The following is a 451,558-nucleotide window of genomic DNA, read 5'->3' on the forward strand; positions in this document are numbered from 1 at the left end:
GGTCGCCGATGTGGTTGCTCATGGGTCTCCTCCAGATAGGCGCGGAATGATCTCAGTCTAGCGGGCGGTCGGTGGGGTCCTCGCCACGCGACAGGTCGTCCCACGAGTCGATCGCGTCGTGCGGCCGCGAGCCCGGCACCGCGGCGATCGGCGTGCTGTCGTCGGTCCGGTAGCGGCGGCCCGCGCCCTTCCACGTCCGCGCCGTCGCCAGCGTGAAGAGCCCCGCCGCGAGCAGCACGAGTGCGGTCCCGGCAGTGATCACCGGCCAGGGCGTCTGGATGGTCGCCGCCACGAGCTCCGCGACAGCCTCGGCCCCGGTGATGCCCGTGGCCTCCGTCACGGTAGCGGCCACCGCGCTCACGGGTGGACCGAGCACCACCTGCGCGCTCGACCAGCCGATCGCCAGCGCGATGAGGGCGGTCAGTACAGCGAAGACGAAGCGCAGCACGACGCCCACGATCGACAGGGCGCCGCCCAGCGCGAGCACGGCGAGGCCGAGCGGCGCGAGCACCGGCACGGCCGCCGACCCCGGGACCTGCAGCGCGTGCTCCGCGCCGTCATCGAGGACGACGGTGAGCCACGTCTGCGTCGAGGAGATGACGACGACCGCCCCGCTCAGCACGAGGGAGACCACCGCCGCGAAACGCGCGCGTCGGATCACGCGGGAGCCTCCGGGCCGCGCACGGGCTGCAGGTCGTCGGCGTCGAAGCAGGTGCGGGTGCCGGTGTGGCACGCCGGACCCACCTGCTCGACCTCGAGGAGAATGGCGTCGCCGTCGCAGTCGAGCCGCGCCCCGCGGACGAGCTGGATGTTGCCCGACGTATCTCCCTTGCGCCAGTACTCACGGCGCGAGCGCGACCAGAACGTCACGCGACCCTCGGTGAGCGTGCGCCGGAGGGCCTCGGCGTCCATCCACCCGAGCATGAGCACCTCGCGGGTGTCCCACTGCTGGACGATCGCGGCGACGAGGCCGTCCTCGTTGAAGAACACGCGATCGATCCGCTCCTGCACGCTGTCGCTCATGCGCGCACCTCCCGCACCGCGATCCCGTCGGCGGCCATCGCCGATTTCACCGCTCCCACCGTGAGCTGACCGGAGTGGAAGACGGATGCCGCGAGCACGGCGTCCGCTCCCGCCTGGACGGCGGGCCCGAAGTGCTCCGCGCCGCCCGCACCGCCCGAGGCGATCACCGGCACGCTCGACACTTCGCGCATCAGCGCGACGAGCTCGAGGTCGAAGCCCTCCTTGGTGCCGTCGGCGTCGATCGAATTCACCAGGAGCTCCCCCGCTCCTCGCTCGATGGCCTCGCGGGCCCAGGCGAGCGCGTCGAGGGAGGTCTCGGTGCGACCGCCGTGGGTCGTGACGACGAACCCCGACTCGGCCGCCGGCGACCGCTTCACGTCCAGCGACAGCACGAGGACCTGCGCGCCGAAACGGTCGGCGATCTCGTCGAGGAGGGCGGGACGTGCGATCGCGGCGGAATTCACGCCGATCTTGTCGGCGCCAACCGACAGAAGTCGCGCGACGTCGTCGGTCGAGCGCACTCCCCCGCCCACGGTCAGCGGGATGAAGACCTGCTCGGCGGTGCGGCGCACGACGTCGTACGTGGTCGCGCGCTCGTCCACCGTCGCCGTGACGTCGAGGAACGTCAGCTCATCGGCGCCCTGGCGGAAGTACTCGCGAGCGAGCTCGACGGGGTCGCCCATGTCGCGCAGGTTCTCGAAGTTGACGCCCTTGACGACGCGGCCAGCGGCGACGTCGAGGCACGGGATGACACGGCAGACGAGGCCCATCACAGCCTCGCGTTGTGGATCGCGGTCACGAGGATGGCCCGCGCTCCGATGGCGTAGAGCGCATCCATGACCTGGTTGACGCCCTTTCGCGGCACCATCACTCGCACGGCCACCCACTCCGGGTCGCGGAGAGGGGCGATCGTGGGCGACTCGATCCCCGGAGCGATGGCCACGGCATCGTCCACCAGGCGCGCGGGAAGGTCGTAGTCGACCATCACATAGCGCCGGGCGACCATGACCCCGCGCAGGCGGCGGAGCAGGGTGTCCGTGCCTTCGACATCGGCAGGTCCCGTCACGAGCACGGCTTCGGACTCCAGGATGACCGGTCCGAAGATCTCGAGCCCGGCCTGCCGGAGCGTCGTGCCGGTCGAGACCACGTCGGCGACCGCATCCGCCACCCCCAGCCGCACCGCGGACTCGACCGCGCCGTCGAGCGGCACGAGGTCGACCGCCACGCCGTGCTCGTCGAGGAAGCCGTCGACGAGACCGGGGTACGCCGTCGCCACGCGCATGCCCTCGAGATCCTTGATCGTGGCGAAGCGGCTGGGCGGACCGGCGAAGCGGAACGTCGAGTCGCCGAATCCGAGCGCCTCGATCTCGCGGGCGCCCGGCATCCGGGCATCCAGAAGCAGGTCTCGACCGGTGATCCCGACATCGAGCGCGCCCGACCCCACGTACGTGGCGATGTCTTTCGGGCGGAGGTAGAAGAACTCGACCTCGTTCTGAGGGTCGATGACGTGCAGGTCCTTGGGGTCGCGGCGGCCGATGTAACCCGCCTCGGAGAGCATCTCGGAGGCGGTTTCGGCGAGCGAGCCCTTGTTCGGCACGGCGATTCGCAACATGGCAGCGGGGGCTTTCGGTTTCGAGGACGGACGGGAGCGCGGGCTCAGAGATGTCGGTAGACGTCTTCGAGCGAGAGCCCCTTCGCCACCATGAGCACCTGGAGGTGATAGAGCAGCTGCGAGATCTCTTCGGCTGCGGCATCCGTCGACTCGTATTCGGCGGCCATCCACACTTCGGCGGCCTCCTCGACGATCTTCTTGCCGATCGCGTGCACGCCGGCGTCGAGCTGCGCCACCGTCCCCGAACCCTCGGGCCGCTCGACCGCCTTCGCGGTGAGCTCGGCGAACAGCGCATCGAACGTCTTCACCGTTCCAGGGTAGCGGCCGGGCGGGATGCCTCGGCGCCGCGTGTCGGCGCGACCGTCAGTGGCGGTGGGAATGCGCGAGCGCCGCCGCGCGGAGCGTCTCGATGGCCCGGGAGGGATCGCCCGCGCCGAAGACGGCGGACCCGGCCACGAAGGTGTCGGCGCCCGCCTCGGCGGCCTGCGCGATCGTGGACTCGGCGATCCCGCCGTCGACCTGAAGCCACACCTCCGACCCGCGCCGCCTCGCCTCGTCGGCCAGTCGCCGCAGCTTCGGCATCGTCTCGGGCATGAACGACTGTCCACCGAACCCCGGTTCGACCGTCATGACGAGGATCTGGTCGAAGTCCTCGAGCAGGTCGAGGAGACCGTCGACCGGGGTCGCGGGCTTCACCGCGACGCCCGCACGCGCACCGATGCCACGGAGCCGGCGCGCGAGCGCCACCGGTTCGGCGGCGGCTTCGAGATGGAACGTCACGGAGGCTGCGCCGAGCTCGGCGTACCCCGGGGCCCATCGGTCGGGGTCGGAAATCATCAGATGCACGTCGAGGGGCACCGGACTCGTCGCCTGGATGCGCTTCACCATCTGGGGGCCGAACGTCAGGTTCGGCACGAAATGGTTGTCCATGACGTCGACATGGACGAAGTCGGCGGCCGCGATGCGCGCGAGCTCGGACTGCATGTTCGCGAAGTCGGCCGCGAGGATGCTGGGGTTGATGCGGACGCGGCCGTTGCCGTCGCGGAGGGTCACGCGTCCATTATGGTCGAGCCCGCCATGGCGCCTGGGCCGGGTTCACACCCGCCGCAGGAGCGAGATCGACATCGCGTCGGTGTTGTGACGGTGGGGCCACAGCTGGGCGCGACCGGAGCCATCGGCCTGCGGTTGCAGATCGGGGTCGGATGCGGCCAGATCCCGGATGACCTCGCGGGCCGACACCTCTTCGACAGCCGCGCCCCACTCCCTGCGGACGTCCGCCACGACCCCCGACGTCTCCGCGAGGTGCGGCGAGCACGTCACGTAGGCGACGATTCCGCCGGGCTTGAGAGCCGACACCGCGCCGCTCAGGAGTTCGCGCTGCAGCTCGGTCAGCTCCGGCACATCGGTGGGCATCTTGCGCCAGCGGGCCTCGGGTCGGCGGCGCAGGGCCCCGAGCCCCGTGCACGGTGCGTCGACGAGGATGCGGTCGTACGTCTCGGGTGCGGCGGCGGTCAGGACGCGGCCGTCTTCCTCCGACACGGGGACCTCCAGCGGAACAGCGGCGAGCGCCTTGCGGACGAGTCCGGCCCGCGCCGGTGACACTTCGTTCGCCTCGAGCCGGGCGCCGTGTGCGAGGGCCTCGGCCGCCAGCAGCGCGGTCTTGCCGCCCGGTCCGGCGCACAGGTCGAGCCAACGCTCGCCGACGCTGACCGGGCGCGCTCGGGTGAGCGCGAGCGCCGCGAGCTGCGAGCCCTCATCCTGCACGCGGATGCGCCCGCCCGATTCCGTGACGACGCCTTCGGGGTCTCCCCCGCCGAGCCGGAATCCCGCCGGAGAGAAGGGAGTGCGGCGCGCATCGACCGGCACCTCGGCCAGCCCGGGCAACGCCGCCATCGTCACACGCGGTGAGGCGTTGTCGGCGGTGAGCAGCGCCTCGAGCTCGCTCGCCCGGCCTTCCGCCGCGAGGGCGCGGCGGAAGGCCCGCACGATCCAGACCGGATGCGACGAGACCAGGCCGAGCCGCTCGTCGTCGGATCGGGCGGCCTCGGCGACCCGCGTCATCCAGTCACCCGGCGTGTCTCGAGACACGCGGCGCAGGACAGCGTTGGCGAATCCAGCCGCGCCGCGGCTGACGTCGGTGCGGACCAGCTCCACCGACTCGTTCACCGCGGCGTGCGACGCGACGCGAGTGGACAGGAGCTGATGCACGCCGAGGCGCAGCGCGTCCAGGACCGCCGGATCGATGTCGGCCACCGCCCGGTCGGCGGCGATGGCGATCACCGCATCGTAGGTCCCCTGGCGTCGGAGCGTCCCGTAGGTCAGCTCGGTCGCGAGCGCCGCGTCCGCCGGGGTGAGGCCCGCGCGGTCGATCGAGGTGGGCAGCAGCAGGTTCGCGTACGCGTCGGACTCGTGGACCGCCCGGATGGTGTCGTAGGCGACTCGCCGAGCGAGGGCGACGGCGCTCATGACCCCGCCCGCAGAGTCGTCACGCGGAGGCCCCGCCACCAGTCCGCGGCGCGCATGGCGCCTCTGCCCGCCGGCTGCACCGTCTCGAGCGCGATCGGATCGGTCGCCGTCCCGGCGAGCACAGCGCGGCCGTGCTGGACGATGACACCCGGGTCGAGACCCGGCGCGTCGGCGGGAGGCAGGCCGACGGCGAGGATCTTGAGCCGCGATCCCTCGATGGTCGTATGGGCTCCGGGTTCGGGAGTGACTCCGCGGATGCGGCCGAGCACGGCGGGCTGCGCCTCGTCCCAACGCACGCGGCCGTCGTCGTCGCCCAGCTTTCCGGCATAGGTCGCCTCGCCCCGCTGCGGGGCGGCGGTCGCAGTGCCCGCCGCGATCGCATCGACGACGTCGGCCAGCAACTGGGCGCCGTCGTCCGCGAGGAGCGCGAGCAGCTCCCCCGCCGTCGCGGCGGACGGGACGTGATGCGCGCGAACCGCGAGGAGGTCGCCGGCATCCAGCTCCGGGACGAGATGGAACACGCTGACCCCGGTGCGGTCGTCGCCCGCGATCAGCGCGTGCTGAACGGGGGCGGCACCTCGCCAGCGCGGAAGCAGGGAGAAGTGGAGGTTGATCCAGCCGTGGGCGGGCGTCGACAGCAGCGGCTCGCGAACCAGACCCCCGTACGCGACGATCACTCCCAGGTCGGGACGCAGCGCCGCGATCCGCTCGCTCGCCTCGGCATCGAGGCGGTCCGCCTTGATGACCCCCAGTCCGAGCTCATCGGCCGCCGCGGCCACCGGTGACGGCGTGAGGACGCGCTTGCGGCCGAGCGGCGCGTCGCGCCGCGTGATGACCGCGGCGACGTCGTGATGGGATGCCGCGAGCCGGCGCAGAGACGGCACCGCCGGCTCCGGCGTACCGGCGAAGACGAGGCGCATGGGGCTCCTCACAGATCGAGATCGGGTACGTCGACCCGAACTTTCAGTGTATTGCGCGGACCCGCCGGTCGCCCCTTCGCCGGTCGCCGCGACCTGATCGCCGCGTCCACGACGGAGGCCCGGAGGCTGCCCGCCACACGCGCGCCCACCGAGTAGTCGAACCGCACGAGCGCGCGCACTCCTTCGTCGCGAGGCACAGGACCCAAGATGGAGTCGCCGTCGAGCTCCGCGACGTCCGTCCGCAGGACGGCGAGCGCGCTCTCCACCGCGGTGCGGGTGCCGTCGACGGCGGCGACCCGCACGGTCGGGGGCATCCGCAGCGGTGTGCGGTCGGCGAGTTCCGAGCGCGCATAGGCCGCCTGCGTCCAGGTCGCGAGAGACCGCGCGACGGGCCCGGCCACTCCGACGAGATGCACCGGCGCGCCCGGCGCCGCGAGTGCCGCGGCATTGGACCACCAGCGCAGGCAGGCCTCGCCGATCCGCAGGTCGTCGGCGAGCAGCATCCGGTCTCCGTCGAGCAGGATGACGGCGCGATATCCCCCCGCAGCCAGCGGCTCCGCTCCCCGGGTCGCCACGACGAGCGCCGGCCGGGAGTCCACGTGAGTGACCGGATGCTCGCCGTCGGCGATGATGACCCGCGTGCCAGGGAACGCGCGGCCGAGTTCATCTGCGGTGCGCTCGCTGCCCGACGAGGCCATCCTCAGTCGCGTGGATGAGCAGTGCGGACAGGCCCAGGCGCCGGCCGATCGACCGCACCACGAACACGTCGGCACCGCCCCCGGCCGTGCGGCGTGGAGCGGCCCGCCGCAATGCGCGCAGCGGGCCGGCTGCCGGCAGTCGGCGCAGACCAGCACCGGTGCGTAGCCGGGCCGAGCGACCTGTACGAGCACGGGACCGTGCGTGAGCGCTTCGCGAGCGGCCGAGAACGCGGCGGAGGGCACGCGGGATCCACGGGACTCCCCTTCGCGGGTGGCGCTCAAGACGACCCGCGGGGTGATCCTGCGTGCCGCCGGCAGTTCGCGGACCCATCCGAGCGCGACCAGCCGCTCGACATCGGTGGTGCGCGTGTGGCCGGCGAAGAGCAGAGAAGTCGCGTCGAGCTCCTGTCGCAGCAGAGCGGCGTCTCGTGCGTGGACGCCGGGACTGAGCGGTTCGGCGAGGAGGGGATCGCCGTCGTCCCACAGTGCGACCAGTCCCGGTCGATGCACCGGCGAGTACACCGCCGACCGGTTGCCGATGACGATGCACGGCACCGGCGACAAAGAGCGCAGGAAGGCGGCGTACCGGGCAGGAGAGCCCTGGCGGGCATCGTCGCGCACCACGGCGCCGTCGTCGATGCGTCCTGCGAGAGCGGCCTCGAGTTGACCGCGGTCGCGGTGATCCGGAACCACCAGGATCGCGCTCCTGCCGTCGGCGACCGTCCGGATCGCGGCCGCCGCGAGGAGGAGCGCCCAGGAGCCGACGGCCGAGCCGTCGAACACCGGCGCCGGAACCGGGGGCGCTTCCACGGCGACCCGACCCCCGCGCAGGATCGCATCCTCCAGCCCGGGGAACGCGGCGAGCACGCCCTCGGCCCACTCGATCTGCGCGGGGGCGACGGCGGGCGTCTCCGGCTGCGCGGCGGCGAGCCACGCCTTCTCGGCACGCACCATGCGCTTCGGGATCGCGAGACGCAGGATGTCGCTCGCCGACCCCGCCGCCCGGTCGGCGCATCGACGGGCCAGGGCATACAGACCCGGCGTCAGAACCGGAACGGGTGAGACGACGTCCTCGAGCTGAGACAGCGGCCGGTCTGAGGCATCCGGCTCACCGAGGTCGACCAGGTAGCCGTCGACGACCCGCCCGGCGGTCCGCAGGGGCACCTTCACACGGACGCCGGGAACCGCCGACGCGGCCATACTCGCGGGGATCTCGTAGTCGAAGAGACGATCGAGCTGAGGCAGCGGAGAGTCGATCAGCACGCGCGCGACCCTCCGCGCGCTCACCTCCGCCCTCCGAAGGCAGCCCCGGTCACGTCACAGACCGGCGGCCGCAGCGAGCTCGGCGGCGCGGTCGGTACGCTCCCAGGTGAACTCGGGCAGCTCGCGCCCGAAGTGCCCGTAGGCCGCCGTCTGCGCGTAGATGGGTCGCAGCAGGTCGAGCTGGTCGATGATCGCCTTGGGGCGCAGGTCGAACACGTCGAGGATCGCCCGCGTGATCGTTTCGTCGGACACCCGCCCGGTGCCGAAGGTCTCGACGTACAGGCCCACCGGCTTCGCCTTGCCGATGGCGTAGGCCACCTGCACCTCGAGCCGTTCGGCGAGCCCCGCGGCGACGGCGTTCTTCGCCACCCACCGCATCGCGTAGGCCGCGGACCGGTCCACCTTCGACGGGTCTTTGCCGCTGAAGGCTCCTCCGCCGTGCCGGGATGCCCCTCCGTACGTGTCGATGATGATCTTGCGGCCGGTGAGCCCGGCGTCGCCCTTGGGTCCGCCGGTGACGAAGGGTCCCGCCGGATTGATGTAGTAGTTGACGTCGCGCAACTCGAGCCCGGTCGCCTCGAGAACGGGGTCGATGACCTCGGCGCGGACCGCGGCGCGCAGCGCCTTCTGCGAGATCTCGGGCTGGTGCTGCGTCGAGAGCACCACGGACTCGACGGTGCGAGGCGTCTGACCTTCGTACCCGAGCGTGACCTGGGTCTTGCCGTCCGGCCGCAGGAAAGGCAGTTCACCCGAGCGTCGGACCTCCGCGAGGCGCTCGGCCATGCGGTGCGCCGTCCAGGCGGCCATCGGCATGAGCTGCGGCGTCTCGGTGGTCGCGTAGCCGAACATGATGCCCTGGTCGCCGGCACCCTGAAGGTCATGGGGGTCTTCGGAGCCGTCCTCGCGACGCTCGAACGCCTTGTCGACGCCCGCCGCGATGTCGGACGACTGCGCGCCGATCGACACGCTGACACCGCAGGAGTCGCCGTCGAAGCCGGTCTCGCTCGAGGTGTAGCCGATGCGGTTCACGACCGACCGCACGATCGCCGGGATCTCGACGTACGCGGAGGTCGACACCTCGCCGGCGACGTGCACGAGCCCGGTCGTCACGAGGGTCTCGACGGCCACGCGACCCTTGGGGTCCTCCGCGATGATGGCGTCGAGGATGCTGTCGGAGATCTGGTCGCAGATCTTGTCGGGATGCCCCTCGGTGACGGATTCGGACGTGAAAAGACGCAGGTCGGTCATCGAAGCTCCAGATGAGATGAGTGCAGGCAACAGTATGCCCCCGGTCGCGGACAGAGCCGCGCCGGGGGCATCAGAACGTCACGAACGATCAGTCGAGCGAGCGCAGACGCAGCTTGTCTTCGTGGATCTCGTGCATCGCGATCGTGAGCGGCTTGTCTTCGACGGTGGAATCGACGAGCGGCCCGACGTTGTCGAACAGGTTCCCCTCGTGCAGGTCGGAGTAGTAGTCGTTGATCTGACGCGCGCGCTTGGACGCGAAGATCACCAGCTGGTACTTGGAGTCGACCTTCTCGAGAAGGCTGTCGATGGGGGGCTCGATGATGCCCTGGTTCGTTCCGGCCATGGGAATCCTCCTGGATCGGATGACGGATGGAGAGGTCTGCGGGCCCCGGGCGAAGCCGAGGCATCCCATCATTCTACGTCAGCGGCGGGACGGAACGCGCAAGGCCCGCGACTTCCTCCGCGGCTCGGGCGACGTCGTCGTTCACGACCCGGTAATCGAACTCGCCCTGGGAAGCCAGCTCGGTCTTCGCCGTGCGCAGGCGACGCGCGCGCTCCTCGTCGTCCTCGGTGCCGCGCCCGACCAGGCGATGCACGAGCTCGTCCCAGCTCGGCGGGAGAAGGAACACAAGTGTCGCGGAGGGATCCGCCGCGCGCACCTGCCGCGCGCCTTGCAGGTCGATCTCGAGCAGTGCCGTGCGCCCCTCGGCGAGCACTCGCTCGATGGGCGCGCGAGGGGTGCCGTATCGGTGGGCGTTGTGGACGGTCGCGTACTCGAGCAGCTCCCCTGACGCGATCAGCCGATCGAACTCGGCGTCATCGACGAAGTAGTAGTGCTCGCCGTCCACCTCGCCCGGCCGGGGTGCGCGGGTGGTCGCCGACACGGAGAGGTGGATCTCGGGGTGATGCTCCTTGATGTGCGCGGCCACCGTGCCCTTCCCGACGGCTGTCGGCCCCGCGAGCACCACGAGCCGGCTCCGTTGGGGACGCGGCTGGGTCTCGGGCCAGCGTTCGTCGAGGAACCGCGCCAGCAGGGTGCGCTGGCGCACGCCCAGGCCGCCGAGGCGCTTCACGGGCGAGATTCCCAGCTCGCCGAGGATGCGATCGCGCTTGCCCTCGCCGATGGCGGGGATCGCCGTGAGGAACTCCGTCACGCGCATCGCTCCCGCGGCCGAATCCGGGCGCTCCAGAGCACGCCGCAGCAGCTCCTGCGGCGTGATGACCCGCATCGCGACGTCCTTCTTCAGACCCGCCCGCTCGCGGCGCGCGGCGACGGCCCGACGGGATGCCGCGACCCGGTCGACCTCGGGCGGTGTTCGCGATTCAGCCACGGTCGCCACCGTACATCGCAGCGCGCTCCCGGATCCGCTCGGCGATGCCGCCGGGCCCCGCCGACAGGATGCTTCGGCTCTCCGAAGCGATCACCTGGGGCGCCGCCGGCCCGAACAGACGGGCGAGCTCGCCGGGTTCGGCGCCCTGCGCGCCGAACCCGGGCGCAAGGATGGGCGCTCCCCGCAGCGCGGCGTCGGTGAGTCCGAAGGCGGCCCGGTCGACTGTGGCGCCGACCACCAGACCGATCGGTCCCAGGCTGCCGTCGAAGGCGGGCGAGGCATTCCAGACGCCGACGTCGCGGGCGATGCGCTCGGCGACCGTATGGCCGTCGGGTGCTTCGACGTCGACCACCTGTGCGCTCTGCAGCGCGAACGCCTCCGGGTTGCTCGTCGCCGCGAGAACGAAGGCGCCCTTGTCGTTGCGGATCGCCGTGGTGAGCGTCGCACGCAGCGATCCGGTGCCCAGGTACGGGCTCACGGTCACGGCATCAGACTCGAGCGGTGAGCCCGGCTCGAGCCACGCGGCGGCGTAGCCGTCCATGGTCGAGCCGATGTCACCCCGCTTGGCGTCGGCGATGACGATCAGCCCGGCCTGCCTCGCCGCGTCCAGCACGGCCTCGAGTGCCACGAAACCGGCGGAGCCGTAGCGCTCGAAGAAGGCGACCTGCGGCTTGACGATGCCGACCGTGCCCGCCGCTGCCTCGACCACCCTCAGCCCGAAGAACCGGGCGCCGTCGGGTGAGGCATCCACTCCCCACTCCCTCAGGAGCGATTCGTGCGGATCGATCCCGACGCACAGCGGGCCGAACGTGGTCAGGGCCTTCTCGACCCGTGCTCCGAACGACGTCACGCGCGCGCCACCCGCTCACCCGCGTACTCCTGGAGGCTCTTCACGGCGAAGCCCTCGCGGAGGACGGGCAGTGCGCTCACGGCTGCGCCGAGGACGGCCATCGTGGTGAACAGCGCCTTGTCGGCCGCCACGGCCGCCGCGCGGATCTCGTAGCCGTCGGCACGGGCGCTTCCCCCCGAGGGGGTGTTCACGACGATGTCGATCTCGCCGGCATTGATGAGGTCGACGATGTTCGTCTCGCCGGTCTGCTGCGTCTCGGAGTACTTCCCCACCACGCGCACCTCGATTCCGTTGCGCGAGAGGATCTCGGCGGTGCCCTCGGTGGCCACGAGATCGAACCCGAGCTCCTGCAGGCGATGCGCGGGCAGGATCACGGCGCGCTTGTCGCTGTCGGCGACCGAGATGAAGACGGTGCCCTCGAGCGGCATCCCGCCGTAGGCCGCCTCCTGCGACTTCGCGAAGGCGGTCGGGAAGTCGCGATCGATGCCCATGACCTCGCCCGTCGATCGCATCTCGGGACCGAGCACCGAGTCGACGGTCTGACCGTCGGCGGTGCGGAACCGCTTGAACGGAAGCACCGCTTCCTTCACGGCGACCGGGGCATCCAGCGGCACCCGCGATCCGTCGTTCTCCGGCAGCAGTCCCTCGGACTTCAGCTCGGCGATCGTGGCGCCCGCCATGATCCGGCTCGCCGCCTTCGCGAGGGGGATCCCCAGCGCCTTCGAGACGAACGGCACCGTGCGGCTGGCGCGAGGGTTGGCCTCGATGACGTACAGCACGCCGGCGGAGATGGCGAACTGCACGTTCAGCAGCCCGCGGACCCCGACACCCTGGGCGATCGATCGCGTCGCCTCGCGCACGCGATCGATGTCGGTGCGGCCGAGGCTGACCGGAGGCAGCGTGCAGCTCGAGTCGCCGGAATGGATGCCCGCCTCTTCGAGATGCTCCATGACCCCGCCGATGTAGAGCTCATCGCCGTCGAACAGGGCGTCGACGTCGATCTCGATCGCGTCGTCGAGGAAGCGGTCCACCAGAAGCGGCAGGCCCGGGCCGATGATCGCCTGGTCGGCGATGCGCACGAAGTAGTCGCGGAGGGCCTCGGTCGAGTACACGATCTCCATGCCGCGCCCGCCGAGCACGAAGCTCGGCCGCACGAGCACCGGATAGCCGATCTCTTCCGCCACCGCGACCGCACCGTCGACGTCGATCGCCGTGCCGTTGCGCGGCGCCACGAGTCCCGCCGCGTCCAGCAGTCGCGAGAACAGCTCCCGCTCCTCGGCGAGGTCGATGGCGGCGGGCTTGGTGCCGAGGATGGTGTAGCCGGCCTCTTCGATGCCCTTGGCGAGCCCCAGCGGCGTCTGTCCGCCGAGCTGGCAGATCACGCCGAGGATCTCCCCCGAGCGCGACTCGGCGTGCAGCACCTCGAGCACGTCCTCGAGCGTGAGGGGCTCGAAGTACAGGCGGTCCGAGGTGTCGTAGTCGGTCGAGACCGTCTCTGGGTTGCAGTTCACCATCACCGTCTCGTAACCGGCCGCCGCGAGGGCGAACGAGGCGTGCACGCAGGAGTAGTCGAACTCGACACCCTGGCCGATGCGGTTCGGGCCCGAGCCGATGATGACGACCTTCGAGCGGTCCGACGGCGTCACCTCGGTCTCGAAGTCGTAGCTCGAATAGTGATACGGAGTCAGAGCGGGGAACTCCCCCGCGCACGTGTCGACGGTCTTGTAGACCGGCCGCAGATCGAACGAGTGACGGATGGCGCGGACCTCCGCCTCGCCGACACCGCGGAGCTGGGCGATCTGTGCGTCGCTGAAGCCGTGCTCCTTCGCCACGCGCAGGGTCGCGGCATCCAGTTCTCCCGCGGCGCGCAGGAACTCCGCCACCTCGTTGATCAGGACGATCTGATCGAGGAACCACGGGTCGATCTTGGTCGCTTCGAACGCCTGCTCCACGGTCGCGCCCTTGCGCAGAGCCTGCTGTAGCACCACGATGCGACCGTCGGTCGGGGTCTGAGCGACGTCGAGCAGCTCCGCGACGGAGCGGTTCTCGTCTCCCCAGTGGAAGCTCGAGCCGCGCTTCTCGAGCGACCGGAGAGCCTTCTGCAGTGCGGTGGCGTAGTTGCGCCCGATGGCCATGGCCTCGCCCACCGACTTCATGGTGGTGGTGAGCGTCGTGTCGGCGGCCGGGAACTTCTCGAAGTTGAACCTGGGCACCTTGACGACGATGTAGTCGAGCGTCGGCTCGAAGCTGGCGGGCGTGACCTTGGTGATGTCGTTCGGGATCTCGTCGAGGCGGTAGCCGATGGCCAGCTTGGCGGCGATCTTCGCGATCGGGAATCCGGTGGCCTTGGAGGCCAGAGCCGACGAGCGCGACACACGCGGGTTCATCTCGATGACGATGATGCGACCGGTCTGCGGATCGACGGCGAACTGGATGTTGCAGCCGCCGGTGTCGACGCCGACTGCCCGGATGATGTCGATGCCGATGTCGCGAAGTCTCTGATACTCGCGATCGGTGAGCGTCAGCGCCGGCGCGACGGTGATCGAGTCGCCGGTGTGGACGCCGACGGGGTCGACGTTCTCGATGGAGCAGACCACAACGGTGTTGTCGGCCGTGTCGCGCATGAGCTCGAGCTCGTACTCCTTCCACCCGAGGATCGATTCCTCGAGGAGGACCTCGCTGGTCGGAGAGTCATGCAGCCCCGCGCCGCCGATGCGGCGCAGATCGGCCTCGTCGTACGCGAACCCCGATCCGAGTCCCCCCATCGTGAAGGAGGGACGCACGACGAGCGGGTAGCCGAGCTTCTCGGCGCCGGCGAGCAGATCGTCCATCGAGTGGCAGATGACGGATGCCGCGACATCCGCCCCCGCTTCGATGACGAGCTCCTTGAAGATCTGCCGGTCCTCGCCCTTGCGGATGGCGTCGACCTTCGCGCCGATGAGCTCGACGTCGTACTTCTCGAGGATGCCACGGTCGTGCAGCGCCATCGCGGCGTTGAGCGCCGTCTGCCCGCCGAGGGTGGGCAGGATCGCGTCGGGCTTCTCCTTCGCGATGATCGTCTCGATGACCTCGGGCGTGATCGGCTCGATGTAGGTCGCATCGGCGAAGTCGGGGTCGGTCATGATCGTCGCCGGGTTCGAGTTCACGAGGATGACGCGGACGCCCTCCTCGCGGAGCACTCGGCACGCCTGCGTTCCGGAGTAGTCGAACTCGCACGCCTGTCCGATGACGATCGGACCGGAGCCGATGACGAGGACCGAGCGGATGTCGTCGCGCTTGGGCATTACTGGGAGGCCTTCTTCTCGAGGTTCGCGACCACGAGGTCGCGGAAGCGGTCGAACAGGTAGTTGGCGTCGTGGGGGCCGGCGGCGGCTTCGGGGTGGTACTGCACCGAGAACGCGGGGATGTCGAGCGCGCGGAGGCCCTCGACGACCTTGTCGTTGAGGCCCACGTGGCTGACCTCGATCCGCCCGTACCCGTTGGGGCTGTCGAACGCCCCCTCCACCGGCGCGTCCACCGCGAATCCGTGGTTGTGCGCGGTGATCTCCACCCGTCCGGTCTCCTTGTCGAGGACCGGCTGGTTGATGCCGCGATGCCCGAACGGCAGCTTGTAGGTGCCGAGCCCGAGGGCGCGACCGAGCAGCTGGTTGCCGAAGCAGATCCCGAAGAAGGGGAGGCCGTCGTCGAGCACGCCGCGGAGCAGGTCGACGTGCCCGTCCGAGGCGGCCGGGTCGCCGGGGCCGTTGGAGTAGAAGACGGCGACGGGATCGATCTTGCGGATCTCGTCGATCGTGACGTCCTGCGGCAGCACGTGCACGTCGAACCCCCGGGCCGCGAGATTGTCGACCGTCGCCTGCTTCACGCCGAGGTCGAGCACCGCGAGGTTGCCGATCCTCTCCCCCGTCGCCCGGGTCACTTCGGCGGCCGTCACCGACACCTGCGCAGACAGGTTCTGACCCGCCATCTCGGGCGCCTCCCGAACCAGGCGCAGCTGCTCGTCGGCGTCGATCGCCGCCGCGTCGCCGGAGAAGATGCCCCCGCGCATGCTGCCGGCCGAGCGGATGTGGCGGGTCACGGCACGTGTGTCGATGCCGCTGATCCCCACGACGCCGTCGTTCACGAGCGCGTCGTCGAGCGATTCGTCGGCGCGCCAGTTCGAGACGACGCGGGAGGGATCGCGCACGATGTAGCCCGACACCCAGATGCGTCGAGACTCCGGGTCCTCGCCGTTCATGCCGGTGTTGCCGATGTGCGGTGCCGTCTGGAGCACGATCTGTCCGGCGTACGACGGGTCGGTGAGCGTCTCCTGGTACCCCGTCATGCCGGTAGCGAACACCACCTCGCCGAGGGTCGTGCCGTGGGCGCCGTACGCCCGTCCGACGTGGCGGGTGCCGTCCTCGAGGACGAGGACCGCCGGGTCGTTCTGGAAGAGGGAGGTCATGCGTCAGTTCCCGTCTGGGTGGGGAGGATGCCCCGGACGGCGTCGGTGAGGGCGCGGGCCGAAGCATCCTGCGGGCGGAAATAGGAGTCGACGGCCACATCGGGGCCGCTGCGCCATGTGATGCGCACGAGGCCGTCGCGTTCGACGACCCGGTCGATCGCGACCGTGGCCTGCGCCACCTCGGTGATGCGATCGAGCGGGAGGAAGATCCGCGGCTGCCCGGTCAGGTCGACTGCCAGCCCGGCGTCGGTGACGGTGACGTCGGCTCGTGAGCGGAAGCCGAGGCCCTTCACGGCGAGTCTTTCGAGCGGCTCGCCGTGCTTGGTGGTCGCGACGTACAGGACGGGGAATGCGGCGATGGTTCGAACGTCGCTCGGAGTCTCGCCGAACGGAGCAGAGATGGCGTTGTCGCGGCGGACGCGGCGGCGCCACGCCCATACGCCCAGCGCGATGAGTGCCAGGGCGAGGGCGATGGTGATCAGCAGTGCGCCTTCGCGGCTCATGCGCGGACTCCTGGGCGGTCCAGGAGAACGCCGTCGGCGACGGTGGCGACGCCGCCGTGCACAGTCCAGCGGATCTCTCCGGGCAGCTCGCGTCCCAGGTACGGCGAGTTCACGCTTCGCCCCTGCAGGTCGTCGGTGCCGAACGTCCGCGAGGGCCGCGGGTCGTAGAAGGTGAGCGAGGCGGGCTGCCCCGCGGTCAACGGAGTGCCGTGTCCGGCCAGCCTGCCGATCCGCGCCGGCTCGCGCGACATGATCCTGGCCACGTCGGGCCAGGTGATGAGCCCGGTGTCCACCATCGACTGCTGCACGACGCGAAGGGCGCTCTCCAGGCCGACCATGCCGTTCGCGGCGGCCTGCCACTCGCACGCTTTGGCTTCGGCCGGGTGCGGCGCGTGGTCGGTGGCGACGATGTCGATCGTGCCGTCGGCAAGCCCCTCGCGCACCGCCATCACGTCCTCGTGGCGACGCAACGGCGGATTCACCTTGAACCGCGCGTCGTAGTCCCGGACGAGCTCGTCGGTGAGGAGCAAATGATGCGGCGTGACCTCGGCGGTCACATCGACGCCGCGCTTCTTCGCCCAGCGGATGATGTCGACCGACCCCGCCGTGGACAGGTGGCAGACGTGCAGCCGGGACCCGACGTGCTCGGCGAGGAGGACGTCGCGGGCGATGATCGACTCTTCGGCGACCGCCGGCCAGCCGGCGAGGCCCAGCTCGGCCGACACCGCGCCCTCGTTCATCTGCGCGCCCTCGGTCAGCCGGGGGTCTTGCGCGTGCTGGGCGATGACCCCGTCGAAAGCCTTCACGTACTCCAGGGCTCGACGCATGATGAGCGGATCCCACACGCAGAACCCGTCGTCGCTGAAGACGCGCACGCGAGCCCGAGAGTCGGCCATCGCGCCGAGTTCGGCGAGACGCTCGCCCTTCTGGCCGACCGTGACCGCCCCGATGGGCTGGACCGTGACGAATCCCGCGGCCTCACCGAGCGTCAACTCTTGCTCGACGACTCCGGCGGTGTCGGCGACGGGCGATGTGTTCGGCATCGCGAAAACGGCGGTGTACCCGCCGGCTGCCGCGGCGCGCGAGCCGGTGAGGATCGTTTCGGATGCCTCGTACCCCGGCTCGCGCAGATGCGTGTGCAGGTCGACCAGGCCCGGCAGCGCGACGAGCCCGTCCGCGTCGACGACGGTCGCGCCCGCGCGGCTCAGTCCGGGCCCGATCTCGACGAGCAGGCCGTCGTGGACGAGGATGTCGGCGGCGCCGGATCCCTCCAGGTGGGCTCCGCGGAAGAGCAGGGTCTCGCTCATCGTGTGCTCTCCTTCGCTGTGCCCGCCGGGGACTGGTCGCTGTGCTCCGCGCCCGCCAGGAGCAGGTAGAGCGCGGCCATGCGCACCGAGACGCCGTTCGCCACCTGCTCGAGCACTGTCGAGCGAGACGAGTCCGCGGCTTCTGCGGAGATTTCGAGGCCCCGGTTCATCGGACCGGGGTGCATGACAATGCTATCGGGGCGCAGCGCCGCCAGACGCCGGGCGTCGAGACCCCACCGGCGGGAATACTCCCGTTCAGTGGGGAAATACGAAGCGCTCATCCGTTCCAGCTGAATCCGCAGCATCATGAGCGCGTCAGGCCCGGCCGAGATCGCCTCGTCGAGGTCGTAGAGCACGCGAGCCGGCCAGGCGGAGACATCCTGCGGGATCAGCGTCGGCGGCGAGACCAGGGTGACCTCGGCTCCCAGCCGGTGCAGCAGCCACACGTTCGATCGGGCGACGCGGGAGTGCAGGATGTCGCCGACGATCGTGACTGTGACGCCGGCGAGGTCCCTGCCGCGGCTGTCGTCACCGAACCGGCGCTTGCGCATGGTGAACGCGTCGAGCAGCGCCTGCGTCGGATGCTCGTGGGTCCCGTCGCCGGCGTTGACCACGCCGGCGGTGATCCACCCGCTCGTGGCGAGCGTGCGCGGGGCACCCGACGCGCCATGCCGGATGACGACGGCGTCGGCGCCCATCGCCTGCAGCGTCTGGGCGGTGTCCTGCAGGGACTCCCCCTTCGAGACGCTGGAGCCTTTGGCGGAGAAGTTGATGACGTCGGCGCTGAGACGTTTCGCCGCGGCCTCGAACGAGATCCGGGTGCGCGTCGAGTCCTCGAAGAAGAGGTTGACCACCGTCTTGCCTCTGAGCGTCGGCAGCTTCTTCACCTCGCGTCGCTGGGTGTCGGCCATGTCTTCGGCGACGTCGAGGACGCGGAGCGCTTCTTCGCGAGTGAGGGTCTTGGTGTCGAGCAAATGCCTCATGACTCGATGGTCACCTCCTCGGCTCCGTCGACCTCGAGGAGCCGCACGTTGACGCGCTCGTCGCGAGAGCTCGGCAGGTTCTTGCCCACGAAGTCGGGGCGGATGGGGAGCTCTCGATGTCCGCGGTCCACCAGGGTCGCAAGCCGCACGGCCGCGGGACGGCCGATGTCTTGGAGAGCGTCGAGGGCGGCACGGATGCTGCGGCCGGAGAAGAGGACATCGTCGACGAGCACGACGGTCTTGCCGTCTACCCCGCCCGCCGGGATCTGCGTCGGGTGCGGGGCCCGGGTCGGGTTTCGGTGCAGGTCGTCTCGGTACATGGTGACGTCCAGTGCCCCGACCGGCACCGCTGCGGCGCCGAACTCGGACACCAGCGCAGCGACGCGGTTCGCGAGCGTGACGCCTCGAGTGGGGATGCCGAGGATGACCAGATTCTGCGGGCCCCTATTGGACTCGAGGATCTCGTGGGAGATCCGAGTCAGTGCCCGGGCGATGTCGGCCTCGTGCAGCACGGTTCGCGTGCTCATCCGCCGCTCCCTTCTCCGCCTCTCAGGACGGTGTTAAAGGTTGCTGTGGTTGTGGGCGAGTCTATCGGATCATCACGTGGCGGGCCGCCCGATCGTCACGGTCCGAAACGGCCCGGGAAGCGATGTTCACCGCAGGTGCTCGGCGGGCGTCGTCGACCAGAGCCGGCTCCCACGCCGCCGCCGGCCGGCGTTCCCGCGCGCGTTACTCCGCTTGCCGTTGCCCGTCAAGACGTTAGGAGGAAGCGCCCGGCCGGCGCGCACCATCAGGTCGTCGGCTACCCGGACGAGACGAGGTCTCCCGGAAGCCGACGACACCGACCGAACAAGGGAGATTCACGATGACAACGCAAGTGAGCAAAGCACTTCTGGTGCGCATCGAGGCGTTGCCGGGGAAAGAGGAAGACGTCCGCGACTTCCTCACGCAGGGGCAGTCGATCGTCGAGGGAGAACCGCGAACTGTCAGGTGGTTCGGATTCCAGTTCGGCCCGACGTCGTTCGGGATCTTCGACGCTTTTCCCGACGAGGAGAGCCGTCAGGCGCATCTGTCGGGTGAGGTCGCGAAAGCGCTCGGTGAGAACACGGGTGTGCTCTTCGGGACGCCCACGATCGAGCAACTCGACGTCGTGGCGGAGAAGGCACCCGTCTAGGGCGGGTGCCCTGCGGGGGTGTGAGGTGCAGAAGACCATGGAGCGGCGCGCGTTCGGGCCCCTCCCGCGTGACGTCCCCATCATCGGCCAGGGGACCTGGTACATCGACGACGCGCACCGGCCCACCGCGGTCGCGGCGCTGCGCCATGGCCTCGATCTCGGAATGACGCACGTCGACACCGCAGAGATGTACGGCGACGCCGAGATCGTGGTCGGTGAAGCGATCGCAGGACGGAGAGACGAGGTCTTCCTCGTCTCCAAGGTCGTGCCCGGCAACGCCTCGCGTGGCGGCACGATCGCGGCGTGCGAGCGCTCGCTGTCGAGGTTGCGGACCGACCGGCTGGACAGCTATCTCTTGCACTGGCCCGGCTCGCACCCGCTGGAAGAGACTTTCGCCGGATTCGAGGAGCTTCGTGAACAGGGCAAGATCCTGTCGTGGGGGGGTGAGCAACTTCGATGTTGCGGACCTCCAGGATGCCCTGGACGTCGCGGGCGAAGGGCGGATCGCGTGCAACCAGGTCTCTACAACCTCGGCGAACGCGCGATCGAGCACGCCGTGCTGCCGTGGTGCGGGGAGCATGATGTCGCCGTCGTGGCCTACAGTCCTTTCGGCCATGGCGACTTCCCGGGGCCCGGGACTCGGGGCGGTCGCGTTCTCGAGGAGATCGCGGCGAACCACGGCGCGACCGCGCGTCAGGTCGCGCTGCGTTTCCTGGTGCGGCATCCCGCCGTGTTCGCGATTCCCAAGGCCTCTCGTCCGGAGCATGCCGGTGAGAATGCGGATGCAGGCACTCTGGAGCTGACCCGGGCGGAGCTCAGGCGGATCGACGAAGCTTTCCCGCTCGGGCCGCGGCCCCGTCGGCTCCCGATGCTGTAGGCCCGGTCATGCGGCGGGCTGGGCGGGCTCCTGTTTCGCGTCGACGCGCGCCGCACGAATGGGGTGACCCTGGCTGGTCAGGCATCGACCGCTCGCGAGATCCCACTTCCAGTCGTGGAGCGAGCAGGTGAGCACGCCGTCTTCGATCTTTCCGGTCTTCGTCAGGTCGGCGCGAAGGTGCGGGCAGCGTCGCTGCACCATCCAGTCGCCGAGCTGTGCGTCCTCCGTCTGGTCGGTCTGCTCGGCGTACCAGTTCTCTACATACTCGATCCGGTCGCGCGAGAGGCACTTCAAGAACGTGGTGAGGAACTCGTTGAACTTGCCGCTGCGCCCGACCTCGAACTGCATCGAGAGGAAGATCGAGTTCGACCAGTCGATCTCATGGTCGGCGATGTTCGTCGAGACCAGGTCCGCGGGGATCGTGTACCAGTAGATGCATTCCTCCCCCGCGTACTCGCGCACCTTCGCCTTCGGGAAGTCCACGACCATGTCGAGCTCGCCGATGCGGAAGCGGACCATCCCACCGACTCCGTTGCGGACGGTCCGGGCGCGCCGCAACAGCGGCTCCCACCACTCCTTGATCGCCGCCAGCATCTCCTCAGGCGGCAGCACCGGAGCGCGAGAGGCTTCCTCGGCACGGATCTCGTCCTGACGGGAGTCGCGCTGCTCGGCGAGGTAGGACCACTTGTCGTCGAAGATGCGGTCGATCTCGGCATCCGAGTACAGGGTCTGCGTGACCGTGAGCCGGCCGCCGTCGAGCTCGACCACCGTCCCCGGCAGGAATTCGTAGCCCTTCTGCGCGGGACGCAGCTCTCGCATGTGGGCCAGGAACTCGCGCTGATCGGTGAAGATGGCGTCGCCGTCGAGGCCCCGCCCGTTGTACTTGAACAGCTCTTCGCGGAGGAACATCGGCGGCCCGGCCATCGGGAACACGTGCTCGGCGTCGACCTTCTCGATGTAGTACATCGCCCGCTTGTTCTGTGCGTCGCGCTTGAGCTTGGCGAAGTTCTGCTTCGAATCCTGAGGCAGGTCGTAGACCATCGGCCACCAGATCGCCCCCGACACCTGCGTGAAGTAGGCCTCGGGCTTCGAGAACGCCATGAGCTTCTCGAGGTCGAGCGGGTGCGAGTCGTTCTGATTCAGGATGCTGGCGGTGCCGTCGTCGACGCTCAACGACGAGTCGCCGATCGGGCCGTCACTCGGGGCGCGCAGGGGCGTGACCATGAGCTTCAGCGGTCCGAACTCGAGCGGTACGCCCGCCTGCGTGTAGACGATGTTGTCGTATCCGAGCTTGCGCAGATCCTGCTCGAGCTCGTCGGTCGGGTACTCGGGAAGGAGGACCTTGATGTCCTTCGGCACGTGCCTGTTCATCAAGGCAGGATCGAAGTGGTCGCGGTGCCGGTGCGAGATGTAGAGAAAGTCGGCCTTGCCGTACTTCTCCCAGTCGAGCGCCCGGTTGTCGGGGAACGGGAACCACGAGCCGAAGAACGTCGGTCCGATGACGGGATCGCACAGGATGCTGCCCCCCGCCGTCTCGATGAACATTCCGGCGTGGCCCAAGCCCGTGATGCGCATGCTCGCTCCTTCCTCGGCAAGTCTACGAGAGCGGTGGTCGGCGCCCGGGGTGCGCGCCGGCCGCCGCGCGATTCAGGAGGATCGCGCGATGCGCGCCAGCACCCCGTGCACGAACGAGCCCGAGTCGTCGGTCGAGAACTCCTTCGCGAGCTCCACGGCCTCGTCGATCGCCACCGCGGCGGGCACCTCGTCGTTGTAGAGGATCTCCCACACCCCGATCCGGAGGACGGCGCGGTCCACGGCCGGCATGCGCCCGAGCGACCAGTCCTTGGCGAAGGTCGTGATCTGCTCGTCGATCGCCTCGCGGTTGTCGATCACACCGTCCACGATCTCGCGCGCGTACAGCCACGAGGCCTCGCGTGCGGGTTCGTTCGCGGCCCGCTTGGCTTCGGCCGCCAGGACGACCGCGACGTCGTCGCCGCGGACGTCTGCCTGGAAGAGGATGTCGAGGGCGCGTTTGCGCGCCTTGCTCCGTGCGCTCAACGGTCAGCTGACGCGGCCGAGGTAGTCGCCCGTGCGGGTGTCGACCTTGACCTTCGTGCCGGTCTCGAGGAAGAGGGGAACCTGGATCTCGTAGCCGGTCTCGACGGTGGCAGGCTTCGTGCCGGCCGAGGAGCGGTCGCCCTGGAGGCCGGGCTCGGTGTACGTGATCTCGAGCACGACCGACGCCGGAAGCTCCACGTAGAGGGGGTTGCCGTTGTTCAGGGCGATCTGCACCTGCTGGTTCTCGAGCAGGAAGTTCGCCGCGTCGCCCACGGTGGCCGCGCTCACGGTGATCTGGTCGTAGTCCGCGACGTCCATGAAGACGAAGCCCTCGCCGTCGTTGTAAAGGTAGGTGAAGTCACGACGATCGACGTTCTCGAGCTCGACCTTCGCGCCGGCGTTGAACGTCTTGTCGACGACCTTGCCCGAAAGGACGTTCTTGAGCTTGGTTCGCACGAAGGCGCCGCCCTTGCCCGGCTTCACGTGCTGGAATTCCACGACGCTCCAGAGCTGCCCGTCGATGTTGAGGACGACGCCGTTCTTGATGTCTGCGGTCGATGCCATGGGTGTGGGAGGTCCGTTCGTGAGGAGAAGTGGCCGATCTCGGCCCGACAGTGCATTCTACGGGATGCGCATCCGCGGCTTCCGGCCGCGCCGTCGTCAGTTGTCGGTCTGGCCCGTGATCACGGCGATGAGACGCTCGGTGGCCGTCGCGTACCCGGCCACGCCTTCACCGACCACATGGACGATCGCGACATCGGCGATGTAGCTGTGGTGCCGGAACGGCTCGCGGCTCGCGACATCCGAGATGTGCACTTCGGCGACCGGAAGCGCGACCGCCGACAGGGCATCGCGCAGCACGACGGACGTGTGGGTGAGACCGCCCGGGTTGATGACGATGCCGCTGCAGTCCTCGCGCGCGTCGTGGATGGCGTCGAGCAGGACGCCCTCGTGGTTGCTCTGCACGGTCCGCACCTCGAAACCGCGCGCGGCCGCGGTGCGTGCGGTCAGCTCTTCGACGTCGGCGAGCGTGGCAGAGCCGTAGATGTCGGGCTCGCGCGTCCCGAGCAGGTTGAGGTTCGGGCCGTTGACGAGGAGCAGGCGTCGAGGCGTGGTCACGCCGTCACGCTACCAGCGCGCGGGAGCCGGATGCCTCCTCACGAACGGGCGTCCGTGCCCGTCTGCGCCGTGTCTTCCGCGTGATATTCGGCGAGGAGTTCGCGTTCGCGGGCCGCCTTCGGGAACTTCCAGAACACGAGGACGGCGCCGACGAGCACGGCGACGATGCCCGCGATGTAGGCCCAATCCTGCCCCTGGAGGAAGGATTCCTTCGCGGCCTGGGTGATCGCGTCGGCGTACTGCGGATACTGCTGCGCGATCGTCTCGGCGCTCGCGAAGGATTTGGTGAGCTGATTCTGGACGCTGGACGTCACCTCGGACGCATTCTGGGAGGCCCCGATCTGCGCGATCATCGAGGCCGCGTATCCCGCTGTGAGCAGGGCGCCGAGGATTGATTGCATGATGGCGCCGCCCAGATCCCGCTGGAGGTCGGCGGTTCCCGACGCCATGCCGGCTCGGCGCACGGGGACAGCCCCGGTGAGGGATCGCGAGGCGGGGGTGCCCGCGATACCGACCCCCGCGCCGACGAGCGCGTAGCCCAGTGCCACAGCCCAGTAGCCGGCGCCCTCGCGCCAGAGAAGAAGCATCGTCACGAATCCGAGCAGAACTGGAACGTAACCGAGAAGCATCGTGAATCGAGCACCGCGCGCCTCGACGAGCTTCGCCGACCGCGGCGCGAGCAGCACCATGAACGCAGCCGCGGGGAGGATCGCCGCGCCGGACTCGATCGTGGAGTATCCGAGGACGTTCTGAAGGAACTGCTGCCCGATGAACATCGCGCCCATCAGCGAGCCGAAGACGATGATGCCCGCGACCGCTGCCACCCAGAAGATCGGTCGCTTCGCCACAGCCAGGTCGTACAGCGGGTTGGCTGCCCGTCGCTGTCGCCACAGGAAGAGGAAGAGGGTGATGACGGTCACCCCCGCGAGACTCAGCACGAGCACCGTCGCGTCCGGGACGGTGGCGAAGTTGATCGCCACGATCATCGCGCCGACGAGCACCACCGAGAGGAGCCCGCCGAGGTTGTCGACCGGCTCGGTCGCCTCGTTCGCGTGCGCCGGGATGAATCTCAGGGTCATCGGCACAGCGACGACGATCAGCGGGATCGTCACGAGGAAGACCGAGCCCCACCAGAAGTTCTCCAGGAGAAGCCCGGAGATGAGCGGCCCGAGCGCGGAGATCGCCCCGCCCGTGGCCGACCACAGCGCGATCGACCGCGTGCGCGCAGCCCCCGACCAGAGAGCGGTGATGAGCGCGAGGGTGGTGGGATACGCCATGCCCGCGGCGACACCACCGATCACCCGCGCCGCGATGAGCACCTCGATCGAGGGCGCGAACGCCGCCACGAGACCCGCCGGCAGCGAGAGCAGGACGCCGATGAGAAGCATCCGCCGCCGGCCGTATCTGTCGCCGACCGCTCCGAGCCACAGGACGGAGGCCGCCAGCCCCAGCGAATAGCCGATCGCGACCAGATTGAGCTGCGTCTGCGAGGCGTCGAACGCCTTGCCGATGTCGGGAAGCGCCACGTTCGCGACCGCGAGCGGCAGGTTGGCCACCGCGGCCACGATGATGAGCGTGCCCAGCACGGCTCCCTGACGCGTCGGAGTCGTCGATGGGACGGTCATCGCGAGGGCCTCCTTCGATCACCGCCCCGCGAGGCGGCCGGTGCCCTCATCATGCCCGAACCGCCGTCCCTCTCCTGGGGTGATTTTGCGGCTGCCTAGCCCGCGACCTCCTGATAGGCGGCGAAGAGAAGCGACTCGTCGGGAGCCTGCAGGACCGTCGGCTTGGCGATGTCGTCCAGCACGATGAACCGCAGCATGCCGCCCCGGCTCTTCTTGTCCCGCTGCATGGTCGCCAGCAGCTGCGGCCATGCGCCCGCGCGATAGGTCGTCGGCAGACTCAGCAGGGTCAGGATGTCGCGATGGCGCTGGGCTGCGGCATCCGGAAGCCTGCCGGCCAGACGGGAGAGCTCTGCGGCGAACACCATGCCCACCGAGATCGCGGCGCCGTGGCGCCAGCGGTAGCGCTCGGCGTGCTCGATCGCGTGTCCCAGCGTGTGACCGTAGTTCAGGATCTCTCGGAGACCGCCCTCGCGGAGGTCATCCCCGACGACGCGCGCCTTCATGTCGATGGCGAGTTCCATGGAGCGTCGGAAGGCGTCGCTGCGGGGGTCGACCGCCGCCGCCGGGTCGGCTTCGATGAGGTCCAGGATCTCCGGGGCCCAGATGAAGCCGGCCTTCACGACCTCTGCGAAGCCGGCGACGCGCTCATTCGGCGAGAGCGTGTCGAGGAGATCCAGGTCGCAGAGCACCGCCCGGGGCGTCCAGAACGCTCCGACCAGGTTCTTCCCTTCGGCGGTGTTCACCCCGGTCTTTCCGCCGACGGCGGCGTCCACCATTCCGAGAACCGTCGTCGGCACCTGGACGATCTCGACTCCGCGCAGCCAGGTCGCCGCGACGAAGCCGGCCAGATCGGTCACGGCGCCCCCGCCGAATCCGACGACGGCGTCGCTGCGCGTGAAGTCGGCCTTGCCCATCACCTGCCAGCAGAACGCGGCGACCTCGATGCGCTTGCCCTGCTCGGCGTCGGGGATCTCGGCGAGGAGCACCTCTCGGTCGCCCACCAGCTGCAGCCGGAGCGCCTCGGCCTGAGCGGCGAGCGTCGGCGGGTGGATGACGAGCACCTTCCGCGAAGCCGGGGGGAGCGCGTCGCCGAGCGTGCTCAAGATGCCGCGTCCGACGGTGATCGGGTAGTCGGCGTCCCCCGTCACGCGGATGATGGTGGTGTCGCTCATGCGGTTCCTCCCTGTTCTGCTCCCGATGCCCACGCCACGATGCGGTCGACGACGTCTTGCATCGGGCCGCTGGATGTGTCGAACGTCACGTCGGCCAGCCGTTCGTAGACGGGACGCCGCGCCTCGTAGATCGCCCGCCAGCGCGCGGTCGGGTCTTCGCCCTGCAGCAGCGGCCGGCTGCTCCCCCGGACCCGGGTCGCCACCACCTTCGGCGCCACCGTCAACAGCACGACGCGGTGGTCCTCGAGATCAGCCTGCGTGCCGGGGTCGAGGACGGCGCCGCCACCGAGGGAGACGACACCCCCGGCTCGCAGCCCCTCGACCACGGCTTCGCGCTCGATCCGGCGGAAGTGGGACTCGCCGTGCTCCTCGAAGATGCGCTCGATGGGCCCATGTTCGCGCGCGATGGCGGCATCGGTGTCGACGAACGGCACGTCGAGCGCACGTGCAACGCGTTTGCCCACGCTCGACTTGCCGGCCCCCATCGGACCGATGAGGACGAGCGCGCTAGAGAGCGAGGTCATGCGCGGCGAAGGACGCGTCGCTCTCGGACGCCGTGCGCAGCGAGGACGGGATCGCGGCCAGGTACCCGTGCAGATTGCGCCGTGTCTCGCCCACGCTGTCTCCGCCGAACTTCTCGAGCACGACGTCCGCCAGGACCACTGCCACCATGGCCTCCGCGACGACCCCCGCGGCCGGGACGGCGCACACGTCCGACCGCTGATGGTGTGCCGACGCGGTGTCGCCGGTGGCCACATCCACGGTGCGCAGCGCCCGAGGAACGGTGGCGATGGGCTTCATGCCCGCGCGCACACGCAGCACGGTTCCGGTGGACATGCCGCCTTCGGTGCCGCCGGCGCGATCGCTCGACCGCGTGATTCCGTCAGCAGCGGCGTGCAGCTCATCGTGGGCCGCCGACCCGCGACGAGTGGTCGTGAGGAATCCGTCGCCGACCTCGACGCCCTTGATCGCCTGGATGCTCATCAGCGCTTGCGCCAGCTTGCCGTCCAGTCGACGGTCCCAGTGCACGTGAGAACCGAGGCCCGGAGGCAGGCCGTACGCGAGCACCTCGACGATGCCGCCGAGGGTGTCGCCGTCCTTGCGGGCGTCGTCGACCTCGGCGACCATTCGTTCGCTCGTCTCCCGGTCGAAGCAGCGCAGCGGATCGGCGTCGAGCGCTTCCACATCGTCGGGACCGGGGAGCGGCGCGTCGTCGGGGACGCGGACCGGGCCGATCGAGAGCGTGTGGCTGACGAGTCGGATGCCGAGCTCGGCCAGGAACGCACGGGCGACGGCGCCGAGAGCGACGCGTGCCGCGGTCTCCCGCGCGCTCGCCCGCTCGAGGACGGGACGTGCTTCGTCGAAGTCGTACTTCTGCATGCCGACGAGGTCGGCGTGCCCCGGTCGCGGGCGGGTGAGCGCGGCGCCGCGCCCCCGCGACTTCTCGGTCAGCTCGACCGGCTCGGGGCTCATGACCTCTGTCCACTTGGGCCATTCGGTGTTTCCGATGCGCAGCGCGATCGGGCTGCCGAGGGTGAGTCCGTGGCGCACGCCCGTGGAGATGGAGAGCTCGTCCTCCTCGAACTTCATCCTCGATCCCCGCCCGTAGCCGAGCTTGCGGCGGGCGAGGTCGGCCTGGATGGCGGCACGCGAGATCGGCACGCCGGCGGGGAGGCCCTCCATGATGGCGACGAGTTCTGGGCCGTGCGATTCGCCGGCCGTGAGCACGCGGAGCATTGGTCCAGTCTCCCACGACCGCGCGGGCGGTGACGTCACACCGGCTCGCCGAGGGCGGCCCGCATCGCCGTGAGCACCGCCGCCTCACGCCGCAGCGGAGACTCGACGTCGCCCGAGGTGAAGATCCGCACCTGGAGCACGGCCTGGTGCAGCAGCATCCCGAGCCCGGACACCGCGCGACGGCCCGCCCGCTCCCACGCCGCGGACAGGGTCGTCGGCCAGTGACCGTAGACGACGTCGAGGAGCAGTCCGCCGGCGTTCGCCAGGGAGGCTGCCGTGTCGGCGGGCAGCGCCGCGTCGCCCGGCAGGGTGGCGATCGTCACCGGCACGGATTCGTACGCCCCGGACGTGAAGGGTCGGCCGCTGACATCGATCCCCAGCAGCTCCCCTATTCGCTGCGGGTCGGCCACCGCCTCGGGTCGCCGGGCGACGACCTCGACCCGCTCCGCGCCCAGCTCGGTCAGGGCCACGAGCGCGGAGTTCGCGGTCGCTCCGGCGCCCACGATCCGGGCGCTCCGGAGATGGCTGACGCCCTCCTCGGCGAGGGCGCGGACGATCCCTCCGACATCGGTGTTGAAGCCCTGCGGACCACCTTCGGGATCCAGCAGCAGGGTGTTGACGGCTCGTGTCACCTCGGCTCTGCGATCACGCGTCGCCGCCGCCGCGTGCGCGACCCCCTTCAGGGGCATGGTGAGCGAAAGGCCCCGCCATGACCCGTCGAGACCGCTCAGCGCGCGCGGGAACGAGTCCTCATCGACGCGTCGCCTGTCGTACGTCCAGTCAAGACCCAGCTCCCGGTACGCCGCCGCGTGCAGCAGCGGTGAGCGACTGTGCGCGATGGGGTCGCCCCAGACCGCCAATCGCGTCGCGGAGGTCCTCAGCACCCGGCGTCCGGGTTCTGCGAGCACCACTCCTGCCACTGCGCGACGGCCCGGTTGTGATCGGCGATGTTCGTCGTGAAGACCGTCTCACCGGTGTTGAGGTTCACCGTCACGAAGTACAGCCACGGGCCTTCTTCGGGATTCATCGCCGCGCTGATCGCGTCGTCGCCGGGATTGGAGATGGGACCCACCGGGAGCCCCGGATTCACGTAGGTGTTCCAGGGGTTGGGATCGTTCAGCGCCTCCTCGGACGAGCTGACGGTTCCGTCGTGCATCTCGCCGTACCCGTATTGGGCCGTCGAGTCCATCTGAAGAAGGCCGAACGTCTCCTGGTTGTCGGGATTCAGCCGGTTCTGGATCACGGTCGCGACCTTGCGCATGTCGGCCTCGAAGCGGGCCTCGCGCTGGATGATGGACGCGATCGTGAGGATCCGCTGGCGATCGTCGGTCGGCACACCCGCGTCGTCGAGAGACTGGACGGTGCGGTCGACCATGGTCTGGATGACCCCCTGCGCCGAGACACCCGGGTCGAAGGTGTAGGTCGCCGGGAAGAGCCAGCCCTCGAGCGAGTCCGCCTGAACGCCGTATGCCGCGGGGTCGGCGACGGCGGCTTGGAGATCTTCGAGCGGAATTCCGGTGCCCTCCGCGAGGAGCGGCAACGATTGCTCGACGGTGAGCCCTTCGCGCAATTGCGCGGTGTTCTCCATCTTGTTGGCGGGATCCAGCAGGGCCTCGAGGGCCGCCTTCGAGGTCATCTGCTTCTGCAGCTTGAAGACGCCGGGGACGAACGGAGGGTTCTGGCCGGTCTCGATGAGGTAGTCGTAGAACGCCTCCGGCGTCTTGGTCACCCCGGCGTCGTACAGCGTCTGCGAGATCGGGGAGCCGGTGTCGCCCTGAGCGACCGTGACGAGGGCCTCGCCGTTCGCCATTCCCGCCTCGAAGTCCTTCGGCTCCTCCCACCCCATGAGCTCGCGGATCTGCTCCTCGTACGTCGTCCAGACGTAGACGGCGCCTCCGGCGATGCCGCCCAGGATCAGCAGCACAACGCCGAGAGCGATCCATCCCCCGATGCGCCGCCGGCGCTTGTTCTTGGGGGGAGGAGGCGCGCCGAGTTCGTCGGTCGTGGACTCGCCGCTGAACAGCGCGTCGAGGGTGCCCGCGCGAGCCGCGCCGTCGGGCCTCGGGGCCGCGGCCGTCGACGTGCCCTCCACCGTGCCGCTCCGGCTGTACCGCGCTTCGCGTGCGGCGCCGGCGCCGACGAGCCAGTCATCCCCCGGCCCGTCCGCGCGGGCGTCCTCGGAGAGGGTGGGCGCTGACCCCGGCTGCGCCGCGCTCACCGGTGCTGCGGCGACCGGCGCGGCTGCGACCGGTTCGGTGGCGAAGGGAGAAGAGGCCCGAACGGCAGAGGCCGGGGCGGCAGAAGTCGCCGGGGAGGACGGCGCGGCGGTGGGCACCGTCGGCAACGCGGCTTCGTGAGCGGCCGCTCCCCCGCCGTCCGTTCCCCGCGCTGCAGCCTCCCGAGCCGCGCGTCGGGACAGGGGCGCACCGGCCGCCCCGGCCGGAGTCGATACGCCGTCGCTCGGCCTGCCGCCCTCAGCAGACGGAGCCTCGCCGCTCTCGTGTTCGGGCGAGCGAAGCCGACGGTCTCGTGGGTCGGGGAGCTTGCCGAAGAGATCCGCGAACGGATCGTCCATCGAAGATTCGGGCATGTCAGGCGGGCTCCAGGGGGACGGGTGTTCCGGGCGGGTGACCGGTGCTCTTCTCGACGTCGAGGGCCTGCTGGAGCAGCACGACCGCGGCGACCTGGTCAACAATGCTACGAGAAGATCGCTGTGATCTGCCGGAATTGCGGAGCGCCGCGTGCGCCGAGACGGTGGACAGGCGCTCGTCCACGAGCCTCACCGACGCCGTCGAGGCGCCCGCCAGAGCCTCGGCGAACGCACGTGCGTCGGTCGTCGAAGCGGTGTCCTCACCCCGCAGATTCAACGGGAGGCCGACGAGGATCTCGATCGCGGAGTGCTCTTCGGCGAGGGCTGTCACGCGAGCCAGCGTCGCGCCGTCCCGCGGGACGGTCTCGACCGGAGTCGCGAGAAGACCGTCCGGGTCGCAGCGCGCGACGCCCACGCGTGCCCGGCCCACGTCGATGCCGAGCCGCACTCCGCGGCGGAATCCGCTCACGCTCGCAGCGCGTCCTTCACCGCGTCGAGCGCCGAAGGCAGGGCCGAGGCATCCGTCCCGCCTCCCTGCGCCACGTCGTCGCGTCCGCCTCCGCCGCCGCCGAGTGCCGTGGCCGCAGCCTTCGCGAGCGCGCCCGCCTTCGCTCCCCCAGCCCGCGCGGCCTCGTTCGTGGCGACGATGACCACGGGTCGGCCGCCGATCTCGGCCCCGAGGGCCACGACTCCGGCCTGGCTGCCGAGGCGCTCGCGCACCTGGAGTGCGAGCGATCGGACATCGTCGGCGGATGCCGCGGTCCCGACCGACTCGGCAACCACCAGCTGCGCGCCCACCGGCGTCGCCGCGGCGACGAGAGCGGGGATGCGATCGCCCAGGGCCTTCGCTTCGAACGACGCGATCTTCTTCTCGGCTGCCTTCAGGCTGGCCGTGAGCTCGGCGATGCGCGCCGGGAGCTGGTCACGCGGCGTCTTCAGCGTCGACGTCAGCTGCGATACGATCGCCCGCTCCGCCGCGAGGGACCGGAACGCGTCCAGCCCGACGAGCGCTTCGACACGTCGGTTGGATGCGCCCACCGAGGACTCGCCGACGAGGTTGATGAGCCCGATCTCAGCACTCGTCGACACGTGGGTTCCGGCGCACAGCTCGCGCGACCAGGGGCCGCCGATGTCGACCATGCGCACGGTGTCGCCGTACTTCTCCCCGAACAGCGCCATGGCGCCGAGTGACCGCGCCTCGTCGAGCGGGAGCACGCGCGTCGTCACCTCGAGATTGTCGCGGACGGCGTTGTTGGCGATCTCCTCGATCTCGCTCTTCGTCGCGTCGGAGAGGGACTGACCCCACGTGAAGTCGAAGCGCATGTATCCGGCGCGGTTCAGCGAACCGGCCTGAGTCGCGCTCTTGCCGAGCGTGTCGCGGAGCGCGGCGTGGACGAGATGCGTGGCGGAATGCGCCTGGCGTGCGGCTCTCCGATTCGCCGCGTCGACGATCGTCGTCGCGCGCAGACCGACCGCGACCTCGCCGGTCGTGACCTCTACGGTGTGGCTGATGAGTCCCGCGACCGGCTTCTGCACGTCGATCACGTCGAGCTCGTAGCCCGGCCCGACGATCACACCCTTGTCGGCGACCTGACCACCGGACTCCGCGTAGAGAGCGGTCTCGGCGAGGATCACCTCGGCGATCTGCCCCGCCGCGGCGCGGTCGACGGAAACGCCGTCGACGAGGATCCCGAGAACGGAGGACTCCGTCTCGAGGTCGGTGTAGCCCGTGAACACGGTCTCGCCCGCGGCACGGAAGTCGCGGTAGACGCTCGTGTCGGCGAGCTGGCGCTTGCGCGACTTCGCGTCCGCCTTGGCGCGCGCGCGCTGCTCCTGCATGAGCGTGTCGAACGCCGCGCGGTCCACCGTGAGTCCGGCTTCCTCCGCGATCTCGAGGGTGAGGTCGATCGGGAAGCCGTAGGTGTCGTGCAGCAGGAACGCCTCCGAGCCCGGGATGGTGGTTCCCCCGGCTGCCTTCGTCTGCACGAGCGAGTCGTCGAGGATCGATTCGCCGGCGGCCAGCGTGCGAAGGAAGGTCGCCTCCTCCGCCAACGCGTACTGCGAGATGCGCGCGTAGTCGGCCTCGACCTCGGGATAGGCGTCCTTCATGGCATCGCGGGAAGCGGCGAACAGCTCGGCGAACGTGGGACCTTCGACGCCGAGGAGGCGCATCGAGCGGATGGCGCGGCGCATGAGACGGCGGAGGATGTATCCGCGGCCGTCGTTGGCGGGGGTGACGCCGTCCGCCATGAGCATCAGCGATGACCGCACATGGTCGGCGACGACTCGGAACCGGACGTCGTCTTCGTGGTCGGCGCCGTAGGTGCGCCCCGACAGAGCGACCGCCCGATCCAGGACCGGGCGCACCTGGTCGGTCTCGTACATGTTGTCGACGCCCTGCTTGATGAAGGCGATGCGCTCGAGTCCCATGCCGGTGTCGATGTTCTTCGCCGGCAGCTCGCCGACGATGTCGAAGTCGTACTTCGACTGGACATTCGTGATCTCGTACTGCATGAAGACGAGATTCCAGATCTCCACGTAGCGGTCGTCGTCCGTGGCGGGCCCGCCGTCGATGCCGTACTCGGGTCCGCGATCGAAGAAGATCTCGGAGCACGGCCCCGCCGGACCGGGCAGACCCGTGCTCCAGTAGTTGGTGTCCTTGCCGAGGCGCTGAATCCGCTCCTCGGGAAGGTCGGTCAGGCGTCGCCACAGATCATGGGCTTCGTCGTCGTCCTCGTAGACGGTGACCCACAGATCCTTCGGATCGAAGCCCAGACCGCCGTCGGCCTCGGAGGTGGTGAGGAGCTCCCACGCGTAGCGGATCGCCCCTTCCTTGAAGTAGTCGCCGAACGACCAGTTGCCCAGCATCTGGAAGAACGTGCCGTGCCGAGGAGTCTTGCCGACCTCCTCGATGTCGTTCGTGCGGATGCACTTCTGGTTGTCGGCGGCGCGCGCGTAGGGGGCCGGGACGTCGCCCGACAGATACGGGATGAACGGCACCATGCCCGCCACGGTGAACAGGAGTGCCGGGTCGTCGGTGACGAGCGAAGCAGACGGCACGATGGTGTGCCCGTTCTTCTCGAAGTAGGTCAGGAAGCGCTGCGCGATCTCGGCGGTCTTCATCGGGTCCTCGCATGTGCGCGGCCCACTCCCCCATCACCGGGGTCGCAGGGGCCGCTGGTCAGTCGGTGAGCTTGGTGGCCGCGTCGGCGGCCGAGTCGACGGCGGCGGATGCTGCGGAACGGGCCGTCTCGACGGCGTCGGCGGCGGCGCCCTTGACATCGTCCACGAGACCGGCCATGCGAGCTTCCTGCTCGCGATACGCGTCGCCGATCCGGTCGGTGAACTCGCTGATCCGGGCATCGACCTCGGCCAGGATCTCGTGCCCGCGCGGGTCTTTGTTCACGAGGTGAGCGATGACGAAACCACCTGCGATGCCGACCAGGAACCACAGCACGTTCTTCATGTCACCACTTCCTCGCGGGCCGCCGGACGCGGCATCCCTCCATCGTAGGCGGAAACGACGGAGGGCGCCGGGATACCCGGCGCCCTCCGCGCGGATCGGGCGGCGTGTCTCGATACACCGCCTGACGGCGGCACTCGACAACCGACGACGTCGCGTGCTGACGATGGAACGTCAGCGCGCGGCGTAGTACTCGACGACGAGCTGGACGTCGCAGACCACGGGAACCTCGGCACGCTTGGGGCGACGCACGAGACGCGCCTGCAGCTTGTCGAGCTCGACCTCGAGGTACGCGGGGACCGGGGGCAGGACGTCGGCGTGACCGCCGGCGGCCGCGACCTGGAAGGGCTCGGTGCCCTCGCTCTTCGGCTTGACGTGGATCAGCTGACCCGGCTTCACGCGGAAGGACGGGCGGTCGACGAGCTGGCCGTCGACGAGGATGTGACGGTGCACGACCATCTGGCGCGCCTGCGCCGTGGTGCGGGCGAAGCCGGCACGGAGCACGAGTGCGTCGAGGCGCATCTCGAGCTGCTCGACCAGGTTCTCACCCGTCAGGCCCTGCGTGCGGCGGGCTTCGTTGAACTGGATGCGGAGCTGCTTCTCGCGGATGCCGTACTGCTCGCGCAGACGCTGCTTCTCGCGCAGGCGGACGGCGTAGTCGCTGTCGGCCTTGCGCTTGGTGCGCCCGTGCTCGCCCGGAGCGTAGGGGCGCTTCTCGAGGTAGCGCGCGGCCTTCGGGGTGAGGGCGACGCCGAGCGCGCGGGACAGGCGGACCTTGCGGCGGTCCTGGGACTTCGTTGCCACGAAGTGTTCCTTTCGATGACGCGGCCGTGACGATCACGGCTCGCGGACGTATCCCCGGATCCCGCCTTCCAGGACGCACGTCGGGGCGACCCGGAGGTTGTGAAAGGAGGTGGGGATGCCCGAAAACTCGGTCTCGAGCCGATCAAGTCTACCAGAGGCGCGATCGTCGGTGATCTAGCGCTCCCCGTCCAGGATCCGGCGGATCTTCTCCAGCCGTGCCTGGACTTCGCGCTCCGCGCCGAGAGCCTTCGGCTCGTAGTAGCGCCGGCCGCGCAACTCGTCTGGCAGGTACTGCTGGGTTGCGACCCCCAGGTCGGAGTCGTGCGGGTACACGTACCCCTTGCCATGGCCGAGCCGCTTCGCACCGGCATAGTGCGCGTCGCGAAGATGGACGGGGACCCGGCCGAACCCACCCGCGCGCACATCGGCGATCGCCGCGTCCACCGCGAGGTAGGCGGCGTTCGACTTGGCCGTCGTGGCGAGGTAGGCCGTGGCTTCGGCGAGCGGGATGCGACCCTCGGGCATGCCGATCAGCTGCACCGCCTCCGCGGCGGCCACGGCGAGCGGAAGGGCCTGCGGGTCGGCGAGGCCGATGTCTTCGGCGGCCGAGATGATCAGGCGCCGAGCGATGAAGCGGGGATCTTCGCCGGCTTCGATCATGCGGGCGAGGTAGTGCATGGCGGCATCGACGTCGGAGCCTCGGATGGACTTGATGAACGCGCTGATGACGTCGTAGTGCTCGTCACCCTGCCGGTCGTACCGCAGCAGAGCGCGGTCGACGGCCTGTGCCACGTGCTCGGCGCTGATGCGCGGCTTCGCCTGACCACCGTCGCCGGGCGCGAAGGACGCCGCTGCCTCGAGGGCGGTCAGGGCGCGCCGTGCGTCGCCCGACGACAGCCGGATGAGAGCCTCGCGCGCGTCGTCCTGGAGGTCGACCGCGCCGGCGAGGCCTCGGGCGTCGGCCACGGCACGATCGATGAGCACCCCGAGGTCGTCATCGGTGAGCGGCTTCAGCGTCAGAAGCAGCGACCTCGACAGGAGCGGGGAGATGACGGAGAAGGACGGGTTCTCGGTCGTCGCGGCGATGAGCACGACCCACCCGTTCTCGACGCCCGGGAGGAGCGCGTCCTGCTGCGCTTTGGTGAAGCGGTGGATCTCATCGAGGAACAGGATGGTCGACTGGTCGTACAGATCGCGCTGCGTCAGCGCCTCCTGCATCACCTCTCGCACGTCGCGGACTCCGGCGGTCACCGCGGACAGCTCGACGAAACGCCGACCCGAGGACCTCGCGATCGCCTGCGCGAGCGTGGTCTTGCCGGTACCCGGCGGCCCCCAGAGGATGACGGACGAGGCGGACCGGGCCGCGGCATCCGGATTCGAGAGCGTCACGAGCGGCGACCCGGGGCGAAGCAGGTGCGACTGACCGGCCACCTCGTCGAGCGACGTCGGACGCATCCGCACCGCCAGAGGCGTCTGCCCCTGGAAGAGCGCGGTCGGACTGGTCACCGGTCCAGGGTAGTCGCGGCCTGCGACGTCGGGCGCGAGCGCGCTTTTGCCGGTCACGCATCCGCGCACGTAGGATCATCCCGGCCCGGGCGGAGACCCGGAGCGGAGGAGGTTCCGTGGCGAACGTCGGCAAGGGACGCAGCGAGCGCGAGGCGCGTGAGCGGGCACGGCTGTACCAGGCGCGCCAGGACTTCCAGAACGGCTTGGCCCGCAGGCGGAGGCGTGACAACCTCGTCGCCGGCATCGTGGGCGGGCTTCTGCTCGCGGGCGTCATCGCCGTTCAGACCGCGTACTTCGTCGCCGGGCCGGGAGCGCCGGAGCCGTCTCCGACGCCTACGCCGACGACGTCGATCTCGACCCCGGGGCCCACGCCCACGCCGAGCACCACTCCGTCCCCGACCCCGACCGTCAGCCCCACGCCCTGACGGGGCGCGGAGTTCCTCCGAGGCGGCGGGACGGGCGTACTAGGCTGGGGGCCGTCCATCCCCCACAGGCGGCGCGAGCCGCGATGAGGTGCATCCCGTGACTGCCGCAGCAGACCCCACTCCCGAGTCCGTCGGTTCCGACACCGCTTCCAGCCAGCCATGGGGGCGAGTCGACGACGACGGCACCGTGTCCGTTCGTGAAGGAGAGAGCTGGCGCGTCGTCGGGCAGTTCCCCGACGGCTCCCCCGAAGAGGCCTTGGCCTACTTCGAGCGCAAGTACGCCGACCTCGCGAGCGAGGTCACCCTCCTCGAGGTGCGGCATCGTCGCGGTGGAGCGTCGGCATCGGACCTCCGATCCGCCGCGCGGGCAGTGTCGGCCAAGCTCGACGGCGCGGCCGCCGTGGGCGACCTGGCCAGCCTCGAGGCCCGCGTGACGGCCCTCACCGAGACCCTTGCGGCGGCGTCCGAGACCGAGGCGGCGGCGGCTCGCGAAGCCGTCGACGAGGCCGTCCGTGCGCGCACCGAGATCGTCGAGAAGGCGGAGGCTCTGGCTGCGCGCGACCCCCGCTCGGTGCAGTGGAAGCAGGCGACGGCGGAGCTCAACGACCTCTTCGAGCAGTGGCAGTCGCACCAGCAGAACGGTCCCCGACTCCCGAAATCGACGGCGCAGCAGCTCTGGAAGCGATTCCGTGATGCCCGTTCGACCGTGGACAAGCACCGCCGCGAGTTCTATGCCGAGCTCGACGAGGCCCACAAGGGCGTTCGTGAGCGCAAGACGCGGCTCGTCGAGAAGGCCGAGGCTCTCGCGCCGAAGGGCGAGGACGGCATCCCCGCCTACCGCGAGCTGCTCGACCAGTGGAAGACGGCGGGCCGCGCAGGCAAGAAGGTCGACGACGCCCTGTGGGCGCGGTTCAAGGCGGCCGGCGACGCCCTGTATGCCGCGCGCGGCGAGCGTGAAGCAGCGGATGCCGAGGCTTCGCGCGAGAAGATCGACGCCAAGCGCGCTCTGCTCGACGAAGCCAAGGCGGTCGCCGACGAGAGGGATCTCGGCAAGGCGCGCGCGCTCCTCACCGGCATCCAGCGCCGGTGGGACGACGTGGGCCGCATCTTCCCGCGAGACGCCGAGCGTTCGCTCGATGACGACCTACGCAAGATCGAACAGGCGCTGCGCACCCGAGAAGACGCCGACTGGAAGCGCAACAACCCTGAGACGAAGGCTCGCGCGAACGACATGACGCGGCAGCTCACGGACGCCATCCAGAAGCTCGAAGACGAGCTCGAAGCCGCGAAGAAGTCCGGCGACAAGAAAGCGGTGGCCGAGGCGACGGAGGCTCTTGAAGCCCGCCGCTCCTGGCTTCGCGCCCTCGGCGGGTGACCGAGCGGCCGGTCGGTTGTCCACAGCGTGACGGGGATGCACCGGTCCGACGTGTCTCGTGCGGCACACTGCCGCTATGGCCTCGCCCTTTCTCTACTTCGTCGATGACAGGCTCTCCCTCGCCGAGCTGACGGCCGCGCGGCTGGACGGCGACGTCGTCGAACTCGGTGAGGCGTACATCCCGGCAGACGCCGTCGAGACGCGAGGTCTGCGCGCGGGTTCGCTCACCGTGCTCCTCGGTGACACGCTGGCCGCCACGCATCTCAGCGCCGCCTGGGTGCATGGGGTGATCCCCGATCCCCCCACCCGCCACACCGTGCAGCGAGCCGTGCCGAGGCGGCTGAACCGATTCCCGGCGCGCCATCTCGTCTACCGGGACCTCGCCGTGGATCCCGGCGACCTCCAGTCGATCGGCGGTGTGTGGGTGACGACTCCCGTGCGGACGCTGATGGATCTGAGCCGCACCGACGAACCGGACCACGCGCGGGCGGCCCGGATGCTGTCCGAATCCGATGAATGTCTGGCCGTCGAGGCCATCGCCCGTCTCGAATCGGGGGCGCTCCCCCACAAGCGCGCCGCCCTCGCTCTTCTCCGCCAGCTGCAGGCGGGGCCGGCGTCGCTCAGGACGAGGTGACGCGGTACACGTCGTAGACCGCGTCGATCCGTCGAACGGCGTTGAGCACCCGGTCGAGGTGAACGATGTCGCCCATCTCGAAGACGAACCTGCTGAGTGCGAGCCGGTCGCTGGAGGTCGATACGGATGCCGAGAGGATGTTGACGTGGTGCTCGCTCAGCACCCGGGTCACATCGCTCAGCAGGCCGGAGCGGTCGAGCGCTTCGACCTGGATCTGCACGAGGAACACGCTCTTGGTCGTCGGTGCCCACTCGACATCGATGAGGCGTTCGGGATCCGCCATCAGAGACTTCACGTTCGTGCAGTCGGCCCTGTGCACCGAGACACCGCTTCCCCGAGTGACGAAGCCCATGATCTGGTCGCCCGGCACCGGGGTGCAGCATTTGGCGAGCTTGACGAGGATGTCGGGCGCGCCGCGCACGAGGACACCCGAGTCGCCATTGCGCGGCTGACGGGACCGACCGACGCCGGGCAGCTCGATCGGCCCGGTGGAGGTGTCATTTGCGCTCACCAGCGCGGTGACCTTCTCGATCACCGACTGGGTCGAGACATGGCCTTCGCCGACGGCAGCGTAGAGCGCCGACACGTCCTCGTATCGCAGCTGATGCGCCACCTCGGTGAACGAGTCCTGGCTCATCAGACGCTGCAACGGCAGGTTCTGTCGCCGCATGGCGCGGGCGATGGCCTCCTTGCCCTGCTCGATCGCCTCCTCGCGGCGCTCTTTGGTGAACCAGCCGCGGATCTTGTTCCGCGCGCGCGTGCTCCGGACGAATCCGAGCCAGTCCTGGCTGGGGCCGGCATCCGGATTCTTGGAGGTGAAGACCTCGACGACGTCGCCGCTCTTCAGCTCGGTCTCCAGCGGCACGAGCCGACCGTTGACCTTCGCGCCCATCGTGCGATGGCCGACCTCGGTGTGCACCGCGTACGCGAAGTCGACGGGGGTCGCGCCGGCGGGCAGGCCGATCACGCGGCCCTTGGGCGTGAAGACGTAGACCTCTTTCGCGCCGATCTCGAATCGCAGCGAGTCGAGGAACTCGCCGGGGTCAGCGGTCTCGGCCTGCCAGTCGGAGATGTGCGCGAGCCATGCCATGTCGGCATCGACGGCTTTCGCGTCGGTCTTGCCGCCGTTCATCCGCTCCTTGTACTTCCAGTGGGCCGCCACACCGTACTCGGCCTGCTGGTGCATCTCGTTCGTGCGGATCTGGATCTCGACGGTGCGACCACCCGGTCCGATGACCGTGGTGTGCAGCGACTGGTAGAGATTGAACTTGGGCGTCGCGATGTAGTCCTTGAACCGGCCCGGCAACGGGGTCCATCGGGCATGGATGGCCCCGAGCACGGCATAGCAGTCGCGCACACTGCCGACGAGGACGCGGATGCCGATCAGGTCGTAGATGTCGTCGAATTCGCGACCCCGCACCACCATCTTCTGATAGACCGAGTACAGCTGCTTGGGCCGCCCCATGACCCGGCCACGGATGCGGAGTTCTCGCAGATCGGAGTCCACCGCGTCGATGACGTTCTGGACGTACTGCTCGCGCTGGGGGGTGCGCTGCTTGACGAGACTCTCGATCTCGGCGTAGAGCTTCGGGTGGAGCACCGCGAAGGACAGGTCCTCGAGCTCCGACTTGATGGCCTGGATGCCCAGCCGGTGAGCCAGCGGAGCGTAGATCTCCAGCGTCTCCGTCGCCTTCTTGCGCGCCTTCTCGGGCGGCACGAAACCCCACGTGCGCGCGTTGTGCAGGCGGTCGGCGAGTTTGATGAGGAGGACGCGGATGTCGCGCGACATCGCGACGATCATCTTGCGGACCGTCTCGGCCTGTGCGCTCTCGCCGTACTTGACCTTGTCGAGCTTCGTCACACCGTCGACGAGCATCGCGACCTCGTCGCCGAACTCCGCAGCGAGAGTGTCGAGCGCGTACCCCGTGTCTTCCACGGTGTCGTGCAGCAGCGCCGCGGCGATCGCCTTCGGTCCCAGTCCGAGGTCGGCGAGGATCTGTGCGACGGCGAGAGGGTGCGTGATGTACGGCTCGCCGCTCTGACGGGTCTGACCCGCGTGGGCTCGGTCGGCTACCGCATAGGCGCGCTCGATGATCGACAGGTCGCCCTTCGGATGGTGCGTGCGCACCGTGCGGAGGAGCTGCTCGACATCGTCACGCCGGGCGGAGCGCGAGAAGATGCGAGGAACAAGGCGACGCAGCGACGACGTCTGGGCGGGTGGAACGGTCTCGGTCATGCGAAACCCTCCCCTCCGGTGGAACTCACCATCCTACGCCCGCGATGACGGGGCTCAGACCGGGGTGCCCGCGAGCTCGCGCGCCGCCAGGACCCGCGTATCGCGCGCCTTGATGGCGGGCTCGTTCTCACGGAGCAGGGAGTAGAGCGGCGCCGCGACGAAGATCGTCGAGTAGGCGGCGACGATCGTCCCCACGAAGATCGAGAGCGACAGGTCCGTCAGCGTCTGAGCGCCGAGCCACAGCGCACCGATGAAGAGGATCGCCCCCGTCGGGAGGATGGCCACGACCGTCGTGTTGATCGACCGCACGAGCGTCTGGTTGACCGCGAGGTTCACCGACTCGCCGAAGGTGCGACCCGACACTTCGCCGTCTTCGCTCGTGTTCTCGCGGATCTTGTCGAAGACGACGGTGGTGTCGTAGAGCGCGTACGAAAGGATCGTCAGGAAGCCGATCACCGCGGCCGGCGAGATCTCGAAGCCGAAGAGCGCATAGACGCCGATCGTGATGACCAGCACGTCCACGAGGCCGATGATCGCCGACACGGACATCTTCCAGGTGCGGAAGTAGAGCGCCAGGATGATGAAGGTCAGCGCGAGGAAGATCGCGAGGCCCCACAGCGACTGGCGGGTGACGTCCGCGCCCCAGCTGGGGCCGATGAACGACGAGCTGACTTCACTGACCGGAACGCCGTAGGCCTCGGCGAGGGCCGCCGACACCTCCCTGCTCTCCGCATCGGTCATCTGATCGGTCTGGACCCGCACGGCGTTGTCGCCGATGGTCACGACCTTGGTGGTGGCATCCGGGACCACGGAGTGCACCGCATCGGTCGCGATGTCCTGGTCGGTGGTCTGCACATTGTTGACCGTGAACTGGGACCCGCCCGTGAACTCGATCGAGAACTGAATCGGCCGGAACAGCGGCACCAGCGCCGACCCCAGGACGAGGATCGCGGCGATGAGGAACCACAGGCGGCGGCGGCCGACGAAGGGGAACGAGGTCTTGCCCGTGTAGAGGTCGTTTCCGAACTGGCTCATGGAGCGCATCAGTCGTCTCCCTCCTTGACGGTCGTTCCCGGTTTCGAGCTCTCGGTGCCTGCAGCCGCCGCAAGCTCCGCCTGCTTCCGCTCGGCGATCGTCTGCCTGCGGACCGCCTCGCCCCTCGACTTCACCGCACGACGGCCGGCCGCCGTGCTCGCCGTGGCCGCGACCGGCTCGCGGAACTGCGCGCGGCCGCGGTACACGGCGCCGAGTGCGGTCGGGTCGAGCCCGGAGAGCGGGTGTCCGCCGCCGAAGAAGCGGGTGCGCGCGAGAAGCTGCATCACGGGGTGCGTGAACAGGATGAAGATCAGGACGTCGATCGCGGTGGTGAGGCCCAGTGTGAAGGCGAAGCCCTTCACCGTGGCGTCGGCGAGGATGTAGAGCACCACGGCCGCAAGGATGTTGATCGACTTGGAGATGTAGATCGTCCGCTTCGCGCGACCCCAGCCGTCTTCGACGGCGCCGGTGATCGACTTTCCGTCACGAAGCTCGTCGCGGATCCGTTCGAAGTAGACGATGAAGGAGTCCGCGGTGAAGCCGATCGTGACGATGAGGCCGGCGACGCCGGCGAGCGAGAGGCGGAAGCCCATGCGCCACGCGAGGATGCACAGCGTGAGGTAGGTCAGCACCGCCATCACCGCGAGGGACGCGATGATCACGAATCCGAGGGCGCGGTACACGATGAGCGAGTACAGGGCCACCAGCGCGAGGCCGATGAGGCCCGCGATGAGGCCGATCTGGAGCTGCTGCGATCCCAGCGTCGCCGAGATCGAGTTCGAGCTCTCCACGGTGAAGGACAGCGGCAGGGCGCCGTACTTGAGCTGGTCCGCGAGCACCTTGGCGCTCTCCTGCGTGAAGCTGCCGGTGATGCTCGGGTCGCCGCCCAGGATGACGGCATTCATCGACGGTGCCGACAGGACGTACCCGTCCAGCACGAAGGCGAACTGGTTGAGCGGCGGATCCGCGCCGTAGAGGCGCTGGCTGATCTCGCCGAAGATCGTGGTGCCCTCGTCGTCGAATCGGAGGTTCACGGCCCACAGCCCGTTGTTCTGCTGCATGCCGAAGGTGGCATCGTCGATCGAGGAGCCGTCGAGCTCGACGGGCCCGAGGATGTACTTCGTCGTGCCGTCCGCATCGCACGTGATGAGCGGCTCGTCGGTCGGCGCGTTGGCCGGGTCGTTGGCTGAATCGGCGCAGTCGTACGCGAGGAATTCCGCCTGGAGTGCGGGCGTGACCCAGTTGAGGTCGCTGCCGTTCGTCGGTTCCGCGGTCGGCGTGGCCTGAAGCGTGGGATCCGGCGTCGGATACGGGGTCTCGTTGCCGTCTTCGCCGACGAAAGAGGTGGCCGGGTCTCCGGTGTAGAGCACCGCGCGCAGCTGGAGCTGGGCAGACGCCTCGATGCGGTTCCGCGTCTCCTCGTCGGCCTGGCCGGGGATCTGGACGACGATCTGATTGCCTGCCTGGGTCGTGACGTCGGCCTCGCCGACACCGGACGCGTCGACGCGCTGGCGGATGATCGTCACCGCCTGGGTCATCTGCTCCTCGGACGGAGCGGCGCCGTCCTCGGTCTGCGCCTCGAGCACGATCTGGGTGCCGCCCTGGAGGTCGAGCGCGAGGTCGGGCGTCCACGAGCTCTGCTGGAAGACGTACACACCGAGCGCGTTGATAGCGGCCAGAAGGGCCGTGATCACGAGAAGGCCGGTCAGCGCGCGCCACGCATGCCGGACAGGGGTGGGAGTCGCCACGGATTCCGCTTTCTGCGAGGTGAGCCCGTAAGGGCCGGAAGATCAGGCCTTGGGCTTGGTGCCGGGCTCGGCGTCGGGGTCTGCCGGGTCGACAGCGTCGTCGCCGGCCGCGGTGGCGTGACCGACGGTGTCGGTGGTCGAGGTGAAGGTCGGCTCGGCAAGGACGGCCTCGTCGGCCAGCTCATCGGCCGTTGGCGTGACGATGCGAAGGATGGCCTGGCTGTGGACCTTGATGTCGACACCCGGGGCGATCTCGACGACGGCGGGCTGGTCGAGGTTCTCCGGGTCGTAGGACACGATCGTTCCGTAGAGCCCGCCCTGGAGCAGCACCTCCGCGCCCGGGACGGTCTGACGTGCCCGCTCCTCCTGCTCGAGCTTCTGCTTCGCCATCCGTCGGCGCGAGCTCCAGAACATGAAGATCAGGAGCACGACCAGCAGGATGATGAGGCCGTAGTTGGTGAAGAACTCGTTCATGAAGGTGACATGACCTTTCGGATCAGGCGCGCGCCAGGGCGGCACTGCCTGGGAGGAGAGGGGCGGGCGAAAGCCTCCAGCGATTATAGGTCATCGAAGTCGAGCACCGATTCGGAGGCACGAGCGCCCAGGTGCGCATAGGCCTCCGGTGTGGCGACGCGCCCGCGCGGCGTCCGCCCCATGAACCCGATCCGGACGAGGTACGGCTCGACGACCGATTCGATGGTCTCGGGCTCCTCTCCTACCGCCACGGCCAGTGTGCTGAGACCGACGGGCCCGCCTCGGAAGCGACGCACGAGTGCGTCGAGCACGGCTCGGTCGAGGCGGTCCAGCCCGATCGCGTCGACGTCGTAGAGGTCGAGTGCCGCATCGACGATGACTGTGTCGGCGTCGCGCCCGTCGCCGTGGACGACCAGGTAGTCCCGGACACGGCGCAGCAGGCGGTTCGCGATGCGCGGCGTCCCGCGCGAGCGGCGGGCGATCTCGGACCGAGCCGACGGCGGCAGGGACACGCCGAGCATCAGTGCGGAGCGCTGCACGACCTGCTCGAGCTCTTCGGGTTCGTAGTACTCGAGGTGCGCGGTGAACCCGAACCGGTCGCGTAGCGGATTCGGCAGCAGTCCCGAGCGGGTCGTGGCTCCGACGAGAGTGAACGGTGCGAGGTCGAGCGGGATGCTCGTCGCACCGGCGCCCTTGCCGACCATGATGTCGATGCGGAAATCCTCCATCGCGAGGTAGAGCATCTCCTCGGCGGAGCGCGCCATACGGTGAACCTCGTCGATGAAGAGCACTTCGCCGGGGGTCAGGCTCGACAGCAGCGCAGCGAGATCGCCCGCGTGCTGGATGGCGGGCCCGCTCGAGAGCCGGAGCGGCCGCTCGCTCTCGTGGGCGACGATCATGGCCAGCGTCGTCTTGCCCAGCCCGGGAGGTCCGGACAGAAGGATGTGGTCGGCCGGCCGCTGCTGGATGCGTGCGGCGTCGAGGAGAAGCTGGAGCTGGCCCCGCACCTTCTGCTGACCGACGAACTCGGCGAGCGACGTAGGACGCAGCGCGCCCTCGATCGCGAGCTCGGTCTCGTCCTCAGGCTCGGCGGCGTCTCGCAGGTCATCCATTGACGGGCTCCTTGCGGGCGGGCCCGAGTTCCGCGAGCGTGAGCCGCAGCAGCGCGGGCACCGACGCCCGGTCGACGTCGCTCGCACCGTGACCGACGTTCTCGACGGCGTCGGCGGCGATCCGTTCCGACCAGCCCAGCCCGACGAGGGCCTGAACGACCTGCGCCGCGACATCGGGGGCGGCATCCGGCCGTCCTACTGACGCGGGGCGCGAGGCGACGACCTTTCCCGCCAGCTGCACCACGATGAGCTTCGCGGTCTTCGGGCCGATCCCGGACACCCGCCGGAAGGGGGCGTCGTCGTCGCCGCCGACGGCGTCGGCGATCTGGGACACCGTCAGGGTGGCCAGCACCCCCAGGGCGGACTTGGGCCCCACGCCGGTGACGCCGAGGAGCTGGGTGAACACGACGAGTTCGTCTCGCTCTTCGAAGCCGAAGAGCGAAAGGGCGTCCTCGCGGACGATCAGGCTCGTATGGAGCAGGATCGACTGGCCGACGTGAGCGGATCGCGCCACCTGCGGGGTGACCGCGATCGACAGCCCTACTCCCCCGACCTCGACGACGACGGAGTCCTGTTCGACGTGCACGACGGTGCCGCGGACTGACGAGATCATGAGGCGAGCCTACGTCGCGCTTCGGACGTTTGTTCGAGCGACACGCTCAGCGGCGCGCGAGCCGCTCCGCGTCCTGCCATGCGCGCTGAGCGGGGGTGAGAGGAGCGGATGCCGCCCCCCGCGCGCCGGTTCGCCAGGCATGGCAGAGAGCGAGGGCGAGCGCGTCCGCGGCATCCGCGGGCTGGGGCACCTCATCGAGCCGCAGGATGCGGGCGACCATTGCCTGGACCTGCCGTTTGTCGGCGGATCCGTACCCGGTGACCGCGGCTTTGACCTCGGACGGGGTGTGGGTGGCGGCGGGAAGCCCGTGCTCACCGGCTACGAGCAGGGCGATGCCGCTGGCTTGCGCCGTCCCCATGACCGTCTGGCGATTGTGCTGCGCGAAGACCCGCTCGACGGCCACCACCTGGGGTCCGTGCTCGACGATCACCGCACGCAGACCCGCGGCGATCAGGGCGAGCCGTTCCTCGATCGGAGCACCCGGGTCCGAACGCACCACGCCGACGTGAACAAGCCGCGCAGACCGATCCTGCGCCACATCCACGACCCCGACACCGCACCGCGTGAGGCCGGGGTCGACGCCGAGCACCCGGACTGCGGATGGTCGAGATCGCGGAAGTGCCACAGGGACACGCTAGGCCGGTGGTGGCGGTCGGCGCCGGAGGCGCACCGGGCCCTGGTTACTCGTCGTCTTCGAGCTCGGCCTGAACCTCGGCGGTGAGGTCGAAGTTGCTGAACACGTTCTGGACGTCGTCGCTGTCCTCGAGCGCGTCGATGAGGCGGAAGACCTTGCGAGCGGTCTCCGCGTCGATCTCCACCTTGAGGTTGGGCACGAACTCGACGTCAGCGGACTCGTACTCGATGCCGGCGTCCTGCAGCGCGCTGCGCACCGTGACGAGGTCGGTCGCCTCGGTGATCACCTCGAACCCCTGCGAGTGGGGTTCCACCTCCTCGGCGCCGGCCTCCAGCACCGCCATCATGACGTCGTCCTCGGTCGTGCCCTCGCCGGAGACAACGATCACGCCCTTCCGGCTGAAGTTGTAGGCCACGCTGCCGGGGTCGGCCAGGGTGCCGCCGTTGCGCGTGAGAGCCGTCCTGACTTCGGCGGCGGCGCGGTTCTTGTTGTCAGTGAGGCACTCGATCATGAGGGCGACGCCGTTGGGGCCGTATCCCTCGTACATGATCGAGGAGTACTCGACGGACTCGCCGCCGATCCCGGCGCCGCGCTTGATCGCCCGGTCGATGTTGTCCTTGGGGACCGAGGTCTTCTTCGCCTTGAGCACGGCGTCGAACAGGGTGGGGTTTCCCTGCAGATCCGGGCCGCCCAGCTTGGCGGCGACCTCGATGTTCTTGATGAGCTTCGCCCACGACTTCGCACGACGGGCGTCGATGACGGCCTTCTTGTGCTTCGTGGTCGCCCACTTGGAATGCCCGGACATACTTCTCCTGATCAGCTCGTCGGCGGCGACTGCGCGCTCAGCGGTGCACCGCGGTTCGGCGTCTCCGCCGGCTGACCATTCTAAACCCGAGCCCGCCGCGACGCCCGGCGGCGGTCAGCCGACGATGCGGCGCAGGGTGCGGAGGTTCCGGTTGGTCGTGCGGGACCGGTAGGCGGCCTTCTCCAGCACCTTCGCGAACGGCGTCGACACCGTGGTGCCCTTCACCGGGTTCCAGTAGACGACCCCCGGACCTTCCGCGACCGGGTCGGCGGAAGCATCCATCCCCTCCGTCGCCGCGAGCAGGGCGGCGCGGGTCTCGGCGTCCGCGCAGAACACCACCCACGGCTGACGGCGGGCGTCGGACGCATCGAACGGGAAGGCGTCCGCGGCGTCGGCGAGTTCGCCGAGGGTGACGAGGACGATCCACGCGTCGTAGTCGAACTGGGCGCGCAGCTCACTCTCGATGGCCGCCTTGAGTCGCGGGCGCTCGGCGGGGTCGTGCGGTGCGTCGAAGACGACGTTCCCGCTGGCGAGGACCGTCCGCACTCCGGTGAAGCCCATCGTCGTGAACAGCGACGCGAGGTCGGCGCTGCGGACCGTGATGCCTCCGACGTTCACGCCCCGCAGGAGTGCCACCCAGGTCGTCATGGGGCCAGTATCCCAGGGCGACGGCGACGCTCAGGCCGCCCGCACCATGTCGAGGAACGCCGCGTGGAATCGGTGCTCGCCCGTGACCTCCGGATGGAACGCGGTCGCCATGAGCGACCCCTGCCGCACCGCGACGGCGCGTCCGTCGTCCAGCCGGGCGAGCGGTTCGACGCTCTCCCCCGCCTCCTCGACGACCGGCGCACGGATGAACACGGCATGGACCGGCGGCGCCCCGAGGTCGGGGACGTCGAGGTCGGTTTCGAACGAGTCGACCTGGCTGCCGAAGGCGTTGCGCCTGACGGTGACATCGATCCCGCCGAAGGTCTGCTGGCCCTCGATGCCGTCGACGATCCGATCGGCGAGCAGGATCATCCCGGCACAGGTGCCGTAGACAGGCATACCGGAGGCGATCGCATCACGGATGGGTTCGTGCATTCCGAAGGCGCGCGCCAGCTTGTCGATGACGCTCGACTCTCCTCCCGGGATGACGAGCCCGTCGACGGCCGCGAGCTCCACGGGACGGCGGATCAGCGACACCTCGGCCCCCAGGTCGCCGAGGAGGCGGGCGTGTTCGCGCACGTCGCCCTGAAGGGCGAGCACTCCCACGTGCGGACGATCGGCAGACACGGCGCGCGGGTCTACCAGCCGCGCTCGGCGAGGCGGTGCGGTGCCGGCAGGTCGGCGACGTTGATGCCGACCATCGCCTCGCCCAGGCCGCGCGACACGTCCGCGATGACCTTCGGGTCGTCGTAGAACGTCGTGGCCTTCACGATGGCCGCGGCGCGCTGAGCCGGGTTGCCGGACTTGAAGATCCCCGAGCCCACGAACACGCCGTCTGCGCCCATCTGCATCATCATGGCGGCATCCGCCGGCGTGGCCACGCCACCCGCGACGAAGAGCACGACAGGCAGCTTGCCCGTGGCGGCCACTTCCGCGACGAGCTCGTACGGTGCCTGCAGCTCCTTCGCCGCAACGTAGAGCTCGTCCTTGCTCATCGACCGAAGGATGTTGATCTCGCTCGTGATCTTGCGGATGTGCTTGGTCGCCTCCGACACGTCGCCCGTGCCGGCCTCGCCCTTCGAACGGATCATGGCCGCGCCCTCGTTGATCCGACGGAGAGCCTCGCCGAGGTTCGTCGCGCCGCACACGAAGGGCACGGTGAAGCCCCACTTGTCGATGTGGTTCACGTAGTCGGCAGGCGACAGCACCTCGGATTCGTCGATGTAGTCGACGCCGAGCTCCTGCAGCACCTGGGCCTCGACGAAATGCCCGATCCGCGCCTTGGCCATGACCGGGATCGAGACGGCATCGATGATCCCGTCGATCATGTCGGGGTCGCTCATGCGTGAGACGCCCCCCTGCGCGCGGATGTCGGCGGGGACCCGCTCAAGGGCCATGACGGCGACGGCTCCGGCGTCCTCGGCGATCTTCGCCTGATCGGGGGTGACGACGTCCATGATCACGCCGCCCTTCAGCATCTCCGCGAGGCCGCGCTTCACGCGACCGGTTCCCGTGTCGACTACGCTCACGAGGGTTCCTTCCCGGCGTCCCGTCGCAGGACGGGGTATGACAATGCGGTCAATTGACCTATGCCAAAAGATAGCATGGTCGGCGACCCGGAACCGGCAGACGGAGGGTGGGACATGGAGCTCGACATCAGCGGACGCTCGGCGGCCGACATCGCGGCGAGCCTGCGCGGGCTCATCGAGCGGGGCTCGCTGCGCCCGGGCGATGGCCTGCCGCCCGTGCGGACGCTCGCCGACAGCCTGGGCGTCAATCGCAACACCGCCGTCGCGGCGTACCGGCAGCTGACCCAGGCGGGGCTCCTCGTCAGCCGTGGCCGCGGCGGTACTCGCGTCGCCGGCTTCACCAACGTCGCGCAGGAGGGCTTCGCCTCCGACACCGTGCTCCGCGATGTGGGAACCGGCAACCCGGATGCGGCGCGGATCCCGGAGATGTCGCGTGCGCTCGCCGGAGTCGCCGGGCGACCGGTCCTGTACGGCGAACCCGTCATCGACCCCGATCTCGAGGCCTGGGCGCGGGAATGGATGAGCGACGCACCGGCCGACGAGGTCCGTCTGACCGTCACCAGCGGCGCCGCCGATGCCGTCGAGCGCCTCCTCGGCAGCGCCCTCACCCGCGACGACGCCGTGGCGTTGGAGGATCCCTGCTTCCTCACCAGCATCCACACCGTCCGTGTCGGGGGGTACCGCGCCGTACCGGTGCCGGTCGACGACCAGGGGATGACTGTCGACGGGCTTCGAGCCGCGCTCGACGAGGGCGTGCGCGCCGTCGTCTGCACACCACGCGCGCAGAACCCGACCGGAGCGAGCTTGACGGCCGAGCGCGCGGCGGACCTGCGCGAGGTTCTGCGCGACCACCCGTATGTGATGGTGATCGAGGACGACCACTTCTCGCTCTTGTCGCGCACCGCGTATCACTCGGTGATCGGTCCGCACCATCGCCGGTGGGCACTCGTCCGCTCCGTGTCGAAGTTCCTCGGTCCCGACATGTGCCTCGCCGTGACGGCATCCGATGCGGAGACGGCCGATCGGCTGGCCATGCGTTTGACCCCGGGCACGACCTGGGTCAGCCATCTCCTGCAGCGGCTCGCGCTCGCCTTGGTGTCCGACCCATCGGTGATGGAGGGGATCGAAGCCGCCGGGGACCACTACGCCCGCACGAACGCCGCCTTCGCCGCGAGGCTCTCGTCGAGGGGTCTCGACTGTCGCGCCGGCGACGGGCTCAACCTCTGGGTGCCCCTTCCCGTGCGGGCGCGCGACGTCGTCGAATCGCTGATGCGGCGCGGTTGGCTGGCCCGCGGCGGGGACGAGTTCGCTCTCGCTCCGTCGGGCACCTCCCAGCGGCTTCGCCTCACGATCCACGACCTCGACGAGGACGCGGCCGAACAGCTCGCGGACGATATCGCCGCATCGGTGACGGCGGCCCAGCGCCGGACCGCCCTTCATGAGGTGGGATGATCGACCGGTGAAGATCCTCTCCATCCAGTCCGCGGTCGCGTTCGGCCACGTGGGGAACTCGGCCGCCGTCTTCCCGCTTCAGCGGATCGGCGTCGAAGTGCTCCCGGTCTACACCGTCAACTTCTCCAACCACACCGGGTACGGGGCGTGGCGCGGACCGCTCATCAGCCCGGAAGACGTGCGCGACGTTCTGCAGGGAATCGAGGATCGCGGTGTCTTCCCGCAGATCGATGTGATCCTCTCGGGCTACCAGGGCGGGGAAGGCATCGCCGATGTCATCCTGGACGCCGTGGCCCGGGTGAAGGAGGCGAACCCGACGGCCGTATACTCCTGCGATCCCGTGATGGGCAACGCGAGATCCGGATGCTTCGTGGCACCTGCGATTCCCGTCCTGCTCCGCGACCGCGTCGTTCCGGCGGCCGACATCATCACGCCGAACCAGTTCGAACTCGGATTCCTGACCGATACCGAGCCCGACACTCTGGAATCGACGCTGACCTCGGTCGATCTGATCCGCAACACGGGTCCCCGCACCGTCCTCGTCACCAGCGTCGAGCGACCGGAGCGCCCCGAGGGCACGATCGAAATGCTCGCCGTCGACGACTCGGGCGCCTGGATCGTGCAGACCCCCCACATCCCCATGAAGGCGAACGGGTCCGGCGACGTGACGGCGGCGCTCTTCACGGCGCACTACCGCCGGACGGGCGACCTCGCCGACGCGCTGGCACGGACGACGTCGAGCGTCTTCGATCTCCTCCAGCGCACCTACGAGTCCGGTGAGCGCGAACTCCAGCTCGTCGAGTCGCAGGACGCCTATGCCCATCCGCGCATGCAGTTCGAAGTCCGCCAGGTCCGCTAACCGGGCAGGAAATCTCGGATCCCGCTCCCGGCGGCTCGTCAGACAGTCCAGGCGTCCGCCACGGCGCGGCGAACCTCACCGAGCAGCTGCGGGAGGGCTTTCGTGCGCGCGATGATGGGGAAGAAGTTCGCGTCGGACGCCCACCGCGGCACGACGTGCTGATGCAGGTGCTCGTCGACCCCGGCGCCGGCCACCGCCCCCTGGTTCATGCCGATGTTGAAGCCGTCGCAGCGCGACACCTCGCGAAGCACGCCCATCGCCTGCTGCGTCAGAACGCCGATCTCGGCCACCTCTTCGTCGGTCGCCTGATCGTAGGTCGCGATGTGGCGGTACGGGCACACCAGAAGATGCCCGGAGTTGTACGGGAAGAGGTTGAGGAGCGCGTACGCGGTGCGCCCTCGGGCGACGATCAGGCCATCCTCGTCGCTCTTGCGGGGTGCCGCGCAGAACGGGCACGTCTCGCGCAGAGGGTCGGGCCCCGCCTGGATGTACGCCATCCGGTGGGGCGTCCACAGTCGCTGGAATCCGTCGGGGACGCCCGCCAGCGTCCGGCCATCGACGAGTTCGACGTCGTCGCTCACGCGAAGTCCTCGGCCGAGTTGACCAGGGCGTGGGAGATGATCGCCTCCCGGACGCGCCGCACCGCGTCGGCGATCGGCACGCCGTTCTCCTGAGAGCCGTCGCGGAACCGGAACGAAACCGTTCCGCCTGCGCGGTCCTGCTCGCCCGCGATCAGCATCAAGGGCACCTTGCCCGTCGTATGGGTGCGGATCTTCTTCTGCATGCGGTCGTCGCTGTGGTCCAGTTCCGCGCGGACGCCTTCGCCGCGCAGCCGCTGAACGACGTCGTGAAGGTAGTCGGCGTACTCCTCCGCCACCGGGATGCCCACCACCTGGACGGGCGCGAGCCACACCGGGAATGCGCCGGCATAGTGCTCCAGCAGGATGGCGAAGAACCGCTCGATCGAGCCGAACAGCGCCCGGTGGATCATGATCGGACGCTTCTTCTGCCCGTCGCGATCGGTGTACTCCAGCTCGAAGCGCTCAGGCAGGTTCGGATCGACCTGCACCGTGGAGAGCTGCCACGTGCGGCCGATCGCGTCCTTCGTCTTCAGGTCGATCTTGGGACCGTAGAAGGCGGCCTCGCCCGGCACCTCGGTGAGCTTGAGGCCACTCGCGACCGCGACGTTGCGGAGGGCGTTGGTGGAGTACTCCCAGAACTCGTCGCTTCCGATCCACTTCTCCTTCTCGTCGTCGCGCATCGACAGCTCGAGCTCGAACTCCTCGAGGCCGAAGTCGCGCAGCATCGAGATCACGAACTCGAGGACCCGGGTCGCCTCCTCTTCGAGCTGCTCGGGGGTGACGAACAGGTGGGAGTCGTCCTGTGTGAAGCCCCGCACCCGCGTCAGTCCGTGGAGAGCGCCGGACAGTTCGTTGCGATAGACCGTGCCGTTCTCGGCGAGGCGCATGGGGAGATCGCGGTAGCTCCGGGCACGCTCCTTGTAGATGAGGATGTGCATCGGGCAGTTCATCGGCTTGAGGTAGTAGTCGACGCCGGCCTTCGTGATGTCGCCGTTCTCGTCGCGCTCCTCATCGAGGTGGATCGGCGGGAACATCCCCTCCTTGTACGTCACGAGGTGATTCGACTGGAGGAAGAGATCCTGCTTCGAGATGTGCGGCGTATACACATAGGTGTAGCCGCCTTCGACGTGGCGCCGGCGGGCGTGCTGTTCCATCTCGCCGCGGACCACACCCCCGCGCGGGTGCCACACCGACAGACCCGAGCCGATCTCGTCGGGGAACGAGAACAGGTCGAGCTCGCGCCCGAGCTTGCGGTGGTCCCGCTTCGCGGCCTCCTCCAGGCGCTGCTGATAGGCCCGCAGATCGTCTTTGGTCGCCCAGGCGGTGCCGTAGATGCGCTGCAGCTGCGGATTCTTCTCGCTCCCCCGCCAATACGCGCCTGCGATGCGCTGCAGCGCCCAGCCGTTGCCGACGAGGCGGGTGTTCGGCAGGTGCGGGCCCCGGCAGAGGTCCTTCCACACCGTCTGGCCGTCGCGGTCGACGTTGTCGTAGATCGTCAGCTCACCGGCTCCGACCTCGACGGAAGCGCCCTCCGCGGCCTCCTTGGATCCGCCCTTCAGCCCGATGAGCTCCAGCTTGAACGGCTCGTCGACGAGCTCCACGCGTGCTTCCTCATCGGTCACGACGCGCCGCACGAAGCGCTGTCCTTCGCGGACGATCCGCTGCATCTCCTTGTCGATGGCCTTGAGGTCGTCGGGGGTGAAGGGATGCTCCACCTGGAAGTCGTAGTAGAAGCCGTCGGTGATGGGAGGGCCGATGCCGAGATTCGCCTGCGGGTTGATCCGCTGAACCGCCTGGGCCAGCACGTGGGCGGTCGAATGCCGAAGGATCGAGAGTCCGTCGGGGCTGTCGATCGTCACGGGCTCGACCTCGTCGGATTCCTCGACCCGCGTCGCGAGGTCCTTCAGTTCGCCGTTGACGCGCAGCGCGACCACGGACCGATCGGGGAACAGGGTGAAGCCGTCGGTCGGGTACGACTCGGCAGGCGGAAGGACGTCGTCAGTCACGGGAACTCTCCTGGAAGTGGCTCGGATCAAGGCTACTCAGCTTCGGACGCGCTCGACGTCCCGCCCGCTCAGGCGTGAAGCGTTCGCGTGGCAGTCGGCGTGACGGTCGTCGAGGCGGCGACCGCGTGCGATCCGACGAGTTCCATGGCCGAGAGTCTACCGAGGACCGCACCTGGTCCGGCCGAGCTCGGTGGAGCGCCTGCGGCGCGCCGATGTGCAGGGTACGCTCGGCCGGGTGCGACGCCGACCCCTCGACTCCGGAGCGATCGCCGCGGTGGGGTACGACCCCGCCACCGCGGTGCTCGAGCTGGAGTTCGTCTCAGGAGAGGTCTACCGCTACTTCGCCGTGCCGCCCTCGGTGCACCGAGCTCTTCTCGCGGCGAAGAGCGCCGGGCGGTTCTTCCGCGAGCACATCCGGGACGTGTACCCGAACGAGCACCGACGCTGATCGCCGGCAGGCGCTCGATCGCCGCCCGAAGCAGCAGACGGGGCCGCGCGAGATTTCGCGCAGCCCCGTCCGGGTGCTGGAAACGCCGGGTCGTGTCAGCGCGTGACGCTGCGGCGACGAGTGAACAGCACGTACAGTCCGAGCACGATGATCGCGCCGATGATCGAGCCGATGATGCCGGCCGGCTGGAGGAATCCGCTGTTCGGGTCAGAGCCGAAGAGCAGGAATCCGAGGAAGCCGCCGACGAACGAGCCGACGATTCCGAGGACGATCGTCATGAGGATGCCCATGCTCTGCTTGCCGGGGATGACGGCACGAGCGATGAGCCCCGCGATAAGACCGATGATGATGAGGCCCAGGATGGTCCAAAGCATGTTTCCCTCTCCCTTGTTCGTACCTGCCGCAGGGGCCGCGGCCGGTATTCACCCGCATGAGGCGGTACAAGGACGCTAGCCTCATCAAGGTTTTTTTCTCGGACGGGTGCGCGCAGGCTTCGGGAGCGGTAATATTCGCGCCGCGCGGTCGGGTGATGGGGCGGGAAAAGCGAAAGACCCGCGGAGATCCGCGGGTCTTGGTGTGCGCGATACTGGGATCGAACCAGTCTGAGGTCCGCACGATCCACCCTTGTATTCACGCGGTATTCCAAACGATGCCCCGTGATCCTGGGCGTTGTCTGCCTTCGCGCTATTGTCAGCGGTGAGCAACGTTGTGCACCGAGTGGCAACCACTAGGGCACGTTAGGGCACGAAAGGGTCATCGTGGCAAGCTCAGCAACACGCAAGCGCACACGGAACGCCTGGGGAAAAATTCGACGACTCCCCAGCGGCCGGTACCAGGCGTCCTACGTCGGACCGGACTGGGAGCGTCACGTCGCTCCGATGACCTATACGGCGAAGGCGGACGCACACGCGTGGTTGGCCACACAGCGCGCGGCGATCGTTGCCGGCTCCTGGTCACCGCGTACGGCATCGGCGACAGCGACTTCACAAGAGTCCCGCGTGCAGCGGTTCGGCGCGTACGCTGACGTATGGCTTCGGGAACGGTCAGGAAGACGTGGCCATGAGCTGCGTCCGCGCACTGTCGAGGAGTACCAGAGGCTTCTCCGAGGCCCGCTCGCAGCCTTCGCGGAAACTCCGTTGGTGTCGATCACGCCGGCGGCGGTTCGCACATGGCGGGCGACCGAGATCGGCAAAGGCAAGATCACGCAAACGTCGCGTGCCTACGATCTGCTGCGCGGGATCCTGAACACTGCGGTAGACGACGACCTCATCAAGACAAATCCCTGCCGGATCCGCGGAGGTTCCTCGAGCTCGACCAAGAAGCCGGTCATTCCGCCTACCGACGACCAACTCTCGACAATCCTCGATGAGATCGAGCCTCGCTACCGCGCCCTGGTCGTGCTCGCCGCTAATGGCGGGCTTAGATACGGGGAAGCAACGGCGTTGGTTCGATCCGACGTGACGATAGAGGAGTCCGCGGACGGGCGAGAAGCGCGCGTTGTGCGCGTGCGCGTTGAGCGCGCAGTGACCCACACAAAGGCGCACGGCTTCAAGGTCAGCGACCCAAAGTCAGAGGCAGGCATCCGTGTCGTCGCGATCTTCGGGCCGGACGCCGATGTCGTGATGCATCACTGCGCCAACTACACGGGCGACAGGATGGACGCGCTCCTCTTTCCGGCTGCGGACGGGTTCGGTTATCTCGCCCAGTCCACGTTCTACAAGCATTGGGACCGGGCTCGCGCCGCTGCGGGACGACCCGACATGCCGTTCCACGCTCTGCGCCACTTCGCCGGGACACGTTACGCCCAAGCCGGCGCGACCCCACGCGAAACGATGTCCCGACTCGGTCATTCGAGCATGGGAGCAGCGATGCGGTACCAACACTCCGGTAACCGGGACGACGAGCTGGCAGCGCGCATGGCCAGGCATGTGGATAACGCCGGAGTGTCAGAACCCTTGCCTAGTGTCACTTAGCAACGCCTAGCAGTGTTTCGCAACTAATCGATCTGGAGACAACAGGGCTCAGGAACCCGACGAGCAGGAGTCCGTCCAGTGGACTTCGCTCCCGAGTACCTGCTCGGGTGGCTGTCAATCGATGCAGGAGCGCACCTATGTCGCACGGCGACACCCCCGTCTGGGGAACGCTGACTGAAGCAGCGGAACACCTTCAGATTTCGGTCTGGACCGTGAGACGGATGATCTCTCGCGGCGAGGTCGATGCCCGCAAGTTCGGCCAGCAAATCCGAGTCAACATGCATTCGCTAGACCGCTCGGGCGCCGCGCTGACGTGGCCGGCCGGTGACTGACGCCTTCACCCGCGGAGGTGATCGCTCGTGACCTGGTCCCGGCTGAGTGACGACTACACCGAGCGAATGCTCGACGTGTCTGACGCCGCATTTCGGCTCGACATCCAAGCGACGGTCTGGTGCAACCGCCTGCTCACCGACGGCCGCGTCCTCGAGCGCCGGCTCCCCCACATCTGGCCGGGCCGCAACGACCTCGAGCAACTCGCTGAGGAGCTCGTGGAGGCCGGCAGATGGATGCGCGACGACAAGGGGTACCTCGTCGACTGGGTAGACCAGGAACAGAGCATCGACGTCAAGGCGCGTCGTGCGGCCAACACCGAACGACAGCGGATCCACCGCAAGCACAAAGGTGGCGACCACTCTGAGTGCAACCCGAGGTACTGCAAGTCGCGTAACGCTGTGACAGACAGCGGGACACGCTCCGTGACTGACAGCGTGAGTAACCGCACCCCCTCCCGTCCCGTCCCGCAAGGGACAGGGAAAGGGAGCAGCGCGGACATGTGCCCCTTGGGGCACCCGCCGCTAGATGACTCGCCCGCGTATTGCGCCCTCGGTCATCGGATCGGCGATGAAGAGTGACGCCCCACCCCGGCATAGTGCGGCCTCGCACGCGCTCGACAGGGCCGGAGCGCACTCACTCCGCCCCCAACATAAGCAGCGAGCTAGTCCGAAGGAGATCGCCGAAATGAGTAACCGACGTTCACGGCGCGCGAGGCGCGACAACACCGATGCGGCCGCTGGCCTGGCGGCACTACTACTGTTATCCGGCATGGCCGATCGGCCCCCGCTGATGCACCGGGACGCTCAGCTCGATGTTGAGGCGCAGCGTCTAGCTGCGCGGCTCATCGCCAGTATCGACGACGAGCAAGGGCAGTCCGATGCGATCGGAGAGGCCTCCGTCCGGGTGCCGGACGCTCTCAGACTGGGCAGGGTCTTCGGGAAGGCGCTACGTGTCTTGACCGGCGAGTACGTCAGTGCGCTTCTCGCTCGCACGGACGAATTGGAGCAAGGACATCCGGACACGACAAGGGAGGCGCTTGTCGAGGAAGCGAACGCCGCACTCGAGCGCATCCAGGACTTGGAGAACGCCACGTGACCCTGGACGTGCTGGTGCCGGTCGATCAACTGCCGAAGTTGTGCGGGGTCTCTCCCCGCACGATTCGCCGATGGATGGAACGCGACGGCGTAGGGGCGGTCTGGGTCCGAAATGAGGCAACCTCAGGCCGAAAGGCCGTACGCCGCGGCGACATCCCGGCGTCCTGGGGTCTCGACGTCATGAATACGGGCAACCGGACCATCATCAACGGGCATTTCGCCGCGAGGGAAGCCGAGCGCAATCGCTGGAGGACGGAGGGTTGAGGTTGAACACCCGTGGCCGATAGAGTCTTCATATTGGGACATATCCGTCCACAACGCGCCACGGCTTCCCGCCGGGCGCGTTTTCTTTTCCCGGCCCCGTGCATCCGCGCGGGGCTTTCGTCGTTAAGGAGGCAGCCAATGAGCTACATCAGCATCGGGGAGGCGGCGGCAAGACTTGGCGTCTCACAAAAGACCGTTCGCAGATACATCGCGGCGGGGATTGTGCGCGGTGATCGCGTCGGCCCTCGCCTCATCCGCGTGGACGCGAGCAGCCTCGATCGCGTCGGGCAACCGCTCGCAGCATGAGCGCGCCCAAGCCACGGAAGTTTGCCGAGATGGTCAGCGCCTGGGACGACCCCGAAGCGTTCGCCGCTCTCGTCCAGGAGTACTACGCGTCCGTTGCCGCCGAGCGATCGGCCGGCGCGCGGGACTTTACCCTCCCCCTCCATTCGGCGGACGTCGAATGACTCAGCCCGCCGCACCGCCCACGTCACCCAAGAAGGAGAAGCCACGTGACACCCACCGCCGCGTTGAACGGGAGCCTCGTCGACTCCGAGACGATCGCACTCGACGCCGAGCTATCGGAAGCGAACGAGCTTCGTGCTCGCCTTGAGAGTGCGATCGCCGACAACGAGTCGCTCGTGAAGCTTCTCGACGCAGCGCGGCGCTACGGCCGCCGCTGGCGACGCCGATACGAGTCCGCAATTCGGTCGACGGGAGCGGGCGCGTGACTCCCGTGGAAGCCCTCCGGGCACTGGGGATCGCCCCTCCGATCTGGGCGCGGGAAGCGCCTGAGATCGGCTTCACCCGCGCGGGACGGAAGGAATGGCGCTACAGGGCGAAGTTCCTCGCCACGTCGGCCATCGTCCCCGTCGCCCACTTGATCGTCGAGGGCTGGGATGTCGTCCTCGACCGTGACCCCGCCGGGCTCATCATCCGGATCAGCAAGAAGGAGAATGCATGACCACCCCCACCGATCTCGAGGCGCAAATCGTCGCACTCGCGCAGGGTCCGAGCGAATCGGATGAGCAAGCGCTCGAGCGCATTCGTCGCGCGCTCCAGTTCACCGACGCGACAAAGTTCGCTGGACAGAACGGCCGTGTCGACACAGCCAAGGTCCAGACGTTTGCTAAGGCGCTCACCGTTTCAGCCGACGCCGGCTCGGAGGGCTCCGTTCAAGAGGCTCGCGAACAAGCGAGGAAGCGACTGACAGGCGAGGGCACCTCGGGTGATGCTCGAAGCGGCTCCGTCCGCGAGAACCGCGAGAGGGTCGGGGAACGACTGGCTCGATTCGGAGGCCACGCATGACGACGCAGCAAACCCTGAGTTCGGCCAACCTGCCTTCAGTCTTCGCGCGGCCGCTCGCTGCGCTGCCGGACACCGCGCCGTTCCAGCGGCTGGTGTCGCTGAATCGATCTCCGTTGTTCCACCGGATCGCCGGCGGCATCGACGGATGGAGTGCCCTCGTCGAAGCCCACAAGCGGGCCGGGGACATCTTGGAAGCTCGACCGGCTGACCGGCCGGTGTCGCCCGAAGACGCAGCTCGCGCGATCCTCGACGGACAAGACCCGTCCACGGCAATCGACAGGATCAGCGCAGCGACTGAGGCCCTCAAACGTCGGGAGCTGTTCGCGAAGGTCCAGGACGCCGCGCTCCAGGAGGTGTCCCACCGCGCCGAGGCATGGGTCACGTCACACCTGATCGAGATCGAGGATGCGCTTACTGCGGACGTCCAGGCGATCTTCGATAAGGCCGCATCCGCGGTCGGTCATCTTCAGGGGGTGCACGTCGCGACGGACCTGGTGGAGCACCCGCTGGCAGCCGTGCACTGGGCCGAGGTAGCGCGGCTGGGTGTCGAACTTGGGGAGATAGAGCGCAACGCTGACGCTCTCCGTCCCCGGCACGTCCCGGGGAACGGGCCGGCGAGCATGTGGCCGCTTGCCGGCTTGATCGCCGACTATCCCCGGGTCTGGAGCAAGTACTACTTGGCTGAGCGGCTGGAGACGGAGACCGGAGAGATTCCGGACGAACGTGCACCATGGGACGATCCCGACCGGGCCGTCGTCCTCCGGCACCTCGCCGAACTGAAACCGATCGCGCGGGTCCGCTTGGGCCGGCACTACCGAGAGCACCTCGACGACCTCGCGAAGCGCGCAGCCAAGGACCGCGCCAACCTGCAGGAATCCATCCATCAAGAGGTGCTGCGCGAGAACCGCGGCAGCACCGCCAACCTCGCCCCTTGGCAGCCAGCAGTGCCGCCCTGGCCCCGGGACTAGCAGGGTCCTCTCCTTCCCCTTCTATCGGGCCCCGGCCGAGTGGAATCAATCCCACCCGGTCGGGGCTCACCTGTCCCCCGGGGGTGTCAAAGCACGGACTCGAGCGCCTCAAGCGCGTAGGTGCGGATCTCGCCCGACCTCAGCCGCACGTGAGCGACGGGGAACGGCTCGAGGTGCAGCTGCTCCACCCACCGCTTCGTCTCGGGTCCGTCCCCAACACGGGAGACGACCACTCCCTCGAGCCCATCCACAATGACGCGTTGCCCCAGTTGCACACTCTCCATGACGGGGAGAGTACAGCGGTCCTCACTCTCCCGCACAGCACATGCGACCGACAGCCGACACACGCTGCATGTCGCCTCACCTGACAGTCGACCAGACGTGGAGGACGCTCGGCCCCCTGTTCAGTCGGGCAGGGAGCCGAGCACCTAAGGGCGCGTAGCAGAGAACACGCACCACCCATCGTCACCCAAGACACCAGGGCCCACCACCCCCCCCCCACCCCGCGCCCCAGCCCGCCACGTTCTGTGCTTCGCGGTGCGCGCGGGTCTGGGGGTAAGTAGGCCCTCCCGAAAGCAGGTGCGTTATGTCGGCGCGGAAGTCGATCATCTGCTCGGTTGAAGGGTGCGCCGCTGAGCGGCGTTTGGCGCACGGTCCCCTGTGCAACCGCCACCGGTACCTCCAGGATCGCTACGGCTCGACCAGCGAGGCCCGAAAGCAGATCGCATGCCGCTTCTGCGCTCAGGAGTTCGTGCAGCCCCGCGTCGGAGCCATCTACTGCTCGACTCCCTGCCGTCGAGCGGCCCAGAGGACGAGCACGGCCTCGCCTCTGACCCTCGCCTAGCCGCTCCGCGCCCGATTGCCCCCTCCCCGTGATCCGCGCCCCTGAGCGCGGCGAAAGCCGTTCCCGACTGGCGTCGCGGCTCCCCCTATCCCCTTCACTCTTCGAGGTTCCCCATGGCAAACCAACTCCCCCACCAGGTGCCCGACTTCGTCCCGACGGTGACGTCGTGACGTTCAACCCCGGCCGCAGCGTGGGCCGCGTCTCGATCCGCGTCGTGCCCGACACGACCAAGTTCCGTCGGGACCTCGAGCAGAAGATGCGCGCGATCGAGCGGACGACATCGATGCGGGTCCGGGTCAACAAGGCCAACGTCGACTCCCGGAGCATCAAGAGCGACATCCAGCGGCAACTCGACGGCATCGACATGTCGAAGCTCTCGTCGAACGCGGCGATCACGGTCGACAGGGCCGCGATCAACACCCGCAAGCTGCAGGAAAGCATCCAGCGCCGCCTCGCATCCTTCGGCGACTTCAAGGCGAACCTCGCCGCGCAGATCGCCGACAAGGAGAAGTTCGACCGCGACGTCCGGCGGCTCGTCGACGCCGCGGAGCGGCACCAGGTCGACATTCCGGTGGCAGTGACCACGGCAATCGCGAACGCCCGCCTCGCCTACACCGCGCGGACTCGTTTCGTGACGCTCGTGGTTCGGGTCAGCCAGGCGTCCATCACCAAGACGCTCGCGACCCTGGCGGCGCTGTCCGGTGCTCGGCTGACGTGGAAGTGGATCGACGACCTCGTCAGCAAGCTCCGAAACCTCGACAGGACTCTCCCGGCGATCGTCGGGTGGACGACAGGGATCACGTCGCTCATCGCGGCGCTCGCGGGCTCGGTCTCGGGACTCGTCGGCATAGGCCAGGGGCTGTTCACCATCCTGCCCGCGTTCCTGGTGCTCCCCGGTCTCATCATCAACGCGGCCGGATCGCTCACGGTGCTCTTCGTCGCGCTCAAGCACGCGCGCGAGGAACTCGGGGCGCTGTCGGGCGACATGAACGAGCTCGGCGGCATCATCCGCACCACGTTCTGGGACAACGCGCGCCAGCCGATCCTTGACCTTGTCCAGGGGCTCATGCCGCAGTTGCGGAACTCGTTCCGTGAGCTGTCCCAGGGCGTCGGGCAGTTCACCGGTGCCCTGGCGGAAGCCTTCGGGCGCTCGCTGGGCGGTGGACGACTCGAGTCGATCTTCGGCGGCATCGCCGAGGGTTGGCGGATCCTCGCGACCGGCGCGGACGGGTTCGCCGGCGCGCTCACGTCTCTCTCCCAGATCGCCTCCCGCTACACCCCGCGCCTCGCGGCATGGTTCGTGCGGCAGGCGAACACCTTCGACAACTGGCTCAACGCGATCAGCAACGACGGTCGACTCGGCTCCTGGATGGAGCAGGCGATCGACTCGATGTACGACCTCTGGGACGCCACGAAGGGCGTCGCCGGCGTCTTCTCGGGCATCTGGAAGGCCGCGGACCAGGCCGGCTCTGGCGGGCTCGACGGCTTCGGCAAGATGATGCTCGACTGGCAGCGGGTCGTGAACAGCGCCGACTTCCAGCGCGGGCTCTCGGCCGTGTTCCGCGGCTCGTACGCCGCGATGGACGCGTTCGGGGGAGCGGTCGAGGCGATCGGTCGCCTCTTCGCCGACATGCCTCGCCAGTTCGAGCGGTTCATCGGATCGGCCGGTGGGTTCCTCGGTGGACTGATCGAAGAGATCGCCACGGCGCTCAACTCGACCAAGTTCGCGATCGGGCTCGACGGATTCTCCGAGGGTCTCGACGCTGCGCTCGAGGGCATCACGCCCGCGATCCAGCCGATCGCCGACACGTTCGGGAACTTCCTCGGCGCGCTCGGCGACATCGCCGCGAATCTGCTGCCCGCAGCGACCGGCGTCATCGCCGACCTGACGCCCTCGCTCGACGCGCTCGTTGCTGGCGTGGAGTCCCTTCTCCCGGACCTCGCTACCGCGCTGACCGACATCTCCGATGACCTGGCCCCCGCGATCAACGATTTCGTCGAGGCGGCGTCCCCCGTCCTCGTTTCGGTGATCGGTGATCTCGCTGACGTCCTCGTCGACCTGGCCCCCGTCCTCGCGGACCTCGTAGGTGGCGCGAAAGACATCGTCGGGGCCGTCTCGGCATGGATCGCGGGCAACGAGGAGGTGTTCGGTACGGCGGAGGAGACGGTGCGGTCGTTCAGCGCTAAGCCTCAGTGGCTCGATGAGCTACAGGACGTTCTCGGCACCACCGGCGGCGCGGCGAGCTCGATGTACTTCAAGGATCAGGACTACTCCGCAGTCCAGAAGTTCGTCCATGACGTCACCGGCGTCGGGCAGTACAACACCCCCGAAGCGGTCGCCAAGGCGTTCGAGGAACAGATCAAGGCCAACGTGCAGTACGCGGCCAGCCTGGTCGTCGCCGAGTACAAGCAGAAGCTCAGCGACGGTGGGGCCGAAGCGGCGTCGGGATTCCTCAATGCGGTCTCGACGTCCGGTGTGCCGCAGGAAGTCATCAACGCGGTCAAAGCTCAGCTTGGTATCGCGACGCTCGACGCGCCGACGTGGCTCTACAACCCCGGATCGCAGGCGGTCGCCGGCATGGGTGACGGCATGAATGCCAACGTCCCCACCGTGGAGCAGATCGCCGCGGGCCTCGGCCCTCGCATCAGCTCCTCCGTCCCAACCGGTGCGCTCTACGACTCCGGATTCCAGATGGTGAGCGGCATGTCCGAGGGCATGAAAGCCGCCCGGTGGAAGGTCATCGCCGCGGCAATCTCAGCCGCCGACGGCGCGATGGTCAAGGTCAACCAGCACCTCGGCATCCAGTCGCCCTCCCGCAAGTGGGCGAAGGAAGTCGGTTGGTGGCTCCCCGCCGGTATCGCCATGGGTATCGACCAGAACGCCGGGATCGTCGAGAAGTCCGCACGCGCGGCGCTCGACTTCAACCCGCTCAGCGCGTTCCGGGGCGAAGGACTCGGCGGCGCGGCCGGCGCAGGCGCGCACATCGAGATCACCCAACCGTTGCTTCCAGGCGAGACGCCGCAGGAGCAGCGCGACAACCTCGTGCGCGAGCTCCAACTCGCGCTCGGCAGCTAATCCCTCACGAAGGAGAACACATGACACTCGACACTTGGGGCTACGACACCGGTGCCAATGGAGACAACCTCGACTCCAGCAACACCGGCGGTGCTGGCCTCATCGTCCTCACGGGCGGCACCTCGGCCAAAATCTCGACCTCGACGCCGATGCACGGCACTCGATGTGCAGAGTACGTCGGCACCTCCGCCTCAGGAGGTGTTTACGAAGAGCACAACATCGCCGCGACCGCGGTGCTCGGTCGCATTTTCATCCGATTTGTCGGCTCGCTACCCAGTGCTGACACGGCAGTGGTGTGGCTCGGTAACGGCTCCTCCCAACGGGCCCACATCGAGGTCACCGCCCTCGGCCAACTCCGCGTGCGGGACGACGCGAACGGTGCGCAGTGGATCACCGCCGGCGGGCAGTCGACAGCGACGATCGTGGCCGACACGTGGTACCGCCTCGTCTACTACTTCGATATGACGGCTGGACAGTTCCGCGTCGCGGTCTACACGGGAGACGGCGCGACGCCCATCTCTGGACTAGACACCGGGCTCCGGACCGGGATCAGCCTCGGCGCGGACTCGTACACCCGCCGTCGGCACGGTGCTAAGTCCTCCACCAGCAGCACAACAGTTACCGTCCGGATCGACGACCCGGCCTTCGAAGACGCCGCGACGGGCTTCAACTCCATGCCCTACGGCACCCCTCCGATTGTCGACGCCGGCGCACACCAGAACGTCGCCGCGGCCTCCACGGTGACTCTAGGGGCGACCGCGAGCGACCCGGATGGTTCCATCGCGTCCTACGCGTGGTCGTTCGATTACCCCACGTCGGGCGCGCCGGCGCTCACCGGAAGCAGTACGTCGACGCCGTCGTTCACGGCGGGCGCTCTCGGGTCGCTGTACATCCTCCGGTGCACGGTCACCGACAACGACGGGTTCACCGCATCCGACACCGTCGAGGTCCGGGTTCCGATCGCCGGCGCAACGAGTCAGCGCGTCGTCCCGACCAACGGCACCGCCGTCGGCTCCTGGACAATCGGTGGCGGCGCAGCCAACCACGGCGCTGCCCTGTCCGATGAGTCGGACACCACCTACGTCGAGTCCCCGGCAGTGTCAGCGTCGGAGACAAGCCTCCGGGTCCGGATCACGCCCGGAGCCGTGAAGGCCAGCGGCAGCTTGAAGGAACGGCTCTGGACCGACACCGGGACCGCGAACGCGACACTGCGCCTGTACGAAGGGACCACGCTGCGCCAGTCGTGGACGCAGGCGCTCACCAACGTCCCCACCGAGTACACCTTCACGCTGTCCTCGGGCACGCTCGCGGCAATCGCTGACTCGTCGAACCTGTACGTCGAGTTGGCTGTGGTCGCCTAGACGAGCCCCGAGGGGTGGCCACGGGCTCGGGCCCGCGGCCCCCCTCGGGGCCTAGCCCGATGGACCAGAGTCGTAAAGCCAAGGGGGTGTTGCGACGGTGGCGCTCGCTAGGCTCGCGTCATGTTGCTGTTCTACGTCGATGAGTGTGGAGATTCATCCCTTCGCCTCGATCCCAAAGCGTCGGTTCCGACATTGGCCCCGGGGGTGAGCCGATACTTCACGCTTTCGGCCGTGGGTATCCGCGACTCCGCGCGCAAGCCGATGGCCGACGCGCTGTTCGAGACGAAAAAGCGGCACTTCGGAGCAGAGGCGATGGAAGGACCGTGGGCGGATACCGAGATTAAGGGTCGCCATCTCCGGCGAGCTGAGCGAGGTGCGACTGTCGGGGTACCCCTACAGTCGCCAGCCGGGTATTCGAGGCTTGCCACCCCGAAGCGCGTCACGGGCCTGGTGAACGACTTGGGCCTCATCCTTTACAAGCATCGACCTCTAGTCCTGTCTGTCACGATCGACAAGGCGCAGTTGATCGCAGCGGACGAAAAATACCGACACCCGCTGGGGGTCGCGTATGCGCTCCTCCACGAGCGTGTCGCCTTCACCCTTGAGAAGCTCTACGTCGGAGAGAGCGCAGTTCTGATCGCTGACCAGCAGACCGAGCATGAGCGATACTTCCGCTCAGGTGACATGCACCGGATGCGTCACCTCATGGCATCCAAGCTTGCAGTCAAACCGAACTTCGAGCTCGTCGTGGACAAGCCGCTTTGGCTGGATACCGACCTCAGCTCGTGGGATCGAGAACTCCTACAGCTCGCTGACATCGTTGCGTACTCATGTTCGGAGTGCGTCACTTCCGGAGTGGCCCCTGCGACGCCCACCTACCTGTGGCCCCAGATCCGTCGGTCGATGGCCGTCCACTGGCGCGCGGGCGAGATTCACCAGGCAGGTTTCACCGTCTATCCCCGGAAGCGGACGTACTATCCGCAAACCGAATGAAGGTGTGCGAGGGCAGGAAAAACCGGCACCAGTCGAAGACCACCGGATTTCCGGAAGCTGGACACTGACGCCGGTATGACAACTATGACACGCCGCGATCCGACTTGACAACACGAGCCGACAACTCTCATCAAGCACCTAACTTCGGTTTCTCTGAGATATGTTCAAGGCCATGGTGAGGGTGCCAGGCGCATCAAGAGAGATCGGTCCGGAAAACGAAGACGGTGATCCGATCTGGATTCTCCCAGCAACGGGGCAGACGGGGGCCCGCCCTGGCGACGAGTTTCACTCCTACGGCCGGCGACGCGCCCGGATCTATCCACCCCCAGATCACCCCATGCACAGGAATCCCCTGCCCATGGTGCGGCACGGGTATCGCCTCGCAATCGGCCGCTGGAACGAGGCGAACAAGCAGCTTCCCAAGGATTTGACGCGGGAGAACTCAGGGGAGCTCGGCCCCGGGGAGTCGGCTAGCGCCTTGGTGGTGATCGCCGCGCACGACGTGCTCGAGTGGGTTCATTCCATGCAAGACTTCTTGAGGGCGGAAGGCATCTACTCCGGCCAACTCACGCCCTCGCAAGTAGATCCCGAGCTAGGACCGTATGTAGACGGGCTGCTCGGTGCTCGTATCGCCCTGCATCACCAATTCACGCCGGTCGTCGGGCTGGTTCCGGTGCATGCTGTCCGCTACATCGCCGTAGGCGAGCGGTGGGAACTCCGCGGGCTAAGCCCGGCCCCTCCGCGGCTCGAGGCCCGATGGTCAGAGACAATTCCTGAGATCGATATCGTGCGTCAGCGACGCGCTTACCTTGACCACCTAGCCGGTCGACCCGTCGGCGACTCATTCAACATGGCAACCCATTACTTCTGGAAACAGATGGGAACCCCCTTGAAGGACCCGTTCTACTGGAGCGGTCCCGCAGATCACCCGCCGCCCATAATCCCGGGCAGTGGCGAAGACGGCGGTGTGCCCCGACCATCATGAACTTGTGCACTCACTGCAGGCGCTCGCGCATCGAGGCAGGCTGCTAGGTCATCGCGGCTGGTTCGGCCGCCTCCGGGGCCGCGTCGAGGGCGGGTAATCGTCCCACGGATCAGGCCGCGGGGGAACGATTCTCCCGACCCGAAATGGATGCTTGAGCGGCAGAGGCCCGTGGCTCTCGAGGTTCTCGCCATAGCGTCCGGGGAAGGCGACCGTCACCTCAACTCCGTGCCGTGGCATGTTCCCGACGAAGTAGTCGACGCGTCGCACCGCCCTCAGAATGCCCCTCACGAGCGGGCGCGCGGAGGAGTCGCTGCGGAGACGGCTGAACATGACGCGCCGGCCGATATCTAGCTCTTCCAGCTCATCAGCCGTGCACTCGCGTTCGCGGTCATAGAGTTCCACGGGAACATTGTGACGGGGACCGCAGACATCCCCGTTCGGCGGCCGACCGTCTACCGCGCAAGCGCTCGCTGGACGGCGGACGTCGACACGCCCAGCACACGCGCTATGTGAGCGTACGAGCGATCGAAACGGCGCAGCTCGGCTGCGACGGCAACCTGTTCGGGCGACAACGCCGGCGGCCTGCCGGGCCGGTTTCCGCTCGTCTGCATTCCATGACGCGTTCGACGACTCCGGAGGCGTCGACTCGCTGCGTCCAACTCACGTAGCACCGTCACGACGGTCGGGTCGGCAGTGCGTGCGTCGGGAAGCGAAAGACAATCCAGCACGATGCCTCGGTCGGCGAGTTCCACGAGGATGGCTACCATTGCACCGACTTGATCCGCGAGCCGGTCAAGCGAGGAGACCACCACGGTGTCGCCGGATTCGCATCCGGCGATGAGCGCCGCGAGTGCCGAACCAGAACGTGGCGAAGGTTCTACGACGACGTTCAAGACATCCGCCGACGCCAGGCTCTCGAGCTCGGCATCCAACGACTCGCCGGCATGTAGCGGCCGTGAGTAACCGATCTTCCGAGAGGCCATGCGGGCACCCTAGCCTGCCGACGGGCGTCAGGCCAGGTTGTCGCTCGAAGGTGCGCACGTGTGTCTGGTGCCCCCGTACCCCCGTCGCTCAGACTGGCTCGATGGCTTACCTCACCGCCAGAGAGCTCGCTGAGCACCTGAATGTCTCGCGGGACACCGTCTACCGCCTCACGCGATCGGGCGAGATCCCCGCTCGAAACGTTGGGCGGGTCAAGCGGTACGTTCTCGAGGAGGTTGACGCCGCCCTAGCGCCGCCGCCGCCCGGCACCTGGAAGCAGTCGAATCGCTCGCGCGGGCGCAAGCGACGTACCTAGCCCGCGAGCAGACGAGCCATCAGGTCTGCGGCCGCTCGTACCGCCTCGGCCGCGGCGAGTCGATCAGATCGGCTCTCACCCGTCGGCTCCGTGTCGATGGACAAGAACCATTCCTCGCTGCCATAGCGCGCGACCTCGACGAGCGCGCCACCCTCCGAGAAGCGGACGCTCTCCCGTTGGCCGAACTCGTTGGTCTCGACGATGTATCGACCAGCGAACTCGTGGCTCAGTACTGTTGAAACGGACATGGCTCCTCCATTGAGCTGTGGTCCAGCGCCCTCGTCGAGTTGCCGCTCGGCGGGGGCGCGCTTATTGTTTGCCTGGAAATTAGCACACGCTAGGGCACGCGTGGGGCACGTCGAAGATTAGAAAACAAAAGACCCGCGGAGATCCGCGGGTCTTGGTGTGCGCGATACTGGGATCGAACCAGTGACCTCTTCCGTGTCAGGGAAGCGCGCTACCGCTGCGCCAATCGCGCCCGTGAGGGCAGTTCAGTTGTGAGTGGAGGTGGCGACGGGATTCGAACCCGTGTAAACGGCTTTGCAGGCCGGTGCCTAGCCGCTCGGCCACGCCACCGCGTGTGGTTTGACCCCACGTGCCGTGACTCCCCCGGAAGGAAGCCCCTGCACTCGAGCGGATGACGAGACTCGAACTCGCGACCCTCACCTTGGCAAGGTGATGCGCTACCAACTGCGCTACATCCGCATTTCGTTCCCGGGTTCGCCCCGGGCACTTGAATGACTTTAGCCGATCCTCGGGCGCATGCAAAACCGATGACGACCCGCGCGTGTCTCCGTCGCGTGGTTCGAGACGGCCACTCGCATCGGGTAGGATCGAGTCTCGGCCCCACGGGTCACGGGCGATTGGCGCAGTTGGTAGCGCGCTTCCTTCACACGGAAGAGGTCATCAGTTCGAGTCTGGTATCGCCCACCACGACGAACCCCGCCGCGGCGGGGTTCTCGCTTTTCCGGGGTCAGTGCCGTGCCGGGCGGCTGTCCCACCCGTACCGCTGCTGGAGCGCGTCAGCGACGCGCGAGAATCGCGCAGCATCGAGCACGGATGCCTCGCGCCGCATGCCGTCCCGATGCACGAGGTAGATCTGCTCGATGTCGACCCACGACGGGCGTCCGGCGGAGTCCCACTCACCCGAGCCGAGCGACAGGTAGTCGCGGTCGCCGTCGTGCGGCTTGCTGGTCAGCCGCACCGCGTACACGCGGTCCTCGTCGCGCCGGGCGATCACGAGGACCGGCCGGTCCTTGCCGCGGCCGTCGCGCTCGTCGTACGGCACCCATGTCCACACGACCTCTCCGGCATCCGGTTCGCCGTCGACCTCAGGCGCATACGCGATCACGAGCCCGCTCGGCGGGGGCGGGACGATCTCGACGGTCTCGGTCGATCCCGTCCAGCGGCGATCGGCGGAGGACGAGTCCTCGTGCGAGGCGGGAGCCGACGGGGGTCGGAGGATCCGTGCGATTCGGCCGATCAAGCCGGGGCGGGATGTCACCACGTCAGGCTAACGCGCGCGAAGGGGCGCCGCGGGAATCCGCGACGCCCCTTCGACGAGCGAGAGGTCAGGCCTTGCTGTTCTCCAGCACGTAGCCCTCCTCGCCGTGGATGACGGTGTCCAGACCGGCCACCTCGTCCTCGTTCTTCACGCGGAACCCGATCGTCTTGTGGATCGCGAAGCCGATGATCCAGGCGAGCACGAACGAGTAGATGAGCACCGCGAAGGCTGCGATCGCCTGCACCAGCAGCTGCGTGCCGTCGCCGCCCGTGAAGAGGCCGGTGTTGGTCGCGAAGAATCCGATGTAGAGCGTTCCGATGAGGCCGCCGACGAGGTGGATGCCCACGACGTCGAGCGAGTCGTCGAAGCCCCACTTGAACTTCAGCTCGATCGCGAGGGCGCAGACGGCGCCGGCGATGAAGCCCAGGAGGATGGCCCAGCCGGGCGTGAGCGCGGCACAGGCGGGCGTGATGGCGACGAGGCCGGCCACCGCACCCGAGGCGGCGCCCACCGACGTCGGCTTGCCGTCCTTGAACTTCTCGACGACGAGCCATGCGAGCAGCGCGGCGGCGGGCGCGGCGATCGTGTTGACGAAGGCCAGCGCGGCGACGCCGTCGGCCGCCAGCTCCGAGCCGGCGTTGAAGCCGAACCAGCCGAACCACAGCAGGCCGGCGCCGAGGAGGACGAACGGCGGGTTGTGGGGGACGTGGACGCCCTTCTGGAATCCGACGCGCTTGCCGAGCACCAGCGCGAGCGCCAGAGCGGCCGCACCGGCGTTGATGTGGACGGCCGTTCCGCCGGCGAAGTCGATCGCACCGACGCCGAACCACTCCTGGAGGCCGTACGTGATCCAGCCGCCGTAGGCGAAGCTGCCGTCCTCCGCCAGACCGAAGTTGAAGACCCAGCTCGCGACCGGGAAGTAGACGATGGTCGCCCAGATCGCGGCGAAGATCATCCACGAGCCGAACTTGGCGCGGTCGGCGATCGCGCCCGAGACGAGCGCGACAGTGATGATCGCGAAGGTCGCCTGGAAGGCGACGAAGGCCAGCGGCGGGTACGCCGCGCCCTCGGGAACCTCGATGAGCGCGGACAGTCCGATGTTGTTCCAGTCGATCGACCACGGCGGGACGAGGCCCTCAGAGCCGGGGAACGCGATCGCATAGCCGTAGACGACCCAGAGGACGCCGATCAGGCCCATGGCGCCGAAGCTCAGCATCATCATGCTGATGACGCTCTTGGCCTTGACCAGACCGCCGTAGAAGAACGCGAGTCCGGGCGTCATCAGCAGCACGAGCGCTGCTGCGATCAGGATGAATGCGGTGTTGCCTTGATCCATCTCAGGGGAAACCTCTCTGCAGGGACGCAGGTAAAGCGTCGGGTTCACCCCAGTGTCGTCATGGCCCGTTTCGGCGGCGGTTCACGTCGTGTTTCCCGTCGGTTACACGGCCCGTCCCCGCGTAAACATCGTGTTTCGCGCGGAGGTGATGTCGCCGGGAATCAGGCGAGAGTCGACGCCACGAGCCGGGAGATGGCCCTCAGATACTTCTTGCGATAGCCGCCGGCGAGCATCTCTTCGGGAAAGACACCGTCCAGCGGTGCGCCGGTGGCCCGGATCGGCAGTTCGGCGTCGTAGACCCGGTCGATGAAGGCGACGAACCGGAGTGCGGCCGACTGGTCGGCGAAGGGCTCGACCTCGCGAAGGCCCACCGCGTCGAGCCCCTCGATCAGGCGGATGTAGCGAGAGGGATGCACCCGAGCGAGATGCGCCACGAGCGAGGCGAAGTCGTCGTCGGACGCGACGCCGGAGGCCGCGGCATCCGCGATCGCGGCGCGATAGTCGGCGTCGCTGAGGACGGCGGCGTGACCATCGACGGCGCGCTGACGGTAGTCGGTGCCGTCGATGCGGATCGTCTGGAAGCTCGCCGCCATCGCGTGGATCTCGCGCAGGAAGTCCTGCGCGGCGAAGCGCCCCTCCCCCAGCGCGTTGGGCGGAGTGTTGGATGTCGCGGCCAGGCGTGTTCCTGTCGAGACGAGTTCGCCGAGCAGGCGGGTCATCACCATCGTGTCGCCCGGATCGTCGAGCTCGAACTCGTCGATGCACAGCAGATCGGCCCCGCGGAACAGGGCGACGGTGTTCTGATAGCCGAGGGCGCCGACGAGCGCCGTGTACTCGATGAACGACCCGAAGTACTTCCGTCGCGCCGGCAGCGCGTGATAGATCGCCGCCAGGAGGTGCGTCTTGCCGACGCCGAAGCCGCCGTCGAGGTACACGCCGGGTTTGGTCTCCGGTCGCTTGGGTCTCCGGAAGAAGCCCCCCTTCTCAGGCTGAGCGACGCCCGAGAAGGCCTGAAGCAGGGTCTTCGCCTCCTGCTGCGAGGGAAAGGCGGGGTCGGCCCGGTACGTGTCGAAGGTGGCGTCCGCGAACTGCGGCGGAGGAACCAGGGCGGCCACCATCTCCGCGCCCGCCAGCTGCGGGTCTCGCTCCGTCAGATGGACGATGCCTGTCGGTGCCGAGACGGTCATGCGCGATCCTGTGTCCAACTCTTACGGGGGCGGACGGCCGAGGGGCCGGGGAATCTAAGGTCGTAGACGACGGTTCCACCCTAACCGTCGGACAATCGGCACTGATCGAGGAGCAACATGACCGTCGAGACAGATCCGTCGTCGGAGAAGTTCGCCGAGTACGCCGAGCCGGGCCGGCTCGTCACGGGTGAGTGGCTCGAGCAGCACCTCGGCACGCCCGGCCTCGTCGTCGTCGAATCCGACGAGGACGTCCTCCTGTATGAGACCGGACACATCCCCGGCGCTGTGAAGGTGGACTGGCACACCGAGCTCAACGATCCCGTGGTCCGCGACTACGTGGACGGCGCCGGTTTCGCGGCGCTTCTGTCGCGCAAAGGCATTTCGCGCGACGACACCGTGGTGATCTACGGCGACAAGAACAACTGGTGGGCGGCCTACGCTCTGTGGGTCTTCTCGCTGTTCGGCCACGACGACGTGCGCCTCCTCGACGGCGGACGCGACAAATGGATCTCGGAGGGTCGACCGCTGACCACCGACGTGCCGACGCCGACCCCCACGGACTACCCGGTCGTGGAGCGTGATGACTCCACGCTGCGGGCGTACAAGGAGGACGTGCTGCAGCACCTCGGCAACCCGCTCATCGATGTGCGGTCGCCCGAGGAGTACAACGGGTCGCGCACGTCGGCTCCCGCGTATCCCGAAGAGGGGGCGCTGCGTGCAGGGCACATCCCGACCGCGAAGAGCGTGCCGTGGGCGCGTGCCGTGGCCGAGGACGGAGGCTTCAAGCCGCGGGCCGAACTCGATGCGATCTACCGCGACGAGGTCGGGCTGAACGACGGCGACCCCGTGGTCGCTTACTGCCGTATCGGCGAGCGGTCGAGCCACACGTGGTTCGTGCTCAAGCACCTCCTCGGTTTCGATGACGTGCGGAACTACGACGGATCGTGGACGGAGTGGGGCAGCGCAGTGCGCGTGCCCATCGTCACCGGTGCCGAGCCCGGCGAGCTGCCCGCGCGCTGAGCCGGGGCATCCGCCGCCGTGAAAGGATGGCGGGGATGACCGACACCGCACTTCCCGAGGCGCTCGCCGACATCCGCGACGAGTTCCTGGAGCTTCCCGAGCCGGAACGGCTGCAGCTCCTGTTGGAGTACTCGCAGGAGCTGCCCGCGGTGCCTGCCGAGTACGAGGGGCATCCCGAGCTGTACGAGCGCGTCGCGGAGTGCCAGTCGCCGGTCTTCATCATCGTCGACGTGGGCGATGACGGTGTCGTCGCCATGCATGCGACCGCGCCCGCCGAGGCTCCGACCACGCGAGGCTTCGCGAGCATCCTCGCGCAGGGAATCACCGGACTTCGCGCGGAAGAGGTGCTGGCGATCCCGTCGGATTTCCCGCAGACGATCGGCTTGACGCGGGTCGTCTCGCCGCTGCGGATCTCGGGTATGACCGGCATGCTGATGCGGGTCAAGCGCCAGGTCCAGGCGAAGCGGTCGCTCTGACTCGAGTCGGTCAGACCTCGGCCCCCTCGCGGCTGCCGGCGAGGTTCATCTCGCGCAGCCACGAGGTGATGCGCTGCGTCCAACGGTCCTGGTCGTAGTTCCACAGCTTCGTGTGCCGTGCGACGTCGAAGACTTCGAGCTGCACGAGGTCCGGACGTGCCCGAGCGAGCTCGTGCGACGCGTCGGACGGCACGAAGCCGTCGTCGTCGCTGTGGAGGATGAGGATCGGATGCCTCAGCTCGGCCGCGCGCGCGACGACGTCGAGCCGGTCGAAAGGGATTGCGCTGCCTGCGCGCGCGATCGGAGCGGTCCACTCGTGCTGCAGAGCCTCGATCGCCAGTCCGCTGACCGTGGGCGGGACGCGCATGATGCGGGCCTGGTACTGGAGGACGATGCGCCAGTCGATCACCGGCGACTCGAGGATCAGCCCCGCGATGGCGTGGCGATGAGCGGAGTTCAGCGAGACCTGGAGCGCGATCGCGCCGCCCATCGACCACCCCATCAGGATGATGCGCCGCGCTCCTCGTCGCCGGGCGAAACCGACCGCGGCGTCCACGTCGCGCCATTCGGTGGCACCCAGGGTGTAGGTCCCTGTTCTGCTGCGCGGGGCCTCGCCGTCGTTGCGATACGAGACGACCAGGGTGGAGATTCCGAGGGAGTGGAAGAGGGGTACGGCCCTCAAGCACTCGGCGCGGGTCGTCCCGCGTCCGTGCACCTGGATCACCCAGGTGTCGCCGTCTCCCGCCGGGAAGAACCACGCGGGGCACGGGCCCACCACCGAGCCGATCAGCTCTGGCGTGAAGGGGAGGTGGAGCTGCTCGGGCCTGTCGTAGTACCAGCCGCTGAACGCCGCGTCAGGCGAGAGCCGGGAGTCCGAGCCGATGTGCGTGAGCAGCTTGCGTTTGACGCTCACATCGTCCTGGGACAGGACAGACCCAACCTTGACGTAGGTGGAGGTGCCGGTGGTGAAGAGTCCGTAGCGACCGGGGAGCCCCGTGTCGGGTGTCTTCGCGAGGGTGATCGTCTGGGCGGCCGTGTCCAGGGCGAGGATCCTCGTGTCGGGCACGCGTCCGGCGGGTGTGACCACGCGCCGCGCCATGTGGATCGAAGCGACGGCGGTGGCCGAGAGCGCGGTGGCCAGAGCGACGCTGACGATGCCCAGCGCAACCCTGATCCCGGTGAGCAGGGCGGGTGATGCGCCGGTCTTCGCGGCGCGCCTGAAGGCGTCCATCGAGGCCTCACTCTAGTCTGTCCGGGTGGCTGAGCTTCGTCCTCCGGCGGCTACGACGCCGTTCGCGCTGGCAGCCGACGCGGTGCGGGCCATCAGGTTCCGCGGCGACCTGTCGGTCCGCGAGATCCCGGCGCCCGGTGGGCTCGCTCCCGATGCCCTCGCGCTGGCGGGCGACGTGCGTCCGGAGACGGAGGGCGCCGACTCCGCGTACGGCACCGGCCGGTTCATCCTGCTGCACGATCCCGACGAGCCGGCGCAGTGGAACGGGCCCTGGCGCATCGTCTGCTTCGCGCAGGCCCCCCTCGAACCCGATATCGGCGTCGATCCGCTGCTCGCGGACGTGGCGTGGGCCTGGCTGACGGACGCGCTCCAGTCTCGTCGCGCGGGGTTCCATTCCGCGTCCGGGACGGCGACCAAAACGCTGTCGAAGGGATTCGGCGCGCTTGCGGCCGAAGGCGACGGCGCGCAGATCGAACTGCGCGCTTCCTGGTCGCCGGAAGGCGAGATCGCGCCGCACGTGGAAGCATGGGCAGAGCTCGTATGCATGCTCGCGGGGCTTCCCCCGGGGTCGGAAGGAATCGAAATGCTGGGTCTGCGCAGGATGACGCGTGACTGAGTACACCGTCATCGACCGCCTGGAGGATCTCGTGGTGGCCGCGGAGCGGCTTGCAGCCGGCGAGGGTCCCGTCGCGGTCGATGTGGAGCGTGCGTCGGGTTTCCGCTACTCCCAGCGGGCGTATCTCATCCAGGTCTTCCGCCGGGGCGCGGGGGTCTTCCTCTTCGATCCGCCGCCGATCGCCGACTTCCGGCCCCTCCAGGCGGCGATCGGCGACCAGGAGTGGGTGCTGCACGCTGCGAGCCAGGACCTTCCCTCGCTGCGTGAGCTCGGACTGGAACCGTCGTCCATGTTCGACACCGAGCTCGCCGCGCGTCTGCTCGGGCACGAGCGGGTCGGGCTCGGCGCTGTCGTCGAGGACACGCTGGGAATCACCCTCGCCAAGGCCCACTCGGCATCCGACTGGTCCACCCGGCCGCTGCCCCAGGCGTGGCTGGAGTACGCGGCGCTCGATGTCGAGCACCTCGTCGACGTGCGCGACGCGTTGGCGGCCGAGCTGGCCGAGCAGGGCAAGACAGCTTTCGCCGACGAGGAGTTCCGGGCCGTGCTGGATCGCGAGCCGAAGCCGCCCCGCGAGGAGCCGTGGCGCCGCCTCAGCGGGCTGCACACGGTCCGCGGCCGGCGCCCGCTCGCGGTGGCCCGTGCCCTGTGGACCGCGCGCGAGGAGTTCGCTCGCGAGCAGGATGTCGCGCCGGGACGTCTCGTCCCCGATCGCGCGCTCGTGGCGGCCGTGCTGGCCGACCCGAAGTCGAAGCAGGAACTGGCGGCGGTCAAGGAGTTCACCGGCCGGGCGAGCCGGTCGCAGCTCGACAGATGGTGGGCGGCATTCGAGGCGGGACGGGCGACGACGGAGCTGCCGCTGGAACGTGCGCCGGGGGGCGATTCGCTTCCGCCGCCGCGCGCCTGGCCGGATCGCAATCCCGAGGCCGATGCGCGATTGAAGGCGGCCCGCCCCGCGGTGGAGCAGCGTGCCGAGGAGCTGCGGATGCCGACGGAGAATCTTCTGACTCCGGACCTGCTCCGTCGTGTGGCGTGGGCTCCCCCGGCGCCGCTCACCGCCGAAGCGGTCGGAGAGTCCCTGCTCGCGCTCGGCGCGCGACCCTGGCAGGTTGCGCAGACCGCACAGGTGATCGCCGATGCCTTTGTCGGATCCGTGCAACCCTCTGAGTCGGCGTCGGACAGCGTTTCGTAGGATTCCCCCACCCGATTCCGGCCGCCCCGCGGGGCGCTCCTAGGCTGACGTCATCCCTATTTTTGGAGGCAGAGTGGCCGAGATTTCGGACGTCTTCTTCGTCGATGGAATGCGCACCCCTTTCGGTCGCGCGGGCGAGAAAGGCATGTACTGGAACACCCGTGCCGATGACCTCGCCGTCAAGGCGACCATCGGTGTCATGGAGCGCAACCCCCAGGTCCCGCGCGAGCGTATCGATGACGTGGCGATCGCCGCGACCTCGCAGACGGGCGACCAGGGCCTGACCCTCGGGCGTTCGGTCGCGATCCTCGCCGGTCTCCCCCAGACGGTGCCCGGGTTCGCGATCGACCGCATGTGCGCCGGCGCGATGACGAGCGTGACGACCATGGCCGGGTCGATCGGAATGGGGATGTACGACATCGCGCTGGCCGGCGGGGTCGAGCACATGGGGCACCACCCCATCGGCGCGAACGCCGACCCCAATCCTCGCTTCGTCGCCGAGAAGATGGTCGACCCCGGTGCTCTCAACATGGGTGTGACGGCCGAGCGCATCTTCGACCGGTTCCCGCACCTCACCAAGGAGCGCTCCGACCGCTACGGCATGCTGAGCCAGCACAAGGTGCAGGCGGCCTACGACGCCGGCAAGATCCAGCCCGACCTCGTTCCCGTCGCCACCAAGACCGCGGACGGCGCGTGGGGACTCGCGACGGAGGACGAGGGCCGTCGTCCTCAGACGACCATGGAGGATCTCGCCACGCTCAAGACGCCCTTCCGCCCGCACGGGCGGGTCACCGCCGGCACGTCCTCGCCGCTGACCGACGGCGCCACGATGTCCCTCCTCGCCGGCGGACGCGCGGTGAAGGAGTTGGGTCTCGCCCCGAAGATGAGACTGGTCTCGTTCGCCTTCGCCGGCGTGCAGCCCGAGATCATGGGGATCGGACCCATTCCGTCGACCGAGAAGGCGCTGCAGAAGGCCGGCCTCACGATCGACGACATCGGCCTCTTCGAGCTCAATGAGGCGTTCGCCATCCAGGTGATCTCGCTCCTCGACCACTTCGGCATCGCCGACGACGACCCGCGCGTCAATCAGTGGGGCGGGGCCATCGCCTTCGGTCACCCGCTGGCTGCGTCCGGCGTGCGACTCATGATCCAGCTTGCGGCGCAGTTCGCGGAGCGGCCGGACGTCCGATACGGCCTCACCGCCATGTGCGTGGGACTGGGCCAGGGTGGCTCGGTGATCTGGGAGAACCCGCACTATGACGGCAAGAAGCGCAAGTAGGAGACATCCCGCCATGACGAATTACGACGAGATCGACTTCTCCCCTCTCGATGCCCTGGCCGACGGAGAGGTGGTCACGCACTCCCCCGCGCGGGACGTGCGCCTCCCGTCCGGCAAGGTGCTCGCTCTCATCACGCTCGACAACGGCCGCGACCACACCCGCCCGAACACGCTGGGCCCGACCACCCTGAAGGAACTGGGCGCGAACCTCGACGCTCTGAAGGATCGTGCCGGCAGGGGCGAGATCCACGCCGTCGGCATCACCGGAAAGCAGTACATCCTCGCCGCCGGAGCCGACCTCTCCGACATCTCGCGCGTCGACTCGAAAGACACTGCGCGTCTGGTCGCACAGCTCGGTCACCACGTGTTCGGCAAGCTGTCGGACCTGGGGGTCCCGGTCTTCGCCTTCGTGAACGGGCTCGCGCTCGGCGGCGGGCTCGAGATCGCGCTCAACAGCACCTATCGGACAGTGGATGCCTCCGCCGCCGCGATCGCTCTCCCCGAGGTCTTCCTCGGGATCATCCCGGGATGGGGAGGCGCCTACCTGCTTCCGAACCTCATCGGCATCGAGAACGCGCTCGAAGTGGTGATCTCGAACCCGCTGAAGCAGAATCGCATGCTCAAGCCGCAGCAGGCCTTCGACTACGGGATCGTCGATGCGATCTTCCCGGCGGCGAACTTCCTCGAGGACTCGCTGAAGTGGGCCGACGGCGTGCTGGCCGGCGCCGTCCGGGTGGAGCGCAAGAACGAGCCCGGCAAGATCGAGCGACTGACGAAGTGGCCGATCGCGATCAAGGTCGCCCGCGGCATGCTGGAGTCGAAGATCGGCACGGTCCCGAAGTCGCCGTATGCGGCTCTCGAGCTGCTCGACAAAGCGAAGAGCGGCACGCGTGCGGAAGGCTTCGCCCGCGAGGACGAGGCTCTCGCCGAACTCGTGACCGGCGACCAGTTCGCCGCGTCGATGTACGCGTTCGACCTGGTGCAGAAGCGGGCGAAGCGTCCGGTCGGCGCGCCGGACAAGGCGCTCGCGAAGAAGGTCACGAAGGTCGGGATCATCGGTGCCGGCCTCATGGCGAGCCAGTTCGCGCTGCTCTTCGTGCGCAAGCTGCAGGTGCCCGTGCTGATCACAGACCTGGATCAGGCGCGCGTCGACAAGGGCGTGGCCTACATCCACGAGGAGATCGGCAAGCTCGAGGCGAAGGGGCGTCTGGACGGCGACACCGCGAACAAGCTGCGCTCGCTCGTCACGGGCACGACCGACAAGAGCCGATACGCCGATTGCGACTTCGTGATCGAGGCGGTCTTCGAGGAGGTCGGGGTCAAGCAGCAGGTCTTCGCCCAGATCGAGAGCGTGGTCGCCGAGGACGCGATCCTCGCCACCAACACCTCCTCCCTGTCCGTCGAGGAGATCGGTGAGAAGCTGGCTCACCCGGAGCGGCTGGTCGGGTTCCACTTCTTCAACCCCGTCGCGGTGATGCCGCTCATCGAGATCGTGAAAACCCCGCAGACGGCGGATGCCGCGCTCTCGACCGCCTTCGTCGTCGCGAAGGATCTCGGCAAGAACGCGGTGCTGACCGCCGACGCCCCCGGCTTCGTCGTCAACCGACTCCTGGCGAAGGTCATGGGCGAGGCCGCGCGGGCCGTGTACGAGGGGACGCCGATCGGAGAGGTCGAGAAGGCCTTCGCGCCGCTCGGGCTGCCGATGGGACCGTTCCAGCTGATCGACCTCGTCGGCTGGAAGGTCGCTGCGCACGTCCAGGACACGATGGTCCGCGCCTTCCCGGAGCGGTTCTACGCGAACGACAACTTCCATGCCCTGGCCGAGCTGCCCGAGGTGGTCGAGAAGGACAAGGCCGGGCGTGTGACAGGGTGGACCAAGGCGGCCGAGAAGGTGCTCAAGCCGGCCGTCGGCGGCACCCGCGCATCGGCGGACGACATCCTGCGCCGAGTGCAGGACGGGCTGGCGCAGGAGATCCGCATCATGCTCGACGAAGGAGTGGTCCCCGAGGTTCAGGACATCGACCTCTGCCTCATCCTCGGCGCAGGCTGGCCGTTCATCGATGGTGGCGCTTCGCCGTACCTCGATCGTGAGGGCGCGTCCGAGCGGGTCTTCGGCGACACGTTCCACCACCCGGTGATCCGAGGTATCGGCGCCTGACGGCATCCCGTATCGAAGACAGGGTGCGTTCCTTCGGGAGCGCACCCCTTCTCGTCGTGTGGCCCTCAGCGTCGCTTCTCGCGGGAGAGGGTGGGAAGGACGGGAATCTCGCGGGTGTCGGCGCCGCGAGCGACCGGGATGCGCGTTCCGAGCACCTGTGCGACCACGTCCTGCGCGATCTTCGCGGGTGTCAGCCCGGCTTCTTCGAGAATCTGCTCGCGGCTCGCGTGATCGATGAACTCGTCGGGCACACCGAGCTCATCGACGGCGGTGTCCACGCCGGCCTCGCGAAGGACCTGACGAACCCGAGTGCCGATGCCGCCCACGCGGATGCCGTCCTCGATCGTGATCACCAGGCGATGGGACGCCGCCAGCTCGATGATCGAGGGCTGCACGGGAACCGCCCAGCGCGGATCGATGACGGTGGCTCCGATTCCCTGCGCCCGGAGACGTTCGGCGACATCCACCGCGACGTGCACCATGGGGCCGATTCCGACGATCAGCACGTCCGCGGACTCCGAACGCACCAGGACGTCCACCCCGTCGTCGAGGCGTTCGATCGCCGGAAGGTCGGCGCTCACCGCTCCCTTGGGGAAGCGCACGACCGTGGGCGCGTCCTCGACTGCCACCGCCTCGTTGAGCGCTTCTCGGAGTCGCTCGGCGTCGCGGGGCGCGGCGATGCGGATGTTCGGGACGAGCTGCAGCATCGCCAGGTCCCAGATGCCGTGGTGGCTCGGTCCGTCCGGCCCCGTGACGCCGGCGCGGTCGAGCACGAAGGTGACTCCGGCGCGGTGGAGTGCGACATCCATCAGCACCTGGTCGAACGCGCGGTTCATGAAGGTCGCGTAGATGGCCACCACGGGGTGCAGTCCCCCGAAGGCGAGACCAGCCGCCGAGGCGACGGCATGCTGCTCTGCGATCCCGACGTCGTAGACGCGGTCGGGGAACCGCTGCGCGAACGGGAGGAGGCCGGTAGGACGCAGCATCGCTGCGGTCATCGCGATGACGTCGCTCCGCCGCTCGCCGACCCGGACGAGCTCGTCGGCGAAGACATCCGTCCACGCCGGCGCAGCCCCGGCGGTCGCGACGGTCTTGCCGGTGAGCGGATCGATCTTGCCGACGGCGTGGAAGGCATCGGCTTCGTCGTCGAGGGCCGGCTGATAGCCACGGCCCTTCTCGGTGATGGCGTGCACGATGACGGGAGCGCCGTAGGTCTTGGCGAGCTCGAGCGTCTCCATGAGCGTCGGAAGGTCGTGTCCGTCGACCGGGCCGAGGTACTTGATGTCGAGATTGGAGTACAGCGCGGCATTGTTGGTGAAGCGCGAGAGGAATCCGTGCGTCCCGCCGCGGACGCCCCGGTAGACCGCGCGTCCCGCGGGCCCCAGCTTGCGGAAGAAGCTGTCGGACCCGCGGTGCAGGTTGCGGTAGGCCTCGGCCGTCCGGACGCGGTTGAGGTAGCGGGCCATTCCCCCGATCGTCGGGGCGTAGGAGCGGCCGTTGTCGTTCACGACGATGACCAGGTTGCGGTCGTTGTCGTCGGAGATGTTGTTGAGCGCCTCCCACGTCATGCCGCCGGTGAGCGAGCCATCGCCCACGACGGCGACGACGTGACGGTCCTTGCGCCCCGTGCGCGTGAGCGCCCTCGAAACTCCATCGGCCCAGCTGAGCGAGCTCGATGCGTGCGACGACTCGACGACGTCGTGCGGACTCTCGGACCGCTGCGGGTAACCGGCGAGACCGCCGCGCGAGCGCAAGCCGGAGAAGTCCTGTCGGCCGGTCAGGAGCTTATGGACGTACGACTGGTGCCCGGTGTCGAAGATGAAGGGATCAGACGGCGAGTCGAACACTCGATGCAACGCGATCGTCAACTCGACGACGCCCAGGTTCGGACCGAGGTGGCCACCGGTGCGGGCGACGTTCTCGATGAGAAACGCGCGGATCTCCGCGGACAGTTCCTCGAGCTGATCCATGCTCAGCGCATCGAGATCGCGCGGCCCGGAGATCGAGGGCAGCAACGCCATATAGTCCTTCTCCCCCTTGATCCGCGTGGTGCGGCGCCGCGGCCGGCGCGTTCGTCAGTCTACCCGGCCGGGTCCTGAACCCAGCCCGGAGCGCGGCGATCGCCACTCGCGTCCAGGAAGTAGAAGGGGCCCGAGTCCTCGGACTCGGGCCCCTTCTACGCGGGTCAGACGAGCGACCGCAGCACGTACTGGAGGATTCCTCCGTTGCGGTAGTAGTCCGCCTCACCGGGCGTGTCGATACGGACCACGGCATCGAACTCGACGATCTGCTTCCCCTCGGCCGAGAACTCGCTCGGAGCCGCCGTGACGTGGACCGTCTTGGGCGTGACGCCTTCGTTGAGCTGCTCGAGTCCCGAGATCGAGACGATCTCGGTCCCGTCCAGCCCGAGCGACTCCCAGGTCTCGCCCGCGGGGAACTGCAGCGGTACGACACCCATGCCGATGAGGTTCGACCGGTGGATCCGCTCGAAGCTCTCGGTGATGACGGCCTTGACCCCCAGAAGGCTGGTGCCCTTGGCGGCCCAGTCGCGCGACGATCCCGACCCGTACTCCTTCCCGCCGAAGATCACCAGCGGGGTGCCCTCCGCCTGGTAGTTCTGGCTCGCGTCGTAGATGAACGCCTGCGGACCCCCCGGCTGCGTGAAGTCGCGGGTGTAGCCGCCCTCCACCACGTTGCCGTCGTTGACGGCACGGACGAGCAGGTTCTTGAGCCGGATGTTCGCGAAAGTGCCCCGGATCATGACCTCGTGGTTTCCACGCCGCGACCCGTAGGAGTTGAAGTCCTTGCGCTCGACCCCGTGCGCCGCGAGGTACTGGCCCGCGGGGCTGTCGACCTTGATGTTGCCTGCCGGGCTGATGTGGTCGGTCGTGACCGAGTCGCCGAGGGTCGCCAGAACCCGCGCGCCGGTGATGTCGGTGACCGGGGTCAACTCCATGGTCATGCCCTCGAAGTACGGGGGCTTGCGCACATACGTCGACGATTCGTCCCACTCGAAGACATCGCCGGTCGGCGTGGGCAGATTGCGCCAGCGCTCGTCGCCTTCGAACACGGTCGCGTACTGCTTCGTGAACATCTCCTCGCTGATGGACGAGTCGATGGTCGCCTGCACCTCTGCGGCGTCGGGCCAGATGTCCTTGAGGAAGACGTCGTTTCCGTCGCGGTCGGTGCCGAGCGGATCGGTCTCGAAGTCGAAGTTCATCGACCCCGCCAGCGAGTAGGCGATCACCAGGGGCGGGCTCGCGAGATAGTTCATCTTCACGTCCGGGTTGATCCGGCCCTCGAAGTTGCGGTTGCCCGAGAGCACGGCCGTGACCGCGAGATCGTTCTCGTTCACCGCCGCGGAGACCTCTTCGATGAGCGGTCCGGAGTTGCCGATGCACGTCGTGCATCCGTACCCCACGGTGTAGAAGCCGAGGTCCTCGAGGTCCTTCGTGAGTCCGGCCTTCTCGTAGTAGTCGGTGACGACCTTCGACCCCGGCGCGAGGGTCGTCTTGACCCACGGCTTGGCCTTCAGGCCCTTCTTCACCGCGTTGCGCGCCAGCAGTCCGGCCGCGAGCATCACGGACGGGTTCGAGGTGTTGGTGCAGGAGGTGATGGCCGCGATGGTCACCGCGCCGTGGTCGAGCGTGAAGCTCTCACCGTCGGCGAGGGTGACGGCCGTCGGCTTGGACACCGTCTGCGGAGCGTGCGACCGGTGGACGTGGACGTGCTCGTTGTGCTCGGACTCCGGGGTGTTCCCGGGAGGGTCGGACGCGGGGAACGACTCGGCGATCTCGAGATCGACCAGGTCGTGCTCCACGTCGGCGTAATTGGTGAGGTCGCTCTCGAACTGCTCCTTGGCCCTCGTGAGCACGATGCGGTCCTGCGGACGCTTCGGGCCGGCGATCGAGGGGACCACCGTGGAGAGGTCGAGCTCCATGTACTCCGAGAACACCGGCTCGTTGGCGGCGTCATGCCAGAGGTGCTGCGCTTTCGCGTACGCCTCGACGAGGGCGAGCTGCTCCTCGCTGCGCCCGGTGAGGCGGAGATAGTCCACGGTGACGTCGTCGATGGGGAACATCGCGGCGGTCGAGCCGAACTCCGGGCTCATGTTGCCGATGGTGGCGCGGTTGGCCAGCGGAACGGACGCGACGCCCTCGCCGTAGAACTCGACGAACTTGCCGACCACGCCGTGCTTGCGCAGCATGTCGGTGATCGTGAGCACCACGTCGGTGGCCGTGACGCCCGTCGGGATCGATCCGGTGAGCTTGAACCCGACGACGCGCGGGATGAGCATCGAGACCGGCTGCCCCAGCATCGCTGCCTCGGCCTCGATGCCGCCGACGCCCCACCCCAGCACGCCCAGGCCGTTGACCATGGTCGTGTGGGAGTCGGTGCCCACGCACGTGTCGGGGTACGCCCGCAGCACACCGCCGACGGTGCGGTCGTAGACCACCTTCGCGAGGTGCTCGATGTTCACCTGGTGGACGATGCCCGTCCCCGGCGGCACGACCTTGAAGTCGTCGAACGCGGTCTGACCCCAGCGGAGGAACTGGTAACGCTCGCCGTTGCGCTCGTACTCGATCTCGACGTTGCGCTCGAGCGCGTTCTCGGTGCCGAACAGGTCGGCGATGACCGAGTGGTCGATGACCATCTCGGCGGGCGACAGCGGGTTGATCCGGGTCGGGTCTCCGCCGAGGGCGCTCACCGCCTCGCGCATCGTGGCGAGGTCGACGATGCACGGCACGCCGGTGAAGTCCTGCATCACGACGCGGGCCGGGGTGAACTGGATCTCGGTGTCGGGCTCGGCCGCGGCATCCCACGAACCGAGCGCCTCGATCTGAGCCTTCGTGACGTTCGCGCCGTCTTCGGTGCGCAGGAGATTCTCGAGGAGCACCTTCAAGCTGAAGGGGAGCTTCTCGTACCCCGCGACCTTGTCGATGCGGTAGATCTCGTAGTCGGTGCTGCCGACTGTCAGGGTGCTCTTGGCACCGAAGCTGTCAACCGTGGACACGTGTGTCTCCTTCGTCGGCGGCGGGGCCTGGACTCCCCATCATCCCCCGCTCCGGGGCCCTCGGCTAGTGAGGTCAACCTAATCCGGCTCGGGGTCAATTTATCTTGATGTCAAGATAAATGTATCACTTCCGATGTGCGGGATAGAGTGCCCGGACGGCGAGCCACGTCACCGCGACGAGCGGCGCGAACAGCGGAAGGCCCATGACGAGCTTGAACGTTCCCAGGGCTGTCACGTCACCGGAGAAGTACAGCGGCAGCTGGACCAGCAGGCGCGCCGCGAAGAGCGACGCCCACGCGATCGACAGCCAGAAGAAGACGCGGCGCTTTCGCTTGTCGGAGCGCCACGCGGTGCCCTCGCCCATCAGGAACCCCACGGCGAGCCCGATCAACGGCCAGCCGACCAGAGCCGACACGAGGAATGCCGTGCCGTAGATCGAATTGGTGACGAAGCCGGGGATGAAGCTGTCCTCGCCCCGCCCGGTCCACAGCGAGAGCCCGGCGGCGGCAGCCGCCGCCACGAGTCCCCCGATGGCGGCGGTGGCCGGCTGCCGCTGAACGAGCCGGACCAGCGTGAACGCCGCCGCGAGTCCCACCGAGAGAGCGAGACTCAGCAGGAGGTTCCCGGAGCGCGTGTCCGCGTCGTAGGTCGCCGTCCAGGCGATGAGGAACACGAGACCCGGGAGCACCGACTCGAGCACGCCGCGCCAGCCGCCCATCGCGGCCCAGACCACATGACCGGTCGTCTTGCCCTCGGCCGGGTCGAGACCCGCGCGGCGCGCGGCTCCGCCGAGCGCCGCTCCGAGAAGACCCGAAGCGGATGCCTCGGACGCCGGCGGCGGTGTCAGCCCGGGGCTGCCGGACTCGTCGTCGGCCGGCGACGCCGTGCCGCTCACGCCGTTCCCGGGGTCGCGGGCATGCGGAGCGGGATGAGGTCGCGCGGGGGCATCGGAGAACCGCCGCGCACCACCACGATCGAGCGGAAGAGGTCTTCCACTGCTGCCGCGGCCTCGACATCAGACGTCGCGGCGCCACCGATGACACCACGGAGGAACCATCGTGGGCCGTCCACCCCGACGAACCGGGCGAGGCGCTTCCCGGCTCCGCCGTCGGCGCCGGCGACGACGGGGACCTCGGCCAGGAGCTCCGGGCCGAGGGGCCCTTCGCGCTCTTCGACGCGCCCGCCCTGCTGGCGGATCTGCGAGCGGATCTGCTCGCGCGTCTCGGCCCAGAGTCCGACCGTCCGCGGAGCGGCGAACGGCTGGACCTGCAGCGTCGACCCGGCGTAGTCCAGGCCCACCGCGACGATGCGCTTGGTCTGCTCCTCGACCTCCAGGCGGAGGTTGAGGCCTTCGCGCGGCAGGATCTTGATGCCCCCAAGGTCGATGTAGGGCCGGACCGGGTTCGCCTCGGATTCGTCGAAGGGGCCGGCGACGGCGCGATCCTCGGGCGCGTCCTTGCGGACGCCGTCGGCGGGCGTGGCGTCGGTCATGCGAGGACTCCGTCCTTCTTGTATCCGGTGGAGCCGAAGCCGCCGTCGCCCCGCACGCTCTCGGGCAGCGTGTCGACCGGAACGAACCGAGCCCGCGGAACCTGCATCACGATCATCTGCGCGATACGGTCGCCGACCTGGATGTCGTGCGCTTCGTGCGTGTCGGTGTTGAGGAGGATCACCTTGATCTCGCCCCGATAGCCGGCGTCGATCGTGCCGGGGGCGTTCACGACGGTGATGCCGTGCTTGGCGGCCAAGCCGCTGCGGGGAACGACGAACGCGACGAAGCCCTCCGGGAGAGCGATCCGCACCCCGGTCGCGACCGTCGCGCGCTCCCCCGGCCCCAGCCGGACGGCTTCGGCGGCGATGAGGTCCGCGCCGGCATCGCCGGGATGCGCGTACACCGGAACGTCGGAGGCGATAATGGGAACGTCCACCGTTTCAGTCACCCAATGAGGGTAATGCAGAAGACAGCACTCGACATCGGCGCAGGCGTCTATCGGGAGACGCTCGGTCCGTCCCTGTGGACACTCGTCAGCGCCGCACTCGTCGCACCGATGGCGTCGCTCGTTCTCGCCCCGATCGACACGACGCTGTCGCTCCTGGCGGGCGTGGCCGTCGGCGTTGTGGTCGTGGTCGTGCTCGTGGCCGCCTCGCCGCGCCTCGACCTCCGCGCGGGCGAGCTGCGCGCCGGGCGGGCGCACATCGATGTCGCTCTCCTCGGCGAGCCGATCGCGCTCGCGGGCGAAGAGGCGCGACACGCGCGCGGCGCCGGGCTCGATCCGCGCGACTGGCACGTCATCCGAGGTGGGATCGACGGGGTGGTCGTCCTCCCGGTGAACGATCCCCAGGATCCGACTCCGGCGTGGGTCGTCTCGACGCGCACGCCGGATCGGCTCGCGGCTGCGGTGCGGCGCGCTCAGCTCAGGCGGCGCACTCCGAGCAGATAGGCCCGTCTGCGGTGTCGTGGTCGAGCTGGGAGCGGTGCTTCACGAGGAAGCAGTTGGAACAGGTGAATTCGTCCTCCTGAGGGGGCAGGACGACGACATCGAGCTCGAGATCCGACAAGTCGGCGCCGGGCAGCTCGAAGCCCGAGGGGTTGTCGGCGTCCTCCACGTCGACCGCGCCCGAGAGCTTGTCGGGCACGCGCTCCTTGAGCGCCTCGATCGACTCGCTGTCGTCCTCGGTCTTGCGGGGGGCGTCGTAATCGGTGGCCATGCGTGAACGTCTCAACTTCCGGAGTATCGCGGGTGCGCGCCCTTTCGGGCGGCGATAGTTTGCATGACAGGCACCGTTTTCGCAAATGCGCTGAAACGGATGCCGAGCCTTGCGTCCGCCTGAAACTCGCGCCACGCGCCGGATATTCCCAGCCGCCGTCGCGCCCTGTGTCAGCATGGGCGGGACAGCAGGATCGGAGGGGCGTTCGCATGGAACAGCTCAAGGTGATCGGGACCGAGGACGACAGGCTCGTCCTGGCGACCGAGTCCGGCGAGAGATTCGCGCTCGCCGTCGACGATGTGCTGCGGATCGAGCTCCGCAAGGCGCGACGTGAGCGGGAGGACGACTCGCAGGCCGCCCGGCCGAGTCCCCGCGAGATCCAGGCCCACATCCGCGCCGGGCTCTCGGCCGAAGAGGTCGCGAACCTCCTCGGCGCCCGGGTGGAGGACGTCGTCCGCTTCGAAGGGCCCGTCCTCGCCGAACGGGAGCACATCGTCGGACAGGCACTCGCTGTCCCGGTGCTCCTCGGCAACGACTTCGAGCACGACCCGCACCCCACGTTCGGATCTGCGGTGCGGAGCAAGCTAGCCGAAGCCGGAGCGACGGCCGAGCGCTGGACGAGCTGGAAAGATCCGTCCGGGTGGACCGTCAAGCTGGAGTTCACCGCGAACGAGGTGGACCACGACGCACGGTGGGGATTCGACCCGCGCCGCAGCACCCTTTCCCCGCTCAATGCGGATGCGATCCAGCTGTCGCGTCAGGGCTCGCTTCCCGATGGACTCATTCCCCGCCTCCGTGCCCTGGACACCGTGCCGGCCAAGGACGATTCGCGCTTCGACAGCGGCGCTTTCGGGCCGCGAAAGCTCCCCGAAGCCGATCTCGAGTCGCCCGACCTCCCGGCCCCGGCGGCACCCGCCGTGCAGGAGGCCGCGATCAAGCGCGCAGATGAGCCGGCCGTGACGAACGCGGAGACGGCCGATCTGCTCGAGGCGCTGCGGCGACGGCGGGGTCAGCGTGAGCCGCTCCCCGGCGCTGCGGAGGAGTCGTCGCCGGCCCGCTCGCACTCCCCCGTCGCTCTCTTCGACGCGCTCGAGCCCGGCTACGACGAGGCGCCGGCGGAGGAGTCGCCGGACGCACCCTTCGACGAGCCGTCGGTCGCCGCCGAGGCCGGGCGACGCAAGGGACGCACCTCCATGCCGTCGTGGGACGAGATCGTCTTCGGCGCACGCACCGAGGACTGAAGCCTCAGGCGAACGCGCCCAGGCGCAGCAAGGGGACGGTCCGCTCTTCCGCGGTCAACGATCCGTGCTGACCGATCATCTTCTGCGGCGCCTTGTCGGAGACACGATCGTCGTAGTAGGCGATTCCGCCCCGTGCGGCCACCAGGACATCGCCCAGGCGCGCGGCGACTTCGGGCGAGGTGGGCCCGAACAGACCCGAGGCGATCGCCTCATCCCGCGAGATCACCCACGACCGTGATGACTCCGCCGACCGCCAACGACTCAGAACCGTCCGCTCGGCGCCCGGCTCGGCATAGAGATGCAGCATCCGAGGCTCGCCGCCGATCAGCCGGACGCCGTCGAGCAGGGGCTCGCCCTCACCCAGCAGCACCTGCCGATGACGCGGCACGTCGACCATGCCGTGATCGGCGGTGACGACGGCGGCTACCCCCCGTGGCAGAGCAGCGTCGAAGGCGCGAGCCGCGGCATCCAGCTTCTCCAGCGTCGCGATCCACTCGTCCGACTGCCAGCCGTGCCTATGCCCGGCACCGTCGAGCTCAGGCGCGTAGAGGTACACGAGGGACCCCGTCGTGGAAGCCGCCAGCCCGGCGGCGGTCAGGAATCGCTCCTCGAGGTCGTCGACCCCGTGGAACTCGGCGCCCGCCTGCGTGGCGAGGGTGAAGCCGGTGTTCTCGTACTCGCGTTTGGAGACCGAGAAGAAAGGCCGCCCCGACGCGGAGGCGAGCGGTGTCGCCCGTTGCCATGACAGCGGCAGATCATCGGTGTCCCAGCCGCGGAGCTGGTTCAGCACCTCGTCCGTGCCGGGGATCCGGGCGCGGTACCCGACGATGCCGTGCTCGCCCGGGGCGGTGCCGGTGAGCAGACTCGTCAGCGCCGACGCCGTGGTGGACGGGAACACAGTGCGCGCGACGTCGCGCTTGGTGCCGGCCTTCGCGAGGAAACGCGCGTGGCCGGCCCGCGCCGAAAGGTTGTGCGCGCCCAAGCCGTCAATCACCAGAACGATGGCGCTGGTCGCGGGCGGGAACCAGTCGGAGCGGCCGTCCAGGGCTGCGGACATCTGACGCACGACACCGGTGAGGCTCCGGGCCCCAGGCGGGTCCGCGGGTAGGCTGAGGGACATCGGGGCCAGTCTCGCACATCGGTGATCGGCCCCCACCGCTCCGCCGTCACCCGAGGCTCATCGTCATGCCCGTATCCCGCACCGAATCGTCCCCCGCCGACCACGGCCGCATCGAAGACGTCGATGTCTCGGCCGAGATGCAGGGGTCGTTCCTCGAGTACGCGTACTCGGTCATCTACTCGCGCGCCCTCCCCGACGCCCGCGACGGCCTGAAGCCGGTTCAGCGCCGCATCCTGTTCCAAATGGCCGACATGGGACTGCGGCCCGATCGGGGACACGTCAAGAGCGCGCGTGTCGTCGGCGAGGTGATGGGAAAGCTGCACCCGCACGGTGACGCTCCGATCTACGACGCGCTCGTGCGTCTGGCCCAGCCGTTCTCGCTGCGGGTGCCGCTCGTGGACGGCCATGGGAACTTCGGGTCTCTCGACGACGGCCCCGCCGCTCCTCGCTATACCGAGGCCCGCCTCGCGGCACCCGCACTCGCGCTGACCGAGAACCTCGACGAAGATGTCGTCGACTTCATCCCGAACTACGACGGCCAGTTCCAGCAGCCCGAGGTGCTGCCCGCGGCGTACCCGAACCTGCTCGTCAACGGGGCCACGGGGATCGCGGTCGGAATGGCCACGAACATGGCGCCCCACAACCTCATCGAGGTCGTGGGCGCGGCCGTCCACCTTCTCGACAATCCTGACGCGACCGTCGAGGAGCTGATGGAGTTCGTGCCCGGCCCCGACCTGCCGTCCGGCGGGATCATCGTCGGTCTCGACGGGATCAAGGAGGCGTACGTCAAGGGCCGCGGTTCGTTCCGGACGCGTGCCAAGGTCTCGATCGAGTCGCTCGGTCCGCGGCGCACCGGCATCGTGGTGACCGAGCTGCCCTACCTCGTCGGCCCCGAGCGCATCATCGAGAAGATCAAGGACGCCGTCACCGCCAAGAAGCTCCAGGGCATCTCGGATGTGACCGACCTCACTGACCGCCACAACGGTCTGCGGCTCGTGATCGGCATCAAGACCGGTTTCGACCCCCAGGCCGTGCTCGAGCACCTCTATCGGCTCACCCCCCTCGAGGACTCGTTCAGCATCAACAACGTCGCACTGGTCGACGGGCAACCGCAGACGCTGGGGCTCCGCGAGCTCCTGCGCGTGTATCTCGACCACCGACTGAGCGTCGTCACGCGCCGCAGCAGGTTCCGCCTCGCCCGCCGCAAAGAGCGCCTCCACCTGGTCGAGGGGCTGTTGATCGCGATTCTCGACATCGACGAGGTGATCCAGGTCATCCGCTCCTCCGACGACGGCGAGGCGGCTCGCACGCGCCTGATGGACGTCTTCGACCTCTCGGAGCCTCAGGCCGAGTACATCCTCGAGCTCCGTCTGCGGCGGCTGACCCGCTTCTCGCGGATCGAGCTCGAGGCCGAGCGCGACAAGCTCGCCGCCGAGATCGCCGAGCTCGAGGAGCTCCTGGGCAGCGAGGTGCTGCTGCGCGCGCAGGTGGCGCGCGAACTGGACGCCGCCGCGGAGACCTATGGCACGCCTCGGCGCACCCTCCTGCTCAACGGCGGCCCCGTCGCACCGCGATCCCGTGCGGCCGCCGCCGCGGCCGACCTCCAGATCGCCGACACCCCCTGCCGCGTCTTCTTCTCGGCGACCGGACGGATGGTGCGGGCCGAGCTGACGGCGGACGCGGTCAACGGCGGGATCGTGCCGCCGACGCGACGCTCCAAGCACGACGCCGTCCGTGGCTGGGTCGACACGACGACTCGGGGGGACGCCGGAGCGGTCACCAGCCATGGCCGGCTGGTGAGGTTCACTCCCGTCGATCTGCCGTCGGTGCCCGGGAACTCGGTGCAGCTGGCAGCCGGCACGAGAGCCGACCAGTATCTCGGCCTCGGCTCGGGTGAGCACGTGGTTGCGGTGGTCGCACTCGCCGACGAGCGGCCGATCGCGCTCGGGACCCGTCACGGGATCGTCAAGCGCGTCGCCGCGTCCGAACTGGGCAACAAGCATGACGTCGAGGTCATCGCGCTGCGAGACGGCGACAGGGTCGTGGGTGCCGGTCACGCGGGCGACGGCGACGAGCTCGTCTTCGTATCCAGCGACGCTCAGCTGCTCCGCTTCGACGCGTCCTCGGTGCGCCCGCAGGGGCGCGCCGCCGGCGGCATGGCGGGGATCCGCCTCTCGGAGGGCGCGGAGGTCATCGCGTTCACGGCGGTGGGGGCATCCGTCTTCGATGCTGTCGTCGTCACGGTCGCCGGTTCGGCCGCCGCCCTGCCCGGCACCGATGCCGGGAGTGCGAAGGTTTCCGCGTTCACGGAGTTCCCCGCGAAGGGCCGCGCCACCGGTGGAGTGCGCGCCCAGCGGTTCCTGAAGGGCGAGGACGTCCTCACGCACGCGTGGGTGGGAGTCGAACCGCGTGCGGTCGGCGCAGACGGGTCGACCCGATCGCTGCCCGCCGCGGGGGCCAAGCGCGACGCGTCGGGAACCCCGCTCGAGGGGGTCATCGGCGCGATCGGCACCGGCGTCCGCTGATCGCCGTCGGACGCCTGCCGATCAGGCGTCGATGCGCTCCCGTGCGAGGCGATCGCTGGAATCGATGATGAACTCCTTGCGCGGCGCGACATCGTTTCCCATGAGCAGTTCGAAGACGGATGCCGCGGCCTCGGCATCCGTCATCTGGACGCGTCGGAGGGTGCGGCCCGCCCGGTCCATGGTCGTCGTCGCCAGCTGGTCGGCGTCCATCTCGCCAAGGCCCTTGTAGCGCTGCACGGGCTCCTGCCACCTCTTGCCGGCTTTCGAGAGCTTGGTGAGCAGCCCGTGAAGCTCCTGCTCGGAATACGTGTAGATGGTGTCGTTGGGCTTCGTGCCGGGGTTCATGACCACCACTCGATGCAGCGGAGGCACAGCGGCATAGACGCGTCCCGCGTCGATGAGGGGGCGCATGTAGCGGAAGAAGAGGGTGAGCAGCAGAGTGCGGATGTGCGCGCCGTCGACGTCCGCGTCGCTCATGAGGATGATCTTGCCGTAGCGCGCCGCGTCGAGGTCGAACGAGCGACCCGACCCCGCGCCGATCACCTGGATGATCGCGGCGCACTCGGCATTCGAGAGCATGTCGCTCACCGACGCCTTCTGAACGTTGAGGATCTTGCCGCGGATCGGGAGGAGTGCCTGGTACTCGCTGTTGCGCGCGAGCTTCGCCGTCCCGAGCGCCGAGTCGCCCTCGACGATGAACAGTTCGGATGCGTCCACGTCGTTGGTGCGGCAGTCCGCCAGCTTGGCGGGGAGGGAGGAGGACTCCAGGGCGTTCTTGCGGCGCTGGGTCTCTTTATGGGTGCGCGCCGAGATCCTCGCCTTCATCTCGGCGACCACCTTGTCGAGCAGCTGCGCCGTCTGCGCCTTGTCGTCGCGCTTCGGCGAAGAGAAGCGCGCGGCCAACTCGCGCGTGACGACGTTGGCCACGATCTGCCGGACCGCAGGCGTGCCGAGAACCTCTTTCGTCTGCCCCTCGAACTGCGGCTCGGGCAGGCGCACCGTCAGCACCGCCGAGAGGCCCGCGAGGATGTCGTCCTTCTCGAGCTTGTCATTGCCCACCTTGAGGCGCCGCGCGTTCTGCTCGACCTGCGCCCGGAGCACCTTCATCAGGCCGAGCTCGAAGCCCGCCTGGTGCGTGCCGCCCTTCGGCGTCGCGATGATGTTCACGAAGGAACGGGTGACGGTCTCGTATCCGGTCCCCCAGCGCACGGCGACATCCACTTCGCACGTCCGCTCCACCTCGGTGGGAACCATGGCGCCGGAGGCCTGCAGGACGGGAACCGTCTCCGTGAACGTCCCCGACCCGGTGAGCCGCCACGTGTCGGTGATCGGCGCGTCGGGGGCGAGGTAGTCGGCGAACTCGGAGATGCCGCCGTCGAAGCGGTAGCTCGTCTCCACCGGCTCTTCAGCGCGTTCGTCGCGGATGACGATCTCGAGCCCCGGAACGAGGAACGCCGTCTGACGCGCGCGCTGCTCGAGCTCCTGGATGTTGAACGCGGCGTCCTTGGTGAAGATCTGCCGGTCGGCCCAGTAGCGGATGCGGGTGCCGGTGACCCCTCGAGCCGCCCTGCCCACCACCCGGAGCTCGCTGCGCTCTTCGAAGGGCGTGAAGGCCGAGTCGGGGGCGCCGTTCGCGAACACGCCCGGCTCGCCGCGGTGGAACGACATGGCCCACGTCTTGCCGCCGCGGTCCACTTCGACGTCGAGCCGCTCCGAGAGCGCGTTGACCACGGACGCGCCGACGCCGTGGAGACCGCCCGACGCGGCGTAGGATCCGCCGCCGAACTTTCCGCCGGCGTGGAGCTTGGTGAAGACCACCTCGACGCCCGAGAGCCCGGTGCGCGGTTCGATGTCGACCGGGATGCCGCGGGCGCGATCGCGCACCTCGACGCTGCCGTCGGCGTGGAGCACGATATCGATGCGCGAGCCGTGGCCCGCCAGCGCCTCGTCGACCGAGTTGTCGATGATCTCCCACAGGCAGTGCATGAGCCCGCGCGAGTCGGTGGATCCGATGTACATGCCCGGGCGCTTGCGGACGGCTTCGAGGCCTTCGAGCACCTGAAGGTGGTGGGCGGAATACTCGGCGGTCACAATCTCCAAGCGTATCCGGGGCATCCGATCGACCGGAGCAGACACGCGCCCCGCGCGGCCCGCCGTACGCGCTCAGCGAAATGTGACCCGTTCGCGGCATTCTCGAAACATGGGCGTGGTTGTATTTCATGACCCGCAACGGAGTTCTATCTGAACGAGGAGGCACCGAGATGACCACGCTTTCGACACCCACCGAGCCCGGCGCCGTCCTCGACTACCGCCTCACGGCGGTGGACCGGTGCGACTCGTGCGGCGCACAGGCCTACATCGCTGCTGAGGTCAACGGCAGCGAACTGCTCTTCTGCGCCCACCACGGCCGCAAGTATGAAGAGAAGCTGCGCGCCGTCGCCACATCCTGGCACGACGAGACCGCTCGGCTCGCCGAGTCGGTCTGACTCCTTCCGGCCGCGCCGACCCGCTCAGTGCTGCGGGGCGGGATCGCCCGTGTAGATCCGCTCGACGAGCGGAGAGACGCGAACGGCGATCTCCTCCCCGATCGTCCCGATCGCTTCGGCGAAGTCGGTCGCCGACGGACCGTCGGGCGCGCCGTACACGGTCAGCGCGTCGCCGACGGCGGCGTTGGGCCAGGCCTCGACCTCGCTCCGGGGCCCGACGGTCAGCAGGCGTCGTGGAGCCCCGTCCACCGTGAGTGACACCCGCCCTCCGAGCGTCGAGGGGAGGCCGTCCAGTGCCCCCACGTCGATGACCGCACGGTCGTCCGTCAGGTCCGCGACCGTCGCTTCCAGCCGACCCACGGGTTGGATCTGCAGCTCGCGCTCATCCGGTCCGCCGGCGGGACGGATGCCGTAGCAGAACGCTCCCACGCGCACCAGGTCGTACCGGAACTCGGCGCGCGCGAACGAGGCCGCGCTCGCTGAGAGGTGCAGCAGCTCGGGGGTGAGCCCCGCCGAGCGCGCCTGCTCCACGGCGCGCTCGAAGATCCCGCGAGCCGCGTCGTCCTCTTCGTCTGATGCCTCGGCGATGTGGCTCCAGAGACCGACGACGTCGAGGCATCCGCTCCTCACCAGCTCCGCCGCGCGTACGGCGAACGCCGGCCACTCCTCGGGTCGCACCCCGTTGCGGTGCAGTCCGCTGTCGATCTTCAGATGGACTCGGGCAGTCGCACCCGCCTCGCGGGCAGCCTCGGCGACCTCCTCGAGCAGCTCGGCGTCGCCGACCCCGAGGTCGACGTCGTCCCCGATGGCCGCATCGAGCTCCGACCGCGAGGCGGCGATCCAGGCGAAGATGCGCGCGCCGCCTCCCGTGACCGCACGGACTCTCGAGGCGGTGGCGACGTCGAACGCGCCGAACCAGCGCACGCCCTCGTGGTGCGCTCGACGCACCACGGGCTCGAGCCCGTGACCGTAGGCGTCGTCCTTGACGACGAGCATCACCCGGGCGGGGGCGACCCTCTCGCGCACACGCGCGATGTTCGTCGCCAGGACGCCCAGATCCACGCGAAGGGCGCTCATGCGACCGCCTCCCGCGCCGCGCGCAGTCCGACCGCGGTGACGATCTCCGCTGCGGAGAGTCCGGTGGCCGACGTCCAGTCCGACAGCGAGGGCTCGCCTCGCGCGGGGTCTCCGAAGAAAACCGCCTCGTCGCCTCGCCGGAGGTCGGCGTCTCCGATGTCGACGACGCAGACGTCCATCGCGACCCGTCCCACGATGGGGCAGGTCGCCCCGCCGATCGCGAGGGAGACACGGTTGCCGAGCCCGCGCACCACTCCCTGCGCATATCCGCCGGAGACGAGCGCCACCCGGGTGTCGACGGCGGCTCGATGGGAGTAGCCGTACGAGACGCCCTCCCCCGCACGCAGGCGTTTGACGCCGAGAACGGTGCCGCTCAGACGCATCGCCGGCGCGGCGCCGGGTGCTCCTCCAGGAAGCCCGTAGAGGGTGAGGAGGTCGAGCGGAGCCGAGCCCCGCGCGTCGGCGGCGTCGCCGCCGAGACGGCGCAGGTCGCTTCTGAGGCCATCATCCACGAGCAGCGCGTCGATGCCGACCGCCAGCAGTTCCGCGGCGACCGCGGGTGCACCGTGGCCCCACGCATCGTGCCGCAGATCGGCGAGGACGCCGCTGTGGCCGGGGAGTGCCGCGAGGGCGATGGCGGCGTTGCCTGCGATGACGGATGCCGACACCGACGCCACCGGCGAGCTCGAGGGGCCGGTAACGGGGGCCGGATCTGCCTGCCCAGGGATCACCGAACTCACGCCTCTAGACTATCCGGGACCCCCGTCCCCCACCCCGGAGCACGCATGCCTTCTCAGGGCCTCGGTCTCGCGCCACGCCTTCGCTACCTCGCCGGACGCGCTCGTCGCATCGATGTCGGATCCGTTCTCGAGCGCGCGAAGGAGACGTCCGCCCAGCACGGCAAATGGACGCCCGCGGTGCTCGTCGACATGCTCTGGTCGGCAGGCTTCCGCCAGGTGGGCTTCCAGGACTACGTCGACTACGACTTCGCCATCCTCAGCCGCGCCGAACGCGACACGTACATGACGCATCCGGTGTCGAACCAGCTGTCGCAGAAGTACGACGACCCGGCCTTCCGGCACATCTTCCAAGACAAAATCGAGTTCGACCGCGTCTTCAGCGAGCACCTGCATCGCGACTGGATGGTCGTCGAAGACGGTAATGCAGACGCCGTCCGCGCCTTCGCCGAGAAGCACGGGACCATCGTGACCAAGGAGCCCGTCGGCCAGGCGGGCACGGGGGTCCACCGGTATCACGCCGCCGACGTGGACGACTGGGGGCGCTTCCACGAGGGGCTGCTCCAGCGCGGCGAACTGCTCATCGAAGAGGTCATCCGCCAGCACGCCGACCTGGCCGCCGTCTGTCCGGGGACCGTGAACACCACACGCGTCACCGCCTTCTTCGACGGCGAACGGACGCACATCCTGGCGATGGCCCAGAAGTTCGGCCGCGGCGCGGTGAGCGACCAGATGACCTTCGGCGGCTTCTACACGATGCTCGACGAGAACGGCCACGCCGTCGGGCCGGGTTACGATTCGCACGCCCACGTGCACGAGCGCCACCCCGACAGCGGGTTCGTGATCGCGGACTTCCAGCTCCCCTTGATCGACGAGGTGAAGGCCTTCGTCGATCGCATCGCGCGCGTGGTGCCCCAGGTGCAGTACGTGGGGTGGGACATCGTCGTCACGCCGGACGGCCCCGTGCTCGTCGAGGGCAATTGGGGAGCCGGCGTCTACGAGAACAAGCCGAGCGTGACCGGCATCCGCACCGGGCACAAGGGGCGTTACCGCGCCGCGATCGGATTCTGACGAGACAGCGGGAAGGGCGGGCCCGCACCGGGCCCGCCCTTCTCTCGTCGTCGGATCGACGCCCTGTCGTCAGATCGTGCGCACGATCCCGAGGGGCGTCGACTCGTGCCCTTGACCGAGCGGATTGTCCTTCAGGATCGAGACGAGCCGCTTCTCGCCGGCGTGGTCGAGCGTCGAACCGAGGATGTTGCCGCCGATGTCGTTGATGTCCACGACCGCGACCTCTGCCGGAACAGGAAGGAGCGACTGCAGATGGCGCGCCACCTGCGTGGGCTTCTCCGGACCGAGCACGACCGCGGTGTTGTAGGGCGGAATGGTGTGCGACGTCGGCCCGTCGATGGAACGCGCCTTGTAGCCGGCAACGCGGTAGAAGTCCCCGCGTCGGCCGAACAGCTTCGTCACCGCCGAGACAGCGGCCGCCACCAGGATGCGCGGGGTACCGCACTCGCGGAGCGCCATCTCCATGGTCTCGGGCATGCCGAGGCCGATTCCGTAGCTGGTGCGCGTGACGTACTTCGAAAGGAAGCGGGCCAGTCGGCGAGGCTGGATCTCTTCGAGCTGGAACGACCTGCCCTGCGTGATCGCGACGATCTTCTCGGTGACGAAGAGCAGATCTCCCTCTCGGACGAGGTCCGCCGCATACTCGCGGACGAGGGCGTCGAGGTCGTCGCCCGGCATGACGACTCGCGTGCGAATCGGGATGCGGGCGAACGACGACCCGTCGACGTGAACGGTGAGCGCCTTGCCGGCGTTCGCCTCGCTCACTCGAGGTAGTCCCGAAGGGACTGCGAGCGGGACGGATGCCGCAGCTTGGCCATCGTCTTCGACTCGATCTGACGGATGCGCTCACGCGTCACGCCGAACGTATCGCCGATCTGGTCGAGGGTCTTCGGCTGACCGTCACCGAGTCCGAACCGCATGCGGATGACCCCGGCCTCGCGCTCGGACAGCGAGTCGAGCAGCGACTCGAGCTGGCGCTGCAGCATCGTGAAGCCCACCGCGTCAGCGGGGACCACGGCTTCGGTGTCTTCGATCAGGTCGCCGAATTCACTGTCGCCGTCCTCACCGAGCGGAGTGTGCAGAGAGATCGGCTCGCGGCCGTACTTCTGCACCTCGATGACCTTCTCGGGGGTCATGTCGAGTTCGCGACTGAGCTCTTCGGGAGTCGGTTCGCGTCCGAGATCCTGCAGCATCTGCCGCTGCACGCGGGCGAGCTTGTTGATGACCTCGACCATGTGCACCGGGATGCGGATCGTGCGCGCCTGATCGGCCATCGCACGAGTGATCGCCTGACGGATCCACCACGTCGCGTAGGTCGAGAACTTGAAGCCCTTGGTGTAGTCGAACTTCTCGACCGCGCGGATCAGACCGAGGTTGCCCTCCTGGATCAGGTCGAGGAACTGCATGCCGCGCCCCGTGTAGCGCTTGGCGAGCGAGACGACCAGCCGAAGGTTCGCTCCCAGCAGGTGCGATTTCGCGCGCTGGCCGTCGCGGGCGACCCACTGCAGGTCGAGGCCCAGCTGCGAGGACTTCTCGGCCGCCGACATGTGCGACAGCTTCTCTTCGGCGAACAGGCCCGCCTCGATGCGCATCGCGAGCTCGACCTCTTCGGCCGCGTTCAGCAGCGGAACCTTGCCGATCTGCTTCAGGTAATCCTTGACCGGGTCGGCCGTGGCCCCCGTGATCTGCGTCGAATAGACCGGGACGTCGTCCTCGTCGCTCGACGAGATGACGATCGCGCCCGTGGGCAGCGGCTCGGTGAACGCCGGCTTCGTGCTCTCTTCGTCCTCGTCGTCCTCTTCGGAGGCTGCCGCGGGCGCATCGCCGCCTTCGGCGCCCGCCTTGGTTGCCGTGCGGGCAGCAGCGGCCGCAGCCTCGGAGTCGTCCGCGTCGCCGTCGTCCTCGGTGTCGGCGTCGGTGTCGGCGTCCTCGTCGAGGACGTCGGCGTCCAGTTCGACGTCGTCGAGGTCTTCGACATCGTCCTCGAGGTCGTCGTCCTTCGCCGCCTTCGGGGCCGCCGTCTTCGGGCTCGCCTTCGCGCGCGTGGCCTTCTTCGCGGCGGGCTTGGCCGCGGCGCCCTTGCCGGTGGACTTGGCCGGAGCGGCAGCGGTGGTCTCGTCCGTCTCGGTGTCCTTTGCGGCCGAGCGGGCCTTGGTGTTCGTGCCTGAGGTCACGTTTCGCCTTTCACCGGGATATGGGCTCCATGCCCCGGTCGATTTCGGACACTAGTAAGACCCTTGTCAAGTCCTCGTTCCGCAGAGATCACCTCACGGAACCAGTTGACAACGGGTCAGAGCATCCAGTATCTCACACTTGCGGTGTGCTGCCAGCAACGCGCCTCGCCGCCGTGCCACCGCCCTCCAAAGACAACGCGCGAGGGCGACCGCGCATTCCGTCAGGCGCCGCGCTTGTCGTCCTCGCCGCTGGGCCGAGTCGCGAGGAAGCGCTCCAGCTCGGCGGCGAGTTCGTCCGCGCTCGGGAGATCGCCGGTGTGGATCATGGGCGTCGCCTGCGTCGACCCGGCCATGTACGCGTCGTAGCGCTCCTCCAGGCCCTCCACCATCCGCGACAGCTCTTCGCTCCCGCTCACCTGGTCGTCGACCTTCGTGAGGTACTCGCGGTTCTCGTCGCGCAGCTCCTCACCCGTGAACACCAGCCCGGTCGCGACCGTCAGGCTGTCCAGGGCGGCGAGGGCTGCGGCCGGATACTCGGTGTCGCCGAGGTAGTGGGGAACGAGGAGCACGAACCCGGCGACCGGGACTCCCGCTTCGGCCAGCCGGTACTCGAGCAGGTGCCCCGCCGTCGACGGGACCTGCGTCTGCGGCTTCCAGACCGAGTGCGCCTCGGTGAGCTCCGAGCGGGTGCCGCTCACCGTCGTTCCGATGGGACGCGTGTGCGGGACCGGCATGGGGATGGCGTGCACCCACGTCACCGTGACGACCTGGTACTCCTCGACGAACGCGAGGACCGAGGCGGCGAAAGCGTCCCAGCCGAAGTCGGGCTCATATCCGGTCAGCATCAGGAAAGCCTGACCGAGCGCGTCGTGCGCGAGGGAGAGTTCCAGCCGCGGAGGACGGTAGTCGGTCAGGTGGTCCTGGTCGAACGAGATCACCGGACGACGGGCCCGGTAGTCGAGAAGGACGTCGTTCGTGTAGACGACGAGCGGAATGGGGGCGAGGTCGTCGCGAAGATACTCGACCGTGCGGCTCACCGCGCTTCCCGCGTCGGTGAAGCCCGTCAGAGCGATGATCAGCGGGAGCCCGCGCGGAACCGGCGGCGCGGACGCGGAGCGCTCGAACAGCGGACCGGAGAGGGGCATGCCCCCATGCTACGAGCCGGTGCGACGCCGTCGGGTCACCGCCGTCCCGCTCAGAGCGAACACCCGACCTCCCTAGGATGGAGACCATGTCGTTCCCCGACCTCGCGTACAGCGATGCACCGATCCGAGAGTCCGACGCCGATGCGATCCTGATCGCACTTCCGCCCGTCGAGGGCGATGCCGCCCCCGACCTGCGCGGGTGGCCGGGGTTGCGCGAGGCGCTGAGCGCCATCGGCTTCTCCGGAGCGCCCGGCGTACTCCAGCGCGTGTACGCGCCCGAGAGCACGACGTCGCCTCTCGCGGTCGTCGGCACCGGCGCGGCACCGGATGCCGCAGCCGTCCGCGATGCGGTCGGAGCCGCGCTGCGGTCGCTGACCGGCTTCGAGACGGTGGCCGTGGCGGCTCCGTTCGCGGACGCGACGCTCTGGAAAGCGGCTGCGGAAGGCGCCGCTCTCGGGGGCTACCGCTTCGACGGCTACAAGAGCGACCCGCCGAAGCGGCGCGCCAGCCGTGTGGTCGTGCATGGCGTCGGTACCGAGGATCCGGCCGCGCTCGCCTCGGTTGTGGCGGCCGCCGACGCCGTCGCTCTCGTGAAGGACCTCGTGTCCATCCCGGCGGAGTGGCTCGGCCCTGCGGACTTCGCCGAGCGTGCACGCGCCTCCGTCGAGGGTCTTCCGGTCGAGGTCGAGATCCTCGACGAGGCGGATCTGCGCGAAGGCGGATACGGCGGCATCCTCGGGGTGGGTCAGGGCTCCGACCGCCCCCCGCGCCTCGTCCGGCTGCGGTACGCGCCGCAGGGCGCCTCCCGCCACGTGGCTCTCGTCGGCAAGGGCATCACGTTCGACACGGGCGGGCTCTCGCTGAAGCCCGCCGCCTCGATGGTGGGCATGAAGTACGACATGTGCGGCGCGGCCACGGCTCTCGCGGTGCTGCGCGCCGTCGCCACGCTGGGCGCACCGGTGGCGGTGACGGCGTGGCTCTGCCTGGCCGACAACATGCCGTCGGGGCGCGCCACGCGGCCCGGCGACGTGCTGCGGATGCTCGACGGCACGACGGTGGAAGTGCTCAACACCGACGCCGAGGGCCGCCTCGTGCTCGCCGACGGTCTGGTGGCGGCCAGCCGCGAGCATCCGGACGTCATCGTCGACGTCGCGACGCTCACCGGCGCCATCACGGTCGCACTCGGCACGCGGCATGCCGGCGTGATGGGCGACGATGACACCGTCGCGGCATACCTCGCAGCGGCGGCGGCCGAGTCCGAGCCGGCGTGGCAGCTGCCGCTTCCGGCGCACATGGTGGACGAGCTCGACTCCCCCATCGCCGATCTCCAGAACGCGAAGATCGGCGACCCCGCCGGCGGGTCGCTGTTCGCGGGACTGTTCCTGCGGCACTTCGTCGGCCGGATCTCCGACGAGCCCGACGCGCCCCGGATCCCCTGGGTCCACCTCGACATCGCCGGCGTCGGCATGAACAAGGGCGGCGGGTACGGGTACACCGACAAGGGCCCGACCGCAGCGACCGTGCGCAGCCTGATCCGTTTCGTCACGACAGAGGAGTCCTGATGGCCGACCACACATTCGATCTCGTGGTGCTGGGCGGCGGCAGCGGCGGCTACGCGGCCGCCCTGCGCGCCGCGGAACTCGGGAAGTCCGTCGCGCTCGTCGAGAAGGACAAGGTGGGCGGCACCTGCCTGCACCGCGGCTGCATCCCGACGAAGGCGCTGCTGCACGCGGCCGAGGTCGCGGAGGCGGCCCGGGACGCCTCGACCGTCGGCATCCGCGCGTCGTTCGAGGGTGTGGATCCCGCAGGCGTCCGCGCCTACCGCGAGGGAATCGTGGCGAAGAAGTACAAGGGCCTCGAGGGTCTCGTGAAGGCGCGAGCGATCACGGTCGTCTCCGGCGAGGGCCGGCTCGAGTCCGGCCCGGCCGTGCGGGTCGGCGACGACCTCTACCGCGGCACCGATGTCATCCTCGCGACCGGTTCGTACAGTCGTACCCTTCCCGGCCTCGAGATCGGGGGCCGCGTGCTCACCAGCGAGCACGCCCTGGAACTCGACGAGATCCCGTCTCGCGTGATCATCCTCGGCGGCGGCGTCATCGGCGTCGAGTTCGCCAGCGTCTGGCGCTCGTTCGGCGTGGACGTCACCATCGTCGAGGCGCTCGATCATCTCCTCCCCAACGAGGACATCGCGCTGAGCAAGGCGCTCGAGCGCGCGTTCCGGCGGCGTGGCATTGCCTCGTCGCTGGGCGTGCGCTTCCAGAGCGTGTCGCAGACCTCCGACGGTGTGACCGTCACGCTGGAGGACGGCAAGAGCTTCGACGCCGACTACCTCCTGGTCGCCGTGGGCCGGGGCCCTGCGACATCCGGCCTGGGCTATGAGGAGGCGGGCGTCGTGATCGACCGCGGCTTCGTCGCGACGGACGAGCGTTTGAAGACCGCGGTGCCTCACGTCTGGGCAGTGGGAGACATCGTGTTCGGCCCCCAGCTGGCGCACCGCGGCTTCCAGCAGGGGATCTTCGTCGCAGAGGAGATCGCGGGGCTCTCCCCCACACTCGTCCCGGACTCGCAGATCCCCAAAGTGACGTACAGCCACCCGGAAGTGGCGTCGGTCGGACTGACCGAGGCGCAGGCTGCGGAGGCGCATGGAGCCGACGCCGTCGTCGCCTACGAGTACAACCTGGCGGGCAACGGCAAGAGCGAGATACTCGGCACCTCTGGGATCGTGAAGATCGTCCGGGTGAAGGACGGACCCGTGATCGGGGTGCATCTCGCCGGAGACCGCGTCGGGGAGCTCATCACCGAGGGCCAGCTCGCTGTCGGCTGGGAAGCCCATCCCGAAGACATCGCACCGTTCGTCCACGCCCATCCGACGCAGAGCGAAGCGCTCGGCGAAGCCTTCCTCGCGCTGGCGGGCAAACCTCTGCACGCGCTCTGACGCGCAGCACTCGCGCGGTCACTAAGCTGGTTCAGTATTCATCCCTAAGGAGAAATCGACATGAGCACTTCCGTGGTCCTCCCCGCTCTCGGTGAGAGCGTCACCGAGGGTACGGTCACCCGCTGGCTCAAGCAGGTCGGGGACACGGTCCAGGCCGACGAGGGCCTGCTCGAGATCTCCACGGACAAGGTCGACACCGAGATCCCCTCCCCCGTGAGCGGCGTCATCGAAGAGATCCTGGTGCAGGAGGACGAGACCGTCGAGGTCGGCGCGGTCCTCGCGAAGATCGGCGACGGCTCCAGCCCGGCCGGCGCCGCGCCTCAGGCGGATCAGGCGGCCCCCGCCGCCGAAGCGGCTCCGGCCCCGGCCGAGGCCGAGGCCGCCGATCCCGCGCCCGCTCCGCAGGCCACCGCGCCCGCCGAGCCCGCGCCGACCGAGAACGCGGCACCCGCTCCTTCCGCGCCGGCAGCCGCCGCGTCCGGCGGGAAAGAGGTCGTCCTTCCCGAACTCGGTGAGAGCGTGACCGAGGGCACGGTGACCCGCTGGCTCAAGAGCGTCGGCGATGACGTCGCCGTGGACGAGCCGCTCCTCGAGATCTCCACCGACAAGGTCGACACTGAGATCCCTTCGCCGTTCGCCGGAACACTGCAGGAGATCCTCGTCCAGGAGGACGAGACCGTGGCGGTCGGCGCCGCGCTGGCCCGCATCGGCGACGGGGGCGCCGCCCCGGCGGCAGCGCCCGCTCCCGCGGCGACGACCGCTCCGGCTGCCGCCCCGGCCCCGGCTCCCGCTCCAGCTCCGGCCGCCACCCCGGCTCCCGCTCCGACTCCGGCTCCGGCTCCCGCCTCGGCCGCAGCGGAGGCGCCCGCCGCTTCCCAGGCGCCCGCCCCGCAGGCGGCACCGGCCGAGCCCGCACCGGCCCCGGCAGCGCCGGCACCGCAGCCGGCTTCGGGCGACGACGGAGACGGCGTGTCGTACGTGACGCCGCTCGTCCGTCGCCTCGCTCAGCAGCAGGGGGTCGACCTCGGTTCCGTGAAGGGGACCGGAGTGGGAGGCCGCATCCGCAAGGAGGACGTCCTCAAGGCGGCAGAGGCTGCCGCCGCTCCCGCCTCGACACCCGCAGCGCCGTCGGCGCCGGCCGCGAAGCCGCTCGAGGTCTCCCCCCTTCGCGGAACCACTCAGCCGATGTCGCGCCTGCGCAAGGTCCTCGCCGAGCGCGCGGTGGCCTCGATGCAGGCGACGGCCCAGCTGACCACCGTGGTGGAAGTGGATGTCACGAAGCTCGCTTCGTTCCGCGACGCCGTGAAGGGTGAGTTCCAGAGCAAGACCGGCGACAAGCTGTCGTTCCTGCCGTTCTTCGCCCTCGCGGCCGCCGAGGCCCTGCAGGCGTATCCGGTGATCAACTCCACGGTCGACGGCACCGACATCGTCTACCCGCCGACCGAGAACCTGTCGATCGCCGTCGACACCGAGCGTGGCCTGCTGACTCCCGTCCTGCGCGACGCGGCGTCGAAGAACCTCGCGCAGATCGCACACGAGATCGCCGACCTCGCCGCGCGGACGCGTGACAACAAGCTCAAGCCCGACGAGCTCGCCGGCGGCACCTTCACGCTGACCAACACGGGTTCGCGCGGTGCGCTGTTCGACACACCGGTGGTCTTCCTGCCGCAGACGGCCATTCTCGGGACGGGCATCGTCGTCAAGCGTCCGGGCGTGGTCTCGGTCGACGGCAAGGACGCGATCTCGGTTCGCTCCTACGTCTACCTAGCGCTGTCGTACGACCACCGGGTCATCGACGGCGCCGACGCCGCACGATTCCTCGGCGCGGTGAAGACTCGTCTCGAGTCGGCCGACTTCCAGGGGCAGCTGGGCATCTGACCCGAGCTCATGGCTGCTGTGCGACCTCGGTGATGTCGCGCAGCAGCCATCGGTCGTTCTCGCTGGCGATGACCAGCAGGTGGTCCGGCGCCTCCCGGTCCGTCCGCCCGACGCGGAAGACGGCGACGCCGCCGAAGTCGTCGAGGAGCACGACACTGCGTGGCTCCGGCGAGACCGCCACCGCGTCGAATTTCGCGGCGACGTCAGGACTCGCCGCAAACCCCGAGGCGCAGGCGTCATCATCCCCGCACGCGATCACGGCGTCGAGAAGCTCGGCGGCGATCACCGTGAGTTCCTGATCGCCCGACTCGCCGCCCGACGCGACCGGTGACCCGGCGGGCGTGGGCCGAGGCTCCGTCGGGGAAGCGGTGGCCGAGGGTGTCGAAGCGGTCGAGTCGGGCGTCGATCCGCCGCCCGCCGGCCACGCCATGCCGAGCACCACGACCGCGACGGTCGCCACCGCTCCCCAAACGAGTGGAGCGCGTCGCCGCGCCATCACCTCGCGCCACCGGCGACCGACGTCTCTGACGGTGCGCGAGACGAGTTCCGTGACATCCGCGTCGAGGTATCTACCCAGGGTCGCCCAGATCGGACTCGAGACCTCGTCCGCCTCCCACCCGCTCGATGTCACGGTCGCGCGTACCGGAGTGGCGGAGCGTGCTCGTTCTGCGGTGTCCAGAGGGAGGGGCACAGCGATCTCGAACAGCGCCTCCTCGGCACGCTGCCAGGCCGGGTGGGAGGGCCGATGAGCACCGACTGCGGAGATCGCCTCCTGCCAGGCGTGCGCACGCGCGCTCGCCACCGAAAGGTCCGAGAGCAGCCCGGAGGTGGTCTCGCGGAGAGTCCGGGACCCGCTTCCGGCCGCGAAGACCGGCTTGCCCTCCGCGGTGAGCCACCAGTCGCCCGTCAGCGTGAACGCGTCGTCTCCCCGAGCGGCGATCAACTCGCCGCATCCGCGGAGGAGGCTCACTCCGGCGGTCACCGACTCTCCCGGCGAGAGCGGATCGCCGCGCTCGAGACGGCGCGCCAGGAACGGCGAGAAGGGGCCCACGCAGACATCCAGCACCACGTCATGGCCGTCGGCCCGGCGGACCACGTCGTGAGGCGCGAGGACGTGGCCGTCTGCCGCCAGCTGCCAGCCGGACCATCGCTCGGGCAAGGTCGCCGCGTCGACGAGGACGTACCGCCGACCCGACGGGAGGCTGGTCAGCATGCCGCGCCATGGACCGCCGCTCGAGGCATCGACAGGTCTGATGGACCGGTAGGGTGCGCCCAGCGGGCCCTCATCACGGATCACGGATCCCATGCTGACGGGGTACGACGGCGGGGCGCATGGTCGGCGCCCACTCGGTGGGGATCGCCAGCCGCGAACCGGCTGGGGAGGAGCCGAAGCGCGCGCCGGCAAAAGGTAGGCTGGACGCCATGGCCGCCCGCAGTTCCGCCCCCGAGAAGCGCCCGGGGTTCTTCTCGCAGCTCCGCACGCTCTACACGTTCACGCAGCAGGCGTTCCCGTGGTTGCCCTGGCTTCTCGCGGGCGTCGTCCTCCTCGCCATCGCGGCCGGCATCGGTGTCGGCTTCCTGCTTCCTCCGGTCGCCGTGTGGAGCGTCATCCTGTGGGGCGTGACGGGACTCATGCTGGGGATCCTCGGCGCCCTCATGATCATGACGCGGCTGTCCACGCGGGCCATGTACCGAAAGATCGACGGCATGCCCGGTGCGGCCGGGCATGTGCTGTCGACCTCGCTCGGACGGCGGTGGCAGGCATCCGACATGCCGGTCGGGGTGAACCCGAAGACCCAGGAGGCTGTCTACCGCGCTGTCGGACGCGGCGGCGTCGTCATCGTGGGCGAAGGCGCGCGCGGGCGTCTCACACGCCTGGTCAACGACGAGAGGTCCAAGGCTCAGCGCGTCGCAGCCGGTGTGCCCGTGACCGTGCTCTACGTCGGCCACGGCGAGGGCGAGGTGCCCATCGCGAAGCTCGCCTCGACGATCAAGGCGCTCCCGAAGAAGATCGACCGCGCCACCATGGCGGCTGTGATCAAGCGGATCGAGTCCGTGTCGCAGTCGCTGTCGTCGATGCCGATCCCGAAGGGCATCGACCCGACGAAGGTCCGGGCGCCGCGACCGCGCTAGTCGGCCACGGTCGAGCGGACGCGTCGGAGAGTCAGCCGCGCACGAGGACGGTGCCCGCCGCTTTGTCGTGCAGACCGCGCTGATCCATGTCCCAGATCGCCGCCGGAATCACGACGAGCAGCAGCGCCGTCCGCACGACCGGACGCCACAGACCCGTCCAGGCGCCGTCCGCGCGCACGAGCCGCAGACCGAAGATGCGGTGTCCGGGGCTGCCGCCCAGAGTCGGGATGAAGACGATCTGGATCGCGCCGAAGATGGCGAGGATCGCGAGGGCGTCCCAGCCGAAGAACCCGGAGATCAGGTAGGCGGCGCCGTAGTCGAGAAAAAGCGCGCCGACGCGGCGCCCCAGCCGTCCGATCGATCCCTTGCCCTCGCGAGGCAGTCCGAGGCGCTCGCCAGGGTAGGTCTCGGGGCTTTCGGTCACCGCTCAAGCGTAACGAAGCGCCCGTAACATCCCCGAAACAATGGTGTCACTGCGGGGCAATGCCTCGCCGGTACCGTGCCACACAGCGCGTTCGCGTGCGGCAGTTCCCGATGCCCTATCTCTGGAGCCTTCATGTTCAAAGATTCATCCGAGGTGCTCAAGTACATCAAGGACGAGGACGTCAAGTTCCTCGACATCCGCTTCACGGATCTCCCCGGTGTGCAGCAGCACTTCAACATCCCGGCCTCGACCGTTGACGAAGAGTTCTTCACGGTCGGCCAGCTGTTCGACGGCTCCTCGATCCGCGGCTTCGCGAACATCCACGAGTCCGACATGCAGCTGATCCCGGATGTGTCGACGGCGTACCTCGACCCGTTCCGCGAGGCGAAGACGCTGATCATGATCTTCGACATCTATAACCCGCGTAACGGCGAGATCTACGGCAAGGACCCCCGCCAGGTCGCGAAGAAGGCTGAGAAGTACCTCGCCTCCACCGGCATCGCCGACACGGCGTTCTTCGCTCCCGAGGCGGAGTTCTACATCTTCGACGACGTCCGCTACGAGGTGAAGCAGAACTCGAGCTTCTACTCGGTGGACTCCGAGGAGGGCGCCTGGAACACCGGACGCGTCGAGGAGGGCGGCAACCTCGCCAACAAGACGCCGTACAAGGGCGGCTACTTCCCCGTCTCCCCCGTCGACAAGCAGGCCGACCTTCGTGACGACATCAGCCTCAAGCTGATCGAGGCGGGTCTCGTTCTCGAGCGCGCTCACCACGAGGTCGGGACCGGCGGCCAGGCAGAGATCAACTACCGCTTCGACACGATGGTCCACGCGGCGGACGACATCCTCAAGTTCAAGTACATCGTCAAGAACACGGCGCTCGAGTGGGGCAAGGTCGCGACCTTCATGCCGAAGCCGCTCTTCGGCGACAACGGCTCGGGAATGCACACGCACCAGTCGCTCTGGAACAATGGCCAGCCGCTCTTCTACGACGAGAAGGGCTACGGCGGCCTCTCCGACATCGCGCGCTGGTACATCGGCGGCATCCTCGCCCACGCTCCCTCGGTGCTCGCCTTCACCAACCCGACGCTCAACAGCTACCACCGACTGGTGAAGGGTTACGAGGCGCCGGTCAACCTGGTGTACTCGGCCGGAAACCGCTCGGCTGCGATCCGCATCCCGATCACCGGCTCGAACCCGAAGGCGAAGCGCATCGAGTTCCGTGCTCCGGATGCCTCGGGCAACCCGTATCTCGCCTTCGCCGCGCAGCTCATGGCCGGCCTGGACGGCATCAAGAACCGCATCGAGCCGCACGAGCCGGTCGACAAGGACCTCTACGAGCTGCCGCCCGAGGAGGCCAAGAACATCCCGCAGGTTCCCAACTCCCTGCAGGACTCGCTGGACGCTCTCGCGGCGGATCACGAGTTCCTCCTCGCCGGGGGTGTGTTCACGCCCGAGCTCATCGAGACGTGGATCGAGTACAAGATCGAGAACGAGATCAAGCCGCTCGCGGCCCGTCCGCATCCCTTCGAGTACGAGCTGTACTTCGGCGTCTGACGTCTTCAGCTGAGAGGGGCCCCGGGAGACCGGGGCCCCTCCGTCGTCTACGCTGAACGAACCCACCGCGATCCGAAGGCTTACCCTCCATGCCCGGCCGTACCACTCACAGCGCGAGACCCTCGCGTCCGCGTGGCACGACCGTGCGTCCGCGTCGGCGGTCGGTGTCCCGGCGCAGCACCGGTCGCGGAACCCGCCTCACGCCGCAGCCCGTCGGGCCGACCGTGGGGCTCGCGATCACGTGGGTCATCGTGCTCGCCGCCGTGCTGGGGCTCGTCGGGCTCGCCGGGCACGTCCTGAGCGAACCGAGCACTCAGAGAGGTCCGGGAACCGCTCCGGCCGCCCCCGCACCGCCCACCGTGATGGAAGCGAGCGTGGCGGGCTACGGGCTCGAACAGCTGGGCAACGCCTGCACCATCCTCACCGCCGGGCGCGACCTCGGCATGGACGAACGCGACCAGACGATCGCCGTGATGACCGCCATGGGCGAGTCCTCACTGCGCAATCTCGAGTACGGGGACTGGGAGACCAGCGGCGTCACCAATCCTGACGGTTCGCGAACGACGTCGATCGGCCTCTTCCAGCAGCAGGACGGCTGGGGCAGCCGCGAGGCGCGGCTCGAACCCTACAGCGCCGCCACCATGTTCTATCGAGCCATGGCCGAGCGCGTCCCGGAGCGAGCGACGATCGAACCCACGCTCGTCGCCCATCGCACTCAGATCAACGCGGAACCACGCCATTACGAGCGCTACTGGGAGAGAGCCCAGCGCGTCGTCGCCGCCCTCAACGGCGCGCCGATGGGCGGCGATGACATCCGCGGGGTTCCCCGCTGTTCCCCCGCTCAGCCGTAGAACAGCTTCTCGAACACCCGTCGTGCGCGCCGCGTCGCCGCCAGATAGTCCTCCTCGACCTGCGTCGCCGACCGTGGCGGGTATTCGAGCAGGCGGCCGATGCCGTCCAGCTTCTTTCGGTCCACCGGGAGGACGTCGCTCGTCTGCCCCGAGAGCAGCGTGTTCGCCGATCGCAGGCGGCTCGCCAGGCGCCATGCTGCCGCGAGGCGCTCCGCGGCGACGGGGGGAACCAATCCCGCTTCCGTCGCGGCGCGCAGGGCATCGATCGTCGACGGCGTGCGCATCGCCGGAACGGTGTGCCCATGGCTGAGCTGGAGCAGCTGCACGAGCCACTCGACATCGCTGAGCGACCCCGGGCCGAGCTTGAGATGTCGCGCGGGGTCGACGCCCTGGGGCAGTCGCTCGCTCTCCACTCGCGCCTTGATGCGCTTGATCTCCCGCAGTCCTTGCTGGTCGACGCTCTCGGGGTACCGCACCCGGTCCGCCACTTCTGTGAAGGCCTGGATCAGCTTCACGCTGCCGGCGACGCCCCGCGCGCGCAGCAGAGCCTGCGCCTCCCACGACAGGGACCACCGCCGGTAATACTCCGCGTAGGCATCCAGTGACCTGGCCAGCGGGCCGTTGCGTCCCTCCGGCCGCAACCCGGCATCCAAGTCCAGCGGGACGCGATGATCTTCGGAGTGGGTGCGCAACGCCGCCACGAGCTTCAGGGCGAGCTCATGCGCCCGCTGCGGGTCGACCCCGTTCGGGCGGTACACGTACATGACGTCGGCATCCGATCCGAAGCCCAGCTCGCGTCCTCCGAAGCGTCCCATGGCGATGACGGAGAAGTCGAGCGCGGCGTCCTCGGGGGGCACGACGCTCGGCCGGACGGCGCGCAACGTGGCCTGGATCGTCACTTCGGTGATGGTCGTGAGGGCCTCCGCCACCTCCTCGATCGTCGTGATGCCGAGGATCGCACCCATCGCGGTGCGCAGCAGCTCCCGTCGCCGCAGCGCACGGACCGAGCGCATCGCTTCTTCCACGGACCCGTGGCGCGCCTGGATCGCGCGCGCCTCTTCCTGGAGGGCGACTCCGGGGCGGGGCCTGAGCAGCTCATCGTCGTCGAGCCAGGCCGCCGACTCGGGGATCCACTCCATGAGTTCGCCGACATAGCGCGACCCGGAGAGCACACGGGTGAGGCTCTCGGCTGCCGCCGAGGAATCCCGAAGCATCCTCAAGAACCAGGGGGTGTCGCCCAGTCGCTCGCTGAGGCGTCGGAATGCGACGAGGCCGTAGTCTGGATCGACGCCGTCGGCGAACCATCGGATCATCACCGGCATCAGGTGACGCTGGATCGTCGCCTTCCGGCTGAGTCCGCTCGTCAGTGCCGCGATGTGGCGCAGCGCTCCGGCGGGGTCGGCGAAGCCGATCGCCGCGAGGCGATCATGCGCCTGTGCGGTCGACAGCGCCCGCTCGTCCGCCGGCAGGGCGGCGACAGCGGACAGCAGCGGGCGGTAGAAGAGGCGCACATGGATGTCGCGCACCTCTCGCTTCACCGACTCCCAGAGGTTCCACACACCCTCCGCCGTGTCACTCAAGCCGGTCGAGCGAGCGAGCAGGCGCTGCTCCTCGGGTCGGTCCGGCATCAGGTGCGTGCGGCGGAGGTTGCGCAGCTGCACGCGATGCTCGAGGAGCCGGAGAATCCGGTAGTCGCGCGAGAACGCGGCCGCGTCGGATCGCCCGATGTATCCCTCCGACACGAGAGCCTCGAGGGCTTCCAGCGTGCCGCGCTGGCGGATGCGGGTGTCCGAGAGTCCGTGCACCAGCTGGAGCAGCTGCACGGTGAACTCGATGTCGCGGATCCCGCCCGGGCCGAGCTTGATCTGCAGCGGCACCTCGGCAGGCGGGATGTGCTCGGTCACCCGTTCTCGCATTCGCTGAACGCTGTCGACGAAGTTCTCTCGCGCCGCGCTCGTCCACACCTTGGGCTGAACGGCAGCCACATAGGCGTCGCCGAGGACGACGTCGCCGGCGATCGGGCGGGCCTTCAAGAGAGCCTGGAACTCCCAGCTCTTGGCCCAGCGGTCGTAGTAGGCCAGGTGCGAGTCCAGGGTGCGAACGAGGGCGCCCTGCTTGCCTTCCGGGCGGAGGTTGGCGTCCACTTCCCACAGTGGCGGCTCGACCTCGACGCCCGCGATCCCGCGCATGGTCTGAACGGCGAGCCGCGTGGCGATATCGACCACGCGGCTCTCACCGAGTTCCGCGACCGCGTCGTCGTCGGCCCCCGCCACGAAGATCACGTCGACGTCGCTGACGTAGTTGAGCTCGCGCGCCCCCGTCTTGCCCATCCCGATGATCGCCAGCTTCGCCCGCGCGACCTGCTCTCGCGGGAACAGCCCGGCGCCGGCAGCGCCGCCGGAAACCCGCGTGCGGGCGACCGCGAGGGAGGCCTCCAGCGCCGCGCCGGCCGCGTCCGCGAGGGCTGCGGCGACCGCGGGGAGCCGGTCGACAGGATCTTGGCTGAGCAGGTCGTATGCGGCGATCCGTGCGAGCATCCGGCGGTACCGCACTCGCAGCGCGACCCACGCGGATTCGCCGCTCGCGGCGGCGAATCCGTCCGTGGCCGACACGGCGTCGAGGAGCGCGTCCCGCAGCTCGCCGGCGCTCGGCAGGTCTGCGCCGACGCCGCCGAGGTGCGCCAGCTCCGACGGGTGCCGGTGGAAGAAGTCGGCGAACCCGGTCGATGCACCGAGCAGGACCCAGAGGGCGCGCCAGCCCCTCGGGTCGGACTGAAGCCGCCGCACGGCCTCGACGTCCCGTCGAGCCAGACGAGCGAGTGCGGCGAGCGCTTCATCCGGGTCCGACGCCACCGCGGCGCCCGCTGTGACGCTCGCCCGATCGAGGCCGTGCTCACGGTCCAGCTCGTTCAGCAGCGCCTCGGCCTCGGTGAGGCTGCTGAACCCCAGGCGCGCGAGAGGGGTGAGGGAGCCCGCTCGTTCGCTCGCAGACATGCCCGAGGGGTCAGAGCATCTCGAGGTTGCTCTTGAGCTCGAACTGGGTCACCTGCGAACGGTACTCCTGCCATTCCCGACGCTTGTTGAGCAGCACGTAGTTGAAGACCTGCTCCCCCAGCGTCTCCGCCACCAGCTCCGACTCCTCCATGTACTCGAGCGCGTGGTCGAGGCTGGCGGGAAGCGGTGCGTATCCGAGGGCGCGACGTTCTGCGTCGGTGAGCGACCACACGTTGTCTTCGGCTTCGGGGGGAAGCTCGTAGCCTTCTTCGATGCCTTTGAGTCCGGCGGCGAGCATGAGAGCGTAGGCGAGGTACGGGTTGGCCGCGGAGTCCAGCGCGCGGTACTCCACCCGCGAGGACTGGCCCTTGTTGGGCTTGTACAGCGGCACCCGCACGAGAGCCGAGCGGTTGTTGTGGCCCCAGCAGATGAAGCTCGGCGCCTCATCGCCGCCCCAGAGGCGCTTGTACGAGTTGACGAACTGGTTCGTGACGGCGGAGATCTCGTTGGCGTGGCGCAGGAGTCCTGCGATGAACTGCCGACCGACCTTCGACAGCTGGTATTGGGCGCCCTCTTCGTAGAACGCGTTGACGTCGCCCTCGAAAAGCGACATATGGGTGTGCATGCCGCTGCCCGGCTTGCCGCTGAGCGGCTTGGGCATGAAAGTGGCGTACACGCCCTGCTCGATCGCCACCTCCTTGATGACGGTGCGGAACGTCATGATGTTGTCGGCGGTGGCGAGGGCGTCGGCGTAGCGGAGGTCGATCTCGTTCTGGCCGGGACCGCCCTCGTGGTGGCTGAACTCGACCGAGATGCCGAGGTCTTCGAGCATCCGCACCGAACGGCGACGGAAGTCGTGCGCAGTGCCGCCCGGAACGTTGTCGAAGTAGCCGGCCGAGTCGACCGGCTCTGGGCCGTCCGCGCCGAACGACGAGGACTTCAGAAGGTAGAACTCGATCTCGGGGTGGGTGTAGAACGTGAACCCGGAGTCGGCGGCCTTCGCCAGCGTGCGCTTGAGCACATGCCGCGGGTCGGCGACCGCGGGCTGTCCGTCCGGAGTGGTGATGTCGCAGAACATGCGCGCCGTGGGGTCGATCTCTCCGCGCCACGGGAGGATCTGGAACGTCGTCGGGTCGGGGTGCGCGAGGAGATCCGACTCGTAGGAGCGGGTGAGTCCCTCGATGGCGGATCCGTCGAAGCCGAGACCTTCGGAGAACGCGCCCTCGACCTCCGCAGGCGCGATCGCCACGGACTTCAGGGTGCCGATCACGTCGGTGAACCACAGACGGACGAACTTCACGCCCCGTTCTTCGATCGTCCTCAGAACGAAGTCACGCTGCTTGTCCATCGCATCCTCTCCGGGCACCCCGATCGGGTCGTAGCCAGACTACTGGGCGTCGCTGCGTCCACCCGACGTTGACGACCCGCCCCAATCCGCGTCGCGGGCCTCGTCCTCGGCCCAGGCGCGGGAGCGCTCGCGGAGGATCTCGGGGGCCTTCGCGGCCTCCTCGGGTGTGTCGAAAGGGCCCGCACGGTCGATGGCCGGTGACTCGAAGCCCTTTTCCACCGCTCCGGTTCGAAGGTTGTACCAATACTTCTCGCTGTCGCTCGTCACGGCGTGCTCCTCGTCTCGTGTGGTCGACGGTCACCTCGGCTCGATCCTACGACGACCGCTTCGACCGGGGTGAGTGCGGCTGGATAGGCTGAGCGCATGGCATCTCAGGCGACGCGCGCGGTCGGCGTGGATATCGGCGGCACCGGCATCAAGGCGGGACTGGTCGATCTCGACAAGGGTGAACTGATCAGCGACCGCATCAAGGTCGCGACCCCCGCGGGCGCTGAGCCGCAGGACGTGCTCACGGCGGTGTCGGAGGTGCTGTCGACTCTGGGTGTCGAGGGCGAGTCGATTCCCCTCGGCGTCGCGTTCCCCGCGATCGTGAAGAACGGACGCACGCTGTCGGCGGCGAACGTCTCCGACAAGTGGATCGATTTCGAGGCCGAGAAGTTCTTCGAGAACGGCCTGGGTCGCGACATCCATTTCGCCAACGATGCCGACGTCGCCGGAGTGGCGGAGATGCGGTACGGCGCCGCCCAGGGCAAGGCGGGGCTGACGATCCTGACGACGCTCGGCACCGGCATCGGCTCTGCGCTGCTCTACAACGGTGTGCTGATCCCGAATTCCGAGCTCGGCCACGTCCAGCGGGCGAAGCACGGGAAGGATGCCGAAGCCTACGCCGCGTATTCGGCGATGGAGCGGGAGGAGCTGACCTGGGACAAGTGGGCCAAGCGCCTGCAGTGGTACTACAGCTACATCGAGTTCCTGTTCAGTCCCGACCTGTTCATCGTGGGCGGCGGCGTCTCGAAGCACGCCGACCAGTTCCTGCACCTTCTCGACCTCAGGACGCCTATCGTCCCGGCCGTGCACCGCAACAACGCGGGCATCATCGGGGCGGCCGCGCTCGCACTGGGCTGACACGACTCCGGCGGAAGGCGAATGGGCCGGCCTGTACGCCGGGTTCTGTCCGGGGGCGCGAAGCCCCGTGGACGGTCATCTCTCTCGGCGACACGTTGCCGTGCCGCTCCAGCGGCCTACCCGGGGACTCGGCGGGCCGCGTCATCATCCCCTGTCTGGCCTTGCTCCGGGCGAGGTTTGCCGTGCGGATCGTGTCGCCACGACCCCGGTGGTCTCTTACACCACCCTTTCACCCTTACCCCGGCACGCCGGGGCGGTCTGCTCTCTGTGGCACTGTCTCGCGGATCGCTCCGGGTGGGTGTTACCCACCGCCCTGCCCTGTGGAGCCCGGACGTTCCTCGGCGCGTCGTGGCGGACCACGCGCGACGCGACCGTCCAGCCGACCCATTCGCCCTGTCAGCCTACGCCGGGCTGAGGCGCGTCGGAAAAGTCGCGCATGAGAGCCATCTCAAGTGTAGACTCGATGCGATTCGGTCAACTGGGGAGTTCGACCGACGGAAGGCCTACTGGGGAGGCTCACATGAAGAAGACCATTGCTGTGCTCGCGCTCACTGCAGCGCTGACGTTCGCAGCTCCGCTCGCGGCACTCGCTGAGGAGTCCGACGGCTATCCGCCGCCGCCGCCCACCGCTCCGTCGCTGGCCGGTTCGACGGCCACGGGCGAGTGCGACGGCGACGTGCCGTGGATCTCGTACAACGTCGTTCTCGTCGATCCGGACGGAACAGTGACGAATCCCGCAGCCGATCTCGTGCTCTCGAACGGATCACAGAGCGTGACCCTTCCGCTCGGGAAGCTCGTGGACAACCAGCTGTCGGGACGGGTTCTCTGGCCCGGTGCGGCGGTCGATGGCCAGGGCAACCCCACCGGGTGGCCCGGCTGGGCGTTCGAGAACGGGCAGTGGGTCCAGACCGACGGCAACTACGCCTGGACTCGCGGACCGATCAGCGCCACGATCGTCGTGAACCCCGACCTGCCGGTCGCGCTGTCGTATCCGGCAGCGACGCCGGAGTGCGCCAACGGGCCTCTCTTGAGCAACGACTCACCGGCGAGCTCGGGCGACACCGCGGCGAACGGCGCTCTTCTGCCCGCGACGGGACTCGGCGCCTCCTTGGCGCCGTACGCGATCGTCGGGGCGGCTCTCGCCGCGGCCGGCGGAGCGGTGTTCCTGCTCGCGCGCCGTCGGGCAGCCCGCAACTGACGTGACCGACGTGAAGGCGGCGCCGAGCCGGCGCCGCCTCCTGGTCGTCGCCATCGTCGCCCTCGCGGTGGTGATCCTCGTCGCTGCCGCCTGGGTGGGCATCAGAGCGCTCCTGGCGAAGTCCGAGCTCGAGGCGGCCGCACCGCTGGTCGACGACATCCGCACCTCGGCGCTGGAAGGCGATCTCGAAGAGGTCACATCACGCATCGCCGCTGTCGAGAATCACGCGTCGTCCGCGGCTTCGCTCACGGACGATCCGGTGTGGCGAGCGGCTGAATCGCTGCCGTGGCTCGGCAGCAACCTGGCCGCCGTGCGTGTCGTGTCGAGCGAGCTCGACCATGTGGCCTCCACACTCCCGCCCCTGGTCGCGTCGCTGTCGGCGATCGCGGACGGCGACGCGGAGGCGGTCATCGACGTCGCTGCGCTCGCAGCCGCGGCCCCGCCTCTGCGCGAGGCGGCCGAGAGTCTCGCGACCGCGGCAGAGCGCCTCGCGTCCCTCGACACCTCATCGCTGCTCCCCGCCGTCGCCGAGGGCGCCGAGAAGATGCGCCAGGCGACGGACGTGCTGGCTCCTGCGGTCGCGTCTGCCGCCGACGTGGCGGCCACTCTGCCGCCGACGCTCGGCTCCGACGGGCCGCGCACGATCCTCCTCACTCTCCAGAACACCGCCGAGCTGCGCACGGGCGGTGGCATCACCGGGACCTTCGTCGAGCTCAGAGCGGAAGAAGGCCGACTCACGCTCGTGCGGCAGGCCGACTCGAGCTCCTTCGATTCACGCGCGACGTCCATCGCTCCGGTCCCCGACAGCACCACGACGGTCTACAGCAACGGGGTCGGCCGCTACGTGCAGAACACCTCCATGGCGCCGGACTTCGGCACGACCGCAGAGCTGGCGTCCGCGTGGTGGCGGGAACTGACCGGGAGCGTGGCCGACACCGTCGTCTCTGTCGATCCGTTCGTCCTCGAAGCGCTCGTTCGGGTCGTCGGCCCGGTCTCGATCGCGGGCGGCGGCGAGATCCACGCCGACGATCTGATCGAGACGCTGCTCGTCGACTCCTACCGCGACCTCGACCAGGACCAGCAGAGCGCGCTCTTCGCGACCGCCGTCGATGCGGTCTTCTCGCGGGTATCCCAGGGCGGTCTGGACCCTCTCGCGCTGATCCGGGCCATGTCGGAGCCGGTGTCGGAGGGGCGCATCTCGGCGTGGAGCGTGCACGACGACGAGAACGACGTCTTCCGCGCGGGTCAGCTCGGCGGTCCCGTCGCACGGCAGGATCTCGCGGGGGACGGCGCCTTCGCCGTGTACTTCAACGACGCCACCGGTGGCAAGCTGGCGCCCTACCTCGATGTCTCGCTGAGCGCGAGCATCGTCGACTGCCGAAGCGACGGGTTGGTCGACGTCGCCGTCACGATCGCCGCGTCGAGCACCGCTCCCGCCGACCTCGGGAGCATGCCGTTCAGCGTCACCGGTGGGGGCCATTTCGGCATCCGTCCGGGCGACATCGCCGTGGACGTCGCGGTGTCCGCTCCCCGAGATGCCTTCGTGGGCGCGGTGACGGTAGGGGGTGCGAAGTACCCGGCCCCCGCGGCGACGGTCGACGAGCACCCTTCGACCGCGGCCCGCGTCGAGCTCGCGCCCGGTGAGACGAAGGAGCTCGAGTATCGCTTCACGGTTCGGGCGGAGGATGCCGCTGCCCTGCAACTGCTCCATACCCCGCTCATGAGCGAGCCGGAGATCAGCGTCAGCACCGGCTGCGCATGACGATCAGTCCTTGAGCGCGGTGTCGGCGATCGCGACATCCAGCCGGAAATCGAGCGGGAACCCTCCGAAGAGCAGCCGGCCCGCGGCATCCGCTGCCGCCACCACGGCCTCGGCAGCCTGCTCGGCGACCCGAGCGGGAGTGTGGACGATCACCTCGTCGTGGAGGAAGAACGCGAGATGAGGGCGTCGCGCGAACACGGGGCCCGATCGCGGTGCGGCATCCTCGTCCCCGACCTCCGGTATCGCCTGCAGTCGGATTCGCAGGTCGGCGAGCCATGAGAGCGCCCATTCGGCGGCCGTGCCCTGAACGACGAAGTTGCGTGTGAATCGGCCACGATCGCGCGACGACCTCCGCGCGCGGGCCTCGTCGGCACCGGATGCCTCCGCCTCGGTCGCTCGAGACTGGACGTCGCTCCATCCGGCCGACGGAGCGGGAGACGTGCGGCCCAGCCAGGTCGAGACGACGCCGCCGTCCTCGCCGACGCGGGCGGCGTCGTCCACGAGCTTCATCGCCGACGGGTAGGTCCGGTCGGAGCCGGGGGACCAACCGCCCCGACTCCCCCGTCGTGGCGCCGTACATCGCCCCCAGGAGAGCCATCTTCGCCTGCTGCCGCGTGGCCACCGCGCCGCTCTCGACGATGCCGAGGTAGAGATCGCGACCGCGCGCTGCGTGCGCGAGCGCGGTGTCGCGCGACATCGCTGCGAGAACGCGCGGCTCGAGCTGCGCCACGTCCGCCACGACGAGCTTCCATCCCGGGTCGGCCCGGACCGCCGCGCGGAGCTGGCGCGGCAGCTGAAGTGCACCGCCGCCGGCGGACGCCCAGCGGCCCGTGACGACGCCTCCCGGAATGTAGACGGGCCGGAACCGGCCGTCGGCGACCCACTCCTCCAGCCAGGCCCACCCGTTGGCGGAGAGCAGCCGCGACAGCTTCTTGTACTGCAGCAGCGGCTCGATGGCCGGATGCGTGTGCTCGGCGAGCTCCCACCGGCTGGTCGATTCCACGAGGATCCCTGCGCGGTGAAGCGATCGCAGGAGCTTCGGCTGCGAGTCGAGACTCGCCGACGGATCGCCGAGGGCATCGCGAACGCGGGCCGCGGCATCCGCCAGCAGTGTGGGCTGCCCGCCGGCCGCCGGCCGGTCACCGAGGGTCGCGACGAGGATCCGGTCGTGCTCGGCCGCGTCCCACGGCAGACCGGCGGCGCGCAGCTCTTCGGCGATCAGCGCGCCTGCCGACTCGGCCGCGGTGAGGAGCCGCAGGCGTCCGGCGTCAGCGGCCGCGGCGATCGCCTCGGCCTGGAGCGAGAACTCGGCGAGGGCGGACTCGACGGAATCGGGAGGCCGCGTCGATGCGGAGCCCGACCCTTCCGCGACGTCGAGTTCGAAGAGGGCCGGCGCGGCCGGCTGGACGAAGGCGGACGGTGCCGCATCCCACTCCCGTGCGTCACGCAGCCGCGCGGCCTCGGCGACCAGCGCCGAGTCGCGCAGAATGGCGTGGCACAGCCGCAGATCATGGCAGCGGGCGACTCGGACGCCCTCGGCGAGAAGTCCCGCGTACCAGTTCGCCGTGTCGTTCCACACCCATCGCGCGGCCGACTCGGCCTCCCGGGCGCGAACCCACGAGGGAAATCCGGATGCCTCCACCCGCTCGTGAGCGTACGCACGGCCTCCGGCGTCGAGCAGGGCCGCCCGGACATCGCTGCCGTCGCGGCCGAGGACGATCCAGGTCGGCCCGTCAGGAACCGCTGCGGACGGCATCGACGCGCTCACTGCCCCGGCAGCGGCTGGTCGCCCCCGGGGTCACAGTCCCGATTCACCGGTTCGCACGAGAATGGAGCCGCACTCGGGGCATGTGACGACGTCGTCTTCGTCGGCACGGCGCAGCACCGCCAGATCGGTGCCCGAGAGGACCATGTGGCACCACTCGCACGTGCGTGCACGGAGCGCGGCCGCGCCGGCGCCCCGCGCGGCGAGGTTCTCATAGAGCGCGAGCAGCTCGCCGGGGATGCCGGCGGCGATGGCCCGGCGGTCACGAGCGGCCGCCTCGGCGGACGCCTCCGCCTCGGCCACGACCCGCTTCGCCTCCGCGCTGAGCTCCGCCCCCTCGGCGTTGGTCTGCGCGATCAGCGCCTCCTGCTCCGCCACGGACGCATCCGCCTGTTCGAGGCGTTCCATGACCTCGAGCTCGGCGTCCTCGAGATCCGACTTGCGCCGGGCGAGCGAGGCGAGCTCGCTCTCGAGGCCCTGCGCCTCTTTCGGGTTGCTCGAGGCAGCGAGGCGCTCGGCATCACGGGCGGTACGGGCGTCCACGATCGCGACGTCGGACTCGATGCGGGACAGCTCCATCCGCAGGTCGTCGCGCGCGCCCAGCCGGGCGGTGAGCTCCTGCGAGAGGGCCTGGCGCTGGGCGAGCAGGTCCTTGACGCGGCTCGCCTGCGGAGGATTGCTGCGCGCGTTCTCGGCCCGGCGGATGCGGGCGTCGAGCTCAGCGACCTCGAGGAGGCGGAGCTGGTCTGCAGAGCTGGCTTTCACGTGACCAACCTATCGCGGGGCGTCGACGCTCAGATCGGCTGCGGGCTAGCATTCAACGACCGACCCCGTGACAGGAGGCGAGGACCATGAGCGTTCTGCGCACGAAATCCGTCGAGCAGTCGATCGCGGACACCGACGAGCCGGAGTTCCGGCTCAAGAAGTCGCTGAGCGCTCTCGACCTCACCGTCTTCGGCATCGGCGTCGTGATCGGGGCCGGGATCTTCACCCTGACCGGACGGGCCGCCCACGACGTCGCCGGTCCGGCGATCGTCATCAGCTTCGCCGTCGCCGCCATCGCCTGCGCCCTGGCGGCCCTCTGCTATGCGGAGTTCGCGTCGACGGTTCCCGTGTCCGGGTCCGCCTACACCTTCTCGTACTCGTCTCTCGGCGAGCTCTTCGCCTGGATCATCGGATGGGATCTGATCCTCGAGATGTTCCTGGGCGCCAGCGTCGTCGCACAGGGGTGGAGCGCCTACCTGGGCACCCTGATGGCCCAGCTCGGTGCTCCCATCCCCGAGGAGATCGGCTACGGCGGCACGATCGACCTGATGGCGGTGCTGCTCGTCGTCGTGCTCGGCGCACTGATGACCTTCGGCATCAAGGAGTCGCTCCGCGTCAATCTGGTCCTCGTCGCGGTGAAGCTCTTCATCGTGCTGTTCGTGATCGTGGCCGGTCTGCTCTTCGTCAACCCGGCGAACTGGTCGCCCTTCGTCCCCGAGGCCCAGCCCCGGGAGGCGGCATCAGGACTGAGCCAGCCCCTCCTGCAGTTCCTCTCGGGCATCGAGCCGACCGCGTTCGGCGTGGGCGGCATCTTCGCCGGCGCGGCCCTCGTGTTCTTCGCCTACATCGGGTTCGACGTCGTCGCCACCACCGCGGAGGAGACCAAGAACCCGCAGCGCGACATGCCGATCGGCATCATCGCGTCGCTCCTGATCTGCACGGCGCTGTACTGCGCCGTCGCCCTGGTCGTCACGGGCATGGTGCCCTACCAGGACATCGACCCGGCCGCCGCACTGGCGAACGCGTTCGTGTTCCACGGCGCGGACTGGATGGCGACCCTCATCTCGGCCGGTGCGGTCGCCGGATTGACGACGGTCGTCCTGACGCTCCTCATCGGCGCGACCCGGATCATCTTCGCCATGTCGCGGGATGCGCTGCTCCCCGCGGGTCTGGCGAAGGTCCACCCTCGATTCCGCACCCCCTGGGTGATCTCCATCGTCGTCACGGCCGTCGTCGCGGTCGTCGCCGGCTTCACGCCGATCGGGCTGCTCGAGGAGATGGTGAACATCGGAACGCTCTCGGCGTTCGTGCTCGTGGCGGTGGGGGTCATCGTCCTGCGCCGCAAACGACCGGACCTCAAGCGCACCTTCCGTGTGCCGTTCAATCCGTGGCTTCCCGGGCTCTCCGCCGCGATCTGCGTCTACCTCATGCTCAACCTGACGGTCGAGACCTGGCTGCGATTCCTGATCTGGCTGGCGGTGGGGTTCGTCATCTACTTCGCGTACTCGCGCCGGCACTCCCGGATCGGTCAGCCGGGCTACGAGGATTTCGCGCTGCCTCACGTCGTCTCGCACCAGCGCGACGACCCGGATGGCGACCCGCGCCTCTAGCGCCGCCTCGCTCCGTGGGCCCTGCCGGGATCGAACCGACGACATCCACGGTGTAAACGTGGCGCTCTACCAGCTGAGCTAAAGGCCCCTCCGTCCAGTGTAGGAGGTGCGCCGTCGCGCCCTTCGAATCGGTAGGCTGAGAGATGGTGCGTTGTGCACGGCGAACAAAGCCTGCGGCGCTCCGGTAGCGATTACCTGGCACGATCTGCCAGACGACGAAAGGTCATCTGTGACTGTCAACGATCAGGATCCGTACTCGCAGGACCCCCTCGACAGCGATCCCGACGAGACCTCCGAGTGGCAGGAGTCCCTGCAGCAGCTCGTCAAGGCGAAGGGCCACGGTCGTGGCCGCGAGATCATGCTGAGCCTCCTGCAGACCTCGCACGAGCTGCAGCTGAACGTCCCGCAGGTCCCGACCACGGACTACATCAACACCATCGCGCCCGAGAACGAGCCCGAGTTCCCCGGAGACGAGGAGCTCGAGCGTCGCTACCGCCGGTGGCTGCGCTGGAACGCCGCCATCACGGTGCACCGGGCGCAGCGCCCCGGCATCGGGGTGGGCGGTCACATCTCGACGTACGCGTCGTCCGCCTCGCTCTACGAGGTGGGCTTCAACCACTTCTTCCGCGGTCTGGACGACCCGAGCGGAGGAGATCAGGTCTTCATCCAGGGGCACGCCTCCCCCGGCATCTACGCCCGGTCCTTCCTCGAAGGGCGCCTCACCGAGGCGCAGCTCGACGGCTTCCGTCAGGAGAAGTCGAAGGCGCCGGACGGGATCCCGTCCTACCCTCACCCGCGCCTGATGCCGGACTACTGGCAGTTCCCCACCGTCTCGATGGGGCTCGGCCCGATCAACGCCATCTATCAGGCCATGACGAACAAGTACCTCACCAACCGCGGGATCAAGGATCTCTCGAACTCCCGCGTCTGGGCGTTCCTCGGCGACGGCGAGATGGACGAGGTCGAGAGCCGTGGACAGCTCCAGGTCGCGGCGAACGAAGGCCTGGACAACCTCACCTTCGTCGTCAACTGCAACCTGCAGCGGCTCGACGGACCCGTGCGCGGCAACGGCAAGATCATTCAGGAGCTCGAGAGCTTCTTCCGCGGCGCGGGGTGGAACGTGATCAAGGTGGTGTGGGGCAGCGGCTGGGACGAGCTGCTGGCCCATGACACCGAGGGCGCGCTCGTGCACCTGATGAACACCACTCCCGACGGCGACTTCCAGACCTACCGGGCCGAGGACGGCGCCTTCATCCGGGAGCACTTCTTCGGTCGGGACGAGCGGACCGCGGCTTTGGTCAAGGACTGGTCCGATGAGGACATCTGGGGCAGGCTCCGCCGCGGCGGGCTGGACTACCGCAAGGTGTACGCCGCGTACAAGGCGGCGACCGAGCACAAGGGTCAGCCCACGGTCATCCTCGCGAAGACGATCAAGGGCTACGGCCTGGGGCACCACTTCGAGGGTCGCAACGCGACCCACCAGATGAAGAAGATGACGCTTCAGGACCTCAAGTACTTCCGCGACTCGATGCGCATCCCGATCTCGGACGCCCAGCTCGACGAGAACCCGTACCTCCCGCCGTACTACAACCCGGGTGCGCAGGACGAGACCATCCAGTACATGCTCGAGCGGCGCCGCGCACTCGGGGGCTTCCTCCCCGAGCGGCGCAGCCACCACGTCGGTCTCCAGCTTCCGGGCGACGACGCGTACGCCTTGCCGAAGAAGGGCTCGGGCACGCAGGAGGTCGCCACCACGATGGCGTTCGTCCGGCTGCTCAAGGACCTGCTGCGGGCCAAGGACTTCGGGCACCGGATCGTGCCGATCATCCCCGACGAAGCCCGCACGTTCGGCATGGACGCGTACTTCCCCACGGCGAAGATCTACAACCCGCACGGCCAGAACTACACCTCGGTCGACCGAGAGCTGCTTCTGGCCTACAAGGAGAGCCCGCAGGGGCAGATCATGCACGTGGGGATCAACGAAGCGGGTGCCGTCGCGGCATTCACCGCCACGGGAACCTCGTACGCGACGCACGGCGAGCCCCTGATCCCCGTGTACGTCTTCTACTCGATGTTCGGATTCCAGCGCACCGGTGATGCGCAGTGGGCCGCGGGCGACCAGATGGCGCGCGGTTTCATCATCGGCGCGACCGCCGGCCGCACCACGCTGACAGGCGAGGGCCTCCAGCACGCGGACGGTCATTCGCATCTGCTCGCGTCGACGAACCCCGCGACCGTGTCGTACGACCCGGCCTACGGCTATGAGATCGCGCACATCGTGCGGGCCGGCATCGAGCGGATGTACGGGGGCAACCACCCCGACCCGAACGTGATGTACTACCTGACCGTCTACAACGAGCCCCTCGTGCAGCCGGCCGAGCCCGAGAACGTGGACGTCGACGGCATCGTCCGCGGCATCCATCGCATCTCTTCACCCGAGGGGGATGGGCCTCGCGCGCAGATCCTCGCGTCGGGCGTCGGGGTGCCGTGGGCTCTCGAAGCGCAGCAGCTCCTCCGGGACGACTGGGGAGTGCAGGCCGACGTCTGGTCCGTCACCTCGTGGAACGAGCTGAGGCGCGACGGCCTTGCCGCCGACGAGCACAACTTCCTGAACCCCGAGGCCGAGCCGCGCACCGCCTACATCACGGAGAAGCTGCGCGACACCCCCGGCCCGGTGGTCGCGGTGAGCGACTTCATACACGCCGTTCAGGATCAGATCCGGCCGTGGGTGCAGCACCGCTTCGTCACGTTGGGTGCGGACGGCTTCGGCTTCTCCGACACGCGCGCGGCGGCTCGGCGCTACTTCAAGATCGACGGTCCCTCCATCGTGGTCCGCACCCTGCAGGCCCTCGCCGCGGACGGAGTCGTCGACCGCGGGCTCGCGGCGCAGGCGATCGAGAAGTACCGCCTGCACGACGTGACAGCGGGAACGAGCGGGAACGCCGGCGGCGAGAGCTGACCGGCGCGATGCCCGCCTCCGCCTCGATGGACAAACCTGAGACACTCGCCTGGCTCCGGAGGATCTCGGGCGACCTGGCGACCGTGACGATGAAGCGCCTGGAGGACACTCTCCCGTGGTACGCGGAGATGCCCCCGGCGCGACGCTCCGCCGTCGGCCTCGTCGCGCAGGCGGGCATCACCTCCTTCATCCAGTGGTACGACGACCCCAGTTCGACGCCGTGGATCGCCGCCGACATCTTCGCGGCGGCCCCGCGGGAGCTCCTGCGGAGCGTGAGCCTGCAGCAGACCCTCCAGCTCATCCGGGTCACGGTGGAGGTGACGGAGGAGCGGGTCGCCGGCAAGGGCGAGCATCTCCGCGAGGCCATCCTCCTCTACTCGCGAGAGGTGGCGTTCGCGGCAGCGGACGTCTACGCCCGCGCCGCTGAAGCACGCGGCCTGTGGGATGCGCGGCTGGAGGCCCTGGTCGTCGACTCCATCCTGACGGGCGAGGCCGACGAGGAGCTTCCGAGCCGGATCGCGGCGCTCGGCTGGCACGGCCACGGGGAGGTCGCCGTTCTCGTCGGAACCACGCCGCCCCAGTTCGACATCGATCAGCTCCGTCGCACCGCACGCAAGCTCGGAGTCGACGTGCTCATCGGGGTGCAGGGATCCCGGCTCGTTCTGGTCCTCGGTCGCGCGGATCCGCCGTCGCGGCCCGACGACGTGCCGAGCGACCTCCCCTTCACCGAGATCGCCAAGCGGCTCGAGCCCGGTTTCGGTCCCGGATACCTCGTCCTCGGGCCCACCGTGCCGGCGCTCGTCGACGCGGGGCAGAGCGCCCGCGCTTCCCTGGCGGGCTTCGCCGTCGCACGTGCCTGGCGGCACGCGCCCCGTCCCGTCGAGGCAGACGACCTTCTGCCGGAGCGGGCGCTGGCAGGAGACCCGCTGGCGAAGCAGACCCTCGTGGACCGCATCTACCGTCCGTTGCAGGCCCACAGCGCCGACCTCGTCGCGACGCTCTGGAGCTACCTCGACAACGGCCGCTCTCTCGAAGCAACGGCCCGCGAGCTGTTCGTGCACCCCAACACGGTGCGGTATCGCCTCAAGCGCGTGTCCGAGGTGATCGGCTGGGACGCCACGGGTCCCCGCGAGGCGCTGATCCTTCAGACGGCTCTGATCCTCGGCTCGATCGGCACCGACGCAACCCGGCGCAGGGCGCCGCAGGCGCGTCGACCGACCCGGTGACCTGTGCGCCTCGCACAAACCTTCCCGTGATTCTTGTGAGCACGTCGCCAGGGGCGATCGAGTGATCCTTGGCAGGATGGACAGGTGAGAATCGCGGTCTTCCCCGGGCAGGGCTCTCAGTCGCCCGGATTCCTCTCCCCCTGGCTCGAGCGAGAGGGGACCGTCGACAGACTCGAGCAGTTCTCGGAGTGGTCGGGCGTCGACCTCGTGGCCGCGGGCACCGAATGGGATGCCGACCGCATCCGCGACACCCAAGTGGCTCAGCCGCTGATCGTCGCGGCCAGCCTGCTGTCGTGGTCGTCACTCCCCGAGCGCGAGTCAGTGTCGGGTGTGGCGGGACACTCGGTCGGCGAGTTCGCCGCCGCCGCTGCGGCCGGGATCCTCTCGGAGGAGGACGCCCTTCGTCTGGTGGGCATCCGCGGCCGCGCGATGGCGGAAGCCGCCGCAGCCGAAGAGACCGGGATGAGCGCGGTCATCGGCGGGGACGAGGCATCCGTCGTCGCGCGCCTCGAGGAGCTCGGCCTCACGCCGGCCAATTACAACGGCGGCGGGCAGCTCGTGGCGGCGGGAGCTCTCGACGCACTGGCCGCGCTGTCGTCGGAGCCCCCCTCCGGCACCCGGGTCATCCCCCTTCAGGTGGCCGGCGCCTTCCACACCCGGTACATGTCTCCGGCCGTCGAGACTCTGCGCGCCGCGGCGTCGCGGGTCGAGGCATTCGACCCTCGCCTGATCATCTGGAGCAACCGGGACGGCTCGGCGGTCAGCTCCGGGTCGACGTTCGTCGACCTCCTGGTCGACCAGGTCGCCTCCCCGGTGCGCTGGGACCTCTGCATGACCTCCTTCGCATCCGTGGGAGTGTCGGGCATCGTGGAGCTGTCGCCGGCGGGTACGCTCACCGGGCTCGCGAAGCGAGCGCTGCGCGGCATTCCCGCCGTCGCGGTGAAGACACCCGAAGACCTCCAGGCAGCCGGCTCGCTCCTCGGCGACGCCGCTGACGCATGACCGGAGTATCCGAATGACCCGCACGCTCACCCAGCCGACCGGCGCCGCCCACACGCGCATCTACGCCTATGGCGCGGCCCGCGGCGAGATCGCCGTACCCAACGACGACCTCATCGGTCCCATCGACTCCAGCGACGAATGGATCCGCCAGCGCACCGGCATCGTCACGCGAACCCGCGCTGCCGCGGAGACGGACGCGATCGACCTCGCCTCGGACGCTGCCCGCGAGGCCATCGAGAAGTCCGGTGTGCCTGCGGGTGAGATCGACGCCGTCATCGTCGCCACCATCAGCAACCCCAAGCAGACGCCCTCCGTGTCGGCGATCGTCGCGGACCGCGTGGGATCCAACCCGGCCGCCGCCTACGACGTGAACGCCGCGTGCGCCGGGTTCGCCTACGGCGTCGCACAGGCCGACGCCCTGATCCGCGCCGGTGCGGCGCACTACGCCCTCGTCATCGGAACCGAGAAGCTCAGCGACATCGTCGACCCGACCGACCGCAGCATCTCGTTTCTGCTCGGCGACGGCGCCGGCGCTGTGGTGATCGGGCCGAGCGACACCCCGGGCATCGGCCCGACGGTGTGGGGCTCCGATGGCTCCAAGGCCGACGCCGTCGGCATGAACCACACGCTCAATGAGTTCCGCGACGGGACGGCACCGTGGCCCACACTCCGGCAGGAGGGTCCCACGGTCTTCCGCTGGGCGGTGTGGGAGATGGTCAAGGTCGCCCGGCAGGCGCTGGAAGCGGCCGGAGTCGAGGCATCCGATCTGTCGGCCTTCGTCCCGCACCAGGCCAACATGCGCATCATCGACGAATTCGCCAAGCAGCTCGGCCTGCCCGACACCGTGGTGATCGGGCGCGACATCGAGACCACGGGCAACACCTCCGCCGCGTCGATCCCGCTCGCCACCCATCGCCTGCTGCAGGAGCACCCCGAGCTCAGCGGCGGCCTCGCGCTGCAGATCGGCTTCGGAGCCGGTCTCGTCTTCGGCGCGCAGGTCGTGGTGCTCCCCTGAGGCGCGCCGGGCCCGACCATAGACTTGACCCGGACCACCCGGTCCGGACCCCCGAGAAAACAGGAGAAACCATGGCATTCAGCAACGACGAGGTCCTCGCCGGACTCGCTGAGCTCATCACCGACGAGACGGGAATCTCGGCTGACGAGGTCGCCCTCGAGAAGTCGTTCACGGATGACCTCGACATCGACTCGATCTCGATGATGACGATCGTCGTCAACGCCGAGGAGAAGTTCGGCGTCACCATTCCCGACGACGAGGTCAAGAACCTCAAGACCGTCGGCGACGCCGTCACCTACATCACGTCGAACCAGGCGTAGGACCACCCCGGTGGGGGCTCCGGCCCCCACCGGTCAACACCGAGGACATTGATCTCTATGAGCAACCCCCGCATCGTCGTCACCGGTATCGGCGCCTCGACCCCGCTGGGCGGCACGGCCGCCGAGAGCTGGTCGGCACTCCTGGGCGGGACGTCCGGAGCCCACACCCTCGAGCACGACTGGGTGCAGGAGTACCAGATCCCCGTGACGTTCGCGGCCGAAGCGGTCGTCCGGCCCGACACGGTCCTCGACCGCCCGGTGGCCAATCGCCTCGACCCGTCCGCCCAGTTCGCGCTCGTGGCGGCGCTCGAGGCATGGGAGGACGCGGGCAAGCCCGAGGTCGAGCCCGAGCGTTTCGGCGTCGACTTCGCGACCGGTATCGGCGGCCTGCAGACGACTCTCGCGGCGTGGGACACGCTCAAGGCGAAGGGACCGCGTCGCGTGATGCCGATGAGCGTCCCGATGCTCATGCCGAACGCTCCCGCGGCTGCGGTCTCGATGCACCTCGGCGCCCGCGCCTATGCACGAACGGTGGCATCCGCGTGCGCGTCGAGCACGGAGTCGCTCGTCAACGCCGTGGAGGCGCTGCGGGCGGGCAAGGCGGATGTGATCATCGCCGGAGGGTCCGAGGCCGTCATCCACGGCCTCACCCTGGCCGCGTTCGCAGCCATGCAGGCACTGTCCAAGCGCAACGACTCCCCCGAGACCGCCTCACGTCCGTACAGCGTGGACCGCGACGGATTCGTGATGGGCGAGGGTGCGGCCTGCCTCGTGCTCGAGACGGAAGAGCATGCGAAGGCCCGCGGGGCGAAGATCTACGCCGAGGTCGTCGGCGGCGGCGTGACGGCGGACTCGTACCACATCACCGCACCGGAGCCGGAGGGGCTGGGGGCGTCTCGCGCGGTGCGCCTGGCTCTCGAAGAGGCCGGTGCGACACCGGACGAGGTGACGCACATCAACGCCCACGCGACCTCCACCCCGACCGGCGATATCGCCGAGTATCGGGCGCTGCTCAGCGTGTTCGGCGATCGCGTCCACGAGATCCCGGTGTCGGCGACGAAGGCGTCGACCGGACACCTCCTCGGGGGCACGGGTGCTCTGGAGGCGATCTTCACGATCCTTGCGCTGCGCGACCGGGTTGCTCCCCCGACGATCAACATCACGACGCAGGATCCCGAGATCCCTCTGCGGGTGTCCGGGACGGCTCAGCCGCTCGGCGATGGTCCGCAGCTCGCGATCAGCAACTCGTTCGGCTTCGGTGGCCACAACGCCGTCGTCGCGTTCCGGACCCTCTGATCGGCAGACGAAGACGCCCCCGGCTGGGTCGCCGGGGGCGTCTGTCGTGTCAGGCGGTGATTCGCGGTCCCGCGGCCCAGGACGTTGCCCTCTGAGCTTCGGTAGTGGCGCCTCGCCGCCCGAGTCTCGGGTCAGCCCACCTTGTGCAGCCAGACCACGGGTGCGTCGTCACTGGCGTGACGGAAGGGCTCGAGCTCTTCGTCCCACGCCGAGCCCAGCGCGACCTGCAGCTCACGCTGGAGCTCCGCGGCGTTGCCCGCTGCGATCTCCATGGCGTACCGGATCCGGTCTTCGCCGATGACCACGTTGCCTGCGCTGTCGGTCTGCGCGTAGTGGATGCCGAGGCCTGGCGTGTGCAACCAACGCCCGCCGTCGCTCCGGGGCGTCGGATCTTCGGTCACCTCGAAGCGGAGGTGCTCCCAGCCGCGGATGGCCGTCGCGAGCGCCGCACCGGTTCCGGCGCTGCCCTCCCAGTAGTACTCGGCACGTCGCGCGCCGTGCAGCACCGGCTGGTCTGCCCAGTCGAAGCTCACCGCGCGTCCGAGGGCGCGGCCTACTGCCCACTCGAGGTGGGGGCACAACGCTCGCGGCGCGGAGTGAATGAAGATCACTCCACGCGCCTGTGGTGTCGCCATGATCTCTCCGTTTCATCAGGTGCGTCTTCCCCAACGACCTGACACGGGTGTCTGGCGGATATGCGGTTGTGCTCCGGTCATTATCGCGCACGGAGCGCTGGAATCACAAGGATGTCATTCGGCACGTCGTGCCGGCGTGTCGTCGTCGGGGTCCTGGTGCTGCGACCGGAACCCCGACGACGACGACGACGGTCAGGCTTCGCTCATGACGTTGACCGCGGCCTGGCCCTTCGCGGCGTAGTAGGCGGCGCGAGCGGCATCCTTGCGCGCCTGCTCGGCGTAGCCTGCTTCGAGCACGTCCTGCGGCACGTGAACGCTCTCGACGTGGTTCACGCCGTTGTACTTCTCGATATAGGCGTCGAGCTCGGGCCCGGACGTCCACGAGGTGATGAGGCAGTAGCGGGGCTCGCTGCCGATGTGGGTGGCGGCGTGCCACAGTCGCTGCGTGTCGATGATGAGCTGGGCGCCGGCCGGCAGGGCGATGCGCACCTCGCCCGCGGGATCGGTGCGGTTCTCGCGCAGGACGAAGAAGCTGTCCTTGTCGTCGGTGAGGTTGAAGAAGCCGCGGACGACCCACCCGGTGCCATCGGGATTCAGGCGGTTGTTGTCGTCCTGGTGGAGGTTGTAGAGGCACTCGCCGTAGGGCGTGGGCTGAAGCTCGATGACGCGGCAGCGGCCGACGTTGGCGCCGGGCTCCTGGGCGCGGCGGGTGAGGTGAGGCGCCTTCTCGACCTGGGAATCGATCCAGACGCCGTCCTTGTCGGTGCGCGGCGGCTTGTGGTTCCAGAACCCGTTGCACTCGATCTCGCCGAAGGCGCTGGCGAGGGGGGCGAAGCGGGTGTCGCCGGAGGACTTCCAGTCGTTGTACTCGAGGTCGAGCCACTCCTTGGGGTCGAGCTCCTGGTTGTAGCGGTCGAGGACGACGTAGCCGGTCTCCTCGAGCGCAGCGGACTTGATGTAACCCATGACGGATTGCCTTTCGGTCACCGGGCCAGCACGTTTTAACAGGCCCAACTAAGGCAAGCCTACCTGGGAGGCCCCGCGCGGCTTCGAGGCGGGCCGGGCACATCGAGGCGCCTTCCCGGCCGCCGGCGACCGGTCGAATAGACTTGGCGGCGGCGTGTCCGGCGGGCCTCGGGCCCCGCGCCGAGAGCATCGAAGGGGCGTATCCGGGCGATGGTGACTGCCACGAATGTCGACGCGACCGCGGTGAACACGATCGGCTGGCTCTCCGGTGGCGAATGGACCATCGTCGTCCCTGTCTACCAGCGCCAGTACCGCTGGGACATCGGAGCCTGCGAACAGCTGCTGTCCGACATCCGCGCGGTCGCCGAACTCGATGACCGCCGCATGCACTTCATCGGCTCGATCCTCTCGTCCACCGGCAACGTGGGCGACGCCGCCGAACTGGTCCTCATCGACGGTCAGCAGCGCATCACCACCCTGATGCTGCTCGTCGCGGCGCTGCAGCACACCGTGCGCGACACCGACCCCGCGATGGCGGCGGAGCTCGAGCGGGTGCTGGTGGCGCCTGGCGGTGCGCGGACCACGAAGCTCCGTCCCCACGCGGCGTGGGCCGGCGTCTTCGAGCGTGTCGTGCTCGACCGCCCCGCTCCCCCGGACGAAGGCCGGGACTCGCGATTCGACGACAATTACGCGTTCTTCCGCAGTCAGGTGAGCGTCGACGAAGCACCACGCATCTGGCGGGGCCTGCAGAAGCTCGAGCACGTGGCGATCACCCTGGGCGCCGGGGCCAACGCGCAGCAGATCTTCGAGAGTCTGAACTCGACCGGAGAGCCGCTCCGCGACCACGAGCTCATCCACAACTACGTGCTGATGGGTCTCACGCACGCCGAGCAGCGTGAGATCGAGACCGAGTACTGGCTGCCCATCGAGCAGAGCACCGGCGACTCCATCGGCCACTTCTGGCGCCACTACCTCGTGCTGACGACGGGACGCGAGGTGGTCGCGAGCCGCAGCCGGGGGGTCTACGACGCCTTCCGGCTGGTGTTCCCGCGGCTCGACATCCACGACCTGCGCCGCTACGCCGCCGAGTGGCGGGAGTACGCCCTGATCCACCGGGTGCTCCGTGAGCCGGATCGGGAATCGGATGCCACGGTCGCACAGCACCTCGACGGCGTCGCGACGTTCGGCACGGCGATGGATCCCCTGATCATGCGCGCCTACCGGGACTGGAAGCACGGGCGCATCTCGGTGGACGAGCTCACCCGGACGCTGGAGCACGTGCAGGCCCTCCTGCTGCGTCGCACGATTGTCGGGACCGGAACGGACCGCATCGTGGCGCGGCTGTGCCGCGCGCGCGAGGACGGCTGGGATGCGCTCGTGGCGGCCGTCTCGCGCATCACTCCGTCCGACGAGCGGATCCGCGCCGCGCTGAAGTACTCCGAACTCCCCCACCCCGCCTACGTGCTCGGGCGTCTGTCGGGTGTGCGCAGCGCGTCGGGACTGGACGTGGAGCACGTGTTCCCGTTGGCGCCCTCGGACGCCTGGACCGGCGACGGCGTCCGGACCTGGTCGGACTACACCGACGACGAGCAGAACAGCGCCCGCGCCCTCGCCCCGACCCTCGGCAATCTGACCCTCCTCGAGGAGGAGCTGGCCCAGCGGGCCTTCGACGCGTCGTTCCCCGACAAGCGCCGGCTCTACGGGCGCAGCAGCGTCCCCCTCACTCGCGACCTCGCCGACACCGCGGCGTGGACGACGGCGGCGGTCGCGCAGCGGTCAGCCGACCTCGGTCGGCGCTTCGTGGAGCTGTGGGCGCGACCCGGCGGCGGACTCATCGACGACGACGGTCTCACCCCCATCCTCGACGCCGTGCATCGGCGCGGCTGGCCGGCGGGGTGGCAACGCGAATGGGACTACGTCGAGTACCGAGGCGAGCACTGGGAGGTGCCCGACGTCAAGTACCTCTTCAACCGCATCTTCAAGCGCCTGTGGGCCGACGCCCGTCCCGCTGTGGTCGCCTACAGCGCGCGGCGCGGCGGGCCGGTCTACCGCGAGCAGTCGTGGAACGGCCAATGGGATCGCCTCGACGACGAGCACTGGCTGTACATGGGCTGGGACTCCAGCTACATGCTGACCGCCGTGCAGGGGCTGCTCGAGGAGGCCGGATTCGCGGCCGAGGTGTTCGTCAAGTACTCCTACATCGGTGCCGCGATGGCGTGACTCGGCGCCGAGGGCGGCGGCATCCGCCTTTCGATGCGGACCTGGCGCGGGAAGTCAACCCCCGCGCCATCGCATCCGGGCGACTTCTACGGTGACCCGACACCTTCGGAAGGAGCATCATGGCCGATCGACCCGCAGCCATCGAGGTGCAGAAGTATCTCGGCGGCGTGGATTACCCCGTCAGCAAGGACCAGCTGGTCTCGACGGCGCGTGAGAACGGCGCGCCCGACGACCTCGTCGAGGCACTCGAGAACTCCGACCAGGATTCGTTCGACGCCCCGACGGACGTGAGCAGCGCACTCGCCGGTGAGTGAATGAGCGGCCGGCGGCGTCCCGCCGGCTGGTCGACCGCGGCACCCGCGGAGCCGGCGACCGTCGATGTGCTGATCCCGACGTGCGATCGCCCAGCGGAGCTGGCGGTCACGCTCGCCGGGCTCGCGGCACAGGACGGGCCGCCGTTCGATGTCGTCATCAGCGGCCAGGCGTCGCCGAGCACCGGGACTTCCTCCTGGAGCGCGCGCGGGCTCCGGCCGTGCTCTTCCTCGACGACGACGTCTGGCTCGACCCGGGATCGCTCGCCCTCCTCGATGCCGCCCTGACACAGCTGGCGTGCGGCTTCGTCGGCATGGCGGTGCAGGGCCTGTCGTACCTCGACGACGATCGTCCGACGGAACGGACCGCGTGGGAGCCGTGGGCGACGGGCGTCGAGCCGGAGCGCGTGCGTCGCGGATCCCCGGCGTTCGATCGCTGGCCGCTCCACAACGCCGCCAACCTGGTCCATGTCGCGCGCGAGAATCCGCTCCCGGCAGCCGGGTGGCTCGCCTACCGCGTCGCGTGGGTCGGCGGGTCGACGGACCGGTTCGTGTTTTCGGCGGCAGCTTCGGAACCCGGGCTCAAAGCCACGAGCTGAGCATCCTCGATGAGCCGCCTGTCGCCCCTCCGGAGTGGAGGCGACCTGTCTGGTTCATCCGGTTCAGCGTGCGTCGGGGCGTAGTGCAGCCGCCGTGTCCGCCGCAACCGACAGAGGGTCGGCGACCGGCCGGTCGAGCAGAGCAGCGAGGTCCGGGCTGGAACCACTGAGCAAGCCGTGCCGCACGCTGGTGGCAATTGAAGTGAGCATCGGTGGTTGGAACGGTCGCAAACCGTATGCATCCGGCTCGCAGAATCGCAGCCAGCGCGGTCGCCGTGGCGCTCTCGACTTGGTCAGGCTGTCCTTCACAGAACTATGCGAGGGGTCTCTAGTGGGGTGACACGATCGGCACGTGGTCGAACCCCGGTGGGATCGGCACCGTGCTCGAGACGTCCGCGCCCGGCACGTCGATGAATCCCTCAGAGGTCCGCGTAACTCCGCGGCTTCTGAGGGATTCATCGGTAGGGCGGGTGGGACTTGAACCCACGATCGTCGGGTTATGAGCCCGCTGCCTTGACCAGCTTGGCCACCGCCCCTCCGCATGCGAGCCTACCGCCGCGAACCGCGAGGACCCGAAACTCCCGCTCGAGCACCGGCGAGCGGGTCAACGCCTTCCGTCGCGGTCCTTGATCGGCGGGTCGGGCCACACCTTCGCCACGGCCTCGTTCACGCGGATGGAGCCGGTCATGGGTGCCGTCTGGTCGGCGCCCGGCTCGCTTCCTCGCACGATCGGGATCTCCTGGCTGTCGCTGAGGATCTGCGGGTGGTAGCGGGCGAGCTGCCACACGCCCCAGACGGCCACCGCGCCCACGGCCGCGAACGCGATGTACACCCACACCGGGGCGCCGCTGGCCTCGCCGAGGATCGTCAGTCCGATGATGATGGCGACGATCGGGTCGATCACCGTCAGGCCGGCGATCACCAGGTCGGGAGGCCCCGACGCGTACGCGGTCTGCACGAAGTAGGCGCCGACGATGGCGCCGAGGATGAGCGCGGCCAAGCAGGTGAGCGTCAGCCACTCGAAGTCGCCGGTCTTGATGCGCTCGATGATGACCTTCGCGAGCGTCGCGACGAACCCGTACATGATGCCGGCGGCCGAGATGTAGAAGAGTGCCCCCATCTTGAGGCGACGCCACAGCCAGAAGCCGCCCAGCACGAGCGTCACGACCCCGAAGAGGATCAGGATCGTGATCAGCTGCCGATCCGTGACGGGTTTCTCGGTCGCGAACAGGGCCGCGATGGTCACGAAGACGAAGATGCCCCCGACGCACGCACCGATCGCGATCAACGACCGCTTCGTGGGCCGATGGCCGCTGATCTGCGCGTTCAGCAGGGTGGTGATCACGAGCGCGATCGCACCCAGAGGCTGGACGACGATGAGGGGCGCCACCGCCAGTGCGGAGAGCTGGCAGACGATCGCGAGAGCGAGCATGACCGTTCCCACGACCCACGAAGGGCGCGAGAGCAGCTTGAGCAGGTGATGGACATTCAGGCCACCCGTACCCGTGGAGCCGGTCAGCTTCTCGACCTTCGTCACGCCGCGGTGCTGGTACTGGGCGCCGAACGACATGAAGACGGCGCCGAGAAGGGCCAGCGGGATGCCGTACAGGAGTCCGGGGTTCTGGAACGCGCCGACCAGCTGGTCGCCTACGTCCTGAAGCTCGTCCGCCATCCACACCACACGTCGACACTAGCCGCCGTCGCCTCTCGATAGGCTCAAGGCGTGGCCGTTCTGCCGATTCGCATCATGGGCGATCCCGTCCTTCACGCCCCCGCCTCCCCCGTCGGTGAGGTCACCGACGAGATCCGAGCGCTGGTCGCCGACATGTTCGAGACGATGGATGCCGCGCCCGGCGTCGGACTGGCCGGCCCCCAGGTGGGCGCGGCGCTGCGCATCTACACGTACTCGTACACGGACGACGAGGGGCTGCCATGGCGAGGCGTGATCCTCAACCCCGAGCTGTGGATGCGACCCCTCGAGCCGGGCGACCCCGACCCCGACGAGGAGTCCGAGGGCTGCCTGTCGTTCCCCGGTGAGCGCTTCCCGCTGCGGCGGTCCGAGGAGGTGCTCGTCACCGGCACCGACCTCGACGGAAACGCGGTCCGCATCCACGTCGACGGATGGCGAGCGCGGATCATGCAGCACGAGTTCGATCACCTCGAGGGCATCCTCTACGTCGACCGACTCGGCGACGGCGACTGGAAGACGGCGCAGAAGATCGCGCGCAAGCGGGGCTGGGGCCGGCCCGGAAACGCCTGGACGCCCGGCATCGACGATATCGAGGCGTGAACGAAGAACGGCCCCGAGGTGGAGCTCGGAGCCGTTCGCTCCCCCACTTGGACTCGAACCAAGAACCTATCGGTTAACAGCCGATTGCTCTGCCAATTGAGCTATGGAGGAATGTGTCCCGCTCGCGCGGGCAACCACACCATGTTAGCAAACGCGAAGGTGTGCTCGTGACGTCAGGAGGCGACCAGTCGCCGGTCCGCCTCGCCGCTGGGGGTCCACAGCAGGTCGTCCGCGCTGTGTCCGTAGGCGACGGCGTGGCCGGCTCGCAGGACGAGGACGTGCGCGTTCAGGTCGCGCGCGACATCCGTCTCATTCGTCACGAGCAGGGCCGACATGCCGTACTCGTCGCGTCGGCGCAGGAGAGCGTCGCGGGCCGCGCGTCGCACTTCGACGTCCATGTTGGAGAAGGGCTCGTCCCCGATGAAGAGCCGCGGCTGAAGCACCAGCGCGCGGGCGAACGCCACGCGCTGACGCATGCCGGCGCTCAGCTCGTAGGGGTACTTGGCGGCCGCCCCGAGAGGCAGCATCATCTCGTCGAGGAGCGTGGCGACACGCACCGAGAGAGCTCGCTGATTCACACGCCGATCGCGGCTGGTGATGGGTGCGCCGATCACCTCCGAGACGGTGAGCCGGGCGGGCAGGTGGGCACCGGCCGACTGCGGGAGATAGCCGGTCACGTAGGTCAGCTCGCGGTGCGCGCGTCCGGGGTGGCGCACCCCGATGCCTTCGACGAGCGCCTCGCCGCCGACCACGGCCAGACCGTCGTCGGCGGCCCCTGCGAGCACCGACGCCAGGCTCGACTTCCCGGAGCCGGTGGGACCCATGACGGTCATCGTGCCCGCAGGCGGGAGAGTGAAGGTGACACCGTCCACGACCCGGGCGGCCGGACCGCCTCGCCCTGCGCGGGCGATGGACAGATCACTGCAGCGGATGGCGACGTCGGCGTCTTTCCGGCGGGTCATCCCCTCATCCTGCCCTGAGGTCCTCGTCGGCGCCAGCCACCGCGTCACCCCGCCTCGGCGACGAGCTGCTGGCGCTGCGCATCCAATTCGCGCAGCCGCAGCCGGATCGCCCGCCCCTCGTCCGAAGCGGCGGGCACCCGCTGAATGGCTCCGAGCATCTCGTTCTTCTCGGTATCGAGCCCTCGGATCACGAGCCGCCGCGCGAGGTCGGCGGTGGACGCCACCGCGGCCGCGTCGTCCAAAGCGGGGAAGTCAGCCGCGAGCAGTTCCGCCCCGAGAGACCGGTACGGCTCGCGAATCCGTCCGATCGCGTCGACGGCCCATCCCGGCCGCTGGGCGTCGGAACTCTCCTCGACGGCTCGGCGCACGGCATCGAGGGCCGGATGCCGGAAGGGAAGCGACAGCGCCCGGGTGACGAGCGACGGGTCCAGACGGTGCCCGAACTGCAGGATCCCCATGAGAGCGTCGCGCTCGAGCGTCGCATCGGCGGTCCGCGGGAGCGATGCGAGGGTCACCCGCGTCAAGGTCTCGCCCGACGGCGGCTCGGGGTCCCGCGCCGCATCGGGCGACCGCTCGTCGCGGCGCGACGCGCCCCGGCCCGCCCGCTCGACCTCCCGTCGAACGTCCTCGGTGTCCATGCCGAGGCGTCGAGCGAGAACCCGGACGTACTCGGGCTGGAGGAGGGCGTCGCGCAGCTCCGCGACGACGGGCGCGGCGGCGCGCAGCGCTCCGACCCGCCCTTCGACGGAGGCGAGGTCGAACCCGGCGATCCGCTGATCGAGCACGAACTCCACCATCGGCACCTTCGTCTCCATGAGCCCCCGGACCGCCGCGTCACCACGTCGCAGCCGGAGATCGCACGGATCGAGCCCCTCGGGGCCGGTCGCGACGTACGTCTGGGCGTTGAACCGTTTCGCGTCGGCGAAGGCGCGAAGCGCCGCCTTCTGGCCCGCGGCATCCGGATCGAACGTGAACACCACCTCGCCTGCGGTGGAATCGTCGCCCATGACCCGGCGGAGGACGGTGATGTGGTCGGAGCCGAACGCCGTGCCGCACGTGGCGATCGCCGTCGTGATTCCGGCCAGATGACATGCCATGACGTCGGTGTACCCCTCCACCACGACGACGCGGTGGTCCCGCGAGATGTCGCGCTTGGCGAGGTCGAGTCCGTAGAGGACCTGCGCCTTCTTGTAGACGGTGGTCTCTGGCGTGTTGAGGTACTTGGGGCCCTTGTCGTCGTCGAACAGGCGCCGGGCGCCGAACCCGATCACCTGCCCCGTGACGTCGCGGATCGGCCACACCACGCGTCCGCGGAAACGGTCGTAGACGCCTCGCTGGCCCTGCGACACGAGCCCGGCGTTCGTGAGCTCCTCGTCGGTGAACCCCTGCGAACGAAGCGCGTCATGCATCGCCGACCAGCCCTTCGGCGCATAACCGACACCGAAGTGCCCCGCGGCGCCCGCGTCGAAGCCCCGCTCGCCGAGGAAGCGGCGCGCGATCTCGGCCTCCGGCGTCTGCAGCTGCGCCCGGAAGAACTGCGCGGCGGCCGTGTTGGCGGCGTAGAGCCGCGTGCGACCGGTGTGCTCGGGAGCCGCTCCCCCGTCCTCGTAGTGCAGGGTGTAGCCGATGCGTCCGGCCAGCCGCTCGACCGCCTCGGTGAACGACACGTGATCCATGCGCGTGAGGAAGGAGTAGACGTCGCCGGACTCGCCGCATCCGAAGCAGTGATAGAACCCCGCCTGCGGCCGGACGTTGAAGCTGGGGCTGCGCTCGTCGTGGAACGGGCAGAGTCCCTTCATCGCCCCCACGCCGGCGTTCTTCAACGCGACCCGCTCGCCGATGATGTCGGCGATGTTCGTGCGCGCCTTGACCTCTTCGACGTCGGATTGACGAATGCGCCCCGCCATCAGCGAACCCCGGTCGCGCGCGCGCCCGGCGACCACACGCCCAGCGACGCGGCGTCCAACTCCCCGACGAGACGGCCGTGCCACGCGATCGCGACCTGATCGGTCAGGCTGGCGACCTGGTCCACGATGACGCGCCGCCGCGCCGCCTCGGTGGACGCCGCGGCGAAGTCCTGCGCGTGCATCGGGTCGAGCTCTTCCGGGCGGTCCCAGAGTGCCCCGGCCAGTCGCTTCAGCACCCGCCGCTGCTCCTTGTAGAGATCCTTGCGGCCCTCGATCGACACCACGACCGTGCCGATGACACCCTTCAGGACGGCCATCTCCGCCTCGACGACTCGCGGAACGACCACGTGCGCACGATACCGGGTGAGCGCCGACATCCCGTACGCCTCCCGCGTCGCCGTCGTCGCCGCTCGGGCGAACCGGCCGATGAGATCGGACGTCAGGTTCTTGAGTCGCGCGTGCGAAGCCCGAGTACCGTCGAACGACGGAATCCACTCGGGTATGCGCGTGAGGCGGTACAGCGCGTCCTCGAGTTCGTCGCGGGCGAAGTCGAAGCCGACCCAGGATTGGATCGACGTCAGGAGCGCCTCGTGCTCGGCCGGGTCGGCGAGCCGCGCAGGGTCGAGATACCCGTTGACGACGGCATCCTCGAAGTCGTGCACCGAGTACGCGATGTCGTCGGAGAGGTCCATCACCTCAGCCTCGATGCAGCGGACACGTCCGGGCGCTCCGGCCCGCATCCAGCGGAACACCTCTTCGTCGTCGGGATACACCCCGAACTTCAGGCGCCCGCCCGGGTCGGGCAGCGGATGCTCCGCTGTCCACGGGTACTTGCACGTGGCATCGAGGCTCGCGCGCGTCAGATTGAGTCCGAAGCTGCGTCCCCGCCCGTCGACGACCTTCGGCTCGAGCCGGGTGACGATCCTGAGGGTCTGGGCGTTGCCCTCGAAGCCCCCGATGTCCTCCGCCCATTCGTTCATGGCCCGCTCGCCGTTGTGACCGAACGGCGGATGCCCGAGATCGTGGCTCAGGCACGCCGTGTCCACCACATCGGGCGCGAGCCGCAGCGCCGTCGCCAGCTCCCGCCCCACCTGCGCCACCTCGAGGGAGTGCGTCAGACGGTTTCGGGCGAAGTCGGCCGGGCTCGCGGGGCTGAGAACCTGGGTCTTCGCGGCGAGCCGGCGCAGCGCCGCCGAGTGCAGGACCCTCGCCCGATCGCGGGCGAAGTCGTCGCGCTGCGAACGATGCTCCTCGGAATGGAACCGCGCCGCGTCGGCGTCGTCGTAGCCGGGAGGCCGTTCCGCCGCGATCCCGACCGCGAGTGCCCCGTCAGCCGCCACTGTGGTCGAGCTCCGCTTCGGCGAGGGCGCAGGATGCGTCGGCCCCGAGCTCGCGCGAATCCAGCCAGTTCTCGGGCAGCGCGGGACGCTTGGGCGTGCCGGCACGGCCGCGCTGGCCCTCGGCGGCCGCCCCGGGGTACGGCGCCTCCAGGTCGAGGGTGGCGAGGAGGTCGTCGATCTCGGCGAGGGTCGAGACCGTCGCCAGCCGCGCCCGCAGGTCGCCGCCGACCGGGTAGCCCTTGAAGTACCACGCCACGTGCTTGCGGATGTCGCGGCACCCCCGGCCCTCGTCGTCGAAGAACTCGACCAGGAGCTCGGCGTGACGGCGGAAGGCGCGCGCCACGAACCCCAGGGTCGCGTCGACGGGTGCCGCCGCCGCGGCGCGCGGGCCCCCCAGTTCGCGGGCGAGGTCGCCGAAGAGCCAGGGGCGACCGAGGCATCCGCGACCCACGACCACTCCGTCGCAACCGGTCTCGGCCATCATGCGCGCGGCATCGGCGGCCGACCAGATGTCTCCGTTGCCCAGGACGGGCACGCTGGTGACGGTCTCTTTCAGCTGGGCGATCGCCGACCAGTCGGCCTCGCCGGAGTAGAACTCGGCGGCGGTACGGGCGTGCAGCGCGACGGCGGCCACGCCCGCGTCCTCGGCGATGCGGCCGGCGTCGAGGAAGGTCAGGTGGTCGGAGTCGATGCCCTTGCGCATCTTGACCGTCAGCGGGATGTCGCCGGCAGCGCGCGCCGCGCGGGTCACGATGTCGCGGAACAGCCCGAGCTTCCACGGCAGGGCCGCGCCGCCGCCCTTGCGGGTGACCTTCGGGACGGGGCATCCGAAGTTCAGATCGATGTGGTCGGCGCGGTCCTCGTCGACGAGCAGGCGCACGGCGGCCTCGGTCGTCGCGGGGTCGACGCCGTAGAGCTGGATCGACCGGGGCTTCTCGGACTCGTGATGGGTGATCAGACGCATCGTGGTCGCATTGCGCTCGACGAGCGCGCGCGTCGTGATCATCTCGCTGACGTAGAGGCCGGCACCGTACTCTCGGCAGAGCCGGCGGAAAGCGGTGTTGGTGATCCCCGCCATCGGCGCGAGCACGACGGGCGCATCGAGTTCGATGGGGCCGATCCGCAGTGTGCGGGCGGGGGCGAGGGCAGTAGTCACATCAACCATTCTCCCAGAGGAATCCGACCATCCGCCGAACGGGAGGGCTTAGCCTGGGGACATGACCGAGGCTACCGCGACCGACCTGCGCAGCATCCCGTTCCAGACCGCCGACGGCGGCACCGCGACCCTCGCCGATTACGGCGACAAGGTGCTGCTGGTCGTCAACGTGGCCTCGAGGTGCGGTCTCACCCCGCAGTACGAGCAGCTCGAGCAGCTGCAGCGGGCGTACGCCGATCGCGGGTTCACCGTTCTCGGGTTCCCCTGCAACCAGTTCCTCGGTCAGGAGCCGGGATCGATGGACGAGATCCTCGAGTACTGCTCGACGACCTGGGGGGTGACCTTCCCGGTGCACGACAAGGTCAAGGTCAACGGCGGCAAGGCGGCGCCGCTGTACAAGGCGCTGAAGGACGCGCCCGATGCCGAGGGCAAGAAGGGCCGCGTTCAGTGGAACTTCGAGAAGTTCGTGCTGACCCCCGACGGCACCGTTCACCGCTTCCGCCCGAACGTGAAGCCGGACGACCCGGCCATCGTCGAGGTCATCGAAGCGCACCTTCCGCGCTGACGGAGAACGTCGAAGCCCGCCGGACAACCGGCGGGCTTCGTGGTGTCTCCGTCAGGCGCTGACGGGCGCTTCGTCGCGGTGCTCCTCCCAGACCTGACGGACGATCTGCGCAAAGGCCTCGGCGGGCTGCGCGCCCGAGACTCCGTACTTGCCGTCGATCACGAAGAAGGGCACGCCGTTGATGCCGTACGCCTGAGCCTGCGCCTGGTCGGCGCGCACCGCCGGCAGGTACCGTTCGCTGCGGAGCGCCTCTCGCGCGGCCTCCGGGTCGAGGCCGGCGTCGGCAGCGAGGTCGACGAGCTCGTCCTCCTGACCCAGGTGGCGGCCCTCGGTGAAGTAGGCCGACATCAGCCTCTCAGCGAGTTCGTGCTGGCGTCCCTGCTCCTTGGCGAAATGCAGCAGCTCATGGGCCTTGACCGTGTTGGTGTGCTTGAGCAGATCGAACCGGTAGTCCAGCCCCGCCTCGGCCGCGACTCCCGTGACCCGATCGAGCATCTGACGGGCCTGGTCGGCCGAGATGCCCTTGTGCGTGGCCAGGTAGTCGGCTTCGCCGCCGTCGAAGTCGACCGGCGTGTCGGGTGAGAGCTCGAACGAGTGGAACACCACGTCCACGACGGGCGCATCCTGGTCGCCGGATGCTTCGGCCAGCCCCTTCTCGAGATTGCGCTTGCCGATGTAGCACCAGGGGCACGCGATGTCACTCCACACGTCGATCTTGATGGCATCCGTCATGTCAGAGGCAACGACGGGGCGTTCGCGCTCTATTCCTCGCGGCGCCGGACTCGTTCGGAGTCGCCCGTCACGCCGTCGGTGCGTCCACGGCGCCCCCGAAGCGCCGGTCTCGGTCGAGGTACATCCCGATCGCCTCCCACAGATCGGTCCGGGAGAAGTCGGGCCACAGCGTGTCGAGGAACACGAACTCGGCGTAGGCCGACTCCCACAGCAGGAAGTTCGAGGTGCGCTGCTCGCCGCTCGACCGGACGAACAGGTCCACGTCGGGCATGTCGGGCTGATAGAGCCGCTTGCGGATGAGCTTCTCGCTGACAGCCGAGGGCGAGATCCGGCCGGCTGCGACGTCGTCCGCGATCGACCGCATGGCGTCGACCAGTTCGACCCGTCCGCCGTAGTTGACGCACATGGTGAGCGTCAGCACATCGTTGGTCTCGGTCAGTCGCTCGGCGAACTGGAGCTCCTTGATCACACTCGACCAGAGGCGGGGCTTGCGCCCAGCCCACCGGATCCGCACGCCCCACTCGTTGAGCTGGTCGCGCCGCCGGTGGAGCACATCGCGGTTGAATCCCATGAGGAATCTCACCTCGTCGGGCGACCGCGACCAGTTCTCGGTGGAGAAGGCGTAGACCGAGAGGTGCTTGACGCCGGCTTGGATGGCACCGGCGACGACGTCCAGCAGGGCCGACTCCCCGGCCTTGTGCCCCTCGACCCGGGTGAGACCGCGGCGGTTCGCCCACCGCCCGTTCCCGTCCATGACGATCGCGACGTGGCGCGGCACGGAACCCGCCGGGAATGCGGGCGGGTCGATCCCGGTCCAGTCCAGCGGTCGGTACGGAAGCGCGTCGCGGTGCGTGAACGGCTTCGGGGTCATCGACCAGGTCCTTCCGGGGCAGCAGAGACATGGGAAAGCGAACGGATGCCGCGCTCGAGGTGCCACTGCGCGTACGCCGCGATCAGCCCAGACGCCGCCGCACTGGAGGCCGGGGACGCGGCATCCACCCGATCCCACTCCCCCGCCATGAGCCACTGGAGCAGCGCCGAGGTCTCCGCGTGCACGCGAGCGGCCCCGGTGGGGGCGCAGTCGCGGCACACCATGCCGCCAAGCTGGGCGACGAACGTGTCGTGCGGACCGGGACGGCCGCACCGGGCGCACTCGCCCAGTCCCGGCGCCCAGCCCGAGAGCGCCATGGCACGCAGCAGGTACGAGTCGAGGACGCTGCGGGAGGCATGGTCGCCCCGGGCGAGCGCGCGGAGTCCGCCGACCAGCAGCAGGTACTGCTGTGGGGTCGCCTCCGCCTCGTTGAGGCGGTCGGCGGCCTCGACCATGGCGTGGGCGGAGGTGTACCGGTCGTAGTGGGCGGCGATGTCGGCGCCGTACGAACCGAGGGACTCGGCCTGCTGCACGATGTCGAGCGAGCGCCCTTCGTACAGCTGGACATCGGCGACCATGAACGGCTCGAGGCGGGCCCCGAACCGCGAAGATGTGCGGCGAACGCCCTTCGCGACGGCACGCAGCTTGCCGTGGCGGCGACTGAGCATCGTCACGATCCTGTCCGCCTCCCCCAGCTTGTGGGTGCGCAGGACCACGACTTCGTCGCGGTAGGTAGGCACCTCCCAATTATCGTCGCCGCGCGCAGGATCGTCCCGCCGACGAGCCGTGCGAACCCCGCGCTTTTCCGTGTACCTTGTTCACTATGTCCGGACCACAGCTTCTCGACGCACTCCTCGCGATCACCGCCGTGCTGCAGGCCGACCAGGAGCGCGAACTCGAACGGCGTGGACTCACCGTCCCGCGCACCCACCTGCTGTGGGTGCTGCACCACGGCGGTCCCGCGACCCAATCCGCACTCGCCGAAGCCATCGGCGTGACCCCGCGCTACGTCACGACCCTCGTGGACGCCCTCGAGTCCACGGGACTCGCCCGCCGGACCTCGCATCCCACCGACCGCCGGGCGCTGCTCGTCGAGCTCACACCGCGGGGCGCATCGGCGATGACGGCGATGGCGTCGGAACGCGTGGCGCTCGGTGACGCGCTCATCGAGGGCCTCGATCCGCACGCCGTCGCCGCCGCGATCCAAGTGATCGACCACGCGCGAGAACGACTCGAGCGCCTGGTGGCCGAACACGAACGCGCACAGGAAGAGAGGGCGGAGTCGTCATGACCGACCAGAGAACGGCCGACCAACGCCGCACGGCGCGCGTCGCGTCGCGAGTGGCCTCGATCGCTCGGGCGGCCTGGCGAGCGGAGGTGGCGGTATGGCAGGGGCTGTATCGCTGGCTGCTGCGGCGTCCGCGCGTGCCGCGCGGAGCGTCGAGCTTCACCTACCACTCGCCCGTGCGCACGATCCTCGTGGTCTTCATCGTGCTCTCGGCCGTGGAGATCCCCATCGTGGACCTCATCGTTCACCCGTGGCCGTGGATCCGCATCCTTCTTCTCGCCCTCGGGGTCTGGGGGGTCACTTGGATGGTCGGGTTGCTGCTCAGCTACATCACACGCCCTCACGCCGTCGGGCCGGAGGGAATCCGCGCACGACTCGGCGGGGACGTCGACATCGACCTGACATGGGACGCGGTCGCTTCGGTCGAGAAGTCCCGCGACGTGCAGGAGAAGGCCCCCAAGGTCCGCGACGAGCCGCACGGCCGCACGCTCGCCCTCCGGATGCAGGACGAGACCAACGTTCTCATCGTGCTGGAGCACCCCGTGCGAGCCCGGTGGGGAGGCGCCACGCACGAGGTGGACGCCGTGCGGCTCTGGGTCGATGACCTCGACGGATTCATGACGGCGGTGCGGAACCACATCCCCTGACCGGCGGCCCCACAATTGAAGAGTGGACGAGCCGATCTTCGTGATCCCCCTGTGGGCCGACCTCACCGCCGTCGGATTGGGCGGCATCCAGGGAGCGCTCTTCGCCTCGGGCTTCCGCGGTCAGCGACGCCTGGATCTCCTCGGCGTCGCGATCATCGGGATCGTCGTGGCGATGGGGGGCGGCCTCATCCGTGATCTGCTCCTCAACGTGACCCCCGTGTCGTTGCAGAGCAACTGGTATCTCCTCACGGCCACCGGCGCCGCCCTCGTCGGGATGCTGCTGGCCGGCCTCTTCCAGCGGCTCAACGCCGTCATCGTCGGCCTCGACGCCCTGGTGATCGGCCTGTTCGGGGCCCTCGGCACCAGCAAGGCGCTCTACCTCGGCTTGCCACTCGTGCCCGCGGTGTTCATCGGCGTGTGCGCGGCGGTCGGCGGCGGCATCCTGCGCGACATGATCATGGGCCTGCCGGTGGCCATCATGCACGTCGGATCGCTGTATGCCGTCGCCGCGGGCGCGGGATGCCTCGTCCTCGCGGGCGCCAACGCGTTCGGCGTGAATCTCGAGATCTCCGCCATCGTCGGTGTCGTGGTGACCGCCGTGATCCGCGTGCTCGCGGTGATCTTCGACATCTCGCTGCCCGAGCAGCGCGCGCTGTACCGTCGCAAGGTCGCCGTGGAGACCTCGACCATCCCGATCGTCAAGTCGTAGCCGCGCCCGCGGCGTCGGAGTCAGACCCCGGCGAGAGCGCCCGACCTCTCCCTCGTGCGGATCGCGCGATTCACGCCCGACACGATCGCCTTCAACGACGCCGTCGAGATGTCGCCGTCGATCCCGACGCCCCACAGACGCTCGCCATCGACCTGGAGCTCGACATAGGCGGCGGCCTGGGCATCCCCGCCCGCGCTCAGGGCGTGCTCGACGTAGTCGTACAGCGTGACGTCGAACCCCTGTGAGCGGACCACCTCGAGGAAGGCGGCGACGGGGCCGTTCCCATGACCGGATGCCGCGTACTCGGCGTCGCCGTCGCGGAGCGTCACATCGAGCGCGACATCGCCGGACATGTCGCTGCGCGTGCTGGTCGCGAGCAGCTCGAAGCGGCCCCAGCGCTCATCCACGTTGGACGACGGCAGATACTCGTCGCTGAAGATCGCCCAGATCTGGTCGCTCGTCACCTCGCCGCCCTCGGCGTCCGTCTTCGCCTGCACGACGCCCGAGAACTCGATCTGCAGCTTGCGCGGCAGGTCGATGGCATGGTCGGTCTTCAGCAAGTAGGCCACGCCGCCCTTTCCGGACTGCGAGTTGACACGGATCACAGCCTCGTACGAGCGGCCGAGATCCTTCGGGTCGATCGGCAGGTACGGGACGGCCCACTCGATGTCGTCCACCGTCACGCCTGTGGAGGCCGCCCGCGACGCCATCGCCTCGAACCCCTTCTTGATCGCGTCCTGGTGCGACCCGCTGAAGGCGGTGAACACGAGGTCGCCGGCCCACGGGCTCCGCTCGTGCACCGGCAGCTGGTTGCAGTACTCCACCGTGCGCTTGACCTGGTCGATGTCGCTGAAGTCGATCTGCGGGTCGATGCCCTGGGTCAAGAGGTTGATGCCGAGGGCGACCAGATCCACGTTGCCGGTGCGCTCGCCGTTGCCGAAGAGGCATCCCTCGATCCGGTCCGCGCCCGCCATGTATCCCAACTCGGCCGCGGCGATCGCCGTGCCGCGGTCGTTGTGCGGGTGGAGCGAGAGGATCACGTTCTCGCGGTGGGCCAGGTGACGGCTCATCCATTCGATGGAGTCGGCGTAGACGTTGGGCGTCGTCATCTCCACCGTCGCCGGAAGGTTGATGATCACCTTCCGGTCGGGGGTCGGCTCGAACACCTCGATCACCTGATTGCAGACGTCGACGGCGAATTCGAGCTCCGTGCCCGTGTAGCTCTCCGGCGAGTACTCGTAGTAGACCTTCGTCTCGGGAACCCGCTTCTCGAACTCGCGGCAGAGGCGGGCGCCCTCGAGCGCGATGTCGATGATCCCCTGTCGGTCGGTGCGGAACACCACCTCGCGCTGGAGAACACTGGTCGAGTTGTAGAGGTGGACGATCGCCTGCTTCGCGCCGGCGATGGACTCGTAGGTGCGCTCGATCAGGTGTGCGCGCGCCTGCGTCAGCACCTGGATGGTCACATCGTCCGGGATGAGGTCTTCTTCGATGAGCTGCCGCACGAAATCGAAGTCGGTTTGACTGGCCGAGGGGAATCCGACCTCGATCTCCTTGTAGCCCATCCGCACCAGCAGATCGAACATGATCCGCTTGCGCTCGGGGCTCATCGGATCGATCAGCGCCTGGTTGCCGTCGCGCAGGTCGACGGCGCACCAGCGGGGAGCTGTCGTGATGCGGCGATCGGGCCACGTGCGATCAGGGAGCGAGACCGCGATCTGCTCGTGGTAGGGCCGATACTTGTGGGTCGGCATGCCCGAGGGCTTCTGATTGTTCTGCATGTTGTCGCTCTTGTTCTCTCGTCGAATGGCGGGCCGACGACAAGCTCCGCGACGAGGAAGGCCCTAGATCGAGGCCTCGTCGCGGCAGCTAAGGAGAAGCAGCGAGCCTGCACGCACAGGCCTAGGCTACACCCGCTCCACTCCACGGGCGAACCCCCGTTCTATCCGGCAGGGGCCGTCGCCGGTGATCGGGGTTCTGAGACGATGCCATCGCGGCGGACACTTCGGAGGTATGACACGTCATCGCCGATTCCTCGGGGCCGCGCTGGGTGCGGCATCCGTCCTCGCATTGACCGCCTGCGCCACACCGGCGGGTTCCGCAGGAAGTTCCCCGGCGGACGCCCCTCCCAGCGCATCCCTCGGGTCGCTCTGGCCCGCGCCGCCTGAGGGCGAGGTCGTGGCGCAGGGAACCGTGATGGAGACCGACGGCGAGACCGAGCTGTGCCTGGGGCCGGTCGCCGAGTCGTATCCCCCGCAGTGCAGCGGGATCCCTCTCCGGGGCTGGTCGTGGGACGCCGTGGAGGGATCGGAGACCTCCGACGGCACGACCTGGGGTGCGTACGCGGTCCAGGGAACCTTCGACGGCGACGCGTTCACGGCGACTCAGCCCCCCATCATGCTGGCCCTCTACGACCCGATGATGCCCGAGGACCCCACGGGCGGGAAGCCGGGTGCGGGCGAAGAGGCAGAACTCGTCGCGATCCAGGACGAGCTGCCCGACCTTCTCGGCGACGCGTACCTGGCCTCATATCCGGACAACGGCTGGCTGTGGGTCGACGTGGTGTGGGACGACGGCACCTGGCAGGAGGCCGCCGACGACGACTACGGCGACGGGAAGGTGGTCATCCGGTCTGCGCTGACGCCTGTGACGGGCTGATCCGGATCAGAACCCCAGCCGTCCGAGCTGCTTCGGGTCGCGCTGCCACTCCTTGGCCACGCGGACGTGCAGCGAGAGGAACACCCTCGTGCCCACGAGGGGCTCGATGCCGGCCCGCGCCCGCTTGCCCACGTCCGCGAGGCGCGATCCCTTGCGCCCGATGATGATCGCCTTCTGACTGTCGCGCTCGACCACGATGCTGGCGTAGACGTCGGTGAGGTCCGTCCCTTCCCGCGCGGCCATGTCTTCGATCGTGACGGCGATCGAGTGCGGGAGCTCGTCACGGACGCCGTCGAGAGCAGCCTCCCGGATGATCTCGGCCACGCGGTCTTCCAGGGATTCATCGGTGACGACGTCGGCGTCGTAGAGGGCCGGCCCGGGCGGCATCAGCCCGAGGAGCTCGTCCGTCAGCACGTCGAGCTGCTCCCGCGTGAGCGCGGAGAGCGGGATCACCGCCGCCCAGTCCTCTCGGAGGGCGTCGACCTCCATCAGCCGTTCGGTGATCTGGTCGCGCGAGGCCGCATCGGTCTTCGTCACGATCGCGACCTTCTTCGCGCGGGGATACCCGTCGAGCGACTCGGCTATGCGCCGGTCGCCCGGACCCACCTTCTCGGTCGCGGGCACGCAGAAGCCGATGACGTCGACATCGCCCAGCACCTGCTCGACGAGGCTGTTCAGTCGCTCGCCCAACAGGGTGCGGGGCTTGTGGATCCCCGGCGTGTCGACGATCACCAGCTGGCCGGCCGGTCGATTCAGGATGCCGCGGATGGCCCGTCTCGTGGTCTGGGGCTTGTCGCTGGTGATCGCGACTTTCTCGCCCACGAGGGCGTTGGTCAAGGTCGACTTGCCGACGTTGGGGCGCCCTACGAAGGTGACGAATCCCGATCGTGTCTGCTCGTTCATCCGCGCTCGCCCTTCTTCGGCACCCGGACCTCGCCCGTGCGCGGCGATGTCACTCTGATCTCATCGGTGCGCGGGGAGCGCCCGAACGCCGCCTCGGCGCCCTCGAGAGCCTCACCGCGTTCCACGAAGACGGTCGAGATGCCGCGGCCGCGCCCTCGGGATGCGCCGCCCGTGAGGATGAGGCCGTCGTACTCCGCGGTCGCACCGGGCTGCGGCACGCGTCCGAGTGCCTTACCGAGCAGTCCTCCGATCGAGTCGACATCCTCGTCCTCGAGCTGGATGCCGAACAGGTCGCCCACTTCGTCGAGCCCGAGCCGCGCGCTCACCCGGTAGTGGCCGGGGGCCACCTCGGTCACCTCATCGGCCCTCGGGTCGTACTCGTCGGCGATCTCCCCCACCAGCTCCTCGATGAGGTCCTCGAGTGTCACGAGTCCCGACACCCCGCCGTACTCGTCCACGACGAGGCACACGTGCACCGCGTCGCGTTTCATCTGCTGCAGCAGCGTCTCGGCCTTCATGGATTCCGGGACGAACACCGCGGGGCGGGCGATCCGACTGATCGGAGCGTCGCGCCAGCCCACCTCGTCGCGGAAGCCGAACTGCACGAGATCCTTGAGGTACAGGACGCCGACGACGTCGTCGGCCTCGTCGTCGACGATGGGAACCCGGGAGATCCCCTTGTCGAGGAAGATCGCCATCGCCTGTCGTGTCGAGGCCGAGGCATCCACGGTCACCATGTCGGTGCGCGGAACCATGACGGCCCGCACGAACGTGTCGGTGAAGTCGAATACGGAGTGGATGAGCTCGCGGTCGTCTTCTTCGATCAGCTCGTTCTCGGCGGCCTCGTCGATGATGCTGAGGAGCTGCTCCTCGGACGCGAAGGAGGAGCTGCGCCGGACTCCCGGCGTGATGCGGGTGCCCAGCGCCACCAGACCGTGGGCGAGCGGCCCGAGGAGGATGCGCACGCCGCGGACGATGGGCGCGGAACCACGAAGCAGCCCCTTCGCGTGCTGGCGACCCACGTTGCGCGGGCTCGCGCCCACCACCACGTACGACACACCGGTCATCAGGACCGCGGCGGCGACCATCGCCCACCAGATGTTGTCGAAGAGGAGAGTGAACGCGACCGTGACCAGCACCGCGGCGGTCGTCTCGGCAAGCACGCGGATGAAGATCACCGCGTTGGCGTGGGCCTCGGGGTCGGCCGCGATCCGCGTGAGCGACCGCGCATTGCGTCCCTGTGCGGCGAGTTCGGTGAGGTCCGCCCGCGACGTCACGCCGAGCGCGGCATCGATGGCGACCATCAGGGCGCCGAAGGCCAGCAGCAGCGCGGCGGCGACGAGCAGGAGGGCAGCGGTCATGCGCGATTTCGTCGACGCTCCACGGCCTGGAAGGCCGTGATGAGCTCGCGCTGAAGGCCGAACATCTCGCGCTCCTCTTCGGGCTCGGCGTGGTCGAAGCCGAGGAGATGGAGCAGCCCGTGCGTCGTGAGCATCACCAGCTCATCCATCGTGGAGTGCTTCGCCGCGACCGCCTGCGTCTCGGCCACCTGGGGGCACAGCACGATGTCGCCGAGCAGGCCGGCAGGGGTCGGCATGTCGTCCGTGCCCGGGCGCAGCTCGTCCATCGGGAAGCTCAGCACGTCGGTGGGCCCCGGCTCGTCCATCCACTGCACGTGGAGGGCCTCCATCGCCCCTTCGTCGACGAGCAGGATCGCGACGTCGGCGTCGGGGCTGACGTGAAGCTCTTGAAGGTTGTTCTCCATGAGTCTCAGGAGCACGGTCTCGTCGACGTCGACGCCGGACTCGTTGCTGATCTCGATCGTCATGAGCGTCCTCGCTTGGGCAGATGATCGCGCGGGTTCTGGGGACGCATGCCCGCCCGCCGCTCGGCGCGATTGGCGAACTCGGATGCTTCGTCCCTCTCGCGGCGGGCAGCCAGTCGGCGCTCGTCGTACTCGCTGTACGCGTCGACGATCCTCCCGACGAGGGTGTGACGCACGACGTCGTCACTGGTCAGGTAGGCGAAGTGGATGTCGTCGATGTCGGACAGCACGCGCGTCACCAGGCGCAGCCCCGACGCACCCTGCGGCAGGTCGACCTGGGTGATGTCGCCGGTGACGACCATGCGCGTGCCGAACCCCAGACGCGTGAGGAACATCTTCATCTGCTCGGGCGTGGTGTTCTGGGCTTCGTCGAGCACGACGAAAGAGTCGTTGAGCGTACGTCCGCGCATGTACGCCAGCGGCGCCACCTCGATGGTGCCGGTTGCCATGAGCTTGGGCACGAGCTCGGGGTCCATCATCTCGTTGAGCGCGTCGTAGAGCGGACGCAGGTAGGGATCGATCTTGTCGGTGAGCGTGCCCGGCAGGAAGCCGAGCCGCTCGCCGGCTTCGACTGCGGGCCGCGTCAGGATGATGCGGCTGACCTCTTTGCGCTGAAGCGCCTGGACGGCCTTCGCCATCGCGAGGTAGGTCTTGCCGGTGCCCGCGGGCCCGATGCCGAAGACGATCGTGTTGTCTTCGATCGCGTCGACGTAGGCCTTCTGCCCGAGCGTCTTGGGGCGGATGACCTTGCCCCGGGACGAGAGGATCGCCTCCCCCAGGACCTCCGACGGGCGCGGGCCGCCCTCGGTGCGCAGGATGCGGCTCGACGACGAGACATCGGACTCGCCCAGCGCGTGACCGGCCTGCGTCATCGCGAGCAGCTCGTCGACGAGCGAGCGGGCCGCCGACACGGCATCCGCCGCGCCCGTGAGCGTGATCTCGTTGCCGCGAACGTGGACGTCGACGTCGGGGTGCTCGCGCTCCACCACCCGAAGCAGCCGATCCTGCGGACCGAGCAGCTGCACCATCGCCACGCCGTCGGCGTAGACCCGGTCGATCACGGGCTCTTGGGGGGATTGGTCAGGCACCGACGCTCTCTTCTCCTAGTCCTCCGGCGAGCACGTGGGCGTGCACGTGGAAGACGGTCTGGCCCGCGTGCGGGCCGGTGTTGAACACCAGGCGGAAGTCCCCGTCGGCGTGCTCCGCTGCGAGGCTGTTCGCCAGCCCGATCATCTCGGCCAGGAGCGCCGGGTCGCCGGCGGCGAGCTCGACGACGTTGCGGTAGTCGTTCTGCTTGGGAATGACCAGCAGATGCACCGGCGCCTGCGGGGCGATGTCACGGATGGCGAAGACGTTCTCGGTCTCGGCGACGATCTCGGAGGGGATCTCGCCGCCCAGGATGCGGGTGAAGACCGATGGCTCGCTCATGCCGCAAGTCTACCGACGGCCCACCGTCACGGGATTGCCCCTTGTGCTGGGGACGGCGGGCGGAACGGCTCACCACCGTCCGATCGCCGCGTTCACGAGTGCGAGCGCGGCGGGTCCGGCGGTGGACGTGCGCAGGACGCTGTCTCCGAGCCGGGTGAGCGTCGCGCCGGCCCCCTCCAGACGCGAAAGCTCGTCCGGCGCGATGCCGCCCTCAGGACCGACGATGAGGAGGATGTCGCGCTCGTCCCCGGCCAGGTCCAGCTGCGAGAGGGGGGTGGTCGCGGTCGGCTCGAGCACGAGGGAACGCGCCTCCGCCACCCGCGAGGTGAGCATCTCGGTCGTCGTGAGAACGCCCACGTCCGGGATCCACGACCGGTGCGCCTGCTTGGCCGCCTCACGCACGATCGTCGACCAGCGGGCCCGGCCCTTCTCCGCCTTGGCATCCCACCGCGACACGCTGCGGGAAGCCTGCCAGGGCACGATCTCGTCCGCTCCGAGTTCGGTCGCCGCCTGCACCGCGAGCTCGTCGCGGTCGCCCTTGGCCAGCGCCTGGACGAGCACGACTCGCGGCACCGGGGCAGGCGCCTCTGCGCGGGAGTCCACTCGCACGAGCACCTCACGCGGCGTGGCGGACTCGCAATGCCCGGTCAGCCACACGCCCCGGCCGTCGCCCACGGTGATCTCTTCGCCGGCACGCACCCTGCGCACCGCGGCGGCGTGGTGCGCTTCCGCGCCGGTCAGGACGACGGCGTCGCCCGGCTGGGCATCCCGTGCGGCGTCGACGACGAAGTGGAGGGCCACCCGCTCAGCCCCGGAAGCGGTCGCGGAGTTTCGCGAACAGCCCCTGGTGGAACTCCGCCAGGCGGGGCGACGGCGCCTTCGTGCGCTTCGCGAAGTCCTCGATCAGGGCGCGTTCCTTCGCATCGAGTCGGGTCGGCGTGACCACGTGGACTCCCACCCGGAGGTCGCCCCGCTGCGAACCGCGCAGCGGTGTGATGCCGCGGCCCTTGATCGTGAGCACGTCGCCGCCCTGCACCCCCGGGCGCAGCTCCAGGTCGACGGGTCCGTCGAGGGACTGGATGGTGGTCGTCGTCCCGAGGATCGCGTCGGGCATCGACACCTCGAGGGTCGCGAGAAGGTCGTCGCCGTCGCGACTGAAGACATCGTGCGGCGCGACCGTGACCTCGATGTACAGGTCGCCGTTGGGCCCCCCCGCGGGACCGACCTCGCCGGAGCCCGGGAGCTGCAGCCGGAGGCCGGTCTCGACGCCCGCGGGGATGTCGAGCGAGACCGTCCGCCGCGCACGCACGCGCCCCTGCCCCTGGCAGGTCGCGCACGGGTACGGGATCGTGGTGCCGTAACCCTGGCAGACATTGCACGGCTGGTTCGTGATCACGTTGCCGAGAAGGCTGCGGACCTGGCGCTGCACGTGCCCGGTGCCGTGGCAGATGTCGCACGTCACCGGGCTCGTGCCCGGCTGGCAGCACGAACCCTGACAGGTGTCGCACAGGACCGCGGTGTCGACCTCGATGTCGCGGTGGACGCCGAACACGACGTCGCCGAGTTCGAGAGTGACCCGCACGAGGGCGTCCTGCCCGCGCTCTCGGCGGGACCGGGGACGCGCTCCGCGGGAGCCGCCTCCCGCCGCGCCGAAGAACGTCTCGAAGATGTCGTTGAACCCGCCGAAGCCGCCGGCTCCCGCGAATGGACTGTCGCCGCCGCCCATGTCGTAGCGCGCGCGCTGCTCGGGGTCGCTGAGAACGTCGTAGGCGTGCGTGACGAGCTTGAAGCGCTCGGACGCCTCCTCGCCCGGATTCACGTCGGGGTGCAGCTCCCGGGCCAGCTTCCGGTAGGCCTTCTTGATCTCGTCGGTCGAGGCGTCGCGAGAGACACCCAGAACCTCGTAGTGGTCAGCCACATTCGCCTTCCTGCCCGCGTTCCCGCGGGTTCGTTCGTGCGCGCCGCCTCAGCGGCTGCTCTCGTCTTCTTCGAGCATTCGCGTCAGATAGCGCGCGACGGCTCGCACCGCCGCGAGATTCGTCGGATAGTCCATGCGCGTCGGCCCCATCACGCCGACGCGAGCCCGTGACCCGGTCGCGTCGTAATCGCTCGCGACGACGGATGCCTCGGCGAGCCCGAACGGCTCGTTCTCACGCCCGATGCTGGCAGACAGACCCTTCTCGTCGGCCACCATCTCACCCATCAGCCTGAGAATGGTGACCTGCTCCTCGATGGCTTCGAGGAGCGGGTAGATGCTGCCGCGGAAGTCCGCCTCCCGCCGTGCGAGCGTGGCGCTGCCCGCCATCACGAGCCGGTCCTGGCGGAACTCGTCCAGCTCCTCGGCCACCACCCGCGCGATCTCCGTCGTCGCGAGCTCACGCGGCGCCGATGCCGTGGACGCGCGCTCGAGGTGATCCTGAAGCCGCTGGAGACCGTCGCGCACGGAGCGCCCGACCAGGAGCGTGCCGAGTTCGGCGCGAATGCGCGCCAGATCGGCCTCATCGAACTCCTCGCGCACGAACGCCATGCGCTGCGACACGCGTCCCGTGTCGGTGACGACGATCACCAGCATCCGTCCGCCGCCGAGTTGCACGAGCTCCACATGGGTGACGTTCGCGCGGGCGAACGAGGGGTACTGCACGATCGCGACCTGACCGGTCAGCTGCGTGAGAGCACGCACGGTCCGGGCGAGCACGTCATCGAGGTCGCCCGGACCCTCCAGGAACGACGTGATCGCCGTCCGCTGCGCGGCGCTGAGCGGACGCACTTCGGCCAGGTGGTCGACGAAGACGCGGTACCCCTTGTCGGTGGGGACCCGCCCCGACGAGGTGTGGGGGGCGACGATCAGCTCCTCGTCCTCGAGAAGCGCCATGTCGTTGCGGATGGTGGCCGCCGAGACCCCGAAGGCGTGACGCTCGACGATGGCCTTGCTGCCGACGGGCTCACGGGTGTCGACGTAGTCTTCGACGATCGCCCGAAGCACTTGCAGACCGCGCTCGCTGACCATCCCGCCTCCTCACGCCTGCTGGCACTCGCATGACTGGAGTGCCAATTCTACCGGATGAGCCTGGCGACGGCCGGATCCTGCCGCCCGTCAGCGCGCCGCCGCGGCTAGTCCGTGAGGGCGCGGACCACGGCATCCGCCAGCAGTCGACCGCGCCGGGTGAGGACGATGCGCCCGCGGATCGCGGACGGCCCGTCGACGAGTCCGTCGGCGATGAGAGTCGCGACGGCGCTCCGTCCCTCCCCCAGGATCTCGGACACGGGCAGACCTTCGCGGATGCGGGTTCGCAGGAGGATGTTCTCGAGAGCCCGGGCGTCCGCGTCGGGCACTTCCCGTGCGGCGGCGGGCGACTCGCCTCGCGCCAGCCGCTGCGCGTAGGCCGCGGGGTGCTTCACGTTCCAGAAGCGGACGCCGCCGATGTGACTGTGCGCTCCCGGCCCGAATCCCCACCAGTCCGCGCCCTGCCAGTAGGCGAGATTGTGACGCGACCGCTGGTCGTCACCGCGCGCCCAGTTCGAGACCTCGTACCATTCGAATCCCGCGCCGGTCAGCAGTTCGTCGGCGAGCTCGTACATGTCGGCCTGAAGGTCGTCGTCCGGAGCGGGAACCTCGCCGCGGCGGATCTGCCTCGCCAGCTTCGTGCCGTCCTCGATGATGAGGGCGTAAGCCGACACATGGTCGGGCTCGAGGTCGACCGCCGTCCGCAACGACTCCCGCCAATCGTCCAGCGACTCCCCCGGCGCACCGTAGATCAGGTCGACGCTGACATCGAGCCCCGCCCGCCGAGCGGCGGCGACGGCGGTCCGCACGTTGGCGGGGTCGTGCGTTCGGTCGAGGGCGGCGAGCACGTGGGGGACGGCGGACTGCATGCCCACCGAGAGGCGCGTGACACCGGATGCCGCGAGCTCGGCCGCAACCGCGTCGGTGACCGTGTCGGGGTTGGCCTCGACGGTGACCTCCGCCCCGTCGACGATCCCGAAGGCGTCGCGGACACCGCCGAGCATGCGGGCGAGGTCGCCCGCGGGCAGCAGGGTCGGGGTTCCGCCGCCGAAGAACACCGTGGCCGCGGGTCGGACGGGACCGATGCCCGAGAGCAGGTCCCGGGCGAAGGACACCTCGTGCAGCAGCGTGTCGGCGTACTCGTCCTGCCGCGCCCCACGGAGCTCGCCGGCGGTGTACGTGTTGAAGTCGCAATAGCCGCAACGGACCCGGCAGAAGGGCACGTGCAGGTAGACGCTGAACGGCGTCGCGGGATCGGCGGCGGTGCCGGCCGGGAACGAGCCGTCGGCGGGGACCGCCTCGCCGAGGGGAAGCGCGGAGCCCATCAGCGGCTCACGCGGGCGTCGTGTAAAGCGGCGAGATCGCGCGGAGATACCGGGTGAAGAGCTCACGACGGCGGCGACGCGTGAGACCGGGCAGCATGCGGTAGAGCAGCGCCGCGGGGGCGTCGAACGCGCGGACGGTGAACCAGACCTCGTCGTTCTCGTTCCACTCCACCATGAACGACTCCTCCCCGCTCACCACCGAATCGCCGACGGTCCCCAGCGCGAACCCGACCCGACGTGGCTCCTCGATGGCGAAGATCACGCGGAGCTCGGCATCCGCCCGCATGCCCTTCACTCGGCCGTCCACCCGGACGGTGGTGCCCGCACCCACATACGGCGTGCCGTCCGCGTCATAGCGCAGGTCGGACTCGGAGCGGCTCGGCGCGATGGGCTTGCCCTCGGCGTCGAAGCTGACCCCCGAGTACATCGGCCCTGACGCGGGGCGCACGTCCTTGAGGGCCAGTCCCGCTCCCCGCTGCGCCGTCCACGAGAGAAGGGCCTCGCCGGCAGCGTGGAAGCGCGCTTCCCCGCTGCCGATGCGCCACGAGTCCTCCGCCGGAATGCTCCGCTCAGGCGGGTAGCTCATGAGGTCGGGCGCCTGCGTCGCGCCGACCGCGGCGTAGTCGACGGTGTCGTCCCGGAAGTTCCCTCGACGCATGCGACCAGCCTACTTCGAGCCTTTTCCCTCGACGTCGCCCGAGAGCGCGGCGATGAACGCCTCCTGAGGGACTTCGACGCGACCGACCATCTTCATGCGCTTCTTGCCCTCCTTCTGCTTCTCGAGCAGCTTGCGCTTGCGCGTGATGTCGCCTCCGTAGCACTTGGCGAGAACGTCCTTGCGCATCGCGCGGATGTTCTCGCGGGCGATGATGCGCGCACCGATCGCGGCCTGGATCGGCACCTCGAACTGCTGGCGAGGGATGAGCTTGCGCAGCCGCTCGGTCATCATCGTCCCGTAGGCGTAGGCCTTGTCGCGGTGGACGATCGAGCTGAAGGCGTCGACCTTGTCGCCCTGCAGGAGGATGTCGACCTTCACCAGGTCGGCCTCCTGACTGCCGGCGGGCTCGTAATCGAGGCTCGCGTAGCCCTGCGTGCGGCTCTTGAGCTGGTCGAAGAAGTCGAACACGATCTCGCCGAGCGGCATGTTGTAGCGCAGTTCGACGCGCTCCTCGGAGAAGTACTCCATCCCGAGCAGCGATCCGCGCCGCGACTGGCACAGGTCCATCACCGTGCCGACGTAGTCCTTGGGCGTCAGGATGGCGGCCTTGACCACCGGCTCGCTCACCGCCGCCACTCTGCCGTCGGGGTACTCGCTGGGGTTGGTGACCGTGACGGTCTCGCCGGTGTCGGTCAGCACCTCGTACACCACGCTCGGTGCCGTCGTGATGAGGTCGAGGTCGAACTCGCGCGACAGGCGCTCGGTGATGATCTCGAGGTGCAGCAGTCCCAGGAAGCCGCAGCGGAAACCGAAGCCCAGCGCCACCGACGTCTCGGGCTCGTACTGCAGCGAGGCATCCGAGAGCTTCAGCTTGTCGAGCGCTTCGCGCAGATCGCCGTAGTCGCTGCCGTCGATCGGGTAGATGCCGGAGAACACCATCGGCTTCGGGTCGGTGTAACCGGGAAGCGCGTCCGTCGCGGGCTTGCGCTGGGTCGTGATCGTGTCGCCGACCTTCGACTGCCGCACGTCCTTCACTCCGGTGATGAGATATCCCACCTCACCGACGCCGAGCCCCTTGGTGGGCGTCGGCTCGGGACTGGAGACGCCGATCTCCAGCAGGTCGTGCGTGGCGGTCGTCGACATCATCTGGATGCGCTCGCGCGGCGAGAGCTTGCCGTCCACCATGCGGACGTAGGTGACGACGCCGCGGTACGAGTCGTAGACCGAGTCGAAGATCATGGCCCGGGCCGGGGCATCCGCATCGCCCTTCGGAGCCGGGATCTCGGCGACCAGTCGGTCGAGGAGCTCTTCGACGCCCTGACCTGTCTTTCCGCTGACGCGGAGGACGTCGTCCGGGTCGCCGCCGATGAGGTTCGCGAGCTCTTTCGCGAACCGGTCGGGATCTGCGGCGGGGAGGTCGATCTTGTTCAGCACCGGGATGATGTGCAGGTCGTTGTCGAGCGCGAGGTACAGGTTGGCGAGCGTCTGCGCCTCGATGCCCTGGGCGGCGTCCACGAGCAGGATCGCACCCTCGCACGCCGCCAGCGAGCGGCTCACCTCGTACGTGAAGTCGACGTGCCCGGGGGTGTCGATCATGTTCAGCGCGAACGTGCCCTCGCCCGTCTGCCAGGGCATGCGGACCGCCTGCGACTTGATCGTGATCCCCCGCTCGCGCTCGATGTCCATGCGGTCCAGGTACTGCGCACGCATGTCGCGGTCGGCGACGACGCCGGTGATCTGCAGCATCCGATCCGCCAGCGTCGACTTGCCGTGGTCGATGTGGGCGATGATGCAGAAGTTGCGGATCAGCTCGGGCGGAGTCGCGGACGGCTCGAGAGGCTTCAGGGCGCGGGGAGACATATCCCGTCGATTCTACGGGTGGCGGATGCCGCGGCCCTGCGTGGAAGCCGACCGTCGGGCGGGCTCGACCGTCGCACAGGCGGGCCGGACCCGCCGGTAGCCTGGGTCGATGGTCGTACAGGTCGTCCTCGTGCACGGCATCCGCACGTCCGCGACCATGTGGCGCTCCCAGGTGGAGCACCTCTCCCGGCGCGGCAACCCGGTGTCGGCGGTGGATCTGCCCGGTCATGGGTCGCGCATGTCGGAGGAGTTCACGATCGACGGCGCCTTCGCGACGATCGACGAGGCGGTGCGGGCCGCCGCGGCCCGGGGACCGGTTCTGCTGGCGGGCCACTCGATGGGCGGTCTTCTGTGCATCGAGTATGTCGGCGGCGAAGCGCGGCCCCCCGTCGCGGGGTTCGTCGCCGCATCGTGCACGGCCATACCGCGAGGCGTGGGCCTCGCGGCCTACCGGCTGCTCGCGCGCGGATTCGATTCGCTCCCCGACCGGGGCATGTGGCTCACGAATCGGATGCTCGACCGGATCCTGCCCGCCGAGACGAGGGATGACTTCGGCGCCGGCGGCTACGCGCTGGATGCGCAGGACGGCGCGCTGCGCAGCCTGTCGGTGCTCGACCTCCTGGCCGCGCTGGGCCGCATCGACGTGCCGCTGTGGTTCGTCAACGGTCAGTACGACCAACTGCGTGTCAACGAGAGGCTCTTCACGCGGATCGCGCCGCACGCCGAGCTGATCGTGGTGCCTCGGACGACGCATCACGTCACCGTCATGCGGCCCGCCGTCTTCAACGCCGTCCTCGACCTCGCGATCACGACGCTCGACGCGACCTGATAGAATCGGTGATTGGCTTGCGTGTGGGTTCGTCCCTCACGACCGCCGCGAAGCACCCCTCTCTTGCTGACCGGCACTCACCATTTCACTCCGAAACGAAAGAACGTCGACACGTGGCGAACATCAAGTCGCAGATCAAGCGCAACAAGACCAACGAGAAGGCGCGCGAGCGCAACAAGGCCGTCAAGAGCGAGCTGAAGACCGAGGTGCGCCGCACCCGCGAAGCCATCGCCGCGGGCGACAAGGCTGCCGCCGAGAAGGCTCTTCGCAAGGCGACCAAGAAGCTCGACAAGGCTGTGAGCAAGGGCGTCATCCACCAGAACCAGGCGGCGAACCGCAAGTCGGCGATCGCCAAGCAGGTGGCCGCTCTCTGAGCCCCCTTCTTCCGCGAAAGGCCCGTCCCGTGTGGGGCGGGCTTTTCGCTGTGATGTGGCGGCGTTACGCGCCGTAAGGAGCGCGGGTGGCGATCACGGTGACGAGCCGCTCGAGCGCGAAGACGGGGTCTCGGGATGCGCCCTTGACCTCGGCATCTGCCCGCGCTGCAGCCTGGATCGCCATGCCAAGGGATGTCTCGTTCCATCCGGTCAGATCGCGACGCGCGCGATCCACCTGCCAATCCTTGAGCCCGAGCCGACCGGCCAGGGCCGCCGCCGACTCGCGATGGCCGGCGACGCGAGCCATGGTGCGCAGCTTGAGGGCGATCGCGGCCACGAGCGGCACGGGGTCGGCGCCGGACGCGAGGGCGTGCCGCAGCGAGATCAGCGCCTCTCCGTAACGGCCGGCGATGGCGGTGTCGGCGACGGTGAAGGCGGATGTCTCGACCCGGCCGCCGTAGTACCGCTCGACGATCTGCTCGGTGATGTCGCCCGGCACGTCGGCGATGAGCTGCTGGCACGCCGCGGCCAGCTCGGTGACGTCGTCGGCGAACGCCGAGACGAGGGCCCTGAGCGCCGCCGGTGCGATGCGCTTCTTGGCGGCCTGGAACTCGCCCGCAGCGAAGTCGTAACGGTCGGATTCACGCTTGATCGCCGGGCATGGGACCTCGACCCCGCCACCCTCACCGGCACGGATCGCGTCGAGCAGCTTCTTGCCCCGGACGGTGGCGCCGGTGTGTCGGAGCACCACCGTCGCGCCCTCTTGCGGTGCCGCCAGGTACGAGAGCGCCTCGGCGAGGAAAGCATCGGAGCACTTCTCGACTCCGGTCACGCGCACCAGGCGCGGTTCGCCGAACAACGACGGCGAGGTCATCGCGAGCAGTGATCCGGCGGAGTAGTCATCGGCGCGCAGATCGGAGACCTCGAGACTGGGATCTTCGGCTCGGAGGTAGTCGCGGACGCCCGCGATGGCGCGTTCGGCGCAGACGTCTTCGGGGCCGGATACCAGCACGATCGGCGCCGGCTGGGGCGTGCGCCAGGAGAGCTGCGGAATCGCGCTCCGCGCCGCCTTCGATGGTGCGCGTCGCGCGGTCGGTGCCATGCTTCCCAGCCTAGCGAGGGCTGCCGACGCGCCGCCCGCGCTCGCGCCAGACGCCCACAGCGCCCCGCGCCGACCACACGGCGATCACACCGTCGCGGTCCGTCCGCGCGACGGTGGTTCGGCCATCCCTGAGCACACGAAGGATCTCCTCCCGGGGATGGCCGTAGTCGTTCTGGGCGCCCACCGAGATCAGCGCGAGCGTGGGCGCTGCGGCGCGGTACAGCTCGAAGTCCTGGTCGGCACTCCCGTGGTGAGCGACCTTGATGACGGCGTACGGCGGATCGAACGCATCGGTCGCCGCCACCGCCCGCTGCGGCGACGCGGAGAGATCGCCGAGCAGAAGCGTCGGCGGTATCCCGCCGCCGCGTACATCCAGCGTCACGCTGGCGTCGTTCCCCGCCGGATAGGCGCGGCTCTCGGCGACCGGCCACAGGACCCGCCATCGCGCCTCGCCGAGCGTTCCCGTCATCCCTCGATCGGCTTCCACCAGTCGTGGACCCCGTGCGTGCAGCTGTGCCAGCAGAGGGATGTCGTCCGGGGCCGGTGGCCCATGCAACAGCGTGCCGATGCGGTCCTCCACCGCGGCCAGACCGCCGGCGTGGTCGACGTCGAAGTGCGTCAGTACGAGCAGGTCGATGCGGTCCACCCCGGCGCGCCCGAGGCAGGCTGCCAGAGCCTCGGGCGCGGGACCCGTGTCGACCAGGGCCACCCGCCCTGCCGAGCGCAGCAGCAGGGCGTCGCCCTGCCCGACATCGCACGCGAGGATGCTCCAGTCCGCGGGGAGAGTCCACCGACCGGCGACACCTCCGAGAAGCGCGCCTCCGGCGACACCGCCCATGACGACGCACACCACGATCGCCGATGCGCCCCGCAGAATCGTTCGGCGCCGGGTGCCCCGCCGCAGAGCGATCAGTATTCCCGCGGCGAGGCTCACGATAGCCAGACCGGTAGCCCCGACCCATCCTTCCTCCCACGGGACCTGGCCGCCCGGCAACTCGGACGCCACGTGCGCCGTCGAGGCGATCCATGTCGCGGGGACCCAGGCGAGCGCGGTCAGCCCGTCCTGGAGGACCGGAACCGCACCGGCCAGACAGGAGGCGAGACCCACGAGCGTCGCGGCGGGAGCCGCGGGAGCCGCCAACAGGTTGGCGAGGACCCCGTACAGCGAGACGTTCGGCGAGATGAGCACGAGGAGGGGTCCGCAGGCGAGCTGTGCGGCGAGCGGAATCGAGAGTCCCACAGCGAGAGCGCGCGGCATCATCCGTCCCAGCCCGCGGGCAAGCGGCCGGGTGAACAGCAGCAGCGAGGCGGTGGCCGTGACCGAGAGGGCGAAGCCCAGCGATCCCGCCAGCCAGGGATCGCCGATGAGCACGGCGGACGCCGCCACCGAGAGGATCGCCATTCCGGCGGCCGGACGTCCGAGGAGCGCGGCGATCATCGCGACGGCGGCCATCGCCGCGGCCCGAACGACGCTGGGCTCGGGCGTGACCAGCATCACGAAGGCGGCCAGGGCGAGCAGGCCGGCGCAGACGCGGATCGCACGCGACGCACAGAGCGCCGCGGCGGCGCCGAAGGCGATCGCGACGACGAGTGCGCAGTTCGCACCCGAGACGGCGGTGAGGTGCGAGAGTGAGGAATTCTTCATCGCGGCGTCGAGCTCGACGCTCACGACCGAGGTGTCGCCGACGGCGAGGCCCGGCACCAGACCCGCCCCCTCTCCCGGCAGGCTCTGCGCGGAGTCCACCAGTCCGGCCCGAAGCGCCGAGGTGATGGAGGTCCAGCCGTCAGGCGGAGACACGACGACCACCCCGCGAGATGCTCGAATGTCGAGAACCGCACGGGCTCCGGCGCGCGTCGTCGCCGCCGTGCCATGTGCCTCGATCGTCGCGCCGACGTCGAGCGCCCGCCGGTCGTCGACCTGATCAGGGGCGACACGAATCGTCACCTCTGCGCTCAGGGATCGGACCCCAGCATCCGTCCCCATACGTGTAGCGTGCGCATCGAAGCTCAGGGTTCCGTCCGCGCGCCGCTCGACCTTACCCACGACCAGCGCTTCGACGACGAGGCTCCGTCCTCCACCGAAGTCGGCCGCGAGCACCTCCTCCCGCCCGGGCAGGGCGAGCGCGACGTGCGACGCGGCCGCAGCTCCGGCAGCGAGAGCGATCACGACGACGAGCGCGGATGCCGGGGCCCGCCGCCCCGTGCGGGCCGCGGCGACCAGCATCACCGCCGTCGCGATCGCCGTCGCCCCCCAGAGGAGGACGGCGACCATGCCCGCTGTGTTGGGCATGTGGGTGGCAAGGAGGGCCGTCATCCAGGCGGCGGCGGCGACCGGTACCAACCGCAGGCTCCGTGACATCGGCACGTCACACCCGCACGAGGTCGCGCAGCGACTCGAGCATCTTGTCGCCGATGCCGGGCACCGCGAGCAGATCCTCGACCGACGTGAACCGCCCGTTGTCCTCCCGCCACTGAATGATCCGCTGTGCCAGGGCCGGCCCGATCCGGGGCAGTGTGTCGAGTTGCCCTTCGTCGGCGGTGTTGAGGTCGATCACTCCCCCACCACCGCCGCCCGGCGGGTCGGCCGGTGCGAGATCAGTTTGCACCTCGCCCACGGCCGGCACGTGAAGCTGTTCGCCGTCGGTCACCGGTCGCGCCAGATTCACCCCGTCGCGGTCCGCAGACTCGCCGAAGCCCCCGGCGCTTGCGATCGCATCCACGACCCGCGCCCCGGAACTCAGCAGGTAGAGGCCCGGTGCCGCGACCGCTCCGGAGACGTGCACCTGCACGACCGCCGGGGTGGCGGCATCCGTCACCGGCGCATCGATCCGCACCTCCTCGACGGGTGTCGACGCCCCACGGATGATCCCGATGGCGACCGTCACGGCGACGGCGACGATCACCAGCACGATCGCGGCACCGATTCCGAGACGGCGGGACGGGGCGAGCGGGCGTTCGTCTTTCTCGGCGGTCACCCATCGAGACTGGCGGTGTGCCGTCTCTGACCCCGCCCGAGCCGCCGGATCTGTGGAGGAGGTCCGGGGCGCGAAACCGGTGGAGAAGGGTCAGTGGGTGCTGAAGCTGACGACCTTCGGCGGCCGCACGACGGCGCGGGTGATCTCGCGACCCGCCAGCGACCGCAGCACCCGCTCATCGCTGCGCGCGAGCCGCTCCAGCTCGGCGGCATCGATGCGGGCAGGGACCTGCAGTGTCGCCCGCACCTTGCCGTCGATCTGCACCACAGACGTCACCGATTCCTCGACCAGGAGCGTCGGGTCGGCTGCGCGCCACGGCACGAGTCCGACGAAGCCGTCGTACCCGAGGATCTCCCACATCTCTTCGGCGGTGTGCGGTGCGAACAGGTCGAGAATCATGGCCGTGGCCTCGGCAGCCTCGCGCACGGCGGGGTCGGCGGGGCCCGCCCCTGTGTCGATCGTCTTGCGCGTGGCGTTGACCAGCTCCATGAGACGCGCCACCACGACGTTGAACTTCGTCTGCTCGACCAGTCCGGGAGCATCCGCCAGCAGGCGGTGCGTCACGCGGCGGAGTGCGGGATCGCCCTCGGCCCACACGACGTCCGGATCGCTCGTCACGTCGTGGGCCACGCGCCAGGCGCGCGCGAGGAACTTCTGCGCGCCGGTCGTGGAGACGTCCTCCCAGTTGATGTCGTCCTCGACGGGCCCGGCGAACGCGATCGCCACGCGCACCGCGTCGGCACCGGGGTCGATCATGCTCGCGGCGAACTCCACGAGGTTGCCCTTGCTCTTGGACATTTTCGAGCCGTCGAGGAGCACCATGCCCTGATTGATCAAGCTCGTGAAGGGCTCGGTGAACTCGATCAGCCCCATGTCGAACAGCACTTTGGTGATGAAGCGCGCGTAGAGGAGGTGGAGGATCGCGTGCTCGACACCACCGATGTACGAGTCGACGGGCGCCCACTTGTTCGCCTCGCCCGACGGGAAGGCCTTGGACTCGTCGGTGGACGACAGGAACCGCAGGAAGTACCACGAGCTGTCCACGAAGGTGTCCATGGTGTCGGGGTCGCGCAGCGCCGGCTCACCCGTCTCTGGATCGGTCGTCGACATCCACTCCGTGGCGCCGCCCAGGGGCGAGGTGCCCTTCGGTGCCAGGTCGAGCCCGGCGGCGTCGGGCAGCCGCAGCGGAAGCTGGTCGTCGGGAACGGGGACGGTGCGTCCGTCCTGGGTGTGGATCATGGGGATCGGCGTGCCCCAGAAGCGCTGGCGCGAGATGAGCCAGTCCCGCAGCCGGTAGGACTTGGCCGCGCGTCCGGTGCCCGCCGCTTCGAGCTGCTCGATCACCCGCGCGATCGCATTGCGCTTGGAGAGACCGTCCAGCGGACCGGAATTGATCATCCGGCCGTCACCCGTGAGAGCGATGCCGGTCTTCGCGGGATCGAGTTCGGAGATGGCCTCGAGATCATCTGCCGGATCGATCGGCACTCCGTCGTCGCCGACCTCGATCACCGGGATCGCACCCGTGATCGGAGCGGTCGTGTCGACCACCGTCTTGACCGGCAGGTCGAAAGCCCGTGCGAAGTCGAGGTCGCGCTGGTCGTGCGCGGGCACGGCCATGACAGCCCCGTGACCGTAGTCTGCCAGCACGTAGTCGGCCGCCCAGATCGGGAGGCGATCGCCGTTGACCGGATTGACGGCGTACCGCTCGAGGAAGACCCCGGTCTTCGGGCGATCGGTGCTCTGACGCTCGATGTCGCTCTCGCGCTGCACCCTGTCGAGGTAGTCCTGGAAGCGCAGGCGCACCTCGGTCGATGCTCCGGCGGCCAGCTCGGCCGCGAGGTCGCTGTCAGGGGCGACCACCATGAAGGTCGCGCCGTAGAGCGTGTCGGGCCGGGTCGAGAAGACGGTCACCTTCTCGGAGCGCCCTTCGATCTCGAAGTCGATGTCGGCGCCGACGGATCGCCCGATCCAGTTCCGCTGCATGCGGATGACCTTCTGCGGCCAGAAGCCCTCAAGCTGATTCAGGTCGTCGAGCAGCCGGTCGGCGTACTCGGTGATCTTGAAGTACCACTGCGTCAGCTTCTTCTTGACGACCTCGGCACCGCACCGCTCGCAGTGACCGTCGACCACCTGCTCGTTCGCCAGCACGGTCTGGTCGTTCGGACACCAGTTGACCGGGCTCTGCTTGCGGTAGGCGAGCCCCCGCTCGTAGAGCCGCTGGAAGAGCCACTGATTCCATCGGTAGTACTCGGGGTCGCTCGTGTGGAGGACCCGGCCCCAGTCATAGGAGGTGCCGAAGTTCTGAAGGCTCGCGCGCTGCTGGGCGATGTTGGCGTAGGTCCATTCGCGCGGGTCAGCGCCGCGCTGGATCGCCGCGTTCTCGGCCGGGAGCCCGAACGAGTCCCACCCGATGGGGTTGAGCACGTTGTAACCGCGGTGACGCCAGAAACGCGCCACCGTGTCGACGTAGGCGTAATTCTCGGCGTGCCCCATGTGCATGTCGCCGGACGGGTACGGGAACATGCCGAGCACGTACTTGCGCGGGCGCGTGTCGCCGTCGCCGCCGGCGCGGAAGGGGTCGGCGGCGGTCCACCTTGCCTGCCACTTCTGCTGGATCGCGTAGGCGTCGTATCCGCCGCCGTCGGCGGGCGCAGCGGTGTCGGGCGGGAGGGTCTGTGACACGGAGGAACCAATCGGACGGATGCCTGGGACGCGGGAAGCGGGAAACTCCAGGTTACCGGACCACCGTCACCACCCGGGGGGCAGGGCGGCGCCGAGGGCGGCGAGCGGACCGCGGGCCTTCACCGCGACCTCCGCGACCTCCGCTGCGGCATCCGAACGCCACGTGATCCCTCCCCCGGCGCCGACGTACGCGCCGCCGGGGTGGACCACGATCGAGCGGATGACCATCGCCAGGTCGAGCGCGCCGTCGACGCCGACCCAGCCGAAGCAGCCGGCGAACACGCCCCGAGGGGCGGCCTCGAGCTCCTCGAGGATCGTCATGGCCGAGAGCTTCGGCGCGCCGGTCATGCTGCCGGCGGGGAACGCGGCAGCCAGGAGCGCGCCGACCGTCGTCCCGGGCTCGAGCGACCCCGACACGGTGCTGACCAGCTGGTGGACCGCTGGATACGTCTCGACCTCGAGCAGGGCGTCCACCCCGACCGAGCCGGGCTCGCAGACCCGCGAGAGATCGTTGCGCATCAGATCCACGATCATGACGTTCTCGGCCCGCTCCTTCTCGCTGGCCTGCAGCTCGGCGGCCACGGCCGCGTCGGCGACGGGTCCCGCGCCGCGGGGCCTCGTGCCCTTGATGGGTCGCGTGCGGACGATGCCGTCGCGCACCTCGAGGAACTGCTCCGGGCTCGCGCTGGCGAGCGACGCGCCGGGCGCCGCGATCAGCCCGCCGTGGTGCGCGGCCGTCAGCTCGCGCAGTCGACGGAAGGTCTCGACCGGCGCCACACGCCCGGTGACCTCGAAACGCGTCGTGAGGCAGAGCTGATACGCGTCGCCGGCACGGATCCGCTCGCGGCAGCGCTCGATCAGATCGGCGTATCGGTCGGGTGCGTGCCGCGGCCGGGCGACGACCGTTGCAGGGGAAGAAGGAGGGGCGACCGCGCCGGCGGCGTCGCGGACGGCGTCGGCGAGCCTGCGCGCTTCGACCTCCGGGCCCACGGCCCACGCGCGGCGGGCGTCGTGATCGAAGGCGAGGAAGCTCGTCACGCGTAGCCAGAGCGCTCCGGGGACCTCGGCCTCGCGTCGGGCCGGCGCGCCGGCACGGGCGGCGGCATCGTCGTACCCCTGCCACCCCACCCAGCCGCCGCGGAACGGACCCGCGCGCCACTCGTCTCCCGTGTCGGCGGCGCAGACCACGCCCATGACGGCCTCGACGTCGCCCGGTGTCCCCGACCCGACCCAGCTCCACCCCGTCGTCGCGGCGGGCCCCGCATCGAGCCAGAACGCCCGGTCGTCGTCGGCGAAGAGCCCCATGAAGACAGCCTCCGGCTCGATCCACTCGCCCAGCTCCACCGCGTGCGAGGGGTCCGTCATGTTCCCAGGCTAGAGGGCGCTCCTGGTTCTAGGCTCATGGCGTGAACGAGTTCCTGACGTGGCTCCTCGACGCGGTGCAGAGCGTCGATCCGGTCGTCAGGACTCTGCTGGCGGGAATCGCGATCATGCTCGAGACGAGCGTGCTGATCGGGCTCGTCGTCCCCGGCGACACAGTGGTCATCGTGGCCGCGACCGCTGTCGCTTCGCCGCTCGAGGGGCTGCTCCTCGGCGTAGCCGTGGTCGCGGGCGCCCTCATCGGGGAGAGCATCGGTTTCTGGCTCGGTCGCTTCCTCGGCCCGAAGATCCGGCACTCGTGGCTGGGCCGCAGGATCGGCGAGGCCAACTGGACCCGCTCGGAGCGCTATCTGCTGCGTCGCGGCGGTCCGGCGATCTTCATCTCGCGGTTCCTTCCCGTGCTTCATTCGCTCGTCCCTCTGACCGTCGGCATGAGCGGGTATCCCTACCGCCGCTTCCTGGCGTGGACCGTGCCGGCGTGCGTGATCTGGGCGACGCTCTACGTCTCCGTCGGCGCCGTCGCGGCCGGCACCTACCGCGAGCTGTCCGATCAGCTGCACTATGCGGGCTACATCTTCGTCGCCGTCATCGTGGTGTTCCTCGTCCTGGTCTACGTGAGCAAGAAGGTCATCGAGCGCGCAGAGCGCAAGCACCTCGACCACACCGATCCCGTCGCGGACCCCTCCGGTGCGGACCGCATGGAGAACGACATGGAAGACTGAGACGATGCCCGAGAACGCTGCGCGCCCCCCACGCACGAAGGTGCTGTGGCTGGCGCGACTCGAGTACCGGTTCCACTCCTGGCGGGAGCGCCGCGCACGGCGTCGCGGTCAGATGCCCACCGTCACGCCCTTCCCCGGCTATGCCGGGCCCGACTGGGTCCGGGTGCTCGGGCGGGTGATGATCGTGCCCCCGGTCAAGCAGACCGAGTCCGGCGAGTACGCCAGTGTCCGGGGGTGGCGCAGCTTCCTCGCCGTTCCGGTCGGGTACGCGCAGGTGACCGTGACGATCGCGGGGGTCGGCCACGAGGTCGTCGCCGATCGCGGCGGCGTCATCGATGTCCGGCTTCCCGCCGGCCTCGAGCCCGGATGGCAGACCTTCACGATGTCGGTCGAAGGAGGCGAACCCGTCGAGACGAGAGTGTTCGTCGTCGGTCCGGACGTGAGCTTCGGTGTGGTGTCCGACGTCGACGACACGGTCATGGTGACGGCCCTCCCGCGTCCCCTGCTGGCCGCCTGGAACTCGTTCGTGGTGAACGAGCACGCGCGCCAGCCGGTGCCGGGGATGGCGGTTCTCATGGAGCGCGTCGTGCGAGACAACCCCGGAGCCCCGGTGATCTACCTCTCCACCGGCGCGTGGAACATCGCTCCCACGCTGCTGCGCTTCCTCCGGCGCCATCTCTTCCCGCCGGGCGCGCTCCTCCTCACCGATTGGGGCCCGACCCACGATCGATGGTTCCGGAGCGGACAGGCCCACAAGCTGTCGAACCTGCGGCGGCTCGCCGAGGAGTTCCCGCAGGTGCGGTGGCTGCTCGTGGGCGACGACGGGCAGCATGACGACGAGATCTACACCACGTTCACGGCCGAGCATCCGGACAGCGTGGTGGGCGTCGCGATCCGGCGCCTGTCCACGGCTGAGGCCGTGCTGGCCGGCGGCCGCACGGCGGTGAACGACCACAGCGCGGCGCGCGTCCCCTGGGTGACGGAATCCGACGGCGCCGGTCTGCTCGAGCGTCTCGAGGCCGTCGGAGTCGTCCCGCACTGACGTCCGTGCCCCCGCGTAGGCTGGCCGCATGTGCGGACGGTTCGTGGTGGCGAGTGCAGGATCCGACCTGGTCGGAGTGCTTCGGGTCGACGTAGAAGGCGATGATCTGCCCGAGCCCTCGTACAATGTCGCGCCGACGGCCCAGGTGGCCATCGTGCTCGATTCCGTGAAGGAAGAGGTTCCCACGCGCCGTCTCGAGAGCGCCCGCTGGGGCCTCGTCCCCGGCTGGGCGAAAGACCCGAAGATCGGCGCGCGGGCGTTCAACGCGAGGTCGGAAGAGCTCGAAGACAAGCCCATGTTCCGAAGCGCGCTCGAGAAGCGCCGGGCGGTGGTCCCCGCCTCGGGTTACTACGAGTGGAAGACCGTCGACGGGGTGAAGATCCCGCACTACATCCACCCCGCCGACGGGTCGCCGCTGTTCATGGCCGGCCTCTATGAGTGGTGGCGCGACAAGGCGAAGGACGACGACGATCCGACCCGCTGGCTGCTGAGCTTCACCATCCTCACGCGCGACTCCATCGGTCGACTCGGCTCCATCCACGACCGGATGCCGCTCTTCATCGACGCCGATCACGCCGATGCCTGGCTCGACCCCTCGACCGACAATGTCCGCGACGTCCTCGATGCCGCGATCGACGCGGCTCCGGCTCTCGCCGAGACACTCGACGATCACGTGGTCTCCCGTGCAGTGGGCAACGTGCGCAACAACTCCCCGGAGCTCATCGAGCCCGCCGACGAATGACCTTCAGCGCCCATGCCTAGGCCCGCGTATCCTCGAACGGTGTCCGCAGCCCTCGCCACCGCCGAGCTGCTCGGCGCGGCGCAGTGGCAGGAGCGGGACCGCGAACACCGGAAGCGCGCCGATGCGCTGACAAAGGCGCACCGGGAGCGGTCGACGCGAGGCGAGAAGCATCCCGTCGAAGACTTCCTGTTCACCTACTACTCCTACAAGCCTGCGATGCTCCGCCGCTGGCATCCGGGCGAGGGCGTCGAGCTGGCGGGTGCCGCCGGGTCCCCGCGCGCCGGCTGGCGCGGCTATCGAGCGGGCGACACGCCGGGCGGGGTGCGCGTGGACGGCGAGGGGATACGCGCGCAGCACGGAGTGCTCTTCGCCAACATCGGGCGAATCCTTCGGGCCACGGCGCAGCGCAGCGGCAGCTTCGGATGCTTCGGCCTGCACGAGTGGGCGATGGTCTATCGCGAGAGCGACCACCGTCATGCGGTGCCTCTGCGCCTGGGTCAGAAGGGGACGGACGCTGTCGTCGAGACGCACGATCTTCGCTGCACCCATTTCGACGCCTTCCGCTTCTTCACCCGTGAGGCCGTGCCGCGCAATCGAGATCCGCTGACACGGAACACCCAGTCGGCGCACGAACAGCCCGGGTGCCTGCACGCCGGCATGGACCTCTACAAGTGGGCGATGAAGCTCGGTCCGCTGGTGCCGGGCGAGGTGCTCCTCGACGCGTTCGAACTCGCGCGCGACATCAGGACTCTCGACATGAGGGCATCTCCGTACGACCTCGCTGCCTGGGGTTACGATCCCGTCCCCATCGAGACCGCCGAGGGCAAGGCCGAGTACGTGCGAGCGCAACGCGACTTCGCGCGTCGGGGCGAAGGCATCCGCTCCCGGCTCATCGAGGCGATCGGCGCCCCCTGACTCACTCGGCGGGCGCGCACGAGTCGCACGGCACCAGCCCGCGGCCTGCGGCCGCGAGGGCGACGCGAAGCGCAGCGACGCGGGTCGCCGCTTCCTCGAGTCGCTCGGGTGCCAGCTCACCGCTCTCCACCGCGGCGACGATGCCATCGACGATGCGGGTTGCGCTCTCCGGTGTCGAGAACATGACCGCGAGGACGAGATCGTTTCCCGCGGCCAGCGCGGTCACGGCATTGCGCACGGGGTCGGCGAACTCGTCGACGCCGGATGCCTGCAGCATCCCGAGATCGTCGGTCACGGCGACTCCGCGGAAGCCCAGCTCTTCGCGGGCGATGCGGTGCCATTCCTCGGAGAGGCTGGCCGGACGCGGGTCGACGGCGGTATACGAGAGATGACCGAACATCAGCAGGGGGGCGCCCGCCTCGATGCCGGCGGCGAAGGGCACTGCGTCGGCGGACTGCCATTCGGTCTTCGACATCGACGTAGCGGGAATGCCGGCGTGCGAGTCGCCCGGCGCCGCGCCATGCCCCGGGAAGTGCTTGAGCGTCGACATCGCCGAATAACCCTCGCCTGCGACAGCGGTCGTCACACGAGCGGCCGCCTCGCTCGGCGACGTGCCGAGCGCCCGACGGAAGATGAAGGACGCGGGGTCATCGGTCTCGTCGGCGACGATTCCGAAGTTCACTCCGATCCCGGCTCGCTGCACCAGCGCGGCGCGGGCGGCGAAGGCGTCCGCCGTCGCGTCGGGCGGCGCGTTCTTCAGCTCGACTGCGGAGGGGAACGAGTCCCACGGCAAGCGGGAGACGTCGCCACCCTCCTGATCGATCGCGAGCACCGGAGGGAACGCGGGGTCCAGGGTCAGAGCAGCGGTCAGGCCGCGGAGCGAGCCCTCGTCCGCCGGGATGTTCGCCCCCATGAGGATGAACCCGCCCAGGCCCTGAGTCTCCATGTACGCGCGCAGGGCGGACGGGTCGGTGGTCGGGATGTGGCCCATGACCACCGACGCGGCGCGCTCCCGCAGCGACATCGCCTCGACGTGGCGTGCCGCAGCGTCGGCGAGGTCGTCATCCGCCGCCTCGATCCGCACGACGGAAGCATCCGCGACCGGCGTGGCGTCGCTCGCCCAGGTTCGAGCCGGTCCCCCACCGACGACGAGCACACTCGCGAGAGCAGCCACGGTCACGAGACCAGAGAGGACCCTCTCCACCGCGCTTCGACGCCTACCTCCCACGCCCCCAGCCTAGGCGGCTGATCCGACGCGCGGGGAGGCGAGGGACGTGAACCGTCAATGTCTCGCGACGATCGCCGAGGCATCCGTCCCCGACGGGAGCACGCCGTACTGAGCACCGCGATCCTCGCCCAGACGCGCGGCGATGAACGCCTCCGCATCGGTCGACGGGGCATGTCTCACCATGAGCGACGCCTGGAACGCGAGGGCGAGCTGCTCGGACAACCGGCGCGCCCGGGCCTGACCGTCCGACGCGTCCGCGGTGCGGATGCCGCGCAGGTGCGCGACGGTGCGGGAGACGTGCGCGTCCAGCACGGCGGACGCACCCGCCGTCGTCGCCAGCTCCGCCTCGAACGCGTCGGCGGATTCCGGATCTCGATCCAGCGCGCGCAGGACGTCCAGGGCGATGATGTTCCCCGCACCTTCCCAGATCGCCATCACGGGCTGCTCGCGATAGCGGCGCGCCAGCGGGAACGCCTCCGTGTAGCCGTTGCCCCCGAGACACTCGAGAGCCTCATAGGCGTGCTGCGGACCCCGTTTGCACACCCAGTACTTCGACACGGGGGTCGCGAGGCGCCGCAGCGCGAGGTCGTGGACGGATGCCTCGGCCTCGAACATCTGCGCGAGGCGCAGGCCCGTGAGCATCGCAGCCTCCGCCTCGAGCGCCAGGTCCGCGAGGACAGCGGTCATGGCGGGCTGGTCGACCAGGGACGCGCCGAAGGCCTTCCGCCCGCGCGCATGCCACAGCGCCTCCGCGAGCGACTGCCGCATCCCGGCCGCCGTGCCGAGCACGCAGTCCAGCCGGGTGCGCTGCACCATCTCGATGATGGTGCGCACGCCGCGTCCCGGCTCCCCCACGATGAACCCGACGGTCCCGTCGAACTCCACTTCCGCGGACGCGTTCGATCGGTTGCCGAGCTTGTCTTTCAGGCGCTGCAGCCGGAACACGTTGCGCGCACCGTGCGGGAGGATCCGCGGGACGAACAGGCACGAGAGCCCCTCGTCGTCCGTACCGCGCCGCGTGTGCGCCAGGACGAGGAACCCATCCGACATGGGCGCGGAGCAGAACCACTTGTGCCCGGTCAGCTGATAGGCGTGGCCACCCATGGACACGCCCACCGTCGTCCCGGCACGCACATCCGAGCCGCCCTGCTTCTCGGTCATCGCCATCCCGATCAGGGCGCTGCGCTTCTCCTCGCCCCCGAGCAGCCTCGGGTCGTACTCCCGCGAGAGCATCCTCGGCACCCACTCCTCGGCGATCCACGGGGACGACTCGATCGAGGCCACAGCCGCATGCGTCATCGAGATCGGGCACGCGTGCCCCGGCTCCACCTGCGCGAAGAGCATGAACGTCGCCGCCCGGGCCACGTGCGCCGCGGGGCCGGGGTCGGCCCACGCCGACGTGTGCGCACCGTGAGCCACCGCGGCTGCGATGACACGGTGGTATGACGGGTCGTACTCGATCTCGTCGAGCCGGTACCCCCAGCGATCGTGAGTGTGGAGCGTGGGCGTGTGCACGTTCGCACGTTCCGCGTCCCGCTGGAACTCGAGCGACCCCACGAGCGACCCGACCGCGTGCAGCTGCGGCTCTGCCCCCGCGCCGCCGAAGGATCGCACGGCGGCGGCCAAGGGGCCGTTGTCGGCGTACTCATCGACGTCGACGCGCCATGCCGGCTGGTTCTCGACGTAATGCGTCGCCGCGCCGATCACGCGCTGCCCGCGCGAGAACGTCGTCACGACCGCTCCGCCTCTCGCGAGAACGCGATCGCGAACTGCTCTTCGAAGGTGAGGGGTGCGCGGGTGATGATGTCGTGGACGAAGGCGAGCTTATGGCGCACGGGGGTGACGATGGTGAACGGGTAGAGGTCGCCGAAACCCATGGACCGGTTGATCCGGTTGAAGGCCTGCGACATCCACTCCCAATCGCTCAGCAATCGCTGGATCGGCTCGGATCGGTAGGACTGCAAGGGGACGACGTCGGTGTCGCGCAGGTTGGTCACCGACGAATCGAGATGGATGCCGAGGACCGCAGCGGTCTGAAGAGTTCCGGTGATGTGCAGGTAGTGGGCGAACGTCTCGGCGAAGTCCTCCCAGGGATGCATCGTCGCGTACTCGGAGATGAAGCCCTCTTGCCAATCCGCCGGAGCACCCAGCTTGTAGTGGCGGGAGAGGGCCTCCTTGTAGCTCGCGCGCTCGTCGCCGAACAGCGCCCGGCACTGCGCCCAGCTCTCGTCATCGGTGAGCAGGACGTTCTGGTAGTAGTGGCCGACCTCGTGCCGGAGGTGGCCGAGGATCGTCCGGTACGGCTCGCCCAGCCGCACTCTGAGCGCCTCTCTCCGGTCGTCGAGATTCTCGGCGAGATCGATCGTGATGATCCCGTTCGCGTGCCCGATCATCACCGGCTTTCCATCGGTCAGGCTGGAGATCAGATCGAAGCCGAGTCCGCCCGGATGGGAGTCCCAGGGCGCGATCGGCAGGCCGAGGTCGCCCAGCTGAAGGAGCAGACGGCGCTTCGCCTCTTCCGTCTTGGCGAGCTTCTCGAGTGCCACGGTGTCGTCGGACTCGGGTTGCCGGCGAGTGAGGCGGCACGAGAAGCATCGTCCGGCCGGCGCATCCTCGCGCACGAGCCAGTTGCACGCCCACTCCCGGTTCGAGCAGGTGTACCAGGTCTTGTCGTCGATCACCACGTGCCCGTTGCGCACGCCGTAGAACTGGCGCGTGACGATGTGATACCCGAGCTCCGCCTCGCAGTTCGGGCACACCAGCGTGTCCAGGTAGACGAAGTGCCGGCAGTGCGGGCAGCGCGGCTGAGAGCTCACGGTCTCACCGTAGCGGCCGCCGCTTCGAGGGCAGCGATGTCGATCCGGTGCATGCCGAGCATCGCCTGCACGGCGCGGTGCGCTGTGTCGGGGTCGGGATGCCGGATCAGCTCGATGAGTCGATCCGGGATGATCTGCCACGACAGCCCCCAGCGGTCCTTCAACCATCCGCACGGCTGCTCCTGTCCGCCGTCAGCGGTGAGCGCATCCCAGTAGCGGTCGACCTCCGCCTGGTCGGCACACGAGACGTACAGAGAGATCGCTTCTGTGAACGGGAACTGGGGGCCGGCGTCCATCGCGAAGTAGTCGCGGCCCGCGAGGGTGAAATGGGCGTGCATCACCTTGCCGCCCATGCCCGGGACCTCGTCGGGGTATCTGCCGAGTGACAGGATCTGCGAGTCGGGGATCAGCTCCGTGTAGAACGCGATCGCCGCCTCCGCGTCCTTGTCGAACCAGAGGAACGGTGTGGCAGCGGTCATCGGGGCCTCCCAGCGTCGGGACCAAGCGTCCCCCGCCTCGACGGCGCGGTCAACGCCTTGACGCGACCGCGCGGGGCGAGGCCACGGTGGGCGGTCACCGAGACGGTCGAACAGGACGTCGCCAGCCCTCAGTCATCGGAGATGCCCGTGAAACCCCAGCTGGCCGTTCCGGTCAGCCCGCTGACCTCGGAGCCGGCGGATGGACGGATGCGCACCTCGAAGCAGATTCCCACGTCGTCGAGCGCCGGCCCGATCGGGAAGACCGCGGGCGCCGGCGGATCATCGTCGATCGGCTCCCATCGCGACGGGCCCCCGGCGATGAAGACGGAGTCGAATGACGTGAAGGCGGCCGGCCCGCACAGTGCGTCGGTCATGGGCGGCCCGGTGCGCACCGCGCGGTACTCCAGGAAGTTCGTCAGGTCGCCGGAGCGCGCGACATCCGTCAGTCTCACGGTGCCGGGGACGGTGGTCTGCAAGCTGGTGCGCAGGTTCATCCAGGCGAAATAGCTCGTGCCGGTCACCATGGCGTCCGCCCCGAAGCGCAGTGACGAACCGGGTGGCTGGGGCGAATTGCCCCAGGGTGAGGTCGACGTCTCGGACTCCAGCACCCACACCGGGCTCGAGAACGACGCCGTCGCCAGCTCCGAGTCGTTCCATGCGGCCGTCGTCGCGACGTAGCCGACCCCGAGGACAGCGCCGGCCGCCAGCACGGCGCGGATCTGACGGCGATGCTCGCGCCGTCTGCCCCGCCGAGGCGCTCTGGTTCCGTCACTCAGCCGAGGACTGCGATGAAGGAGTCGTACCATGACGCACCGATCTTGGTGGCGGTGTGGGCCAAGCGGACTCGGGCGGGTGCGTAGAAGAATCCCCCGGCCGATCCCACTCCGAGCCCGCCGGTGTCGTTGAGGCCGGCGAACTGCACGGAACCGTCGGCCAGCAGGAACAGAGTTCCATCGTTTCCCATCGCGATGTCCGTGACCACGTTGCCGAGCGGAAGGGCGACCGAAGTGAGCGTGGCGCCCGGGCTGCTGGAGTTGCCCACACCGGAGGCCCCGCTCGTGTTTGCCCCGAGCGCGTAGGCGGTCCCGTCGGTCATGAGGACCAGCATCCGGTACTGCCGCACGAAGACCTTCGCGGCAGTCTTTCCCGGCGGGAGCGCCTTCTGGGTCAGGTAGAAGGTTCCGCTGCCGCCGTAGGCTGCCGTGCCGGCGGTGTACAGCCGCCCGTCGCTGGTCACCACCGCGGAGGATTCCCAGCCGATCCCGCCCGAGGTCACTCCGGTGATCGGTGTGCCGGGCCCGGTGAGCATGATGCGCCCGGCCGCACCGTTCGCGGCGCTCACGGGCGCTCCCTGGGCGCTGTACCCGTACGGGTCCTGACCGGCGACCATCGCCTGGCCGTCGCTGAGCACCATCAGCACCGATCCGAACGGATTGACTTCCGCGGTGAGGGCGGGCGCGGGCATCGTGTACCTGTCGCTGACGCGCTGCCAATACCGGGTGTTGACGTAGCCGGCGCCGAAGCCGGAGCCCTCCGCGTCCCCGGTTGCCCACACACCCCCGGACGCGTCGACGGCCATGGACGAGAGCTGGTCGGTACCGGTTCCGATGTAGGTGATTCCGCCGAGCTGCTGCCCGGGTGCGGTGAGCGCTGCCACGACATCGGGACGGGTCGTCGTCGTGCCGTCACCGAGGGTGCCCGAGGCGTTGTAGCCGCGCGCCCACAGGTTGCCGTTCTGGTCAGCGTAGAGAAGAGCGGAATAGCTGGACCCGAGGGCGGTGGCGCCGCTGATGTCCAGGTTGTCCCACAGCGGGACCGCACTCGTGCGAGCAACCGTCCGGTTGTCCGATCCGGTCTGGCCCTCGACGGAGTAGCCCCATGCCACGAGCGGTACGGAGGTGACCGGGGCAGCGCTGAGCACGGTGAAGGCTCGCGCCGACGCGGCCCGGACCGGGCCGGCTGCGGGCTGGGACCGATTCGCGACGACTCGGAAGGTGACGGTGCCGGTGTCGCTCGTCGTGAACGTGCCGGTGCTGAGGTTGGCGCTCGGCCCCGATTCGAACGCCAGCCCGTCCGGGAGAGTGATCGTGACCGGAGTACCGGGGACGGGGGCGCCGGTGCCGCGCTCTGTCAGGGTGACTGTGTACTCGGGAGTGCGCCGGCGGTCCTGCTGGCCGGCGAGAAGGGACGACGTGGCCGCCGTCCCGACAGGGATCACCCGATCGATGGGCGCGGTGGCGGCCGTGATGCCGCTGAAGGAAAGGACGTGGGCCAGGTCGCACGTGGCGGACCCGGGCGCGCCCGCGATGGAGCCGATCGAGATCGTGCGGGAGGCCGACGGAGGCGAGACCCACGATGTTCCGGCGCGCGTCGCGACGGACCCGACGAGAGACGTGTCGACCAGCCGTCCGAAGACCGGCTCCAACTCGGCCGGCGTGACGGTGAAGCTGTAGGTATAGAGCCCCGCGGCCGGACCCGATCGCTGGACGCTCCCGGTGGGAACCGTGAAGGTGGTGGATCCCGAGCCGAGGGTCGCGAGCATGAATCCGGCGTCGTCGAGCGGCGAGGTCCACGTGAGGCCCAGTGCGCTCAGTGCGCCGTTCGCTCCCTCGTTCACGGTGGTGCAGTCGGTGAGGACGGGGGCTTCCAGGCTTCCTGCGGTGACCGACCCGCCGGCGTACTGCGCGTCGACCCAGGCGGCGTCCGTCGCGCCGATGATCGCCGGCTGCCCAGGCGCACCGACAGTCAGCGCCGCGAGGAGCAGCGCCGTGAGCGGCAGTGAGGCGCGTCGCGATCGTCGATTCATGGGCGGATGCTCCGTCTCGACGACGCACGAACGACGAGGGCGATCCCGAGTCCGAGGAGCAGTGCGGCGGGTGCAGCCAGCAGCGCGGCGCTTCCCCCTCCCGTCTCGGCGAGGGGCGGTTGCCCATCCACTCCGGTGTCGACGGTCTCCCCCGCCGCCGTCGCGCGGACGGTCACCGAGGCGCCCACATCGGGCGCGGCGTCGGGCAGCGGAGTCGCTGTCAGCGAGATGCGCAGGTACACGGCATCCGGAGTCGGTGACGTCCACAGCGCCTGCCGGGTGCCGTCCACCGCCACGGCTGCCTCCGCGAAGAGCACCCGCTCATCCGCCGCGCACGTGCCGGTCACCGCCCATGGGGTGGGGCACGACCGGACTTCGGCGCGAAGACCGAACTCGGCGTCTCCCGTCGACGAGAAGGAGATGCTCAACTCTCCGTCGTCGGGCGCGCGGCGAGCGTCGACGTCGAGATGCCAGTACAGCGGGGCGGCGGGGTCGAGCTGCTGCACACCGGCCCCCTCGAGGTCCGAGCGCACCGCCAGGTAGTTTCCGGTGGATGCTTCGGCCGACGTTGCGTGCGGAGCAAAGACCGGGGCAACGCCGCTTCCGACGATCAGAAGCACCGCCACCACCCCTCGCGCTCGCGACGCGGCCCCGGATGCCTCGGCGGACTGTCGGCGCGTAGGCGCCTCCTCGCCCTCGATGCGACGAGGCCAGAAAGCCCATGAGACGAGGACGGCGGCGCCGATGGTGATGCCGCCGAGCACGAGCGGATTGCCGAGAAGCGCAACCGCCGGGGCGATGTACGGGACCGACCCGCGCACGATCCTGACGTCGCGAACGGTGTAGGGCAGCGGGTCGTCGACCGCGTTCGCGTCGCCGCGAAGGATGAGGATCCGCTCGTCGTCGGAGGGTCCTTCCTCGATCACCCGGATGCGGTGCGTGATCGGAAGCGCGCCGGGCCGTTCCACCGTGACGACATCACCCACGTGGACGTCGGTGGCCGCCACCTGTTGCACCAGCGCCACCGACCCCGCAGGAATGGCCGGGGCCATCGAGCCCGTCTTGAACAGGATGAGCGAGTACCCGCCGGTGAAGGCGAGGACGACGAGAACGATGCAGGCGAGCCCGCCCAGTGCAGCGCACGTCAGCAGCACCTCACGGGTCACACGACCCGTGCGGCGCAGCCCGTCCGCGACTCTGCTCATCCGGAGCTCCCGCTGAAGATCCATACTGGGGTGAGCGACGCGCTCTGCGCTGCGGCCGGAGCGTCGACGGGGAGAGTCAGCACGATGCAGAAGGTGACGGTGTTCGCGCCGGCTGGCTGGAGCGGCTCGGGGGGAAGGCTGGGCACCGAGTCGAGACCTACGACTTCGGTACCGGGAGTTCCGATGGTGCACGCGCCCGGTGTCGGGCTCGGTGATGCCGCCGCCGATACGCGGACCCGCAGGGTGTCGCGCAGAACCTCCTCGGGGCTGCCTGGAACGATGTCGCCCAGGTCCACCCCGCTGAGCGAGACGGTTCCCGGCACGGAGCCCGTGGACTGTACCTGAACCCACCCGGCCGTGGCCTCGCCAGGGAACAGCGGCGCGGTGGGCCACGCGATCGTCGCGGGATCGCCCGCGTCGTGCCGGACGAACGGGTCCTCCGTCGTCCGCGACGACAGGGCGAACGTGCCGGCGCGGAAGTCGGCACGGCCGAACTCCGCGGCCGACCAGGCGGCGAGCACTCCTGTCGCCGCCACTCCCCCGACGAGCGCAGCTGCGAGCACCGCGCGGATGCGCCGGAACGCGCCTCGGTAGGGCGCCTTCCTCGCAGCTGGTGGTCGTCGGGTTACTGCGACGCGGCGTCCCACTGCCAGACCGCCGTGCCGGTGGCGCCCTGTTCGACGGCGCCGGCGGTGACCTGCAGGCAGAGGTAGACGACATCGCCCGGCGTCAGGCTCGTCGGCACCGGGGTGCCGGCGGCGAACGCGGCGGAATCGCAGCCGAAGGACGCGGTGGCCACCGACGCGAAGGTCAGGAACCCGTCCAGACTTCCCGTGACGACCGGCGGCACTTCGGTGAGGCTCGCCGGCGACGTCGTGGCCGCGGTGAGTCGCACGGCGAACGGCGCGTAGACCACATCGTCGGGAGCGAGGTTGTCGAACCCCGTGGTGAACGTCAGCGAGGCCGCCTCACCCTCGGTCGCATGATCGGCCCACGTCGCGCCGTCCGTCGAGCCTTCGAACTCGAACGTGCCGGCAGCGAAATCGGATGTCGCGAACTCGGAGTCGTTCCAGGCAGCGAGTGTCACGGCTGCGCCGACGCCGAGCACGAGCCCGCCGGCGAGAAGCGCCGAGATCCTTCGGCGGTTGAGAGTGAAGCGGTCAGAGGCTGGCCGGATCGGGTTCTGTTCCATGGTTCCTCCTCAGTTCAGCACCATTGCTGTACCAAGACCGCACCACCGCAGTACCCGAAGATCGCGGCGAGACGATCCGGGACCGGAGGTGCCCTATCGGAAGGAACCCTCCGATCACTCGACAGGCTAGCGACCTCCACCGAGGAGCGTAACCCCCCTCCCGGACGGGACGAGCGGAGGATGCCTCGGTCGACGACATCCGCCTTCAGGGCGCCCGAAGGATCGGCCATGATGGTCGCAGACACGGGAGAAGAGCGAGGGATGAGGGCGTTTCTGTTCGCCGCCGCCATCGGGGTCACGGTGGTGATTTCGGGGTGCACGGCGGTCGCCGAGGTGGAATCCGTACCCCGCTCGAGCGCGACACCGTCGGCGTCGATGACTGCGGCTCCTGCGCCCGGGCGTACTCTCGCAAGCGCCGTCGCGAAGCCTTTCAGGACCGGGTTCGACTGCACGGCCGACGCCCACGCGATCGATGATGAGGAGCGCTCGGACTTCGTGAATTACTTCTTCGATTCGCCGCGGGCGGTCTGGACGACGGGCGCGCACATGGGGTGGTGCGAGTGGCGGATCATCCCACGGGAACCCACCGGCTGATGACGCGCTCCTGAAGACCGCGCGGCCCCGACCCGAACTCGGCGGAAAGCAAGAAGCCCGCGGGGTTCGCGGGCTTCTTCATCTCTTGGTGGACCTGAGGGGACTCGAACCCCTGACCCCCTGCATGCCATGCAGGTGCGCTACCAGCTGCGCCACAGGCCCTTGGTTGTCGCCCCGCGGGGCAACCAGACCAGCTTACAACACCTCGAGGTGTGCTTCGAACCAGCGTCACTCCGCCGAAGCGGCCGCCGGAAGCTCGATGGGAACGACCGGGCAATCCTTCCACAGTCGCTCGAGACCGTAGTAGACCCGCTCCTGCTCGTGGAACACGTGCACCACCAGATCGCCGAAGTCCAGCAGCACCCAGCGGGCCTCCTGCCGGCCTTCCCGCCGCAACCGCTTGTGTCCTGCCTCGACCAGCTTGTCTTCGACCTCGTCGGCGATCGCGGCGACGTTGCGCTCGCTGCGACCCGTCACCAGAAGAAAGACGTCCACGAGCGGAAGCGGCTCTGACACGTCCAGCGCGATCAAGTCCTCTCCGCCCTTCGCGTCGGCGGCGACGGCCGCGATCTGCAGCATGCCGCGGGAGGATTCGGATGCCGTCATCACAGCGCTCCTGTCACGAAGGCGAGGATCAGCACGCCGACCAGCGCGAGGGCGAGCGCACCAGCGGTGATGGCGAGTGTGAGCATCAACCGACTCCCCTTCTCAGGGGCAGGCGGCCGGATGACCTCGCCGGCGGTCTTGACCGTGCTGATCGCGGCGCTGGCCGCAATCGGGGTCGGTGACGAGTGTGCGGGGAGTTCCCCGTCGATGAGGGCAGCGTCGACCTCTTTGCCGTCCGCCGTTCCACGCGCGTGTCCGGTCGAACCGAGGCCCTCGGGAAGGTTCAGCGTGCCGGTGATCAGGACCTCCCCCGTCGCGCTGAGCGGAGCGATCGGCGCGACTTCCGGCGCTTGCGAAAGAATCAGCGCATTCGGCACCGACACGGCCCCGGTCGAGCGCGCGAGAAGCTGGTCGAACGACGGAGGCAGATCGGCGCGCTCCGGTTCCCCGGCGAGGAGCCCGGCCCCGAACATCGGGTTGACCACACGTTCCTTCTGTTCGTCCTCGGTCTCCGCCTCCGCCTCCGCCGCCACGTCGGCGTCGGCCTCTGCCGCCGACTCCTCGATCTCCTCGGGGAGGGCAGCGGCCTCGTCCTCGGCGTCCGCGGTCACGACGGCTGCGGATGAGGGCGCCAAGCCGAAGAGGTCGTGCATGCCGCGCGGCCCGGCCGGCGCCTGCGCCGTGCTGACCGGCTGAGGCTCTGTCAGCGGTGTGTCGGCAGGCATGGAGCCCGCATGGGCTGCGGCGACCTCAGGAGTGATCACCGGGACGGAAGCGGTGCGGATGCGCTCCTGCTGCCTGGCCTGCCGGCGGGTCAGGGGCGATGCTCCGAGGTCGACCGCGGAATCCGCCACCGGGACGGCACCGACGGCCACCGGCTGGGCGGGACGCGCCAGAGGCGCTGCGGGAACGACGGCCGGCGCGTCGGACGGCGAATCAGCCGGGTCGGAATCCGGCCGCGGCGACTCGTCAACCGAGCTTTCGGAGGCGGATCGAGGCGCTGAGGAGGTGGAGTCGGGGGTCGATGGAGCGGGAGACGACGAGTCATCGTCGGACGGACCGTCGACAGTGATGACGGGAGTCGATCCCGTGTTGCGGATCTCACGCAGTTGCTTGCGGGTCAGCGGTGGGTTCGCCGGCTGCTCGGGTGTCGTCATTCCTTGCTCCGGTAGAGATGATGCTTCGCAATGTATTGGACCACCCCGTCGGGGACGAGGTACCACACCGGGTGGCCTCGACCCACGCGGTCGCGGCAGTCCGTGGACGAGATGGCGAGGGCGGGGATCTCCAGCTGGCTCACGTCTTCGGTGGGCAGGCCGTCCGTGCTGAGCACGTGTCCGGGACGGGACACCGCGACGAAGTGGGCGAGGTCCCACAACTCATCATGGTCCCTCCAGCTGAGAATTTGGGCGATGGCGTCGGCACCGGTGATGAAATACAGCTCGGCGTCGGGCCGCTCCGCTTTGAGATCCCGGAGGGTGTCGATCGTGTACGTCGGGCCGGAACGGTCGATGTCGACTCGGCTGACGGTGAAGCGGGGGTTCGACGCGGTCGCGATGACCGTCATCAGATATCGGTGCTCGCTGTGCGAGACATCCGATTTCTGCCACGGCTGCCCCGTCGGGACGAACACGACCTCATCGAGGTCGAACCACTGGGCCACCTCGCTCGCTGCCACGAGGTGTCCGTGATGGATGGGATCGAACGTCCCACCCATCACCCCGACCCGGGGGGTCGCCGTCACCGACATGCAGTCGGCCTAGTGGCCGTGCCCCGCCTGGTGGACGTGAACATCGTCGGCGTGCGCGCGGGCGTAGGCCTCGGCTTTATTGGCGTGCCGGTTGGCGACGTTGCGGTACGAGGCGGTCACGAGCGCGAGGGCGGTGAAGACAGCGACCGCCACGAGGCCGTACCCCACGGTCTCGAGAGCGACGTTGCCGTGCTCAGACTCTTCGGCGGCGAGGGCGACGATCGTGGCGATGGTCATTCGGGCTCCGTTCGTGGTCCGCCGATGAGGCGGGAGGACTCCAGTTTATTCCGTCAGGCGCGGACTTGCCCGACGCCTCGCGCGAGCCACTTGGTACTGGTCAGCTCGGAAAGGCCCATCGGACCGCGCGCGTGGAGCTTCTGCGTCGAGATGCCCACCTCGGCACCGAACCCGAACTCGGCGCCATCGGTGAACCGGGTGGACGCGTTTGCCATCACGACGGCCGAGTCGACCTCTGCCAGGAACCGCTCCGCGTTCACCGGATCCTGCGTGATGATCGACTCCGTATGGTGCGTGGAGTAGCGGCGAATGTGCTCCAGAGCTTGGTCGAGATCCTCCACGACGCGCATCGACACGTCGAGCGACAGGTACTCGGTGGCCCAGTCCTCGTCGGTGGCCGGGACGACGCCGTCCGTGAGAGCCGCGACGGTCTGATCGCCGTGGACGGTCACTCCGCTCGCCTGCAGCGCCCCGACGACCGGCGGCACGAGCCGGGGTGCGGCGTCGCCGATCACCAGAACCGTCTCGACCGCGTTGCAGACGCTCGGACGCTGTGTCTTGGCGTTCACGATGATGTCGCGCGCCCACTCCAGAGGCGCCGACTCGTCGAGCACGATGTGGACCACACCGGCGCCCGTCTCGATGACCGGCACCGAGGACTCGGTGACCACGGTCTCGATGAGCTGCGCACTCCCCCTCGGGACGAGCACGTCGATGATCCCCCGCGCCTGCATCAGGTCGCGCGCGCCTTCTCGGCCGAAGTCGTCGACGGTCTGCACGGCCTCGGGATTGATCCCCGCCTCGGCCAGCGCCCCGCGCATCGCGTGCACCAGCGCCGCATTGGTGCGCTCCGCGGCGGAGCCTCCCCGGAGGACGACGGCGTTGCCCGAACGCAGTGCGAGCGCGGCGATGTCGACGGTCACGTTGGGTCGCGCCTCGTAGATCGAGCCGACGACACCGAACGGAACCGACACCTTGGTCAGCGAGACTCCGTTCGGGAGAGTGCGCTCTTCGAGCACCCGGCCCACCGGGTCGGGGAGCCGGGCGATGTCGCGAACGGCCGATGCGAGCGCCGACACGCGCGGCCCGTCCAGGCGGAGCCGATCCTGCAGCGCTTCCGAGAGGCCGCCGGCGCGACCGCGAGCGAGATCCTCCGCGTTCGCGGCCACCACCTCGTCCGCTGCTCGTTCGATGGCCGCGGCGATCGACTCCAGGGCTTCGCGCTTCTGCGCATCGTCGAGCAGGCCGACGCTGCGCGAGGCCTCTTTGGCCAGAAGCATCCTCTCGCGCGCGGTCGTGGCTGTGGTCGTCGTCATCCGCTCAGTTTATCGACGCGGTGCGCACCGGGCCCGTCGCCGCGGGCGCGGTCGGCTCCGGGTTGGGCTCGAACCACGTGCCGATCCGGGCGCCCGTCAGCGCCTCTCCGACGAGGTCGGCGCTCGTGACGAGGACGCCGATTCCGGATGCCGCGGCCAGCCGAGCCGCGGACACCTTCGTTGCTGCTCCCCCGGTGCCGACGCTGTTCACGACCACCGATCCGAATTCGAAGCCGTGGAGGTCGTCGCCGTAGGCGACACGGTGGATCGGCTGGGCTCCGGGCTCGCCGGGCGGGCGGGTGTACAGGCATTCGATGTCGCTGAGGAGCACGAGCGCGTCGGCGCCGATGAGCTGGGCGACCATTGCCGCGAGACGGTCGTTGTCGCCGAAGCGGATCTCATGCGTGGCCACCGTGTCGTTCTCGTTCACGATCGGGAGGATGCGGAGTCCGAGCAGGCGTTCCATGGCGCGCCGGGCGTTGGAACGGTGAGTCGGGTTCTCGAGGTCTCCGGCCGTGAGGAGCACCTGGCCGGCCACGATGTCGAAGGGGCGCAGCGCCGCCTGATAGCGGTAGATGAGCACGTTCTGCCCGACCGCCGCGGCGGCCTGCTGCGTCGCCAGATCGCTCGGCCTCTCGTCGAGCAGGAGGAACGGCATCCCGGTCGCGATGGCGCCGGACGAGACGAGGACCACCTCGGTCCCCCGACCGTGCGCGGCCGCGAGGGCATCGACGATCGGACCGATCTTCTCGGCGTTGTCGCCGCTGATCGACGACGAACCCACCTTGACGACGACCCTTCGCGCTGTCGCCAGGTCCGCACGCTGGAACACGGTCATGCGTCGCCCTCGTCATCCTCCGCGCGCGAGCCCAGCCGCTCCGCCTCGAGTTCGGCGCGGGCCTGGGCCTTGGCGTCCATCATGTCGTGGTAGCGCTCGCGACGCTCCGAGGTCGTGCGGCGCGGGTTCTGGACCAGTCGCGGATCCGTTCCGCGAGGAGCCGTCGCGAGTTCCGCGGCCGAAGACAGCGACGGGTCCCAGTCGAAGACGACGCCGTCGCCCTCTCCGATCACGACGGTCGCGCCGGGGGTGGCTCCCGCACGGAAGAGCTCGTCCTCCACGCCCAGCCGTTCCAGGCGATCGGCCAGGTAGCCGACGGCCTCCTCGTTCTGGAAATCGGTCTGCTGAACCCACCGCAGCGGCTTGTCGCCGAGGATCCGGTACACGTTTCCGTAGGTGCCGCCTTCGACCCGGATCCAGAAGTCCTTCTGCGACCCCTTGGGCCTGATCACGATGCGCTCGGGTGCGGGCATCGCGGCCGCCTCGGCACGGTGCGCGCCGACGATGTCACCGAGGGCGAACGTGAGCTGACGCAGACCCTCGTGACTGACCGTCGAGATCTCGAACACACGGAAGCCACGCGCCTCGAGCTCGGGACGCACCAGATCGGCGAGATCTTTCGCCTCAGGGACGTCGACCTTGTTCAGCGCGACGAGCTGAGGACGCTCCAGGAGCGGAACCTGACCCTCCGGGACCGGGTAGGCGCCGAGTTCGGCGAGGATCACATCGAGGTCGGTGAGCGGGTCGCGTCCCGGGTCGAGGGTGGCGCAGTCGAGGACGTGCACGAGCGCGGTACAGCGCTCGACGTGGCGCAGGAACTCGAGCCCGAGCCCCTTGCCCTCGCTCGCCCCTTCGATGAGGCCGGGCACATCGGCGACGGTGTAGCGGACTTCGCCCGCCTGAACCACTCCGAGATTCGGGTGCAGGGTCGTGAACGGGTATTCGGCGATCTTCGGCCGCGCAGCCGAGATCGCGGCGATGAGACTGGACTTGCCGGCGGAGGGGAAGCCGACGAGCGCCACATCGGCCACCGTCTTCAGTTCGAGGAGGATGTCGCCTTCCCAGCCGGGCGTGCCGAGAAGCGCGAAGCCCGGCGCCTTGCGCTTCGGGTTGGCCAGGGCGGCGTTTCCCAGGCCCCCGAGACCGCCCGGCGCCACGACGAATCGCATGCCCGGTTCGATCATGTCGACGAGCAGGTCGCCCGACACGTCCTTCACCACCGTGCCGACAGGCACCGGCAGTTCGAGCGACTCGCCCGCGGCGCCCGAGCGGTGGTCGCCCATTCCGAACCCGCCGTTCCCGCTCGAGCGGTGCGGCGAGTGGTGGTACGACAGCAGCGTCGTCACCTGCGGATCGGCGACCAGCACGATGTCGCCGCCGTGACCGCCATTTCCGCCGTCGGGACCCGCGAGGGGCTTGAACTTCTCACGCCGCACGGAAACGCAGCCGTTGCCGCCCTTGCCGGCACGCAGGTGCAGCGTCACACGATCGACGAACGTGACCACGCGATCCCCCTCACGAAGGTTCCTGGGTCAGACCCAGGGTAAAGGGAAGGGGCGAGCCGAAGCCCGCCCCTTCCTCGAGAACTGAACAGCGCGTGGATTACTCCGCCGCCGCCACGATGTTGACGACCTTGCGGCCGCCCTTCTGGCCGAACTCGACCGCACCGGCGGCCAGTGCGAACAGCGTGTCGTCGCCACCGCGGCCGACGTTGGCGCCGGGGTGGAAGTGGGTGCCACGCTGGCGGACGATGATCTCGCCGGCGTTGACGACCTGGCCGCCGAAGCGCTTCACGCCCAGTCGCTGAGCGTTGGAGTCACGACCGTTGCGGGTGGAGCTTGCGCCCTTTTTGTGTGCCATCTGCGTCTCTTCCTGGACTTACTTGATGCCGGTGACCTTGACGCGCGTGAGGTCCTGACGGTGCCCCTGGCGCTTCTTGTATCCGGTCTTGTTCTTGAACTTCTGGATCACGATCTTGGGGCCGCGCTCCTCGCCGAGCACCTCGGCCGTCACGGTCACCTTCGCGAGCTTGTCGGCGTCAGTCGTGACAGCGTCGCCGTCAACGAGCAGGACCGCGGGAAGCTGGATCTTGTCGCCGATCTTGGCGGCCTGGCGGTCCAGAACGACGATCGTGCCGACCTCGACCTTCTCCTGCCGGCCACCGGCGCGCACAACTGCGTAAACCACTTCACACCTGTTTCTACTGGATTGGAGCGCACGGCTCCGGTTGTCTTTGCGAGACTCTGCTCTTGCGAGAAGAGGAAGTCCTTGGTGCGGGAGCGACGGCTCCAGCCGGCTGCTGAGCCTGTCGGGCATCGCCATCAGCCTGCGAAACGGGACGCACCAAAGGACCACTTTACCGGATGCCGCGACCAGCCGCAAAAGCGCGGCCGGCCGGGCTGCGGGATCCGGTGATTAGGATCACGACGTGGCGATCCTCATCGACGACCCCCGCTGGCCCGCTCACGGCAGGCTGTGGGCTCATCTGGTGAGCGACTCCGACCTTGAAGAACTGCACGCGTTCGCTGCGGCGAACGGCATTCCGCGCCGCGGCTTCGACCTCGACCACTACGACGTCCCGGACGAAGCCCACGCCCGGCTGATCGCGGCAGGCGCGCAGCACGTCACCGGTCACGAACTCGTTCGCAGGCTCATCGCCTCAGGACTGAGGGTCACCGCCCGCGAGCGTCGTGGACGCTGAGCCGGCTCACTCCTCGGTCGGGGTGTGGGCGACCGGCGTCCCGGTGAGGGCCGCGGTGGTCACGCGCCGCCGAGAGCGCCCCTGTCCGGGCGCCTTCGGCTCGGGGAGGGCGCTGAGCACCGAGTCGAGCAGCAGGTCCTTCTCGGTCTTCGGCGCCGGGGCCTTGGCCGACTCGGACCGCTTCTTGCGCGCCTTCTTCGGCCGCTCGACGGGCGCTTCCAGCACGGGCGCGTCCTCGACGGGCGCCACCTCTTCGTGGTGGTGGATGGTCGACGCGGCGATCTGGGCCAGCGCCGACTTCACACCCTCGGTGATGACGTGCGTCCCATTCGACCCGCCGGCGCCTGCCGACTGCGGTTGGGGGCCGCCTCGCGATCGACGGTTCGAGGACGACGAGCCGGCGGTCGACTGCGGCCCTCGGTGCCGTACCACCGGGTCGTGGTGCACGATCAGGCCACGCCCCGCGCAGACCTCGCACGGCTCGCTGAAGGTCTCGAGCAGCCCGAGGCCGAGCTTCTTCCGCGTCATCTGAACGAGGCCCAGTGACGTGACCTCGGCGACCTGGTGCTTCGTGCGGTCACGGCTGAGGCACTCGACGAGTCTGCGGAGGACGAGGTCGCGATTGGACTCGAGGACCATGTCGATGAAGTCGACCACGATGATGCCGCCGATGTCGCGCAGCCGCAGCTGGCGCACGATCTCTTCGGCGGCTTCGAGGTTGTTCTTCGTGACGGTCTCTTCGAGGTTTCCTCCCGAACCCACGAACTTCCCCGTGTTGACGTCGACGACGGTCATGGCCTCGGTGCGGTCGATCACGAGGGATCCGCCCGACGGCAGCCAGACCTTGCGGTCGAGCGCCTTCTCGATCTGCTCCGTCACGCGGAAGTCGTCGAACGGGTCGCCGTCACCCTCGTAGGCTTCCACGCGCTCGAGGAGGTCGGGAGCCACGCTCTCGACGTACTTCGTGATCGTGTGGTGCGCGTCCTCGCCCTGGATGAGCATCTTGGAGAAGTCCTCGTTGAAGACGTCGCGCACGATCTTGACCAGCAGGTCGGGCTCGGAGTGCAGCAGCGAGGGCGCCTGGATGCTCTCCACCTGCTTGCTGATGTGCTCCCACTGGGTCGTGAGGCGCTGCACGTCGCGTGTCAGCTGCTCCTCGGTGGCGCCCTCCGCCGCGGTGCGCACGATGACGCCGGACGACTCCGGGAGCACCTCCTTGAGGATCTTCTTCAGTCGGGCGCGCTCGGTGTCGGGGAGCTTGCGAGAGATCCCGTTCATCGCTCCGCCCGGCACGTAGACGAGGTAGCGCCCCGGGAGAGAGATCTGGCTCGTGAGGCGTGCGCCCTTGTGACCGACCGGGTCTTTCGTGACCTGGACCAGGACGCGATCGCCGGACTTGAGCGCCAGCTCGATCCGTCGCGGCTGGTTGCCGGTCTCGACGGCGTCCCAATCGACCTCGCCCGAATAGAGCACGGCGTTGCGGCCGCGGCCGATGTCGACGAATGCCGCCTCCATGCTGGGCAGGACGTTCTGCACGCGCCCGAGGTAGACGTTGCCGATGAGCGAGGCGTCCTGGTTGCGGGCCACGTAATGCTCGACGAGCACGTTGTCTTCGAGCACCGCGATCTGGATGCGCCCGTTCTTGGACCGGACGATCATCACCCGGTCGACGGCCTCGCGGCGAGCGAGGAACTCCGCCTCGGTCACGACCGCTCGACGCCGACCCGCCTCGCGGCCATCGCGCCGACGCTGCTTCTTCGCTTCGAGCCGTGTCGACCCCTTGATGCGCTGCGGCTCGGTGATGAGCTCGACGGCGCGCTGGCGGGGCTGAGCGGGAGCAGCGGGCTCGGATGCCTCGTCCCTGCCCTCTCCCCCGCGGCGGCGGTTGCGGCGACGGGACGAGCCGGGCGTCTGCTCGGCCTCGGGCTGATCGTCCGCGCGCGGCGGAAGCACCGCGATCTCGGGAGCGTAGAAGTGCAGCTGAGTCGACACGGCGGAGACGAACACTTCGGGCAGAAGCCCGAGGGATGCGGCCGTGAGTGGCTTCTCGGGCTCGGGCTCGGAGGCGGGCTCGGCGTCCGGCTCCGGCTGGGGCGCGGGCCGCGGCTCCGACTCGGGCTGCTCGTTCGGCGCCGCCGCCGTCTCCGGGGCCGGAGTCGCCTCGCTCTGCTCGCTCGGCGCGGGGGTTTCGACCTCGTCCGGGGCGGCCTCGCCGGCGGGGGCCGGCGCGCCTTCCTCGTACACTTCGACCGCGTCGAGCACGGCTTCGGTCTCGGCCTGCGCCACCTCAGCGGGCACGCGTGATCCGTCGGCCGCTAGCGAGGCGTCCGGTTCAGCGTGCGGGGTGAGGTCTTCGTCATTTCCATCGGCCATCACTGGCTTGCTCCCTGCGGGTCGGCACCGCGCGCCGCCCGGCGAAATCTCTTGCGGCGCCGCACCTGCGGTGCCGCGAACTCACTCGGTCTGCAACGGGATCCCGGCTCGTTCGGCGGGAGCTCACGCTGCCATGGGCATTCGTCGCCCTGAAGTCTTCTGGTGATGCGCGTTGCGGCGCGGCCGCTGCACATCGGGGACCATTATCGCACTTTCCCCCGCCGATTGCGCGTCCGCGGCGCGCCGGGGGTGTCCGCGGGCGTCGAGAGCGAACCGCATAGGCCCCGATGCCATAATCCGGAGCATGCCCGAACGTCTCACCCACACCCGTCCCACCGCGATGGCCGTCTGGCTCGTGATCGCCGGTGTCATCGGATGGTGGGCGGCGTTTTCGCTCACCGTGGAGAAGTTCCACCTTCTCGCCGATCCGGACGCCATCGCGTCCTGCGACTTCGGCTTCCTCGTTCAATGCAGCGCGAACCTGGAGTCGCCGCAGGGAAGCGTCTTCGGCTTCCCGAACCCGATCCTCGGGTTGACGGGTTGGGTTGCACCGATCGTGGTCGGGGCGGCGATCCTGGCCGGCGCCCGCTTCGCCCGGTGGTTCTGGTGGCTGTTCGCGGCGGGGATCGCCTTCGCCTTCGGCTTCGTGATCTGGCTGATCTCCCAGAGCATCTACGTGCTCGGCACGCTGTGCCCCTGGTGCATGGTCACGTGGGCGGTGACGATCCCGACGTTCTATGTCGTCGTGATCCACCTCTTCCGGTCCGGCATCGTGCCGGTGCCGGACCGTGGTCGACGGTTCGCAGAGACCCTCATGGGCTGGGTTCCGGCGCTCGCCGTCGTCAGCTACGCCGTGATCGCCATCCTGGCGCAGCTGCGCCTGGATGTGCTCGGCGAGATCTTCTGAGGTGCATCGGGCCGATCCCCGGCCGCTGCGGTCAGCCGAACCAGATGGAGAGCTCGCGCGCGGCCGACTCAGGGCTGTCCGACCCGTGGACGAGGTTCTGCTGGACCTTGAGGCCCCAGTCCCGGCCGTAGTCGCCGCGGATGGTGCCCGGTGCGGCGGTGGTCGGGTCGGTGGTCCCCGCCAGGGAGCGGAAGCCTTCGATGACGCGGTTGCCCGCGAGCCGGATGGCCACCGAGGGGCCGGACATCATGAACTCGAGGAGCGGTTCGTAGAACGGCTTGCCCTCGTGCTCGGCGTAGTGGCGCTCGAGGGTCGCCCGATCGGGTTCGACGAGACGGATGTCGACGAGCGAATAGCCCTTCGCCTCGATGCGGGCGAGAATGGCGCCCGTGAGCCCGCGTGCGACTCCGTCGGGCTTGACGAGGACGAGAGTTTCTTCGGTGGCCATGCAAGTCTCCGTTCGCCGGTTCAGGCTTCTTCTGGGGGGTTCGCCGCGAGGCGCGCGTTGCGCCGGTCGATGGCTGCTCCCTTGATCGTCGCATACCCGTACATGCCGCCGAAAATGAGGGCGACCACGGCGAGTGAAGGGACCAGGAAGGCGCCCAGCGCGACGACCACCTGCAGCGCCCAGCCGATCGCGATGCCCCACCGGTAGCGGACGAAACGCGTCGTGAGGACCATCAGCGCCGCGACGACGGTCCCTGCGACGATCCCCCACCACGGCGGGACGGATGCCGGCAGCGCCTTCAAGCCGTAGATGACGAGCCCGCCGAGGAAAGCGATGATCGACTCGAACGCGAGGACGATCGAGGCGAGCGACTCCGCTGCGCCCCTCGGACGCCGCGGCGCCGGGTCCGTCACGCGGGTCACCCCTCCCACCCGCTCTTCCAGTCCTCGGCCTCCGCGAGGGCGATCGCCTGCCCGGCCAGCACCACCGACCCCGCGATCACAACAGCTCGGCGGTCGGCGGACGCGGCCCATGCGCGGGCCGCCTCGGACGCCTGCGCCAGGTCGTCGTGCACTGTCACGGCGACTCCCAGCGACTCCGCGATGTCGGCGAGGCGGTCCGCCTCCTCCGCCCGGTCGGAGTCCGGTGCCGTGGCGAAGACGTGCGCAGCCGCCGGTGCGAGTTGCTCGACGATGCCGACGGCATCCTTGTCGGCGAAGACCCCGAGGACCACGCCCCACTCATCGAAATCGAACGACTCGCGCAGCGCCGTCACCAGCGCCCGTGCCCCGTGCGGATTGTGCGCGGCATCCACCAGCACGGTCGGGGCGACGCCGACGAGCTGCAGGCGTCCCGGCGCGGTCGCCTGGCCGAGCCCCTCGGCCAGCACGTCCCCCGCAATCACCTGAGCGCCGCCGCCGATCAGTGCTTCCACGGCGGCGATCGCGAGAGCGGCGTTGAACCCCTGGTGGCCCCCGTACAGCGGGAGGTACTCGTCCTCGTAGGTTCCCGCGAGACCGCGCACCGAGATCTGCTGGCCTCCGACCGCCAGACGTTGCTCCACCAGCGCGAAGTCGGTGCCCTCGAAGGCGATCGATGCGCCGTGTGCCTGCGCCGCGGCACGCAGGATGTCCTCCGCCGCCGTGTCCTGCTGCGCCGACACGACCGACGCGCCGTCCTTGATGATCCCCGACTTCACGGCGGCGATCTCGGCGATCGTCTCGCCCAACCGGTCGGCGTGGTCGATGTCGATCGGGGTGAACACGGCCACGTCTCCGTCCGCGGTGTTCGTGGAGTCCCAAGACCCGCCCATCCCCACCTCGAGCACGAGGACGTCGATGGGAGCGTCCGCGAAGGCGACGAAGGCGAGCACCGTCAAGAGCTCGAAGAACGTCAGCGCGGCATCGCCGGAGGCGGCGAGCTCGGCATCGACCAGTTCGACGAAGGGCTGGACCTCGTCCCACGCGTCGGCGACCGCCGTGTCGGAGACGGGCTCCCCGTCGATCATGATCCGCTCCGTGAAGCGCGTCAGGTGCGGGCTGGTGAAGAGGCCCGTTCGCAACCCGTGCGCGCGCACGAGGCTCTCGATCATCCGGCTGGTCGAGGTCTTGCCGTTGGTACCGGTGACATGGATGACGCGGTAGGTCTTCTGCGGGTCGTCGAGCAGCTCGAGCAGCCGTCGCGTCCGTTCGACTCGCGGCTGCACCCAGCGCTCACCCTGCCGCTCGAGAAGCGCCGCGTACACCGCGTCCGCCCGTGTCACATCCCGATCGGTCATGCGGATGCCTCCAGCTTCGTCACGGCCACCGAGAAGCCGCCCCGGTTGGCGAAGTCGCCGGCGCTGTGCGTGCGCACCAGGTCCGGCGCCGCCGAGGCCACGCCGGCGAGCACGGCTCCATCGGCACGCAGCACATCGCCGTCGGGGCCGGTGACGGAGTAATCGAGGGCGAGCGTCTCACCGGCGACATCGGCCGCGCCGAACGCGTGCGCCACGGCGCGCGCATCGTCGCCGTCCTCGAACGTCAGGCGGAGGTCGATGCGATCGCTCACTTCGAAGCCGGCCGCCTTGCGGGTGTCCTGAACCGCGCGGATCACGTCGCGGGCGAGACCCTCCGCCTCGAGGTCGGGTGTGGTGGCGGTGTCGAGGAGCACGAATCCCCCCTCGCCGAGGAGCGCGATGGCAGTCCCCTCGTCCACCCCGCCGGCCTCCAGGGTGAGCTCGTACTCGCCCTCGAGGAGCGCGACCCCGTCGACGATCACAGCCCCGTCCGACTCTTCCCACACCCCGGCACGCGCACCGGCGATCACGTGCTGCACCTGCTTGCCCAGACGTGGTCCGGCAGCCCGCGCGTTGACCGACAGCCGCTTGCTGATGCCGTATCGCTCGGCGACCCCGCCGTCGAGTTCGACAAGCTCCACGGCCTTCACGTTGAGCTCGTCGCGCAGGATCCCCTCGAACTGCGCGAGGGACGAGGCATCCGGAACCACCACCGTCAGCTTCGCGAGCGGAAGACGGACGCGCTTGCCCTCGCGCTTGCGCAGCGCGTTCGCGACGCTCGAAACCTGGCGCACGGCGTCCATGGCGGAGCGGATGTCGGCGGCCGAGGGGAACGGCGAGGCGTCCGGCCAGTCCTGCAGGTGCACGCTGCGGCCCCCGGTGAGACCCTGCCAGACCCGCTCCGACACGAGTGGGATCAGCGGGGCGGCGACCCGCGTGAGCGTCTCGAGGACGGTGTAGAGCGTGTCGAACGCCTCCCGCGACTCGGGGGACTCCGACACCCCGAGCCAGAACCGGTCGCGAGACCTGCGGATGTACCAGTTCGTCAGCGCCTCCGCGAAGTCGCGGAGCTTCGCCGCGGCGCTCGTGGAGTCCAGGCCATCGAGGTCGGCGGCGACATCCCGGACCAGATCGCCGGTCAGGGCGAGGATGTAGCGGTCGAGCACATCGGTGGAATCGGTGCGCCACGTCGCGTCGTACCCGCGGCCGTCCGGGCCGCCTGCCGCGTTCGCATAGGTGGCGAAGAAGTACCAGGCGTTCCACAGCGGCAGCAGGAACTCGCGGACGCCCGCGCGGATCCCCTCCTCGGTGACGACCAGATTGCCGCCCCGCAGCACCGGGCTCGCCATCAGGAACCAGCGCATGGCGTCCGAGCCGTCGCGGTCGAAGACCTCGCTCACGTCGGGGTAGTTCCGCAGCGACTTCGACATCTTCAACCCGTCGCTTCCGAGCACGATCCCGTGACAGGAGACACCGGTGAAGGCCGGCCGGTCGAACAGCGCGGTCGACAGCACGTGCATGACGTAGAACCAGCCTCGCGTCTGTCCGATGTACTCGACGATGAAGTCGGCAGGAGCGTGCTCCTCGAACCAGTCATGGTTCTCGAAGGGATAGTGCACCTGCGCGTACGGCATCGATCCCGAGTCGAACCACACGTCGAAGACGTCCTCGATGCGGCGCATGGTGCTGCGACCGGTGGGGTCGTCCGGGTTCGGCCGCGTGAGCTCGTCGATGAAGGGCCGGTGCAGGTCGACCTCGCCGGCCTCGTTCCTCGGCAGGCGGCCGAAGTCGCGCTCCAGGTCGTCGAGCGAGCCGTAGACGTCGAGCCTCGGGTATTCGGGGTCGTCGCTCTTCCACACAGGGATCGGCGACCCCCAGTACCTGTTGCGGCTGATCGACCAGTCCCGCGCCCCTTCGAGCCACTTGCCGAACTGCCCGTGCTTGACGTTCTCGGGCACCCAGGTGATCTGCTCGTTGTTCGCCAGGAGCCGGTCCTTCAGAGCGGTGACCCGCACGAACCAGCTGGACACGGCGCGGTAGATCAGGGGATTGCGGCAGCGCCAGCAGTGCGGGTACGAGTGCTCGTAGCTCGCCAGACGGAGCAGACGACCCGCCTGTCGCAGGAGACGGATGAGCGGCGTGTTGGCGTCCATCCACAGTTCGCCCGCGACATCGGCGACCTGCGGCAGGAACCGCCCCCCGTCGTCGAGGCTCATGATGAGCGGGATGCCGGCGGCCTCGGTCACCCGCTGGTCGTCCTCACCGTAGGCGGGAGCCTGGTGGACGATGCCGGTTCCGTCCCCGGTGGTGACGTAGTCGTCGACGAGGATCCGCCACGCGTTCTGAGTGCCCCAGACCGACGCGTCCGCGTAGTAGTCGAACAGGCGGTCGTAAGCGACCCCCTCGAGGTCGGCCCCGAGCACCGTCTGGACGATCGCCTCCCGGGCGGCCTCGGGCGACTCGTAGCCGAGGTCCTTCGCGTATCCGGCCAGGAGCTCCTCGGCGAGCAGGTAGCGGTGCGCATAGGCCTCGGCGGCCTCATCGGGTTGTCCGTCGGGCGCGTGATGGACGTCCGCAGCGCCGGCCGGCCCACCGGGCAGCACGACATAGCGGATGTCGGGACCGACGGCGAGGGCGAGGTTGGTGGGAAGCGTCCACGGCGTCGTCGTCCATGCCAGCGCCCGAACGCCCGTCAGCCCCAGCGTCTCGGCCTTGGCGCCGACGAGCGGGAAGGTGACCGTCACCGACGGGTCCTGGCGCATCTTGTAGACGTCGTCGTCCATGCGCAGCTCGTGGCTGGACAGCGGCGTCTCGTCGCGCCAGCAGTAGGGCAGGACGCGGTATCCCTCGTAGGCGAGGCCCTGGTCGTGCAGCGTCTTGAAAGCCCACAGCACCGACTCCATGTACGAGGTGTCGAGCGTCTTGTAGCCGGCCGCGAAATCCACCCATCGGGCCTGGCGGGTGACGTAGTCCTCCCACTCGCGGGTGTATGCCAGCACCGACTCCCGCGCCTTGTCGTTGAAGGCCGCGAGACCCATCGCCTCGATCTCAGCCTTCTCGGTGATGCCGAGCTGCTTCATCGCCTCGAGCTCGGCGGGCAGCCCGTGCGTGTCCCAGCCGAAGACGCGATCGACCTTCTTGCCCCGCATGGTCTGGAATCGGGGGAAGAGATCCTTCGCGTATCCGGTCAGCAGGTGGCCGTAATGCGGGAGCCCGTTCGCGAACGGCGGACCGTCGTAGAAGACCCACTCCGGCGCCCCCTCGCGATTGCGGACGGAAGCCTGGAACGTGCCGTCGGCATCCCAGAACGCCAGCGTCTCACGCTCGATCTCCGGGAACCGCGGGCTCGGAACGACGGAGTCGGCGGCGGTTCCGAATGAGGACTTCGGGTAGGTCATGTCACTCCAGCAGGTTGCGATGCTTCCTGCGAGGACGACTCATCGAGCCGCGGTACCACCCCGCGTGGCATGCACCCCCGGCGCACGCCCTCTCTCACTGCGGCTGTGACGGGCCTGCCCCGCTCGGTTCTAGTGGGGACCGGAGTCCTGTTCTTCCGAGAGCTCCCCGGTGATGGCCGGATCGATGCGTGTCCGACGATTGTATCCCGCGGACGCAAGGGGAATGGCGTGAGCGGCGTCGTTGTTTCTGGACGCGTGCCAAGATTGTCAACCGTGACTGCCGCCGCTGCTCCCTCTCCGTCCACGTCTCCGACCCGTCGCGTCGCGTGGGCATCCATGGTCGGAACCTCGCTGGAGTCGTTCGACTTCTACGTGTTCGCGTACTTCTCGGCGTTCTTCGTCGGACCGCTCTTCTTCGAGCCGCTCGGTGAGGTCGGCGGGACGACGCTCGCCTTCCTGGGCATCGCGCTCGCGTTCGTCGTCCGCCCCATCGGAGCGATCATCTTCGGCTACATGGGCGACCGCCTCGGCCGCCGCGCGACGCTGCTGTGGACGGTGGCGATCATGGGCATCGCGACCGGCCTCATCGGCCTTCTGCCGACCTACGCCCAGGCGGGCTGGGTCGGAGCCGTCCTGCTGTTCGTCCTGCGCATCGCACAGGGACTCTCCCTCGGCGGCGAGTGGGGAGGATCGATCCTCCTCGCGACGGAGCACTCGAGTCCCGTGAAGCGCGCGTTCTACGCCGCTGTCCCCCAGTTGGGCTCGCCGGTGGGCTCGATCCTCTCGGCCACGCTCTTCATCGTCATGACGCTCGTCCTGCCTCCCGAGGCGCTGGCCGAGTGGGGATGGCGCGTGCCGTTCCTCCTGGCGATCCCGCTTCTGCTCGTCTCGCTGTACCTGCGCTGGTCGATCACCGAGACGCCCGTGTTCGAGAGCGTCGTGGCCGAGAACCGTCGCGACCGCGTGCCGTTCGTGACGATGTTCCGCCAGCGCCCTGTCGCCATCCTGATCGCAATCGGCGCGGCCCTGCTCGGCATCGGCTCGTACTCGCTGATGAACACGTACACCATCAACTACGGAGTCGAGAGCCTCGGCTTCAGCTTCCAGGACCTGCTGATCGCGACGACGATCGGCGGGCTGCTGCAGCTGGTGACGATCCCCCTCTTCGGCGCGTGGGCGAACCGGATCGGATCCGCCCGCGTCGTGCTGTGGGGCGCACTCGGGACGCTGCTCATCACCTTCCCGATGTACTTCCTCCTGCAGTTCGCCACGTTCCCGATCCTCGTCGCGACGATGATCGTCGGCGGGATCCTGCCGACGATGTCGTGGGCGGCGCTGGGCGGACTCATGAACGACCTGTTCCCCGACCACTTCCGCTACTCCGCCCTGTCGTTCTCCTACGCGCTCGCCGCCACGATCAGCGGCTTCATCCCCTCGCTGACCTTCGAGCTCGGGAAGGCGTCGTCGTTCGCGTGGTGGCACCCGGGCGTCGTGCTGGCGGTGCTCTCCGGCGTGACCCTCGTCGCGGCGTGGGCCGCGTCGCGGCGCAAGCGCGAGCCGGAGTTCAGCGGCGCGCCCGAGCGCGACGAGATTCCGGCGGCGGTCTGACATCCGCGGCCGGCGGCCGGTACCTTCGACGCCATGAACCGCGTCGATCGGCCGGCCCCGCCGCGCATCGCAGCACCCGATCTCCCCGACGAGCTGGTCGAGGTCGAGGGGCTGTCCGCGCATGCCGACCTTCTCCGCTCGCGGATCGTCCGCCTCGATGCGGTGACGGATGCCTCGCACGCGGCGCTCACGGAGTGCCGGGTCGAGGCTCCCGTCGTCGACCGGCTGGACCTGCTAGGTGCGACCCTGGTCGACGTCGAGGTCGAGGGTCTCCGCGCGGCATCCCTCTCCGGGCGTGAAGCCCGGCTGCGGCGGGTCAGGATCACCGGCGGTCGAATCGGGACCCTGGATCTTGCGGGGGCCGAGGCCGACGAGGTCGAGATCCGCGGCATCCGCATCGACTACCTGTCGCTCGCGGGCGCCCGCGTGGAAGACCTGCACATCGTGGACTGCGTCCTGGGAACGCTGGACCTGCCGCACGCGGTCCTCTCCCGCGTCCGCATCGAGGAGACGCGCGCGGACGAGGTCGACTCGCGCGGCATGCGCTCCGACGGCGTGGACTTCCGCGGGCTGGACGCCGTCTCGTTCCTCGATGTCGCGGCGCTCCGCGGCGTGACGATCAGCCCGTGGCAGGCGGAGCAGCTCGCCGCCTCCTTCGCCGCATCGCTCGGCATCGACGTGCGTGCCTGACGCCCCGGCCACTCGGCCGCGAGCCGATAGAATCGAGTGGATCCCACACTCAGGCACGCTCACACAGTGCCGCACATATCGTCCAGGAGACCCGTATGCCCGACGCGCAGATTCCCGACAAGCCCGCCCTCGAGGGTCTCGAAGCCAAGTGGGATGCGGCCTGGACCGCCCAGGGCACCTACCTCTTCGACCGCGCGAAGGCGTCCGAGGTCGGGCGCAACGGCATCTTCTCGATCGACACTCCCCCGCCCACCGCGTCGGGCAGCCTGCACATCGGCCACGTCTTCAGCTACACGCACACGGATGTGAAGGTGCGCTTCGAGCGCATGCGGGGCAAGACGGTGTTCTACCCGATGGGCTGGGACGACAACGGCCTCCCGACCGAGCGTCGGGTGCAGAACTACTACGGCGTGCGCTGCGATCCGTCGCTCCCGTACGACCCCGCCTTCGTCCCGCCCTTCGAGGGCGGTGACAACAAGTCCAGTCGAGCGGCCGACCAGGTGCCGGTGAGCCGCCGCAATTTCATCGAGCTGTGCGAGAAGCTCACGGTCGAGGACGAGAAGCACTTCGAAGCACTCTGGAGGTCGCTGGGACTCAGCGTCGACTGGACGCAGACCTACCGGACCATCTCGGACGACACCATCCGCACGAGCCAGCTCGCCTTCCTCCGCAATCTCGAGCGCGGCGAGGCCTACCAGGCTCTCGCGCCCACCCTGTGGGACATCGACTTCCGCAGTGCGATCGCCCAGGCGGAACTGGAAGACCGCGACCAGCCCGCTGCGTACCACCGTGTCGCCTTCCACAAGAGCGACGGAACCGGCGACGTCCACATCGAGACGACGCGCCCCGAGCTGCTCCCCGCGTGCGTGGCGCTCGTCGCGCACCCGGACGACCCGCGTTACCAGCCGCTGTTCGGCTCGACCGTGCGCACGCCGCTCTTCGACGTCGAGGTGCCCGTGCTCGCTCACCCGCTCGCGCAGCAGGACAAGGGCTCGGGCATCGCGATGATCTGCACCTTCGGAGACGTCACCGACATCATCTGGTGGCGAGAGCTCGATCTGCCCAACCGCACCATCCTCGGCCAGGACGGCCGTGTGATCGCCGAGGCGCCCGAGGTCATCACGTCCGACGCGGGCAGGGCGGCGTACGCCGAACTCGCGGGCAAGACGGTCTTCAGCGCGAAGAAGCGCATCGTGGAGCTGCTCCAGGAGTCGGGCGAGATGGAGGGCGACCCGAAGCCCTTCACCCACGCCGTGAAGTTCTACGAGAAGGGCGACCGCCCCCTCGAGATTGTGTCCACGCGGCAGTGGTACATCCGCAACGGCGCCCGCGACGAGGCCCTCCGCGAGAAGCTCATCGCGCTCGGGCAGGGCATGTCGTGGCATCCGGACTTCATGCGGGTGCGTTTCGAGAACTGGACTCACGGCCTCACCGGAGACTGGCTCGTCTCACGCCAGCGCTTCTTCGGCGTCCCGATCCCCGTCTGGTACGCGCTCGACGCGAACGGGGAGCGGGACTACACCCGCGTCCTCACTCCCGACACCGGCACCCTGCCCGTTGATCCCAGCACTGACGTGCCCCCGGGCTACACGGAAGACCAGCGCGGGATCCCCGGCGGGTTCGAGGGCGAGAACGACATCTTCGACACGTGGGCGACCTCGTCGCTCACGCCTCAGCTCGCCGGCGGCTGGGAGCGCGATCCCGAGCTGTGGAGCCTCGTGGCTCCCTTCGATCTCCGCCCTCAGGGTCAGGACATCATCCGCACGTGGCTGTTCTCGACCCTGCTGCGCAGCGCGCTCGAGGACGATCGGGCGCCGTGGAGCGACGCGGCCATCTCGGGATTCATCGTCGACCCGGACCGCAAGAAGATGTCGAAGTCGAAGGGCAACGTGGTCACGCCCGCGGACATCCTCGCCCAGCACGGCTCGGACGCCGTCCGGTACTGGGCGGCATCGAGCCGCCTCGGCACGGATGCCGCGTTCGATCCCCAGAACCCGACCCAGATCAAGATCGGGCGACGGCTGGCGATCAAGGTGCTCAACGCCGCCAAGTTCGTGCTGTCGTTCCCCGTCCCGGACGACGCCCGCGTGACGCACGCTCTCGATGCGTCGATGCTGGCCGCCCTCGACATGGTCGTACAGGAGGCCACGCGGGCGCTCGACGCGTATGACCACGCCCGGGCTCTGGAACTCACGGAGTCCTTCTTCTGGACGTTCTGCGACGACTACCTCGAACTGGTCAAGGAGCGCGCGTACGATCGCACGGATGTCGGACAGGCCTCCGCTGCGCTGGCCCTGCGCACGGCCCTGTCGACAATGCTGCGCCTGTTCGCGCCGGTGATCTCCTTCGCCACCGAAGAGGCGTGGTCGTGGTTCAACGAAGGGTCGATCCACACCGCGGGATGGCCCGAGCCGCTGGGCGTGGATGGCGATCGGTCGGTGCTGACAATCCTCGGCGAAGCCCTCATCGGGATCCGGCGCGCCAAGACCGAGGCGAAGGCGTCCCAGAAGACGCCGGTGACGCGGGTGACGATCGCGGGCCCCGACTCCGCCCTGGCCGCCCTGCGGCTGGCCGAGGGCGACCTGAAGGCCGTCGGCCGGATCGGCGAGATCGTCTACGCGCCGGCGGACGAGCTGGTCGTGTCCGACATCGAACTCGCTCCGCAGGAGGGCTGACATGCAACTCGGAACGCGCTGGACGTCGGGGGACGAACCCCCGAAAGCGGTGCCGGACGCCCTGCGCCGCGGCATCGAGGCGGTCGACCTGACGATCCCCGCCGACCAGTTCGGCCAGCCGCGGCCGCGCTGGACCCTGACGTGGCTCGAAGGGCGCCCGATCGCCGAACTCGACACCGGGGTGATCGTGTCGCTCGACGCCGACGGGAATCCCGTTGCCCGCAATGACCCCGAGGACGGGTTCGGCTGAGCCGGCTCAGTCCTCCGGCGTCGTGTGCCGTGAGGCCTCGAGCAGAAGCCGCACCGCCGCAAGAGTCGCCACGAGCGTGACCCCGCCGGCGCTCACGTACGGCAAGCGCAGGTCGTAGCGGGCTACCCAGCCGCCGAGGAGTGTGGCGAACGGGAAGATGCCCCATGTCACCGTGCGGATGATCCCCAGCACGCGTCCGAAGAGGTGACCGGGCACGATCGCCTGACGCAACGCACCCCACGGCACATTCCACACCGATACGGCGCAGGCCATCAGCGCGTACGCGACGGTTCCGGTGACGATCTCGGGCGCCGCCCAGACGGCGACGAGGGATGCCGCGGCGACGATGTTGGCGCCGAGCATCACCACTCCGCGACCGAACCTCGCGACGAGCGTGCCCGCGATCAGCGAGCCCGCGAGCGCGCCCAGCCCGATCCCGGCCGTTACCAGCCCGATAGCCGCCGGGACGACGCCCAGTTCGTCGAGGAAGTAGAGGAACGTCGGTGCCTGCGCGAAGGAGAATGCGGAGCCGACGACGGCGGTGAAGACCACCATCGAGCGAAGGAACCGGTGCCGCCGCAGGTAGCGGATCGCCTGCGCGGCGGACGTCGAGGGACGAGAGGTGGCGGGCTGCTCCGTGTCGAGGAGCGGGCGGGCCGCGGAGAGCGGAAGCATCGCCGCCAGCACGATCGGGATGAGGTAGCCGGCGGCTCCCACCCACATAGGCAGCGCGAGCGAGACCGCGAACAGGACGCCGCCTATGGGCGTGGCGATGAAGTTGTCGATCGTGATCTGCGCAGCCTGCAGGAAGCCGTTCGCGCGGTCGAGCGAGCGCCGTTCGACCAGGTTGGGGACGATGGCGTTCGTCGCGTTGTCGAAGAGCGTCTCACCGAGACCGAAGACAAGGGTCGCCGCGAAGAGCCACCAGATGTCCAGTGCCCCGGCGACGGTCAGGACGGCCAGCGCGACGGCGGCGAGACCGCGGAGCGCGTTCGCGAGCGCCATGATGCGCCGCCGGTCGAATCTGTCGACGATCATTCCCGCGGGAAGGCCGAACACCAGCCAGGGGATGAACGCGAGCGCGCCGAGGGCGGCGATCGCCAGCGGGTCGCGGGTGAGCGTCGTCGCGATCAGAGGAACCGCGACGCGACCCAGGCCGTCCGCGAGGTTGCTGAAGGCCGCCGCCGTCCACAGCTTCCCGAAGTCCCGACCGAGCGGGGTCCTTCGGCTCGCGATGGCCCCGTCGTCGGCGTGCCTCGTGTCGACGGCCTCTGTCACCTCGGAAGCATCCCGATCGAGCCCATCGCCATTGCGTCGGCGCGCCTCTCGCCGGCAGCGAAGCGCGCGGGCCAGGTGCGTGACGAGGACGCTCGATGCTCGAGCCGACCCGCCACGAAGCGGTCCATCGCCGCAGCGGTGACCAGAAGCATCCGCTCGAAACGCGTGACGCGCGCGGACCGGGGACCGATGAGTGCGGTCATGACTTTTCTCCCAATGACGGAAGCGGGAAGAGGTCGGCCCTGATGGTGACGGGTCGCACGTTCTCGCCGGTTTGATCTCGGTAGTTGTCGACGGCCTCGTCGATCAAGGCCATGATCCTCAGCGCGAGTTCTTTGCTCTGCTCAGGGGTCAGCCGGGCGGTCGCCGTCGAGATGAGCGTGCCGTCCTGCCAGATCTCGTCCTCGCCGTCGATGCCGCGGTTGACGAAGTCGAGCAGCTGGTCGTTGCGATTGCGCAGGAACTCGTTCATCACGACCTGTGTCGCGGCGCGACCCGCAGGTGTCGTCATCGCGTCGGGGCTGGCGAACGACACACCCCCGACGGGCCGTTCCCACCATCGCTCCCGTGCGGTCCCGCGGTCGGCCGCCTCGCGGATCAGATCGTGCTTCGCAAGCGCCCGTAGGTGATAGCTCGTAGAGCCGGTGGACTCCCCCAGTCGCTCCGCCAGGGAGCTGGCGGTCTGTGGGCCGTACTGGCTCAGGATGTCGTAGATCCGCACTCTCAGCGGATGGGCCAAGGCGCGAAGGGCCCCGGAATCCAGGACGCGGTCTTGGTTGTGCCGCTGCTCGGCACGGCTGACGGCATCCGCCGAGTCGGCACTCTCCGTGGTTCCCATGAGGACACCGTAGCCATGCAAACACTCCTTTGCAAGGATTTCTTTGCAACAGAATGTTTGCAAAGCAACGTCGGTACCTGCCGCAGCCTCGTTAGGCTGAGGGCATGCCGAACGACAACCCGCTGCTGTCCCCCGGTCCGCTCCCCTACGGCCTCCCCGACTACAGGCAGATCCGGCCCGAGCACTACCTGCCGGCGTTCCGCCAGGCCTTCGAGGAGCACAAGCGGGAGGTATCGGCCATCACGCGGGCCCGGTCGATGCCGACCTTCGAGAACACGATGGTGCCGCTCGAAGAGAGCGGAAAGCTCCTCGGCGACGTCGCGCGGACGTTCTACACCGTCTCATCGGCCGACGCGACACCTGAGATCCAGGCGATCGAGGAAGAGCTGGCTCCGCTGATGGCCGCTCACCAGGACTCGATCCAGCTCGACCCGGACCTCTTCTGGCGCGTCAAGACGCTGCACGATCAGCTGGAGACACTCGACCTCGGCGACGAGGAGCGCTATCTCGTCGAACGGCACTTCCGCGAGATGAGCCACGCGGGCGCCGGCCTGGACTCGGCCGCGAAGGAGCGACTCACCGCGATCAACCAGCGCCTGTCCACGCTCACCACGTCATTCGAGAAGAACCTCCTGAACGACACCAACGAGCTGGCGGTCGTCTTCGACGCAGCGGAAGAGCTCGACGGGCTCACCGAGGGCGAACTCTCCGCGGCTGCCCAGGCGGCATCGGATCGCGGGCTCGACGGATCCTACGTCGTGACGCTGACGTTGTTCACCGGGCATCCGTATCTCGCATCCCTGACGAACCGCCGCAGCCGCAAGCGGATCCTGGATGCCTCGCGTTCGCGTGGCTCGCGAGGAAACGAACACGACAACAGGGCCGTGCTGCTCGAGATCGTCCTGCTCCGGGCCGAGCGCGCCGCTCTTCTCGGCTATGAGACACACGCCGCATACGTCACCTCCGACGAGACCGCCGGCTCGCCCCAGGCGGTCCACGACCTGCTGCGCCGTCTCGCCGCGCCGGCGGCTCGGAACGCGCACCGCGAGCAGTCCGCCCTCGAGGCGGTGATCGCTGCGGAGTCCGACCCCTTCCCGCTGGAAGCCCATGACTGGGCGTACTACACCGAGAAGGTGCGCGCCGCCCAGTACGAGGTGGATCGCACAGCCCTGAGACCGTGGTTCGAAGCCGAGCGCGTGCTGCAGGACGGCGTGTTCCGGGCGGCGTCCGCGTTGTACGGGATCACCTTCACCGAACGCCCCGACATCCCGGCGTACCACGCCGACGCCCGTCCCTTCGAGATCCACAACGCCGACGGTTCGGAGTTGGGCCTGTTCATCCTCGACCTCTACACGCGCGACACCAAGCGGGGTGGAGCGTGGATGAACTCGATCGTCTCGCAGTCACGGCTCCGCGGTACGCGCCCGGTCGTCGTCAACAACCTCAACGTACCCAAGCCCGCGCCCGGCAAGCCCACCCTCCTCACGCTCGATGAAGTGACGACGCTCTTCCACGAGTTCGGGCACGCGCTCCATGGACTGTTCGCCACGGTGACGTACCCCCACTTCGCGGGCACCAACGTCTTCCGCGACTTCGTCGAGTTCCCGAGCCAGGTCAACGAGATGTGGATCTACTGGCCCGAGATCCTCGGCGCCTACGCACGCCACGTCGACACCGGAGAACCGCTGCCCGCCGACGTGGTCGAAAGACTGCGCGCATCGGAGACGTTCAATCAGGGATTCGCCACCAGCGAGTACTTGGCCGCATCGTGGCTGGATCAGGCGTGGCACTCCCTGGACGTGAACGCCGCAGCCCAGCAGATCGACGTGGCCGAGTTCGAAGCCGCGGCTCTCCGCGACATCGGCCTCGACAATCCGGTCGTGCCGACGAGGTACTCGTCGACGTACTTCGCACACGTCTTCTCGGGCGGCTACAGCGCCGGCTACTACTCCTACATCTGGAGCGAGGTCCTCGACGCCGACACGGTGGAGTGGTTCCGCGAGAACGGAGGGCTCACCCGCGAGAACGGGGACCGGTTCCGCGAGCGTCTGCTCGGCGTCGGCGGGGCGAAGGACCCGCTTGCCGCGTACCGGGACTTCCGGGGACGAGACGCCGAGATCCAGCCGCTCCTCGAACGCCGAGGCCTCGCGAGCTGATCACGACGTGGCGCCGCATCACAGCAGCCGAAGATCCCGCGCGAAGGCACGGATGCGATGCGCCATCGACTCGGGAACTTCCGCGACCGTGAAATGCCCGCCCTCTTCGAGACGCTCGAACACGCGAAGATCGCGGTAGTGCGCGCGGGCGAGCGACTCGGGGTAGTCGGCTTCGTGCCGCTGGATGAAGACAGCGGCAGGCACCGGCGCCTCGGGGATCGGATCCGGGGTGTCTGCACCCTCGTAGTACGGGCGGAAGGATGACGCGATCGACTGCGTCGCCCAATAGATGGTGGCCTCGGTCAGGATGCGGTCGCGGCTGATCCGCGTTTCGAGGCGTGCGGGGTGGTCGTGGGGCGTGTCGCTCCACTCGGCGAGCTTCTCGGTCAGCCACGCGAGCAGGCCCGCAGGCGAATCGTTCAGTGCGGCAGCGATCGTGTCGGGCCGCGTGGCCTGAACGTGGCCGTAGGCACCGTGACGCTCGTGATCGTCGGCGATGCGCGCGAAGAATGCCCGCTCGCGTTCGTCCGCGAGCCGTGCGCGCTCGGCACGGGAGGGAAAGAACGCGTGCGTGGCGATGATGCCGGTGACCGACTCGGGGTAGGTGGCGGCGAGCAGTTCGCTGACGTTCGCAGAGACGTCCTCACCGTACGTCAGGTATCGGCGATACCCGAGCACGTCCGTCATGAGGGCGTGCATCGTCCGCGCGAGCCGGGGCGCGGTGATCGGCGCGTCGGCGTACGGCGACGAGAATCCGAAGCCGGGAAGGCTCGGCACGACGAGGTGGAAGTCGGGGAGGAGGTCGGCGAGAGCGAGCTGGAGGGCGAACGTGTGCGGCCACCCGTGCATGACCAGAAGCGCGGGCGCTTTCTCGTCTGCGCAAGGACGGTGCACGAAGTGGATGTCTGCCCCATCGAGTGCGACAGTGAACTGCGGGTGCTCGTTCAGCCACGCCTCGCGAGCGCGCCAGTCGAAGGACCGCCAGGAGGACACGAGCTCGGCGAGATAAGCGGCCGACATTCCAGACCAGGGTTTGCGCGGTGAGTCGGCCAGCAGCCGGGCATGATCGAGGCGCGCGTGCAGGTCTGTGAGCGTGCGCTCCGGAATGCGAACGGCGAACGGCGTGGGTGTCGGCACACCGTCACGCTAGACGGACCCCCGGACACGGTGATCCGTCCGGGTGCGCGCGACGAGCGGGGCGTCAGTCAGGCGCTCTTGCGCTTCTGCCGAAGCACCAGCGTGGGAGGTGCGCCCTCTTCGACGGCCGCGCGCGTGACGATCACTTTGTCGACGTCATCGGTGGACGGGATCTCGAACATGATCGGGCCGAGGACGTCTTCGAGGATCGCACGCAGACCACGCGCGCCCGTCTTGCGCTCCACCGCCAGATCGGCGATCGCCTCGAGGGCTTCGCGGTCGAACTCGAGTGCCACGCCGTCGAGTTCGAACATGCGGTGATACTGCTTGACCAGCGCGTTCTTGGGCTCGGTGAGGATCTCCATGAGCGCCTCGCGGTCGAGGGGCGACACAGACGCGACGACGGGCAAACGCCCGATGAACTCCGGGATGAGCCCGAACTTGTGCAGATCTTCGGGCTGGACCTCGCTGAACAGACTGAGGTCGTCGCCCTTGTTGTGAAGCGGCGCACCGAAGCCGATGCCGTGCTTGCCGACCCGCGACGAGATGATGTCTTCCAGCCCGGCGAACGCTCCCGCGACGATGAACAGGACGTTCGTCGTGTCGATCTGGATGAACTCCTGATGCGGGTGCTTGCGGCCGCCCTGAGGCGGGACGGATGCGACGGTGCCCTCGAGGATCTTGAGCAGCGCCTGCTGCACTCCCTCGCCCGACACGTCACGGGTGATCGACGGGTTCTCGGCCTTACGGGCGATCTTGTCGACTTCGTCGATGTAGATGATGCCGGTCTCGGCCCGCTTGGTGTCGAAGTCGGCGGCCTGCAGCAGTTTCAGCAGGATGTTCTCGACGTCTTCACCGACGTAGCCCGCCTCGGTCAGCGCGGTCGCATCGGCGACGGCGAACGGGACGTTGAGACGCTTCGCCAGCGTCTGGGCGAGGTAGGTCTTGCCGCACCCCGTCGGGCCGAGGAGGAGGATGTTGCTCTTCGCGATCTCGACTTCGTCGGCCCGCTGCTCGGCGGACTGGATGGTGCCATGGGCGCGGACGCGCTTGTAGTGGTTGTAGACGGCGACGGAGAGGGCCCGCTTGGCGGCGTGCTGCCCGACCACGTACTCCTCGAGGAACCCGAAGATCTCGCGGGGCTTGGGCAGGTCGAAGTCGGTGACGACCCCTGAGCTGGACTCGGCCATCCGCTCTTCGATGATCTCGTTGCACAGTTCGACGCACTCGTCGCAGATGTAGACGCCCGGCCCTGCGATCAGCTGCTGGACCTGCTTCTGGCTCTTCCCGCAGAAGGAGCACTTGAACAGGTCGGCGCTCTCACCGATTCGTGCCATGCGGCTGCCTCTCATCGCGTCCGGGCCGTCTCCCCGGCTGTCCTCCGAGCCTAATCGTTCGAAGCGACATGCGGTGGGATTGCGACACGCGTCGCGCTCGCGCGCGTTCCGCCCACAGCGAAGCCCCGCCGCCCCGGCCGGGGCGACGGGGCTGGGCGCCGCGCTTACTTCGTGAGAGCGGCGGGGGTCCGCTTGCGGGTCGTCAGGACCTGGTCGACGAGACCGTACGCGACCGCCTCTTCGGCGGAGAGGATCTTGTCACGGTCGATGTCCTTGTTGACCTCTTCGACGCTCTTGTTCGAGTGCTTCGACAGCGTCTGCTCGAGCCAGGTGCGCATGCGCATGATCTCTTGGGCCTGGATCTCGATGTCGGACGCCTGACCGTGCCCGGCTTCGCCCATCGCGGGCTGGTGGATCAGGATCCGAGCGTTGGGCAGCGCCAGACGCTTGCCGGGGGCGCCGGCGGCGAGGAGCACCGCCGCCGCCGAGGCAGCCTGGCCGAGGACGACGGTCTGGATCTGCGGCGACACGTACTGCATCGTGTCGTAGATCGCCGTCATCGCGGTGAACGAGCCGCCGGGCGAGTTGATGTACATGATGATGTCGCGGTCGGGATCCTGGCTCTCGAGGACGAGGAGCTGGGCCATCACGTCGTCGGCCGAGGCGTCGTCGACCTGGACGCCGAGGAAGATGACGCGGTCCTCGAAGAGCTTGTTGTAGGGGTCCTGGCGCTTGTAGCCGTAGGCGGTGCGCTCCTCGAACTGCGGAAGGACGTAGCGACTGCCGGGCATCTGGAGGCCCTGGGTTGCCGTGCCTGCGGGTCCGAAGGTGGGGGTCTGCATTGCGGGTTCTCTCTCTTTCGCCTTCGAAGCCGTCAGGCCGCGGTGCCGCCGCCGCCGACCACATCGGTAGCCGACTCGCGGATGTGATCGACGAAGCCGTACTCCAGCGCCTCGTCGGCGCTGAACCAGCGGTCGCGGTCGCCGTCGGCGTTGATCTGCTCGACGCTCTTGCCCGTCTGCGCCGCGGTGATCTCGGCCAGGCGCTTCTTCATGTCGAGGATGAGCTGCGCCTGCGTCTGGATGTCGCTCGCCGTGCCGCCGAATCCGCCGTGAGGCTGGTGGAGCAGCACGCGCGCGTTGGGCGTGATGTAGCGCTTGCCCTTCGTGCCCGCTGTCAGCAGAAGCTGACCCATCGACGCCGCCATGCCGATGCCGACCGTGACGATGTCGTTGGGGACGAACTGCATGGTGTCGTAGATCGCCATGCCGGCCGTGATCGAGCCGCCGGGCGAGTTGATGTAGAGGTAGATGTCCTTCTCGGAGTCCTCGGCGGCGAGAAGGAGGATCTTCGCGCAGATCTCGTTGGCATTCTCATCGCGCACCTCCGACCCCAGCCAGATGATGCGGTCCCTCAGCAGCCTGTCGAAGACGCTCGTCGCGACAAGTGGTTCGGCCATGTGTACTCCTGATTCCGTGGTCGTGCCATCGAATCTACCGGCGCGCCGCGGGCGACCCGCCCGTGTTCGCCCTGGGCAGATCAGCCGCGCGATGCGGCGAGATCTTCGGCGTACCGCGTGACCGCGCCTCGGTAACGGCGGAGGTGCGGGACCAGCGTGAGCAGCGCAACGGATGCCGCGCCGAGCGCGTCTCCTCCAGTGGCCAGCGCCAGCGACAGGAACGCCGCCGCTTCGTCGCGAAGAGGTGAGGCGGGCTCTCTGTCGATCTCCGTGCGGAGGAGGGCGACCGCTTCGTCGGAACGCCCCAGATTGCGCAGCGTGCTGGCGAGCTGGATCACAGCCTGCGGACGGCGCTCCTCATCCAGACCGGCCTCGAGCGCAGCGCGGTAGAGCGGTTCGGCCTCCGCCTCGGCACCGGCGGCGTCGTGCGCGCCAGCCCGCTCGAAAAGACCGCGGGCGTCGGCCGCCGGCAGCTCGCTCGCGAGTGCGTCGATGGCAGCGATGCGTTCGTCGTCGGTGAGTCCGACATCGGCCCAGACGGCGTCGACCCTGCTCTGCCAATCCATCCGGTCTCCTCAGATGAGAAGGGGACGGATGCCGCGGCATCCGTCCCCTGTCGCTGTCGCGACTACTCCTTGTCGGCCGCAGCCTTCTTCTTGCTCGACGCCTTCTTGGCCGGCTTCTTCTCTTCGGCCTCGATCACGGCGTCTGCGTCGGCCGCGGCATCCGCGATCTCCTGCGCCTCTTCGACGACCTCGTCCTCAGCCTCTGCCTCGTCCTCGACGGCGACGAAGCCGGTCAGGTCGACGGGGTTGCCGTTCGTGTCGACGACCGACACCTTGCCGAGGGCGACGGCGAGAGCCTTGTTGCGCGCGACCTCGCCCACCATGGCGGGGAGCTGGTTGCCCTCCTGCAGCGCGTTGACGAAGTCCTGCGGCGCCATGCCGTACTGAGCGGCGGACTGCACCAGGTACTGGGTCAGCTCGTCCTGCGACACCTGCACGTTGACCGACTCGGCGATCTTGTCGAGCAGCATCTGCGTCTTGAACTGCTTCTCGCTGGCCTCGGCGACCTCGGCGCGGTGCACGTCGTCTTCGAGACGGCCCTCGCCCTCGAGGTGGTTGTGCACCTCGTCGTCGATGAGCTGCTGCGGAACCGGGATGTCGACCTGCTCGAGGAGCTGCTCGATGAGCTTGTCGCGCGCAGCGGAGCCCTGGGTGAAGGTCGACTGCTGGCCGACGCGCTCCTTGAGGCTGTCGCGCAGCTCGGCGATGGTGTCGAACTCGCTCGCGATCTGCGCGAAGTCGTCGTCGGCCTCGGGCAGCTCGCGCTCCTTGACGGCCTTGACCGTCACCGAGACCTCGGCCTCTTCGCCGGCGTGGTCGCCACCGACCAGCTTCGAGCGGAAGGTGGTGTCTTCACCCGCGGTGAGCGAGTCGATCGCCTCGTCGATGCCCTCGAGCAGCTCGCCCGAGCCGACCTCGTACGAGACGCCCTCGGCGCGGTCGATCTCGGCGCCGTCGATGGTCGCGACCAGGTCGAGCTCGACGAAGTCGCCCGACGCCGCGGGGCGGTCGACCGTGACAAGGGTGCCGAAACGGGCACGCAGCCGGTCGAGCTCGGCGTCGATGGCCGACTCGTCGACCTCGATGGCGTCGACCTCGACCGTGGTGCCCTCGAAGGACGGCAGCTCGAACTCGGGGCGCACGTCGACCTCGACCTCGACCTCGAGGTCGCCCGAGAAGTCCTTCTCGTTCGGCCACTCGGTCACTTCGGCCGACGGACGGCCCAGCACGCGGAGCTCATTGGCCTCCACGGCCTGGCGGTAGAAGCCGTCGAGGCCTTCGCTCACCGCGTGCTCGAGCACCGCGACACGCCCGATGCGCTGATCGATGATCGGCGCGGGGACCTTGCCCTTGCGGAATCCGGGGATCTGCACGTCCTGCGCGATGTGCTCGTACGCGTGCGCGATGCTCGGCTTGAGCTCTTCGGGCGTGACCGTGATGTGCAGCTTCACCCGGGTCGGGCTGAGCTTCTCGACGGTGCTGTTCACCATGCCTCTTCGTTCTCCTCTATCGGACCGCGCGCGAGCGCGGCGGCTGAAAGTCTGGTTTCGCGGAATCTGCGGCCGTGATTGTCGGGGCGACAGGATTTGAACCTGCGGCCTCCCGCTCCCAAAGCGGGCGCTCTACCAAGCTGAGCTACGCCCCGGGCGGGTTCGCACGCGTGCGTGCGCCTTTCGGCCCCTCGAAGTCTAGCCGACGCGCCCGACCCGTTTCTGCGCGGGCCTCAGATCCGCCCGACCCGCCGGGCGCGGCACTCCGCGCCGGCGAGGGTCTCGTGCGGCCACTCCCCCACCGCGTCGTCGTGGAAGACGTCGGAGCGTCGGGTTCGCGGGTCGAATCGGCATGACCGGCTCGATGTACTACGATTGGTCGGTGCCCGTCCGCGGGCTCACGGGGATGTAGCTCAATGGTAGAGCCTCAGTCTTCCAAACTGATGGTGCGGGTTCGATTCCCGTCATCCCCTCCAAAGGTCCTGATGTGCCGCCGCAGGCGGCGCAGCAGGACCTTTCGCGTGGATGCCGTAGGGACCGACCCGCAGCGGGCGGTCCCGCTCCGCGGAGGCTCCGCGCGCCGCGCAGCGGCGAGTGGAGGGGCGGAGTGGCCGATTCCCGTCATCCCCTCCACAGCTCCGACGGACCGCCTCCAGGCGGTGCGCCGGAGCTTTCGCGTGGATGCCGGTCGGAACCGGCCCGCGGGCGACGGTTCAGCGGCCCGCGGCGGTGAGCAGCGCCCTCCAGTCCAGCGGCACACGTCCTCGCGGTCCGGGCGACGGCTGATCGTCCGGCCGGCTGGTGGGAGGAGCCAGCGGCGGGCCGTCCGCCCAGTCGTCGGCCTCGTAGTCCCACCACCAGTCCTCACCGGGTTCGAAGCTCTGCACCAGACGGTGGCCCGTCTGCCTCGCGTGGGAGGTGGCGTGCTGTCCGAGCGATGAGTCGCAGCATCCGACATGCCCGCACGCCGCGCAGCGGCGCAGGTGCACCCACCAACCGTCGACCGCTTCGCATTCGGCGCAGCCGGGTCCGCTGGGGGGCACGTCGACGTCGATATCACCAGGCACGACTCGGCTCCTCTCGAGCGGCAGGTCCCGGGCTCATCCCGCCAAAGCCCGATGCACGGATGCCACGGCACTCGAGCCCTCGCCGACCGCGGCCGCCACGCGCTTCATCGAGCCGCGGCGGACGTCGCCCGCGGCGAACACGCGAGGCAGCGATGTCTCGAACGGTAGCGGCTCGCGGCCCATGCGCTGCCAATGCTCCAGCGACTGCACGGCGACGTCGGTTCCGGTCCGCAGGAACCCGTCCGCGTCACGGTCCAGCGCGGGAAGCCAGCCCGTGGCGGGATCGGCGCCGATGAAGCAGAACAGCCCGCGCGCGTCGACCTCGCCCAGACTGTCGATGCGCACCCTCTCCAGCGCGGCGGCGCCGTCGAGTCCGACCACCCGCGAACCGAGGTGAACCTGCACGCGCGGCTCCTCCATGAGTCGATCGACAAGGTACGACGACATGCGGCTGCCGAGGTCGGTGCCGCGCACCACCAGGTGGACGGGGCATCCGTTGGCCGCCAGATACAGCGACGCCTGGCCCGCGGAGTTCGCTCCCCCGACCACGACGACGGGCGACTCCGAAACCTGCCGCAGCTCGAGCTGCGTCGCCGCGTAATAGATGCCCGCGCGTTCGAAGTCCGACCACCGCTCCAGATTCAGCCGCCGGTAGCTCGCGCCCGACGTGACGATCGCCGTCCGCGAGCGGATGATGCGGCCATCGCCGAGGGTGATGTCGAGGAGATCGCCGGCGGGCTCCAGCTTCACGGCTTCGCAGGGGGCGTAGACGCGCACTCCGAACTTGAGCGCCTGCAGGCTGGCCTGACCGATCAGGTCTCCCCCGCTGACGCCGAACGGGAATCCCAGGAAGTTCTCGATGCGGGACGTCGACGCGGCTTGGCCCCCCGGCGCGACCGCGTCGAGCAGCACGGTGCTGAGCCCCTCCGAGGCGCCGTAGATCGCTGCGGCGAGGCCCGCGGGGCCACCGCCGACGACGACGAGATCGACGACCTCGTCGCCCGCCGCCTCATACGCCAGCCCGAGTCGCTCGGCGAGCATGCCGGGCGTGGCGCGGGTGATCGGCTCGCCCTGGATGTACGCGATCGGGAGGTCGTCCGTGGAGACCCCCAGCTTGGCATGCGCTCCGAGATCCTCCGGGCCCACCTCGACCGACTTGTGCACCAGATCGAGGCGCTCGGCGAAGCGCTGCAGCGCAAGGAAATCGCTGGACGAGCTTTGGCCGACGAACTTCAGGGTGAGCGCGGCCGGTCCGCGTCGCAGCGACTCACGCCGTGCCCACAGCGCGTGCAGGATGATGTCGCACAGCTCGTCGTCCTCGGCCATGAGCCGGCGAAGTTCGGATCGAGACACCCGGAGCACATGCGTCGGCTGCGTCGCGCGCGCGGAGAGGAAGGCACCCTGGCCGTTGAGCAGCCCGAGTTCGCCCACGAAGGTGCGGGGCCCCGAGTGGGCGATCACGGCTTCGCCGATCCAGAACAGCGAGTCGCGGACGATCTCGACTTCGCCGTCCTCGACGAGGAGCAGGTCGTAGTCGCGATCTCCGGAGCGGAACAGGTAGTCGCCCGCCGCGACGCTCTCCGCCACGCCGAAGCCGCACAGGCGCTCCCACTGTGCGTCGGTGAGGGTGGGCCGCTGCAGGTCAGGGGTGGATTCCGGTGTCGATGCCATCGGACTCAGGCTACTTCTGCCCGGCCAGGTCGGCACCGGCGTTTTCGCGCTCGCTCTCTTCGAGAGCGCGGATCAGCGATTGGGCGTCATAGGGCCCGACATGCCGGCGGCCATTGACGAAGAGTGTCGGCACCGAGGTGATCCCCATCGCCTCGGCGTCGAGCATGTCGTCCTGCACGCGTCCGGTGACCTCCGGGGACGTGAGGTCCTTCTCGAACCGGTCCACGTCGAGCCCCAGGCCACGCGCGAGGCGGACGATGTCGGACGGCCGCTGGTTCTCCTGATCGGCGAACAGCCCGCGCTCGAACTCGAAGAACTTGCCCTGGAGCGCGGCGGCCTCGGATGCCTCTGCGCCGGCGAGCGCGTTGGGGTGGATGTTCGTCAGCGGGGCATGACGCCACACGTACCGGAGTCGGTCGCCCAGGACTTCGTGGACTTCCTGGATGGATCCGGATGCCTTGAGGCAGAAGCCGCACTGGAAGTCGCCGTACTCCACGATCGTGTACGGCGCGTCGGGCGACCCGAACACGTGGTCGCGGCGCGGATCGACCGGCCGCGCCAGGGTCTGGCCGGAGTCCTCTCGCGGACGGATGGCATCCGACACGCGGAACAGGATCGTCGCGAGCAGGAACGCGATGACCGAGGCCGCCAGAACTCCGACTCGGGCCTGATTCTGCGCGTCCTCGTCCGAGATCGCGAGGCCGACGATGAACAGCGAGATGGTGAAGCCGATGCCGCACAGCGCGGCGCCGCCGGCGAGGCGGTCGAGGGTGAGCCCCGGGCCGAACTCGCCCAGCCGGAAGAGCTTGAGGAGTGCCGTCGAACCGAGCACGCCGACCAGTTTTCCGACGACGAGTCCGGCCACGATGCCCCACGTGAGCGGAGAGGAAATCGCACCGGCGAGGATCTCGGGGCTCAGCTCGACTCCGGCGTTCGCGAGGGCGAAGAGCGGCAGGATGACGAAGGCCACGTACGGCGCGTACGCGGACTGCAGCCGCTCGTTGATGGAAATGGACTCGCGGAGGCTGTTGGCCGCGGCGCGCGCGTACTCGGAGTTGGGCGACTGCCGGAACGTGCGAGCCAATTCGAGGGCGTGCTCGACGTCACGCCGATCGGGACGGTACACCGGGACGAGGAGCGCGATGGCGACGCCGGCCAGCGTCGGGTGGACGCCCGAGGCGAGGAACGCCAGCCAGACGATGATCGCGAGCGTGCCGTACACGGGACCGCGACCCATCGGAAGGTAGCGCGTGAAGTAGACGCCGACGAGCCCGATGGCCGCGATGAGGAGCGGCATCGGGTCGAAGTTCTCGGTGTAGACGAGGGCGATGATCGAAAGCGCCCCGATGTCGTCGACGACGGCCAGGGCGAGCAGGAAGACGCGGAGGCGCCCGGGCGCGCGCGGGCCCACGAGCGCGAGGGCCCCGACGAGGAAGGCCGTGTCTGTCGAGATCACGACGCCCCAGGCGTGCTCGTATCCGGAACCCATCGCGACGAGCGCGAACACGAGGGCGGGGAGGGCGAGTCCTGCGACGGCGGCGACCACCGGCACCACGGCGCGAGACCAGCTCGTGAGCTCGCCGATCGCGAACTCGCGCCGCACCTCCAGACCCACCGTGAAGAAGAAGATGGCCATCAGGGCGTCGTTCACGAGCGCGTGCAGGGTGAAGTCGAGCTGGATGTCGCCGACGCCGACCGTCAGATGGGTGTCCCAGAACGCCTCGTACGAGCCGCCCGCGAGGTTCGCCCACCCGATCGCGACAGCCGTCGCGATCACGAGGAGCAGCGCACCCGAGCGGCCGAGACCCATCGCACGGATCTTCTCGGCGATGGAGCGCCGCGAGCGGGAGCGCTCGGGAACCGACTCCGGATCGGGCGTACGCCCCTGGATCGTCACATTCGTCATCACGCGCATTCTGGCACTGGATGGTTTCGTTCGCATGACGAGAGCGGGCGACTCCCTCGCGGAGGGTGATTTCCCGATCTCGTCCTTATGCGAACAGCGCCTGGGCGCGAGAATTCCGCTGAGGCAGATCCCGTGCGCCACGAAGGGAGTGCGATGACCAGACCGACGACGCCGGCGGGCGCGCCGAAGCCCCGCAAGCTCCCCCGGCGCCCCGCCTCGCGCCTGGCGGAGAAATGGACGCGGATCGACGGCGTCGACGTGTTCTACCGGGAGTCGCCCCGCGTCCCCGTCGATGCCCGCGTGATGATGCACGTCCACGGATTCGGGCTGTCGGGCCGCTACCTTCTGCCGACTGCCGAGCGCCTCGCCGACGAGTTCCACACCTTCGTGCCCGACCTCCCCGGCTTCGGCCGCAGCGGCAAGCGCCGCGACATGCTCGACATCCCGGACCTCGCCTCCGCGGCACGAGACTTCATGGATGATCGAGGCGTCGACAAAGCCACGCTCGTCGGAAACTCGATGGGCTGCCCCGTCATCATCGAGTTCGCCCACCACTATCCCGAGCGCATCGATCGGGCTGTGCTGGTGTCGCCCGCAGGCGGCCTCTTCAACCAGCCGCTGCGGCGGGCGATCGCGCAGCTGTCGAAGGACGCCCCCCGTGAACCGACGCGGATGGCTCGGGTCGCGGTGCCCGACTACGTGCGCTTCGGGGTTCCCAGCACGATGCGGATGTTCAAGGCGCTCACGCAGTATCCCTCACTCCAGCGCCTGCTGGAGATGCGCATCCCCACGCTGGTGGTGCTGGGAGAGCGGGATCCCCTTCTCCCCCACGCGCATCGCATCAACGAGGTCGCGAGTCAGACCGACAGCCACGTGCTGGTGGTGCTGCTCGAGGGAGCGGCGCACGCGATCAACTTCAGTCATCCGGGTCAGCTGGCCCACGTCATCCGCCTCTTCATGGACGATCAGCCGATCGTGAACGACCCGTCCTGGCCCGGTCACGTCCGCCTGTACGAAGTCCACCGGGGGACGCACCATCCGCCCCCGAAGGCCCCGTCGTCCTGACCTGCGCCGGTCAGTCCGTCGCGTCGACGGAGGCGCGATGCGCCTGAAGGTGCGCGCGATACGTCTCGGCGTTCCGGATGATGCCCGCCCGCTCCTCGTCGGTGAGCGTCCGGCGGACCTTGGCCGGCACGCCGGCGACGAGCGACCCGGCCGGGATCTCGGTACCCTCCAGCACGACCGCGCCCGCTGCCACGAGGCATCCGCTGCCGACGCGGGCTCCCGACAGGATCACGCTGCCCATGCCGATGAGGGAGCCGTCCCCGATCGTGCAGCCGTGCACGACGGCGTTGTGCCCGACCGACACATCGCGGCCGATGACCACCGGGTGTCCCGCGTCGACGTGCACCGACACGTTGTCCTGCAGGTTGCTCCCCGCGCCCACCGCGATCGCGTCGCTGTCGCCGCGGAGCACCGCGTTGTACCAGACACTCGAACCCTCGGCGAGAGTCACCGCCCCGATCACGCGTGCCCCGGAGGCCACGAACGCCTCCGCGTGCACCTCGGGCGAGCGCCCCGCGACCGTGAGGACGGCGGCGTCGTGGGAGATCGTCATGGGACGACCCTAGGCGACGTCACCTCGTCGCGCGCTACGGCGTGCCCGCATCCAGCCGCTCGCGGATCGCCTCGGTGTACCACGGAGCGAGGGTGTCGGCGAAGGTCACGGTGAGGTGGTCCTGATCGCGGTACACGTTCGCGCCGCCCACGACCGGAGAGCACGTGTCGTCATCGCAGAACACGTCGGTGAAGTCAAGGAGCGTGACAGCGTCACGCTGCGCGGCCGCGCCCCGCAGCGGGTCGTCCGCGGTCAGCAGGTCGGCGCGCGGCCCGGCGCATTCGGACTGATCACGTGTCCGCAGGCACTTGTTCGGATCGGTCTCCCAGACCGGGTTGTCGACGACGGTGATGACAGGGATGCCGCGGTCCAGCACCTCGTCCCACGCTTCGACATAGCCGGCGACGGCGGCGTCATACGCGGAGGCATGACCCGCCGACGAGTACGGCGTGGTCGCGATCGCCGCCGTGAAGACCGCGTCGACGTCCGCCTCGGCGAGAGCGTCGGACACTCCCTGGCGCCACTGCGTGCACGCGTCACCGAACGCGCCCGGCGTGGCGAGTGGCGTGGTGTTCCACGGGCACGCGCCCTTGAACCAGGTGACGAGCTGCCATCCTTCGTCCTCCGCGATCCGCTGGAACGTCGACAGCAGCTGGTAGGCGTGGCTGTCACCGATGAGGGCGACGCGCGGGGCGTCCGGATCGTCCGACCCGAAGGTGCAGGACACCGGGCGGGCATCGGTCAACTGCACGAAGCACTCCTCTTCCTGCGGGCGGTCGATTCCGGCGAATCCCGGTGCGGGCAGGATGGTGTCGCCGAAATCGGCGGTCGCGCACGAGGCGTCCAGCACGGAAGCCGCACCGAAGCACGGCGGTGGGTCTTCGCGGAGCTCCTGGATGGCGCGGGAGCCGGCGGTGTACGCGGGCGCGTTGACGAGCCAGGCGGTCGTCGCCACGCCCGCCACGACCAGCATGGCCGCGAGCGAACTCCACAGGGTGACGCGCGCAGGACGCGACGTGAGCACCTTCCAGCCGCGCACCGGGTCTTCGACGAAACGCTTCGTCAACCACGCGAGGACGAAGCAGAGCCCCAGGAGGGCGACGCGGTGGTAGATCGTGAGGCCCCAGAACGGCACGGACGGGGCGATGATGATGAGCGGCCAGTGCCACAGGTACAGCGAGTACGAGATGTCGCCCACGAACTGTGCCGGACGGATCGACAGCACCCGCGTGGGGAACCACCATCGCTCGGTCTTCGAGGCGGCGATGACGGCCGCGGCGGCCAGGGTCGGCAGCGCAGCCATGTATCCGGGGAAGGGCGTCTGGCCGTCGAACTGGAAGATGACGTACACCAGCACCACCACCCCTCCCCAGCCGAGGAGGAAGCTGGCGACGGCGTTGCGGACGCGCAGGGCGGGGACGAGCGCGATCATCGCTCCGACGCCGAACTGCCACATGCGGCCGAACGTGACGAAGTACGCGGGCGCCGGGTTCGTGATCGTGAAGATCACGCAGAACGCGAACGAGATGACCGACACGACCGCGAGAGTGATGACGACGGCGCGTCGACGGGCTCCGTGGAAGAATCGTACGCCCGCCCACGCGGCCAGCAGCATCAGCAGCGGCCAGAGGACGTAGAACTGCTCCTCGAGCGACAACGACCAATAGTGCTGAACGGTCGTCGGCTCGCCGCCGTGATTCAGGTAGTCGGCGGAGTTGAGCGCGAGGTACCAGTTCTCGACGTAGAACGTGGAGGCGAGGATCTCGCGCACCTCGTTGGGGAGCGCGGACGTCGGCGTCAGGTACGGCGTCATCGCCACGAGCGCGCAGAACAGCAGCACGAGAAGGGATGCCGGCAGCAGGCGCCGCGCCCGACGCGCCCAGAACTGGCCCAGACGCACGGTCCCCGTGGCCGTCAGCTCCCGCGTCAGATGCGACGTGATCAGGAAACCCGAGATGACGAAGAAGATGTCGACGCCGACGTAGCCGCCGGAGAACCGGGCCGGCCAGAAGTGGTACAGCACCACGGCGAGCACCGCGATCGCACGCAGACCCTGCACGTGCGGAAGGAATCTCGACGGCTCGGCGTGCTCGGGAGAACGATCGCGCGGCTCGCTCGTCACCGTGGTCGCGGGCTGACGCAGATGCTGCGGTCCGAGGTCGTGGTCTGCGGAGGGCACTCAACGACGTTAACCCGTCGAACCCGACAATCCGGAAACGAGGGCGCGCCCGGCGAGGCGGCCACGGTAAGCGGAGCCTTCTCTTGCTTGCGGAATGACGGGGCGTGAGTAGCGTTACACGCACCGGAGGGCGCGCGCCGACAGACGCCTTCCTGAAGATGGAGACGAGAGATGCCCAAGACGAACACCACCCCCGCCACCGCTGCCGACCCGACCGTGGCTGCCGCCAGCGCCCAGTTCCTCACTCCCGTCGTTCTCGGCCTCCAGGCCCTCGCCGTCAACGGCAAGCAGGCCCACTGGAACGTCCGGGGCGCGAACTTCATCGCGATCCACGAGCTCCTCGACTCCGTCGTCGCCAACGCCCAGGCGGGCGCCGACCAGGCCGCTGAGAGGATCGTCGCCCTCGGGCTGCCGATCGACGCCCGCGTGGGCACCGTCGCCGCGAAGACCCAGACGGCCGTGCCGGCCGGGTTCACGCAGTGGGATGCCCTCATCCGTGACGTGATCGCCGACATGGACGTCGTCATCACCGACGTGCAGGCGGCGATCGACGGACTCGACGAGTTCGACCTCACCAGCCAGGACGTCGCGATCGGCATCAAGGAGACGCTCGAGAAGGACCGCTGGTTCCTCTTCGCCCACCTGGCCGAGTAACCGCGCAGCTGCGTGCTGAAGACGCCCCCGGGAAGAGTTCCCGGGGGCGTCTGCCGTCGGGTCAGCCGCGCTGGAGGAACGCCAGCACCGCCAGCACCCGGCGGTGCTCGGTTCCGGACTCCTCGAGCCCGAGCTTCGTGAAGATCGCGCTGATGTTCTTCTCGACGGCGCCCACCCCGATGAAGAGCCGTTGCGCGATGCTCGCGTTGCTGCGCCCCTCGGCCATGAGCGTGAGCACGTCCTTCTCGCGCGGGGTGAGGGTCGACAGCGGATCGGGCCTTGCCGCGAGGAGGCCCTGCACCACCAGCGGGTCGAGCACCGTCCCGCGTTCGCGCACACGGCGCACCGCATCGGTGAACTCCTCGAGCGACGTCACGCGGTCCTTGAGGAGGTAGCCGACGCCTCCCTCGCCGCCGGCGAGCAGCTCTCGCGCGTACACGCCTTCCACGTACTGGCTGAGCACGAGGATGCCCAGCTCCGGGAGTGCGGAGCGCAGGGTCAGCGCGGCCCGGATGCCCTCATCGCGAAAGCCGGGTGGCAGCCGCACGTCGAGGATCGCGACATCCGCCCCCGCGTCGCGGACGCGGCGGACGATGTCGTCCGCGTCGCCCCACGCTCCGGCGGTCACGTATCCCGCTTCGTCGAAGAGCCGTACGAGGCCCTCTCGCAGGAGCACGGAGTCCTCGACGAGCACGACCCGAACGGGCGCGGACCGATCGGCGACCATGCTCACAGCATAGGGATCCGCCATCACAGCACCGCCGACAACGGCACGTGCACGCCCACCGATGTCGGCCCGCCGGCGGGGCTGTCGACGACGAGCATCCCGCGCAGGCCCGCGACCCGCTCGCGGAGACCCTCCAGCCCGTGACCGGGCGAGAAGACCGCGCCACCGCGCCCGTTGTCCACCACCCACACGTCCAGGAGAGACGACACGCCGCTCGGCGACGGGCGCAGCGACGCCTTCACGGTGACACCGGTGGCGCCGGAGTGCTTGACGACGTTCGTCATCAGCTCGGCGACCACGAAATAGATCGTCCGCGCGACCTCCGGCGACGTCGCCGCGTCGATCGCAGGGTCGATGTCGGTGTGGACGACCAACGGGGTGCCGGCCGCGGTGGCGGCGAGGGCAGCGGCGAGCCCTCGATCCTGCAGCAGCGGCGGGGCGACGCCGCTGGAGAGCGCCCGCAGCTCATCGAGGGCAGCCTTCGCGTGGCCGCGCGCCTCGCGGGCGAGCTCGGCTGCGGCATCCGCGTCTCCCGACTCGGCGCGGCGCTCGAGCGCCGCGAGGTCGAGCTGCAGCCGCACGAGGCGCTGCTGCGGTCCGTCGTGGATGTCGCGCTCGAGCCGCCGCAGTGCGACGTCCTCGGCATGCACGGCCGCTCCCCGCGCGGCCGCCTCGGCCCGGACCTCGGCGGCCAGGTCATCGGACCTCCAGCGACCGAGCATCGCGTTCGCCACCGCGTGGTGGCCGAGGGCGAGCCCGCCGAGAACCCACGGCAGGGTGAAGGTGAACACGATGCCGGCGAGAAGGTACAGGACGACCTCGATCGCCGTATCCGACCATCCGCCGAAGAGCCACGGGAGTGCATCGGCGACCGCACCGCCCCAGTCGCCGCCATCGCCGCGAGGAAGGAACGCGCCCCAGAACCAGTAGGTGAGTCCGCCGAGCCCGACGCTCAGCCACACCGTGGTCAGCACGAACGACACCGTGCTGATGAGCGGGCTCACCACCATCCCGTGAACCAGGTAGACCCAGTAGTGCGCGTTGCGGACGGGACGGGTCAGCGTCACCCAGAAGCCGGTGGCGTCCGGAGCGTCGCGGTTCCACTCCGGCTCCTCGATCGCGGGGCGCCCCGTCAGCCGCAGCAGATAGCGGTCCGCCACCCCGAATCCGCGGGCGACCAGGAGGGTCCCCACCACGATGGGCACGCCCACGATCACGACGAGCAGGCCGATCCCGCTCCACAGCAGCCCCGCCAGCACGGTGAGCGACACCATCGCGAGGACGAAGACGACCAGCAGGTAGAGCGCGCTCCCGGGGGTGCGAGCCCACGCTCGGCCATAGTCGGTCCAGAATCCGGCGGACCGTTCGCGGGGCGCCTCCGCCGCCGACAGCTCAGTGGTCGTGGTCGTCATCATCGTCTCCTTCGGGACGTCGCAGGTCGGGCGCTTGGCCCGGTTCGACGACCAGGAACTGTCCCATCATGCCCTGGTCCTCGTGCCACAGCAGGTGGCAGTGATACATGTACGGAGTGTTCGGATCGGCGTGCTCGAAGCGCATCAGCAGCCGGTACTCGCGGTCCTGCTCCAGCGCGATCGTGTCCTTCCAGCCCGAAAGCCTCGGCGGCGGGGAGCGGCCGTCCACGCTCGCGATGCGGAACTGCGTGCCGTGGACGTGGAACGAGTGCGGGAGCGCGTTGTCGTTGCGCACCGTCCACACTTCGGCGGTGTCGACTGCGGCGACGACGTCGGCGCGTCCGAGGTCCATCTCCCGGTCGTTGATGGTGTGCCCCGACATGACGAACGACCTCTCGGCGGCGGCATCCGCCCCCTCCGCCGGCGGGAGCGCGACGAGAGCAGTGGGAACGGGCGGCGAAGGGGCGAGGGACGCCGCGGCACGCAGTTCGAGGACGTCGAACTCCGCAGTGCCGGCGTTGAGCGCCGGGTCGGGGGCGCTCGAGCGGAGCACGGTCCGCTCCCCCGCCCGCACCGACACGACGATCTCCGCCCGCTCACCCGGCGAGAGGGGAACGCTCGTCGATGCGACGGGGGCGCCGAGGAGGCCCCCGTCCGTCGCGATCAGATCGAAGGAGCGCCCGTCTGCGAACCCGAAGTCGTACATCCGCGCGCTCGACGCGTTGAGCAGACGCAGCCGCACTCGCTCCGTCGTCGCTTGGAAGTACGGCGCGACGGTGCCGTTGACCAGGGCCGTGTCGCCGAGAACCCCGTCGAACTGCATGCTCGGACCTCCCGCGAAGGCGCCGTCCGCCGCGAACGAGCGATCCTGGACGATCAGCGGCACGTCGTCGACCCCGTACGTGCGAGGGAGCGACAGGGAGGACTCCTCGTCGTCTGTCAGAAGGAACATGCCCGCCAGACCCGCGTCGACCTGCTCCCGCGTTCGCCCGTGGAGGTGCGGGTGATACCACAGTGAGGCGGCGGGCTGATCGATGGTCCACTCCGGGCTCCACGTTCCGCCCGCCCGGATGGGCGTGTGCGGCCCGCCGTCCATCGCGGCAGGCAGGTGCATCCCGTGCCAGTGCACGGTCGTGCTCTCGTCGAGCCGGTTCGCGACCTCGACCCGCACCCGCTCTCCGCGGGCGGCGACCAGCGTGGGGCCGAGGTACGACCCGTCGTATCCGAGGGTCGGCGTCGCGCCCTGCGGCACGAACTCCGTCCGCCCCTCCTCGACGTCGAGGTGGAACACGCGCACACCGTCGACCACCGTCGATGCGGCCAGCGCGGGCACCCGGAGCTCGTTCGAGAAGGTCAGGGTGCCGGGGGGCGGGGGCGTCGGCCGGACGGACGACACGCCGAACCAGACGGCCCCGGCCCCGATGAGAGCCACAAGCGGGAGGGCGATCCCGGCCACCAGGCGCCGGCGCCGTCGACGCGGACGAGCGGGATGCGGCGGCGAGGGCGGCGAGGGCGCGGCGGAGACCATGAGCCAAGCCTCGCGAGACGCGCGGCGGCGCGACATCCGACGCCCACCCCGACGCGACCGGGGGCCAGCCCCCGTTCCGAAGACGGGGAGGCTACCCCAGGTGGGTGAGCCTGCCGTCCAGCAGTGTCGCAGCGACGGTCATCCCGCGAAGCTCCCGCTCGTCGGCCCCCAGCGGATCGATCGCGCACAGAGCGAGATCCGCCCGGCCTCCGGGATCGACGCGCGCCGGCGAGGTCGAGCCGCCGTGTGTCGAGGCCGCCAGAGCGGTCGTGGTTGCGACACCCTGGTGGGGCTGCCACGGCTCACGGCCGTCTCGAGTGCGGAACACGGCGGATGCCATGGCCGCCCACGGATCCAACGGGGCGACCGGGGCGTCCGAGCCGAACAGCAGATTGGCCCCCGTGTCGGCGAGCGACCGCAGCGGGTACGGCTGAGCGGTCTGCTCCGCCCAGATGGAGTCCGTCATGTCGCGGTCGTCGATCGCGTGCTCCGGCTGGACGCTCGCGCCCACGCCGAGCCTCGCGAAGCGCGGGGAGTCGGAGTGAGCCACCAGCTGCGCGTGCTCGATCGTGCCCCACGCTCCGGTCGACGCGAAGGCGTCGAGCGCCTGGGTGTTCGCGACGTCGCCGATCGCGTGGATCGCACACGAGATGCCCGCGGCGGTCGCCTGCGTCATCAGGTCGACGAGGGTCGCCGCATCGACCGTGAGCAGTCCGTGGTTGCGGGGGTCGCCGGGATACGAATGGGAGCACGCCGCCGTGCGCGTGCCGAGTGATCCGTCGGTGATCACTTTGAGGGGTCCGACGCGGGCGAGATCGGATGCCGCGCCCCGCGCGATGTCGCCGCTCTGGAGCCCGTCGGCAAGCGCACGATCGAGGTGCTGCGGGTAGATCCCGAATTCCACCCGCAGAGCGTCGAAGCCCGCCGCGGTGCGGCGCGCCCAGGCCTCTTCGTTCCACGCCATGTCGAGGTCGACAAGTCCGACCACCCCGCGAGCCGACGCATCGCGTGCCATCCGCTCGACCTGCGGGTCCACCACCTCGGCGGCCGCCGAGTTCAGGCGTCGCGAGATCTCGAACGCCGGCTCCTCGCGGAGAATCCCCCCGCCGTCCGGTTCGAACCCCTCACGACGCAGTGCCGCCGAGTTCAGCCAGACGCTGTGCACATCGGCGTTGATGAGGTAGGTCGGGATCTCGCCCGTGCGCGCATCCAGCAGCTCGAGGGTCGGCGCATCCGGCCACAGCGCATCGCGGAAGCCGGTCCCCACGCGCCGGCCGTCGGGCAGGATCTCGGCGGCGCCCATGATCGCCGCCGCATGGGCCGCCGACGTAGCGCCGCCCAGCGGCTCACGCTGCGCGGCCAGCGCCCATTGCACCACGTGGACGTGGTGGTCCCACAGCCCAGGGATCAGGGTGGACCCGGCGCCGTCGAGCACGAGGCCCCGCCGGGGCAGTGCGCCCGCCGGCGCGACATCGACGATGAATCCCTCGGCGAGGTGCACGTCGACCGGGTCGTCCCCGAACGGATCGGTGCGCTCCGAACCGGTGAGCCGCACGTCGGCGATCACCGCCGGGACCTCGCCCCGCGCGGGGCTCAACTCGCGCTCCGACGTGCATCCAACGCCCGCCGCATCTCGCCCGCGAGTGCCGGATCGGCATAGGGGCTTTCGCCCCGCTCCAGCTCGGCGATGATCGTCTCGACGACCTCATGCGGCCGGTTCTGACTCAGCTTCCGCTTCGCGACGACGCGGGTGGGAGTCAGCCGAAAGCCCACCGTGCCCCGCTCCAGACGGGTGACGAAGTCGGGGTCGTTCGGCCTCTCCCAGAGGAGCCGCGGCTGCGGCATGCCCTTCTCGAACCGCGCGACGAGTCGGTCGAGCACTCGGAGGTTCTCCTCGGCCGTCAGCAGCTCGGGGACGCCGCTCAGGTGCGCGGAGACGAAGTTCCAGGTCGGCACGTTCGGACCGTCGCCGTACCACCCCGGCGAGATGTAACCGTGGGGACCTTGCACGACGACCAGCAGCTCGCGCTCGCCGAGACCGTGGATCAGGTCGTCCGGCTTGCCGACGTGCCCCACGATCGTCAGGTCGTCGCGGTCGTCGTCCAACAGCACCGCGTAGTGCGACGCCACGAGCCCCTCGTCTGTCGAGCTGACGAGCGTCGTCCACGGGTGGTCGTCGATCAGGCGGCGCAGCTCAGCGACATCCGTCATCGCGAAGCTGGGATTCTGGCGCATGCACCCAGCCTAGAGTCCGCGACCGCGCGGGACCGACGTCAGCGCTGGCAGGACGGGCACCAGTAGAGCTTGCGCCCCGCGGCCTCTTCGAGGACGATATCGGTGCCGCAGACGCGGCACGGGAGGCCCGCTCGGTGATAGACCCAGTGCCGGTCGTCGCGGCTGGCCATCGCCCTGCGGTACGCCTCCGGATCGAGGTCGTCCATGGTCATCATCTGACCGGTCTCGACCCCGATCGCCAGAAGTCGCACCCAGTCGCGCCACAGCGCCCGGACCAGCTCTTCCGGCACCTCCCGGCCCGGGGTGTGGGGGTTCAGCCGCGCCCGGTAGAGGAGCTCAGCCCGGTAGACGTTGCCGATGCCGCTGACGACCGTCTGGTCCATGAGGAGGAGCCCGATCGCCGTGGGCTTGCGGCGAACGACGGCGGTGAAGCGCTCCTCCCCCTCGCTCACGTCGTCGACGAGCGGGTCGGGACCCAGCTTCGCGATAGTGGCGGCGACCTCGTCCGGCGTCTGCAGCTCGCACGCCGTGGGCCCGCGGAGGTCGGCCGCCGTCACCTCGGTGAGGAGACGCAGCCGCACCTGGCCGACGACCGGGGGCGGCCACTGCTCCCCCTCGTCGTCCAGCCCGGTGGTCTGCTCGGACATGCGGACGTGCACGCGCGCTCGGCGAGGAGCGCCGATGGACGTCAGGGAGTTCTCGCCGGACTCGTCCATGATGACGGGCGGGAGCCGGGTCCCCCGCTGATTCGTCTGACCCATCCGGCCGTTCGCCGACGCGATCGTGGGATCCGCGACGATCTCGCCCGCGAAGTCCCATGCCCCGTACATGCCGAGGTGGACACGCAGGAACAGGCCGTGGTCGAACTCCAGGAACATCTGCTTGCCGACCGCGCGCACCTCGGTGGCGGTGCGGCCATCCAGTTCGGCCGCCCCCTCTGCGAACCGCCCCTGCGGGCTGGACGCCGCGACGACGCGACCGACGAAGTTGCGATCGAACTGACGCGCGATGCGATGGACGGAGTGACCCTCGGGCATCGACGCGTCAGCCGGCCTCGGGGTCGAATGAGCTGTCGTCGGCGGCGAGGACATCGGGACGCCCGGGTGTCGCCCGCGGGTCGGGTGCGAGCGCGCCGTCCTGCTCGTACGCCGCGAGCTGCGCGATGCGCCGCGCGTGCCGCTCTTCACCCGAGAACGGGGTGGCGATGAAGCGGTCGATGAACGACACGGCCTCCTCGAACGTGTGCTGACGGGCCCCGATCGCGATCACGTTCGCATCGTTGTGCTCGCGCGCGAGTTCGGCCGTGGCGATGCTCCACGCCAGCGCGGCGCGCACGCCGAGGACCTTGTTCGCCGCGATCTGCTCGCCGTTGCCCGATCCGCCGAAGACCACCCCGAGGGCCTCGACGCCGGATGCCTGGTCACGCACGACCGCCTGCGCGGCGCGGATGCAGAAGGCCGGATAGTCGTCGAGCGGGTCGTACTCGATCGGCCCGTGATCGACGACCTCATGCCCGGCGGCGGCCAGGTGATGCTGGAGCTGGGTGGAGAACTCGAGGCCGGCGTGGTCGGTCGCGATATGGATGCGCATGGCGTCACTCCTCAGAAAGGGCGGACTGGCGGGACGTTCGCCCGGTTCAGGGCGCGACGCCCGAGGCGGCCGGCTTGAAGCCGGCCCGGATGTTCTCGCAGCACGCGGGGCGGCACACGTCGAACCACGGACCGAGCGCCGTCGCATGCGGCCGGTCGACGGCGCGGGTGCCGTCGAGCCGTTCCTCGACGAGGTCGACGAGGCCGGCGACGAAGACCGGATCGACCCCCGGAGTCGGCGTGCGCACGGCGCGGATGCCCGCCTCGGCGGCGGCCTCCATGGCCTCGGTGTCGAGGTCCCACAGCACCTCCATGTGGTCGCTCATGAACCCCAGGGGCACGATCGCGACAGCCGCGATGCCCGCGCTCGGCAGGTCGGCGATCACATCATTGACATCGGGCTCGAGCCACGGCTGGCTCGGCGGGCCCGACCGCGACTGGTAGACGAGTTCCCACCCGACTCGTGCGGCGGAGGGGATCTCCGCCGCAACCGCCGCCATGACCACCTCGGCGACCGCGAGGTGCTGCGCCGCGTAGGCGCCACCGGCACCGAGATCGCGGTGCGCCGGGTCGCCCTCGCGCGGGCCGGAACGCTCCGCGTCGGCGGTCGGGATGCTGTGGGTCGAGAAGAGCACGCGAACCGCCTCCGGCGCGACCCCGTCCTCGAGGAAGCCGGCGATCGCGTCCCGCGCCCCGTCGATGAACGGCTGGACGAATCCCGGGTGATCGAAGAACTGCCGCACCTTGTCGATCGTCACGGTCCCGCCGAGCCCCGTCTCCGTCAGCACGCGGGCGAAATCCTCGCGGTACTGCCGGCAGCTCGAGAACGACGAGTAGGCGCTGGTGGCCAGACCCAGCAGCCGCGTGTGACCGTGGGCCGCGGCATCCTGCACCGCCTCCTCGAGGTATGGCGCCCAGTTGCGGTTGCCCCAGTACACGGGGATCTCGATCCCTCGACGCTCGAGTTCCGCCTCGAGAGCGGCTTTCAGCGCCCGGTTCTGGGCGTTGATCGGGCTGACCCCGCCGAAGTGGCGGTAGTGGTGAGCCACCTCCTCGAGACGCTCGTCGGGGATCCCCCGGCCGCGCGTGACGTTCCGCAGGAACGGGATCACGTCGTCCTGACCCTCGGGGCCGCCGAAGCCCGCGAGCAGAATCGCGTCGTAGGCGACGGGCACCTCGACGTGCGGCGAGCCCGATGCGGCGGCCGCCGATGCGAACAGGACCGCCGCGTCGTGGCCGGCGGTGTCGGACGAAGTCTGCGCTTCCGAAGTCACGCCCCCCATCCTTTCATCGTCCGCGGGGCGGCGGATCGCGGTCGCTGGAATAGGCTGGTCCGGTTGCCACCGGCGTCAGCAGCGCCGTGCACGCGGTATCCACCCCACACCCACGGGAGCATTGCAAGTGCCTGGAGAGAACCTCACCCGCATCGAAGCGCAGGAACGCCGCGCGATCGTCGACACCCATTCCTACGAGGTCGCGCTCGACCTCACCAAGGGCGCGGAGGTCTTCGGCTCGCGGACGGTGGTGCGCTTCTCCGCCACCCCGGGAGCCGCCACGTTCATCGACCTGATCGCCCGCGGCATCCGCGAGATCTCGCTGAACGGCCGATCCATCGACCCGGCCACCGCCTTCGCGGACTCGCGCATCGAACTCACCGGCCTCGAGAGCGAGAACGAACTCGTCGTCGACGCCGACTGCCTCTACACCAACACCGGCGAGGGCCTGCACCGGTTCGTCGACCCGGTCGACGGCGAGGTGTACCTCTACTCCCAGTTCGAGGTGCCCGACTCGCGTCGCGTGTTCGCCGTGTTCGAGCAGCCCGACCTCAAGGCGACGTTCCGCTTCACCGTCACCGCGCCGGAGGCGTGGAAGGTCGTCTCGAACTCCCCCACCCCCGAACCGGAGCGCCACGGCGACGGCCACGCGACCTGGGCTTTCGCCGCCACCCCGCGCATCTCGTCGTACATCACCGCGCTCATCGCCGGCCCCTACGAGGCGACGTTCTCCGAGCTCACCAGCGCCTCGGGCCGCGTGATCCCGCTCGGCGTGTACGGCCGCAAGAGCCTGTGGCAGCACCTCGACGCCGACTACATCTTCGAGAAGACGCGGCAGGGCTTCGCGTACTTCGAGGACAAGTTCGACTACGCGTACCCGTTCGAGAAGTACGACCAGCTCTTCGTGCCGGAGTTCAACGCCGGTGCCATGGAGAACGCGGGCGCCGTGACGTTCACCGAGACGTACGTCTTCCGCTCGAAGGTGACCGACGCCGTCAAGGAACGGCGCGTCGTCACGATCCTCCACGAGCTGGCGCACATGTGGTTCGGAGACCTCGTCACCATGAAGTGGTGGAACGACCTCTGGCTCAACGAGTCGTTCGCCGAGTGGGCCTCGACCATCGCCACCGCCGAAGCCACGGAGTGGACCGAGGCGTGGACGACCTTCAACGCCATGGAGAAGACCTGGGCCTACCGTCAGGACCAGCTGCCTTCCACCCACCCGGTGGTCGCCCAGATCAACGACCTGGAAGACGTTCAGGTCAACTTCGACGGGATCACCTACGCCAAGGGCGGGTCCGTGCTCAAGCAGCTCGCCGCCTGGGTGGGCATCGAGCAGTTCTTCGCCGGCGTCGCGGCCTACTTCAAGAAGCACGAGTGGTCGAACACCGAACTCGCCGACCTGCTGTCCGAGCTCGAGGCGACGAGCGGCCGCGAACTGTCGACCTGGTCGAAGAAGTGGCTCGAGACCGCCGGGGTCAACACCCTCTCACCCGAGATCGCCACTGATGTCGACGGCACGATCACCCGGTTCGCGATCGTCCAGACGGCGCCCGCCGACTACCCGACGATCCGGCCCCACCGGCTCGGCGTCGGGTTCTACAGCCTCGACGGCGACGCGCTGGTCCGCGTGCACCACGTCGAGCTCGACGTGGACGGCGACCTCACCGAGGTGCCCGAGCTGAAGGGCCACAAGCGCCCCGATCTCGTGCTCCTGAACGACGAGGACCTCGCCTACGCGAAGATCCGCCTCGACGAGCGCTCGCTCGCCACCGCGATCGACCACCTCGGCAAGATCACCGACCCCCTCGCACGGTCGCTGGTCTGGGGCGCGGCGTGGGACCAGACGCGCGATGCCGAGGCATCCGCTTCCGACTACGTCGACCTGGTGCTGCGCAACATCGGATCCGAGACCGAGTCCACCACGGTCCGCACGACGCTCGCGCAGCTGCAGCTCGCAGCGAACTCGTACGTGGCGCCCGAGAAGCGCGAGGCCACCCGGCAGAAGGTGGCCGACGCGCTGTGGACCCTCGCCGAGCAGGCCGACGCCGGCAGCGACAGTCAGCTCCAGTTCGTGACCGCGTTCGCCAGCGCCGCGGCGACGGCCGCGCAGTGGCAGAAGGTGCGCCAGCTCCGCGACGGCGAGGTGTCGTTCGACGGGCTCGAGATCGACACCGATCTGTCGTGGCAGCTCCTCGTCTCGCTCGCGGCCGGCGGCGCCGTCACGGTCGACGACATCGATGCCGCACTGGCAGCCGACAACACGGCGAAGGGCGGCGAGTTCGCCGCACAGGCGAAGGCCGCTCTCCCCACCGCCGAGGCCAAGGCTGCGGCGTGGGCGTCCCTCGTCGAGAACGACGACCTGCCGAACACGATCGTGCGCTCCGCCGCGCTCGGCTTCGTGCACCCGGCCGGACGCGAACTGCTCGACGCGTACGTGCAGCCGTACTTCGAGGCATTGCTTCCGATCTGGGAGTCGCGCACCTACAAGATCGCCGAGTACCTCATCTTCGGGCTGTATCCGGCGCCGCTGGCGAACCTCGAGCTGCGCGACGCGACCCGCCGGTGGCTCGAGTCCCACGCCGACGCGGCACCCGCGCTGCGTCGGCTCGTCGCCGAGAATCTCGCCGGCGTGGAGCGCGCACTGTCCGTGCAGGAGCGCGACGCCCAGTAGGCGATTCCGGATGCCTCGGCCCCGCCTCTGCGTCGGGCCGAGGCATCCGTCGTCCCCGCCGCTCTGCGGGTTCTCGCAGATCCCCACTCGTTAGGATCGTGGGCGATGATGACCTTCCTGCTCGCGCGCGCCGCCGAGACCGAGCCGACCAGCCCCGACATCACGAATGCCGAGTTCTGGCAGGCGATCGGCGAGTTCTTCGTCGACGCGGGCTTCAAGCTCCTGGCGGTGCTGGGCGTCATCCTGGGCGCGCTCATCGTGACGTGGATCCTCCGGATCGTGATCCGTCGCGTCGTCAACCGGATCGTCTCGGGCGCCAAGAACAAGGCCAACGTCGATGACACGCAGGCGCTCGACAGGTCGCCCCTCGCTTCGGTGCGACTGGTGCAGCGCACCCGCACCCTCGGCTCGATCCTGCAGAACATCGTCGGCGTCACGATCGTCATCGTCACGCTGCTGCTGATCATCAACATCCTCGCGCCGTCGGCGCTCGGATCCCTCACGCTCCTCACCGCAGCGGTCGGCGCTGGCCTCGGTTTCGGGGCTCAGAACATCGTCAAGGACGTGCTCAACGGCATCTTCATCGTCGCCGAGGACCAGGTCGGCATCGGCGACGTGGTCGACCTCGGACTGGCGTCGGGCATCGTCGAATACGTGAGCGTGCGGGTCACCCACGTGCGAGACGTCAACGGCACCCTCTGGTACGTGCGCAACGGCGAGATCACCCGCATCGGCAACCTCTCCCAGGGGTGGTCGCGGGTCATCGTCGACCTGTCGGTCGCCATCGACGCCGATATCGACCAGGTCGAGCAGCTGCTCCTCGACACCGCCAAGGGGCTCGCGAAGGATCCGAAGTGGCGCACGCGCATCCTGGAGCAGCCGGAGGTCTGGGGCCTCGAGTCGATCTCGGGAGACGCGCTGGTGATCCGGCTCGTGATGAAGACGCGCGCGAATGCCAAGGACGATGTCGCGCGGGAGCTCCGCGTGCGGGTGAAGCGCGCTCTCGACGCGGCCGGGATCACTCTGCCCGCGATGAACTCCATCATGCCGTCCGGCATCGAGGGAGCCTTGCGGGTGCGGGGCGCGAATCCTCCGAAGACGAAGCCCACCGCCGTCACGCCGCCCGCGTCGTCGCGTCCGGTCTGGAAGCCGAAGCGCACCGGCAAGCAGACGCCGCCGCCGGCCGATGAGGGAACGAAGGGCACCTCGTGAGCGACTCGCCGATCAGCTTCTACGAGGAGATCGGAGGCCACGACGCGTTCGTGCGTCTGGTCGACGCGTTCTATCGCGGCGTGGCTGACGACGAGGTGCTCCGCCCGATGTATCCCGAGGAGGACCTCGAGCCCGCGAAGCTGAGGCTCACGCTGTTCCTCGAGCAGTACTGGGGCGGCCCCACCACCTACAGCGAGGAGCGCGGTCACCCGAGGCTGCGGATGCGCCACGCGCCCTTCCACGTGAACCCGGACGCACGCGACCGGTGGCTTGCGCACATGCGGGACGCCGTCGACGAGCTCCAGCTCTCGCCGATCCACGAGGCGACGCTGTGGGACTATCTCCAGCGAGCCGCCCACGCCATGGTGAACACCTTCGAGCCCCGACACCACCCCTGAATCGACGAAGGAGTCGACATGCCCGCAGCGGCCACCTCGCACACCGCCGACGTTCTCGTGATCGGCTGGGGCCTGGCCGGTCTGGTGGCCGCCTGTGAGGCGGTCGCGGCCGGCAAGCGCGTCATCATCGTGGACCAGGAGCCCCGCTCGAATCTGGGTGGCCAGGCGTGGTGGTCCTTCGGCGGCCTGTTCTTCATCGACTCGCCCGAACAGCGGCGCATGGGGATCAAGGACTCGCTCGACCTCGCCCGGCAGGACTGGTTCGGCACTGCCGGCTTCGATCGCGACGAAGACCTGTGGCCGCGGCGCTGGGCCGAGGCATACCTCCACTTCGCGCGGCACGAGAAGCGCGCGTGGCTCCGCGAGAAGGGGGTCGGCTTCTTCCCCGTCGTCGGATGGGCCGAACGCGGTGGATACACCGCGACCGGCCCCGGCAACTCGGTGCCCCGGTTCCACATCACGTGGGGCACCGGCCCTGGGCTCGTCGCGCCGTTCCAGGCGCCGGTGGAAGCCGCGGAAGCACGCGGTCGTGTGACGATCCTGCCGCGTCACCGCGTGACCGCGCTGACGCTGGCCGACGGTGCCGTCACCGGTGCGCAGGGCGACATCCTCGCGCCCTCGGGCGCGGCTCGCGGGGTGGCTTCGTCGCGCGAGGTCGTCGGCGCCTTCACGGTGACGGCGGGAGCGACGATCGTCTCGTCCGGCGGCATCGGCGGGAATCACGAACTCGTCCGGCGCTGGTGGCCGGAGCGACTGGGAACTCCGCCGGCGACCATGGTCGCGGGTGTGCCGGCGTATGTCGACGGCTCCATGCAGGTCGTGTCCGACGCCGCCGGCGCCCGGCTCATCAACGGAGACCGCATGTGGCACTACGTCGAGGGCCTTCAGAACTGGGATCCGGTGTGGCCGGGTCACGGCATCCGGATCCTCCCCGGTCCCTCGTCGCTGTGGCTGGATGCCACCGGAAGGCGCCTGCCGGTGCCGCTGTTCCCCGGCTTCGACACGCTGGGGACGCTCGCACACCTCCGGGCCACCGGCTACGACCACAGCTGGTTCGTGCTGTCGCAGCGGATCGTCGAGAAGGAGTTCACACTCTCGGGGAGCGAGCAGAATCCCGATCTGACGGGCAAGGACGTCCGACTGCTCGCGAAATCTCGGCTCGGCAAGGGCGCGGCGAGCCCCGTGCAGGCGTTCTTGGACCACGGTGCCGACTTCGTCGTCCGCGACTCGCTGGACGGCCTCATCGAGGGCATGCGCGCTCTGCCGGGCGGCGACGCCCTGGACGGCGACCGCGTGCGGTCGGAGGTCGAGGCGCGCGACCGCGAGATCGACAATGAGTTCACCAAGGACGCCCAGATCGCGATGCTCCGGTCGGCGCGCGCTTACCGGGGAGACAAGCTGATCCGCACGGCGACGCCGCACCGCATCCTCGATCCGAAGTCCGGCCCGCTCATCGCCGTGAAGCTGCACGTACTGACGCGCAAGTCGCTCGGCGGAATCGAGACGGATCTCGCGGGCCGTGCGTTGGGGTCGGCGGGCGCGCCGGTTCCCGGTCTGTACGCCGCGGGCGAAGCGAGCGGATTCGGCGGAGGTGGCGTGCACGGGTACCGGGCTCTGGAGGGGACCTTCCTCGGCGGATGCCTCTTCTCGGGCCGCGCGGCGGGGAGGGCGGCCGCGGCCGCCGTGTGACGGTTCGCCGCGATCGGCGGCAGCCGTGAAGGATGTCAGCGGTCGGATGCCCCGGTCCGGCGTACCGGCGTCAAGCCGACCGCCACGGGCCGGCGGACGACGACATGCCCCCGCTCCAGGCTGACTCGGCTCCACGGACCGCTGGTGAGGACGCGCGCGGACTCGGCCCCGCTGATGAACCCCATCGCCCACGCGGCGAACGCGACGCCTACCGGCAGTCCTCCCAGGTCGGGGTCGGGTGCACCCCAGACCGCTGCACGAACCGCGCGGACCACGTCTTCGCCGGCGTCCGTCGGGACGGTCTCGGCCACACGGGCGATACCTCCCTGGGCCTTCGTCGCGAGGAGGGAGGCGTCGATCGCGTCGACGTCGGTCCACCCGGATCGCGGCGGCGCCACGCCGGCCCATGCGGGCGCGAGCGCCGTCTCGGGCAGGGAAAGGGCCGATGCGTCGTCGGGCGCGGGAGCGAGGGCGGATGCCTCGATGACCAGGTCGCACACGAGCTCGGGGTCTGCCCCCATCGCGCGCATCGCGAGAACGGTCGGGGTCCCGTCCCCGAAGCCGCGAGGCGCCAGCGGGGCCGCGGTCATCAGGAGCACCCCGCTGGTCGCCTGCAGCCTCACGCCCTCGTCGGTGAATCGATCCGCTCGGCTGGCGAAGGTGAGGGCATCGGATGCCGACTCGGGGTCGGCGAGGAGAAGGCGGGCGGGCATCACCCCTAAGCTACCAAGCGGAGCATGGGAGGCGGCCCGCCGCCGGGGAGGGAGAGCCGTGGACCAGGCCGACTGGGAGCCCGACCTCGATCCCGTGGCATCGATGCTGTCGGTGCTCGACCTGGCGGGGTCGGACGCCCGGACCACCGAAGACATCTTCACCGGCGTATCGCAGTCGATGCCGCTCGGGCGGGTCTACGGCGGCCAGGTGCTGGCGCAGTCCCTCGTGGCTGCCACCCGCACGACCCCTGACGGACGGGCGCCGCACTCGATGCACGGGTACTTCCTCCGGCCGGGCGACTCGACGAAGGGAATCACCTTCGCGGTCGACCGCATCCACGACGGCCGCTCCTTCTCCACCCGGCGCACCCAGGCGTTCCAGGAGGGCGTGCCGATCTTCTCGATGATCGCCTCCTTCCAGGACGAGGACCCCGGAGTCGAGCACCAGGCGCCGATGCCCGAGGGGATCCCCGCTCCCGAGACGCTGCCCGACGTGGAGTCGCACTTGAGCGGCTTGCACCCGATGTCCAAGCGGCTCTTCACCGACCGACCGGTCGACCTGCGCCACATCCCCTCCCCCATCTACGTGAGGGTCGACGGGGAGCACGAGCCCCGTCAGGCGGTGTGGATGCGGGTCCGCCGTCGGATCGGCGACTCCCCTGCCGTGCATCGGGCCGCCCTGGCGTATCTCAGCGACCTCACGATCCAGGAGTCCATCCTCCGTGCCCACGGGGTGCCGTGGGCACTGCGGGGTCTGAAGGTCGCCAGCCTCGATCACGCGATGTGGTGGCATCGGTTCGGACGCGTGGACGAGTGGATGCTGTACGTCCAGGAGTCTCCGAGCGCCCGGGGCGGTCGGGGGCTGGCGACAGGTCGCGTCTACGCCCAGGACGGCACCCTGCTGGCCAGTGTCGCCCAGGAGATCATGGTGCGCGTTCCCGATTCCTCCTCGCCTCCGCGAGCGGATCAGTGACGGTGGGCGTAGACGATCGGATCTCCGGCGTACGGCGACCAGGCGGCGCGTTCCTCCGCTGACAGACGCAGGGGACGACCGCTCGCCGCGTCGACCTTCACCACGACGGTCGTGGCCCGCGCGTATACCGTCTGCGGCGACCCGGGGGTCGCAGTCTCGAGCGGGCTGCGCACCTCGTAGCACACCTCGATGCTCGATCCACCGAGCCTGCCGAACCACAGCTGCACGTCGAGCGGATGCCGCTGGTAGGGCACGGGCGCCAGGTACTCGATCTCCTGCCGTGCGATGAGGGTGAGCACACCGCTGTGGATGCTGGAGTCCAGGACGGCGGTGTCGGGCGCATCCTCGCCGGGTGCGGGCTGCCAGAACGCTCGCACCCGCGCCTCTTCGAGGAGCTTGAGCATCGACGTGTTGTTGACGTGGTTGAACGCGTCGAGGTCGCCCCAGCGGAGGTGGATCGGGATGTGAAGGCGCCGACCGGAGCCGGCGCCTGCCGCTGCGGTGAGATCAGTCACGCGTCAGCTTGCGGTAGGCCGAGCGGTGAGGCTTGGCGGCCTCCGGCCCGAGTCGCTCGATCTTGTTCTGCTCGTACGCCTCGAAGTTACCCTCGAACCAATACCAGTTGTCGGGGTCTTCGTCGGTGCCCTCGTAGGCGAGGATGTGGGTCGCGATCCGGTCGAGGAACCACCGGTCGTGGGTGATGACGACGGCGCAGCCGGGGAACTCCAGCAGCGCGTTCTCGAGCGACTGGAGCGTCTCCACGTCGAGATCGTTGGTGGGCTCGTCGAGGAGCAGGAGGTTGCCGCCCTCCTTGAGAGTGAGGGCGAGATTCAGGCGGTTGCGTTCGCCACCGGAGAGCACGCCGGCCTTCTTCTGCTGGTCGGGGCCCTTGAAGCCGAACTTCGACACGTAGGCGCGGGACGGGATCTCTGTCTTGCCGACGGTGATGATGTCGAGGCCGTCCGAGACGACTTCCCACAGGGTCTTGTTGGGATCGATGCTGGACCGTGACTGGTCGACGTAGCTGATCTTGACGGTCTCGCCGATCTTCAGGTCTCCCCCGTCGAGTGGTTCGAGGCCGACGATCGTCTTGAACAGCGTCGTCTTGCCGACGCCGTTCGGGCCGATGACGCCGACGATGCCGTTCGGCGGAAGGCTGAAAGAGAGCCCGTCGATCAGCGAGCGCCCATCGAAGCCCTTCTGCAACTTGCGAGCCTCGATCACGACGCTGCCCAGGCGGGGGCCCGGCGGGATCTGGATCTCTTCGAAGTCCAGCTTGCGGGTGCGGTCGGCCTCGGCCGCCATCTCCTCGTAGCGGGCGAGGCGCGCCTTGGACTTGGCCTGGCGGCCCTTCGCGTTCGAGCGGACCCACTCGAGCTCTTCGGAGAGGCGCTTGGCGAGCTTCGCGTCCTTCTTGCCCTGCACCTCGAGGCGCTCGCGCTTCTTCTCGAGATAAGTGGAGTAGTTGCCCTCGTATCCGATGAGGCGGCCGCGGTCGACTTCCGCGATCCATTCGGCGACGTTGTCGAGGAAGTACCGGTCGTGCGTGATGGCGATGACGGCGCCGGGGTACTTCTGAAGGTGCTGCTCGAGCCAGAGCACGCTCTCGGCGTCGAGGTGGTTCGTCGGCTCGTCCAGCAGCAGCAGATCGGGCTTCTGAAGGAGCAGCTTGGTGAGCGCGACCCGCCGCTTCTCACCGCCGGAGAGGGGCCCGATCTCGGCGTCGCCCGGAGGCGTGCGAAGCGCGTCCATCGCCTGCTCGAGCTGCGAGTCGAGGTCCCACGCGTCGGCGGCGTCGATCTCCTCCTGCAGGGCGCCCATCTCGGCGAGGAGGGCGTCGAAGTCCGCGTCGGGGTCGGCCATGAGAGCGGAGATCTCGTTGAAGCGGTCGACCTTGGCCTTGATGGCGATCCCGTCCTGGATGTTCTCGAGAACCGTCTTGGTCTCGTCCAGCTCGGGCTCCTGCATCAGGATGCCGACGCTGAACCCGGGCGTCAGCTTCGCCTCGCCGTTCGAGGGCGTGTCGAGACCCGCCATGATCTTGAGGATCGTCGACTTGCCGGCGCCGTTGGGTCCGACCATGCCGATCTTCGCACCGGGAAGGAACGCCATCGTGACGTCGTCGAGGATGAGCTTCTCACCGACCGCCTTGCGGGCGCGGACCATCGAGTAGATGTATTCAGCCACGAGTGTGTAAACGCTCCTCTTGAGTGTTCGGTTGAGCGCCGCGTCGGCGCACGCATCTCAGTCAGGATGCGGAGGTCGGGGTGCGGTGCCTGCACGGCATCACGCGGGGGCGATCTGTCCCGTCTCCTAGCCTACTCACCGATGGATTGCGCGCTGCCCCGAGTGCGCCTCGCCTCCGCCTCTCAGCGCATCACGACAGCGATCGAGCACCGGCCGCCCGAGAAGAGGCCGGGTCGGCCCTGAGATCACCAGTCGATGGGTCTCGTCGCACCGATGAGGCAGCTGCCTTCGGCGAGCTTCGGCACCACCACGGTATACGGCTCGCCTGTCGCAGACCCCACCTGACCGACCAGGCACTCGTCGTCCCACAGCACAGAGAACTGAATGCTCTCGGCGGGATTGCCGACCGTGCTCGTGTCGGCTGTGACCTGCATCGACTGCTTGTCGAACCCCGCCGTGACGAGAGCATCGATGTACGCGCGGCCCGACGCTCTGTCGGGCGACGCCCACACCGACTCCACGATCTCCGTGAAGAACGGCAGATTCTCGGCAGCGCTGCCGTCCGCAACCAGGATCGGCGCCGAGGGGGACGCCGTTGCGTCGGGGGACGCGGCGGCCGCGGGGGACGCCGTGGCGGACGCTGCCGGGGCGTCGGCGGGGTCGCCTCCGACCGTGCCTGCAGTGCACCCCACCAGCGCGACGGCTGCCGTCACCAGCATCATCGCCGAGCCGGTGCGCATCGCCGAGCGGAGCCTCGAGAAGGCGCCCGGTTCGGGATGGTCGACCACGTGACCGAGTCTACGGGCGAGGTGAGCGAGCCCTGGTCCGCTCAGAACGGCGGGCCGGCAGGAACGAGCTCGTGAGGCGTGGCCGACCCGCCGGTGTCGGACCAATCGCTGCGCTCCCCGCCCGACATGCCCGGAGTCGCCCACTCGTCGGATTCACCCTCCTCGTGCGGTGCGAGGGGCTCTTCTCGATCGGGCGACTGGCCCCTCGCACTCTTCGTGAAGGTGGTGGTTCCCCATCGGAGGTCGTGACCGATCGCGTCGGCGTCGATCTCGATCGATCTCCCTCGCGTCGTCCCGTTGTCCCAGTCGCGGACGCGGAGCCGGCCCGTCAGAACGACCCGGTCGCCACGCCGCAGCGATGCGTGCGCGTGTTCGGCGAGATTCCTGAAGGCCGAGACCGAGTACCAGTTGGTGCCGGTCTCGACCCATGCGTTAGAGGTGCGATCGAAGCGCCGCTGGCCGCTTGCCAGCCGGAAAGTCGTGATCGCCAAGCCCGCGTGGGTGCGCTTGTGTTCAGGGTCGGTCGCGACGTTTCCCGTGACGGTGATCGTGTCGCCCATGGCTTTCTCCTTGTCTGCCGGGGACCCTCCCCGGATGCGCCGCCGGTGCCCGAGTGCCCGTCGAGCACCGGCGGCATTGCCAGCTTGACCCAAGGGCCCGAGGGTCGGAGGCCTGTCCGGAGGGAGGGCGGGAAACCCGACAGTGAGCCGGACCTGTGGAGGAGGGGGGACCGGATGGGCGATGTCGGAGGTCGCACATATGTTCGATTCGGAAAGGAGCCGACATGCCCACCCTTCACGAAGCCCCCGTTCCCGTCCCTCCGGTGCCGGCCGGTGTGCCGCTTCGGCTGCGGGCCGCCGCGCCCGCCCTCTGGAGAGTGATCGACCGCCGCGGCGTGGTCATCGGCCATCTCCAGGCGATCGCGCACGCCGATGGCATCCGCTACCGCGCTCGGCGATTCCAAGCGTCGGCGCGCGCCTTCCTCGATCTCGGCGAGTTCTGGTCCGCCGGCGACGCTCTCGACTGCCTGCGGTTCGCGCGCTGACTCAGACCACCGACTCCAGATGATCGATCGCACCGGCGGGGACGCCGTCGCGCACGCGGTCCCACGACTCCGCGATCAGTTCCACCGCGCGCGAGACGTCGGGCGGCGACGTGAACGGAACGCGCAGATGTCTGTCATGTCCGCCGTCGACCGAGAACCGCGGCCCCGCCGACAGCAGCACGCCCCGAGACCTCACATCCAGAACGAGCGCCGAGCTGAGCGGGGCGTCCATCTCGATCCAGAGCGCGACCCCGCCCCGCGCTTCCGGCACATTCCACGCGGGAAGCCGCTCCGACACCGCCCGGCTGAGGGCGTCGCGCCCGGCCCGGAGCAGCTCCGACCGCTGGGTGACGATCTCCGAGAAGTGCTCCGCGAGCAGAGTGGCGGCGACCGCCTGCTCGAACTCGGGGGTGCCGAGATCGTGCGCCGGTCGCGCGGCGACGAAACGCCTGATGAGGTCTCCCTCCGCTCGGATCCATCCCACCCTCAGACCACCCCAGACGGTCTTCCCGAGCGATCCGATCCGCACCACCGCGGACGGATCGGCGGAGCCGAAGCCAGGGGCCGCGAACCCCCGGTCGATATCGAGATCCGCCGTGGTCTCGTCGAGGACCAGTACCGCGCCCGAACGCTCCCCCGCGCGCAGGAGCGATTCCCGCTCGCCGGGGTCCATCGACCGTCCTGTCGGGTTCTGGAAATCGGGCATCAGATAGGCCATCACGGGAAGCGTTCGCGCGAACGCCTGCTCCGCCCTTTCCAGGTCCCAGCCGCCGCGCGTCGTCACGGGTACCCCGACCAGCCGCGCCCCCGCCCGGCGCAGGGCATCCGCCGCATGGGGATACGTGGGCGTCTCCACCACCACGCGGTCGCCGCGGCGCAGAAGAACCGCCGCGACGAGGTGGATCGCGCTCTGCGCCCCCGTCGTCACCAGCACCTCCGCGGGCGAAGTGGGCACGCCCTTCTGCTCGTACAGGGCGGCGATCGCCTCGCGGAGCTCGATGCCCCCGAGCACGTCGTACCCGGCCCGCGAGACCAGCGCCGCCGCGCGCCCTGCGACCTCCGTCATCACGCCGGCGAGCCCGGGCCAGGCGGGAGGGCTGGCCTGCTGCAGGTCGATGGCGCCCTCACCGCCCACGACGCCACCGGGGTCGCGGCGGCGGAGCGGCAGCGTGACACTTCCGGAACCGCGCAGACTCGCGATATGCCCGCTCTCACGCAGACTGCGGTACGCCGCGGCCACAGTGCTGCGGCTGAGCGTGAGGGTGGCAGCGAGGTCGCGCTCAGCGGGGAGCGCCGTGCGGGGGGCGATCCGATTGTCGAGACACAGAAGGCGGATGCTGTCGGCCAGCGCCTCGTACGCCGGCTCGCGCGTTCGCCAACCGCCGAGCGCGACAGCGAGAGACCGGGCCGAGATCCTGGAGTCCACGGGGCCAGGATATCCAGATTGGCCTGTTCAGCACAGGCCAATGGTGCGATTGGATGGACTCATGACGCGGCGCATCGTTCAGCTCTTCATCGGCCTCCTGCTCTACGGCATCGGCTGCGCGATGACGGTCGAGGCCGGGCTGGGAGTCGATCCATGGACCGTCCTCGCGGAGGGAATCTCCGTGCACACCGGCATCGGCGTCGGCTGGGTGGCCAACATCCTCGGCTTCTTCGTGCTCCTGCTGTGGATCCCCCTCCGCCAGCGTCCGGGAGTCGGCACGATCGCGAACATCCTCCTCGTGGGCACGAGCATGCAGTTCACGCTCTGGCTCTTCCCGCCCGTCAGCGGCATCTGGGTGCAATTCGCCGTACTGCTGGGCGGCATCGTCACTGTCGCGCTCGCCTCAGGCCTCTACATCGGCGCGCATTTCGGCCCGGGACCGCGGGACGGCCTCATGACCGGGATGCACCGGCGGCTCGGCTGGCCCATCTGGGCCTGCCGCGCGCTCGTCGAGTTGACGGTGCTCCTCATCGGCTGGTTCCTCGGCGGGACCGTCGGTATCGGGACGGTCCTGTTCGCCTTCCTGATCGGACCGCTCGTTCACCTCGCGCTGCCGCTCCTCGATACGCGGCGGCCGTATCGCTCGGCACGGCCCCTCCCGACTGGGGCCGAGGCTCGTGCGAGCGCCTGACGAGGAAGCCGTCCCTACCGCAGCGCGTGTTCCGCGCCGTCAGTGCTCGCGGAACTCCGGCCAATCGCTGCCCGGCATCATCCTGGAATGCAGGGCGCTCTTCGCGATCTCCATCGACGGAAAGCTTCCCGCCGAGGCATCCGCGCCGGCCATCGTAACCGTGTAGCCGCGCTCATCCTTCCGGATCGTCCCCACCACGCCCGAGCGACCATAGGCCACCCACAGCGCGTGATGCGTCTCCGTGGTGCTCATCCTCGAACTCCTTCCGATGCGTCCACTGCCGACGCTACGCTCAGCGCGGCTCGCACGCCAGCGTCCGACACCCCGCGGCGAAGTACCGATAATCTGGTGGGACACCCTTCCCTCCGTAGCTCAGGGGACAGAGCGAGCGGTTTCTACCCGCCAGGTCGGGGGTTCGAATCCTCCCGGGGGGGCACAACGGGCCTCGGCGACGCCGCCGAGGCGTCGACGTCTGAGGGCGTCAATAGGATGGAGCGCATGGTGGGGGCACCTGAGAACGATCGTCTGGTCTGGATCGACTGCGAGATGACCGGATTGGACCTCGCGGTCGACGAGCTGGTCGAGATCGCGGTCGTCGTGACGGACTTCGAGCTGCGTCCGCAGCATCCCGGATTCCAGGTGGTCATCAAGCCCGACGCGACCGCGCTCGCGAACATGAGCGAGTTCGTGACGAAGATGCACGCGAAGTCGGGTCTGCTCGACGAGATTCCCCACGGTGTCAGCGTCGCCGACGCCGAATTCCAGGCGCTCGAGTACATCCAGCAGTTCGTGCCGCTCGAAGGCAAAGCCCCGCTCGCCGGGAACACGATCGGCACCGACCGCATGTTCCTTGCCAAGTACATGCCGCGCGTCGATCACTGGCTGCACTACCGCAACGTCGATGTGTCGAGCATCAAAGAGCTGGCCCGCCGATGGTATCCGCGTGCCTACATCCACGCGCCAGCGAAAGACGGCGGCCACCGGGCTCTGGCCGACATCCTCGAGTCGATCCGCGAGCTGGCGTACTACCGGCAGGCGGTCTTCGTCCCGGAGCCCGGGCCGACGAGCGACGGGGCCCGGGCTGCGGCGGCCGCGGCGGTGTCGTCGTTCGCCCCGGAGGTGTGAGAGAATCTTCTGGTTGCCCGCTCACGCGGGAGACATGGTGGGTATAGCTCAGTTGGTAGAGCACCTGGTTGTGGTCCAGGGGGTCGCGGGTTCAAGTCCCGTTACTCACCCCAAGATTCGTACGCCTCCTCCGCACTTCGGAGCGGTGTACGCGGGGGCACGAACAGGCGAGGCATCGTGATGGAGATGGATGCTTCGACCTTCGAGAATCTCGTCGTGGACGAGCTCGACCGGCTACCCGACGACATGGTCGAAGGTCTCGACAACGTCATCTTCGTCGTCGAGGACCGACCGGAAGACGGAAGCCTCGACCTCCTCGGACTCTACGACGGGTGGGCCTTGACCGAGCGTGACCGCTACGGCGTCGGCGAGCTGCCCGACCGCATCATCGTCTATCGCGAGCCGCATCTGGCCGCGTGTGCCGACATCGATGAGCTCCGCGAGGAGATCCACACCACCCTCGTCCACGAGATCGCACACTTCTACGGCATCGACGACGACCGACTGCACGAACTCGGATGGGCGTGATGGGAGTTCTCACGACACCCGACGTCGACCTCGACTTCGAGTCGGAGGTCGGAGAATCCGCACGCGCGCAACGACCGTGGCAGACCGTGGTCTGGGATGACCCCGTCAATCTCATGAGCTACGTCACGCACGTGTTCCGGGAGTACTTCGGGTACCCGCTCAGCGAAGCCGAGCGGCTCATGCTGAGGGTGCACAACGAAGGCCACGCGGTCGTCGCCGAGGGCGCCCGGGAGCAGATGGAACTGCACGCACGAGCCATGCACGACTACGGTCTGTGGGCGACAGTGAGGGAGGCTCCGGCATGAGCGCGGACATCGTGGCGATGGAGATCACCCGCCTCGAAGCGGCGCACCTCGCGGGGCTGGTGACGCAGTTCGCCGAGCTCGTCGACGGCGCCGTCACGTCCGATGGAGACCCCGCGATCCGCCGACTCGCGCCGGACGCCTACGACGACCCCGCGGCGGCACGGGAATTCCGCGAGCTGACCGAGTCCGACCTCCTGGACCGACGGCGGGACGACGCGGCAGCGGTCCTCGCCTCGCTGGCGGACGCGGCGGAGATTCCCGACGACCCCGCCGATCCCGCCCTGCTCGAGAACGTGCTGATCCGGTTGGATGCAGCGGCGGTCGGGTCGTGGCTTCGCACGCTTGCGGCCATCCGCCTCGTGCTGGCGTCGCGGCTCGGCGTCGAGAAGGCCGACGACCACGACGCCGGAGATCCGCGGTTCGGCATCTACGACTGGCTCGGCTACCGGCTCGATGGACTCGTCCGCGCGATCGACGGCCCTGCGCCGCGCGGCGGTCAGGGCACCGCGAACGTGTAGTCGGCCAGCTCCACCGGGGAGTCGCGCCGCACGTGCACGTCTTCCTGGCGCGCCCAGGTGTCCCAATGCGGCCGGTAGGTCTCACCGTCCCGCTCGAGAGCGCGACGTCGACGCGACGCGGTTGGAGACTCCACCCAGACCCGGACGTCGCCGAGACCGCTGGTCTCGGGCCTGAGCACGCCCGACCCCTCGAGCACGAGCGGAAGCGAAGGATCCACTGCGTGCGCTTCCGCGGGCTCGCCCCTCTCCCAGTCCCACTGCTGCCACACGCCGATCATCCCGCGCGCATGGGGAACGAGGATCTGCTCACGCGCGAGCGCCACGCCCGCGTCGAGTCCGTCCCACCCCGGATAGATCGAATCGAGGGCCACCGACTGCACTCTTCCCGACAGCGGCCACTGCGCCACCAGCCGACGAGCCAACGAGGTCTTGCCCGAACCGCTCCGCCCGTCGATCAGCACCACGGGGTTCGACGCAGCGACCGCCCGTATGGCGTCGACCAAACTCGACGTCGCGGCGTCGAGCGCGTGAGCGACCGGGTCAGAGCTACTTCTTGAGGGCGCGGATGACACGGCTCAGCGCGCGCCCGGCGAAGAAGACGAACGGGATCGCGACTGCCAGCAGCGAGACAACGTTCGGTTCGAAGCGGATATCATCGCCACGGCGGATGTAGGCGCCGAGGGGCACCGCCCATCCCCCTCCTCCGCCGCCGCCGTTGCCCGCGTCGTCGGATCCGCCGCCGAACCCGGACCAGCTGAGCGCGACCGGGATGATCCGGACGCCGTCGACGTCCTGCTGTTCGCCATAGGCGCTGCTGACACCGAAGGATGCGGACTGCTTGCCGAGCTCGAGCGCGATGTTGGGCATGCGACCACGCTACCGTCGTGCGTCCCGGCTGTCAGCCCTGGTCGAGTCGGGGCGGCGGCGGGCTCGTCGGGAGCGAGCCGCCACTCCGGGACTTGCCGAGCAGCGTTGCGCGGGTGACCGCGCCGCGTCCGAACTTCGCCGTCGCGTCGTCCAGCGCGTCCTCGATGCGGCGCCACTCCTCGTCCTCGTCCCACAGGGCGAGCGGCCCCGATCCGGCTGGCACGAGCTTCTCGGCACGGACGCCGATCAAGCGGATCGGCATCCTGGTATCGAGGGAGTCGAACAGCTCGTGCGCGGCGTCGCCGATCCGCTGACTGACCGCTGTGGACTCCGCGAGCGTCTGCGATCGCGTGATCGTGCTGAAGTCGGCGAATCGCACCTTGATCGCTATGGTGGCGGCTTCCCATCCGCCGGCCCGCAGTCTGGCCCCCACCCGATCAGCCAGTCGACGAAGCTCTGCGCGGAGCACCAGCGCGTCCGAGATGTCTTCGGAGAAGGTCTCCTCGTGCCCGACGCTCTTCTCCAAGCGCTGCGTATCGACCGACCGGGCGTCGATGCCTCGGACGAGGTGCCATACGCGCTCCCCCATGGCGGGCCCCAGCGCCCGGTTCAGCACGTCACGGGGTGTGTCGATCGCGTCGGCGATGGTGCGGATGCCCCGAGCCTCGAGTGCTTCGGCCGCCTTGGGGCCCACGCCCCACAGAGCGCGGACCGAGCGGGGCTGGAGGAACGCGTCGGTGTCGGCCGCCGCCACGATGAGCAACCCGTCCGGCTTGCTCATCGTTGACGCCATCTTCGCGACGTGCTTCGTTGCGGCCACGCCGACGCTGCACGTGATGCCGGTCTCGGCGCGGACACGCGCGCGCAGGTCGCGCGCGATGGCGCCCGGGCTCCCCCACAGGCGACGCACACCGCGGACGTCGAGGAACGCTTCGTCGATCGACAGCGGCTCGACCAGCGGGGTGATGTCGCGGAAGATGCGCATCACGGTCGACGAGACGGCGAGGTAGCGATCGAAGTGGGGCGGCACGACGATGGCATGGGGGCAGAGGCGGAGGGCCTGGGAGACCGGCATCGCCGAACGCACACCGAAGCGACGCGCCTCGTACGACGCGCTGGACACCACGGAGCGGCCGTCCACTCCCCCCACGATGATCGCCTTCCCGCGCAGCGACGGGTCGTCGAGTTGCTCTACAGAGGCGTAGAAGGCGTCCATGTCGACGTGCAGGATGCCCGTGCCGGCGTCATCCGCGCCGTCCGGCGAGACGAGGCGCTCGCTCCCGTCACCGCGACCCATGTCGTCGATTCTCCCTCGACGCTCCGACACCCACCCGGCGGCTCATGCGGGATGAAGCATCCTGTTCACGATGCGGAGGCCCGCTCCAGAATCAGCTCACGGACGCGCGCGGCATCGGCCTGTCCCTTCATGGCCTTCATCACGGCACCGATCACGGCGCCGGCAGCCTGCACCTTGCCGTCGCGGATCTTCGCGAGCACATCGGGCTGAGAGGCCAGCGCGTCGTCGATCGCGGCGATGAGGGCGCCGTCATCCGAGACGACGGCGAGGCCCCGGGCATCAACCACGTCCCGAGGCGTGCCCTCCCCCGCGATCACACCCTCGAGCACCTGTCGGGCGAGCTTGTCATTGAGCGAGCCGGCATCGACCAGTGCCTGCAATGCCGCCACGTCAGCGGGAGAGACCAGCTCAGCAGCCTCTCGACCCTGCGCGTTGGCGATGCGGGTGATCTCACCCGTCCACCACTTGCGCGCCGCGGCGGCGGGCGCGCCCGCGGCCACGGTGGCCTCGACCTCTGCCAGCAGCCCCCCGTTGACCACGTCCTGGAACTCCAGGTCGGTGAACCCCCACTCCGTCTTCAGACGGCGCCGGCGTGCGGCAGGCGGCTCGGGAAGCGCGGCGCGGAGCTCCTCGACCAGCGCGGCCGCCGGAGCGACGGGCAGCAGGTCGGGTTCGGGGAAGTACCGGTAGTCGTCGGCGTCCGACTTCGGCCGGCCGGGTGACGTGGTGCCCGTGTCCTCGTGCCAGTGGCGCGTCTCCTGGATGATCGCGCCGCCCGCCTCGAGGATCGCCGCCTGACGCTGGATCTCGTACCGGACGGCGCGCTCCACCGATCGCATGGAGTTGACGTTCTTCGTCTCGGTGCGGGTGCCGAGCTTCTCCTGTCCACGCGGGCGGAGAGAGACGTTGGCGTCGCACCGGAGGTTGCCGCGCTCCATGCGCGCCTCCGAGATGCCGAGCGCGAGAACGATGTCGCGGATCGTCTGCACGTACGCTTTGGCGATCTCGGGAGCCCGATCCTCTGCGCCGAAGATCGGCCTGGTGACGATCTCGACCAGCGGCACACCGGCCCGGTTGTAGTCGACGAGCGAGTACTCGGCCCCCTGGATCCGACCGGTCGAACCGCCGATGTGCGTGAGCTTGCCGGCATCCTCTTCCATGTGCGCCCGCTCGATCGGGATGGTCACGGCGGTGCCGTCGGACAGCTCGACCTCCACCTGGCCGTCGAAGGCGATCGGCTCGTCGTATTGCGAGATCTGATAGTTCTTCCCCAGATCGGGGTAGAAGTAGTTCTTCCGCGCGAAGCGGCTGGACGGGGCGATGGAGCAGCCCAGCGCGAGGCCGAGGCTGATCGAGTACCGCACGGCTTGTTCGTTGACCGTCGGCAGGGCGCCCGGGAGTCCCATGTCCACCGGCGCGACCAGCGTGTTCGGCTCCGCGCCGTGGTTGTCGGCGTGCGCCGGGTTCGCCGCGCCCGAGAACATCTTGGTGCGCGTGTTCAGCTCGACGTGCACCTCGAATCCGAGCACGGGCTCGAAGAGTTCGAGCGCCTTGTCGAAGTCCATCAGCCTGTCTTTGGCCATCAGCGTGCCCCTCCGAGGATCGGTGCGCGGTCGAGCAGCGGTCCGCCCCACGAGTCGACGAGAACCGCTTCGAGGGCCGCGCCCACGCGGTACAGCCGAGCATCTTCGCGCGCGGGGGCGAGGAACTGGATGCCGACCGGCAGGCCGTCCTCCTCCGCCAGTCCCGACGGGATCGAGATGCCCGGAACGCCCGCCAGGTTCGCGGGGATGGTGGTGACGTCGTTGAGGTACATCTGCATCGGGTCATCGAGCTTCTCGCCGAGCCGGAACGCGGTGGTGGGCGCCGAAGGCGTGGCGATCACATCGACGGAGGCGAAGGCGGCGTCGAAATCCTGCTGGATGAGCGTGCGGACCTTCTGCGCCGACCCGTAGTAGGCGTCGTAGTACCCCGCCGACAGCGCGTAGGTGCCCAGGATGATGCGCCGCTTCACCTCGTCGCCGAAGCCGTGGTCCCGGGTCGTCGCCATGACGTCCTCGACGGTCCCGCCCGGCACGTCCACGCGGAGCCCGAAGCGCACCGAGTCGAACTTCGCCAGGTTGCTGGATGCCTCGGCCGGCAGGATCAGGTAGTACGCGGCGACGCCGTACTCGAAGTGCGGTGCGCTGATCTCGACGATCTCGGCACCGTGGGCTTCCATCGCGGACAGCGCCGAGCGGAACGACGCCGAAACCCCCGGCTGGAAGCCGGCATCGGGGAGCTCCCTGATGACGCCGACCTTCAACCCCTTCAAAGCGTCGCCGGACGCTCCCTCACGAGCGACATCGGCGAAGGTCGGCCACGGCTCCGCGAGGGACGTCGCGTCGTGGGGGTCGTGACCGCCGATGACGTCGTGGAGCAGGGCCGCGTCGAGCACCGTGCGCGTCACCGGACCGACCTGGTCGAGGCTCGACGCCAGCGCGATCGCCCCGTACCGGCTCACCCCGCCGTAGGTGGGCTTGAGGCCGACCGTCCCCGTCACGTGGGCGGGCTGACGGATCGAGCCGCCGGTGTCGGAACCGAGGGCCAGCGGCGCTTCGAACGAGGCGACCGCAGCGGCGGAACCGCCGCCCGAGCCCCCCGGGATCCGATCGCGATCCCACGGGTTGCGGGTGGGACCGTACGCGGAGTGCTCGGTGGACGATCCCATCGCGAACTCGTCCATGTTCGTCTTGCCCAGCGGGACCAGGCCCGCCGCGCGCGAGCGCGCGACGACTGTGGCGTCGTAGGGCGACATGTATCCCTCGAGGATGCGCGATCCGCTCGTCGAAGGCATATCGGTCGTGACCAGGACGTCCTTGATCGCCAGAGGCACGCCGGCCACCGGGCCGAGCTGTTCGCCGGCTGCCCGGCGCCGATCGATGTCCGCGGCCACGTCCAGAGCGCGGTCGCTGACGTGCAGGAACGCGTGGATGTCGCCGTCGACGTCGGAGATGCGGTCCAGGTGCGCCTGGGTGACCTCGACGCTCGACACCTCTCTCGCGATCAGCTTCTCGGCGAGGGATGCTGCGCTGAGCTTGGTCAGATCGGTCACGGTCGTCCTCACTGCTCTTCGCCGAGAATCGCGGTCACGCGGAAACGGCCGTCCGCGGCATCCGGAGCATTCTGGAGCACCTGCTCAGGAGTCAGCTGGTCGCCCACCTCGTCAGGCCGGAAGACGTTCTGCATCGCGATCGGATGACTGGTCGCGGGGACGTCGGGAGTGGCCACCTCGGACACCTTGGCGATGTTGTCGACGATCACGTCGAGCTGGCCGGTCAGGCGCTCGACCTCCTCGTCACTCAACTGGATGCGGGCCAGCACACCGAGATGGCGCACGAGATCGGGGGTGATTTCAGACACCGCAACAGTCTATTCGGATCGCCGCCAGGCCCCCGTGACGGCCGACGCCGCCCGGGAAGCGCGCGGCGCGCCGGGTCTAGGCTGGGCGCGTGACGACGTATGACCCGCCTCGGCCGTGGATCGCCAGTTACGCACCGGGGGTGCCCGAAGACCTCGAGCCCGTCTCGGGTTCGCTGTTCGACATCGTCGCCGCATCGGCGCGGGATTATCCGGATGCCCCGGCCCTGCAGTTCTTCGGACGGACGACCTCGTATCGCGAACTCCACGAGCAGATCGAGCGGGCGGCCTCGGGACTTCGCGCCGCCGGCGTGCGCGCCGGCGACCCGGTGGCCATCGTGCTCCCGAACTGCCCGCAGCACATCGTCGCGTTCTATGCGATCCTGCGCCTGGGAGGCGTGGTCGTGGAGCACAACCCGCTCTACACCGCCCGCGAGCTGCGGAAGCAGTTCGAGGACCACGGCGCGAAGCACGCGATCGTCTGGTCGAAGGTCGTGGCGACCATCCAGGAGTTCCCCGCCGACCTGACGCTGACCTCGCTCATCTCCGTCGACCTCACCACCGCGATGCCGGTCGGCACCCGGATCGCGCTGCGGCTTCCCCTCGCCAAGGCGCGGGAGGCGCGGTCCGCCCTCACCGCGCGCGTGTCGGGGACGACGCCGTGGAAGACGATCGTCGGCTCCGACCGGCTCGCACCGACGCACCCCCGTCCCGGCACCGACGATCTCGCGCTCATCCAGTACACGAGCGGCACCACGGGCACTCCGAAGGGTGCGTCGCTGACGCACCGGAACCTGCTGTCGAATGCCGCGCAGGCCAGGGCGTGGGTGCCCTCCATCGTCCGCGGGGACGGATGCGTCGTGTACGCGGTGCTGCCGATGTTCCACGCCTACGGCCTCACTCTCTGCCTGACGTTCGCGATGTCGATGGGTGCGCGCCTCGTTCTCTTCCCCCGCTTCGACCCCGACATGGTGCTCGAGGTCACCAAGAAGCATCCGGCGACCTTCCTCCCCCTGGTGCCGCCGATCGCCGACCGCCTGCTGAAGGCCGCGAACGCCCGGGGCGTCTCGCTCGCGGGGACGCGTGTGGCCATCTCCGGAGCGATGGCGCTTCCGCACGAACTCGTCGTCCCTTTCGAGGAGGCTTCGGGCGGCTACCTCGTCGAGGGCTACGGTCTGAGCGAGTGCTCGCCCGTGCTCATGGCGAATCCGGTGGCAGACAATCGTGTCCCGGGCACCGTCGGGCTGCCGCTCCCCGGGACCGAGTGCCGGGTCGTCGACCCCGACGACCCGACGAGAGACGTTCCGCGCGGCGAACGCGGCGAACTCGTCGTGCGCGGCCCGCAGGTCTTCAGCGGGTACTACGGCAAACCCGAGGAGACGGAGGCCGTCTTCACGGACGGCTGGTTCCGCACGGGCGACATCGTGACGGTCGACGACGCCGGATTCGTGCGCATCGTCGACCGGATCAAGGAGCTCATCATCACCGGCGGCTTCAACGTGGCCCCCACCGAGGTGGAGAACGCGCTCCGGCAGCATCCCCTCGTCGAGGACGCCGCCGTCGTCGGGTTGCCGAGCCATCACTCCGGAGAGGAAGTCGTCGCGGCCGTCGTCGTCGCGCCGGGCGAGGAGATCGACGTCGAGGCGATCCGCGACTACGCCCGCGGCATCCTGACACCGTACAAGGTGCCCCGCCGCATCTTCGTGGTCGACGAGCTGCCGAAGTCGCTCATCGGCAAGGTGCTGCGTCGTCAGGTGCGCGACCGGCTGCTGTCACTGACCCACGGGGCCTGACGCCCCGACCCGGAACGGCGGCGCGTCACCCCGCGTCGGGCTCGAGAGCGTCGAGGGCCGCGGGACCCTGCGTCACGAGGATGCGGAACTGCGCGGCGTCGAGAATGCGCACGCCCAGCTCCTCGGCCTTGGCGAGCTTCGACCCCGCGCCCGGACCAGCGGCGACGAAGTCGGTCTTCTTCGAGACACTGGACGCGGCCTTCCCGCCCGCCTGAAGGATCGCCTCCTGCGCCCCCTCGCGCGTGTAGCCGTCGAGGCTGCCCGTGGCCACGACCGTGAGCCCGTCGAGAACCCCGCCGACGACGGCGGCCGCCCCGGGCCCCGGATGACCCGGCGTGGCGAGCTGCGCACCGGCGGCCGCCCACCGGTCGACGATGTCGCGATGCCAATCCACCGCGAACCAGTCGATGAGGGCATCGGCGATGATGCCGCCGACGCCTTCGACCGCGGCGAGCTCCTCGCGGTCGGCGGCGCGGATCGCGTCGACCGACCCGAACCACTGCGCCAGCGCACGCGCCGCCACCGGACCGACGTGCCGGATGTTCAGCGCCACGAGGAAACGCCACAGGTCTTTCGTCTTCGCCTTCTCGAGCTGGTCGATCAGCGTCAGGGCCTGGGCCGAGGGCTGAAGATCGACGATCCCGCTCTTCTTCTCGGCCTGCGTGGGATTGCGCCGGAACGGGGCCCGCCGGACCGGTGCACCGGTCGCCTCGTCGATGCGGGGCTCGCCGGTCTCGGCGTCACGCACGAGGACCTCGATGGGCACCAACTGCTCCAAGGTGAGATCGAACAGCCCCGCCTCGGTCTCGAGAGGGGGTGACTCGGGAACCGAGGGCTGTGTGAGCGCCGCGGCGGTCACCTCGCCGAGAGCCTCGATGTCGAGCGCGCCCCGTGACCCGATATGCTCCACCCGACCGCGGACCTGCGCGGGACACGCGCGGGTGTTGGGGCAGCGGAGGTCGATGTCGCCCTCTTTCGCGGGCGCGAGCGGCGATCCGCACTCGGGGCAGTTCGACGGCATGACGAATTCGCGCTCGGTCCCGTCGCGGAGCTCGACCACGGGTCCGAGCACCTCGGGGATGACGTCACCGGCCTTGCGCAGCACGACCGTGTCGCCGATCAGAACGCCCTTGGCACGCACGACATCCTGATTGTGCAGGGTCGCCTGACGCACGACGGAGCCCGCCACGCGCGCCGGCGCCATGACGGCGAAGGGCGTGGCGCGACCGGTGCGGCCGACGGAGACCACGATGTCGAGGAGCTTCGTGTTGACCTGCTCAGGCGGGTACTTGTAGGCGATGGCCCAGCGCGGTGCCCGGCTCGTCGCGCCGAGCTCGTCGTGGAGGGCGAGCTCGTCGACCTTCACAACGACCCCGTCGATCTCGTGCTCGACGTCGTGGCGATGCTCGCCGTAGTGCGCGACGAACGCGAGGACGCCGTCGATGTCGTCGGACGTGCGGAAGTACGGGCTCGTGGGCAGGCCCCACTCGGCGAGAAGGCCGTAGACCTCGCTCTGCGACGCCACCGGGGGCTGCGCCCACGCGCCGATGCCGTGCACGAACAGCCGCAGCGAGTCGAGCCGCGCCTGCCCCGCCTCTTTCTCGAGGCCGTCCTTCTTGTCGAGCTGCTGCCGCAATCCACCCGACGCGGCGTTGCGCGGGTTGGCGAAGGAGGGGAACCGTCGCTCGGCGCTGAGACGAGCCTTCGCCTCATCGAACGAGCGCCCGCGCTTGCGTGCGTCGTCGACCACCCGGGCGCGCATCTCGGCCTGCAGGGCGTTGAGCCGCTCGAACGCCGCAACGGGGATGAAGACCTCGCCCCGGACTTCGACGATCTCGGGATGCCCCGACCCGGCGAGCCGCTGCGGGATGCCGGCGACCCGGATCGCGTTCGCCGTGACGTCTTCGCCCGTGCGACCGTCGCCGCGCGTCGCGGCCGAGGTCAGCACGCCGCGTTCGTAGCGGAGGCTGATGGCGAGACCGTCGATCTTGAGCTCGGTGAGCCAGCGGACCCTGCGGCCGGCACCGCCCTCGGCCTTGGCGCACCAGTCGCGCAGCTCGTCCAGGCTGAAGACGTTGTCGAGGCTCAGCATGCGCTCCGCGTGCTCGACCGGGGCGAACATCGACGTCTCGGCGGCACCCACTGTCTGGGTGGGCGAGTCCTGACCCTGAAGCTCGGGATGCAGGCGCTCCAGCTCTTCGAGGCGATGCATCCACCCGTCGTACGTGGCGTCGTCGACGATCTCGGCGTTGCGACCGTAGTACGCGTCGCGCGCTTCGAGAATGCGTTCCGTGAGGCGGCGGGCCTCATCGCGGGAGGCCTCGAGCCCAGCATCCGGTGGAAGCGCCTCCGGCTCGGCGGTCGAACCCCACGCAGTCGCTTCGTGATCCGTCACACGGCAAGTCTAGGAGCCGGGTGGGACAGCCGAACGGGGGTTGCGGTCGAGCGTGGACGAGGCGCGGCTACGCCCCGACGGGAACGGCCGAGACCGTTCGATCGATCGTGAACTGGCCCATCACCCGCGTACCGTCGTAGAGCACGGCGGTCTGACCGGGCGCGACGCCCTCGAACGGGACATCGGGCACGACCGTCACGCGACCGCTCTCCCAGGTCGCGGTCGCCGGCACCGGGTCGGCGTGCGCACGGATCTGAACCTCGCAGGCGAAGGTGCCCTCGTCCGGCGCTCGGCCGGCCCAGGAGTGCCGCTCTCCCGCGATCTCGGCCGTCGCCAGCGCCTCTCTCGGCCCGACCACCACCGTGTTGGACACCGGACGCACCTCGAGCACGAATCGCGGCTTGCCGTCGGCCGCCGGGACCCCGAGCGAGAGCCCGCGTCGCTGGCCCACGGTGAAGGCGTGCGCGCCCTGGTGGCTGCCCACGACGGCGCCCGCGCGATCGACGATGTCACCGGTGGCCGTGCCGACCTTCTCGGCGAGCCAGCCGCGGGTGTCGCCGTCGGGGATGAAGCAGATGTCGTGGCTGTCGGGCTTCTGCGCCACCGTCAGACCCCGAGCCTCCGCCTCGGCCCGCACGAGCGCTTTGGACGGCGTCGAACCGAGCGGGAAATAGGTGTGAGCGAGCTGCTCGGCGGTGAGGACGCCCAGCACATAGGACTGATCCTTGGCCGCATCGGATGCGCGATGCAGCTCCCGGCCGGCGGGTCCGTCCACCAGGGTGGCGTAGTGCCCCGTGCAGACGGCGTCGAACCCGAGTTCGAGAGCCCGCTCCAGAAGGGCGGCGAACTTGATCTTCTCGTTGCACCGCATGCAGGGGTTCGGCGTCCGCCCGGCCTTGTACTCGGCGACGAAGTCGTCGATGACGTCATCGCGGAACCGCTCCGAGAAATCCCACACGTAGAAAGGGATGCCGAGCCGGTCGGCCGCCCGCCGAGCGTCCATCGCGTCCTCGATCGTGCAGCAGCCTCGGCTCCCCGTGCGCAAGGTGCCACCGGCGCGCGAGAGGGCGAGGTGGACTCCGACGACGTCGTGGCCCGCCTCCACCGCACGGGCGGCGGCGACAGCCGAGTCGACACCACCGCTCATGGCCGCCAGGATCCGCATGGCCCCAGTCTACGTTCGGGCGGCTGAGCGGTGCCCGGACGCCGCCCGGGCCCGCTCGACGAGTTCGGGCAGCACGGCAACGACGGCCGACACGTCGTGCGGCCCGGTGGTCGAGCCCAGCGTGAATCGAAGCACCTGGCGGGCCTCGGCATCCGTCCGCCCCATGGCCTGCACGACGTGCGACGGCTCCGGGATGCCTGCCTGGCACGCCGACCCCGTCGAGACCGCGATCCCCGCGCGATCGAGGAGGAAGAGCAGCGTCTCCCCCGAAGCCCCGGGGAAGAGGAGGTGCGCATTCCCCGGGATGCGCCGCTCGGGATCGCCGAGCAGCTCGGCGGCGGGAACGGCCGCGAGGATGCCTCGCACGAGCTGCTCGCGCAGCCGCGCGAGCCGCAGGGCCTCGGCCTCGCGCTCCTGCTCCGCCAGCTCGGCGGCGACGGCGAACGCGGCGGCGCCCGCGACGTCCTGGGTGCCCGCCCGCAGGCCGCGCTGCTGACCGCCCCCGTGCAGAAGGGGACCGAGCCGTGCATGCCGCGACACGACGAGAGCGCCCGTCCCCACCGGCCCGCCGACCTTGTGGGCCGACACGCTCATCGCGACGAGGCCCGAGTGCCCCTCGGCATCTCCTCGCCACGTGCGGAACGGCACGGGCACGTGCCCGAAGGCGGCCACCGCGTCGAGGTGGAGCGCCACGTCCGCCTGAGACGCCGAAGAGGCCAGCGCCGTCACGTCGTTGATCGTCCCCACCTCGTTGTTCGCCGCGATGGCGGTGGCCAGAGCCGCGCCCGGGAGCGCCCGCGCGAAGGACGTCGCGTCGATGGCTCCCCACGAGTTCAGTCCGACGTGGCGGACGAGGGCGGACTCGGCCGAGTGCAGCCACTGCACCGCGTCGAGCGTGGCATGGTGCTCGCCGTCCGGCAGCACCACCGCGTCGGAGCCCGCGTCCCTCGCCCACCACAGCCCCTTCACGGCGAGGTTCACAGCCTCGGTGCCGCCCGAGGTGAAGACGACTTCGATGGGATCGCACTCCAGGGTCGCCGCGAGTCTCTCGCGCGAGTCTTCGAGGAGGCGCCTCGCGCCCTGTCCGTATCCGTGGATGGACGAGGCGTTTCCGATCGCCTCGGCGGCCGACAGCCAGGCGTCTCGCGCCTCCGGGCGCAGCGGCGTGGTCGCAGCGTGGTCGAGGTAGACCTGCATGACCCTCCCAGCTCGCGTGCGGCGGAGCACCGCCCCTCGGACTCGCGCGCCACCCGGTATGCAGTGCCGTAACGTGCGCGACTCGTGCGCTTACTACTGTAGATCGCATGCTCACTCCCGAGACGGCCGCACCGGTGCAGCCTGCGAGCCTGCACGCCGCGGCGTTCGACGGGCTCGGCGTGACGTTCGGTCACGACGGCGGCACACTGCGCGTGTGGTCGGGTGCGGCCGACGCGATGGAACTGGTCGTGTTCGACGACACCGACCTGGACTGGGCGGTCGACAGCATCCCGATGACCCCCGCGGCGGGCGGCGTGTGGGAGGTGACCTCCGGGCACCTGCGACCCGGCACCCGCTACGCGGTGCGCGTCGACGGTCCGCACGCGCCCGGCAACACGTTCAACCGCGGCACCCTGCTCGTCGAGCCCTACTCGAGAGGGCTCGCGAGGCAGGGGTATGACGACTGGCGCTCCGTCGTCGTGGACGGTTCGTTCGACTGGGGCGGGGTTGCCAAGCCGGCGGTGCCGATGGACCGCACCGTCGTCTACGAGGCTCATGTGAAGGGCGTGTCCAAGCGGCACCCGCTGGTGCCTCCGGCGCTGCACGGCACGTACGCCGGCCTCGCCCACCCGGCGATGGTGGAGCATTTCCTCTCGCTCGGCATCACCAGCATCGAGCTGCTCCCGGTGCACGCGTTCGCGACCGAACCGCGTCTGCTCCAGCACGGTCTCACCAATTACTGGGGATACAACACCCTGAACTTCTTCACCCCGCACGCGCCGTACGCGACGGAACAGGCGCGACGCGAGGGGCCCGAGGCGGTGCTCCGCGAGTTCAAGGGGATGGTGCGGCTGCTCCACGAGGCGGGCCTCGAGGTCATCCTCGACGTGGTCTACAACCACACGGCCGAAGAGGGCATCGGCGGCCCGCGCTCGAGTCTCCGCGGAATCGACAACCGCGCCTATTACCGGCAGCACGAGGACGGCGCGTACATCGACGTGACAGGCTGCGGCAACTCGGTCGACACGTCGACGGATGCCGCGGCCCGCCTGATCCTCGACTCGCTTCGCTACTGGGCCCGCGACGTCCAGATCGACGGTTTCCGCTTCGACCTCGCCGCGACCCTCGGCCGGGATCGGTCGCACGCCTTCACCCCGGAGCATCCCCTGCTGCGCGCCATCGTCGACGACCCCGCCCTCGCCGACGTGAAGAAGATCTCCGAGCCGTGGGACGTCGGCATGGGCGGGTGGCAGACGGGCAACTTCGGGTCCGGCTGGAGCGAGTGGAACGACCGCTATCGCGACCGCGTCCGAAACTTCTGGCTCTCCGACGTCGACTATGCGCGTCGCGCCTCGACGGCACCGGTCGGCATCGGCGGCTTCGCGACGCGCCTCGCGGGCTCGTCGAACACCTTCTCGGCGGATCGCGGTCCGCTCGCGAGCGTGAACTTCGTGACCGCCCACGACGGTTTCACGCTCCGCGACCTCGTCTCGTACGACGTCAAGCACAACCTCGGCAACGGGGAGCAGAACCGCGACGGCGCCGATACCAACCGCTCGTTCAATCACGGCGCGGAAGGGCCGACCGACGACGAGACGATCCTCGCCACGCGGCGCAAGGCGATGCGGAACCTGCTGGGGACGCTTCTCCTCTCGGCGGGCGTACCGATGCTGACGGCCGGGGACGAGTTCGGCCGCACCCAGCGCGGCAACAACAACGCCTACTGCCACGACTCTCCGCTGACCTGGCTGTCGTGGGAGCACGCGCCCTGGCAGCAGGACCTGTTCGCGCACGTGCAGCACCTTCTCCGTCTGCGCCGGGAGAACCCGGCGCTGCGTCCGCGGCGATTCGCGCGGCTCGGCGAGCACATCCCGTCCGCGTCGGTGATGGAGTGGTACGACGAGCACGGCGAGACGATGTCGATCGAGCGGTGGACGAATCCCGCGCACCGCACGCTCCAGTACGTCGCCGCGTCGACTCCCGAGCACGAGGAGTTCAACCGCATCCTGCTGATCGTCCACGGGACGGAGCGGCCGATCGACGTGACTCTCCCACCGATAGCCGGCGCTGAGCGTTTCACGCCCCTGTGGTCGAGCGTCGATGAGAGGCCCGTGGTAGCCGAGGACGCGCTGACGGCCGGCGATGTGGTTCCCGTGGCGGGCACGTCGATGCGCCTCTTCCGAGTCGACTGATCGGCACGCCCAAGTCAAGCGCCTGTCGCCTTCTCTGTGGTCGCGGTAGGTTCGGAACGTGGTCACGACGTCGCGAACTCCGCGTTCCCGCCCGTGGCGGAGCGCCTCCGCCATCCCCGTACGCGAAGCCCGCGAGTGGCAGCCCGCTCGCGTCACGGCGACACGCCGAATACCCCTCGCGCGGCCGTATCCTTCGGTCCCCTGGGGCGATTACGCGCCCAAGGCCTACGCGAGCGAAGCCGTCCCCTTCGGCGTGACGGCGTTCCGCGAGGGTCACGACCGCATCGGCGTCCAGGTCAGGCTGACCTCGCCGTCGGGTGACGAGTCGCTGCACCGTCTTCAGCCCCTGAACGACGGGTTCGATCGCTGGGAGACGACCGTCGCCCTCCTCGAGGAGGGCGCGTGGACGTTCCGCTTCGAGGCCTTCGCCGACGAGTTCGCGACGTGGGAGCACGCGGCCGATCTCAAGATCGCCGCGGGAGTGGATGCCGCGCTCATGCGCGAGATGGGAGCCCTCCTGTTCACGCGTGCCGCCGGTGAGCGTGGCCGACCCAGATCGCAGCGGGAGGCCCTCACCTCGGCGGCCGAGACCCTGCGCAACCCCGCCGTGAGCGACGACGCGGCCCTGACGGTGGTCCGAGACGAGACGATCGCCGGCTACTTCCGTGAGCGTCCGCTGATGGCCCTCACCACCGTGGGCGACGATCTGTCGCTGCGAGTCGAGCGCGAGCGGGCCGGCGTGGGCGCCTGGTACGAGTTCTTCCCCCGATCGGAGGGAGCACGCACGCTTCGGGACGGCACGATCAAGAGCGGCACGTTCCGCACCGCCGCGCGGCGCCTCCCCGCGGTCGCGGCCATGGGGTTCGACGTGCTGTACCTTCCGCCGATCCACCCCATCGGCACCCTCAATCGCAAGGGTCGCAACAACACCCTCGATCCGGGCCCCGCCGACCCCGGATCGCCGTGGGCCATCGGGTCGGCCGAGGGGGGTCACGACGCCGTGCATCCCGATCTGGGAACGCTGGCGGACTTCCGCGCGTTCGTGCGGGCGGCGCGAGCCGAGGGCATCGAGATCGCGCTGGACTTCGCGCTGCAGGCCGCGCCGGACCACCCCTGGGTGAGCGAGCACCCGGAATGGTTCACGACGCTCCCCGACGGGTCGATCGCCTACGCCGAGAACCCGCCGAAGAAGTATCAGGACATCTATCCGATCAACTTCGACAACGACCCCGCAGGCATCTACGCAGAGGCGCTCCGCGTCATCCGCCACTGGATCTCGCAGGGCGTCCGCATCTTCCGTGTCGACAATCCGCACACGAAGCCGCTGCAGTTCTGGGAGTGGCTCATCTCGACGGTCAACGCCGAGCACCCGGACGTCATCTTCCTCGCGGAGGCGTTCACCCGCCCGGCACCGCTGCAGAGCCTGGCCTCCGCCGGATTCCAGCAGAGCTACACGTACTTCACCTGGCGGAACACGAAGGAAGAGCTGGCGGAGTTCCTCTCCGGCCTGGCACGCGAGACGGCCGATTTCGTGCGACCGAACCTGTTCGTCAACACGCCGGACATCCTGACCGAGTACCTGCAGTTCGGCGGCCGCCCGGCCTACCGCATCCGTGCGGCGATCGCTGCCACTGCTGCTCCCACCTATGGCGTCTATGCGGGCTACGAGCTCTACGAGAACGTCGCCCGGCCCGGCTCGGAAGAGAACATCGACAACGAGAAGTACGAGTACAAGTTCCGGGACTGGTCCGGAGCCGTGGAGCGAGGAGAGTCGCTTGCGCCGTTCCTGACACGGCTCAACGAGATCCGTCGCGCGCATCCGGCGCTCCGCCAGCTGCGCAACCTCACCGTCCACTGGAGCGACGACGACGCCATCCTGGTGTACGTCAAGCACCTGCCGGGCGAGCTCTCGCCCGACGGCCGAACCGACACGATCATCGTCGTCGTCAACACCGACCCCCACTCCGTCAGGCAGACGATGGTCCACCTGGACACGAGGGTGTGGGGCGTCACACCGGGAGACCCGTACGACGTCGAAGACCTCGTGACCGGCGCCCGCTGGACGTGGACGGACCACAACTTCGTCCAGCTGGACGCCTTCGCCGAGCCCGTGCACATCCTCCACGTCAAGGAGCAGCGATGACGACGCCTTCAGACCACGTTCTCGACGCCGTCGGTGCCGGTGCGCACCATGACCCGCACGCCGTTCTGGGGATCCATCCCGACCGGGACGGCGCGGGCGGCGCCCAGTGGGTCGTCCGAACCCGCCGTCCTCTCGCGGCCTCCGTCACGGCGGTCTTCGGCGACGGGACGCGGGTGCCGCTCGAGCACGTGCGCGGCGGCATCTGGGAGGGAGTGCGGGCAGGCGGCGCGGGTGACGGCGCCTATCGGATCATCACCACCTACGAAGAGGGACCGGACTTCGTCGCCGACGATCCCTATCGGTTCACCCCCACGATCGGCGAGCTCGACCTGCACCTCATCGGCGAAGGCCGCCACGAGGAGCTGTGGCGCGTCCTCGGCGCGCATGTGCGGGAGCACCAGGGCGTCCAGGGCACGTCCTTCACCGTCTGGGCGCCGAATGCGCAGGCGGTCCGCGTGGTCGGTTCGTTCAACGACTGGGACGGCCAGGGCCACGCGATGCGCTCCATGGGCGGGACCGGAGTCTGGGAGCTGTTCGTCCCCGGTCTCGGCGCCGGCGCGACATACAAGTTCGAGCTGAGGACGCGCAGCGGCGGGTGGGTCGTCAAGGCCGATCCGATGGCCCGCTTCGCGGAGGTCCCGCCGGCCACCGCCTCGATGGTCGTCGAGACGGCGTACCAGTGGGAGGACGACGAGTGGATGTCTGTCCGAGCACGGACGGCGCCGCTCTCGAAGCCGATGTCCGTCTACGAGCTGCACCTCGGATCGTGGCGCCCGGGCTTGGGCTACCGCGACGCGGCCGACCAGCTCATCGAGTACGTCTCTGCTCAGGGGTTCACCCACGTGGAGTTCCTCCCCCTCGCCGAGCACCCGTTCGGTGGCTCGTGGGGTTACCAGGTGACCGGCTACTACGCCCCGACGAGCCGGTTCGGGCACCCCGACGACCTCCGCTACCTGATCGACCGCCTGCACCGCGCGGGCATCGGGGTCATCATGGACTGGGTGCCCGGTCACTTCCCGAAGGATGCCTTCGCGCTGGCGCGGTTCGACGGCGAAGCCCTCTACGAGCACCCCGACCCGCGACGCGGAGAGCATCGCGACTGGGGGACCTACATCTTCGACTACGGGCGCAACGAGGTCCGCAACTTCCTCGTCGCGAACGCGCTGTACTGGTTCGAGGAGTTCCACGTCGACGGCCTCCGTGTCGACGCGGTCGCCTCGATGCTGTATCTCGACTACTCCCGCAAGGACGGCGAGTGGGCTCCCAACATCCACGGCGGTCGGGAGAACCTCGAAGCCATCCGGTTCCTGCAGGAGGTCAACGCGACCGCCTACAAGCGCTATCCCGGGATCGCGATGATCGCCGAGGAGTCCACGAGCTTCCCGGGCGTGACCGCGCCCACCAGCCAGGCGGGGCTCGGGTTCGGCTTCAAGTGGAACATGGGGTGGATGAACGACTCCCTCCAGTACATCAAGCGGGACCCGATGTACCGCTCGCACCACGAGGGCGAGCTGTCGTTCTCGTTCGTCTACGCGTTCAGCGAGAACTACGTCCTCCCGATCAGCCACGACGAGGTCGTCCACGGAAAGGGAAGCCTCTTCGGACGGATGCCCGGGGACCACTGGCAGAAGCTCGCGAACATGCGCGCCTTCCTGGCGTACATGTGGGGCCACCCTGGAAAGCAGCTGCTGTTCATGGGGCAGGAGTTCGGCCAGCTGTCCGAGTGGTCGGAGGGGCGGTCGCTGGACTGGTGGCTCCTCGAGCAGCCGTCCCACGCGCAGCTGCTCGGATACGTGGCCGACCTCAACCGCGTCTACCGGGAGCACTCCGCGCTGTGGTCGCGTGACAGCGACGGCGCGGCGTTCAGCCGCCTGGGCGCACCGCAGTGGAACCCGAACGTGATCGCCTTCTCGCGGCGCGACTGGCACGGGAACACGGTGGCGGTGATCTGCAACTTCTCCGGCGTGCCCATCACCTCGTACGAGCTCGATCTGCCCGAGCAGGGTGTTTGGCACGAGATCCTCAACAGCGACGCGGAGAACTACGGCGGCTCCGGCGTCGGCAACCTCGGGATGGTGCACGCCGGCGACGGCGGTCGGGCGAGGATGGTCCTCCCGCCGCTCGGTGTCATCTGGCTGCGCCACGACCCCGAGGCTCACGTCCCCTCCCCCACCCGGGGCTGAGGAGACTCAGAACAGCAGCGAGGCGAGCCGGCTCCGCGCGCGGACGACGCGCGGGTCGGTGTCGCCGACCAGCCCGAACAGCTCCAGCAGTCTCTCGCGAACCGGGCCGCGATCCGCAGCCGCCAGCTGGCCGAACAGGTCGAGCAGGCGGTCGAACGCGTCGTCGATGTGCCCGCCCGCGACGTCCAGGTCGGCGACGGCGAACTGCGCGCTGACATCCTGCGGCGCCGCTGCGGCCGCCGCCCGCGCCGCCTGCAGGTCGAGTCCCTGCACACGGTCGAGAAGCCGCACCTGGCCGAGTCCGGCCCGGGCCTCGGCATCCCGCGGATTCTCAGCCAGCGCCCTCTCATAGGCGGCGATCGCCCGCGGGTAGTCCCCGGCCTCGATCGCCTCGAAGGCTTCCGCGTGCAACGGCGGCAGGGGCGGTTCGGCGGGCGCCTCGGGGGCCGCGGCACCGTCGACGGCCACCGTGCCTGTCACGCCGTTCTGCGCCGCGAGCTGGAGCAGCTGGGCGAAGACCTCCCGCACCTGCTGCTCGGGCACCGCACCGGTGAAGAGCGGAACCGGCTGGCCGCCGACGAGGGCCACGACCATCGGGATGGACTGCGCGCGGAAGGCCTGAGACAGCTGCGGGTTGGCGTCGACGTCGACCTTGGCGAGCACGAGCCGACCGCCGAGCTCGGTCACCACCTTCTCGAGGATCGGGCTCAGCTGCTTGCACGGACCACACCACTCCGCCCACAGGTCGACGACCACGGGGACGGTGCGCGAGAGCTCGAGGACCTGCGCGAAGGTCTCGTCCGTGGCATCCATCACCAAGGAGGCGACGGACGCCGCGGAGGAAGGCGCCACGGTATCTCCCGGTCCTGCGGCCGTCGGGCGATTGCGCAGCGCTGACAGGTCGACTGCACCGCGCAGAGCGGCGCCCGAGGTGGGATCGGTCACTTGATCACCTTCGCGTCGAGGATGTCGGACGAGTAGCCGAGCAACCGGATCTTCTCCGTGGAGCCCTGGCCGGGGACATAGAAGAATACCTGGTCGGTGAAGGTGGTCGTGAACCCGGTCGCCGACTGGTCCGCTCCGGCCAAAGCCTTCACGGTCGGGTTGTTCTCGAGCTTGATGACCGCATCCTCGTTGGTGGGCTTGACCGTGTCGGTCTCGTTGATGTTCACGGCCACGATCGCGCCGCTCTCGACGGTCGCGAGGGCGAACGGTCGGTGCTTGCCCGGGGTCGAGCCGAACGTGAGACTGCCGGTGTCGGAGGCGGTCGTGTTGAACTCCTCGAGGCGGGCCGTGCGGTCGACCGCGATCTGCTCCCGAAGGTGATCGCTCTCGACGTCGAACATCTCGTAGAACTCGCTGTCCTCGCCCTTGTTGATGACATCGGCATACGCGGCCGCGATGTCTTCCGGCGGCATGACGAGGAACGGGGAATCCATCGCAGGCTGGATGGCGCCGATGTACTCCGGCGCGAGATCGGGCACCGGCGTGGATGCCTCGAGGCTCGCCACATACGAGAGCTTGTAGGGGGCCCACGCGTTCTTCTGCGTGAGGACCATGATGCTCGAGGTCTTGGTCTCGTCGTCGTCGACCACGGCCATGACCGAGCGCGGCCAGCCGTCGTATGCCTGGGGCAGGACGATCTCGAGCGGCTTCGTCACGATGGGAGCGGGCGCCGGGTGATCGGCCACGGCGGCGCGCAGCGTGTAGTTGGTCGACCGCGCGGCCAGCGCCGGGCCGGTGAGGCGGGTGGCGGCGAGATCCCTGTCCATCGCCTCGTCGGCCTCGGTGACCGTGTCGGCGATCCGGGCGAGGATCCGCTCGGCCTGCGGCTTCGTCACGGCGGGTGCCTGCTGCCCCTCGGGAACGATCACCGACGCCGTGGGCGTCGGCGTCGGGGTCGGACCGAACTCGGGCCAGGCGTCGGCCGAGCAGCCGCTGAAGAGAAGAGCCGACACGGCGACCGCGGGCACGATCGCGAACGCCCGCCGGCCGCTGGTCACCGCGCGCCGCTTGGGCGGAGTCGCGCTGATGACGCCCTTGTCGCCGCCCTCGACCGCGATGTCGATCGGCTCCGTCACCGGCATGGGGAGACCTTTGCGCCGGGGACCGCGCGACCGCCGCACGTGCCGGATGCCGAGGATGTACAGGAACACCCCGAAGGCGAGAACGATGCCGCCGCCCACGATCAGCGGCCCCGCCCAAGGCGTCGAGTTCGCGATCGGCCACGAGACCGACACGTTCGCGGGTGCGGGCGCCGACCCGTCCGTGGCCACCAGCACGCTCATCTCGGCGGGGAGCTGGAGAGGGGCGATCAAGATGTCGCTCTGCTGGAACTCGTCGAGCCAGAGATCGGAGCCGACCGGGCTGCGGGGCTCCCGCTCCGCCGCGGCGTCATCGGCCGGGGCCTCGGCCCCGTCCGCGGGCGGTTCGGGCTCGACCAGGGCCGTCTCGATCTCACCGGCGTCGTCGAGAGTCGCGTGGTTGTACGGCGTGTCGGAGAGCCACGCCTGCATGTCGGCGGTGCGCCCATAGGCGGCGAAGATGTCGCCCTCCCCCTGCGCGCGGAGCGTCTGCGCACCCGCGGTCTCGTTGAGGACGGCGCCGTCGATCAGCAGGTACGGCGCCTCCTCCTCGACGGAGATCGCCGCGATGTCGGTGTCGGGCCCCTGGAAGATCGTTCGCTGCGCGATGCCTGCCCCGATCATCACGGCGGCGAGGACGAACGCCGCGACGGCCCATACGAAACGCACGAAGAACACCTCTCCCGGGCCCATCCGGACGGCATAGACCCACACTCGACATTTCAGACTAGCGAAAGTGACCTGAAAACAGCCCGGGAGGGACCATTCCCGGGCCTGGACGTCCCCAGTGCGTATCCTGACCTGACAGGTGCCGTGCGTCGCGGCGGCTGAGGCGGGGAGGCCGAATGAAGGTGCACAATCCATTCCGGGTCGCGTTCGTGGCGACACTCGGAGTGGGGCTCGGATTGGTGCTGATCGGCAGCATCCAGACCCTGTCGACCATCCTCCTGTACGTCGGGACCGCGCTCTTCCTGTCTCTGGGCCTTGACCCCGTCGTCGCGTGGCTCGAGAGGCGGAAGCTGCCCCGCTGGGCCGCGGTCCTCATCACGATCCTCGCCGTCCTGGCGGCTTTCGCGGGCATCATCCTGATGGTCGTGCCGATCATCGTCGGTCAGGTCGGTCAGCTCGTCGCGGCGATCCAGGATCTCGTCGAGGAAGGATCCTGGGATCCGGTCAACGAGCTGAAGGACTGGCTGCATGCGAACTTCCCGCTCCTGAACGTCGATGAGCTGTTCACCTACCTCGAGGACTGGTTCAACTCGCTCGACCTGGGTCAGGTCGGCAGCGAGATCGGCGGCGGGATCATCGCCGTCGGCGGCGCGGTGCTCGCGGGCCTCGCCGGCGCGTTCATCGTGCTGATCCTCACCATCTACTTCACGGCCTCGACTCCGAACCTCAAGCGGGCCGTCTACCAGCTCGTCCCGGCTTCCAAGCGGGCGCGGTTCATCGACCTCGGCGAGCAGATCACGGACTCCGTCGGGTACTACGTCATCGGCCAGCTCAGTCTCGGTGTGATCAACGGCGTGCTCAGCGCGATCTACCTTTCCATCATCGGAGCGCCGTTCCCCGCTGTGCTCGCGGTCATCGCGTTCTTCTTCTCGCTGATCCCACTCGTGGGGACGTTGACCGGATCGACCATCATCGTGCTCGCGTGCCTCGTTCCCGGGCTCGGAGGGTCGCCCGGAACCGGGCTGGCCGCCGCCATCTACTACCTGATCTACATGCAGATCGAGGCGTACGTCATCTCGCCCCGCATCATGGGCCGTGCCGTGTCGGTCCCCGGCGCGGTGGTCGTCATCGCCGCTCTCGCCGGCGGCGCTCTCCTGGGGCTCCTCGGTGCACTCGTGGCGATCCCGGTCGCGGCGAGCATCCTGATCATCTACCGCCAGGTGGTGATCCCCCGCCAGAACGAACGGTGAGCGGATGCCGCGACCCGGTCAGCCGTCGACGACCGCGCCCTCCCACTCCGTGGGGAGCGGCAGCGCATCCGGGTTCACCGCGGCGACGATCTCGGTCAGCACCCGGCGCGTCTGGTTCTCGCCGACCCACAGGTGCTTTCCCCCCTCCACGGGAACCAGGACCGCGTGCGGGACGGACGCGAATCGGGCGGCTGCGGCATCCGGCTGCAGGTAGTCGTCGAACTCGGGAACGACGACGACCATCCGGCGCCCGTCCCCTGCCCAAGCCGCCACCTCTTCGTCCGTCGCGCGGTGCAGCGGCGGCGAGAGGAGGATCACGCCCTCGACGTCGTGGTCGCGACCGTACTTCAAGGCGACCTCCGTCCCGAAGGACCAACCCACGAGCCACGGGCGCGGAAGCGACCGTTCCCGGACGAAGTCCATGGCGGCCGCGAGGTCGAAGGCCTCCGCTCGGCCGCCGTCGAAGGCGCCCTCGCTCGTTCCCCGCGGTGAGGTCGTTCCCCGCGTATTGAACCGGAGCACGGCGAGGTCGGCCAGGGCCGGCAGCCGTCCCGCGGCTTTGCGAAGAATGTGCGAGTCCATGAACCCGCCCGCGGTGGGAAGCGGATGCAGCGTGACGAGCGTCGCGACCGGCTCCCGGTGCTCGGGCTCGGCGAGCTCCCCGACGAGCGTCAGCCCGTCGATCGTCTCCAGCGAGATGTCTTCCCGCCGCGCGGGCAGCAGCATCGGTCCGCGGATCTCCATCGTCATCCGTTCTTCTCTCGCCGGCCGTCAGGCCGTCTTCCAGCAATGGCTGTGCCAGTGACGCCGCGCCGCGAGATCGGCCCGGTCGCCGAGGACGCCGTCCGCGCGCCACGCGACGACATGGGCGGTGCCCTCGGCGATGACGCGACCGCACCCCGGGCAGACGTACGGCTTCTGCGCCTGCCCGGCCGACACCGGCTGAACGGTCCATTCCACGCCGCGCCGCACCTCGCTGCGCTTCCACCCCGCGAGGAGGCGCTCGAAGGAGTCGTCACCACCGGCATCGGGACGGCGGCGGTTCGACCGCGGCATCGCGGTCAGTACCAGCCGACGCTCTGCGAGTGCCCCCAGGCGCCGCACGGGCTGCCGTACCGGCCGCCGATGTAGCCCAGCCCCCAGGAGATCTGCGTCGCCGGGTTGGTCTCCCAATCGGCGCCGGCCGTCGCCATCTTGTTGCCCGGGAGCGCCTGCGGGATCCCGTAGGCGCCGCTCGAGGCGTTGTAGGCGTTGACCCGCCAGCCCGACTCCTTGTTCCACAGTGCCACCAGGCACGCGAACTGGTCGTCTCCCCAGCCACGGGCGAGGACCATCTGGTAAGCGATCGCCTGCGCGCTCCCCGGATCGGGCGTGACGAAGGGCGGCGCCCATCCCGTCGACGGCGACGAGCTCGTCTCAGCCTCCACGACGGGCTCGGGCGTGGGAGTCGGCTTGGGCTTCACGTACACCGAGTAGTTTCCGCGGTCGAGCGATCGAGACCCGCCGGCTGCGGCATCCGCCCCACTCTCATCCACGGCGAGTGTCTGCACGTCTCCGAGCGAGCTCGCGTAGAGCGTGACGGCGCCGTTCTCCTCGGCGTTCGCGACCGTGAGCGCGGTGCCCATGGGGCCGACGTAGGCGGCAGCGAAACCGACAGCGGCGAAAGCTGCGAACACGCCCATGACTCCGCGACGTCGAGACCAGCGAGGCTGCGGCGTCGGCGTCGCCCGCGGAGCGGGCACGGGAGCTGCGGTGCGAGTCGACACGTCGTGGCGGCGCGAACGCCGCGTCTGGGTGAGCTCGTTTCCGGAAGTCACAGTCCCCCGAGTCTAGCGATCGCCCGGCGACCGTGCCATCCGCACCGCCCGGGTGGGTCAGGACACCGCCAGCATGACCTCGACGACGGCGTCGAGGACCGCGTCGACCTGCGCCTCCCGGTAGCCGCCCCGCTGCATTCGGAAGGCGACCGCCCGCACCTGCTCGACCGTCACCGAGTCTCCGGTCTCGAGATAGCGAGCGATCTTCTCGGACACCAGATCGACCTCGTCGATCCGGTAGCCATAGCGCAGCGACGATACGCGATCGAACCGGCGTCCCCGCGGCCGGCTCAGGCGGTCCAGCACCACCTGAGCGGTTTCGCGAGTCCGTCCCACCCACGCGCGGGCGCCCACGCCCGAAACGGCCGCCTCACGCTCGCGCGCCGCGAACGCGTCCTCGATGCGCCCGAGAGCAGCGTCGACGGAGGCGATGGCGTAGCCGCGACGTACCAGGGGGAAAGCGACGCTGCGGACGTCGCTCGAGGTGAGACTGTCGCCACCGACCTCGAAGGCCGTGCGGGCGCGAGCCAGGAACTCATCGACCGCCGTCTTGTCGTACCCCTTCTCGCGCCCCCGGGTCTCGGGGAACGCCGCGGGCGCGGACGCGGGCGCTGTCGTCATGATGCCACCAGGGGGGTGAAGAGGTAGTAGAGCGCGAGCGCGGCCGCCGTGGACGGGAGGATGGAGTCCAGCCGGTCCAGGACCCCGCCGTGGCCCGGAAGCCACGAACTCATGTCCTTGATGCCGAGGTCGCGCTTGATCATGGACTCCCCGAGATCGCCCGCGGTCGCCGTGCCGAGCACGACGATGCCGATGATGACACCCATCCACCATTCGAGGCCGAGGAGGAGCACGGCCAGGAGCACACCCGCCACGACGGAGGCCAGGACCGCGCCCGCGAATCCCTCCCAGGTCTTCTTCGGGCTGATCTTGGGCGCCATCGGGTGCCGCCCGAAGCTGAGCCCCGCCGCGTAGGCGCCGGTGTCGGCGGCGACGACGACGGCGATGAACGAGAGCACCCACCATTCGCCGCCGTCTTGGGCGAGGAGCACCAGACACAGACTCGCGAGGAAAGGCACGTACAGCTGGATGAACCCGGCGATCAGGACGTCGGCGAGCACGTCGCCGTACCGCCTGCCGTCACGCGCCGCCATCTGGACGAGCAGGCGCCAGACCACCACGACCGCGACGGCGACGAACACGATGACCCAGTGCAGCCAGAGATCGAAGAAGTAGCCCGAGAGCACGACGATCCCACCCATGACGAGCTGCGGGACGACATCGACGCGCCGGCCCGACACTCGGAGGGCGCGCGCGAACTCGAAGACGCCGAGCACCACGGCGGCGAGACCGAAGAGGAGGAACAGCTGCTTGACGAACACGAGCGAGCCCACGAAGACCGCGCCGGCCGCGATGCCGATGAGGATGGCGAGGATGAGGTCGCGGCCCGTGCGCTGCTTGATGCGCTCGTTGGCGACTTCGAACTCGGCGCGCGCGTGGGCGACCTGGCTCTCGAACTCGTTGCGGGCGGCCCTCAGGTGGGTCTGCAGTCCCGGTTCAGCGGAGGGACCGCCGGGCGACATCCCGGGCGCCCCCGCGGGGAGCGGTGGCGCGGGAGGGATGCCGGCGTGCGAGGACCCGGTCGAACCCCCGTTCCCCGCCGACCGACCCTCGTCGGGCGCGGCGGGAGATCCCGACACCTTGCTCGCGCGGAGCGCCTCCGCCGCCTCACGGCGGGTCAGCGGCACGTCGCCCGAGGGGGATCCCCCCTCGGTCGGTTCACCGGATGCGTCGGCCATCGGGCCTCACACCTCGAGGAGCTCCGCCTCTTTGCGCTTGAGCGCCTCGTCGATGGCATCGACGTGCGCGCGCGTGAGGGCGTCCAGCTCTTTCTCGGCGCGGGTCAGCTCGTCCTCGCCGAACTCGCTCTTCAGGTCGTCGAGGTCGTCCTTGGACTTGCGACGGATGCCGCGGACGTGCACCTTCGCGTCCTCGCCCTTCGAGCGGACGAGCTTCACGAACTCGCGGCGCCGCTCCTCGGTCAGCTCCGGGAGCGTGACGCGAATGAGATTGCCGTCGTTCGTCGGGTTCGCGCCGAGATTCGGCTGATCGCGAATCGCCTGCTCGATCGCCTTCAGAGCCGACTTGTCGTAGGGAGTCACGACGAGGGTACGGGCCTCGGGGTTGTTGAGGGAGGCCAGCTGAGCCAGCGGGGTGGGGGTGCCGTAGTAGTCGACGAGGATCTTCTGGAACAGCTGCGGGTTGGCGCGTCCCGTCCGCACCGTCGCGAAGTCCTCCTTCGCAGCCTCGACAGCGCGGTCCATGCGCGCTCCGGCATCGGCCAAGACGTCCGCGATCACAGTGTCTCCTTCGCGTAGATGGGGCGAGGCAAGTCTAGTCAGCGCAGAAGGGTCACGCCGTGACGAGCGTGCCGATCGAGTCGCCGAGCAGCGCCTTCGTGACGTTGCCGGCCGGCTCCATGCCGAACACCCGCATGTCCATGCGGTTGTCCATGCACAGGCTGAAGGCGGTCGAGTCGACCACCTTCAGTCCCCGCTGAAGGGCGTCCAGGTAGGTGATCCGGTCGATACGGGTGGCCGTCGCGTCCTTCTTGGGATCCGCCGTGTAGACCCCGTCGACCCCGTTCTTGGCCACGAGCACCTCGCGGGCGCCGATCTCGAGCGCGCGCTGGGCCGCCACGGTGTCGGTGGAGAAGTAGGGCAGGCCGGCACCCGCGCCGAAGATCACCACCCGTCCCTTCTCCATGTGGCGCTCGGCGCGCCGCGGGATGTACGGCTCGGCCACCTGCGTCATCGAGATCGCGGACTGGACCCGCGTGGCCGCACCCGCCTGCTCGAGGAAGTCCTGGAGGGCGAGCGCGTTCATCACCGTGCCGAGCATGCCCATGTAGTCGGCCCGCCCACGGTCCATGCCGCGCTGGCTGAGCTCCGCCCCGCGGAAGAAGTTCCCGCCGCCGACGACCACCGCGATTTCGACGCGGTCGACCGCCTCGGCGATCTCGCGGGCCATCTGACTCACCACGTCGGGGTTGACCCCGAGCTGGCCGCCTCCGAACGCTTCACCCGACAGCTTCAGGAGGACGCGACGGCGCCCGGTGTTCTCATTGATCACGACGATCCTCTCGTTGACGACAAACTACCGAAGGGCATGAGAAAAGGCCCGCACCGTATCCGATGCGGGCCTTCTCGGGTGCTTACGCGCCGACCTTGAAGCGAGCGAACCCGGTGAGGGTCAGCCCGGCGTCCTTGGCGACCTGCGCCACGGAGACCTTGTTGTCCTTGGCGTAGTCCTGGTCGAGCAGCGAGACCTGCTTGAAGAACGCGTTCACGCGGCCCTCGACGATCTTCGGAAGCGCGGCCTCGGGCTTGCCCTCGTTGCGCGAGATCTCGGTGACGATCTCACGCTCCTTCTCGACCTCGGCCTCCGGGACCTCGTCCCGGGAGAGGTAGGAGGGGTTGGCGAAGGAGATGTGCTGCGCGATGCTGCGGGCCGTCTCGGCGTCGTCGCCCGTGTAGGCCAGCACCACACCCACCTGCGGCGGGAGGTCCTTGCTGGTCTTGTGGAGGTAGATCTCGAAGTTGTCGCCCGACAGCGTGCGCACGCGGCGGAGCTCGACCTTCTCACCGATGATGGCGGCCTCATCGGAGATGAGCTCCCCCACCGTCTGGTCGCCGGCGGGCGCGGCCAGCGCGGCTTCCGCCGACTCGGCGCCGGCGGCAGCGGCCGCCTCGAGCACCTTGTCTGCGAGCGCGATGAAGCGCTCGTTCTTCGCGACGAAGTCGGTCTCGGTGTTGAGCTCGAGGATGGTGACCTTGTCGCCCACCTGCTTCGCGGCGACGAGACCCTCGCTGGTGGAGCGGTCGGCACGCTTGGCGTTGCCCTTGGCGCCCTTGAGGCGGAGGATCTCGACGGCCTTCTCGAGGTCGCCGTCGGCCTCCTCGAGCGCCTTCTTGGTGTCGACCATGCCGGTGCCCAGCTGCTCGCGCAGGGCCTTGATGTCGGCGATCGTGAAGTTTGCCATGGGTGGCGGCTCCTTGCTTGTGGTGAGTTCTGAGGATGCCTCGGCGGGACCGTACTGCGCGCGCTGGCTCAGTGCGATCCCGCCGAGGCGACGTTCATTCGGGGGCGCCGATTACTTGTCGGCGGCCTCGGCGTCTGCGACCTCTGCGGCGTCCTGGTCGGCGTCCGCGGCGATCGCCTCGTCGTGCGCAGCCGCGCCCTCGACATCGGCGGACGACTCGGTGGCGGCCTCGGCGACCTCTTCCGTCTCGGTGGTGGGCGCCTCGGCGGCGCCGCCCTGCTCGAGCAGTTCGCGCTCCCAGTCGGCGAGGGGCTCGGCGTCGGCCGACTCGTCGGTGGGCTGGTGACGCTGGATGAGGCCCTCGGCGGCGGCGTCGGCGATGATGCGCGTGAGCAGGCTCACCGAGCGGATCGCGTCGTCGTTGCCGGGGATCGGGTACTGGAACTCGTCCGGGTCGGCGTTGGTGTCGAGGATGCCGATGACGGGGATGCCGAGCTTCGTGGCCTCGTCGACCGCGAGGTGCTCGCGCTTGGCGTCGATGACCCAGATCGCCGACGGCGTCTTCTGGAGGTTGCGGATACCGCCCAGCGACTTGTGGAGCTTGTCGAGCTCGCGCTTCTTGATGAGCAGCTCCTTCTTGGTGAAGCCGCTCGCAGCCGGGTCGTCGAAGTTCAGCTCTTCGAGCTCCTTCATGCGCGCGAGGCGCTTGGACACGGTCTGGAAGTTGGTGAGGAGGCCACCGAGCCAGCGCTGGTTGACGTACGGCTGCCCGACGCGCGTCGCCTGCTCGGCGACGATCTCCTGGGCCTGCTTCTTGGTGCCCACGAAGAGGATCGTGCCGCCGTGCGCGACGGTCTCCTTGACGAAGTCGTACGCCTTGTCGATGTAGGTGAGCGACTGCTGCAGGTCGATGATGTGGATGCCGGAGCGCTCGGTGAGGATGAAGCGCTTGACCTTCGGGTTCCACCGGCGGGTCTGGTGCCCGAAGTGAACGCCGCTGTCGAGCAGCTGGCGGATCGTGACGACGGCCATGGCCGTTCTCCTGTTCTGACGCTGTCGCGTCTCTTGCGGTTGTGTCGCGTCGGCGGATGGCCGACGAGCCTGGTGCCCGGCACACGCCCGCTCGCAGAGGATCTGCAAGACCGTTGGGAGTGGTTGCCGCACCGCGCTGTCTCGACGACGTCGCGGGTGCTCTGGGCACGCGGAGTCACCCCGACTCGCGGGGTGCCGAACCAGTGTATCAGCAGCGCCTTCTCCCCTGCGCGTTCCGAAGAGCGGTTCTCCCCGACAGGAGCGCAGCGTGCAGGCATCCGGTGCCGAGACGCCATGCTCGGCACATGAGGAACTCGCACGGCACGCGCGCAGGGGGCGTCATCGCGACGGCCCTCGCCCTCCTCCTCGCGCTCCCCGCCGGAGCGGCGGACGGGGTCTCCGCGGGGGCACCGCCCGGCGACGATCGCCGCGCCGACGGCTGGATCTGGCCGGTGTGGCCGCCACGCGTGGAGCGGGCGTTCGAAGCGCCGGCTCATCGATATGGGCCGGGACACCGCGGCATCGACCTTCGCGCGGAACCGGATGCCACGGTCGTCGCCCCGGCCGCGGGCGAGGTGGCGTTCTCGGGGTCTGTCGCCGGGCGCGGCATCCTGACCATCGATCACGGCTCGGGTCTGGTGTCCACTCTCGAGCCGGTCGACTCCGACCTCCCTGCCGGCACCGTCGTCACGGCGGGGCAGACGGTCGCGGAGCTGTCGGTCGGCGGGCATGCGGAGCCGGGCACGCTCCATTTCGGCGTGAGAAGGGATGGCGAGTACATCAACCCGCTGCTGCTTCTGGGCAGCGTGCCGCGCGCGGTGCTCCTGCCCTGCTGCTGAGCTACGCCCGCGGGTGCGCGAGGCGATACGTCGCCGTCAGTCGCTCGCTGGAGACGTGGGTGTAGATCTGGGTCGTTCCGAGACTGGCGTGCCCGAGGATCTCCTGAACGGCACGCAGGTCGGCCCCGCCGTCGAGCAGGTGCGTCGCGGCGGAATGGCGCAGCGCATGAGGACCGACCGTGGCGCCCAGTTCGGGACCGAGAGCCCGGGCGACGACGTCATAGGCGGCGCGGGTGCCGAGGCGGGCTCCCCTGGCTCCGAGGAACAGCGCTGTGGTCTCGGCCCGGTCTCCCCGCCGGGCCAGCAGCGTCGGCCTGGCTCGGACCAGGTAGGCGTCGACGGCGCGGGAGGCGGCGCCTCCATAGGGCACGACCCGCTCCTTCGCCCCCTTGCCGAGAACGCGGGCCGTGCGCCGCTGGCGGTCGAGATCGGCGACATCGAGCCCGCAGAGCTCCGACACCCGCAGACCCGCCCCGTACAGCATTTCGAGCAGCGCGTGGTCGCGCAGCGCGACGGGGTCGCCCTCGGCCGCCGAAGCCGCCATGGCATCGAGGACGCGCGTGAGCGCATCGGCGGTCGCGACGCGAGGCAGCGTCCGTCCGCGTTTGGGTGCCACCAGTCGAAGGGACGGATCCTCCGACAGGAGTCCGGAGTCGGCACACCACGCGAAGAAGCCGCGCGCCGTGGAGGTGCGGCGGGCGATGGTCGATCTCGCGTCGCCCCGCTGCGTGGCTCGCCACAGCCAGTCCCGGAGGGTCTCGAGGTCGACCGACGCCAGTGGGACCGATCCCGTCGTCGTCGACAGATCTGCGAGATCGGCGCGATACGCACGCACGGTCGCGGGCGACAGCCGACGGACGTCGGCGAGCATCCGTGCGTACGCGTCCGCGGCGTCCTCCAGCATCATGCCTCCAGCATCGTGCACGCGGCACCTGGCTCGGCGGCGGCGCGCTCCGTGCCATGGGATCAGGCACCGGCTCCTCCCCAGCCGTGCGCGTCGTCCGCCCATGCACGGATCGCGCTGCTCACCCGGATCGTGCCGCTCCTCCCCCGCACGATGAGGACATGGCAGCGAAAGACGACCTCGGGCGAGCCGGCGAGGAGCGGGCGGCGACGTACTTCAGGGACCAGGGATACGCGATCCTCTCCCGCAACTGGCGGTGCGACGGCGGCGAGATCGACCTCGTCGTCGGCTCCGCGGACGACATCGCGATCGTCGAGGTGAAGACGCGCCGCAGCGAGGCGTTCGGTCACCCGTTCGAAGCCGTCGACTCCCGCAAGCGCACCCGTCTGTGGCGGCTCGCGGTGGCCTGGGCTGCCGCGCATCGCGACGCCGTGCAGGGGCGCCGACTCCGGGTCGACGCTGTCGCGCTGACCGGATCCGATCCGCGCACCGCTCGGCTCGAGCACATCGTCGACGTGGAGGTGCCGTGAGCGTCGCGCGGACGTGGGCGGTCGCCCTGCTCGGCGCGGAGGGCGAAGTCGTCGAGATCGAGGCCGACCTGTCGAACCAGACGCCGGAGTTCAAGATCATCGGGCTTCCCGACAAGGCACTCGGTGAGGCCGTCCAGCGGGTGCACAACGCCTGCACGAACAGCGGCATCCCTTTGCCCCGGCGGCGCCTCACCGTCAACCTCTCTCCCGCCAGCCTCCCGAAGCACGGCTCCGGGTTCGACCTCGGGATCGCGATCGCGTGCCTGGCGACCGAGGGGAAGATGGATGCCTCGTCCCTCATGAGAACCGTGCATCTGGGTGAACTCGGGCTGGACGGTCGGGTGCGTCCGATTCCCGGCATCCTCCCCGCCGTCCTGGCTGCAGCGCGCGCCGGCCGAGACCGCGTGGTGGTGCCGTGGGCGAACGTGGCCGAGGCACGTCTCGTGGGGTCCGTCGAAGTCGTCGGGGCGGTCAATCTCGCGCAGGTGGCGGCCCTCCACGGAGCGGAGGTCGACCCGCGCGACGACGACCCGGTCGAACTCGACGACGATCACCCTCCCGTCGGGGCAGCACCCGATCTCGCTGATGTGATCGGTCAGTGCGAGGCCGTCGAGGCGCTGGTCGTCGCGGCCGCGGGCGGTCACCATCTGCTCATGTGCGGCCCACCGGGCGCTGGAAAGACCATGCTGGCGCGCCGACTCCCGGGCATCCTGCCCGAGCTGGATGACGACGCGGCGCTCGTGAGCGCATCCATCCGGAGCCTCTCCGGATCCCGGGTGGTCGAGCTGTCCCGGACGCCGCCTTTCGAGGCGCCGCACCACAGCGCCAGCGTGGCCGCGCTCGTGGGCGGCGGATCCCGCACGGTGCGGCCGGGCGCCATCGCCCGCGCCACCGAAGGCGTCCTCTTCCTCGACGAGGCGGGTGAATTCACCGCCGCCGCCCTCGATGCGCTGCGGCAGCCGCTCGAGAACGGTTCGATCACCATCCACCGGGCCGCTGCCACGGCGGAATTCCCGGCGCGCTTCCAACTCGTGCTCGCGACGAACCCCTGCCCGTGCGGCAACTACGGCATCAAAGGCGGCTCGTGCACCTGCCCGCCCGCAGCGATACGTCGCTATCTCGGTCGCCTGTCGGGACCGCTCCTGGACCGCATGGACATCGAACTCACTCTCTCGCGGGTCTCGGTGGCCCAACGCGAGCTCGACGTCGCCGCCATGACCACAGCGGACGCCCGCGCACGCGTCATGGAGGCTCGACACCGCACGAGGCGCAGACTCGTCGACACCCCCTGGCGGGTCAATGCCGAGGTGCCGGGAACCTGGCTGCGGGAAGGACCCGCGGCGCCGCCGCCGATGGTGAGACGTCCGTTGGACGCGGCGCTGCACCGCGGCGGGATCACTCTGCGCGGCTACGACCGCGTACTGCGGGTCGCCTGGTCTCTCGCCGACCTGAACGGCCGCCCGCAGCTCAGCGCCGACGAGATCGGCCGGGCGCTCTACCTCAAGAAGGGGATCGCCCTGTGAGACCGCTCTTCGACCCCGCAGCCGCACAGGAAGCGCTCGGTCCGGCCGCAGTAGCGGGTGAAGATCCGGATGCCGCGCGAGAGCGCTACGCGACGATCGTCTGGAGCCACCTCGTGGAGCCGGGCGACGCGGTCGCCGGGCGGCTCGTGCTGGCGCACGGCTGGTCCGGCGCCCTGCGGATCGCCACGGGTGACCACACCGCCGCATCGCTCACCCCGAGGGAGCTCGCCGAGGGCAGGAAACGCTGGCTGCCGCGCCTCGACGCCGAAGCGGTGACCCAGAGTCTGCGCACCGGCGCGCGGGCCGGCGTCACGGTCGTCACCCGTGCGGACGCCGAATGGCCGCAGCACCTCGACGATCTGGGCCCGCACGCGCCGCATTGCCTCTGGATCCGTGGCGAGGCCGGCCGTCTCACCGCGCTCGAGCCCGCCGTCGCCATCGTGGGCGCTCGCGCCGCGACGTCGTACGGCGAGCATGTCGCCGTCGAGCTGGCCGCCGACCTCGCAGGCGGCGGCGTCGCCGTCGTCTCCGGCGGGGCGTACGGCATCGACGGCGCCGCGCACCGCGCAGCCCTGATGAGCGGGGGCGTCACGGTCGCCCTGCTCGCCGGCGGCGTCGATCGCGCGTACCCTGCCGGGCATGCCGCGCTGATCGACCGCGTCGCGACACACGGTGTCGTGGTGAGCGAGGTGCCGTGCGGATCGGCGCCGACGAAGTGGAGATTCCTCCAGCGCAACCGGCTGATCGCCGCGCTCACCCAGGGCACGGTGGTCGTCGAGGCGGGCTGGCGGAGCGGCTCGCTCAACACGGCCGGCCACGCGGCCGCTCTCGGCCGAGCCCTCGGCGCGGTCCCCGGACCGATCACGTCCGCCGCGTCGGCCGGATGCCACCGGCTCCTCCGCGAGTACGGGGCCTCCTGCATCACGAGCGCGGACGACGTGCGCGAACTCATCGGCGCCGACGCCCTCACCCTCGCCCGAAGCGGCCCCGGTTCGGGCGCAGACCACCATCGCGACGGTGAACGCCCGGCCACCGACGACACGACGCGGGTCACGGACGCGCTGAGCACGCGCTCACCGCGAGCCGTTGCAGACATCGCGAGACGTGCCGGGATGGCGGCGGATCAGGTCGAGGCGATTCTCGGACTCCTGCACCTGGAAGGCGCCGCCGCGCCCACGACGAACGGCTGGCGGCTGACGAGGTCGAGCGGCTGAGGCATCCGCCCCGGACGCCTCACGTGTCGAGCGAAAGCTCCTCGGGCAGATGGAAGTCCCGCCGCTGAAGCTCCTCGACGTTGACGTCCTTGAAGGTCAGCACCCGGACCGCCTTGACGAAGCGATCCGCGCGATAGATGTCCCACACCCACACGTCCGACATCGAGATCTCGAAGTAGAAGTCGTGCTCGGTGTCACGGCGCACGACGTTCACCTCGTTCGCGAGGTAGAACCGCCGCTCGGTCTCGATCACGTACTGGAACTGCGAAACGACGTCGCGGTACTCGCGGTACAGGGCGAGCTCGAGCTCACGGTCGTAGTCTTCGAAGACTTCGTCATCCATGGTGTCCCCATCCTACGGGGGCGACCGGATGCCGCGCGTCCGCGTCCGCCGACGGCGGACAGCCCCTCAGAAGAGAGTCGGAGCGTCGGCGATCGACCACGACGCCCGGTGGTGCACGCTGATGCCGTGCTCGCGGATCGCATCGCGATGATCGGGGCTCGCGTACCCCTTGTTCCGTGCCCAGTTGTACGCGGGCAGTTCAGCGTGGAGCCCGGTCATCAGCGCGTCGCGGGCGACCTTCGCGATGACGGACGCCGCAGCAGCCGAGGCGCAGTCGCGGTCGGCCTTGATGACCGGCCTGACGACCAGCCCGTCGGCTCCCGCGGGAGTGATGTAGTCGTAGTTGCCGTCGAGGAGCACGATGGCATCTTCGGGGATCACGCCGTGCGCGCGGAGGTCCGCCAGGGCTCGCAACGAGGCGAGGCCCAACGCCCGCATGATGCCGAACTCGTCGATCTCGGCCGAACTCGCCCAGCCGACCGCGCTCGCCGACACCCACGACGCAGCGCGCGCCGCGACATCCGCCCGCTTCGGCTCCGGCACGAGCTTGGAATCACGGAGACCCTGGGGGATGCGCTTGCGCGACCGAGGTGCGTCGATCACCGCGGCGCCCACGGCCACCGGCCCCGCCAGCGCGCCACGCCCGACCTCGTCGCACGCGATGACGATCGCATGCTCCCGCAGGAGGCGTCGTTCGAGGGTGAGGCGCGGCTCCGCCACCGTCATCGCGCGGGCTCCTCCTGGGCTGGCTCCGGCACACCCGCGAAGTCGTCGTGATGGAAATCGAGGGATCCGAACCGGTCGAAGGGCCAGGTCACCAGGAACGCGCGGCCGACCACGTTGTCGACGGGCACGAAGCCCTCGCCCGGCTGATCCTGGTTGTAGCGCGAATCCTTCGACCGGTAGCGGTTGTCGCCGAGCACCCACAGGCTGTCGGCGGGAACGACGACGTCGAACGGGTCGCCTGACGCAGCCGAGCCGTCCGAGGGCAGCTTGATGTAATCGGTCTCGTCGATCGGCACGCCGTTGATCGTGATCTGACCGAGAGCGTTGCAGCACACCACATGGTCTCCCGGGAGACCGATCACCCTCTTGACGAGATGGTCATCGCTGTCGGGTGCCGACAGTCCGACGAGCGACAGGACCCACTCGACGGCCTCCACCGCGGGAGGGCGCGCCGGCTCGGTGCTCGGCGGCAGCCACCCGCCCGGATCGCGGAAAACGACGATGTCGCCGCGCTCGTATCCGCCGAAGCGCGGGGTGATCTCATCGACGAGGATGCGGTCGTTGATGTGGAGCGTGTCCTCCATCGACCCCGAGGGGATGTAGAACGACCGCACCAGGAAGGTCTTGACGAGGAACGACACGAGCACGGCGATGAGCACGATCACCAGCACGTCGCGCAGGAACGTCAGCCATCCACGGCGACGCGCCGGAGCCCGCCCCGACCTCGACCGGGACGACGGCGCCGGCTCGGCAGAGGCCGTCTTCTCGGTCGTCATACAGCACCCCTCACCGACTCGCCGCGGATCGGCGAGTCGTCCCTCAAGCGTCCCACATTCCGGGAGCGCTGACGTGTCCTCAGAGGACGGTTCCCGGAGGCTTCGCATCCGCAGGAGGCCGGCGCGAACCACGAAGCCCCCGGATCGCGAGGGATCCGGGGGCTTCGACGCGGGAGGAACTCAGTTCTCGCGCTTCTCCTTGATCTTGGCCTTCTTGCCACGGAGGTTGCGGAGGTAGTAGAGCTTGGCGCGGCGGACGTCACCGCGGGTCACGACCTCGATGTGGTCGATGACCGGCGAGTGAACCGGGAACGTGCGCTCGACGCCGACCTGGAAGCTGATCTTGCGGACGGTGAAGGTCTCGCGCACGCCGTCACCCGAGCGGCCGAGGACGACGCCCTGGAAGACCTGGATGCGGGAGCGGTTGCCTTCGGTGATGTTGACGTGCACCTTGACGGTGTCGCCGGGCCCGAAGGCGGGGATGTCGGAGCGCAGCGATGCCGCGTCGACGGAGTCGAGGATCTGCATGATCGTTTCTCTCTGCGGCCGCCACAGGTCGACCGCGGGAAGTATCGGAATGGAGGGTTCGTGCCCGAGGCCGTCGGCAGGAAGCCGTTCGACTGATTCCCCTGAGGCAGAACCTGGTCAGGGCACAAAGGTCAATTCTGCCACGGATGACGTGCGCAGCCAAAACGGCTCAGGCTGCGGGCGGTGCCTGCTTCTCGCTGACGATGATGACGTCCTGCGGGACGGCACCGGGGCGCTCGGATGCGGCGGGGATGTACGCCATCCCCTCGGTCGTGCGCAGCACGAGCCGCGCGGGCTTGGCTTCGCTCCACAGCTGCCACAGCTCGAGCCAGAAGAGCCCCAAGCCGACGACGATCGCCAGCACCATGACCGGCACCCACGCCGCCTGGTCGAAGAATCCCAGCGAGATGACCAGCAGGTGCCAGACGGCCAGGCCGAGAACGTCCCACCACGACACCGCACGATGCGCCCGCACCGTGCCACGCGCCCGCACGAGCAGAGTCAGCAGCAGCTGCCAGAGGAAGACGCCGGGGATCGCGAACAGCATCCAGAGGAAAGCCCACCCCTGGGCGCCCGAGATGATCCAGCCGACGAACAGCCACAGGGGCAACACGAAGGCGGCGGGGATCATCCAGGAGAAGAAAGCACGCCTGAGCCACATGCCTCGCATGCTACGCCCGTCAGCCCGCACACGACACGGCTCGGAGCGCTCGCGGGGCATCCTCACAGCCGGACCCTCGCTCGTCGGCCAGAATGGAGGAGACGAGAGGATTCACATGATCGAGTTGCGCACCCCGGCTGAGATCGAGGCGATGAAGCCCGCCGGGCGATTCGTCGCCGAGACCCTCGCGACGCTGCGCGACGAGACGAAGGTGGGCACCAACCTGCTCGCGATCGATCGCCGGGCGCACGACCTCATCCGGCGCGCGGGGGCGGAATCGTGCTACATCGACTACCACCCCTCGTTCGGCGCACGCCCGTTCGGCAAGGTCATCTGCACCTCCGTCAATGACGCGGTGCTGCACGGGCTCCCCTTCGACTACGCGCTTCGCGACGGCGACCTCGTCTCGCTCGACTTCGCGGTCTCGGTGGACGGGTGGGTTGCCGACTCGGCCGTCTCGTTCGTGGTCGGAACGCCCCGCGACGAGGATCTCGCGCTCATCGACACCACCGAGCGGGCGCTGGATGCCGCGATCCGGGCAGCGACGGTCGACAACCGCATCGGCGACATCTCGGCCGCGATCGCCGCCGTGGCCCACGGCGACGGCTATGCGATCAACACCGACTTCGGCGGCCACGGCGTGGGACGCATCATGCACGGCGACCCGCACGTGCCCAACGACGGGAAGCCCGGCCGCGGCTATCCTCTCCGTGCCGGCCTCGTCGTGGCGCTCGAACCGTGGTTCCTCCAGACGACGGACGAGCTCGTCACCGATCCCGACGGATGGACGCTGCGATCGGCCGACGGCTCGCGCGGCGCCCATTCCGAGCACACCGTCGCCGTCACCGCCGACGGGCCCATCGTGCTCACCGACCGCGCGTGGCTCGGCGTGGACTGACTCACTCGCCTGCGGACGGCACCACGACGACCGCCGAACGCGGCGGGAGCTCCGCTCGGCCCGCGGCCATGGTCGCGCTCGCGTCCGTCGCGAACACGATCCGACCTCCGTCCTCCACGTCGAGTTCCACCGCACGGGTCGAGAAGTTCACGAGCACCTCGGCGCCGGGCCGGCGAAGCCGGAACCAGCGCGCGTCCTCATCCGCCGACGCGGAAACGTGCCGGAAGTCGGGGTCGGTCACACCGGGCAGCGCCCGCCGCAGCGCGATGAGCTCGCGATACACCGACAGCAGGCGAGCATGGAAGCCGGCATCCGTCTCGTCCCAGTCGAGCTTCGACCGATGGAACGTCTCGGGGTCCTGAGGGTCGGGCACGACGGACTCGTCCCAGCCCATGCGGGCGAACTCGGCTTTCCGTCCCTTCGCCGTCGCCTCGCCGAGTTCCGGCTCGGGGTGCGAGGTGAAGAACTGCCACGGGGTGGACGCGGCCCACTCCTCCCCCATGAAGAGCATCGGCGTGAACGGCGCGAGCAGGGTCAGCACCGCGCCGATCGCGAGGCCGCCCTCATCGAGCGACTGCGAGAGCCGGTCGCCTGCCGCTCGGTTGCCGATCTGGTCGTGGTCCTGCACGAAGGTGACGAGCCGCGACGTCGGTATGCGGGGATCGATCGGGTGCCCGTGCTCGCGGCCGCGGAAGGATGAGAACGTGCCGTCGTGGAAGAAGCCGCGTGTCGTCGCCTTCACCAGCGACGCGAGCGGAGCGAAGTCCTCGTAGTACCCCGTCGTCTCCCCGGTGAGGGCGACGTGCAGGGCGTGGTGGTAGTCGTCGCTCCACTGCGCGGTGAGACCGTACCCGCCCGCCTCGCGAGCGGAGATCAGCCGCGCATCGTTGAGGTCGCTCTCGGCGATCAGCGTGAGCGGCCTCCGGATGTGCGCGCTGAGGGCCTCCACCTCTTCGGCGAGCTCCTGAAGGATGTGCCGCTCCGAGCGATCCTTCAGTGCGTGCACGGCGTCCAGCCGCAGTCCGTCGACGTGGAAGTCCCGAAGCCACATCAGCGCGTTGTCGACGATGTAGCGGCGCACCTCGCTCTCGTCGAGGTCGACGGACGACCCCCACGTGTTCGACTCCGCGTCGCGGAGGTACGGTCCGAACTCGGGCAGGTAGTTTCCGCTCGGGCCGAGGTGGTTGTAGACGACGTCCTGGATCACCCCGAGGCCGACGGCATGGCACGCATCGACGAAGCGCTGATACGCGGCCGGTCCGCCGTACGCCTCGTGGACGGCATACCAGAGCACTCCGTCATATCCCCAGTTGTGCACACCGTTGAACGCGTTGACCGGCAGAAGCTCGACGAAGTCGACACCGAGATCGATCAGGTGGTCCAGTCGCCGGGATGCGGCATCCAGCGTTCCCTCCGGCGTGAAGGTCGCCACGTGCATCTCGTAGATCACACCGCCGGCCAGCTGCCGCCCCGTCCAGCTCCCGTCCGCCCACGCGTGCGCATCGAGGTCGACCACCGCGCTCAGGTCGTGGACGCCACGCGGCTGACGGAGCGATCGCGGGTCGGGGCGCACGCCGCCGCCGTCGAGCACGAAGCCGTACTCGTCACCGGGCGCGAGCTCGACCGACGATCGCCACCAGTCGTCGGGCCCTCGCTCCATCGCGGAGTCGGAACCCGCAGCGGGCGCCCGCAGCGCGACCTTCTCGGCGCGGGGCGCCCAGACCGCGGGCCTCATGCCTCACCTGCGACGAGGAGTGCCACCGGGTAGATGTCCAGCAGGTCTCCCAGGGCGATCTCGCGTCCGCGGAAGACCCGACCGGTGAAGACATCGGTCGTCGGTCCGTCGTGTCTGAGCAACGTCGTGCCCTCCCATGGTGATCCGGATGCCGCCGCCCGGCGTGCGAGCGCAACGGGAAGCCGCGTGGCCACGACGAGAGCCCCGCCGCGGTCCACGGCGATCGCGTGGTGCGCAGCCGGTCCGGCGACCGTCGCCGGGGTGTAACGGGTGAACAGCTCGGGCCGTTCGCGGCGGAGTCGGAGCGTGCGCGTCGTGACCAGCTGCTTGGCCGCACCGGTGCGATCGACGAGCGGCTGCATGCCGTCGTCGATCGCCGAGAGGAGCGTGCGGCGCGCCTCGAAGTCGACCGGACGACGGTTGTCGGGGTCGACGAGGCTCTGCTCCCACAGCTCGCTCCCCTGATAGACGTCGGGGACGCCCGGGCCGGCGAGCTGCAGCGTCTTCGCCGAGAGCGAGTTCGACCAGCCGGCCGCCTCGATCTCGGAGACGAACGATTCGACGCGAGCGTTCAGGTCGGCGTCGTCGAATGCGGCGTCCACGAGCGCGTGCATCCTCGCCTCGAAGTCCGCCTCGGGATCGAGCCAGGACGTCGCTTCGGCCGCTTCCCGAGCGGCCTTCTCGGCGTAAGCGTGCAGCCGGTCGCGCGAGGCCGGCCACGCCCCCACGACCGCCTGCCACAGCAGGGCGTCGAAGGGCCCGTGGCCGGTGGACGCCCGCTGCCGGAAGTCCGACAGCACCTCTCGCCACCTGTCCGGGATCTCCGCGAGCACCGACAGCCGTGCACGCACGTCTTCGCCTCGCTTGGTGTCGTGCGTCGAGAGCGTCGTCATGGCGTGCGGCCACGCCGCGTGACGGAGCGCCTGCGCACGGTGGAACTCGTCCACCGACAGAGCGAAGATCGACGGATCGGCTCCGACCTCGGTCAGTGTGCCGAGGCGCGTGCGGCGGTAGAACGCGGTGTCTTCGACCCCCTTCGCCATGACCATTCCGCTGGTCTGCTGGAAGCGCAGCGCAGCGGGGTGCGTCTCGTCGGCGAGGACGGGGATGAGCTGATCGATCGCCGACTCGAGGTCGGGCCGGTGGGTGCGCGCGCCCCGGACCGCCGCGTCGAGGTGCTCCCGGCCCGCCGGAAGGTAGGACCGATAGACGGGGAAGCGCGCCAGGAGCTCGGCGAGGGCGTCCTCCATCCGCGGATCGTTCGCCGCCCCGGCGTCACGCGCGAGTCGCCGGACCTCGGAGTGGAGGATGCCGTCGGCGATGCCGCGCTTCGTCTCCGCGATCAGGTCCTCCCACGAGCCCGCGGGCGGGAGCCCCGTGGCTCGGCGCAGCTCGGCGTCGAGCTCGTCGAGCGCGTGCTCCCCGCCGGGGTCGACCAGGACGCGGTCGATCTCCGCGAGGGCGTCGTATCCGGTCGTTCCGTCGGTGGCGAAGAACTGGGGCAGGTCCTCGCCCGGCTCCAGGATCTTCTCGACCAGAACGTACGCGCCGCCGGTGAGCGACGCCAGGCGATCGAGATACTCGGCGGGAGCGCGCAGCCCATCCGGGTGATCGACACGGAGCCCGTCCACCTGGCCTTCGGCGATCCAGCGGCCGATCTCGGAGTGCGTGCGATCGAAGACGGCCGGGTCCTCGACCCGCACCGCCGCCAGGCTCGACACTCCGAAGAAGCGGCGATAGTTGAGATCGGATGCCTCGCGCCGCCACTCCATCAGCTCGTAGTGCTGTCGCTCGGCCACCTCGCGCACGTCGTCGCCGGGTTGCGCCGAGCCCGGGGCGAGCGGGAAGCGATGGTCGTAGTAGCGCAGCTCGTCACCCTCGACCCGCAGCGCCCCGGAGGCCGCGGCATCCGCCACGCTCTCGCCGAGCACCGGAAGGCGCACCTTCCCGTTCCCGAAGGTCCAGTCGATGTCGAACGTGTCGGCGTACGGCGACTCCCGACCATGACGCAGGACGTCCCACCACCACGGGTTCTCGAACGCGCGGGCCACGCCCACGTGGTTGGGGACGATGTCGACCAGCACGCCGAGGCCCGCTTCCCGGAACGTCCGGCTCGCCCGCGCCAGCGCTTCAGGCCCGCCCCGGGCGGGGTCGACGACCGTCGGGTCGACGACGTCGTAGCCGTGATCGGAGCCCTCGGACGAGCGCAGGATCGGCGACAGGTAGACCCAGTCGACGCCGAGGGCGACGAGGTAGTCCGCCAGCGCGGCGGCGTCGTCCAGGGTGAACCCGGCGCGGATCTGCAGCCGGTAGGTGGAGATCGGACGCGAGAGTGCCACGATGTCCTACCGGCTCAGCTCTGCGCGCGGCGCCGCTCCCGGCACCTCGTCCGGGCCTGCCACTGCCGTCACAGCGAGCGACGCGGCGACCGTGTGACCGACCTCCGGCTCGGGCACCTCGTGCTCGCGCAGAACCATCAGCGACCGTCCGGGGACGGCCAGCGACGAGCCGGGCTCCACCGGGTCGGTGTTCGCGTGCTCGCCCGCGGTGTCGACGACGACGTCCCACTTGGGGCTGAACTCCACGGCCGGGATCGCGAATTCGACGACATCGTCACCGGCGTTGAAGAGCACGATGAAGTGGTGGTCGGAGATGGCCTCGCCGCGCCGGTCCCGCTCGCGGATGCCGTCGCCGTTGAGGAAGACCGCCACGGCCTTGCCGAAGCCCGAGTCCCAGTCCTCGGGCTGCATCTGCGTCCCGTCGGGACGCGCCCACACGATGTCGGGGATCGGTGCGCCCTCCTCGCGTCGGACCGGGCGTCCGTTGAAGAACCGGCGACGACGGAAGGTGGGATGCTCCCGCCGAAGCCGCGCCAGGGCCGCGGTGAACTCGACGAGGGGCTGATCGACGGCGTCCCAGTCGACCCACGTGATCTCGTTGTCCTGCGCATAGCCGTTGTTGTTGCCGCGCTGCGTGCGGCCCAGCTCATCGCCGTGGAGGAGCATGGGCACGCCCTGCGAGAGCATGAGCGTCGCGATGAAGTTGCGCTGCTGCCGAGCGCGGAGCTCGAGTATCGCAGGATCCTCGGTCGGCCCTTCGACGCCGCTGTTCCACGAGCGGTTGTCGTCGGCGCCATCGCGCCCGTCTTCGCCGTTCGCGTCGTTGTGCTTCTCGTTGTAGGACACGAGGTCCCGCAGAGTGAATCCGTCGTGCGCGGTGACGAAGTTGATCGAGGCGACCGGCCGGCGGCCGGAGTGCTCGTACAGATCAGCCGACCCGGTCAGCCGCGAGGCGAACTCGCCGAGCGTCGCGGGCTCTCCCCGCCAGAAGTCCCGCACGGTGTCGCGGTACTTGCCGTTCCACTCGGTCCACTGCGGGGGGAAGTTGCCCACTTGATAGCCGCCCGGACCGACATCCCAGGGCTCGGCGATCAGCTTGACCTGCGAGACCACCGGATCCTGCTGCACGAGCTCGAAGAACGTCGCCAGCCGGTCGACCTCGTAGAACTCGCGGGCGAGCGTGGACGCCAGATCGAACCGGAAGCCGTCGACGTGCATCTCGAGCACCCAGTAGCGCAGCGAGTCCATGATGAGCTGCAGGGTGTGCGGGTTCCCCGCGTTGAGGCTGTTGCCGGTCCCCGTGTAGTCGGTGTAGTAGCGCTTGTCGTCGTCTTCGAGGCGGTAGTACGCCTCGTTGTCGATCCCTCGCATCGACAGTGTCGGGCCCAGGTGATTCCCCTCGGCGGTGTGGTTGTAGACGACGTCGAGGATCACCTCGATCCCGGCGGCGTGGAGCGCCTTCACCATGCTCTTGAACTCCTGCACCTGCTGTCCGCGCTGGCCGCTGGCCGAGTACGTGTTCTGCGGAGCGAAGAACGCGATGGTGTTGTACCCCCAGTAGTTCGAGAGCCCCTTCTCTTCGAGCACGGAGTCGTTCACGAACTGGTGCACCGGCATCAGCTCGATGGCTGTGACGCCGATGCGCTGCAGGTGCTCGATGATCGCAGGGTGGGCGATCGCGCTGTAGGTCCCCCGGATCTCCTCCGGCACAGCGGGGTGCAACTGGGTCAGCCCGCGCACGTGGGCCTCGTAGATGAAGCTCTCCGCGTACGGCGTCTTCGGCTGGCGGTCGCCGCTCCAGTCGAAGTACGGATTCACCACGACGCCCATCATCTGGTGGGCGGCGGAGTCCTCGTCGTTGCGGGAATCCGGATCGCCGAAGTTGTACCCGAAGACGGGCTGGCCCCAGTCGACCTGTCCGTCCACCGCCTTCGCATACGGATCCAGGACCAGCTTGTTCGGGTTGAACCGCTTGCCCGACGCGGGGTCGTACTCCCCGTGGACTCGAAAGCCGTATCGCTGGCCCGGCTGGACGGCCGGAAGATACCCGTGGTGGACGAACGCGTCGACGTCCACGAGTGGGACCCGGGTCTCTGTCCCGTCGTCGTCGAACAGGCAGAGTTCGACCTGCTCGGCGCCCTCACTGAAGAGGGCGAAATTGGTCCCGCTGCCATCGAACGTCGCGCCGAGCGGATACGGGGAACCGGGCCAAACCTGCATGAGACCTCCACCTCATCGAGGACTTCACGATATCCGCGACGACGAACCCGCGGACGGGGCTGGCTATCGCTCCACCCTTACGGTAGGCGCCCGGGGGCCGACGCGGGACCGTCAGGAGAGAAGATCGGGGCGGTGTGTCCGCGTGCGCTCGATGCTCTGCTCTCGCCGCCAGGACGCGATGGCCGCATGATTGCCGCTCAGCAGGATCGGCGGCACCTCGTGCCCTCGCCACAGCGCCGGCTTGGTGTAGCTCGGGTACTCCAGAAGGCCGTCTTCGTGCGACTCCTCGACGAGGCTCTCGGGATTGCCGACGACACCGGGAACAAGGCGCGAGACCGCCTCGACGATCGCCATCGCCGCGACCTCTCCGCCGTTGAGCACGTAGTCGCCGAGGCTCACGAGGCGAACGCGTCCGCGCTCGGAGTAGTGATCGATCACGCGCTGATCGATGCCCTCGTATCTTCCGCACGCGAACACGAGATGCTGCTCGGCGGCGAGCTCGCGAGCCAGCGACTGCGTGAAGAGCTCGCCCGCGGGCGACGGGACGAGAAGAACGGCGTCGTCGGTCAGCAGGTGATCGAGCGCCTCCCCCCACGGCTCGGGCCTCATCACCATGCCGGCTCCGCCGCCGTACGGGGTGTCGTCCACCGTCCGATGGCGATCGTGAGTCCAGGCGCGGAGATCGTGCACGTGCATGTCGAGGATGCCGCGCTCGCGAGCCTTGCCGATCAGCGAGACGTCGAGCACGTCGAAGAACGCCGGGAAGATCGTGACGATGTCGACGCGCATGCGCTAATCCTGGGGAGCGTCCTCGTCGCCCCCGAGGTCTTCGAAGAGACCCGGCGGAGGTGTGACGACGAGTCGTCCGCCGGCGATGTCGACCTCCGGGACGATCGCCTTCACGAAGGGCACGAGCACCTCATGGCCTTCTGCCTCGGAGTCGTCGCCGCGGCCGCGAACGATCAGCAGATCCTGCGCGGGCATGTGATCGACCCGGATGACGCGTCCCACCGTCTCGCCGTCGCGGACGACGTCCAGCCCGACCAGTTGGTGATCGAACCACGCATCATCCTCGGCGGGCGCGGACTGCGGGTCCTGATCCACCCACAGAATGGCTCGCACGAGCTCTTCCGCCGCATTGCGGTCGTCGACGCCCTCGAAGAAGGCCACCGGGTGGCTGTTCATCCACCGGAACTCCCGCACGGTCAGCGGTCGGCCGTGCCACGGGGACGAGGCGGGAACCTGAAGAGTGAAGCTGGCCCCGGGCGTGAATCGGCCTTCGGGGTCGTCGGTGTACAGCTCGAGCTTTAGCGCGCCCTTGAGTCCGTGGGCCTTGACCAGGCGACCGACGCGCAGTTGCGTCTTTCCGGCGGGCGGAGCCGCCTTCGCCGTGGCCTCCGGGTCGGCACCCGGGTCGTTCGCGTCGCCTGACACCTCAGTCATCCGCGACGTCGACGCGCACGCGCCTGCCGTCGGCGAGCGCGCTGATGAGGGTGCGCAGGGCTTTGGCCGTGCGGCCGCCGCGCCCGATCACACGACCCCGATCATCCGGGTGGACGTGCACCTCGAGCACGTCGCCACGAGGCGACGTCGAGGAATCGATGCGCACGGCGTCGGGGTGATCGACGATCCCCTTGACGACGTGCTCGAGCGCGGCGGCGAGCAACGGATTACTCGGCGGATTCGGCGGCGTCGTCGGCCGCGTCGGTCGCCTCGTCGGCCGGAGCCGCTGCGGGCTCTTCGGCCTTCTTCTCAGCCTTGGGCTTGATGACCGACTTCTTCGAGGAGTCGACCTCGAACTCCGGCTTCGCGTCCTTGGTGCGGACGGTCGACACGGCGTCCTTGTCACCCTGGAAGCGACCCCAGTCGCCGGTCAGCTTGAGGATGGCACGGACCTGCTCGGTCGGCTGCGCGCCGACGCCGAGCCAGTACTGCGCACGCTCGGAGTCGACCTCGATGTACGAGGGCTCCTCGGTGGGGTGGTACTTGCCGATCTCCTCGATGACACGACCGTCGCGCTTGGTGCGCGAGTCGGCGACGACGATGCGGTAGTAGGGGGCACGGATCTTGCCGAGGCGCTTGAGACGAATCTTGACAGCCACGATTCTCCTGAATGTGTGGGAAGTGAACGAACCGGTCGCCTGGAGCGTGGGGTGCACACCCGGCGGAAGCTCAGAGGAGGATCGCCGCGCTGGATAGAGGGTCGAGCGGGTGATCCGACCCTCTATTCTGCCAGATCACGAGGTGTGGTGTGAACGACGCCGCCGAAGGGTGCCTCATGCCACAATGTGCGAATGACGGTGCCCTTCGCGACATCCGCCCGCTCGTCCGTGGGAATCGAGTGGGAGCTCATGCTCGCCGACGGCGAGACCGGCGACCTCGCGCCGCGCGCCCCCGAGGTGCTCGCCGATCTCGAAGAGCGCACGGCGCTCGAGCGGTACACGGTCACCGGCGAGCTGCTCACGAACACGGTCGAGGTGACCAGCGGAGTCGGCGACACCGTGGCGGCCGCCGTCGACGACATCGCGGACGCCATCGCGGCGGTCCGCGCCGAGACGACGCCGCTCGGGGTCGAGCTGCTCTGCGCCGGCAGCCATCCGTTCGCCCAGTGGTACGACCAGCAGGTCACCGACAAGACGAGGTATCACAAGCTCATCGAGCGCACCCAGTGGTGGGGACGCAACATGATGATCTGGGGCATACACGTGCATGTCGGGGTCGACGACGTGAACAAGGTGTTCCCGATCATCAACGCGCTCGCCGTCTATCTCCCCCACCTTCAGGCCCTGTCGGCGTCGAGCCCCTTCTGGGCCGGAGAGCGCACGGGGTACGCCTCGAACCGCTCGCTGGTCTTCCAGCAGCTGCCCACGGCCGGCCTCCCCTGGCCGCTCGAGACCTGGGCCGAGTTCGAGAGCTATCTCGACGATCTCGTCGGCACCGGCGTCATGGAAGATGCCACGGAGGTGCGGTGGGACATCCGTCCCGCACCCCGCTGGGGCACGATCGAGGTGCGGGCGTGCGACGGCATGTCGACGCTGCCCGAGCTCGCCGCGGTGGCCGCCCTCGTGCAGGCGCTCGTCGAGAGCTTCTCCCGGCAGCTCGACGAGGGCCGCGAGCTGCTGACGCTCCAGCCGTGGTTCGTGCGCGAGAACAAGTGGCGCGCGGCCCGGTACGGCCTGGACGCACGGATCATCGTCGACCGTGACGGCACGCAGATGCCGGTCGTGGAGCATCTGCGCGGCGCACTGGAGCAGGTCGCCGACATCGCTGTCGAATTGAAGTGCGCGCGCGAGCTGGCGGGGATCGAGACGACCCTCACCCAGGGAGCCAGCTACGCGAGACAGGTTCGCGTCGCGGAGGCGGCCGACGGCGACCTCCGCGAGGTCGTGCAGCATCTGATCCGCGAGTTCCGGAACGGTCCGACGCTGCGCGAGCATCTCTCGCTCGCCGGCTGAGACCGCATCAGTCCGGCGCGGTCGTCGCGCCCGCCAGCGTGAAGTGCGACATCCCGTGCTCGGTCTTCTGCCAGTAGTGCGGCTTCGTGATGAGCTGCCAGAGCGCCTTGTACGAAGCGAGCGAGTGCAGGATCCAGTACACCGGGTTCAGCACAGCCCACCCCACGAGCCAGAAGGCGCCCCGCTTGTACGGGCCCATCATGTTCAGGTACACCATCAGCGCATTGCCGACCAGGAAGTTCAGCAGGCACACCCACAGGATGGCGGGCGGGAAGGCGGGCGCCACGTCCGCCCAGGGGATGAAGAACGACACGATCGTGAGCGCGGTGAACGGGATCACCCCCAGGAACGTCAGCGGGGTCCCCGCGATGAGAAGGGTGAACGACGCGAATCTGCGCACTCCGATCTTGCGGATCAGCGCGAAGGGCCGACGCGCGTGCACCAGTGCCGTCTGCATGTATCCCTTGATCCACCGGCTGCGCTGCCCGACGAAGATCCCGAGTCGAGACGTCGCCTCTTCCATGGTCGTCGAATCCACCACTCCGACGCGATAGCCGAGAGCACTGGCACGGATGCCGAGATCGGCGTCCTCCGTGACGTTGTAGGGGTCCCAGCCGCCGAGTTCGCGCAGCGCCGAGGTGCGGAAGTGATTGGACGTGCCTCCGAGCGGGATGGGCAGATCGCGCACGTCGAGCCCCGTGAGCATGTAGTCGAACCAGTAGCTGTACTCGAGCGAGAACATGCGGGTGAGCACGTTCTCGCGGGCGTTGAAGTAGTTGAGCGCAGCCTGCATCACGACGACGGATCGGTCTGCGCGCCCGAACGCGATGACGGTCTTCTTGAGCTGGTCGGGCTCGGGCGCGTCCTCCGCGTCGTAGATGACGAGGAACTCGCCGCGCGCCACGTCGAGCCCCACGTTGCACGCGCGCGGCTTGGTCTGCGGCGCGCCCTTGGGCACCGTGACGACGATGAAGTGCGACGGCGGGTCGGACTCCGCGATCGCATCCCGCGTCTCGGTGTCCTCCTCCTCCACGAGGATGATCACCTCGAGCTTCTCCGTCGGGTAGTCGAGGCGACCCAGGTTCTCGACGAGCCGACCCACGATCCGTGCCTCCCGGAACACCGGGACCAGCACGGTGTACATGGGCAGGTCGTCGTCGGAGAGAGCGGCGATCTCGTCGGCGCGGACCCGCGCGACGAGGTCGTATCGGGATCCGCGGAGCGCGATGAAGAATTTGAACAGGGTGCTCGCGAGGAAGACCACGCTGGCGACGCCGATGAGCGACATCAGCGTGGCGAGCGGCCACGCGATCCCGCAGAGGACGACGACGACCAGCAGCACGATCGCGATGACCTTCTGCGAGGTCGACAGCACGTAGCGCGCCGAGAGCACCGGGTCCATGCGGTACAGCCCGTCCGCCGCCTGCGCGGCGTAGTCGTCGCGGAGGACGTCGGTCAGGACGGACACGATCTGCGCCTGCTCGGCCTGTCGCTCGCGCACCGGCGACCCGAGGGCCGCTTCGATGCGTGCGCGTCGTCGCGGGGTGAGCGGGGCCGTCGTGGCGACTTCCACCGCGGCATCCGTCCTCCTGAGCGGGAGCCAGCCCTCGGTCGCGTACGTGGTCCGCAGGGACGGATCGATCAGGTCGCGGTCGATCTCCAGCGGAGAGGTCATGGCGCACCGCCCGTCAGAACTCGCATCCAGGCACTCACGGTGTCGTTGTCGAACGCCTGGGCCCAGCCGATGCCCCAGAGGATCACCGAGGTCGCACAGACCAGCACGACGAGCACGCCGGTGGTCGGCTTCGGCACGACGGCGACCGCGAGAAGGAGCATGAGGAGGTAATTGATGCCGGCGACGCCCGGCGGGGTGAGACCCAGGATGAAGGCGAGGAGGATCATGCCGGTCATGACCGGGGCGACGAGCCCCACTCCGGGGTAGCGCAGCGCGATCGACGTCAGGACGACGACGATCGTCGGGGCGAGATACAGCAGCCCCGACGGGCTGAGCAGGTACGCGGCGACGACCTCGGCGCGGGCGGCATCCCACGCCAGGTTGCCGCGGATCATGGCGAGGGGGCCCAGACGGAAGGCGAGCCCCAGCAGCACGAGCGAGCCGAGGAGCGCGAGAGTCGGGAAGACGACCACGATCGCGTTGGCCGCGCGTGCCGCCGACCGGGACCGTACGAGGAACGCGGCCGCGACCGCTGCGACGATGGCGACGAACAGGCCGGTGGAGTCCGAGAGCGCCGAGCAGGCGAACAGGAGCCCCGCGCGGAAGCCGGCCTGCGTGTTGGCGTAGGTCACGAAGCGCACGAGGTCGATCATGCCGATGCCGAAGAAGGTGAGGCCCAGCGCCGCCTCGAAGCTCGTCGTCATGACGTAGGCGAACATCGGCGTCAGGGCGAGGGTGATGATGAAGACCACCCGTACCGCCGGCGGGAACTCCTTGCGCTGCATCGACTGGATGACCAGCTGGATCAGCAGCCCGCCGACGAGCGCCCCTGCGACGCCCAGGCCGAAGGCGCCCCCGGGGATGATCAGCGCGGCGACGCTGGAGATGATGGGGTAGAGCTCCGCGAGTGCGGCCACATCGGAGGATCCCCACGGCAGGCCGTCGACCCGTTCGGCGAGCGCGCCGTTCGCGGTTCCGGTCCAGTCGCCGCCGCTGGAGAGCTGGAACCAGATCGCGACCAGGACGAACGGCGACGCGGCGAGGAGTCGCAGACCCCAGCGCAGCCACAGGTTCTGGGGGTACCGGTCGATGTGCCCCGATTCGCTCTCGACGTAGAGGGGCGCGTCCCTCGAGAAGACGCTTTCAGCCGTCGTCACGCATCTCGCCGATCCCCCCAGATCGCTTCACTCGTCGGCGCGCTTCGCCGATTCCCTTCCCCACGCTAGCGAACCCGTGGGCCACAACGCCCGAAACGCGCGGATCAGCCTTTGCCGAGAAGTTTCTGCAGCTCCGCGAGGTCGGCCTGCGAGGGCGAACCCTGCGCGCCGCCGAGACCGAAGCCCGACCCGGTCGGAGCGGTCGGGGCCGCGGCGGCGATGCCGGCGTTCTCCGCCGCCCGCTTGGCGGGGTTGCCCGACCGCGAGCCCTTGGCCTTCTGCTGCTTGCCCCGTTTCGCGGATGCGCCCGGGCGGCCGGCACCGGGGATCGGCCCCATGCCCGGGATGTTGGGGACGCCGCCGCGGGCGACGGTCTTCATCATCTTCGCCGCCTGCTCGAAGCGCTGGACCAGCTGGTTCACGTCGGTCACCGTCATGCCCGATCCCCGGGCGATGCGCAGACGTCGCGAGCCGTTGAGCACCTTGGGGTTGCGGCGCTCCCCCGGCGTCATGGAACGGATGATCGCTTCGGTGCGGTCGATCTCGCGTTCGTCGAAGTTCTCGAGCTGATCCTTCATCGAGCCCATGCCCGGGAGCATCCCGAGCATCTTCTTCATCGACTCCATCTTCTTGACCTGCTGCATCTGCTCGAGGAAGTCCTCGAGGGTGAAGGTCTCGGTGGCCAGCTTCTCGGCCACCTTGAGGGCCTCCGCCTCGTCGAAGGCCTGCTGCGCCTGTTCGATGAGGGTCAGGATGTCGCCCAGGTCGAGGATGCGCGACGCCATGCGGTCGGGGTGGAACGCCTCGAGGTCGTCCATTCCTTCGCCCGTGGAGGCGAAGATGATGGGCCGGCCCGTCACCGACGCGACCGACAGCGCGGCGCCGCCGCGCGCGTCGCCGTCGAGCTTCGACAGCACGACGCCGGTGAAGTCCACGCCGTCCTGGAAGGCCTTGGCGGTATTCACCGCGTCCTGGCCGATCATCGCGTCGATGACGAAGAGGACCTCGTCGGGGTCTGTCGCCCTGCGGATGTCGGCCGCCTGCTTCATGAGCTCGGCGTCGACGCCGAGCCGGCCCGCCGTGTCGATGATGACGATGTCGTGCTGCTGCCGACGAGCGACCTCGACGCCGTCGCGCGCGACGCGGACGGGATCGCCGACGCCGTTGCCCGGCTCGGGAGCGTAGATCGCCGCCCCGGCGCGTTCGGCCACCACCTGGAGCTGATTGACCGCGTTGGGGCGCTGGAGGTCGGCCGCGACGAGCAGCGGCGTGTGGCCGTCCTTCTCGAGCATCTTGGCGAGCTTGCCGGCGAACGTGGTCTTGCCCGACCCCTGGAGGCCCGCGAGCATGATCACGGTCGGCGGGTTCTTGGCGAACTGCAGTCGTCGCTGCTCTCCGCCGAGGATGCCGACGAGCTCCTCGTTGACGATCTGGACCACCTGCTGCGCGGGATTCAGCGCGCGGTTCACCTCGTCGCCGAGGGCGCGTTCACGCACCTTCGCGGTGAACTCCTTCACGACGGGAAGCGCGACGTCGGCGTCGAGCAACGCGCGACGGATCTCGCGGACGGTCCCGTCGACGTCGGCGGGCGTGAGCTTGCCCTTGGTGCGGAGATTGCGGAAGGTCTCGGTGAGCCGGTCGGAGAGGGTGCCGAAAGTCGCCATGATCCCCTGATTCTACGCGCCCCGCGAGCGCGGACTACTCGGGGCCGAGCTCGTGGAACAGCGTCAGCTGCAGATCGGCCGGTCCCCGCAGGCGTGCGTTGACCGACCGCCACGGCGTCGGGCGGGCGGATGCCTCGACCCGGGCCCCGGCCGTCGCCAGGCGAGCGGCCGCCTCTTCGGCGTCGTCGACCTCGAGCCCGATCCGGATGCGCTCACTCGGCGCATCGCCGTCGGTCTCGACGCGGTCGATGAAGGCGACCTGGGCGGCGTTGGCGATCTCGAGGGTCGCCCTCCCCGCGTCGAGGATCGCCACGCGCGCTCCCCCGTCGGCCTCGTACGCTTCGGCCTGCGGCATGCCCATCGTGTCTCGATAGAACGTGAGGGCACGGTCGAAGTCCGGCGCCTGCACGACGACGCGAAGCTGTCTGACGGTGCCGCGCCGCGGGGCGGCGTCGATAGCGGATGCCGCGGCCGCCGCGCGATCGAGGAAGCGCGCGAGCGAGGTCACGCCGGCCCCGTCGTGGGCCCACGTCTCGACGGCAGCCAGAACGGCACCTCCCCACGCTGCACCGGCCACTTCGGCGCGGAGCCGGTCGGACCCTCCGCGCGCGAGCCGCGCCGCCACGGCGGCGGCGATGCGCGCACGCCGCAGCGCCGCTTCGCGCTCCAGTTCGGTGTCGAGCCCCATCGCGGCGGCGTTGACGATGGCGAGCGCGAGGCTGTCGGGGGCGAACCCCTCGGCGAGACGAAGGATCTCCGCCCGCACGGAGGCCGCGGCATCCGTCTCCTCGCTCTGCGCCAGTCGCTCGTCGAGCGCGCGGAGCCGCTCGTCGAGGCCCGCCCAGAGGATGTCGGACTTCGACGCGAAGTAGTTGAAGAAGCTCGACCTGCTGACACCCGCCCGCGTCGTGATGTCGGCGATCGACGTCGCCTCGAAGCCCTGTTCCAGGAACAGCTCGCACGCCGCTTCGGCCAGCGTCTCGCGCGACGATGCCTTCGGTCTGCCCACGCGCCCGGTGCCGCTCATGTCCACACGCTAGCGCCGCATGCCGGGATCGCCACGATGACGTAATCTTGGACGCAATCCAGAAATGCGGCGCGCGAAGGAGAGTCATGCTCGACGTCCAGACGGTGGGGCTCTCCCCCGACTACGTCCCGTACCTCGAGGGCTGGGACCTCCAACGGCGGGTGCACGCCGACGTCGTGGCGGGCGAGAGGCCCGACACGCTCCTCCTGCTCGAGCACGAGCCGGTCTACACGGCGGGCGCGCGGACGGCGCGGCACGAGCGTCCGGCGGACGGCACACCGGTCGTCGACGTCGACCGTGGCGGCAAGATCACCTGGCACGGTCCGGGACAGCTCGTCGGGTACCCCATCGTGCGCCTGGCCGAGCCGGTCGACGTGGTGGCCCATGTCCGGCGCCTGGAACATCTCCTCATCGCCGCCATCGGAGAGTACGGCGTCGACGGGTACCGCGTCGAAGGCCGCAGCGGCGTCTGGGTGCGTCGGCCGCTGGGCGAGGACAAGGTCGCGGCGATCGGCGTCCGGGTGCAGCGGGGCGTCACGATGCACGGCTTCGCGCTGAACTGCGACAACACCCTGGCCGGGTTCCGCGGGATCATCCCGTGCGGCATCACCGACGCAGGCGTCACGACCGTCAGCGAGATCGTCGGCGCCGACATCTCGCCTCGGGACGTGATCGGCACGGTGGCGCGCGTCTTCGAAGCGGACTTCGCGGCGGTCGCGGCATGAGCGCGTGCGGAACGCCGGCGCAGGCGGCGACTGGCCCCGGCGGCCGCAAGCTCCTCCGGCTCGAGGTGCGCAACGCGCAGACCCCGATCGAGCGCAAGCCGGAATGGATCAAGACGCGCGCGAAGATGGGCCCCGAATACCAGGCGCTGCACTCGCTCGTGAAGTCCGAAGAGCTCCACACCGTCTGTCAGGAAGCGGGCTGCCCCAACATCTACGAGTGCTGGGAAGACCGCGAGGCGACCTTCCTCATCGGCGGTTCGCAGTGCACCCGCCGGTGCGACTTCTGCCAGATCGACACGGGCAAGCCCGCCGACTACGACACCGACGAGCCACGACGCGTCGCCGAGAGCGTGCAGCGCATGCAGCTGCGCTACGCCACGGTCACCGGCGTGGCCCGAGACGACCTTCCCGACGGCGGAGCGTGGCTGCACGCCGAGACCGTGCGGCAGATCCACGCGCAGAATCCGAACACGGGCGTGGAGATCCTCGCCACGGACTTCAACGGCGACCCCCGTCTCCTCGGCGAGGTGTTCGACAGCAGACCCGAGGTGTTCGCCCACAACGTGGAGACAGTGCCGCGGATCTTCAAGCGCATCCGGCCCGCGTTCCGGTACGAGCGTTCGCTCGACGTGCTGACGCAAGCCCGCGCGTCCGGGCTGATCACGAAGTCGAACCTCATCCTCGGGATGGGCGAGGAACCCGAAGAGGTCGTCGAGGCTCTCCACCACCTTCACGACGCCGGTACCGACATCATCACGATCACGCAGTATCTGCGCCCGTCACCGCGGCACCTCCCCGTCGCCCGGTGGGTGAAGCCGCAGGAGTTCGTCGAGTTCAAAGAGGAGGCCGAGCGTATCGGGTTCCTCGGCGTGCTGGCCGGTCCCCTCGTCCGCTCGTCGTATCGGGCCGGGCGCCTCTGGGCGCAGTCGATGGTCTCGAAGGGGCGGGAGATCCCCCCGCACCTCGCGCACATCGCCGAGGCCGCCGACCTCGGCTTCGCTCAGGCGGTGTGACAGCGGGCCGCTCGACTCAGGGCGTCGGCCAGATGTAGGGAAGGTCGTCCGGCACGTCGCCGAACCTCGGACGGTAGAACTCCGGATCCTTGCGGACGAGGTTCGAGCGGTGCGACAGGTGGAACGCCTCGTCGCCCAGCCAGGTGGGCAGATCCAGCTCCGCCTGCGGAACCCCGTCCACCTCGGGGGCGAACTCGAGCAGCTGCGGACGGACGCTGTCGGCACGGCCCAGCGCGGTCCAGGCATCCGTCATCGCGAGGCCGTAGGCCACGAGCGCCGGCAGCCTCCCCGCCCACATCTTCGCCGCGGGGTGATGGCGCCAGCCGTAGTCGGGGACGGTGTTGGCGCGAAGCAGCTGAAGCGTCTCGACCCGCTGCTTGCCGAGCCGGGCCGGGTCGAGCACGGCCGCCGACTCGGCGAAGGAAGGGTACGGCAGGAAGGTCTGCACCCGGTCACTCGGCGCTGGTGACCGACAGCACGCCGCCCTCGGAGTCGAGATTCACCAGGAGGACATCGTCCGTGGCGTCGGGATCCAGCGCGTACTCGAGCACCGCGAACGGATCGGAGCCGCCGTGCTCGTCCGCGAGGATCGTCATGCTCATCAGCTGAAGCGAGCGGATCACGTCGATGTGCACGTCTCCCGAGATGTCGACGAGCAGGTCTTCGAGGTCTTCGCCGAGCGTCTCCTGCTGCTGCAGGATGTACTCGGTCACCTCGCTGGTGCGGTCGTTGAGCTCGGCGACCATGGCGTTGCGGGCACTGCGGTCGATGTCTTCGATCGCCGAGATCAGCGCAGCAGCGACATCGAGAGCGGCTTCGGACACGTCGTCCTGATCGGGGGCGGTCAGGTCGACCGTGACGGACTGATCTCCCAGTTCGACGTTCTCGGACCAGAAGATCGAACCGTCGGGCCCCGACTCGAGGAGTCCGAAGTAGTCGTGCTCGATCGCCATGACCCCATGAAACCAGCCCGCGCGCCCAGACGATACCCCGAACCCCGCGTGGCGGCGATCCGAGCCCGATCTGCGCCGCGCGCCGGGCGTCAGTCGACCAGCGAGGCGGCGAAGACGTGGGGTGTGAAACCGGTCAGATCGCCGATCCCCTCCCCCTGCCCGAGGAGCTTCACGGGGATGCCCGTGCGCTCCTGGACGGCCAGGACGAAGCCGCCCTTCGCAGAGCCGTCGAGCTTGGTGAGCACGAGCCCGGTCACGCCCGCGTGCTCGAGGAAGGCCTGCGCCTGCATGACGCCGTTCTGCCCGGTCGTGGCGTCGAGCACGAGGAGCACCTCGCTGATCGGGGCCTGCTTCTCAATCACTCGGCGGATCTTCGTGAGCTCGTCCATGAGGCCGCCCTTGGTGTGGAGGCGCCCCGCCGTGTCGACAAGGACGATCTCGGTGCCGGTGCGCTTGGCGTAGTCGATGGTCTGGAAGGCGACGGATGCCGGATCCTGGCCCTCCTGCTGAGGCCGCACGATCGCCGCCCCGCCCCGCTCCGCCCACGTGGCCAGCTGGTCGACGGCCGCCGCGCGGAACGTGTCGGCCGCGCCCACCACGACCGATCGTCCGTACCGCTGCAGGAACTTCGCGAACTTGCCGATCGTCGTCGTCTTGCCGACGCCGTTGACCCCGACGACGAGGACGACGGCGGGCCGCTCGGTGAGACGCAGCGTGGTGTCGAACTTCGCGAAATGCTCCTCGAGCGTCTCCTTCAGCATGCGCTGAAGATCGCGCGGGTCGGTGGTGCGGTACCGGTCCACCTTCTCGCGGAGCTCGTCGACGATCCGCTCGGTGATGTCCGGGCCGAAGTCGGCTGTCAGCAGAGCCGTTTCGAGGTCGTCCCACGTCGTCTCGTCGATCGTGGGCTTGACGAACATCCCGCGCAGTGCGCGTCCCAGCGACCAAGAGCTCTCTGCCATGCCACCAGCCTATGGCTGCTCGGCGCTTCGCTCCGCGGCGCTCAGCTCGCGGCGCGCTCCGCGAGGCGCTGACCGACGACCGCCGAGACACCGTCCTGCCGCATCGAGACGCCGTAGAGCGCGTCGGCGATCTCCATCGTCCGCTTCTGGTGAGTGATGACGATGAGCTGACTCGACTCGCGCAGCTGCTCGAAGACACCGAGAAGCCGCCCCAGATTCGCGTCGTCCAGCGCCGCCTCGACCTCGTCGAGGATGTAGAACGGGCTCGGGCGCGCCTTGAAGATGGCGGTCAGCAGGGCCACCGCCGCCAGCGACCGCTCGCCGCCCGAGAGCAGGGACAGCCGCTCGATCTTCTTGCCGACGGGGCGCACCGCCACCTCGATGCCCGTCGTCAGCGGGTCGTCGGGGTTCGTCAGCGTGATGCTGCCCGAGCCGCCCGGGAACAGGATGGGGAACACCTCGCCGAAGGCCACCTTGGTGTCTTCGAACGCGGCGAGGAAGATCGCCTGCATCCGCTCATCCAGCTCTTCGATGATCGTGATGAGGTCCTTGCGGGTCTGCGTGAGATCGGCGAGCTGCTCGGTCAGGAAGGCGTGACGCTGCTCGAGCGCGGCGAACTCCTCCAGAGCGAGCGGATTCACGCGACCGAGCTGAGCCAGCTTGCGCTCGGCCTCCTGCAGCCGCCGACGCTGTTGCCCACGGTCGAAGGCGACCACCGGCACCGCGTCCGCGTCTTCCCGCTCACCGTCGCCCGCTGCGCCCGGGGCGGCGTCGTCGACAGGGATGGGCTGGTCGGGGCCATATTCCGAAACGAGAATGTCTTCGTTCAGTCCGAGCTCGGAGGCGGCTCGCTCGAGAACGCCGGTCACGTGCAACCGCTTCTCGTGGATCTGCAGCTCGAGGCTGTGGACGCTCTCGGTCAAACCGGCCAGCCGCTCGCGGGCGACGGCCTCCTTGCCGCGGAGGTCCGCCAGCTCGGCGGTCACCGCCGAACGCTCGGACTCGGCCCGCGAGAGGTCGATTCTCGCCTGCACGAGGGAGCGCTCGACCGAATCGAGCACGGGCGGCAACTGCGCCGCGACTCCGGCGGCGGTGTCTCGCTGAGCCCGGCGGATGACGGCGCGCCGCGCCGCTTCGGCCGCGGCTTCCCGCTCCCGCTCGCGCTGCCGTTCCAGCGCCACCACACGCGCGTCGCCCGCCCGGATCCGCTCTTTCAGCGTCTCGACGTCGAGCCGCGCCCGCATCTCGCCATCTCGCGCCGCTTCCAGCGCATCCAGCAGCCCGTCGCGCGCCGACGCGTCCAGGATCGGGCGAGGCGCCTCGAGCGCAGATGTCAGCTGGTCCTCGGCGGCGCGCGCCGCCGCCTCCGCCTCCTCCACGGCGGACTGCGCCTGTGCCAGTCCGGACTGGAGCCGGTCGCATTCGGCGATGGCAGCCTCGTGACGCACCGTCGCGCGGTTCACGCGCTCGGCGTGAGCGGCGAGCGCGGCATCGTGCTCCCGCAGCGTCGTGAGCGCGGCCTTCGTACGCTGACGGGCGGACTCCAGCTCGGCCGCCGCGTCGACCATCGCTTCGCGCAACGAGTCCACCACGACCGCGATCTCGGAACGGCGTTCGTTCGCCGCATCGCGCTCCGCCGCCAACTCGAGGCGCGACCGGCCCTGACCCGACCCGGCCCGCACGGTGAACGAGGTGAGCACCTCGCCCGCGCGCGTGACGATGGTGGTGCGCGCGGCCAGCGAGGCCGCCTCGAGCGGGGGAACGGCCGCGAGGGCGGTGTCGAGGTCGTCGGCGATCAACACCGGCGACAGAATGCCGAGCACGCCGTCCGGCGCGGTGACGACGTCGCGAGCCGAAATCACACCGGCAAGTGCGGGGAACTCCACCGCGGGTGCCGGGGCGTCCGCGATCGCGATGTCGATCGTGCCGAGGTCGCCGTCGCGCGCGAGCACGGCCGTCGCCAGCGCGTCGTCGCGGGTGCCCACCAGCACGCCCTCCACGAGCGGACCGAGCACCGCCGCGATCGCGGCTTCATAGCCGGCGGTGATCTTGACGGCGTCACCGAGGAGGCCCCGGACTCCCGCGGCCCCCAGGCCGACGATCTCGGCCGCGGCGTTCCTGCCGTCGAGTGCGCGCCCCAGCGCAGACGTCTGGGCCGTCAGCGCCTCGACCTCGCGCTCGGCGGCATGCAGTCGCTCGCGGAGCGCGGCGACGTTCGTCTCCGCTTCGCCCGCCTCGCGCTGTGCGCGCTCGTAGGCGGACGCATACTCCGCCGCCGAGCCCTCGGGCACGAGGTCGGGGTCGACGCCCGCCAGCGCCTCCTCGGCCTCGGCGCGTCTTGCCAGGGCCGCGTCGAGTGCGCGCTGCTGACGATCCACCGCGCCCCGAACGGCGGCGAGGGCGGATGCCGCCGCCTCCGCCGACCCGCGCAGCGCCGTGATCTTCATGTCGTGCTCCGAGACCAGCGCGCTCTGCGCGGCGATGTCGCTGTCGAGGGCGTCGAGCTCGGCCCGGGCGCGCATCACCTCGCGGGAGGCGTCGGCCGCCGCATCCCGAGCGCCACCGAGCCCGTCGCTGATCTGCTGGATCTCCGCTCTGGCCTCGTCGATCATCGCCTGCGACACCGTGGTCAGCTCGATGCGGTCGTCGTCTTCGGCCTCGCCCAGCAGCGCCAGCCGCTGCCCCGCAAGTGCGTACAGGCTTCGCAGCCGCTCCTGCACGCGCTCCAGCCCGTGGGCGATCCGACGGGCCCGGTCCACCGCCTCGGATCGCTGCTCGCCCTCGAGGTGCTCGATGCGCGCACGCGCATTGTCGAGCTGGTCCTGCAGCACCAGCCGCTCGGCGTGACGCTCTTGCTCGCTGCGGGCGGCCGATGCCAGCTCGTCCCGGAGTGCGACGACCTCGTCGGCGTACAGCCGAGCCTTCGCGTCCCGCACGACGGCGGCGATCGTGGCGGCCTCTCGGGCGATCTCGGCCTGACGCCCGAGGGGCTTCAGCTGGCGCCGCAACTCGCCCGCGAGGTCGTTGAGCCGGGTGAGGTTGGCCTCCATCGCCTCGAGCTTGCGAAGGGTCTTCTCTTTGCGCCGGCGATGCTTGAGGATGCCGGCCGCTTCCTCGATGAAACCCCGGCGATCCTCCGGCGAAGCCTGGAGCACGCTGTCGAGCCGCCCCTGACCCACGATCACGTGCATTTCGCGGCCCAGGCCCGAATCGCTCAGGAGCTCCTGCACGTCGAGCAGCCGGCACACTTCGCCGTTGATCGCATACTCGCTGGCGCCGTTGCGGAACAGCGTGCGGCTGATCGTGACCTCGGCGTACTCGATGGGCAGCGCGCCATCGCTGTTGTCGATCGTGAGCTGCACCTCGGCACGGCCGAGAGGTCCGCGCGTCGCCGTACCGGCGAAGATGACGTCCTCCATCTTGCCGCCGCGGAGCGTCTTCGCGCCCTGCTCGCCCATGACCCACGCGAGCGCGTCGACGACGTTCGACTTGCCGGATCCGTTGGGTCCGACGATGCAGGTCACGCCGGGTTCGAGGGCGAAGGTGGTCGGCTGCGCGAACGACTTGAAACCTTTGAGCGTCACGCTCTTCAGGTGCATGGGTCGCCTCCGCGCTCGCCGCTCCTCCCCGACCGGCGAGCGGGCCCGATCGTGCTCGGGCGTCCCCAGGCTACCCGAGCGCCCGCGCCACGCCGCTGCGCGCCCCGGAGCGTCGCGACACGCCCGTCGTCACTCGAATCTGCGAAAACGCTTGACGTCCACCGCGGGATCGCGCTAGTGTCACTCTCCGCGTCTGAAGTCGAGAAAGGAGGTCCCCGAAATGATGCACCTGAACACCACCGGAGTCACCGCGCCGAACGGCGTCGCGACTCGTGCGTTCGCGCTGGGGACCCTCTCCTTCGGCGCCTTCCAGAACTGCGGCTCCCACACCGCCGGCTGATCCCCGCAGGGGAGAACTCTGCCCGTCATCGGGCATGACCCTCCTGCGCCGCCCCGATTCCCGGGTGCTGAGCGCTGCCTCCTGCGAATCCTCCCGTCGTGCTGCGGCATGACATCCCGCCCGACCGCGCGTGGCCGGGCATCCACCTCCCTCCACACGGAAGAGAACCATCATGAACACCTCACTTCTCGCGCCGCAGCGCTCCTCGGGCGTCCCCGATACGCTGCGGCTCCCGAGCCGCGACACCCGCGTCCCGCTCCTGGACCACATCGCACTCCGACTCGGCGTGCGACTGCTCATCTGGGGCACACGTTCGCCGCGACTCGCGGACGATCGCGAGCGCCACGCTCGCGTCCGCCTCGCCCACGACGCCACCAGCGCGCGTGAGCACGGCTACCTTCGCGAGGCTCTCCTCGCACCCCGGCCGTGACGGCCGACAACGGGGTCCGTCGACCGACGAGCGGTCGGCGGACCCCCACCCCAGATCAGAACACGACGAAGGACGCAAGACCATGAACACCCTCACCGAGGTGGAGTTCCGGCCGCTGACCGTGCCGGCATCCATCGACTCCCCCGACGCCGGCGACTTCCAGGAGATGGTCCGGGTACGCAATCTCGTGTACCGCCAGATCTCCGGGCACGACGACCACCGCATCGCCGCCGACGAACTCCTTCCGCACTTCGCGCCGAGCGAGTACGAGACACGGCTCATGTGGCTGATCGTCGAAGACGGCGAGGTGGTAGGCCGCGCCGGCATCGACCTCCCGCTCGAGGAGGGGTCGCAGGTCGCGTTCTGGCTGATCGAGCTGCGGCAGGAGCGCTGGGGTCGAGGGATCGGCTCGGCCGCCTACGAGCTCATCGAGAGCGTCGCGCGCGAGCACGGCCGGACGGTCCTCCAGTCCTGGGCCGAGCACCCGGCGGCCGACGGGCCGACGCTGGCACCTCCGACCGGCTTCGGGTCGATCCCCAAGGATCACGCAGCCCGGTTCTTCCTCCGGCATGGCTACTCCCTGGAGCAGGTGGAGCGCAACAGCGCCTTCGACCTCACGGCGCCCTTCGACACGGTCGAGCGGCTCCTCGCCGAGGCCCGGGCAGCGTCGACCGAGTACCGGGTCGTGCAGTGGTTCGCGCCTACTCCGCCGGAGTTCGCCGACGGGTACGCGTGGATGAAGTCGCGCATGGCGACCGACGCACCCTCGGGCGACCTCGTCTTCGACGAGGAGACGTGGGATGCCGCGCGCGTCGCCGAGCACGACCGGCGCTACACGGCCTCCGGGCGCACGCTCCAGGTGACCGCTGCTCAACACGTCGCCTCGGGCGAGCTGTGCGCGTTCAACGAGCTCGTGATCGGCAAAGACCGGACCGAGGCGTCCCACCAGGAGGACACGCTGGTGCTCAAGGAGCATCGAGGACACAGGCTGGGCACGCTCGTGAAGTGCGCGGGGCTGCTGTCCTGGCGCGACATCGCCCCGGCGTCTCGGCGCGTGATCACCTACAACGCCGAGGAGAACCGGCCGATGCTCGACATCAACGAGGCGATCGGGTTCGCGCCGATCGCGTATGAAGGCGCATGGAAGAAGGTGCTGGCATGAGCTTCATCGAATCGCCCACGGTCACGGTGTCGCCGATCCCGATCCCGGCGAGCGTGGCGTCGCCCGACGCGGGTCCGTTCCTGGAGCTGGTGCGGCTCGCCAACGCGGTCTGCCTCGCCGACGCCGGGCACGATTACCTTCACGAGGAGCCCGAGGAGATGCTGGGCTTCTTCCAGGACCAGTCGGACTGGACCCAACTGGCGTTCCTGGCCGAACGCGACGCCGAGATCCTGGGCGCCGTGAAGATGATGATCTCGAAGCAGCCGGGCACGGTGACTCTGGAGTTCGACCTGATGGTCGACCCCGAGCGCTGGGGCCAGGGCGCCGAAGAGGCGCTGTTGGCCGAGGTGGAGCGGGTGGCACGCGCTCGCGCCGTGCACACGATCCAGACGTGGACGCTGCACCGCCCCGATGCCGGTGGTGCACGGCTCGAGCCCTCGACCGGATGGGGAACCATCCCCGCCGAGGATCGGCAGACGCGGTTCCATCGGGATCACGGATTCTCCCTGGAGCAGGTCGAGCGCAACAGCGTCTTCGACCTGCAGGGAGACTTCCAGGTCGTCGAGCGCATGCTCGACGAGTCCGTCGCCGCGGCGGGCCCGGACTACCGGCTCGTCGCGTGGACGGCGCCGACTCCCGACGAGTACAAGGCCGGATTCGCCCGGGTGCTCGCGCGCATGTCGACGGATGCGCCCGCCGGGGGGCTCGTGATCGAGGAGCAGATCTGGGACGTGGAGCGGGTCGAGCGGCGAGACGCACGCCAGCGCGCACAGGGACTCACCGTCTCGGTGGCCGCGGTGCAGCATGTGCCGACCGGAGAGCTCGCGGCCTACAACGAACTCGTCATCTCCGACGACCACAGCCTCGCCACCCAGCAGTACGGCACCCTGGTGCTCCGGGAGCACCGGGGTCGCCGGCTGGGCACGATCGTCAAGTGCGCGAATCTCCTCCGCTGGCGGGAGCTGGTTCCCGAATCGCCTCGTGTCTCGACCTTCAACGCCGAGGAGAATCGGCACATGCTCGACATCAACGAAGCGATCGGCTTCGTACCCGCCAGCTATGCGGGCGCGTGGAAGAAGGTCCTCGACTGACACCGCCGGGATGCCGCGTCCCGCGCGCTCAGCGTGGGCGCGGCATCTTCTGGCAGTGCGGGCAGAAGTGGCTCGAGCGATTGGTGAACGACACGCGCACGATGGGGCGGCTGCACCGGGGACACGGCTGCCCGGTGCGTCCGTAGGCGTTGAGAGAGTGCGCGAAGTATCCGGCCTGACCGTTGACGTTGACGTACTGCGCGTCGAAGCTCGTCCCGCCCTCGGCGAGGGCTTTGTGCAGGACGAGCCGGACCTCGCTCAGGAGCCGGTTCACCGCGCGCGCAGACAGGGACCCGGCGTCTGTCTCGGGATGGATGCGAGCCGCCCAGAGAGACTCGTCGGCATAGATGTTGCCGACTCCGCTGAGGACCGTCTGATCGAGTAGGACCCGCTTGATCGCGGACCGCTTCCCCATGAGGCTCGTTCGGAACGCGGCATCCGAGAAGGCCGGATCCAGCGGATCGCGCGCGATGTGGGCCACCTGACAGGGAACGGATGCCTCGGCCGTGCCGAGTCCGCCCGGGGCCCCATCGGCGGTCGGCACGAGCTCATCGATCGCGAGGGATCCGAAGGTGCGCTGGTCTGCGAAGACCACCGCGACCTCGCCGTGGACCGGGTGGACGAGATCGATGCGGACGCGCTCGTGGCGCTCGGCGGGGGCGCCGGGCGAGCGCAGCAGCAGCTGTCCGCTCATGCCGAGGTGGCCGACGACGGCATCCGCCGGCGGCGCTCCCGGAACACCACTCTCGAGCGGCAGCCAGAGGAATTTGCCCCGGCGGGCGGCTGATCGGATGACGCGCCCGGTGAGCGCTGCCTCGAAGTGACCGCCGTCTCGGACGTGACGGGTGAGCGCACGGTCGTCGAGCACGGACACGCCCAGCACGGTGCTACCCGCGACGGCGGGGGCGAGGCCGGCGCGCACGACCTCGACCTCGGGAAGCTCAGGCACGCCCGCTGAGCTCCTGCCATGCCCGGAGGGCGGCTGCCATCTCGGCCGCCTTCTTGCTCGTGCCGACGCCTTTCGCCGACACCTCGCCGACGACCACGGTGGCGGTGAACTGGCGGTCGTGATCGGGTCCGGTCGACGAGACGGAATAGACGGGCGGCTGCGCGCCGGTCCGGGCGGCGAGCTCCTGGAGGCTCGTCTTGGGATCCATGGCGGCGCCGTACCGCTCAGGGTCGGCCAGCAGGGGCTCGACGAGGCGCAGGACGAGCGCGGTCGCGGCGTCGGGTCCAGCGGAGAGGTACGTCGCGCCGATCACGGCCTCCATCGTGTCGGCCAGAATCGAGTCCTTGTCGCGCCCGCCGGTGAGGTCTTCGCCCCGTCCCAGTCGCAGGTGCCGGCCGAGGTCGATTCCCCGCGCGATCTCGGCGAGGGCGATCGTCGAAACCACGCTCGCCCTCCGCTTGGCGAGCGCACCTTCTTCGAGTTCGGGATGCCCCGTGAAGAGCCGTACGGTCACGGCCTGGCCGAGCACGGAGTCGCCGAGGAATTCCAGCCGCTCGTTGTGCGGCACCTGGCCGTGCTCGTATGCCCACGATCGGTGGGTGAGCGCCAGCGACAGAAGCTCGGGGTCGATATCGACCCCGAGCTTCTGCGTGAGTTCGGTGAGCGCGAGGCGCTCCACGATGGCGTCGGTCACGTCGCCGGTCGGACGATCAGACGTCGGCGACCTTGCGGCCCTTGTACTCGAGGAACAGCTCGGTGCCCTGCGAGTCGGTGACGACCTTCGCCTGGTGGGGACGGCTGTAGACGACCTTGCCGTTCTCGACGGTCTTGACCAGCGTGGGGGCCTCGGCCTTCCACTGCGCGCGACGCGAGCGCGTGTTGGAACGGGAGACCTTCCGCTTCGGGGGGTTGCCTGCCATAGCTAGCTCTCTTCTGTGTTCTCGACGCTTGGGCGCGGTGCTTCGTCGTCGTGGTCTGCGGTGTAGCCCTGGAGCGCGGCCCAGCGAGGATCGAGGGGCTCGCGCTGCTCTGTGCCGGCGCTGACGGTCAGTCGCTCACCCGTGACCGGATCGAGGCCGGGGCAATCCGGCTGACACACCGGCTGAAACGGAAGCGACAGGACGATCGCATCCCTGACCAGAGTTTCAAGATCCACGTGGTCGTCTTGAACCTCGAAGTCAGTTGCTTCCTCCCCAGGATACGCGAAAAGCTCCTGAAACTCGACTTCGACGGGCTCGGTGATGTCTCTCAGGCATCGCCCGCACACCCCCGAGTACTGCGCCACGGCGGTTCCCGACACCAGAATGCCCTCGTGTACCGACTCCAGGCGCACGTCCAGATCGATGGGATCGTCCGCCGGAACCGACACGAGCCCCTCGCCCCATTTCTCGGGAGCGGGGACCTCGAACTCGAACTCGCGTATCTCGCCCGGACGCCGCACGATGTCGCGGACCCGGATCGCGAAAGGACCCGTCACATGCTGTCTGACCACGATCATCCATCGTACCGGGGTCGCCCGGTGGCGGCCTCGGTACGGGTCAGACGGCCGCGGAGCCGGTGTCGAGGAACCTGGCGACGGCGGGGGGCACGAAGGGCGAGACGTCGCCCCCGAGTCCGGCGACCTGGCGCACCAGCGAACTGGACACGAGGGCGTGGGAGGGATCGGGGAGCAGGAAGACCGTCTCGACATGGGCCAAATGCCGGTTCACGATCGCCATCGGCGTCTCGTATGCGACATCGACCTGCGAGCGGATGCCCTTGACCAGAACGCCCGCGTCGACATCGGTCGCGTAGTCCACGAGCAGTCCCATGCTCCACGATGCGACGATGACCTCGCCTTCGATGTCGCTCTCCTCGATCGACTGCTCGAGGAGCGACAGGCGCTGAGCGATCGGGAGCATCGCCTCTTTGCCGGGATTGTGCACGACGAGGACATGAAGCTGGTCGTACAGCGTCGCCGCGCGGCGGATCACGTCGAGATGACCGAGGGTGGGCGGATCGAATGACCCCGGGACGACGGCGATCCGGCTGTTCATGTGGTCAGCCTATCCGCCTGCCGCGACGTCAGTTCTTCGCCAGCGCCGCGCGTTCCTGCATCCCGACCCGCCGTTCCAATGCCGCGGCGAGGCCCGGGTGGCGCAGCAGGGCCGGGTCGTCCGCCAGCAGCAGCTCAGCCGCCGTCCGCGCCTCGGCGATGATGTCGGCGTCCTTCACGACGCGCAGGAGACGCAGCGACGACCGCACTCCCGACTGCGCATCCCCGAGGACATCGCCCTCGCCTCGCAGCTCGAGATCGACTTCGGCGAGCTCGAAGCCATCGAGGGTCGCGGCCACCGCCTCGACGCGTTCACGCGCCGGCGTGCCCGCCGCCGCTTCGGTGACCAGCAGGCACAGCCCCGGCACGCCGCCGCGCCCGACCCGGCCGCGGAGCTGATGGAGCTGCGACACACCGAACCGGTCCGCTTCGAGGATCGCCATCGTCGATGCATTGGGGACATCGACGCCCACCTCGACGACCGTGGTCGCCACGAGTACATCCACCTCGCCGCGGCCGAACGCCTGCATCACCGCGTCTTTCTCGTCGGACGGCATCTTGCCGTGAAGGATCTCCACGCGGATGTCGGAGAACGCCGGATGCCTCGACAGCAGGTCGGCGGCCTGCACCACGCCCCAGCGAGTCGAGGAGGTCTCGCCCTCGGCGTCGCCGGCCGCTTCGTCCGCGGTGTCGTCCTTGGTCAGGGATTCGGCGTCGATCGCGGCGCATACCACGAAGGCCTGCCGGCCCGCCGCCACCTCCTCGGCGATTCGGTCCCACACTCTCCCGAACCAGGACGGCTTCTCGGCGAGCGGAGCGACGAATGTCTGAATACCCGCGCGCCCTGCGGGCATCGTGCGGATCGTCGACACGTCGAGATCGCCGAAGACCGTCATCGCGACCGTCCGGGGAATGGGCGTGGCCGTGAGCACGAGTGCGTGCGGCGCAGAGCCCTTCGCCCGCAGCGACTCCCTCTGCTCGACGCCGAACCGGTGCTGCTCGTCCACCACCACCAGCCCCAGGTCGGCGAACGTCGTGCTCTCGCTGAGCAGGGCGTGCGTCCCCACCACGATCCGCGCCTGCCCCGACGCAACCCGCAGTGCCGCCTTGCGGCGCTCGGCGGCCGGCATCTGCCCGGTGAGCAGCGTCGGCATGAGCTCCGGCGCCAGCCGGGGGCCCAGCATCCGCGCGATGGAGCGCACGTGCTGGGCCGCGAGCACCTCCGTCGGAGCGATGAGCGCGGACTGGCCCCCGCTCTCGGCGACCTGCAGCATCGCCCGCAGCGCGACGAGCGTCTTACCCGAACCCACCTCGCCCTGGACCAGGCGGTTCATCGGCCAGTCCCCCTGGAGGTCGCGCTCGATCTGCTCGCCGACGCTCACCTGATCCGGCGTGCGCGGGAAGGGGAGCGCCTCGTCGAACCGCTCCAGAAGCGATCCGGGGGATCTGCGCGTCGCCGACATCGCGCGGACGAACGCGCGCTGCTGGAGGAGCGCCACCTGCAGCAGGAAGGCCTCATGCATCCGCAGGGTCGCGCGCGCCGGCTCGATCTGATCCTCGAACTCGGGCCGGTGGATGCGCTCGATCGCCGTGCGGGCGTCGAGGAGGCCTCCTCGCGCGCGGAGCTCATCGGTCAACGGGTCGGGCACGGGTCCCAGGCCGTCGAGCACCAGGTCGACGATCTTCTTGATCTGCCAGCTGGCGACGGCGCCCGTCGCGGGATAGATCGGGATGGGCAGGTTCGCGTTCGCCTGCGCGGTGAGCCGCGCGGTCGCCTCGTCGTCGAACAGCTCGTAGTCGGGGTGGGTCAGCTGCTTCGTGCCGCGGTACTCCCCCACCTTCCCCGCGAAGATGCCCCGACGTCCGGGCACCAGGTCCTTCATCCGCCACGACTGGTTGAAGAACGTCAGCGAGAGGTCGCCGTGGCCGTCGCTGATGACCACCTCGAGGATCGAGCCGCGGCGATTCTGCATGCGGCGCTCGCCCGCACGGCGCACCTCGGCCACGATGGTGACCGCCTCGCCCACGGGCAGGGAGGAGATCGGGGTCAGCTCACCGCGCTTGGCGTACCGCCGAGGGTAGTGCGCGAGCAGATCGCCCACGGTCCGCATCCCGAACGCCCGCTCGAGAGCGCCGGAAGTCTTGCCGCCGACGGCGCCGTCCAGACGCGACTCGAGGGTGAAGGACGGCATGGGAAGAGTCTAGGTACCGCCGCCGACCCGGGCGTGCGGCACGAGTCGGCGGCCGACACCCGGGCTATCGTGGGCGTGTGACCCGCATCATCGCCGGCCGCGCCGGATCGCTCACGCTCGAGGTGCCCGACGCCGGCACCAGGCCGACGAGCGACCGGGTGCGCGAATCGCTCTTCGGGGCGCTCGAGTCGGCCGACGCCCTGCGGGGCGCCGCGGTGCTCGATCTGTACGCGGGCTCGGGCGCGCTCGGCCTCGAGGCGATCAGCCGCGGCGCCCGCCGCGCCGACCTGGTCGAGAAAGCTCCTCGCGCGGCATCCGTCGTCCAGCGGAACGCGGCACGCGTGTCGAAGGCCATCGGACGCGACGCCGCCATCGACGTCCACCGCGCTTCGACGGCGAGTTTCCTGCAGACCAGGCGAGGCCCCTTCGACCTCGTCTTCATCGACCCGCCGTACGGTCTGGGCGACGACGAGCTGACGGCCGCACTCCGACTGCTGATGCCGTCGCTCGCCGATGACGCCACCGTCGTCGTTGAGCGGGCGTCGCGGTCGGCCGCGCCCGTCGTGCCCGAGGGCCTGACGGCGGATCGATCCAAGCGCTACGGCGACACGACGTTGTGGTGGTACACCGCAACGTCGGGTTCGGCCGAGGGTCAGCCGGATCCCGAGTCCCAGTCGCGGTAGGGATCCCAGCCAGAGCGGCCGTCGAAGGGCGCTCCGTCGACGAGCACGGCGTGATCGCCCGCGGCCCGCACTTCGCCGATGGGCCGGAACCCCGGCGCGAGCGCCACCGTCGACGGGAACGTCGCCAGGAGGGCGTGGTCCTCCCCGCCGGTCAGCGCTGACCGCGGATCGTCGCCGAGGGTGCGCGAGTCCAGGGCGAGGCACACGCCGGATGCTGCGGCCATCCGCGTCGCGTCGAGGACGAGGCCGTCCGAGACGTCCATCATCGCCGTCGCGCCCGCCTCGGCGGCGGCGATGCCGAGGGACAGCGGAGGCGAGGGCCGGAGCTGCGCCTCGAGCTCCGACCGCTCGTCCACGGCGAGCTGCGCGAGATCGACGGGGGTGGGGGCGCCGGATGCGTCGGTGAAGCGCTGGAACAGGGTCGTCAGTCCTCGACCCGCCGCCCCCAGTGCGCCCGCGACCGCCACGACATCACCCGGGCGCGCACCGGAACGGAGCACCGGAGCCCGCCCGTCGAGCGATCCCAGGGCGGTCACCGCGACGGTGAGCGTGTCGGAGACGGTCAGGTCGCCGCCTTCCACCGCGCACCCCGGCGCGAGCTCGTCGCACGCGGCACGCAAGCCGTCTGCCAGGCTCTCGACGAACGAGATGCGGGTCGAGTCCGGCATCGCGAGGGCGACGAGCAGCGCGACGGGTCGGGCGCCCATCGCCGCCACATCGGCGAGGTTCACGGCCGCGGCCTTCCACCCGAGGTCGAAGGGGCTCGACCAGGCGAGCCGGAAGTCCGGACCATGCACCAGCGTATCGACGGTCGCGACCACGCGCCGATCCGCCGTCGTGATCACGGCGGCGTCGTCGCCGGGCCCGACCGGTGAGCCGGACGGCCCGAGGCGATCGAGGATGCGACGGAGGATCTCGCCCTCGGACAGCTCGCCGACGGGAGTGTCGGGGTGGGGATCGCTCACGGGACCACGCTACCGTCGGCGGAACCGCACGCCGACGCGGGTTAGCCTGGAACGGTGCCCCGCTCCCGCCTCGCCGTCGTCGCGCTCCTCGCCGGGCTGATCACCGTGACCGGCTGCAGCAGCACCGTCTCGATGGAGCCCGCGCCCGACGCCGACGACCCGGCATGCGCGCAGGTGACGGCCGTGCTGCCGGGGACGCTCGCCGGCGAACCGCGCCGGTGGACGGACGCGCAGGCGACCGGCGCGTGGGGCGATCCCGCCGCCGTCCTCCTCACATGCGGAGTCGAGCCGCTCGGTCCGACGACGCTCCCGTGCCGCACCGTCAACGGCGTCGACTGGGTCATCGACGAGTCCGAGGCACCGCGGTACCGTGTCACGAGCTTCGGGCGAGTGCCGGCCGTCGAGGTCTACCTCGACAACGACGTCGTCTCGAGCGCCGACGTCCTCGACGGCCTGTCCGCGATCGTGTCGCGGCTTCCGACGGACGGTGCCGGCTGTCTCGCCCGCGAGGACGCCGCCGGCTGACGTCAGGCCACTCGCTCCAGGGCGGTGTCGATGAGCTCGGCGATCAGCTCGGGATACGTGAGCCCCGAGGCGATCCAGCACTTGGGGAACATCGAGATCGGCGTGAAGCCCGGCATCGTGTTGAGCTCGTTGACGTACAGCCCGTCAGCGGTGAGGAAGAAATCCACCCGCGCCAGGCCTCGCCCGCCCACCGCCTCGAAGGCCCGCACCCCGAGCTCCTGCACCGCCGCGATCTCAGCGTCCGACATGTCGGCCGGGCACACCACGTCCGCGCCGTCGCCGCCGAGGTACTTCCCCTCGAAGTCGTAGAACTCACGGGTGGTGAGGACGATCTCGCCCGGCAGCGAAGCGCGCGGTCCATCGGTGCGGCGTCCCTCGAGGATCGCCACTTCGACCTCGCGGCCCACGATCGCGGACTCGATGAGCACCTTGTCGTCCTCGGCGAAGGCCAGGTCCATCGCGCCCGCGAACTCGGAGGCGTCGTGGACCTTCGAGACGCCGACGCTCGACCCGGCACGGGCCGGCTTGACGAACATCGGCTCGCCCAGGGCCGCGGCATCCGCTCTCACACCCTCCGGATCGGATTCCCAGCGCCGTCGTGAGACGGTGACCCACGGCGCCACCGGCACTCCGGCGGCCTGCAGCACGATCTTCATGAAGTGCTTGTCCATGCACAGCGCCGAGTCGAGGACTCCACCGCCTGCGTACGGAATCTCGAGAGTGTCGAAGAAGCCCTGGATCGTCCCGTCCTCGCCGTGCACGCCGTGCAGGATCGGGAGCACGACGTCCAGGTCTCCGAGCTCGTCGATCTCGCCGTCGGCGCGCCGCACGCGGAGGGTGCGATCGCCGACCTCGGGCCAGAGTATGCGGCTGCCGTTGTCGATCACTTCAGGAAGCCGCTGCGCGTCGAGCGCGAACTTGCCGGGATCGTCGTCCTCGAGGACGAAGACGCCTTCGCGGGTGATGCCGACCGGGATCACCCGGTAGCGATCACGGTCGATCGCCCGCAGTACCCCGCCCGCCGTGGCGGAACTGATCGAGTGCTCGCTGGAGCGACCGCCAAAGAGCACCGCCACCGCCGGCCTGTCCATTCTGCGTCCTCTCGCCCTTCGGGGTGTCGTCGTCCGTCGTGAGATGCGGCGCGATGTCGCGCGGGTTCATCGTGCCGTCGAGCACCATCTTCACCTGCTCGACGATGGGCATGTCGACGCCCACCTCGCGCGCGAGCTGGAGGATCGGTGCGACCGAGGCCAGCCCCTCCGCCGTCTGGTTCATCTGCTTGACGACGTCGTCGAAGCGGTAGCCCTGGCCGAGCAGGCGCCCGGCGGTGTTGTTGCGGCTCAGCGGCGACTGGCACGTCGCGATGAGGTCTCCGAGACCCGCGAGGCCCTGCAGGGTCTCGGGGTGCGCGCCGAGTGCGACCGCGAAGTCCGTCATCTCGACGAGCCCGCGGGTGATGATCGACGCCTTGGTGTTCTCGCCGTACCCGACACCGTCGACGATCCCGATAGCCACCGCGATGAGGTTCTTGAGGACGCCGCCGAACTCCGTGCCGATGACATCGGTGTTGACGAAGGTGCGGAAGTAGGCGTTGCGCGCGCGACGGGCCACGGCGTCGGCGGTCTCCTGGCTCGTGGAGGAGATCACGGCGGCCGTGGGCTGCTCCCGCGCGATCTCGAGCGCGAGGTTGGGCCCCGAGGCGACGGCGATCCGCGCGGGGTCGCAGTGGAGCTCCTGCTCGATGACCTGGCTCATGCGCAGGCCGGTGCGGCGCTCGACCCCCTTCATGAGCGACACGATCGGCACCTCGGAGCGGGCCACCAGCGGGCGCACGGCCTTGAGGTTCTGCCGCACCGCCTGACTCGGGATCGACAGGTAGACCTGCTCGGCACCCTCCAGCGCCTCGGACAGGTGATGTGTCGCGTACATGTTCCGAGGCAGGTTGATGCCGGGGAGGTACTCGCTGTTGCGCTTGGCCTCCTGGATCTCGCTGGCCAGCTCGGCGCGGCGGGCCCACATCGTCACGTTCGCGCCGCCGTCGGCGAGGATCTTCCCGAACGTGGTGCCCCAGCTTCCCGCCCCCACGACGGCGACCCGCGGCCGCGAGGAATCCTGTCTACGGCTCAAGGCGACCCGTCTCCTTCTGCCCGTGGTCGGCCGGGTTCCACCGCGTCGCGGGAGCGGGCTCACCCCGCAGCTGCGAGAGGAGCTGGGAGATCTCGCCCATGACGGTGTCGGTGGCGGCGACGAGAGCGGCGGGTTGCCCCTCTTTGCCTTCGTACGCGGACAGATCGACGGCATCGCCCACGAGGACGGTGACGCGGCGTCGGAGCGGCCACAGCTTGAGCTTCCCGTACCGGGGAAGCACCTGCTGAGCGCCCCACTGGGCCATGGGGATCACGGGGATGCCTCCCGCCAGCGCCAACCGGACGGCACCCGTCTTGCCGCGCATCGGCCAGAGGTCGGGGTCGCGCGTGAGCGTTCCCTCGGGGTACACGATGACGCCGCGACCGAGACGCACGAGGGTCTCGGACGCCTCGAGCGTCGCGCGGGCGGCTGAGGCGGAGGACGACCGCGACACGGGCACCATGCCGGTGACCCGGAGCACCCAGCCCAGCACGGGAACGCGGAACAGGCTCTCCTTCGCCATGAATCGGGGGGCCCGGCCCATCCGCCACACGGCGACGGCCACCACGATCGGATCGATCTCGCTGGCGTGGTTCGGGGCGAGCACGTACGCACCCTCCCGGGGGAGCTTGTGCCCGTCACGCACCTCGACCTTGAAGATCAGGCCGGCCAGCGGCACGACGATGGCCGCCAGCGGCCAGAAGATGCTGGGGCGCGTCTTCTCGCTCGAAGCTCGCGGTCGCTGCGTCGCCACGGCCTATCCGATGACGTCGAAGTCGGCGCCGAGCGTGTCGAGCTTGGTCAGGAACTTCTCGTAGCCGCGGCGGATGATGCCGACGTTGCGCACGATCGATTCGCCTTCGGCCGCGAGCGCGGCGATCACGTAGCTGTAGCCGCCGCGGAGGTCGGGAACGACAACGTCCGCGCCGTGCAGCGGAGTCGGTCCGTTGATCACGGCCGCCTGCTCGAGCTCACGGCGAGGGACCCGCCGGTTCGGCGCGTCGATCCCATGCGGGTGAACCACGATGTCGGCGCCCATCTGATTGAGCGCGTGTGTGAATCCGAGTCGGTTCTCATACACCGTCTCGTGGACCGTCGACTCCCCCTCGGCCTGCGTCAGGGCGACGATGAGCGGCTGCTGCCAGTCCGTCATGAAGCCCGGGTGGACGTCGGTCTCGACGACGACGGGCTTGAGCGCTCCCCCGCGTCGGAACTGGATGCCGTCCTCGCGGACGTCGAACCAGCCTCCCGCCTTGCGGAACACGTTGAGGAACGTCAGCATCTCCTGCTGCTTCGCCCCGCCGACGAAGATGTCGCCGTCGGTGGCGAGGGCCGCGCACGCCCACGACGCCGCCTCGTTGCGGTCGAAGATCGCCCGGTGATCGTAGCCGCGAAGCTCGTCGACGCCCTCGATGAGGATGACCCGGTTGGGCTCGTACGAGATGATCGCGCCCATTTTCTGCAGCACCGCGATGAGATCCATGATCTCGGGCTCGATGGCGGCGTTGCGCAGCTCGGTCGTGCCCTTGGCCTTCACCGCCGTGAGCAGCACCTGCTCGGTCGCGCCCACGCTCGGGTACGGGAGGTGGATGTTCGCGCCGTGGAGACCGTCCGGCGCGGTGATCCGGATGCCTTCGTAGCTCTTGTCGACGATCGCGCCGAAGGCGCGCAGCGCATCCATGTGGAAGTTGATGGGCCGGTCGCCGATGCGGCAGCCGCCCAGGTCGGGGATCAGCGCCTCGCCGAGCAGGTGGAGGAGCGGTCCGCAGAAGAGGATCGGGATGCGGGATGCCCCGGCGTGCGCATCGATCTCTTCGAAGTGAGCCGACACCGCGCCGCTCGGGTCGAGGTGGATCGTGCCCTCCTCGTCGCCGTCCTGCACGCGCACGCCGTGCACCTCGAGCAGCGAGCGCACCACCTGAACGTCGCTGATGTCGGGGACATCGCGCAGTGTGCTCGTCGTCTCTCCCAGCAGCGCGGCGACCATCGCCTTGGTGACGAGGTTCTTCGCACCCTTGACCTCGACGCGCCCCGTGAGCGGGCGTCCGCCGCGGATCGCGAGGACCTCGCCGGCGGCTTCGTCGGCCGCACGGGCAGGGGGCGTAACGCTGAGAGCGGACTTCATCCGGTGGACCTCACTTGTGTCTTCGAGGGTGGCGTTGATGGGACCGGGCTCCCTGGTGGGGAGCGCGATCCTGGCTTACGGAATCGGAAGCGTCCGCGGCCGCCACGCCTCGCGGCGAGCCTCGAACTGCGCGATCTTGTCTTCGTTGCGCAGCGTCAGCCCGATGTCGTCGAGCCCTTCGAGAAGCCGCCACCTAGTGTAATCGTCGATGTCGAAAGCGACGGTCCGATCGCCGATCGTCGCGCGTCGCGCCTCGAGGTCGACGGTCATCCGGATGCCGGGATCCGCCTCGATGTCGGCCCACACGGCTTCGAGGTCGGCGTCGGAGATCACCCCGGTGAGCAGGCCCTGCTTGCCCGCGTTCCCGCGGAAGATGTCGGCGAACTTGGGGCTGAGCACGACCTGGAACCCGAAGTCGCGAAGCGCCCAGACGGCGTGCTCGCGACTGGACCCGGTGCCGAAATCCGGACCCGCGACGAGGATGCTGGCACCGGCATACACCGGCTGATTCAGCACGAAGTCGGGATCTTGACGCCAATTGGCGAACAGCGCGTCGTCGAATCCCGTCTTCGTGACGCGCTTCAGATAGACCGCCGGAATGATCTGGTCGGTGTCGACCGCCGAGCGCTTCAGCGGCGCGGCGATGCCCGTGTGAGTGGTGAACTTCTCCATGTCAGGCCTCCGCCCCTGCGCTCATGGCCTCGGACGCGACCGGGTCGAGGTCGCTCGGGCTCGACAGCGTCCCGCGCACGGCGGTCGCCGCAGCGACGAGCGGCGAGACCAGGTGCGTGCGACCGCCCTTGCCCTGCCGGCCTTCGAAGTTGCGGTTGCTGGTCGAGGCGCACCGCTCCCCCGGCGCGAGCTGATCCGGATTCATGCCCAGACACATCGAGCACCCGGCGAACCGCCATTCGGCCCCGAACTCGGTGAAGATCTTGTCGAGCCCTTCCGCCTCCGCCTCGAGGCGGACGCGGGCGGACCCGGGGACCACCATGACGCGGACGTTCTCTGCCTTTTGTCGTCCCTTGATCACCGATGCGAACGCGCGGAGGTCTTCGATGCGGCTGTTCGTGCACGAGCCCATGAAGACCGCGTCGACCGCGACATCCTTCAGAGGCGTGCCGGGCGCGAGGTCCATGTACTCCAGGGCACGCTCGGCCGCCGCGCGCTCGTTGGGGTCGGCGAAGTCGGCCGGCGTCGGGACGACGTCGGACAGCGAGACGCCCTGCCCGGGGTTCGTTCCCCAGGTCACGAAGGGCTCGAGCTCGTTCGCGTCGAGGTACACCTCGGCGTCGTAGACAGCGCCTTCGTCGCTGGGGAGGGTGCGCCAGTACGCGACGGCGTCATCCCAGTCCTTGCCGGTCGGGGCGTGATCGCGTCCCTTCACGTATTCGAAGGTCGTCTCGTCCGGAGCGACCATGCCCGCGCGGGCGCCGGCTTCGATCGACATGTTGCAGATCGTCATGCGGCCCTCCATGGAGAGGGACCGGATGGCGCTGCCGCGGAACTCGAGGACGTACCCCTGCCCGCCGTTCGCGCCGATCTTGGCGATGATGGCCAGGACGATGTCTTTCGCGGTGACGCCAGGCTTCAGATCGCCCTCCACGGTGATCGCCATGGTCTTGAACGGCTTCAGCGGGAGCGTCTGCGTGGCCAGCACGTGCTCGACCTCGCTCGTGCCGATGCCGAACGCCATCGCACCGAACGCGCCGTGGGTCGAGGTGTGGCTGTCGCCGCACACGACCGTGATCCCCGGCATGGTGAGGCCGAGCTGCGGGCCGACGACGTGCACGATCCCCTGCTCCTTGTCGCCCAGGGAGTGCAGTCGCACGCCGAATTCGGCCGCATTGCGCCGCAGCGTCTCGATCTGGGTGCGACTGGTGAGATCGGCGATCGGCTTGTCGATGTCGAGGGTGGGGGTGTTGTGGTCCTCGGTCGCGATGGTGAGATCCAGGCGACGCACCGGACGCCCTTCGGCGCGGAGGCCGTCGAAGGCCTGCGGGCTGGTCACCTCGTGCACGAGATGCAGATCGATGTAGATGAGGTCGGGCTGGCCGTCCTCGCCTTTGACCACCAGGTGGTCGTCCCACACTTTCTCGGCGAGGGTGCGCGGCCGGTCGGGGATGACGGATGCGTCGGGATTGCTCATTGCTCTGTTCTCCTCGGTGGGACTCTGCCCTGAGATGGGGCCCGCGACGAACTCCGCGACGAGTGAGGCCTGGGAACTAGGACTCGTCGCGGCCGCTAAGGAGAAGGCGAGCGTTACGCACGGGGCCAGATTACCACCGGCTTCGGCGAACCCGTCCCGCGGCGGCGCTCAGATGGCCCGGCGCTGCGCGATCAGGGGACAGTCGAAGGGGTCGCGCTCCCCCAGGCCGACTCGGTTGATGTGCCGCACGACGATGCCGTACGACTCCCAGAGCCCGGTGACCGTGTAGGAGATGCCCTTGGACCGGCAGTACGAAGAGACGATCGGAGCCGCGCGACGCAGATGCGGTCGCGGCATGGACGGAAACAGATGATGCTCGATCTGGTAGTTCAACCCGCCCATCGCCACGTCGAGCACGCGCGATCCGCGGATGTTGCGGCTCATGAGCACCTGACGGGTGAGGAAGTCCAGCCGCGCCTCGGCGGGGACGATCGGCATGCCCTTGTGATTCGGCGCAAAGGCCATGCCCATGTAGACGCCGAACAGGCCGAGCTGCACGGCGAGGAAGACGGCGGCGATGCCCGGAGACAGGACCACGAACACCAGCGTCACGTAGCCGACGAGGCGGATGGCGAGGAAGCCGATCTCGACCCAGCGCCGATCGACGTGCTCGCGTGCGAACACCCGGCGCACGCTCGAGGCGTGCAGCGACAGCCCCTCGAGCAGGAGGATCGGGAAGAAGAAGATGCCCTGGTGGGCGACCGTCCACCGCGCGAGCGCCGTGCGCTGCGCCGTGACCTGCGCGGGTGTGAAGGCGATCACGGGGAGCTCGATGTCGGGGTCGGAGCCGATCTTGTTCGGGTTGGCGTGGTGGCGGGTGTGCTTGTGACGCCACCAGCCGTAGCTCATGCCCACCAGCAGGTCGCCCAGGACGAGGCTGACCCAGTCGTTCCATCTGCCCGACACGAAGATCTGGCGGTGAGCAGCGTCATGGCCGAGCATGGCGATCTGCGTGAAGAGGACCGCGAGACCCGCGGCGGTGAACAGCTGCCACCAGGTATCGCCGATCGTCACGAAGATGAGGAGCGCCGCCGCGAGCGATGCCGGCATCACCAGGAGTTTCGTCCAGTAGTAGCCGTACCTTCGGCGGAGAAGCCCGGAATCGCGGACGACCGCCGACAGCTCGGTGAAGGCGCTCTCCGGGCGCGCGCCGCGCCGGGGTGTGGTTGCGAGGATCTCAGATGCCATCTCGACCTCCTCGGGTCGATGAAGGCGGCGGATGGGAATCGTCCGCTGTCCTGGATCGCACGCTACGCGCGCTTGCTGAGTCGCCTCACAGGTTGGCGGCGCTGCGATCAGCCCTCGTCGCGGCGCGGCGGGTCGACCGTGGGCGGCGTGCCCTTCTCATCAGCCACGACCGTCGCCGCTTCCGCAGCCGCCTCGGTCCCCGCCGGTGCATCGCCGGCGCCGACGGCGGCCGCGGCATCCGTCCCTCCGGCGCGGCGCTCGCGCGCCGACGCGATGAGGCTGGCGACGGTGGCCACCGACATGGCCACGACGATGACCGCGAGCGACATCCACGTCGAGATCTCGGGGGCCCACTCGATGTGCTCGCCGTTGTTGATGAACGGCAGTTCGTTCACGTGCATGGCGTGGAAGACGAGCTTGACGCCGATGAAGGCCAGGATGAACGCGATGCCGTAGTGCAGGTAGCGCAGACGGTCCAGGAGGTCCCCCAGCAGGAAGTACAGCTGGCGCAGACCCATGAGCGCGAAGATGTTGGCCGTGAAGACGATGAACGGACTCTGCGTGATCCCGAAGATCGCGGGGATCGAGTCGATCGCGAAGAGCAGGTCGGTCACGCCGATCGCGGCGAAGACGATGATCATCGGCGTGAACATCTTCTTGCCGTCGACGACCGTGCGGATCTTCGCCCCGTCGTAGTGGTCGCTGATGTCGATCGTGCGGCGCAGCATCCGGACGATGAAGTTCTCCTGCTTGACCTCGGCGTCGTGGTCTCCGCCCGGGAACGCCTGCCTCCAGGCCGTCCACACCAGGAACGCGCCGAAGATGTAGAAGACCCAGCTCCACTGCTCGATGATCGCGGCGCCCAGCATGATGAAGATGCCGCGGAGGACCAGGGCGATGATGATGCCGACCATCAGCACCTCCTGCTGGTACCGGCGCGGCACGGCGAACTGGCTCATGATGAGCACGAACACGAACAGGTTGTCGATCGACAGGCTGTACTCGGTCAGCCACCCGGCCACGAACTGCCCCGCGTACTCGGGGCCGGCGATGATCCACATCACGCCGGCGAAGAGCAGCGCGAGCGTCACATAGAAGACCACCCACAGCGTCGACTCGCGCGTCGACGGGATGTGCGGCCGCTTGAGGATCAGGAGCAGATCGCCCAGCAGGATCAACGACAGCAGGACGAGCGATCCGATCTCGAACCAAAGGGGCAGTGCCAGGTCCATGCAGGGCCTTTCGAAGCGTGGTGGGGGTCGACGGACGTCGAAAGTCTCTCCCCGCGGTCTGCCGACCGCGTCGCGCACCCGGGACCGCAATGTCGGGATCCGTGATGACGGATGCGCGCTCTCGGGATACTCCCTCTCGCCCGACCAGGATACAGGCATGGTCGACCGGCCACGGCGGAGAGACGATCGAGCCTCGGCCGACACTGACACCGTGAGAGACAATGGAGCCCCGCGGCGCCGCATCCCCATCTGCGCCGCCGACGGGGCCTGAGGACGGGGAATGGCACACGACCTGGAGCGGGACGACGCCGCGCTGGTGGCGCAGGCGGCCGGCGGCAGCGAGCACGCCTTCCGCACGCTGTACCGCGCCTACGTGCGCCCGGTGTACTGGCTGGCGCACGGTCTGGTGGGGAACGCGGCCGACGCCGAGGACGTGACGCAGGAGACGTTCCTGGTCGCCTGGCGCAAGCTGCCGTCGCTGGAGCTGGCCGGGGAGTCGCTGCTCCCCTGGCTCGCCACGGTCTGCCGCTTCCAAGCGGCGAACCGCATCCGGAGGCTGAAGCGGGACCGCGAGAACACCTCGTCCGCGGCGGACGAGTCGCTGCCGTCGACGGTGGATGTCGAGGAGCAGGTCATCGGCAGCGCTCTGGCCGACCGCATCCTCCAGGAGGTCAGCGGCCTGAGTCCGCTCGACCGCGACATCTTCCGCCTCTGCGCCTCGGAGGGTTACGGCTATCAGGCCGCCGCCGATGAACTGGGCGTGGCGCATGGAGTCGTCCGCAACCGTCTCTCCCGCATCCGCACGCGTCTGCGGACCGTTGTGAAGGAGAGCACATGAGCACCCAGCATCCCACCGGCGCGCCCCCCGACCTGCCGGAGCTCAGCGCGCAGCGCATCGAGGAGATCGAGAAGGCGCTGTTCGCCGACATCTCGCGCGAGCGGGAGAGCCGCCGCGAGAGGCGCAGCCGGCGCGGGCGCCTGTGGCTGGCCGGCGGCGCGGCCGCTGCGATCGTCGCCGTCGCCGCGGTCATCGCGCCGTCCGTCGTCCCGCTGGTCTCCCCCGGTGCGGGCGGCGGTCAGTACGCCGTCGATCCGGGCGTCGAGCCGGGTGGTGCGCCCGACGCCCCGGCGGAGTCCGGTGGCGACATCGGCGATTCCGCGGAGAACGGGCCGAGCGACGGCGACGAGAGCAGCACGGGCGGCGGGCAGACGCTCACCGATACCGGCGAGAGCGGACGCGAGATCATCACGACCGCCTCGGCGACCGTCGTCGTCGACGACGTCGAGGCCGCCGCGCGCGCGATCGGTAACGCCGCTGTCGCCCGAGACGGGTACATCGAGGCGATGAGCATCGGCACCACGTCCGACATGCCGGTCGAGGGCGACGGGGGCGTCGGGTACGACATCGCGCCCTATCCGGTCCCGCCCGACGGCGCCTGGATCACCGTGCGGGTGCCGTCGGACGACCTGGCGGCACTCATCGACGAGCTCTCGGATGTCGGGGACGTGACCTCGTCGACCATCGATCGCCAGGACGTCACCGAGCAGACGGTCGACCTCCGCGCCCGGATCGACGCGGCCCAGGCATCCGTCGACCGGTTGACCGGACTTCTCGCCGAGGCGACCAGCGTCGCGGACCTCATCGCCGCGGAGTCGGCCCTCGCCGAGCGGCAGGCGCAGCTCGAGTCCTACCAGCAGCAGCTGAAGATGCTGGAAGGGCAGGTGGCGATGTCGTCGCTGGCTGTCTCTCTCCAGCCGCAGCCGGAGAACGTCGAGGCCGACCCCGCCGGATTCGCCGACGGCGTCCTCGCCGGCTGGAACGGTCTCGTCGCGACCCTCAACGGCATCGTGATCGCGCTCGGGTTCCTCCTGCCCTGGCTCGCGGTGGCGGGCGTGATCGCTCTCATCGTCTGGCTGGTCGTGCGCTCGGTCCGCCGCCGCGGCGCTCGCCCGGTGACGGATGCCGCGGCACCGCCCAGCCCGGAGGAGACCGACCTGTAACCGTCGTGAAAAGCAAGAAGCCCGGCCTGATGGACCGGGCTTCTTGCTGTGTTGTGACCCCAGCGGGATTCGAACCCGCGTTACCGCCGTGAGAGGGCGGCGTACTAGGCCGCTATACGATGGGGCCGTTTTCGCAACCGTTCGATTATGCCATGGCGTTCATCAACGCTCCAAATCGGCGCGGGTTCGGGCGGCGATGCTTGCCGGGGAGGGTCGCGGCGGGTTGACTCGGTCCATGCGAGTGACCAAGTTCGAGCACGCCACCCTGACCATCGTCGAAGCGGGGAAGACCATCGTCGTCGACCCGGGATCGTTCACGGCGCCGCTCGCCGACCTCGGCGAGGTCGTGGCCATCGTCCTCACCCACGAGCATCCCGACCATTGGACCCCCGATCACCTCGACCGTCTGCTGAAGGCCCACCCGGGCACCCCGATCTACGCTCCCGAGGGTGTCGCGCGAGCCGCCACCGGGTACGACGTGACGGTCGTGCACCCCGGCGACACCGTCGACCTCGAGCCGTTCCGCCTCGAGTTCTTCGGCGGCAAGCACGCCGTCATCCACGATTCCATCCCCGTCATCGACAACCTCGGCGTCCTCGTCAACGGCGAGTTCTACTATCCCGGCGACTCCTACGCCGTTCCGCGGGGCGCCCGCGTGCGGCTGCTGGCGGCGCCGGTCGGCGCGCCCTGGCTCAAGATCGGCGAGGCCATGGACTTCGTGCTGGCCGTCGCACCGCGGCAGGCCTTCGGCACGCATGATATGACCCTCTCGCGCATCGGTAAGGACATGGGCCGCGCTCGCCTGCGCTGGGCCGTGGAACAGGACGGCGGGGAGTTCCTGGTGCTCGAGCCGGGCGACGCCACCGATCTCTGACGGCCCACAGACGAAGACGACGGATGCTGCAGCGGCTTCGGCCCGCAGCATCCGTCGTCTCGTCTTGAGCGCTCGCCCTCACTGGGCGTCGAGATCGGTCTCCAGCAGCTGGACCAGCTCATCGAGCGCCTGCTCGGCACCGTCGCCCTCGGCCTTCAGCGTCACGACGGTGCCCTGCGAGGCGCCGAGTCCCATGAGCGAGAGGATGCTGCCCGCGTTGAGGTCGGGTCCGCCCTCCACGGCGATCGTGACCGGCACGCTCTTCTCCTGCACCGCCTGGACGAACAGCTTCGCGGGGCGGGCGTGCAGTCCGGAGCTGCTCGCGATGGTGGCCTGACGTTGTGCCATGGGTGTGTTCCTTTCGTGGGACTGTCTGCCAGCTTTGCCTATGAGCGGTCGGGATGCCAGGGCTCACGCCGGCACGGCCACCGCTGGGATGTTCTCCGCGGCCCGCAGCTCCTTCGGGGCGATGAACCGCTTGAAGGCGACGACGAGGAAGCCCGAGACGAGCACGCCGGCCAGGAGCGCCAGGAGGAAGCCCCAGATGGGGTTGATGGCGAACAGCACGAACACTCCGCCGTGCGGAGCGAGCGACTGCACCGCGAAGGTCATGCTGAGCGCGCCCGTGACCGCTCCGCCGACCATGGACGCCGGGATGACGCGCAGCGGATCGGCCGCCGCAAACGGGATCGCACCCTCGCTGATGAAAGCGAGTCCCAGCAACCAGGCCGCGACGCCGTTCTCGCGCTCGACCGGGGTGAACATGCTGCGCGCGAGGATCGTCGAGGCGAAGGCCATCGCGAGCGGAGGCACCATGCCGGCCGTCATGACGGCGGCCATGATGAGGTACGGCGTGGTGTTGTCGGCCGAGGCCTCGGCGAGCCCGGCCACGGCGAAGGCGTATGCCACCTTGTTGACCGGACCGCCCAGGTCGAAGCACATCATCAGGCCGAGGATCACGCCGACCACGATGATGCCGGAGGTGGCGGAGAGGTCGGTGAGCCACGTGTTGAGCCACTCCATCAGGGTGGCGATGGGTCGGCCGAGGAACAGGATCATCAGACCGGACGCGACGATCGAAGCCAGCAGCGGGATGATGACCACCGGCATCAGGCCCCGCAGCCAGCGCGGGACCCGCCACGAGCCGATCCACCACGCGGTGACACCGGCGAGGAGACCGCCGGCGATGCCGCCGATGAAGCCGGCGTTCATGAGGACCGCCACCGCCCCGGCCACGAAGCCGGGTGCGATGCCGGGCCGGTCGGCGATGGCGAACGCGATGTAGCCCGCGAGCGCCGACACCAGGAAGCCCATCGACGTGGCACCGATCATGAACAACACGGAGCCGATGTACTGGCCGAGGGGTCCGTAGTCGGACGTGATGTCGGTCGTCGGCAGGTCCCAGAGGGAGTTCTGGACGATGACGTTCGCCGCGTTGTCGGTGACTTCGTAGCCGCCGAAGAAGAACCCGAGGGCGATGAGGAGGCCGCCACCGGCCACGAAGGGGATCATGTAGCTCACGCCCGTGAGAAGGATCCTCTGGATCCGTGCACCCCACGAGAGGCTCTCGGACGCGGCTGTCGTCCCGGCGGACGCGGTCGCGCTGACGCGCGGTGCGCTCGGATCGCCCGCGGCGGCCACCGCCTCGGCGATTAGCTCCCGGGGCTGTTCGATGCCGCGCTTCACGCCGGAGCGGACGACCGGCTTGCCGGCGAACCGGCCCAGGTCTCGGACGTCCACGTCCGTGGCGAAGATCACGGCGTCGGCGTTGTCGATGACCTCTCGGGGCAGCGCCTGGTAGCCGCTGGAGCCCTGGGGCTCGACCGTCAGGTCGACGCCCGCTGCCGTGCCGGCGGCGGTGAGGGCGTCCGCGGCCATGAAGGTGTGCGCGATGCCGGTCGCGCACGAGGTCACCGCGACGATGCGGACGGGGCGGCCGTCGAGCGTCGGGCCGCCGGATGCCGCGGGGACAGCGGCCGGCGCCGGAGGGGCGACGGGAGCCGGTGCGGCCGAGGCGTCTCCCTCGCCGATCGCGGCACGGACGATGCGGACGACGTCGTCGTTCGTCCTCGCGGCGCGCAGGCCCGCGGTGAAGTCGTCCTGCATGAGGCTGCGCGCGAGCTTCGACAGCACCGCGAGATGCGCCTCGGCCGCTCCCTCGGGCGCCGCGATGAGGAAGACCAGGTCGGCCGGTCCGTCGGGTGCTCCGAAGTCCACGCCGGGCGCGAGCCGGGCGAACGCCAGGGACGGCACCGAGACGGCGGCGCTCTTGGCGTGCGGGATCGCGATCCCGCCCGGCAGGCCGGTCTCGTCCTTCTCTTCGCGCGCCCACGCGTCGGAGAACAGCGCGTCGGCGTCGTCGGCGCGGCCCTGCGCGACGACCCGGGCGGCGAGGGAGCGGATGACGGCGGCTTTGTCGTCGCCCAGACCGACGTCGAGGCTGACGAGCTCTGGGGTGATGGTGTCGGACACGGTGACCTCCAAGCGGTCGGTGTTGCGGCTCAGCGAGCGTGAAGAGAGAGGCGCGTGACGGTCACGTCGCCCGGGGGAAGGTCGGCAGGAGTGGGGGCCTGCGTTCCGGGGAGGGATGCCGCTGCCGCGCCGTAGCGGACAGCGACGGTGAGCCGCTCGGCCGGCTCCGCGCCCGCCGCGGCGGCGAGCAGGTAGCCGGCGAGCGAACTGTCACCCGCGCCGACCGTGCTGGCGACGCGGATCCGTGGCGGAGAAGCCGCCCAGGCCCCGTCCGCCGTCACGAGCACCGCACCGAGGGCGCCGAGAGTGACCAGAGCCGCTCGCACCTGGCCGGGGACCAGGTCGCGCGCGAGAGCCGCGGCCGCGCCGGCGGCGTCGCCGTCGGGCAGCGCCCGGCCGGTCAGCTCCACCAGCTCGTCGTCGTTCGGCTTGATGAGGTCGGGGTGTCCGTCCCTCGCCGCGGCGGCGAGAGCAGCACCGGACGTGTCGACGGCGATCGCCGGAGCCCCGTCGCCGTGAGCAGCCCGGACGGCGCGGATCACCCGCACGTAGAAGTCGTCCGCCAGTCCGGGCGGCAGCGAGCCGGCCAGCACCAGCCAGTCCGCTCCGCGACAGGCGTCGACCACGGCGGCGATGACCGCCGCAGCGTCGGTCTCGCCCATGGCCGCGCCGGGAAGATTCAGCTTGGTCGTCGCGCCGCCCGCCTCGGCGATCGTCAGGTTCGCGCGGACTCGTCCCCGAGTCGGCACCGCGTGCGTGGCGACGCCCGTCGTGCGGAGGACCACGCCATAGGGGTCGTCGGGCGACAGAGGCAGCACGGCCAGCGACGCGACCCCGGCGGCAGCGATCACGCGAGCGACGTTGACGCCTTTGCCTCCGGCGTCTTCACGGTCGGATGTCGCGGACTGCACCTCGCCCGGGCGGAGCGGGCGATCGATGGTGATCGTGCGATCGAGGGAGGGGTTGACGGTCAGTGTGACGATCACGGCACCCACACCTCCACGTCCGCGTCGCGGAGCGCGTCTTCGACGTCTCCCTCGGGGGCGACGTCCGTGACGAGGACGTCGACCGCCGTCAAGGGGGCGAAGGAGACCAGCAGCTCGCGTCCGTGCTTCTCGGCGTCGGCGACCACGATCACGCGGCGCGCCGAGCGGACGATCGCCTTCTTGACCGCCGCCTCTTCGGGATCGGGCGTGCTGAGGCCGAACCGCGAAGAGACGCCGTTCGTCCCGAGGAAGGCGACGTCGGGCCGCAGCGCTTCGATGGCGCGGACGGTGTCGGCGCCGACGGCCGCCGCCGTCAGACCGCGTACCCGGCCGCCGATCAGGGAGAGCGCGACACCGGGGATGCCCGCGAGCGAGTGCGCGATCGTCAGGGCGTGGGTGACGACCTCGATCGGCTCGTCGGCGAGCCTCGGTGCGAGGTGGTCGGCCACCGCGGCCGTCGTCGTGCCCGCGTCGAAGAAGACCGAACCGCGGAAGTCCGCGCCGAGGGCCTCCGAGGCGACGGCGCCGATCGCGGCCTTGGCCGCGCTGTGCCGCACGACGCGTTCGGGGAGGGACGGCTCGTTGGTGCTTCCGCGCTCTCCGGCCACGGCCCCGCCGTGGACGCGCCGCAGCGCGCCGACCGACTCGAGTTGCGCGAGATCGCGCCGGACGGTCTCGGTCGTGACGGCGAATCGCCCGGCCAGATCGACGACGCTGACCCGGCCGTCTGTGGCGATCAGGCGCTCGATGGCGTCTTGGCGCTCCGTTGCGTACACGCATACCTCCGTGGGATTCCCACACGATACAACACAAAACAACACATAACAAGACCCGGTACTCTCGCCTTGTGGCTGACAAACCGGCGGCGGAGGTCCGCATCGACGCAGAGCTCGTGCAACACCTCGTCCGCACACAGGCCCCCGCCGTGCGTCGCGAGGCGGCAGCCTCGACCCCGGTCAAGCTGGCCGAGGGCTGGGACTGCGAGATGTGGCGGCTGGGCGACCATCTGGCGGTGCGGCTCCCCCGCCGCGCTGCGGCCGCCCCGTTGGTGCTCCACGAGCAGCGGAGTCTGCCGCTGTTCGCCTCCGCCGTGCAGGCGGCCGGGCTACGGCTCCCCTCGCCGGTCGTGCACGGTTCGCCGGACGAGCGCTTCCCGTGGCCGTGGTCGATCGTGCCCTGGATCGAGGGGTCGCGGGGCACCGACATCCCTCGCCCGGATCGTGCCGGGTGGAGCGACACCCTCGCGAAGGCGCTCGACGCGCTGCACGTCGAGGCGCCGAACGACCACCCGGTGAATCCCGTGCGCGGGTCGGCTCTCGCCACGAGGGCGAATGCCTTCACCGATCGGATGCGGTCGCTCGAGGCGCACGGGGCGATGGACGGCACGACGGAGCGTGCCCTTCGGGACGCCTGGGAGGCCGGGCTGGCGGCGGAGGGCTGGCGTCGCCCGGCGGTGTGGATCCACGGCGACCTGCACCCGGGCAACCTGGTGGCCGAGGGGTCGTCGCTGCGCGGCATCGTCGACTTCGGCGACGTCACCGCCGGAGACCCCGCCTATGACCTCGCGATCGCGTGGCTGGCGTTCGATCGGCCGGGCCGGGAACGGTTCTGCCGCGCCACCGGCTCGCGCTACGACGAGGCGACGTGGATCCGTGCGCGCGCGTGGGCCGCGGCCATCGCCGTCATGCTCCTCGTCAACAGCGACGACGAGCCCGACTATGCCAGGCTCGGGCGTGACGCGGCCGCCGAGGTGGCCTCGGGCCTCTGACCGCCGGGCGTGCGCACCCAGACGTCGACGGATCCCTCGTGGCCGACGAACCGGATCACCGTTCCGACGGGCAGCGCGTCCTCCATGTCGAGCGAGATGCCGTCGTAGACAGTGAAGTCGAGCACGGGGTCGAGTCCCGAACCGGCGCACGTGGCGCTGAGGAACGCCCCGTCGTGCGAGAGGAGGAGGCACCGCGCCCCATCGATGCCGAGCGCCGTCCACACCCGGATGACGTCATAGGACTCGTGCGGAACGAGGGTGCCTTCGTCGATCCCCCAGTAGTCGAGGTTCTCGGCGAAGCCGGAGCCGCGCTCGCCTCCGCCGGGATCGATGCCGAGGGTCAGATCCGGTGACGGCCCGGAGTCGGCGGGCCAGGTCAGACCGACCGCGAGTCCCACGGCGATGCCGGCGAGAGCGGTCACACCCCACAGCGGAAGACGGCGCCTGCGAGATCGTCGCGGAGTACGGGGTTCCGCGTCGGGCTCCCCCGGCGTCGCCGCGCGATCGGTCGCCGGGGCGCCGACGGACTCATCCGGTGCGGCGACCGGGGCGGTGCGACCGCCCTCGGATCGCCCCCCTGCCGGAGCCGCCGGCTCACGGACGGGGTCGGGGCCCACCACGGCGCCCCGCGCGAGGTCTTCGAGTTCACGGAGCCGTTGCTGCGCGGCCGGGTCGAGCACGATGTCGGCATCCGGACCGTAGGCGCGCCGACGGAGGAGCTCGAGTTCCCTCGAACGCTCGGGTGACAGCGACGCCGCGGCCATGCAGCCATTATTCCGCGGGAGCGACGGCGGCGGGCGTGAGCTACCGGATGCGGGCGCGGATGCGACCCGCGCTGAGCGCGGTGAATCCGAACGCCATGGCGAGGAGCACCGCGAAGGCGATCGTCGCGGGCACCACGAGATCGCCGACGTACGCGTCGATGCCGTAGAACTCCCGCAGCGCCTCTCCCGCCTCGGCGTTGTCGCCCACGATCGTGGCCAACGACTCCCCCGTGAACTCGCGGCGCAGGAGCATCGCGCCCTGGGCGAACGGCAGCGCGTTGATCGTCGTCGCGACGCCGGCCGGCAGCGACCCCACCGGGATGTACGCGCCGGCGATGAAGCCCAGCACGGTTCCGATCACGGTGGCGAAGCCCGAGAAGGCGGCACCGGTGCGGATGAACGACACGATGAGGGCGGACAGCGCCGTGAACCCGGCGCAGCACAGCAGCGTGACGCCGACGATGCGCCCGATGGTGACGGGGGCCAGCCACACGGAATCGACGATCCCGAGGTAGAGGATGCTGAGCGTCAGAACGATCATCGACATCACGATCGCGACGGTGACCGCTGAGACGAGATAGCCGAGCACGAGCTGGGTCCGGCGCACGGGCGAGACGAGGAAGTCCCGGAAGCGCCCGGACTCGCCGTCGTCGACGAGGGTGACGAGCGCTCCCAACCCCGTCGTGATCGTCGACAGCATGACGATGCCGGCGAACATCCACGTGTCGACGAAGGCACGGATATCGGCCTCCGTCGCCTGTGGGAAGGTCTCCTTCAGCCCGTCGATCTGGAGGCGGGCGAGGAACAGGGTGTACAGGACGAAGAGGATCAGGGCGCCCAAAAGGGAGAAGAAGACGTTCATCCGATCACGGAAGAACAGCCGCAGGTTGCGTCGCACGATCGCGAGCACGACGGTCACGGTCGACCTCCCCTGGCCTTGGGCTCCGCTTCCGTGTCCTCGTCGGCGACACGACCGGTGAGGGCCAGGAAGACGTCGTCCATCCGCCCGTGGCGGAATTCGAAGTCGAGCACGTGGTCGCGGTGCGCGGCCAGCAGCGCCTGCGCGGACGCGGCATCCGGCACCGCGATGACGACGACGTCGCCCTCCACTCGCGCCTCCCCCCGGTGCCGAGGCGCCAGAGCCATGAGCCCGGGAAGATCGTCGGTGCTCACCGTCAGGATGCTGTGGCTGTACTCCGCCCGGAGCGACGCCGGTGTGCCGTCCGCGACGATGCCGCCCCGGTCGATGATGCAGACGCGATCGGCTTCCTCGGTCTCCTCCATGTAGTGCGTGGTGAGGAAGACGGTCAGCCCGGACTCGCGCCGGAGTCCGTGGATGGTCCGCCACAGGATCGCGCGGCTGCGGGGATCGAGGCCCGCGGTCGGCTCGTCGAGGAACAGGATCGACGGCTCGTGGACGAGCGCCCGCGCGATGTCGACGCGGCGCCGCTGCCCGCCGGAGAGGGCGCCGTACCGCCGGTCGAGGAATCCGTCGAGCTCGATGAGCTCGGCCAGGAAGGCGATGCGGCGGTCGGCGCGCGGACGCGGCACCTTCGCGAGCGTCGCGCGCAGGCGCAGGTTCTCGCGCACGGTGAGCGCCGGGTCGAGCACGGAGTCCTGGAAGACGACGCCGATGCTCTCCCGCACGCGCTCGCCGTGGGCACGGACGTCGTGACCGGCGACCTGCACCTCGCCCTCGTCGAAGGGCAGGACGGTGGTCAGGCAGTTGATGGTGGTCGATTTTCCGGCGCCGTTCGCGCCGAGGAACGCGAAGACGGATGCCTCGGGAACCGAGAAGGTGAGATGGTCGACCGCCACGGTCGAGCGGAAGCGCTTGGTGAGCCCCTCCACGTGTACCGCCATGGTCCTCCTCCGGGTCGGCGCGTGGAGTCAGTCTGGCACCACCGGCGGCGCGGGGGGTCGACGGGGATCCGGAAAAACGAAGAAGCCCGGTGCTCCGCTTCTGCGGATTCCCGGGCTTTTCACTACTGCTGGGGTACCTGGACTCGAACCAAGAACAACTGAACCAGAATCAGCCGTGTTGCCAATTACACCATACCCCAAGGCGTTCGACCGAAGTCGTGCCGAGGATCAAGTCTAGACGACGGCGGCACGTGCTCCAAACCGAGCGCGGCCCGCTCAGGCCAGTCGGCCGGCCAGATCACCGAGCCGACGGATCGTCTCGACCTTGCCCAGGAGCTCGATCGACTCGAAGAGCGGCGGCGAGACGCGGCGACCGCTGAGGGCCACCCGCAGCGGGCCGTATGCGACGCGCGGCTTCAGACCCAGCCCATCGATCAGGGCCTGCGAGAGGGCGTCCTGCACTCGGGCGGTCGTGAACTCGTCGGCGGGAACGGACTCCAGCGCCCCGATCGAGGCGACGAGCACCTCCCCCGCGTCGGCCGGCAGCGAAGCGAGCGCATCCTCGTCGTACGCGACCTCGTCGCGGAACAGGAAGCCGAGCAGTCCGGGAGCCTCGCCCAGCAGCTGCATCCGCTCCTGGACCAGCGGAGCCGCCCGCTCGAGGAGAGCGCTCTGCGGCGCGGTGGGCGGATCGCTGACCAGGCCGGCGGCCGCGAGGTACGGGACCAGACGCTCCGCGAAATCGGCGGGCTGCAGCATCCGGATGTGGTCGCCGTTGATCGACTCGGCCTTCTTCTGGTCGAAGCGGGCGGGGTTCGGGTTGACGTCGGCGATGTCGAACTCGGCGACCAGTTCGTCCAGCGAGAACACGTCGCGGTCGGGTCCGATCGACCAGCCCAGCAGAGAGAGATAGTTGAGCAGGCCCTCGTGGATGAAGCCCTTCTCGCGCTGGAGGAAGAGGTCGGCCTTCGGGTCGCGCTTGGAGAGCTTCTTGTTGCCCACCTCGCCGAGCACGAGAGGCATGTGCGCGAAGCGCGGGATGAAGGTCGTCACGCCCGCGTCGACGAGCGCCGAGTAGAGGGCGAGCTGCCGCGCGGTCGACGGCATCAGATCTTCGCCGCGGATGACGTGGGTGATGCCCATGAGCGCGTCGTCCACCGGGTTCACGAACGGGTAGAGCGGCACTCCGCCGGCGCGGACGAGCACGAAGTCGGGGAACGAGCCGGCGGGGAACGTCACCTCGCCGCGGATCAGGTCGACATAGGTCAGGTCTTCGTCGGGCACCCGCAGCCGCCATGCGGGCTCGCGGCCCTCCGCGCGGAAAGCGGCCTTCTGCTCGTCGGTCAGCTCGCGGTCGAAGTTGTCGTAGCCGAGCTGCTTGGCGCGGCCGTTCGCCTCGTTGCGGGCGTCGATCTCTTCCGCCGTCGAGTAGCTCTCGTAGACGGCGCCGGTGGCGATGAGCTTGTCGAGCACCTCGCGGTAGATCTCGTGGCGCTGGGACTGCCGATAGGGCGCGTGCGGCCCTCCGACCTCGACTCCCTCGTCCCAGTCGATCTCGAGCCAGCGGAGCGCGTCGAGCAGCTGCCGGTAGCTCTCCTCGCTGTCGCGCGCCGCATCGGTGTCTTCGATGCGGAAGACGAGCTTGCCGCCGTTGTGCCGGGCGTAGGCCCAGTTGAACAGGACGGTGCGGATCAGTCCGACGTGCGGGAGACCGGTCGGCGAGGGGCAGAAGCGCACGCGCACGTCGGCCCCGGAGGCCGTCGTCGTGCGGGGGTCGGGTGAGGAAGACATCGCCGACCAGTCTATGTGGAGCGTGCGGGTCGGCCCGGGCCCGTCAGGCCGCGACGAGCCTCGCGACAGCCTCGAGAGTGGCGCGCACCGCCGGGATGCGATCCGCGCCGTGCGCCGTCACGACGTGGATGGTGCGGGCCTCCGACGGCGGCAGGGGCAGCGTCACCACACCGGGGAACCGGGGGAAGGATGCTACCGCCATGCGCGGCAGCGTCGCGACGCCGATCCCCTGGGCGACGAACCCCTCGACGGCGACGAAGTTGTCGGTCTCGAACGCGATGCGCGGCTCGAAACCCGCACGCGCGCACAGCTCGAGCAGGTGCCCGCGGCAGCGTGGGCACCCCGCGATCCATTGCTCGTCGGCAAGAGCGGACACATCGACCGCGCCGTCCTCGGCGGCGGGGTGCCCGGCAGGAAGGACCGCGAGGAGGTCGTCGGTCCCGATGGCGTGAACGGCCAGGCCGTGGGCGCTCTCGCCGTGCGGGTCGTCACGGTCCCCCGGGTAGCTGAAGGTCAGCGCGATGTCGGCGCGGTCCTCGCGCACGGCGGCGACGGCCTCCGGCGGCTCCGCCTCGAAGTAGCTCAGCGCGATTCCGGAGTGGTGCGCGTCCAGCTCGGCGAGCAGACGGGGGACGATGGTCGGCGAGGCGGACGGGAAGCCGGCGAGCCGGACGCGCCCCGATCGCAGGCCGCGGATCTCGGCGAGCTCGCCGGCTGCGGCATCCAGTGCGGACGTGACCGCCGGCGCGTGGCGCGCCAGGATGCGTCCGGCCTCGGTCAATCGCACGGATCGGCCGACGCGCTCGACGAGGGGCATGCCCAGCCGCTGCTCGAGCCGCTTGAGCTGCTGGCTGACCGCGGGCTGGCTGTACCCGAGAGCGACCGCAGCGCCCGTGATGGACCCCTCGTCGGCGATCGCCTTGACGACTCGCAGCGCGTGCGCGTCGAGATCGGGGTCGTCCAGTGCGCTCACATCGCACAGCATAGGCCGCGCCGTGGGAGTCGATGGGCGTAGGCAGAGCTGGGATATCCGAGAGTGGGACGCCGCGCACCCTATGCTTCGGACATGACACAGCTGCGAGAGGCCGCCCGCTCCGCTTCGCCCCTGCTCGTCGTCGGCGCCCTCGCCTTCGCGCTGAGCGCCTGCGCGCCGACCCCGGGAGCCGCACCGACCGACTCCTCGGCTCCCACCCCGTCGGCCTCGGCCTCTCCGACCGCAACCCCCGTAGCCACCCCTACTCCCGAACCCGCAGCTCTTCCCAGCGACTGCTCCGAGGTGGGCACCGCCGAGACCCGGGCCGCCACGGTCGATGGCCTGATGCTGCAGTCGGACGGCGTCGGGTTCGTCCGCCCTGCGCCGAGCTCGGCGAAGCTGATGCTCGGGTGCGGATGGTTCGCCGGAGACGCCACGGGCGTCATGCTGCTCATCTCGCACGTCGATCCCGACGAAGCTGCGGAGTACGCCGCCACCCTGCCCTCTGAGGGCTACGACTGCACCACCGGCGACGCCGGCAACCCGGTGTGCCAGAAGGTCACACCAAACTCCGACTACCCCGTCGACACGGTCGAGACGATCGTGAGCAGGGAGGACGTGTGGATCTACCTGTCCACGTCGAACGTCGACGGCGATCCGCTGCTCTCTGACCTCAACGCGGCGATCTGGCCGCCTTCCTGAGCGAGACGAGGCATAACGCGCGGCTATGGATCGCATGCCCATCTTCCCGTAGACCGCGCAGCGCCCCGCGTCGAGGGTGGAGACATGCCCTCGCTCAGCGTCCTGCCGCACCCTTCGATCACCGCCGCCCAGGCCGAGTTCTCCGGCGGGCGCGGCTATCTCGCCGCGTGCACCACGGGGCTTCCCCCGCGATCGAGCCGCGCGGCGGTGATCGCCGACCTCGACGCGTCGGCCGCGGGGAGACCGGACCCCGCCGGGTACTCGGCGGCAGTCGAGCGCGCGCGCCGTCACTTCGCCGCGCTCGTCGGCGTCGGCTCCGACCGGGTGGCGATCGGCTCACAGGCCTCCGTCGCGGTGGCGCTGTTCGCGGCTTCGCTGGAAACCGGCGCCGAAGTGCTCATCGCGGAAGGGGATTTCTCGTCGATCGTGCTCCCCTTCGTCCACGCCGGTCGATCCCTCCGCATTCGCACGGCACCGTTGACCGCCCTCGCCGAAGCGGTCCACGCCGGGACCGCCGCCGTCGTCTTCTCGCTCGTGCAATCGGCCACCGGCGAGCGGGCGGACCTCGAGAGCATCCTCGGCGCCGCACGCGCACACGGCGCCCGCACCCTGTGCGATGCGACGCAGGCGGTCGGATGGCTCCCGGTCGAGGCATCCCGATTCGACGCCCTCGTCTGCCATGCGTACAAGTGGCTGTGCGCCCCGCGAGGCGTGTCGTTCCTCGTCGTCTCGGAAGAGCTGCAGCGCGAGATGCCGCCCCTCTTCGCCGGCTGGTACGCGGGGTCCGACCCGTGGGCCTCGTGCTACGGCGGCGACATCGATCTGGCGCCGGACGCCTCGCGCTTCGACGCTTCACCGGCGTGGCAGGCGTTCGTCGGGGCGGAACCGGCGCTGGCGCTCTTCGCGTCGATCGACCCGGTGGCGCTCGAAGCCCACACCACCGGCCTGGCCGCGGCGTTCCGGGCCCGCATCGGTCTCACCGCGGCCGGACGGCCGAGCGCGATCGTCACGTGGGCGGACCCGGACGGAGCTGACCTCGCGAGCCTCACGGCGGCGGGGATCGTCGCGTCGGGACGTGCCGGCCGGGCGCGGGTCGCGTTCCACGTCTTCAACGACGAGGAAGATGTCGACCGGGCCTCCGCGGCGCTCGGGCGGTGACGCCGTTCAGGCCGCCGCCTCCAGTGGAGGTCGCGTCCGTCCGAAAGGCGCCAGGAGAACCGTCGCGACCACGGCCACCCCGACGACCAGCGCGAGCCCGCCGTACCCGATCCACGCGAGCACGACCCCCGCGAGGATGGCTCCGACCGCGCCGACGAGGCTCATCACGAGGTCGCTGAGGCCCTGGCGCCGCGTGCGCTGAGCCTCGGACGACGCCTCTGTGAGCAGCGCCGATCCGCTGACGGTGGTGGCGCTCCAGCCCAGGCCGAGGAGCACCAGCGCCACGGTGACGGCACCCGTCTGCTCCTGCCCGAACGACGCCATGACGAGCGCGGCCGCAAGCAGCAGCTGCCCGATGAGGATCGTCGGGATGCGCCCCACTCGGTCGGACAGGATGCCGAAGACCGGCGAGAGCGCGTACATGCCGGCGATGTGGAGGCTGATGGTGAGGCCGATGATCGACAGCGACGCACCGTGATGGAGAAGATGCACGGGGGTCATCGCCATCACCGAGACCATGACCCCGTGGGCGGCCGCGACGGCGAAGATCGCGTAGCGGGCTACGACCGGATCGTCGGAGGTGGCGATCGCGGTGGCCGTCGCTCGCGCCGCCGCGACGACCCGCTGCGCGAGCAGAAGCGGGTCGGGCCGGAGGGCGATCAGATACAGCAGGATCGCGAGAGCCTGCGCCACGACGGTGATCAGATAGGGCCCGGTCAGCGCAGGCATCCCCACCGCGCGGCCCAGGGCCTCGCCCGGGCCGGTGAGGTTCGGGCCGAGCACCGCACCGATGGTCGTGGCCCACACGACGATCGAGAGGTCGCGCCCGCGGGTGGCATCCGTGGCCAGGTCGGCCGCGGCGAACCTCGTCTGCAGGTTCGCCGCCTGCCCGGCCCCGACGAGCCCGAAGGCGACGAGCAGAAGGGGGAAGGACGGGAGTGCGGCCGCTAAGATCACCAGCGCGACCCCGACCAGAGCGATCGACATCCCGGAGGCGAGCGACACGCGGCGTCCGCGACGGCGCGCGAGGGCAGCGAGCGGCACGGCGAGCAGGGCGGTCCCGAGCGTGACCGCAGCGGCGGCGAGTCCGGAGAACGCCTCGTCGCCCGAGACCTCCGCCGCGAGCACGGCTCCGAGCGACACCGTCGCGCCGAAGGCGACGCCGCCGAGGATCTGACCGCCCGAAAGCACCCAGACGGAGCGTCGCTGCACCCGCGCGACCGCCGCCGGGGCCAGGGACGCGGCATCCGGATCCGAGCCGCCCTGCTGTGACGGCTCGGTGCTCACGCTGACCGTGCGGTGTTGCGAAGCGTGCCGAGCCCGGTGATCTCGACGTCGACGGTGTCGCCGGCGGTGAGCTGACCGACGCCCGCCGGGGTTCCCGTGAGGATGACGTCACCGGGGAGCAGCGTGAACGCGGCGGAGGCGAACTCGATGATCTCGGGCAGCGAGAAGATCATGTCGCTGATCGGGCCGCGCTGACGCACCTCGCCGTTCACGCGGGTCTCGATGACGGCGTCGCCGCGCACGTCGAACTCGGTCTCGATCGCCGGCCCCAGGGGGCACGACGTGTCGAATCCTTTGGCACGCGCCCACTGGCCGTCGGACTTCTGCCAGTCCCGCGCGGTGACGTCGTTCGCGATGGTGTATCCGAACACGTGGTCGAGCGCCGCCTCGGCGGTGACGTTCCGCGTGATGCGGCCGATCACCGCGGCGAGTTCGCCCTCGAAGCTGACGAATTCCGAGTGCCGAGGCAGCACGACCGCGTCGCCGGGGCCGACCACCGCGGTGTTCGGCTTGAAGAACAGCATCGGCGCGGCTGGCACCTCGTTGCCGAGCTCGGCCGCATGATCGCGGTAGTTGCGCCCCACGCCGACGACCTTCGACCGCGGGATCACCGGTGCGAGCAGAGCCACATCGGACAGCGGAACCCGCTCACCCGTCGTCTCGAACCCGGCGAACATCGGATCGCCGTCGAGCACGACGAGATCGCTCTCGTCGACGATCCCGAACCTGATGGCGTCGTTGTGGCTGAAGCGTGCGATCCTCACCCGTCCACCCTAGTCAGAGCCCCGGACCGCGCCGAGTCACCCGTCCAGACGCACCAGCCAGCCGTGCTTGTCTTCGCGGCGACCGTACTGGATGTCGGTCAGCTCCTCGCGCAGCGACAGCGCGAGCTCGCCGATGGGCTGCTCGTCGACGAAGTCCTTGCCCTTGAGCAGGCCGATCGGGGTGACGACGGCGGCGGTGCCGCAGGCGAAGACCTCGACGATGTCACCGGATGCCACGCCCCGGCGCCACTCGTCGAACGCCACCGCTCGTCCCTCGACCTTGTGGCCGCGATCGATCGCGAGCTGCAGGATCGAGTCGCGCGTGATGCCTTCGAGGATGGAGTCGGACTGCGGCGTGACGAGCGTGCCGTCCTTGTAGACGAACACGACGTTCATCCCGCCGAGCTCTTCCACGTTGCGGTCCTGGTCGAGGAACACGACCTGGTCGCACTCGTTCTCGTAGGCCTCGGACTGCGGAAGCAGCGACGCGGCGTAGTTGCCACCCGTCTTCGCGGCGCCCGTCCCGCCCTTCCCGGCGCGGGCGTAGTCCTCGCTGAGCCAGATCGACACCGGCTGCACCCCGCCCTTGAAGTAGGCGCCGGCCGGCGAGGCGATGACGTAGTAGCCGACCTTGTGCGCGGGGCGAACGCCGAGGAAGGCCTCCTTCGCGAACATGAAGGGGCGCAGGTAGAGGCTCTGATCGGCACCCGACGGCACCCAGTCGCCGTCGACGGCGATGAGCTCGCGGAGGGACTGGATGAAGTACGTCACCGGCAGCTCGGGCAGCGCGAGCCGGCGCGCCGATCGCTGCAGACGGCGCCCGTTCTGGTCGGGGCGGAAGGTGTGGATCGAGCCGTCCGCGTGCCGGTACGCCTTGATCCCCTCGAAGATCTCCTGGCCGTAGTGCAGCACGGCCGCGGCGGGGTCGAGAGACAGCGGGCCGTACGGCTGGACACGCGGGCGGTGCCAGCCGCCGCCGACCGACCAGCAGATGTCGATCATGTGGTCGGTGAAGCTGGTGCCGAAGCCGGGGTTCGCGAGGATCTCGGCGCGCTGCTCGGCGGATCTGGCCTGCAGGTTGCGGTGAACGGTGAACGAGAGGGGCGCGAGACCGGTGTCGGGGTCGGAGTCGATGAGGGTCATGTCTGGCCTGTGCTTTCGTGCCTTCGAGGCTTCATGCGGGCGATGCCGCGGTGGTTCGACGCGATGCCTGAGACCCCAGGTTACGCCTGGAGGGCCGCGACGATGGAGTCGCCGATCTGCGCTGTGGTGCGGGGCTCGGTCCCCCGCTCGGCGATGTCGGCTTCGACCGCACGGGTGACGGCTTCCGACTCCGCCCGCAGCCCGAGGTGGTCGAGCAGCAGGGCGGTGGACAGGATCGCGGCCGTGGGATCGGCCTTCTGCCGGCCCGCGATGTCGGGCGCCGATCCGTGCACGGGCTCGAACATCGAAGGGAACGCGCCGTCGGGGTTGATGTTGCCCGATGCGGCGAGGCCGATGCCACCGGTGACGGCGCCGGCCAGGTCGGTCAGGATGTCGCCGAAGAGGTTGTCGGTGACGATCACGTCGAAACGGCCCGGGTTCGTGACCAGGAAGATGGTGGCCGCATCGACGTGGAGATAGTCTACGGCCACGTCGGGGTGCTCCGAGGCCACCGCGTCGACGACCCGCTTCCAGATTCCGCCCGCGTGCACCAGCACGTTCGTCTTGTGCACGAGGGTGACCTTGCGGCGTCGCCGCTCGGCCAGGTCGAAGGCGTAGCGCACCACCCGCTCCACCCCGAACGCCGTGTTCACCGAGGTCTCGTTGGCGATCTCGTGCGGGGTCCCCGTGCGGATCGATCCGCCGTTGCCGACGTAGGGCCCCTCCGTCCCCTCGCGGACGACGACGAAGTCGATGTCACCGGGATCGGCGAGAGGTCCGGGAACGCCGGGATACAGCTTGGACGGGCGAAGGTTGACGTAATGGTCGAGCTCGAATCGCAGTTTGAGGAGCAGGCCGCGCTCGATGTTCGCGTCCTTCAGCCTCGGGTCGCCGGGCACGCCGCCGACCGCCCCGAGGAGGATCGCGTCGTGCGCCTTGATGGCCTCGAGGTCGTCGTCGGTGAGGGTGTCGCCGGTCTCGAGATAGCGGGCGGCTCCGAGCGAGAACCTGGTGGTATCGAAACGGATGCCGCTCCCCGCGGTCGCCGCATCGAGCACCTTCTCGGCCTCGGCGATCACCTCGGGACCGATCCCGTCGCCGGGGATGACGGCCAGCTTCACGACACCTGATTCCTGCACGCACGCCTCCTCGTCGGCGCCCGGCGCGCACTCGCTCAGTGCTCGGACGCGGGCGCGGACCTCTCCAGGGTAGTGGCCGCGACGAGCGCGGCGACGACGATGAGTCCCGCGCCGATCAGCGCTGTGACCCCCACTCCCGCATCGAAGGCGCGGGCCGCCGCTTCGCGAAGCTGGGCGCCCAGCGCGGGGTCGAGAGCGGCACTGGCCGCGATCGCTCCCGCGAGGGTTTCGCGCGACGCGGACGCGACCTCGGCGGGCACGCCGTCGGGAAGCACGAGGTTGGCGCGGTAGAGCGCGGTCAGCAGACCGCCCAGGACCGCCGTCCCCAGGACCGCGCCCAACTCGTACGCGGTCTCGGACACCGCACTGGCCGCACCCGCCTTCTCGGGGGGTGCGCTGGAGAGGATCAGCTCGTTGGAGACGGTCTCGGCCATCCCGATCCCGATGCCGAGGGCGACGAAGGCCAGGGTCAACGCGAGGACCTGTCCCCCGCCGGCCGTCACCGCGATGACGACGTAGGCGATCACCGAGACCGTCAAGCCCGCGGGAACGATGACGCGGGCCGAGAAACGGCGCGACAAGGGAACCACGAGGAGCCCCGCGGCGATCATCGCGACCAGCCCGGGCACGAGAGCGAGCCCGGCCTGCAGCGGCGAGAGCCCGGCGATGAGCTGCAGGTGCTGGGCGACGAAGAACAGGAATCCCACGAGAGCGATGACGCTGAGGAGGTTCACGACGATCGCCCCGCTGAACGATCCCCGGCGGAAGAGCGCCATGTCGAGCATGGGCGTCTCCGACCGCAGCTGGCGCCGGACGAAGAGCGCGCCGAACGCGATGCCGACGACGAAGAGCGGCACGGCGGGTCCGCCGGGACCGTGCACGGCGAGCTCCTTGATCGCGTACACGACGGGAACGAGCGCGGCCAGCGACAGGACGATGCTCACGGGGTCGATCCGCCCCGGCCGGGGGTCGCGGCTCTCGGGGACGAGGATCGGCGCCAGCACGAGGAGGGGAAGCAGCACCGGCACCGACATCAGGAACACCGAGCCCCAGGCGAAGTGCTCCAGGAGGACGCCGCCGACGATCGGCCCGAGCGCCGCGCCCGCGGAGAAGCCGGCCGCCCAGATCGCGATGGCCAGGCGCCGCTGATCCCGGTCGGTGAAGATGCTCCGAAGCAGAGACAGGGTGGACGGCATCAGCATGGCCCCGAAGACGCCCATACCCGCGCGAGCCGCGATGAGCAGGCCGGCGGTCGGCGCGAACGCCGCGAGCACGGAGACGACGCCGAAGCCGGTCGCGCCGATGAGAAGCATCCGCCGCCTCCCGAACCGATCGCCCAGCGCGCCCATGGTGACGAGAAGGCTCGCGAGGACCAGCGGGTAGGCGTCGATGATCCAGAGCTGCTCGGCGCTCGAGGGGCCGAGGTCGAGGGCGATCTCAGGCAGTGCGAAGCTCAGCACCGTGTTGTCGACCGAGACCAGCAGCACCGGGAGCATGAGCACGACCAGCGCGGCCCACCCACGCCAGCCCGCGCGCTGCGCGGCGGTCGCGTTCCCCGCGTTCATGCGGGGCGTCCGTGGGGTCGTCGAGATGGTCATGTCCGAGTCCGTTTCTATACCGTCCAGTCGGTATAGTATCAGGATCAGCGGGCCCCTGTCGATACGATCGACCGCATGAGTCGTCCTCCCCTGGCACGCGAGAAGGTGCTCGACGCCTTCGAAGCGATTCTCATCGACGAGGGCGAGCGCGGGGCCACGATGGACGCCACCGCTCGGGCGGCCGGTGTGTCGAAGGGCGGCCTGCTCTACCACTTCGGTTCGAAGGAGGCGCTCGAGTCGGGTCTCATCGAGCGGCTCAACGTCCTCGTCGACGAGGACATCGCCGCGATCGAGGCGGCCGAAGAGGGCCCCATCGCGTACTTCCTGCGGTCGTCGGCAATGGAGAACGATCCGCTGGACCGCGTTCTGATCGCCGTCGCCCGGCTGGCGCAGGGCGGCGACGCGGCGTCGGGCGATGCGCTGCGTGCAGTCCGCGACCGCTGGAGCGACGCCATCCGCCCTCACGTGGCCGACGACGCCGCGCATGACCTGGTGATGCTCGTGAGCGACGGGCTCTACTACAACAACGCCCTGTCGGGCGGCGGCATCGCGCACCCCGTGCCCAAAGGACGCGAGATGGACGCCCTCATCGCCCTTGTGGAACGCGCCACCCGCCGCTGAGACGGCCGGCCGCCGCCGTGGTCAGGACTCGGTGATCTCGATCTGGCGGAACAGGTCGGCGTGGATGGCGGAGCGGACCTCGTCGAGCAGGTCGTCCGGCACCGGAGAGTCGACCGTCAGCACGGACAGCGCCTGGCCCCCCGCCTCGCGGCGTGCGATCTGCATGCCCGCGATGTTGATGCCCGCCTCGCCGAACTTCTGCCCGTAGACCGCGACGATGCCGGGTCGGTCGGTGTACACCATCACGACATGGTGCTTCTCGATGGGCAGCTCGATCGCGTAGTCGTTGATGCCGACGAGCTTCTCGATCTGCTTCGTGCCGGTCAGGGTGCCCGACACCGAGAGCTGGGATCCGTCCGACAGCGCACCGCGCAGCGTGATGATGTTGCGGTACTCGGGGCTGTCGTCGTCGACCAGCAGCCGCACCTCGACCCCACGCTGCTCGGCGAGCAGGGGCGCGTTCACGTACGACACGGTCTCGCTCACGATGTTGGTGAAGAGCCCCTTGAGCGCGGCGAGCTTGAGCACGCTCACGTCGTAGGAGTTCAGCTCGCCGTGCACCTCGACGTCGAGGCTCGTCAGCGGCGAGTGCGCGAGCGCGGCGAAGATCTGACCGAGCTTCTCGACCAGCGGGATGCCCGGACGCACGTACGGGTCGATCACGCCGCCCGCGACGTTGACGGCATCAGGCACGAGCTCGCCGCCGAGGGCGAGGCGCACGGAGCGCGCCACCGACACTCCCGCCTTCTCCTGCGCCTCCTCGGTGGAGGCGCCCAGGTGAGGCGTGACGACGACGTTGGGCAGGTCGAGCAGGGCACGCGCCGTGCCGCCCTCCGCCGGCGGCTCGGACGTGAAGACGTCGAGTCCCGCGCCCGCGATCTCGCCGGTGGTGAGCGCCGCGTGCAACGCCTCCTCGTCGATGAGCCCGCCGCGCGCGACGTTCACCACGAACGCCGTCGGCTTCATGATCCGGAACTGCTCGGCGCCGATCATTCCCGTCGTCTCGGGTGTCTTGGGCATGTGGATGGTGACGAAATCGCTCTGCTCGAGCAGCTCGTCGAGTCCAAGCAGCTGGACGCCCAGCTGCTGGGCGCGGGCACTCGTCACGTACGGGTCGTAGGCCACCACCCGCATGTCGAAAGCTTGCAGCCTCGCGGCGATGAGGGCCCCGATGCGTCCCAGGCCGATGATGCCCACCGTCTTCTCGAACAGCTCGGTGCCGGTGTAGGCGCTGCGCTTCCACTGCCCCTGCGCCAGCGACGCGTGGGCGGCGGGGATGCGACGGGCGAGGCTCAGGATGTGCCCGACCGTCAGCTCGGCGGCCGAGATGATGTTCGAGGTCGGGGCGTTCACGACCATGACGCCCGCGGTGGTCGCCGTCTTGATGTCGACGTTGTCGAGTCCGACGCCGGCCCGGGCGACGACCTTCAGGGCGGGCGCGGCCTCGAGGGCCTCGGCGTCGATCTTGGTCGCCGAGCGGATCAGCACGGCGTGGGCGTCGCGGAGCGCCGCCAGCAGGCCGGGGCGGTCGGTGCCGTCCACGTGGCGCACGTCGAAGTCGGGCCCGAGAGCGTCGATCGTGGCGGGAGAGAGTTCTTCGGCGATCAGCACGACAGGCTTCGTCACGGATGTTTCCTTCGGGGGGCGGTGCGCGAAGGCGCGATGCAGAGCGGATGCCGCGCCGCACGCCAGCGGGGGCGAGGCCTGTGCCAGCCTATCGCGAGCCGAGCGCACGCCCGGACTCTGTGACGCCGCCGGTCGGCGCTCTGTCAGCCGAGCAGCGAGGCGCCGTACACCGCCGCATAGGCGATGACGTTCATCCAGAACACCGCGACCACGCACAGCCCGGCGAAGAGCACCAGGGCGAACTCCACGGCGGTGCGACGCCATCCGATGACGAACACCACCGCGAATGCCAGCAGAGGGAACACGACCGCGAGCAGCAGCACGAACCAGCCGTAGCCGTTGAGCCCGAGCGGTCCGCTGGCCTGCGCGACGAGGAAGGCAAGCGCGTTCCACAGCGCGTAGGCGTAGAACAGGCCGAAGATCACCGAGATGGTGACGATCAGCCACGTCGGCATGCGACGGCGGTCGGCCGGTGCGGATGCCGCGGCATCCGTCGTCATCTCGCTCATCGCCCGATCGCCCCCACCATGATGAACGGCCACGGCACGAGGAGGACCACTCCGCCCACGAGCCAGGCGAACCGGACCCACAGCCTGCTGCTGCGGGTGAGGACCAGCGTGGTCGCGAACCAGGCGAGCGGGGCCAGCACCGCCAGCCACAGGCTCACCTGGTAGGCCAGCGGCGCGACGAGGAACTCCGCCGTCCCCTGCAGGCGCAGCCCGCCGATGAGCCAGCCGATCGCGTACAGCAGCGAGAATCCCCCGATCACGCCCAGCGAGATGAGCTCGGCGTTACCCATCGTCGACGGCGCGGACTCGTCGTGCTCCGGCGCCGCCGCCGCCGCGGAATCCGGCACCCGCGCCGCATCGGCGTACGCCTCGCTGCCCTTGCCGACCGGTGTGAACCCGGGCGGGAGATCCCGTGCCGGATCGTTCTTCGACGGCGGATCGTCGGACGCCGCATCGCCGTCTCCGCCGGACACACCGACGTCGAGCGTCGGATCGTCGTCGCCGTCCCAACTGAGGGCGTCGTCGTCGCGTCCGGAAGTCACGGGTCCAGCGTAGTCACCCCGCTGCCAGGCGACGCGCGGGGCCCCGCGCATCGACCGCCTCGGCGTCGGCAGGGGCGAACGTGACCGCTTGCGTGTCGAGAGCCTTCGCGTACTGGAGTCGGAGGCGCACGGCGAACTCGTCGTCGGCCTCGGTGTACCGGTGCTGGAGGCCGCGCTCGAGTATGCGCCACGGTCGTTCGGCCGACGCGGTGGTGTCGTGGCCGTTGTCGGGCACGAACTGCCGGTAGTCGTACGGGTGGCTCGCCGTGGCGCCCAGGGACGGCGAGAACGTGTCGACCGCGAGCACCCCGGCCGCCAGATCCACCTGCAGCAGCCGTTGGAACCCGGTCGCCCGCTCCCCCGTGTGCGTGCGGAACTCCTGGTAGTCGGCGAGCGCCTCCAGCACGGTGTGACCGGCGAGACCGCCGGCGTCGTGGGTGACGACGGCGCCGATCCCGTGGAAGTGGCCCGACAGCACCAGCACCACGTTGCGATGGGGTGCGACGACTCGTTCCCACAGCACGTCGCCGCGCGAGAGCCAACGGGAACTGGTGGACCGTTCGGGGTCGTCGACCGCTGATTTCGGTGTGAGGTGCTCGTGCGTCGAGATCACGACGTTGGCATCGTCATGCTCCCCGACGATCTCCTCGGCCCAGGCGATCTCGCGCTCTCCGTACGCGTAGGGCAGCGAGATCATGACGAACTCCGCTCCGCCGGCGGTGAAGGACGACCAGCTCGCGCTGTTGTCGCCCGCCGCGATCGACGCGCCGTACCAGGGGCGATCCTCATACCGCTCCGGTGGGAAGTACTCGTTGAACAGGTCGTTCGACACTCCGCGCTTGTTGTCGTGGTTGCCCGGCAGCACGCTGTTCGGCACGCCCGCATCGTCGAGCACGCGCTGCATCTCCGACGCCGTCGCGAACTCGCGGCGCGCTCGCTCCTCCCGCTGATCGGGGTCCACCCAGTTCTGGACGAGGTCCCCCGTGTGCGTCGCGAAGGCGATCTTGCGAGGTTCGGCGTTGGCGGCGATCCACGCCACCTGGCTCGCGTACACCTCGGGGTACGCCTCGGAGTAGTACTGGGTATCGGTCAGGTGGCTGATCGCGACGTCGTAGTCGTCCGGCGCGGCGATCCCCGCTGCGTCCTCGGCCGGTGACGTGGCGCGAGGAACCACCTGCACGAGCAGCTCCGCAACGCCGCCTTCCGCCTCACCGCGTGCGAGCCGGCCGCGGAGCGCCACCTCCTGGTCTGCGGCGCCCGAGGTCGCCGGGCCCGCACCTGTTCGGACGTCGAGCGTACGCCAGGCGGAGGCATCCGGATTCCACACCGACAGGCGCACCTCTGCTCGCCCGACCGTGCGACCGCTCCACCCGACGACGCCCTCCGCCTCAGCCTCGACCCTCAGCCGGAGGTGCGGGAAGGCGTAGCCGTCGTCGCGAACCGACAGCTCGGCGGCGGGGTCGAGGGAGCGTTCGCGCGCGATGCGCCGGGCGGTCAGCGGCCCATCCGCCGAGCCCGTCCAGGCGGCGAGCACCCGGGCGGTGGGACCGGATGCCTCGGCCGGCGTCACCGGCGCCGAGGCTGCCGCCGAGTCGGCGCTCCGCGCGGGGACGGCCGCCATCGCCTCGTCCAGTGCGGTGGCCGCCACGACGTACGGGTCGGCGGCGGCGCGTCGATCGATCGCTCCGGGTGTGGCGACCTCGCGCACGAAGTCGGTGTCGTCGTCGCCCGTGAAGCGGGCGCGCTGCCACGTCTCGCCGCGCAGGCGATCGACCCCGAACGTCGGCAGCGACAGGCCCTTGGTGCACGGGCTCGCTACCTCGATGCTGTCGTCCATCTCGTTGCGGTGGAAGACTCCGGCACTGTCGACCCGGCGGCCCGCGTCATCCTCCAGCCAGACGCCGAAGCCGGACAGCTCCAGTTCGTCGTGGAACACCGCATCCGCCGAACCCGCCGCCGCGGTGCGGGTGAGGGCGGCGACCCACGTCTCGCCGGGGGCGAGGACCGTGCCCGCGGCGACGACGGCGAGGTCGTCGAACCGCCGGAATCCGTTCGAGCCACAGGCGATGAGGCGCCACCCGGACACGTCGACCCTGTGGTCGCCGTAGTTTGCGACTTCGACGAAGTGGTGACGCTCCACGCCCGCGATCGCCGGGTCCGCTGCCAGCTCGCTCAGCGCGACACCCCGTTCACGGGGGTAGCCGAAACCCGCGGCCGCCACCCCGCGCGTCTCGGTGACGTTCCGCCAGCCCGGGGTGCGCGTGCCGATGACGAATCCCCCGTCGGCCTGACGCTGCCAGCTCTCGCCCGTGCGGTAGTCGAGCGCCGCGGGAAGCGGCTCGGGGTCGCTCTGGCACGCGGTGTCGCCTCGGGACGACACCGAGACGCCGTCGACTCGTCGTCCGTCCGCGTCGATGAGCACCGCACCCGAGACGAGATCCGCGAGCGACGTGGCCGTGCGCACGTCCGGCTCGCCGACGAACTCGGGTCCTCCCACCACGAGGCGGCCACCGACCGCGAGCACATCGGCCGAGCCGAAGCGATGCTGCAGCGCTTCGGTCGGCATCGTGCCGTCGGCGGTGCAGCGGTACAGGCGCCAGCCGTCGAGGCGCTGCGGCTGCGTCCCGGCGTTCCGCAGTTCGACGAAGTCGTCCCCGTGCCCGGCGGGGCCCGCGGCGGCGATCTCGTCGAGGCGGACGGATGCCGACCCCGACGGTTCCGCGCGCCCGACGTTCGGGGCGCCCGGGGTCGCCGTCGCCCGTACCCAGCCCGCCGGTGTCCGCTGCCAGCTCTCCCCGAGCGCCCAGCCGAGCGTCACCGGGAGATTCGGCGAGGGGGCGCACTCCGTCTGCGTCGGCTCGGGCGCGTTGGCGTACACCGCCACCGCGTCGACGACGGCACTGTAGGGATCGAGGAGGACCAGGCCGAACCCCGTCGCGGGAAGCACCTCGGTGAAGACCGCGTCTGACGGCGCCCCCTGATGGCTCATGTGCCGCACGGTGAATCGGTCGCCCGGACCGACCACGACTCCCGTCAGATCCACCTCAGGCCGCGAAAGCTTCGCGCGCAGCCCCTCTTCGTCGCATCGGTACACGCTCCACCCGCTCAGGTCCAGCGCCCGGCTGGTCGTGTTGCGGAGCTCGAAGAAGCCGTCGGAGGGTCCGGCGGGTCCGCCGTTCGACACCTCGTCGATGACGATCCCCGGCCGCTCGGCGACCCCGGTCGCCCCCGCCGCGGCGGACGGCGGCAGCACGACAGGAACGAGGACGACGAGCGCCGAGACGAGAGCGGCGATGACGGGCAGAAGGGCGAGAGGGCGAGGCTCGACGCGCACACCGTCAGCGTCCCGGCGCGCTGTGAATCACCGTGGACGGACGGGCCTCCCAGAGGTGAACGGGGTCGGACGCGTTCACTCTCACCGCCGTCACGAGGAAGGGCCGCCCCCTTGTGGGAGACGGCCCTGGCCGAGCGGCCCCCGCGCTGGGGACGCACGCACGGCGATCGAAGAGTCGCGCCGGCTCGATCGGAGCACGGCACGACCCCTCGAGAACGTCAGGTCAGCGCGCCGCGCTTCCTTCGGTGTAATCGGCGTCCTGCTGCTTCCAGGCGAAAAGCCCGCGCAGGTCGCGGCCGACCTCCTCGATCGGGTGCTGAGCGGCCTTGGCTCGCAGCTCCTGGAACTCGACGGCGCCGTTGTCCTGGTCGGTGATGAACCGCTCGGCGAACGCACCCGACTGGATGTCGGCGAGCACCGCCTGCATGTTCTCCTTCACGTGCGGGTCGATCACGCGCGGGCCCGAGACGTAGTCGCCGTACTCTGCGGTGTCGGAGACCGACCAGCGCTGCTTGGCGATGCCGCCCTCCCACATGAGGTCCACGATGAGCTTCAGCTCGTGGAGCACCTCGAAGTAGGCGATCTGCGGCTGATAGCCCGCCTCGGTCAAGGTCTCGAAGCCGTACTGCACGAGCTGCGACACACCACCGCACAGCACCGCCTGCTCACCGAACAGGTCGGTCTCGGTCTCCTCCGTGAAGGTGGTCTTGATGACGCCGGCCCGCGTGCCGCCGATCGCCTTCGCGTACGACTTCGCGACGTCCCAGGCCTGGCCCGAGGCATCCTGCTCCACGGCGATGATGTCGGGGATGCCGCGGCCGGCGACGTACTCGCGGCGGACCGTGTGACCCGGCGCCTTCGGTGCGACCAGGATCACGTCGACGCCCTCGGGCGCCTGGATGTAGCCGAAGCGGATGTTGAAGCCGTGCGCGAATGCCAGGGTCTTCCCCGGGGCGAGGTGGGGCTTGATCTCGTCGTTGTAGATGCCGCGCTGGTGCTGGTCCGGCGCGAGGATCATGATGAGGTCGGCCCACTCGGCGGCGTCGGCCACGGTCTTCACCTCGAAGCCCTCGTCCTGCGCCTTCTGGGTCGACTTCGAGCCCTCCTTGAGCGCGATGACGACCTCGACGCCGGAGTCGCGCAGGTTCTGCGCGTGGGCGTGGCCCTGAGAGCCGTAGCCGACGATCGCGACCTTCTTGCCCTGGATGAGCGACAGGTCGGCGTCGTCGTCGTAGAAGAGTTCGGCCATGGATATCTCCTTGATTGATCGGTTCGGGAAGTCGGATGCCGCGGCTCAGCCGCGGAGGACGCGCTCGGTGATGCTCTTGCCGCCGCGGCCGATCGCGAGAAGACCGGACTGGGCGAGCTCTTTGATGCCGAAGGGCTCGAGCGCGCGCAGGAACGCCTCGACCTTGCCCTTGTCGCCCGTCACCTCGACGACGAGAGCGTCGGCGGCGTAGTCGACGATCGACGCGCGGAAGAGGTTCACGACCTCGAGCACGTTGGATCGGCTCTGATTGTCGGCACGGACCTTCACCAGCATGTGCTCCCGCTGGACGGATGCCGCCGGGTCGAGCTCGACGATCTTGATGACGTTGACGAGCTTGTTGAGCTGCTTGGTCACCTGCTCGAGCGGGAGTTCGTCGACGTCGACCACCACGGTGATCCGCGACAGACCGGGGATCTCGGTCACCCCCACCGCGAGCGATTCGATGTTGAAGCCGCGGCGGGCGAACAGCCCCGCCACGCGGGTCAGCAGACCGGGCTTGTCCTCGACGAGGAGACTCAGCACGTGCGTCGTCATGCGCTCAGTCCTCCTGCTCGAATCCGGGCGCGTGGTCGCGCGCGTACTGGACATAGCTGTTGCTCACGCCCTGGGGCACCATCGGCCACACCATCGCGTCGGCGCTCACGACGAAGTCGATGACGACCGGCCGGTCGTTGGTCTCGAGCGCCGTCTTGATCGCGGCATCCACGTCCTCTTCCTTCTCGACGCGGATCGCAAGGCAGCCGTACGCCTCCGCCAGCTTGACGAAGTCCGGGATCCTGACGGTGTCGTGCCCGGTGTTGAGGTCGGTGTGCGAGTAGCGGCCGTCATAGAAGAGGGTCTGCCACTGGCGCACCATGCCGAGGGACGAGTTGTTGATGATCGCGACCTTGATGGGGATGTTGTTGATCGCACAGGTCGCGAGCTCCTGATTGGTCATCTGGAAGCATCCGTCGCCGTCGATCGCCCACACATGGCGATCGGGCTGGGCGACCTTCGCACCCATCGCGGCCGGGACCGAGTACCCCATCGTGCCGGCGCCGCCGGAGTTCAGCCACGCGTTCGGTCGCTCGTAGGAGATGAACTGGGCAGCCCACATCTGGTGCTGACCGACGCCCGCGGCGAAGATGCCTTCCGGACCGGTGAGCTCGCCGATCCGCTGGATCACGTACTGCGGGGCCAGAAGCCCGTCGGTGGTGGGCGCGTAGCCGAGCGGGAACTCGTCGCGGAGGCCGTCGAGGAACGACCACCACTCGGAGATGTCGCGCGGCGTCGACGCAGCGGCCGACCGGTACGCGGCCTCGAGGTCGACGAGGACCTCCTTGAGGTCCCCCACGATCGGCACGTCGGCGGTGCGGATCTTCGAGATCTCAGCGGGGTCGATGTCGACGTGGACGACCTTGGCGTGGGGCGCGAACAGCGCCGCCTTGCCGGTCACCCGGTCGTCGAAGCGGGCGCCGAGCGACACCAGCAGGTCGGCTTCCTGCAGCGCGAGGACAGCCGGCACCGTGCCGTGCATGCCCGGCATGCCCAGGTGCTGCGCGTGCGAGTCGGGGAAGGCGCCGCGCGCCATGAGGGTGGTCACCACCGGCGCGCCCGTCGCCTCGGCGAGCGTCAGCAGTTCCGCCGACGCCTGCGCGCGAATCACGCCGCCGCCGACGTACAGCACCGGCTTCTTCGCCTCGGCGATGAGCTGCGCGGCCGCCTGGATCTGCTTGCCGTGCGCCTTGGTCACCGGCCGGTAGCCCGGCAGGTCGATCTTGGGGGGCCACACGAAGGGCACCTCCGCCTGCTGGGCGTCCTTCGTGATATCGACCAGCACCGGCCCGGGTCGGCCGGTACCGGCGACCTCGAACGCCGCAGCGATCGCTCCGGGGATCTCGGACGCGTCCTTCACCAGGAACGAGTGCTTCGTGATGGGCATCGTGATGCCGACGATGTCGGCCTCCTGGAACGCGTCCGTGCCCATCAGGTTCGAGAAGACCTGACCGGTGATGCACACGATCGGAACGGAGTCCATGTACGCGTCGGCGATCGCCGTGACGAGGTTCGTCGCCCCCGGACCGGACGTCGCGATGGCGACGCCGACCTTGTTGGAGGCGGCCGCGTAGCCCTCGGCCGCGTGGCCGGCACCCTGCTCGTGACGGACCAGGATGTGGCGCAGCGCCGTGGAGTCCATGAGCGGGTCGTAGACGGGGAGGATGGCGCCGCCCGGCAGTCCGAAGACGTCGGTGACGCCCAGAAGCTCGAGCGAGCGGACGACCGCCTGGGCGCCCGTGAGCACGGGCGCGGTGGCGGTGCGAGCGGGTGGCCGGGGAACGGCCGTGGCGGTTTCGGCGGGCATGGTGATGATCCTGAGTGGTTCGGTGGCGGGAGGAGACGCGGCGGTCGCCGCTGCCCCACCCGCCGGGATGGGATTCAGCCTGTCGTCGCGCCCTCTGCGGCAGAGCGCACGAGACGGGAGTACTTGGCAAGGACGCCACGGGTATAGCGCGGGGGAAGCGGCTCCCAGCCAGAGCGGCGGGAGTCGAGCTCTGCATCGTCGACGAGTAGGTCGAGACTGCGAGCCGCGATATCGACCCGTATCAGATCACCATCGCGCACGAAGGCGATGGGACCTCCGTCCACCGCTTCGGGTGCTATGTGGCCGATGCACAGGCCGGTTGTGCCGCCTGAGAATCTGCCGTCCGTCAAGAGTAGTACATCTTTTCCGAGCCCCGCGCCCTTGATGGCCGCGGTGATCGCCAGCATCTCGCGCATGCCCGGGCCGCCCTTCGGGCCCTCGTAGCGGATGACCACGACGTCGCCGGCGACGATCTCGCCCGCCTCCAGTGCGTCCATCGCGGCGCGCTCGCGCTCGAACACGCGCGCGGGCCCCTCGAAGACGTTGCCGTCGAAGCCGGCCGACTTCACCACCGCGCCCTCGGGAGCGATCGACCCGTGGAGGATCGTGATGCCGCCCTTCTCGTGGATCGGGTCGGCGAACGAATGGATCACCGTGCCGTCGACCGGATCGGGGTCGAGCTCGGCCAGGTTCTCGGCCATGGTCTTGCCGGTGACCGTGAGCGCGTCGCCGTGGATGAGACCCTCGTCGAGCATGGCCTTGAGGATCACCGGGATGCCGCCGTGACGGTCGACGTCGTTCATGACGTAGCGTCCGAAAGGCTTCATGTCGGCCACGTGCGGCACGCGGTCGCCGATGCGGTTGAAGTCGTGGAGGCTGAGTTCGACGTCGGCTTCGCGCGCGATGGCGAGCAGGTGCAGCACCACGTTGGTCGAGCCGCCGAGGGCCATCGCGAGAGCGATCGCGTTCTCGAACGCCTCCTTGGTGAGGATGTCGCGGGTCGTGATGCCCTGACGCAGGAGGTTGACCACCGCCTCGCCCGACCGGTGGGCGAAGTAGTCGCGGCGACGGTCCGCCGACGGGGGCGCCGCCGACCCGGGGAGGCTCAGTCCGAGCGCCTCGGCGACCGAGGCCATGGTGTTCGCGGTGTACATCCCACCGCACGCGCCCTCACCGGGCGCGATCGCGCATTCGATGCGCTTCAGGTCGGCCTCGCTCATCTTGCCGGCAAGGCAGGCGCCCACGGCCTCGAACGAGTCGATGATCGTGACGTCCTTCTCGGTGCCGTCCGACAGCTTCACCCACCCCGGGGCGATCGAGCCTGCGTAGAGGAACACGCTCGAGAGGTCGAGGCGCGCGGAGGCCATGAGCATGCCGGGGATGGACTTGTCGCAGCCGGCGAGCAGCACCGACCCGTCGAGGCGCTCGGCCATCATCACGGTCTCGACGGAGTCCGCGATGACCTCACGCGAGACGAGTGAGAAGTGCATGCCCTCGTGGCCCATCGAGATGCCGTCCGAGACCGAGATGGTGCCGAACTGCAGCGGGTAGCCGCCGCCGGCGTGCACGCCCTCCTTCGCGCCCTGCGCGAGCCGATCGAGGCTGAGGTTGCAGGGCGTGATCTCGTTCCAGCTCGACGCGATGCCGATCTGCGGCTTGTCCCAGTCGGCGTCGCCCATGCCGACGGCCCGCAGCATTCCGCGGGACGTGGTCGCCTCGATGCCGTCGGTGACGACCCGGCTGCGCGGCTTGATGTCGATGGAGTTGTCAGGCTGGGGCATGGGGGAAGTCTATTCCCGCGCCGAGGACCGATCGTCCGCGATGACCCTCAGGAGCTCCGCCATGGCGGGGATGTCGGGCACGCTCACCCCGGCCGCTGTGTCGCCCGCGCCGACGTGGACACCGAGGTCGCCGGGACGGAGGCTGCGCAGCGCGTCCTCGTCGGTCACGTCATCTCCGGCGAAGAGGACGGCCGAGGCATCCGTCCGCGCACGCAGCTCGGCGACCGCCGAGTCCTTGCCCTCGTGCCGGAACGCGTACTCGACGATGTTGTGCCCCGTGCGGCGGCGCCAGTTCGGGGCTTCGGCGGCGACGAGAGCGTCGACCAGGCGATTCGCCTCGTTCGCGTCCGCCGGGGTCGCACGGCGGGTGTGCACGCCGAATCCGAACCGCTTCGGCTCGATCCACACACCGGGGAGGATCGCCGTCTCGTCTTCGGCGTGCGCGCGCAGCTGGTCGCGGAGCGCGGCATCGCCCGGGTCGTCCTCGTGGGTGATGGCGCCCTCGCCGGGCACCCAGAACTCGGCGCCGTGCGACCCCGCGAGGATCAGGGGCGAGTCGTCCCCGTGCTCGGCGATGACGCGGAGGTCCGACAGGCTTCGCCCCGACACCAGCGCGACGAACGTGCGAGGCGCCGCGACGAGCGCGTCCACGGCCGCGCGGGCCTGCGGCAGCATCCGCGCGTCCATCGGCTCGTTCTCGAGCGGCGCGAGGGTGCCGTCGAAGTCGAGGGCGACCAGCAGACGATCGGATGCCGCGATCCCGGCGACCGCGCGCCGCAGGTCGTCGGCCGACATCGCGGTCACGCCGTGACCGCCTCGGCGTCGCGGCTCTCGCGCGCCGACCGGGCCTGCTCGAGCGCGGCGAGGAAGGACCGCGACCATCGTGCGACGTCGTACTCCATCACGCGTTTGCGGAGGGCTCGCATGCGACGGCCCTGTTCGGCCGGTGGCATGTCGATCGCCCGCATGATGGCGTCCTTCATGCCGTCGATGTCGTGAGGGTTGATGCGTACGGCGCTCGGCAGCTCGTCGGCGGCACCGGCGAATTCGCTGAGCACGAGGACGCCGCGGTTGTCGACCCGTGCCGCCACGTACTCCTTCGCGACGAGGTTCATGCCGTCTCGGAGGGCCGTCACCAGCATCACGTCGGCCGCCAGGAACAGCGCCACCATCTCTTCGCGAGGGTAGGCCTGATGCAGGTAGCGGATGGCGGTGTGGCCCATCGTGTCGTAGTCGCCGTTGATGCGGCCCACGGTCAGTTCGATCTCGTCGCGGAGCTGCACGTAGGCCTCGACCCGCTCGCGGCTCGGACTCGCCACCTGCACGAGGGTGACGTCGTCGACCGAGACACGTCCGTCCGCGAGGAGCTCGCCGAAGGCCTTCAGCCGGTGGCGGATGCCTTTCGTGTAGTCCAGCCGGTCGACGCCGAGGAGGATCTTCCGCGGGTTGCCCAGCTCGGCACGGATTTCGGCGGCACGAGCGCGGATCTCCGGGCGCTGCGCCAGCTCGACATAGGACGCCGCGTCGATCGAGATCGGGAACGCCTTGGCGAGGGCTGTGCGCGTCGAGCCGTCCGGATTGGGCACCGAGATCCCCGTCGCCTTCGTGTCGAATCGCAGCACCCGCCGCACCGCCCGGGCGAAGTTGCCCGCATCGGCGACCCGCTGGAAGCCGATCACATCGGCCCCGAGCAGTCCCTCGAGCACCTGCCTGCGCCACGGCAGCTGCGAGTAGAGGCCGTATGCCGGGAAGGGAATGTGGTGGAAGTACCCGATGGTGAGGTCGGGCCGCGCTTCCCGAAGCATGCGCGGCACCAGCTGCAGCTGGTAATCCTGCACCCACACGGTGGCGCCCTCGGCGGCCACGGCGGCGGCCGCATCGGCGAAGCGCCGATTCACCCGCTCATAGGTGTCCCACCAGACGCGGCGGTATCGCGGCTCGGCGATCACGTCGTGATACAGGGGCCAGAACGTGTCGTTCGACATGCCCTCGTAGTACTTCTCGATCTCTTCGGACGACAGCGACACCGGAACCAGATGGGTGCCTTCGAACTCGAACGGCTCGACCTCGATGTCGGGCTGACCCGGCCACCCGATCCACGCCCCGTCCGCCCGCCGCATGACGGGCTCGAGCGCCGTGACGAGGCCCCCGGGCGAGCGCCGCCACGTCTCCTCCCCCGATGCGTCGACGACGCGGTCGACGGGAAGACGATTGGCGACGACCACGAGATCAGCCTGGTTCACACGAGCTCCTGACGGTGGCGGGGGAAGAGGCATCCTCAGGGTAGCGCCACCGTCCGAGCCGCCTGCCCCGGTTGACGCAGCCCCCGCTTACTGTCAAGGGGCGACGGTGCGGGATGCCTCGCGCTACCGTGGGCCCATGCGAAAGTACCTCTTCGGCACCGGCCTCCTCACCGCGTTCACCGGCGGGCTGACCCTGCTGAGGGGGATGCGCGAGGACGCGCCGTTCACCTGGCGGTCGGCGCTTGCGTGGATCAGCTGGGGTATCTCGCTCGCCCTCGCGATCGGCGCGATCATCGACATCCAGCGGGCGGCCCGCGGCGAGACCATCGCGGCCGATTCGCCGATCCACGGGCAGGAGCAGAAGCTTCAGCGCAACCGCCTGCGGCGCGAGCGCAGCTAGGGCTGCAGCTCGATCTCGTAGTGGACGAAGCCGGTCGACGTCGCCACCCGGTCGTAGAGCGAGCGCGCGGTCGCATTGTCGTCCGCCGTGAGCCAGTACACCTTGGTGGCGCCGAAGACGCGGGCCCAGTCCCGGACATGCCCGATGAGCGACTCCCCCACTCCCTGCCCTCGCGCCTCGGGAGCGACGAAGAGGTCCTCCAGATAGCAGTACACCTTGGTCGTCCACGTGGCGGGGTGCGTGAGCCAGTGCACGAGCCCGATCGGGTGCCCCTGCTCGTCGCGCGCCAGGGCGCCGTGGATGTGATCGTCGGCGAGGATCCGCTGGAAGGTCGACTCCGACACCTCGGCGGGCACGTCGGACTCGTAGAACGTCAGGTAGCCCTGCCAGAGCGCGTCCCACGCGGGGCGATCGTCGGCCGTGATGGGAGAGATCGTGGTCACCCCGCGACTGTACCGCTCAGCGCGTCAGGATGAGCGCATCCCCCTGACCGCCTCCGCCACAGAGAGCGACCGCCGCCGTCCCTCCGCCCCGTCGCACGAGCTCGTGCACGGCATGCACCACCAGCCTGTTGCCGGACGCGCCGATCGGGTGCCCGATGGCGATCCCGCCACCGTGCGGGTTGACCACATCGTCCGACAGACCCAGCTCGGCCTGCGATCGCGCCACGACCGCCCCGAACGCCTCGTTGATCTCGACCAGGTCGAGGTCGCCGGCGGTGATCCGCTGCTTCCTCAGGGCCTTCTCGATCGCGCGGGCCGGCTGCGAGTGGAGGGAGTTGTCAGGACCCGCGACCTGTCCCGACGCCCCGACCACCGCGAGCACCTGCCAGCCGTTCTCGTCGGCGTGGGAGCGGCTGGTCAGCACGACCGCTGACGCGCCGTCCGAGATCTGCGACGAGTTCCCGGCCGTGATCGACCCGCCCTCGGCGAACGCCGGGCGCAACCCGGCGAGCGTCTCCACGGTCGTGTCGGGACGCACACCCTCGTCCTTCGTCACGACGACGGGGTCGCCCTTGCGCTGCGGGATCTCGACCGCGACGATCTCGGCGTCGAAGATGCCGTCGGCCTGCGCGGCGGCAGCGCGCTGGTGCGAGCGCGCGGCGACGGCATCCTGTGCCTCGCGGGTGATCTCGAGTCGTCCGTTGTGGCGCTCCGTCGACGCCCCCATGCTCTCGCGGTCGAACGCGTCCGTCAGCCCGTCGTACGCCATGTGGTCGAGCACCTCGATCGACCCGTAGGTCCATCCGTCGCGGGAACCCATCAGGAGGTGAGGGGCGCGTGTCATCGACTCCATGCCCGCCGCCACGACGACGGCCGCGTCGCCCGCCGCGATCATGCGGGCACCGTCGATGATCGCTGTGAGCCCCGAGAGGCAGACCTTGTTGACCGAGCCGGCGTGCACGTCCCAGCCGATCCCGGCGCCGATGGCGGCCTGACGTGCGGGGTTCTGTCCGGAACCCGCCGGCAGCACCTGCCCGACGAGTACGGCGTCGACCGCTTCGGCAGGGATCCCGCCCTTGTCGAGGGCACCGCGGATGGCCGCGCTTCCCAGCTGGACCGCCGTGAGCGGGGCGAGCTGCCCCTTCAGCCGACCCTGCGGCGTGCGGGCGGCGGCGACGATCACGACGTCGTCGTGGTTCATGACTTCTCCTTCAGGTGCTCCGAGACGATCAGCGCGGGCTCGGTCGCGGCGACCACCTCGTCGACGGTCACGCCGGGCGCGAGCTCGACGAGCACCAGACCATCCTCCGTCACATCGACGACGGCGAGGTCGGTGATGACGCGGTCGACGACGCCTCGGCCGGTGAGCGGCAGGGAGCAGCGGTCGACGATCTTGGGAGAGCCGTCCTTGGCGACGTGCTCCATCAGCACGATCACTTTCGCGGCGCCGTGCACCAGGTCCATGGCGCCGCCCGGTCCCTTGACCATCTTCCCGGGGATCATCCAGTTCGCCAGGTCGCCGGTGGCCGACACCTGCATCGCCCCCAGGATGGCGGCGTCGATCTTGCCGCCGCGGATCATGCCGAAGCTGGTGGCGGAGTCGAAGAACGCGGCACCGGGGAGCGTCGTCACCGTCTCCTTGCCGGCGTTGATGAGGTCGGGATCGACAGCGTCCTCGCTCGGGTAGGGCCCCACCCCGAGAATGCCGTTCTCCGACTGGAGGACGACGGTGACGCCCTCGGGGACGTGGTTCGGCACGAGGGTCGGCAGGCCGATCCCGAGGTTGACGTACGCGCCGTCGGTCAGTTCCCGGGCCGCCCGGGCGGCCATCTCGAGTCGGGTGAGGGCCACGATCACATTCCTTCCCGTGCCGCCGGCGTCGACACCGTACGACGCTCGATCCGCTTCTCGATGTCGGTGCCCACCTCGACGATGCGGTGGACGTAGATGCCGGGGAGGTGCACCTGGTCGGGGTCGAGCTCCCCCGGCTCGACCAGTTCCTCCACCTGCGCGATGCAGACGCGGCCGGCCATGGCGGCGAGCGGGTTGAAGTTGCGGGCGGACTTGTTGAAGACGAGGTTCCCGTGCCGGTCGCCGCGGAGGGCGTGCACGAGCGAGAAGTCCGTGACGATGGCCTCCTCGAGCACGTACTCGCGAGCGGTACCGGCCACGTCGAAGACCCGCACATCCTTCGCCGGTGAGGCGACGGCCACGCCACCGGCACCGTCGTACTTCTGCGGCAGTCCGCCGTCGGCCACCTGCGTCCCCACGCCGGTCTGCGTGTAGAAGGCGGCGATTCCGGACCCGCCCGCTCGCAGCTTCTCCGCGAGGGTTCCCTGCGGCGTCAGCTCGAGTTCAAGCTCACCGGAGAGGAATTGGCGCTCGAACTCCTTGTTCTCGCCCACGTACGAGGACGTCATCTTGCGGATGCGCTTCGCGTCGAGCAGGATCCCGAGCCCCCAGTCGTCGACGCCGCAGTTGTTGCTGACGATGCTGAGATCCCTCGTCCCCTGGGCCAGCAGGGCTTCGATGAGGGCGATCGGATTGCCCGAGAGCCCGAAGCCGCCGACGGCCAGCGACGCTCCGTCCGGGATGTCGCCGACAGCCTCGGCTGCCGACGCCCACGTCTTGTCGATCACATGCGCTCCTTCGCTGCAGAGTTCCATCCTGCGCGCGAGGCGACGAGCGGGCATCTTCGTGTTTGCGATGTGGAGGCCGCGGGGCGTACTGTCCACATCGTGGACAACGGGGCGAAGCGTCAGCAGGTCGCGGGCACGCAGTCCGTCGCGCGTGCCGCGCACCTTCTCCGACTGGTCACGTCGGCGGGCGACGATGGAATGCCGGTGGCCGAGCTCGCCCGGCGCGCCGACCTCACGCGTCCCACCGCCCACCGGCTGCTCTCCGCGCTCCGGCACGAGGGCCTGGTCGACCAGGACGACCGGACGGGCAGATGGATGCCGGGACCCGAGTTGTACCTCATGGGCTCGGTCGCGGCATCCCGTTACGACATCACCGGCATCGCACGCGACATCGTGCGCTCGCTCGCCGTGCGCACCGAAGAGAGCGCGTTCCTCTCGGTGCGCCGCGGGGACGAGACGGTGTGCCTGCTGCGCGAGGAGGGGAGCTTCCCCATCCGGTCGTTCGTCCTCTCGGAGGGCGTGCGGTTCCCGCTGGGCGTGGCATCGGCGGGGCTCGCCATCCTTGCGTTCCTTCCTCCCCACGATGTGGACGCCTATTTCGAGCGCCACCCCGGCCTGGACCGCGAGTGGGGCGCGTCGCATCGAGAGGCCCGACTGCGCAGTCGCCTGCGAGAGACCACGGAGCGCGGATACGCGGTGAATCCCGGACTGATCGTCGAGGGGAGCTGGGGCGTCGGCGCGGCCGTCTTCACCCGGGAGGGTCACCCCCAGTGGGCGCTGAGCCTGACGGGCGTCGAGTTCCGCTTCAGCCCGGAACGCCTCCCCGAGCTCGGCCGGACGCTCCTCGCGCACGCGCACCAGCTCACGACGCGCATCGCCGCCACCCGCTGACCAGGCAACGCCTCCCGCATGGAGCGTCAGCGAACGGCCGCGGCGTCGAGTTCCTCGCGGACGGCCCGGGCCACGGCATCCGCTCCCTCAGCCCCCATGACGATCGTGTAGTGATTGACCCCCGCGATCCGCTCGTGCCGGATCGACGGGTACTCCGCGAGCAGCTTCTCGAGATGAACGGGAGCGTACAGACCGGGCTCCTCGTCCTGCAGGCCGCGGGGCGCGGTGAGGAGGCGAGCCGGATGCCGCAGCCCCGCGAGCGCGTCGGGCAGGGTCTGGCCCGCCGTGAGGTCGCGAGTGTCCTCCGCAGTGACCTCATAGCTCGTGGCCGGCCGGAAGCCACCCTCCCCGTCGCCCACGAGGTCGTATCGGAGGTATCGCTCGAGTTCCGGGGTCCAGGCGCCCTGGAAGGCCGGATGGCCGCGCCAGAACTCGAGATACTCGTCGTCGCCCGCGAACCGCATCGACAGTCGCGCCGCCGTCGGTCCGAGGATGCCGGCCACGAGCTGATCGGTGTCCAGTCCCGGGGGCACGTCCAGCGGCAATCCGCCGTCCACGAGCACGAGTCTCGAGACGCGATCAGGATGCCGGTGGGCGAACACGAGTGCGACGAAGGCCCCCATCGAGTGCCCGACGACGGGCGTGCGCTCGATGTCAAGACTGTCGAGCACGGCGGCCAGGTCGTCCGCGTGGGCCGACAGCCCGGCAGGACCCTGGACGCGGCGACTCACGCCGCGACCGCGCAGGTCGGGTGCCACCGCCCGTACGCCGGGGAGCCGCTCCACGACGAACGGCCACGCGAGGTGCGACGACGTCACACCGTGGACGAGCAGTACGTCGGGCACTGCGTCCGCCGGAGGCGGCACAGGATCCCATACCCCGACGCGCAGATCCCCGCCTTGCACGGGCACGTCGACGGCGCGATAGGCGTGGGCGGCGAGCTTGGCCGGCCCGGTCACCGGGCGGTCCATCCGCCGTCCATCGTGTAGGAAGCGCCGGTGACCATGCCGGCCCGGTCGGAGGCGAGCCAGCCGGCGAGCGACGCGACCTCGTCAGGCTCGATGAGGCGCTTGATCGCCGTTTCGGTGAGCATGATCTTCTCCACCACGTCGCCCTCGGGGATGCCGTGCACCCGTGCCTGGTCGGCGATCTGCTTCTCGACGAGCGGCGTGCGGACGTACGCGGGGTTGATGCAGTTGCTCGTGACGCCGTGCGCCGCCCCTTCGAGCGCGGTGACCTTCGACAGCCCTTCGAGCCCGTGCTTGGCGGCGACGTACGCCGACTTGAAGGGGCTGGCCCGCAGTCCGTGGGCGCTGGAGATGTTGACGACGCGGCCCCACCCGCGCTCGTACATCGCCGGCAGCGCGGCGCGGATGAGCAGGAAGGGCGATTCCAGCATGAGCCGGAGCATCAGCCGGAAGGTGTCCGGATCGACCTCGGTCAGCGGACTCACCCGCTGGATACCGGCGTTGTTGACGAGGATGTCGACGTCGAGGCGGAGGTCGTCGAGCGCCGTCGTGTCGGCGAGATCGACGGCCCACGGTTCTCCGGAGACCGCCGCCGCCGCCTCGGCCGCAGCATCCGCATTCACATCCGCGACGATGACGTGGGCGCCGCGCGCTGCGAACTCGCGCGCGCACGCCAGCCCGATGCCGCTCGCTCCCCCGGTCACCAGCGCGCGTCTGCCGACGAGGTCGCGTTCGGTCATCTTCTGCCCTTCGATCGTCTGACTCCACGAAATGTAGGCAGGGGGGCGATGTGCGGTCAAGCGTCGCGGATCAGGTGAGGTAGGCGTCCACCATGAGGGGGCCCCGGATGTCGCGCAGCACGTCGATGAGCCTTGTAAGGCTTCGACGGCTCATCGTCGACAGCTGGAGGTCGTGCGGTCCGAGCTTCTCGAGCCGCCCCGTGCGGATGCGCACGACCTCCCAGCCGACCGCTCGGAGCGCGCGGTCCTTTCGCCGGTCGGCCTCCTCGCGCTTGCCGACGTGCTCCAGGCCATGCCGGCCGGTGCTGTCGTACTCGATCGCCACCCGAAGCTCGGGCAGCAGGATGTCGGGCCACACCTCGAGGTGATCGAAGAACGGGCGACCGACCCGCACCGCCGTGAATCCCGCCGTGACGTCGAGGCGGGCGAACAGATCGGCGCGCAGCTGCGCCTCCACCGCGGACGCGGGACGCGGGGCGCAGGCGCTGACGAACGGCTCGCCGGGCGGAAGCTCGGGTGTCTTGGGGCAGATTCGCCGAGGCCGTTTCGCCGGACGCGGGGGCGCCGCTGGTACTGCGACGGCGATCGGCGCGCCGGCACGGGGCACCGCCGCTGCCACGCCCCGACGGCCGCCGGTGGCGAGAACGGCGCATTCGGGGCACCACGACGAGCGTCGCCGCTCCCTGCCCGGGCGTGCGCGCTGCTCGGAGGGTGTCGCGGCGAAGGTATGCCCGGCCTCGCACTGCCACAGCAGCAGCACGTCGGCCGCGGGCGGGATCTGAGTGAGCGCGATACCCGCGTTGAGATCGGGATGATACTGCCGGATCAGCACAGGATAAGGTGCCCACGCCTCGCGATACGTGCCCACCTCGTATGGCACCTCCCGCCCGCGCGAGAAGCGCCGGCGCGCCCACCACAGCTCGATCCTCTCCGCCATACGCGCACGCTAGCGCCGACCACCCCCATGGTCGCGCGAGGCCGGAACGTCTAGAACATAGATTCGACACTTGCTACGCTTGTCGCACGGCCGGGGAAAGGACCGGCGAGTGGGCGCACGGGGTGACTGGCATCCGATCCTCGCGGCGGTCGAGGGTCCCACCGGCGTCTGGCGCATGGTGGATCCCGACGGCAAGCAGTACGGCGCCATCGAGATCCGCCGTGTGATGAACGGAACACAGGCGCGCTACAAGGCGATGTGGCGTGGCGACGTCATCGGGTGGTCGACGACTCTGCGCGAAGCGTGCGAGCGCGTTCACAAGGCCTACCTGGCAGCGCACGGCCCGGGCGGCCGGCCGATGGCCGATTGGGGCGCCGAGTCGTGGCGCGCCCCGTGATCGAGGCCGGCTCGGCTCTGGGAGGCTGGACCGGTGACCACGGCCTTGTCGACGCTGCTGTCTCCCGCCCCGCTCGCTCGGACCTACTTCGCAGCACAGGCGCTGGCCGGGTCGATCTGGTGGCTGGGCGTTTTCGCCGTCCCGTTCGTGCGCACGGCGACGCTGGGGTCCCTCGACCCCGTCACCCTCGCGGTCCTCGATGTCCCACTTTTCGTCGTCACCTCCGCTCTCGCCGCCGTCCCCGCACGGTGGGGCCGCGTGGCGGCACTGGCGGCTACGGCATGGACGTGCGCCGTGACGGTCTTCCTGGTCGGCTACGCCACCCTTACGGGCGAGGCGGGGTGGGGGGTCGTGCTGATGGCGGCAGCGGCAATCGTGTCGACAGGCGCGACGTGCCTGCTGTGGTGGGGACGCATCCCCACCGAGTGGGCGCTGGCCGGGCCGTTCGCCTTCCGGCCCGCCCGCTCACGACGCGGTTCCGCGGGGCACATGGCCGTCACACTTGCGCAGATCGTGGTGTTCTGGGGGCTCTTTCTCGGGCTCATCCCGCTCGCACTGCAGGCCCTTGAGAGCCGCTGGGGTCTGTCGGCGGAGTTCCCGTGGGCGATCCGGGTGCTCGGAGGCGTCGTGCTCATCCTCGCCAGTGCACTCGGGCTATGGTCCGCCTTCGCGATGTCGGTGCATGGCGACGGCACGCCCCTTCCAGCTTCGATGGCCAACCGTCTGGTGGTTTCCGGGCCGTATCGCTTCGTCCGCAACCCCATGGCCGTGGCGGGGTGTGCGCAGGGCGCCGCGGTCGGACTGTTGATGTCCTCGTGGCTCGTCGTGGTCTATGCCGTGCTCGGCTCGCTGCTGTGGAACTACGCCGTGCGACCCCTCGAAGAGGCCGATCTGGAGCAGAGATTCGGCGATGAGTTCCTGCGGTACCGGGACGCGGTGCGATGCTGGGTGCCGAGGCTACAGAGATATGGTGCACCCCCAGGGACTTGAACCCTGAACCCACTGATTAAGAGTCAGTTGCTCTGCCGATTGAGCTAGAGGTGCGTGATCCGGACGAGCCGAACCGAGCGTCAACGTTACCATCACGATTGCGTCACCGGAAATCGGCGCCGCCTCCCGCCGGATATCCTGGAGCGCGTGACCTCCCCCTCGCCCACGCCGCATTTCGACGCGCCGTACGAGGGCGACCTGCGGGCCGATCTCGACCTGGCGCTGCGGTTGGCGGATGCCGCGGACGCGGCGTCGATGAGCCGGTTCGACGCTCCGGATCTCGAGGTCGACACCAAGGCCGACGACACCCACGTCACCGAGGCGGATCTCGCCACCGAACGGGCGATCCGCGCCGTGCTGGAAGCGGAGCGGCCCGACGACGGCGTCTTCGGCGAGGAGTTCGGCATCAGCGGCGACTCGCGGCGTCAGTGGGTCATCGACCCGATCGACGGCACCGCGAACTACCTCAAGGGCATCCCCATGTGGACGACGCTGATCGCCCTGGTGATCGATGACGTCCCACGAGTGGGGGTCGCCAGTCAGCCCGCGATCGGGCGCCGCTGGTGGGCGGCGACCGGGCTGGGCGCGTGGACGAACACGCCCTCGGGCGAGCCGAAGCGGCTGGCCGCGTCATCCGTCGACAGCATCGCCGAGTCGAGCGTCAGCTTCCAGAGCATGGCGCAGTGGCGAGAGGCGGGCCACCTCGACGCCCTCGAACGCCTGACGTCCGCAGTGTGGCGTGATCGCGGCTACGGCGACGCCTGGCCGTACATGCTGCTCGCCGAGGGCCGGCTGGAGTTCGTCGCCGAGTTCGGCGTGAAGGAGTACGACGTCGCCGCGCTCGTGCCGATCGTCACGGAGGCGGGCGGGCGCTTCACGTCCTTCGACGGCCACGATTCCATCTCGGAACGGTCGTCGCTGGCCACCAACCGGGTTCTGCACGACGCTTTCCTCGACCTGCTCCATTCCCGCTGACCTTCCGACCACCAGGAATCACCTCCCCCAGCCCCCTTCCCCCGGAGACCGCTCGATGTTCCCCCGACGACACCGAATCGGCGCCGCGCTCCTCTTGGCACTGACCACCACCGCACTGGCGACGGCATGCGCGGCCGAAGCACCGCCCGCAGCCCAGCCCACCGAGACCGTCGCGGGCACCCCGACTCCCGCCGCGCCGGAGCCGACCCCGTCTTCCGAGCCCGAGCCGCCCGAGGGCGAGCCCACGTGCGACACGCTGATCGGCGCGGCCGTGGTCGCCGACTTCGAGAGCGTCGGGTGGTCGTCGCAGGCCGAAGCGTTCTACCTCGGCGACGTCGAGCTCGCGAACGGCATCCAGTGCGTGTGGGCGGACTTCGACGGCCCGGCCGGCGACCACCTGCAGCTGTTCGGCTGGGCGCCCATCACCCCTGACCAGGCTGCCGAAGCGCAGGCGACGCTGGTGTCGCAGGGCTGGGTGCGTGAGGAATCCGCCGAAGGCGTGTACATCACCGAGCCGAAAGAGACCACCATCGCCACGGATGACGAGGGGTACGGCATGACGTATCTGTTCGCCGAGGACTGGGTGAAGCTCGCCGACACCAAGCAGGGTCTGCTGCTGATCGAGTGGCCACAGGTCTGACCTGATCCCCCGCGCGGCGCGGCCGCCGTCCGGCGCATTGCCACAGCTTCCGGGGTCACCGCAACCCCCGCCCGGATAACGGTGATCCGGCGTTTGACTGGGTGCTCGCACTCAGCGCGCACAGCGCCCGCCCCCCTGGGAGCACAGGATGACCGACGTCAGGAACAAGCAACGCACCGACGAGAACGCGCCCGACCCGGAAGACCCCGACAAGCCGGATTCACCCGGTGAGATCGAGAAGCGGTCATGGAAGTACGTCCTCGGCAAGACCCTCCGGGAGTTCTCGGCTGACGAATGCACCGACCTCGCGGCCGCGTTGACGTACTACGGTGTGCTGTCGTTCTTCCCGGGGCTGATCGCGGTCTTCTCGCTCCTCGGGCTCTTCGGGCAGGGGCAGGGCGCCGCGGACACGATCCTCGGGATCGTGGAGTCCGTCGCCCCCGGCGAGACCGCTGCCGCACTCCGCGGCCCGATCGAGCAGGTCGCCTCGTCCCCGGCGGCGGGATTCGCGTTCGTCACCGGTCTGCTGCTCGCGATCTGGTCGGCGTCCGGGTATGTCGGGGCCTTCGGTCGTGCGATGAACCGGATCTACGAGATCGAGGAGGGCCGGCCGTTCTGGAAGCTGCGGCCCGTGCTTCTGCTGGTGACCGTCATCACCGTCATCCTCATCACGGCGGCGCTGACGATCCTCGTCATCAGCGGTCCGATCGCAGACGCCGTGGGTCGGGCGCTCGGCGTCGGCGAGGTGGTGACGACCATCTGGAACATCGCGAAGTGGCCGCTGCTGGCCTTCATCGTCGTGCTGATCCTGGCGATCCTGTACTACGCCACCCCGAACGCCAAGCAGCCGAAGTTCCGGTGGATCAGCCTGGGTGCGCTCGTCGCCATCGTCGTGCTCGCCGTCGCCACCGCCGGCTTCGCGCTCTACGTCGCGAACTTCTCCAACTACGACCGCACCTACGGCTCGCTCGCCGGAGTGGTCGTGTTCCTGCTGTGGCTCTGGATAGCGAACCTCGCGCTTCTCTTCGGCGCAGAGTTCGACGCGGAGCTCGAGCGCGGCCGTCAGCTGCAGGCCGGAATTGAGGCGGAGGAGACGATCCAGCTGCCCGCTCGCGACACCCGCAAGATCGAGAAGGCCGAGGCCAAGGAGAAGAAGGACATCGAGGAGGGCCGCCGCATCCGCGAGCAGCACGACGACGATGACCCCGACTCGACGGCTTCCGCCGCGAAGAATGATCGACCCGCCGCCAAGGAGAAGTGACGACATGGAAGAACGCACCGCCCAGTACCGGGCCAAGCACCCGCGCTCGATCGTTGCCGGCCCGTACGGGCACCCGTTCCACCCGATCCTCGTCACCATCCCCATCGGGACCTGGGTGGCCAGCCTCGTGTTCGACATCATCGGATTCATCGCCGAGGATCCGGAACCGTACGTCGTCGCGGCGCGGGTGCTGATCCTGATCGGGATCATCGGTGCGGCCGTGGCCGCCGTCGTCGGCTTCCTCGACTACCGCCAGCTCGTCAAAGGCACCGCCGCGCATCGCACGGCCACGGTGCACATGGCGCTCAACCTCGGCGTCATCGCGGTGTTCATCGTGAATCTCCTGGTGCGGTGGTCGGCGGAGGACGACGAGGTCAGCGTCTTCGGCTTCATTCTCAGCCTGCTCGCGCTGGCGGCGCTGGGTCTGTCCGGATGGCTCGGCGGGAAGCTGTCCTACCACTACGGCGTGCGCGTCGCCGACGAGCAGACTCAGTCCGAGGGCTTCCGCTGACTCCAGGCGGTCAGGCCGCTGACGGCGGCGAGAACAACGGCGGCGAACAGCATCCGCTGGCCGGGTGAACGCCAGCCGCCGGTCGTGGGCGATGCCTCGGCCGGCGGCTCGAACACGGTGCCGTCGGTGAGCTCGGCATCGGCGTCCCGCAGTTCCAGAGTGCTCTTCGCGGCAGACGTGACGACGTCGTACACCGGCGGCGCGGCCCGGTGGAGCGGGATCACGCTGCGCTGCGCCTGGCCGACGGAGGTGGCGAAACGACGGCGGCGCGGTGCCTTGATGATCGCCCGCGCGACTCTCGCGGGCGAGGACGCCGGCGGGAGCGGATGAACGCGTCGACCGGTGAAGTTGGCCGCGTGCTGGTAGATGGGGGTGTCGACGGTCGCGGGCAGGATGATGCGGACCCGGATGCCTCGTTCCCCGCGCAGCTCCTGGCGCAGGACCTCCGCGAACCCGAGCAGGCCCCACTTGCTGGTGATGTAGGGCGAGATGTCGCGGGAGCTGACGCGTGAGTACAGCGAACCGACCAGCACCAGCGTGCCGCTGCCCTGACGTCGGAAGTAGGGCAGCACCGCGCGGGCGCCGTGCACCTGCCCCATCAGGTTCGTCTCGATGACCTGCCGGAACACCCGCTCGGGTGTCCGCTCGAACGCGCCGTAGCTGAAGACGCCCGCGTTTCCGACCCATACGTCGATGCGGCCGAACTCGGCCGCCGCGCACGCGGCGAGCGCTCGCACGTCGCCTTCCCGGGTGACGTCCGTGGGCACGGCGCTCACCTGCGCGCCGAGCTCGCGGCACTCCGCCGCGACGGTCTCGAGCGCCGAGCGGCTGCGGGAGGCCAGCACGAGCCTCGCGCCGCGGCGGGCATAGCGGCGCGCCGTCTCGCGTCCGATGCCGCTCGACGCGCCGGTGATCACCACCACGGGCGCGGCACGCGAGGTCATGCCCCGCGACCCGGCAGGTTCAGGTCTTCGGGGTCGACCTCGACGTCGCCGACATCGTCGGGACCGCCGGTGCCCGGCACCACCTTGATGTCCTCGACGGCGATGTCGTCGTCGAGAGCCTCGGGCAGCGGGTCCTCCTGCTTGCGCCGCGTCTCGGTCTCGCTGGCGGGGCTGTAGCTCATGTCCTTGCGCAGCGACTCCTGCTCGGAGAGGTTGGCGCTGTCGTCGCTCTGGCTCTTGTCGTCGGGGTTCATGGCTCGACGCTACGAAGCGACCCGGGGATTCCCCGCCCCCTTGACATCGCCGTCTCTCAGCCCCCGGGGCTGAGGTCGGGCAGCGCCCTCGTGCCGTACTCGTGGCGGAGCGCACTGCGGGCCGCGAACCACCCGGCCAATCCGTGCACTCCCGGCCCGGGCGGCACCGATGCCGACGCGAGGTAGACCCCGGGGATCGGCGTACGCCATGGATCGGTGCTCAGCACGGGGCGACGCACCATCTGCCAGAGGGTGGGGGCTCCCGCGGCGATGTCTCCGCCCGGGTAGTTCGGATTGTGGCGCTCGACCTCGACGGCGCTGCGCGAGTTCACGGCGAGGATCGTGTCGCGGAAGCCGGGAGCGAACCGCTCGATCTGTGCGATGACCGCTTCGGCCCGGTCGTCGGCGCTCCCGGCGGGGACGTGCGTGTACGTCCACAGCGTGTGCTGCCCCTCGGGCGCGCGGGTGGCGTCGAAGATGGTCGGCTGCGACACCAGCACGTAGGGGCGGTCGGGCAGCTGACCGCGGTTGACGTCGTTCTCGGCATCCATCACCTCCGCCCTGGTGCCGCCCACGTGCACGGTGCCGGCGCGCCGCACCTCGGGATTCGCCCACGGAACGGGCTCACTCAGCGCAAAGTCGATCTTCGCGACGCCCCCGCCGTAGCGGAACTTCTCGAGCGCGCGTCGGTACCCCGCCGGGACGAGGTCTCCGCCCATCTCCGCAAGGGCGCGAGGCGTGACATCGAGAACGGTGACGGGCGTGCGAGGGAGTTCATGAAGGGTGGAGACCGGATGCCCCAGCACGACGTCTCCGCCGTGGGCGCGGAGGTCGTCGATCATGGCGTCAACGATGGCCTGGCTGCCCCCGACCGGGATGGGCCAGCCACGGGCATGCGCGTAGGCGCCGAGCGCGAGACCGGCACCGGCCGCGGCGACGCTGGGCTGGGCGAGGATGGTGTGCGCGGCGACGCCGGTGAGGAGGGCGGGCGCGACGTCTTCGCGGAAGCGGAGGTTCCAGGCCGGGCTTCCCTGCTCGAGGGCACGGAGTCCGAACGACACGGCTGTCGCCGGGTCGGCGGGGATCCGCAGCAGCGACGAGCCGGTGAACTCGGCGACCTCGGTGGACCGGCGGACCAGGGGCGCCATGAGCCGGGCGTAGGCCTCGCCGTCGCGACCCAGCGCTTCGGCAGTGCGGTCGAGGTCGAGGTACGCGAGGCCTGCGCGTCCGCCGTCCAGCGGCTGGGCGAACGACAAATCCGGGATGACGAAGTCGACACGGTCGCGGAGGCCGAATTCGCGGAAGAACCGCGACTCGAACGCGAGAGGGTGCACCGCGGAGCACACGTCGTGACGGAAGCCCGGCAGGGTGAGTTCTCGCGTCGCCGCTCCCCCGCCGGCCTGATCGGCCCGCTCGTACACCCGCACCTTCAGTCCGGCCCGCGCGAGCGTGACTGCGGCTGCGAGGCCGTTGGGTCCCGCTCCGACGACGACGGCATCGAGATCGGTGTCCATCGATCCGGCCCTCCCGCTCACGTGCCCTGGGCGCTCTCGCCGCTCGCCGCCATCTCGCGGTCGGCCGTGCTCGCGCCGGCCGGGTGCACCGCCGTCCCCTCAGCAAGGTACGCCAATCGGTGCAACGTCTCGGTGTTACGCCAGTGCAGGAGCACATCCATGAGGGGTTCGGGCACGAAACGACCGGGTCCGGCGACCGCCTCTTCCTGGATGCGGACGACGCAGCCGTCGCCTCGAGGCTTGACGTCGATCGTGACGCGCGCCTCGCCGATCGGCCACCCGCGGGCCCGCATCACCATGCGACGCGGCGGGTCGTACGCCTCGACCACGGTCTTGTCGTCGATGAGAGCCGGCCAGACCCCGAAGGAGTGGTGAAGTTCGGAGCCGGCCGCGGGCCAGTCGTCGCCGACTTCGCGCATGCGGGAGGCCCCCACCACCCAAGAGGGGTACAGCCAGCCGTCGGACAGCACCCGGAAGACGTCCTGCGGTGTGCACCGCAGCACCCTCACGTTTCGGGACATCCGATCGCCTCCCTCGGTCGCTTCCCCACGACGCTATGCGACAGCGGGTCTGCGGCCGAGGCTCTTGCGCAACACAGCGGTGCTGTGGTTCACGGGGCCCCGCGAGCTGTGCGACGTGGCGTCGTCCGGCGGTGCTACGTGACCTCTCCCGAACCGGCGTCCACCGTCGGGGCCTGCGGAGCGTCCTTCGCGGGGCCGACGCCCACCGGAAGCCCGGCCTCGGGGTGGTTGAGGTCGAACGCGGGCCGCTCGCTGCGGATGCGCGGGATCGACGTGAAGTTATGCCGCGGCGCGGGGCACGCGGTCGCCCACTCGAGGGAGGCGCCGTACCCCCACGGGTCGTTCACCGTTACGCGGGGCGCCTTCCGAGCCGTCACCCACACGTTCAGCAGGAACGGGATCATCGACGCGCCGAGAAGCATGGCCCCGACGGTGGAGATCTGGTTCTGCCAGGTGAACTGATCCTGGCCGGAGTAGTCGGCGTAGCGTCGCGGCATCCCCTCCACGCCCAGCCAGTGCTGGATCAGGAAGGTGAGATGGAAGCCGATGAACAGCATCCAGAAGTGCACGTAGCCGAGCCGCTCGTTCAACATCTTCCCGGTCCACTTCGGCCACCAGAAGTAGAAGCCCGCGAACATCGCGAACACCACCGTGCCGAACACCACGTAGTGGAAGTGCGCGACCACGAAATAGGTGTCGGAGATGTGGAAGTCCAAGGGGGGCGACGCGAGGATCACGCCCGTGAGCCCGCCGAACACGAACGTCACGAGGAATCCCAGTGACCACAGCATCGGGGTCTCGAACGTCACGGAGCCTCGCCACATCGTGCCGATCCAGTTGAAGATCTTCACCCCTGTCGGCACCGCGATCAGCATCGTCATCAACGCGAAGAACGGCAGCAGCACCGCTCCGGTGACGTACATGTGGTGTGCCCACACCGCGACCGAGTAGGCCGCGATGGCGATCGTCGCGTACACGAGCGTCTTGTAGCCGAAGATCGGCTTGCGGCTGAACACCGGGAAGACTTCCGACACGATGCCGAAGAACGGCAGCGCGATGATGTAGACCTCGGGGTGACCGAAGAACCAGAACAGGTGCTGCCACAGCAGCACACCGCCGTTCTGCGGGTCGAAGATGTGAGCCTCCAGGATCCGGTCGGCCGCCGCCGCGAACAGCGCCGCCGCCAGCACCGGGAAGGCCATGAGCACCAGGATGCTGGTGACCAGGGTGTTCCAGGTGAAGATCGGCATGCGCCACATCGTCATGCCCGGAGCCCGGAGTGTGACGATCGTCGTGATGAAGTTCACGGCACCGAGGATCGTCCCGAAGCCGCTCATCCCGAGCCCGACGAACCACAGGTTTCCGCCGACGCCCGGCTGGAAGGCGTTGTCGGCCAGGGGCTGGTACGCCGTCCATCCGAATCCGGGAGCACCCTGAGGCCCGAGGAATCCCGACACGGCGATGGTCGAGCCGAACAGGAAGAGCCAGAACGACAGTGCGTTCAACCGCGGGAACGCGACATCCGGAGCACCGATCTGCAGCGGCATGATCGCGTTCGCGAACCCCGCGAACAGCGGCGTCGCGAACATCAGCAGCATGATCGTGCCGTGCATCGTGAACAGCTGGTTGTACTGCTCGCGGGTGGGCACGAGTTGCATGCCGGGCTCGAAGAGTTCCGCGCGGATGATCAGCGCCATCACGCCGCCGAGCAGGAAGAACATGACCGACGAGATCAGGTACAGGTAGCCGATCGTCTTGTGGTCCGTCGAGGTGATCCACCGCACGACGATGTTCCCGCGCTGCTCGGTGCGCGTGGCGTGCAGGAGCGCCGCCTGCCGCGGCGGCAGCGTGGTGGGGCGTCCGCTCGGCTTCGCCTGGGTGCTCGTCACAGCGTCTCCTCCGTTCACCCGGGAAACCGCGCGCCGACGCGTCCGGCTCCGGGAAGTCGCCTGACGTTAGGCGGGGCGGACCGCCCCGTTTGAGGGGGTTGTCACCCGACAGCGCGACCGGTATAACTCCGGGTCGGGCGCCCGGCCCCCGTCGGGCGCGCAGCGGGGGTTCGCGCGAAAACGGCCGATCGAATAGCGTCGGAGCGCGGCTCGATCAGGGCGCTCGGCAGGAGGGTATGCGATGGAGCAGGTCGACACGATCATCGTGGGCGCCGGCGTGGCCGGACTGACGGCCGCCAGGCTGCTGGCCGCGAACGGTCGGAGCGTGGTGGTGCTCGAAGCCCGCGATCGCGTGGGCGGGCGGGTCGTGACCGACCGGCGCTTCGGCCTCGCCACCGACATGGGGGCGTCCTGGATCCACGGGATCACCGATTCCCCGGTCGCCGCGGCCGCCGCGGCATTCGGCATGCGCACCGTCGAGTTCACGGTCGGCGGATACCAGCCCGACAGCCGTCCGATCGCCTACTACGGCCCCGACGGTGCGCGCCTCTCCGATGCGGCCGCTGCGCACTATGCCGCTGACATCCACGCCGTGGACGCGACTCTCGCCACAGTGATCGCCGGTTCGGCTCCGGATGCCTCGTACCGCGACGTGACCGAGCAGGCCCTGGCCGCGCAGGGCTGGGACGACGAACGCACCCAGCGCGTGCGCGAGTACCTCGAGCACCGCTCCGAGGAGCAGTACGGGGCCTGGATCGACGACCTCGCGGCGCACGGACTCGACGACGACGTGATCGACGGCGACGAGGTCGTGTTCCCCGACGGGTACGACGTCCTTCCCCGCCGCCTGGCGGAGGGCATCGATGTGCGGCTGACGCATGTGGTGGAGCGTGTGCGCTGGTCGGAAGACGGCGTCGACCTGGAGAGCGACCACGGGGTCGTCAGCGCCCGCAACGCGATCGTGACCGTCCCGGTCGGGGTGCTGCAGTCGCCCGACTTCATCATCGAGCCGCCGTTGCCTGAACCCGTGGCCGGCGCGCTCTCCCGGCTCACGATGAACGCGTTCGAGAAGGTGTTCCTGCGCTTCGGGACGAAGTTCTGGGATGACGGGGTCTATGCGATCCGGCAGCAGGGTCCCGAGGGCCGCTGGTGGCACTCCTGGTACGACCTCACCGACCTCCACGACGCGCCGACGCTGCTGACGTTCGCCGCCGGTCCGGCTGCCGTCGCGACGCGCGACTGGTCCGAGGACGAGATCGCCGACTCCGTGCTCGCCCAGCTGCGGCGTCTGTACGGCGACCGCGTGGAGCCGCCGACGCACGTCCACGTCACCGACTGGCAGGACGACCCGTTCTCGCGGGGGTCCTACGCCTACATGACGGTCGGGTCGACCACGGCGGACCACGACGATCTCGCCACACCGATCGGCGGAGTGCTCCATCTGGCGGGTGAGGCGACGTGGACGGATGACCCGGCCACGGTGACGGCGGCGATGCTGTCGGGACACCGTGCCGCTGTGAACGTGCTGGGCCACGACATCCCGATCGAGCAGGCCTGGCAGCGGGACTGACCATCGTGTCGGTTCGAGACGCCGGAGCAGCTGACCGGTGACCGCATCGGCGAAGATGAGCGGGTGATGTTCTCGGCCTCACCGCACGTCGTCGTCCTCGACGGCGGCCTCTCCGACGCGCTCGTGTCGCGCGGGCATGATCTCGGTGACGACCTGTGGACGGCGCGGGTGCTCCGCGACGCACCAGAGGACGTCGCCGCCGCCCATCGCGCGTACTTCGATGCTGGCGCGCAGGTGGCGACGACGGCGAGCTACCAGGCGAGTGTCGAGGGGTTCGAACGAAACGGCATGAGCCGCGCCGAGGCGGCCCGTCTCATCATCCGCAGCGTGACGCTCGCGCGCGAGGTGCGCGACGAGGTCACGGACGTGTCCCGCGACGACGTGCCTCGGCTCGTGGCGGCGTCCGTCGGCCCCTATGGAGCCGTGCTCGCAGACGGCTCGGAGTACCGCGGCCGGTACGGCGTGAGCCGCCGCACGCTGCGTGATTTCCACGGCCCGCGGATGGAGCTGCTCGCCGGCGCCGGCCCCGACCTCCTCGCGCTCGAGACCATCCCCGATCTCGACGAGGTCGCCGTCCTCGTCGACCTCGCGGCCGAGCTCGCCATGCCGGCATGGCTGTCGTGCACCGTGACCGGCGAACGGTTGCGCGACGGCCGCCCGGTGTCAGAGGCGTTCGCTCTCGCCGCCGACGTCGGCTGCATCGTGGCGGTGGGGATCAACTGCTGCGCGCCCGACGACGTGCTCCCGGCGGTGCGGTCCGCCGTGGTCGCGAGCGGCAAGCCCGCCATCGCGTACCCGAACTCGGGAGAGACCTGGGACGGGCTCGCGCACGAGTGGGTGGGTGAATCCCGACTCGACCCCGCGCTCGTCACGTCGTGGGTCGATGCGGGTGCCCGCTTCGTCGGCGGATGCTGCCGCGTGGGTCCCGCCGACATCGCCGGGATCGCGCAGGCGCTGCGCTGAGGACGCTCAGCCCGCGGGTTGCGGCGTCACGACGTCCGGCAGCTCGTCGACCAGCACGAGCACGATGTCCTGCACTTTCCAGTCGATCGCCGTGCATGCCTCTTTCGCTGCCACGATCTTCTTCAGCGACGGCACGCGCCCGTGGCGCGGAACGACGAATGCCTCGATATGGAAGACGTGACCTTCGTCGCGGGTGCGGCAGCCGACCTGCTCGACCCACGGCAGACTCCGAAGGTAGTCCTCGACCTCTCTGCCCACCGGGTGCGGTTTCCGGTCGTCGAAGGTGGTCGCCCGCTCGTCCATCAGGTCGAGGACGGCGGCACGCAGGTTCCGGTAGCCGTCGTACAGGATGCTGCCCGCGATGAACAGCGCAGCCGCATAGTCCAGCCACCACAGTCCGATTCCGACGCCGGCGACGCCCACGATCGACCCCGCGGCGGTCATCCAGTCCGCCTTGTTCATGTCGGCGTCGGCGTACAGCACCTTGTTGTGGAGGTCTCGGGCGAGCTTCATCTTGGCGCGACCGATGAAGATCGGCGGCACCGCGATCAGGGCCATCACGCCGATCATGAGCCAGCCGAGCCAGACGACCTGCCCGAAGATCTCGACCGTGCCGATGGTCGGGTGCTCGCCGCGGATCAGCCCCGTCGCGGAATCGACGACGAGGAACGTCCCCATCGTCGCCAGCGCCACGGCCGCGACGAGGTGCCCCACTCCGACCGACCGATGGAAGCCGTACGGATGCCCGTGAGTCGGCGGCTTCCGGTTGATCGACACCGCGACGAGGAAAGCGATCGGCGGAATGAACGAGAGCAGGTCCTCGAGCCACGCCGCCTTCATCGCCTGGGAGTTGCCGAGCACCAGGAAGACGAGCGTGACGGTGATCGCAAGGAAGCCGATGGTGATCCATTCGAGCCCGATGGCCCGTCGCAGCACGTTCACCTGCTGCGGTGGCAGCACGGTCCGGCCGAAGCTGATGCTCATCGCCGCTCCCCGGCGTGACGGCTCAAGAAGGTCTCCAGGGTCGTGAGGAAGGCGTTCTCACCCATCGGCACGAGCATGACCACCTTGTGCTTTCGTCCCTCCGCGTCGGTGAACTCGTCGTACGGCCTCGTCACTCCGGCGGACGACACCCACGGCGTCGCATCGGTCATGCCCCCGATCACCAGATCGAGGTCGTCGCGTTCCAGAGCGCGCACGAGCGCCTCCTCCGACCCGACGGTCCAGTCGACCTCGGCGTCGATCGTCTCGGCGAACTCCTCGACGAGGTCGACTTCGCGCCCTTCGACCGCGTCCCCGTCCACCGAGGCGAATTCCCCGTTCGGCGACACGCCGACGTTGAGGACTCCGCCGGTCACACGCTCGAGGGTGCCGTCGGGGTCGGCCGGGATCGCCGTGCACCCGGTCAAGGCCAACAGCAGCGACGTCATCGCAACGAGCACTTTGCGCACGGTACGACGGTAGGACGGATGCCGCACCCCACCGACGCCCTGGCGTTCCGAGTCGCAGCGGAACTACGCTTCGGCCTGCGCTCGCGTGGCGATGACGACGGACCGCAGAAAGACGAAAGCCCCGCGATCCGTGATGACACGGGATCGCGGGGCTTTCGTCCGCGACAGCGGCGTTGGTGGAGATGGGGGGAATCGAACCCCCGTCCATCGCTGGGAGACTGCGTCTTCTCCGGGCGCAGTCTGTGAAGACGTTCTGCTCGGCTCCGACCTTTGTCACAGACACCTAAGTCGACGAGCCCAGTCTGGGAAGAGTCCCGCGTGACGTCCAGACGCCGTCACACAGCAAGTTCCCTAGATGACGCCAGGGTCCGTAGCGGGAACGCCTACGGTCCGACGGAGTTCAGGCTCGCTTAGGCAGCGAGGGCGAACTCAGTGCGCTTAGGTTCGGCACTTATTGGTTTGCAGAGATCGTTTACGAGATAACCCTGCATCCTCGGCCCGCTTCTCGCAGATTCGCAGGCGATGTCGAAACCGATCATCCCCAGGAACCTTCTGCTGAAGGGCCGCTGTCACTCTGTGGAGTTCTCACACCCGGAGCCGAAGCACCCGAGCACATCAGTCTACAACGGATGCCTCCCCCCGGCCATTCCCGCCGATGGCTCCGCCGTGTCGGCGGAACTATGCTCGCCGCATGAGCGACGTCGTCATCACCGTCCGAGGCGAGCACGAGCTGCGTCTCGCGCCCGAGCGCGCGGTCGCGCACCTCACCGTGCGGGCCGAGGGTCCCGAGCGTGGTGCGGTGGTCGAGCGGATGGCGGCCTACAGCGAACCGGTGCGCGACGACCTCGCGTCACGCACCTCCGCCGGGACCGTCGTGGAGTGGTCGAGTCAGCGGGTCTCGGTGTGGTCCGAGAGGCCCTGGAGCCCCGACGGCAAGCGCCTGGCGCCCGTGCATTACGGGAGCGTCGACTTCACCGCGACCTTCAGCGACTTCGCGGCGCTGTCATGGTGGGCGGGCGAGGTCGCCGAGCGCGACGGCGTGCAGCTCGGGTGGATCGAGTGGCAGCTCACCCCCGAGACGCGCGCGGCGAGCGAGCGGGATGCCGCGACCTCGGCCGTCCGGGTCGCCGTGGCGCGCGCGGAGTCCTACGCCGCGGCCATCGGATTGTCGTCCGTGACGCCGTCGCAGATCGCCGACCTCGGCCTGCTCGCGCGCCCCGACTCCCCCGCTCCGCAGGCGGAGCGGATGCTGATGTCGAAGGCATCCTTCGCCGCCGACTCCGGAGGCGGGCCGTCTGTGCAGCTCCAGCCGGAGGACATCGTCATCACGGCCGCCGTCGAGGCCCGCTTCATCGCGCGCTGACCGGGCGCGGGAGGATCGGGCGCGGCATCCGGCCTATTCGCCGAGGCGGTTGCGGGTGCGCATCGCGCGCTCGGCCTCGCGCTTGTCTTCGCGCTCGCGGATGGTCTGCCGCTTCTCGTACTCGCGCTTGCCCTTCGCGACGGCGATCTCGACCTTCGCGCGACCGTCGTTGAAGTAGAGCTTCAGCGGAACGAGCGTGTAGCCCCCGGCGGACACCGCGTGCGAGAGCTTCACGATCTCGTCCTTGTGGAGGAGGAGCTTGCGGATGCGCTTGGCGGCGTGGTTGGTCCAGTGGCCCTGCGAGTACTCCGGGATATGGACGGCGTCGAGGAAGGCCTCGCCGTTCTGGATGTACGCGTAGCCGTCCGAGATGTTCGCGCGACCCTGCCGCAGCGACTTCACCTCGGTCCCCGTCAGCACCAGGCCCGCCTCGTACGTCTTCTCGATCGTGTACTCGTGGCGCGCGCGACGATTGGTCGCGACGACCTTCTCCCCGCGTTCCCTGGGCATGGTGACTCCTCGTTCCGAGCCGCGCGGGCGCACGGCAGCCGTTCAGTCTACCCCCGGAGCGCCACTGGGCATGCCGTCGGTGCCCTCAGGCGCGCAGCCACCGCCGGATCGCGAAGCTCGCAGACAGTGCGGCGAGCACCACGCCGATGAGGACGAGCACGGGCACGACCAGCCAGGCGTCCGCGACGTCGACCCAGGTCGTGACGAACTCCACCCGCCCGCGAAGGTACTGGTCGACCCCGAAATGCACCCCCGCGAGCACCGCCGCGCTGGCGAGGATCGAGCCGATGAGCGCGGCGAAGACACCCTCGAGCACGAACGGCGTCTGGATGAATCGGTTGGATGCCCCGACCAGGCGCATGATTCCGAGCTCGCGCCTGCGCGCGAACGCCGAGAGGCGGATCGTGGTGGCGATCAGCAGCACTGCTGCGATCAGCATGAGTGCCGCGATGCCGACCGCGATGTAGGTCGCGACCGTCAAGGCCGAGAACAGCGGCTCGAGGTACTGCAGCTGATCCTGCACCTCTTCGACGCCCTCGGTGCCGGCGAACGCCTCGATGATGACGTCGGACTGATTCTGATCGACGAGGTTGATCCAGTACGTCTCGTTCAGCTGGTCGGGGGTGATGACACTCGCGTAGTCCTCCCCCAGCAGCTCGAGAACGTTCTGGTACGCCTCCTCGCTGTCCTCGAAGCGCACATCGCGGATCAGCGGCGAGAGCGCCGGCCCGTCGAGCTTCTCCTGAACGGCGGCGAGCTGCTCGTCGGTGGCGACACCGCCCGTACAGGTCGGAGCCTGCGAGATCGCGGTGCACATGTAGATCGCGACCTGGGCGCGGTCGACCCAGAAGTCCTTCATGGTGGCGATCTGCATCTGCATGAGGATCGCCGCGCCGACGAACGTGAGCGAGACGAACGTCACGAGGACGACCGAGATCACCATGGAAGCGTTGCGCCGCAGGCCCGTGAACGCCTCCGACAGGATCAGACCGACCCTCACGACGTGGGCCCCACTTCGTCGTCGTCGCGTGTGCCGAGGCCGAGGCGGTCGGCGAGTCCGAGCTCGGCCACATCCACCTCCGGAAGGTCGACGACGGGAACCGGTTGCGTGGCGGACGCCGGCACCTTCGTGATCGGAGCGGCCGGCTGTTCCTGGACTGCCGGCTCGCGCACCGCGTCAGACGCAGCGGGCGACGCCGGCGCGGCGGGCGCGGCCGGGTCGGCCCACTCCGTGTCGGAAGGCGCGAGCTCGGGTGCTGGACGGGAAGGGGCCGGCTGACGAGGGGCGGAGGGCGCGGCATCCGTCGTCTCCTCCTCCCGGCCGAGCAGCGTGGGGTCGAGGCCCGCTTCGGCCGCCGCGGCGGCCTCTCGCTGCACCTCGAGCACCGCCGTGAGGGCGGCCACGGCGGCGGCTCCGCGCTCCTGCTCAGGAGCGAGGCTCGGCAGGCTGGACGTGTCGCCGTACCCGCCGTGGCGCTCGTCGCGCACCATCTCGCCGTTGCGCAGCTCGATCACGCGACGCTGCATCTGGTCGACGAAACCGGCCTCGTGCGTCGCCATGACCACGGTCGTGCCGCCTCCGTTGATGCGCGCGAGGAGCTGCATGATGTCGACCGACGTCGCCGGGTCGAGGTTTCCGGTCGGCTCATCGGCGAGCAGGACCTGCGGCCGGTTGACGAGCGCCCGGGCGATCGCGACACGCTGCTGCTCGCCTCCGGAGAGCTCGTGGGGCAACCGCTTCTCCTTGCCGTCGAGCCCGACCAGGGCCAGCACCTCCGGAACGGTCTGCTGGATGTAGCCGCGGGAGGATCCCGTCACCTGGAGCGTGAAGGCCACGTTCTGGAACACGGTCTTGCCCGGAAGCAGCCGGAAGTCCTGGAACACCGCGCCGATGTGGCGGCGGAAGTACGGCACCTTGCGGTTCGAGAGGGTGCGGAGGTCACGCCCCAGCACCACGACCCGGCCGTCTGACGGGGACTCCTCGCGAAGGATCATGCGCAGGCACGACGACTTGCCCGAGCCCGAGGCGCCCACGAGGAACACGAACTCGCCGCGCAGCACCTCGAAATCGACATTGTTGAGGGCAGGTCTGGACGTGCCCCGGTAGCGCTTCGTGACGTTCTCGAACCGGATCATGGCCTAAGAAGCCTAAGCGGATGCCGCGGCCGCGCCCCCTGCGACACCCGGTGCGTGCGGATCGGAGGCCGGCTCCAGCGAATGTCGTACCTTTGTTCTAACTTCGAGTGCATGGAGAACGACCCGCTCGACGACCTCGGGGCCGAATACGCCGACCACACAGACGACCTCGAAGGGCGCCTCGCCGAGTCGGATTGGCTCGCGCCCCCGCTCGACGAGATCGACCGCGTCACCGAGGTGGCGGGGATGATGGCGGTGTTCGCCGCCGAGCGCTTCGCACACGTCGATGCCCTGCGGCTCCAGGCCTTGGCTGAGGTCGGTCGATACGGCGGGGCGATCGCCCCCGTAGTCGAGAGGTCGGTCCGACTCGAGTTGGCTGCCGCACTGCGCGTCACCGAGTCGGCGGCGGGCCAACTCATGGCGGTGGCCGAGTCGCTCGTACACCGCTACCCGGCGGCGCTGACCTCTCTCTCACGCGCCCGGATGACCGAGCGGCACGCCGAGGTCCTCGCCACGATGCTCAACGAGGTCGATGAGGTGGTTCGCGACGAGTTGGTCCCCCGAGCGGTGGAACTGGCCGAGACCCTCGCCGTCGGCGCGTTCCGTCGGTCGCTTCGGCGGCTGATCGACCTCGCAACGGCGGCTTCGCTGGCTGAGCGGCAGCGGGCCGCGTTGGGGAAGCGCCGCGTGATCGTCGAGCCCGCAGCCGACGGCATGGCCTGGGTCCACGCTTTCCTTCCGGCGGTGGAGGCCTTCGCCCTCCACTCGAGGATCACCGCGATCGGCAAGACGCTGACGGCGCATCCCGACGAGGAGCGAACGCTCGATCAGGCGCGCGCCGACGTGTTCGGCGACCTGCTGATCGATGGCGATACTGCGGCGCTCCCCCAGTCACGCGGCATCCGCGCCACTGTCGCTGTCACGGTGCCGGCGCTGGCTCTGCTACACCCCGACGACAGGAGCCGCCATGCGGCGGGTCTCGCGCCGGCGGTCGTCGAGGGCGTGGGTCCGATCCCGCTCGAGCGGGCGGGAGAACTGTGCGGAGGGGCCGAGGGGTGGATGCGGGTCCTCACTCATCCCGAGACCGGCATGGTGCTCTCGGTCGGCCGCGATCAGTATCGGCCGCCGCCCGCCCTCCGGCGACTGGTGCGATGGCGATCCGAGACCTGTATGGCGCCCGGTTGCGGCATCCCGGCTTCCGGACGCGAGATCGATCACACCCAGGCGTGGGAGCACGGTGGAGAGACCACCGTCACCAACCTGGCTCCGCTGTGCAAGGGCCATCACACCGTGAAGCACCACGGCGGGTGGTCGGTGAGGCAGCCAACCGACGGCGGTGGCGCCGTCGAGTGGAGGTCACCGTCGGGGCGCCGCTACCTGGTGCAGCCAACCCGGCCGACGCCCGCGTTCCGCCCTTCGCCGACCGCCCCATACGCCGGCGACGCACCGTTCTGAAGCACGGCGTCTCGGCAGCGGGTCAGTCGTCGTCGTCTTTACGCTTGCGCCAGCGGATGCCTGCCGCGATGAATCCGTCGAGGTCACCGTCGAACACGGTCGCCGGGTTCCCGACCTCGTGACCGGTGCGAAGATCCTTGACCAGCTGCTGACCGTAGAGGAAGTACGAGCGCATCTGATCGCCCCAGCTTGCGGTGATGACGCCCGCGAGCTCCTTCTTCTTCGCCGCCTCCTCCTCGCGCTTGAGAAGCAGAAGTCGCGTCTGCAACACGCGCATAGCAGCGGCGCGGTTCTGGATCTGCGACTTCTCGTTCTGCATGGAGACCACGATTCCCGTGGGGATGTGCGTGATGCGGACCGCCGAGTCGGTCGTGTTCACCGACTGCCCGCCGGGGCCCGACGAGCGGAAGACGTCCACGCGGATGTCGCCCTCGGGGATGTCGACCTCGACGGCCTCCTCCATCACGGGGATGACCTCGACCGCAGCGAAGCTGGTCTGCCGCTTGTCGGCCGAGCCGAACGGGCTGATGCGCGCGAGACGATGCGTGCCGGCCTCGACTGAGAGCGTCCCGTAGGCGTACGGGGCGTCGATCTCGAAGGTGGCCGACTTGATGCCCGCGCCCTCGGCGTACGACGTGTCCATGACCTTGACGGGGTACTTGTGGCGCTCGGCCCAGCGCAGGTACATGCGCAGCAGCATCTCCGCGAAGTCGGTCGCGTCGTCGCCGCCCGCACCGGAGCGGATGGTGACGACGGCTGACCGGTCGTCGTACTCCCCGTCCAGCAGGGTTTGCACCTCGAGCTGGCTGATGATGTCCTCGAGCTCGGCGAGCTCATGGCGAGCCTCCTCCGCCGAGTCCTCGTCGTCCATCTCGTTGGCCAGCTCGACGAGCACGTCCAGGTCGTCGAGACGCTGCTCGATGTCGGTGATCCGCTTCAGGGAGGCCTGACGGTGGCTGAGCGCACTGGTGACCTTCTGCGCCTTCTCGACGTCGTCCCACAGGTCGGGCGCGCCCGCCTCCTCGCTGAGCCGCGCAATGTCGCTGGTGAGCGCCTCGACGTCCACGACCGCCTTGATGTCGGCGAACGTGGAGCGCAGGGCCTGGATATCGGCGGACAGATCGAGCTCGAGCATGACAGTCCAGACTAACGTGGATGCACGTGAGCGATGGCCCGGACAGCGTGCCCGTCCGCGACGTGCTCCGGCGCTTCGCGCCGATGATCTACGGTCCCACCGTGCTGTTCGCGCTCGGCGAGGGCGCCGTCATCCCCCTGATCCCGGTGATCGCGGCCGAACTCGGGGCCGATGTGGCGACCGCGGCGCTCGTGGCGTCCGCCCTCGTCGTGGGTCAGCTGTGCGGCAACATCCCCGCCGGCTGGGCGGTGGCCCGCATCGGCGAGCGGTTCACGATGGCGGCAGCCGGGCTCCTGTCGTTGAGCGGAGTGGTGGCACTCGCGCTCGCCCCATCGCTGGGGGTCTTCGCCATCGCGGTCTTCGTCGTCGGATTCTGCGCGGCGGCGTTCGGGCTCGCCCGTCATTCCTTCATGACCACCCGGGTGCCGCTGGCCTTCCGGGCTCGCTCGCTCTCGCTTCTCGGCGGAACCTTCCGCCTGGGAATGTTCCTCGGCCCGTTCGTCGCGGCTGGCCTGCTCGCGCTCTTCGGAGACGAGCATGCCGCGATCTGGTTCTTCGGCGTCTGTCTCGTCGCCACGGTCCTGCTGGTGGTGCTGGGCCCCGACCCCGAAGCCGTCGTCGCGGTCGCTCCGCCGGCGAATCGCGGAGCAGCCGACGTCGACCTGGCCGAGGACACCGGCGAGCTGATCACCGCCTCCCTCCGAGTGGCGCCGGGCACCGAAGGCGCTCGGGCGGGGGTGTTCCGCACGATGTGGCACTTCCGAGGCGTGCTCGCCCGACTGGGCCTGGCCGCGGCATCCCTCGCCGCCGTCCGCTCGGCGCGCCAGGTGGTGCTGCCCCTCTGGGGCGTGTCGATCGGGCTCGACGCGCAGACCATCGCGCTGGTGGTCGGGGTGTCGGGAGCCATCGACTTCGCTCTGTTCTATGCGAGCGGGCAGGTGATGGACCGGTTCGGTCGGCTGTGGGCGGCCCTGCCGGCGATGCTCCTCATGGGCGCCGGATTCATCGCGCTGGCGTTCACGCACGACACCGCCCAGGCGGCCATGTGGTTCGCCCTCTTCGCGGCCGTGCTCGGCGTCGGCAACGGGCTGTCCAGCGGCATCCTCCTCACGCTCGGCGCGGATGTCGCGCCGAAAGCCGACCCGGCGCCCTTCCTGGGTTCCTGGCGCACGCTCACGGACGCCGGCGGCGCCGCCTCGCCTCTCCTCGTGTCGGGGATCGCTGCGATCTCCACGCTGTCGATCGCGACCGGCGCCATGGGCTTCATCGGCCTCATCGGGGCTGCCGCGTTCGTCCGCTGGGTTCCGCGATTCATCCCGAGGGCGAGGCGATGACCGACATCGACGGGAGCGGTACCGGCGGCATCGCGGACGGCCCCCGCACCATGTCTTTCTGCCGGAGCCGCAACCAGGGCCGCCGCTGCACGAGGCCGCTCGACCACCGGGGCCTCCACCGCCACCGGACGATCATGTGGACGGATGCCGCGGCCGACCCGCCTCGCTGCCCGGGCTCCGGCGCCCCCGGCCACGCCGCCGCTCCCCTGCCCGATGGCTTCCCTCACGGCCGGGCGCTGTGCCGCCGCTGCCTCCGCTTCGTGCCGCTCGACACGGCGGGGAACCTCGTCGAGCACGAGACCTCTGATCCGAAGGAGAGCGACATCGAGGCCGAGCGGCGACGGGAGTGGTTCAACACGGCGGGCTGACGTGCCGACGCGACGTCACGAACCCGCCGGTGTCCCGGCGAGCGTGTGCGGGGTGACGGTGATCCGGATGCGCGCGTTCGCCCCGAGGAGCCGACGGGCGATCTCGGGGACCGGCTTCTCCCCCGCCCACAGGAGCGGAACGTCGGGGAAGAGGTCGGTGAGCTTCTCGTCGTCGGTCGGCCTCCAGTCACGCACCGGCACGTCGACGGTGCTCGTCCAGGTGGCCCACGCCTGGGGCGGGGTGCCGTCCGCGCCCGGCTCGATGTCGACGAGCAGGGCGTCCTGCCAATCCTCGGTCTGCTCCATGTGATCGAAGAACGCGAAGCCGCCGCCGGGCACCTCACGGATCGACAGAAGCCGCAGCTTCAGCGCATGGCGCAGCGTGGGCACGAGACGGCGGCCGCTCATCGGCCGCGGGGTGCGCGTCGAGAGGAAGGTCGTAAGGAGAGGCTGGGGGGTGTCGACGGTGTCCTCCGTCGAGTGACGCTCGACCAGCACCGGACAGAGGTGCGAAGCGCTCTGCTCGTGAACCAGTACCGGCAGTCCGCGGATGGCGACGGCCGCGTCCATCTGGAACTCCACTTCGGGGGCGGCATCCCGTCCGACGTCGAGGCCCCAGAACTCGATCTGCACCTTGAGGTCGCCGAACAGGAACCTCTGGAGGTTCTGGTAACCCTCCTCCGAGTTGACGATGCCGTAGCGGCCGCTGTGGCTGCGGTGCACCACCGCCCGATTGGCCTTCTGCACCGCGGCGCGGTCGATCTGCACGAGCCCGTCGCTGCGGGCGCCGACCGCTTTGGACGACAGCCCGAGGGCCACGTCGTAATCCTCGGGGTTGGATCCGACGAGGCAGAACAGGCGATCCACCGGAAAGCCGTCGTCGGGCATCACGGTGGAGTCGAATCCGTCGGGCGCGGGGGTGCCGCGGTCCACGCCGGGGGTGAGGTACTGGTACATACGGTCGGGGCCGAAGATGTCGGACCCCTGGAAGCCCGTCGCGTCGCGGATGCGCTCGAGCAGACCGAATCCGACGGCGAACGCGATGCCGCCGTGCGGAGTGGCGTAGGTGAAGACGCGCGCGACGTACTCGGCGGCGGCCGCCGGGTCGACGGGCTCGTCGCCGTTCCTCACTGCCTCAGGGATGATGCGCTGGAGCAGACAACGGCAGACGAGGCCGCCCATGGAATGCGCGACGAGCATCACCTGCGGCGCGCCGGTCTTCTCGCGCACCGTCTGGACCAGCGCGAACAAGTCGGCGGCCGCGTTCTCGAGCGAGAACTCAGTCGGCCGGTCGGCGAAGGTGGAGGCCGATACGTCATAGAAACGGTGGATCCACACCGTGGCGGCATTCACGGATCCGGGTTCCGCCTGTTCGAGGAAGAGACGCTGATCGCCGTACACCGGCACCTGGTAGTCGTGGTCGGTGATCAGGCGGAGGAGGGGCGACTCGAACTGATGGAACTGCGGTGTGCCCGTGCCATCCGCGCGGACGTGAACCGAACCCTGGCTGAATCCGTAGAACGGGTCGTCCACGGCCGAATTGATCTGACCGGTGCCGCCCGCGAAACCCCTGACATAGATGATGGGCAGCCGCCCATCCCCCTGGTACGCCATAGTCCACCCCGACCGCCGTTGTTGCCGCCGAAAGTACGCCGGTACCGTCGCGCGAGCAAGACCGCGGCTCGCTCACCGGAGGGCGGTGCGGCTGGTGGCCGTGGCTTCGAGTGCCACCCCGTCGGGTACGAAGAGCGTGAGGACAGGGGGATGCCACGAGGCCGCCACCGTCACGCGCGATGAGACTCCGTCGGGGGCAGAGGCCGACACGACCCGGGTGTCTCCGCCCGCGACCGCGACGATCGCTGCGGCCTGATCACGCACGTCGGCGGCGCTGAGGGTGGCGTGGGGCCCGTCAGCGTCGACCGTGAGCACGAATCCGTCCGCAGCGGCGAGGGCCGCGGCATCCGCCACCGCATCCAGCCGCTTCTGCGCGAGGTAGAGGCTCGTCGCATCCACGCACACCAGGATCAGCGCCAAGGCGAGCGCTGCGTAGCCGATTGTCAGGAGCAGGACGCTGCCGCCGTCGTCATCGGCCAGGGGCTCGCTCCCCCGGCCCGCCGGTCCGCGGATCACCCGCCACCCCACCGTCGGGACACCTTCTGCAGCGACGTCGCCTCGAGCGGGATGCGCGCCACCTCGTCCACTCCCAGCACCGAAGGAACGAGCGGGAGAGTGACACGGGTGCGCACCGTGACCACCAGCGTGGCGCCGGGGGCCGGGCACGCCGCGGACGCGGGACGGCACGAGAACTCGACCGACGCCTCGCCCGGGTCGAGCCCGTATTCCTCCACCACGGAGTCCAGCACGAGCCGCGTTCGACGAGCGGCGTCGTCCCGGCCCTGAGCCGTGGCGACGGCGCGGGCGATATGGCGGGCACCCGCTTCCGCACCCAGCGACTGCTCCTGGATGGCGCCGAGCGCGACCACCAGATACACGAGCGGCACGAGCATCAGCACGCCCAGCAGGATGAACTCGACCGCGGCCGATCCTCGCTCCGCGTCATCCGTCCAATGATTCGGCCGGTGCAACCGCTGTCACCTCCAGGGCACGGGGAACTCCGAGCAGCCCGATGAGGGGAAGCGTGGTCTGCACCCGCACCTCGACAACCGCATGACCGGGTGTCTCGCGGTCTCGGACCGTGATGTCCCGCGCGTACTCCGCGCCGATCGTGCGGGTGATGATGTCGCGGGTGCGCTCCCCGCCGTCGACCGTCGACGTGTCGGCGAGAGCGGCATGATGCGCACCCTCCACGGCAGCGTCGTGAACGACGTTCCGCACGTAGACGGCGAGCCCGAACTGCAGGATGCCGAGCGTGAGCAGCGTGAGGAGGGTGCCCACGAGGACGAACTCGACGGGACTCGATCCGCGCTCGCCGGCGGCCGCCGCCCGGAGCGGATCCCTGATCGACGTCACGGCGTCAGAAGCCTCCGACGCGGGAGATCGCCTGTTCGAACAGGGCGCTCAGCGCCGGTCCGGCGAGCGCCCAGATCACCACGACCAGACCAGCAGTCATCAGGGTGATGAGCACCCAGCCGGGGACGTCGCCGCGCTCGTCGCGCTGGAGCGCAGCGTGAGCGGTACGAAGTCGAGCGAACGCGGAACCGAGGCGTCGGATCATTTCTCTCCTTGGGTTGAGGCGTCATCCGACGCCGAGTCGAAGCATGAACACCCCTGGGAACACGGCGAAAAGCACGCTCAAGGGGAGGATGAGGAACACGAGGGGGAACAGCATGTAGATCTCTTTGCGCCCTGCACGCTCGATGAGGGTGCGCTTCGCGTCTTCGCGTGCGTCGAGCGCTTGCGCGTGAAGAACCTGGGCCAGAGGCGCTCCTCGGTCGATGGCCGCCACGACCTGGTCGACGGCGCGGGTCACGGCGGGGATCTGCAGTCGGTCGGCGAGCTTCTCGAGTGCCTCGGGAAGCGGAGAGCCCGTGCCGACCGCCACGACGACACCTCGCAACTCGATGGTGAGCTCTCCAGCGCCCACGTCACTCACCCGTCGCAGGGAATCGAGGATCCCCTCGCCTGCCGACAGGCACAGCGCCAGGAACTCGAGCGTGGTGGGGAGCTCCTCCTCGATGCGGCCAACCCGCGAGCGGGCGACTCTCGAGAGCCAGACGTCGCAGGTCACGGCCCCGGCGACGGCGAGCAGTGGAGGAAGCAGGGCGATGGCGGGCGATCCCGGCCCGAGGAGCACCGCCGCGACGAGGACGACGCCGCCCAGCCCGAGACCGGCGATCGCGAAGGCGAGCTGCCTTCCGCGGAAGGCCGCGGCGTCGGGCCTGCGACCGGCTTGGTGCAGTCGGCGGACGAGGTGCGCTTCTCCCCCGGCGAGCTGACCGAAGCGCTGCCTGAGCACCGACCACGCCACTGTCGCGTCGCGGGCAGCCGAAGAGGGAACGATGCCCATGCCGCGCGGGTCGGTGACGTCGCGGATGTATGGGGCGATGCGACGGGACAGGGATGCTGCTCCCCATCGCGGTGCGCGGGCCAGCATCAGGCAGCACCCGACGCCCAGCCCGCAGCCCAGGACCACCGCTGTGGCGATGTCGTCGGGCTCGATGGCGATCATCCGAACCACCGCCGAGGCTCGGGCAGGCGTCCGAGTCGGAGCATCGTGCGGTATGCGACCAGCGAAACGACGGCGCCGACCAGAATGAGCACGACTCCCTCCGGGCTGCCGTACGCCCGGGCCCCTTCGGCGCGGAGCGCGAGAAGAGCGAGAATCACCCAGGGTGCCGCCACCCCGAGCACCGCGGCTCCGCGGATCCACGACTGGCGCGACTCGACCTCGGCTCGCAGAGCCGCGTCGGCCCGGACCGATGCCGCCAGCGCGCGGAGCACCGGTGTCAGTTCGGTGCCGCCGACCTGCCGGGCCATACGAAGCGTCTCGAGGATGCGGTCTGCGACGGGGTCCGCGAGTGCCGTCTTCGCGCGTCGCACGCTGGAGTCGAAGTGACCTGACGCCGACAGATCCGTGCGGAAAGCGGCGAAGGCCGGACGGATCTCGGCGGGCGCGGAGTCGGCGAGACTGGCGACCGCGTCGGGCAGGCTCATCCCCGCGCGGACGGACGCGATCAGCAGGTCGCACACATCGGGCCACAGCGCCCGTCGGAGCTTGAGGAGCCGGGAGCGCCGGGCACGGAGCCAGACGAACGGCGCGATCGCCCCCGCCGCCCCCGCGACGACGCATAACGCTGTCACCTGGGTGCCCAGCCACGTCGAGGAAGCTGCGACACCGGCGCAGCACGCCGACGCGACGACCACCGCGCCCGGGGTGAGGCGCGCGAGTCCCGCCGCCTCGAGAAGAGCGGCCAATCTGCCGGTGGAGAGCCGCTCGGCTCGGGGTGCGCCGACCGGCCACATCCACGGCGACAGCACCAGGAGCAGCCCGGCGGCGAGCGTCGCACCCCACACGAACGTCATCGGGGCGCCTCGTACAGCGTGCGTGCGGCAATGACTCCGCCCACGACGCCGGTCGGCGTGACGACCTCGCGCACACGGCGTCGGCCCGCGGCATCCCTCTCGCAGTGCACGACCAGGTGAACGGATGCCGCGACCGCCGGCAGCACGAAGGACGAATCGATGTTGCGGCCTGCCAGGAGGGGCAGCGCGGCGAGCTTCGAGAGCGCGTCGCGGGCGGAATTGGCGTGGATCGTGGCGGAGCCGGGTACTCCTGTGTTGAGCGCGAGCACCAGGTCGAGGGCTTCGGCGTCGCGCACTTCTCCCACGACGAGCCGGTCGGGCCGCATGCGGAGAGCCTCTTTCACGAGCCGGCGGAGGGTGACCTCTCCGGTGCCTTCGAGGCTCGGCTGCCGGCCCTGCAGCGCGACGATGTCGGGTGCCGCGACGGCGAGTTCGAACGTCTCCTCGACGGTGACGATGCGGTGCGAGGGCGGGCAGGCGGCGATGAGCGCGCCGAGCATCGTCGTCTTGCCCGCGTGGGTGGCTCCCGAGACGAGAACCGATTCGCCGCGGGTCATCGCGGCACGGAGCAGATCGGCGACGTCGAACGGCAGCGACCCGGCGGCGGCGAGGTGGTCGAGGTCGCCGAACGCGGGGAGGAACTTGCGGATGTTCACCGACCAGTGACGCCGGGTGATGTCGGGGATGACGACGTGCAGGCGGGAGCCGTCGGGAAGGGACGCGTCGACGAAGGGCTGGCTCAGGTCGACGCGGCGCCCCGTGGATTGCAGCATCCGCTCGACGAGGTCGCGGACGGCGGTGTCGCTGAGGGTGAGGGGTGTGCGTTCTGGAACCCCTTGCCGTGCGATGAAGATGCGATCGGGCGCGTTGATCCAGAGCTCCTCGACAGTGGGGTCGTCGAGGTAGGGCTGGAGGGGCCCGAAACCCGCGACCGCGGCGAGCACTTCGCGAACGCACGCCGCTTCATCGTCGGCGGGCATCAGCCCCCGGGCGAGCGCGAAGTCGTTGTGCCGTCGGACTTCGGTCCGGGCGACGTGGGCGGCGAACTCCGGGTCGCGTGACGGGTCGGTGCGTTCCGCGCGCAGCCGTTCGCGCACCCGCTCCGCGACGAGGGACGCGACGCTGCTCGTGGCAGTGGCGGCGAAGGAGGCGGTGGATGCGGGCACCGAAGCATCCTTGCAACTCCGTCGCGCGCGCCCTCGAAGTTATCCACAGGGTGCGTGTCGGCTGCGGGCGAGGCAGGATGGTCGGGACGGAAGGAATCGGAATGACGGACATGAAGACGCGGCTGCCGGCCGGCGGGCGTGCAGCGCTCGGAGTCATCGGGCTCGTGCAGGCCGCCTTCGCCTTCCTCGCCTTCTGGGATCTCGCCCACCGTGACGCCGCGGAGGTGCGCGGACCCAAGCCGCTGTGGATCCCGGCGATCCTTGTGAACTGGGTCGGACCGGCAAGCTACTTCCTCTTCGGCATCCGCCGCTGACGCGGCTCGCGGGGTCGCCCGCGTGACGGCGAAGGGACCGCTCGTGGCCGGTCATCGGTCAACGGTTGCGCCGTCTGCGCACCGCGAGTCCATGGAGATGAAGACATCGCCCTCCCCGACCGACAGGGTGAGCGCGTTGTCGCCGTGCCGATGCGCGATGATGTCAACTGTTGCGCGAATCTCGGGAACCAGTCGCGGGATGACCTCGAAGTCGTCGCCGAGGAGCATCGGCAACTCTTCGAAGTACTTTCCAGCGTCGAAGTCGAACGGCACGTCGTACTCCACGCCTCCTCCAAACCGGACAGGAGCGAACGAGGAGAACGGATCGATGACATCGTCGCATCGGGTCGGAAGAGAGTCGTGCTGCATCGTCTGCACCCGGCGAGGCAGCGTGGCGGCAACCTCCCTCGCCGCCGCCATGGCTTCGCGACGAACCGTGCCATAGTCGGGAAGCGGCGCCTTCGCGACCGTGGGAGGAATGGGCTGAGCGCAGCGCGACATGCCGATGATGTAGACGTAGGGCCCCGAGTCGCTTGTTCCCGCAGTGACCGACAGGTGTGCCCCGCCGTGGGAGTGAGCATTCAGGCTGACCGCGAACACGTTCTCGATCGGCTGTCTGGGCATCACCTCGAAGTCCTCACCGAGCCTGTCGGGCAGTTCTTCGATGAATCTCTCTGGGTCGAACCCCTCGGGCTGCCTCAGATCCAGGTTGCCCGTGTAGAAGATGGGCCGGTCCTCACCGGACGAATCGAGCATGTCGCCGCACACGTACGGGTCGCCTTCTCGCATGAGCTCATCGACCGTGTCAGGCAACTGATCGGCAATCGCACGAATGGCGGCGTTCGTCTCATCCTTCACCCACGCGTACTCGGGAAGCGGAGACTCGACTGCGCACCCCGCGAGCCCGATCATGAGCGAGAGCAGCCCAACCGCGCTGATCCGTGCGAGCGTCGCCGACACATGCAAGGTCATCGGTCGACGGTCGCGCCGTCTGCGCACTGGGAATACATGGAGATGAAGACATCGCCGTACGGCCAGACCGACAGTGTGAGGGCGGCGTCGCCGTGCCGATGCGCGACGATGTCGACTTTCGGCACAATATCGGGCACCAGTCTGGGGATGACGTCAAAGTCATCGCCGAGAAGGGTCGGCAGCTCCTCGAGATACTTCTCGCCGTCGAAGTCGTCGGATACGTCGTATTCCAAGCCCCCCTGGTAGCGGACAGGAGCGAACGCGGAGAACGGGTCGACGACATCGTCGCACTTGGTCGGCAGAGAGTCGTGCCGCATCGTCTGCACCCGACGAGGCAGCGTGGCGGCAACCTCCCGCGCCGCCGCCAAGGCCTCGCGACGAACCGCGTCATAATCCGGAAGAGGCGCCTCCGCCACCGTGGGCGGAATGGGCTGAGCGCAGCGCGACATGCCGATGATGTAGACGTAGGGCCCGGAGTCGCTTGTTCCCGCAGTGACAGACAGGCGTGCGCCGCCATGGGAATGCGCATTCAAGCTGACCGCCAATACGCCCTCGATCGGATGTCTCGGGACCACCTCGAAGTCCTTACCGAGCTTCTCGGGCAGTTCGTCGATGAATCTCTCCGGGTCGAACCCCTCCGGCTGCCTCAGATCCAGGTTGCCCGTGTAGAAGATGGGCCGGTCCTCACCGGAGGAATCGAGCATGTCGCCACACACGTACGGGTCGCCCTCTCGCATCAGCTCATCGACCGTGTCAGGCACATGATCGGCGACCGCACGAATCGCGGCGTTCGTCTCGGCCTTCGCCGTCTCATACGACGGAAGAGCCGCCGTCGCGACACATCCCGTCAGGAGGACGGTCACGCTCGCGAGCACCAAGGTGAGCGCGAGAACGATCTTCGTCTTCACCAGCGGCGTGCTCATCGTTCGCCCTTCCCTGCTGCGCGCAGAACGGATTCGATCTGCTCGAGGACTGTGCGGTTCTCATCCGGGTCGCCGCTGATGATGCGATTGTGATTGTCGAGTCCACTGATCACATCGACAGCGACCGCCCCCGTGGGAGAGATGGGGGCCACCAATGCCGCCCAAGCCGGAGTGCCCGGCAAGCCGCTGTCCAGTCGACGACGCCGTTCTCGACAGTCGGGCTGATCTGGTATCCCCAGTTGCCGACCTGCACCTCGTCGAGGTGCCTGTTGATGTCGTTCGGTGCCTGCATCGCGTAATGCTTGGTTTCGGGGTCGGGCTTCCAGTCGGCAGTCATTCCGATGCCGGCAAGCATGATCCGCGAGTGGAACTTCGCGCCGCGAGTTTCGGCGACGCCGCCGACAGCGGAGCCGAACGAGTGCTCGACGCTGACGACGGGAATCCGTGGGGCAACCGCGTGAAGTTCGGTGGCGAACCGTGCGTACGACGCACCCAGGCGCTCGGCCATGTCGTTGTTCTGCGGGCCGGTGGAGAGCGTTGCGGGATCCAGCTGCGGGAATGCGCCCTGCTTCACCACAAAACCCGCGACCGGCGCGTTGTCGGCCTGCCACTTCGTGAGGGCGGTGATGCCCTGCTTTCCGCCGTTCCGTTGCGCGGGGTCGTAGAAGGACCCCATCGTGGTGTTGGTTCCGGGCATGAACGACACGATGGCTACCGCGGCGTCGGGGTCGCCGAGGATCTCGATGATCTCCCCGCGCTCGGGGCGGTAGAGGTAGAGGTTTACGTCTCCATTGACCACGAGGTCGAGGTAGGCGATCTCCCTCTGGAGGTCTCGTTGCTCAGCATGTCTGGCGATGGACTCCGCATCGGAGAGCTGAGGGTTCACGGGCCGCCCTCCGCCATCGAGCAGCTGCATCCGCCGCCTGAGCTTCACGATTCTCTCGGACGCGAGAGCCCGGTTCGCCCTCGCCCGCGTCATGGCCGGCACTCCGCCGAGCGCACCGACGACGAGCGCCGCTCCCGTGATCAGGGCTTCGCGAGGCGGGGCATCGGGATCGCTCCACCAGCGCGCGACGGCCGCCGGCGCCGGCGGGTGCTCCTCGAGATGCCGAACCCAATCGGGATGCCGGGCCAAGAGATCCGCGATGGCCTCGGCGTCACCGGCAGTGAGCAGCCGCTCCAGCAGGGTGAGCGCGAGAGTGTTCTCGAAATCGCGCTGCTTCGCCCGCCACGACGGCGCCAGCGGGCTGGCGGTCGGCGCGAACCCGGCGAGCCGCACGCCTACGGGGTCTTCGATGGCGCGCAGGTCGCGCGTCGCCTCGTCCATGGCTTGATCGATCAGCAGGCGCAGCCGATCGCGCTCTGAGATCAGGCCGGCGTTCCACGCATACTGCCCCGGCCCCCACGCGATCCCGGAGCCGCCGTCGCCGGCGGCATCCGCCCCCGCGGGCGAAGTCGACTCTCCTCCGACCGACAGGCGGTAGGCCGCGACCGCTCGATGCAGATCGTCGACCTCGTCGCGCAGCGTCCGCAATCGCCGCTCGGCACCACCCAGCGACTCGGCGAGCTGGCCGAGGATGTCCCCGATCCGTCCCGTGGCTGTCCCGAAGTCGGAGGTCGCGGCCTCCACATCCGCCATCCCCGAGAGCAGCTTCGGAGTGTCGGGCGTCTCGAACGCATCCGCCAACCCCTTCCAGCGCTCGCGCATCCGCAGCCCGCGCTCCGCGATGCTCGAACCCGTCTCGCGCATCACTGCCGCCGACTCCATCAACGCATCGACATCCACGCTCACCACCGGCAACGACTCCGCGCGGATCAGTTCCACGTCAGGCTCGATCCGAATCGACCCGGATCGAAGGCGAATGCCTCGGACCCTCGTGCGTTCGCCGCCATCTCTTCGTCCGCCGAGAGACACGCGACCAGCGCCTCTTGAGTGGCGCCGACCAGACCGCCGCACAGCGTGATCGATCCCTGCCCTGAATGTCGCCGATCCTCGGCGACGGACTCCAGCGCTCGGTACACGTCCTGGTCGGCTGCCAGAACGGTCAGTGCGGCGTCGACAGCCCCGAGGGTTGTCGACACCTCCCGCTGCAACCCGTCCAGGTGGCGGGCGATTCGACCGACCGTTGTGGTCGTCTCTGCCAGATCGATCGCGAATCGGTCGGTTCCTGTCGAGAAGGTTGCTCGCAGCATCCGGTTCATGTCGGCCTTTCCGTGACGCCGGTACTCCGGCGGATATGGAAAGGCTACGAAATTCGTTCCGAATGCGAGGAAGGTCTGTGGATAACTTGCCGACCAACGGATCACGCGCCCCAGCGCTGCTCGAGGCCGTCTGCCGGCCGCAGCCGGTCAGTAGACTGAACGCACTCGCGGGAGTGGTGAAATTGGCAGACACGCAGGATTTAGGTTCCTGTGCCTCCGGGCGTGTGGGTTCAAGTCCCACCTTCCGCACGCAGTCGCCGACGCGCTGATCCTCCGCCGACCGCCTCAACGACGGGAATCCGACCTTGCATCACACAGCCCTCATCCCCTGGCTGGACCCGGCCGCGATCATCGAGTGGGCCGGTCCCTGGGCGCTCGTCGTGGTGTGCTTCATCGTCTTCGCCGAGACCGGGCTGCTCGTCGGCTTCCTTCTTCCCGGCGACACGCTCCTGATCATCGCGGGACTTCTCTCGCACCCTCAGGACTACGCCCCGAACGGCGTCTTCGGCCTCAGCGTGTGGTGGGTGGCGCTGTTGATCGGCCTCTCCGCATTCGTCGGCGGCGAAGTCGGCTACTACATCGGCCACAAGGGCGGACCGGCCGTGTTCGAGAAGAAGGAGTCCGGCCTCTTCAGCGTCAAGAACGTCGAACGCACCAACGCCTTCTTCGAGCGGTTCGGCGGACTGACGGTCATCCTCGCCCGCTTCGTTCCCATCGTCCGCACGTTCGCCCCCGTCGCCGCTGGCGTCGGCCACATGAACAAGTGGAAGTACACCCTGTACAACCTGATCGGCGCGGTGATCTGGGGCTTCGGACTCACGATGTTCGGCTACCTGATCGGGTTCATCCCGCCCGTGGCCAGGTTCGTCGAGGACTACATCGACGTCATCCTGCTCGCAGCCGTGGGCGGCACCGCGGTCGTCACGCTGTGGCACTACTTCCGCGAGCGCAGCAAGGCGAAGAAGGCCGCCGCCGCGGGTGAGGACGTCGTCACCGACCACCAGGAAGCCGAAGCGCTCGTCCTCGACGCCGACGTGTTCGACCGCGGTCCCGAGCACCACGAGCACCACGACGGCGAGGCTCCGAGGGCCTGACGCCCGGGGCGGCCGAGAGAACCGCCGTCAGGAAGCCTTCGCGGTCTTCTTCTTCGCCGCCGGCTTCTTCGCGTCGGCCTTCGCCGCCGGCTTCTTGGCCGCCGGCTTCTTCGCCGGTGATCCCGACGAGCCCGACGAGCTCGACGAACCGGACTTCGCCGCGGGGCTCTGGGCTGCGGCATCCGTCCCCGACGCCTTGCCCTCGCGAGCGGCACGCGACCGCTCCACGCTCGCGCGCAGGGCCTCCATCAGATCGATGACCTCGCCGCCCGAGTCCTGCTCCTCCTGGTCGCCGAAGGTCTCGGAGGTGTCGAGCGCATCGCCCTTCTCGAGCTTGGCTTCGATCAGCGTGCGCAGCTCTTCCTGATACTCGTCGGTGAACTCCGACGGGTCGAAGTCGCTGGCGAAGCTCTCCACGAGCGCCGCCGACATCTCCAGCTCCTTCGCCGAGATGCGCACCGACTCGTCGAGCGCGGGGAAGGACGCCTCGCGCACCTCGTCCGCCCACAGCAAGGTCTGCAGCACCAGCACGTCGCCGCGCACGCGCAGCGCCGCGAGCCGGGTCTTCTGACGCAGCGAGAATCGCACGATCGCGGTGCGGTCGGTCTGCTCGAGGGTCTTCCGCAGCAGCACGTAGGCCTTCGGCGACGCGGAGTCGGGCTCGAGGTAGTACGCCTTGTCGAGGGTCAGCAGGTCGACCTGCTCGGTCGGCACGAACTCGACCACGTCGATCTCGCGGCTCTTCTCGGAGGGGAGCGCGGCAAGGTCCTCCTTGGTGAGCACCACCGTCTTGTCGCCGTCGTCGTAGGCCTTGTCGATGTCCTGGTACGGCACGACCTCGCCGTCGATCTCGCACACCCGCTGGTAGCGGATGCGTCCGCCGTCCTTGTTGTGCACCTGATGCAGCGAGACGTCGTGATCCTCGGTCGCCGAGTACACCTTGACCGGAACGTTGACCAGACCGAAGGTCAACGCGCCCTTCCAGATCGCCCTCATCACACCAGTACACACCGGTCACACCCGCCGCGGCTAGCCTTGACACATGTCGGGGGTCGCCAGTGTCGTCAGCATCGGCGGTCGTCGGCTCAAGATCACCAATCTCGAAAAGGTGCTGTATCCCGAAACGGGCACCACCAAAGGCGAGGTGATCGACTACTACACCCGCATCGCCCCGCTGCTCATCCCCCACGTCGTCGGCCGGCCCGTCACCCGCAAGCGCTGGCCCGAAGGGGTCGGAACCGACGCCGATCCCGGCATGGTGTTCTTCGCGAAGGATCTGGAGCCGGGCGCACCGTCCTGGGTGAAGCGGATGCCGATCCCGCACTCGTCGGGCACCAAGAACTATCCGCTCGCCGGCGACATCCCCACGCTCGTCTACCTCGCGCAGGTCGCGAGCCTCGAACTGCACGTGCCGCAGTGGCGTTTCGCCCCGGACGGCAGCCGCGGTTTCGCCGACCGTCTCGTGCTCGACCTCGACCCGGGCCCCGGCGCCGGCCTGGGCGAATGCGCCGTCGTGGCGGGGTGGGCGCGAGGCATCCTCACCGACATGGGGCTCGACCCGTTCCCCGTCACCAGCGGCAGCAAAGGCATTCACCTGTACGCGGCGCTCCCCGAAGGACAGACGCCGGAGAACGCCTCGGCCCTTGCCAAGGAACTCGCGCGAGCCATCGAAGCCGATCACCCCGATCTCGTGGTCAGCAGCATGAAGAAGAGCGAACGCCACGGCAAGGTGCTCATCGACTGGAGCCAGAACAACGGGTCCAAGACCACCATCGCGCCCTACTCGCTTCGCGGTCGCCCGCACCCCACCGTCGCCGCCCCGCGCACCTGGGATGAGCTCGACGACCCCGGACTGCGCCACCTGCTGTTCGACGAGGTGCTCGAACGCATGGACACGATGGGCGACCCGATGTCGCCGCTCGGCTTCCACGCCGGCGGACGCGAGGCCGAGTCCGGTCCCCTGTCGGCGTACATCTCCAAGCGGAGCGCGTCGAAGACACCCGAACCGGTCCCCGAGAACCCGCTCGGCGCCACGCCCCACGGCGACCGGCCGATCTTCGTGATCCAGGAGCACCACGCCAGCCGACTGCACTGGGACTTCCGTCTGGAGCGCGACGGGGTGCTGGTGAGCTGGGCGGTCCCGCGAGGCGTGCCGCACTCGTCGAAGCGCAACAACCTCGCTGTCATGACCGAGGACCACCCGATGGAGTACGCCACGTTCGAGGGCACGATTCCGGCGGGCGAATACGGCGGCGGGACGGTCACGATCTGGGACGACGGCCGCTACGACCTCGAGAAGTGGCGCGACGACGAGATCATCGCCACGCTCGAGGGCAGGCCCGGCGGTCCACTCGGGCGGGTGCGCCTCGCCCTCATCCGCACCGAGGGCGAGGGCGAGAAGTCGTCGTGGCTCCTGCACCGGATGAAGACGGATGCCGCGGGCCACCCGCAACCGGACGGCGTTCCCGTCGAGCCCAGCCCGCAAGCCGACGAGTCGCGACCGCCTCGACAGACTCCACGCAAGGCTCCGCGGGAGGCATCGGCGGCCCCGACGGCCAAGAAGCCTTGGCCGCCGAGCATGGACGAGCTCAAGCCGATGCTGGCCACGATCGCGACGCCGGCGTTTGCGCGACAGGCGGCGGACCGGTGGGGACATCCCGCATGGGTCGAAGGCAAGTGGGACGGCATCCGCGCCGTGGGCGCGTGGGACGGGCACCGCCTGCGCCTCTACGCCCGCAGCGGCAACGACATCACCCACCGCTACCCCGAACTCACCGACGTCGATACCGGCCTGGGTCCCGAACCCGCCATCGTCGACGGCGAGCTCGTCGCCCTCGAGCCCGACGGCCGTCCGAGCTTCCCGCTGCTGCAGACACGCATGAACCTCGAGCGCCCGGGTGACATCGCCCGCGAGGCGCGCAAGACCCCGGTCCGGTACTACCTGTTCGACGTGATCGCCCGAGAGGGAGAGGACCTCGTCGACCGTCCGCTGACCGAACGGCGTTCCGTGCTCGAGGATCTCGCGGCGGGCGCGATCGGAGCGATCTCCGTTCCGCCCGTCTTCGACGACGTCGATGCCGCCCTCGAAGCGAGCGAGCGCCTGCGCCTGGAGGGCGTCGTCGTCAAGGACCCGGCGTCGCCGTACGTCCGCGGTCGGCGGTCGGAGTCCTGGCTGAAGGTGAAGCACACCCGCACGCAGGAAGTCGTGATCGCCGGCATCCGACCGGGCAAGGGCGGCCGCAGCGGCACGTTCGGATCGCTGCTGCTGGGCATCCCCGCCGAAGACGGCCTCCGGTACGCCGGGCGGGTGGGCACGGGGTTCAGCGACAAGACTCTCGCCTCGCTGTTCCGCACTCTCACGCCCCTTCGGACCGATGAGAACCCTTTCGTCGGCATTCCACGCCTCGACGCCCGTGACGCGCTCTGGGTGCGCCCCGAGCTGGTCGGCGAGGTGGAGTACGGCGAGTTCACCCCCGGAGGGATCCTGCGGCATCCTCGCTGGCGCGGACTGCGACCCGACAAGACGCCTTCGGAGGTTCGGCGCGAGGACTGATCAGGCGTGGGCGTCGTGCTCGACGTGCCCGGCCGGCTCCAGCTGGAAGGTCGAGTGCTCGACATCGAAGTGCTGCGAGAGGCAGGACTGAAGCTGGCTCAGGATGCCTCCCGCCCGCCCCTCCCGCATCGCGGCGTCGTCGACGACGACGTGGGCGCTGAAGACCGGCGCGCCTCGCGTCAGCTGCCACACGTGCACGTCGTGCACGTCGACCACCCCCGGTGTCTGGAGGATGTGGTCGCGGATGTCGCGCACCTGGGTCCCGCGCGGCACCGACTCCGACAGCACCGACGCGACCTCGCGCAGCAGGCCGATCGCGCGCGGCACGATCATGGCGGCGATCAGCAGCGAGGCGACCGCGTCGGCCTGCACCCATCCGCTCGCGACGATGACGATGGCGGCGACGATCACCGCCACCGAGCCGAGCAGGTCGCCGAGCACCTCCAGGTAGGCGCCCCGCACGTTCATGCTGCGCCGTTGCGCCGAGCTGAGCAGCCACATCGCGGCGCCGTTGGCCACGAGGCCCACCGTCGCGACGACGAGCATCAGTCCGCCCGCGACCTCGACCTGCGAGGGGTCGAGCAGACGCTGCACGCCCTCGACGGCGATCCACACCGACAGCGCGAGCAGGATCACGCCGTTCGCCAGGGCGCCGAACACCTCGGCCCGCTGGTACCCGAAGGTGCGGCGATCGTTCGCGGGGCGTGAGGCGACGGATGCCGCCACCAACGCGATCACGAGGGCCGCGGCATCCGTGAACATGTGCACCGCATCGGCGAGGAGCGCCAGCGATCCCGAGACGATCGCGCCGACCACCTGTACGACCATGACGGTCGCGGTGATCGCGAGGGAGATCGCCAGGAGGCGCCGGTTGCCGGCACCCCGGATCCCCGCCGCCGGAGCGTGGTCGTGCATGCAGTCAGGCTATGCCCGCCCGCGCCCGCCGGCGCGCCGATCGGCCGAGTCGGGAATGAGTCTGATTCTCAGTCGCTCGGCGGGTCAGAGGTCGGCGAGCAGGGGCGCGAGCTTCTCGAACGCGCGGGCACGGTGCGACGCGGCGTTCTTCTCGTCGGCCGACCACTCCCCGACGGTGCGCTCCTCGCCCGGCTCCTGGCCGTCCGGGATGAAGATCGGGTCGTACCCGAACCCTCCCCCGCCTGACGCCGCCGTCGCGAGCCGGCCCGGCCAGACTCCTTCGACGACCTGCTCACTGGACGCATCGCCGGGCACGACCAGAGCGATCATGGAGACGAACTGCGCGGTGCGGTTCGGGTCGCGGATGTCGGACACCTGGTCGAGGAGCAGATTCAGGTTCGCCGCTGCGTCCTTCGCGTGGCCTGCCCAGTACGCCGAGAAGACGCCCGGAGAGCCGCCGAGCACGTCGACGCAGATCCCTGAATCGTCGGCGACGGCGGGCAGGCCGGTGTGCGCGGCCGCCGCGCGCGCCTTGATCAGCGCATTCTCGGCGAAGGTGACGCCATCCTCGACGGGCTCAGGACCGTCGTAGGCGATGACGTGAAGGTCGGGCCGGGTCGCGGCGACGATCGCCTGGAACTCCTCGACCTTGTGCGGGTTGTGGGTCGCCAGAACGATCTTGCGCAGCACATCGGTCACGACGCCGACCCTTCGCCGGGGGCAGTCGGGGCCAGCGCTGCGAGCTGTCGCTCCCGCAGCGACGCGCATCCGGCCACGCCCAGGTCGAGGAGCGCGTCGAGTTCGCGTTTGTCGAAGGGGGCGCCCTCGGCGGTGCCCTGCACCTCGACGAAGAGGCCCCGACCCGTGACGACGACGTTCATGTCGGTCTCGGCGCGGACGTCCTCGACGTATGCGAGATCGAGCAACGGCTCACCGTCGACGATGCCGACCGAGACCGCCGCCACCGAGTCGCGCAGCACCTCGGACCGCTGACCGATGAACTTCTTCGCGCGGCCCCATTCGACGGCATCCGCCAGCGCCACGTACGCGCCGGTGATCGCCGCGGTCCGGGTGCCACCGTCGGCCTGCAGCACGTCGCAGTCGATGACGATCGTGTTCTCACCCAGCGCCTTGGTGTCGACGACCGCGCGCAGCGCACGGCCGATCAGGCGCGAGATCTCGTGCGTGCGCCCGCCGATGCGGCCCTTGACGCTCTCGCGGTCGTTGCGGCTGTTGGTCGCGCGCGGCAGCATCGCGTACTCGGCGGTCACCCATCCCTTGCCCTTGCCGGTCAGCCACCGCGGCACGCCGTTCGTGAATGACGCCGTGCACAGCACCTTCGTGCCGCCGAACGAGATCAGGGCCGAGCCCTCGGCGTTGCTGCTCCAGCCCCGCTCGATCGTGATGGGACGCAGCTCGTCGGCAGCACGGCCATCGGCCCGGGTCAACTCGGTCATCATTCTCCTCTGACGGTGATCACAGCACGGGGCGTGCGGGCAGGTCGATCGCGCCGGTCTGGACGAGCTGCACCTCGCGCACCTCGCGACCCATCAGCCGGTGCGCGAGCGACAGGAACTCGTCGGCCGACGCACCGGTGGCCTCGTAGACGTGGGTGGGCGAGGCATCCGGACCCGCGAGCAGATCGCGGGAGACCAGCTGACGGTAGACGTCCTTCGCCGTCTCGGTGTCGCTCGACACCAATGACACCTCCGGCCCCATGACGTAGCTGATCGCCCCCTCGAGGAACGGATAGTGCGTGCAGCCGAGCACCAGCGTGTCGACGCCGGCGTGGCGCAGCGGCGCCAGGTACTCCTCGGCGACCGCGAGCACCTCCGGCGAATCCGTGACGCCGGCCTCGACGAACTCCACGAAACGGGGGCAGGCCTGCGCGAAGACCGTCAGCCGCTCGTTCACCTCGAGCATGTCCTGATACGCGCCGGACGAGATGGTGCCGGCGGTGCCGATGACGCCGATGCGGCCGTTGCGCGTGGTCGACATTGCCGTGCGCACGGCCGGTCCGATGACCTCGACCACGGGAACGTCGTAGCGCTCACGGGCATCGCGGAGCATCGCCGCCGAGGCCGTGTTGCACGCGATCACCAGCATCTTCACGCCCTGCTCGACGAGGCTGTCGAGGATCTCGAGCGAGTACCGCCGCACATCGGCGATCGGCTTCGGTCCATAGGGCGAACGGGCGGTGTCGCCGATGTAGAGGATCGATTCCCGGGGCAGCTGGGCCGACACGGCCCGCGCGACCGTGAGGCCGCCGACGCCCGAATCGAAGATCCCGATGGGCAGGTCGGCACGCGGCGAGGCCTGACGGAGAGTCACGGTCGTCCAGCCTACGCCAGCCTCTAGGCTGGCCCGCATGAGCGCTTCTCGGAGCACCGCCCTGCACACCGACCGATACGAGCTCACCATGCTCGACGCCGCGCTCCGAGACGGCACCGCCCAGAGACGGTGCGTGTTCGAACTGTTCAGCCGGAGGCTGTCGGCCGGTCGCCGCTTCGGCGTGGTCGCGGGAACGGGTCGACTGCTGAGCCTCATCCGCGACTTCCGGTTCGGCGATGACGAGCTGCGCTGGCTGCGCGACGAACGGGTGGTGGATGCCGCGACCCTCGACTTCCTCGCCGACTACCGCTTCACCGGCACGATCACCGGCTACCGCGAAGGGGAGCTCTACTTCCCCGGATCACCGATCCTCACGGTCGAGGGCACGTTCGCCGAGGCCGTCGTCCTCGAGACCCTCGCCCTCAGCGTGCTCAACCACGACTCGGCCGTCGCCACCGCCGCGGCACGCATGAGCGTCGCCGCCGGCGACCGCCCACTCGCCGAGATGGGCTCGCGGCGAGCCGGGGAATCGTCGGCGATCGCCGCGGCCCGGGCCGCCTACATCGCGGGATTCGGCGCGACCTCGAACCTGGAGGCCGGCCGACGGTGGGGCATCCCCACCATGGGCACCGCGGCTCACGCGTGGACGCTGCTGCACGACACCGAGGAAGCCGCGTTCCGGGCGCAGATCGAGGCGCTCGGCGTCCAGACGACGCTGCTCGTCGACACCTACGACATCCGAGAGGGGGTCGCCACCGCCGTGCGCGTCGCCGGCACCGAGCTGGGGGGCGTGCGCATCGACTCCGGCGACCTGCCGCTGGTGGCCGCCGAAGTCCGCGCCCAGCTGGACGAGCTCGGCGCGACCGGAACGCCGATCACGGTGACCAGCGACCTCGACGAGTACGCCATCGCCGCCCTGGCGGCCTCCCCCGTCGACGCCTACGGTGTCGGCACGTCCGTCGTCACGGGATCCGGGACACCCACGGCGGGGATGGTCTACAAGCTGGTCGCGCGGCAGGACGCGGACGGCGGGTGGGTATCGGTGGCCAAAGCCTCCACCGACAAAGGGTCGAAAGGCGGCCGAAAAGCCGCCTTCCGCACGCTCGACCGCGGGACCGCCACCAGTGAGCTGATCGTCGTGTCGGACGGATTCGAGGAGATCGCCACCGCGGCATCCCATCCCGAGGCCCGCCCGCTGCAGGTGCCCCTCGTCATCGACGGCGAAGCCGACACCGGCTACGAGGGGGTCGCAGGGGTCGAGGCGGCACGCGATCACCACGCCTTCGCGCGGGAGGAGCTGCCGGTGCGCGGCCTGGCGCTGAGCAAGTCCGATCCCGCCATCCCGACGGTCTACACCGACGCCGGGTGACGCGAGGTCAGCCGCCGAGCGACTCGTAAATCTCTTTGCACGTGGGGCAGACGGGGAACTTCTCGGGATCGCGACCGGGCGTCCACTTCTTGCCGCACAGCGCCCGCACCGGCTTGCCCGTGAGAGCCGACTCGAGGATCTTGTCCTTCTTCACGTAGTGGGAGAAGCGCTCGTGGTCGCCGGGCTCGACGTTCTCTTCGCGGATGAGCTCTTCGAGCTCTCGGTCAAGGGTGGCCAGACCGCCCTGGTCCGGGCCTTCGAGAGGGGTGCTCATGGTCTGCCAGTGTACCCGGGCACCGGCCGCAGGGGCCGGGTCACGTGGACTCCGCGAACTCCATGAGGCGACCCCCGCGGCGCGAGAAGAGGACCGACCCGGCGGCGAGGCCGATGAGCAGCACACCCAGCCCCGCGGCCATCCCCGCCCACAGTGCAGGGATCGCCGCGTCGACGTCGCGCGTCAGAGCGATCCAGCCGTACCACAGCGCAGGAGCGCTCGCGAGGACCGCGCCGAGCATCACGAGTCCCTGGGAGAGCGCTCCTGTCGAGGTGGTGCGCTCGGGCTGCTGGAAGGGACTCTCGCCCGGACGCGAGACGGGGTAAGGAGCCACGACCGACGACACGCTCGACAAGCCCAGACCCGCGAAGAACAGTGCGGCGCAGACGCCCACCATGGCGGGCAGCAGCGCCCACCTGCCGTGGATCGAGATCGCGACCGGCACGGCCACCGCCAGCAGCGGGATGCCGACGAGGAGGACCGGAACCAGGCGCCCCATTCGGTCCGACACGCCCCGCATGCCGCTCGCGATATGCATCCACACGGCGGTGGAGTCGTACGCGAGGTCGTTGTGGGGCAGCCATCCCAGCAGCAGCGCCGCGAACGGAACCGGCACGAGGATCGCCAGCTCGAGCGGAACGCCGGCGACGACGAGGGGCACCACGGTGATCGCGGCAGCGACCGGGATCACCAGGACGTTCACGATGTACCGCCGATCGCGGAACCAGTACACGAGGCTGCGGGCGGCCACCGCTCCCCCGGCTGTACCCGGCGCGACGGCGAACCAGCCGAGCCCGCCGCACTCGCGCACCGAGGCGGGCCGCTCCGTCGTGGTGAGCAATCGCTTCACCAGCCAGGCCCACAGCAGTGCGAGGACGGCGAGGGTGGCGAGCGCAACGAGCAGCGACGCCCACGCCTGGTCGTCGCCCGCTGCGAAGAGGCCCGGGAACGCCCAGGCGGCGCCGATCGGCGTGAGCGCGAGCGCCGCGACAGCTTCGGACAGCTGCGTGGGCACCGCGCCGTCCCACTCGAGGGAGGCCAGGAAGACGCCGACTGGGACCACGACCACGAGAACCGCCAGGAGGAACAGTCCCGACAGCTCGCGCGAGCGCCGCTCGCTCAGGAACAGGGATGCCACGGCCATGCACACGCGCGCCAGCAGCGTGCACGTCACGACGCCGACGACCACGCTCGTCGCAGCCGCGGGCCAGGGCACGCCGTGCTCGCCCCACACGATGGCGTCGGTCACAGCGAGCGCCAGAAGCGCGAGGATCGGCACGCTGATCAGTCCCGCCACGGCCAGCACGGCGGTGAGAGGCCCGCGGGGAAGGCCGACGAGGGCGAAGCGACGAGGATCGAGCGGATCGTCCGCCGCGCCGATCAGCGGAGCGAGCGCGAACCCGAGGGTCACGGCCGACCCGCCCAACACCGTCACCGCGAGCACCACCTCGGTGTCGGCATCCGCCATGCTCGACAGCGCCCAGCAGCCGGCCGCCGTCGCCGCGGCGAGCGCGAGCAGACCGAGTGCCACGCGCACCAGGTGGCGGACGTCGCCGCGCAGGGCGCCGAAGAGCAGCGCGATCCTCAATCGGAGAACGTGTGCAGCCACTCCAGCCCCTCCACGTCGCTGAGGCCGCCCGCGAGCTCGACGAAGCGCTGCTCGAGGCTGAGCTCGCCGCGGACCTCGTCGATGGTGCCCTCGGCGAGCACCTGACCGGCGACGATCACGGCCACCCGCGAGCAGACCCGCTCGACGAGCTCCATGCCGTGGCTGGAGAGGATCACGGTTCCGCCGTGAGCGACATACGTGGACAGGATGTCGAGGATGATCGCGCTCGACACGGGGTCGACCGCCTCGAACGGCTCGTCCAAGACGAGCAGTCGCGGCGAATGGATCAGCGCGCCGGCGAGCATGACCTTCTTCACCATGCCGGCCGAGTAGTCCGAGACGGCGCGGCCCAGCGCGTCGGTCAGATCGAACGCGCGGGCGAGGTCGGCGGTGCGGCTCTCGACGACGGCCGGCGCGAGTCCTCGGAGCACGCCGTAGTAGTAGAGGAGCTGCCGACCCGTCAGCCGGTCGAACGTGCGCAGTCGGTCGGGCAGCACGCCCATGAGCCGCTTGGCGGCGACGGGCTCGGATGCCGCGTCCACGCCGCCGACGCTGATCGAGCCGCGATCGGGCACGAGGAGGCCCGCGATCATGGACAGCGTCGTCGTCTTTCCGGCGCCGTTGGGACCCACCAGTCCGTAGAACGTCCCCGCGGGCACGGTGAGGTCGATGCCGTCGACCGCGTGCGTGTCACCGAAGCGCTTGGACACGCCCCGCATGACCAGCACGTCGCCAGCGGCGGCCGGAGCCGGAAGAGCGTCGGTGACGGCCGCGGTTTCGGGCGCGTCTTCGGTCACGGTCTCGAGTGCGAGGGCTTTCTCGGCGGTCTCCTCGGCCGGAGCGGGCGCGGCAGGCGGCTCCTCGGGAAGCGGCGGCTTCGGAGGGATCACGAGGTCCGGGACGGGAACCTCGACCGGGTCGGGGGCGACCGGCGCCTCCAGATCGACCGGAAGCGGCGGTGGCGGACCGGGGTCCGGCGCCGGTGCCTCGGGTGCCGCCGAGGGCACGGGCCGCTGCGACGGTGCTTTCGGCTTGGCGCCCTGCCCGGCCGGTCGCTTCTTCGCCGGGGTCTTGGTCGCGGAATCACGAGACGCCGCCGAGGCGGCTGCGGACGTGGCGGGCTTCTTCGCCGGTGCCTTGCGGGGCGGGCGCGGCTTGGGGGCCGGAGCCTTCGGGCTCGACGGCAAGGGAACGACAGCGCCGCTCTCGTGACGGTCCGACTCGTCCGGATCGTCGTCAGGGAGCGGGAGAGAGGCTGTCACCGATCAAACGTATCAAGCGCTCCGCAAGACGGCGCTATGCGTGTCGCGGGTTGACGCTCCGCGCGCATTGTCACGAATCGACAACGGCAGCCCATCATTCTGCACGTTCTCAGGTGCCATCGCTACCATGGACGGGGCACGAAGGGGTGTCGAGTCGGTGAACCGACAGTGAATCCGCACTATCAGGAGCAGACCTTTGACCCTTCAGACCGTCATTCTCGCAGCCGGCATGGGCTCGCGGCTGGGGCGAAGCCTGCCCAAGCCGCTGACCGAGCTCAGCGACGGCCGCAGCATCATGCAGCAGCAGCACGACAACATCCGTGCCGCGTTCGGCGCCGAGGCGAAGATCACCACGGTGGTCGGCTATCGCGCAGAGACGATCGTCGAGGCTTTCCCCGCCGTCGACTACGTGTACAACGATCGCTACGACCAGACCAACACGTCCAAGAGCCTTCTGCGCGCTCTCGCCAAGACCGGAAAGGGCGGCGTTCTCTGGATGAACGGAGACGTCGTCTTCGATCCCCGCGTCCTCGGGCGGGCGATCGAGCTCATTCAGCGCGACCAGTCGTTCGTCACCGTGAACACGTCCAAGGTGAGCGACGAAGAAGTCAAGTACACGGTCGACGATCAGGGACACATCAAGGAGCTGTCGAAGGTCGTCACGGGCGGCATCGGCGAGGCCGTCGGCATCAACTACATCTCCAGCCGCGACAAGAAGGCCTTCATGCGCCAACTCACGCGGGTCGACGACCAGGACTACTTCGAGCGCGGACTGGAGCTGGCGATCATGGAGGACGGCATCCGCCTCGCTCCGCTCGATATCTCCGACCTGTACGCGGTCGAGGTCGACTTCGCCGAGGACCTGGAGCGCGCCAACCTCTTCGTCTGAACCCTCGGCACCGCGCTGTCAATCCCGAGCGCGCGTTCAGGCGCGGACGCTTAGGATCGGCCGATGGCCGACAAGGTGCAACGCATCCACTCCCTGCCGACCGATTCGCCGTGGCAGGGCGGACTTCCGCCTGCGGGCTCCGACGAGCACCCGCGGTCGATCCGCGCGCTCGACCGGGTGCTCGCGATCCAGCGGCCGGTCGTGCTCGCTCATCTGCGAAGCATCCGGCTGCGTCATCCGGATGCCTCGACCGACGAGATCGTGCGGATCCTCGAGCGCCGCTATCTGGCCGCCGTGACCACCGGTGGCGCCGCCGTCGGCGCGACCGCCGTCGTGCCCGGCATCGGAACGGGCGTCACGCTCGCTCTCAGTGGTGTCGAGACGGTCGCGTTCCTCGAGGCCACGGCGCTGTTCGCCCAGTCCGTCTCGGAAGTGCACGGGATGCCGGTCGCCGACCCCGACCGCGCGCGAGCGCTGGTCCTCACCCACATGCTCGGCAAGGAGGGCGTCGACCTGGTCGCACAGCTCGCCGGCCAGGCGATGGGGCGCGGCCCGACCCGTGACCGCTACTGGGGCGAGCTGGTGACGAAGACCATCCCCCGTGCGGCGATGGGACCGATCGTCGACCGCCTCAAGACCACCTTCATCCACCAGTTCGCGGCCCGTGGCGGCGCCTCGTGGATCGGCAAGGCCCTGCCCTTCGGCATCGGGGCTGCGATCGGCGGCGCGGGCAACAACATCCTCGGACGCCGAGTCCTCGTCACCTCCCGACGCGCTTTCGGACTGCCCCCGGCCGCGCTCCCGCCCGAGCTGGAGCCGAGGGCGGGCGCCACGACGATGGAGCGGGCCGCGACGCGCGGCATCCGTCAGGCCGGCGGAGCGCTCGTCAGCGGCGTGGCGCGGGGCGCGTCCGCCATCGGCTCGAGAGCGCAGCGTCTCCGCCCGCGCTCCCGCCGCCAGGTCGAAGCCGGCCCCGTCGATCCCGACGCCGCCGCGGGGACCTGATCTCTCCGACCTGGTATCACGGATGCGCGCGCCGCCCTCGATCTGGTGACGCACCCGGCGTGGGAGTACCCTCGCGGGCGGAAGAGAGGGCGAGGGACGATGGCGTCCAGCGAAGACCGTCAGCACCTGCCGAAAGAGTTCCGCGCCGTCGAGCCGGAGGCGGACCTCTCGCCCGAGCCCGCCCGGCCGATGCCGAGGGGCGAGAAACCGCCGACTGAGCCTTCGCGCGAAGAGGCTCCGGAGCCTGCGACCCGGCCGCCGACCACGCCGGCGTTCTCGCTGCCGGACATGCCGTCGACGGTGTCGCTCGTGACCGACTCCGTCATCACCCGTCCGCTGGCCGAGCGCATGGCGTCCGCCGGCGAGGACGACCCCATCGGCGTCGTCATCGAGCTGCGGACGGACAGCGGCGTGCCGATCGAGCAGGCGGTCGCGGAGCTCCTCGCACTGGTGCGGATCGCCGCGGAAGGGCGCGACGCGGCGGCGTGGCACACCTCGAGCTACGTCATGGCCGCGCTGACGGCGCCCGAGATCCACGCGCTCGTTCGCCTGGACGCGGGCAAAGGCTCGTCCCCTCGTTCCAACCGGCAGGAGGCGAAGACGGCTCCGCGCAGCTTCATCAATCGGGTGTGGCCCAATTTCGAGGTGCGGGCGACCATACATCGCTCGGTGATCACGACGAAATCCGACGCGGCGGTGCGATCGTTCGATGCGACCGGCGACGGGATCGTCTGGGCCGTCCTCGATACCGGCATCGACGCCGCACACGCTCACTTCGGCACGTACGGCACCCTCGATCTCCCCGATGCCCTCCGGCCGAAGAGCTTCGTGCCCGGCACCGACGACGGCGATGCCCTCAAGGACCCCAACGGCCACGGCACCCACGTCGCCGGCATCATCGCCGGCGGGCAGGTGGCGCGGCCGCGCGGGAAGCGCATCGCAGCCGCGACCTGGTATCGCACGGCGGACGGGGTGACGGGTGTCGAACGGGTGGCCCTCGACCACATCAGCGGCATGGCGCCGCAGGCCAAGATCCTCCCGATCAAGGTGCTTCGCGACGACCGCACCGGCGACCTCGCGTCCCTGCTGGAGGCTCTCGAGTACATCCAGGACCTGAACCGGGGCGGGCGGGATCTGAACGTCCATGGCGTCAACCTCTCGCTGGGGTATCCGTTCGACCCGTCCTGGTTCGCCACCGGCCTCTCCCCCGTCTGCCGCGAGGTCGACCGGCTGGTGGCCAACGGCGTGTGCGTCGTGGTCTCGGCCGGCAACACCGGGTACGGGGCGGCCCGCGACACCGCGGGGCGCGAGATGCGGCTGGGCTTCGGCATGACCATCAACGACCCGGGCAACGCGGCCCGCGCGATCACGGTGGGCTCGACCTCGCTCAAGCCCTACTCGACGGGCGTCTCGTACTTCTCGTCGAAGGGACCCACCGGCGACGGACGCCTCAAGCCCGACCTGGTGGCGCCCGGTGAGCGTGTCGTCAGCGCGGGCGCGGGCGAGCTGCTGACGAAGGCACGCGCCACGGTGCGTCTGAAGCCCGGGGAGAAGGCATCCGACATCACCTATGTAGAGGACTCGGGAACATCGATGGCCGCGCCCCACGTGTCGGGCGTGGCGGCCGCGTTCCTCTCGGTGCATCGCGAGTTCATCGGGAAGCCGGATGACGTGAAGCGTGTGCTGACCGAGACCGCGAGCGACCTCGGCCGCGAGCGGACGTTCCAGGGTCACGGCCTGGTCGACGCGATGCGCGCGATCCAGAGCGTCTGAGCGGCGACGCACAGCGGAGAGAAGGGACGCCGACGATGAAACTGCCCTATGCGGACGTTCGATTCGACAAGAAGGGAGCTCTCCGCGATCCCAGCGAGCTGGACGTCGTCGCCGAGCTCCTCCAGCAGAAGCATCCGACCGACATCTTCGTCGTCTCGCACGGCTGGAACAGCACCGAGGGTCAAGCTCGCGCCCTCTACGAGCGGCTGATCGGCTCGCTCGTCGCCGTGAGATCGAGGGTCCCGGGCGCCCAGGAGAGACGGCTGGCTGTCGTGGGGGTGCTGTGGCGCTCCATCCAGTGGGCGCCCGACGAGAACTCGGGCGCCGGCGCCGGGATCGCGGACGAACTGGCCGCGCTCGAGGCGGAGATCGCGCAACGCATCGACGATCCCGCGGTTCGCACGCAGCTGCTGGCCCTCGCGCCGCGCCTCGAGGCCTCGTCGGAGGCGCAGGAGGAGTTCGTCGACCTGTTGCGGAAGACCCTGCCCCGCACGTCGAAGGGCGAGGACGAAGCGGGCTTCGACGCCCTCCGCAACGCGCCGCCCGGGGAGGTGATCGAGGCGGCGAAAGTGACGGGCGAAGCCGATGCCGCCCCCGCGGCCGTCGGCGGCGCGGCATCGATCGACCCGGCCGGTCTCGGCCCGCTGGGCGCGGAGGGCGGAGGTGCGGGATTCCTCGACAGCGTGCTCGGTGCCGCGCGCAACCTCGTCAACGTCTCCACGTACTACACGATGAAGGAGCGCGCTGGAGTCGTGGGCCGCAAGGGCATCGGGCCCCTGCTCGACCGCATCCACCGAGAGGCGCCGGATGCCCGCCTGCACCTCGTCGGGCACTCGTTCGGCGGGAGGGCGGTCACCGCCGCCGCTCTCGCGACCGAAGCGCCCGTCTCCTCGCTGTCGCTGCTGCAGGCGGCGTACAGCCACTTCGGCATGGCGGAGGACTGGGACGGAGCGGGCCGTCGCGGCGTCTTCGCGGGTGTTCCGTCCAAGGTGTCCGGCCCGATCATCACACACACCCGCAACGACAAGGCCGTCGGGATGGCGTACCCGATCGCGTCGCGCCTCGCCCGTCAGATCGGCGTAGCCCTCGGCGACGAGAACGACCCCTATGGCGGGATCGGGCGCAACGGTGCGCTCAAGACACGCGGCGGGGTGGCCGCGACCCTGCTGGACGTCGGCGACACGTACGCGTTCTCGTCACACGGCGTCTGGTCGCTCAACGCCGACGCCTTCATCAGCGGGCACTCCGACGTCACGGGCCGGCAGGTCGCGTACGCCGTGCTGTCGGCGGCCGCGTCCGGCTGACCGGCGTCGCACAATGGAGGCATGGGACTCTTCACGCAACGACCTCAGCACAACGAGGAGTGGGCCGGTCTCCCCTCCGAGCCGCTGGACCCCGAGTCGCCGGTCGAACGTCTGACGGGGTCGCCCCCCGCACCTGGATTGCTGGGAGCCGACAGCGGAATGGCTTCCATCGCCATCCCGCTGCCGACGGCGCAGCCCGAGACCCCGGCGGACGACCCCCGCGGCGCCGGCGGCGGAGGCGAGCGCGACTGACCGCATCCGTTCCAGCCGAGACCTGCAAGCGCTTGCTGCCCACCTCGACACGCCGGGCAGGGCAGGAATAATCTCTGTCCATGGACAGCACGCTGGCGTGTCTGGCGGCGTGGATGCCCCGCCAGAGGTGGTACGCCGCGAAAGGACGGCCGCCGAGCCTGCGCCTCGTGTCGTGGTGGGATCTGCCCGCGCCCGATGCGGACGACGCGGACGCGCGTATCCGCACCTACCTGGTCGCCGATGAAGGCGCCTTCCCCGCCGTGCTGTACCAGATCCCGGTGGTGGCGCGGGCGACCGAGACCGTCGACGGGCCGCCCGACCACGTGATCGGCAGCCCCGAGCCGGGAACGACCTTCATCGACGGCCCGTACGATCCCGCGTACGCGGGGGCGCTCCTGCGGCTCGTCACCTCCGGCGGCCGCGGCAAGGGACCGCGCGCGGTCGCGGTCGGGCACCCCGCGCCCGACGCCCCCGGCGACGATCCTCGCTCGGCGACCGTCATGCGGGGCGAGCAGTCGAACACGTCCCTGGTCTACCGGTCGAACGGGATGCCGATCATCTGCAAGGTCTACCGGCAGCTCCACGCCGGCCTGAACCCCGACATCGAACTGCCGACGGCGCTGGCCGAGGCGGGGTCGGTGCATGTTCCCCGGGCCGTGGGCTGGGTCGAGGGCAGCTGGCCCGACCCCGCCACGGCACAGGGCACCGTGACGGGCTCGCTCGCCTGCGCCCAGGAGTTCCTGCCCGACGTGGAGGATGCGTGGCGGGTGGCGCTGCGGGCGGCCGCGAGCGGCGAGGACTTCCGGGCGGCGGCGCGGGCTCTGGGCGCGGCGACGGCGGAGGTGCACGTGTCGCTCGCCGAACTGTTCCCGACGCGTGCCACCTCCCCCGCCGACCGCGACGCGACGGCGCAGTCGTGGCGGAGGCGGCTGGCGATCGCGATAGCCGAGGTCCCGGAGATCGCCCGGCAGCGGGAGGCGATCGAAGCCGTCTACCGTCGGGCCACGACCGCCGTCTGGCCCGACCACCAGCGGATCCACGGCGACTACCACCTCGGCCAGGTCCTGCACGTGCCCGGACGCGGCTGGGTGCTGCTCGACTTCGAAGGCGAGCCGTTGCGCCCGATGTCCGAGCGCACGCACGCCGATCTCGCCCTGCGCGACGTCGCCGGAATGCTGAGGTCCTTCGACTACGTCGCCGGATCCCTTCGGCTCGACCACCCCGACCGGTCGGCGGAGACGGCGCGGGAGTGGGCCCGCTCCGCTCGCGCGGCGTTCCTCGAGGGCTATGCGATGGCGTCCGGCGCCGACCTGGGGGCGGATTCCTCGCTCCTGGCGGCCCTCGAGCTCGACAAGGCCGTGTACGAGGCGATCTACGAGACCCGGAACCGCCCCACGTGGGTCACCATCCCGCTGCGGGCGATCGAGCGCCTGGTGGAGCGACCGGCGCCCGTGGGATGACCGATAAGGCGACGCCCTAGGCCTGTACCTCGTCGTCGAGCTCGGCTTCGTCGGGGTCGGATGCGCCGTCGGCCTCAGCCTCGGAACGGGCGTACCACCGGTCCCACTCCTCCATCAGGTGCCGGACCGCCCCGTGGAATCGCGCCGTGGCGGCGCCGGCCGACGTGTCGCCGAAATAGTGGCGCACCCAGTGGGCGAGCCGCTCCACGGCCTCCGGATCGGCCAGGACCCGGTCGGTCTCGCCCACGATGGCGGGCGCGGCGGATGCCTCGAGCCACTCGCACGCCGACAGGTAGCCATGGCTGTCGATCGCCGCGGCCGGATCGGCGGGACGCGTGATCAGCAGGGGCCGGTCGGCAGCCAGCCGGTCATACACCATCGCCGACACATCGACGACGGCCACGTCGGCGGCGGCCAGCTGCCAGCCGAGGTCGGGTCCGTCGTCGTACACGTGGTGCGCGCCCGGATCCGCGGCGTTGGCGGCGGCGATCGCATCGATGATGCGTCGGTTCGCCGCACCGTACTCGGGGACCACGACACCCGAGCGGGGATGCGGCCGGTAGATCAGACGGTGCCTGCCGCTGGCGAGCAGCGCGGCGGTGAGCGCCTCGCCGTGGGTGACGACAGACCCGTAGTGCGCCGACGGCCGGTCACCCTCCCACGTGGGCGCGTAGAGCACGACGGTCCGCTCGTCGGGCGTGTAGGGCAGCGAGCCCGAGTAGTGGTCGGCCTGAGGCCGGCCGATCGCGAGCGTCCGGCGGTCCACGTCGTAGTCCCAGAGCACCCGCGAGAGCCGCTCACGCGCCGCGTCCCCCGCGATGAACGCGTAGTCGTACGCCTTGTACTGGTTCGTGGTCATGTACATCTTGTCGGACTCGCCGTGGTTGATGAACACGTGCCACCGGCGCCCGTACCGGAACATCTGGAAGTTGCGGGTGTTCTGGTTCACGTACAGGACGATGCGGATGTCCTGCTCCGCGATGAAGCTCTCGAGGTCGCGGACGGTCGGCACGAAGGCGACCGGTGGCGCGTCCTCCGCCAGCAGCGCCTGAGCGCCTGTCGCCGCCCTGCTGAGCACGACCACGGGCCAGGTCTTCGCGAGATCCGCGAGCGGCTTGTACCACTGCCGCATCTGGTACATGTTCACCGCGCCGTCGGCGAAATACACGGCGATCCGATAGTGGAATCGCGGATGCGGCGGCCGCGCCGCGAGGGTTCGCCGGACGTCTCCCGCTGCACGTCTGCCGGTGACGGCCTTGCTGACGAGTGCAACGGCCTTCTTCGCATCCGTGACCATGCCCACACTCTCAGACTACCCAGGCGACACATGACATGATCGACGCGTGCAGGTCGAGCAGCGCGGGCGCAGGGACGCTCCAGAAGTCCCTCCCCACGCCGGCGTCACCTTCGTGATGCCCGTCCTCAACGAGCGCGGCTACCTGCGCCGGGCGGTGGAGACCGTCCTGTCGCAGCAGCTCGACGGACCCTCGGAGCTGATCCTCGCGCTGGCGCCGTCCACCGACGGCACCGACGAGGTGGCTCACGCGCTCGCGGATGCGGACGAGCGGATCGTCATCGTCGACAACCCGGCTGCCGACATCCCCGTCGGGCTCAACCGCGCCATCCGTGCGGGCCGGTTCCCGACAGTGGTGCGCGTCGACGCCCACTCCGAGCTCGACCCCGACTACACCCGGCGTGCGCTGGCGACGCTCGACCGTGTGCGCGCTGCCAACGTCGGGGGCGTCATGCGAGCCGACGGCCGCACGCCGTTCCAGCGGGCCGTGGCTCGCGCCTACAACTCCCCCATCGGACTGGGGGGCGGTGCGTATCACGGCGGCACGCAGGAGGGCGAGGCGGAGTCCGCCTACCTCGGGGTCATGCGTCGCGCCGTGCTCGAAGAGGTCGGTCTGTTCGACGAGACCATACGCCGCGGCGAGGACTGGGAACTGAACCTGCGCATCCGCCGCGCGGGCTACCGGGTGTGGTTCGACCCGGCGCTGTCGGTCACCTATTGGCCACGCGAGAGCTGGTCGCGGCTCGTGCGGCAGTTCTCGGCCACCGGACGATGGCGCGGCGAGCTCGTCCGTCGGTTCGGACGGGGCAACTCCCTCCGCTTCTTCGCGCCGCCGGCGCTGATCGCCACGATCGCGCTCGCGGTCACGGTCGGCGTGCTGCAGGCGACGGGCGTGCTCACCGGGTGGTGGTCGGCTGCGGCATCCGTCGTCTACGTGCCGGTCGCGGCGTACGCGATCGTGATCGCCGCCGTGGCGATCGGCCCCGGAGGCGGCAGCGGGTGGCGCGACAAGCTCTGGACGGCCGCCGTGCTGCCGACGATGCACCTGTCGTGGGGCTGGGGGTTCCTGGTCGGGCTGGTCCGCGGGGCTCACGACACGGTCGACACCTCGAGGCTCGGCTCGCGGAACACCCCGCTGCCCTGACGGCGTCACGACGGGGGCCGGTCAGTCCGGATCGACGAACCCCTGGTCGAGGATCCGCGAGACCACGCGCTCGGCGGCGTGGCCGTCGTCCCGTGCGTTGAACGTCGCACGCCAGATCCCATACCGTTCGTCATGCTGCCAGGGATCCTGGCCCAGCGCGGCGACGAGCTCTTCCTGCGTGCGCACGACCGGCCCCGGCGCATGCGCCGCGAGATCGAAGTAGAAGCCGCGGAGCTCGCCACGATAGTGCTCCATGTCGGGCACCAGGAAGTACATCGGCTTGCCCGTCACGGAGAAGTCGAACATGACCGACGAGTAGTCGGTGATGAGCGCGTCCGCCGCGAGCAGCAGCAGGGACGTGTCGGGAAAGCCGGTCACGTCGAGCACGCGCGGTCCCTCGGCATCCCTCCCGGGCTGAAGGGTCCGCGAGTGCCCGCGCACCAGCACGACGGCGTCGGTCGCCTCGGCGAGCGCCGCCGGATCGACGAAATCGACGATCTCGTCCCGGTCGTCGCGCCAGGTGGGCGCGTACAGCAGAACCCGCTCCTCCGGACGGATCCCCAGCGCACGGCGGGTGTCCGCCCCGTCGCCGAGGACGAGCACGTCGTTGCGGGGGTAGCCCTCGACCCACACCGGGCGCGAGAGGAAGGCGTAAGCCTTGCCGAGGATGCGTGCCGCGTAGGGGTTCTGCGCCAGCAGCACGTTCCAGCGCCGCGACTCCCGGACGACCGCGGCCATGCGGCGGGGATCGAATCCGGGCCGGTGCAGAGCGAGGCGCTTGAGGGGCGTGCCGTGCCAGGTCTGCAGCACGACCTGCCCGGGCCTGCGTGAGAACCGGCGGCGCAGCCAGTCGTTGACGACCAGGAGCCGCGCGGCACCGCGCACCCGCCACCACTCGGGACTCCCTTCGACGATCGGGATCGCGCCCTCGGGAACGGCGACCGACAGGTCGACCACGCTCCAGTAGCGCGTGATGCCGGGCGCCCGGCGGGCGAGCTCCCGGTCGATGGCCAGCGGATTGCAGCTCGCGTTGCGGCCGTAGAAGCTCTCGAAGAAGACGGCGTTCTCGAGGTGCGCCGAGCGGTGGGCGTATCGCCGCTCCAGCGCATCCTGGCCTTCGCCGGAGTCGTACGCCGGGTTGATCGGCGGTCCCACGCGCAGCGACCAGCCGACCAGCTCGGCGCGAAGCGTCCCGAGCTGGGTGAGCGGCAGGGGCGGCGGAGGGTCGACCTCGCCGCTGTCCGACGAGGTGACCCGCAGCTCGTAATCGCCCGACGGCAGCGGAAGCTCGGGGCCACCCCACCGCACCGCGCGCAGCGGCAGCACGGCGCGCCACGTCTTCCCGCGGCCCGACAACGTCGCCGCGACGCGCGCGCGCCGTCCGACCAACTCGACGGCGGCGGGACGCGCCCCCTCGCCCGAAAGGACGAGCGCGACTCCCCCGTCGGTCGTGAATCGGGCCTGGGTCATCGGGATCCTCTCGTCCGGGGTCGCATGCTCGATCCGGCCAGGATCGCACGGTACACCCTCTGGGAGTTGGCGCCGTCGCGGAAGGCGTGGACCGCCTCGCTGAGGCGCCTCGCGCGTTCCACCCGGCGCTCGCGCTCGCCGGCATCGCGCAGCAGCGCCTCCAGCTGGGCGCGCGCACCCTCCCAGTCGACCGCCCAGTCCGCTCCGGCGATGTCGGCGTAACGGCCGTAGAACCCTCGACGCCGCGCGTAGTCGTCGACGTCCGGCGCGAGGAAGACGACCGGCAGCGGAACGAGGGCCGAGTCGAACACCAGGGAGGAGTAGTCGGTGACGAGCGCATCGAGGCCCGGCAGCAGCGGAGTGACATCGGCGACGAGGTCGCTTCCGAGGGCGCGGACCCGATCCGTCGGCACCGGCGGCCGGTACTCGCCGGCGCCGAGCGGGTGCGACCGCACCAGCAGCACCGCGTCCTCGCGTTCCAGCAGCCGGGTGAGCGCGTCCCACTCGGCTGCCGAGGGAACGGCGGGGTCGGGGGCCCCGTCGCGCCAGGTCGGCGCGTAGAGGACCGTCGTGACCCCGGGCGAGATGGGTCCGGTGAGCTGTTCCAGCTCGGCGCGGGCGTTCGAGCGCCGCTCGGCGGCCGTACCGCGGGAGAGCACGTCGACGCGGGGCTCGCCGGTGACCGGTACGCGCTCGTCCGGGAGGGCGAACGCCGACTCCAGGCGCCCGCGGACCACGTGCGACGCCGCGGGAAGGATGCGGATGCGGCGCGCCGCGCCGCGGAACATCGCCGCCAGCAGTCGGCGCAGGGCCGGGCCGGCCGCCGAACGCGCGAGCGCCGCGGGCAGCCGGAGGGTCTCGGGCGAATCGAGCCCGATGCGCTTGAGCGGGATGCCGTGCCACAGCTGCACGACGAACGATCCCGACACGGCGTAGCGATTGACGTCGCCGAAGCCGTGGGTCACGACGACGACCCCCGCCCTCGCCGTGAGCCAGAGGCCTCGCAGGGAGGACTTCGCGACGCTCCGGATGCCGCGGGCGGCGGCATCCCGCGCCTCGCGCTCGGAGCCCACCAGCCAGACGCCGCGCGTGCCCTCGGCGGCTGCCGTCTGCCAGAGCGCGAGCGCGCCGTCCCCGATCCCTGCGCCGCAGCCGAAGACCCACTGATCGTGCGCACGCGGGACGACGGCCGTGAGAAGGCGTCCTGCGGCATAGAGCGGGAGTGTCACGAGCTTTCGCGCGTTCCCCGCACCGAACGAGAAGGACGCCACCCCGTGAGCCTATCGCCCGCGCCGCGGGCTCCGTCTCAGGGGGTGGCGTCCCTACCCGTGCGGGTCTACTGCTGAAGAGCGCCGAGCGTGACGTCGACCGTCCGGGTCTCCCCGTCGCGGACGAAGGTCACGGTCGCATCGCTGCCGGCGGCGGCCGCCCGCACCTGCGCGGTGAGGTCGACCGAGTCGGTCACCGGCACGCCGTTGAAGGCGGTGACGACATCGCCCTCGCGGAGCCCGGCGGCTGCGGCCGCGCCGCCCTCGACAGCCTCCTGGATGTACGCGCCGGTCATGGTCGAGCCCTCGACCTGAGCGGCCGAGACCACGTTGGCCCCGAGGAGGCCGTGGGTGGCTTCACCGTCTTCGATGATCTCGTCGGTGATGCGCTGGACGATGTCGGACGGGATCGAGAACCCCACGCCGATCGATCCGGAGCCGTCGGCCGAGCCGCCCGCGGTCGCGATGGCCACGTTGATGCCGATGAGCCTGCCCTCGGAGTCGACGAGCGCGCCGCCGGAGTTGCCCGGATTGATGGCGGCGTCCGTCTGGATGACCGCGATCTTGATCGACTCGCTGGGTGCCTGCCCGTTCGGCCCCTGACCGAAGTCGAACTGGAACGGGCCGCCCTGCTCGCCCTGCTCGCCCTGGCCGCCGTCGCCCTGGTCCTCGTCCGCGTCGCCCGAATCGGGAGCGGCCGACGACGCGATCTCGATCGACCGGTTGAGAGCGCTGACGATGCCGGTCGTGACGGTGTTCGACAGCCCCAGCGGAGCACCCACGGCGATCGTCTCGTCCCCGACGTTGAGGTCGGACGAGGAGGCGAAATCGATGGGCGTCAGGCCTTCGGCATCCTGCAGCTTGATGACGGCCAGATCGTACGTCGGATCGGTTCCGACGACCTCGGCGTCGTACACGCGGCCGTCCGAGGTGGTGACGCGGATGACCGCGTCGCCGGTGGCGCCGTCGAGCGTCACGACGTGGGTGTTCGTCACCACGTAGCCGTCCTCGCTCAGCACGACGCCGGAGCCGGTTCCGCTGCCGCTGTCGCTGGTGGCCTCGATGGTCACGACGCTCGGCACGACCTTCGCCGCGATCGCGGTGGTCTGGTTCACGGAGTCCGTGTCGTTCACGGTGACCGTCGCGGGGCCCGCGGCGGGAACGGTGCCGTCGGGAGAGAAGAGGTTCACGCCCGCGTACGCGCCACCGAGACCCGCCGCACCTCCGACGATCGCCGCGGCGACGACCAGTCCGACGACCTTGCCCGCGCCGCTCGGCTTCTTCGGAGCCCGGGGTGCCGTGGGGACGGCGGAGGTGGTGGCGGCCTGGCCGAACGCGGCGCCCTGCGGCTGACCCGCGTACTGCTGGGGTGCGGCGGGCTGGCCGGCGTAGCCCTGCGGTCGTGCATACGCCGGCGCGGGGTAGCCGGCCGGCGGCGCAGACGGCGACGCGGGCGAACTCGACTGAGCGGCCTGCCACGCCGGAGTGGCCGGAGGCGCGGGCTGCGGTGTCTGCGGTGCCGGCTGCGATGCCGGCGACGACGTCTCGGCGCCGTTCACGGGCGCGGCATCGGGCGTGCTCGCGGTCGGGTCCGCGGGGTTCTGGTCTGCGGGGCTGTTGCCCGGGATGTCGCTCATGGTTGCTCCTTCTTCCAAGCACTCACCACAGTGCCCACCGATGCTGTGCGTTTCTTATGCCCTGAATGGGACGGGACTATGCGATCCGCCTGAACAGGTCGAGTACCGTGATCCGATGCGAGACATCCCCGGAGCTTGGCACCGCACCGTTTCCGGAGCGGGGCTCGTCGGTGCCGACGGGGCCATCCGTCCCACCATCTTCGCCGAGATGTCGGCCCTCGCGGCCGAAACCGGCGCGATCAACCTGGGTCAGGGCTTCCCCGACGAGGACGGACCCCGTGCGGTGCTCGAGGCGGCGCGGGAGGCGATCGCGAACGGGGTCAACCAGTACCCGCCGGGTCGCGGCATGCCCGACCTCCTCGCGGCGATCGCCGAGCATCAGGAGCGGTTCTACGGCCTCCGCCTCGATCCCGCGCGTCACGTCCTCGTCACCGCGGGCGCGACGGAGGCTCTGGCAGCCTCCCTCCTCGCCCTCACCGGGTCGCCCGACGACGAGGTCGTCGTCTTCGAGCCGTTCTACGACTCCTACGCCGCCGTGGTCGCGCTCGCGGGCGCGCGCCTGGTGACCGTGCCGCTGCGGTGGCCGCGGTTCCAGCCCGACCTCGACGAGTTGCGTCGCGCCGTCAGCGACCGCACGCGGGTCATCGTCGTCAACGACCCGCACAACCCGACCGGTGCGATCCTCACCGACGAGGTGCGCACCGAGATCGTGCGGCTCGCCGAGCGTCACGGCGCGATCATCGTGACCGATGAGGTGTACGAGCACCTCGTCTTCGAATCGCCCCACGTGCCGATCGCCACCCTCCCCGGCGCCTGGGAGCGCACGCTCACCATCTCGTCGGCCGGCAAGACGTTCTCGACGACGGGCTGGAAGATCGGGTGGGTGTCCGGCCCGGAGGACCTCGTCTCCGCCGTCCTGGCGGTCAAGCAGTTCCTCACCTACGTCAACGGGAGTCCCTTCCAGCCTGCCATCGCCGTGGGTCTGCGGCTCGGCGACGAGTTCTTCCGCCAGATCTCCGAGACCCTGCGACGCAAACGGGATCTCCTCGGCGACGGGCTCCGCGCCGCCGGGTTCGCGGTCTCGGTGCCGGCGGGCTCGTACTTCACCGTCGCCGATGCCGGAGGGCTCGGCGCGACGGATGCCTCGGCCTTCTGCCGCGAGCTTCCCGCGCGGGCGGGAGTGGTGGCGATCCCCCTCACCGCGTTCACCACCCCCGAGCGGCGGGCCGAGTACGCCCCGCTCGTGCGGTTCGCGGCATGCAAGCGCGTCGAGGTGCTCTCGGAGGCGGCATCCCGCCTCGCCGCCGCGCGCTGACGTCAGACGTCGCGTGCGACGACGTCGAACCTCCGCAGCCGCAGCGCCGGATTCACGCGCCTGACCCTCTCGACCGCGGAGGGGTCGAGGTGGGCGACGGCGACGTCGGTCGCGGTGCCGATCGCCGCCAGCTCCACCCCCTGCGGGTCGACCACCATCGAGCATCCGACGCCGAGCGGCGGCGGGTGGTCGGCGGCCGCGACGAAGACGGTGTTCTCGATGGCCCTGGCGTGGAGGAGAGTGCGCCAGTGATGCTCCTTGAGCGGGCCGCGCACCCACTCCGCCGGGACGGCGAACACGTCGGCGCCCGCGTCGACGAGAGTGCGCGCCATCTCCGGGAATCGCAGGTCGTAGCAGGTCATCAGCCCGATGCGGAGTCCGTCGACGGTGAAGGTCTCCGGTGGAGCGGGGACGCCCGGCTGCACCCAGTCCGACTCCCGCTGCCCGAACGCGTCGTAGAGATGCAGCTTCCGATAACGGGCGACCAGTCCGGCCGGCCCGACGGCGACGACGGTGTTGTGCACTCGGCGCCCGTCGGGCGCCTCCTCCAGCAGCCCGGCGACGACGTGGATCGATTGGGTCGACGCGATGGTCGCGAGCCCGCGGACGAAGGGCCCGTCGAGCTCCTGCGCGTTCTCGACGAGCGATGCGTCGAACGGGTCGATGAAGAAGCTCGAGTACTCCGGGAACACCACCACCCGCGCGCCCCGCGCTGCGGCGACGGTCGCCAGATGGGCGATGGTCGCGAGGTTCGCCTCGCCGTCGGCTGTGGGGGCGAACTGGGCGACCGCGACCCCGACCGCGGCGTCCGAGGTCATGGGTGGGCCTCGTCGCGGACTTTGGCACGGAGCACGAGCGGAGCGACGACCCACAGCACGAGGATGAGGCCGCCGAGCACCCCGACGGTCCACCAGGCCGACGTCCCGCCGACCACGACGTCGAACACGAAGGCCACGACGCCGACGACGAGGACCGAGACCGTGAAGAGCGCCGTGATGAGCGCGGCGTGGCCATAGGCGACCACCTCCGCCTTGGCGCGCTGCTGGAAGAGGACGCGGTGCAGCGCCACGGGCGCGAGCGCGATGATCGCGCTGAGGGCCGACATCACCACGAGTGTGAGGTAGATGGTGCGCTGCCCCTCCGAGAGATCCGCGAATCCGGGTTGGAAGGCCAGGGCGAGCAGGAAGCCGGTCAGGATCTGCGTGCCGGTCTGCAGCACGCGGAGCTCCTGGAGCACCTCGTTCCAGTTGCGGTCGGCGCGCTCGGTGGCCGACTCGTCGCGACCGTCGTCGCGGTCGTCGTGCGGGTTCGCTCCCTCGGGCATACCCACATCCTCGCCGGTGGGGCGAGCGGGCGGCAAGGGAGCCGGGCCCGTGTCGCGACCCCCTCCGCAACCGTGCTAGGCTTTCATCTTGTGCCGCGGGGTGGAGCAGCTCGGTAGCTCGCTGGGCTCATAACCCAGAGGTCGCAGGTTCAAATCCTGTCCCCGCAACAGAACGAAGAAGGCGTCCCGGATGGGGCGCCTTCTTCTTTTCCTCCCGCGTCGACGTCGCCCGCTCAGCGGCGCGCTTTGTGGACACCCCCTTCGGAACCCTTGTATCATCGTCAAACGAGATCGCTAGGTAAACTAGCGAATGACGAGAGGATCCCGATGACCGACGCCGACCATGTGGTCCTCCTCGACGACGAGGGGCGGGCCATCGGCACCGCCCCCAAGAGCAGCGTCCACGGGACGGACACGGCACTCCACCTGGCCTTCTCCTGCCACGTCGTCAACCCCGAGGGCCAGGTCCTGGTCACCCGGCGCGCGCTGGACAAGAAGACCTGGCCCGGCGTGTGGAGCAACTCGTTCTGCGGACATCCTCGTCCCGCGGAGCCGGTGCTCACGGCGGTGCACCGCCGAGCCGAGTTCGAGCTGGGCCTGAAGCTCACCGACATCGAGCTGGCCCTCCCCCTGTTCCGCTACCGCGCCACCGATGCGAACGGAATCGTCGAACACGAGGTCTGCCCGGTGTACACGGCCCTCACCTACGACGAGCCCGTGCTGAATCCCCTCGAGGTGGTCGACGCCCGGTGGGTCGATCCCGCCGAGCTCGCGGCATCGCTCGAGACGACACCCTGGGCCTTCAGCCCGTGGCTGGTCCTGCAGGCGCAGCAGCTTCACCTTTTCGACACCGTCGCCCAACGCCGACGAGCGTCATGATCGCGCTTCCCTCGCACCCGCGCGTCGACTCCGCGATCGACGAGGCGGTCGCGCGCGTCGTCTCACGCGCGCACCTGCTCGGTCCCGGCTTCGGAGCACTGGGCGACGCGGTCGCTCGCGCTACCCAAGGCGGCAAGCGGTTCCGCCCGGCCCTCGTGTCCGCGTCGTTCGACGCCTTCGGCGGTGACCGCGAACGCTCACCCGGGCTCTACTCCGTCGCCGCGGCGTTCGAGCTGCTGCACACCGCGTTCGTCGTCCACGACGACGTGATCGACCACGACACCGAGCGCCGGGGAGTCCCCAACGTCGCGGGCGAGTTCCGCGCGCGGGCACGGGAGCGAGAGGCGGATGCCGCGGGCGCGGCGCTGCTCGGCGACGCCGCCGCGATCCTCGCCGGCGACCTGCTCCTGCACGAGGCGCTCCGCCTCGTCGCGCTGGCCGACGTCGACCCCGTCGCGCGCGAGCGACTCCACGCGCTGGTCGACGACGCCGTCTACGTCTCCGCGGCGGGCGAGCTCGCCGACGTGGAGAACAGCGTCGTCAAGGCGCAGGCGAGCACCGCCGACGCCTTCGACGCCGCGTTCAACAAGACCGCCGTCTACTCCTTCCGGGCGCCGCTCGAGGCAGGCGCCGTGCTGGCGGGCGCCTCGAGCGCCGCCATCGAAGTCATCCAGACCGCCGGCGGGCAGCTGGGACTCGCCTTCCAGCTCGTCGACGACCTCATCGGCGCCTTCGGCACCGCCGAGCAGGCGGGGCGTGCCAGCGGCGGCGACCTCCGCGAGTCCAAGCGCACCCCGCTCGTGGCCCTCGCGCGTGAGACCGCGTCGTGGTCGCGCGTGAGCGACGCGCTGGCCGTCGCGCACACCGGGCCCATCGCGGTGAGGAAGGCGCAGGCGGCCCTCGAGCGCAGCGGCGCGCCGACACGCCTGAGGGCGGTCATCGGGTCCACACTCGAACAGGTGCGCACCGCATCCCTCGACCCCTCGCTCCCGCCCGCCGCGGGCGAGCTCCTCCGCGACATCGCCGACGGCATGGAGAGGCGCATTCCGTGAGTTCCCGTCCCCGCGAGGCCGAGGCGACCGGCCTCGAACTCTACGACCGCACCGCGCGCGATGCGGCAGCCACCGTGATCTCGCGCTACTCGACGTCGTTCGCCCTCGCCTGCCGGCTGCTCGGTCCCCGGCCGCGTCCGCACGTGCGGACCGTGTACGCGCTCGTGCGGATCGCCGACGAGATCGTCGACGGCCCCGCCACGGCCGCGGGACTGTCGACCGACGCCGCGCGCCAGGTCCTGGACGACCTCGAGTCCGAGACTCTCGCCGCCGTGGAGCGCCGGTACAGCTCGAATCTGGTCGTCCACGCGTTCGCCCTCACCGCGCGCGAATGCGGGATCGGCGAAGATCTCGTGCGCCCGTTCTTCGCATCGATGCGCACCGACCTCACGCAGAGCAGCCACGACGGAGCCTCGCACGACGCGTACGTCTACGGCTCCGCCGAAGTGGTCGGGCTCATGTGCCTGCAGGTCTTCGTGAACGCGGGGTCGCCGCATCCGGTGTCGCCCTCCGCGGATCTCGTCGACGGAGCCCGTCGCCTCGGCGCGGCGTTCCAGGACGTCAACTTCCTCCGCGACCTCGATCACGACGCACAGGCCCTCGGCCGCGACTACCTCGGAGTGGCGGAGGGCGCGGTCGACCGCGAGCAGGTGCTCGACCGGATCGATGCGGATCTCGCCGCGGCGGCGGCCGTGATCCCCCGTCTGCCCGCTGACTGCCGACGGGCGGTGACCGCGGCACACGATCTCTTCGCCGAGCTCTCCGCCCGCCTGCGCAGCGCACCAGCGCCGTCGAGGAGAGTGCGCGTGCCCGACATCGTCAAAGCACGCCTGGCCGCACGGGCGGCGCTCGGTTTCGCACCGCGGGAGGTGCGCGCGTGAGCGGCGGGGAGCCCCGCACCCCGGGCACTGCCGTGGTCATCGGCGGCGGCATCGCGGGTCTCGCCTCCGCCGCCCTGCTCGGCGCGGAGGGCTGGTCCGTCACGGTGCTCGAGGCGCGCGATGACGTCGGCGGCCGGGCAGGCTCGTGGGAGCGGGACGGGTTCCGCTTCGACACCGGTCCGAGCTGGTACCTGATGCCCGAGGTGTTCGATCACTTCTTCCGGCTGCTGGGAACGACGGCGGAGGAGCAGCTGAACCTCGTTCCGCTGGATCCCGCGTACCGGGTGTACTCCGATCCCGCGACGGGCCGCGAACACCTCGACGTGCGTTCGGGGCGCGAGGCGGCGACGGCCCTGTTCGAGTCGGTCGAGCCGGGAGCGGGTGCCCGGCTCGCGGCCTACCTCGACTCCGCCGGAGACGCCTACGACCTCGCCGTCACCCGCTTCCTCTACGACACCTACGAGACCACCGCGGGCTTGCGCGACCCTGCCCTGCTTCGTCGCCTGCCGCAGCTCGCTCCGCTCCTCACGCGCAGCCTGGCGTCCTACGTCGATCGGCGCTTCGACGACCCGCGGCTGCGGCAGATCCTCGGCTACCCGGCCGTGTTCCTCGGCGGCTCTCCGTACGGCGTGCCGAGTCTCTACCACCTGATGAGCCACCTCGACCTCGATGACGGTGTCCTCTATCCGCAGGGCGGCTTCACCGAGATCATCCGCGCCGTCGAACGCCTGGCCGTGGCATCCGGAGCCCGCATCGAGACCGGAGCGCGCGTGGCGGGGATCGACACCGCGGCGGGTGCTGCGACGGGCGTCACCCTGCACGACGGCCGCAAGATCGCCGCCGACCTCGTCGTCTCGACGGCCGACCTCCACCACACCGAGACGACACTGCTGCCCCGCGAGCTGCAGACCTACCCGGAGTCGTGGTGGTCGAAGCGCGCGCCCAGCCCCGGCGCGCTGCTCCTCCTGCTGGGAGTCGAGGGATCCCTCCCCCAGTTGGCCCACCACACGCTGCTGTTCGCCGACGACTGGCGCACGAACTTCGACGACATCTTCGGCTCGGACACCCGCATCCCCGACCCCGCGTCACTCTATGTCTGCCGCCCGAGCGCGACGGATCCCTCCGTGGCGCCGCCCGGTCACGAGAACCTCTTCGTGCTCGTGCCGGTTCCGGCCGACCCCTCGCTCGGCCGGGGCGGCGTCGACGGCGCGGGAGATCCCGGCATCGAAGCGGCGGCGGATCGCGTCATCGAGCAGCTCGCGCGCTGGTGCGACATCCCCGACCTCGCCGACCGCATCGTGGTGCGCCGTACGATCACTCCGGGCGACTTCGAGGCCGATCTCGGCTCCTGGCGGGGAAACGCCCTCGGGCTCGCGCACACGCTCGGGCAGAGCGCGGTGTTCCGTCCGCGCAACGCCTCGCGTAAGGTCACCGGACTCTCGTACGCGGGCGGCTCGGCCCTTCCGGGAATCGGACTGCCGATGTGCCTCATCTCGGCCGAGCTCGTGGTCAAGCGCCTGCGCGGCGACCGCTCTCTGGGGCCGATCGCCGAACCGGTGAAGGTCTGACGTGCCAGGTCTGTACCTCGCCGCCATCCTGCTCTCGGCGGCCGGCATCGCGCTGATCGACCGCCGGTGGCGGCTCGCCGCCTGGCATGCTCCCGGGCGCACCGCGGCGGCCGTCGCGATCGGGGTCGCGTTCTTCCTCGCGTGGGATGCCGTCGGCATCGCGACCGACGTCTTCCGCAAGGGCGACAGCGTCCTGTTCGTCGGAATCGATCTCGCCCCGGAGCTGCCGCTCGAGGAAGTGTTCTTCCTGGCCTTCCTCTGCTACCTCGCCCTGGTGGCGTGGTCCGGCGCGCAGCGGCTGCTGGCGCGGAGGCGGGCGACGGATGCCGTCGGCTCGAGGACAAAGGAGGCCCGATGACGTACTCGCTCATCGTGCTGCCGTTCGCGCTGCTCACGGCTCTTGTCGTGCTCGCGACGGTTAGGCGACCCGCCTTCGGACGTCGCATGGGTGCGTCGGGGATCGCCGCGGCGGTCCTCGTGATCCTCACGGCCATCTTCGACAACGTCATGATCGCCTCCGGTCTCGTCGCCTATCCCGAGCAGCAGAGCTCAGGAATCCGGATCGGCGTCGCGCCGATCGAGGACTTCTCGTATGCGATCTGCGCGGCGTTCCTCGTGCCCGCGGTCTACGTGCTGCTCGCGCCGCGCCGCGCGGCAACCGTCGAGGAGGCTCCGTGAGCGGCGACCTTCGCACCGGCACGATCGCGCGCGAGCTGTTCGTGTCCTCACGGCCGATCAGCTGGATCAACACGGCCTACCCGTTCGCGGCCGCGTACCTCCTCACCACGCGGCAGGTCGACGTCACCTTCGTCGTGGGCACTCTGTTCTTCCTGATCCCGTACAACCTCGCGATGTACGGGATCAATGACGTCTTCGACTACGAGTCAGACCTCCGCAACCCCCGCAAGGGGGGTGCGCATGGCGCCGTCCTCGATCGACGGATGCACCCGATCACGCTGTGGGCAGCGGGCCTGTCCTGCGCCCCGTTCGTCGTCTACCTGGTGATCGTGGGCGACCCGGCGTCATGGCTCGTGCTCGCCGCGAGCCTGTTCTTCGTGGTGTTCTACAGTGCGCCGCCGCTGCGGCTGAAGGAGGTTCCCTTCGCCGACTCGCTGACCAGCAGCATCCACTTCTTCTCCCCCGCCGTGTATGCGCTCGTCCTGGCCGGAGCGGAATGGACCTGGCAGCTGGCGGCGGTCATCGTCGCGTTCGGACTGTGGGGCGTGGCTTCGCACGCCTTCGGCGCGGTGCAGGATGTCGCCGCCGATCGCGAGGCCGGGATCTCGTCGATCGCCACCGCCCGCGGCGCGCGCTGGACGGTGCGCTTCGCGTTTGCCTGCTATGCGGCAGCGGGTGCAGTGATGCTCGCGACGGCCTGGCCCGGACCGCTCGCAGCGATCGTGGCCGTTCCCTATCTCGTCGCCGTCTGGCCCTTCCGAAACATCACGGACGACACCGCGACCGAAGCGACGCGCGGATGGCGGCGCTTCCTCTGGATCAATCAGCTCGCCGGATTCCTCGTCACCCTGCTCCTGATCTGGTACTGGCTGATCACCGCATGACGGAAGGGGGCCGATCCCACCGGACCGGCCCCCTTCCGTGACGGGTTGGTTCCTACTCCTGAGCGCCGAGCTCGATGAGCTTCTCGACAGCGGCCGTGAGCGCCTCGTCGGCTTCGGCGAAGGCCGTGAGGTCGCCCGCCTGCAGGGCCGCGTCGCGGGCGAGCATCGCCTCCTGCGCGTCCTGGAGCGCAGCCTGATACTCGCTCGACGGAGCCTCCGGCTCGCTCGGCTCCGACGGCTCGGTCGGTTCCGGCGTCGGGGTCGGCCCCGGCGTCGGCTCGACGTCGTCGTCGCCGGCGTTCGCGCCGGAGTCGCCGCCGAACAGCGAATCGAGCGCTTCGTTCAGGGTGTCCTCGAACGCGATGTCGTTGCCGAACGACACGAGCACCTTCTGCAGCGTCGGGAGCTTCGTGGCACCCGACGACTGCACGAACACCGGCTGGACATACAGCAGGCCGCCCCCGACGGGCAGAGTGAGCAGGTTGCCGTTGAGGACCTCGGACTGGCCCTGTTTCAGCAGGTTGATCTGCGACGACACCTGGGTGTCGGCGTTGAACGTGTTCTGGACCTGGCCGGGACCGGGGACGGGTGTGTCGGCGTCGATGACGAGCATCCGCAGCTTGCCGTACTCCGGACTCTTCTCGCCCGCCTCGCTGCCCGCGTTCGAGTCCACCGCCAGGTACCCCATGAGCACGTTCCGCGCGTTCCCGCCGGTCGACGACGGGATGAACGACGTGAACATCGAGTACGTGGGGGCTTCCTGACCCGGCATCTGCATCGTCAGGTAGTACGGGGGCTGCAGCTGCGTGTCCGCCTGCGGGTCATTGGGCGTCTGCCACCGGTTGTCGCTCTGATAGAACGACCGCGCGTCGTCGACGTGGTAGACCCCGAGCACGGTCCGCTGGACCTTGAACAGGTCGGTCGGGTAGCGCACGTGGCTCATCAGCTCGCTGGACATCTCGCTGATGGGCAGCACCGTCGAGGGGTACACGTTCTGCCACGACTTCAGCACCGGATCCTCTTCGTCCCACGCGTAGAGCGTGACCGAGCCGTCGTACGCGTCGACGGTCGCCTTGACGGAGTTGCGGATGTAATTGATGTCGTCGAGAGCGAAGCGCGGTGCCGGGTTCGACGAGTCGGAGATCGCCGCCGCGAGGCTCACGGTCGACGAGTACGGGTAGTTGGCGCTCAGCGTGTAGCCGTCGACGATCCAGACGATCCGCCCGTCGACGACGCTCGGGTACGGGTCGCTGTCGAGGGTCAGGTAGGGAGCGACCTTCTGCACCCGCAGCGACGGGTCGCGGTCGTAGAGGATCTGCGAGTCCTCGTTGACGTAGTCGGAGAAGAGGATCTGCTCGGCCTGGAACTTCAGCGCGTAGATGAGGCGGTTGAAGACGCTTCCGATGCTGGGGCCGCCGTCGCCCTCGAACGTCGTCTTCACCTCGCTCCCGCCGTCGCCGCCGGTCGGGTAGTCGAGCTCGACCGGCTCCGCCCCTTCCGGCGCACCCACGATCGAGTACGGCGGCGAGTACTCGCCGAAGTACACGCGCGGCTGGAAGTTCTCCTGGTCGGAGAGAAAACCGGCCGCAGGGATGCCGCGCTCGAGGAAGACCGGGTCGCCGTCGCCGGTGCGGTCGTTGCCCTTCGCAGCGACGAGGCCGTAGCCGTGGGTGTAGACGACGGCGGAGTTCTGCCAGTCGGCGGCCGCGCCGAGCTCCTCGAGGTTGAGCTCTCGCACCGAGACCACCGTGTCCTGCGAGACGCCGTCGATGTCGTACCGGTCGACGTCGAGCGGATCGGCGAACTGGTAGTAGCCGCGGTACTGCTCGAGCTGCCGGACGGTCGGCGAGATGATCGCCGGGTCCATGATGCGGATCTGGGCCGTGGTCGCCGCGTCTTCGCGCAGCTGGCCGGCCTCGGCATCCGTCACCGCCTGGAAGTCCTGCTTCTCGAGCCCGTCCACGCCGTACGCCTCGTGCGTCATGTCGACGTTGCGCTGGTAGTACTCCTGCTCGAGCGTGAAGCGGTTGGGCTGCACCTGGAAGGTGTTGACCACCCACGGGTACCCGATGCCGAGCACGATCGCCGAGACGACGAGCAGCGCCGTGGCGATGAGCGGGAAGCGCCAGCGGCCGACGACGGCCGTGATGAAGAACAGCAGCGCCACGACCAGCGCCGCGAGGGCGAGGATCGTCTGGCCGGGGATGATGGCGTTGACGCCGGTGTAGCCGGGGCCGGTGATGCGGTCCCCCGGCTCGACGAGCGTCTTGTAGCGGTCGAGCCAGAGGCTCGCCGCCTGCACGAGGAGGTACAGCCCCGCGATCACGGCGAGCTGGATGCGAGCGGCCTTCGAGATGCGCAGCTCGCGCTGCCCGACGCGGACCGAGCCGTACAGGTACGAAACGAGCGCCGTCACCAGGAGGCACACCAGGAGCACAGCCGAGACGAAGCCCACGAGCGCGCTGTAGAACGGCATGGCGAAGAGGTAGAAGCCGGTGTCGAGACCGAACTGCGGATCGGTCGTCTCGGTGGCGACGCCGTTGAACCACAACCACGTGGTCTCCCACTGCGCCGATGCGGCGAAGCCGGCGAAGAAGCCGAAGAAGACCGGGATCCCCCACATCGCGAGGCGACGCAGCGGCTCGACGACCTCCTGGTAGCGGTCGAGCTGCGAGCTCAATCGCGCGTAGACGGGACGGAGGCGGTAGGCGAGCTGGATCGACAGCCACACGGGCACCGCCATGCCGAGGAACCCGACGACGAACATGACGACGCGGGCGACCCACTGGGTGATCAGGACCGAGTCGAACCCGAGCTGGTCGTACCAGAGGAAGTCGGCATAGAGATTGGCGAACACGAAGAACGCGGCCACGAGGGCGGCGATGATCGCGAGGGAGATGGCGATGACGCGTCGGGAGCGCGAGGGTGTGGCCGGGGTCGGCGCCGAGGTCGTGGTCACGGTCCCATCCTAGGTGCGCGGTTCTGAGCGGCCGCCGAGTCCGCGCTGGGCGAAATCCCGGAGAATCTCGCGCCGGTCATGACGTGCACGTCGGCAGGGCGTCCACATCCGCGCCGTCGCGGACCGTCTCGAGTGCGGCGAGCGCGTCGTCGAGCGTTTCGACCGAGAACACCTGGAGCCCGTCGGGGACGTGACCGACGACCTCGTCGCAGTTCGATGCCGGCGCGAGGAACCACTCCGCGCCCGCGTCCTTCGCTCCCCAGAGCTTCTGGCGGATGCCGCCGATCGGGCCCACCTCGCCCCCGGCGGTGATGGTCCCCGTGCCTGCGACCTGCTCGCCGCCGTTCAGCTGGCCCGGGGTGAGGGTGTCGATGATCCCGAGCGCGAACATCATCCCGGCGCTCGGACCGCCGACGTTGTTGAGCTGGATCGCCACATCGATCGGGAAGTCGTAAGCGGCCATGAGGGTGATTCCGAGCAGCAGAGTCTTCTCGCCGTCGACCTCGGTCTCCTTCGGCGCCACCGAGACCGCCTGCTCGTCGCCGTCGCGCTCGATCAGCAGCTCGACCGGGTCACCGCCGCCTTCGTTGACGATCTCGCGCAGCTGCGCGGCATCCGCCACCTCCGTGCCGGCTGCGGCGAGGATGACGTCGCCCTCTTCCAGCACCCCCTGCGCCGCGGAATCCTCGACGAGCGAGTGCACGGTGAGCTTCGCGCCGACGTCGTAGCCGAGCTCGGTCAGGGCGGCGGCCGTGGCCTCCTGCTGGGAGTCGATCATCATCGCGGCGCTCTCGGAGTTGCGCTCCTCGGTCGTCGTGCCCTCGGGGAAGACGCTCTCGATCGGCAGCACCGCCTTGGTCGGATCGAACCACGCCATCGCCAGCTCGAACCAGGAGGGAGTGCGTTCGCGGTTGCCGACGACCTGCACCGTCAGCAGGTCGAGGGCACCCTCGGTCGGGAAGGTCTCCGCGCCCTCGACCGAGATGAGCGGCACCTCTTCGCCGTCCGCGGACGCCGCTGTTCCGAGCGTGTTGTACACGGGCCCCGGCCGCTGGATGACGTACGAGGTGGGGAGGAAGGTGATGACGAGGAGGACAACCAGGGAGATCGCGAGCGCCCACATCCCGATGAGGGCGGTGCGGGACAGGCGCCGCCGCGGGGCGGGCGCGATCGTGACGTTCTCGTCGAACAGGGCCACCGGGACCTCTTCCTGCCTGGTCGTTCGCGACCGGCGTAAGTCACGCGAGGCTCTGCCGGAGAGTGCGAGGGATGCTGGGACTAGCGTAGAACGCGACGTCATGAACCGGCTGAAAGGCGGCTGAAGTGGCAGACGACGATCGCAGTCCCGAAGACGAGTTCCAGGAGCTGATCCGCCAGCTGTTCGGCGGCGGCGCGGGAGGGCTCGACCCCGAGCAGCTCTCACAGCTGTCCGGGATGAACATCGATCCGGCCATGATGCAGACGGTCATGCGGCACCTGCAGGGCGCGTTCGCCGGGGCCTCGGACGACGGAATCTCGTGGGACCTCGCCCAGCGCCAGGCCCTGCACATCGCCAACCAGGACGGCCTCGGCGTGACCGCCGGTCAGCGCACCGACCTGGATCAGGCGTTCGCGCTGGCCACGCTGTGGCTCAGCGAGGCGACCACGATCTCCGATCTCGCCTCGCCGCCCCGGACGCTGACTCGCGGCGGCTGGGTGGAGGCCACGCTGCCGGTCTGGCAGCAGCTGGCGGAACCCGTGGCGACGAGCATCGCCGACGCGCTCACCAGCGCCCTCAGCGAGCAGGCGCCGGACGACATGCAGGGGCTGATCCAGGGCGCGAGCCGCCTCATGCGAACCGTCGGCGGATCGCTCTTCGCCTCTCAGCTCGGCCAGGTCGTGGGGAACCTGTCGAAGGAGGTGGTCAGCGGCGGCGACGTGGGCATCCCCCTCATGCCCGACGGCGAAGCCGCCATCCTGCCCCAGAACTTCGCCGACTTCGGGCGCGACCTCGAGGTCCCTGAAGATCAGCTCGCCCTGTACGTCGCCACGCGCGAGCTCGCCCACGCCCGCCTGTTCCGGCACGCCCGGTGGCTGCGCCTGCACGTCATCTCGCAGGTGACGGAGTTCGCCCGCGGCGTGCACGTCGACACGGCGGCGCTCGAAGAGCTCGCCTCGCGGTTCGACCCGTCTCAGCCGGACGAGCTCCGCAGCGCGCTCGAGAGCGGCGCGCTGCTCCCCGAGCGTTCGGAAGCGCAGGACGCGGCGCTCGCGCGCCTCGAGAACCTGCTCGCCACCATCGAGGGGTGGGTGGAGGTCGTGACCGCCGAAGCCACGTCCCGCCTGCCCGCGGCCGACAGGATCGCCGAGGCGGTGCGGCGGCGGCGCGCGGTCGGGGGCCCTGCCGAAAGAGCACTCGGCTCGCTCGTCGGTCTCGAGCTGCGTCCCCGCCGGATGCGCGAGGCCGCGGCGATGTGGCGCGCGGTGACGGACGCGGTCGGGGTCGCGGCGCGCGACGCGCTGTGGGACTATCCCGACCTCATGCCGGGCGCCGAAGACATCGACGATCCGGGTGCGCTCGTGGCCCGGCTCGAGGCGCGGGCCCGAGGCGAGGAGCCGGCACCGGACGAGCTCGACGACGCTCTTGCTCGGCTGCTCGCCGGCGAGGATCTCCCCGCCGAAGACGACGACGGCGCACCGGAGGATCACCGGCCGGTGTAGCGGTTCCTCCCCAGCGGGCGTTCGCCCGCGAGTCGGACGGCCGTGCTGTGGATACGCCGCGGATCGTGACTGCGGACGGTCACAATCGGGGAATGCTTCGCATCCACCCCGCCTTCCCGCCGCTGTGGCGCTCGGCCGACACCATCCAGTTCGGCATCGAGGCGGTCGCTGTCATCGACGATCCCGCTCCCTGGCAGCAGCGTCTCGTGCGCGAGCTCGAACACGGCATGCCCGAGGGGGCGGTGGTCCCGTTCGCGATGGCGGCAGGCGCCTCCGCGCGGGCGGCCGAGACCTTTCTCGACGACCTCGGCGGCGCGCTCGTCCCGGCTGATCGCGAGACCCTCGCGGTGCGGGTGCAGGCCGCGGGCGACGTGCCCGAGTCGCACCTCCGCACGGTCGCGCAGGCGATGGCCGTGTCCGGGTGCCGCGTGCAGGTGGCGCACGGCTTCGACGAGCCGGGCGCCGGCATGGCGGATGCCTCCACCCTGGTGGTGGTCTCGCATCGGCTCGTTCCTCCGGCGTTCGCGGCTCGCCTGATGGCCGACGACGTCCCGCACCTTCCTGTGGTGATCGCGCCAGACCGCTCCGAGATCGGTCCCCATATCGTGCCGGGTCGGACGGCCTGTCTCGCGTGTGAGGCCGCGCACCGGCGCGAGGCCGACGAAGCGTGGCCCGCGATCGCAGCGCAGCTCCTGGGGCGGCCCGTCGGGGAGGTCGACGAGGCGATGATCTGGGAAGCCGGGATCGTCGCCGCGAGAATGCTCGGCTCGACCGCGGCGGTCAGCGCGACGGGGCGCGGGCGCTCCCGCTGGGCCGAGCGCTCGATGGTGCTCCACGCCGGATCCCTGCTGCGGACCGCCCGGTCGCACCGGCCGCACGCAGACTGCCGGTGCCGATCTCTCGCAGGAAACGGGACGGCTGACGGTCCCGGGCACCGCGTGCCCATGACACCGAGAGCGTTCGCGCGGCCCGCGTGATGCCGACGTAGGCCAGCCGCCTCTCCTCGTCGACCTGCTCGAAGGTCGTCGCATACGAGATCGGGAGCAGACCTTCAGCGAGTCCGACCAGATGGACGTGATCCCACTCGAGGCCCTTCGCGGCGTGGATCGTGGCGAGCGTCACCGTGCGCAGCGCCGGCTCGTCGTGCGTCTTCGCCCGGGCGGTGAGCTCGTCGGCGAACTCGCGGAGTGTGGTGCCCGCGGGAGCCTCCTCGGCCAACCGCAGGAGCGCCGCGCGCAGCTCCCAGGCGTCGCGAAGCGCTCCCCCGGCCTCGGGAGGCTCGTCCGTGAGGCCGAGAGACCGCAGCACGTCGCGCACCGTGTCAACCAGGCGCCCCTCGATCGGTGCGACCGAGGCTCCACGCAGCGCCATGATCCCCTGGCGCACCTCGGGGAGGTCGAAGAAGCGGCGTCCCCCCAGCACCGTCGATGCGATGCCGGCGTCGGCGAGCGCGCGGCCGATCTCGGCGGACTGCGCGTGAGCACGGTAGAGCACGGCGATGCGGCGCGGGTCGGTGCCCGACGCGATCTGCGCCGCGATGCGGGACGCGACGCCGCGAGCCTCGTCCAGGTCATCTTCGTACGCCGTCACCGAGGGCGTCTCGTCTTCGGCGGCACGGTGGGTCGCGGCGACGAGGTGGAGCGCTCCCGGCCGATCGCGCATCAGTTCGTTCGCGACCGCGAGGATCGCGGCATCCGATCGGTAGTTGGTCTCGAGACGCACGACCCGGGCACCCTCGTGACGCGCCTCGAAGTCGAGAAGGTAGCGCGCGTCGGCGCCGGCGAACGAGTAGATCGTCTGGCTGGCGTCTCCGACGACGCAGAGGTCGCGCCGGTCGCCCAGCCACAGCTCCAGGAGCCGGTTCTGAAGGGGCGACACGTCCTGGAACTCGTCCACCGTGAAGTGGCGGTACTGCTCGCGGACAGCCCGGGACACATGCGGCTCGGCCTCGAGCATGCCGGCGCACGCCAGCAGCACGTCCTCGAAGTCGAGCTGACGACGTTCGTCCTTCAACTTCTCGTAGGCGCGCTGAAGATCCACGACGCGCTCGACGGTGAGCCGTCCGATCCCCTTCGGGCGCGCCGCGGCGTACGCGTCCACGCTGAGCATGGAGACCTTCCGCCACTCGATCTCGCTCGCGACGTCCCGGAGGGTCGCAACGTCGGGGTCGAATCCGATGCCGTCCGCCGCGTGCGCGAGCAGGCGGACCTTGTTGTCGACGATGGCCGGGGCGGAGTCGCCCGCCAGCGTGGGCCAGAAGTAGTTCAGCTGGGCGAGCGCGGCCGCGTGGAAGGTGCGAGCCGAGACGCCCTCCACGCCGAGGGAGCGCAGCCGACCGCGCATCTCGCCGGCGGCCTTCGCGGTGAAGGTCACCGCCATGACGCGGCCCGGCGAGAATGCGCCGGTATCGACGCCGTGCGCGATGCGATGCGTGATGACACGCGTCTTGCCCGTACCGGCCCCGGCCAGCACCGCGACCGGACCCCGGAGTGCCTGCACAGCTTCGAGCTGCCGGTCGTCGAGGCCGTCCAGCGGACTCGCCGTCACGATGCGCCACCGTGCCAATCACGGATCAGACGGTGCGCGATCGACGCCGGTCCGGGCAGCCTGAGG

The 451,558-nt window shown here is 69.5% G+C and carries 427 protein-coding genes, 17 tRNA genes, 2 other RNA genes and 2 pseudogenes (2 of these 448 cut by a window edge); 151 read left to right on the forward strand and 297 right to left on the reverse strand.

The genetic code is table 11. The features are described 5' to 3' along the window. The 20 genes and pseudogenes from ACFUTX_RS06445 to pyrR form a co-directional block, all read right to left on the reverse strand. Window positions 1–22 carry the 5' portion of a DUF6704 family protein gene (locus ACFUTX_RS06445; RefSeq protein ID WP_378861601.1) on the reverse strand. Its footprint begins 209 nt before the window's first position, so 22 of the gene's 231 nt are visible here — the first part of the coding sequence; the start codon lies at window positions 20–22; the stop codon falls past the left edge of the window. Between the two features lie 30 nt (window positions 23–52). After that, window positions 53–661 carry a Trp biosynthesis-associated membrane protein gene (locus tag ACFUTX_RS06450; RefSeq protein ID WP_378861603.1) on the reverse strand — a complete coding sequence of 203 codons (609 nt, stop codon included), beginning with the start codon at window positions 659–661 and terminating at the stop codon, window positions 53–55. Further along, window positions 658–1,023 (reverse strand): phosphoribosyl-AMP cyclohydrolase, encoded by a 366-nt coding sequence (hisI, locus tag ACFUTX_RS06455; protein ID WP_378861605.1) that lies wholly within the window; start codon window positions 1,021–1,023, stop codon window positions 658–660. Before hisI ends, ACFUTX_RS06450 begins: the two co-directional genes overlap by 4 nt. Continuing rightward, a complete protein-coding gene (gene hisF / locus ACFUTX_RS06460; protein WP_378861607.1) occupies window positions 1,020–1,793 on the reverse strand; it encodes an imidazole glycerol phosphate synthase subunit HisF in 774 nt (257 codons plus the stop codon). Before hisF ends, hisI begins: the two co-directional genes overlap by 4 nt. Next, window positions 1,793–2,635 (reverse strand): ATP phosphoribosyltransferase, encoded by an 843-nt coding sequence (hisG, locus tag ACFUTX_RS06465; protein WP_378861609.1) that lies wholly within the window; start codon window positions 2,633–2,635, stop codon window positions 1,793–1,795. Before hisG ends, hisF begins: the two co-directional genes overlap by 1 nt. A 44-nt stretch (window positions 2,636–2,679) precedes the next feature. After that, complete coding sequence (locus ACFUTX_RS06470; RefSeq protein ID WP_378861611.1) at window positions 2,680–2,943, reverse strand: phosphoribosyl-ATP diphosphatase; 264 nt, start codon at window positions 2,941–2,943, stop codon at window positions 2,680–2,682. Between the two features lie 55 nt (window positions 2,944–2,998). After that, complete coding sequence (gene rpe, locus ACFUTX_RS06475) at window positions 2,999–3,688, reverse strand: ribulose-phosphate 3-epimerase (RefSeq protein ID WP_378861613.1); 690 nt, start codon at window positions 3,686–3,688, stop codon at window positions 2,999–3,001. Between the two features lie 42 nt (window positions 3,689–3,730). After that, window positions 3,731–5,101, reverse strand: a complete 1,371-nt coding sequence (locus ACFUTX_RS06480; protein WP_378861615.1) for an RsmB/NOP family class I SAM-dependent RNA methyltransferase — start codon at window positions 5,099–5,101, stop codon at window positions 3,731–3,733. After that, a complete protein-coding gene (fmt, locus tag ACFUTX_RS06485; RefSeq protein ID WP_378861617.1) occupies window positions 5,098–6,021 on the reverse strand; it encodes a methionyl-tRNA formyltransferase in 924 nt (307 codons plus the stop codon). The genes ACFUTX_RS06480 and fmt overlap by 4 nt, the downstream gene beginning before the upstream one ends. 8 nt (window positions 6,022–6,029) lie before the next feature. Further along, window positions 6,030–8,006, reverse strand: coding sequence for a primosomal protein N' (locus tag ACFUTX_RS06490; RefSeq protein ID WP_378861619.1), 1,977 nt, complete (start codon window positions 8,004–8,006; stop codon window positions 6,030–6,032). A 30-nt stretch (window positions 8,007–8,036) separates the two neighbouring features. Next, the gene (gene metK / locus ACFUTX_RS06495; RefSeq protein WP_378861621.1) at window positions 8,037–9,230 is read right to left on the reverse strand and encodes a methionine adenosyltransferase; all 1,194 of its coding nucleotides are present in this window, start codon (window positions 9,228–9,230) and stop codon (window positions 8,037–8,039) included. An 88-nt stretch (window positions 9,231–9,318) separates the two neighbouring features. After that, entirely contained in the window at window positions 9,319–9,573 is a 255-nt protein-coding gene (gene rpoZ / locus ACFUTX_RS06500; protein ID WP_169582550.1) for a DNA-directed RNA polymerase subunit omega, read from the reverse strand. 73 nt (window positions 9,574–9,646) lie between these two features. Further along, a complete protein-coding gene (gmk, locus tag ACFUTX_RS06505) occupies window positions 9,647–10,561 on the reverse strand; it encodes a guanylate kinase (RefSeq protein WP_378861623.1) in 915 nt (304 codons plus the stop codon). Then, window positions 10,554–11,411: an orotidine-5'-phosphate decarboxylase gene (gene pyrF, locus ACFUTX_RS06510; RefSeq protein WP_378861626.1), complete on the reverse strand. Its 858-nt coding sequence runs from the start codon at window positions 11,409–11,411 to the stop codon at window positions 10,554–10,556. The genes gmk and pyrF overlap by 8 nt, the downstream gene beginning before the upstream one ends. Further along, the gene (carB, locus tag ACFUTX_RS06515; RefSeq protein ID WP_378861629.1) at window positions 11,408–14,695 is read right to left on the reverse strand and encodes a carbamoyl-phosphate synthase large subunit; all 3,288 of its coding nucleotides are present in this window, start codon (window positions 14,693–14,695) and stop codon (window positions 11,408–11,410) included. The genes pyrF and carB overlap by 4 nt, the downstream gene beginning before the upstream one ends. Continuing rightward, the gene (gene carA / locus ACFUTX_RS06520) at window positions 14,695–15,852 is read right to left on the reverse strand and encodes a glutamine-hydrolyzing carbamoyl-phosphate synthase small subunit (protein WP_378861633.1); all 1,158 of its coding nucleotides are present in this window, start codon (window positions 15,850–15,852) and stop codon (window positions 14,695–14,697) included. The genes carB and carA overlap by 1 nt, the downstream gene beginning before the upstream one ends. Further along, window positions 15,849–16,355: a hypothetical protein gene (locus tag ACFUTX_RS06525; protein WP_378861636.1), complete on the reverse strand. Its 507-nt coding sequence runs from the start codon at window positions 16,353–16,355 to the stop codon at window positions 15,849–15,851. Before ACFUTX_RS06525 ends, carA begins: the two co-directional genes overlap by 4 nt. Beyond that, window positions 16,352–17,662, reverse strand: coding sequence for a dihydroorotase (locus ACFUTX_RS06530; RefSeq protein ID WP_378861639.1), 1,311 nt, complete (start codon window positions 17,660–17,662; stop codon window positions 16,352–16,354). Before ACFUTX_RS06530 ends, ACFUTX_RS06525 begins: the two co-directional genes overlap by 4 nt. Next, on the reverse strand, window positions 17,659–18,645 hold the full coding sequence (locus ACFUTX_RS06535) for an aspartate carbamoyltransferase catalytic subunit (protein ID WP_378861642.1): 987 nt from the start codon (window positions 18,643–18,645) through the stop codon (window positions 17,659–17,661). The genes ACFUTX_RS06530 and ACFUTX_RS06535 overlap by 4 nt, the downstream gene beginning before the upstream one ends. Next, a pseudogene (gene pyrR / locus ACFUTX_RS06540) lies at window positions 18,642–19,175 on the reverse strand (bifunctional pyr operon transcriptional regulator/uracil phosphoribosyltransferase PyrR); the annotation flags it as partial. The pseudogene pyrR and the gene ACFUTX_RS06535, both read right to left, overlap by 4 nt. A gap of 347 nt (window positions 19,176–19,522) precedes the next feature. Here pyrR and ACFUTX_RS06545 point away from each other — a divergent pair. Then, window positions 19,523–19,819 carry a putative quinol monooxygenase gene (locus ACFUTX_RS06545; RefSeq protein WP_378861644.1) on the forward strand — a complete coding sequence of 99 codons (297 nt, stop codon included), beginning with the start codon at window positions 19,523–19,525 and terminating at the stop codon, window positions 19,817–19,819. A gap of 37 nt (window positions 19,820–19,856) precedes the next feature. Next, entirely contained in the window at window positions 19,857–20,696 is an 840-nt protein-coding gene (locus tag ACFUTX_RS06550; RefSeq protein WP_378862866.1) for an aldo/keto reductase, read from the forward strand. 6 nt (window positions 20,697–20,702) lie between these two features. Here the strand turns inward: ACFUTX_RS06550 and ACFUTX_RS06555 are convergent, their stop codons facing one another. The 15 genes from ACFUTX_RS06555 to ACFUTX_RS06625 all read right to left on the reverse strand — a co-directional run bounded on the left by ACFUTX_RS06555 (window position 20,703) and on the right by ACFUTX_RS06625 (window position 36,719). Next, window positions 20,703–22,271, reverse strand: a complete 1,569-nt coding sequence (locus ACFUTX_RS06555; protein WP_378861646.1) for a Rieske 2Fe-2S domain-containing protein — start codon at window positions 22,269–22,271, stop codon at window positions 20,703–20,705. Window positions 22,272–22,343: 72 nt separating this feature from the next. After that, window positions 22,344–22,754: a transcription antitermination factor NusB gene (gene nusB, locus ACFUTX_RS06560; RefSeq protein WP_378861649.1), complete on the reverse strand. Its 411-nt coding sequence runs from the start codon at window positions 22,752–22,754 to the stop codon at window positions 22,344–22,346. A gap of 3 nt (window positions 22,755–22,757) precedes the next feature. Then, window positions 22,758–23,318 carry an elongation factor P gene (gene efp, locus ACFUTX_RS06565; protein ID WP_378861652.1) on the reverse strand — a complete coding sequence of 187 codons (561 nt, stop codon included), beginning with the start codon at window positions 23,316–23,318 and terminating at the stop codon, window positions 22,758–22,760. 96 nt (window positions 23,319–23,414) lie between these two features. Beyond that, entirely contained in the window at window positions 23,415–23,873 is a 459-nt protein-coding gene (gene aroQ, locus ACFUTX_RS06570) for a type II 3-dehydroquinate dehydratase (RefSeq protein WP_378861655.1), read from the reverse strand. Between the two features lie 38 nt (window positions 23,874–23,911). Then, window positions 23,912–25,498: an MFS transporter gene (locus tag ACFUTX_RS06575; RefSeq protein WP_378861657.1), complete on the reverse strand. Its 1,587-nt coding sequence runs from the start codon at window positions 25,496–25,498 to the stop codon at window positions 23,912–23,914. A 95-nt stretch (window positions 25,499–25,593) separates the two neighbouring features. Continuing rightward, on the reverse strand, window positions 25,594–26,670 hold the full coding sequence (aroB, locus tag ACFUTX_RS06580; protein WP_378861660.1) for a 3-dehydroquinate synthase: 1,077 nt from the start codon (window positions 26,668–26,670) through the stop codon (window positions 25,594–25,596). Next, the gene (locus tag ACFUTX_RS06585; protein WP_378861663.1) at window positions 26,667–27,194 is read right to left on the reverse strand and encodes a shikimate kinase; all 528 of its coding nucleotides are present in this window, start codon (window positions 27,192–27,194) and stop codon (window positions 26,667–26,669) included. Before ACFUTX_RS06585 ends, aroB begins: the two co-directional genes overlap by 4 nt. Beyond that, on the reverse strand, window positions 27,178–28,407 hold the full coding sequence (gene aroC / locus ACFUTX_RS06590; RefSeq protein WP_378861666.1) for a chorismate synthase: 1,230 nt from the start codon (window positions 28,405–28,407) through the stop codon (window positions 27,178–27,180). Before aroC ends, ACFUTX_RS06585 begins: the two co-directional genes overlap by 17 nt. 35 nt (window positions 28,408–28,442) lie before the next feature. Beyond that, window positions 28,443–29,291: a shikimate dehydrogenase gene (locus ACFUTX_RS06595; RefSeq protein WP_378861669.1), complete on the reverse strand. Its 849-nt coding sequence runs from the start codon at window positions 29,289–29,291 to the stop codon at window positions 28,443–28,445. Beyond that, window positions 29,285–30,625, reverse strand: a complete 1,341-nt coding sequence (gene mltG, locus ACFUTX_RS06600) for an endolytic transglycosylase MltG (protein WP_378861672.1) — start codon at window positions 30,623–30,625, stop codon at window positions 29,285–29,287. The genes ACFUTX_RS06595 and mltG overlap by 7 nt, the downstream gene beginning before the upstream one ends. Window positions 30,626–30,998: 373 nt before the next feature. Next, complete coding sequence (gene ruvX, locus ACFUTX_RS06605; RefSeq protein WP_378861675.1) at window positions 30,999–31,466, reverse strand: Holliday junction resolvase RuvX; 468 nt, start codon at window positions 31,464–31,466, stop codon at window positions 30,999–31,001. After that, window positions 31,463–34,120, reverse strand: a complete 2,658-nt coding sequence (alaS, locus tag ACFUTX_RS06610) for an alanine--tRNA ligase (RefSeq protein ID WP_378861678.1) — start codon at window positions 34,118–34,120, stop codon at window positions 31,463–31,465. The genes ruvX and alaS overlap by 4 nt, the downstream gene beginning before the upstream one ends. 58 nt (window positions 34,121–34,178) lie before the next feature. Further along, the gene (locus ACFUTX_RS06615) at window positions 34,179–34,463 is read right to left on the reverse strand and encodes an ATPase (protein ID WP_378861681.1); all 285 of its coding nucleotides are present in this window, start codon (window positions 34,461–34,463) and stop codon (window positions 34,179–34,181) included. A 171-nt stretch (window positions 34,464–34,634) separates the two neighbouring features. Then, entirely contained in the window at window positions 34,635–35,264 is a 630-nt protein-coding gene (gene rpsD, locus ACFUTX_RS06620) for a 30S ribosomal protein S4 (protein ID WP_378861684.1), read from the reverse strand. A 174-nt stretch (window positions 35,265–35,438) separates the two neighbouring features. Continuing rightward, the gene (locus ACFUTX_RS06625; protein WP_378862869.1) at window positions 35,439–36,719 is read right to left on the reverse strand and encodes a replication-associated recombination protein A; all 1,281 of its coding nucleotides are present in this window, start codon (window positions 36,717–36,719) and stop codon (window positions 35,439–35,441) included. Window positions 36,720–36,886: 167 nt separating this feature from the next. Here ACFUTX_RS06625 and ACFUTX_RS06630 point away from each other — a divergent pair, with 167 nt between their 5' ends. The 3 genes from ACFUTX_RS06630 (at window position 36,887) to ACFUTX_RS06640 (ending at window position 39,204) form a co-directional block, all read left to right on the forward strand. Beyond that, entirely contained in the window at window positions 36,887–37,195 is a 309-nt protein-coding gene (locus ACFUTX_RS06630; protein ID WP_378861687.1) for a dioxygenase, read from the forward strand. 97 nt (window positions 37,196–37,292) lie between these two features. Beyond that, window positions 37,293–38,570 (forward strand): DUF349 domain-containing protein, encoded by a 1,278-nt coding sequence (locus ACFUTX_RS06635; RefSeq protein WP_378861690.1) that lies wholly within the window; start codon window positions 37,293–37,295, stop codon window positions 38,568–38,570. A gap of 76 nt (window positions 38,571–38,646) precedes the next feature. Further along, complete coding sequence (locus ACFUTX_RS06640) at window positions 38,647–39,204, forward strand: hypothetical protein (RefSeq protein WP_378861693.1); 558 nt, start codon at window positions 38,647–38,649, stop codon at window positions 39,202–39,204. On the opposite strand, the gene ACFUTX_RS06645 is transcribed toward ACFUTX_RS06640, so the two are convergent. The 11 genes from ACFUTX_RS06645 to pdxS all read right to left on the reverse strand — a co-directional run bounded on the left by ACFUTX_RS06645 (window position 39,191) and on the right by pdxS (window position 50,038). After that, window positions 39,191–41,440 carry a RelA/SpoT family protein gene (locus tag ACFUTX_RS06645; RefSeq protein ID WP_378861696.1) on the reverse strand — a complete coding sequence of 750 codons (2,250 nt, stop codon included), beginning with the start codon at window positions 41,438–41,440 and terminating at the stop codon, window positions 39,191–39,193. The genes ACFUTX_RS06640 and ACFUTX_RS06645 overlap by 14 nt on opposite strands. Window positions 41,441–41,494: 54 nt before the next feature. Then, entirely contained in the window at window positions 41,495–42,484 is a 990-nt protein-coding gene (secF, locus tag ACFUTX_RS06650; protein WP_378861699.1) for a protein translocase subunit SecF, read from the reverse strand. Beyond that, the gene (gene secD / locus ACFUTX_RS06655; protein WP_378861702.1) at window positions 42,484–44,223 is read right to left on the reverse strand and encodes a protein translocase subunit SecD; all 1,740 of its coding nucleotides are present in this window, start codon (window positions 44,221–44,223) and stop codon (window positions 42,484–42,486) included. The genes secF and secD overlap by 1 nt, the downstream gene beginning before the upstream one ends. 42 nt (window positions 44,224–44,265) lie before the next feature. Further along, window positions 44,266–44,697 carry a preprotein translocase subunit YajC gene (gene yajC, locus ACFUTX_RS06660; protein ID WP_378861705.1) on the reverse strand — a complete coding sequence of 144 codons (432 nt, stop codon included), beginning with the start codon at window positions 44,695–44,697 and terminating at the stop codon, window positions 44,266–44,268. Between the two features lie 83 nt (window positions 44,698–44,780). Further along, a complete protein-coding gene (gene ruvB / locus ACFUTX_RS06665; protein WP_378861708.1) occupies window positions 44,781–45,809 on the reverse strand; it encodes a Holliday junction branch migration DNA helicase RuvB in 1,029 nt (342 codons plus the stop codon). Then, window positions 45,802–46,422 carry a Holliday junction branch migration protein RuvA gene (gene ruvA / locus ACFUTX_RS06670; protein ID WP_378861711.1) on the reverse strand — a complete coding sequence of 207 codons (621 nt, stop codon included), beginning with the start codon at window positions 46,420–46,422 and terminating at the stop codon, window positions 45,802–45,804. The genes ruvB and ruvA overlap by 8 nt, the downstream gene beginning before the upstream one ends. Window positions 46,423–46,468: 46 nt before the next feature. After that, window positions 46,469–47,047 carry a crossover junction endodeoxyribonuclease RuvC gene (ruvC, locus tag ACFUTX_RS06675; RefSeq protein WP_378861714.1) on the reverse strand — a complete coding sequence of 193 codons (579 nt, stop codon included), beginning with the start codon at window positions 47,045–47,047 and terminating at the stop codon, window positions 46,469–46,471. 55 nt (window positions 47,048–47,102) lie between these two features. After that, window positions 47,103–47,861 carry a YebC/PmpR family DNA-binding transcriptional regulator gene (locus ACFUTX_RS06680; protein ID WP_378861717.1) on the reverse strand — a complete coding sequence of 253 codons (759 nt, stop codon included), beginning with the start codon at window positions 47,859–47,861 and terminating at the stop codon, window positions 47,103–47,105. A 114-nt stretch (window positions 47,862–47,975) separates the two neighbouring features. Beyond that, the gene (locus ACFUTX_RS06685) at window positions 47,976–48,509 is read right to left on the reverse strand and encodes a DUF1697 domain-containing protein (RefSeq protein ID WP_378861720.1); all 534 of its coding nucleotides are present in this window, start codon (window positions 48,507–48,509) and stop codon (window positions 47,976–47,978) included. Window positions 48,510–48,539: 30 nt separating this feature from the next. After that, on the reverse strand, window positions 48,540–49,136 hold the full coding sequence (pdxT, locus tag ACFUTX_RS06690; RefSeq protein WP_378861723.1) for a pyridoxal 5'-phosphate synthase glutaminase subunit PdxT: 597 nt from the start codon (window positions 49,134–49,136) through the stop codon (window positions 48,540–48,542). Between the two features lie 11 nt (window positions 49,137–49,147). Beyond that, window positions 49,148–50,038, reverse strand: coding sequence for a pyridoxal 5'-phosphate synthase lyase subunit PdxS (pdxS, locus tag ACFUTX_RS06695; RefSeq protein ID WP_378861726.1), 891 nt, complete (start codon window positions 50,036–50,038; stop codon window positions 49,148–49,150). Between the two features lie 114 nt (window positions 50,039–50,152). Between pdxS and ACFUTX_RS06700 the strand changes: the two genes are divergently transcribed. Next, entirely contained in the window at window positions 50,153–51,490 is a 1,338-nt protein-coding gene (locus ACFUTX_RS06700; RefSeq protein WP_378861728.1) for an aminotransferase class I/II-fold pyridoxal phosphate-dependent enzyme, read from the forward strand. Window positions 51,491–51,497: 7 nt separating this feature from the next. Further along, window positions 51,498–52,349, forward strand: a complete 852-nt coding sequence (gene pdxY / locus ACFUTX_RS06705; RefSeq protein ID WP_378861731.1) for a pyridoxal kinase PdxY — start codon at window positions 51,498–51,500, stop codon at window positions 52,347–52,349. A 38-nt stretch (window positions 52,350–52,387) separates the two neighbouring features. Here pdxY and ACFUTX_RS06710 read toward each other — a convergent pair whose 3' ends face one another. Continuing rightward, the gene (locus ACFUTX_RS06710; RefSeq protein ID WP_378861734.1) at window positions 52,388–52,930 is read right to left on the reverse strand and encodes an HIT family protein; all 543 of its coding nucleotides are present in this window, start codon (window positions 52,928–52,930) and stop codon (window positions 52,388–52,390) included. Next, window positions 52,927–54,936 carry a threonine--tRNA ligase gene (thrS, locus tag ACFUTX_RS06715; RefSeq protein ID WP_378861737.1) on the reverse strand — a complete coding sequence of 670 codons (2,010 nt, stop codon included), beginning with the start codon at window positions 54,934–54,936 and terminating at the stop codon, window positions 52,927–52,929. Before thrS ends, ACFUTX_RS06710 begins: the two co-directional genes overlap by 4 nt. Window positions 54,937–55,171: 235 nt before the next feature. On the opposite strand from thrS, the gene ACFUTX_RS06720 reads away from it, so the two are divergent. Then, window positions 55,172–55,384, forward strand: coding sequence for a KTSC domain-containing protein (locus ACFUTX_RS06720; protein ID WP_378861740.1), 213 nt, complete (start codon window positions 55,172–55,174; stop codon window positions 55,382–55,384). Window positions 55,385–55,479: 95 nt separating this feature from the next. Here ACFUTX_RS06720 and ACFUTX_RS06725 read toward each other — a convergent pair whose 3' ends face one another. Then, window positions 55,480–55,758, reverse strand: a complete 279-nt coding sequence (locus ACFUTX_RS06725; protein WP_378861743.1) for a GlsB/YeaQ/YmgE family stress response membrane protein — start codon at window positions 55,756–55,758, stop codon at window positions 55,480–55,482. A gap of 765 nt (window positions 55,759–56,523) precedes the next feature. Here ACFUTX_RS06725 and ACFUTX_RS06730 point away from each other — a divergent pair. From ACFUTX_RS06730 to ACFUTX_RS06780, 11 genes are all read left to right on the forward strand, one after another. Beyond that, complete coding sequence (locus ACFUTX_RS06730) at window positions 56,524–57,357, forward strand: tyrosine-type recombinase/integrase (protein ID WP_378861745.1); 834 nt, start codon at window positions 56,524–56,526, stop codon at window positions 57,355–57,357. A gap of 137 nt (window positions 57,358–57,494) precedes the next feature. Further along, complete coding sequence (locus ACFUTX_RS06735; protein WP_378861748.1) at window positions 57,495–57,689, forward strand: helix-turn-helix domain-containing protein; 195 nt, start codon at window positions 57,495–57,497, stop codon at window positions 57,687–57,689. 27 nt (window positions 57,690–57,716) lie between these two features. Beyond that, window positions 57,717–58,268 carry a hypothetical protein gene (locus ACFUTX_RS06740; protein ID WP_378861751.1) on the forward strand — a complete coding sequence of 184 codons (552 nt, stop codon included), beginning with the start codon at window positions 57,717–57,719 and terminating at the stop codon, window positions 58,266–58,268. A 190-nt stretch (window positions 58,269–58,458) separates the two neighbouring features. After that, complete coding sequence (locus ACFUTX_RS06745; protein ID WP_378861754.1) at window positions 58,459–58,785, forward strand: hypothetical protein; 327 nt, start codon at window positions 58,459–58,461, stop codon at window positions 58,783–58,785. Further along, a complete protein-coding gene (locus tag ACFUTX_RS06750; RefSeq protein WP_378861757.1) occupies window positions 58,782–59,048 on the forward strand; it encodes a hypothetical protein in 267 nt (88 codons plus the stop codon). The genes ACFUTX_RS06745 and ACFUTX_RS06750 overlap by 4 nt, the downstream gene beginning before the upstream one ends. A gap of 138 nt (window positions 59,049–59,186) precedes the next feature. Beyond that, on the forward strand, window positions 59,187–59,354 hold the full coding sequence (locus ACFUTX_RS06755; protein WP_378861760.1) for an excisionase family DNA-binding protein: 168 nt from the start codon (window positions 59,187–59,189) through the stop codon (window positions 59,352–59,354). Further along, window positions 59,351–59,515, forward strand: coding sequence for a hypothetical protein (locus ACFUTX_RS06760; protein ID WP_378861763.1), 165 nt, complete (start codon window positions 59,351–59,353; stop codon window positions 59,513–59,515). The genes ACFUTX_RS06755 and ACFUTX_RS06760 overlap by 4 nt, the downstream gene beginning before the upstream one ends. Window positions 59,516–59,560: 45 nt before the next feature. Next, a complete protein-coding gene (locus tag ACFUTX_RS06765; protein ID WP_378861766.1) occupies window positions 59,561–59,779 on the forward strand; it encodes a hypothetical protein in 219 nt (72 codons plus the stop codon). Continuing rightward, window positions 59,776–60,012, forward strand: coding sequence for a hypothetical protein (locus ACFUTX_RS06770; protein ID WP_378861768.1), 237 nt, complete (start codon window positions 59,776–59,778; stop codon window positions 60,010–60,012). The genes ACFUTX_RS06765 and ACFUTX_RS06770 overlap by 4 nt, the downstream gene beginning before the upstream one ends. Further along, window positions 60,009–60,356, forward strand: coding sequence for a hypothetical protein (locus ACFUTX_RS06775; protein ID WP_378861771.1), 348 nt, complete (start codon window positions 60,009–60,011; stop codon window positions 60,354–60,356). The genes ACFUTX_RS06770 and ACFUTX_RS06775 overlap by 4 nt, the downstream gene beginning before the upstream one ends. Further along, window positions 60,353–61,324 (forward strand): hypothetical protein, encoded by a 972-nt coding sequence (locus ACFUTX_RS06780; protein WP_378861773.1) that lies wholly within the window; start codon window positions 60,353–60,355, stop codon window positions 61,322–61,324. Before ACFUTX_RS06775 ends, ACFUTX_RS06780 begins: the two co-directional genes overlap by 4 nt. An 86-nt stretch (window positions 61,325–61,410) precedes the next feature. On the opposite strand, the gene ACFUTX_RS06785 is transcribed toward ACFUTX_RS06780, so the two are convergent. Further along, window positions 61,411–61,608, reverse strand: a complete 198-nt coding sequence (locus ACFUTX_RS06785) for a hypothetical protein (RefSeq protein ID WP_378861776.1) — start codon at window positions 61,606–61,608, stop codon at window positions 61,411–61,413. A gap of 726 nt (window positions 61,609–62,334) precedes the next feature. Between ACFUTX_RS06785 and ACFUTX_RS06790 the strand changes: the two genes are divergently transcribed. The 3 genes from ACFUTX_RS06790 to ACFUTX_RS06800 all read left to right on the forward strand — a co-directional run bounded on the left by ACFUTX_RS06790 (window position 62,335) and on the right by ACFUTX_RS06800 (window position 67,598). Further along, complete coding sequence (locus ACFUTX_RS06790; protein ID WP_378861779.1) at window positions 62,335–65,244, forward strand: hypothetical protein; 2,910 nt, start codon at window positions 62,335–62,337, stop codon at window positions 65,242–65,244. A gap of 20 nt (window positions 65,245–65,264) precedes the next feature. Beyond that, complete coding sequence (locus ACFUTX_RS06795) at window positions 65,265–66,605, forward strand: PKD domain-containing protein (RefSeq protein ID WP_378861782.1); 1,341 nt, start codon at window positions 65,265–65,267, stop codon at window positions 66,603–66,605. Window positions 66,606–66,725: 120 nt separating this feature from the next. Further along, complete coding sequence (locus ACFUTX_RS06800; protein ID WP_378861785.1) at window positions 66,726–67,598, forward strand: DUF3800 domain-containing protein; 873 nt, start codon at window positions 66,726–66,728, stop codon at window positions 67,596–67,598. 1,033 nt (window positions 67,599–68,631) lie between these two features. On the opposite strand, the gene ACFUTX_RS06805 is transcribed toward ACFUTX_RS06800, so the two are convergent. Both ACFUTX_RS06805 and ACFUTX_RS06810 read right to left on the reverse strand, forming a co-directional pair. After that, window positions 68,632–68,985, reverse strand: coding sequence for a hypothetical protein (locus ACFUTX_RS06805; RefSeq protein WP_378861788.1), 354 nt, complete (start codon window positions 68,983–68,985; stop codon window positions 68,632–68,634). Between the two features lie 50 nt (window positions 68,986–69,035). Continuing rightward, on the reverse strand, window positions 69,036–69,566 hold the full coding sequence (locus ACFUTX_RS06810; protein WP_378861791.1) for a recombinase family protein: 531 nt from the start codon (window positions 69,564–69,566) through the stop codon (window positions 69,036–69,038). A gap of 101 nt (window positions 69,567–69,667) precedes the next feature. Between ACFUTX_RS06810 and ACFUTX_RS06815 the strand changes: the two genes are divergently transcribed. Continuing rightward, window positions 69,668–69,880: a helix-turn-helix domain-containing protein gene (locus ACFUTX_RS06815; protein ID WP_378861794.1), complete on the forward strand. Its 213-nt coding sequence runs from the start codon at window positions 69,668–69,670 to the stop codon at window positions 69,878–69,880. Here the strand turns inward: ACFUTX_RS06815 and ACFUTX_RS06820 are convergent. From ACFUTX_RS06820 to ACFUTX_RS06835, 4 genes are all read right to left on the reverse strand, one after another. Then, the gene (locus ACFUTX_RS06820; protein ID WP_378861797.1) at window positions 69,877–70,128 is read right to left on the reverse strand and encodes a hypothetical protein; all 252 of its coding nucleotides are present in this window, start codon (window positions 70,126–70,128) and stop codon (window positions 69,877–69,879) included. The two genes, ACFUTX_RS06815 and ACFUTX_RS06820, sit on opposite strands and share 4 nt — an antisense overlap. 158 nt (window positions 70,129–70,286) lie before the next feature. Further along, a tRNA-Val gene (locus tag ACFUTX_RS06825) sits at window positions 70,287–70,358 on the reverse strand. 24 nt (window positions 70,359–70,382) lie between these two features. After that, a tRNA-Cys gene (locus ACFUTX_RS06830) sits at window positions 70,383–70,456 on the reverse strand. Between the two features lie 56 nt (window positions 70,457–70,512). Then, a tRNA-Gly gene (locus tag ACFUTX_RS06835) sits at window positions 70,513–70,585 on the reverse strand. Between the two features lie 152 nt (window positions 70,586–70,737). On the opposite strand from ACFUTX_RS06835, the gene ACFUTX_RS06840 reads away from it, so the two are divergent. After that, a tRNA-Val gene (locus ACFUTX_RS06840) sits at window positions 70,738–70,813 on the forward strand. Window positions 70,814–70,853: 40 nt separating this feature from the next. On the opposite strand, the gene ACFUTX_RS06845 is transcribed toward ACFUTX_RS06840, so the two are convergent. From ACFUTX_RS06845 to zapE, 3 genes are all read right to left on the reverse strand, one after another. Continuing rightward, window positions 70,854–71,384 carry a type II toxin-antitoxin system PemK/MazF family toxin gene (locus ACFUTX_RS06845; protein ID WP_378861800.1) on the reverse strand — a complete coding sequence of 177 codons (531 nt, stop codon included), beginning with the start codon at window positions 71,382–71,384 and terminating at the stop codon, window positions 70,854–70,856. A 67-nt stretch (window positions 71,385–71,451) separates the two neighbouring features. Beyond that, a complete protein-coding gene (locus ACFUTX_RS06850) occupies window positions 71,452–72,720 on the reverse strand; it encodes an ammonium transporter (protein WP_378861803.1) in 1,269 nt (422 codons plus the stop codon). 161 nt (window positions 72,721–72,881) lie between these two features. Then, on the reverse strand, window positions 72,882–73,907 hold the full coding sequence (zapE, locus tag ACFUTX_RS06855) for a cell division protein ZapE (protein WP_378861806.1): 1,026 nt from the start codon (window positions 73,905–73,907) through the stop codon (window positions 72,882–72,884). A gap of 117 nt (window positions 73,908–74,024) precedes the next feature. On the opposite strand from zapE, the gene ACFUTX_RS06860 reads away from it, so the two are divergent. Then, entirely contained in the window at window positions 74,025–74,927 is a 903-nt protein-coding gene (locus ACFUTX_RS06860) for a sulfurtransferase (protein ID WP_378861809.1), read from the forward strand. Between the two features lie 35 nt (window positions 74,928–74,962). Next, complete coding sequence (locus ACFUTX_RS06865; RefSeq protein ID WP_378861812.1) at window positions 74,963–75,403, forward strand: SufE family protein; 441 nt, start codon at window positions 74,963–74,965, stop codon at window positions 75,401–75,403. Window positions 75,404–75,413: 10 nt separating this feature from the next. Here the strand turns inward: ACFUTX_RS06865 and ACFUTX_RS06870 are convergent, their stop codons facing one another. Beyond that, window positions 75,414–76,634, reverse strand: a complete 1,221-nt coding sequence (locus ACFUTX_RS06870) for an alpha/beta hydrolase (RefSeq protein ID WP_378861814.1) — start codon at window positions 76,632–76,634, stop codon at window positions 75,414–75,416. Between the two features lie 25 nt (window positions 76,635–76,659). Between ACFUTX_RS06870 and ACFUTX_RS06875 the strand changes: the two genes are divergently transcribed. From ACFUTX_RS06875 to ACFUTX_RS06890, 4 genes are all read left to right on the forward strand, one after another. Continuing rightward, on the forward strand, window positions 76,660–77,250 hold the full coding sequence (locus ACFUTX_RS06875; RefSeq protein ID WP_378861817.1) for a DUF3000 domain-containing protein: 591 nt from the start codon (window positions 76,660–76,662) through the stop codon (window positions 77,248–77,250). Continuing rightward, window positions 77,243–78,442: a ribonuclease D gene (locus tag ACFUTX_RS06880; RefSeq protein ID WP_378861820.1), complete on the forward strand. Its 1,200-nt coding sequence runs from the start codon at window positions 77,243–77,245 to the stop codon at window positions 78,440–78,442. Before ACFUTX_RS06875 ends, ACFUTX_RS06880 begins: the two co-directional genes overlap by 8 nt. A 73-nt stretch (window positions 78,443–78,515) precedes the next feature. Further along, entirely contained in the window at window positions 78,516–79,721 is a 1,206-nt protein-coding gene (locus ACFUTX_RS06885) for a thiolase family protein (protein ID WP_378861823.1), read from the forward strand. Between the two features lie 13 nt (window positions 79,722–79,734). Next, entirely contained in the window at window positions 79,735–81,879 is a 2,145-nt protein-coding gene (locus ACFUTX_RS06890) for a 3-hydroxyacyl-CoA dehydrogenase NAD-binding domain-containing protein (protein WP_378861826.1), read from the forward strand. 65 nt (window positions 81,880–81,944) lie between these two features. Here the strand turns inward: ACFUTX_RS06890 and dxs are convergent, their stop codons facing one another. The 5 genes from dxs to dut all read right to left on the reverse strand — a co-directional run bounded on the left by dxs (window position 81,945) and on the right by dut (window position 88,833). Next, the gene (gene dxs / locus ACFUTX_RS06895) at window positions 81,945–83,900 is read right to left on the reverse strand and encodes a 1-deoxy-D-xylulose-5-phosphate synthase (RefSeq protein WP_378861829.1); all 1,956 of its coding nucleotides are present in this window, start codon (window positions 83,898–83,900) and stop codon (window positions 81,945–81,947) included. 164 nt (window positions 83,901–84,064) lie between these two features. After that, window positions 84,065–86,893: an aconitate hydratase AcnA gene (acnA, locus tag ACFUTX_RS06900; protein ID WP_378861832.1), complete on the reverse strand. Its 2,829-nt coding sequence runs from the start codon at window positions 86,891–86,893 to the stop codon at window positions 84,065–84,067. 124 nt (window positions 86,894–87,017) lie between these two features. After that, entirely contained in the window at window positions 87,018–87,788 is a 771-nt protein-coding gene (locus ACFUTX_RS06905) for a DUF3159 domain-containing protein (protein WP_378861834.1), read from the reverse strand. Next, window positions 87,785–88,384 carry a DUF3710 domain-containing protein gene (locus tag ACFUTX_RS06910; protein WP_378861837.1) on the reverse strand — a complete coding sequence of 200 codons (600 nt, stop codon included), beginning with the start codon at window positions 88,382–88,384 and terminating at the stop codon, window positions 87,785–87,787. The genes ACFUTX_RS06905 and ACFUTX_RS06910 overlap by 4 nt, the downstream gene beginning before the upstream one ends. Beyond that, entirely contained in the window at window positions 88,381–88,833 is a 453-nt protein-coding gene (gene dut, locus ACFUTX_RS06915; RefSeq protein ID WP_378861839.1) for a dUTP diphosphatase, read from the reverse strand. Before dut ends, ACFUTX_RS06910 begins: the two co-directional genes overlap by 4 nt. A gap of 12 nt (window positions 88,834–88,845) precedes the next feature. Here dut and ACFUTX_RS06920 point away from each other — a divergent pair, with 12 nt between their 5' ends. Then, window positions 88,846–89,334, forward strand: a complete 489-nt coding sequence (locus tag ACFUTX_RS06920; protein WP_378861842.1) for a DUF3093 domain-containing protein — start codon at window positions 88,846–88,848, stop codon at window positions 89,332–89,334. Here ACFUTX_RS06920 and ACFUTX_RS06925 read toward each other — a convergent pair. After that, window positions 89,309–89,602 carry a DUF4193 domain-containing protein gene (locus ACFUTX_RS06925; protein ID WP_378861844.1) on the reverse strand — a complete coding sequence of 98 codons (294 nt, stop codon included), beginning with the start codon at window positions 89,600–89,602 and terminating at the stop codon, window positions 89,309–89,311. The genes ACFUTX_RS06920 and ACFUTX_RS06925 overlap by 26 nt on opposite strands. 209 nt (window positions 89,603–89,811) lie before the next feature. Between ACFUTX_RS06925 and sepH the strand changes: the two genes are divergently transcribed. After that, on the forward strand, window positions 89,812–90,843 hold the full coding sequence (gene sepH, locus ACFUTX_RS06930) for a septation protein SepH (RefSeq protein WP_378861847.1): 1,032 nt from the start codon (window positions 89,812–89,814) through the stop codon (window positions 90,841–90,843). A gap of 4 nt (window positions 90,844–90,847) precedes the next feature. On the opposite strand, the gene ACFUTX_RS06935 is transcribed toward sepH, so the two are convergent. Further along, the gene (locus ACFUTX_RS06935) at window positions 90,848–91,963 is read right to left on the reverse strand and encodes an alkaline phosphatase family protein (protein ID WP_378861850.1); all 1,116 of its coding nucleotides are present in this window, start codon (window positions 91,961–91,963) and stop codon (window positions 90,848–90,850) included. 65 nt (window positions 91,964–92,028) lie between these two features. On the opposite strand from ACFUTX_RS06935, the gene ACFUTX_RS06940 reads away from it, so the two are divergent. After that, on the forward strand, window positions 92,029–94,488 hold the full coding sequence (locus ACFUTX_RS06940) for a DNA topoisomerase (ATP-hydrolyzing) subunit A (RefSeq protein ID WP_378861853.1): 2,460 nt from the start codon (window positions 92,029–92,031) through the stop codon (window positions 94,486–94,488). Between the two features lie 21 nt (window positions 94,489–94,509). Here ACFUTX_RS06940 and ACFUTX_RS06945 read toward each other — a convergent pair whose 3' ends face one another. Beyond that, window positions 94,510–96,603 carry a type IIA DNA topoisomerase subunit B gene (locus ACFUTX_RS06945; protein WP_378861856.1) on the reverse strand — a complete coding sequence of 698 codons (2,094 nt, stop codon included), beginning with the start codon at window positions 96,601–96,603 and terminating at the stop codon, window positions 94,510–94,512. A 146-nt stretch (window positions 96,604–96,749) separates the two neighbouring features. Between ACFUTX_RS06945 and ACFUTX_RS06950 the strand changes: the two genes are divergently transcribed. After that, complete coding sequence (locus tag ACFUTX_RS06950) at window positions 96,750–96,974, forward strand: hypothetical protein (RefSeq protein ID WP_378861859.1); 225 nt, start codon at window positions 96,750–96,752, stop codon at window positions 96,972–96,974. A gap of 24 nt (window positions 96,975–96,998) precedes the next feature. Here the strand turns inward: ACFUTX_RS06950 and ACFUTX_RS06955 are convergent, their stop codons facing one another. Further along, window positions 96,999–98,051 (reverse strand): alanine racemase, encoded by a 1,053-nt coding sequence (locus ACFUTX_RS06955; RefSeq protein ID WP_378861862.1) that lies wholly within the window; start codon window positions 98,049–98,051, stop codon window positions 96,999–97,001. Further along, on the reverse strand, window positions 98,048–98,791 hold the full coding sequence (locus tag ACFUTX_RS06960; protein ID WP_378861865.1) for an alanine racemase C-terminal domain-containing protein: 744 nt from the start codon (window positions 98,789–98,791) through the stop codon (window positions 98,048–98,050). Before ACFUTX_RS06960 ends, ACFUTX_RS06955 begins: the two co-directional genes overlap by 4 nt. Before the next feature lie 45 nt (window positions 98,792–98,836). Here ACFUTX_RS06960 and ACFUTX_RS06965 point away from each other — a divergent pair, with 45 nt between their 5' ends. Continuing rightward, the gene (locus ACFUTX_RS06965; RefSeq protein WP_378861868.1) at window positions 98,837–99,859 is read left to right on the forward strand and encodes a sugar-transfer associated ATP-grasp domain-containing protein; all 1,023 of its coding nucleotides are present in this window, start codon (window positions 98,837–98,839) and stop codon (window positions 99,857–99,859) included. A 69-nt stretch (window positions 99,860–99,928) separates the two neighbouring features. Here ACFUTX_RS06965 and ACFUTX_RS06970 read toward each other — a convergent pair whose 3' ends face one another. The 3 genes from ACFUTX_RS06970 to ACFUTX_RS06980 form a co-directional block, all read right to left on the reverse strand. Continuing rightward, window positions 99,929–100,624, reverse strand: a complete 696-nt coding sequence (locus tag ACFUTX_RS06970) for a coenzyme F420-0:L-glutamate ligase (protein ID WP_378861871.1) — start codon at window positions 100,622–100,624, stop codon at window positions 99,929–99,931. Continuing rightward, window positions 100,621–102,033 carry an RNA polymerase sigma factor gene (locus ACFUTX_RS06975; protein WP_378861873.1) on the reverse strand — a complete coding sequence of 471 codons (1,413 nt, stop codon included), beginning with the start codon at window positions 102,031–102,033 and terminating at the stop codon, window positions 100,621–100,623. Before ACFUTX_RS06975 ends, ACFUTX_RS06970 begins: the two co-directional genes overlap by 4 nt. A 221-nt stretch (window positions 102,034–102,254) precedes the next feature. Next, on the reverse strand, window positions 102,255–103,178 hold the full coding sequence (locus tag ACFUTX_RS06980; RefSeq protein WP_378861876.1) for a proteasome assembly chaperone family protein: 924 nt from the start codon (window positions 103,176–103,178) through the stop codon (window positions 102,255–102,257). An 86-nt stretch (window positions 103,179–103,264) separates the two neighbouring features. On the opposite strand from ACFUTX_RS06980, the gene ACFUTX_RS06985 reads away from it, so the two are divergent. Genes ACFUTX_RS06985 through sucB form a run of 3 tightly spaced genes read left to right on the forward strand, consistent with a single transcriptional unit; the run spans window position 103,265 to window position 107,991 of the window. After that, the gene (locus ACFUTX_RS06985; RefSeq protein WP_378861879.1) at window positions 103,265–104,740 is read left to right on the forward strand and encodes a leucyl aminopeptidase; all 1,476 of its coding nucleotides are present in this window, start codon (window positions 103,265–103,267) and stop codon (window positions 104,738–104,740) included. Further along, window positions 104,740–106,113 carry a dihydrolipoyl dehydrogenase gene (gene lpdA, locus ACFUTX_RS06990; protein ID WP_378861882.1) on the forward strand — a complete coding sequence of 458 codons (1,374 nt, stop codon included), beginning with the start codon at window positions 104,740–104,742 and terminating at the stop codon, window positions 106,111–106,113. The genes ACFUTX_RS06985 and lpdA overlap by 1 nt, the downstream gene beginning before the upstream one ends. Before the next feature lie 60 nt (window positions 106,114–106,173). After that, window positions 106,174–107,991: a 2-oxoglutarate dehydrogenase, E2 component, dihydrolipoamide succinyltransferase gene (sucB, locus tag ACFUTX_RS06995; RefSeq protein ID WP_378861885.1), complete on the forward strand. Its 1,818-nt coding sequence runs from the start codon at window positions 106,174–106,176 to the stop codon at window positions 107,989–107,991. A gap of 7 nt (window positions 107,992–107,998) precedes the next feature. Here sucB and ACFUTX_RS07000 read toward each other — a convergent pair whose 3' ends face one another. Next, on the reverse strand, window positions 107,999–109,297 hold the full coding sequence (locus ACFUTX_RS07000; protein ID WP_378861888.1) for a hypothetical protein: 1,299 nt from the start codon (window positions 109,295–109,297) through the stop codon (window positions 107,999–108,001). A 116-nt stretch (window positions 109,298–109,413) separates the two neighbouring features. On the opposite strand from ACFUTX_RS07000, the gene ACFUTX_RS07005 reads away from it, so the two are divergent. Continuing rightward, a complete protein-coding gene (locus tag ACFUTX_RS07005) occupies window positions 109,414–110,124 on the forward strand; it encodes a DUF4191 family protein (protein ID WP_378861891.1) in 711 nt (236 codons plus the stop codon). A 31-nt stretch (window positions 110,125–110,155) separates the two neighbouring features. On the opposite strand, the gene ACFUTX_RS07010 is transcribed toward ACFUTX_RS07005, so the two are convergent. Then, complete coding sequence (locus ACFUTX_RS07010) at window positions 110,156–110,548, reverse strand: RDD family protein (protein ID WP_378861894.1); 393 nt, start codon at window positions 110,546–110,548, stop codon at window positions 110,156–110,158. Between the two features lie 132 nt (window positions 110,549–110,680). Here ACFUTX_RS07010 and glnA (ACFUTX_RS07015) point away from each other — a divergent pair, with 132 nt between their 5' ends. Further along, a complete protein-coding gene (gene glnA, locus ACFUTX_RS07015; protein ID WP_378861897.1) occupies window positions 110,681–112,105 on the forward strand; it encodes a type I glutamate--ammonia ligase in 1,425 nt (474 codons plus the stop codon). Between the two features lie 164 nt (window positions 112,106–112,269). Then, window positions 112,270–112,956: a peptidase M23 gene (locus ACFUTX_RS07020; protein WP_378861900.1), complete on the forward strand. Its 687-nt coding sequence runs from the start codon at window positions 112,270–112,272 to the stop codon at window positions 112,954–112,956. Here the strand turns inward: ACFUTX_RS07020 and ACFUTX_RS07025 are convergent. Genes ACFUTX_RS07025 through ACFUTX_RS07035 form a run of 3 tightly spaced genes read right to left on the reverse strand, consistent with a single transcriptional unit; the run spans window position 112,947 to window position 117,564 of the window. Continuing rightward, complete coding sequence (locus ACFUTX_RS07025) at window positions 112,947–115,949, reverse strand: bifunctional [glutamine synthetase] adenylyltransferase/[glutamine synthetase]-adenylyl-L-tyrosine phosphorylase (RefSeq protein ID WP_378861903.1); 3,003 nt, start codon at window positions 115,947–115,949, stop codon at window positions 112,947–112,949. The genes ACFUTX_RS07020 and ACFUTX_RS07025 overlap by 10 nt on opposite strands. 10 nt (window positions 115,950–115,959) lie before the next feature. After that, window positions 115,960–117,297 carry a type I glutamate--ammonia ligase gene (gene glnA, locus ACFUTX_RS07030; RefSeq protein ID WP_378861906.1) on the reverse strand — a complete coding sequence of 446 codons (1,338 nt, stop codon included), beginning with the start codon at window positions 117,295–117,297 and terminating at the stop codon, window positions 115,960–115,962. 39 nt (window positions 117,298–117,336) lie between these two features. Further along, a complete protein-coding gene (locus ACFUTX_RS07035; RefSeq protein WP_378861909.1) occupies window positions 117,337–117,564 on the reverse strand; it encodes an SPOR domain-containing protein in 228 nt (75 codons plus the stop codon). Between the two features lie 96 nt (window positions 117,565–117,660). Between ACFUTX_RS07035 and ppgK the strand changes: the two genes are divergently transcribed. Continuing rightward, window positions 117,661–118,422: a polyphosphate--glucose phosphotransferase gene (ppgK, locus tag ACFUTX_RS07040; RefSeq protein WP_378861911.1), complete on the forward strand. Its 762-nt coding sequence runs from the start codon at window positions 117,661–117,663 to the stop codon at window positions 118,420–118,422. 18 nt (window positions 118,423–118,440) lie between these two features. Here the strand turns inward: ppgK and rnpB are convergent. After that, an RNA gene (gene rnpB / locus ACFUTX_RS07045) (RNase P RNA component class A) lies at window positions 118,441–118,809 on the reverse strand. A 133-nt stretch (window positions 118,810–118,942) separates the two neighbouring features. Here rnpB and ACFUTX_RS07050 point away from each other — a divergent pair. Both ACFUTX_RS07050 and ACFUTX_RS07055 read left to right on the forward strand, forming a co-directional pair. Continuing rightward, window positions 118,943–119,620 carry an LPXTG cell wall anchor domain-containing protein gene (locus ACFUTX_RS07050; protein ID WP_378861914.1) on the forward strand — a complete coding sequence of 226 codons (678 nt, stop codon included), beginning with the start codon at window positions 118,943–118,945 and terminating at the stop codon, window positions 119,618–119,620. Between the two features lies 1 nt (window position 119,621). Further along, window positions 119,622–121,382, forward strand: a complete 1,761-nt coding sequence (locus ACFUTX_RS07055) for a DUF4012 domain-containing protein (RefSeq protein WP_378861917.1) — start codon at window positions 119,622–119,624, stop codon at window positions 121,380–121,382. A gap of 3 nt (window positions 121,383–121,385) precedes the next feature. On the opposite strand, the pseudogene ACFUTX_RS07060 reads toward ACFUTX_RS07055, so the two are convergent. Together ACFUTX_RS07060 and ACFUTX_RS07065 are read right to left on the reverse strand one after the other, a co-directional pair. Further along, window positions 121,386–123,138 (reverse strand): annotated as a pseudogene (locus ACFUTX_RS07060) (bifunctional 3'-5' exonuclease/DNA polymerase). Between the two features lie 42 nt (window positions 123,139–123,180). After that, the gene (locus ACFUTX_RS07065; RefSeq protein ID WP_378861919.1) at window positions 123,181–123,912 is read right to left on the reverse strand and encodes a zinc ribbon domain-containing protein; all 732 of its coding nucleotides are present in this window, start codon (window positions 123,910–123,912) and stop codon (window positions 123,181–123,183) included. A gap of 86 nt (window positions 123,913–123,998) precedes the next feature. Here ACFUTX_RS07065 and ACFUTX_RS07070 point away from each other — a divergent pair, with 86 nt between their 5' ends. Next, on the forward strand, window positions 123,999–125,522 hold the full coding sequence (locus tag ACFUTX_RS07070) for an amino acid permease (protein WP_378861922.1): 1,524 nt from the start codon (window positions 123,999–124,001) through the stop codon (window positions 125,520–125,522). 15 nt (window positions 125,523–125,537) lie between these two features. On the opposite strand, the gene ACFUTX_RS07075 is transcribed toward ACFUTX_RS07070, so the two are convergent. Then, window positions 125,538–125,610: transfer RNA gene (locus tag ACFUTX_RS07075), tRNA-Val, on the reverse strand. A 141-nt stretch (window positions 125,611–125,751) separates the two neighbouring features. On the opposite strand from ACFUTX_RS07075, the gene aceE reads away from it, so the two are divergent. The 6 genes from aceE to ACFUTX_RS07105 all read left to right on the forward strand — a co-directional run bounded on the left by aceE (window position 125,752) and on the right by ACFUTX_RS07105 (window position 133,340). After that, entirely contained in the window at window positions 125,752–128,481 is a 2,730-nt protein-coding gene (aceE, locus tag ACFUTX_RS07080; RefSeq protein WP_378861925.1) for a pyruvate dehydrogenase (acetyl-transferring), homodimeric type, read from the forward strand. Window positions 128,482–128,507: 26 nt separating this feature from the next. Further along, window positions 128,508–129,707, forward strand: a complete 1,200-nt coding sequence (locus tag ACFUTX_RS07085) for a PucR family transcriptional regulator (protein WP_378861928.1) — start codon at window positions 128,508–128,510, stop codon at window positions 129,705–129,707. 84 nt (window positions 129,708–129,791) lie between these two features. Then, window positions 129,792–130,709: an ACP S-malonyltransferase gene (locus ACFUTX_RS07090; RefSeq protein WP_378861931.1), complete on the forward strand. Its 918-nt coding sequence runs from the start codon at window positions 129,792–129,794 to the stop codon at window positions 130,707–130,709. A gap of 13 nt (window positions 130,710–130,722) precedes the next feature. Continuing rightward, window positions 130,723–131,724 (forward strand): beta-ketoacyl-ACP synthase III, encoded by a 1,002-nt coding sequence (locus ACFUTX_RS07095; RefSeq protein WP_378861934.1) that lies wholly within the window; start codon window positions 130,723–130,725, stop codon window positions 131,722–131,724. A gap of 71 nt (window positions 131,725–131,795) precedes the next feature. Then, a complete protein-coding gene (locus ACFUTX_RS07100; protein ID WP_378861937.1) occupies window positions 131,796–132,044 on the forward strand; it encodes an acyl carrier protein in 249 nt (82 codons plus the stop codon). A gap of 57 nt (window positions 132,045–132,101) precedes the next feature. Further along, window positions 132,102–133,340 (forward strand): beta-ketoacyl-[acyl-carrier-protein] synthase family protein, encoded by a 1,239-nt coding sequence (locus ACFUTX_RS07105; RefSeq protein WP_378861940.1) that lies wholly within the window; start codon window positions 132,102–132,104, stop codon window positions 133,338–133,340. 131 nt (window positions 133,341–133,471) lie between these two features. On the opposite strand, the gene ACFUTX_RS07110 is transcribed toward ACFUTX_RS07105, so the two are convergent. Both ACFUTX_RS07110 and ACFUTX_RS07115 read right to left on the reverse strand, forming a co-directional pair. Further along, the gene (locus ACFUTX_RS07110; protein WP_378861942.1) at window positions 133,472–133,975 is read right to left on the reverse strand and encodes a DUF3145 domain-containing protein; all 504 of its coding nucleotides are present in this window, start codon (window positions 133,973–133,975) and stop codon (window positions 133,472–133,474) included. A gap of 192 nt (window positions 133,976–134,167) precedes the next feature. Then, entirely contained in the window at window positions 134,168–134,941 is a 774-nt protein-coding gene (locus ACFUTX_RS07115; RefSeq protein WP_378861944.1) for a hypothetical protein, read from the reverse strand. 210 nt (window positions 134,942–135,151) lie between these two features. On the opposite strand from ACFUTX_RS07115, the gene ACFUTX_RS07120 reads away from it, so the two are divergent. The 3 genes from ACFUTX_RS07120 (at window position 135,152) to ACFUTX_RS07130 (ending at window position 138,071) form a co-directional block, all read left to right on the forward strand. Continuing rightward, the gene (locus ACFUTX_RS07120) at window positions 135,152–137,161 is read left to right on the forward strand and encodes a DUF262 domain-containing protein (RefSeq protein WP_378861947.1); all 2,010 of its coding nucleotides are present in this window, start codon (window positions 135,152–135,154) and stop codon (window positions 137,159–137,161) included. A 119-nt stretch (window positions 137,162–137,280) separates the two neighbouring features. Next, window positions 137,281–137,475, forward strand: coding sequence for a DUF2795 domain-containing protein (locus ACFUTX_RS07125; protein ID WP_378861950.1), 195 nt, complete (start codon window positions 137,281–137,283; stop codon window positions 137,473–137,475). Window positions 137,476–137,693: 218 nt separating this feature from the next. Further along, window positions 137,694–138,071 (forward strand): hypothetical protein, encoded by a 378-nt coding sequence (locus ACFUTX_RS07130; protein WP_378861952.1) that lies wholly within the window; start codon window positions 137,694–137,696, stop codon window positions 138,069–138,071. Window positions 138,072–138,533: 462 nt separating this feature from the next. On the opposite strand, the gene ACFUTX_RS07135 is transcribed toward ACFUTX_RS07130, so the two are convergent. Both ACFUTX_RS07135 and ACFUTX_RS07140 read right to left on the reverse strand, forming a co-directional pair. Further along, window positions 138,534–138,607: transfer RNA gene (locus tag ACFUTX_RS07135), tRNA-Ile, on the reverse strand. A gap of 68 nt (window positions 138,608–138,675) precedes the next feature. Further along, window positions 138,676–139,743: a DMT family transporter gene (locus ACFUTX_RS07140; protein ID WP_378862872.1), complete on the reverse strand. Its 1,068-nt coding sequence runs from the start codon at window positions 139,741–139,743 to the stop codon at window positions 138,676–138,678. 51 nt (window positions 139,744–139,794) lie between these two features. Here ACFUTX_RS07140 and def point away from each other — a divergent pair, with 51 nt between their 5' ends. After that, window positions 139,795–140,361, forward strand: coding sequence for a peptide deformylase (def, locus tag ACFUTX_RS07145; protein WP_378861955.1), 567 nt, complete (start codon window positions 139,795–139,797; stop codon window positions 140,359–140,361). Between the two features lie 38 nt (window positions 140,362–140,399). Here def and ACFUTX_RS07150 read toward each other — a convergent pair. The 5 genes from ACFUTX_RS07150 to dusB form a co-directional block, all read right to left on the reverse strand. After that, window positions 140,400–140,472, reverse strand: a tRNA-Asn gene (locus ACFUTX_RS07150). A gap of 62 nt (window positions 140,473–140,534) precedes the next feature. Then, window positions 140,535–141,323 (reverse strand): ATP-binding cassette domain-containing protein, encoded by a 789-nt coding sequence (locus ACFUTX_RS07155; RefSeq protein WP_378861958.1) that lies wholly within the window; start codon window positions 141,321–141,323, stop codon window positions 140,535–140,537. Window positions 141,324–141,367: 44 nt separating this feature from the next. Beyond that, window positions 141,368–143,230 carry a DNA primase gene (gene dnaG, locus ACFUTX_RS07160; protein ID WP_378861961.1) on the reverse strand — a complete coding sequence of 621 codons (1,863 nt, stop codon included), beginning with the start codon at window positions 143,228–143,230 and terminating at the stop codon, window positions 141,368–141,370. After that, window positions 143,230–144,570, reverse strand: a complete 1,341-nt coding sequence (locus ACFUTX_RS07165) for a deoxyguanosinetriphosphate triphosphohydrolase (protein WP_378861962.1) — start codon at window positions 144,568–144,570, stop codon at window positions 143,230–143,232. Before ACFUTX_RS07165 ends, dnaG begins: the two co-directional genes overlap by 1 nt. After that, a complete protein-coding gene (gene dusB / locus ACFUTX_RS07170) occupies window positions 144,560–145,735 on the reverse strand; it encodes a tRNA dihydrouridine synthase DusB (RefSeq protein ID WP_378861965.1) in 1,176 nt (391 codons plus the stop codon). Before dusB ends, ACFUTX_RS07165 begins: the two co-directional genes overlap by 11 nt. A gap of 52 nt (window positions 145,736–145,787) precedes the next feature. Between dusB and ACFUTX_RS07175 the strand changes: the two genes are divergently transcribed. After that, on the forward strand, window positions 145,788–146,291 hold the full coding sequence (locus tag ACFUTX_RS07175; RefSeq protein ID WP_378861968.1) for a glutathione peroxidase: 504 nt from the start codon (window positions 145,788–145,790) through the stop codon (window positions 146,289–146,291). A gap of 51 nt (window positions 146,292–146,342) precedes the next feature. Here the strand turns inward: ACFUTX_RS07175 and ACFUTX_RS07180 are convergent, their stop codons facing one another. The 3 genes from ACFUTX_RS07180 to recO form a co-directional block, all read right to left on the reverse strand. Next, a complete protein-coding gene (locus tag ACFUTX_RS07180) occupies window positions 146,343–147,023 on the reverse strand; it encodes a DsbA family protein (protein ID WP_378861971.1) in 681 nt (226 codons plus the stop codon). Window positions 147,024–147,090: 67 nt separating this feature from the next. Next, the gene (locus tag ACFUTX_RS07185; protein WP_378861974.1) at window positions 147,091–147,894 is read right to left on the reverse strand and encodes an isoprenyl transferase; all 804 of its coding nucleotides are present in this window, start codon (window positions 147,892–147,894) and stop codon (window positions 147,091–147,093) included. Further along, window positions 147,891–148,634: a DNA repair protein RecO gene (gene recO, locus ACFUTX_RS07190; protein WP_378861977.1), complete on the reverse strand. Its 744-nt coding sequence runs from the start codon at window positions 148,632–148,634 to the stop codon at window positions 147,891–147,893. Before recO ends, ACFUTX_RS07185 begins: the two co-directional genes overlap by 4 nt. An 83-nt stretch (window positions 148,635–148,717) precedes the next feature. Between recO and ACFUTX_RS07195 the strand changes: the two genes are divergently transcribed. Genes ACFUTX_RS07195 through ACFUTX_RS07205 form a run of 3 tightly spaced genes read left to right on the forward strand, consistent with a single transcriptional unit; the run spans window position 148,718 to window position 150,538 of the window. Beyond that, on the forward strand, window positions 148,718–149,185 hold the full coding sequence (locus ACFUTX_RS07195) for a MarR family winged helix-turn-helix transcriptional regulator (RefSeq protein ID WP_378861980.1): 468 nt from the start codon (window positions 148,718–148,720) through the stop codon (window positions 149,183–149,185). Further along, a complete protein-coding gene (locus ACFUTX_RS07200; RefSeq protein ID WP_378861983.1) occupies window positions 149,182–149,829 on the forward strand; it encodes a hypothetical protein in 648 nt (215 codons plus the stop codon). The genes ACFUTX_RS07195 and ACFUTX_RS07200 overlap by 4 nt, the downstream gene beginning before the upstream one ends. 22 nt (window positions 149,830–149,851) lie before the next feature. Beyond that, complete coding sequence (locus ACFUTX_RS07205) at window positions 149,852–150,538, forward strand: trimeric intracellular cation channel family protein (RefSeq protein WP_378861986.1); 687 nt, start codon at window positions 149,852–149,854, stop codon at window positions 150,536–150,538. Between the two features lie 20 nt (window positions 150,539–150,558). On the opposite strand, the gene leuA is transcribed toward ACFUTX_RS07205, so the two are convergent. Next, a complete protein-coding gene (gene leuA / locus ACFUTX_RS07210; protein WP_378861988.1) occupies window positions 150,559–152,319 on the reverse strand; it encodes a 2-isopropylmalate synthase in 1,761 nt (586 codons plus the stop codon). Between the two features lie 232 nt (window positions 152,320–152,551). On the opposite strand from leuA, the gene ACFUTX_RS07215 reads away from it, so the two are divergent. Next, window positions 152,552–153,196 carry a hypothetical protein gene (locus ACFUTX_RS07215; protein WP_378861991.1) on the forward strand — a complete coding sequence of 215 codons (645 nt, stop codon included), beginning with the start codon at window positions 152,552–152,554 and terminating at the stop codon, window positions 153,194–153,196. 6 nt (window positions 153,197–153,202) lie between these two features. Here ACFUTX_RS07215 and era read toward each other — a convergent pair whose 3' ends face one another. The 11 genes from era to lepA all read right to left on the reverse strand — a co-directional run bounded on the left by era (window position 153,203) and on the right by lepA (window position 164,199). Further along, window positions 153,203–154,099: a GTPase Era gene (gene era / locus ACFUTX_RS07220; RefSeq protein WP_378861994.1), complete on the reverse strand. Its 897-nt coding sequence runs from the start codon at window positions 154,097–154,099 to the stop codon at window positions 153,203–153,205. Beyond that, window positions 154,096–155,460 carry a hemolysin family protein gene (locus tag ACFUTX_RS07225; RefSeq protein ID WP_378861997.1) on the reverse strand — a complete coding sequence of 455 codons (1,365 nt, stop codon included), beginning with the start codon at window positions 155,458–155,460 and terminating at the stop codon, window positions 154,096–154,098. The genes era and ACFUTX_RS07225 overlap by 4 nt, the downstream gene beginning before the upstream one ends. Continuing rightward, on the reverse strand, window positions 155,457–155,927 hold the full coding sequence (gene ybeY, locus ACFUTX_RS07230) for an rRNA maturation RNase YbeY (protein ID WP_378862000.1): 471 nt from the start codon (window positions 155,925–155,927) through the stop codon (window positions 155,457–155,459). The genes ACFUTX_RS07225 and ybeY overlap by 4 nt, the downstream gene beginning before the upstream one ends. After that, entirely contained in the window at window positions 155,924–156,952 is a 1,029-nt protein-coding gene (locus ACFUTX_RS07235) for a PhoH family protein (protein WP_378862875.1), read from the reverse strand. Before ACFUTX_RS07235 ends, ybeY begins: the two co-directional genes overlap by 4 nt. Before the next feature lie 52 nt (window positions 156,953–157,004). Further along, on the reverse strand, window positions 157,005–157,352 hold the full coding sequence (locus ACFUTX_RS07240) for an HIT domain-containing protein (RefSeq protein WP_378862003.1): 348 nt from the start codon (window positions 157,350–157,352) through the stop codon (window positions 157,005–157,007). Between the two features lie 69 nt (window positions 157,353–157,421). After that, a complete protein-coding gene (locus ACFUTX_RS07245) occupies window positions 157,422–158,153 on the reverse strand; it encodes a 16S rRNA (uracil(1498)-N(3))-methyltransferase (RefSeq protein ID WP_378862006.1) in 732 nt (243 codons plus the stop codon). A gap of 4 nt (window positions 158,154–158,157) precedes the next feature. Continuing rightward, window positions 158,158–159,270, reverse strand: coding sequence for a molecular chaperone DnaJ (gene dnaJ, locus ACFUTX_RS07250; protein WP_378862009.1), 1,113 nt, complete (start codon window positions 159,268–159,270; stop codon window positions 158,158–158,160). A gap of 48 nt (window positions 159,271–159,318) precedes the next feature. After that, on the reverse strand, window positions 159,319–160,359 hold the full coding sequence (hrcA, locus tag ACFUTX_RS07255; RefSeq protein ID WP_378862012.1) for a heat-inducible transcriptional repressor HrcA: 1,041 nt from the start codon (window positions 160,357–160,359) through the stop codon (window positions 159,319–159,321). Between the two features lie 104 nt (window positions 160,360–160,463). Continuing rightward, the gene (gene hemW, locus ACFUTX_RS07260) at window positions 160,464–161,681 is read right to left on the reverse strand and encodes a radical SAM family heme chaperone HemW (RefSeq protein ID WP_378862015.1); all 1,218 of its coding nucleotides are present in this window, start codon (window positions 161,679–161,681) and stop codon (window positions 160,464–160,466) included. A gap of 7 nt (window positions 161,682–161,688) precedes the next feature. Beyond that, complete coding sequence (locus ACFUTX_RS07265) at window positions 161,689–162,339, reverse strand: DUF1990 family protein (protein ID WP_378862018.1); 651 nt, start codon at window positions 162,337–162,339, stop codon at window positions 161,689–161,691. Between the two features lie 9 nt (window positions 162,340–162,348). Continuing rightward, on the reverse strand, window positions 162,349–164,199 hold the full coding sequence (gene lepA, locus ACFUTX_RS07270) for a translation elongation factor 4 (protein WP_378862021.1): 1,851 nt from the start codon (window positions 164,197–164,199) through the stop codon (window positions 162,349–162,351). A 109-nt stretch (window positions 164,200–164,308) separates the two neighbouring features. On the opposite strand from lepA, the gene ACFUTX_RS07275 reads away from it, so the two are divergent. Continuing rightward, window positions 164,309–165,028 carry an alpha/beta fold hydrolase gene (locus tag ACFUTX_RS07275; protein WP_378862023.1) on the forward strand — a complete coding sequence of 240 codons (720 nt, stop codon included), beginning with the start codon at window positions 164,309–164,311 and terminating at the stop codon, window positions 165,026–165,028. 113 nt (window positions 165,029–165,141) lie between these two features. Next, window positions 165,142–165,402 (forward strand): 30S ribosomal protein S20, encoded by a 261-nt coding sequence (gene rpsT / locus ACFUTX_RS07280; protein ID WP_378862026.1) that lies wholly within the window; start codon window positions 165,142–165,144, stop codon window positions 165,400–165,402. A 64-nt stretch (window positions 165,403–165,466) separates the two neighbouring features. On the opposite strand, the gene holA is transcribed toward rpsT, so the two are convergent. The 5 genes from holA to ACFUTX_RS07305 all read right to left on the reverse strand — a co-directional run bounded on the left by holA (window position 165,467) and on the right by ACFUTX_RS07305 (window position 173,526). Next, on the reverse strand, window positions 165,467–166,504 hold the full coding sequence (gene holA / locus ACFUTX_RS07285) for a DNA polymerase III subunit delta (RefSeq protein WP_378862029.1): 1,038 nt from the start codon (window positions 166,502–166,504) through the stop codon (window positions 165,467–165,469). Between the two features lie 10 nt (window positions 166,505–166,514). Beyond that, a complete protein-coding gene (locus tag ACFUTX_RS07290) occupies window positions 166,515–168,776 on the reverse strand; it encodes a ComEC/Rec2 family competence protein (protein ID WP_378862032.1) in 2,262 nt (753 codons plus the stop codon). A 94-nt stretch (window positions 168,777–168,870) separates the two neighbouring features. Continuing rightward, a complete protein-coding gene (locus ACFUTX_RS07295) occupies window positions 168,871–169,479 on the reverse strand; it encodes a helix-hairpin-helix domain-containing protein (RefSeq protein WP_378862035.1) in 609 nt (202 codons plus the stop codon). 90 nt (window positions 169,480–169,569) lie between these two features. Then, window positions 169,570–172,161 carry a leucine--tRNA ligase gene (gene leuS / locus ACFUTX_RS07300; RefSeq protein ID WP_378862038.1) on the reverse strand — a complete coding sequence of 864 codons (2,592 nt, stop codon included), beginning with the start codon at window positions 172,159–172,161 and terminating at the stop codon, window positions 169,570–169,572. 66 nt (window positions 172,162–172,227) lie between these two features. Continuing rightward, window positions 172,228–173,526 carry an anthranilate synthase component I family protein gene (locus ACFUTX_RS07305; RefSeq protein WP_378862041.1) on the reverse strand — a complete coding sequence of 433 codons (1,299 nt, stop codon included), beginning with the start codon at window positions 173,524–173,526 and terminating at the stop codon, window positions 172,228–172,230. A gap of 41 nt (window positions 173,527–173,567) precedes the next feature. Between ACFUTX_RS07305 and ACFUTX_RS07310 the strand changes: the two genes are divergently transcribed. Genes ACFUTX_RS07310 through ACFUTX_RS07325 form a run of 4 tightly spaced genes read left to right on the forward strand, consistent with a single transcriptional unit; the run spans window position 173,568 to window position 176,962 of the window. Further along, window positions 173,568–174,263 (forward strand): DedA family protein, encoded by a 696-nt coding sequence (locus ACFUTX_RS07310; protein WP_378862044.1) that lies wholly within the window; start codon window positions 173,568–173,570, stop codon window positions 174,261–174,263. A 4-nt stretch (window positions 174,264–174,267) separates the two neighbouring features. Further along, complete coding sequence (locus ACFUTX_RS07315) at window positions 174,268–175,305, forward strand: App1 family protein (RefSeq protein WP_378862046.1); 1,038 nt, start codon at window positions 174,268–174,270, stop codon at window positions 175,303–175,305. 28 nt (window positions 175,306–175,333) lie between these two features. Then, the gene (locus ACFUTX_RS07320) at window positions 175,334–176,047 is read left to right on the forward strand and encodes an SOS response-associated peptidase (RefSeq protein ID WP_378862049.1); all 714 of its coding nucleotides are present in this window, start codon (window positions 175,334–175,336) and stop codon (window positions 176,045–176,047) included. A 12-nt stretch (window positions 176,048–176,059) separates the two neighbouring features. After that, window positions 176,060–176,962 (forward strand): 3-methyladenine DNA glycosylase, encoded by a 903-nt coding sequence (locus ACFUTX_RS07325; RefSeq protein WP_378862052.1) that lies wholly within the window; start codon window positions 176,060–176,062, stop codon window positions 176,960–176,962. Between the two features lies 1 nt (window position 176,963). Here the strand turns inward: ACFUTX_RS07325 and ACFUTX_RS07330 are convergent, their stop codons facing one another. The 9 genes from ACFUTX_RS07330 to ACFUTX_RS07370 form a co-directional block, all read right to left on the reverse strand. After that, window positions 176,964–178,136, reverse strand: coding sequence for a glycoside hydrolase family 3 N-terminal domain-containing protein (locus ACFUTX_RS07330; protein ID WP_378862055.1), 1,173 nt, complete (start codon window positions 178,134–178,136; stop codon window positions 176,964–176,966). A gap of 108 nt (window positions 178,137–178,244) precedes the next feature. Next, window positions 178,245–179,924, reverse strand: a complete 1,680-nt coding sequence (locus ACFUTX_RS07335) for an acyl-CoA dehydrogenase family protein (RefSeq protein ID WP_378862058.1) — start codon at window positions 179,922–179,924, stop codon at window positions 178,245–178,247. Further along, complete coding sequence (locus tag ACFUTX_RS07340) at window positions 179,921–181,006, reverse strand: putative zinc-binding metallopeptidase (protein ID WP_378862061.1); 1,086 nt, start codon at window positions 181,004–181,006, stop codon at window positions 179,921–179,923. The genes ACFUTX_RS07335 and ACFUTX_RS07340 overlap by 4 nt, the downstream gene beginning before the upstream one ends. Continuing rightward, the gene (locus ACFUTX_RS07345; RefSeq protein WP_378862064.1) at window positions 181,003–181,485 is read right to left on the reverse strand and encodes a VOC family protein; all 483 of its coding nucleotides are present in this window, start codon (window positions 181,483–181,485) and stop codon (window positions 181,003–181,005) included. Before ACFUTX_RS07345 ends, ACFUTX_RS07340 begins: the two co-directional genes overlap by 4 nt. Window positions 181,486–181,613: 128 nt before the next feature. Beyond that, window positions 181,614–182,195, reverse strand: coding sequence for a SipW-dependent-type signal peptide-containing protein (locus ACFUTX_RS07350; RefSeq protein ID WP_378862067.1), 582 nt, complete (start codon window positions 182,193–182,195; stop codon window positions 181,614–181,616). A 62-nt stretch (window positions 182,196–182,257) separates the two neighbouring features. Continuing rightward, window positions 182,258–184,291 carry a hypothetical protein gene (locus ACFUTX_RS07355; protein WP_378862070.1) on the reverse strand — a complete coding sequence of 678 codons (2,034 nt, stop codon included), beginning with the start codon at window positions 184,289–184,291 and terminating at the stop codon, window positions 182,258–182,260. Next, window positions 184,288–185,496: a signal peptidase I gene (locus ACFUTX_RS07360; protein WP_378862074.1), complete on the reverse strand. Its 1,209-nt coding sequence runs from the start codon at window positions 185,494–185,496 to the stop codon at window positions 184,288–184,290. The genes ACFUTX_RS07355 and ACFUTX_RS07360 overlap by 4 nt, the downstream gene beginning before the upstream one ends. After that, window positions 185,493–186,059 carry a SipW-dependent-type signal peptide-containing protein gene (locus tag ACFUTX_RS07365; RefSeq protein ID WP_378862077.1) on the reverse strand — a complete coding sequence of 189 codons (567 nt, stop codon included), beginning with the start codon at window positions 186,057–186,059 and terminating at the stop codon, window positions 185,493–185,495. The genes ACFUTX_RS07360 and ACFUTX_RS07365 overlap by 4 nt, the downstream gene beginning before the upstream one ends. A 62-nt stretch (window positions 186,060–186,121) precedes the next feature. Continuing rightward, window positions 186,122–186,688: a SipW-dependent-type signal peptide-containing protein gene (locus ACFUTX_RS07370; protein ID WP_378862080.1), complete on the reverse strand. Its 567-nt coding sequence runs from the start codon at window positions 186,686–186,688 to the stop codon at window positions 186,122–186,124. 228 nt (window positions 186,689–186,916) lie between these two features. Here ACFUTX_RS07370 and ACFUTX_RS07375 point away from each other — a divergent pair, with 228 nt between their 5' ends. Then, entirely contained in the window at window positions 186,917–187,282 is a 366-nt protein-coding gene (locus tag ACFUTX_RS07375) for a hypothetical protein (RefSeq protein ID WP_378862082.1), read from the forward strand. A gap of 86 nt (window positions 187,283–187,368) precedes the next feature. Here ACFUTX_RS07375 and ACFUTX_RS07380 read toward each other — a convergent pair. From ACFUTX_RS07380 to rplU, 10 genes are all read right to left on the reverse strand, one after another. After that, window positions 187,369–187,444: transfer RNA gene (locus ACFUTX_RS07380), tRNA-Ala, on the reverse strand. Between the two features lie 66 nt (window positions 187,445–187,510). Continuing rightward, complete coding sequence (gene rsfS, locus ACFUTX_RS07385; protein WP_378862085.1) at window positions 187,511–187,888, reverse strand: ribosome silencing factor; 378 nt, start codon at window positions 187,886–187,888, stop codon at window positions 187,511–187,513. Continuing rightward, complete coding sequence (locus tag ACFUTX_RS07390) at window positions 187,888–188,742, reverse strand: hypothetical protein (RefSeq protein WP_378862088.1); 855 nt, start codon at window positions 188,740–188,742, stop codon at window positions 187,888–187,890. Before ACFUTX_RS07390 ends, rsfS begins: the two co-directional genes overlap by 1 nt. Window positions 188,743–189,041: 299 nt before the next feature. Next, a complete protein-coding gene (nadD, locus tag ACFUTX_RS07395) occupies window positions 189,042–189,638 on the reverse strand; it encodes a nicotinate-nucleotide adenylyltransferase (protein ID WP_378862091.1) in 597 nt (198 codons plus the stop codon). Between the two features lie 9 nt (window positions 189,639–189,647). Then, window positions 189,648–189,875, reverse strand: coding sequence for a hypothetical protein (locus ACFUTX_RS07400; RefSeq protein WP_378862094.1), 228 nt, complete (start codon window positions 189,873–189,875; stop codon window positions 189,648–189,650). A gap of 53 nt (window positions 189,876–189,928) precedes the next feature. Beyond that, window positions 189,929–191,191 carry a glutamate-5-semialdehyde dehydrogenase gene (locus ACFUTX_RS07405; protein WP_378862097.1) on the reverse strand — a complete coding sequence of 421 codons (1,263 nt, stop codon included), beginning with the start codon at window positions 191,189–191,191 and terminating at the stop codon, window positions 189,929–189,931. 4 nt (window positions 191,192–191,195) lie between these two features. Next, a complete protein-coding gene (gene proB, locus ACFUTX_RS07410) occupies window positions 191,196–192,029 on the reverse strand; it encodes a glutamate 5-kinase (RefSeq protein ID WP_378862100.1) in 834 nt (277 codons plus the stop codon). Beyond that, window positions 192,026–193,534: a GTPase ObgE gene (gene obgE / locus ACFUTX_RS07415; RefSeq protein ID WP_378862103.1), complete on the reverse strand. Its 1,509-nt coding sequence runs from the start codon at window positions 193,532–193,534 to the stop codon at window positions 192,026–192,028. The genes proB and obgE overlap by 4 nt, the downstream gene beginning before the upstream one ends. Before the next feature lie 97 nt (window positions 193,535–193,631). Then, a complete protein-coding gene (gene rpmA, locus ACFUTX_RS07420; RefSeq protein ID WP_378862105.1) occupies window positions 193,632–193,889 on the reverse strand; it encodes a 50S ribosomal protein L27 in 258 nt (85 codons plus the stop codon). Between the two features lie 18 nt (window positions 193,890–193,907). Beyond that, complete coding sequence (rplU, locus tag ACFUTX_RS07425) at window positions 193,908–194,216, reverse strand: 50S ribosomal protein L21 (protein WP_164743541.1); 309 nt, start codon at window positions 194,214–194,216, stop codon at window positions 193,908–193,910. Between the two features lie 241 nt (window positions 194,217–194,457). On the opposite strand from rplU, the gene ACFUTX_RS07430 reads away from it, so the two are divergent. Further along, window positions 194,458–194,730 (forward strand): DUF4031 domain-containing protein, encoded by a 273-nt coding sequence (locus tag ACFUTX_RS07430; protein WP_378862108.1) that lies wholly within the window; start codon window positions 194,458–194,460, stop codon window positions 194,728–194,730. 6 nt (window positions 194,731–194,736) lie between these two features. Here the strand turns inward: ACFUTX_RS07430 and ACFUTX_RS07435 are convergent, their stop codons facing one another. Further along, window positions 194,737–197,103, reverse strand: a complete 2,367-nt coding sequence (locus tag ACFUTX_RS07435) for an Rne/Rng family ribonuclease (protein ID WP_378862111.1) — start codon at window positions 197,101–197,103, stop codon at window positions 194,737–194,739. A 304-nt stretch (window positions 197,104–197,407) separates the two neighbouring features. Here ACFUTX_RS07435 and ACFUTX_RS07440 point away from each other — a divergent pair, with 304 nt between their 5' ends. Beyond that, a complete protein-coding gene (locus tag ACFUTX_RS07440) occupies window positions 197,408–198,010 on the forward strand; it encodes a vitamin K epoxide reductase family protein (protein WP_378862114.1) in 603 nt (200 codons plus the stop codon). A 31-nt stretch (window positions 198,011–198,041) separates the two neighbouring features. On the opposite strand, the gene ndk is transcribed toward ACFUTX_RS07440, so the two are convergent. From ndk to ileS, 4 genes are read right to left on the reverse strand one after another with little or no spacing between them, the layout of a single operon-like run. After that, window positions 198,042–198,458 (reverse strand): nucleoside-diphosphate kinase, encoded by a 417-nt coding sequence (gene ndk / locus ACFUTX_RS07445; RefSeq protein WP_378862117.1) that lies wholly within the window; start codon window positions 198,456–198,458, stop codon window positions 198,042–198,044. Between the two features lie 20 nt (window positions 198,459–198,478). After that, window positions 198,479–198,880, reverse strand: a complete 402-nt coding sequence (locus ACFUTX_RS07450; RefSeq protein WP_378862120.1) for a DUF4233 domain-containing protein — start codon at window positions 198,878–198,880, stop codon at window positions 198,479–198,481. Beyond that, complete coding sequence (locus ACFUTX_RS07455; protein ID WP_378862123.1) at window positions 198,877–200,235, reverse strand: bifunctional folylpolyglutamate synthase/dihydrofolate synthase; 1,359 nt, start codon at window positions 200,233–200,235, stop codon at window positions 198,877–198,879. Before ACFUTX_RS07455 ends, ACFUTX_RS07450 begins: the two co-directional genes overlap by 4 nt. Further along, the gene (ileS, locus tag ACFUTX_RS07460; protein WP_378862125.1) at window positions 200,232–203,633 is read right to left on the reverse strand and encodes an isoleucine--tRNA ligase; all 3,402 of its coding nucleotides are present in this window, start codon (window positions 203,631–203,633) and stop codon (window positions 200,232–200,234) included. Before ileS ends, ACFUTX_RS07455 begins: the two co-directional genes overlap by 4 nt. A gap of 273 nt (window positions 203,634–203,906) precedes the next feature. Between ileS and ACFUTX_RS07465 the strand changes: the two genes are divergently transcribed. The 4 genes from ACFUTX_RS07465 (at window position 203,907) to ACFUTX_RS07480 (ending at window position 208,856) form a co-directional block, all read left to right on the forward strand. Further along, window positions 203,907–205,241, forward strand: coding sequence for an MFS transporter (locus tag ACFUTX_RS07465; RefSeq protein ID WP_378862128.1), 1,335 nt, complete (start codon window positions 203,907–203,909; stop codon window positions 205,239–205,241). A gap of 33 nt (window positions 205,242–205,274) precedes the next feature. Beyond that, a complete protein-coding gene (locus ACFUTX_RS07470; RefSeq protein WP_378862131.1) occupies window positions 205,275–205,931 on the forward strand; it encodes a pentapeptide repeat-containing protein in 657 nt (218 codons plus the stop codon). A gap of 95 nt (window positions 205,932–206,026) precedes the next feature. Next, complete coding sequence (gene valS / locus ACFUTX_RS07475) at window positions 206,027–208,606, forward strand: valine--tRNA ligase (RefSeq protein WP_378862134.1); 2,580 nt, start codon at window positions 206,027–206,029, stop codon at window positions 208,604–208,606. Window position 208,607: 1 nt separating this feature from the next. Then, entirely contained in the window at window positions 208,608–208,856 is a 249-nt protein-coding gene (locus ACFUTX_RS07480; protein ID WP_378862137.1) for a hypothetical protein, read from the forward strand. A 6-nt stretch (window positions 208,857–208,862) separates the two neighbouring features. Here the strand turns inward: ACFUTX_RS07480 and ACFUTX_RS07485 are convergent, their stop codons facing one another. From ACFUTX_RS07485 to ACFUTX_RS07495, 3 genes are read right to left on the reverse strand one after another with little or no spacing between them, the layout of a single operon-like run. Beyond that, the gene (locus ACFUTX_RS07485) at window positions 208,863–210,134 is read right to left on the reverse strand and encodes an MFS transporter (protein WP_378862140.1); all 1,272 of its coding nucleotides are present in this window, start codon (window positions 210,132–210,134) and stop codon (window positions 208,863–208,865) included. Next, window positions 210,131–210,337: a hypothetical protein gene (locus ACFUTX_RS07490; RefSeq protein WP_378862142.1), complete on the reverse strand. Its 207-nt coding sequence runs from the start codon at window positions 210,335–210,337 to the stop codon at window positions 210,131–210,133. Before ACFUTX_RS07490 ends, ACFUTX_RS07485 begins: the two co-directional genes overlap by 4 nt. After that, window positions 210,334–210,972, reverse strand: coding sequence for an ArsR/SmtB family transcription factor (locus ACFUTX_RS07495; RefSeq protein WP_378862145.1), 639 nt, complete (start codon window positions 210,970–210,972; stop codon window positions 210,334–210,336). The genes ACFUTX_RS07490 and ACFUTX_RS07495 overlap by 4 nt, the downstream gene beginning before the upstream one ends. A gap of 104 nt (window positions 210,973–211,076) precedes the next feature. Here ACFUTX_RS07495 and ACFUTX_RS07500 point away from each other — a divergent pair, with 104 nt between their 5' ends. After that, on the forward strand, window positions 211,077–213,128 hold the full coding sequence (locus tag ACFUTX_RS07500; protein WP_378862148.1) for a M3 family metallopeptidase: 2,052 nt from the start codon (window positions 211,077–211,079) through the stop codon (window positions 213,126–213,128). An 18-nt stretch (window positions 213,129–213,146) separates the two neighbouring features. Here ACFUTX_RS07500 and ACFUTX_RS07505 read toward each other — a convergent pair whose 3' ends face one another. The 7 genes from ACFUTX_RS07505 to ACFUTX_RS07535 form a co-directional block, all read right to left on the reverse strand. Then, window positions 213,147–214,265: an epoxide hydrolase family protein gene (locus tag ACFUTX_RS07505; RefSeq protein ID WP_378862151.1), complete on the reverse strand. Its 1,119-nt coding sequence runs from the start codon at window positions 214,263–214,265 to the stop codon at window positions 213,147–213,149. Window positions 214,266–214,333: 68 nt separating this feature from the next. Continuing rightward, a complete protein-coding gene (gene clpX / locus ACFUTX_RS07510) occupies window positions 214,334–215,602 on the reverse strand; it encodes an ATP-dependent Clp protease ATP-binding subunit ClpX (protein ID WP_378862154.1) in 1,269 nt (422 codons plus the stop codon). Window positions 215,603–215,766: 164 nt separating this feature from the next. After that, window positions 215,767–216,444, reverse strand: coding sequence for an ATP-dependent Clp protease proteolytic subunit (locus tag ACFUTX_RS07515; RefSeq protein WP_378862157.1), 678 nt, complete (start codon window positions 216,442–216,444; stop codon window positions 215,767–215,769). 32 nt (window positions 216,445–216,476) lie between these two features. Then, a complete protein-coding gene (locus tag ACFUTX_RS07520) occupies window positions 216,477–217,061 on the reverse strand; it encodes an ATP-dependent Clp protease proteolytic subunit (protein WP_378862160.1) in 585 nt (194 codons plus the stop codon). An 80-nt stretch (window positions 217,062–217,141) separates the two neighbouring features. Next, the gene (locus tag ACFUTX_RS07525; protein WP_378862163.1) at window positions 217,142–217,627 is read right to left on the reverse strand and encodes a tetratricopeptide repeat protein; all 486 of its coding nucleotides are present in this window, start codon (window positions 217,625–217,627) and stop codon (window positions 217,142–217,144) included. 62 nt (window positions 217,628–217,689) lie between these two features. Continuing rightward, on the reverse strand, window positions 217,690–219,117 hold the full coding sequence (gene tig, locus ACFUTX_RS07530) for a trigger factor (protein ID WP_378862165.1): 1,428 nt from the start codon (window positions 219,115–219,117) through the stop codon (window positions 217,690–217,692). An 81-nt stretch (window positions 219,118–219,198) separates the two neighbouring features. Beyond that, a tRNA-Pro gene (locus ACFUTX_RS07535) sits at window positions 219,199–219,272 on the reverse strand. A 247-nt stretch (window positions 219,273–219,519) separates the two neighbouring features. On the opposite strand from ACFUTX_RS07535, the gene ACFUTX_RS07540 reads away from it, so the two are divergent. After that, window positions 219,520–219,593: transfer RNA gene (locus ACFUTX_RS07540), tRNA-Gly, on the forward strand. Window positions 219,594–219,830: 237 nt separating this feature from the next. Here the strand turns inward: ACFUTX_RS07540 and ACFUTX_RS07545 are convergent. From ACFUTX_RS07545 to nhaA, 3 genes are read right to left on the reverse strand one after another with little or no spacing between them, the layout of a single operon-like run. Next, complete coding sequence (locus ACFUTX_RS07545; RefSeq protein WP_378862168.1) at window positions 219,831–220,184, reverse strand: UBP-type zinc finger domain-containing protein; 354 nt, start codon at window positions 220,182–220,184, stop codon at window positions 219,831–219,833. Between the two features lie 33 nt (window positions 220,185–220,217). Continuing rightward, complete coding sequence (locus ACFUTX_RS07550; RefSeq protein ID WP_378862171.1) at window positions 220,218–221,855, reverse strand: FAD-dependent oxidoreductase; 1,638 nt, start codon at window positions 221,853–221,855, stop codon at window positions 220,218–220,220. Between the two features lie 10 nt (window positions 221,856–221,865). Beyond that, entirely contained in the window at window positions 221,866–223,761 is a 1,896-nt protein-coding gene (nhaA, locus tag ACFUTX_RS07555) for a Na+/H+ antiporter NhaA (protein ID WP_378862174.1), read from the reverse strand. A gap of 153 nt (window positions 223,762–223,914) precedes the next feature. Here nhaA and ACFUTX_RS07560 point away from each other — a divergent pair, with 153 nt between their 5' ends. Beyond that, window positions 223,915–224,826, forward strand: a complete 912-nt coding sequence (locus ACFUTX_RS07560; protein WP_378862177.1) for an alpha/beta fold hydrolase — start codon at window positions 223,915–223,917, stop codon at window positions 224,824–224,826. Window positions 224,827–224,836: 10 nt separating this feature from the next. Here ACFUTX_RS07560 and ACFUTX_RS07565 read toward each other — a convergent pair whose 3' ends face one another. Further along, window positions 224,837–225,379 carry a gamma carbonic anhydrase family protein gene (locus ACFUTX_RS07565; protein ID WP_378862180.1) on the reverse strand — a complete coding sequence of 181 codons (543 nt, stop codon included), beginning with the start codon at window positions 225,377–225,379 and terminating at the stop codon, window positions 224,837–224,839. Between the two features lie 34 nt (window positions 225,380–225,413). Beyond that, on the reverse strand, window positions 225,414–227,558 hold the full coding sequence (locus ACFUTX_RS07570) for an acyltransferase family protein (protein ID WP_378862183.1): 2,145 nt from the start codon (window positions 227,556–227,558) through the stop codon (window positions 225,414–225,416). 171 nt (window positions 227,559–227,729) lie between these two features. On the opposite strand from ACFUTX_RS07570, the gene ACFUTX_RS07575 reads away from it, so the two are divergent. Further along, the gene (locus ACFUTX_RS07575; RefSeq protein ID WP_378862186.1) at window positions 227,730–228,212 is read left to right on the forward strand and encodes a Dps family protein; all 483 of its coding nucleotides are present in this window, start codon (window positions 227,730–227,732) and stop codon (window positions 228,210–228,212) included. Window positions 228,213–228,273: 61 nt separating this feature from the next. On the opposite strand, the gene ACFUTX_RS07580 is transcribed toward ACFUTX_RS07575, so the two are convergent. The 8 genes from ACFUTX_RS07580 to ACFUTX_RS07615 form a co-directional block, all read right to left on the reverse strand. Next, on the reverse strand, window positions 228,274–228,939 hold the full coding sequence (locus ACFUTX_RS07580) for a response regulator (RefSeq protein WP_378862188.1): 666 nt from the start codon (window positions 228,937–228,939) through the stop codon (window positions 228,274–228,276). 23 nt (window positions 228,940–228,962) lie between these two features. Next, on the reverse strand, window positions 228,963–230,351 hold the full coding sequence (locus ACFUTX_RS07585) for a sensor histidine kinase (protein ID WP_378862191.1): 1,389 nt from the start codon (window positions 230,349–230,351) through the stop codon (window positions 228,963–228,965). Then, entirely contained in the window at window positions 230,332–231,879 is a 1,548-nt protein-coding gene (locus tag ACFUTX_RS07590) for a multicopper oxidase family protein (RefSeq protein ID WP_378862194.1), read from the reverse strand. The genes ACFUTX_RS07585 and ACFUTX_RS07590 overlap by 20 nt, the downstream gene beginning before the upstream one ends. Before the next feature lie 91 nt (window positions 231,880–231,970). Then, window positions 231,971–233,476: an amidohydrolase family protein gene (locus tag ACFUTX_RS07595; protein ID WP_378862197.1), complete on the reverse strand. Its 1,506-nt coding sequence runs from the start codon at window positions 233,474–233,476 to the stop codon at window positions 231,971–231,973. Then, the gene (locus ACFUTX_RS07600) at window positions 233,473–234,114 is read right to left on the reverse strand and encodes an FMN-binding negative transcriptional regulator (RefSeq protein WP_378862200.1); all 642 of its coding nucleotides are present in this window, start codon (window positions 234,112–234,114) and stop codon (window positions 233,473–233,475) included. The genes ACFUTX_RS07595 and ACFUTX_RS07600 overlap by 4 nt, the downstream gene beginning before the upstream one ends. 38 nt (window positions 234,115–234,152) lie before the next feature. Continuing rightward, window positions 234,153–235,151 (reverse strand): Fpg/Nei family DNA glycosylase, encoded by a 999-nt coding sequence (locus ACFUTX_RS07605; RefSeq protein ID WP_378862203.1) that lies wholly within the window; start codon window positions 235,149–235,151, stop codon window positions 234,153–234,155. A 7-nt stretch (window positions 235,152–235,158) separates the two neighbouring features. Then, a complete protein-coding gene (locus ACFUTX_RS07610) occupies window positions 235,159–235,704 on the reverse strand; it encodes a ribose-5-phosphate isomerase (protein WP_378862205.1) in 546 nt (181 codons plus the stop codon). Window positions 235,705–235,750: 46 nt separating this feature from the next. Beyond that, complete coding sequence (locus ACFUTX_RS07615; RefSeq protein ID WP_378862208.1) at window positions 235,751–236,986, reverse strand: ferrochelatase; 1,236 nt, start codon at window positions 236,984–236,986, stop codon at window positions 235,751–235,753. Window positions 236,987–237,104: 118 nt separating this feature from the next. Here ACFUTX_RS07615 and pepN point away from each other — a divergent pair, with 118 nt between their 5' ends. The 4 genes from pepN to ACFUTX_RS07635 all read left to right on the forward strand — a co-directional run bounded on the left by pepN (window position 237,105) and on the right by ACFUTX_RS07635 (window position 242,950). Continuing rightward, window positions 237,105–239,651: an aminopeptidase N gene (gene pepN / locus ACFUTX_RS07620; protein ID WP_378862211.1), complete on the forward strand. Its 2,547-nt coding sequence runs from the start codon at window positions 237,105–237,107 to the stop codon at window positions 239,649–239,651. Window positions 239,652–239,756: 105 nt separating this feature from the next. Next, entirely contained in the window at window positions 239,757–240,863 is a 1,107-nt protein-coding gene (locus tag ACFUTX_RS07625; protein WP_378862214.1) for a mechanosensitive ion channel family protein, read from the forward strand. Continuing rightward, window positions 240,860–241,261 carry a globin gene (locus ACFUTX_RS07630; protein WP_378862217.1) on the forward strand — a complete coding sequence of 134 codons (402 nt, stop codon included), beginning with the start codon at window positions 240,860–240,862 and terminating at the stop codon, window positions 241,259–241,261. Before ACFUTX_RS07625 ends, ACFUTX_RS07630 begins: the two co-directional genes overlap by 4 nt. 18 nt (window positions 241,262–241,279) lie before the next feature. Continuing rightward, entirely contained in the window at window positions 241,280–242,950 is a 1,671-nt protein-coding gene (locus ACFUTX_RS07635) for an FAD-binding dehydrogenase (RefSeq protein ID WP_378862220.1), read from the forward strand. A 35-nt stretch (window positions 242,951–242,985) separates the two neighbouring features. Here the strand turns inward: ACFUTX_RS07635 and ACFUTX_RS07640 are convergent, their stop codons facing one another. Beyond that, a complete protein-coding gene (locus ACFUTX_RS07640) occupies window positions 242,986–243,663 on the reverse strand; it encodes a hypothetical protein (protein WP_378862222.1) in 678 nt (225 codons plus the stop codon). 103 nt (window positions 243,664–243,766) lie between these two features. On the opposite strand from ACFUTX_RS07640, the gene ACFUTX_RS07645 reads away from it, so the two are divergent. Beyond that, entirely contained in the window at window positions 243,767–244,636 is an 870-nt protein-coding gene (locus tag ACFUTX_RS07645) for an acyl-CoA thioesterase (protein WP_378862878.1), read from the forward strand. Here ACFUTX_RS07645 and ACFUTX_RS07650 read toward each other — a convergent pair. The 4 genes from ACFUTX_RS07650 to ACFUTX_RS07665 form a co-directional block, all read right to left on the reverse strand. Continuing rightward, entirely contained in the window at window positions 244,630–245,151 is a 522-nt protein-coding gene (locus ACFUTX_RS07650; RefSeq protein ID WP_378862225.1) for an acyl-CoA thioesterase, read from the reverse strand. The genes ACFUTX_RS07645 and ACFUTX_RS07650 overlap by 7 nt on opposite strands. Further along, window positions 245,144–246,823, reverse strand: a complete 1,680-nt coding sequence (gene ettA, locus ACFUTX_RS07655; RefSeq protein WP_378862228.1) for an energy-dependent translational throttle protein EttA — start codon at window positions 246,821–246,823, stop codon at window positions 245,144–245,146. The genes ACFUTX_RS07650 and ettA overlap by 8 nt, the downstream gene beginning before the upstream one ends. Window positions 246,824–247,068: 245 nt before the next feature. Continuing rightward, complete coding sequence (locus ACFUTX_RS07660) at window positions 247,069–247,611, reverse strand: DUF6993 domain-containing protein (RefSeq protein ID WP_378862231.1); 543 nt, start codon at window positions 247,609–247,611, stop codon at window positions 247,069–247,071. A gap of 41 nt (window positions 247,612–247,652) precedes the next feature. Next, entirely contained in the window at window positions 247,653–248,171 is a 519-nt protein-coding gene (locus ACFUTX_RS07665) for a single-stranded DNA-binding protein (protein ID WP_378862234.1), read from the reverse strand. 224 nt (window positions 248,172–248,395) lie between these two features. Here ACFUTX_RS07665 and ACFUTX_RS07670 point away from each other — a divergent pair, with 224 nt between their 5' ends. Further along, the gene (locus ACFUTX_RS07670; RefSeq protein WP_378862237.1) at window positions 248,396–248,656 is read left to right on the forward strand and encodes a hypothetical protein; all 261 of its coding nucleotides are present in this window, start codon (window positions 248,396–248,398) and stop codon (window positions 248,654–248,656) included. 1 nt (window position 248,657) lies between these two features. On the opposite strand, the gene ACFUTX_RS07675 is transcribed toward ACFUTX_RS07670, so the two are convergent. Further along, window positions 248,658–250,082, reverse strand: coding sequence for a PLP-dependent aminotransferase family protein (locus ACFUTX_RS07675; protein WP_378862240.1), 1,425 nt, complete (start codon window positions 250,080–250,082; stop codon window positions 248,658–248,660). A 61-nt stretch (window positions 250,083–250,143) separates the two neighbouring features. Here ACFUTX_RS07675 and ACFUTX_RS07680 point away from each other — a divergent pair, with 61 nt between their 5' ends. Next, complete coding sequence (locus ACFUTX_RS07680; protein WP_378862243.1) at window positions 250,144–250,773, forward strand: YitT family protein; 630 nt, start codon at window positions 250,144–250,146, stop codon at window positions 250,771–250,773. Between the two features lie 39 nt (window positions 250,774–250,812). Here the strand turns inward: ACFUTX_RS07680 and ACFUTX_RS07685 are convergent, their stop codons facing one another. Next, complete coding sequence (locus ACFUTX_RS07685; RefSeq protein WP_378862246.1) at window positions 250,813–251,025, reverse strand: methyltransferase; 213 nt, start codon at window positions 251,023–251,025, stop codon at window positions 250,813–250,815. A 109-nt stretch (window positions 251,026–251,134) separates the two neighbouring features. Between ACFUTX_RS07685 and ACFUTX_RS07690 the strand changes: the two genes are divergently transcribed. The 6 genes from ACFUTX_RS07690 (at window position 251,135) to ACFUTX_RS07715 (ending at window position 253,249) form a co-directional block, all read left to right on the forward strand. After that, a tRNA-Arg gene (locus ACFUTX_RS07690) sits at window positions 251,135–251,207 on the forward strand. 64 nt (window positions 251,208–251,271) lie between these two features. After that, the gene (orn, locus tag ACFUTX_RS07695) at window positions 251,272–251,898 is read left to right on the forward strand and encodes an oligoribonuclease (protein ID WP_378862249.1); all 627 of its coding nucleotides are present in this window, start codon (window positions 251,272–251,274) and stop codon (window positions 251,896–251,898) included. Between the two features lie 37 nt (window positions 251,899–251,935). Next, window positions 251,936–252,011: transfer RNA gene (locus tag ACFUTX_RS07700), tRNA-His, on the forward strand. Between the two features lie 73 nt (window positions 252,012–252,084). Next, window positions 252,085–252,426, forward strand: a complete 342-nt coding sequence (locus tag ACFUTX_RS07705; RefSeq protein WP_378862251.1) for a metallopeptidase family protein — start codon at window positions 252,085–252,087, stop codon at window positions 252,424–252,426. Continuing rightward, a complete protein-coding gene (gene clpS, locus ACFUTX_RS07710; RefSeq protein ID WP_378862254.1) occupies window positions 252,417–252,731 on the forward strand; it encodes an ATP-dependent Clp protease adapter ClpS in 315 nt (104 codons plus the stop codon). Before ACFUTX_RS07705 ends, clpS begins: the two co-directional genes overlap by 10 nt. Beyond that, the gene (locus ACFUTX_RS07715) at window positions 252,728–253,249 is read left to right on the forward strand and encodes a DUF2017 family protein (RefSeq protein WP_378862257.1); all 522 of its coding nucleotides are present in this window, start codon (window positions 252,728–252,730) and stop codon (window positions 253,247–253,249) included. The genes clpS and ACFUTX_RS07715 overlap by 4 nt, the downstream gene beginning before the upstream one ends. On the opposite strand, the gene ACFUTX_RS07720 is transcribed toward ACFUTX_RS07715, so the two are convergent. The 6 genes from ACFUTX_RS07720 to gatC all read right to left on the reverse strand — a co-directional run bounded on the left by ACFUTX_RS07720 (window position 253,228) and on the right by gatC (window position 258,815). Beyond that, a complete protein-coding gene (locus ACFUTX_RS07720; RefSeq protein WP_378862260.1) occupies window positions 253,228–253,752 on the reverse strand; it encodes a hypothetical protein in 525 nt (174 codons plus the stop codon). The genes ACFUTX_RS07715 and ACFUTX_RS07720 overlap by 22 nt on opposite strands. Window positions 253,753–253,795: 43 nt before the next feature. After that, a complete protein-coding gene (locus tag ACFUTX_RS07725; protein WP_378862263.1) occupies window positions 253,796–254,116 on the reverse strand; it encodes a hypothetical protein in 321 nt (106 codons plus the stop codon). A 31-nt stretch (window positions 254,117–254,147) separates the two neighbouring features. After that, the gene (locus ACFUTX_RS07730; RefSeq protein ID WP_378862266.1) at window positions 254,148–255,413 is read right to left on the reverse strand and encodes a DNA polymerase IV; all 1,266 of its coding nucleotides are present in this window, start codon (window positions 255,411–255,413) and stop codon (window positions 254,148–254,150) included. A 65-nt stretch (window positions 255,414–255,478) separates the two neighbouring features. Continuing rightward, window positions 255,479–256,996: an Asp-tRNA(Asn)/Glu-tRNA(Gln) amidotransferase subunit GatB gene (gene gatB / locus ACFUTX_RS07735; RefSeq protein ID WP_378862269.1), complete on the reverse strand. Its 1,518-nt coding sequence runs from the start codon at window positions 256,994–256,996 to the stop codon at window positions 255,479–255,481. Beyond that, window positions 256,996–258,507: an Asp-tRNA(Asn)/Glu-tRNA(Gln) amidotransferase subunit GatA gene (gene gatA / locus ACFUTX_RS07740; protein ID WP_378862271.1), complete on the reverse strand. Its 1,512-nt coding sequence runs from the start codon at window positions 258,505–258,507 to the stop codon at window positions 256,996–256,998. Before gatA ends, gatB begins: the two co-directional genes overlap by 1 nt. An 8-nt stretch (window positions 258,508–258,515) precedes the next feature. After that, entirely contained in the window at window positions 258,516–258,815 is a 300-nt protein-coding gene (gene gatC, locus ACFUTX_RS07745; RefSeq protein ID WP_378862274.1) for an Asp-tRNA(Asn)/Glu-tRNA(Gln) amidotransferase subunit GatC, read from the reverse strand. An 89-nt stretch (window positions 258,816–258,904) separates the two neighbouring features. On the opposite strand from gatC, the gene ACFUTX_RS07750 reads away from it, so the two are divergent. Continuing rightward, window positions 258,905–260,605 carry a long-chain-fatty-acid--CoA ligase gene (locus ACFUTX_RS07750; RefSeq protein WP_378862277.1) on the forward strand — a complete coding sequence of 567 codons (1,701 nt, stop codon included), beginning with the start codon at window positions 258,905–258,907 and terminating at the stop codon, window positions 260,603–260,605. A 25-nt stretch (window positions 260,606–260,630) separates the two neighbouring features. Here the strand turns inward: ACFUTX_RS07750 and ligA are convergent, their stop codons facing one another. The 3 genes from ligA to ACFUTX_RS07765 all read right to left on the reverse strand — a co-directional run bounded on the left by ligA (window position 260,631) and on the right by ACFUTX_RS07765 (window position 265,362). Then, on the reverse strand, window positions 260,631–262,817 hold the full coding sequence (ligA, locus tag ACFUTX_RS07755; RefSeq protein ID WP_378862881.1) for an NAD-dependent DNA ligase LigA: 2,187 nt from the start codon (window positions 262,815–262,817) through the stop codon (window positions 260,631–260,633). A 250-nt stretch (window positions 262,818–263,067) separates the two neighbouring features. Next, window positions 263,068–264,165, reverse strand: coding sequence for a tRNA 2-thiouridine(34) synthase MnmA (gene mnmA, locus ACFUTX_RS07760; protein WP_378862279.1), 1,098 nt, complete (start codon window positions 264,163–264,165; stop codon window positions 263,068–263,070). A 9-nt stretch (window positions 264,166–264,174) separates the two neighbouring features. After that, window positions 264,175–265,362 carry a cysteine desulfurase family protein gene (locus ACFUTX_RS07765; protein ID WP_378862281.1) on the reverse strand — a complete coding sequence of 396 codons (1,188 nt, stop codon included), beginning with the start codon at window positions 265,360–265,362 and terminating at the stop codon, window positions 264,175–264,177. A 107-nt stretch (window positions 265,363–265,469) separates the two neighbouring features. Between ACFUTX_RS07765 and glgX (ACFUTX_RS07770) the strand changes: the two genes are divergently transcribed. Genes glgX (ACFUTX_RS07770) through glgB form a run of 3 tightly spaced genes read left to right on the forward strand, consistent with a single transcriptional unit; the run spans window position 265,470 to window position 271,880 of the window. Further along, complete coding sequence (glgX, locus tag ACFUTX_RS07770) at window positions 265,470–267,554, forward strand: glycogen debranching protein GlgX (RefSeq protein ID WP_378862284.1); 2,085 nt, start codon at window positions 265,470–265,472, stop codon at window positions 267,552–267,554. 58 nt (window positions 267,555–267,612) lie between these two features. Continuing rightward, the gene (locus tag ACFUTX_RS07775) at window positions 267,613–269,697 is read left to right on the forward strand and encodes a maltotransferase domain-containing protein (RefSeq protein WP_378862287.1); all 2,085 of its coding nucleotides are present in this window, start codon (window positions 267,613–267,615) and stop codon (window positions 269,695–269,697) included. After that, entirely contained in the window at window positions 269,694–271,880 is a 2,187-nt protein-coding gene (glgB, locus tag ACFUTX_RS07780; RefSeq protein WP_378862290.1) for a 1,4-alpha-glucan branching protein GlgB, read from the forward strand. The genes ACFUTX_RS07775 and glgB overlap by 4 nt, the downstream gene beginning before the upstream one ends. A gap of 6 nt (window positions 271,881–271,886) precedes the next feature. On the opposite strand, the gene ACFUTX_RS07785 is transcribed toward glgB, so the two are convergent. Continuing rightward, window positions 271,887–272,825 (reverse strand): tetratricopeptide repeat protein, encoded by a 939-nt coding sequence (locus ACFUTX_RS07785; protein ID WP_378862293.1) that lies wholly within the window; start codon window positions 272,823–272,825, stop codon window positions 271,887–271,889. After that, window positions 272,822–274,633: a glycosyl transferase gene (locus ACFUTX_RS07790; protein WP_378862296.1), complete on the reverse strand. Its 1,812-nt coding sequence runs from the start codon at window positions 274,631–274,633 to the stop codon at window positions 272,822–272,824. Before ACFUTX_RS07790 ends, ACFUTX_RS07785 begins: the two co-directional genes overlap by 4 nt. Window positions 274,634–274,809: 176 nt before the next feature. Here ACFUTX_RS07790 and ACFUTX_RS07795 point away from each other — a divergent pair, with 176 nt between their 5' ends. After that, entirely contained in the window at window positions 274,810–275,883 is a 1,074-nt protein-coding gene (locus tag ACFUTX_RS07795; RefSeq protein ID WP_378862298.1) for an AI-2E family transporter, read from the forward strand. Between the two features lie 18 nt (window positions 275,884–275,901). Here ACFUTX_RS07795 and ACFUTX_RS07800 read toward each other — a convergent pair whose 3' ends face one another. The 9 genes from ACFUTX_RS07800 to rpsB all read right to left on the reverse strand — a co-directional run bounded on the left by ACFUTX_RS07800 (window position 275,902) and on the right by rpsB (window position 282,774). Further along, complete coding sequence (locus ACFUTX_RS07800) at window positions 275,902–276,627, reverse strand: alpha/beta hydrolase (RefSeq protein ID WP_378862884.1); 726 nt, start codon at window positions 276,625–276,627, stop codon at window positions 275,902–275,904. A gap of 27 nt (window positions 276,628–276,654) precedes the next feature. Continuing rightward, window positions 276,655–276,939: a hypothetical protein gene (locus ACFUTX_RS07805; protein ID WP_378862301.1), complete on the reverse strand. Its 285-nt coding sequence runs from the start codon at window positions 276,937–276,939 to the stop codon at window positions 276,655–276,657. A gap of 5 nt (window positions 276,940–276,944) precedes the next feature. Next, the gene (locus ACFUTX_RS07810; protein ID WP_378862304.1) at window positions 276,945–277,700 is read right to left on the reverse strand and encodes a lytic transglycosylase domain-containing protein; all 756 of its coding nucleotides are present in this window, start codon (window positions 277,698–277,700) and stop codon (window positions 276,945–276,947) included. 57 nt (window positions 277,701–277,757) lie between these two features. Next, window positions 277,758–278,321 (reverse strand): DivIVA domain-containing protein, encoded by a 564-nt coding sequence (locus ACFUTX_RS07815; protein ID WP_378862307.1) that lies wholly within the window; start codon window positions 278,319–278,321, stop codon window positions 277,758–277,760. Continuing rightward, entirely contained in the window at window positions 278,318–279,499 is a 1,182-nt protein-coding gene (locus ACFUTX_RS07820) for a phosphatidate cytidylyltransferase (RefSeq protein WP_378862310.1), read from the reverse strand. The genes ACFUTX_RS07815 and ACFUTX_RS07820 overlap by 4 nt, the downstream gene beginning before the upstream one ends. 6 nt (window positions 279,500–279,505) lie before the next feature. Further along, entirely contained in the window at window positions 279,506–280,060 is a 555-nt protein-coding gene (frr, locus tag ACFUTX_RS07825) for a ribosome recycling factor (RefSeq protein ID WP_378862313.1), read from the reverse strand. A gap of 52 nt (window positions 280,061–280,112) precedes the next feature. After that, window positions 280,113–280,832, reverse strand: coding sequence for a UMP kinase (pyrH, locus tag ACFUTX_RS07830; protein WP_378862316.1), 720 nt, complete (start codon window positions 280,830–280,832; stop codon window positions 280,113–280,115). A gap of 82 nt (window positions 280,833–280,914) precedes the next feature. Further along, complete coding sequence (tsf, locus tag ACFUTX_RS07835; RefSeq protein ID WP_378862319.1) at window positions 280,915–281,742, reverse strand: translation elongation factor Ts; 828 nt, start codon at window positions 281,740–281,742, stop codon at window positions 280,915–280,917. A gap of 111 nt (window positions 281,743–281,853) precedes the next feature. Next, on the reverse strand, window positions 281,854–282,774 hold the full coding sequence (rpsB, locus tag ACFUTX_RS07840; RefSeq protein WP_378862322.1) for a 30S ribosomal protein S2: 921 nt from the start codon (window positions 282,772–282,774) through the stop codon (window positions 281,854–281,856). Between the two features lie 305 nt (window positions 282,775–283,079). Between rpsB and ACFUTX_RS07845 the strand changes: the two genes are divergently transcribed. Beyond that, window positions 283,080–283,613 (forward strand): murein hydrolase activator EnvC family protein, encoded by a 534-nt coding sequence (locus ACFUTX_RS07845; RefSeq protein WP_378862324.1) that lies wholly within the window; start codon window positions 283,080–283,082, stop codon window positions 283,611–283,613. A 1-nt stretch (window position 283,614) separates the two neighbouring features. Here ACFUTX_RS07845 and ACFUTX_RS07850 read toward each other — a convergent pair whose 3' ends face one another. Then, window positions 283,615–284,520 (reverse strand): tyrosine recombinase XerC, encoded by a 906-nt coding sequence (locus ACFUTX_RS07850; RefSeq protein ID WP_378862327.1) that lies wholly within the window; start codon window positions 284,518–284,520, stop codon window positions 283,615–283,617. Between the two features lie 158 nt (window positions 284,521–284,678). Here ACFUTX_RS07850 and ACFUTX_RS07855 point away from each other — a divergent pair, with 158 nt between their 5' ends. From ACFUTX_RS07855 to dprA, 3 genes are read left to right on the forward strand one after another with little or no spacing between them, the layout of a single operon-like run. After that, the gene (locus ACFUTX_RS07855) at window positions 284,679–285,047 is read left to right on the forward strand and encodes a YraN family protein (RefSeq protein ID WP_378862330.1); all 369 of its coding nucleotides are present in this window, start codon (window positions 284,679–284,681) and stop codon (window positions 285,045–285,047) included. Then, window positions 285,044–286,570 carry a YifB family Mg chelatase-like AAA ATPase gene (locus ACFUTX_RS07860; RefSeq protein ID WP_378862333.1) on the forward strand — a complete coding sequence of 509 codons (1,527 nt, stop codon included), beginning with the start codon at window positions 285,044–285,046 and terminating at the stop codon, window positions 286,568–286,570. The genes ACFUTX_RS07855 and ACFUTX_RS07860 overlap by 4 nt, the downstream gene beginning before the upstream one ends. After that, window positions 286,567–287,784 carry a DNA-processing protein DprA gene (gene dprA / locus ACFUTX_RS07865; protein WP_378862336.1) on the forward strand — a complete coding sequence of 406 codons (1,218 nt, stop codon included), beginning with the start codon at window positions 286,567–286,569 and terminating at the stop codon, window positions 287,782–287,784. Before ACFUTX_RS07860 ends, dprA begins: the two co-directional genes overlap by 4 nt. 19 nt (window positions 287,785–287,803) lie before the next feature. Here the strand turns inward: dprA and ACFUTX_RS07870 are convergent, their stop codons facing one another. The 5 genes from ACFUTX_RS07870 to ACFUTX_RS07890 all read right to left on the reverse strand — a co-directional run bounded on the left by ACFUTX_RS07870 (window position 287,804) and on the right by ACFUTX_RS07890 (window position 290,818). Next, window positions 287,804–288,127 (reverse strand): DUF2469 family protein, encoded by a 324-nt coding sequence (locus ACFUTX_RS07870; protein ID WP_056120641.1) that lies wholly within the window; start codon window positions 288,125–288,127, stop codon window positions 287,804–287,806. Between the two features lie 66 nt (window positions 288,128–288,193). Further along, a complete protein-coding gene (locus tag ACFUTX_RS07875; protein ID WP_378862339.1) occupies window positions 288,194–288,853 on the reverse strand; it encodes a ribonuclease HII in 660 nt (219 codons plus the stop codon). Then, window positions 288,850–289,629 (reverse strand): signal peptidase I, encoded by a 780-nt coding sequence (gene lepB / locus ACFUTX_RS07880; protein ID WP_378862342.1) that lies wholly within the window; start codon window positions 289,627–289,629, stop codon window positions 288,850–288,852. Before lepB ends, ACFUTX_RS07875 begins: the two co-directional genes overlap by 4 nt. Before the next feature lie 180 nt (window positions 289,630–289,809). After that, window positions 289,810–290,157, reverse strand: a complete 348-nt coding sequence (gene rplS / locus ACFUTX_RS07885) for a 50S ribosomal protein L19 (RefSeq protein ID WP_378862345.1) — start codon at window positions 290,155–290,157, stop codon at window positions 289,810–289,812. Window positions 290,158–290,326: 169 nt separating this feature from the next. Beyond that, the gene (locus ACFUTX_RS07890) at window positions 290,327–290,818 is read right to left on the reverse strand and encodes an MFS transporter permease (protein WP_378862348.1); all 492 of its coding nucleotides are present in this window, start codon (window positions 290,816–290,818) and stop codon (window positions 290,327–290,329) included. A gap of 115 nt (window positions 290,819–290,933) precedes the next feature. Here ACFUTX_RS07890 and map point away from each other — a divergent pair, with 115 nt between their 5' ends. Continuing rightward, window positions 290,934–291,716 (forward strand): type I methionyl aminopeptidase, encoded by a 783-nt coding sequence (map, locus tag ACFUTX_RS07895; RefSeq protein ID WP_378862351.1) that lies wholly within the window; start codon window positions 290,934–290,936, stop codon window positions 291,714–291,716. A 1-nt stretch (window position 291,717) separates the two neighbouring features. On the opposite strand, the gene treZ is transcribed toward map, so the two are convergent. The 7 genes from treZ to rpsP form a co-directional block, all read right to left on the reverse strand. Beyond that, window positions 291,718–293,451 (reverse strand): malto-oligosyltrehalose trehalohydrolase, encoded by a 1,734-nt coding sequence (gene treZ / locus ACFUTX_RS07900; RefSeq protein ID WP_378862354.1) that lies wholly within the window; start codon window positions 293,449–293,451, stop codon window positions 291,718–291,720. Then, entirely contained in the window at window positions 293,448–295,790 is a 2,343-nt protein-coding gene (gene treY / locus ACFUTX_RS07905) for a malto-oligosyltrehalose synthase (protein WP_378862357.1), read from the reverse strand. Before treY ends, treZ begins: the two co-directional genes overlap by 4 nt. A gap of 6 nt (window positions 295,791–295,796) precedes the next feature. Next, a complete protein-coding gene (glgX, locus tag ACFUTX_RS07910; protein ID WP_378862360.1) occupies window positions 295,797–298,010 on the reverse strand; it encodes a glycogen debranching protein GlgX in 2,214 nt (737 codons plus the stop codon). A gap of 111 nt (window positions 298,011–298,121) precedes the next feature. Further along, window positions 298,122–298,799 carry a tRNA (guanosine(37)-N1)-methyltransferase TrmD gene (gene trmD, locus ACFUTX_RS07915; RefSeq protein WP_378862363.1) on the reverse strand — a complete coding sequence of 226 codons (678 nt, stop codon included), beginning with the start codon at window positions 298,797–298,799 and terminating at the stop codon, window positions 298,122–298,124. A 3-nt stretch (window positions 298,800–298,802) separates the two neighbouring features. Continuing rightward, window positions 298,803–299,453 carry a ribosome maturation factor RimM gene (rimM, locus tag ACFUTX_RS07920; protein WP_378862366.1) on the reverse strand — a complete coding sequence of 217 codons (651 nt, stop codon included), beginning with the start codon at window positions 299,451–299,453 and terminating at the stop codon, window positions 298,803–298,805. Continuing rightward, window positions 299,446–299,676, reverse strand: coding sequence for an RNA-binding protein (locus ACFUTX_RS07925; RefSeq protein ID WP_055965452.1), 231 nt, complete (start codon window positions 299,674–299,676; stop codon window positions 299,446–299,448). Before ACFUTX_RS07925 ends, rimM begins: the two co-directional genes overlap by 8 nt. A gap of 4 nt (window positions 299,677–299,680) precedes the next feature. Then, window positions 299,681–300,112 (reverse strand): 30S ribosomal protein S16, encoded by a 432-nt coding sequence (rpsP, locus tag ACFUTX_RS07930; RefSeq protein ID WP_378862369.1) that lies wholly within the window; start codon window positions 300,110–300,112, stop codon window positions 299,681–299,683. Between the two features lie 192 nt (window positions 300,113–300,304). Here rpsP and ACFUTX_RS07935 point away from each other — a divergent pair, with 192 nt between their 5' ends. After that, a complete protein-coding gene (locus ACFUTX_RS07935; protein ID WP_378862372.1) occupies window positions 300,305–301,465 on the forward strand; it encodes a glutamate--cysteine ligase in 1,161 nt (386 codons plus the stop codon). A 7-nt stretch (window positions 301,466–301,472) separates the two neighbouring features. On the opposite strand, the gene ACFUTX_RS07940 is transcribed toward ACFUTX_RS07935, so the two are convergent. The 4 genes from ACFUTX_RS07940 to ACFUTX_RS07955 form a co-directional block, all read right to left on the reverse strand. Further along, window positions 301,473–303,140, reverse strand: a complete 1,668-nt coding sequence (locus ACFUTX_RS07940; protein ID WP_378862374.1) for a glycosyltransferase — start codon at window positions 303,138–303,140, stop codon at window positions 301,473–301,475. Beyond that, window positions 303,137–304,297 carry a hypothetical protein gene (locus ACFUTX_RS07945; RefSeq protein WP_378862377.1) on the reverse strand — a complete coding sequence of 387 codons (1,161 nt, stop codon included), beginning with the start codon at window positions 304,295–304,297 and terminating at the stop codon, window positions 303,137–303,139. Before ACFUTX_RS07945 ends, ACFUTX_RS07940 begins: the two co-directional genes overlap by 4 nt. A 104-nt stretch (window positions 304,298–304,401) precedes the next feature. Next, window positions 304,402–305,961 (reverse strand): signal recognition particle protein, encoded by a 1,560-nt coding sequence (gene ffh / locus ACFUTX_RS07950; protein WP_378862379.1) that lies wholly within the window; start codon window positions 305,959–305,961, stop codon window positions 304,402–304,404. A gap of 34 nt (window positions 305,962–305,995) precedes the next feature. Beyond that, a complete protein-coding gene (locus ACFUTX_RS07955) occupies window positions 305,996–306,988 on the reverse strand; it encodes a TetR family transcriptional regulator (protein WP_378862382.1) in 993 nt (330 codons plus the stop codon). An 86-nt stretch (window positions 306,989–307,074) separates the two neighbouring features. On the opposite strand from ACFUTX_RS07955, the gene lipB reads away from it, so the two are divergent. After that, entirely contained in the window at window positions 307,075–307,713 is a 639-nt protein-coding gene (gene lipB / locus ACFUTX_RS07960; RefSeq protein WP_378862385.1) for a lipoyl(octanoyl) transferase LipB, read from the forward strand. Then, window positions 307,710–308,726 carry a lipoyl synthase gene (lipA, locus tag ACFUTX_RS07965; RefSeq protein ID WP_378862388.1) on the forward strand — a complete coding sequence of 339 codons (1,017 nt, stop codon included), beginning with the start codon at window positions 307,710–307,712 and terminating at the stop codon, window positions 308,724–308,726. The genes lipB and lipA overlap by 4 nt, the downstream gene beginning before the upstream one ends. 16 nt (window positions 308,727–308,742) lie before the next feature. On the opposite strand, the gene ACFUTX_RS07970 is transcribed toward lipA, so the two are convergent. From ACFUTX_RS07970 to smc, 4 genes are all read right to left on the reverse strand, one after another. Further along, window positions 308,743–309,174, reverse strand: a complete 432-nt coding sequence (locus tag ACFUTX_RS07970) for an MSMEG_6728 family protein (protein ID WP_378862391.1) — start codon at window positions 309,172–309,174, stop codon at window positions 308,743–308,745. 4 nt (window positions 309,175–309,178) lie between these two features. Next, window positions 309,179–309,679 (reverse strand): DUF2004 domain-containing protein, encoded by a 501-nt coding sequence (locus ACFUTX_RS07975; protein WP_378862394.1) that lies wholly within the window; start codon window positions 309,677–309,679, stop codon window positions 309,179–309,181. Between the two features lie 89 nt (window positions 309,680–309,768). Beyond that, entirely contained in the window at window positions 309,769–310,641 is an 873-nt protein-coding gene (gene ftsY, locus ACFUTX_RS07980; protein ID WP_378862397.1) for a signal recognition particle-docking protein FtsY, read from the reverse strand. A gap of 41 nt (window positions 310,642–310,682) precedes the next feature. Next, window positions 310,683–314,240 carry a chromosome segregation protein SMC gene (gene smc, locus ACFUTX_RS07985; RefSeq protein WP_378862400.1) on the reverse strand — a complete coding sequence of 1,186 codons (3,558 nt, stop codon included), beginning with the start codon at window positions 314,238–314,240 and terminating at the stop codon, window positions 310,683–310,685. Between the two features lie 512 nt (window positions 314,241–314,752). Between smc and ACFUTX_RS07990 the strand changes: the two genes are divergently transcribed. The 3 genes from ACFUTX_RS07990 to ACFUTX_RS08000 all read left to right on the forward strand — a co-directional run bounded on the left by ACFUTX_RS07990 (window position 314,753) and on the right by ACFUTX_RS08000 (window position 317,263). Next, a complete protein-coding gene (locus ACFUTX_RS07990; RefSeq protein ID WP_378862403.1) occupies window positions 314,753–315,010 on the forward strand; it encodes a hypothetical protein in 258 nt (85 codons plus the stop codon). An 82-nt stretch (window positions 315,011–315,092) separates the two neighbouring features. Beyond that, window positions 315,093–316,172, forward strand: coding sequence for a GNAT family N-acetyltransferase (locus ACFUTX_RS07995; protein WP_378862406.1), 1,080 nt, complete (start codon window positions 315,093–315,095; stop codon window positions 316,170–316,172). Then, window positions 316,169–317,263, forward strand: a complete 1,095-nt coding sequence (locus tag ACFUTX_RS08000; RefSeq protein WP_378862409.1) for a GNAT family N-acetyltransferase — start codon at window positions 316,169–316,171, stop codon at window positions 317,261–317,263. The genes ACFUTX_RS07995 and ACFUTX_RS08000 overlap by 4 nt, the downstream gene beginning before the upstream one ends. A gap of 28 nt (window positions 317,264–317,291) precedes the next feature. On the opposite strand, the gene mutM is transcribed toward ACFUTX_RS08000, so the two are convergent. From mutM to ACFUTX_RS08030, 6 genes are read right to left on the reverse strand one after another with little or no spacing between them, the layout of a single operon-like run. Continuing rightward, complete coding sequence (gene mutM, locus ACFUTX_RS08005; RefSeq protein WP_378862412.1) at window positions 317,292–318,212, reverse strand: bifunctional DNA-formamidopyrimidine glycosylase/DNA-(apurinic or apyrimidinic site) lyase; 921 nt, start codon at window positions 318,210–318,212, stop codon at window positions 317,292–317,294. After that, window positions 318,205–318,906: a ribonuclease III gene (gene rnc, locus ACFUTX_RS08010; protein WP_378862415.1), complete on the reverse strand. Its 702-nt coding sequence runs from the start codon at window positions 318,904–318,906 to the stop codon at window positions 318,205–318,207. The genes mutM and rnc overlap by 8 nt, the downstream gene beginning before the upstream one ends. A gap of 16 nt (window positions 318,907–318,922) precedes the next feature. Continuing rightward, window positions 318,923–319,132, reverse strand: coding sequence for a 50S ribosomal protein L32 (rpmF, locus tag ACFUTX_RS08015; protein WP_127818873.1), 210 nt, complete (start codon window positions 319,130–319,132; stop codon window positions 318,923–318,925). Between the two features lie 2 nt (window positions 319,133–319,134). Next, window positions 319,135–319,710, reverse strand: a complete 576-nt coding sequence (locus tag ACFUTX_RS08020) for a YceD family protein (RefSeq protein WP_378862418.1) — start codon at window positions 319,708–319,710, stop codon at window positions 319,135–319,137. A 40-nt stretch (window positions 319,711–319,750) separates the two neighbouring features. Further along, the gene (gene coaD / locus ACFUTX_RS08025) at window positions 319,751–320,248 is read right to left on the reverse strand and encodes a pantetheine-phosphate adenylyltransferase (RefSeq protein WP_378862421.1); all 498 of its coding nucleotides are present in this window, start codon (window positions 320,246–320,248) and stop codon (window positions 319,751–319,753) included. A 28-nt stretch (window positions 320,249–320,276) separates the two neighbouring features. Further along, complete coding sequence (locus ACFUTX_RS08030) at window positions 320,277–322,439, reverse strand: ATP-dependent DNA helicase RecG (protein ID WP_378862424.1); 2,163 nt, start codon at window positions 322,437–322,439, stop codon at window positions 320,277–320,279. Window positions 322,440–322,516: 77 nt separating this feature from the next. Here ACFUTX_RS08030 and rsmD point away from each other — a divergent pair, with 77 nt between their 5' ends. Next, window positions 322,517–323,122 carry a 16S rRNA (guanine(966)-N(2))-methyltransferase RsmD gene (rsmD, locus tag ACFUTX_RS08035; protein WP_378862427.1) on the forward strand — a complete coding sequence of 202 codons (606 nt, stop codon included), beginning with the start codon at window positions 322,517–322,519 and terminating at the stop codon, window positions 323,120–323,122. On the opposite strand, the gene thiL is transcribed toward rsmD, so the two are convergent. Next, window positions 323,092–324,087 (reverse strand): thiamine-phosphate kinase, encoded by a 996-nt coding sequence (thiL, locus tag ACFUTX_RS08040; protein ID WP_378862430.1) that lies wholly within the window; start codon window positions 324,085–324,087, stop codon window positions 323,092–323,094. The two genes, rsmD and thiL, sit on opposite strands and share 31 nt — an antisense overlap. A gap of 54 nt (window positions 324,088–324,141) precedes the next feature. Here thiL and ACFUTX_RS08045 point away from each other — a divergent pair, with 54 nt between their 5' ends. Further along, window positions 324,142–324,612, forward strand: coding sequence for a DUF3515 family protein (locus ACFUTX_RS08045; protein WP_378862433.1), 471 nt, complete (start codon window positions 324,142–324,144; stop codon window positions 324,610–324,612). Between the two features lie 2 nt (window positions 324,613–324,614). Here the strand turns inward: ACFUTX_RS08045 and ACFUTX_RS08050 are convergent, their stop codons facing one another. From ACFUTX_RS08050 to ACFUTX_RS08085, 8 genes are all read right to left on the reverse strand, one after another. Continuing rightward, on the reverse strand, window positions 324,615–325,703 hold the full coding sequence (locus ACFUTX_RS08050; protein WP_378862435.1) for a D-alanine--D-alanine ligase family protein: 1,089 nt from the start codon (window positions 325,701–325,703) through the stop codon (window positions 324,615–324,617). Then, on the reverse strand, window positions 325,603–326,739 hold the full coding sequence (locus ACFUTX_RS08055) for an NAD(P)H-dependent glycerol-3-phosphate dehydrogenase (protein WP_378862438.1): 1,137 nt from the start codon (window positions 326,737–326,739) through the stop codon (window positions 325,603–325,605). The genes ACFUTX_RS08050 and ACFUTX_RS08055 overlap by 101 nt, the downstream gene beginning before the upstream one ends. Then, the gene (locus tag ACFUTX_RS08060; RefSeq protein WP_378862441.1) at window positions 326,729–327,493 is read right to left on the reverse strand and encodes a lysophospholipid acyltransferase family protein; all 765 of its coding nucleotides are present in this window, start codon (window positions 327,491–327,493) and stop codon (window positions 326,729–326,731) included. Before ACFUTX_RS08060 ends, ACFUTX_RS08055 begins: the two co-directional genes overlap by 11 nt. Before the next feature lie 3 nt (window positions 327,494–327,496). Beyond that, window positions 327,497–328,864, reverse strand: a complete 1,368-nt coding sequence (murA, locus tag ACFUTX_RS08065; RefSeq protein WP_378862444.1) for a UDP-N-acetylglucosamine 1-carboxyvinyltransferase — start codon at window positions 328,862–328,864, stop codon at window positions 327,497–327,499. A gap of 75 nt (window positions 328,865–328,939) precedes the next feature. Next, a complete protein-coding gene (gene leuD / locus ACFUTX_RS08070; RefSeq protein WP_378862447.1) occupies window positions 328,940–329,536 on the reverse strand; it encodes a 3-isopropylmalate dehydratase small subunit in 597 nt (198 codons plus the stop codon). A 1-nt stretch (window position 329,537) separates the two neighbouring features. Then, entirely contained in the window at window positions 329,538–331,013 is a 1,476-nt protein-coding gene (gene leuC, locus ACFUTX_RS08075) for a 3-isopropylmalate dehydratase large subunit (protein WP_378862450.1), read from the reverse strand. A gap of 168 nt (window positions 331,014–331,181) precedes the next feature. Continuing rightward, complete coding sequence (locus tag ACFUTX_RS08080; protein ID WP_378862453.1) at window positions 331,182–332,261, reverse strand: fatty acid desaturase family protein; 1,080 nt, start codon at window positions 332,259–332,261, stop codon at window positions 331,182–331,184. A gap of 107 nt (window positions 332,262–332,368) precedes the next feature. Continuing rightward, the gene (locus ACFUTX_RS08085) at window positions 332,369–333,493 is read right to left on the reverse strand and encodes a TerC family protein (RefSeq protein WP_378862456.1); all 1,125 of its coding nucleotides are present in this window, start codon (window positions 333,491–333,493) and stop codon (window positions 332,369–332,371) included. A gap of 280 nt (window positions 333,494–333,773) precedes the next feature. Here ACFUTX_RS08085 and ACFUTX_RS08090 point away from each other — a divergent pair, with 280 nt between their 5' ends. Then, complete coding sequence (locus ACFUTX_RS08090) at window positions 333,774–334,331, forward strand: RNA polymerase sigma factor (RefSeq protein WP_378862458.1); 558 nt, start codon at window positions 333,774–333,776, stop codon at window positions 334,329–334,331. Beyond that, window positions 334,328–335,494, forward strand: coding sequence for a DUF4349 domain-containing protein (locus ACFUTX_RS08095; protein WP_378862461.1), 1,167 nt, complete (start codon window positions 334,328–334,330; stop codon window positions 335,492–335,494). Before ACFUTX_RS08090 ends, ACFUTX_RS08095 begins: the two co-directional genes overlap by 4 nt. A 54-nt stretch (window positions 335,495–335,548) precedes the next feature. Here ACFUTX_RS08095 and ACFUTX_RS08100 read toward each other — a convergent pair. Next, window positions 335,549–335,621: transfer RNA gene (locus ACFUTX_RS08100), tRNA-Glu, on the reverse strand. Window positions 335,622–335,729: 108 nt separating this feature from the next. Between ACFUTX_RS08100 and ACFUTX_RS08105 the strand changes: the two genes are divergently transcribed. Further along, window positions 335,730–336,368: an MBL fold metallo-hydrolase gene (locus ACFUTX_RS08105; RefSeq protein WP_378862464.1), complete on the forward strand. Its 639-nt coding sequence runs from the start codon at window positions 335,730–335,732 to the stop codon at window positions 336,366–336,368. 78 nt (window positions 336,369–336,446) lie between these two features. Here the strand turns inward: ACFUTX_RS08105 and ACFUTX_RS08110 are convergent, their stop codons facing one another. From ACFUTX_RS08110 to ACFUTX_RS08125, 4 genes are all read right to left on the reverse strand, one after another. Next, window positions 336,447–336,716 carry an HPr family phosphocarrier protein gene (locus ACFUTX_RS08110; protein ID WP_378862467.1) on the reverse strand — a complete coding sequence of 90 codons (270 nt, stop codon included), beginning with the start codon at window positions 336,714–336,716 and terminating at the stop codon, window positions 336,447–336,449. A 63-nt stretch (window positions 336,717–336,779) separates the two neighbouring features. Beyond that, a complete protein-coding gene (locus ACFUTX_RS08115) occupies window positions 336,780–338,840 on the reverse strand; it encodes a fructose-specific PTS transporter subunit EIIC (RefSeq protein ID WP_378862469.1) in 2,061 nt (686 codons plus the stop codon). 29 nt (window positions 338,841–338,869) lie between these two features. Continuing rightward, window positions 338,870–339,826 carry a hexose kinase gene (locus ACFUTX_RS08120; protein ID WP_378862471.1) on the reverse strand — a complete coding sequence of 319 codons (957 nt, stop codon included), beginning with the start codon at window positions 339,824–339,826 and terminating at the stop codon, window positions 338,870–338,872. Further along, entirely contained in the window at window positions 339,823–340,602 is a 780-nt protein-coding gene (locus ACFUTX_RS08125) for a DeoR/GlpR family DNA-binding transcription regulator (protein WP_378862473.1), read from the reverse strand. Before ACFUTX_RS08125 ends, ACFUTX_RS08120 begins: the two co-directional genes overlap by 4 nt. Before the next feature lie 71 nt (window positions 340,603–340,673). Between ACFUTX_RS08125 and ACFUTX_RS08130 the strand changes: the two genes are divergently transcribed. Next, window positions 340,674–341,594: an aminoglycoside phosphotransferase family protein gene (locus ACFUTX_RS08130; protein ID WP_378862476.1), complete on the forward strand. Its 921-nt coding sequence runs from the start codon at window positions 340,674–340,676 to the stop codon at window positions 341,592–341,594. Here the strand turns inward: ACFUTX_RS08130 and ACFUTX_RS08135 are convergent. The 6 genes from ACFUTX_RS08135 to ACFUTX_RS08160 form a co-directional block, all read right to left on the reverse strand. After that, on the reverse strand, window positions 341,543–342,358 hold the full coding sequence (locus ACFUTX_RS08135; RefSeq protein WP_378862479.1) for a hypothetical protein: 816 nt from the start codon (window positions 342,356–342,358) through the stop codon (window positions 341,543–341,545). The two genes, ACFUTX_RS08130 and ACFUTX_RS08135, sit on opposite strands and share 52 nt — an antisense overlap. A 40-nt stretch (window positions 342,359–342,398) precedes the next feature. Then, window positions 342,399–343,277, reverse strand: a complete 879-nt coding sequence (locus ACFUTX_RS08140; RefSeq protein ID WP_378862482.1) for an ABC transporter permease — start codon at window positions 343,275–343,277, stop codon at window positions 342,399–342,401. Beyond that, the gene (locus ACFUTX_RS08145) at window positions 343,274–344,221 is read right to left on the reverse strand and encodes an ABC transporter ATP-binding protein (RefSeq protein WP_378862485.1); all 948 of its coding nucleotides are present in this window, start codon (window positions 344,219–344,221) and stop codon (window positions 343,274–343,276) included. Before ACFUTX_RS08145 ends, ACFUTX_RS08140 begins: the two co-directional genes overlap by 4 nt. A gap of 128 nt (window positions 344,222–344,349) precedes the next feature. Then, window positions 344,350–344,421: transfer RNA gene (locus tag ACFUTX_RS08150), tRNA-Gln, on the reverse strand. Window positions 344,422–344,497: 76 nt separating this feature from the next. Then, window positions 344,498–346,012 carry a glutamate--tRNA ligase gene (gltX, locus tag ACFUTX_RS08155; protein ID WP_378862487.1) on the reverse strand — a complete coding sequence of 505 codons (1,515 nt, stop codon included), beginning with the start codon at window positions 346,010–346,012 and terminating at the stop codon, window positions 344,498–344,500. Between the two features lie 43 nt (window positions 346,013–346,055). After that, a complete protein-coding gene (locus ACFUTX_RS08160; protein ID WP_378862490.1) occupies window positions 346,056–346,985 on the reverse strand; it encodes a LysR family transcriptional regulator in 930 nt (309 codons plus the stop codon). 93 nt (window positions 346,986–347,078) lie between these two features. Here ACFUTX_RS08160 and ACFUTX_RS08165 point away from each other — a divergent pair, with 93 nt between their 5' ends. Both ACFUTX_RS08165 and ACFUTX_RS08170 read left to right on the forward strand, forming a co-directional pair. Then, window positions 347,079–347,687 (forward strand): hypothetical protein, encoded by a 609-nt coding sequence (locus tag ACFUTX_RS08165; protein WP_378862493.1) that lies wholly within the window; start codon window positions 347,079–347,081, stop codon window positions 347,685–347,687. An 84-nt stretch (window positions 347,688–347,771) separates the two neighbouring features. Continuing rightward, the gene (locus ACFUTX_RS08170) at window positions 347,772–348,845 is read left to right on the forward strand and encodes an aminotransferase class V-fold PLP-dependent enzyme (protein WP_378862496.1); all 1,074 of its coding nucleotides are present in this window, start codon (window positions 347,772–347,774) and stop codon (window positions 348,843–348,845) included. Window positions 348,846–348,851: 6 nt separating this feature from the next. On the opposite strand, the gene ACFUTX_RS08175 is transcribed toward ACFUTX_RS08170, so the two are convergent. The 5 genes from ACFUTX_RS08175 to ACFUTX_RS08195 all read right to left on the reverse strand — a co-directional run bounded on the left by ACFUTX_RS08175 (window position 348,852) and on the right by ACFUTX_RS08195 (window position 354,776). Continuing rightward, window positions 348,852–350,132, reverse strand: coding sequence for an MFS transporter (locus ACFUTX_RS08175; RefSeq protein ID WP_378862499.1), 1,281 nt, complete (start codon window positions 350,130–350,132; stop codon window positions 348,852–348,854). Further along, the gene (locus ACFUTX_RS08180) at window positions 350,129–350,896 is read right to left on the reverse strand and encodes a fumarylacetoacetate hydrolase family protein (protein ID WP_378862502.1); all 768 of its coding nucleotides are present in this window, start codon (window positions 350,894–350,896) and stop codon (window positions 350,129–350,131) included. The genes ACFUTX_RS08175 and ACFUTX_RS08180 overlap by 4 nt, the downstream gene beginning before the upstream one ends. A gap of 36 nt (window positions 350,897–350,932) precedes the next feature. Beyond that, window positions 350,933–352,039: a branched-chain amino acid aminotransferase gene (locus ACFUTX_RS08185; RefSeq protein WP_378862505.1), complete on the reverse strand. Its 1,107-nt coding sequence runs from the start codon at window positions 352,037–352,039 to the stop codon at window positions 350,933–350,935. A gap of 80 nt (window positions 352,040–352,119) precedes the next feature. Next, on the reverse strand, window positions 352,120–353,178 hold the full coding sequence (locus ACFUTX_RS08190; RefSeq protein WP_378862508.1) for a 3-isopropylmalate dehydrogenase: 1,059 nt from the start codon (window positions 353,176–353,178) through the stop codon (window positions 352,120–352,122). Window positions 353,179–353,213: 35 nt separating this feature from the next. Beyond that, a complete protein-coding gene (locus tag ACFUTX_RS08195; protein WP_378862511.1) occupies window positions 353,214–354,776 on the reverse strand; it encodes an MFS transporter in 1,563 nt (520 codons plus the stop codon). 75 nt (window positions 354,777–354,851) lie between these two features. Here ACFUTX_RS08195 and ACFUTX_RS08200 point away from each other — a divergent pair, with 75 nt between their 5' ends. Then, the gene (locus tag ACFUTX_RS08200) at window positions 354,852–355,397 is read left to right on the forward strand and encodes a TetR/AcrR family transcriptional regulator (protein ID WP_378862514.1); all 546 of its coding nucleotides are present in this window, start codon (window positions 354,852–354,854) and stop codon (window positions 355,395–355,397) included. Window positions 355,398–355,418: 21 nt separating this feature from the next. On the opposite strand, the gene serA is transcribed toward ACFUTX_RS08200, so the two are convergent. The 10 genes from serA to ACFUTX_RS08250 form a co-directional block, all read right to left on the reverse strand. Further along, the gene (serA, locus tag ACFUTX_RS08205) at window positions 355,419–357,023 is read right to left on the reverse strand and encodes a phosphoglycerate dehydrogenase (protein ID WP_378862517.1); all 1,605 of its coding nucleotides are present in this window, start codon (window positions 357,021–357,023) and stop codon (window positions 355,419–355,421) included. A gap of 143 nt (window positions 357,024–357,166) precedes the next feature. Next, on the reverse strand, window positions 357,167–357,532 hold the full coding sequence (locus tag ACFUTX_RS08210; protein WP_378862520.1) for a bacitracin resistance protein: 366 nt from the start codon (window positions 357,530–357,532) through the stop codon (window positions 357,167–357,169). Continuing rightward, the gene (locus ACFUTX_RS08215) at window positions 357,529–358,074 is read right to left on the reverse strand and encodes a DNA polymerase III subunit gamma/tau (RefSeq protein WP_378862523.1); all 546 of its coding nucleotides are present in this window, start codon (window positions 358,072–358,074) and stop codon (window positions 357,529–357,531) included. Before ACFUTX_RS08215 ends, ACFUTX_RS08210 begins: the two co-directional genes overlap by 4 nt. Before the next feature lie 13 nt (window positions 358,075–358,087). Continuing rightward, complete coding sequence (locus ACFUTX_RS08220) at window positions 358,088–361,408, reverse strand: metallophosphoesterase (protein WP_378862526.1); 3,321 nt, start codon at window positions 361,406–361,408, stop codon at window positions 358,088–358,090. 223 nt (window positions 361,409–361,631) lie between these two features. Then, window positions 361,632–362,657, reverse strand: a complete 1,026-nt coding sequence (gene ilvC, locus ACFUTX_RS08225) for a ketol-acid reductoisomerase (RefSeq protein WP_378862528.1) — start codon at window positions 362,655–362,657, stop codon at window positions 361,632–361,634. A 45-nt stretch (window positions 362,658–362,702) separates the two neighbouring features. Then, window positions 362,703–363,212 (reverse strand): acetolactate synthase small subunit, encoded by a 510-nt coding sequence (gene ilvN, locus ACFUTX_RS08230; RefSeq protein WP_378862531.1) that lies wholly within the window; start codon window positions 363,210–363,212, stop codon window positions 362,703–362,705. Window positions 363,213–363,216: 4 nt separating this feature from the next. Then, the gene (locus ACFUTX_RS08235) at window positions 363,217–365,019 is read right to left on the reverse strand and encodes an acetolactate synthase large subunit (RefSeq protein ID WP_378862534.1); all 1,803 of its coding nucleotides are present in this window, start codon (window positions 365,017–365,019) and stop codon (window positions 363,217–363,219) included. Between the two features lie 74 nt (window positions 365,020–365,093). Next, entirely contained in the window at window positions 365,094–366,800 is a 1,707-nt protein-coding gene (gene ilvD, locus ACFUTX_RS08240; protein WP_378862537.1) for a dihydroxy-acid dehydratase, read from the reverse strand. Window positions 366,801–366,809: 9 nt separating this feature from the next. Beyond that, complete coding sequence (gene otsB / locus ACFUTX_RS08245; protein WP_378862887.1) at window positions 366,810–367,595, reverse strand: trehalose-phosphatase; 786 nt, start codon at window positions 367,593–367,595, stop codon at window positions 366,810–366,812. A 5-nt stretch (window positions 367,596–367,600) separates the two neighbouring features. After that, complete coding sequence (locus tag ACFUTX_RS08250) at window positions 367,601–369,076, reverse strand: trehalose-6-phosphate synthase (RefSeq protein ID WP_378862540.1); 1,476 nt, start codon at window positions 369,074–369,076, stop codon at window positions 367,601–367,603. Window positions 369,077–369,179: 103 nt separating this feature from the next. Here ACFUTX_RS08250 and ACFUTX_RS08255 point away from each other — a divergent pair, with 103 nt between their 5' ends. After that, entirely contained in the window at window positions 369,180–369,443 is a 264-nt protein-coding gene (locus ACFUTX_RS08255; RefSeq protein WP_378862543.1) for a hypothetical protein, read from the forward strand. Here the strand turns inward: ACFUTX_RS08255 and ACFUTX_RS08260 are convergent. Genes ACFUTX_RS08260 through ACFUTX_RS08275 form a run of 4 tightly spaced genes read right to left on the reverse strand, consistent with a single transcriptional unit; the run spans window position 369,440 to window position 372,525 of the window. Further along, window positions 369,440–369,886: a GNAT family N-acetyltransferase gene (locus tag ACFUTX_RS08260; RefSeq protein WP_378862546.1), complete on the reverse strand. Its 447-nt coding sequence runs from the start codon at window positions 369,884–369,886 to the stop codon at window positions 369,440–369,442. The two genes, ACFUTX_RS08255 and ACFUTX_RS08260, sit on opposite strands and share 4 nt — an antisense overlap. A 16-nt stretch (window positions 369,887–369,902) precedes the next feature. After that, a complete protein-coding gene (locus tag ACFUTX_RS08265) occupies window positions 369,903–371,087 on the reverse strand; it encodes an acetyl-CoA C-acetyltransferase (RefSeq protein ID WP_378862549.1) in 1,185 nt (394 codons plus the stop codon). Further along, window positions 371,084–371,737 (reverse strand): CoA transferase subunit B, encoded by a 654-nt coding sequence (locus tag ACFUTX_RS08270; protein WP_378862552.1) that lies wholly within the window; start codon window positions 371,735–371,737, stop codon window positions 371,084–371,086. Before ACFUTX_RS08270 ends, ACFUTX_RS08265 begins: the two co-directional genes overlap by 4 nt. A gap of 2 nt (window positions 371,738–371,739) precedes the next feature. After that, window positions 371,740–372,525: a CoA transferase subunit A gene (locus ACFUTX_RS08275; RefSeq protein WP_378862555.1), complete on the reverse strand. Its 786-nt coding sequence runs from the start codon at window positions 372,523–372,525 to the stop codon at window positions 371,740–371,742. 99 nt (window positions 372,526–372,624) lie between these two features. On the opposite strand from ACFUTX_RS08275, the gene ACFUTX_RS08280 reads away from it, so the two are divergent. Then, window positions 372,625–373,416 carry an IclR family transcriptional regulator gene (locus tag ACFUTX_RS08280; RefSeq protein ID WP_378862559.1) on the forward strand — a complete coding sequence of 264 codons (792 nt, stop codon included), beginning with the start codon at window positions 372,625–372,627 and terminating at the stop codon, window positions 373,414–373,416. A gap of 26 nt (window positions 373,417–373,442) precedes the next feature. On the opposite strand, the gene ACFUTX_RS08285 is transcribed toward ACFUTX_RS08280, so the two are convergent. The 3 genes from ACFUTX_RS08285 to ACFUTX_RS08295 form a co-directional block, all read right to left on the reverse strand. Continuing rightward, window positions 373,443–374,387: an alpha/beta hydrolase gene (locus tag ACFUTX_RS08285; RefSeq protein WP_378862562.1), complete on the reverse strand. Its 945-nt coding sequence runs from the start codon at window positions 374,385–374,387 to the stop codon at window positions 373,443–373,445. Continuing rightward, the gene (locus ACFUTX_RS08290) at window positions 374,372–375,124 is read right to left on the reverse strand and encodes a 3-hydroxybutyrate dehydrogenase (protein ID WP_378862565.1); all 753 of its coding nucleotides are present in this window, start codon (window positions 375,122–375,124) and stop codon (window positions 374,372–374,374) included. The genes ACFUTX_RS08285 and ACFUTX_RS08290 overlap by 16 nt, the downstream gene beginning before the upstream one ends. Before the next feature lie 70 nt (window positions 375,125–375,194). After that, the gene (locus ACFUTX_RS08295; protein ID WP_378862568.1) at window positions 375,195–376,061 is read right to left on the reverse strand and encodes a zinc-ribbon domain-containing protein; all 867 of its coding nucleotides are present in this window, start codon (window positions 376,059–376,061) and stop codon (window positions 375,195–375,197) included. A gap of 109 nt (window positions 376,062–376,170) precedes the next feature. Here ACFUTX_RS08295 and ACFUTX_RS08300 point away from each other — a divergent pair, with 109 nt between their 5' ends. Together ACFUTX_RS08300 and ACFUTX_RS08305 are read left to right on the forward strand one after the other, a co-directional pair. Further along, window positions 376,171–376,458, forward strand: a complete 288-nt coding sequence (locus tag ACFUTX_RS08300) for a hypothetical protein (RefSeq protein WP_378862570.1) — start codon at window positions 376,171–376,173, stop codon at window positions 376,456–376,458. A gap of 33 nt (window positions 376,459–376,491) precedes the next feature. Next, window positions 376,492–377,448 carry a methyltransferase gene (locus tag ACFUTX_RS08305; protein ID WP_378862572.1) on the forward strand — a complete coding sequence of 319 codons (957 nt, stop codon included), beginning with the start codon at window positions 376,492–376,494 and terminating at the stop codon, window positions 377,446–377,448. Here ACFUTX_RS08305 and ACFUTX_RS08310 read toward each other — a convergent pair. Next, window positions 377,427–377,502 (reverse strand) — tRNA-Lys (locus ACFUTX_RS08310). The two genes, ACFUTX_RS08305 and ACFUTX_RS08310, sit on opposite strands and share 22 nt — an antisense overlap. 93 nt (window positions 377,503–377,595) lie before the next feature. Here ACFUTX_RS08310 and ACFUTX_RS08315 point away from each other — a divergent pair. The 4 genes from ACFUTX_RS08315 (at window position 377,596) to ACFUTX_RS08330 (ending at window position 380,835) form a co-directional block, all read left to right on the forward strand. Next, on the forward strand, window positions 377,596–378,423 hold the full coding sequence (locus ACFUTX_RS08315; RefSeq protein ID WP_378862574.1) for an inositol monophosphatase family protein: 828 nt from the start codon (window positions 377,596–377,598) through the stop codon (window positions 378,421–378,423). Window positions 378,424–378,517: 94 nt separating this feature from the next. Then, window positions 378,518–379,063 carry a hypothetical protein gene (locus ACFUTX_RS08320; RefSeq protein WP_378862577.1) on the forward strand — a complete coding sequence of 182 codons (546 nt, stop codon included), beginning with the start codon at window positions 378,518–378,520 and terminating at the stop codon, window positions 379,061–379,063. 148 nt (window positions 379,064–379,211) lie between these two features. After that, window positions 379,212–380,324 carry a YihY/virulence factor BrkB family protein gene (locus tag ACFUTX_RS08325; protein WP_378862580.1) on the forward strand — a complete coding sequence of 371 codons (1,113 nt, stop codon included), beginning with the start codon at window positions 379,212–379,214 and terminating at the stop codon, window positions 380,322–380,324. A gap of 4 nt (window positions 380,325–380,328) precedes the next feature. Then, entirely contained in the window at window positions 380,329–380,835 is a 507-nt protein-coding gene (locus ACFUTX_RS08330) for a DUF2231 domain-containing protein (protein WP_378862583.1), read from the forward strand. On the opposite strand, the gene ACFUTX_RS08335 is transcribed toward ACFUTX_RS08330, so the two are convergent. The 5 genes from ACFUTX_RS08335 to ctaD form a co-directional block, all read right to left on the reverse strand. Then, the gene (locus ACFUTX_RS08335; protein WP_378862586.1) at window positions 380,814–381,779 is read right to left on the reverse strand and encodes an SDR family NAD(P)-dependent oxidoreductase; all 966 of its coding nucleotides are present in this window, start codon (window positions 381,777–381,779) and stop codon (window positions 380,814–380,816) included. The genes ACFUTX_RS08330 and ACFUTX_RS08335 overlap by 22 nt on opposite strands. Continuing rightward, entirely contained in the window at window positions 381,776–382,033 is a 258-nt protein-coding gene (locus ACFUTX_RS08340) for a hypothetical protein (RefSeq protein ID WP_378862589.1), read from the reverse strand. The genes ACFUTX_RS08335 and ACFUTX_RS08340 overlap by 4 nt, the downstream gene beginning before the upstream one ends. A 56-nt stretch (window positions 382,034–382,089) precedes the next feature. Next, the gene (locus ACFUTX_RS08345; RefSeq protein ID WP_378862592.1) at window positions 382,090–383,547 is read right to left on the reverse strand and encodes a phytoene desaturase family protein; all 1,458 of its coding nucleotides are present in this window, start codon (window positions 383,545–383,547) and stop codon (window positions 382,090–382,092) included. 17 nt (window positions 383,548–383,564) lie between these two features. Next, a complete protein-coding gene (locus tag ACFUTX_RS08350; protein ID WP_378862595.1) occupies window positions 383,565–384,068 on the reverse strand; it encodes an SRPBCC family protein in 504 nt (167 codons plus the stop codon). A 134-nt stretch (window positions 384,069–384,202) separates the two neighbouring features. Further along, window positions 384,203–385,915, reverse strand: a complete 1,713-nt coding sequence (gene ctaD, locus ACFUTX_RS08355; RefSeq protein WP_378862890.1) for a cytochrome c oxidase subunit I — start codon at window positions 385,913–385,915, stop codon at window positions 384,203–384,205. A 283-nt stretch (window positions 385,916–386,198) separates the two neighbouring features. Here ctaD and ACFUTX_RS08360 point away from each other — a divergent pair, with 283 nt between their 5' ends. Both ACFUTX_RS08360 and mmuM read left to right on the forward strand, forming a co-directional pair. Next, window positions 386,199–387,527: a flavin monoamine oxidase family protein gene (locus ACFUTX_RS08360; protein WP_378862598.1), complete on the forward strand. Its 1,329-nt coding sequence runs from the start codon at window positions 386,199–386,201 to the stop codon at window positions 387,525–387,527. Between the two features lie 66 nt (window positions 387,528–387,593). Next, complete coding sequence (gene mmuM / locus ACFUTX_RS08365; RefSeq protein WP_378862601.1) at window positions 387,594–388,490, forward strand: homocysteine S-methyltransferase; 897 nt, start codon at window positions 387,594–387,596, stop codon at window positions 388,488–388,490. A gap of 6 nt (window positions 388,491–388,496) precedes the next feature. Here mmuM and ACFUTX_RS08370 read toward each other — a convergent pair whose 3' ends face one another. The 3 genes from ACFUTX_RS08370 to ssrA form a co-directional block, all read right to left on the reverse strand. Next, a complete protein-coding gene (locus tag ACFUTX_RS08370; RefSeq protein ID WP_378862603.1) occupies window positions 388,497–389,474 on the reverse strand; it encodes a cation diffusion facilitator family transporter in 978 nt (325 codons plus the stop codon). After that, complete coding sequence (locus tag ACFUTX_RS08375) at window positions 389,471–389,941, reverse strand: transporter substrate-binding domain-containing protein (RefSeq protein ID WP_378862606.1); 471 nt, start codon at window positions 389,939–389,941, stop codon at window positions 389,471–389,473. Before ACFUTX_RS08375 ends, ACFUTX_RS08370 begins: the two co-directional genes overlap by 4 nt. A gap of 174 nt (window positions 389,942–390,115) precedes the next feature. Then, window positions 390,116–390,484, reverse strand: a transfer-messenger RNA (tmRNA) gene (ssrA, locus tag ACFUTX_RS08380). A gap of 148 nt (window positions 390,485–390,632) precedes the next feature. Between ssrA and ACFUTX_RS08385 the strand changes: the two genes are divergently transcribed. Beyond that, window positions 390,633–391,304, forward strand: a complete 672-nt coding sequence (locus ACFUTX_RS08385; RefSeq protein WP_378862609.1) for an SIMPL domain-containing protein — start codon at window positions 390,633–390,635, stop codon at window positions 391,302–391,304. Between the two features lie 33 nt (window positions 391,305–391,337). Here ACFUTX_RS08385 and smpB read toward each other — a convergent pair whose 3' ends face one another. The 3 genes from smpB to ftsE all read right to left on the reverse strand — a co-directional run bounded on the left by smpB (window position 391,338) and on the right by ftsE (window position 393,950). Beyond that, complete coding sequence (smpB, locus tag ACFUTX_RS08390; RefSeq protein ID WP_169582229.1) at window positions 391,338–391,814, reverse strand: SsrA-binding protein SmpB; 477 nt, start codon at window positions 391,812–391,814, stop codon at window positions 391,338–391,340. Between the two features lie 85 nt (window positions 391,815–391,899). Continuing rightward, complete coding sequence (gene ftsX, locus ACFUTX_RS08395; protein ID WP_378862614.1) at window positions 391,900–392,814, reverse strand: permease-like cell division protein FtsX; 915 nt, start codon at window positions 392,812–392,814, stop codon at window positions 391,900–391,902. Next, window positions 392,811–393,950: a cell division ATP-binding protein FtsE gene (gene ftsE, locus ACFUTX_RS08400; RefSeq protein ID WP_378862617.1), complete on the reverse strand. Its 1,140-nt coding sequence runs from the start codon at window positions 393,948–393,950 to the stop codon at window positions 392,811–392,813. The genes ftsX and ftsE overlap by 4 nt, the downstream gene beginning before the upstream one ends. A 111-nt stretch (window positions 393,951–394,061) precedes the next feature. Between ftsE and ACFUTX_RS08405 the strand changes: the two genes are divergently transcribed. Continuing rightward, on the forward strand, window positions 394,062–395,405 hold the full coding sequence (locus ACFUTX_RS08405) for a DUF222 domain-containing protein (protein ID WP_378862619.1): 1,344 nt from the start codon (window positions 394,062–394,064) through the stop codon (window positions 395,403–395,405). A gap of 22 nt (window positions 395,406–395,427) precedes the next feature. Here the strand turns inward: ACFUTX_RS08405 and prfB are convergent, their stop codons facing one another. Then, window positions 395,428–396,540, reverse strand: coding sequence for a peptide chain release factor 2 (prfB, locus tag ACFUTX_RS08410; RefSeq protein WP_378862622.1), 1,113 nt, complete (start codon window positions 396,538–396,540; stop codon window positions 395,428–395,430). Window positions 396,541–396,560: 20 nt separating this feature from the next. Between prfB and ACFUTX_RS08415 the strand changes: the two genes are divergently transcribed. Together ACFUTX_RS08415 and ACFUTX_RS08420 are read left to right on the forward strand one after the other, a co-directional pair. Beyond that, a complete protein-coding gene (locus ACFUTX_RS08415) occupies window positions 396,561–397,874 on the forward strand; it encodes an MFS transporter (RefSeq protein ID WP_378862625.1) in 1,314 nt (437 codons plus the stop codon). Then, on the forward strand, window positions 397,871–398,242 hold the full coding sequence (locus ACFUTX_RS08420; protein WP_378862628.1) for a hypothetical protein: 372 nt from the start codon (window positions 397,871–397,873) through the stop codon (window positions 398,240–398,242). The genes ACFUTX_RS08415 and ACFUTX_RS08420 overlap by 4 nt, the downstream gene beginning before the upstream one ends. A gap of 15 nt (window positions 398,243–398,257) precedes the next feature. Here the strand turns inward: ACFUTX_RS08420 and ACFUTX_RS08425 are convergent, their stop codons facing one another. The 8 genes from ACFUTX_RS08425 to ACFUTX_RS08460 all read right to left on the reverse strand — a co-directional run bounded on the left by ACFUTX_RS08425 (window position 398,258) and on the right by ACFUTX_RS08460 (window position 404,391). Beyond that, the gene (locus ACFUTX_RS08425; RefSeq protein WP_378862630.1) at window positions 398,258–399,856 is read right to left on the reverse strand and encodes an esterase/lipase family protein; all 1,599 of its coding nucleotides are present in this window, start codon (window positions 399,854–399,856) and stop codon (window positions 398,258–398,260) included. Between the two features lie 72 nt (window positions 399,857–399,928). After that, window positions 399,929–400,369, reverse strand: a complete 441-nt coding sequence (locus tag ACFUTX_RS08430; protein WP_378862893.1) for a pilus assembly protein TadG-related protein — start codon at window positions 400,367–400,369, stop codon at window positions 399,929–399,931. Continuing rightward, window positions 400,369–400,827: a TadE/TadG family type IV pilus assembly protein gene (locus ACFUTX_RS08435; RefSeq protein WP_378862633.1), complete on the reverse strand. Its 459-nt coding sequence runs from the start codon at window positions 400,825–400,827 to the stop codon at window positions 400,369–400,371. Before ACFUTX_RS08435 ends, ACFUTX_RS08430 begins: the two co-directional genes overlap by 1 nt. Then, the gene (locus ACFUTX_RS08440; RefSeq protein ID WP_378862636.1) at window positions 400,799–401,212 is read right to left on the reverse strand and encodes a TadE/TadG family type IV pilus assembly protein; all 414 of its coding nucleotides are present in this window, start codon (window positions 401,210–401,212) and stop codon (window positions 400,799–400,801) included. Before ACFUTX_RS08440 ends, ACFUTX_RS08435 begins: the two co-directional genes overlap by 29 nt. Window positions 401,213–401,216: 4 nt before the next feature. Further along, complete coding sequence (locus tag ACFUTX_RS08445; RefSeq protein WP_378862639.1) at window positions 401,217–401,417, reverse strand: hypothetical protein; 201 nt, start codon at window positions 401,415–401,417, stop codon at window positions 401,217–401,219. Between the two features lie 21 nt (window positions 401,418–401,438). Further along, window positions 401,439–402,371, reverse strand: coding sequence for a type II secretion system F family protein (locus ACFUTX_RS08450; protein ID WP_378862642.1), 933 nt, complete (start codon window positions 402,369–402,371; stop codon window positions 401,439–401,441). Then, entirely contained in the window at window positions 402,368–403,225 is an 858-nt protein-coding gene (locus ACFUTX_RS08455; protein ID WP_378862645.1) for a type II secretion system F family protein, read from the reverse strand. Before ACFUTX_RS08455 ends, ACFUTX_RS08450 begins: the two co-directional genes overlap by 4 nt. Next, window positions 403,222–404,391 carry a CpaF family protein gene (locus ACFUTX_RS08460; protein ID WP_378862648.1) on the reverse strand — a complete coding sequence of 390 codons (1,170 nt, stop codon included), beginning with the start codon at window positions 404,389–404,391 and terminating at the stop codon, window positions 403,222–403,224. The genes ACFUTX_RS08455 and ACFUTX_RS08460 overlap by 4 nt, the downstream gene beginning before the upstream one ends. A 101-nt stretch (window positions 404,392–404,492) precedes the next feature. Here ACFUTX_RS08460 and ACFUTX_RS08465 point away from each other — a divergent pair, with 101 nt between their 5' ends. Beyond that, window positions 404,493–404,705, forward strand: a complete 213-nt coding sequence (locus ACFUTX_RS08465) for a PLDc N-terminal domain-containing protein (RefSeq protein WP_378862651.1) — start codon at window positions 404,493–404,495, stop codon at window positions 404,703–404,705. A 51-nt stretch (window positions 404,706–404,756) separates the two neighbouring features. Here the strand turns inward: ACFUTX_RS08465 and ACFUTX_RS08470 are convergent, their stop codons facing one another. The 4 genes from ACFUTX_RS08470 to ACFUTX_RS08485 all read right to left on the reverse strand — a co-directional run bounded on the left by ACFUTX_RS08470 (window position 404,757) and on the right by ACFUTX_RS08485 (window position 408,907). Then, window positions 404,757–405,677, reverse strand: coding sequence for a hypothetical protein (locus tag ACFUTX_RS08470; RefSeq protein WP_378862654.1), 921 nt, complete (start codon window positions 405,675–405,677; stop codon window positions 404,757–404,759). After that, window positions 405,674–406,600 carry a hypothetical protein gene (locus ACFUTX_RS08475; RefSeq protein ID WP_378862657.1) on the reverse strand — a complete coding sequence of 309 codons (927 nt, stop codon included), beginning with the start codon at window positions 406,598–406,600 and terminating at the stop codon, window positions 405,674–405,676. Before ACFUTX_RS08475 ends, ACFUTX_RS08470 begins: the two co-directional genes overlap by 4 nt. A 109-nt stretch (window positions 406,601–406,709) precedes the next feature. Next, on the reverse strand, window positions 406,710–408,425 hold the full coding sequence (locus tag ACFUTX_RS08480; RefSeq protein WP_378862660.1) for an alpha/beta hydrolase: 1,716 nt from the start codon (window positions 408,423–408,425) through the stop codon (window positions 406,710–406,712). After that, window positions 408,416–408,907: a hypothetical protein gene (locus tag ACFUTX_RS08485; protein ID WP_378862663.1), complete on the reverse strand. Its 492-nt coding sequence runs from the start codon at window positions 408,905–408,907 to the stop codon at window positions 408,416–408,418. Before ACFUTX_RS08485 ends, ACFUTX_RS08480 begins: the two co-directional genes overlap by 10 nt. A gap of 62 nt (window positions 408,908–408,969) precedes the next feature. Between ACFUTX_RS08485 and ACFUTX_RS08490 the strand changes: the two genes are divergently transcribed. Both ACFUTX_RS08490 and ACFUTX_RS08495 read left to right on the forward strand, forming a co-directional pair. Continuing rightward, window positions 408,970–409,051 (forward strand) — tRNA-Leu (locus ACFUTX_RS08490). Between the two features lie 56 nt (window positions 409,052–409,107). Then, entirely contained in the window at window positions 409,108–409,896 is a 789-nt protein-coding gene (locus tag ACFUTX_RS08495) for a DedA family protein (protein WP_378862666.1), read from the forward strand. A gap of 27 nt (window positions 409,897–409,923) precedes the next feature. Here the strand turns inward: ACFUTX_RS08495 and ACFUTX_RS08500 are convergent, their stop codons facing one another. Then, complete coding sequence (locus tag ACFUTX_RS08500) at window positions 409,924–410,892, reverse strand: Ku protein (protein ID WP_378862669.1); 969 nt, start codon at window positions 410,890–410,892, stop codon at window positions 409,924–409,926. 46 nt (window positions 410,893–410,938) lie between these two features. Here ACFUTX_RS08500 and ACFUTX_RS08505 point away from each other — a divergent pair, with 46 nt between their 5' ends. Next, window positions 410,939–413,449 carry an ATP-dependent DNA ligase gene (locus ACFUTX_RS08505; protein ID WP_378862672.1) on the forward strand — a complete coding sequence of 837 codons (2,511 nt, stop codon included), beginning with the start codon at window positions 410,939–410,941 and terminating at the stop codon, window positions 413,447–413,449. Here the strand turns inward: ACFUTX_RS08505 and ACFUTX_RS08510 are convergent, their stop codons facing one another. From ACFUTX_RS08510 to murI, 4 genes are all read right to left on the reverse strand, one after another. Then, entirely contained in the window at window positions 413,450–414,364 is a 915-nt protein-coding gene (locus ACFUTX_RS08510) for a cation diffusion facilitator family transporter (protein WP_378862675.1), read from the reverse strand. It lies immediately after the preceding gene. Window positions 414,365–414,448: 84 nt separating this feature from the next. Continuing rightward, window positions 414,449–415,051 carry an RdgB/HAM1 family non-canonical purine NTP pyrophosphatase gene (rdgB, locus tag ACFUTX_RS08515; RefSeq protein WP_378862896.1) on the reverse strand — a complete coding sequence of 201 codons (603 nt, stop codon included), beginning with the start codon at window positions 415,049–415,051 and terminating at the stop codon, window positions 414,449–414,451. Window positions 415,052–415,059: 8 nt separating this feature from the next. Then, complete coding sequence (gene rph / locus ACFUTX_RS08520; RefSeq protein WP_378862678.1) at window positions 415,060–415,821, reverse strand: ribonuclease PH; 762 nt, start codon at window positions 415,819–415,821, stop codon at window positions 415,060–415,062. A gap of 19 nt (window positions 415,822–415,840) precedes the next feature. Beyond that, window positions 415,841–416,695 (reverse strand): glutamate racemase, encoded by an 855-nt coding sequence (gene murI / locus ACFUTX_RS08525; protein ID WP_378862681.1) that lies wholly within the window; start codon window positions 416,693–416,695, stop codon window positions 415,841–415,843. Window positions 416,696–416,732: 37 nt separating this feature from the next. Between murI and ACFUTX_RS08530 the strand changes: the two genes are divergently transcribed. Then, entirely contained in the window at window positions 416,733–418,064 is a 1,332-nt protein-coding gene (locus ACFUTX_RS08530; RefSeq protein ID WP_378862683.1) for a nicotinate phosphoribosyltransferase, read from the forward strand. Between the two features lie 7 nt (window positions 418,065–418,071). Here the strand turns inward: ACFUTX_RS08530 and ACFUTX_RS08535 are convergent, their stop codons facing one another. The 3 genes from ACFUTX_RS08535 to ACFUTX_RS08545 are packed head-to-tail and all read right to left on the reverse strand — an operon-like array spanning window position 418,072 to window position 421,209. Next, window positions 418,072–418,338: a DUF3039 domain-containing protein gene (locus tag ACFUTX_RS08535; protein ID WP_378862686.1), complete on the reverse strand. Its 267-nt coding sequence runs from the start codon at window positions 418,336–418,338 to the stop codon at window positions 418,072–418,074. A 40-nt stretch (window positions 418,339–418,378) separates the two neighbouring features. Beyond that, window positions 418,379–419,947 carry a hypothetical protein gene (locus ACFUTX_RS08540; protein WP_378862689.1) on the reverse strand — a complete coding sequence of 523 codons (1,569 nt, stop codon included), beginning with the start codon at window positions 419,945–419,947 and terminating at the stop codon, window positions 418,379–418,381. Further along, window positions 419,923–421,209, reverse strand: coding sequence for an ABC transporter ATP-binding protein (locus ACFUTX_RS08545; protein ID WP_378862692.1), 1,287 nt, complete (start codon window positions 421,207–421,209; stop codon window positions 419,923–419,925). The genes ACFUTX_RS08540 and ACFUTX_RS08545 overlap by 25 nt, the downstream gene beginning before the upstream one ends. A gap of 196 nt (window positions 421,210–421,405) precedes the next feature. Here ACFUTX_RS08545 and ACFUTX_RS08550 point away from each other — a divergent pair, with 196 nt between their 5' ends. The 6 genes from ACFUTX_RS08550 to ACFUTX_RS08575 all read left to right on the forward strand — a co-directional run bounded on the left by ACFUTX_RS08550 (window position 421,406) and on the right by ACFUTX_RS08575 (window position 427,892). Further along, window positions 421,406–422,098, forward strand: coding sequence for an NTP transferase domain-containing protein (locus tag ACFUTX_RS08550; protein ID WP_378862695.1), 693 nt, complete (start codon window positions 421,406–421,408; stop codon window positions 422,096–422,098). 63 nt (window positions 422,099–422,161) lie between these two features. Continuing rightward, entirely contained in the window at window positions 422,162–423,103 is a 942-nt protein-coding gene (locus tag ACFUTX_RS08555; RefSeq protein WP_378862698.1) for a hypothetical protein, read from the forward strand. Between the two features lie 99 nt (window positions 423,104–423,202). Continuing rightward, window positions 423,203–424,876, forward strand: coding sequence for a S8 family serine peptidase (locus ACFUTX_RS08560; protein WP_378862701.1), 1,674 nt, complete (start codon window positions 423,203–423,205; stop codon window positions 424,874–424,876). Window positions 424,877–424,911: 35 nt separating this feature from the next. After that, window positions 424,912–426,180: a hypothetical protein gene (locus tag ACFUTX_RS08565; RefSeq protein WP_378862704.1), complete on the forward strand. Its 1,269-nt coding sequence runs from the start codon at window positions 424,912–424,914 to the stop codon at window positions 426,178–426,180. Between the two features lie 21 nt (window positions 426,181–426,201). Next, a complete protein-coding gene (locus ACFUTX_RS08570) occupies window positions 426,202–426,432 on the forward strand; it encodes a hypothetical protein (RefSeq protein WP_378862707.1) in 231 nt (76 codons plus the stop codon). A gap of 80 nt (window positions 426,433–426,512) precedes the next feature. Beyond that, entirely contained in the window at window positions 426,513–427,892 is a 1,380-nt protein-coding gene (locus ACFUTX_RS08575) for a phosphotransferase (protein WP_378862710.1), read from the forward strand. Between the two features lie 16 nt (window positions 427,893–427,908). Here the strand turns inward: ACFUTX_RS08575 and ACFUTX_RS08580 are convergent, their stop codons facing one another. Further along, window positions 427,909–429,195 (reverse strand): CDP-glycerol glycerophosphotransferase family protein, encoded by a 1,287-nt coding sequence (locus ACFUTX_RS08580; RefSeq protein WP_378862713.1) that lies wholly within the window; start codon window positions 429,193–429,195, stop codon window positions 427,909–427,911. Between the two features lie 109 nt (window positions 429,196–429,304). On the opposite strand from ACFUTX_RS08580, the gene ACFUTX_RS08585 reads away from it, so the two are divergent. Continuing rightward, window positions 429,305–430,330, forward strand: a complete 1,026-nt coding sequence (locus ACFUTX_RS08585) for a glycosyltransferase (RefSeq protein WP_378862899.1) — start codon at window positions 429,305–429,307, stop codon at window positions 430,328–430,330. Window positions 430,331–430,351: 21 nt separating this feature from the next. On the opposite strand, the gene ACFUTX_RS08590 is transcribed toward ACFUTX_RS08585, so the two are convergent. The 3 genes from ACFUTX_RS08590 to ACFUTX_RS08600 all read right to left on the reverse strand — a co-directional run bounded on the left by ACFUTX_RS08590 (window position 430,352) and on the right by ACFUTX_RS08600 (window position 434,705). Further along, window positions 430,352–431,800: a CDP-glycerol glycerophosphotransferase family protein gene (locus ACFUTX_RS08590; protein ID WP_378862716.1), complete on the reverse strand. Its 1,449-nt coding sequence runs from the start codon at window positions 431,798–431,800 to the stop codon at window positions 430,352–430,354. Further along, complete coding sequence (locus ACFUTX_RS08595; RefSeq protein WP_378862719.1) at window positions 431,797–433,071, reverse strand: CDP-glycerol glycerophosphotransferase family protein; 1,275 nt, start codon at window positions 433,069–433,071, stop codon at window positions 431,797–431,799. The genes ACFUTX_RS08590 and ACFUTX_RS08595 overlap by 4 nt, the downstream gene beginning before the upstream one ends. A 65-nt stretch (window positions 433,072–433,136) precedes the next feature. Continuing rightward, a complete protein-coding gene (locus ACFUTX_RS08600) occupies window positions 433,137–434,705 on the reverse strand; it encodes a S1C family serine protease (protein WP_378862722.1) in 1,569 nt (522 codons plus the stop codon). Window positions 434,706–434,820: 115 nt separating this feature from the next. On the opposite strand from ACFUTX_RS08600, the gene ACFUTX_RS08605 reads away from it, so the two are divergent. Next, the gene (locus ACFUTX_RS08605) at window positions 434,821–436,020 is read left to right on the forward strand and encodes an aminotransferase class I/II-fold pyridoxal phosphate-dependent enzyme (protein WP_378862725.1); all 1,200 of its coding nucleotides are present in this window, start codon (window positions 434,821–434,823) and stop codon (window positions 436,018–436,020) included. 2 nt (window positions 436,021–436,022) lie between these two features. On the opposite strand, the gene ACFUTX_RS08610 is transcribed toward ACFUTX_RS08605, so the two are convergent. Both ACFUTX_RS08610 and ACFUTX_RS08615 read right to left on the reverse strand, forming a co-directional pair. Then, window positions 436,023–436,838, reverse strand: coding sequence for a carbon-nitrogen hydrolase family protein (locus tag ACFUTX_RS08610; RefSeq protein WP_378862728.1), 816 nt, complete (start codon window positions 436,836–436,838; stop codon window positions 436,023–436,025). Further along, window positions 436,835–437,344, reverse strand: a complete 510-nt coding sequence (locus ACFUTX_RS08615) for a DUF6328 family protein (protein ID WP_378862731.1) — start codon at window positions 437,342–437,344, stop codon at window positions 436,835–436,837. Before ACFUTX_RS08615 ends, ACFUTX_RS08610 begins: the two co-directional genes overlap by 4 nt. A gap of 94 nt (window positions 437,345–437,438) precedes the next feature. Here ACFUTX_RS08615 and ACFUTX_RS08620 point away from each other — a divergent pair. The 8 genes from ACFUTX_RS08620 to ACFUTX_RS08655 all read left to right on the forward strand — a co-directional run bounded on the left by ACFUTX_RS08620 (window position 437,439) and on the right by ACFUTX_RS08655 (window position 443,286). Then, a tRNA-Met gene (locus ACFUTX_RS08620) sits at window positions 437,439–437,512 on the forward strand. Window positions 437,513–437,671: 159 nt separating this feature from the next. Further along, window positions 437,672–438,223 (forward strand): isopentenyl-diphosphate Delta-isomerase, encoded by a 552-nt coding sequence (gene idi / locus ACFUTX_RS08625; RefSeq protein WP_378862734.1) that lies wholly within the window; start codon window positions 437,672–437,674, stop codon window positions 438,221–438,223. Continuing rightward, window positions 438,220–439,275 carry a polyprenyl synthetase family protein gene (locus ACFUTX_RS08630; protein WP_378862737.1) on the forward strand — a complete coding sequence of 352 codons (1,056 nt, stop codon included), beginning with the start codon at window positions 438,220–438,222 and terminating at the stop codon, window positions 439,273–439,275. Before idi ends, ACFUTX_RS08630 begins: the two co-directional genes overlap by 4 nt. Beyond that, window positions 439,272–440,156 (forward strand): phytoene/squalene synthase family protein, encoded by an 885-nt coding sequence (locus ACFUTX_RS08635; protein ID WP_378862740.1) that lies wholly within the window; start codon window positions 439,272–439,274, stop codon window positions 440,154–440,156. Before ACFUTX_RS08630 ends, ACFUTX_RS08635 begins: the two co-directional genes overlap by 4 nt. After that, window positions 440,153–441,724 (forward strand): phytoene desaturase family protein, encoded by a 1,572-nt coding sequence (gene crtI / locus ACFUTX_RS08640; protein ID WP_378862743.1) that lies wholly within the window; start codon window positions 440,153–440,155, stop codon window positions 441,722–441,724. The genes ACFUTX_RS08635 and crtI overlap by 4 nt, the downstream gene beginning before the upstream one ends. A 1-nt stretch (window position 441,725) precedes the next feature. Continuing rightward, on the forward strand, window positions 441,726–442,082 hold the full coding sequence (locus ACFUTX_RS08645; protein WP_378862746.1) for a lycopene cyclase domain-containing protein: 357 nt from the start codon (window positions 441,726–441,728) through the stop codon (window positions 442,080–442,082). Then, window positions 442,079–442,402, forward strand: coding sequence for a lycopene cyclase domain-containing protein (locus ACFUTX_RS08650; RefSeq protein ID WP_378862749.1), 324 nt, complete (start codon window positions 442,079–442,081; stop codon window positions 442,400–442,402). The genes ACFUTX_RS08645 and ACFUTX_RS08650 overlap by 4 nt, the downstream gene beginning before the upstream one ends. Continuing rightward, window positions 442,399–443,286 (forward strand): prenyltransferase, encoded by an 888-nt coding sequence (locus tag ACFUTX_RS08655; protein ID WP_378862752.1) that lies wholly within the window; start codon window positions 442,399–442,401, stop codon window positions 443,284–443,286. Before ACFUTX_RS08650 ends, ACFUTX_RS08655 begins: the two co-directional genes overlap by 4 nt. 52 nt (window positions 443,287–443,338) lie before the next feature. Here the strand turns inward: ACFUTX_RS08655 and ACFUTX_RS08660 are convergent, their stop codons facing one another. Together ACFUTX_RS08660 and ACFUTX_RS08665 are read right to left on the reverse strand one after the other, a co-directional pair. Then, window positions 443,339–446,245: a UPF0182 family protein gene (locus ACFUTX_RS08660; protein WP_378862755.1), complete on the reverse strand. Its 2,907-nt coding sequence runs from the start codon at window positions 446,243–446,245 to the stop codon at window positions 443,339–443,341. Between the two features lie 76 nt (window positions 446,246–446,321). After that, complete coding sequence (locus tag ACFUTX_RS08665; protein ID WP_378862758.1) at window positions 446,322–447,443, reverse strand: PDZ domain-containing protein; 1,122 nt, start codon at window positions 447,441–447,443, stop codon at window positions 446,322–446,324. Window positions 447,444–447,568: 125 nt separating this feature from the next. Here ACFUTX_RS08665 and ACFUTX_RS08670 point away from each other — a divergent pair, with 125 nt between their 5' ends. Continuing rightward, the gene (locus ACFUTX_RS08670; RefSeq protein WP_378862761.1) at window positions 447,569–448,945 is read left to right on the forward strand and encodes a zinc-dependent metalloprotease; all 1,377 of its coding nucleotides are present in this window, start codon (window positions 447,569–447,571) and stop codon (window positions 448,943–448,945) included. Window positions 448,946–449,725: 780 nt separating this feature from the next. Here ACFUTX_RS08670 and ACFUTX_RS08675 read toward each other — a convergent pair. Next, the gene (locus ACFUTX_RS08675) at window positions 449,726–451,492 is read right to left on the reverse strand and encodes an ATP-dependent helicase (protein ID WP_378862764.1); all 1,767 of its coding nucleotides are present in this window, start codon (window positions 451,490–451,492) and stop codon (window positions 449,726–449,728) included. Next, a protein-coding gene (nudC, locus tag ACFUTX_RS08680) for an NAD(+) diphosphatase (protein ID WP_378862767.1) crosses the window boundary here: on the reverse strand, window positions 451,489–451,558 show its 3' end. The gene runs 845 nt beyond the window's last position; the window shows 70 of its 915 coding nt (coding positions 846–915); its start codon lies off the right edge, out of view — the gene reads right to left on this strand; its stop codon occupies window positions 451,489–451,491. Before nudC ends, ACFUTX_RS08675 begins: the two co-directional genes overlap by 4 nt.

The sequence above is a fragment of the Microbacterium sp. NPDC057407 genome, assembly GCF_042803895.1.
Classification (GTDB): domain Bacteria; phylum Actinomycetota; class Actinomycetes; order Actinomycetales; family Microbacteriaceae; genus Microbacterium.

What these genes read in the sequence shown, in the direction of transcription:
- hisI (WP_378861605.1), bottom strand. Translation starts at nt 1,023, where the DNA reads ATGAGCGACAGCGTGCAGGAGCGGATCGATCGCGTGTTCTTCAACGAG.
- hisF (WP_378861607.1), bottom strand. Translation starts at nt 1,793, where the DNA reads ATGGGCCTCGTCTGCCGTGTCATCCCGTGCCTCGACGTCGCCGCTGGC.
- hisG (WP_378861609.1), bottom strand. Translation starts at nt 2,635, where the DNA reads ATGTTGCGAATCGCCGTGCCGAACAAGGGCTCGCTCGCCGAAACCGCC.
- ACFUTX_RS06480 (WP_378861615.1), bottom strand. Translation starts at nt 5,101, where the DNA reads ATGAGCGCCGTCGCCCTCGCTCGGCGAGTCGCCTACGACACCATCCGG.
- fmt (WP_378861617.1), bottom strand. Translation starts at nt 6,021, where the DNA reads ATGCGCCTCGTCTTCGCCGGTACGCCGGAGCCGGCGGTGCCGTCTCTG.
- metK (WP_378861621.1), bottom strand. Translation starts at nt 9,230, where the DNA reads ATGACCGACCTGCGTCTTTTCACGTCCGAATCCGTCACCGAGGGGCAT.
- rpoZ (WP_169582550.1), bottom strand. Translation starts at nt 9,573, where the DNA reads ATGGCCGGAACGAACCAGGGCATCATCGAGCCCCCCATCGACAGCCTT.
- carB (WP_378861629.1), bottom strand. Translation starts at nt 14,695, where the DNA reads ATGCCCAAGCGCGACGACATCCGCTCGGTCCTCGTCATCGGCTCCGGT.
- carA (WP_378861633.1), bottom strand. Translation starts at nt 15,852, where the DNA reads ATGACCTCCCTCTTCCAGAACGACCCGGCGGTCCTCGTCCTCGAGGAC.
- ACFUTX_RS06525 (WP_378861636.1), bottom strand. Translation starts at nt 16,355, where the DNA reads ATGAGCCGCGAAGGCGCACTGCTGATCACCATCGCCCTCGCCCTGGCA.
- ACFUTX_RS06530 (WP_378861639.1), bottom strand. Translation starts at nt 17,662, where the DNA reads ATGAGCGAGACCCTGCTCTTCCGCGGAGCCCACCTGGAGGGATCCGGC.
- ACFUTX_RS06535 (WP_378861642.1), bottom strand. Translation starts at nt 18,645, where the DNA reads ATGAGGCATTTGCTCGACACCAAGACCCTCACTCGCGAAGAAGCGCTC.
- ACFUTX_RS06550 (WP_378862866.1), top strand. Translation starts at nt 19,857, where the DNA reads ATGGAGCGGCGCGCGTTCGGGCCCCTCCCGCGTGACGTCCCCATCATC.
- ACFUTX_RS06555 (WP_378861646.1), bottom strand. Translation starts at nt 22,271, where the DNA reads ATGCGCATCACGGGCTTGGGCCACGCCGGAATGTTCATCGAGACGGCG.
- efp (WP_378861652.1), bottom strand. Translation starts at nt 23,318, where the DNA reads ATGGCATCGACCGCAGACATCAAGAACGGCGTCGTCCTCAACATCGAC.
- ACFUTX_RS06575 (WP_378861657.1), bottom strand. Translation starts at nt 25,498, where the DNA reads ATGACCGTCCCATCGACGACTCCGACGCGTCAGGGAGCCGTGCTGGGC.
- aroB (WP_378861660.1), bottom strand. Translation starts at nt 26,670, where the DNA reads ATGAGCGACACCACCATCATCCGCGTGACGGGGGACGCCGACTACCCG.
- ACFUTX_RS06585 (WP_378861663.1), bottom strand. Translation starts at nt 27,194, where the DNA reads ATGACCTCGCTCTCTAGCGCGCTCGTCCTCATCGGTCCGATGGGGGCC.
- aroC (WP_378861666.1), bottom strand. Translation starts at nt 28,407, where the DNA reads ATGCTCCGCGTGCTCACGGCCGGCGAATCGCACGGCCCAGAACTCGTC.
- alaS (WP_378861678.1), bottom strand. Translation starts at nt 34,120, where the DNA reads ATGAAGACCGCCGAGATCGCGCAGCGCTTCCTGACCTACTTCGAGAAG.
- ACFUTX_RS06615 (WP_378861681.1), bottom strand. Translation starts at nt 34,463, where the DNA reads ATGAAGAACGTGCTGTGGTTCCTGGTCGGCATCGCAGGTGGTTTCGTC.
- ACFUTX_RS06625 (WP_378862869.1), bottom strand. Translation starts at nt 36,719, where the DNA reads ATGCGTCCGACGTCGCTCGACGAGGTGGCCGGTCAGTCGCACCTGCTT.
- ACFUTX_RS06640 (WP_378861693.1), top strand. Translation starts at nt 38,647, where the DNA reads ATGGCCTCGCCCTTTCTCTACTTCGTCGATGACAGGCTCTCCCTCGCC.
- ACFUTX_RS06645 (WP_378861696.1), bottom strand. Translation starts at nt 41,440, where the DNA reads ATGACCGAGACCGTTCCACCCGCCCAGACGTCGTCGCTGCGTCGCCTT.
- secF (WP_378861699.1), bottom strand. Translation starts at nt 42,484, where the DNA reads ATGCGCTCCATGAGCCAGTTCGGAAACGACCTCTACACGGGCAAGACC.
- yajC (WP_378861705.1), bottom strand. Translation starts at nt 44,697, where the DNA reads ATGAACGAGTTCTTCACCAACTACGGCCTCATCATCCTGCTGGTCGTG.
- ruvB (WP_378861708.1), bottom strand. Translation starts at nt 45,809, where the DNA reads ATGGATGACCTGCGAGACGCCGCCGAGCCTGAGGACGAGACCGAGCTC.
- ruvA (WP_378861711.1), bottom strand. Translation starts at nt 46,422, where the DNA reads ATGATCTCGTCAGTCCGCGGCACCGTCGTGCACGTCGAACAGGACTCC.
- ACFUTX_RS06680 (WP_378861717.1), bottom strand. Translation starts at nt 47,861, where the DNA reads ATGTCCGGGCATTCCAAGTGGGCGACCACGAAGCACAAGAAGGCCGTC.
- ACFUTX_RS06685 (WP_378861720.1), bottom strand. Translation starts at nt 48,509, where the DNA reads ATGACGACCTGGGTGGCACTCCTGCGGGGCGTGAACGTCGGAGGCATC.
- ACFUTX_RS06700 (WP_378861728.1), top strand. Translation starts at nt 50,153, where the DNA reads ATGGAGCTCGACATCAGCGGACGCTCGGCGGCCGACATCGCGGCGAGC.
- ACFUTX_RS06725 (WP_378861743.1), bottom strand. Translation starts at nt 55,758, where the DNA reads ATGCTTTGGACCATCCTGGGCCTCATCATCATCGGTCTTATCGCGGGG.
- ACFUTX_RS06735 (WP_378861748.1), top strand. Translation starts at nt 57,495, where the DNA reads ATGTCGCACGGCGACACCCCCGTCTGGGGAACGCTGACTGAAGCAGCG.
- ACFUTX_RS06745 (WP_378861754.1), top strand. Translation starts at nt 58,459, where the DNA reads ATGGCCGATCGGCCCCCGCTGATGCACCGGGACGCTCAGCTCGATGTT.
- ACFUTX_RS06755 (WP_378861760.1), top strand. Translation starts at nt 59,187, where the DNA reads ATGAGCTACATCAGCATCGGGGAGGCGGCGGCAAGACTTGGCGTCTCA.
- ACFUTX_RS06760 (WP_378861763.1), top strand. Translation starts at nt 59,351, where the DNA reads ATGAGCGCGCCCAAGCCACGGAAGTTTGCCGAGATGGTCAGCGCCTGG.
- ACFUTX_RS06775 (WP_378861771.1), top strand. Translation starts at nt 60,009, where the DNA reads ATGACCACCCCCACCGATCTCGAGGCGCAAATCGTCGCACTCGCGCAG.
- ACFUTX_RS06780 (WP_378861773.1), top strand. Translation starts at nt 60,353, where the DNA reads ATGACGACGCAGCAAACCCTGAGTTCGGCCAACCTGCCTTCAGTCTTC.
- ACFUTX_RS06785 (WP_378861776.1), bottom strand. Translation starts at nt 61,608, where the DNA reads ATGGAGAGTGTGCAACTGGGGCAACGCGTCATTGTGGATGGGCTCGAG.
- ACFUTX_RS06795 (WP_378861782.1), top strand. Translation starts at nt 65,265, where the DNA reads ATGACACTCGACACTTGGGGCTACGACACCGGTGCCAATGGAGACAAC.
- ACFUTX_RS06800 (WP_378861785.1), top strand. Translation starts at nt 66,726, where the DNA reads ATGTTGCTGTTCTACGTCGATGAGTGTGGAGATTCATCCCTTCGCCTC.
- ACFUTX_RS06810 (WP_378861791.1), bottom strand. Translation starts at nt 69,566, where the DNA reads ATGGCCTCTCGGAAGATCGGTTACTCACGGCCGCTACATGCCGGCGAG.
- ACFUTX_RS06815 (WP_378861794.1), top strand. Translation starts at nt 69,668, where the DNA reads ATGGCTTACCTCACCGCCAGAGAGCTCGCTGAGCACCTGAATGTCTCG.
- ACFUTX_RS06820 (WP_378861797.1), bottom strand. Translation starts at nt 70,128, where the DNA reads ATGTCCGTTTCAACAGTACTGAGCCACGAGTTCGCTGGTCGATACATC.
- ACFUTX_RS06850 (WP_378861803.1), bottom strand. Translation starts at nt 72,720, where the DNA reads ATGGATCAAGGCAACACCGCATTCATCCTGATCGCAGCAGCGCTCGTG.
- zapE (WP_378861806.1), bottom strand. Translation starts at nt 73,907, where the DNA reads ATGACCGTCTCGGCACCGACAGGCATCGTCCATCTGACGGAGCGAGAC.
- ACFUTX_RS06860 (WP_378861809.1), top strand. Translation starts at nt 74,025, where the DNA reads ATGACCGTCGAGACAGATCCGTCGTCGGAGAAGTTCGCCGAGTACGCC.
- ACFUTX_RS06865 (WP_378861812.1), top strand. Translation starts at nt 74,963, where the DNA reads ATGACCGACACCGCACTTCCCGAGGCGCTCGCCGACATCCGCGACGAG.
- ACFUTX_RS06870 (WP_378861814.1), bottom strand. Translation starts at nt 76,634, where the DNA reads ATGGACGCCTTCAGGCGCGCCGCGAAGACCGGCGCATCACCCGCCCTG.
- ACFUTX_RS06890 (WP_378861826.1), top strand. Translation starts at nt 79,735, where the DNA reads ATGACGAATTACGACGAGATCGACTTCTCCCCTCTCGATGCCCTGGCC.
- dxs (WP_378861829.1), bottom strand. Translation starts at nt 83,900, where the DNA reads ATGGCGTTGCTGCCCTCGATCTCCGGGCCGCGCGATCTCGATGCGCTG.
- ACFUTX_RS06910 (WP_378861837.1), bottom strand. Translation starts at nt 88,384, where the DNA reads ATGACCGACGCCACGCCCGCCGACGGCGTCCGCAAGGACGCGCCCGAG.
- ACFUTX_RS06920 (WP_378861842.1), top strand. Translation starts at nt 88,846, where the DNA reads ATGCAGAAGACAGCACTCGACATCGGCGCAGGCGTCTATCGGGAGACG.
- ACFUTX_RS06925 (WP_378861844.1), bottom strand. Translation starts at nt 89,602, where the DNA reads ATGGCCACCGATTACGACGCCCCCCGCAAGACCGAGGACGACAGCGAG.
- sepH (WP_378861847.1), top strand. Translation starts at nt 89,812, where the DNA reads ATGGAACAGCTCAAGGTGATCGGGACCGAGGACGACAGGCTCGTCCTG.
- ACFUTX_RS06935 (WP_378861850.1), bottom strand. Translation starts at nt 91,963, where the DNA reads ATGTCCCTCAGCCTACCCGCGGACCCGCCTGGGGCCCGGAGCCTCACC.
- ACFUTX_RS06940 (WP_378861853.1), top strand. Translation starts at nt 92,029, where the DNA reads ATGCCCGTATCCCGCACCGAATCGTCCCCCGCCGACCACGGCCGCATC.
- ACFUTX_RS06945 (WP_378861856.1), bottom strand. Translation starts at nt 96,603, where the DNA reads ATGCCCCGGATACGCTTGGAGATTGTGACCGCCGAGTATTCCGCCCAC.
- ACFUTX_RS06950 (WP_378861859.1), top strand. Translation starts at nt 96,750, where the DNA reads ATGACCACGCTTTCGACACCCACCGAGCCCGGCGCCGTCCTCGACTAC.
- ACFUTX_RS06955 (WP_378861862.1), bottom strand. Translation starts at nt 98,051, where the DNA reads ATGAGCGCCCTTCGCGTGGATCTGGGCGTCCTGGCGACGAACATCGCG.
- ACFUTX_RS06965 (WP_378861868.1), top strand. Translation starts at nt 98,837, where the DNA reads ATGCCTTCTCAGGGCCTCGGTCTCGCGCCACGCCTTCGCTACCTCGCC.
- ACFUTX_RS06980 (WP_378861876.1), bottom strand. Translation starts at nt 103,178, where the DNA reads ATGCCCCTCTCCGGTCCGCTGTTCGAGCGCTCCGCGTCCGCGCCGCCG.
- ACFUTX_RS06985 (WP_378861879.1), top strand. Translation starts at nt 103,265, where the DNA reads ATGTCGTTCCCCGACCTCGCGTACAGCGATGCACCGATCCGAGAGTCC.
- lpdA (WP_378861882.1), top strand. Translation starts at nt 104,740, where the DNA reads ATGGCCGACCACACATTCGATCTCGTGGTGCTGGGCGGCGGCAGCGGC.
- sucB (WP_378861885.1), top strand. Translation starts at nt 106,174, where the DNA reads ATGAGCACTTCCGTGGTCCTCCCCGCTCTCGGTGAGAGCGTCACCGAG.
- ACFUTX_RS07000 (WP_378861888.1), bottom strand. Translation starts at nt 109,297, where the DNA reads ATGGGATCCGTGATCCGTGATGAGGGCCCGCTGGGCGCACCCTACCGG.
- ACFUTX_RS07005 (WP_378861891.1), top strand. Translation starts at nt 109,414, where the DNA reads ATGGCCGCCCGCAGTTCCGCCCCCGAGAAGCGCCCGGGGTTCTTCTCG.
- glnA (WP_378861897.1), top strand. Translation starts at nt 110,681, where the DNA reads ATGTTCAAAGATTCATCCGAGGTGCTCAAGTACATCAAGGACGAGGAC.
- ACFUTX_RS07025 (WP_378861903.1), bottom strand. Translation starts at nt 115,949, where the DNA reads ATGTCTGCGAGCGAACGAGCGGGCTCCCTCACCCCTCTCGCGCGCCTG.
- glnA (WP_378861906.1), bottom strand. Translation starts at nt 117,297, where the DNA reads ATGGACAAGCAGCGTGACTTCGTTCTGAGGACGATCGAAGAACGGGGC.
- ppgK (WP_378861911.1), top strand. Translation starts at nt 117,661, where the DNA reads ATGGCATCTCAGGCGACGCGCGCGGTCGGCGTGGATATCGGCGGCACC.
- ACFUTX_RS07050 (WP_378861914.1), top strand. Translation starts at nt 118,943, where the DNA reads ATGAAGAAGACCATTGCTGTGCTCGCGCTCACTGCAGCGCTGACGTTC.
- ACFUTX_RS07070 (WP_378861922.1), top strand. Translation starts at nt 123,999, where the DNA reads ATGAGCGTTCTGCGCACGAAATCCGTCGAGCAGTCGATCGCGGACACC.
- ACFUTX_RS07085 (WP_378861928.1), top strand. Translation starts at nt 128,508, where the DNA reads ATGGACAAACCTGAGACACTCGCCTGGCTCCGGAGGATCTCGGGCGAC.
- ACFUTX_RS07095 (WP_378861934.1), top strand. Translation starts at nt 130,723, where the DNA reads ATGACCCGCACGCTCACCCAGCCGACCGGCGCCGCCCACACGCGCATC.
- ACFUTX_RS07100 (WP_378861937.1), top strand. Translation starts at nt 131,796, where the DNA reads ATGGCATTCAGCAACGACGAGGTCCTCGCCGGACTCGCTGAGCTCATC.
- ACFUTX_RS07105 (WP_378861940.1), top strand. Translation starts at nt 132,102, where the DNA reads ATGAGCAACCCCCGCATCGTCGTCACCGGTATCGGCGCCTCGACCCCG.
- ACFUTX_RS07110 (WP_378861942.1), bottom strand. Translation starts at nt 133,975, where the DNA reads ATGGCGACACCACAGGCGCGTGGAGTGATCTTCATTCACTCCGCGCCG.
- ACFUTX_RS07115 (WP_378861944.1), bottom strand. Translation starts at nt 134,941, where the DNA reads ATGGGTTACATCAAGTCCGCTGCGCTCGAGGAGACCGGCTACGTCGTC.
- ACFUTX_RS07120 (WP_378861947.1), top strand. Translation starts at nt 135,152, where the DNA reads ATGGTGACTGCCACGAATGTCGACGCGACCGCGGTGAACACGATCGGC.
- ACFUTX_RS07125 (WP_378861950.1), top strand. Translation starts at nt 137,281, where the DNA reads ATGGCCGATCGACCCGCAGCCATCGAGGTGCAGAAGTATCTCGGCGGC.
- ACFUTX_RS07140 (WP_378862872.1), bottom strand. Translation starts at nt 139,743, where the DNA reads ATGGCGGACGAGCTTCAGGACGTAGGCGACCAGCTGGTCGGCGCGTTC.
- ACFUTX_RS07155 (WP_378861958.1), bottom strand. Translation starts at nt 141,323, where the DNA reads ATGACCCGCCGGAAAGACGCCGACGTCGCCATCCGCTGCAGTGATCTG.
- dnaG (WP_378861961.1), bottom strand. Translation starts at nt 143,230, where the DNA reads ATGGCGGGGCGCATTCGTCAATCCGACGTCGAAGAGGTCAAGGCGCGC.
- dusB (WP_378861965.1), bottom strand. Translation starts at nt 145,735, where the DNA reads ATGGTTGATGTGACTACTGCCCTCGCCCCCGCCCGCACACTGCGGATC.
- ACFUTX_RS07175 (WP_378861968.1), top strand. Translation starts at nt 145,788, where the DNA reads ATGACCGAGGCTACCGCGACCGACCTGCGCAGCATCCCGTTCCAGACC.
- ACFUTX_RS07180 (WP_378861971.1), bottom strand. Translation starts at nt 147,023, where the DNA reads ATGACGGATGCCATCAAGATCGACGTGTGGAGTGACATCGCGTGCCCC.
- ACFUTX_RS07185 (WP_378861974.1), bottom strand. Translation starts at nt 147,894, where the DNA reads ATGACCCCGAAGCCGTTCACGCACCGCGACGCGCTTCCGTACCGACCG.
- ACFUTX_RS07195 (WP_378861980.1), top strand. Translation starts at nt 148,718, where the DNA reads ATGTCCGGACCACAGCTTCTCGACGCACTCCTCGCGATCACCGCCGTG.
- ACFUTX_RS07200 (WP_378861983.1), top strand. Translation starts at nt 149,182, where the DNA reads ATGACCGACCAGAGAACGGCCGACCAACGCCGCACGGCGCGCGTCGCG.
- leuA (WP_378861988.1), bottom strand. Translation starts at nt 152,319, where the DNA reads ATGCAGAACAATCAGAAGCCCTCGGGCATGCCGACCCACAAGTATCGG.
- ACFUTX_RS07215 (WP_378861991.1), top strand. Translation starts at nt 152,552, where the DNA reads ATGACACGTCATCGCCGATTCCTCGGGGCCGCGCTGGGTGCGGCATCC.
- era (WP_378861994.1), bottom strand. Translation starts at nt 154,099, where the DNA reads ATGAACGAGCAGACACGATCGGGATTCGTCACCTTCGTAGGGCGCCCC.
- ACFUTX_RS07225 (WP_378861997.1), bottom strand. Translation starts at nt 155,460, where the DNA reads ATGACCGCTGCCCTCCTGCTCGTCGCCGCCGCGCTGCTGCTGGCCTTC.
- ybeY (WP_378862000.1), bottom strand. Translation starts at nt 155,927, where the DNA reads ATGACGATCGAGATCAGCAACGAGTCCGGCGTCGACGTCGACGAGACC.
- ACFUTX_RS07235 (WP_378862875.1), bottom strand. Translation starts at nt 156,952, where the DNA reads ATGGTGCAGCTGCTCGGTCCGCAGGATCGGCTGCTTCGGGTGGTGGAG.
- ACFUTX_RS07240 (WP_378862003.1), bottom strand. Translation starts at nt 157,352, where the DNA reads ATGAGCGAGCCATCGGTCTTCACCCGCATCCTGGGCGGCGAGATCCCC.
- hrcA (WP_378862012.1), bottom strand. Translation starts at nt 160,359, where the DNA reads ATGGTCAGCGAGCGCGGTCTGCAAGTGCTTCGGGCGATCGTCGAAGAC.
- hemW (WP_378862015.1), bottom strand. Translation starts at nt 161,681, where the DNA reads ATGGGCTCCGCGCTTCCCCTCGGCGAGGCGGTCCCCGCCGACGGCTCG.
- ACFUTX_RS07265 (WP_378862018.1), bottom strand. Translation starts at nt 162,339, where the DNA reads ATGCGTCGAGGGAACTTCCGGGACGACACCGTCGACTACGCCGCGGTC.
- lepA (WP_378862021.1), bottom strand. Translation starts at nt 164,199, where the DNA reads ATGTCTCCCCGCGCCCTGAAGCCTCTCGAGCCGTCCGCGACTCCGCCC.
- ACFUTX_RS07275 (WP_378862023.1), top strand. Translation starts at nt 164,309, where the DNA reads ATGGTCGTACAGGTCGTCCTCGTGCACGGCATCCGCACGTCCGCGACC.
- holA (WP_378862029.1), bottom strand. Translation starts at nt 166,504, where the DNA reads ATGGCACCGACCGCGCGACGCGCACCATCGAAGGCGGCGCGGAGCGCG.
- ACFUTX_RS07290 (WP_378862032.1), bottom strand. Translation starts at nt 168,776, where the DNA reads ATGGTCGCCGTCCTCCTCTGGGGGGCGACGGCGATCGCGACGGCGGTG.
- ACFUTX_RS07305 (WP_378862041.1), bottom strand. Translation starts at nt 173,526, where the DNA reads ATGACGGACCCCTCGCACGCGGTGGAGCTGGGCGAGTGGATCGAGCCG.
- ACFUTX_RS07315 (WP_378862046.1), top strand. Translation starts at nt 174,268, where the DNA reads ATGCCCGAGAACGCTGCGCGCCCCCCACGCACGAAGGTGCTGTGGCTG.
- ACFUTX_RS07320 (WP_378862049.1), top strand. Translation starts at nt 175,334, where the DNA reads ATGTGCGGACGGTTCGTGGTGGCGAGTGCAGGATCCGACCTGGTCGGA.
- ACFUTX_RS07325 (WP_378862052.1), top strand. Translation starts at nt 176,060, where the DNA reads ATGCCTAGGCCCGCGTATCCTCGAACGGTGTCCGCAGCCCTCGCCACC.
- ACFUTX_RS07345 (WP_378862064.1), bottom strand. Translation starts at nt 181,485, where the DNA reads ATGACCGCTGCCACACCGTTCCTCTGGTTCGACAAGGACGCGGAGGCG.
- ACFUTX_RS07355 (WP_378862070.1), bottom strand. Translation starts at nt 184,291, where the DNA reads ATGAATCGACGATCGCGACGCGCCTCACTGCCGCTCACGGCGCTGCTC.
- ACFUTX_RS07360 (WP_378862074.1), bottom strand. Translation starts at nt 185,496, where the DNA reads ATGAGCAGAGTCGCGGACGGGCTGCGCCGCACGGGTCGTGTGACCCGT.
- ACFUTX_RS07370 (WP_378862080.1), bottom strand. Translation starts at nt 186,688, where the DNA reads ATGGAACAGAACCCGATCCGGCCAGCCTCTGACCGCTTCACTCTCAAC.
- ACFUTX_RS07375 (WP_378862082.1), top strand. Translation starts at nt 186,917, where the DNA reads ATGATGGTCGCAGACACGGGAGAAGAGCGAGGGATGAGGGCGTTTCTG.
- rsfS (WP_378862085.1), bottom strand. Translation starts at nt 187,888, where the DNA reads ATGACGGCATCCGAATCCTCCCGCGGCATGCTGCAGATCGCGGCCGTC.
- nadD (WP_378862091.1), bottom strand. Translation starts at nt 189,638, where the DNA reads ATGTCGGTGACGGCGACCCCCCGGGTCGGGGTGATGGGTGGGACGTTC.
- ACFUTX_RS07400 (WP_378862094.1), bottom strand. Translation starts at nt 189,875, where the DNA reads ATGACCATCGCCACGATCGTCGCCCTCGCCGCCGAAGAGTCTGAGCAC.
- ACFUTX_RS07405 (WP_378862097.1), bottom strand. Translation starts at nt 191,191, where the DNA reads ATGACGACGACCACAGCCACGACCGCGCGCGAGAGGATGCTTCTGGCC.
- proB (WP_378862100.1), bottom strand. Translation starts at nt 192,029, where the DNA reads ATGACCGTGTTCCAGCGTGCGGACCTGGCGACAGCGCGAAGGGTCGTC.
- rpmA (WP_378862105.1), bottom strand. Translation starts at nt 193,889, where the DNA reads ATGGCACACAAAAAGGGCGCAAGCTCCACCCGCAACGGTCGTGACTCC.
- ACFUTX_RS07435 (WP_378862111.1), bottom strand. Translation starts at nt 197,103, where the DNA reads ATGGCCGATGGAAATGACGAAGACCTCACCCCGCACGCTGAACCGGAC.
- ACFUTX_RS07440 (WP_378862114.1), top strand. Translation starts at nt 197,408, where the DNA reads ATGCCCGAACGTCTCACCCACACCCGTCCCACCGCGATGGCCGTCTGG.
- ndk (WP_378862117.1), bottom strand. Translation starts at nt 198,458, where the DNA reads ATGGCCACCGAAGAAACTCTCGTCCTCGTCAAGCCCGACGGAGTCGCA.
- ACFUTX_RS07455 (WP_378862123.1), bottom strand. Translation starts at nt 200,235, where the DNA reads ATGACCGATCGGGATGTGACACGGGCGGACGCGGTGTACGCGGCGCTT.
- ileS (WP_378862125.1), bottom strand. Translation starts at nt 203,633, where the DNA reads ATGACCTACCCGAAGTCCTCATTCGGAACCGCCGCCGACTCCGTCGTT.
- ACFUTX_RS07470 (WP_378862131.1), top strand. Translation starts at nt 205,275, where the DNA reads ATGAACCGCGTCGATCGGCCGGCCCCGCCGCGCATCGCAGCACCCGAT.
- valS (WP_378862134.1), top strand. Translation starts at nt 206,027, where the DNA reads ATGCCCGACGCGCAGATTCCCGACAAGCCCGCCCTCGAGGGTCTCGAA.
- ACFUTX_RS07480 (WP_378862137.1), top strand. Translation starts at nt 208,608, where the DNA reads ATGCAACTCGGAACGCGCTGGACGTCGGGGGACGAACCCCCGAAAGCG.
- ACFUTX_RS07490 (WP_378862142.1), bottom strand. Translation starts at nt 210,337, where the DNA reads ATGACCGCACTCATCGGTCCCCGGTCCGCGCGCGTCACGCGTTTCGAG.
- ACFUTX_RS07495 (WP_378862145.1), bottom strand. Translation starts at nt 210,972, where the DNA reads ATGGGAACCACGGAGAGTGCCGACTCGGCGGATGCCGTCAGCCGTGCC.
- ACFUTX_RS07500 (WP_378862148.1), top strand. Translation starts at nt 211,077, where the DNA reads ATGCCGAACGACAACCCGCTGCTGTCCCCCGGTCCGCTCCCCTACGGC.
- clpX (WP_378862154.1), bottom strand. Translation starts at nt 215,602, where the DNA reads ATGGCACGAATCGGTGAGAGCGCCGACCTGTTCAAGTGCTCCTTCTGC.
- ACFUTX_RS07515 (WP_378862157.1), bottom strand. Translation starts at nt 216,444, where the DNA reads ATGCAGACCCCCACCTTCGGACCCGCAGGCACGGCAACCCAGGGCCTC.
- ACFUTX_RS07520 (WP_378862160.1), bottom strand. Translation starts at nt 217,061, where the DNA reads ATGGCCGAACCACTTGTCGCGACGAGCGTCTTCGACAGGCTGCTGAGG.
- ACFUTX_RS07525 (WP_378862163.1), bottom strand. Translation starts at nt 217,627, where the DNA reads ATGGATTGGCAGAGCAGGGTCGACGCCGTCTGGGCCGATGTCGGACTC.
- tig (WP_378862165.1), bottom strand. Translation starts at nt 219,117, where the DNA reads ATGGTGAACAGCACCGTCGAGAAGCTCAGCCCGACCCGGGTGAAGCTG.
- ACFUTX_RS07550 (WP_378862171.1), bottom strand. Translation starts at nt 221,855, where the DNA reads ATGGCATCGACACCGGAATCCACCCCTGACCTGCAGCGGCCCACCCTC.
- nhaA (WP_378862174.1), bottom strand. Translation starts at nt 223,761, where the DNA reads ATGACGAATGTGACGATCCAGGGGCGTACGCCCGATCCGGAGTCGGTT.
- ACFUTX_RS07560 (WP_378862177.1), top strand. Translation starts at nt 223,915, where the DNA reads ATGACCAGACCGACGACGCCGGCGGGCGCGCCGAAGCCCCGCAAGCTC.
- ACFUTX_RS07565 (WP_378862180.1), bottom strand. Translation starts at nt 225,379, where the DNA reads ATGACGATCTCCCACGACGCCGCCGTCCTCACGGTCGCGGGGCGCTCG.
- ACFUTX_RS07575 (WP_378862186.1), top strand. Translation starts at nt 227,730, where the DNA reads ATGCCCAAGACGAACACCACCCCCGCCACCGCTGCCGACCCGACCGTG.
- ACFUTX_RS07580 (WP_378862188.1), bottom strand. Translation starts at nt 228,939, where the DNA reads ATGGTCGCCGATCGGTCCGCGCCCGTTCGGGTCGTGCTCGTCGAGGAC.
- ACFUTX_RS07585 (WP_378862191.1), bottom strand. Translation starts at nt 230,351, where the DNA reads ATGACGACCACGACCACTGAGCTGTCGGCGGCGGAGGCGCCCCGCGAA.
- ACFUTX_RS07590 (WP_378862194.1), bottom strand. Translation starts at nt 231,879, where the DNA reads ATGGTCTCCGCCGCGCCCTCGCCGCCCTCGCCGCCGCATCCCGCTCGT.
- ACFUTX_RS07600 (WP_378862200.1), bottom strand. Translation starts at nt 234,114, where the DNA reads ATGCGCCAGAATCCCAGCTTCGCGATGACGGATGTCGCTGAGCTGCGC.
- ACFUTX_RS07605 (WP_378862203.1), bottom strand. Translation starts at nt 235,151, where the DNA reads ATGCCCGAGGGTCACTCCGTCCATCGCATCGCGCGTCAGTTCGATCGC.
- ACFUTX_RS07610 (WP_378862205.1), bottom strand. Translation starts at nt 235,704, where the DNA reads ATGCGCATCCATATCGCGACCGACCACGCCGGCCTCGAGTTCTCCACC.
- ACFUTX_RS07615 (WP_378862208.1), bottom strand. Translation starts at nt 236,986, where the DNA reads ATGGGGGGCGTGACTTCGGAAGCGCAGACTTCGTCCGACACCGCCGGC.
- ACFUTX_RS07625 (WP_378862214.1), top strand. Translation starts at nt 239,757, where the DNA reads ATGATGACCTTCCTGCTCGCGCGCGCCGCCGAGACCGAGCCGACCAGC.
- ACFUTX_RS07635 (WP_378862220.1), top strand. Translation starts at nt 241,280, where the DNA reads ATGCCCGCAGCGGCCACCTCGCACACCGCCGACGTTCTCGTGATCGGC.
- ACFUTX_RS07640 (WP_378862222.1), bottom strand. Translation starts at nt 243,663, where the DNA reads ATGCCCGCCCGCCTTCTCCTCGCCGACCCCGAGTCGGCATCCGATGCC.
- ACFUTX_RS07645 (WP_378862878.1), top strand. Translation starts at nt 243,767, where the DNA reads ATGCTGTCGGTGCTCGACCTGGCGGGGTCGGACGCCCGGACCACCGAA.
- ACFUTX_RS07665 (WP_378862234.1), bottom strand. Translation starts at nt 248,171, where the DNA reads ATGGGCGACACGATCACCGTCACGGGAAACGTCGCGACCGACCCTGAA.
- ACFUTX_RS07670 (WP_378862237.1), top strand. Translation starts at nt 248,396, where the DNA reads ATGCCCACCCTTCACGAAGCCCCCGTTCCCGTCCCTCCGGTGCCGGCC.
- ACFUTX_RS07680 (WP_378862243.1), top strand. Translation starts at nt 250,144, where the DNA reads ATGACGCGGCGCATCGTTCAGCTCTTCATCGGCCTCCTGCTCTACGGC.
- ACFUTX_RS07685 (WP_378862246.1), bottom strand. Translation starts at nt 251,025, where the DNA reads ATGAGCACCACGGAGACGCATCACGCGCTGTGGGTGGCCTATGGTCGC.
- orn (WP_378862249.1), top strand. Translation starts at nt 251,272, where the DNA reads ATGGTGGGGGCACCTGAGAACGATCGTCTGGTCTGGATCGACTGCGAG.
- ACFUTX_RS07705 (WP_378862251.1), top strand. Translation starts at nt 252,085, where the DNA reads ATGGATGCTTCGACCTTCGAGAATCTCGTCGTGGACGAGCTCGACCGG.
- clpS (WP_378862254.1), top strand. Translation starts at nt 252,417, where the DNA reads ATGGGCGTGATGGGAGTTCTCACGACACCCGACGTCGACCTCGACTTC.
- ACFUTX_RS07715 (WP_378862257.1), top strand. Translation starts at nt 252,728, where the DNA reads ATGAGCGCGGACATCGTGGCGATGGAGATCACCCGCCTCGAAGCGGCG.
- ACFUTX_RS07725 (WP_378862263.1), bottom strand. Translation starts at nt 254,116, where the DNA reads ATGCCCAACATCGCGCTCGAGCTCGGCAAGCAGTCCGCATCCTTCGGT.
- ACFUTX_RS07730 (WP_378862266.1), bottom strand. Translation starts at nt 255,413, where the DNA reads ATGGGTCGCGGTGACGGGAGCGAGCGCCTCGTCTCGCCGGACGGCGCG.
- gatB (WP_378862269.1), bottom strand. Translation starts at nt 256,996, where the DNA reads ATGGCCAAAGACAGGCTGATGGACTTCGACAAGGCGCTCGAACTCTTC.
- ligA (WP_378862881.1), bottom strand. Translation starts at nt 262,817, where the DNA reads ATGCATCGCCTCGAAGAGCTGGAGCGCCTGCATCCCGAGCTTCAGGGT.
- mnmA (WP_378862279.1), bottom strand. Translation starts at nt 264,165, where the DNA reads ATGCGGATCCTGGCGGCCATGAGCGGTGGTGTCGACTCGGCTGTCGCC.
- ACFUTX_RS07765 (WP_378862281.1), bottom strand. Translation starts at nt 265,362, where the DNA reads ATGCAGGTCTACCTCGACCACGCTGCGACCACGCCGCTGCGCCCGGAG.
- glgX (WP_378862284.1), top strand. Translation starts at nt 265,470, where the DNA reads ATGCTCACTCCCGAGACGGCCGCACCGGTGCAGCCTGCGAGCCTGCAC.
- glgB (WP_378862290.1), top strand. Translation starts at nt 269,694, where the DNA reads ATGACGACGCCTTCAGACCACGTTCTCGACGCCGTCGGTGCCGGTGCG.
- ACFUTX_RS07795 (WP_378862298.1), top strand. Translation starts at nt 274,810, where the DNA reads ATGAAGGTGCACAATCCATTCCGGGTCGCGTTCGTGGCGACACTCGGA.
- ACFUTX_RS07800 (WP_378862884.1), bottom strand. Translation starts at nt 276,627, where the DNA reads ATGGAGATCCGCGGACCGATGCTGCTGCCCGCGCGGCGGGAAGACATC.
- ACFUTX_RS07805 (WP_378862301.1), bottom strand. Translation starts at nt 276,939, where the DNA reads ATGCCGCGGTCGAACCGCCGCCGTCCCGATGCCGGTGGTGACGACTCC.
- ACFUTX_RS07815 (WP_378862307.1), bottom strand. Translation starts at nt 278,321, where the DNA reads ATGACGACAGCGCCCGCGTCCGCGCCCGCGGCGTTCCCCGAGACCCGG.
- ACFUTX_RS07820 (WP_378862310.1), bottom strand. Translation starts at nt 279,499, where the DNA reads ATGGCCGACGCATCCGGTGAACCGACCGAGGGGGGATCCCCCTCGGGC.
- tsf (WP_378862319.1), bottom strand. Translation starts at nt 281,742, where the DNA reads ATGGCAAACTTCACGATCGCCGACATCAAGGCCCTGCGCGAGCAGCTG.
- rpsB (WP_378862322.1), bottom strand. Translation starts at nt 282,774, where the DNA reads ATGGCCGTCGTCACGATCCGCCAGCTGCTCGACAGCGGCGTTCACTTC.
- ACFUTX_RS07845 (WP_378862324.1), top strand. Translation starts at nt 283,080, where the DNA reads ATGAGGAACTCGCACGGCACGCGCGCAGGGGGCGTCATCGCGACGGCC.
- ACFUTX_RS07850 (WP_378862327.1), bottom strand. Translation starts at nt 284,520, where the DNA reads ATGATGCTGGAGGACGCCGCGGACGCGTACGCACGGATGCTCGCCGAC.
- ACFUTX_RS07855 (WP_378862330.1), top strand. Translation starts at nt 284,679, where the DNA reads ATGGCAGCGAAAGACGACCTCGGGCGAGCCGGCGAGGAGCGGGCGGCG.
- ACFUTX_RS07870 (WP_056120641.1), bottom strand. Translation starts at nt 288,127, where the DNA reads ATGGATGACGAAGTCTTCGAAGACTACGACCGTGAGCTCGAGCTCGCC.
- ACFUTX_RS07875 (WP_378862339.1), bottom strand. Translation starts at nt 288,853, where the DNA reads ATGACGGTGGCGGAGCCGCGCCTCACCCTCGAACGACGCCTCCTGCGG.
- lepB (WP_378862342.1), bottom strand. Translation starts at nt 289,629, where the DNA reads ATGACGACCGAGAAGACGGCCTCTGCCGAGCCGGCGCCGTCGTCCCGG.
- rplS (WP_378862345.1), bottom strand. Translation starts at nt 290,157, where the DNA reads ATGCAGATCCTCGACTCCGTCGACGCGGCATCGCTGCGCTCCGACATC.
- ACFUTX_RS07890 (WP_378862348.1), bottom strand. Translation starts at nt 290,818, where the DNA reads ATGTGGCTCAGGCGTGCTTTCTTCTCCTGGATGATCCCCGCCGCCTTC.
- map (WP_378862351.1), top strand. Translation starts at nt 290,934, where the DNA reads ATGATCGAGTTGCGCACCCCGGCTGAGATCGAGGCGATGAAGCCCGCC.
- treZ (WP_378862354.1), bottom strand. Translation starts at nt 293,451, where the DNA reads ATGAGGCCCGCGGTCTGGGCGCCCCGCGCCGAGAAGGTCGCGCTGCGG.
- glgX (WP_378862360.1), bottom strand. Translation starts at nt 298,010, where the DNA reads ATGCAGGTTTGGCCCGGTTCCCCGTATCCGCTCGGCGCGACGTTCGAT.
- trmD (WP_378862363.1), bottom strand. Translation starts at nt 298,799, where the DNA reads ATGCGCGTCGACATCGTCACGATCTTCCCGGCGTTCTTCGACGTGCTC.
- rimM (WP_378862366.1), bottom strand. Translation starts at nt 299,453, where the DNA reads ATGACTGAGGTGTCAGGCGACGCGAACGACCCGGGTGCCGACCCGGAG.
- ACFUTX_RS07935 (WP_378862372.1), top strand. Translation starts at nt 300,305, where the DNA reads ATGACGGTGCCCTTCGCGACATCCGCCCGCTCGTCCGTGGGAATCGAG.
- ACFUTX_RS07940 (WP_378862374.1), bottom strand. Translation starts at nt 303,140, where the DNA reads ATGACCTCTCCGCTGGAGATCGACCGCGACCTGATCGATCCGTCCCTG.
- ffh (WP_378862379.1), bottom strand. Translation starts at nt 305,961, where the DNA reads ATGGCGACTTTCGGCACCCTCTCCGACCGGCTCACCGAGACCTTCCGC.
- ACFUTX_RS07955 (WP_378862382.1), bottom strand. Translation starts at nt 306,988, where the DNA reads ATGAGCGGCACCGGGCGCGTGGGCAGACCGAAGGCATCGTCGCGCGAG.
- lipB (WP_378862385.1), top strand. Translation starts at nt 307,075, where the DNA reads ATGCTCGACGTCCAGACGGTGGGGCTCTCCCCCGACTACGTCCCGTAC.
- lipA (WP_378862388.1), top strand. Translation starts at nt 307,710, where the DNA reads ATGAGCGCGTGCGGAACGCCGGCGCAGGCGGCGACTGGCCCCGGCGGC.
- ACFUTX_RS07975 (WP_378862394.1), bottom strand. Translation starts at nt 309,679, where the DNA reads ATGGCGATCGAGCACGACTACTTCGGACTCCTCGAGTCGGGGCCCGAC.
- ftsY (WP_378862397.1), bottom strand. Translation starts at nt 310,641, where the DNA reads ATGGCAGAGAGCTCTTGGTCGCTGGGACGCGCACTGCGCGGGATGTTC.
- smc (WP_378862400.1), bottom strand. Translation starts at nt 314,240, where the DNA reads ATGCACCTGAAGAGCGTGACGCTCAAAGGTTTCAAGTCGTTCGCGCAG.
- ACFUTX_RS07990 (WP_378862403.1), top strand. Translation starts at nt 314,753, where the DNA reads ATGAACACCTCACTTCTCGCGCCGCAGCGCTCCTCGGGCGTCCCCGAT.
- ACFUTX_RS07995 (WP_378862406.1), top strand. Translation starts at nt 315,093, where the DNA reads ATGAACACCCTCACCGAGGTGGAGTTCCGGCCGCTGACCGTGCCGGCA.
- ACFUTX_RS08000 (WP_378862409.1), top strand. Translation starts at nt 316,169, where the DNA reads ATGAGCTTCATCGAATCGCCCACGGTCACGGTGTCGCCGATCCCGATC.
- rpmF (WP_127818873.1), bottom strand. Translation starts at nt 319,132, where the DNA reads ATGGCAGGCAACCCCCCGAAGCGGAAGGTCTCCCGTTCCAACACGCGC.
- ACFUTX_RS08020 (WP_378862418.1), bottom strand. Translation starts at nt 319,710, where the DNA reads ATGATCGTGGTCAGACAGCATGTGACGGGTCCTTTCGCGATCCGGGTC.
- coaD (WP_378862421.1), bottom strand. Translation starts at nt 320,248, where the DNA reads ATGAACAGCCGGATCGCCGTCGTCCCGGGGTCATTCGATCCGCCCACC.
- ACFUTX_RS08030 (WP_378862424.1), bottom strand. Translation starts at nt 322,439, where the DNA reads ATGCCGTCCTTCACCCTCGAGTCGCGTCTGGACGGCGCCGTCGGCGGC.
- ACFUTX_RS08050 (WP_378862435.1), bottom strand. Translation starts at nt 325,703, where the DNA reads ATGGACAGGCCGGCGGTGGCGGTGCTCTTTGGCGGTCGCTCCAGCGAG.
- murA (WP_378862444.1), bottom strand. Translation starts at nt 328,864, where the DNA reads ATGAAGTCCGCTCTCAGCGTTACGCCCCCTGCCCGTGCGGCCGACGAA.
- leuD (WP_378862447.1), bottom strand. Translation starts at nt 329,536, where the DNA reads ATGGAGAAGTTCACCACTCACACGGGCATCGCCGCGCCGCTGAAGCGC.
- leuC (WP_378862450.1), bottom strand. Translation starts at nt 331,013, where the DNA reads ATGAGCAATCCCGACGCATCCGTCATCCCCGACCGGCCGCGCACCCTC.
- ACFUTX_RS08080 (WP_378862453.1), bottom strand. Translation starts at nt 332,261, where the DNA reads ATGGCATCTGAGATCCTCGCAACCACACCCCGGCGCGGCGCGCGCCCG.
- ACFUTX_RS08085 (WP_378862456.1), bottom strand. Translation starts at nt 333,493, where the DNA reads ATGGACCTGGCACTGCCCCTTTGGTTCGAGATCGGATCGCTCGTCCTG.
- ACFUTX_RS08090 (WP_378862458.1), top strand. Translation starts at nt 333,774, where the DNA reads ATGGCACACGACCTGGAGCGGGACGACGCCGCGCTGGTGGCGCAGGCG.
- ACFUTX_RS08095 (WP_378862461.1), top strand. Translation starts at nt 334,328, where the DNA reads ATGAGCACCCAGCATCCCACCGGCGCGCCCCCCGACCTGCCGGAGCTC.
- ACFUTX_RS08105 (WP_378862464.1), top strand. Translation starts at nt 335,730, where the DNA reads ATGCGAGTGACCAAGTTCGAGCACGCCACCCTGACCATCGTCGAAGCG.
- ACFUTX_RS08110 (WP_378862467.1), bottom strand. Translation starts at nt 336,716, where the DNA reads ATGGCACAACGTCAGGCCACCATCGCGAGCAGCTCCGGACTGCACGCC.
- ACFUTX_RS08135 (WP_378862479.1), bottom strand. Translation starts at nt 342,358, where the DNA reads ATGGCCGCGGCGTCGCTGTCACCCGAGCGTTCGAGGGAACTCGAGCTC.
- ACFUTX_RS08145 (WP_378862485.1), bottom strand. Translation starts at nt 344,221, where the DNA reads ATGGCGGTACACGTGGAGGGGCTCACCAAGCGCTTCCGCTCGACCGTG.
- gltX (WP_378862487.1), bottom strand. Translation starts at nt 346,012, where the DNA reads ATGTCTTCCTCACCCGACCCCCGCACGACGACGGCCTCCGGGGCCGAC.
- ACFUTX_RS08165 (WP_378862493.1), top strand. Translation starts at nt 347,079, where the DNA reads ATGACACAGCTGCGAGAGGCCGCCCGCTCCGCTTCGCCCCTGCTCGTC.
- ACFUTX_RS08170 (WP_378862496.1), top strand. Translation starts at nt 347,772, where the DNA reads ATGCCCTCGCTCAGCGTCCTGCCGCACCCTTCGATCACCGCCGCCCAG.
- ACFUTX_RS08185 (WP_378862505.1), bottom strand. Translation starts at nt 352,039, where the DNA reads ATGACCCTCATCGACTCCGACCCCGACACCGGTCTCGCGCCCCTCTCG.
- ACFUTX_RS08195 (WP_378862511.1), bottom strand. Translation starts at nt 354,776, where the DNA reads ATGACCATCTCGACGACCCCACGGACGCCCCGCATGAACGCGGGGAAC.
- ACFUTX_RS08200 (WP_378862514.1), top strand. Translation starts at nt 354,852, where the DNA reads ATGAGTCGTCCTCCCCTGGCACGCGAGAAGGTGCTCGACGCCTTCGAA.
- ACFUTX_RS08210 (WP_378862520.1), bottom strand. Translation starts at nt 357,532, where the DNA reads ATGAGCGAGATGACGACGGATGCCGCGGCATCCGCACCGGCCGACCGC.
- ilvC (WP_378862528.1), bottom strand. Translation starts at nt 362,657, where the DNA reads ATGGCCGAACTCTTCTACGACGACGACGCCGACCTGTCGCTCATCCAG.
- ilvN (WP_378862531.1), bottom strand. Translation starts at nt 363,212, where the DNA reads ATGACGACGCACGTGCTGAGTCTCCTCGTCGAGGACAAGCCCGGTCTG.
- ACFUTX_RS08235 (WP_378862534.1), bottom strand. Translation starts at nt 365,019, where the DNA reads ATGCCCGCCGAAACCGCCACGGCCGTTCCCCGGCCACCCGCTCGCACC.
- ilvD (WP_378862537.1), bottom strand. Translation starts at nt 366,800, where the DNA reads ATGCCCCAGCCTGACAACTCCATCGACATCAAGCCGCGCAGCCGGGTC.
- otsB (WP_378862887.1), bottom strand. Translation starts at nt 367,595, where the DNA reads ATGTCGGCCGACGACCTGCGGCGCGCGGTCGCCGGGATCGCGGCATCC.
- ACFUTX_RS08250 (WP_378862540.1), bottom strand. Translation starts at nt 369,076, where the DNA reads ATGCCTCTTCCCCCGCCACCGTCAGGAGCTCGTGTGAACCAGGCTGAT.
- ACFUTX_RS08255 (WP_378862543.1), top strand. Translation starts at nt 369,180, where the DNA reads ATGCGAAAGTACCTCTTCGGCACCGGCCTCCTCACCGCGTTCACCGGC.
- ACFUTX_RS08265 (WP_378862549.1), bottom strand. Translation starts at nt 371,087, where the DNA reads ATGAACCACGACGACGTCGTGATCGTCGCCGCCGCCCGCACGCCGCAG.
- ACFUTX_RS08285 (WP_378862562.1), bottom strand. Translation starts at nt 374,387, where the DNA reads ATGGACCGCCCGGTGACCGGGCCGGCCAAGCTCGCCGCCCACGCCTAT.
- ACFUTX_RS08290 (WP_378862565.1), bottom strand. Translation starts at nt 375,124, where the DNA reads ATGACCGAACGCGACCTCGTCGGCAGACGCGCGCTGGTGACCGGGGGA.
- ACFUTX_RS08295 (WP_378862568.1), bottom strand. Translation starts at nt 376,061, where the DNA reads ATGGCGGAGAGGATCGAGCTGTGGTGGGCGCGCCGGCGCTTCTCGCGC.
- ACFUTX_RS08325 (WP_378862580.1), top strand. Translation starts at nt 379,212, where the DNA reads ATGACCGACGTCAGGAACAAGCAACGCACCGACGAGAACGCGCCCGAC.
- ACFUTX_RS08330 (WP_378862583.1), top strand. Translation starts at nt 380,329, where the DNA reads ATGGAAGAACGCACCGCCCAGTACCGGGCCAAGCACCCGCGCTCGATC.
- ACFUTX_RS08335 (WP_378862586.1), bottom strand. Translation starts at nt 381,779, where the DNA reads ATGACCTCGCGTGCCGCGCCCGTGGTGGTGATCACCGGCGCGTCGAGC.
- ACFUTX_RS08340 (WP_378862589.1), bottom strand. Translation starts at nt 382,033, where the DNA reads ATGAACCCCGACGACAAGAGCCAGAGCGACGACAGCGCCAACCTCTCC.
- ACFUTX_RS08345 (WP_378862592.1), bottom strand. Translation starts at nt 383,547, where the DNA reads ATGGACACCGATCTCGATGCCGTCGTCGTCGGAGCGGGACCCAACGGC.
- ACFUTX_RS08350 (WP_378862595.1), bottom strand. Translation starts at nt 384,068, where the DNA reads ATGTCCCGAAACGTGAGGGTGCTGCGGTGCACACCGCAGGACGTCTTC.
- ACFUTX_RS08360 (WP_378862598.1), top strand. Translation starts at nt 386,199, where the DNA reads ATGGAGCAGGTCGACACGATCATCGTGGGCGCCGGCGTGGCCGGACTG.
- mmuM (WP_378862601.1), top strand. Translation starts at nt 387,594, where the DNA reads ATGTTCTCGGCCTCACCGCACGTCGTCGTCCTCGACGGCGGCCTCTCC.
- ACFUTX_RS08370 (WP_378862603.1), bottom strand. Translation starts at nt 389,474, where the DNA reads ATGAGCATCAGCTTCGGCCGGACCGTGCTGCCACCGCAGCAGGTGAAC.
- ACFUTX_RS08385 (WP_378862609.1), top strand. Translation starts at nt 390,633, where the DNA reads ATGAGCGACGTCGTCATCACCGTCCGAGGCGAGCACGAGCTGCGTCTC.
- smpB (WP_169582229.1), bottom strand. Translation starts at nt 391,814, where the DNA reads ATGCCCAGGGAACGCGGGGAGAAGGTCGTCGCGACCAATCGTCGCGCG.
- ftsE (WP_378862617.1), bottom strand. Translation starts at nt 393,950, where the DNA reads ATGATCCGGTTCGAGAACGTCACGAAGCGCTACCGGGGCACGTCCAGA.
- ACFUTX_RS08405 (WP_378862619.1), top strand. Translation starts at nt 394,062, where the DNA reads ATGGAGAACGACCCGCTCGACGACCTCGGGGCCGAATACGCCGACCAC.
- prfB (WP_378862622.1), bottom strand. Translation starts at nt 396,540, where the DNA reads ATGCTCGAGCTCGATCTGTCCGCCGATATCCAGGCCCTGCGCTCCACG.
- ACFUTX_RS08415 (WP_378862625.1), top strand. Translation starts at nt 396,561, where the DNA reads ATGCACGTGAGCGATGGCCCGGACAGCGTGCCCGTCCGCGACGTGCTC.
- ACFUTX_RS08420 (WP_378862628.1), top strand. Translation starts at nt 397,871, where the DNA reads ATGACCGACATCGACGGGAGCGGTACCGGCGGCATCGCGGACGGCCCC.
- ACFUTX_RS08425 (WP_378862630.1), bottom strand. Translation starts at nt 399,856, where the DNA reads ATGGCGTACCAGGGGGATGGGCGGCTGCCCATCATCTATGTCAGGGGT.
- ACFUTX_RS08445 (WP_378862639.1), bottom strand. Translation starts at nt 401,417, where the DNA reads ATGATCCGACGCCTCGGTTCCGCGTTCGCTCGACTTCGTACCGCTCAC.
- ACFUTX_RS08450 (WP_378862642.1), bottom strand. Translation starts at nt 402,371, where the DNA reads ATGATCGCCATCGAGCCCGACGACATCGCCACAGCGGTGGTCCTGGGC.
- ACFUTX_RS08455 (WP_378862645.1), bottom strand. Translation starts at nt 403,225, where the DNA reads ATGACGTTCGTGTGGGGTGCGACGCTCGCCGCCGGGCTGCTCCTGGTG.
- ACFUTX_RS08465 (WP_378862651.1), top strand. Translation starts at nt 404,493, where the DNA reads ATGACGGACATGAAGACGCGGCTGCCGGCCGGCGGGCGTGCAGCGCTC.
- ACFUTX_RS08470 (WP_378862654.1), bottom strand. Translation starts at nt 405,677, where the DNA reads ATGACCTTGCATGTGTCGGCGACGCTCGCACGGATCAGCGCGGTTGGG.
- ACFUTX_RS08475 (WP_378862657.1), bottom strand. Translation starts at nt 406,600, where the DNA reads ATGAGCACGCCGCTGGTGAAGACGAAGATCGTTCTCGCGCTCACCTTG.
- ACFUTX_RS08500 (WP_378862669.1), bottom strand. Translation starts at nt 410,892, where the DNA reads ATGAGGGCGATCTGGAAGGGCGCGTTGACCTTCGGTCTGGTCAACGTT.
- ACFUTX_RS08505 (WP_378862672.1), top strand. Translation starts at nt 410,939, where the DNA reads ATGTCGGGGGTCGCCAGTGTCGTCAGCATCGGCGGTCGTCGGCTCAAG.
- ACFUTX_RS08510 (WP_378862675.1), bottom strand. Translation starts at nt 414,364, where the DNA reads ATGCACGACCACGCTCCGGCGGCGGGGATCCGGGGTGCCGGCAACCGG.
- rph (WP_378862678.1), bottom strand. Translation starts at nt 415,821, where the DNA reads ATGACCGAGTTGACCCGGGCCGATGGCCGTGCTGCCGACGAGCTGCGT.
- ACFUTX_RS08530 (WP_378862683.1), top strand. Translation starts at nt 416,733, where the DNA reads ATGAGCGCTTCTCGGAGCACCGCCCTGCACACCGACCGATACGAGCTC.
- ACFUTX_RS08535 (WP_378862686.1), bottom strand. Translation starts at nt 418,338, where the DNA reads ATGAGCACCCCTCTCGAAGGCCCGGACCAGGGCGGTCTGGCCACCCTT.
- ACFUTX_RS08555 (WP_378862698.1), top strand. Translation starts at nt 422,162, where the DNA reads ATGGCCGACAAGGTGCAACGCATCCACTCCCTGCCGACCGATTCGCCG.
- ACFUTX_RS08560 (WP_378862701.1), top strand. Translation starts at nt 423,203, where the DNA reads ATGGCGTCCAGCGAAGACCGTCAGCACCTGCCGAAAGAGTTCCGCGCC.
- ACFUTX_RS08565 (WP_378862704.1), top strand. Translation starts at nt 424,912, where the DNA reads ATGAAACTGCCCTATGCGGACGTTCGATTCGACAAGAAGGGAGCTCTC.
- ACFUTX_RS08570 (WP_378862707.1), top strand. Translation starts at nt 426,202, where the DNA reads ATGGGACTCTTCACGCAACGACCTCAGCACAACGAGGAGTGGGCCGGT.
- ACFUTX_RS08575 (WP_378862710.1), top strand. Translation starts at nt 426,513, where the DNA reads ATGGACAGCACGCTGGCGTGTCTGGCGGCGTGGATGCCCCGCCAGAGG.
- ACFUTX_RS08585 (WP_378862899.1), top strand. Translation starts at nt 429,305, where the DNA reads ATGCCCGTCCTCAACGAGCGCGGCTACCTGCGCCGGGCGGTGGAGACC.
- ACFUTX_RS08590 (WP_378862716.1), bottom strand. Translation starts at nt 431,800, where the DNA reads ATGACCCAGGCCCGATTCACGACCGACGGGGGAGTCGCGCTCGTCCTT.
- ACFUTX_RS08600 (WP_378862722.1), bottom strand. Translation starts at nt 434,705, where the DNA reads ATGAGCGACATCCCGGGCAACAGCCCCGCAGACCAGAACCCCGCGGAC.
- ACFUTX_RS08605 (WP_378862725.1), top strand. Translation starts at nt 434,821, where the DNA reads ATGCGAGACATCCCCGGAGCTTGGCACCGCACCGTTTCCGGAGCGGGG.
- ACFUTX_RS08610 (WP_378862728.1), bottom strand. Translation starts at nt 436,838, where the DNA reads ATGACCTCGGACGCCGCGGTCGGGGTCGCGGTCGCCCAGTTCGCCCCC.
- ACFUTX_RS08615 (WP_378862731.1), bottom strand. Translation starts at nt 437,344, where the DNA reads ATGCCCGAGGGAGCGAACCCGCACGACGACCGCGACGACGGTCGCGAC.
- idi (WP_378862734.1), top strand. Translation starts at nt 437,672, where the DNA reads ATGACCGACGCCGACCATGTGGTCCTCCTCGACGACGAGGGGCGGGCC.
- ACFUTX_RS08630 (WP_378862737.1), top strand. Translation starts at nt 438,220, where the DNA reads ATGATCGCGCTTCCCTCGCACCCGCGCGTCGACTCCGCGATCGACGAG.
- ACFUTX_RS08650 (WP_378862749.1), top strand. Translation starts at nt 442,079, where the DNA reads ATGACGTACTCGCTCATCGTGCTGCCGTTCGCGCTGCTCACGGCTCTT.